The following is a 457248-nucleotide window of genomic DNA, read 5'->3' on the forward strand; positions in this document are numbered from 1 at the left end:
CCGAAAACCTGATGGAGCAGGTCAAGTGGTTGAAGGACGGCTATGCGGATATCCCTCTTTCTGAGCTGATCGCGGGAACCGATTATGGCTATATCGTCATGGAATCCTGCAGCGGCGGTGGCAGTCCTGGGCACGGAGCTGGTCCTACATGCAGGGATATAGCTACTCCGATGCCGATGAAAAACAGTCCGGCGAAAGAGATTGCGATTTTACGAACGACACAAACTGTGTCCGCAAATGGTGGAGCGGGACGGATTAGTTCAGCCCAGGGGATGGTCATTCAGGCGGGACAACTGGAAAATAATGCCAGTACACTGCTTGCCGCGAAAGATATGTTGCTTTCTGGTACGACTCTGCAAAATCAGTCATGGACTGATGGTACAGTGACGCGTTACAGGACATATGTTGCCGACCGTGAGCAATATAATCGTAAAGCAAATCCCTCCGCGTCGGTCGACGCAGATGTTTATAAGAAGACCCCCATTCACTATGTCGCACAGGGTGATGATCGGGACGAAGGATCCGGAGGAACAATATATCGTTCCGTCATCCAGGCGGGCGGTAACGTCACCGCAAACTTCACCAGTAACATCAGCAACACCAATACCACTGCGAACGCGGGCGGCGTTAGCAACGTTATCTCCACGCCGTCGCTGAACACCCTCAGCAACCAGAGCGTCGGCAGCGGCGTACAAAAACAGGGGCTGAACACGACCGGCACCGTGGCGGTGAACTCGCCGCAGTGGAACGATCAGCTCCAGGGTGCGCTGCAGCAGCTTAACGGCGGCGGCGCGCTGGAAAACGGCGGCGCGTCCGGCACGCCTCTCAGCAACATTGGCACCAGGCAGAAAGGCAACGCGAACCTCGGCCAGCTGGGCGCACTGGCGAACGCCGGGGTCACCACCGCCGATCTCAGAACCGCTCAGGGCGGCGCCGTAGGGCATTATCAGGGCCAGCGCGTCGATACCAGCGCTTACCCGCTGCCGTCGGGCAACAACGGCTATTTCGTCTTCTCCGATAACCCGAAAAGCCCGTACCTGATCAGCATCAACCCGAAACTGAACGGTCTCGGACAGCTTGATCCCGCCCTGTTTGCCGACCTGAACGCAATGCTCGGGGTCAAACCGTCGTCCACGGCGCCACAGGAGACGCGGCTGGCGTTTACCGACGAGAAGCAGTTCCTCGGCTCGTCTTACATGCTCGGCCGTCTCAACCTGAACCCGGATTACGATTACCGCTTCCTCGGTGATGCGGCGTTCGATACCCGTTATGTCTCCAACGTGGTGCTCAACCAGACTGGTAACCGCTACCTGAACGGCATCGGCTCCGATCTGGATCAGATGCGCTATCTGATGGACAACGCCGCGGCGGCGCAGCAGTCGCTGGGCCTGCAGTTTGGCGTCTCGCTGACCGCCGATCAGATTGCCGCGCTCGACCACAGCCTGCTGTGGTGGGAGAAAGCCACCGTCAACGGCGAAACCGTGATGGTGCCGAAACTCTACCTGTCACCGAAGGACGTCACCGTCAATAACGGCAGCGTAATCGCGGGCAACAACGTCACCCTGAAGGGCGGCGACATCACCAACAGCGGCAGCTCGCTGCTGGCGAAAAACAGCCTGACGCTCGACAGCCAGAACAGCATCAGCAACCTCAACAACGGCCTGATGAAAGCGGGCGGCGACCTGAACCTGAGCGCCATCGGCGATATCAATAACATCAGCTCCACCATCAGCGGCAAAACGGTCGCGCTGGAGAGCCTGGACGGCAGCATCAACAACCTGACCCAGGTTGAGCAGATTGATATCAACGCCGGAGGGAAGTACGGCAAGATCGGCCTGAAAGACACCCTGCTGGGCAACACGGCGTCTATTACCGCACAGGATGGCCTGTCGCTTGAGGCGGGGAAAAACATCACCGTTACCGGGGCGAACCTGGCCTCCGGCGGCGATATGCTGCTGAACGCGTGGGGCGATATTGCCGTCAACGCGAATCAGATCAACGACGCATTCAGCTCCAGCCGGGCGAAAACCAGCCGTTCGTCCGTCACGTATCAGGGCAGTAACGTCACCGCGGGCGGCAACCTGCTGGTGAACGCCGGGCACAACCTTGACGTGACCGCCAGCGACCTGAAGGCGGGCGGCAGCGCGGGGCTGAGCGCGGGCAACGATCTCAATCTGAACGCGGCACAGACCAGCGAAAGCAGCCGTAAAGGGAAAAGCGAGTCCCACAGCACCGGGCTCGACCGCACCACGATTTCCGCAGGCGATAACCTGGTGCTGAAGGCCGGGCAGGATATCAACGCTCAGGCCGCCGCACTGGCGGCGGAGAAAAGCGTCGGGCTGCAGGCGGGTCGCGACGTGAATCTGGCGGCGGAAGAGACCACGCAGGGCGATAGCTATAAGTCAGGCAAGAAAACCGTCATCAACGAATCGGTACGCCAGCAGGGAACCGAGATCGCCAGCGGGGCGAATACCCAGATCCTCGCCGGGCGCGATGTCACCACCGAAGCCGCGCAGGTAACGGCGAAGGGCGATATCGGCGTGGCGGCGGGCCGCGACGTCAATCTCAATACCGCAACCGAAAGCGATTATCACTACAAAGAGCAGACCAAAACCAAAAAAGGGTTCCTGAGCAAGAAAACCACACACACGATCGAGGAGAACAGCGCGACGCGTGAATCCGGCTCATTGCTGAGCGGCGATAACGTGCAGGTGGTGGCGGGCAATAACCTGCGGGTGTTCGGATCCGCCGTGGCGGGCGACGGCGACGTGAAGCTTAAGGCGGGCAACAACGTCGATATTGTGGCAGCGACGAACAGCGATACCTCCTGGCGCTTTAAGGAAGAGAAAAAATCCGGCCTGATGGGGTCGGGCGGGATTGGTTTCACCATCGGCAGCAGCAAAAGTACCCAGGATCTCCGTGAGAAAGGCACCACCCAGAGCCAGAGCTTCAGTACGGTGGGCTCGACGGGGGGGAGCGTTGATATTGCCGCCGGTAATCAGCTGCATGTCGGCGGCGCGGATCTGGTGGCTGGCAAAAATATGACGCTCACCGGCGACAGCGTGACGATCGAGCCGGGCCACGACAGGCTCACCAGCGATCAAACCTTCAAGCAGAAAAGCAGTGGCCTGACGATTGCCCTCTCCGGCGCAGTGGGTGACGCGGTGAACACTGCGGCCAGCACGGCAATGGCGGTGAAAGACCAGAGCGATGGCCGTCTCGCCGCACTGCAGGCGACCAAAGCGGCACTGTCGGGTGTTCAGGCCGTGCAGGCCAACCGTCTCGCTGAAGCGGCTAACGGCAGCGATCCCACCAACAATGGCGCGTTCGGCGTGATGGCCTCCATTGGCGGACAGTCCTCTAAATCCACCTCACACTCGGAGCAGGACAAAACGACCGGCAGCACGCTGAATGCCGGGGGTAACCTCGCCATCACGGCGACAGGTCAGGGCAACGCTGCCAACAGCGGTGATATTACCGTGGCGGGCAGCCAGCTGAAGGCTGGCAAGGATCTGACGCTCAATGCGGCTCAGGATATCAACCTGACGAGTGCAGCCGACACCAACAAACTGACGGGCAGTAACTCCAGCAAGGGTGGCTCAATCGGGATCGGTATTACCGCCGGTCCGAATGGCGCGGGCATCACCGTCTCTGCCAGCGTAAACGCCGCCAGAGGCAGCGAAAAAGGCAATGGAACCTCCTGGAACGAAACGACGCTGGATGCCGGACAGAACGTCAACCTGACCAGCGGCCGCGATACGGTACTTAAAGGCGCGCAGGTCAACGGCGATAAGGTCACGGCGGATGTCGGGCGCGACCTGACCCTCAGCAGCTTGCAGGATAGCGACAAATACAACAGCAAACAGCAGAGTATGAATGCGGGTGCAAGCTACACCTGGGGAGCGGGCAGCGGTAGCGGCAGCTTTAGCATCAGCCGCGACAAGATGAAGAGCAACTACGACTCGGTCCAGGAGCAGACCGGGATCTTCGCTGGCAAAGGCGGCTTTGATATTAACGTTGGCAACCATACGCAGCTGGACGGTGCGGTGATTGCCAGCCGTGCTGATGCAGACAAAAACCGCCTTGAGACCGGTACGCTGGGCTTTACGGACATCAACAATAAGGCGGAGTATAAGGTTGAACATCAGGGTGTCGGCTTCAGCAGCGGCGCTGGGGTTGCGGGTAATCTGGTTAGCAACATGGCCAGCACAATGCTGGCAGGAATGGGCGGCAGCGGCCATGCTGAAGGGACCACGCAATCAGCGGTAGCCGACGGTGCTATCATTGTTCGCGACCAGACTAACCAGAAGCAGGACGTCAGCACGCTCAGCCGTGACACTGACCATGCCAACGGCAGCATCGACCCGATCTTTAACAAAGAGAAAGAGCAGAAACGCCTGCAAACCGCGCAAATGATTGGCGAGATCGGCAATCAGGTTGCGGACATTGCGCGCACCAACGGCAAGATTGCGGCCACGGAAGCGGCCAATGAGAAGATGAAAACCGCGGGCAGCGATGCGCGTAACGCCGCCATCAGCCAGCTGAAAAAAGACGGTAAAGAGGTTACCGATCAGGCGATTCATGACCAGATGTACCAGACCTTCTATAACGAAGCGTTTAACCAGTCTGGCATGGGAACGGGGCAGAGCACCCAGCGCGCCATCACGGCAGCAACGGCGGCCATTCAGGCGCTGGCAGGTGGTGATATTAAAGCTGCGATTGCGGGCGGTGCCGCGCCGTATATCGCCAATGCCATCGCGAATGCCATCCCGGAGAAGGATCTTAAGGGACGCGTGCTGGCCCATGCGGTTGTCAACGCCGCACTTGCAGCCGCTTCCGGAAGAGATGCGGCGTCGGCCGCAGCCGGTGCGGCGGTGGGTGAGCTGGCTGGTAAGATTGCGGTTGACGGTTTTGGCAAACAGGTCAGTGAACTGAGCGAGGAAGAAAAACAGGCTGTATCTGCGCTGGCGACACTGGCTTCTGGCCTGGCTGGTGGGCTTGTCGGAGACAGCAGCGCGAACGCGGTAGCGGCGGCTCAGGCGGGCAAAACGACGGTTGAGAATAACTATCTGAGCAGCAAGGATATCAAGACGTTCACTGAGCAATATGCCAGGGCTAAAACCGATGCTGAGAAAGAGGCACTCATCGCCGGGCTGAAAAAACTCGATGTTGAGCAGCAGAAACAGGCATTATCGACAGGGATTTCGATAAAAGATCAGAAGGAGGTGCTGGCAGACCTGAAAACACTCGCTGCATCGCCCGACTGTACTGCGAAATGCCAAGAGTTGACTGCTTACTCTATTAGTGAGCTTGAGCCAGTAACTAACAATACGCAATTACATGAAGACAATCTCAAAAAAGGAATACTGGCTAGCGTTATCTATGCTCTGACTATCGAGAAACCAACTTCCGGTAGTTCTGGTTCTGGTTTGTCTTCGCTGACAAAAGAGCAGCAACAGTTGATCAGAAATGCCGAAACGATCACAACAGCTAAAGGAATACAGAACCCTTATCCGAGGGATTTGAATGAGAAAATTTTATGGAATGATGTTAAGGCCAATCCTGCGAAAGGACAACCACTTGATGGAATGAATAACGATCCTCGATTCCCAAGTTCTGCGGGCTTTCAAAAGATGCAAGTTACTCATGAGTTGCCGGATGGTTCTAATATCACAATACATTACCAGTACAACTCGAATACTGGTAAAGCGTATGACATGAAAATAACAACACCACAGGCTAATCCTTTACAGCCGGGGCCATCATTAAGAGACACAAAGTGAAAATAAAAACACAACGTTCCGATACAATGATTGAAGTATTTGCGATGTATTGGATAAAAGACAACCTTTATTTCCTTGGTCACTCCAAAGGCTATAGAGGATTGTTGGCATATAAAGCTAAAGATGTCGAGATCATTGAATCTGATTTATCAGGTGATTTCACTTATTTTGCTAATAGTGGATGTGGTATTTACCATTCAGCACTTATCAAAGAGAAATTGCTTGATGATCTACTTGAAGGCGATGAAATTGCTTATAAACGCTTCTTGGAAATTCTAAAAGAAGAAGGTCGTATAGAGTAATTATTATTTTATCAATTCAATAAATTCCGCCATAAGTGGCGGGATTTTTTTTGCTCCACAATACTATTCGACAATTATTAAATCCATCCCGGTAGATTATTTTACAATGGTCTGCTTCCTGTCTTAAAATTCCCACACACCTCGCAAGATTTTATCTCGCATGATTTTCTTTTTATTTTAATGGGTTGCATAAAATACAGGGTTATGTTTTTAACTCTGAATTAAAATACAGAGTCGTTGGCGACTCTGTATAGACTCTAATCAGAGTCGACTCTACACTCTAACTAGACTCTCCCCTTGTGAGACAAGGCTTAAGGCAGAGTACACTCTGGAGTGTACTCTGATTTTTAAGGGGGTCAGAGTCGCCATTTTTTAGCCGGTGAATCTGGTGCGAATCCCATAAATATTATTGACGACTCTGCGAAAAATACGAATAATATTAATATAAATAACTCGAAAAAATCCTTTAAATAAAAAACATTAACAACAAAAGACTAGTGCATTCAAACTGCAACGGTAATGCCATGGTCTGGGAAATAGTTACAGTGAAAAAAGTCAGGCACGATAGCCGGGCAATACAGCCAGAGTTGATGTCCGTAGAGGCCTCTCCCGCCTTATCTCACCTGTACTCGTATAATCCCGCTAAATCCCTGAAGAGAAGCTCAAAACGACATAACCCATAAAGTAAACATGGGTTATGATGCTGTCTGCCCAAAAGGCTGATGGGGTTGTTACTGGGCCTGGTGATCTTCACCGGGGCGGTAGTGTGTTCGTTCTCAATAGCCGTGTCGGAGCGAGTTGTTGTTGAGAATAACACGCTGGGTGTTGCACCTCCGGTTCCGGTGCCTGTTCCCGGGGTTCCGGTAAGCCCGGGAGATCAGGTCACCAAAAACGCCAATGACAAAATAGCGTCAGCTGTGGATGATCTGTTTGATGCAGTTGATAAAGCCACTCAGTGTAGCTTTGGGCGTGCATGTTCTTCGGATGATTCAAATCAGGAATCGAAACCCAACGTTGCCGGTAACATGACGGATGAGGAGAAGGCTGAATATGGCGGGGCTGGTTCAGGCTCTCCGACTCCACCAGAAAATGATCATGAAAAACAAGAAAGTAAGCCTGTTAATAAACTCAATCAAAAGCAAGAAAGTGCTATCAAGAAGATCGATAACACTATAAAAAATGCTTTAAAAGATCATGATATCACAGGAACGCTTAAGGATATGGATGGTAACCCTGTGCCTAAGGAAAGCGGTGGATATTGGGATCACATGCAGGAAATGCAAAATACCCTCAGGGGCTTAAGGAATCATGCAGACACATTGAAAAATGTTAATAATCCTGAAGCTCAAGCGGCATATGGTCGCGCAACAGATGCGATCAATAAAATTGAATCTGCCTTGAAAGGACATGGGATATGATAACTTTCCGTAAGTTGATGGGAAAAATAAATTCAAAACCAAACTCTGTTCAGAAATCATCGCTTGAACAATGGTTTGAACGTGTCATTGATATACCAATAGAAGAGCTGTCCGTAGAAGATCTTTGTCGTGCTATTCGTCAGGATCTCTTTATCGACCAGCTAATGCCAAGAGTATTAAAAGTATTGGAGGAAGAACCATTGGCGGGGGAATATTACGATGGTGAACTCATTGCAGCTCTGGCAACAGTAAAAGTAGAGGATCTAAAAAGTCATATGGACTGTTTTGAACAGGCTAAGATGATTATAAATAAAATAAACACTTCAGATATTGATAATGAATTAAGAAAGGATATATTGAAAATCAATAATATAGGTACGTGAGAAAAAGAAGCTTGCTCTCGCAAGGTAGTAGTGTGAACGTGTTCAGGTAAAGAAGGTGCGTCGGGGCAAAATACGCAAGTGAGAAGGCTGAGGCCGAGATATATCAGCTTCTGTCTGAACTGAAAAATCTGGACGCAGATGAGAAAAAACAATCGTTTAGTGGATGTTGGTTAGTATAAAATAGGACCCTAAGCAGGATTGAAGAAAGTTTTTTACAGTATTTGCTGAGCCATTTCTCTCAAAACTTAACGGCTCTAACAGTCCCGACCTCATATCCTGGCCCTTCAAAAAGGACTAATCAAATGATTTATCTGCTGTTAGGAATTGCGCTGTTCGCATTTTTCGTCGGAACTGTCGTGTTTGTCCGTTTTAGTAAAGTGACGGGAAGAAGCGTTCAGTCACCTCTAACCACGATGTTTTTCTTTGATGCGCTCTTTTTTGGTCTGGGTAGTAAGCGAGACATGAACATTGCAGCATCTTCATTTATCGTCTTTCTAGTCAGTATCTGGGGATTAACTTATTTAAAATTAAGCACTCATTTTTTGGGAAGTCGCGAAAGTTATTTTGGTTTTGCGATCGCCGGAATTTTATTTCTGATTATGCATTGCCGCTATTGTGCAAAAAATGTCGTTATCAAAAATGATGGCCTGGCCCCCATGAGAGAGTTGATTAATATCCGGCGATCCGGCCTTACCAGCCCCTTTATATGGTTAAGCAGGGCCGGATATCTGGGGTTCTTTATTGGCATACTTCACTGAAGCGAGATGCGAAAAAACAGCCTCCGTGCCCATTGAGACTACCCCAGCCTCTCCACCCGCGTCTCCCCTTCCGTCATCGACAGCTGATACAGCGAAAACGTTCGCTGCTTCTCAATCAACTGCGCCAGCTCCGGCGAGTGGCTGGTGAGCCAGATCTGCGAGTAGCGGCTGGCCTCGGCGATTAAGCTCGCCAGGGCGGGCAGCATCTGCGGGTGCAGGCTGTTTTCCGGTTCGTTCAACGCGATAAACGCCGGTGGGCGCGGGCTTAACAGCGCTACCGCCAGGCACAGGAAGCGCAGGGTGCCGTCGGAGAACTCCGCCGGTTCAAGCGGTCTGCTCAGCCCCTCGCGCTGCATCATCATGCGAAAACGTCCGCCGGTGTTGTCGCTGTAAAACACGCAGCCGGGGAAGGCCTGGTCAAGGATGCGCATCAGCAGCAGCTCGTCGCCAATCTCGACGATGGTCTGAAACGCGGCCGCCAGGTTAGCGCCGTCGCTGGCCAGCACCGGGGAGCGGAAACCGACCTGCGGGGCCCGCATCGCCGAGCCGATTGATACAGAAAACTCATGATAAAAGCGCCAGTTACGCAGGGACTCGCGCATCTGCGACACTTCCGGGTAAAGGTGTGGTTCGCCGAGCTGTCCGAATACCGATTCGTTCTCGTACAGCGTGCCGCTGTGGGTTACCTTCTCGTGATGCACGTTGTTCAGAAACACCGCCTGGTTCTTACGCTTCATCAGCTGTGACGAAGGTCGACGGTGCTGGCCGCTCAGCCAGATGGACTCCTCTTTGATCACCGGGTCGAGCTGAAACTGCGAGGGATAGGGCAGCTTCTCCACAAACCCGACCTGCAGCTCGTATTCGTAGCTCTCTGTTTCCACCGCGAGGTTCATTCGCCGCAGCTGGTCGCTACGGGTTTTGCCTGCCCAGAACACCTTCAGAATGCCGCCCTCGTTCGCCAGCGCCTGGGAAAACTGCCCCTGGGCGGCGCTGTGCATCAGGTGTATCGCCTTGTAGATATTTGATTTTCCAGTGCCGTTCGGCCCGAAGACGATATTGAGCTGCTCCAGCTCCAGCGACATCTCGCGGATGGATCGATAGTTTTGAATGTGCAGGGTGTGGATCACAGGCAGGCCCCTTTCGCAGAATAAGCCTGTATATAATCACAGTCTTTGAGATGAAATGCAAAAAAGAGACGACAGTGAGGATGTCGTCTAAACGGGGTACTGCTTTGGGCCTCTACGGGTCAATGGGGCCTTCGCATTTTTATGATCACTTGACTGCCAGACGCAGACCCAAATCATCAGGATAGGGATCAAAGTAGTTTTGCGTCATCAGATACCGGTCGGGGTATTCGGCCAGGTAGTGCTTCAGCAGCGTGATCGGGGCGAGGATAGGCAACTGTCCGTTGCGATAGTGCAGGATCACGTCGCGCAGCTCGCCGCGCTGGCGGGTGTTAAGCTGGTTACGAAAATACCCCTGAATATGCATCAGCACGTTGGTGTGATTCTTACGCGAAGCGGGTTTTTTCAGGATGGTCATCAGCTTTTCCCGGTACGCCACGAAGAAAGCGTCCAGGTCTTCCCACTCGTGCAGCGAGGCAACGAACGGGCCGATTTCACGGTAACCCGCCTGATGGTGCGCCAGCAGCTGGAGTTTGTAACGGCTGTGGAAGTCCAGCAGCGCGCGGCGCGTGAGGCCATTTTTACGCAGCGTGTTCAGTTCGTGCAGGGCAAAAACACGTTCGACAAAGTTTTCCCGCAGCACCGGATCGTGCAGACGCCCATCCTCTTCCACGGGCAGCCACGGCCAGGTTTCAAGGAGGGCGGCGGTGAACAGCCCGACCCCCTCCTTGCGGCCCCGGTTGCCGTTTTCATCATACAGACGCACGCGTTCCATGCCGCAGCTTGGGGATTTAGCGCAGACGATAAAACCGGCGAGATCGCCGATTTTCGGCAAAAAATCTGCTGTAAAGTCCGCCATTTTCTGCGTAACATCTTCGTGAGGCGCATGGCTAAAACGCATCTGCGTTTCACCGTGTTCCGTCACGATCAGACGCAGCGCCGGGCGAGGGGTCGGCAGGCCGATGGCCATTTCCGGACAGACGGGCCTGAAATTCACCCACTGGGCCAGCTCATCCATGACGAAGCCCATACGCTTGTGTCCGCCGTCAAAGCGAACGGCGGATCCGGTCAAACATCCGCTAATACCCAGCACTGGTTTCGTCGTCATGGTGTCGTCCTCCCGTTCATATAATTAAAACTTACACAACATGACTAATTTGTCCAAGTATTCGCGGAACTATTTTTTTTATTCCTTTAGAATCAATGCGTCTTAGCTGCCCTTGTAAGTCGAGTAACCGTACTGGCTCAGCAGAAGCGGGATGTGCAGCTTCTCGTTGGTGCGGGTCACGGTAAACAGCACCGGAATCTCCGGGAAGAAGGAGTCGAGCTTTTTGCCGTGGAAGTACTCTGCGGTTTTGAAGGTCACTTTATACACGCCAGGCTGCATGTCCTGGTCCTGCGGATAGAGCGATTTGATGCGTCCATCCTGGTCAGTTTTACCGCTGGCGATCGGGGTCCATTTGTCCTGCTGCTGCTTTTCCAGCGTGACGGTGACGCCCGGTGGAGGCGTGCCGGTTTGCTGGTCGAGGATGTGTACGCTCAGGGTGCCAGCAGGAGCGGCGCTAAAGGCGGCAGGGGTAAAGGCCATCGCGGCCAGCATCAGCAGAGGGGTAGTTTTTTTCATGGTGTTTTCCTGTGGAGTTATTCGTCACAGGAAAACGTTAGCATCTGCGGCGCGGGAAAATATTCAACTTTTCGTGAAGATTCCCGCAGGAGAAAATGATCAGAGGATAATCACTTCAAGCGATACCTGCTGCTGCCACTGCTCCACCTGCTTTTTCCGCGCCGCGGTGAGCTTGCCGCTGGTGACCAGAAGCCATTTGCGCTCCGGGAAAATTTCCGGGGCCAGCGCGGCCGGAGGCGAGGGCAAAATGTCGATTCGGTGTCCCTGTCCGGTGCGCGTTAAGGCTTCGAGCCAGATCTCGCAGGCGTCGTTCAGGTGCCAGCCGCTGAGCAGAATATTATCGCCCGGCGCTTTTTTATCACCCTCGAGACAAAACGAGGTGTAGGCGATGATGATGCCGTCGAGGATTGCGCGCAGGGTCATGGCGGCGGCCACGTTGGCGGATACTTGGCTGCGCAGCGGGCGCAGCACGTTCGCGACCAGTTCGGGTCTTGGGTACTCGCGTCCGGCGTCGTAAATCATCTGGCGCAGGGACTCGACTTTGCCGTCCTGCAGGCGTTGCAGCATGTTCTGCTGCAGGGTTTGCCAGTTGTTAGTCCGGCCCGGCGTCGGGCGTTCCAGCAGCGGCTTGACCTGGCCGATCGGGACGCCTTTTTTTACCCAGTCGAGGATTTTGAGCGCCTGCTGGACGTCCTCATCGCTGTACTGGCGATGGCCGCCTTCCGTGCGCTGTGGCTTGAGTAAACCATAGCGACGCTGCCACGCCCGCAGGGTGGTGGCGGTGATGCCGCTGAGTCTGGCGAATTCGCCGATGGAGTAAGCCATGTCCGTGTCCAGAGTGGAGGAATACTCTCAATATACTACGAATTTTCCCGAACGGGATGAAGCGCCGAAACGGTGCACTACACTTAACATCCAACCGTGCAAATGAAAGGAATTCTCATGAAGCTATGGCCTGTTGTGACCGGTGTTGCGATTGCTTTGACGCTGGTCGCCTGTAAATCCCCCACGCCGCCGAAAGGCGTGCAGCCTATTACCAACTTCGAAGCCAGCCGCTATCTCGGCAAATGGTACGAAGTCGCCCGTCTGGAAAACCGCTTCGAACGCGGGCTGGAGCAGGTGACGGCAACCTACGGCAAGCGCAGCGACGGCGGTATTAGCGTGCTCAACCGGGGCTACGATCCGGTGAAGAACAAGTGGAACGAGAGCGAGGGGAAAGCGTACTTTACCGGCGAACCGACCACGGCCGCGCTGAAGGTCTCCTTCTTCGGCCCGTTCTACGGCGGCTATAACGTGATCAGACTGGATGACAAGTACCAGTACGCGCTGGTCAGCGGCCCGAACCGCGATTACCTGTGGATCCTGTCGCGCACGCCGACCATCCCGGATGCGGTGAAGCAGGACTACCTCAATACCGCGCGCAGCCTGGGCTTCCGGGTTGACCAGCTGGTGTGGGTGAAGCAATAAAAATCGTGCTTTCTTCCTGGGGCATTACTGGCTGGCCTGGATAGACTTCCGTTAAAAGCCTAACGGGGAGAAGACGACATGAACTGGCAGCCTTTTCGCGGCGATGCGCCGGAAAATATGACGATTTTCAGCGCGTCATTTCCCGACGTCAGCGACCAGTGGCCGATGAAAGACGATGCTGCCCGTGAGATCGCCTCCCTTGACCGCGCCCTGAAAGCCGAGCCAGCGCTCCGGCCGCCGCGGGTGGAATACGACGAAGGCGGGCAGGCCGTGCTTGTCCCCCAGAACCGCTATTCCGAACAGGCCTTCCGTAACCGCCCGGCCCTCACCGCGTGGCGCACCCGGCTGGTCCCCTCCGCGCTGGCGCTGTTTGTGGTGCAAAACCCGCTGGAAGACCGCCTGCCCGACGGAACAAAAATGGACAGCGACAGCCGCCTGTGGTTTATCCACGCAAATGATGCCATCGGCGTGCGTTCCCGCGCCCGGGTGCTGGCCGCGCTGGTGGATAAGTACATTCACAATGAGAGCGAGAACAACTGGGTCAGCCTCGCGAGCGGCGCTGCTATCCCCGTGCTGGAGGCGCTGCGTGAAGCAAAGCTTGATGGCCAGCAGGTCTATCTCACGCTGGTGGACAAAGACCCCGTAGCGCTGAGCTGGGCGGAAACCATGGCGGCGCAGGAAGGCATTGTGGTGGGCGAACAGCTGACGCTGCTCAGGCGCAACCTGCTCCATACGCTGGTGCGTAACGAGGACCTGCTGCTGGAGCTGGGCGAGCATCAGGCCGAACTGGTCGACGCGCTGGGGATATTTGAATACTTCAACGATACCGATGCGGTGATTTTCCTCCAGCGCGCGCTGCGGCTGGTCAAGCCCGGCGGGGCGGTGATTGTGTCGAACATGCTGACCAGCAGCCCGCACATTGACTTTGTACTGCGCGGTATTGGCTGGGAGGATATTCACCCAAGGACGCTGCAGCAGCTGCAGGACATTCACCTCGCGGCGGGCGTGCCGGTGGAAAACGTCACCGTGGTGGTGCCGAAGGACGGGGTGTATGCGGTGATGGAGATTAGGGTTTAGCTCGATCTGTTCCCTCTCCCTGAGGAGTGTACGGTCCGGGGTGAGGGGGAACAGACCGCAAAGCGTGGCTTGAAATAGTTGGGTTTTCCAATCATGATCCCCCCATGAAAATAGAAACTGCACTCCCCACACACTTCGAACGTCTGGTCGCGATCTGGGAATCCTCTGTTCGCGCCACCCATCACTTTTTACAGGAAAGCGATATTGCGGCGCTGCGCCCGCTACTGCTCAACGCCTATCTGCCAAACCTTAAAGTCGTGATCGCTCGCGATGACGCAGGCGTTATTCACGGCTTTTTAGGCGTGGATGAAAACCGCATTGAAATGCTGTTTGTTGACGATGCGAGCCGGGGGAAAGGCGTCGGGAAATTGCTGCTGCAACACGCCATCGCAGTGTTCGGCGCGAACGAAGTGGATGTGAATGAGCAGAACCCGCAGGGTGTGGGATTTTATCGCCATATGGGGTTTGAGCAGGTCGGGCGCTCGGAACAGGACGGGCAGGGGAATCCGTTTCCGTTGCTGCATATGCGGTTGGGTGGGCAGGTTTAACGCCCTCTCCCTCTGGAGAGGGAGTCTGCAAGCTAGTTACTGGTAATTTGCCCGATGATTACGCCAAGCATTTTTTCGCCATCGAAGGAATAAGAGACCGTATTACTCTGGATGAATCCATCCTGCACTGGTGTCTCATGATAAAAGAGCATCGCTTTCTTTTTGGCGATCTCCTTATTACCGAACAGTTTAACTAAATTCCCGTGAGTAGCATTCAACAACGGAACATTAGCGACTGAGACTTTGACAGGTTCCGTTGTTTTTGCACACTCTTTATGAATCCCATCCCTGGCTATGGCTAGTGCCGTTAACAATCCTGCACCCATTTCGTTATCCGAGATGAACCAGTAATTCGTGCCATCGTCGTCATGGAGGCAGATCCAGCGCGCGGAACTGTCTTTGTTAACGGGGGAACTGGTGATATCTGACAGGTGAGTAGCCTCCATTTGTAGGGTTTTATTGCCTATAATGATGGTTGGGAAAAGGGGTACTGTCGTTGAATTTTCCGTCAGTGAGTCGTCTTCATCGTAATACTGGGACGCGAAGCCACTCATTTCGGTTGCTGAGACGTGCGCACTGGCTGCTATGAGTAATGGCAAGAAAAAAAATAAATACTTCATTTGACAATCAATACCGTATCGTTGCTTTTCCATATACTCCTTCTGGCACTCAGAGGTGCAATGATGCAGCCCTCTGAAGAGTCGTCAGGGTGCAAACTGCTTTTACCATGAATTTTAAATGAGTCTCTACCGCACATATCATTTGTAGAGTAGGGTGTGAGGCTAAGAGTGTATTTTCCAGTATGAGCAGAATTATGGGGGGACCCAATAGTGTAGGTACCCCTCGGCAAAGGTCCGCTGTTTTTTACACATTCTTGTGACGGATCGTTTTTGTAACCACTTGCACCTGCATAATCTGCATCAAATTGGTAAATACCATCCAGATAAAATTTATGCTCTTTTACATCATATTCCCAGGACATACTTTCTCCTTAAGCGCGTTCTTTCCAGGTATCAGAGTGAATGATGTTTCCATCAATATAGTGCCATGTGATTTTTTCATATGTCAGATCTACATATTCATGGTGTGTATTGTGTTCGTTTTGCGGATGTTTAATATCAAACATGACAGGTTCGATTTGAACAACTCTTGCGTTTTCTAAAGTTGTCTTGAAGTAAGCCTCTTCAAGCCCGTTATAGTTTATCCTGTAAAATATGAATTCTGCTTTTTTTAGCGTTTGCCCAGTGCACAAGGCTTTGTATAGATAAGAGGATGATGAATCAATCTCTTTCATGAATGCATAGGTACTACAAATGCGTTTCGCTGTGATTTTTCCGGAGAGTTTATCTATCGGTTGTTCTATAGAGTGCATAAACTCAACCACTTCTATTGAACCTTCGCGATCTTTTATATCGACAGATCCATTAATCCTCCGGCCTGAATCATCCTCGAGCCATAAGTAAACAGGTATAGCCATCTCAATCTCCTTTTATAGACTGAGGGAAGCTACTCTTCATTAATAGTTTAAATTGTGACGTACATTTCAAAACAGTAATGCTAAGGAATTTTGGTTGGTTTAAAAGAGAGTTGTTGTTGCGAGATATGGGTAGTATCAATTGATGTTTAAAGTTTATAAGGTTGATTTATGGCTGTTCTTTCATCGTAAGAATAGTGAATACTAAAAGATAGTATCAAATATTGAAATGATGAATATCATTAAATAATGAACCTATACCGGTATTAGCGCTTAGCCTGCTTATCCCATTTTAATAAGCCGATGATATCTTTCTCACCTTCGGCTTCTTTCAGCAGGCGCTGCTTTTTTTCATACTCAACGTATTCTGAGCTCGCCTTTTCATCAGCTGCTTTCTTGCTGATCTTGCCTGCTCCTTCTAAAACGTCCCGGTCATTAAATTGCAGGAACTGATCGAGTTTGGTTTGCCAGTCTCGTAAAAATATCTGCTTGCGGCGTTTGGCCTGATCTTCGGTAAACTCGAGCCACATATTAACGACGCGATTAAGCTCGCTCACCTCATCCTGAGAGAGATAATTTTTTGCAGTGGTGACATCGCTTTTACGGACTTCTTCGCCTTTATAGCTGGTCATCCCCATATGCGATTGAGTGGCTTCGAAACGCTGGTGAATCAACTCAGTAGCAGTGTGGCCCGTGCAGGCAAAATGCAGTTTTCTGGAAGAATTCCGTCGTCTCTTTGAACGACGACTGATAGTCAGCGGCTAATGAGAAATCTCCCTTGCGCGGAGCGGACGCGATAGCCGATGGCAAGAATGACGGGCAGGCTAAAATATTGAACGTTATATGCTTTACCATCGCTGGCAGTTGTTCGGTAAAACCGTACAACTGAATTTTCGACCAGCTCACCCTCATCAAAAATGTTCTTGATATGCCCACTGATCGTTGCTTTGGCTTTGCCGTACAACTCACAGATCGTGGCCTGTGAGAGCCGCAACGTATCGCTTTCGAAGCGGCATTCAATTCGAACTTTTCCATCCTTGCTGGCAAACATGACGAACTCACCGGCTGGTGAATTAATTAATTCTTCATATCTCATCCTGCAACCTCTGCTCCTGCTCGTTATACGCCACCAGAACGATGCATCCTTTTCTCACCTTTACTGTTACCTGCTGTCTGGTATCAAACCCCGCCGCGTGTAGCCACTTGCCGGAAAGGATGCTTTTCGGCGTGCATTTGTCGAAAACATTCGGGCGGTATCCCACAATTAACGAACACTTGGTTCTGGATTGGTCGGTGTCTGGGCTGAATGCGAATCAGCCATAATCAACTAAATGATAGTTGGTGAGGTTAGTTTTTGACGTTTTAGAAACTCATTACTAGGCCGTTTCGATTTCAGTAGTCACAACAATAATGGCGTGGTATAAAAATAGTATAATTCGATTCTAGTAAATCGTAAAAATTGAACCTTGAAATGATTTTTTATTAAGGAGTAGTATCAAAAATTAGAAAGTCATCCTATAGGAAACATATATAGGATAGGAGTTGAAACCTAATCTTGATATTAATCACACATACTTAACAGCAATTTAATAAATTTCACAATGGAAGAATTTATATGATTGTAGGACTTTTTTTAAGAAATTTTAAAATTTATAAAAACATGAATTTTATCCCATTTGTCACATCTGAAAAAGATAGGATGTCTATTTTTGCTGGTGATAACGGAGCCGGTAAATCAACTATACTAGAAAGTATTCATTGTTTGATGAATAACATAGATAGTAAGGAGTGGGCTTATACAGTAGGCCAAAAGAAAGATAGTGCACATATTTTCCCTTTATTTTTGATAAAAAAATCAAATTGGGATGATGATGATCCTCAAATGGCAAGAATTTCCCACTATTTTTGGGAGCATCATTTTAATGAGATGCCAGCGAATGAAGTCACAAAAAGTTTCATAAAATATAGAAACAAGCTAAAGGAATGGTATCACCCAAGCGATTATTATCTTATAGCGATAGGCAAAGATTATGAAGGTAATATACTGCTTACTACGACTTTCCATAATAAAATTAGTAATGCAACAAAAAAAGATGGTGTATCTAAAGATAAAATAATAAGTATATTTAAAAGGATTTTAGAAAGATATCGTTACATATATCTTCCTGTTGAAAACAAGATAAGTGATGTACTTTCTTTGCAGGCGCAGGAGATGCAAGGAATGATGGATAAAACCGTGTCAGATGAGATTAGGCAATTACTTTCATCTAAAGATCATTCATTACCCTCAAAAGAAAACTCAATTCTTAAGCCAGGGAGGCCTCGCAAGAAACCATTAAAATATAGCGTTATAGACTTAATTAATCAGAAGTTAGAATCCTACATTGAAAGTTTAAATAAAAAAATACCTGAAGGTTATAAATTCGAATATAAAGGAGCAATTAAAAGACCTATAAAACCTACAGATATACTTGACTCAATTTTCGTTAAATATTTCTCACTTAGACCTTTATCAAAAAACTCTAAAAGTATCAACAACTTAAGTTCTGGTGAGCAACGCTTGGCTTTAATTGATATTGCAACAACCTTATTATCAACCAAGGAGGAAAAAGAAAAAGAAGTAATATTGGCGATTGATGAGCCTGAAGTTTCTCTGGAATCTGCACATCGTTTTGAGCAGTTTTGTAGCTTGATCGAATTATCTGAAAAATATGGTCGACAAATATTTGTAACAACACATTGGTATGGTTTGGTCTTGAGACCTATTGAGGGTTCATTACATTTTGTTTGTAAGAGTGAAAATTTAAAAATAGAAAGTTTTCCATTAAATAATCTTCAAGAAAGTAGACGTGCTTTCCCAAATTCTATAGAAATTAGAAGCTACTTTGATTTGATGGCGTCCATGCTGACTCTTCTTAAGAAGAAAAGTTATAACTGGATATTTTGTGAGGGAACAGAGGATTACTTATATCTCAAGCGATATTTAGAAAATAGAGTTAATAATTTATATATATTACCATTTAATGGGTGTGGAAATATTAAAAAAATATTTGATTTCCTTCAGGTTCCATTTTCTGACTCACAAGAAAACAAAGAAATCAAAGGCAAAGTTATGTGCCTCATTGATACAGACGATAAGAATGTAATTCGTATTGACGGCTATAAGAAGAGTAATTATAAAAATAAACTCGGCTTTTTTAGGTTAAGTTTAAATAATGACGAAAGTGGTCTAATTTCAATTGCGTCTACTATGGGGATTAATACTGAAATTGAAGATTTACTTGATCCTAAAATTTTTTGGGACGTGCTTCACAAAATTAAAGAGCAAGATGAAATTCTACATGAGTTTTTAAGTTTTTACAAATTAAATGAAGAGATGGATTTTGTTAATCTAAGCGGTGGTGTTGCTTTTTTAAAACCAACATCAATTGAGGGGTATGAAAAGAAAGAAGAATTTTATGAATATTTAACTTCTCAAAGAATGAAATCATTAATATCAAACATGTATGTTAAAGATCTAAATAATTTGAGGGTAAGAAAGTGCGATAAATGGCTCACAGATATAATCGATTTCTTCGAGAATGGAGATGAACAAAACATAATGGAATAAATGGACATTTTTGGCGGAAGATCACAGGAGTCGAACCTGCCCGGGAACGCTGGCGTCCCCAACTGGATTTGAAGTCCAGCCACCTCACCGGAGATGACGATCTTCCGCGCCTGCATTGCTACATGGAGGCGGGGCGCATTATAGCTACTTTCAGGCATTTACCACATACCCCACACCACTTTTTTCATCTCTCTTTTGACCTGTACCCCCCTGTTTCAGTTAATTCCTAAGAAAATCCTCATGTTAGCCCTTCGTGCTCCCCAATATTTACCGCGATCACAAAAAACAAGAAACGTAATCTGCTAACCAGAAAACGCAATACCCGCTCAAGAAACAATGGTTTAAAAACACTGTAACCGGTCTCAGCGCCCCCTATAGCGTGAAGGATAAAAAAAGATGAGCGAAGTATTGTCAGTAAAAGAGAAGATTGGCTACGGCATGGGAGACGCCGCCAGCCACATCATTTTTGATAACGTCATGTTGTACATGATGTTTTTCTATACCGATATTTTCGGCATTCCCGCCGGATTTGTCGGCACCATGTTCCTGCTGGCGCGCGCGCTGGATGCGATCTCCGACCCGTGCATGGGGCTGATTGCCGACCGCACCCGCAGCCGCTGGGGCAAGTTCCGACCGTGGATTTTGTTCGGCGCGATCCCGTTCGGCATCGTCTGCGTGCTGGCCTACACCACGCCGGACCTTAGCCTCAACGGCAAAATGGTTTATGCCGCCGTGACCTACACGCTGCTGACCCTGCTCTATACCGTGGTTAATATTCCTTACTGCGCGCTGGGCGGCGTGATCACCAGTGACCCGACGCAGCGTATCTCCCTTCAGTCCTGGCGCTTTGTGCTGGCGACCGCGGGCGGCATGCTCTCCACGGTGCTAATGATGCCGCTGGTGAAGCTGATTGGCGGCGACGATAAGGCGTTCGGCTTCCAGGGCGGCATCGCCGTGCTGTCGGTGGTCGCGTTCCTGATGCTGGCGTTCTGCTTCTTCACCACCAAAGAGCGCATCCAGGTGCCACCGAGCACCACCTCCATGCGCGAAGACCTGCGCGATATCTGGCAAAACGACCAGTGGCGCATCGTGGGCGTGCTCACCATCCTCAACATCCTTGCCGTCTGCGTGCGCGGCGGCGCGATGATGTACTACTGCACCTGGATCATGGGCTCGCCGGAAGTGTTCGTCGCGTTCCTCACCACCTACTGCGTCGGCAACCTGATTGGCTCCGCGCTGGCGAAACCGCTCACCGACTGGAAGTGCAAGGTCAGCATCTTCTGGTGGACCAACGCCGCGCTGGCGGTGGTCAGCGTGGCGATGTTCTTCGTCCCGATGCATGCCACCGTGGTGATGTTCGCCTTTATCTTCGTCATTGGCGTGCTGCACCAGCTGGTGACGCCGATCCAGTGGGTAATGATGTCCGATACCGTCGACTACGGTGAATGGACCAACGGCAAGCGCCTGACCGGCATCAGCTTTGCAGGCACGCTGTTCGTGCTGAAGCTGGGTCTGGCGCTGGGTGGGGCGATGATCGGCTGGATGCTGGCAGGCGGCGGCTACGACGCGGCGGCCAAAACCCAGAACAGCGCGACCATCAGCATCATTATCGGCCTGTTTACCCTGGCCCCGGCGGTCTGCTATGTGCTGAGCGCCATCATCGCCAAACGCTACTACACGCTGAAAACCCCCTTCCTGACCAAAATCCTGGGCGAACTGGCACAGGGCGCACGCCGCAATCAGCAGGAATTTGAAAACCTGCCGGTCAGCAAAGAATTACAGAACTAAGAGGACGAGAGTATGAAAATCAGTGATGGAAACTGGCTTATTCAACCAGGCCTGAATGTGACCTATCCGGTTCAGGTGTTCGACGTGGAGCAGCAGGGTAATGACCTGGTGGTGTATGTGGCGCCGCGCGACGTGCGCGAACGCACCTGGCAACTCGACACGTTGATGTTCACGGTGCGCCTGTTTGCCCCGCAGGAAGGGATTGTCGGGGTGCGCATCGAGCATTTCCAGGGCGCGCTGAACAACGGTCCACATTATCCGCTGAACGTCCTGAAAGACGTGAAGGTTGAGATCGAAAACAACGCCGAATTTGCCGAGCTGAAAAGCGGCAGCGTCAGCGTGCGCGTCACCAAAGGCGAGTTCTGGGCGCTGGACTTCCTGCGCAACGGCCAGCGTATTACCGGCAGCCAGCTGAAAAATAACGGCTACGTGCAGGACAGCAATACCCACCGCAATTACGTTTTTGAGCGTCTGGATCTGGGCGTGGGGGAAACGGTCTATGGTCTGGGCGAGCGCTTCACCGCGCTGGTGCGCAACGGCCAGACGGTCGAGACCTGGAACCGCGACGGCGGCACCAGCACCGAGCAGTCCTATAAAAATATCCCGTTCTACCTGACCAACCGCGGCTACGGCGTGCTGGTGAATCATCCTGAAAACGTCTCGTTTGAGGTCGGCTCCGAGAAGGTCTCTAAGGTGCAGTTCAGTGTGGAAGGGGAATATCTTGAGTACTTCGTGATCGACGGCCCGACGCCGAAAGAGGTGCTGAACCGCTATACGCAGTTCACCGGGCGTCCGGCGCTGCCGCCTGCCTGGTCGTTCGGCCTGTGGCTCACCACCTCGTTCACCACCAATTACGACGAAGCGACGGTGAACATCTTTATCGACGGTATGGCCGAGCGCGACCTGCCGCTGCACGTCTTTCACTTCGACTGCTTCTGGATGAAGGCCTTCCAGTGGTGTGACTTCGAGTGGGATCCGGTGACCTTCCCGGACCCTGAAGGAATGATCCACCGCCTGAAGGAGAAAGGGCTGAAGGTCTGCGTGTGGATTAACCCGTACATTGGCCAGAAGTCGCCGATCTTCCAGGAGCTGAAAGCGAAGGGCTACCTGCTCAAGCGCCCTGACGGCTCCCTGTGGCAGTGGGACAAATGGCAGCCGGGGCTGGCGATTTACGACTTCACCAACCCGGACGCGTGCCGGTGGTATGCAGACAAGCTGAAAGGCCTGGTGGATATCGGCGTCGACTGCTTCAAGACCGACTTCGGCGAGCGTATCCCGACGGACGTGCAGTGGTTCGACGGGTCCGATCCGCAGAAGATGCACAACCATTACGCCTACATCTATAACGAACTGGTGTGGAACGTGCTGAAAGATACGGTGGGGGAAGAAGAGGCGGTGCTGTTTGCTCGCTCGGCGTCAGTGGGTGCGCAGCAGTTCCCGGTGCACTGGGGCGGCGACTGCTACGCCAACTACGAATCAATGGCGGAAAGCCTGCGCGGCGGGCTGTCGATTGGCCTGTCCGGCTTCGGTTTCTGGAGCCACGATATCGGCGGGTTCGAAAACACCGCCCCGGCGCACGTCTACAAGCGCTGGTGCGCGTTCGGGCTGTTCTCCAGCCACAGCCGCCTGCACGGCAGCAAATCCTACCGCGTGCCGTGGGCGTACGATGACGAGTCCTGCGACGTGGTGCGCCACTTCACGCAGCTCAAGTGCCAGCTGATGCCGTATCTGTACCGTCAGGCGACGCTGGCGCGCGAGTTCGGCACGCCGATGCTGCGGGCGATGATGCTGGAGTTCCCGGACGATCCGGCGTGCGATTACCTCGACCGTCAGTACATGCTGGGGGATGCCCTGATGGTCGCTCCGGTGTTCGCCGAGGCGGGGGACGTGCAGTTCTACCTGCCGGAAGGCCGCTGGACGCACCTGTGGCACAACGACGAAATCCAGGGCAGCCGCTGGCATAAGCAGCAGCACGATTTCATGAGCCTGCCGGTCTACGTGCGCGACAACACGCTGCTGGCGCTGGGCAATAATAACCAGAAGCCCGACTACGCGTGGCACGAGGGGACGGCCTTCCAGCTGTTTAACCTGGATGATGGCGCAACGGCAGTGAGCGAAGTGCCTTCGGCGAACGGCGCGGTGGCGTTTACGCTGAAGGCATCGCGTCAGGGCGACATCGTGACCTTTACCGGCACGGGAGACGCGCAAAACTGGTCGGTGTGTTTGCGCAACGTGCAGACGGTGAGCGGCGTGAAGGGCGGTTCGCAGGCGGGCAGCGAGTGGGGCGTGGTGGTGAAAGCCGAAGGGGACGAGGTGGTGGTTCAGCTCTGAGGTGGAAAATGCCCGGTGGCGCTTCGCTTACCGGGCCTACAATCCCATGTAGGCCGGGTAAGGCGTAGCCGCCACCCGGCTTGTTTATTGCACAGGCGTTGAAACCTCGCCGCCCGTCATCGTCTGCTCTACCTGCTGCTTATCCATATTCACCGCGCTCAGCTTCCCATTCACCGTTGGCTTCAGCGGCGCACTGGCCTGCACGCTGCCGCTGGCGGTGAGCTGAATATTACCGTCGCCTGCAATCGGCAGCGCAGGCCAGCCCCACTGCTGCAGCACGTTGAGCGGTACGCCGCGCCCGTTCAGGCTCACCGCGGTCTGCCGCTGCGGGAGTTGTGAAACGGTCGCCGTCGCTTCCAGAATGCCTTTTTCGGTAAACGCGCTGAGGTCGGTAATATTCACCGTGGCGGCGTTGGCATTCAGCACCAGCGACGGACGACGTACGTCGACGCGGTTAAAGGTTGCCGCCGCGCCGTTCAGGGTCGCGCTGCCGCCCCAGACGCCCCACTGACGATCTTTCACCAGCTGCAGGTTTGCGCCATAGCCATCCAGAGAGGTGATCTGCCACGGGAAGGCAGGATCGATGTCGATCACCAGGTTACGGCTCAGGCCGAATTTTTGCAGCGTGACGCTGTTCAGCCATTCCGGCAGAGGCGCCATCCACAGCGTTTTCCAGTTCTGCGGCAGGGTGTACTCCAGCCCGGCGATGGCGACATCGTCCAGCACCAGCGCTTTACCGTCGCGCAGCCAGTTGCCGGAGGTGCGCACCATGCCGCCTTCCCAGCGGGAGGTAAACTGACGCAGCGCCATTCCCTGCGGGGAAAACTCCGCATTCAGGATCGGGTCAAACAGATGCAGCGAGCCGTAGATAAACTCGCTGGCGTTCATCGACAGACGGCCCTCCTGGCTCTGCCAGTCGCCTTTGCTGAGAGTCAGGTTGCGCAGGCTTAAATCGAGATCGGTCACCGCCCAGTCCGGGCCCTGAAGCCGGGCGTCGGTCACGTCCAGACGACCAATCTGCAGAGAGGGGATAGTGGCCAGCGGCGCGAAGAACGCGGTCAGCGTTTTATCGCTCTGCAGGCGGATTTCGTTCAGGCGCATGGTGTCGATAATCCAGCTCCCGTCGGCGTTGCGCAGAGCGGAGCCGGTGAGTGAGCCGCGGGCCATATCGGCACCAATCGTGTTCAGCACCACCTCCTTGCCGTTAAGCTGGCCCTCGATCAGCACGTTGGTGGCCGGTACGCCGTTCAGAGTCAGCGAGCCTGCGCTCATCTGGATCTGCGCGTGATTACCCAGCACGTTGCCCGCTTCCGGCTGCCATGGGCTGACGCCGCCCGTCACCTTCTGCGCGCTCAGATCCCATTCGGTATTCGGGCTGTTGAACGCCATGTTGTTCAATTGCAGACGATCGGCCTGGAAAGGCAGCGGCGCGGTCTGTGGGGAGAGATTAAGCGTGCCGTCGAACAGGGTGATGGTGTCCACGTGCAGCGGATCGGTTATCTGGCGGCTACTCAGGCCGATATCCACTTTTTTGGCAACCAGGGTGGCGGGTTTTCCGTCCCGACCGAAGGTAACGTTTTCCAGAATGAGGTGGGAAGGCGACGAAAAGCGGTGATTCATCTTGTCGAAACTGAGTTCGTAGTTGGTATTCACCGTAACCCAGCTGCTGACCTGAGCCGCACCCCAGCGGGTCTGGAGCAGAATATAGAGCGCCAGCATCACAATGAGCAGGGCTACCAGAAGATAGACGAGTAGCTTTCCAATAAATTTCATGGTCTTCCATCCCGCAAAACGCACATAAGGGAGTTATGCACGATTTATGCGCAATCCTCAAGGCGGGAATGGTGTAATTAGATGTCACGGCAGGCATTGACTGCCTGCCGTGAGAGAAATCAGTTTTTCTCAGGCGGGAAAACGAGGTTCAGCACGATAGCGGTGATACCGCCTGCGGCAATGCCGGAAGAGAGCAGGTTTTTCACCCAGTCCGGGGCAAACTGCAGGATCAGCGGCTGCTGAGAAACGCCCAGACCGACGGCCAGCGAAAGCGCAATAATCATGATTGCGCGGCGGTTCAGCGGCTCGCGGGAGACGATACGCACGCCGGAGGCCGCGATCGTCCCGAACATCACCAGCGTTGCGCCGCCCAGCACCGGCTCAGGGATGTGCTGCACAAAGCCGCTCACCGCCGGGAACAGGCCGAGGACGATCAGCATCAGCGCCACCACGAAGCCAACGTAGCGGCTGGCCACGCCGGTCAGCTGGATCACGCCATTGTTCTGACCGAAGCAAGAGTTCGGGAAGGTGTTGAAGACCGCAGAGACAAACGAGTTGAGGCCGTTCGCCAGCACGCCGCCTTTCAGGCGCTTCATGTACAGCGGGCCGGAAACGGGCTGCTCGGAGACGTCGGAGGTGGCGGTGATGTCGCCGATGGTCTCCAGAGAGGTGATCATAAAGACCAGCATCAGCGGCAGGAGCAGGCCCCAGTCAATGCCCAGACCGTAGTACAGCGGCGTGGGGACGGTGATCAGCGCGCTGTTGGTCGGCGCGGTGTTTTCCGGCAGCATACCCAGCGCCCAGGCCAGCAGGTAACCCGCCGCCATGGCGATCACCAGCGAGGCGACGCGCAGGTAAGGGTTACGCTGACGGTTAAGCAGAATAATGATGGCCAGCACGACGCCTGCCAGCAGCAGGTTTTTCGGCGCGCCGAAGGTGTGGTCGCTCATCGCGGCATAGCCGCCACCGATGGAGGTAAGGCCCACCTGAATCAGCGACAGGCCGATAATCATCACGACGACGCCGGAAACCAGCGGGGTGATAACGCGGCGAGCCAGATGCAGAACGCGGGAGATCACCATCTCCGTACAGCTGGCCAGCATCAGGGTGCCGAACAGCGCCGCCATCATGGTCGCGACATCCGCGCCGCCGGTTTTCAGGGCCGTACCGCCCATGATCAGGGGCGCCACGAAGTTAAAGCTGGTGCCCTGAATCGACAATAATCCCGATCCCACCGGACCCCACGCTTTAATTTGAATAATCGAGGCCACGCCGGAGGCGAAAAGAGACATGCTGATAATGTGCTGCGTGTCCTGCGCCGGTAAGCCGAGCGCCTGGCAAATCAGCAGCGCCGGGGTGATCACCGCAACAAACATCGCCAGAAGATGCTGGCAGGCGGCGAAAAGCGTCTGCGGCAGCGGCGGGCGATCTTCAAGGCGGTAAATCAGTTCGCTATTTTGCTTCTGCGCAATCGGTTGCGCATCAGGCGACTCTATGGTGTTAACGGACATCGGCGGCAATCCCACGGTGGAAAAGCGGGCATTTTATCTGACCACCTGGTAAAAGCAAACGATTGCCAGCAAAAAAAGGCAAGAAAATCTGCCGCTGTGAGCAGGTTTTCTACAACGCATCGGGAAAAAAAATTACACTTTTTGCGCCGGGGGCTCATGAAGAGCGCAAACCGGCCCAGGATAACGCCGCGTGTGTAGGGAACACGCGCAAAAAAGGAGCCTTCTATGATTCATCTCGATACGTTGTCGACCCTTGTTGCCGCAACGCTGGTCTTACTGCTTGGTCGTAAGCTGGTACATAGCGTTCCCCTTCTGAAGAAATACACCATTCCTGAACCTGTTGCCGGTGGTCTGCTGGTGGCGCTGGCCCTGCTGGTGCTGAAAAAAAGCATGGGCTGGGAAATCGATTTTGATATGTCCCTGAAAGACCCGCTGATGCTGGCCTTCTTTGCCACCATCGGCCTGAATGCCAACCTGGCGAGCCTGCGGGCGGGCGGTAAGGTGCTCGGTGTATTTTTGATTGTGGTGGTGGGGCTGCTGCTGATGCAAAACGCTATTGGTATCGGGATGGCGTCGCTGCTGGGACTGGATCCGCTGATGGGGCTGCTGGCAGGGTCGATTACCCTGTCAGGCGGTCACGGTACCGGAGCCGCGTGGAGCAAGTTGTTTATCGAGCGCTACGGGTTTGAAAACGCGACGGAAGTGGCGATGGCCTGCGCGACCTTTGGTCTGGTGCTGGGTGGCCTGATTGGCGGCCCGGTGGCTCGCTATCTGGTGAAGCACTCCACCACGCCGGACGGCAGGCCGGACGATGAGCTGGTGCCGACAGCATTCGAAAAGCCGGACGTCGGGCGCAGTATTACCTCGCTGGTGCTGATTGAAACCATCGCGATGATCGCCATCTGCCTGACCGTGGGCAAAGTGGTTGCGCAATGGCTGGCGGGCTCAGCGTTTGAGCTGCCGACCTTTGTCTGCGTGCTGTTTATCGGGGTGATCCTGAGCAACGGTCTGGCGCTAATGGGCTTCTACCGCGTGTTTGAACGGGCGGTGTCAGTGCTCGGCAACGTCTGCCTGTCGCTGTTCCTGGCGATGGCGCTAATGAGCCTCAAGCTGTGGGAGCTGGCCTCGCTGGCGCTGCCAATGGTGGCGATTCTGGCGGTACAGACCCTGTTTATGGCGCTGTACGCCATGTTTGTCACCTGGCGGATGATGGGCAAAAACTATGATGCGGCGGTGCTGGCGGCGGGTCACTGCGGGTTTGGTCTGGGGGCCACCCCAACGGCTATCGCCAACATGCAGGCGATCACCGAACGCTTCGGGCCTTCGCACATGGCGTTTCTGGTGGTCCCGATGGTCGGGGCGTTCTTTATTGATATCGTCAACGCGCTGGTGATTAAGCTGTACCTGATGCTGCCGATGTTTGCCTGAATCAGGCGTTGGAATAGCGTTCGGTTTCCGGCATCCAGCGCTCAATTAACGCTGCCGCCTGTTCGGGGTAGCGTTCATGAATGTGGCGGGCGAGGCGCTGAACCTCGGGGATCATGGCCTGATCGCGCAGCAAATCCGCGACTTTGAATTCCGCGTTCCCCGTCTGACGCGTGCCCAGCAGTTCACCGGGGCCGCGGATCTCAAGGTCTTTTTGCGCAATCACAAAACCGTCGTTACTGTCGCGCAGTACCTGCAAACGCATCTGGGCGGTTTTCGAGAGCGGGGCTTTGTAGAGCAGGACGCAGTGGGACGCTACCGCGCCACGGCCAACGCGTCCGCGCAGCTGGTGGAGCTGGGCCAGGCCCAGGCGCTCCGGGTTTTCGATAATCATCAGGCTGGAGTTCGGGACGTCCACGCCCACTTCAATCACCGTCGTGGCGACCAGCAAATGCAACTCGCCCTGCTTAAACGACTGCATCACCGCCTGCTTTTCGGCAGGCTTCATGCGTCCGTGAACCAGGCCCACGTTCAGCTCCGGCAGTGCCAGCTTAAGCTCTTCCCACGTGGCTTCGGCAGCCTGCGCTTCCAGCAGTTCCGACTCTTCTATCAGCGTACAAACCCAGTAGGCCTGACGCCCTTCGTGGGTGCAGGCGTTGCGCACGCGATCGATGATATCGCTGCGACGCGTGTCAGGAATGGCAACCGTTGTGACCGGCGTACGGCCCGGGGGGAGTTCGTCGATGGTGGAGGTATCCAGATCGGCGTAAGCCGTCATCGCCAGGGTGCGCGGGATCGGCGTGGCGGTCATGATCAGCTGATGCGGGTGGAAGCCCTGCTGCAGTCCCTTTTCCCATAGCGCCAGACGTTGATGCACGCCGAAGCGGTGCTGTTCATCGATAATCACCAGCGCAAGGCCGTTGAACTGCACCTGCTCCTGGAAGATAGCGTGCGTGCCGACAATCATCTGCACCTGCCCGCTGGCGATGGCCTCCTGTTGCGCAAGGCGCGCTTTGCCTTTTTGCTTTCCGGCAAGCCAGCCGACTTCAATCCCAAGCGGCGCAAACCAAGCGCGGAAATTGTTGGCGTGTTGTTCCGCCAGCAGTTCGGTCGGTGCCATCAGCGCGACCTGTTTGCCGTGGGCAATCGCGCGCAGGGCGGCCAGCGCGGCAACCAGCGTTTTACCGGACCCCACGTCGCCCTGCACCAGGCGCATCATCGGCACGTCGAGCGCCATATCGCGTTCAATCTCGGCGGTGACGCGCGCCTGTGCGCCGGTGGGTTTAAACGGCAGGGAGGTCAGCAGCTTATCTTTGAGCTCATCACGCGGGCTTAATGGCTGGGCATGGAAACGCTGCGCGCCTGCGCGCAGCGCCAGCATGCTCAGGTTATGGGCCAGTAATTCCTCAAGGATAAGACGCTGTTGAGCGGGGTGTTTGCCGCTTTCTAAGTCGCTGAGCTGCAGCGTTGGCGGCGGGCGGTGCAGGGTACGCAGCGCCTCGGGCAGGGTCATCATGCCCTGCGCCAGCTCGGGCGGCAGCAGTTCGGTAATGGCGCAGGTATCCAGCAGCTCCAGCGCCTGATCGGTGAGCTTACGCAGCGTCGCCTGCTTGATGCCTTCGGTCGTCGGGTAAACCGGGGTGAGCGTCTCCTGCATCTCTGGCGTGCTGAGATCGCCCTGCACGCGGTACTCCGGGTGGATCATCTCTGCGCCATATTTTCCGCGTTTGGCTTCGCCATAGGCCAGCACCCTGCGGCCCGTTGCCAGGCTGTTTTTCATCGCCGCGCTGAAGTTGAAAAAACGCATGGTGAGAATGCCGGTGCCGTCGCTGATCTGACAGGTCATCATCCGGCGTCCGCCGAAGGTGATGTTGCAGTTCAGAACTTCGCCTTCAACGGTGGCGTAAATGGCGGGAAGGAGATCGCCAATCTTGTAAAGCTGGGTGCGGTCTTCGTAACGCAGGGGGAGGTGAAGCAGGAGATCCTGCACCGTGTGCAGGCCAATTTTAGCCAGCTTACTGCTTTGCGCCGCGCCCACGCCCGTCAGGCTGTTGAGCGGGATAGCATCCAGCAGGCGGCCTTTCATCGGTTACCCGGCGTACTGCATGGTGGCCCACCACTCGGCATCGGCTTCAATTTCGCCCTGCGCGTTGACGTGGGGGTAAGGCAATTTTTTCTGCTTCGCAACGCGAGCCAGCACCGGATATCCGCCTTCAAACAGCAGGCGCTGCTGTTCCTCTTCCGGCAGCATGCTGTTGCTGCGCTCGTACATGCCAGCGTTCTGACGCTGGCGCTGCGCTTCATACAGAATGAGCGCGGAGGCCACGGAGACGTTGAGTGACTGGACCATGCCAATCATCGGAATGATGATGTCCCGATCCGCCAGATCCAGTGCTTCCTGGGTGATCCCGGTTTTCTCCTGACCCATCAAAATGCAGGTCGGGCGGGTGTAGTCGATCTCGCGGAAATCCACGGCCTTAGCGGACAGGTTAGTGGCAAGGATCTGCATCCCGCGTCCTTTCAGGTGCGATACGGCTTCGCCAATTGTCTGGTGAGATTTGACGGAAACCCAGCTGTTACTGCCTGCCGCGGCAGAGACCATGGTTCGCATCCGGTGACCCGGCCAGACGGCGTGCACTTCATGCACACCGACGGCATCGGCGGTACGAACGATAGCAGAGACGTTATGCGGTTTATGGACCTGCTCCATGCAGACCGTCAGGTCAGGCTGACGCCTGGCGAGCATTTCGCATATCCGCGCGTAACGTTGTGAATTCATGCCGCTAGTTTCGGTTACGGGTGACTTTAATCACGTCCGGCATGACGCGGATCTTGCGCATAATATTCGCCAGATGCACGCGGTCTCGGGCGGTCAGACGAATAAAGGCGCTGTATACGCGGCCATCTTTTTCTTCCGTATTCAGGCTTTGAATATTGGAAGACGCCGTGTTGATCGCTGCCGTCAGGTTCGCCAGGGCACCCTGATGGTTGAACATATCCACCTTAATTTCGGTGATAAATTCCTGCGCGGTCTCTTTATCCCATTCGACCGCCATAAACTTCTCGGCCTCTTTCTGGTAGCCGCGGATGTTACGACAGGATTCATGGTGGATAACCAGCCCTTTACCCGGGCTGACGTGCGCAATAATCGGGTCGCCAGGAATTGGACGGCAACATTTTGCGAAGGTGATCAGCACCCCGTCCGCGCCTTTAATCGGCAGATGTCCGTGGCCAGGCGTAGCTGCAGGCACGGCTGTCGTGTCGCCTTGCTGCAGGTTCTTCGCCACCACCACGCTCATGGCGTTGCCGAGGCCGATCTCTGCCAGCAGGTCGTCAAGCGACGCGAGCTTCATGCGCTCCAGCTCACGCTGGACGTTCTCCTGCGGGATTTCAGCCAGCTTGCGACTGCCGCCCAACGCGTGGTTGAGAAGACGACGCCCAAGGCTGACGGAATCATCACGCTTGAGGTTTTTCAGCAGTTGGCGAATTTTGGCGCGTGCTTTAGAACTCACGACAAAGTTCAGCCAGGCCGCGTTCGGACGTGCGCCCGGCGCGGTAATGATTTCCACCGTCTGACCGCTGGAGAGCGGCTGAGACAGCGGATAAGGCTGTCTGTCGACGCGCGCGCCCACGCAGGCATGGCCGATATCGGTATGCACGGCGTAAGCGAAGTCGACCGGTGTTGCGCCCGCAGGCAGTTCGACAATGCGGCCTTCTGGGGTGAAAACGTAAATCTCATCCGGGAAGAGATCGGATTTCACGCTCTCGATAAATTCAAACGAGCTACCCGCACTCTGCTGAAGTTCCAGCAGGCTCTGCATCCAGCGCTGGGCGCGGATTTGTGCGGTTGTGCTGCTTTCGCCACCGTGCTCTTTATAGGCCCAGTGCGCGGCCACACCCATCTCTGCCATCTGGTCCATGTCTTCGGTACGAATTTGCACCTCAACAGGCACGCCGTGCGGCCCGATCATCGAGGTGTGCAAAGATTGATAGCCGTTCGCTTTTGGAATAGCGATGTAATCTTTCATCCGCCCTGGACGCGGTTTATAGAGGCTGTGCATCTGCCCCAGCACGCGATAACAGGTATCTGAATCGTGGACAATCACGCGGAAGGCGTAGATATCCATGATCGAGTGAAAACGTTGCTCTTTGAGCACCATTTTGCAGTAGATGGAGTACAGGTGTTTTTCGCGACCGCTGACGCGGCACGGAATCCCCGCTTCCTGCAAACGCCCTTCGATTTCAGAGAGGATCTTTTGAATCATCTCTTTACGGTTGCCACGTGCGGCTTTCACCACCTCTTTAATCACGCGATAGCGGTTCGGGTACAACGCTTCAAAACCCAGCTCTTCCAGCTCGGTTTTAATGTGGTGAATACCTAAACGGTGCGCCAGCGGACTGTAGATTTCGAGGGTTTCACGGGCAATGCGGCGACGTTTATCCGGGCGAAGTGAGCCCAGCGTGCGCATGTTGTGGGTGCGGTCAGCGAGTTTGATGAGAATGACGCGGATATCCTGCACCATCGCCATAATCATCTTGCGGAAGTTTTCGGCTTGCGCCTCTTTCTTGTCGCGGAAATTCAGCTTATCAAGCTTAGAGACCCCTTCCACCAGTTCGGCAACGCTTTTGCCAAACAGCTGTTCCATATCCTGGTAAGTGGCAGGGGTATCTTCAATCACGTCGTGCAGCAGCGCGGCCATCAGCGTTTCGTAGTCGAGTTTCATCTCGGCCAGAATACAGGCCACCGCTACCGGGTGCGTGATGTAGGGTTCACCGCTTGAACGTGTCTGGCCCTCGTGAGCGTCACGTGCAACGAGATACGCCTGCTGAAGACGCTTAATCTGGTCTTCAGGCAGGTAGGTTTGAATCAGTTGATTCAGGCTTTCAAACAGATACAAGGGCGACCCGCAGGTTTAATTAACGACGACCTTCAGCAATAGCGGTTACGGCCTGCAGTTCTGCGGCTTCCTGCTCTTGCTGCTCCTGGCGCTCACGCACGTCGAGGATCTGGTTGTTGATCAGACCTTCTTCGATTTCGCGAAGTGCAATAACGGTGGTTTTATCGTTTTCTTCCGGTACCAGCGGATCTTTACCGCCTACCTGCATCTGACGAGCGCGACGCGCGGCGACCAGCACCAGGTCAAAACGGTTACCAATTTTCTCTACAGCGTCCTGAACAGTTACGCGTGCCATACTTAAAATGCTCCACAGGTGAAGAAATGACTGGGCATGATACTGAAAGTGGGTTCAGTCTGCCAACAGTTTGGTGATTAATGCGTCATGTCGCTGCTTCTGGCGGCTCATACGCAGACGTTCTGCACGAAGAATGGTTTTGAGATCGCTCAGCGCGGCATCAAAATCATCATTCACAATAAGGTAATCATATTCCGCGTAATGGCTCATTTCTGCAACAGCCTGTTCCATACGCTTTGCGATGACTTCTTCGCTGTCCTGACCGCGGCCACGCAGGCGGCGATCCAGCTCATCTTTCGATGGCGGTAAAATAAAGATACTGCGCGAGTCAGGCATTTTCTTGCGAATTTGCTGTGCACCCTGCCAGTCGATATCCAGGAACACATTCACGCCCGTGGCCAGAACCTGCTCAATGGTTTCACGCGAGGTACCGTAGTAATTACCGAATACTTCCGCGTGTTCAAGAAACGCGTCTCTGCCGATCATCGCTCTGAACTCATCGTGATCCACAAAGAAATAGTGTTCACCGTGCACTTCACCCGGACGCGGCGCTCGCGTGGTGTGAGAAACAGAAACCTGTGTGTCGTACAACGGTTGGGTTTTTAACAGTGCCTGAATAAGGCTGGATTTACCCGCGCCACTAGGGGCAGAAACAATATAAAGCGTGCCTTGAGCCATGAGAGTCTTTTGTATGTGTTAACGAAGAAGTCCTACATACGGGCTTATTATACACGTCACTGCCGTGTGACGTAGCCTTTGTCACACTTTTTCCCCTGGATTATTGAATTTTGCGTGCCGTTTTCAGGTTTTATCCGTGGTTTTCAGCAACCCCAGGAAATACCGGATAGCGTCTCGCAGTGTGAACCGTTGCCGTTAGCGTTGTTTCAGACATCGGGGTATACCTCCTGCAACGCAAAGGAGGGGTAGCGATGTGGCGATGGATAAGCGGGTTAATGCTGTTGTGGTGTGGCTATGGCGCGGCGGTATGTCCGGTCTGGTCGCAGGCAAAAGCAGAGAAAGAGATGGCGTCATTAAGCGCGCAAATCAAACGCTGGGATGACGCTTACTGGAAGCAAGGCGTGAGCGAAGTTAACGACGAGGTTTACGATCAGCTTAACGGGCGGTTAACGCAGTGGCAGCGCTGTTTTGGCACTGAACTCTCAGGAGAGAAACTTCCTCCGCTGACCGGGAGCGTCAAACATCCTGTTGCCCATACGGGCGTACATAAGGTGGTCAGCAAAGAGGAGCTGAAACAATGGATGCGTGCGCGGCAACATCTGTGGATGCAGCCCAAAGTTGACGGTGTGGCGGTAACGCTGGTCTACCGTGACGGAAAGTTAATCCAGGCCATCAGTCGCGGTGATGGTCTGAAAGGGGAGGACTGGACCGGGAAGGTACGTTTAATCCCGTCTGTTCCGCAAAAGCTCACCGGCAAGCTGGCGAACAGCGTCTTACAGGGCGAGCTTTTTTGGCTAAGCGACAGTCACATTCAGCGGCAGATGGGTGGGATGAACGCTCGCGCAAAGGTGGCAGGTGCGATGATGCGCCAAAAGGATAACGCGCTATTGAATAAGCTCGGCGTATTCATCTGGGCCTGGCCGGATGGGCCGAAAAATATGCAGACATCTTTAGCTGAACTGTCTCAGGCCGGTTTTACGCTGTCGGCACGGTATACGCTACCCGCCGAATCTGTTGACGCCGTCGAGAAACAACGCGCGGCCTGGCACGTAGCTGCATTACCCTTTGCCACGGATGGCATTGTGGTGCGGTCGGAGGATGCGCCCGCGGGGGAAGGCTGGTTGCCGGGCGAAGGCAACTGGGTGGTTGCGTGGAAATATATGCCAGCAGCCCAGGTGGCCGAGGTGAGTGATATTCATTTTTCCGTGGGGCGAACGGGCAAAATGTCCGTTGTAGCCGCGCTGGAACCCGTGCAACTGGATGATAAACAGGTGCAGCGGGTGAGTCTGGGCTCAGTTGAGCGCTGGCAGCGGCTGGATATTGCCCCGGGGGATCAGATCCAGGTCAGCCTGGCCGGGCAGGGTATTCCCCGGTTTGATAAGGTGGTCTGGCGCGGGGCGGACAGACATAAACCTGAGCCTCCCGCCTCGCGTTATCATGCGCTTAGCTGTTTCTATGCTTCGCCGGAGTGTATGGAGCAGTTCTTTGCCCGACTGGCGTGGCTCAGCTCAAAGCAGGTATTTGATATTGAAGGATTAGGCGAGTCAGGCTGGCGGACCCTCTGGCAGGCGCATCATTTTGAACATCTCTTTTCGTGGCTGTTATTAACGCAGGCGCAAATGCAGGCTACGCCTGGATTTTCCTCCGCGCGCGGGCTGGCGCTCTGGCATCGATTTAATCTGGTGCGCGAGAAGCCTTTTATCCGCTGGCTCATGGCACTGGGTGTTCCGCTGACGCAGGCTTCGCTGAAGGCGATGGGGGACGTAACGTGGCAAACGTTGAGCGGACGTAGCGCAAAGGACTGGCAGAGCCTGCCGGGAACGGGAGAGAAGAAGGCGCGACAAATTGTTGCATTCATCCATGACCCTGGCGTTGCCGGCCTGGCTTCCTGGCTAGGCAAGCAGGGTCTACCCGGATTTTAGAGCGAGCTTGCTTTAGCTTTGCGCCAGGGGGTATGTCTGTCTGGTGAACTGAAGGTTTCGCGAAGCTGATCGTAGTCATAGATGTGGCGGCCGCCATCAATTACCGGGATAAGTGTAGGAGCCTGATAGCACGGTGCAAGCACCGAGCTGCATTGATCAACACCTGTTGTGATTCCAAGCCACGTTAACATCAACTCATAATTGCTTGCTGTGGGCCACGCTTCATGTACCCACCCCACCGCTCTTTTTTGGGCATTCAGGGCTTGCTGGCTATACCAGATAAACTGGGGGACCTGGTAAGCCTCTTTGCTTGGGTTGCGTGAGCCATGCATATAGATGGAATTCATTTGCGGGTTTTTTTCCAGCCCATGGTCTGAAAAATAGAGCAGAGAGGATGCGCTGCCCTGCAGACGTTTAGCCACTTCGCCAATGAAGTAGTCGGTAAACAGAATCGCGTTATTGTAGCAATCTTCATATTTGTTGCCGGTATGCAGAATATTCGCTGATGCCGGATACCGATCGCAGGCCATCTCATGGCTGCCGTTGATATGCAGGAAAATTAACTTCTTGCCGGGGGCTTTAAGCGCCTCATCCAGGGCCGGTAAAAGCTCGGTGTCATAACGGGTATCAATCCACTGGGCTTTATGGCTGATAGAGGCAATGGCCACAATGTAGTTATTGCTCTTGCCTGTGTTACCCTGGGCGCTAATCCACTCGGTGTGATAGCCCGTTTTTTTAGCGACGCTAACGATATTGTCAGCAAGCTTATCGGTGGTGAAGTGGTCTGGATCAGCTTTGCTTAAAATCATCGGTACGGAAAGCACGGTGGCTGACGCGGGGGCAATAGCATTGCTAAAGATGAGGGCGTCCTTCGCCAGCCTGGATTCCACAGGCGTGGTATCCTGATGAAAACCGTAGAGCTTCATATTGCTGCGACGTGCGGATTCACCCACGATAACAACATAGTTTTCGATGCCCGTATCATGATATTGCAACGCAGGATAATTGACGCTGTGCTGGCTAATTTTCTCCGCCAGCGCGTTATCGCGATGGGCAATAATGAACTCTGCACCGGTGTAAAACGGCGTATTGGTTAAAATCCGCGAGCTGAGCGGATAATAAACTTCAAGATCGTGGCGTTTTTTTAGCCAGTTTGCCGTTGAATACCAGCCCAAATAAACGGCAAGCAGAACGAAGCCGACAGTTCTCACACGGGAAGAAACATGCTCGCTCATCGATTTGATTGCGTACCAGGTGACAACAAAGTAAGCAACCGCGGCTGGTAAACAGTGCAGGTATAAACCTGACATGCTTTTCGCTTCGGCTACGTGAGTGCCGAGAATACTCATCGCAAATACGGTGTTAAATTCGCTCTGGTAGACACTCCATGTGCTGTAAGCAACCGCAAAATTTAACGTAAGCAGGGCGGTTAAAACAAATGCGACGATCTTACCGGGAAGCGTGCGATAGATCGCTGCGGCGCATACCAGTAAGAGCGCATTACAAATCGCAATGCGCACTGCGAATCGCGCGGGTTGTGTTAAAAATACTGGCCATAACTGAATCAGCACGGAAACGAGCAGCAAAATTAAAAAATGGCTGCTGAGTTTTTTATTAATAATCAGTGCTGACGTTTTGGCAAAGGACATTGTTTTAACGCAAGTTTATAGGGACAAAGTGGCGACATTTTATCGCGTTTGGCCTGGTTATATAGGATAACAAAAGGTGCTTTTTACTACTTTGTTGTGGTTTTGTTGAGAATTCAATGGGTGTCCTGCGTGTAATGAAAAACGGGCAATCCCAGTTTTAAGCGCAGCGCCAGCAAGCGAGCCGTAAAACCAAATAATAACGTGGCAATGACCACAATATCATGGCTCGAAACATAATGTTGTAAAGCAATATACAGAACGGCAGAGGCAAAGGATATTCCAGCGTAAAGCTCTTTCTGGAAAACCAGTGGAATGCGCTTACAGAACATATCGCGCAGTACGCCGCCAAATACACCTGTTACGACCGCGGCGATAGTGGCTATGACCGGGCTTTCGCCCATATCCAGCGCGATTTGCGCCCCGATAATGGAGAAAACCACCAGACCCAAAGCGTCAAGGACTAAAAAAAGACGGCGAAGGTGGGGCATAACGGGCGCCACGATGGTGGTCAACACGGCGGCAATTGCGACAATAACAATGTATTCAGGGTTTTTTACCCAGCCGAGCGGATAATGTCCCAGCAGGATATCTCGTACCGAACCGCCACCCAGCGCGGTCGCTGTAGCAATAATGATCACGCCGAAGGTGTCCATACGGCGACGTCCGGCGGCAAGTGCGCCGGTCATGGCTTCGGCCGTGATTCCAACGAGATAAAGAATATGTAGCAGCATGTCTTCCCCCAGCATGTAGGGCGACAGAGTAGCGTTTTGTGTAGCAGGTCACTATTGAGTTTTTTTTGTGTGAGCGATAATGACCTACTTATTTTTATCCAAAAATAGTCTTATGGCCTTCTCCATGGGGTTTATGATATTTCTTAAACATTATTTTTTCTCATGCTTTAGTGCGCGCGTTGAGTGAAAATCTGACGAAACATTGGCACAAGTGCTTTATTGCCCGTCTCGCTGAGATGGTTATCGTCGAAATAGTGTGGTTCAAGATTTTTACTGCCCATGCACCGCCCCGCACTGCACAGATAAGGCGTAGGGTCCAGGACCTTAACACCACAGGTTTCTGCTGCCTGAGATTGCGCCTGCAGTATTGCGCTGTTTCGATTCTGATACTCTGCCAAAGGAATAGAAATATCCTGTGCTTTTTTAGACGTCATTAAGCGATGGGAGAGCGTACGAGGCACATTCACTCCCATTTCAGGAACAGGATTGACCAACACCACCGGATGTTCATGATTAAGCGTACAGGCCATCTTTACGATGGACGCCGCATATTGCTGTAAATAGTCTTTCTCGTCCAATGGGCCAGCGTTGAATCTCACCTGCCTTTTCTCGGCATAGTGAGTCAGACGGTTAACAATCACCACCGGGACGTTGGACGGGTAGGCTTTTAATTTTTCACTCAGCGAGCGGTTAAATTTGCCGCAGCGTTTGCTCTCCAGCAAAGTGGCATCTGCCAGCGTAGGACAGCCGGAATAGGTTATGCCGACAACGGAACCGCGATCCGCTGCGGCTGCAGCGAGGGCAGTTGCCGCGGCTTCGGCATGACTGTCGCCAATAATGATAGCTGCAGGTGTACCGGTACCGTAAAAACTCATGTGCGTTTTTGGATCGGCGGCATAGTTTTTATTGTTCGCTTCGGCGGCTATCCGATCGACCTGAGCATTAGGACGGCTGACAATTATGTCGTTTTTCACCAGATAACTATACCCCCAGGCCGTCCCTATACAGCTAAACAGAATTATCCAGAAGGCGGCAACGCTACGCTGGTTTAAAAAGTTTTTGGCGGGTTGCTCAATCAGCACCCATGAGACCCATCCGATTAAAAAAGAGAGGACAATAGCGCTGAGCACCCAGAGTCCATTGTGTTGGTGCCCGGCATAAATGAGATATACGGCAACAGGCCAGTGCCACAAATAGACAGAATAAGAACTTAATCCCACCCAGCGAAGGTTGCGGTCGGCAAGGCTAATCAGTGAATTGTCGTTGCCGTAGATAACCAGCATGGTACCAATGATGGGCAGCAAGGTTAGTCCGCCGGGCCAGGCGCTTTCATCGTTAATAAAGAAAACAGAAGCCGTGATGAGCGTATATCCAAGCAGAGTTATTAATGTGCAAAATGCCCTGGTGAGTATTAAACGATTGGCTCCATACCAGACGAGGCCGCCGCAGAGCATTTCCCAGGCGCGATAGGGCATTAGATAAAATCGGCTGGCGTCATTCTCCGTGGCACTCATGCTGAACCAAAATGCGCCCAGTGTAAGGACTAACAGGCATAACCCGGTATTAACCCATTTTCTGAGCGGATATAACCCTATGATGATAAAGGGTAATATAAGATAAAACTGCCATTCAACAGAGAGTGACCAGGTATGCAGGAACCAGTTTTCATGCGAGTCGGTAGCAAAATAATTCCCTGACTCCTTTTTTAACTTTATATTGGAAATAAAAAGAACAATATAGCCAATATAATTTCCGAGTTTTCGATATTCATTTGTCGGAAGCCAGAATAAGGTCGCCAGTGCCATGATAATACACAGCGTTAGCAATGCGGGAATTATGCGTTTGGAACGTGCAGCGTAAAATTCTAAAAGTTTAAACGAACGCTTTTTGAGGCCAGTGGATATAATTTTTGTCATCAGAAAACCAGAGATCACAAAGAAGATATCCACTCCAACAAACCCGCCCGGGAGTAGGGTTGGCGCGAAGTGGTAAAGCACTACTGAAAGAATGGCAACCCCGCGCAGCAGGTTGATATCCTGGCGGAATTCGCGGTCAACGGCGAGGCTTTTGCTTTCCTCTAATGTTAAGTTGATGTTTGTCATTCACTTTTCCGAACGATTTTTTCTTTTAATTAAAACGTCGGAGAATATATCAAAAGTAATCAGTAATTTCTTGTTTTCTGGTGCGAAACGAAAAAGGCCACTGTTTCCAGTGGCCTTTTAAACATCTTCGAGAGAAATTACTCAATATTCTGGATCTGCTCGCGCATTTGCTCAATCAGCACTTTCAACTCAATCGCGGAGTTGGTGACTTCTGCATTGATAGACTTAGACGCCAGGGTGTTCGACTCACGGTTGAACTCCTGCATCATAAAGTCCAGACGGCGGCCCACCGCTTCCTTCTTCTTCAGAATGTTGTAGGTCTCTTTAACGTGCGCTTCCAGACGGTCCAGCTCTTCAGCGACATCGATACGTTGCGCCATCAGCACCAGCTCTTGTTCCAGACGGGTGTTTTCCAGCTGAACTTCTGCTTCTTCCAGTTTGGCGACAAGGCGCTCGCGCTGCCACTGCAGCACTTCCGGCATATGGGTGCGAACCTTAGCCACTTCAGCGCTGACGCCTTCAAGGCGCTGCTCAATCATCGCTTTCAGCGCCTGACCTTCGGTTTCGCGGGCAACGATAAAGTCATCCAGCGTGCCGTCGAGGGCGGCCAGAATTTCAGCGGCAATGGCGTCCAGATCCTGCTCACCGGCGGCCATGACGCCAGGCCAGCGCAGAATATCAACCGGGTTGATTTCGCCTTCATCGCTCTGCATTTTAACCCAGTTCGCCGCATTGACGAGCTGTTTCGCCAGTTTTTCGTTGAGGATCAGCTCGCCCTGTGCGCTGGCATCAGGCTCAAAGCGCAGGTTACATTCCACTTTACCGCGCGTCAGGCGCGTACGGATACGCTCGCGTACAACAGGCTCAAGGCTGCGGAACTGCTCCGGCATACGGAAATACGTTTCCAGGTAACGCTGGTTTACCGAGCGCATTTCCCATGTGGCGCTACCCCAGCTACCCTTGATTTCACGCCGGGCGTAGGCGGTCATACTGCGGATCATAGACATTCCCGTTTTTAAAGGAGAGATGGGGGGATTATAGCTTTCGGGGGCTTCTCAGGATAGGAATAAGCGTCCTTTATCCGTATAATGCGCAGCCACATTCGTTTCAAGCCGGAGAATCCATCATGCGTCCATCAGGTCGTAGCGCCAATCAGGTGCGTCCCGTCATCCTGACCCGTAACTATACAAAACACGCTGAAGGCTCCGTGCTGGTTGAGTTTGGTGACACTAAAGTGCTGTGCACCGCCTCCATCGAAGAAGGCGTTCCGCGCTTCCTGAAAGGTCAGGGTCAGGGCTGGATCACCGCAGAATACGGCATGCTGCCGCGTGCGACCCATACCCGTAATGCCCGTGAAGCGGCAAAGGGTAAGCAGGGCGGTCGTACCATGGAAATTCAGCGTCTGATCGCGCGTGCGCTGCGCGCTGCCGTTGACCTGAAAACCCTCGGCGAATTCACGATTACCCTGGACTGCGATGTAATTCAGGCCGATGGTGGCACGCGTACGGCCTCTATTACCGGCGCCTGTGTAGCGCTGGCCGATGCCCTGAACAAGCTGGTTGCAGCCGGTAAGCTGAAAACCAACCCAATGAAAGGCATGGTTGCGGCGGTCTCCGTAGGCATCGTTAACGGTGAAGCGCTTTGCGATCTGGAATACGTTGAAGATTCCGCGGCAGAGACAGACATGAACGTGGTGATGACCGAAGATGGTCGCATCATTGAGGTGCAGGGCACGGCAGAAGGCGAGCCGTTCACTCACGAAGAACTTCTCTCCCTGCTGGCGTTGGCCCGAGGGGGAATCGAATCCATTGTCACGACGCAGAAAGCGGCGTTAGAAAATTGATTTTAAAGGCGACCAATGAGTCGCCTTTTTTTTGCCTGTAAGACAGAAAACCAAAGGAGCAAATCCATGAAATCGTATCAGCGCCAGTTTATTGAGTTTGCGCTTAACAAGCAGGTACTTAAGTTTGGCGAATTTACGCTGAAATCCGGGCGTAAGAGTCCCTATTTCTTCAACGCCGGGCTGTTTAATACCGGGCGCGATCTGGCATTGTTAGGCCGTTTCTATGCCGAAGCGCTGGTAGATTCCGGGATTGATTTTGACCTGCTGTTTGGCCCGGCCTATAAAGGCATTCCGATTGCGACCACCACCGCGGTGGCGCTGGCGGAACACCATGACCGCGACGTGCCGTACTGCTTTAACCGCAAAGAGGCTAAAACCCACGGTGAAGGCGGGAATCTGGTCGGCAGCGCGCTGCAGGGCCGCGTCATGCTGGTCGACGACGTGATCACCGCAGGCACGGCGATCCGCGAATCAATGGAGATTATCCAGGCCAACGGTGCAACGCTGGCTGGTGTGTTGATTTCGCTGGATCGTCAGGAGCGTGGTCGTGGAGAAATCTCCGCCATTCAGGAAGTGGAGCGCGACTACAACTGCAAAGTGACGTCGATTATCACCCTGAAAGAGCTGATTGCGTATCTGGAAGAGAAGCCTGAGATGGCGGACCATCTGGCAGCGGTAAAAGCGTATCGCGAAGCGTTCGGGGTTTAATTGTATTGCCCGGTGGCGCTACGCTTACCGGGCCTACCCGTTCGCAGGCCGGATAAGGCGAAGCCGCCATCCGGCGATGGCGTTACTGTAATTGTGCTGCGACTAACGGCCAGCGGGCGTCAAAATCGTCCGTTGGGCGGTATTTGAACTCGCTACGCACAAAGCGGGAGAGCATCCCTTCACAAAACGCCAGAATCTGGCTCGCCAGCAGCGTTTCATCAATGCTGTATCCTTCACCTTCACGCATTTTCTTCTCGCGCAGCACCTGGCGCAGCTGCGCTTCAATGCGTTCGAAAAGCTGGTTAATGCGGCCCTGCAGTCTGTCTTGTTCAAACATCAGCGCGTGGCCGGTCAGGATACGGGTTAAGCCCGGATTGCGTTCACCAAAGCCCAGGATTAACAGCACAATCAGACGCAGACGCGCGGTGGTGTCTTTTTCGTCTTTCAGAATCAGGTTGATGCGTGTGATCAGGCTGTCTTCAATAAACTCGATCAGGCTGTCGAACATCCGGGTCTTGCTCGGAAAATGACGGTACAGCGCCGCCTCAGACACGCCTACGGAGGCGGCCAGTTTAGCGGTGGTGATGCGTTGACTGCCATCGCTGGATTCAAGCATCAGAGCCAGAGATTGAAGTATTTCTTCGCGACGATTCCTTTTCGCGGTTTGTTTTTCTGCCATGTTACAAAATACCCCTGAAAATAAGCACTTGCCAGGCTGGCATCCACACAGCGACCGCAAACGGACGTTTGCGGTTTGTTATTGCATTATGACGCTGTGGGATACGTGTCTGTCGGGCAGTTATTTGCGCCCGGAATGGCCGAAGCCGCCTTCGCCACGGTCGGTGGCATCAAAGTCTGCCACCAGGTTAAATTCTGCCTGTACCACCGGTACAAAGACCATCTGTGCGATACGCTCGCCCGGTTCAATGGTGAAGCTGTCCTGACCACGGTTCCAGACGGAGACCATCAGCTGGCCCTGGTAGTCGGAGTCGATCAGTCCCACCAGGTTACCCAGCACAACGCCGTGCTTATGACCCAGGCCAGAACGCGGCAGGATCACCGCCGCCAGCGACGGGTCAGCGATGTGAATCGCCAGGCCAGTCGGAACCAGGGTCGTGGCACCCGGAGCCAGTTCTACGGCGTCATCGAGACAGGCGCGCAGGTCAAGACCGGCAGAGCCGGAGGTGGCATAGGTTGGCAGCGGAAATTGCTCGCCAACACGCGGGTCCAGAATCTTAACGTCGATTTTTTTCATCATAACGGGTAACGATCTCGTCGAGTAAATGTTGGCCCAGGAGTTCCTTGCGCTCAAGCGGTAAGACTTTATCTCCATCCTGCCAGAAAAGGTGCAGTGCGTTGCTGTCGCTGTTAAATCCTTGTGTGGCCAGCGATACGTCGTTCGCGCAAATCAAATCGAGGTTTTTGCGGGTACGTTTTTGCCGGGCATATTCTTCCACATTATTCGTTTCTGCGGCAAACCCAACAACGTATGGACGGTGGCTTTTTAGTGCGGCGACACCGGCAACAATGTCCGGATTTTTCACCATTTTTAGTGTTAATTCATCGCCTTGCTTTTTAATTTTAGCCTCGGCGATCGTCTCGGCGCGATAGTCTGCAACGGCCGCACAGCCGATAAAAATCTGCTGGTTTTGCGCATGTGCCTGCACGGCGGCTTCCATCTCCAGCGCGGTGGTAACGTCAATTCGCTTCACAAACGCAGGGGTAGGCAGAGAGACCGGGCCGCTCACCAGCGTGACGTTCGCGCCACGCTTCGCAGCGGCGGCGGCAATCGCAAAGCCCATTTTGCCGGAGCTATGGTTGGTGATGTAGCGCACCGGATCCAGCGGCTCGCGCGTGGGGCCCGCGGTAATCATGATGTTGAGATGTTGCAGATCGTTGACAGGCGAAAAATGGGCTGCGGCCATATCAACAATCGTTAGCGGATCGAGCATGCGGCCCGGACCAACATCGCCGCAGGCCTGGCTGCCGTTGTCCGGACCCCAGATAAGCAGGCCGCGTGAGGCCAGCGTCTCAAGATTGTGCTGAGTGGCGGCATTACGGTACATCTGCTGGTTCATGGCCGGAACGACGGCAACAGGGGCAGGCGTAGCCAGACAAATGGTGGAAACCAGATCGTTTGCCATACCGGCCGCCACCCGAGCGATTAAATCCGCGGTGGCGGGGGCGAGGATAACCAGATCTGCCCATTTCCCAAGCTCAATATGGCCCATTGCGGCTTCGGCAGCCGGATCGAGCAGGCTGTCAGATACCGGGTATCCTGAAACGGCCTGCAGGCTCAGAGGAGTGATAAAGGCTTTACCGCCTTCGGTTATCGCGACCCGCACATCTGCCCCGCGCTCGCGCAGACGACGTACCAGCTCCGGCGCTTTGTAGGCAGCAATACCGCCGCTCACGCCAAGAACGATTTTTTTACCGGCCAGGCTCATCATGATTCTTTCCTGTTGGGTTTCACCAGAGAGCGGGCATTTTATCACAATCCCCAAAACGGGGTGATTTTGTCCTTCGACCACTTTGCGAGGCGCTACGCAAGAACGCAACGTGGCCGTCGAGTGCCGGATGGGCCTGTGGCAGCATGCGGTTAAAAAGGGAGAAAGAGCATGGAAGAAGAGGATGAGCATCTGCTGCCGCGTGAAAAACTGCTGCGCTACGACGTCACCCTGTTAAAAGATGATGAACTGCTGGCGCTCTTTTTACGTACCGGAACGCCCGGCAAAACGGTATTTACGCTGGCAAAAGAGCTGATAGCACGTTTCGGTTCGCTGTACGGTTTACTGACCGCCGAGCTGGCGCAGTTTAAGCATGTTGAGGGGATCGGCGTGGCGAAATATGCCCAGTTGAGGGCCATTGCTGAGCTTGCCCGCCGTTTTTACAATGTCCGCATGGAGAAGGACGATCCGATCCTGACGCCAGCGATGACGCGTGAATACCTGCAAAGCCAGTTAACCGATATCGAGCGCGAGATCTTTATGGTGATCTTTGTCGATAACCGAAACCGGGTACTGAAACATAGCTGCCTCTTTGCCGGTACGTTAAGCCACGTTGAGGTGCATCCGCGTGAAATTGTGCGGGAAGCGATAAAAGTGAATGCAGCGGGCGTGATCCTCGCGCATAATCACCCCTCTGGCTGTGCAGAACCGAGCAGAGCGGACAAAGAAATCACCGAGCGCATTATCAAATGCTGTCAATTCATGGACATTCGTGTGCTGGACCATCTGATAATTGGCCGCGGAGAGTACATTTCTTTTGCAGAACATGGCTGGATTTAGGCTATTTCTCGCGATCCATCGGGATCTTTGTCTGTTCGGGACTTGAGCACACCGCCGAGTCAGCGTATACTACGCCACCTTTGAGAATCTCGGGTTTGGCATTTGGGCCTGGCAATCGAGAGTTCACTTAGAACTATGCGATGACCGGGCTGTAAAGCCTGACGAGGCGCCGATACCCCATACGAAGCTCGAGCTAATTTGATTTTTGGAGAATAGACATGTCCCGAGTCTGCCAAGTTACTGGCAAGCGTCCGGTGACCGGTAACAACCGTTCCCACGCACTGAACGCGACTAAACGCCGTTTCCTGCCGAACCTGCACTCTCACCGTTTCTGGGTTGAGAGCGAGAAGCGTTTTGTCACCCTGCGCGTATCTGCTAAAGGTATGCGTGTAATCGATAAGAAAGGCATCGATACAGTTCTGTCCGAACTGCGTGCCCGTGGCGAAAAGTACTAAGTACTTAAAGAGGAAATAAATCATGGCTAAAGGTATTCGCGAGAAAATCAAGCTGGTTTCTTCTGCTGGTACAGGTCACTTCTACACCACCACGAAGAACAAACGTACTAAGCCGGAAAAACTGGAACTGAAAAAATTCGATCCAGTTGTACGCCAGCACGTACTGTACAAAGAAGCTAAAATCAAATAATTTTAGTCTCCTTGTATCGAAAAACCCCGCAACTGCGGGGTTTTTTGCATTCTGTATCTCAACGGAGGAACCATGCCTGAATTACCCGAGGTAGAAACCAGCCGTCGCGGCATTGAGCCCCATCTGGTCGGCGCGACGATTCTTCACGCGGTTGTCCGTAACGGGCGTCTGCGCTGGCCGGTGTCCGATGAGATCCACGCCCTGAGCGATCAACCCGTCCTTAGCGTGCAGCGTCGCGCGAAATACCTGCTGCTGGAACTGCCTGACGGCTGGATCATTATCCACCTGGGGATGTCCGGGAGCCTGCGCGTTCTTACCGAAGAACTGCCGGCGGAAAAGCACGACCACGTCGATCTGGTGATGAGTAACGGCAAAGTGCTCCGTTATACCGACCCACGGCGCTTTGGCGCGTGGCTGTGGACGAAAGAGCTGGAAGGGCATAACGTGCTCGCGCATCTGGGCCCGGAACCGCTCTCAGACGCGTTTAACGCGGAATACCTGAAAGCGAAGTGCGCGAAGAAGAAAAGCCCGATTAAGCCGTGGCTGATGGATAACAAGCTGGTGGTCGGCGTGGGGAATATCTATGCCAGCGAATCGCTGTTTGCCGCCGGGATCCATCCCGATCGGCTGGCCTCTTCGCTGTCGGGGCAGGAGTGTGAGCTGCTGGTCCGCGTGATTAAAGCCGTATTGCTGCGCTCGATTGAACAGGGGGGAACAACGCTGAAGGACTTCCTGCAAAGTGACGGCAAGCCGGGCTATTTTGCCCAGGAGCTGCAGGTGTATGGCCGTAAAGGCGAACCGTGCAGAGTCTGCGGTACGCCCATTATTGCCACGAAGCACGCCCAGCGCGCCACGTTCTACTGCCGTCAGTGCCAGAAATAGGGCTACTTTAGCTTTTCCATCAACGCCTGGTGGACGTTAACCGGCAGGAAATGGGTAACGTCCCCGTGATGACGCGCCACCTCTTTTACCAGCGTGGACGAGATAAATGACCACTCTTTGGAGGGCATCAGGAACACGCTCTCCAGCTCCGGCATCAGGTGGCGGTTCATGTGCGCCAGCTGCATCTCATACTCAAAGTCTGCCACCGCGCGTAAGCCGCGGATCAGAATGTTCGCCTGCTGGGCGCGGGCGAAGTTAGCCATCAGGTCGCTAAACCCGACCACCTCAACATTCGGCAGGTGCGAAATGGCATCGGTGGCAAGCTGCACGCGCTCGTGGAGGTCAAACATTGGCTTTTTGCTGGGGCTCGCGGCAATGGCCAGGATCACCTTGTCAAACATGCACGCCGCACGGGTGATGATATCAAGATGACCGTTGGTGATCGGATCGAAGGTACCCGGATAAATCGCTTTTGTGCTCATGGCTCACGTTTTCTCTGAGTAGCCGCGGCAGAGCGCCCACAGCTCGGTGTATTTGTTGAAAGTATACTGGGCATTCACTACCGCGAGTAACCAGCCCTGCTTACCGTCCAGCACTCCACCACGCAGCAGGAGTGTTTTCAGGAACGCGCCCAGCGTGTGGGTGAAGATACCGGTCAGTGAGGCCTTCTTGCCGCGCTGGTGACGCTCCTGCGCCCAAGCCGTGGCATAGTTGAGCTGTTTACGCTGGAAGCTCGCGAAATCCCGGCAGGTCAGGTGCAGCAAATCGCCCGTCAGGGGGATGATCCGGGCGTTGTCGCAGCTCAGGGATTCATGCACCAGATTGTCGTTGTACTGATAGCGCTCGCGCTCGTAGAGGCGCGTCACGCGGTCTGGATACCAGCCGCTGTGGCGCATAAATCGGCCAAGGAAATAGTTACGACGGGCAATGCTGTATACAGCACCAGGCTGAGGCGAGGAAAGCACCGCCTGAATGGCCTGCTGAAGTTCTGGCGTAATACGTTCGTCAGTATCGAGCATCAGGACATAATCACCGGTGGCAAACCCCTGCGCGCGCTGGCGCTGGATGCCATAGCCTTGCCAGTCAGCGTCGGTAAACACCTTTGCACCCGCTGCCTGGGCAACGTCCACCGTGCTGTCCGTACTTCCGGAGTCAAGAATGACTATCTCGTCAGCCCAGGCAACTGATGCCAGGCAGTCCGGAAGCAGGTCGGCGGCGTTTTTGGCGATCATCACGACCGACAGACGCGTTGACATCAGTGGCTCCGCTGGGGCAGGTAAGGTTGCAGAAGTTGCAGCAGACGGGTCAGGGCGCCCTGGTTCTGATGCAGCACTTCAACGGCATGACGCCCGTACCACAGGCGATAATCTTCATCAGTCAGAAGGGTCGATACCTCTTTGACTACCGAATCCGCATCGGTCACGGTAATTAAACCATCGGCCTGCTGTAATTTCGCGCAGATATCTTTGAAGTTAAACGTATGTGGCCCCATCAGCACCGGAATGGCGTGGGCGGCCGGCTCGAGCGGGTTATGACCGCCGCGCTCCACCAGGCTGCCGCCGACAAACGCGAGGTCAGCAATGCCGTACAGCAGCATCAGCTCGCCCATCGTATCGCCAATCACCACCTGGGTGCTGCCAGACGGGATCTCCCCGCTGCTGCGCAGCGTGAAGCTGAAACCGCCTTTCTGCACCATTTCACGGGCATCTTTAAAACGTTCCGGATGGCGGGGCACGAGGATCAGCAGTAAATCAGGGAAGCTTTCCAGCAGCTTACGGTGCGCCTGCAGGATAATCTCTTCTTCACCGTCATGGGTACTGGTCGCAATCCAGACCTGACGACGCGGGGCCCACTGGCGACGCAGCGTGATCGCGCGGGCGGCGAGTTCCGGGGTAACCGAAATATCAAATTTCAGGCTGCCTGTCACTGCAAGCTGGTTGCGTTTGAGGCCCAGAGAGACAAAGCGTGCCGCATCTTCTTCATTCTGCGCGGCGATCAGCGTGATCTTGCTGAGCAAGCGGCGCATAAATTTACCCAGCTTGCCGTAACCTTTCGCCGAGCGCTCTGACAGGCGCGCGTTGGCAATCACCAGCGGAATTTTACGGGCATGCAGGGCGGAAATCATGTTCGGCCACAGTTCGGTTTCCATCACAATTACCAGCTTCGGGCGAACGGTATTCAGGAAACGATTCATGGCGCAGGGCAGGTCGTAAGGGAGATAGACGTGATGAACGTCTTTGCCAAAAGCGGATAACGCGCGCTCCGAGCCGGTTGGCGTCATCGTCGTGACGGTGATCGGCAGCGACGGATAGCGGTGACGCAGGGCGCGAACCAGCGGGATTGCCGCCAGCGTTTCACCGACAGAAACGGAATGCAGCAAAATACCGTCCGGCGCGACTTTATTGCGGCAGAAGCCATAGCGTTCAGCCCAGCGTTTACGATACGCAGGCGCTTTACGGCTACGAAGCAACAGTCTCAGCCACACCAGTGGCTGAATGATGTAGAGCAGAGCGGTATACAACAATTCCAAGCGATTATCCGTTTTTTTAGTTTCGGCGGGCAAATTCTAAGCATTTGAGCCGTCTAAAGCTATCTCTTTGGTGTTTTAAGACACCCATTTGGCTGCGTTACGCTCATTCGCCTGAAAAAAAACGGGCAATTTCTTGCCCGTTTCTTGTCTCACCGTTTAGCGCTCCGCTTCGGGGAGGGCGTTCAGATGGTAGGTTACGCGCTCCGAAAGCCCGCGAATGTCACCGCCAGTGATAAAGAAGCTGTCATCTTTTTGATTTGGATTACTGACGTCGTAGCCCAGCATCTTGTTGATGAGCGTTGCCACCTGATAATGGTTGAGCGGCATCTGCGGGCTGATCTCCTTCATGGCGTAAGCTGGATCGTTGCTGAAGTAGAGGAACGGTACCTGAGCAATTGGCATTTCTACAACCGAATGGCCAAACAGACCGTTATCGCCCACGCGTTCCCCGTGATCGGAGGTGATAAACACCAGCACCGGCAGTTTGGATTTTGCCAGCGCGGTGCGAATCGCGGACGCGAGTTCTTTGTCATACAGGCGGACTGCATCGTCATACTCATTTTTCTTCTGCGCCACATCATCACTCAGACGCGGTGTAGAGAACTTCGCGAAGCCCTGCGGGATATTACGCTCGTACGGGATATGTGGAGCACGGCTGTTGAGCACCATCAGAAACGGTTTGTTCCAGTCCAGCGTTGCTTTCTCAACGGATGGCGTCAGAACAACGTCCGCGCCGACATCCGGTGCCGGGCGGATCTGGGTATCTTCCCACAGATCAATATCATGGATACCAATCCAGTTGCTCAGCCCTTCCAGTCCCTGGGCGGAGATAAAGGCGGTCTGATAACCCTGTTTCTTCGCGTTGGCGAAGATATTGGTGGATTTCGATTTATAGGCCCCGTAGTTATCCGGCTCGCGCAGATTATTCACCAGCATCGGGATGGCCACGCGGGTGGACACGGCGTTGGAGACAATCAGACGGCCCGTACCTTGATACTGCTGGAGCAGCGCTTTCAGCTCGGGCGTGGTATCGCGTTCGTAGCCCAGGGCGCTGACGTGGTGCGGGTTAAGGCTTTCACCTATCGCCAGAATAATCGAATATTTGCCCGCACGCGTATCCTTCACAGGTTTGACCTGGTAGGGATCGTAATGGGTCAGATTCTGGTTTTCTCCTGACATCGCTTCCGGGATCAGGCGTATGGCGCTGAAGCTCATCGCAGACAGGCCGTTACGCAGCAGGGAGTGCCGCAGGTCCGGGTTGAACTTGTACATCTGCCCGTCGACCGCTTTGTAGAACTGGCCGACAAACATCACGACGATGGCAAGCAGGCAAGGAAGCGCAATCCATTTATGCCAAAGCGGCGCCAGACGACGCGCAAAGACCAGCGCAAACACGACAGCCACAATCATAATGGCAAAGTAAATGCCCAGTGAACCCAGGCTGTCGGTGATCCCACTGGCAATGTCTTTCGTTTCCACGAACGCCAGCCAGACTTCACTCGGGCCATAGAACTGACCGTAGAACTGGTAGTACACCGCTTCCGATATCTGAACGATAAACGTGACGGCCAGCAGCAGGCGAGTCAGGAAGAAACGCGCACTGGCCGCGGCAAGCAGGGAGATGATCAGATACAGCGAGATATCACCGGATTTCGGCTGGTAGACATGATCTTTCAGCAGAATGATGATTTCTGAGAGCGAGAACAGCAGCAAGAATGCCAGCGTCAACCCCAGGGTGCGCAACAGATTGCTGCGTGGGGTGAACGAAGAGTGTGTCGTTGTTTTGAACATGGAAGGGCTCTATTCCGATCAGAACTTTTTAGTCAGCGGGCGAATGGCTTTACCAAAACCAAAGCGCAGTGCGCGAACTACCGTAGGACGATTGTGCAATCCTTTACGCCAGATATCCTCAAACAGGGCGTACCAGCGTGCGGCGACCGCTTCGCGGGAATAGACCTGTAGGCGTTTTTCACCCTGTTCGCGCATCTGACGATACAGTTCAGGGGAATTTTTAAGACGCATAATGGCATCGAAAGCTTCATCAGGGTTTTTGGCGATGAGGTAGTCCAGCTCGCTTTCGCGGATCGCGCGATAAGACGGCTCGTCATCGCAGACCATCACCGTTTTCCCCAGCCAGTTGTTAATGAGCTTACTGGCAGGCTTACGCGCCAGTTTATGATCGTGTGATTTGCGGAAGCTGATGCACACGTCCACGTCCTGGTAGTTTGTCCAGTTATCGAACGAGATGCGTAGCTCGATACCTTGTTCGGCAAGGCGTTGCTTAAAGTTCCCTTCGCGGTATTGGTCCGGGAAACTGTCTACACGGCCGAAGAATGCGACGGTTTTGATTGTCTCGTCGGTGCGCTCACGCGGTTTTACGCCCGGCTGTGGCCAGTTAGGAATAAAGATACGCCCTGGGATGTTAGCAACTTCAGGGTTTTGTTCGACGACGTAATCCGCGCCGATAACCGGCGGACGATCGGCACGAGCAACAACGGTCACGCCGACCCAGGGTTTTACGCGGGAACCATAGTGATCGTTGTGCATCAGATTAATTGCGTCCGGGCGGCATTCAGTGCCCCATGAACATTCAATCTGACCGTTATAGTAATAGTTAAGGCTGAGCATCGTCTGAAATGTCCAGACGCCTCTTCCCCCACAGTAAAAACGATGCGGAATATCATCCGGATTGATTTTCTGATCAATCAGTTCCTGAAAATCGGCAAAATTCGTCGCGATAAACTCAGGGCGGGAAACAACATGCAGTTTAAGCTTGCTCATAATTCCACTCATTTGACGAGTTTTTTAAGACGGAAGTAGCGACGTCCCAGACGCCACCGTTGGCGGAAGCCGCGCGCATTTTGCCAAATCAGCGTCCAGATACCGCGATCGAAAAGCTCACGGGTGATCTCGCGTTTTTTGGCCATATCGTCAATGTTGTTAATGCTATGCAGGATCCCCAGACCCTCTTTGGCGATTTGCCAGCGGCAGGCGGGTACGCGTTTCACCTGTTCCGGATAGCGTTTGTTGATGGCGTCCAGCATCTCCAGAATCTTCATGTAATGGCGCGAAGAGCGCATGCGCGTGTCGTCCGTGCCTGGCGTATGGGAAACGGAAGCGGAATGGATCAGGTAATCGTAATAGACCTCATCAATATACTGCACGCGTCTGGCGGTGAGCAGTACTTCCGTAGTCCAGGGGATGTCCTGATGGCGCAGACCATGTTCAAAGCTGAAGCCCTGCTCTTTGATAAAGGCGTGTCGATAGATATTCAGCCACGTTACGTGCAGGAACTTGCGCGATTCGAGCGCCATCTGCAGCCAGGTCGGGCCGTCCAGCACGCCGGTTGACGCAAGTTTATCAGAAGGGAAAATCTTCTTCGACGGGCGTCCGTCATCATAAATATAGGTACCGTTGCAGGTCGCGACGTCCAACTTCCCGGCGAGTGCAATCTCCAGCAGGCGCGGATACATACCTGGATAGATAACGTCATCAATATCCGGGAACGCGACGTACTCGCCCGTAGCCACGGCCAGACCGGTATTACGGGCCGCAGAGACACCCCCATTAGGCTGGTCGATGACGTTAAAATGACTGAATTCACTGGCGTAGCGGGCGATGATATCTGCGGAGCCGTCGGTTGAGCCGTCATTAACAATAACAAGTTCCAGGCTGGGCAGATTCTGTTTCTTTATGCTGTCAAAAAAAGCGCTCAGGAAATTCTCGCCATTATAGACGGCGACAACGAGGCTTAATTGAGGCGTTCCAGACATGCTTACTCCGTAATTTAACGCGGTGAGATGCGGCTAACGAGCGATACAGCAATGTGCAATGGCTTTTCGACAGCCGGCAGGCAAAAGAGTTCTGATGGGTAACGTTGCGCCGATGCCTGTTATCATCGGCGCAATATACGCGATCAGGAGGTTGTTTCTGTCCGTTTAGCGGGTCGTAACGCGCACATTCCCACAAGCAACCCGGTTAACAGCATATATTGTTCCAGGTAGTGATCTTTCAGATTATGGTCAACCATGGTTCGGGAGAAGAAACCAACCGTAAACAGCAGCAGGAACATGCCTGCCATCATATTGCCATGGCGGAACTCGCGCCAGCCGATGTACCAGCAGCCTGCCAGCAGAATCAGCCAGCCTGCAATGCCCACAACCCCGTTCTGGATACCAAACTCAATCAGGCCGTAGTGGCTGTGTGGAATATCAATGCGATTGTCCTGCGTGTCGCGACGCAGCACATAGCGGAAGGCCTCTTTGCGAGGCCCCATTCCCGCAGGATGTTCGCCCACCAGTTTCCATCCCTGATGGAAGAAGCTCGCGCGACAGCCGTTGGAGTGGTCCATTGGTCGGCCTAGATCGTTAGTCGGTACGGTTCCGTTGGTTCTGTTATAGCAAAAACTGGTGAAAGGCGCGTTCCAGCCTGTTACTGCATCATCTTCCAGGTTTTGCCAGCGCGGATCGGTTTTCCAGGAAGCATAGCCCAGAAGCGCAGAAACGATAATGATGCTCACAAGAATAATGCCTGTTAGTACTACCCGGCTGCGACGCATACTGTGCAGGCTAAGCAGTATGAAGGTGGAGAACAGGCTGCCAACCAGGCCGATCGTTCCCCAGCGGGTATCGACTAACGCCGTGCAGACAAGGTTACACAGCAGCATAAAGGCGAGGAACGGTGTCTTCAGGCGTAAGAAACGCTGATGAAGCAGGCCGCGTGCAAGCAGTTCAGCGATCAGGAAACCGGTGATCATATTGACCTGGAAGCTCATGCGCGTGCGGTTATAAACAATCCGCGTTTCGCCCCAGTGGATCACGCCGTCTCGCCAGTAAAGCCAGACGGTATCAAGGAGATGGATACAGACGACGCCCCAGAAAAAAAGGACGACGAGAGTAAAGAAACGGGCTGCCGATAAAGAGGGGAAGCGCTCCTGAATCACCGGTAATAACACCAGACCTGCACAGAAAAGCAATACCGGACGGAACCACTGACCATCCCAGGTCGACACCATTTCTTTAATATCTGGCGCGACAAAAAAGCCGTTAATCAGGATAAAGAAGGTTAATGCCCAGAGCACAATAAGCACGAACTTAATTTTGTTTAAGTCCAGCGCTTTTCTCGCCACTGAGGAGCTAAAGAAAAGACCGAGCGCCACCACAATATTAGGATAAATCAGTCCATTACGATGAAAAGGTAGCTGATCGTTTGGGATTGGCCAGATAAAACATAAAGCCAGTACAGACAGTACTAAAAGACCTGTCAGGATGTTACGAGTATTTGTCATAATTTTGGTACTGGTAAAGGATCTCGGCGTTAATACCGGTTAGTTAACAATGCCATACGCAGATTCCACTGATTTTGAGTGGAATAAAAGCCTGAGAAAATTACCACAGAAGCCATAACTACAGAAGGACAATGTTTGTAAGCAAGATTAATCCGCCTGTGCATTATCGTAATACCCACGTATATAATCGGCAGCCTGGACAGCGGTTTCAGCTAAACGACAGGAAATATATGCACATTGTTCACACTGAAGCAGACGGCGGCAAAGGCGGGCAGCCTCTGCGCATTATCAACGAATCGCTTGGGATGATTCAGCGTGGCCATCAGGTGACTCTCCTTTGTCCGGAAACTGCGCCGCTCCACGCGCTGGCACGCAGTGCCGGTCTGACGGTGGTCACGATGCCGTTGAAGCGTAAGAACCTTAAAAACCTGCAGCTGCTGCGTCGCTGGCTGAAGGATAACCGTCAGTCGATTGACGTCATCAATAGCCATAACTCTGCCGATACCTGGCTGGTGGCGCTGGCGAATCTGACGCTCTCCAACCCCGTACCACTGGTGAGAACCCGTCATGCGTCCGGCGTTCCGCGTAACAACTGGACGACACGTTGGCTGTTCCGCACCGCCTGCGCGCACATCGTGACTACCGGGGAGGCGCTGCGCCATCAGGTCGCAAATATTGGCGTGCCGATGTCCCAGAGTACGTCGGTGCCAAGCGGGGTCGATACGCAACGCTTTCACCCGGGAGATAAGCACGAAGCCCGCGCGCATTGTGGCCTGTCTGAGGAAGATTTCTGGCTGGGCGTGGTGTCGCATTTGCGCCCGAACAAAGGCCATAGCGTACTGCTGCGCGCCCTGGCGAAAATCGACAATCCACACATCAAGCTGGCGATTGTTGGTGAAGGCCCGCACAAGGCGACGCTGGAACAGGAAATCGCCGCGCTGGGATTACAGCAGCGCGTGGTCATGGCGGGACATCAACCCGATCCGGAACGCTGGTTTCCGGCCTTTGATATTGCGCTGAGTCCTTCGCATGATATGGAAGGTGTGCCGCAGGGCGTCCTGCAATCGTTAGCCACCCGTATTGCCACCATTGCGACGGATGCCGGCGGAACGGGGGATGCGGTGATTAACGGGCAGACGGGATTGTTGGTCGCCCAGCGCGACGAAAACGCACTGCGCGATGCCATAATGAAACTCTATGCCGACTCAGCCCTTCGCGAGACGCTCGCGCAACAGGGGTATGACTACCTGAGCACGCACTTTACCCGCGAAAGTATGCTGGATGCGATGGAGAAGGTCTTCTCCGATGCCGCTCAGCGCAGCAAATCGCGATAAAGCGCCTGTAGCTCTCGGGCCATTCTGTCCAGGGTGAAAGGTTCCGCAGTCGCACGCGCGGCAGCGGCGTAATCGACACCCTGTTCACGGCCTTTTAGCCACAGCGAGATGGCCTGCTGGTAACCTTCGCTGTCCAGCGCATCGCGTACCCAGCCGTTTTGACCCTCGGTTATCCACTCCGCCGCGCCACAACCGTGACTGGTGAGCAGTGGCAAACCACAGGCCAGCGCTTCCACGCAGACGTTCGGGAAGGGATCGTAGAGCGTCGGCAGGATAAGGGCATCAGCCGTGCCATACACTTCACGCACGTTGGCTACGGGGCCCAGGAACTTCACTCGAGAGGAAATTCCCAGCGCCTGCGCCAGCTTTTCGAACTTCCGCGCATGTTTATCGCGGCCGGCAATCAGCAGCCAGACGTCAGGATGCGCCACAATAGCGCGCAGCGCGGTGGCGACGCCTTTGCGGCTGAAGCCTGACCCAACATACGCCAGTACCGGTGCGTTACGGGGAATACCCAGTGCATCACGCTGCGAAAGGGCGCGGACCTCAGGACTAAACTGAACGGTGTCTACGCCGTTGTAGATCACCGTCAGCTTGTCTTCCGACAGTCCGAAGCGACGGGCGATATCATCGCGCACCATCTTCGAATTACAGATCACCTTGCGCAGCTGCGGATGGGTAAACATCTGCGCTTCGGCCTGCAGAATGTAGCGGTGATAACGGCTCAGAGACTGCGCCCAACGCGCCAGTGGCGACAGAATACGACCATATTGCTCAAGCCAGGTGGCGTGAACACCGTCGCCCGCCCGGAAGATGGTGGCACCCGGTATGCGTTCGTGGCTTTGCACAATATCAAACTGCGTAAAATGCGCGGCGGCTTCGACGGCAAAACCGGATTCACGCGCGATGCGATTGCGAAACGGCGGATTGACCGTCAACGTTTTCCAGCCTGCGGCATCCTCCCACTGGCGAGCAATCAGCGTGACATCAAGGGAGGTATCCTGCGCCAGCACGTTCAGCGCACGTGAGACAAAACGCTCTGCGCCACCGTTGGGGTTGTAGGTCTGTCGAACAATGGCCAGCTTCATGCAGGGGTTTCCGTTTCCAGAAGCATCGTATCAATGGCGCTCAGCACCTGCTGTGGGGTAATGGCCGTAATGCAGTCTGAGACACCGCTGTCTCCGCAGCCCGCTTTGCCGCACGGCTGGCAGGTAAACCCGGCCACAATCACACGATAATTTACCCCCCACGGCGCCCATTTGATGGCGCCGGTAGGGCCAAAGATAGCGACGGTCGGCGTACCGACGGCGCTTGCAAGGTGCATCGGCATGGAATCCACGCCAAAGTACACCCGGGCGTGCTTCATGAGCGCACCCAGCTCTTTCAGGTTCAACTGACCGCTTAAATCAAAGACCGGCTGGGTGAGGGCTGCGCGCAGCTCATCCATGTAGGCCTTCTCTTCTTTTGACGGTGCGGCGGAGAGGACGATCGGCAGGCCGCGCGCCGCCAGGTTATCAATGGTCGCTGCCAGTTTTTTGATATCCCAGGCCTTAAACATCCAGCGCGAGGTCGGGTGAACCAGAATGTAGGATTTACTCGTGAGCCCAAACCCGGCCAGTTTTTCGGCCACAGAAGCTTCTGCCGCGTCACCAGGTACAAAAAGCGTATGCTTGTCTTCGTCGGAGTGCGGATGAATACCGATTCGGCGCAGGGCATCCAGATTGACTTCCACCATATGGCGGCTGTTGTCCTGAATGGCCGGGTAGAGCGTGGTGAACGATTTCACCCAGCGACGACGTGCCAGGCCCCCGCGTTTATCCGGCTTAAAGCCGACGGAGACGCGCGGTTTCAGGCGACGCGCCAGACGCGCGCCGTGCCAATGTTCGGTCAGATTAATCAGCACGTCATACTGACGGCCTTTCAGGGTATTCAGCAGGGCGCGGTAGAGGCGGAATTGTTCAAACCACCCCTTCTTGCGCCAGTTGCGCCCAATAGTATGCACCTGGTCGATATGCGGATGGCTGGTAAGCATTGCCTGGGTATCGTCATAAACCAGCGCATCGACTTCCACGTTCGGCCAGTTCTTTTTCAGCACGGTAAACACCGGCGAGGTAAGCAGAACGTCACCGTGGTGACGCAGCTTAATAATCAGCACGCGCTTTGGCGGGCGCTCCGCTGAGAAAAAATCAGACATAGGCTCTCTCTGCTGCCAGCAAAGGCTCTAATTGCGCAAATACCGCAGCGGCGCTGAGATCGCTCAACTGCGATGAGTGTTCCGGGCGGCAGATATACTGATTTTTTCCATAGCCGCCGATCAGGCCCGGGTCCGTTGGGCCGTAAAGCGTGATGTTAGGACGGTCCAGCGCCGCCGTCAGGTGGCTGAGGCCCGTATCCACGGAGACCACAGCCGTAGCGCATGCCAGCGCCTGAGCGACGCCGTCAAGTTTCATGCGCGGCAGAACGTCCACGTAATCAAACCCTTCTGCCAGTCGTTTGGCCCGTGCCTCTTCGTGCGGTGCGCCCCACGGGAGTTTGATACGCAGCCCCGCGCTTGCCAGCAGGCCGATCAGTTCGCGCCAGTGCGCTTCCGGCCAGTGCTTGTCATCGCGGGTTGTCGCGTGAAGGAAAATCAGATAAGGATCGCTTTCCTGCGATGAGGTGTGCAGGAAATGCCGGGAAATCGCATAGTCGCCCTGGGTTTCCGGTTTCGCATAGCCCAGGCTTTTGGCAAACAGCTCTCGGGTACGTTCCACCGCGTGCTGTTGCTTTGCGATGTGGTGGCGGCGGTTATAAAACAGGCTCGCCAGCGGTTCGCGGGCGCTGTGCCAGTCCATCCCGTGCTTTACGCCGTGTGCCAGACGCGTTACCAGCGCGGCGCTTTTGACCAGCCCCTGCGCGTCAATGATGGCGTCGTAATGCTGTGCCCGCACCGCCTCGCGGAAGGCTTTGCGTTCGGCTTTAATCGGCGCGGAGAACCACGCTTTGCGCCAGCGGCGAATCGCCACCGGGATCACGCGGTCAACCGCTTCATGCCAGGTGGGGATCTGCGCGAAGCCTTCTTCCACCACCCAGTCAAAACGAATGCCGGGGATGGCCCGCATGGCGTCCGTCAGCGACGGCAGCGTATGCAGAACATCACCCATCGAAGAGGTTTTAACGATCAATACCCGCATTCGTTATCCTTCTTCGCTCAACAGCAGTGCGTTGAGTTCTTCGAGAACGCGCGCTGGCGTAATGTCGATCAGGCTCTGATGATAGCCTTCTGCGGCATCGCCTTTGCGCACCTTGTGGTAGCCGGTGATCAGGCGGATGACGCGCGCTTTATGGGAAAGCGGAGGCGTGAAGTCCGGGCTGCTTGGGCCATACAGCGCCACCAGCGGGCGGTTGAGCGCAGCGGCGACGTGCATCAGGCCTGAATCGTTGGTGACCACAGCGTGACAGGCGGCAATCAGAATAACGGCCTGTTCAAGCTGCGTTTCTCCCGCCAGGTTGCGGCACCAGGCCTGCTGTTCATTACTCAGTGTGGCGAGAATTTCGTTGCCCGCCTCGTGGTCTTTTGCCGAACCGAACAGGACAATCTGGTAGCCTTCGTCGATCAGCTGTTTCGCCAGCTCCGCATAGTGGTAGTGCGGCCAGCGTTTTGCCGGACCGAACTCGGCGCCAGGGCAGAAGCCAATCATCGGGCGTTCAGACGAAAGGCCAAACGCGCTGCAGGTCTGGGATTTTTCACCGTCGTTAACCTGAAGCTGGGGCCAGAGCAGCGGCTGCGGCAGGTCTTTCGCACTTCGCATCACGCCTTTGTCATAGGCCAGCGCCACGTAGCGCTCCACCATTAATGGCCAGGCCGCTTTATCCAGCACCCGCGCATCGTTCAGCAGACCGTAGCGCATTTCGCCGCGCCAGCCGGTGCGATGCGGGATGCCTGCAAAGAAGGGTACCAGCGCGGATTTAAAGGAGTTGGGCAGGACATACGCACGATCGTACCGCTTTTCGCGCAGGCTATGGCCGAGCTTGCGGCGCTCGCCAATCTCCAGCGCCCCGTGGCCGAGCGGCATCGGGATCGCTTCATTCACTTCCGGCATACGCGATAACAGCGGACGGCACCACGCGGGTGCCATCACGTCGATTATCGCCTGGGGATAACGCGCCTTGAGCGTGCGATAGAGACTTTGCGACATCATCATGTCGCCCACCCATGACGGGCCGATCACCAGAATTCTCATACTTACGCGTCGCGGTTCAGCCAGGCCATATATTCCGTTACGCCTTCGGCAACGGTCTTGAACGGCTTGTCATAACCTGCGGCGCGCAGGTTAGTCAGATCGGCCTGCGTGAACGCCTGGTAACGGCCTTTCAGCTTATCAGGGAACGGAATGTACTCGATGCTGCCTTTTTTATGGTACGCCAGCGTGGCGTCAGCCACCGCCTGGAAGGACTCTGCGCGGCCGGTACCGAGGTTGAAGATGCCGGACACGCCGTTTTCCCAGAACCACAGGTTTACGGCGGCCACGTCACCCACGTAGACGAAGTCACGCTTAAAGCCGTCGCTGCCTTCGAACAGTTTTGGACTTTCACCGTTATTCAACTGGGTGTTCAGGTGGAACGCCACGCTCGCCATGCTGCCTTTGTGGCCTTCGCGCGGTCCGTAGACGTTGAAGTAGCGGAAACCGACGATCTGCGAGTTCGCTTCTGGCAGTACCTGACGCACGTACTCGTCGAACAGGAACTTGGAGTAACCGTAGACGTTCAGCGGCTGCTCATATTCGCGGGACTCGATGAAGTCCGAGGTGCGCCCGCCGTAGGTGGCAGCAGAAGAGGCATACAGGAACGGAATTTCACGCTCCAGGCAGTAATGCAGGATCTCTTTGGAGTACTGATAGTTATTGTCCATCATGTACTTGCCGTCCCACTCGGTAGTGGATGAGCAGGCACCTTCGTGGAAGATGGCTTCGATCTCGCCGAACTCTTCACCTGCCATAATCTGGATAAGGAAATCTTCTTTATCCATGTAGTCAGCGATGTTCAGATCCACCAGGTTAACGAACTTGGTGCCGTCTTTCAGGTTGTCAACCACCAGGATGTCGGTGATGCCTTTGTCATTGAGAGCCTTAACAATATTGCTGCCGATAAAGCCTGCGCCGCCGGTAACGATGATCATAACTGTAACCTTTGAAGTGTGGAGCCCGGGGACAATCCCGGACGCTAATGTTTCTATCATATCATTAGTATGGCTGCCCTTCAGCCATTCACCGACATAGCGCAAGGGTACACGTGATTTATGCTGCAAAAACGACAAGAGATGACGTGTCATCTCGTCATGAACTATAGGTTTGGGTAATATGTCCCGAAATTTGCCGAGTCTGGAGAATTGCAATGCGTGGTGATTTTTACAAACAGTTAAACAGCGACCTCGAGACCGCACGTGCGGAAGGGTTGTTCAAGGAAGAGCGTATTATCACGTCTGCCCAGCAGGCGGACATCACCGTTGCCGACGGCAGCCATGTGATCAACTTTTGTGCGAACAACTACTTAGGTCTTGCGAATCACCCTGAGCTGATTGCCGCTGCCAAAAACGGCATGGATACCCACGGCTTCGGCATGGCCTCCGTACGCTTTATCTGCGGAACCCAGGACAGCCACAAGCAGCTTGAGCAAAAGCTGGCAACCTTCCTCGGAATGGAGGATGCGATTCTGTACTCCTCCTGCTTTGACGCCAACGGCGGCCTGTTTGAGACCCTGCTCGGCGCAGAAGATGCCATTATCTCCGACGCCCTGAACCACGCCTCCATCATCGACGGCGTGCGCCTGTGCAAAGCGAAGCGTTTCCGCTACGCCAACAACGACATGGTTGAGCTGGAAGCGCGCCTGAAAGAGGCTCGTGAAGCGGGCGCTCGCCATGTGCTGATCGCCACCGACGGCGTGTTCTCCATGGACGGCGTGATCGCCAACCTGAAGGGCGTATGTGACCTGGCAGATAAATATGACGCGCTGGTGATGGTCGATGACTCTCACGCGGTGGGCTTTGTCGGCGAAAACGGCCGGGGCTCCCACGAATACTGCGACGTCATGGGCCGCGTGGACATCATCACCGGTACGCTGGGCAAAGCGCTCGGCGGCGCATCCGGCGGCTATACCGCTGCGCGCAAAGAGGTGGTTGAGTGGCTGCGTCAGCGCTCGCGTCCGTATCTGTTCTCCAACTCCCTGGCGCCGGCGATTGTTGCCGCTTCTATCAAAGTGCTGGAGATGGTGGAGTCCGGTGCCGGGCTGCGCGACCGTCTGTGGTCTAACGCCCGTCTGTTCCGTGAAAAAATGAGCGCAGCAGGGTTCACCCTGGCCGGTGCTGACCACGCGATCATTCCGGTGATGCTGGGCGATGCGGTCGTGGCGCAGCAATTTGCCCGCGAACTGCAGAAAGAAGGGATTTACGTCACCGGGTTCTTCTTCCCGGTGGTGCCAAAAGGTCAGGCGCGTATCCGCACCCAGATGTCTGCGGCGCATACGCCTGAACAAATTGAACGTGCGGTGGAAGCCTTTACCCGCATCGGTAAACAGCTGGGCGTCATTGCCTGAGGACGTGTGATGAAAGCGTTATCCAAACTGAAAGCGGAAGAAGGGATTTGGATGACCGACGTGCCGGAACCGGAAGTCGGTCATAACGATCTGCTGATCAAAATTCGTAAAACAGCTATCTGCGGTACTGACGTTCACATCTACAACTGGGACCAGTGGTCGCAGAAAACCATTCCTGTACCGATGGTTGTCGGTCACGAATATGTCGGTGAAGTGGTGGGTATCGGCCAGGAAGTGAAAGGCTTCAAAATCGGCGACCGCGTTTCCGGTGAAGGCCATATTACCTGCGGCCATTGCCGTAACTGCCGCGGTGGGCGTACGCACCTGTGCCGTAATACCATCGGCGTGGGCGTAAACCGTCCGGGCTGCTTCGCGGAATATCTGGTGATCCCGGCCTTTAACGCCTTCAAAATCCCGGACAATATCTCTGACGATCTGGCCTCCATCTTCGACCCGTTTGGCAACGCGGTACACACGGCGCTCTCCTTCGATCTGGTGGGTGAGGACGTGCTGGTCTCCGGTGCGGGCCCAATCGGCATCATGGCGGCGGCTGTGGCGAAGCACGTGGGTGCACGCAACGTCGTGATCACCGACGTGAACGAATACCGCCTGTCGCTGGCGCGCAAAATGGGCGTCACCCGCGCGGTGGATGTCTCGAAAGAGAGCCTGACCGACGTGATGGAAGAGTTGGGCATGACCGAGGGCTTCGACGTGGGCCTGGAGATGTCCGGCGCACCACCGGCGTTCCGCACCATGCTCGATACCATGAACCACGGTGGTCGTATCGCGATGCTGGGTATCCCGCCGTCGGATATGTCTATCGACTGGAACAAAGTGATCTTCAAAGGGCTGTTCATCAAGGGCATCTATGGCCGCGAGATGTTTGAGACCTGGTACAAGATGGCGGCGTTGATTCAGTCGGGTCTGGATCTGTCCCCGATTATTACTCACCGTTTCTCCATCGATGAGTTCCAGCAGGGCTTTGACGCGATGCGTTCCGGCCAGTCAGGGAAAGTGATCCTGAGCTGGGAGTAACAGAGAAAGCGCCTTCGGGCGCTTTTTTTACGACCTCTTCACGTTTCTTACATCCGCAATCAGATTATTTCGATTTTTCCTTCGCTTTTTTACCCGCACACTTATAAAGTTTGTTGATTATCTGTTTAAGTTTACAGCGCCTATGTTCAAGCTTACCGTTTGTTTATTGACCTGTAATTCTGCGCGTTTGCTGCGCGAGGTGATTCCTCCGCTGCTGACGGTGGCAGATGAAATTGTCGTTCTGGATTCCGGCAGTACGGATGCCACTCTTTCTATTTGCCGCGAGTACGGGCTCTCCCTTCATCATCACCCCTATGCTATGCATGGCGTGCAGATGAACCATGCAATCGATCTGGCGAGCAATGACTGGGTGCTTTGCATGGATAGCGACGAGATTCTGGACGCGGAGACTGTCGACTTTATTCTGACCCTGAAAGCCGGGGATGAACCTTCCGCCGATCGCGCCTGGCGTATCGCCCGGTACTGGCACGTGCTGGGTGAGGAGGTGCGTACAATCTACCCTGTTTCCTCCCCTGATTTCCCGGTGCGGCTGTTCAATCGTACCCAGGCTCGCTTCAACCAACGACCCGTGGATGACAAAGTTGAAGGCAAGATTGTCGCCATGAAAATGCCAGGGCGGGTGCGTCACGACACGTTTTATAACCTTCATGAAGTGTTCAACAAGCTCAACAGCTACACCACCCGGCTGGTGAAGTACCAGCCGGCTCGCCCTTCGATTGGACGCGGCATCATCAGCGCCATCGGGGCGTTCTTCAAATGGTATCTGTTCAGCGGAGCCTGGCGTCAGGGCAAGGTTGGGGTCGTGACGGGACTGTATGCCACTGCCTACAGCTTTTTGAAGTATTTCAAATCCTGGTATCAGCATCAGGAGAAAAAAGAGCCCGTTGCGAATGAGCAGACGGACTCTCAGATTGCGAAATAAGCGTCAGGCGGTCAGGCTTTCTTACCCCATCCCTGCCACTGCTGCTGGACGTATTTCACCAGCGTACTGTTACTGATGCTGTCTCCGATGACAGAGAAGAAGCGGGTCGCGTAGACCGGTTCAAGCGGCTGCTTCGGTACACAGCGCTTCACGCCGCGGAACGGATTACGCGGTGCAGTCGGCACGGGCTGTGCAGAATTCGGTGTAGAGGTATCCACTTGCGGCTCGTTAAGCAGATCGCTCGGGCGCACCAGCGTGATATCGGAAGGTAAGGTCGGCAGCATTTGCTGCAGGACGCGGACGGTCGACGGGTGCGGGTGACCGATGGCAATGGCCGAACCATTGCGGCGGGCCAGCTGTACCGCGCGATTGAACTGCATACGAATATCGGCTTCGTTCTGGGTGTCATCCAGGAACACCTTGCGCTTAATCACCTTTACGCCCGTTCCCTGAGCGGCGCGCATCGCCTGGCTGTTGCCGATGGTCATGCTGTCGAGGAAGTAGAGATTGTAACGCTCCAGCGCCTGCATCACTTTTAGCATCCCGTACAGGCTGGAGGTCATCGCGCTGCCCATATGGTTGTTCAGCCCTACGGCATACGGCACCTTGTTGTAGGCGTCGCGGATGATGCGCTCGATCTCCTCGCTGCTCATATCCGGGCGCAGGGTATCTTTTTCCAGCGGCTGCTTGCTGAGCGGGGCCATGGGCAGGTGGATGAGAACCTGATGACCGCTGCTGTGGGCTTTGGTCGCCATCTCACGCGCATGGGGGGCATTCGGCAGGACGGCGACGGAGATGGCTGACGGCATCGCCAGCACCTGATTTTCATAGTGTGGACGATAACCAAAGTCATCAATCACGATAGCGAGCTTACCTGCGTATACCGGTACAGCCAGCGCCAGCGTGCTGACGACGGAGAAAACGATTCGACGAAATTGAAGCAAAACTTATCTTCCCAACCACGGCTGTGGATTGACCGCCTGACCCTGACGACGAATTTCGAAATAGAGTGACGGGCGGCCCTGACCGCCACTGCTGCCCACAAGGGCGATGGGTTGGCCCGCGCGCACCTGCGTGCCGACGCTGACCAGTGCGCTCTGGTTGTAGCCGTAAAGGCTCATATCACCTTTACCGTGTTCGACCACCACCACCAGTCCGTAACCCTGCAGCCAGTCGGCCAGAATCACGCGACCATCGGCAATCGCTTTCACTTCGCTACCTTCAGACGCACCGATAACGATCCCTTTCCAACGTAGCTCACCCTGCAGCTGTTCGCCATAGCGATGCAGAATTGAACCACGAACGGGCCAGAAAGCCTGGCCGCGAGGTGAGCCCAGACCACCGGTACGCGACATCAGGGAACGTTCACTTTCGCTTGGCTTGTAGGTGGTGCCTTTGCGGGAGGCTTCCTGCTGCTTGTCGCGAACGGCCTGCGCCTCGCGAGCCTCTTTTTCGGCGCGCGCTTTCGCCGCGGCTTCCGCACGGGCGATGCTGTTACGCAGTTTGGATTCGTTGGCGCGCATTTCGCTCAGCTGGCTTTGCCCTTCCTGAATCGAGGACTCGAGACCGGCCAGGGTTTTCTTACGCTCGTTGCGCGCCTGCTCGAGCTTCGCCTGCTGGGCCTGCTGATCGTAGAGCAGCGTCTGCTGCTGGCTCTGCTTCTCTTCCAGTTCGGCTTTTTGCGTGGAGACCTCTTCGCGCGTCTGCTTCAACTGCGCGATCGTCTCCTGACGCGCCTGGTTCAGATAGCCAAAGTAGGCCTGCAGGCGCTGGCCGCGCTGGCTCTCTTCGCCGCTGAGGATCAGCTGGAGTCCGGTATGTTCACCCTGGCGGAATGCGGCATCAAGCTGTGCCGCAAGATTACGCTCCTGCGCATCGCGCTGGCGCTCGAGTTTGGCAATCGACGCGTTCATCTCGTCGATCTGCTTATTCAGTTGGGCGAGGGTGTTTTGCGTTTCACGGAGTTTACGCGTGGCAGCGGAGATGGCCTCTTCCTGCTGCTTAAGCTGGGCGAGCAGGGCGGCGCGCTGCTGCTGCTGCTGGCGTACCGCACGCTCTTTGGCGGCGATATCGGCCTGAATGGATTTCAGCTGGTCGCGGTCATCCGCGTGGGCGGATGCGGCGCACAGCAATACGCCAGCGCTGAGTGCGCTGGCGTAAAACAGAGGTCTGACTGATAACCTAAGCGGCTTCACGACCCATGTGATTGAAAAAATCGCCTTTCCCCTCATGGGGAGCGATTATTCCACGATGAACAGCGGCTTACCAGTCATCTCTTCAGGGATCGGCATCCCCATCAGCGACAACATGGTTGGCGCGATGTCAGAAAGCTTGCCGCCTTCTACGGCTTTCACTGATTTATCACCCACATAAATCAGCGGAACCGGCAGGTTGGTGTGGGCGGTGTGCGCCTGGCCAGTCGCCGGGTCGCGCATCTGTTCAGCGTTACCGTGATCCGCGGTGATCAGCAGCTGGCCGCCAACGGATTCAACTGCTTTCGCCACCTGCTCAACGCAGTGGTCCAGCGCTTCAACCGCTTTCACTGCCGCTTCCATCACCCCGGTATGACCGACCATGTCGCCGTTCGGGTAGTTACAGATGATGGTGTCGTACTTACCGCTCTCGATGGCCGCAACCAGTTTTTCAGTCAATTCTGCAGAGCTCATCTCTGGCTGCAGATCGTAAGTGGCGACTTTCGGGGAGTTGATCAGAATGCGCTCTTCGCCTTTGAACGGCTCTTCAACGCCGCCGTTAAAGAAGAAGGTCACGTGCGCGTATTTTTCCGTTTCGGAGATACGCAGCTGCGTTTTGTCGTTCTTCGCCATCCACTCACCGAAGGTATTGGCCAGCGAGGCAGGTGGGTAAGCGCATGGGGCTTTGATGTCTGCCGCGTATTCGGTCAGCTGGATGAAGTCGATGTTTACCACTTTCTTACGGGCAAAACCGTCGAAGTCGCTGTTGACGAACGCACGGGTGATTTCGCGCGCGCGGTCAGCGCGGAAGTTCATGAAGATCAGCGCATCGCCGTCTTCCATCGCGGCATCGGCCTGGCCTTCAGCACGGATCACGGATGCTTTCACGAATTCGTCGTTTTCATCACGTGCATAAGCTGCTTCCAGCGCTTCAACGGCGGTCGCGAACTGGAATTCCCCTTTTGCCAGGGTCAGCAGATCATAGGCCTGTTCAACGCGATCCCAGCGGTTGTCGCGGTCCATGGCGTAGTAACGACCAATGATGGAGGCCACGCGGCCTTTACCCAGCGCGGCGAATTTGTCTTCAAAGGCTTTCAGGGAGCCTTCTGCACTGCGTGGTGGCGTGTCGCGGCCGTCCAGGAAGGCGTGCAGATAGATTTTTTCCGCCCCGCGTTCAGCGGCCAGTTCAACCATCGCCATGATGTGATCTTCGTGGCTGTGAACGCCGCCGGCAGAGAGCAGGCCCATAATGTGAACGGCCTTGCCTGCGGCAACGGCTTTATCAACCGCGCCTGACAGCGTTGGGTTGGAGAAGAAGGTGCGTTCTTTGATTTCAACGTCCAGACGCGTCAGGTCCTGATACACAATACGCCCGGCGCCCAGGTTAACGTGACCGACTTCGGAGTTGCCCATCTGGCGGTCCGGCAGGCCCACTTCCAGGCCAGACGCGTCAATCAGCGTATGCGGACGTTTTGCCCACAGGGCATCCATGACCGGGGTTTTGGCGTTGAAAATAGCGTTATCCTGGCTGTCTTCACGGTAGCCATAGCCATCCAGAATCACCAGTACCATAGGTTTTTTAGAAACCGACATTGCGACAACCTCATGCTCAAGAGTCAAAATTTGCGTAATTTTACTACAGCTGAATCGATCAAATAGCCGCAGAAGATCAAAGAAAGCGCAGGGGCAAGGTGCTGACCAGACCATTTTGAGGCATTTTTTTAGGTGGCATGCCGCAGAAAATGGATTAGGTTAGGGTCGCTGGCTGTATTTGCCAGAACGCACAGGTATACTCCTGTCCTGGTTTTTTTTATCACTTAGTCGGGAGTAGTTACCCTCCATGCAAGAAATTATGCAATTCGTTAGCCGCCATCCGGTTCTGAGCATCGCGTGGATTGGCCTGCTGGCTGCTGTGCTGTTCACCACATTTAAGAGCCTGACGTCTAAGATTAAGGTTATCACCCGTGGTGAAGCGACGCGTCTGATTAACAAAGAAGATGCCGTCGTTGTCGATCTGCGTCAGCGTGACGATTTCCGCAAAGGTCACATTGCGGGCGCAATCAACCTGTTGCCAGCTGAAATCAAAGCGAACAACGTCGGTGAGCTTGAAAAACACAAAGCCCAGCCGATTATCGTTGTGGATGCGACCGGCATGCAGGCACAGGAATCTGCCAGCGCGCTTCATAAAGCAGGCTTCGAAAACGTAACGGTGCTGAAAGAAGGTATTTCCGGCTGGAGCGGGGAAAATCTTCCTTTGGTGCGCGGTAAATAAGGAGTTCAGTCATGGCCCATATTGAGATCTATACCAAAGCGACGTGCCCGTTCTGCCATCGTGCGAAAGCGCTGCTGAACAGTAAAGGCGTCACGTTCCAGGAACTGCCGATCGACGGTGACGCGATTAAACGCGAAGAGATGATCCAACGTAGTGGTCGTACGACGGTTCCACAGATTTTTATTGATGCGCAGCACATTGGCGGCTGTGATGACTTGTATGCGCTCGACGCCCGTGGTGGACTCGATCCGCTGCTGAGCTAAGAGACTTTAGGACAATTAAAAAGGGTATTTCCATGTCAGAACAAAACAACACCGAGATGACTTTCCAGATCCAGCGTATCTACACCAAAGATGTCTCTTTCGAAGCGCCAAATGCGCCACACGTTTTCCAGAAAGATTGGCAGCCAGAGGTTAAACTTGATCTGGATACCGCATCTACCCAGCTGGCAGATGACGTGTATGAAGTCGTGCTGCGTGTGACCGTTACCGCCTCTCTGGGCGAAGAAACTGCATTCCTGTGTGAAGTACAGCAGGGCGGTATCTTCTCTATTGGCGGCATCGAAGGCAACCAGATGGCGCATTGCCTGGGTGCGTACTGCCCGAACATTCTGTTCCCGTATGCACGTGAATGCATCACCAGCCTGGTTTCTCGCGGTACATTCCCGCAACTGAACCTTGCGCCAGTTAACTTTGATGCGCTGTTCATGAACTATCTGCAGCAGCAGGCTGGCGAAGGTGCTGAACAACATCAGGATGCCTGATGAGCACTGTTAATGCGTCAATGACTGTGATCGGTGCCGGCTCATACGGCACCGCTCTTGCCATTACTCTGGCAAGAAATGGTCACGAGGTGGTCCTGTGGGGCCACGACCCAAAACATATCGCCACGCTGCAGCGCGATCGTTGCAACGTCGCGTTTCTCCCGGACGTTCCGTTCCCTGACTCCCTGCACCTTGAAAGCGACCTTGCGACCGCGCTGGCGGCCAGCCGCAACATTCTGATTGTGGTTCCGAGCCATGTCTTTGGCGACGTGCTGCGTCAGATTAAGCCGCTGATGCGCCCGGATGCGCGCATTGTCTGGGCGACAAAAGGACTGGAAGCCGAAACCGGACGCCTGCTGCAGGACGTTGCCCGCGAAGCGCTGGGTGATGCGATCCCGCTGGCGGTCATCTCCGGCCCGACCTTTGCCAAAGAGCTGGCCGCTGGCCTGCCGACGGCGATTTCGCTGGCCTCAACCGATCAGGCCTTCTCCGACGATCTCCAGCAATTGCTGCACTGCGGCAAGAGCTTCCGCGTCTACAGCAACCCCGATTTTATCGGCGTGCAGCTGGGTGGGGCGGTGAAGAACGTGATTGCGATTGGTGCCGGGATGTCCGACGGCATAGGTTTTGGTGCCAACGCCCGTACGGCGCTGATCACCCGCGGTCTGACCGAGATGTCCCGCCTGGGCGAAGCGCTGGGTGCCGATCCGGCCACCTTTATGGGGATGGCTGGCCTGGGCGACCTGGTGCTGACCTGTACCGACAACCAGTCTCGTAACCGCCGCTTTGGCATGATGCTCGGACAGGGCAGCGATGTGAAAGACGCGCAGGAGAAGATTGGCCAGGTGGTTGAAGGCTACCGCAATACCAAAGAAGTCCGCGAGTTGGCGCACCGTTTCGGTGTCGAAATGCCAATAACCGAGGAAATTTATCAGGTATTGTATTGCGGAAAAAATGCGCGCGAGGCAGCATTGACCTTATTAGGTCGTGCGCGCAAGGACGAGCGCAGCAGTAACTAGTCGGAACCGTTGTCACCTGAATGACCCAGCCAGCGCAGAACTGGCTGGTCATTATACTATCGTCTGGAGTTAGCAATGCCGTGTGAAGAACTGGATATCGTCTGGAACAACATTAAAGCCGAAGCCCGGGCGCTGGCCGACTGTGAGCCTATGCTGGCCAGTTTCTACCACGCAACGCTACTTAAGCACGAAAATCTTGGCAGCGCGCTCAGCTATATGCTCGCTAACAAGCTGGCGTCCTCGATCATGCCCGCGATTGCCATTCGTGAGGTGGTGGAAGAGGCTTACGCCGCTGACCCGGAAATGATTGCGTCTGCCGCCTGTGATATCCAGGCCGTGCGCACGCGTGACCCTGCGGTCGATAAATATTCTACCCCGCTGTTGTACCTGAAAGGCTTCCACGCTCTGCAGGCGTACCGCATTGGGCACTGGCTGTGGAATGAAGGCCGCCGCGCGCTGGCCATCTTCCTGCAAAACCAGGTTTCCGTGACGTTTCAGGTTGATATTCACCCGGCGGCGAAGATTGGTCGTGGGATCATGCTCGACCACGCCACCGGGATTGTTGTCGGGGAAACGGCCGTGATTGAAGACGACGTCTCGATCCTGCAGTCGGTTACCCTGGGCGGTACCGGCAAAACCAGCGGCGATCGCCATCCGAAAATTCGCGAAGGGGTGATGATAGGCGCGGGTGCCAAAATCCTCGGCAATATCGAAGTCGGACGCGGCGCGAAAATCGGCGCAGGCTCCGTGGTGCTCCAGCCGGTTCCGCCGCATACCACCGCCGCTGGCGTACCGGCGCGCATCGTCGGTAAGCCAGACAGCGATAAGCCGTCCATGGATATGGATCAGCACTTCAACGGTATTCACCATACGTTTGAGTATGGTGACGGCATTTAACGTCTGAGAATGGCGCCCGGATAACCCAGCTGGCGCCATGCTTCATACACCACTACCGATACCGCATTCGACAGGTTCATGCTGCGGCTGTCCGGCATCATCGGAATACGGATTTTCTGCTCAGCGGGCAGGGCATCCAGAATCGTGGCCGGCAGGCCGCGGGTTTCCGGGCCAAACATCAGATAGTCACCCTCCTGATAGCTTACGGCGCTGTGCGCTGGCGTACCTTTGGTGGTCAGGGCGAACATGCGCTGCGGCTGCTCAGCTTCCAGAAACGCGGCGTAATCATGGTGGCGAATAACGGCGGTAAATTCATGATAATCCAGCCCCGCGCGGCGCAGGCGTTTGTCGTCCCACGTAAAGCCCATTGGCTCAATGATGTGCAGACGAAAACCGGTGTTGGCGCACAGGCGGATAATATTGCCGGTATTTGGCGGAATTTCTGGTTCGAATAAAACGATGTTAAGCATGCTGCCCCCTTAATTGCGGGGGCAGGATAGCAGAAAAGAGAGGACCTACGCGACGCCGGGTTCTTGCGAGCGGCTGTACAGCATTTTGTAGACAGTTGCCGCAGCGGCCACCAGGGCGGGTACGCTGAGGATCATTAAAATACGGTCTGCCTGCCACTGCATCGAAAGAAGCTGGGCGCTGGTCATGGTGCCCGCCACGCCGCCAAAGCGGCCGATCCCCTGCATCCAGGCGATGCCCGTCGCGCGGCACTCGGTGGGATAAAAGGTGGCGGCCAGGGTCTGCATGCCCGACTGCGCGCCGTTCATCGCGATCCCCATCAGGAAAATCAACCCGCCAAACAGGGCGATATGGTTATGCTCCATGCCGAGTAGCAGGATCAGCCCCATCGTCAGGATAAACCCGCCCGCGACAACCTTGTGCGCTTCCCAGCGGTCCATCATCCAGCCGGCGAGCAGAATGCCGGCCGTGCCGCCGAAGGTGAACAGCGAGGTGAGCCAGGCGGACTCCGCCAGCGCATAACCCATTCCCTGCATCAGCGTCGGCATCCAGCTCAGCAGAACGTAGTAGATGACCAGCCCCATAAAGTAGGTCACCCACAGCATCAGGGTGCCTGGCAGCCAGGGCATCGAAAACAGCTGCGACACGCTCCCTTTTTTAGACGCGACTTTCTCCTCCGCCAGGAAAAAGCCCGTGACGCCCTCCAGCGTACCGCGGGCGAACCGGCTGGCGATACGGCGAACCTGCATGACGTCTTTCCCGCGCTGCACCAGAAACTTCACCGACTCCGGCAACAGCAGTGCCAGCAGCAGCGTTAAAATCAGCGGTGCAATTGCGCCGGTCAGCAGCACGCTTCGCCAGCCGTGGTGGGGGATAAGCCAGGACGAGATCGCGCCGCCGCCCGCCGCACCCAGAGGGAAGCCGCAGTACATGGTATTAATCGCCATCGCGCGGCAGCGCTGGGGGGCAAACTCGGAGATCAGCGTAATGGCATTCGGCATGGCGGCGCCGAGCCCCAGGCCCGTCAGAAAGCGCCACAGCGTCAGGGTGTTGAGGCTTTGCGCCCAGGCCGTGCCCAGGCTTGCCAGGCCGAAGAACAGACACGAAAAGACCAGCACCCGCTTGCGCCCCATCCGGTCCGATACTGGACCGGCGATCAGCGCGCCCAACGACAGCCCCAGCAGCGCCGCGCTCAGCACCGGCCCCAGATCCTGTTTATGGATCCCCCATTCTGCCGACAGCGTGGGCGCGATGTAGCCCATTGCCGCCGTATCAAAGCCATCGATCGCCAGAACCAGAAAGCCCAGCACAATGAGTAGCCAGTGAAACCCTGAAAAGCGACTGTCGTCGATCACCTGCTGAATATCCACCTTACCTGAATAGGTCATACGCTCCCCTCTGATGTGATGTTGTTTTTGTGTTCTTGTCTTTGCTTGTCTATACAATTGCGGACGGCATGTATATGTCAAATTTTCTTATCCAATATGTTATCTGAATGTTATTTTTGGCATAAAAAAGCGCCCGAGGGGGAGATCGGACGCGTGAGAAAGAGAATTTAAAGTGGGTGTGAATTCAGGCCGCATTTCCCTGAGCAAGCGGAGCCAGCGCTGCCGGTAATTTGCTTAACTCCTGCACCAGGGAATCCTTACTGATTTCGCTAATGGTTTTCGCACCGGTCAGCGTCATCGCCACCTTCATCTCTTTTTCGATCAGGTTAAGCAGATTCGCCACGCCTGCCTGACCGGCCGTCGCCAGGGCGTACAGATACGCGCGTCCCAGCAGCACGCTGTCGGCACCCAGCGCAATCATGCGCACCACGTCCAGCCCGTTGCGGATCCCGCTGTCGGCCAGGATGGCGATATCGCCTTTCACCGCATCGGCAATGGCCGGCAGGGCGCGGGCGGAGGAGAGCACCCCGTCAAGCTGGCGTCCGCCGTGGTTAGAGACCACAATCCCGTCTGCGCCAAAGCGGACCGCATCGCGGGCATCTTCCGGGTCGAGGATCCCCTTGATCACCATCGGGCCATCCCAGAATTCGCGGATCCACTCCAGGTCTTTCCAGGAGATGGATGGATCGAAGTTGTTCGCCAGCCAGCCGATGTAATCTTCCAGCCCGGTCGGTTTGCCAAGGTAGGCCGAGATATTCCCCAGATCGTGTGGACGACCGTTCAGGCCAACGTCCCACGCCCACTGTGGATGCGTTACCGCCTGCCAGTAGCGGCGGAGCGCCGCATTTGGGCCGCTCATGCCGGAGTGCGCATCGCGGTAGCGCGCGCCGGGGGTCGGCATATCAACGGTAAAGACCAGCGTGGAGCAGCCCGCCGCTTTGGCGCGCTCCAGCGCGTTACGCATAAAGCCGCGATCGCGCAGGACGTACAGCTGGAACCACATCGGGCGCTTGATGGTTGGGGCGACCTCTTCAATCGGGCAGACGGACACGGTGGAAAGGGTAAACGGAATGCCTTTAGCATCTGCGGCGGCGGCAGCCTGCACTTCACCACGGCGGGCGTACATGCCACATAAACCGACAGGTGCGAGCGCGACCGGCATGGAAAGCGTTTCGTTAAACAGTTTTGTCTCAAGGCTCAGGTCAGACATATTCTTCAACACGCGCTGGCGCAGAGCCACCTCCGAAAGATCTTCCACGTTGCGGCGTAGGGTGTATTCGGCATACGCTCCGCCGTCGATATAGTGGAACAGGAACGGGGGCAAAATGCGCTGCGCCGCGGCGCGATAGTCACTGGCTGCTGAAATGATCATGCTTTGTTCTCCCTGGAAATATCACTGTCGCCAGGCAGACGGGTAATACGCGCCTGTCGGGCCTGGTCTTCATCGAATCGTTTGATGGTGGTATGCACGAAACCGAGATGCGCCATCATCGCTTTGCGCGCGGCTTCGGCATCACCGGCCAGAATGGCGTTGAGCACCGCCTCGTGTTGTTCGGTCAGTTGGGCAAACACCGGCGGAACCAGATACATGCGCTGGCGGCTCTGCTTCACGGAGGATTGCAGCAGGTCGAAGAACCCGCGCATGGTCTGGAGCAGCACGACGTTATGCGACGCTTCGGCAATCGCCAGGTGAAAACGCACGTCCGCCTGGGAGGCGATGTCCGGGTCGCTGCTTTGCGTGGCCTCAAAGCAGGCGATGAGTTTCTCTTTGTCGGCGTCGGTTGCCCGCATGGCCGCGTGCCAGGCGGTACTGGTTTCGATGGCGTGACGCGCTTCAAGGATGTCGAAGCTGTAGTCCGGGTCGTTCTCCATCAGCGTTTTCAGCGGCTGAACGATGTTTTGCTCGGACCAGTCGTCATGCTGCCAGCGTACAAAGGTGCCGCCGCCGCGACGGCTTACCAGCACCCCTTCGCTGACCAGCGTCGCCAGCGCCTCGCGCAATGAATTGCGCGACACGCCAAGCTGGGCGGCGAGCTGGCGTTCGGCGGGCAACTTCATGCCCGCTTCCAGCTGTTGTTCTTCAATCAGCGCCCGCACGCGAGAGGCAATCTCGTCGGACAGGCGTCTGGGCATCACTATCATGGGATCATCCAGGTTAAGACATAGGCCTGCAGGGTGGTGATCACCCCGACCATGCAGGTGAATATCAGGCTGTGTTTCACGGTAAAGCGGAACAGATCCGACTCTTTACCGACCAGTCCCACCGCCGCACAGGCAATGGCGATGGATTGTGGGGAGATCATTTTCCCGGTCACGCCGCCGGTGGTATTTGCGGCCACCAGCAGGACGTCCGACACGCCAATCTGCTGAGCCGCCGTGGCCTGCAGCGCAGCAAACAGGGCGTTAGACGAGGTATCGGAACCGGTCAGGAACACCCCCAGCCAGCCGAGGAACGGCGAGAAGAAGGTGAAGGCGTGGCTGGTATGCGCCAGCGCCAGTGCCAGCGTCGATGACAAGCCGGAGTAGTTCGAGATAAACGCGAACGCCAGCACCATGCCGATGGAGTAGATCGGCAGGAGCAGCTCTTTAACGGTCGCCGCAAAAGTCTGCACCGCAGCCGCAGGCTTCATGCGCAGCCACACCACGGAAAGAATAGCGGCAAACAGGATGGCGGTCCCGGTGGCGGAGAACCAGTCGAATTTATAGACCGCAGCATACGGCGTGGCGGCGTGCACCACAGGCGGCATACGGGCGACCATCTTGTCGAGGAACGGCACCGAAACGTTAATCACCATGTCGTACAGCGCGCCGCCCGGGGCGAACAGGGCTTTAAACGGCGGGTTAAAGCCCAGGCCCACCAGCAGCGCGGCGGTGATCGCCACCGGTGCGCCAAAGCCTGCCGCGCCTTCCAGAAACGCCCCAAAGGAGAAGCCGACAATCAGCATCTGCAGGCGCTGGTCCGGCGTAATGGAGAGAATCGACGAGCGGATAATGTCGAACTGCCCGGTTTTCACCGAGATTTTATAGACAAAGACCGCCGCGATGATGATCCACGCAATCGGCCACAGGCCGTAGAAGAAACCGTAGACGACGGAGGCCAGCGCGCGATCGACCGGCATTTTGTAGAAGAACAGCGCCACCAGCAGGGCGATGGCGACGGTGTACGTCGCGGCAAGGTAGCCCTTCAGTTTGAGCTTAATCAGCGCAAAGAAGAAGAACAGGATCGGAAGCGATGCGATCAGGCTCGACAGCCAGATATTGCCGGCCGGGTCGTAGTTTTGTTGCCAGAGGCTCATGCAGGTCTCCTGGGGACCACACAGCCTGCGCAGCGGGTGAGTCTCCGCTCATCTCTGCGTCACAGTCTGTGTAAAAGTGGTCCTGCCAATGTTGTGTTGTAGGGTTAATGACAATGAATGGTTAACCAGATGTTATGAGCTAGCAATGGTTTTGTGAGCGGAAATAATGGAATTGTGAACCGGGGGAGGATTGGTTGCGCTATTGGTTGGACCAATTCACACGAAGGGGAAAAGAGTAGGCCGGGTAAGCGTAGCGCCACCCGGCATGAAATCAGAACGCCGTCTTACAAAAACCCGTCATCTCTTTCAGGCCCATTTCGCGGCCAAGCTCGGTCATCGGGTGAACCACCACCAGACCACGGACGCTTTTCTTCAGCTTGCCCATGTCGGCCTGCTCTTTTTTGGTGATCGCACGACGGTGCGGCATGTTCATCAGCTTCTGCGCTTCTTTGCTCAGCTTCTGGCCTTTGACTTCGCGCAGGCGCTCGATCTCCGCTTCCAGCTTCGCGGTCTCTTTTTCAAGCTCGGCATACTTCTCGGCAGACTCGACCAGTGACAGGCCCGCCATCTGGTGGCGGATGAGATCCAGGCGGTCGCTCAGGCGTTTAATTTCGTTCTTTTCGACTTCTTTCATGACAAATAACTCTGAAAACGGGGAATTTACAGGGAAGGATACACCAATGTGAGCAGGCTTACTTCTGAAACGCTTTTTTTAAGCTGATTCGGGAAATCAGCTCAGTCAGGGAGAGAACCATCGTGGAACGGACAACCTGTTGATAACGCAGCTTTTGCATCGCGTAGAGCTCAGGGTCGCTGTTATCAAACTGCGGTGCCGGAGGAAGCGCGGTGACGCAGTGCAGCTCGCCGAACGGCCCCAGGATTTCATCGTCGGTAAAGGTGTATTCATTACCGTCATGATTGAGTTCTTCGCGCAGCGCCATTAGCAGCTCCGCATCTTCATATTCTTGTCGGTTCAGCACGCCAAGACCATAAATCAGCTTCAGACGCACGGATAAATCGCCCAGCGGTCCGTCTCCGTCCAGTAACGGTTCTACAGCATATTTTACCGCGTAGTCGTCTTTGCGAAACACCTGAAGCACCAGGATATTCACCGCCTCGGTTAACAGCTCGACGGCGGCAATCAGGAAACTTCGTACGGTTTTGCCAGCATTCAGACGCTCAAGCACACGATTTTCAAAGGCCTGGGTTTGTTCCATTATTGCCTGCATATCTGACAATCTGTTATCCGGGCGCAGGCTAACCTGCGCCGCATTGTGCATCATTTGGTTGCGTTGTATGCGTTAACCGCCTCCACAACCACGTCGCTGTTGGCGTCCAGACCGGAAATCTGCGCCAGCGCAGCCTGCGCGCCCTGGGTATCAATCAGCTGAGCCAGTTCCTGCGCCTGCGGGTCCTGCTCGCTGCGGTAGTGCATTGCGGCGGCAATCCCTTTCACCAGATTGGCATGCGGCAGGCCGTATTCCAGCGTGCCCAGCAGCGGCTTAATCAGGCGGTCGCCCGCGCTCAGCTTACGCAGCGGCTGGCGGCCCACGCGCTCAACGTCATCTTTCAGATACGGGTTTTCAAAGCGACCGAGGATTTTCTGGATGTATGCTGCATGTTTATCCGCATCGAAACCGTAGCGTTTAATCAGCACCGCGCCGCTCTCTTCCATTGCCCCTTTTACCACCGCGCGGATCTTCTCATCGAGGATCGCGTCACGAATGGTCTGATGACCGGCCAATTTTCCGAGGTACGCGGTTATAGCATGCCCGGTGTTCAGCGTGAAGAGTTTGCGTTCGACAAATGCCATCAGGTTATCGGTTAATTCCATTCCCGGAATGGTCGGCAGCGCGCCTTTAAACTGGGTTTTATCGACGATCCACTCGCTGAAGGTTTCTACGGTCACTTCCAGCGGATCGTTGGTCGCGGATTCGGAAGGCGGAACGATGCGATCCACGGCGGAATCCACAAAACCCACGTGCGCTTCAACCCAGGCTTTGTCTTCGTCTGCCACAGCGTTGAGCACGTGGCCTTTCAGCTGCGTGGTGCCGCGCACCATGTTTTCACAGGCGATGATGTTCAGCGGGATGTCGATACCCTGCGCTTTACGTTTTGCCAGGCCTTTCGCGACCGCAGGGGCGATACGCTCAAGCACAACCGGACCTACGGCGGTGGTGACCAGATCGACGCTGGCGATAAGGTCAATAACGTCGTCGCCGATACTGCTGACCGCGTTGACGCCAGATACTGTCTCAACCTGCTCGTTTTCACCGACCACATGGACCTGATAGCTATGACGGGCATTCAGGGCATCCAGGACAACCTGATTCACATCGGCGAATGTCAGGGTAATGCCCGCGTCTGCCAGCAGTTTACCGATAAAACCACGACCGATATTACCTGCGCCAAAATGTAATGCTTTCATAGTGTTAACCTTCATCAATGTTTTTACCCGAGAGGGCTGGGGTGAGGAACGTTTTCCCCTCACCCTAGCCCTCTCCCCGGGGGGGAGAGGGAGGAGTACCGTTATTTGTTAAGCAGAGCCAGAACTTCTTCAACGCTGGTGGTGTTGGCCAGACGCTCAATGACGGACTCATCATCCAGCGCGTTGGTCAAGCTGGTAATCACCTGAATGTGCTCGTTGTTGCGAGCGGCGATACCAATCACCAGACGGGCGATGTCGTCTTCTTCTTCACCGAAGCGCACGCCCTGCGGATACTGACAGAATACGACGCCGGTCTTCAGGACACGATCTTTCGCTTCAACCGTACCGTGCGGCACCGCGATGGATTCGCCCAGGTAGGTCGGGGTCAGTTTTTCGCGTTCCAGCATCGCGTCGACATATTCAGGCTGAACGTAGCCGCCTTTCACCAGCTGCTCACCGGCAAAGCGAATTGCTTCTTCTTTGGTGGCCGCGGTACGACCGAGGAAGATGTTTTCCGCACCCAGCTTAAACAGGTGGGCGTTGCTCTCGTCAAAACTGTCCTGCAGGCTGGAGCGCACTTTCACCTCGTTGTCTTCGTGACGCTGAGCGGCAACCAGACGTTCGGTCAGGCTGGTATACAGGCCGCTGTCGAGGAAGTTGGTCAGCGAAATGTGCTGTGCCTGTGGTACCTGACGCATGGCGCGTTCGGTCAGATCGCGGTGCGTGATAACCAGGTCAACATCCGGCGGCAGGCTGTTAATGGCGCTGTTGGTCACGGAGATGTTGGTCAGGCCCGCATCCTGCACTTTCTTACGCAGCACGCCTGCACCCATTGCGCTGGAACCCATACCGGCGTCGCAGGCAACGATGATTTTACGCACGTGGCTCAGGTCGTTAGAGACATCACCGGCTGCCAGTGGCGTCGCGCCTTTGGATTCGGCTTTCATGTCGTGCATACGACGGGTTGCGGCTTCGATGTCATCATCTTCTTTCACTTTGCTGGTTTTCAGCAGGATAGAAGAGACCACGAAGGAGACGGCCATTGCCGCAAAGATAGCCGCGAGGTTCGCGAAGTAAGCGCCTTTTGGCGTCATCGCCAGTACCGCCAGGATAGAACCCGGAGAGGCCGGAGAAACCAGACCGCCGCCCAGCACGCTCAGGGTGAACACACCGGTCATACCGCCGAGGATAACGGCCAGGATCAGACGTGGGTTCATCAGCACATAAGGGAAGTAAATTTCGTGGATACCGCCCAGGAAGTGGATGATCGCCGCGCCGCCAGCAGACTGTTTTGCGCTGCCACGGCCAAAGAAGATGTACGCCAGCAGAACACCCATACCTGGACCCGGGTTGGCTTCAATCAGGAAGAAGATAGACTTGCCGAGATCGTGAGACTGCTGGATACCCAGCGGCGAGAAGATGCCGTGGTTGATGGCGTTGTTCAGGAACAGGATTTTCGCCGGTTCAACGAAGATAGACGCCAGCGGCAGCATCTCGTGCGCCACCATGAAGTTAACGCCTGCCGCCAGAATTTTGGACAGCACTTCAACCGCAGGGCCAATGCCCAGGAACGCCAGAATGGCGAGGATCATCCCGATGATGCCCGCAGAGAAGTTGTTCACCAGCATTTCGAAGCCGGATTTGATCTTACCATCAACCCAGACGTCGAATTTCTTAATCGCCCAGCCGCCCAGAGGACCGGCAATCATCGCACCGAGGAACATCGGCATATCTGCACCGACGATAACACCCATGGTTGTGATAGCACCCACGACGCCACCACGGTCACCGCCCACCAGACGACCCCCGGTGAAACCGATGAGCAGCGGCAGGAGATAGGTAATCATTGGGCCAACAAGTTTCGCCAGCGTTTCGTTAGGCAACCACCCTGTCGGAATGAACAATGCGGTGATGATACCCCACGCGATAAACGCGCCGATATTTGGCATCACCATGTTGCTGAGGAAACGACCAAAGCTTTGAACTTTGATCTTGAAATCGGATGACATAAAACACCCCTTCTTCTGTTTACGCTTAGGCTTGTGGCCCGAGGTTTATTGTTAATGAGGCGGCAGAGGTAGCCGGACCCTGTTCTGATGCTGTGAAATCTGGCACTGAATCGTTCAACTGTCCAGACAGGGAAAATTTGTGTGATGCGCGTCACGTAAAGGCAGGGGGTAGGGATATCAATGAAGTGATCTCAATCACAAAATTTGCGGGCAAAAAAAATACAATGGCGACAAAAAAAGCAAAATCCACCCTTTTATGTGATTGTCATCACGTTTTGTTCTGGTGGATTTGTTTCTGGATTGTGACTGATTTCACAAAATATTTTTATGCGGATTTCTCCGGCTGTGATCGGCGGCAAACTCTGCTTCGCGATTCAGCGCCAGGATGAGATTGCACGACACGATAAGCTAAAAAACCACTTTTGATGTGTGGTATGGCGAAAAGTTAAAAGGTGGATTACGCTCATATTGTAAGGTTAAGTCTATTATTATTCAGGATATATTTTGACACGCTTATAAACTTGCATGGAGATATTATAAAAACCGATACTCCCCGGCTCGGAAATAGTGAGCACAACCCCGTGTTTATAAAAAATTAATTAGGTTGCGTACCGTTTTATTAATTTAATGAGTTGACGTTGTTTAAGTGAGGAGAATATGTTTCTCAACTATTTTGCGCTGGGCGTATTGATTTTTGTATTTCTGGTTCTCTTTTACGGAATCATCGCCATCCATGATATTCCTTATAATATGGCCAAAAAGCGTAACCATCCGCATGCCGATGCCATTCATACGGCTGGCTGGATTAGCCTGTTTACGCTTCATGCCATCTGGCCATTTCTGTGGATTTGGGCCACGCTGTACCGCGAGGATCGCGGCTGGGGCATGCAAAACCACATCACAAAGCCTGATGAGGTCCCGGGCATGGATGCGCTCGCCAAACGCGTGGCGGAACTCGAACAAAAGCTGGCCGCGGTAAAGCCTGCTGCTGATAAGAACACGCTGGAGCGCTAATCATGGATCTGTTGATTATTTTGACCTACGTGGCATTTGCCTGGGCCATCTTTAAAATATTCCGAATTCCGGTCAACCAGTGGACGCTTGCCACCGCAACATTAGGCGGCGTATTTATTGTTGCCGGACTTATTCTGTTAATGAACTATAACCACCCGTATACCTTTACGGCGCAAAAAGCGGTTATTTCTATTCCAATCACGCCGCAGGTGACCGGTGTGGTCAGCGAAGTGACCGATAAAAATAATCAGCTAATTAAAAAAGGCGAAGTGTTATTTAAACTGGATCCAGGCCGCTATCAGGCGCGCGTCGACAGACTTCAGGCCGACCTGGTGACCGCGACGCACAATATCGATAATCTGAAGGCGCAGCTGGCGGAAGCCGTTGCCAATACCACGCGCGTCTCCGCTGAACGCGATCGCCTGTATAAAGATTATCAGCGCTACCTGAAAGGCAGTCAGGCGAAGGTCAATCCGTTCTCTGAAAGCGATATCGACAACGCGCGTCAGAACTATCTGGCACAGGATGCGCTGGTGAAAGGCTCCGTGGCTGAACAGGTGCAGATCCAAAGCCAGTTAGACAGCATGGTGAACGGTGAACAGTCGCAGATTGCGTCGTTACGCGCCCAGCTTGCCGAAGCCAAATACAATCTGGACCAGACCGTGGTGCGCGCGCCGAGCAATGGTTATATCACTCAGGTACTGATTCGTCCGGGAACCTATGCCGCCGCGCTGCCTTTGCGTCCGGTGATGGTCTTTATCCCTGAACAGAAGCGTCAGATTGTGGCCCAGTTCCGCCAGAACTCGCTGCTGCGTCTGAAGCCGGGCGATGAAGCGGAAGTGGTGTTTAACGCGCTGCCGGGCCAGGTGTTCTCCGGGAAGCTCACCAGTATTCTGCCGGTGGTGCCGGGGGGAACCTATCAGGCGCAGGGCGCGCTGCAGTCGCTGACGGTGGTGCCGGGAACGGACGGCGTTCAGGCGCTTATTGAGCTGGAACCCAACGCCGAAGTCGATGCCCTGCCGGACGGTATCTATGCCCAGGTGGCGGTCTATTCGGACCACTTCGCCCACGTCTCGGTTATGCGTAAAGTACTGCTGCGTATGACCAGCTGGATGCACTACCTCTACCTCGATCACTAATCCTTCCAGGGCAGGAATGCGACATGCAGACCTGCCCTTTTTTCATCGCTTGATCCATACTGACTTTTTTCCGGCATCAAGGATCAGGCAATGAAACTCATCGGCAGCTATACCAGTCCCTTCGTGCGAAAAATCTCGATTCTCCTGCTGGAGAAGGGGATTGAATTTGAATTCGTGAATGAACAGCCCTACAACGCGGAAAACGGCGTCGCGCAGTACAACCCGCTGGGGAAAGTGCCAGCGCTGGTCACGGACGAGGGCGAATACTGGTTTGATTCCCCGATTATTGCGGAGTATATCGAGCTGCTGGGCGTTGCCCCGGCAATGCTGCCAGCAGACCCAAAAGCGGCGCTGGCGGTGAAGCAGGTTGAAGCCCTTGCCGATGGTATTATGGATGCGGCGTTAACCTCCGTAAGGGAACAGGCAAGGCCCGCTGCCCAGCAGTCGGAAACGGAACTGTTACGCCAGCGGGAAAAAATCAGCCGCAGCCTGGACAGATGCGAACAGCTGATCCGGGAGGGTAAGATCGACACCGACAGCCTGAACCTGGGGACCATCGCCATCGCCTGCGCGATTGGTTATCTCAACTTCCGCCGCGTCTCCCCGGGCTGGTGCGTCGACCGTCCGCTGCTGGTGAAGCTTGCAGACACGCTGTTTAGCCGCGAGAGCTTTGCCCGTACCGAACCGCCAAAGGCTTGACGCGGGTTATAACACTTCGCCGTCGGAGGCGGTACAATCCCCTCACATGTTAACTCCCTCTCCCGTCGGGAGGGGGGAAGATATTTACTCGCCAGGCGCTTTCATGACTACTCATCATTCGCTGTACAGCCAGATCCCCGCTACCGACCGTCTTCTTCGCGAACCCCGCATTCATGCTGTTGTTGAGCGTTTCGGCCATACCGCGACGGTGGAAATGTTACGCCTGCTTCAGGACGAAGCCCGCTGCGCGATTCAGGCAGAAAACGCCTTGCCCGACTGGTGTAGCGCGTGGGAGCAGGAAGTTGAACAGCGGCTGGATGAGAAGGCGCAAAGCGCGTTACGCCCGGTGATAAACCTGTCGGGTACCGTGCTGCATACCAACCTGGGGCGCGCGCAGCAGGCGGAAGAGGCCGTTGCCGCAGTCGTGCAGGCCATGCGAACGCCCGTGACGCTGGAGTACGATCTGGACGGCGCCGGGCGCGGGCACCGCGACCGCGCGCTGGCGGAGCTGCTGTGCCAGCTGACCGGCGCGGAAGATGCCTGCATTGTGAATAACAACGCCGCCGCGGTGCTGCTGATGCTGGCGGCCACCGCCAGTGGTAAAGAGGTAGTGGTGTCCCGCGGCGAGCTGGTGGAGATTGGCGGAGCGTTTCGTATTCCGGACGTGATGCGCCAGGCAGGCTGCACGCTACATGAAGTGGGCACGACAAACCGTACCCATGCGAAAGACTATCGCGCGGCGGTGAATGAAAATACCGCCCTGTTGATGAAGGTTCACACCAGTAATTACCATATTGAAGGCTTCACCAAAACGGTTGAAGAGGCGGAGCTGGCGGCGATTGGGCGCGAACTGAATATACCGGTGATTGCCGATCTCGGCAGCGGCTCGCTGGTGGATCTGAGCCTGTACGGGCTGCCAAAAGAGCCGATGCCGCAGGAGATGATTGCGGCGGGCGTTAGCCTGGTCAGTTTTTCCGGCGACAAACTGCTGGGCGGGCCGCAGGCCGGGATTATCGTCGGCAAGCGCGAGCTAATTGCGCAGCTGCAGCAGCACCCGCTTAAGCGCGCCCTGCGCGCCGATAAAATGACGCTTGCCGCGCTGGAGGCGACGCTGCGGCTCTATCTCCACCCGGAAAAACTGGCTGACCGTCTGCCCACGCTGCGTCTGTTAAGCCGCGATGCCGCCTCGATGCGCGCCCAGGCCGAACTGCTGCTGCCGCGCGTCGCCGAGCACTACCCCGATTTTGACGTTCGCATTGAGCCCTGCCAGTCGCAGATTGGCAGCGGGTCGCTGCCGGTGGACAGGCTGCCGAGTGAGGCGCTGACGTTCACGCCGCGTGACGGGCGCGGCAGCCAGCTTGAGGCGCTGTCGTCGCGCTGGCGCGGTCTCTCGACGCCGGTTATCGGGCGGATTTACGACGGCCGAATGTGGCTGGATCTGCGCTGCCTTGAAGATGAAGAGCGATTTCTGGAGATGTTGTTGAAATGATTATTGCCACCGCCGGTCACGTCGACCACGGAAAAACCACGTTACTGCAGGCCATTACCGGCGTAAACGCCGATCGCCTGCCGGAAGAGAAAAAGCGCGGCATGACCATCGATCTGGGCTATGCCTACTGGCCCCAGCCTGATGGTCGCGTGCTGGGCTTTATTGATGTGCCGGGGCATGAAAAGTTTCTGTCCAACATGCTGGCGGGCGTGGGCGGCATCGATCATGCCCTGCTGGTGGTGGCCTGCGATGACGGCGTGATGGCGCAAACCCGCGAGCACCTGGCGATCCTGCAGCTAACCGGCAACCCGCAGCTGACCGTGGCGCTGACCAAAGCCGATCGCGTGGATGATGCGCGCATCAGCGAGGTACGCGAAACGGTCCAGGCGACCTTGCGGGAGTATGGTTTTGCCGACGCATCGCTTTTTGTCACCGTGGCGACAGAAGGACGTGGCATCGACGAACTTCGCCACCATTTGCAGCACCTTTCATCACGCGACCACGCCAGCCATCATCGTTTCCGTCTGGCGATCGATCGGGCGTTTACCGTAAAAGGTGCGGGGCTGGTCGTGACCGGCACCGCGCTGAGTGGTGAAGTCAGCGTGGGAGATACGCTCTGGCTGACGGGCGTGAACAAACCGATGCGCGTGCGCGGACTGCACGCACAAAACCAGCCCGCTGACCGTGCCCACGCCGGGCAGCGTATCGCGCTGAACATTGCCGGGGATGCGGAAAAAGAGCAGCTGAACCGCGGAGACTGGCTGCTGGCCGATGCCCCGCCGGAACCGTCTGAACGCGTGATTGTCTCCCTGCAGACACACATGCCGTTGACCCAATGGCAGCCGCTGCATATTCACCACGCGGCCAGCCATATCACCGGGCGCGTGTCGCTGCTGGAAAACGACCTTGCCGAGCTGGTATTCGATTCGCCGCTCTGGCTGGCAGATAACGATCGTCTGGTACTGCGTGACATTTCTGCAAGGGAAACGCTGGCGGGCGCGCGCGTGGTGGCGCTTAACCCACCCCGACGCGGCAAGCGTAAGCCGGAATATTTGCAGTGGCTTGCCGCGCTGGCAGACGCCAGAGAGGATAACGCCGCGCTGCGGGTGCACCTCGATCGCGGGGCGGTGAGTCTGCGTGATTTTGCATGGGCGCGCCAACTGAGTGGGGAAGGCTTACGGCAGCTGACCCAGGAGCCGGGCTTTATTCAGGCTGGCGACAGCCTGCTCAATGCCCCGGTTGCTGCGCACTGGCAGCGTAAGATACTGAACACGCTGGCGACTTACCATGAACAGCATCAGGACGAGCCTGGCCCGGGGCGCGAACGTCTGCGACGCATGGCGCTGCCGATGGAAGACGATGCGCTGGTGCTGCTGCTGATCGAAAACATGCGCGAAAGCGGCGTGATTAAAAGCCACCACGGCTGGCTGCACCTGCCGGATCACAAGGCCGGGTTCACCGCCGAGCAAGAGGCCATATGGCAAAAAGCGGCCCCGCTGTTTGGCGATGAGCCGTGGTGGGTTCGCGATCTGGCTCGCGAAACCAACACCGACGAGCAGGTGATGCGCCAGGTATTGCGCCATGCGGCGCAGCAGGGGCTAATCGTCGCGATCGTGAAAGATCGTTACTACCGTAACGATCGCATTGTGGCGTTTGCCAACCTGATCCGCGAACTGGATCAGGCGCGCGGCTCGACCTGCGCAGCGGATTTCCGCGATCGGCTGAACGTGGGGCGCAAGCTGGCGATCCAGATCCTGGAATACTTCAACCGCATCGGCTTTACCCGCCGTCGCGGTAACGATCATTTATTACGCGATTCGTTATTATTTCCTGAAACGAAAACCGGAATTAATACAGAATAAGAATAGATTGAAATAGATTTATATATTAATGAACGCCTTCGCAGGGAATAATTTGTTAAACCTGCGAAGGTGTACGCAAAAACAAGTTTTTGATCATGTTCTTAAAATAATATTTTCCGTATGCTGCCGTGAGTTTATATCTCTTTGAGGATTTATTATGGCTGCATCCGTATTTTATATTCCTTCCGTGAATATTATTGGTTCTGATTCATTATCTTCCGCGATGGATACCATGCGCGATTATGGGTGGCGCCGCGCGCTGATTGTCACCGACGCGATGCTGAGCAAGCTGGGTATGGCTGCTGATATCCAAAACGCTCTTAAGGAACGCGATATTTCCAGTGTGATTTACGATGGCACACATCCTAATCCTACAACGGCAAACGTTGCTGCTGGTCTGGCAATATTAAAGAGCAACCACTGCGACTGTGTTATATCTCTGGGCGGCGGGTCGCCACATGACTGTGCAAAAGGTATTGCACTGGTGGCCGCTAATGGCGGCGATATTCGTGACTATGAGGGCGTTGATCGCTCGGCAAAACCGCAATTGCCAATGATTGCCATTAATACCACCGCCGGAACAGCCTCTGAAATGACACGCTTCTGTATTATTACCGATGAGGCGCGCCATATTAAAATGGCTATTGTGGATAAACATGTCACACCGGTTCTGTCCGTCAACGATTCTTCTCTAATGGCAGGGATGCCTGCATCGCTAACGGCGGCAACCGGCATGGATGCTCTGACCCACGCTATTGAGGCCTATGTTTCCGTGGCAGCCACACCGATTACGGATGCCTGTGCACTTAAAGCAGTGACGATGATCAGCGAAAATCTGGTGCATGCCGTTGAGAATGGCAACAATGCCGACGCGCGTGAAGCAATGGCCTATGCTCAATTCCTCGCTGGCATGGCTTTTAATAACGCTTCCTTAGGCTACGTTCACGCAATGGCGCACCAGTTAGGCGGTTTTTACGACCTTCCACACGGCGTATGTAATGCGGTACTGCTGCCGCACGTTCAGGTGTTTAACAGTAAAGTGGCGGCAGCCCGTTTGCGAGACTGTGCGGGAGCTATGGGCGTAGATGTTAGCAAGATGACTGAGGAGCAGGGTGCACAGGCGTGCATCGGGGAAATTCGCGCCCTGGCTCGTAAAGTGAATATCCCGTCCGGCCTCCGTGAACTGAACGTCAAAGAGGACGATATTCCGGTGCTTGCGACCAATGCGCTGAAGGATGCCTGCGGGTTCACCAATCCCGTTCAGGCTACCCATGATGAGATAGTGGCGATTTATCGCGCCGCGATGTGACCTCCGTCGTAAACACCGTTACCGGCTGGCGAGAAAATCGCCAGCCGGAACTACCCTTGTTGTACACCAACAGCAAGGAGACGGACATGACAAACAATCCTCCCTCATCGCGTATCCAGCCCGGCGAGTATGGTTTTCCCCTCAAGCTGAAGCCCCGTTATGACAACTTTATTGGCGGCGACTGGGTCGCTCCCGTCGACGGCGAATACTATTCCAACCTGACCCCGGTTACCGGCCAGCCGCTGTGCGAGATTGCCAGCTCCGGTAAGCGTGATATCGACCTGGCGCTGGATGCGGCGCACAAAGCGAAAGAGAAATGGGCTCACACCTCCGTGCAGGACCGGGCGGCGATCCTGTTCAAAATCGCCGACCGGATGGAGCAGAATCTGGAGCTGCTGGCGACGGCGGAAACCTGGGATAACGGCAAGCCGATCCGGGAAACGATGGCGGCTGACGTGCCGCTGGCTATTGACCACTTCCGCTATTTTGCCTCCTGTATTCGCGCTCAGGAGGGCGGGATCAGCGAAGTTGACAGCGATACCGTGGCGTATCACTTCCACGAACCGCTGGGCGTCGTCGGGCAAATTATTCCGTGGAACTTCCCGCTGCTGATGGCGAGCTGGAAAATGGCGCCCGCGCTGGCGGCCGGAAACTGTATTGTGCTCAAACCGGCGCGTCTGACCCCGCTCTCGGTCCTGCTGCTGATGGAAATCGTTGGCGATCTCCTGCCGCCGGGCGTGATTAACGTGGTGAACGGCGCGGGCGGGGAGATAGGCGAATATCTGGCTACCTCAAAACGTATCGCCAAAGTGGCGTTTACCGGGTCGACGGAGGTGGGCCAGCAGATCATGCAGTACGCCACGCAGAACATTATCCCGGTGACTCTGGAACTGGGCGGGAAATCCCCGAACATCTTCTTCGCGGACGTGATGGAGGAAGAGGATGCCTTCTTCGATAAAGCCCTGGAAGGGTTTGCGCTGTTTGCGTTTAACCAGGGCGAAGTCTGCACCTGCCCAAGCCGTGCGCTGGTGCAGGAATCCATCTACGAGCGCTTTATGGAGCGGGCCATTCGCCGCGTTGAGTCTATCCGCAGCGGTAACCCGCTCGATAACGTTACACAGATGGGGGCGCAGGTCTCGCACGGACAGCTGGAAACGATCCTCAACTACATCGACATCGGCAAGAAAGAGGGGGCGGATATTCTCACCGGCGGGCGTCGTAAGGTGCTGGGAGGGGATCTGCAGGACGGCTATTACCTTGAGCCGACGATCCTCTTCGGCCAGAACAACATGCGCGTTTTCCAGGAGGAGATTTTCGGCCCGGTGCTGGCCGTGACCACCTTTAAAACGACAGAGGAGGCGCTGGAGATTGCCAACGACACGCCGTATGGCCTGGGCGCAGGCGTCTGGAGCCGCAACGGTAATCTGGCCTATAAAATGGGCCGCGGCATTCAGGCCGGGCGCGTCTGGACTAACTGCTACCACGCCTATCCGGCGCACGCGGCATTTGGCGGTTATAAGCAGTCGGGCATCGGACGTGAAACCCACAAGATGATGCTGGAGCATTACCAGCAGACCAAATGTCTGCTGGTCAGCTATTCTGATAAACCACTGGGGCTGTTCTAGTCGCCCAGCTCAGGCCGTCCGTGGGCGGCCTGGGCAATTTGCTGGCGCAGGCAGTTAAGGACGCCATCCAGAACGTATTGCACGCGCCAGGGCTGGTATTCACGTTTGCGGAAGATGGCCGTCAGATCGAGCCACCACTCCTCCTGATGCGGGAAACAGGGGACCAGCATGCCTTTCGTTAATTCTTTTTTCAGACTCTCTTTTGGTGCAAAAACAATCCCCAGATTATTTCTGGCCAGCTCCAGGGCCGTCTGCGTATTGTCGCAAATATAATTACCGGTCACCCGGTAGTCATGCACGTCATCGCTGCCGTGCACGCGGAAACGCCAGATGTTGGCATCATCGACCAGCATGGAGTCAATGAGAATACAGGAGTGATTAATTAAATCTTCAGGTCCGGTTAAGGGATGTTTATTTAAATATTCTACGGTTGCGAAGGCCGTAACGGAATATTGTGTCAGCACGCTGGCCACCAGACTTTCGTCTTTTGGCTGAGCATAGGTAATTAAAATGTCGCAGTCATCCGGAAAGGTAACGCCTTCAGAAAATTCATTCCGGTCCAGATTGTAGGTTTTCAGGGAGATACGGATGTCACCGATGTCTTCTATCTGATGGATCACGTGTCGCGCGAGGTAGGTCACGATACCTGTTGGGGCATAGATCGTCACTTTTCCGCGCTTTTCGTGCTTATAATCAGCAATGAAATTAACAAGCTGGCTGTTCTTATCCAGCGTGGCGTTCACGTAGGGGAGTAACGCTTCACCAAACTGGGTCAGGGCCAGCTGGCGCGTGGTGCGCTCAAAAACCTTGAGCCCAACCCGCGTTTCAAAATCAGACAGATATTTACTGACGTTGGCCTGCGCCATACCCAGCAGGGCGGCGGCATCACCAATGCTGTGGGTGGCGGCGATGACGGAGATAATTTTTAATTCGCGTGGTTTTAGCTGTAATGTACTCATCATGCACACCCATCTATATGATTTTATATATAATATTATATAAACCGCAGCGTTGCATTGGCAATTTTGTAACCATTATTATGCGCCTCGCTTGTTTGGCATTTAAATGGATTACATAGAATGACTATTAAATACAATTTACTCATCGCTGCCACGTTATTTGCATCAACGTCTGCCATGGCCGGTGAATTTTCACTTGGAGCGGGGGCTGTATTTAATGAGTCTCCATACAAAGGCTATAACGAAAATACGACTGCGGTACCGTTAATTAGCTACGAAGGCGATCGCTTTTACGTTCGCCAGACCACGGGCGGATGGATCCTGTGGAAAGATGCAAAAAATGAATTAAGCCTGACCGCAACGTGGATGCCGCTGCATTTCGACCCTGACGATAATGATGATCATCAGATGAAGCAGCTGGATGAGCGTAAAGCGTCCGCCTTCCTCGGCGGTGCGTACTACCGCCACGAGAGCTGGGGATCGCTGAAAGTGGCGGTCTCTGGTGATGCCACGGATGAAAGCGGCGGCGTGATCGGCGAAGTATCATACTTCCGTCCAATCAAAATGGATCGCCTGACCCTGACGCCTTCTGTGGGTGTGTTCTACAGCGACGAAAGCTATAACGACTACTACTACGGCGTATCCGGCAGCGAGTCTCGCCGCTCCGGACTGGATCAATACACTGCCGGTGACAGCTGGACGCCATACGTTGGTCTGGCGGCTAAATATCAGTTAACCCAGAAGCTGTATCTCAATGCCAGCGCGGTCTACACCGTGTTGCCTGACGACGTGAAGAATAGCCCGATGATCGACCGCGACGACAGCTTCGCGCTGATGACCGGCCTGACCTGGCGTTTCTGATGCGGTAAAGCCGGGTGGCGGCTTCGCCTTACCCGGCCTACATGAACTGCCATCGCGGATTTACGTAGGCCCGTGCAAGCGAAGCGTCGCCGGGCATTTTTTGATAGTCCCGATCTCCAGTTCGTTAATCGAAGCGCATTTCTGGCTGAGGCAGCACGTCGCGTGCTGCCTGGGTAAAGATTAATTATAGAGAGCTGCGGTTGCTTTCAGGATATCAGAAAATGAATAGATATCATCTACCGTCGCTATGGGATGACGCGTTTCGTTTTTTTCTATATCGAAAAGACCGATGTATTTTTGCGTGCGATTAAAATGTAATCGGCAAAGGGGTTTGCGGTTGTTGTCATCTACAAGAATACCAAAGTAGCTTTTGGTATCTCTGTGAGTTATACGGGGTGCCTCCAGTACCGCTCTGGTGATTGCTTTAACAATATGATATCCCTCGAGCTCCTCTAGCGTTGTTACCACATCGCTTTCGTCTTTATATTCGTCTTCCTCAATATGTGATGACTCATTTGGAGTTTCGATGATCGCTGGGGTTATGCCCGTAATGGCTGACTTAAGGCGCTCATTTACCTGATCATTTATGTACTGACTTGCTGCTTTTTTAGTCAAATTTAAAAAAGACTCTCTGACTTTTTGGGTCAGAATCCCATCATAAACTCGGGATGCAAAAAACTTCACAAAGTCATCTTCAGGGTTATTTAGCTGAGAATGCAGTATTTTTTTTGATTTGGCTGACATATTTTAATTCACCAGCAGCATTGATAATTGATTCCAAATCAAACGAAGACTTAGTTAATTTTTTTAACTCAGGTATTATATTCTCGTCAATATCAAGAAGGTCTACTTCCAAAAATGGTTTTTCATCCATTTTATTAGGAGCATCCAGATCGGTAAAGAATTTATAATTTTGTCCATTGGTGAGGATTGAGATTCTGGCGTTTGTTACATGAAAATACCTGAATAACTGCGAGGCATGATTTATATTTAATGGCTCGCCAATTTTCTTACATTCAATAAGTATCTGTACATCATTGTTTTTCATTATAGCATAATCGATTTTCTCACCTTTTTTTGTACCAACATCACAGACAAACTCAGGTGTCACCTCTGAAGGATCAAAAACATCATAACCCAGAACGTTATGAATGAATGGCATTACAAATGCAGTTTTTGTTGCTTCTTCTGTATTAATGACATCAAGTTGTTGTTTTATTTTATTTGATAAGGCATTTAATCTTTCAGTGAATTCCATGGTATATCCTTATTTTTAGCTGTGTGTCTTTATGGAATAACACTAAAATGCATGTCAGACAATGGTATGTCTGAGTTGAGCGGCCGCAAAAAAACAATACCGAGGGATAGATCACATTGTCTTTCAATCAATGATAATCAGTGAGCTCGGCATCACCGAGCTCGATAAAAATATTATATATTAATAAAGGTGGCATTATTCTTGTTTATGCTTCATCCACCCAGATCCGCATTTCCCCTTCTCCCCGGTTCGCCCAACTGAACCACGGAATAAAGGTTAGCGTCTGCGGCTGACGTTGTACCGGCGGGCGGTCATAGTACCACAGCGCATCAGTGTCCTTCGTATGACAGCCTGTCCCCTCTGCCTGTATCAGCATCTTGTGCGCGAAAATGCCTTTACCTTCAAAGACCCGGAACGTGCTGTCAGGCGGCAAGGAAAGGTTATGCAGATTGGTGCCGTTATCCGCTTCTTCCAGACAGTAAACCAGCGGCCCGCGCTGTAGCGCGACTTTTCCCGCCTGCTGGCGTACCTGCGGATTTCCGTACACCCGGCGAACCGGCATCGGTAGCGTCAGCGTGACGACATCCCCTTCTTGCCAGTTTCGGGTCAGATAGAGGTATCTCCGTGAAATTTCACCTGCAGCGTCTTCACCGTTCAACGATACCTCAGGCGCCGCGCACCAGTCCGGCAGGCGCAGGGCCAGGGTATGTTTCACCGGCGAAGGTGAGACGATCTCGATTTTCACCGCTTCCTGCCACGGATAATTACCGCCGATCCGCAGCGCCAGGGTTTCATCGCCAACCGGAATGACGACATCGTTGCCGACGTAGAGATTAATAAATAGCGCATCCTGGCGAACGGTATAAATATAATGCCCCAGCGACGTCAGCACGCGGGCGATATTTGGCGGGCAACAGGCGCAGCCAAACCAGCGCTGGCGGACGGGCTTCACGTGATCGTAGATATGGTTGAACGCCAGGGTTTTCGGATGGACTTCCAGCGGGTTCACATAGAAGAAGTGCTTACCGTCCAGCGCCATGCCGCCCAGCACCGTGTTGTATAGCGCGCGCTCCATTACGTCGGCGTAGTGGCCGTCGGCCTCCATTTCCAGCATCCGGCGGGCAAACATCATCAGGCCGATGGAGGCACAGCTTTCGGCGTACACCGTATCGTTGGGCAGATCGTAATCGCTGCTGAACGCCTCGCCGCTGCTTTGCGACCCAATCCCGCCGGTAATGTACAGCTGACGCTGCGCCATATTTTTCCACAGCCGCAGGCAGTCCCGCCGTTTACCCTCGTCATGGCTCAGGCGTGCCAGATGCGCCATGCCCGCCATCAGATAGACGAAACGTACGGCGTGGCCGGTGGCCGTTTGTTGCTCGGCAAGGGGTTGATGCGCCTGGCTGTAAGCCTTGTCTTTGACCATCCACGCCGGGCCATAGGTATTCCAGTACGACGTTCTGCCGCGCTTCTCGTATTCGATATCGTAGAAGTGAGGCTGGGTGCCGCGCGCCTCGATAAAGTATTTCGCCAGATTAAGGTACCGGGGCGCCTGCGTAACGTCATAAAGTCGCATCAGCGCCAGCTCGATTTCCGGATGGCCCGGATAACCGTGCAGCTGGTTTTCACCGGGGCCAAACACGCTGTCGATATGGTCCGCCAGCCTGCAGACCACGTCCAGCAGGTGGCGTTTTCCGGTCCCCTGAAAATACGCCACGCCCGCTTCAATCATATGTCCGGCGCAGTAGAGCTCGTGACATTCGGCCAGATTGGTCCAGCGCTCCTCAGGCGCTTTTACCGTAAAGTAGGTGTTGAGATAGCCATCCTCACACTGCGCCGCAGCGACCAGCTCAATCACCTCGTCGGCGGTTTTCTCCAGTTCAGCATCAGGCTTCTGGCACAGCGACCACGCTACGGCTTCCAGCCATTTCGCCACGTCGCTGTCCTGAAACACCATACCGTAGAATTCACCCTGCTCCAGACCTGCAGCAATGCGGAAGTTGCTAATGGCGTGGCTGGGTTCGGCTTCCGTCACGCGGTCGTTTAGCGCATCCCACTGGTAGGGGATCACCACTTCACGGACCAGTCGTTGATACTGCCCGAGAAACGGGTCGTTAATTTTCAGCTTGTGCAGGTCGGGTTCCATTATGGACATAACGTTCTCCTCAGGACGGTACGTGACGCTGGCGCAGGTCGGTGGCAATGCGCGACATCATTGGGTTGTTGAGTTTGCACCAGCGGATGGAAACGGCCAGTAGCAGATGGAAAAGGGCGGGGAGCAGGGTCTCCATGGCGGTGATGCCCTGCAGCGAAGCCTGTGTCTGATTGCCCGTGCCCGGCTGGTAGGCGACGACGATAAACACCAGGCTGATGATCCCGGCGCTGGAGGCCCACGCGAGCTTGATGAAAAACAGGTTGAAGGCGAAGTTCATGCCCGATGAGCGCACCCCGGTTTTCCATTCGCCGTAGTCGTCGGCAAAGGCCATCAGCGAGAAATGCAGCGGCAGGGTGAAGCCCAGGATCACGCCGTTGCTTAAAATGACGATCAGCCAGAGCGTCTGGTGCGCCGGGCCTCCTGGCAGAAACCACATTCCCAGCGCAAGAGCGGCGAGCACCAGGTTGGTGTAGTAGTAGAGTTTGACGGTATCAATACGGCGCGACAGCGGGTTGACGATGACCGCCCCCAGAATGGCCGCAAAGGTCACCATCGTGAAAAACAGCGAGGTATAGGCGGTGCTGCCCTGCAGTACGTAGGTGATAAAGTACATGTATCCGCCGCCGCGAATGTTGAAAACGTTGATCAGCAGGAACGACATCACCAGCATCAGCAGCAACTGATCGTTTTTACGCAGTCCGGCCAGATGCTCCCGCAGGGTGAATTTGCCCATCAGCGCCAGCGGGACACGCTCGCGTACCCAGAAGAAGCAGCACAGAAACATCACCACGGCGATGGCGCACAGGACGCCGACGCCAAGCTGATAACCTTTGGCAGCATCTCCCTGGCCCAGTTCAGCGACCAGCCACGGCAGGCCTACGGAGACCAAAAATCCTGCCACGCCGCACAGCACGAAGCGCCAGGACTGGCAGGATATCACCTCGTTATGGCGGGTGGTCATGGTATTAATCAGCGCGCAGTAGGGAACGTTGATGGCGGTATAGCCGACGGACAGCAGCAGATAAGTCCCGAATGCCCAGGCGATTTTCACGCCCATGCTGGCCTCGGGAACGGTGAAGGTCAGCACGCCGATAACTCCGATCGGGAAGGCGACCCACAGCTGCCATGGGCGAAAGCGCCCCCAGCGGCTCTGCGTGCGGTCGGCAATAATGCCCATGACCGGATCGGAAATAGCGTCGAATACGCGCAGGGCAATAAAGAGCGTACCCACGAGCGCAGGCGTCAGACCAAAAATATCGGTATAGAAAAAGGTCAGAAAATTCATGATCAGGCAGGTAATCACCGTACCGCCCGCGTCGCCCAGGCCGTAGCCAATTTTTTCGCGCACGGACAAACGGTCATTTATCGCCTGTTGTGTAACGTCAGACTCTGTAATCGGTGTGGAAGTCATCGGGTAACTCCTCGGTAATCGAATTTATTATCGTATTTGTGCAAGGTACCTGATTATTCTGCACTGAATGGGGAGGCCAACAAGGGAAGGGAAAAGTATAAAAAGATGACGATTCCGACCTGATGATAAAAATGTGATTCCGATCGGGCCGTCGGGCCATTATTTATTAATAATCAATGGATGCATTTAATAATGGCGGCATTAAAAGCGAAATGGTGAATATAAATGCTTGAATTATCCATAGCGTTTCCGGTTAAGGTTCAAAACGGTGGGTTGTTTATTTCCCGGGGTGTGGGCCGCCATCCTGCGCGTAAATTAACATCGTGGGAGATTATTTTTGTCGAAAAAGGTACATTAACGATCCAGGAAGAAAATACGGTATTTGACGTGAAGGCGGGCGAGAGTTTGCTTCTTTGGCCTGGCAGGCGACATGTAGGCGTCGGCGACTTTCCCGCCGATCTGAAGTTTTACTGGCTGCATTTTGAGGTTGAGCATCACCTGCCCCGATTACCCAATCTGGCAATCGAACAACACTGCCGCGTGAGGGATGCCCAGTATGTGATTTCTCTTTTTCGCCAGTTCCTGAGCGAGCAGGAGAAATTACAGCGAAGCGTGGCGCTGGAAATCATTTTATTACTGATTTTGCAGCAAATTTCCCTTTCGTCAGGCTATGAAGACAACGCAGATGAAGCCGGTGCAGCAATGGCGTGGAAGGCGAAGCAACTTATTCGCACGCAGTTCCATTTGCCGCTTTCTACCTCACAACTGGCAAAAGCATTGCACTGTAATGCGGATTATCTGGGGCGCGTGTTTCGCCGGACCTTCCATTTAACCCTGACGGAGGCGATACATCGCCAGCGCGTCAGGGCGGCAGAAAAATTGTTACTGAATGACTCTGTATCGCTCACCGAAGTGGCAATGCGGTGTGGTTTTAATGACGTGGGCTATTTTCGGCAGATCTTTTCGAAGCATACCGGGTTAACTCCCGCCGTCTGGAAACGGCGGTACTGCAAGGAACACATTAATTCCGGGTGATCACTGTCCGTAATAGGCATTCGCTCCATGCTTGCGCAGATAATGCTTGTCGAGCAGTTCCTGCTGCATAACCGGAAGCTGTGGCGCGAGCTGGCGAGAGAACAGGCCCATATAGGCGCACTCTTCCAGCACCACGGCATTGTGAACCGCATCGGCCGCGTCTTTACCCCAGGCGAACGGGCCGTGGGAGTGGACCAGCACCGCCGGGATCTGCATCGGGCTAAGATCGCGCTCCTCGAAGGTTTTGATGATCACTTCACCCGTCTGGTATTCGTATTCTCCTGCAATCTCTGCCGTGGTCATCAGGCGCGTGCAGGGGATGGTCCCGTAGAAATAGTCCGCGTGCGTGGTACCCCAGGCCGGTAAATCCAGCCCCGCCTGGGACCAGATAGTGGCGTGGCGTGAATGGGTATGCACGATGCCGCCAATCTCCGGGTAACGACGATACAGCGCAAGATGGGTAGGCGTGTCTGAAGAGGGCTTTTTATTCCCCTCAATAACCTGGCCCGTGGCGATATTCACCACCACCATATCCTCCGCCGTCATCACGTCGTATTCCACACCGGACGGTTTAATGACCATCATGCCGCTTTTGCGGTCCACTGCGCTGACGTTGCCCCAGGTAAACGTCACCAGCTGGTGGGCGGGCAACGCCAGGTTTGCTGCCAGTACCTCGGCTTTAAGTTCGTCTAGCATGTCATGCCTCCTTCCTGCATACGGGCTTCAATCCAGCGGCGCGCCTGGATAATCTCCAGCACCGGTTCTTTTGCTTTTTCGGTCCACATTTCAATCAGAAATGCGCCGCGATAGTTCAGTTGATGCAGCGTGTTAAACACGCCAACGAAATCGACGCAGCCCTCGCCAAACGGCACGTCGCGGAACTGCCCGGGGCTTTGTGCGGTGACGGGTTGGGTATCTTTCAGGTGAATAGCCGCAATGCGGTCAATGCCCAGCGTCAGCTCGGCGGTGACGTCGTTACCCCACGCGCTCAGGTTGCCAACGTCCGGATAAACGCTGAACCACGGTGAGGCGAGCATGTCGTCCCACTTTTTCCATTTGCTGATGGAGTTCATAAACGCGGTGTCCATGATCTCCACCGCCAGCATCACCTGTGCGGCGGCGGCCTGCTCTACGGCCCACGCCAGCCCGTCGGCAAAGCGCTGTTGCGTCCCCTCGTCATGCGCTTCGTAATAGACGTCATACCCGGCAAGCTGGATGGTGCGAATGCCTAAATCACGCGCCAGCCTGATGGCTTTGCTCATGATCTCACGGGCGCGTTCGCGCACGGTTTCATCGCGGCTGCCAAACGGGAAACGACGGTGGGCAGACAAGCACATAGAGGGGATCGCCACGCCGGTTTCCAGCATCGCTTCCACCAGAGAGGCGCGCTGCGTGGTGCTCCAGTCGAGGCGTGATAATCGCTCGTCGGTTTCATCGACAGACATCTCGACAAAATCGAACCCGCAGCTTTTCGCCAGTACCAGCCGCTCGGGCCAGGAGAGATCTTTTGGCAGCGCTTTTTCGTAAATACCTAACGGATGCTGACGCATGGTTACGCTCCCCAGATGTCGCGAATGTGCGAATGGAATGCCTGTGCCACCTGCGGTGGATTGGCGGCACCTGCCAGCGCGCGTCCGGCAATAAAGGCTTTGACGTTGATTTGCTTAAACAGCGGCAGGTCGGCGGGGGTGATACCGCCGGTAATCGAAAGCTGCAAACCGATATCGGAGAGCGCTTTCATTTTTGCGAGATCCGCCTCACCCCACTGCTGGCCGCTCGCCTGTGCGTCACGTCCGCGGTGATAAATGGCCTGCTTCACGCCGATGCGATGCCATGCGCGAGCATCATCCAGCGTCCAGTGACCAAAGAGCTCCATCTGAATTTCTCCCCCGCGGCGCAGGGCTACCTCGTGGCCGCGTTCAACGGTGGCCAGCGGGGCGGCGCAGATGATGGTCATCCAGTTTGCCCCCGCGCCAAACGCCTGCTCTGCCAGCGTTTCTCCGGCATCGGCCACTTTCCAGTCCGCAACGATGATTTTATCCGGGCATTGCTCGCGCAGGGCGCGCACGGCGTTTAGCCCTTCGGTCAGGCACAAAATGGTGCCCGCTTCGACGATATCAACGTGATCGGCAAGCGTCGCGACATCACGCTGCGCGGCCTGAAGAGAGGTATGGTCGAGCGCCAACTGCAGTAATGGTCGGCTCATAGGTTGTTCTCCTTAACTCGGGCGTGATAGCCCTGTAGTGCTGAAATCAGTAGCTGATAGCGCTGATACTTGCGCTGATAGGCCGCATGGGCGTGCATGTCAGGCTCAATGACACGAATGTCGTGTCGGAGGGCGCATTGCGCCGTATGGAAATCGGGATACACGCCGGTGCCGACCAGGGCGGCCAGCGCCGCGCCGGAACAGCCGGTCTCTTCTACCTGCGGCAGTTCAATCGCCAGCCCGCTGACGTCCGCAAGCATTTGCATCCACACGTCCGAATGGGTTGGACCACCCGTCACGCGCAGGGCATGAACGTGGGTAAAGCGTTCGAGCATGCGGTTGAGGTGGGTCATGTGGCAGAACACCACGCCCTCATAAACCGCCTGCAGCAGGTGCGCGCGGGTGTGTAGCGCCTGCATCCCGTAGAAGCCGCTGGTCATCTCCAGCCCGGCGTTGCTGCCATAGAGGAACGGCAGAAAGTACACATCGCTTTCGGCTTTCGGCAGGCTGGCGACGGCGTGGTTGATCTCGCTGAACGACATGTCGCCCCACTGCGCGGTGAGCCACTCAAGATTGCCAGACGACGTCGGGCTGGCTTCGTGAACGATGTATTGCTGCGGATGCACGTAGCGGCCATAAACGTAGGGGAAGGGTTCGTTGCTGCGAAGTGCACTGGCGATCCCGCTGGTGACGGCCCAGGTGCCCATCACGGCATTCAGCGTGTGCTCGTCCTGCAGTCCGGCGCAGAGCGCGGTGGAAACCACATCAAACAGTCCCCCCACGACGGGCGTGCCCGCCGCGAGACCGGTAAGGGCGGCTGCCTGAGCGGTGATTTCCCCGCAGATTTCTGCTGAACCGACAATCGGCGGCAGGGCGCCGTCAATCTCGCTAATCCCGAGCCAGCGCGTAAGCTGCGGGTCATACTGCCCGGTATTCATGTTGTAGAGATTGGACTCGGAGATGTTGCTCTCTTCACCGCCCTTCACGCCGGTCAGGCACCAGCGCAGATAGTCGTGCGCCATCATCACGCAGCCAATCTGCTGATAGCGCTGCGGCTCGTTCTCTTTGACCCAGCGCAGAAGCGAGGCCGGATGCCCGGTCCACAGCGTCTGGCGCGTATGCGGGTAGAGTTTTTCGGGAATGCCGTCCTGCTGCCAGCGCTGCACAATCTCCAGTGCCCGGCGATCGGAGGAGAGGATGGCATTGCCCAACGGATGATCCTGTTTATCGAGCAGAAACAGCCCTTTACCCTGAGCAGAAATGCCGACCCCATTGATCTGGTTGCCGTTTACGCCTGCATTCTTGAGCAACGCGGCGATGGTTGCGTGGCAGTGCTGCCACAGCTGATGCATATCCCGCTCGGCGTAGCCCGCTCGCGGGCTGAGCGTGGCAACGGAGCGGCGTTCGATACTGACTTCTTTGCCCTGGCTGTTGTATAAACCGGCTTTCAGATAAGTACCGCCACAATCGATACCCAGCCAGAAGGTCTCTTTTTCACTCATCTTCATCTCGCTTAATTGCCGGGTGGCGCTGCGCTTACCCGGCCTACGGTTTGGTTTTCTCCCTCTCCCCGTGGGAGAGGGCTGGGGTGAGGGCATCAGGCCGCACGTTTATGGGGATTTACCGTGGGATTGGGCTCTGCACCGGCATCGCATTTCGCCGGCAACAGCAGGGCCAGCAGCGACGCCAGCGCGAGTGAAACGGCCAGGCAGTAGACGCCCGCATCTTTGCTGTACAGGGTGATCAGCACGCCAACGGCATAGGGGCCGCAGAAGCCACCGAGGTTGCCCAGGGCGTTGATCACGCCGCGCGCGCCGCCCGCCATCTCTGCGCTAAACAGTCTTGCCGGGATCGTCCAGAACACGCCGGCGGCGGATTGCAGGAAGAAACCGCAGCCCACCAGTGCGGCATAGGCCAGCCAGATGTTTGCTTTCAGGGCTACGGAGAGGAACATGCAGAGCGCGAAGCCAATCAACGGCAGGGAGACAAACAGCTTGCGCTTGCCGGTGCGGTCAGAAAGCGAGGAGAACAGGAACATGCCCGCAATGGCGCCGATGTAGGGCAGGATGGCGAGCATCCCCACCTGACCAATGCTGGTGTGCGTCAACTCCTTCAGAATGGTCGGCAGCCAGAGGGTGTAACCGTAAATCCCGGTCTGATAGAAGAAATTCAGGGCGATCAACTGCCACATGGTTTTGTCAGACAGCACCGCGCTGAGCGAGGCATTTTTCACCTCTTTTCCGGCGATGGCCTGTTGTTCAGCCGCCAGCGTTTGTACCAGATAGTTTTTCTCTGCCGCTGAGATCCAGCGGGCTTCCTGCGGACGGTCGTAGACCGTGAATGCCCAGAGCACCAGCACAACAATGGACATCAGACCTTCAATGATGAACAGCCAGCGCCAGTCAAGTGCGGTGATAATCCAGCCCGACAGCGGGGCGGTGATTATCCCGGCGATGGGTACGAACATGATCACAATTGCGTTGGCGCGACCGCGTTCGGCATCCGGGAACCAGTTGCTGATCATGGTGAGCACAACGGGCAGCATCCCGCCTTCCGCCACGCCGAGTAAGAAGCGCAGCACCAGCAGCTGGTACTGATTCGTCACGAGACCCGTGAGCACCGAGATCACCGCCCAGGCGACCAGTGACCAGCCGATAAATTTCTTGCCGCTACCGTGCACCGCAATCTTGCCGCCGGGTACCTGCAGGAACAGATAGCCGATAAAGAATATGCCGCCCGCGAGGCCTGCCATGGTGGCGGTAATACCTAATTCTTCGTCCATACCTCCCGGCATTGCAAACGCGATATTCACGCGGTCCATATATGAAATAATACAGGCGATAAGAATAGGAGGAATGATTCTTAGCCAGCGCTGGCGCGGAATGTCCGCATGTAGAGCATGAGTAGAAATATTCATAGTTAATCTCTCAGTAGGTAACCGGAATAAACTTTTCTTATTGTTATTGCGTTGCTTTATTCATTGCGCTGATACCGTCGCGCAAAATGGCGATGCGATGGCTGACATCAGCATTAGCATTTATTTCCAGTAATTTAATACCGGAGAATTTCAACGTTGCGGCGCTCGCCGCAGTAAAGAGTGCTTTTGCACGTTCAGTGGACATCAGACTGTCGGCACAGAAGGAGGAAAATGGCGCGTGCAGATCCTGCCATTCACCGTACTCCCCGCCGGGGGTGGTGCCTGAAAACATCAGCGCACCCAGTTTCCCGGCATTAAGCGCGGCCTGAACGTGGTCAAGGGGAAGGGTGGTGTTACGGCCTTCGATGGCCGACCGCGCCCAGTTGATGCAGACGCTGATATCCGTGTCTTTCACCACCTCCAGCACCTGCTCCAGTGGCAGGAAGCCCTTGCGCGGTGCCGGGCCGTTCATGGCATCGCAGTGTTCCAGCACCAGATCGCAGTCCCAGTCCCAGCGTGTTATTTCACGGATGGAGCGGGAAAACGCTTCTGTAGCCTGTTCGACCGAGGCATTGCCCGCCTGCGGGGCGGCCTGCATTTCCAGAGCAATCACTTTGCCCGGATAACGGGTATTCACGGCGTTAATTTTTTGGTGCAAATGTCGGTAAAAGTCCACGCACGCTTTACGCTGCGTGTCGTCAGCCGAGGCCAGGCCAAATGCGCCGTTGCTGCCGCGGCGGCGCATGGTTTCCATTACTGCCGTGACCACGATTTGCCAGTCCCCCGGGGTATGGCGGAACAGCCATTCGTCACCAAGGGGATGAAGATTTTCAAGGCAAGGCTGTTCCAGCCCGCGAATATTCGGCGTGTCGGAAAGTTCCCGCCAGAAGGTTTGTTCTTCTTGTTCCCCTTTCTGGTGAAACGAGGGTGCGCAGGGGTACGCACCAATAATAAAACCGGTATTGGTCATTTCGCGTTCCTGTATTTATACCCGTCATACTTCAAGTTGCATGTGCGTTGGCTGCGCTCGTTCACCCCAGTCACTTACTTATGTAAGCTCCTGGAGATTCACTCTCTTGCCGCCTTCCTGCAACTCGAATTATTTAGGGTATATCAGAAAATTAATCTAATTCGCTGATTGCCACTTTCACCACAATTTTACGAATTGTGGTTTCCTTGTTTTTAATACAGGCAGGACGGTGCACATCCTGCGGAAAAAATATGGCATAGCTGCCGGGTATCATTTCGATAAACGACTCATTTTCACTGTCGTGATAAAAAATAATATCGCGCTGTTCCAGTAATGATTCGCTTATTTCGTTATTACCGGTATCAATCGCGATACCGATTTTCTCTTCACCCCAGGCCAGGAACTGGATATCCAGATAGCGGCGATGCACTTCCGGGCGATTCTCGTGCAGATTCTTTGTTGTCAGATCCAGAACCTGGGCAAAAATATTGCGACCTTCAATTTCTACTACGCCTGGCGCCAGGAGAGAGAAATCCGTCGTGCGCAGAAAATGAAGGGCTTTTTCAATTGCCCGCGGCAGGCGACACGGATTTGGCTGGGAAATATGTCCGAATATCATGGCCCACTCCTTACAGAGACTGGATTTTCGCCCACACGCTGTCGTCAACCGTGATGCCGTTGCGGCGGTTCTCTTCAAGCAAACGGGTAAATTCATGCCCCGGCAGACGGATGGCGACATTCTCATCCGCGCGTTCGGCGGTGGTGATGAAGTCCATAATGCGCTGCAGTTTGGCATCGCGGGTTGGGCCATCGATCAGGCGATCCACCTCAATGGCGATGAAGATCTGCGATACGCCGTACTCGTCGCTGTTGTCCTGGGTCACTTCCGCGACGGAAGATCCGTTTGAGAGCAGGGTGGCGATCATATCGAGGACGATGGATAAGCCGGACCCTTTCCAGTAGCCCATGGGCAGAATACGGCGGTTTTTCTCGATCACGCCCGGCTCTCTGGTGAGGTGACCTTCGTCGTCAAAGCCGCCATCTACCGGCAATGCGCGCCCGGCCAGGCGGTTCACCTCCAGCATGCCGTAGGAGAACATCGACATCGACATGTCGACCATGGTGATCGGGTTCGACGGAATGGCAACGATCAGCGGGTTCGTGCCGATGCAGCATTCTTTTGATCCCCACGCGGGCATCACGGCAATCGAGTTGGTCCAGCAAATGCCGATATAGCCCTTCTCCGCCGCCTGCCAGCCGTAGCTGCCGCCGCGCATCCAGTGGTTCGCGTTACGCAGTGCCACCAGACCAATGCCGTGATCGGACGCCAGCTCGGTGGCGCGATCCATCATCTTCTTCGCCGTCAGGTTGCCAATGGAGCGCTGCGCATCCCACTGTTCGATGGCGCCTAATGTCATCACCCGTTTGGGCTGGGCGTCAGGAATGATATCCCCTGCATCAAGCTGCTGAATAAAGCGTGGGAAGCGGTTCACACCATGCGAATAGACGCCGGATTCCGTGGTGCGGGCAAACATCTCGGCGCAAGCGTCTGCGGTTTCCGCTTTTATGCCGCGATCAAGCAGAACCCGATTGAACGCCGCTTTCAACTCTTCGAAGGTCACTTTCATCCCTGTTCTCCTGTTCTTTTAAGGGCAAGTGTGAGTGCTTTTTTATCGCTAAATTCCACTATGCGAAATCTGATTTCAAATATAGCGATCAAATTTTGTCAGATCAACGACATTCATGTTTTTCAAAATCGATTAAAATCAACTGGTTGTGTTTTTTCTGTTGAGATCGTGAACTGACCCACACTTTGCGCTACCATCAGGTCGCGATGAAAAGGAGCCATGTAATGAGCATGAAAGAGAGCGAAATGACGCAAGAAAAAGAGAGGCCAGCAGGCAGCCAGAGCTTGTTTCGCGGCCTGATGCTGATTGAGATCCTCAGCAACTATCCGAACGGGTGTCCGCTTGCGCATTTATCGGAACTGGCGGGGCTGAACAAGAGCACCGTGCACCGCTTGCTGCAGGGGCTACAGTCGTGCGGGTACGTGACCCCGGCACCCGCCGCGGGAAGCTATCGCCTGACCACCAAATTTATCGCCGTCGGGCAAAAGGCGCTGTCGTCGCTGAATATCATTCACGTGGCTGCTCCGCACCTCGAAGCGCTGAACATTGCGACCGGCGAGACGGTGAACTTCTCCAGCCGGGAAGATGACCACGCCATCCTGATTTACAAGCTCGAACCGACAACCGGTATGCTGCGCACGCGTGCCTATATTGGCCAGCATATGCCGCTCTACTGCTCCGCGATGGGCAAGATCTACATGGCGTTTGGCCATCAGGATTACGTGGCGAGCTACTGGGAAAGCCATCAGGAACAGATCCAACCTTTGACGCGCAACACCATCACTGAACTGAGCGCCATGTATGATGAACTGGCGGAAATTCGCGATCGCAGCATGGCGATGGACAAAGAAGAGAACGAGCTGGGCGTCTCCTGTATTGCCGTGCCGGTGTTTGATATTCACGGCCGCGTCCCGTATGCGATCTCTATCTCGCTATCGACGTCGCGCATGAAGCAGGTGGGCGAGAAGAACCTGCTCAAACCGCTGCGCGAAACGGCAGAGGCTATCTCAAAAGAGCTGGGTTTTAACGTACGCGAGGCGTAACAGATGAACCGATTTATCATGGCGGATGCGGAAAAATGCATCGGGTGCCGCACCTGTGAAGTAGCCTGTGCGGTCGCGCATCAGGACGATTTCACCGCGCAGGCTTTTACCTCCCGCCTTCGGGTAGTGAAAGGGGACGACTACACAACGGCGGTGGGGTGCCATCAGTGCGAGGATGCCCCCTGTGCCAACGTCTGCCCAACCCATGCCATCAGCCGTACGGCGGGCGCCTGGCTTGTTGAGCAGACGCGCTGTATTGGCTGCAAGAGCTGTATGGTCGCCTGTCCGTTTGGGGCGATGCAGGTACGGCTGGTGGGAAACAGGGCACAAGCGCTGAAATGTGATTTGTGCCGTCATCGCGAAGGCGGACCGGCCTGCGTGGAGGCCTGTCCAACCCACGCGCTGTGCTGCGTTGATCCTGTCAGTATTCGGGCTGAAAGGCTTACTGCATTTTATTGAAATTCCACGTAAACGTCAGACTGTAGCGCCAGTCTCTGTTGCGACTGTCTGTCGGAACATCCCCTACGGGTCTTGCCGCCTCAACCGTGACGCTATAGTGGCGGGTATCGCCTACCATCACGCCGGTCGCCACTGACCCGAGCCGTTGATGAGGCAAACCTGAGGTGTTAAACCAGGTTTGCGCGGTATCGGCCAGGATGTAGGGCTGGATTGTGGCAAGCCAGGTACTCTCTTTTCGCATCTGGATATAGCGCAGTTCTACCTGCCCGCCATAGCCGTAATCACCGCTTGCTTCACTGTCCTGGTATCCACGGCCAAACCGCTGGGCACCGAAACTAACGCGTTCGGGTTCTGGCAACGTGTTATTTGACCAGTCTCCCTCCCAGGATGTTGAAAGCCGCCACTTGTCGGCAAACAGCCAGGCTGCGTCCAGATAGCTTTTCGTGAGCGTGAAATTCATATCGGGCCTGGGAGCCGAGACGATATCGGCACCCATCGCATCTATGCCCTGACGCACGTTGAGTCGGCCGCTGATGCTGGCGGTTGTGAACTGATGCGCACCATTAACGCCCACTTCCAGCGCCGGATAACGCGCGTGTTGGTTGACGGAGTCCAGACGATAGGTTTTGCCCTGCAGTCTGGCCTGCAGAGCATAATCATCCTGGCGGTCGGTGTAATCAAAACCGCCGGTCAGATTAATTTGTGATTTTTGCGTCAGCAGCAGGGGATAGCCAAACGTCACGCCACCGTTGTATTGCGTTGTTTTTTGCTTCGAATCGACGTTGATATTGTTCGGCAAAGAGAGCAGGGGCGAAAAATCTCGCGGATCTTCGCGGTAATAGCTGCCTTTGAGCTGCATCGTCAGCCCTTCATCGTTTAAAAACTGCTGCCAGTTGAGCCCGACATAGTTTTTTCGCGTGTTGCTATCTAACGGCACAAGCGTGGCCACACCAAGCTGATCGCCATAACTTGTCATGTTGCTGAGCGTGCCGTTCAGCATCATTAAATCTTGCCCTTTACGGGTATCGATCGTCGAGGCGATATTCCAGCTCCGCTCCTGGTTGCCGGTGATTTGCATCGCCGCCGCGCCATAAATATTGGTTGGCAACTGTGCGTTAGCCGTGACCGGAACGTTCGGGGTGCGCGTCATCAGCTGGCTGTAGCGATCGAACGTATCCTGAGACAGCGGTTTTTCCGCCATGATTTTTTCGGACAAACGTTTAAGACGTTCGGCGATGTGCGGGTTATTACTGGTGATGTCGCTGTGAGCGACATAGCCTTCAACCAGAACAATTTTAATATTCCCCTGCTGGAAATTATTATCGGGCAGCCAGGCATAGGAGAGCGGAAAACCGTCGGCCTTATAGCGCGCCGTAATATCGTTTACCAGCCCGGTGAGCGTTTTTAGCGGCACGGTTTTTCCGGCATAAGGCCTGAAGGGCTGAAGTAATTCCTGCAAGGGATAACGCGTGCCGCCAATAAACTGAATGTGATTAATCGTAATGGGCGTTTCAGGCGTCAGCGTTGACTGCGGTTTTTCTATTTTGACTTTCGGCTGCGGGACGGCCTCCGTCTGTTCGGGGGCAACGTTACGAGAAACTTGCGCCGGGTTATCAGGGTTAATAATAGAGGGCAATGTATCGGCGCGGGCCATGCTCAGCACAACCAGCCCCGTCAGCGAAAAAAGGAAGTGGTGTTTCATCGCGCTATCCCTGTTCATCATTCCCGGTTAGGGGGAGTGTCGCTGTATAAAGCGCCCCTGAACCAGGGGCGCAGAATGACAATAAGCAGGTTACTGTTTTGGCGTCAGCAGACCGGTGGTTAACGTGTTGAGTCCGTTAATCGGGTTTGTCGTAGATGTGTTTTGGGTTGTGCCTGCATTGGCCGTTACACCCGCAGTCAGCGTATTGAGGGTGGTATTGACCGTTGTGCTCAGGCTATTGTTTGTGGCTGTCACATTGGCATCGGCCGTCAGAGATCCTGTGCCGCTGCCTCCGGTGGTTGATGTGGGTTTCACTAGCGTACCGCTATCCGTGACCGTCTGGCCGACATTTTGAACGACCTGACCGACACCGCTAAGCCCGCTATTGCTGCTGCTAATGTTGGTCCCCACGCCGCTGACGGTGCCACCCACCTGGGTCAGCAGACCGTTGACCGGTGTGCCGAGACCCGTTGTGGTGCCTACGCTTTGCGTCACGCCTTGTACCCCGCCCAGCGTCTTGTTAGCCAGGGTCGTGGTATCGATTGTTACCTGAGTGACCGCAGGGCTGCTTACCGTGTTGGTAAGACCCGTGCCGGTGTTACTGACCAGTTGCCCGGTGCTGTTGACCACGCTGCCCGTCAGGCCGGTTACGCCGCTGACCGGTGTTCCGGAAGTGGAGCTCGCCAGGCCCGTGCCTACTGTTGAAACGGTATTGCCAAGGGAGGTGACCGACGTGGTCACGCCTTTAACCGTGGTACCCACACCGTTCGGGTTGTTTGGATCGCCAACGCCAGTCGTGACGCCTGTCCCCACGGTGGACACGGCACTGCCAACACCGCTGACGGTGGTTGAAACGGTTGACGTGACGGGGTTATTTGTCGGAAGCTGGCTACCAAGGCCATCCACCGTCGATCCGACGCTGGTTACGGTTTTACCGGCATCACCCAGTATCGTATTTACGCCTGCGGTAGTGGTTCCGCCACCGCCCGTGTTGCCTGTTCCGGTTCCTCCGCCGCCATTGCCTCCTGAGCCTGAACCAGAACCCGTTCCGCCACCAGCGCCTGTCCCGGTACCTGAACCCGTCCCGGTACCCGAGCCGTTGCTGCCCGAACCGCCATTGTCCGCGGTCGTGCCACTACCATCACCTGAGCCGCTGCTGCTTCCCGTCGCAGGGTTATTTTTGGCCGTTGAGTGATGAGAGCCGCCACCGCTTCCACTGCAGGCAGAAAGAGAGAACGCGAGCAGTACCGCAACAGCGATAGCGCTGATGCGACTAACATTATTAGGTAGCATATGAATACTCCACGCAAAAGAACGCCGAGCGGCGTATTAGTGAGTATATGCCCTATTTTTAAATATGCATGAAAGTGGCTCGGAAAGGTATTTCCCTGCGTTGCAGAGGGTTGTTTCAAAATAACAATAAGTTAAGATCTTTAATTGATCCTTAATTATTGAGGGGAAAGTTAGTGAGCGTAAATTAAAGGAATATTCCTAAGGAAACTCAAGGGGGATGATAAATAAAGCGCTACAGGATATATCCTTAATATAAGATTCAGATCACGGAAAAATAAGGCTCTTCATTTGAAGAGCCTTATTATTTAACAATTGCCTTCGCGCCAGGCTTTTTCGATCTCTTCGGCGAGAATTTTAACACCCGCTTCGATTTTTTCCGGATCGGGGACGTAGTTCATGCGCATGCACTGATGGGTATGCGGCCACGGCTTATCCAGACCTGGGAAGAAATAATCGCCCGGCACCATCAGTACGCCGCGCTTTTTCAGGCGCTGGTAAAGCAGTTCGGTGGTGATAGGTAAATCCTTAAACCACAGCCACAGGAAAATTGCCCCTTCCGGCTTGTGGATCAGGCACCGCTCTTCCGGCAAATAGCGACGAAGTGTCGCGATCGTCTCCTGAACGCGCTGGTAGTAGAAAGGCTTGATCACGTCATTTGACAGACGCAGCAGGTCCTTGCGTTTGATCATTTCGCACATCATCGCCGGGCCAATGCCGCCCGGAGAAAGGCTGATAATGCCGTTCATATTGGTGATGGCGGTAATGATTTTCTCATTGGCGATGATGATGCCGCAGCGGCTGCCCGGCAGACCCAGCTTAGAGAGGCTCATGCACAGGACAATGTTCGGGTTCCACAGCGGACGTGCTTCGCTGAAGATAATGCCCGGGAACGGTACACCGTAGGCGTTATCGATCACCAGCGGGATGCCGTGCTGATTTGCCAGCGCATCCAGCTTCATCAGTTCGTCATCAGTGATTACGTTGCCCGTTGGGTTAGTCGGGCGCGATACGCAGATCATGCCCGTCTCTTCGCCAATATGCAGGTGTTCAAAATCGACGTGATATTTGAACTGGCCTTCCGGCAGCAGCTCAATGTTCGGGCGCGCGGAGACGAACAGATCCTCTTCCAGGCCGGAATCAGCGTAGCCGATATACTCCGGTGCCAGCGGGAACAGCACTTTTTTGGTGGTGCCGTCGGCGCGACGTCCTGCGAACAGGTTAAACAAGTAGAAAAACGCGCTCTGGCTGCCGTTTGTCAGTGCAATATTCTGTGGTTCGATATCCCAGCCCAGCTCGTCACGCAGCATTTCGGCGAGAAGTGCCAGCAGTTCGGTTTTACCCTGCGGGCCGTCGTAATTGCAAAGCGCATCGGTTGCTTTGCCGCTTTCCAGCATCTGAGCGAGCAGGGTCTGGAAATAGGTATTCATCTCCGGGATTTGAGCCGGGTTTCCGCCGCCGAGCATGATTGCGCCCGGTGTGCGCAGCCCGTCGTTGAGGTCCTCCATCAGGCGAGTAATGCCTGAATGGCGGGTAAATTTGTCGCCGAAAAGTGAAAACGTCATAGCAGGTGATCTGTCGAGCTTATTTTGAAAGTGGGTAACCATAACGCTAGCACCGTGTTGGTGCAAATCGGGTGGTGTGGTCGGATTTGTTGTTTTATAGGGCAGGAGTGGGCTTGTGTAGTGAATAGTTCTGGTGGAATTTCCCTCACCCCGGCCCTCTCCCCTTAGGGCAGAAGGTTAGGGTGAGGGGATTGATCTATTGATTACCCGCCCATACCACCATCACCTTATCGCCCTTGTGCTCGCGCACGAAGCCATACCCCTCTTTCAGCGACAGCGTGGTTTGTTTGCCTTCACCAATCGCCGGGTGGCGGGCGCGGAACTGACCCAGCGTTTGCCAGTGGGCGACGGTTAAGGCCTGCTTGCCCGTGACGTCCTGCCAGTTCATATCCGAGCGGGTGCCCTGCAGCGGGTCGGAGCCTGTCGGCCCGAATGGACGCTCGGACTCATCCCCGTAATAGATTTGCACGCTGCCCGGTGCCAGCAGAAGCAGCTCCGCCGCGCGCTGACCCCCTTCGCGGAACAGGCGCGTATCGTGGGATGAGAGGTAGCTCAGCACGTTGAAGCTTTGCAGTTTCTCCGCCATCTGCTGCCAGGTGAGATCCATATCGGCCAGACAATCCACCGCTTTTGCCGCCTGCTCCTGATAATCAAAGTTAATCATCGCGTCAAAACCGTGGCGGTAATAATCGCTCTGCATGACGCCGTGGCCCCAGGATTCCCCGGTCATCCAGAACGGTGCATTATCGAGCTTTTTATCCGGGTGAGCGCCTTTCCAGGCGGCCAGCGCCTGGCTTGCCTGGTCTTTCAGCTGTTGCCAGGCCGCAAGCTCAACGTGTTTCGCGGTATCCACCCGGAAACCGTCGATGCCGTAGTCACGTACCCACTGGCTGAGCCAGTGGGTCAGGTAGTCGCGCGGGGTATAGCCCGGAATCGCTTTCGCGTGGGTATCGGGCTTATGTTGATAGAAATTGGGTAACCCGGAAGCGACGGTGGATTCCGTTTTCAGGTCGGGCAGGAACGCCAGCGACATCGTTAAATCGTCGAAGCCGGGATTATCGTAATCACCGATGTCGGTACGGATCCATTTCTTGCCCCACCATTTTTCCCATGCGGCCTTGTCGCTGAAGTTGATGTAGTCGTTGAAGCTATGCCAGGTCTGGCCTGCGCCAGGCGTCCAGTCCGTCCAGCGTTCTCCCAGCGTCTTTTTCAGTTCATCACCCTGAAGGTACAGGGCACCAAACTGAAATTCCTGCATGTCTGCCAGCGTGGCATAGCCAACGTGGTTCATGACGATATCAAACAGGATGCGAATGCCGCGCTTATGCGCCTCATCAACAAGCTGACGCAGGTCATCCTCAGTGCCCATGTTGGCATCGAGCGTTGTCCAGTCCTGGGTGTAGTAGCCGTGGTAGGCATAATGCGGGAAATCACCTTTGGTTCCGCCGCCTACCCAGCCGTGGATCTGCTCAAGCGGGGAGCTTATCCAGAGCGCATTTACCCCCAGCTGCTGCAGGTAATCGAGCTTGCTGGTCAGCCCCTTTAGATCGCCACCGTGGAACGTGCCAATCTCCTGCATGCCGTCTTTATGGCGTCCATAGCTGTTGTCGTTGCTCGGGTCGCCATTCACATAGCGGTCGGTCAGTACAAAATAGACGGTGGCGTTTTGCCAGCTAAACGGTGCCGGCCTGTCGGTTTCGACGCGCTCAAGCAGCAGCAGGCCGTTACTGTTGGCGGCTGGCTGCAGGGTGATTTTCCCATCCTGTACGGTCGCCGTCTGTTTACTGTAGTAGTCGCGCACGACGGAGCCTTCCGGGAAGGTATGGCTGACGTTCAGCGTCAGCGGCTTACCGTCCCACTTCGGACACTGGCGGATAACGTTGGCCACCGGCTGTTCTGTCGCGCTCTGAACTGCCAGCAGCAGGGTGGGCGTGCCGGATCGGGTATCAATCCGCATCTGGTATTCACCGTCGCGGAAAAGGCGCCACTGCGGCGGAGCGCCGTCACAGGGCTTGAGCGACAGCATCTCATTGAGTTTTATCGCGCCTGTGGGCTGCCAGCACGTCTTGTCAAAACTCAGCGTAAGAGGACGCGTACCCTTCGCAAGCTTTGCCTGGCTGGTGAAAATCCCGGTGCCCTCGGCGCGAAATGCGCCAAACCCCGGCGATGACCAGTCGGCATGTGCCAGTGCGGGTAACATCAGAAAGGCTATTGCGGTGCGTTTCATTCCTGGTTCCTGTCGCGGATTTTTTGACCAGTGTGCCAGCAGGCGGGCGGGAAAAACTCATCCCCTGTCGCTTTCTGCCAGGAGGATGCGTGAGGATGAGTGATCTTGCGCAAAACTAGGCAGTTATCTGCGATAACGCACACATTTTTCCGGAAATGATGTTTTTATGAGCAAGTTTCAGGTGACATAGTTTCGGAATTGGACTATTTCTATACGTGCTCTTGAAGTCTATTTTTGATATGATTTGAGATTCCGCTCTCAAATTTGTGAAAAAAATAAGGTGTTAGGATGATTACATCCGACCAGGAGACCTAATGATATCGACTCCCATTCGACGATATGGGGCTGCGATACTCATGTTACTCACCACGGCATTTTCGGGTGAGGTGCTTGCGAAGACGCACACGGATACAACGAGTAAGAAAGCCCACGTAATAAAGACGACAAGTAGTAAGGTTAGCAGTAAACAAGAGTATTCTCGCAATAGTGCAAAGAGTAGTTCACTTCCTGATTTGCGAAAATACCCTTCCGGAACACCAAGGAAAAAAGCGTTTCTCCGGACGGTAATGCCTTACATCACGAGTCAAAATGCCGCGATTACTGCGGATCGTAACTGGCTGATTTCCAAACAGTACGATAGCCGCTGGTCGCCGTCAGAGCGCGCGCGTCTGAAAGATATCACGAAGCGCTATAAGCTGAGCTGGAACGGGAACACGCGTCGTGTGCCGTGGAATGCTCTTCTTGAGCGTGTGGATATCATCCCGGGCAGCATGGTTGCGACCATGGCTGCAGCCGAAAGCGGCTGGGGAACGTCTAAGCTTGCGCGTAACAACAACAACCTTTTCGGCATGAAATGCGTGAAAGGCCGTTGTACGAATGCGCCCGGCAAGGTGAAAGGCTATTCGCAGTTTGAATCCGTGAAAGATTCCGTGAACGCCTATGTGGTGAATCTGAACACGCACCCGGCCTACTCATCGTTCCGTAAATCACGCGCTCAGCTGCGTAAAGCGGACCAGGAAGTGACGGCCAGTACGATGATCCACAAGCTGAAAGGGTATTCGACTAAGGGACAGAGCTATAACAACTATCTGTTCGCTATGTACCAGGATAACCAGCGCTTAATCGCCGCTCATATGTAATCTCAAAAAAACGCCTTCCACTGGAAGGCGTTTTCTTTTCTAGATCAGCACCTCGCTGTGGCGATCCCGATACTCCTTCGGCGTGGTGTCATACTCTTTGCGGAACACCGAGTAGAAATATTGCAGCGACGGGTAACCGCACATCTGCGAAATTTCGTTGATCGACAGCGACGTGGAGATGAGCAGGCTGCGTGCTTTCTCCAGCTTTTCAGCATGGATAACGGCATGAATGGTTTCGCCCACCTCTTCTTTGAAGCGCTTCTCCAGATTCGAACGCGAAATGCCCACCGAATCCAGCACCTGATCGACCTTAATCCCTTTGCAGGCGTGGTTGCGAATATAGTGCATGGCCTGAATGACGGCCGGGTCGCTTAAGGAGCGATAATCGGTCGAGCGACGTTCTACGACGCGAACAGGAGGCACCAGCAGGCGCTGAAGCGGCAGAGATTCTTTATCCAGTAGGCGATGCAGCAGCTTTGCCGCCTGATAGCCCATCTGACGCGTGCCCTGGGCAACGGAGGAGAGCGCCACGCGGGACAGGTAGCGGGTAAGCTCTTCGTTATCGATGCCAATCACGCACAGTTTTTCGGGCACCGGAATGTGTAAGTGTTCGCAGACCTGCAGCACATGCCGCGCGCGGGCGTCCGTCACGGCAATAATGCCGGTTTGCGGCGGAAGCGTTTGCAGCCAGTCAGCGAGACGGTTCTGCGCGTGCTGCCAGTTTTCCGGGGCAGTTTCCAGACCCTGATAGACCACGCCGCGATACTTCTCCTGCGCGACCAGCTGGCAAAATGCGTGCTCACGCTCAACGGCCCAGCGCTTGCCGCTGGTGGCGGGTAAACCATAAAACGCGAAGCGGTGGACGCCTTTCTCTTTTAAATGGAGAAACGCGGCCTCGACCAGGGCATGGTTGTCGGTGGCAATATAGTGAACCGGCGGATAGTGTTCGGGCGAATGGTAGGAGCCGCCGACGCCCACGATCGGAACGTCGACGTCGGTCAGCAGTTGCTCAATGACGGGGTCGTCATAGTCGGCGATAACGCCATCGCCCAGCCAGTCTTTGATGTTCTCCAGACGGGTGCGAAAATCTTCCTCAATAAAGATATCCCACTCGGATTGCGACGCCTGCAAATATTCACCCACGCCTTCTACCACCTGACGGTCGTAGGCTTTGTTGGCATTGAATAACAACGTAATGCGGTGACGCTTTTCAAACATGGCTCACTTCCCAATTAAGTCACAATACCGTTATCAGGCCCGTCGCTTGGTGGCCGAGTCCATCCAGACTGCCAGTAAAAGAATGGCCCCCTTGACGATATACTGCCAAAACGTCGGGACGTCCATCATACTCATCCCGTTATCCAACGACGCCATGATAAATGCCCCCATCACCGCGCCCGCGACGCTGCCGATACCCCCTGCGAGGCTGGTGCCGCCAATAACGCAGGCGGCGATAGCATCCAGCTCGGCGATGTTACCGGCGGAGGGTGAACCCGCCCCCAGACGCGAGCTGAGGATCAACCCGGCGATGGCGACCATCAGGCCGTTAATGGCGAAGACCGCGAGTTTGGTGCGTTCAACGTTAATGCCCGAGAGGCGGGCAGCCTCAAGGTTGCCGCCGATGGCATAAATACGGCGGCCAAACGCGGTGCGCGTGGCCATAAACATGCCGCCCAGCAGTAAAAACGTCAGCAGCAGTACGGGTGTCGGAACACCGCGATAGTCGTTTAAAAGCCAGATGGCGCCCAGCACAATGACGGCCGTGAGCGCCTGACGTCCCACCACCGACGTGGATGCTGGCGACGCCAGCCCCAGCGCCTGACGACGCATGCGTCCACGCCACTGCCATGCAACAAACGCCAGCAATCCCGCCACGCCGATGGTAAAGCCCACGCCATCCGGGAGGTAGCTCTGACCAATCTGCGACATGGCCGCACTGGTCGGGGAGACGGTGGTGCCGTTAGTAATGCCGATTAAGATCCCACGGAAGGCCAGCATCCCCGCGAGGGTGACAATGAACGACGGCACTTTACGGTAGGCTACCCACCAGCCGTTCCAGGCCCCCAGTACCAGCCCTAATACCAGCGTGACCGCCACGGTCAGCGGCAGCGGCCAGCCGAGCCAGACGTCAAAAATCGCCGCCACGCCGCCGAGGAGCCCCATCATTGAACCGACCGACAGATCGATTTCCGCGGAGATAATCACGAAAACCATGCCGACGGCCAGAATGCCGGTGATAGCGGTCTGGCGGAGCAGGTTAGAGACGTTACGCGCGCTGAGGTACGAACCATCAGTCATCCAGGTAAAGAAGAGCATGATGACGATAATCGCCGCGATCATCACGAAAACCTGTAGGTTCAGCGCTTTTAGCCCTGCGAACGCACCAGGCGTCGGAACGGCGACTTTGATATCAGACGGGTTGCTTTTCGACATGACGTTCGCTCCTTAAAGCGGCTTCCATCACCTGCTCCTGCGTCAGGTTCTGGTTAATCAGGTTGGCTTTCAGTTTTCCCTCGTGCATGACCAGTACACGGTCGCTCAGGCCGAGCACTTCGGGTAACTCAGACGAAATGACAATGACGGCAATCCCTTGCTGTACAAGCTGATTAATCAATTTGTAGATTTCATATTTGGCACCGATATCAATTCCGCGCGTCGGCTCATCAAGGATTAATATGCGTGGATTGAGAAGCAGGCAGCGCGCCAGAATAGCCTTTTGCTGGTTGCCGCCGCTCAGGCGGCCAATGGCCAGTTCCGGTGAGGAGGTTTTGACCTTCAATCGGGCGAGTGACTGAAGGATGCACTGCTGCTCGGCGGCATCGTCCAGGCTGCTCAGCGCGCCGGAGAAGCGATCGAGCGCCGCCAGCGTAATGTTTTTCCCCACCGCCATAACCGGCACGATGCCGTCTTTTTTGCGGTCTTCCGGCACCATGGCAATGCCGCGGGCGATCGCCTGCTGGCAGTTGTCGATTTTCACCGGCTGGCCGTCGATATAAATCGTGCCCTCCCAGCGCCCTGGCCACACGCCAAACAGACACTGTACGGCCTCAGTGCGCCCGGCACCGACTAACCCGGCGATACCGAGAATTTCGCCGCTGTGCAGAGAAAACGAGACGTTATTCACACGCTTGATGTGGCGGTTAACGGGGTGCCACGCGGTCAGATTTTCCACGCGCAACACTTCATCACCTTTGGTGTGAGGCTCATTCGGGTAGAGCGCCGTCAGCTCGCGTCCTACCATCATGGTGATGATGTCATCTTCACTCATGCCCGCGGCTTCACGCGTGCCGATGTGCTGCCCGTCGCGGATCACGCAGATGGTGTCCGAAATGGCTTTAACCTCGTTCAGCTTGTGCGAAATGTAGATGCAGGCGATGCCGTGATTTTGCAGATCGCGAATGATATCGAGCAGTACCGCAGTTTCCTGTTCGGTGAGCGAGGCCGTGGGCTCATCAAGGATCAGCAGCCTGACCTGTTTATTGAGCGCTTTAGCGATTTCAACCAGCTGCTGTTGCCCCAGTCCCAGGTCGCCCACGCGGGTATCCGGTGAAATGCTGAGACTCACCTGCGCGAGCAGCTTTTCACAACGTAGCGTCATGGTGTCGTAATCCAGCACGCCGTGGCGGGAAATTTCGGCCCCAAGGAAAATGTTCTCCAGCACGGTGAGATGCTTCACCAGCGCCAGTTCCTGGTGGATGATGGCGATGCCTTTACGTTCGGTATCACGAATGTGAGTCGCCTGGATAACTTCGCCAGCAAAAACGATTTCGCCTTCGTAACTGCCATACGGGTAGATCCCGCACAACACTTTCATCAACGTTGACTTGCCTGAGCCGTTCTCGCCACACAGCGAAACGACTTCGCCGGGGTTCAACCGGAGACTGACGTTATCGACGGCTTTCACCGTGCCGAAGCGCTTGGTGATGCTTTTCATTTCAAGTAAATAAGGCATAACTGCTCCACATAAACCGAGGGAAGAACAGTACAACGTGATGCGCCCCTGCAAAGCAGGGGCCGCGCCGGATTACAGTTCGCTCTTCTTGTGGAAGCCGTCTTTAATGACGGTGGCGTCAATGTTCTCTTTATTGACTTCAATAGGGGTGAGCAGGCGAGCCGGAACGTCTTTCAGCCCGTTATTCAGCGTTGCGTCTGCTTTAGGTTGCTTGCCATTGCCCAGTTCCACGGCGATTTCCGCCGCCGTATTGGCAAGCTCGGTAATCGGTTTGTAGACCGTCATGGTTTGGGTGCCTGCGATAATGCGTTTTACGCCAGCCAGATCGGCATCCTGTCCAGAAATGGCGACTTTACCCGCCAGCCCCTGGGCGCTTAATGCCTGAATCGCACCGCCTGCGGTGGCATCGTTGGAGGCCACAACCGCATCAATTTTGTTGTTGTTGGCCGTCAGCGCATTTTCCATAATCTTCAGCGCGTTTTCTGGCAGCCAGCCGTCGGCCCATTGATCGCCAACCACTTTAATTTTCCCGTTGTCGATGTACGGTTTAAGGACCTTCATTTGCCCTTCGCGGAACAGCTTGGCGTTGTTATCCACCGGAGAGCCGCCCATCAGGAAATAATTGCCCTGAGGCACTTTGTCGATCAGGCTTTGTGCCTGTAATTCGCCGACTTTTTCATTATCGAACGAAATATAATAATCAATGTCCGCATTATTAATCATGCGGTCATAAGCCAGCACTTTTATGCCTTCTTGTTTGGCTTCTTTCACCACGTTACTTAATACCTGGCCGTTATAGGGGATAATGACCAGCACATCGACGCCACGGTTAATCATATTCTCGATCTGCGACATTTGCGTTTCTTCGTTGCCGTTAGCCGACTGAACAAACACGTTTGCACCGAGGGATTCCGCTTTTTTTACAAAGATATCGCGATCTTTTTGCCAGCGCTCCAGGCGCAGGTCGTCAATCGCCATGCCAATTTTGACCTCTTTGGCATGACCGGCAAAACTGGCAAGCAGGAGCGTAGTGCAGAGCGTTAGGGTCAGGTTCTTTATCTTCATAATTATTAGGCCTTTTTGTAGGGGTATGTGTTGCTGAGATAAAAGAAACATTCACTGCTGAGACGCAGCAAATTTTTAACGCGGAAAGGCGGGCTGGCAATTACAGATTTTTATCTTCTCATTACGATATTTGGTTTATTTCTGAATTTATGACCGCGATCGGATTTTAAAATACGTAACGTCTTAATTACATTTGATTCTGGAATCCGCGCCGAAAAATAGTTTGTCTGCGCATTATTTTGCGAGCCAGCGCACAGTTGTGCATTCTCTCAATAGCAGTGTGAAATAACGTAATTGAGCAACCCAAAATGTCTATTCACTATTACTCCTGTATCAACGACTCGCCGCATACCCTGATTATGGAGCTCAATATGCAAGCTTATTTCGACCAACTCGATCGTGTTCGTTACGAAGGCCCGAAAACGACCAATCCTTTAGCATTTCGTCACTACAACCCGGATGAGCTGGTGCTGGGTAAGCGCATGGAAGATCATCTGCGCTTTGCCGCCTGTTACTGGCATACCTTCTGCTGGAACGGCGCCGATATGTTCGGCGTAGGCTCCTTTGACCGCCCATGGCAGCAACCGGGTGAGGCCATCGAACTGGCAAAGCGCAAAGCCGATGTGGCGTTTGAGTTCTTCCACAAGCTGAACGTGCCGTACTACTGTTTCCATGACGTCGACGTGTCACCGGAAGGCGCATCGCTGAAAGAGTATCTGAACAACTTTGCGCAGATGGTGGATGTACTGGCGGCAAAACAGCAGCAAAGCGGCGTGAAGCTGCTGTGGGGCACGGCAAACTGCTTCACTAACCCACGCTACGGCGCGGGGGCGGCAACCAACCCGGATCCGGAAGTGTTTAGCTGGGCGGCCACGCAGGTGGTGACGGCAATGAATGCCACGCATCAGCTGGGCGGCGAAAACTATGTCCTCTGGGGTGGCCGTGAAGGCTATGAAACGCTGCTGAACACCGACCTGCGTCAGGAGCGCGAGCAGATTGGCCGCTTTATGCAGATGGTTGTCGACCACAAGCACAAAATTGGCTTCCGCGGCACGCTGCTGATTGAGCCGAAGCCGCAGGAGCCGACGAAGCATCAGTATGACTACGACGTGGCGACGGTGTATGGCTTCCTGAAGCAGTTCGGTCTGGAAAAAGAGATCAAAGTGAACATTGAAGCCAACCACGCCACGCTGGCGGGCCACTCTTTCCACCACGAGATCGCGTCTGCGATTGCGCTGGGCATCTTTGGCTCGGTCGATGCTAACCGCGGCGACGCGCAGCTGGGCTGGGACACAGACCAGTTCCCGAACAGCGTGGAAGAGAATGCGCTGGTGATGTACGAAATCATCAAAGCGGGTGGTTTCACTACCGGCGGCCTGAACTTTGACGCCAAAGTGCGTCGCCAGAGCACCGACAAATACGATCTGTTCTACGGCCACATTGGCGCGATGGACACCATGGCGCTGGCGCTGAAAGTGGCGGCACGTATGATTGAAGACGGCGAACTCGATAAACGCGTGGCGAAGCGTTACAGCGGCTGGAACAGTGAGCTGGGCCAGCAAATTTTGAAAGGTCAGTTATCACTTGCGGACATCGCGAAGTACGCTGAACAACATCAGCTGGCGCCGCAGCACCAGAGCGGGCACCAGGAGTTGCTGGAAAATCTGGTCAATCACTACCTGTTCGATAAATAACAGCACGTAAGCCCGGTAAGCGTTAGCGCCACCGGGCATTTCTGTTAAAGGAGTCACCGTAATGTATATCGGGATCGATCTTGGCACATCGGGTGTGAAAGCCATCCTGTTAAGCGAACAGGGCGAGGTGTTAGCAACGCAGACGGAAAAGCTGCAGGTTTCACGTCCGCATCCGCTGTGGTCGGAACAGGACCCGGAGCAGTGGTGGCAGGCAACGGATCGTGCAATCAAGGCATTAGGTGAACAGCATTCTCTGCGTGATGTGAAAACGCTGGGGATTGCCGGGCAAATGCACGGTGCAACCTTGCTGGACAGCGAGCATCGCGTGTTGCGACCCGCCATTCTCTGGAACGATGGCCGCTGTGCAGAAGAGTGTGCGCTTCTTGAGGCGCGTGTACCCACGTCTCGTGAGATCACCGGCAACCTGATGATGCCCGGCTTTACCGCGCCCAAGCTGCTGTGGGTGCAGCGACACGAGCCGGAGATTTTCCGGCAGGTGGCGAAAGTCCTGCTACCGAAAGACTATCTGCGCTTTCGTATGACGGGCGATTTTGCTTCCGACATGTCCGATGCCGCCGGCACGATGTGGCTCGACGTGGCGAAACGTGACTGGAGCGAGGCGATGCTGGATGCCTGCCACCTGACCCGTGAACACATGCCCGTGCTGTTCGAAGGTAGCGAGGTAACAGGCACACTGCTGCCAGACGTTGCGGAACGCTGGAATATGCCTGCCGTACCGGTGGTTGCCGGGGGCGGTGACAACGCTGCGGGTGCCGTGGGCGTCGGCATGGTTGAGGCAGGGCAGGCGATGTTGTCTCTGGGAACCTCTGGCGTCTATTTTGCCGTCAGCGACGGCTATCGCAGTAATCCCGAAAGCGCTGTGCACAGTTTCTGTCATGCGCTTCCGGGAAAATGGCATTTGATGTCGGTGATGCTGAGTGCAGCGTCGTGCCTGGACTGGGCGGCGAAGCTGACCGGGATGGCTGATGTTCCTGCGTTGATTGCCGCAGCACAGCAGGCGGATGACGCTGCGGGTGCCGTCTGGTTTTTACCGTATCTTTCTGGAGAACGTACGCCGCACAACAACCCGGAAGCGAAAGGGGTATTCTTTGGCTTAACCCATCAGCATGGCCCGGCAGAACTGGCGCGTGCGGTTCTGGAAGGGGTGGGGTATGCGCTGGCCGACGGGATGGACGTGGTCCATGACTGCGGCCTGAAACCCGCAAGCGTCACCCTGATTGGCGGCGGTGCGCGAAGCCCTTACTGGCGACAAATGCTGTCGGATATCAGCGGGTTGCAGCTGGATTTCCGTACGGGAGGGGATGTTGGCCCCGCGCTCGGAGCCGCGCGTCTGGCGCAGATAGCCATTCATCCGGAACAACCGCTTTCGCAACTGCTGCCGCAGCTTACCCTTGAGCAGGCGCATTTCCCTGACGCGACAAACCATGCGCGGTACGCGGAAAGGCGCGCGGTATTCCGTAAAATCTATCAGCAACTGCTGCCGCTGATGTCGTAAACACGCTTGTCCGACCGCGGCACGAGGATGTCCTTTTTTGGTCTGTGCGTGCCTTGATTTCCTTGCCAGTATGGTGTCACACCCACTGGCGAGGAGATCCACCATGTCACGCATTGCACTCATCAATATTGATACTCAGCAGTCGTTCCATCATCGCAATTACTGGCAGGAGGACGACATTCCTACCTTTCAGCAGGCGATGCTGGGGCTGATTGAAGGCTGCCAGGCGCGCGGTATTCCGGTCGTTGATATTTTCCATGTAGATGAAGACGGCCCCTTCACGCTGCAAAGCGGCTTTGTTAAACCCATGGCCTTTTTGCGTCATCAGCCGGATGTGGTTTTCCAGAAACACGTCCATAATGCCTTCACGGATACCGGGCTCGATCGCTGGCTGCGTGAACGTGATATCAACCAGTTGATTATCTGCGGCATTCGCACAGAGCAATGCTGCGAAACCACCGCCCGGGTGGCATCCGATCTGGGTTATGCTGTGACCTTTGTGAGCGAGGCCACGCTGACGTTCCCCATGACGTACAGGGGCATTACCCTGAGTGCAGCGGAAATTCGCCACCGTACCGAAACGGTACTGTCCGGGCGTTTTGCCGACATTAAAACGGTAGCGGAGACGCTGGAGTCACTGTAATGCCCATCGACGTCTGGTTCGTCATATTGCCCGGGGTGCTGTCATTAGATATGACGGGCCCGGCAGAGACCTTTGTGCTGGCTGGCGACGCGTTTCGTCTGCATTACATTGGGCCGCAACCGGACGTTCCGACGTCGATAGGCCTGACGATGAGCGGCATCCAGCCGCTACCGGAAAGGCTTCCTGAGGGGAGCCTGCTGGTATTACCCGGCGTGAGCGACTCCCGCGCTCAGTTTTCGACACCACAGGCGTTACAGATACAGCACTGGCTGATGCGCCTGCAGCCGATTATTCAGCGCCGGGATATCACGGTGATGTGCGTCTGTTCTGGCGCGCTGCTGGCGGCGAAATCGGGCCTGCTGAACAACCGGCAGTGTACAACCCACCATGACGTTATCAGTCGTTTACGCACCGCAGCCCCCACAGCGACGATTAAAGAAAACCGCATCTTTGTGCAGGATGAGAATATCTGGACCAGCGCGGGGATCACGTCTGGCATCGATCTGGCGCTGCATATGATTAACCGCCTGTGCGGTCCCGAAAAGGCGCTGGCCGTGGCGCGCGAGATGGTGGTCTGGTTCCGCCGTTCCGGTGACGATCCCCAACTCTCCCCGTGGCTGCGCTACCGCAATCATCTTCATCCGGCGATTCATCGGGCGCAGGATGCGCTCACCGCCGAGCCACAAAAAACGTGGAGCTTGCCTGATATCGCCGCGCTGGCGCACGTCAGCCCGCGCCATCTCACCCGGCTTTTTCAGTCACATTTAGGGATTAGCGTTCGCGATTATCTGGAGCAACTGCGTCTGGCGGTGGCGGAGCAGTGGCTATTGCAGGGGCGCGGCGTGGAGCAGGCTTCACTGGCGGCAGGGTTTTCCTCCCCGCGCCAGTATCATCGCGCCCGGCAGCGAAGCATTAGCTGACGAAGCGGCGAGTGTCGATTTTTTGCAGCAGCATCGACAGCAGCAGGCTGATCGCCAGGGTCGCGGCAAAAATCCAGACGATATCCAGTACCGGCCAGCTTTTAAGCTCAACGCCTCTTGTCCGAAGCGCGTGGATCACCAGCGCGTGAAAACCGTAAATCCCGAGAGAGTGTCGTGAAATGACGCTCAGTACGGGAAGGGGACGCGTATTCAGGGTATTTTTAACGAGCATGAGCAGCGATACGGCACAGATAAAGACCATCGGCCCGCAGTACAGGTACCAGGTATCGGCAAAATTGCCGCGCCACTGCAGCTCATGCAGCGTCCCGCGTGAAATCACCGCCACGCCAGCGATAAACAGTGCCCCGCAGAGCCAGTTCAGACCACGTTTTTGCGTGTCCATCATCCCGATGGCGCGCCCCAGCATGCCGTAAAGCACGTAATAGAAGGTATCGCCGTTGATATAGAGGTTCACCGGCAGCCACTCAAATCCGTCGATTTTCTGCGAGACCGTATTTGGGTTGGCGACAATGCCAATTACCACCATCAGGGCCAGAAGCATTTTTCCGCTGACGTTTTTCACCTGAATGAGGGGGGAGACCAGATAGATCACGATAATCGCGAAGAAGAACCACAGGTGGTAGAACACCGGCTTTTGCAGCACGTATTTTAGCGATAGTCCGGCGTTTATTGAGGTGAACAGCGTGATATAGAGCAAGGCAACGGCGCTGTAGAACCCCAGGCAGGCCGCGATGCGGATGAAGTGCCTTGGCTGCGCGCTGCGCTCGCCAAAAAAGAGAAAGCCGGAAATCATAAAGAACAGCGGCACGCTGACGCGCGACGCAGAGTTGAGAATATTGGCGATATCCCAGTTAACGGGGCTGATGCTGTGCGCATTCGTAACGTACCAGGTCGTCGTGTGGATCATGACCACCATCAGACAGGCTATTCCTCGCAGGTTATCAATCCAGTTAATTTTTGACTGCATCAGTTCCTCGTATTCCCTGTAAATTGAGTGTGACTCCCATTGTCCAAATGTCTTCGTTTGGAAAATTCTGAGTTTTATTCCGCAGGCTTGTCGGGAGGCCACGAGATTCGCAGAATGCCGGACCATAATCTATAAAAGCGTTGATACTAAAAATAACAGCCACTGACCAGGGCGGTAATAAAAATGATGATGAAGCGTGTGGCGTCACTCTTTCTGCTGTTCATACTGGCGGGATGCAGTGCGCCACAGGAAGCACCTGTGCAAAAAGCGCAGCAGGGTAAAATGAGCCTGGAACGTTCACTGAATATGGAAGCGCTCTGTAAAGATCGGGCCGCTCGCCGCTATAACTCGGACGTGCAGAAAATTGACGTTACCGGTTTTGAACGTTTTCAGGGCAGCTATGAGCTGCGGGGCCATACGTCGCGTAAAGAGGGCTTTGTCTGCTCGTTTGATGCGGACGGTCAGTTTTTACACCTCTCCATGCGCTAGCCTGCTCGGATAATCAACAGCCAGACGCCGTCAGCGTTCTGGCCGGAAGGCTTATTTCCCAATTTTCCCTAAACAACCCCGTTTCGTACTGTATATCTTGCAGCCAGCGGGTATACTGGTCCCTTCCATTTAAAACCACACGTATCCAGCACGAAATACTATGCAAAAGTTTGATACCAAGACCTTCCAGGGCCTGATCCTGACCTTACAGGATTACTGGGCTCGTCAGGGCTGTACCATTGTTCAACCTTTGGACATGGAAGTCGGCGCCGGCACTTCACACCCGATGACCAGCCTGCGCGCGTTGGGGCCAGAGCCAATGGCGACCGCGTATGTGCAGCCTTCCCGTCGTCCGACCGATGGTCGTTACGGTGAAAACCCGAACCGTCTGCAGCATTACTATCAGTTCCAGGTGGTGATTAAGCCATCACCCGACAACATTCAGGAACTGTACCTCGGGTCGCTGAAAGAGCTGGGTATGGATCCCACCATCCACGACATCCGTTTCGTGGAAGATAACTGGGAAAACCCAACGCTGGGTGCCTGGGGTCTGGGTTGGGAAGTGTGGCTGAACGGCATGGAAGTGACCCAGTTCACCTACTTCCAGCAGGTGGGCGGTCTGGAATGTAAGCCGATCACCGGTGAGATCACCTACGGTCTGGAACGTCTGGCCATGTACATTCAGGGCGTAGACAGCGTTTACGACCTGGTCTGGAGCGACGGCCCGCTGGGTAAAACCACCTACGGCGACGTGTTCCATCAGAACGAAGTGGAGCAATCCACCTATAACTTCGAATACGCGGACGTGGACTTCCTGTTCACCTGCTTCGAGCAGTATGAGAAAGAAGCGCAGCAGCTGCTGGCGCTGGAGACTCCGCTGCCGCTGCCTGCCTACGAGCGTATTCTGAAGGCCGCCCACAGCTTCAACCTGCTGGACGCCCGCAAAGCCATCTCCGTGACTGAACGTCAGCGCTACATTCTGCGTATTCGTACCCTGACCAAAGCCGTTGCAGAAGCTTACTACGCGTCCCGTGAAGCCCTTGGCTTCCCGATGTGCAACCGAAACAAATAAGAGGCGGCCATGTCTGAGAAAACTTTCCTGGTGGAAATCGGCACCGAAGAGCTGCCACCAAAAGCCCTGCGCAGCCTGGCTGAATCTTTTGCTGCGAACGTGACTGCCGAGCTGGATAACGCTGGCCTGGCACACGGTAAAATTGAGTGGTTTGCCGCGCCGCGCCGTCTGGCGCTGAAAGTGGCAAATCTGGCGGCGTCCCAGCCAGATCGCGAAGTCGAAAAACGTGGCCCGGCGATTGCCCAGGCCTTTGACGCGGAAGGCAAGCCGAGCAAAGCGGCGGAAGGCTGGGCGCGTGGCTGCGGCATCACCGTCGATCAGGCCGAGCGTCTGACCACGGATAAAGGCGAGTGGCTGCTGTACCGTGCGCACGTGAAGGGCGAAAGCGCGGAAGCGCTGCTGCCGGACATGATTGCCACGTCTCTGGCGAAGCTGCCTATTCCGAAGCTGATGCGCTGGGGCGCGTCTGACGTGCACTTTGTGCGTCCGGTTCACACCGTGACCCTGCTGCTGGGCGACACCGTTATTCCGGCCACCATTCTGGGCGTGGCGTCCGATCGCGTGATCCGCGGCCACCGCTTTATGGGCGAGCCAGAGTTCACCATCGACAATGCCGACCAGTATCCGCAGATCCTGCTGGAGCGCGGCAAGGTCATTGCTGACTACGAACAGCGTAAAGCCAAAATCAAAGCGGACGCGGAAGACGCGGCGCGTAAGATTGGCGGTAAAGCCGATCTGAGCGACAGCCTGCTGGAAGAAGTGACCTCGCTGGTGGAATGGCCGGTTGTGCTGACTGCGAAGTTCGAAGAGAAATTCCTGGCCGTTCCGGCTGAAGCGCTGGTTTACACCATGAAGGGTGACCAGAAGTACTTCCCGGTCTATGCCAACGACGGCAAACTGCTGCCAAACTTCATCTTCGTGGCAAACATCGAATCGAAAGATCCGATCCAGATTATCTCTGGTAACGAGAAGGTCGTTCGTCCGCGTCTGGCGGATGCCGAGTTCTTCTTCAATACCGACCGTAAAAAGCGTCTGGAAGATCATCTTCCACGCCTGCAGACCGTGTTGTTCCAGCAGCAACTGGGTACGCTGCGCGACAAGACCGACCGTATCGCGGAGCTGTCCGGCTGGATTGCCCGTGAAATCGGTGCAGACGTTAATCACGCAACGCGTGCTGGCCTGCTGTCTAAATGCGACCTGATGACCAACATGGTGTTCGAATTTACCGACACCCAGGGCGTGATGGGCATGCATTACGCGCGTCACGATGGCGAAGCGGAAGACGTGGCAGTTGCCCTGAACGAGCAGTATCAGCCGCGCTTTGCGGGTGACGAACTGCCGTCTAACCCGGTTGCGTGCGCGGTGGCGATTGCCGATAAGATGGACACCCTGGCAGGTATCTTCGGTATCGGTCAGCATCCGAAAGGCGACAAAGACCCGTTTGCGCTGCGTCGTGCTGCGCTCGGCGTGCTGCGTATCATCGTTGAGAAGAACCTGAACCTGGATCTGCAGACCCTGACCGAAGAAGCGGTGCGTCTGTACGGCGACAAGCTGACCAACGCGAACGTGGTGGATGACGTGATCGACTTTATGCTCGGTCGTTTCCGCGCCTGGTATCAGGATGAAGGTTACACCGTCGACACCATTCAGGCGGTGCTGGCGCGTCGTCCGACCCGTCCGGCTGATTTCGATGCGCGTATGAAGGCGGTTTCCCACTTCCGTACGCTGGAAGCGGCATCTGCTCTGGCGGCAGCCAACAAGCGTGTATCCAACATTCTGGCGAAATCCGACGAGACGCTTAACGAGCGCGTAAACGCCGCGACGCTGAAAGAGCCGGAAGAGATCGCCCTGGCGATGCAGGTTGTGGTGCTGCGCGACAAGCTCGAGCCGGTCTTCGCGGAAGGTCGCTACCAGGAAGCGCTGGTGGAACTGGCCGAGCTGCGTGACGTTATCGACGCCTTCTTCGAGAAAGTGATGGTAAACGTAGAAGATAAAGAGCTGCGTATTAACCGTCTCTCTATGCTCGAGAAACTGCGTGAGCTGTTCCTGCGCGTGGCGGATATTTCGCTGCTGCAGTAATGTGCCCGTTGTGACAAATGCTAAAAACCCGCTTCGGCGGGTTTTTTTATGGATCTTTTGTAGGCCGGATAAGCGCAGCGTCATCCGGCAGGTTTAGCCGATCGCGACTGTACCTTCATCCGTCTGCAGCCAGCGCGGTGCCTTCAGCGTATCGGCAAAGTAGCTGACCAGTTCACACAGCAAATCTTCCATCACGATTTCAGTTTGTCGCGGCAGTGAGCCGTTCATCAGCAACTGCGTAATCTCCTGACAGTAGCGCCCCAGCTGATCGCACTCGGGTTCAAAAGCCGGAACGCGTGACGGGAGTTCCTTCACGGTCAGGCGGGCTTTTAAAGCGTCCGGAACAGGATCCAGAAGCGCGGGTTGCAGAAGATTCAGACAGGCATAAAGTCTGCCGTAAAGCGCCATTTTTGGGGCGGGTTCTTCGCAATCAACCAGTGCGTCGGTAAAACGTTCGCAGTTATCCGCCAGTTCGGTGAAGTCGGTGGTGTGGTTGAAGGGCAGGGTGAATAAAGAATGAGCGTGGGTTGGGGTAGTAGCCATATTGGCAGCCTCCGATAAGTGATAAAGCTTCCACCACCGGAAATGCTAACTTCGCTGGTGGTGGACTGAACAGAGTTAGCATTACCGGCCTTATCGGATACCGGCGCATCTTTCGATGCCCCTGCTCAGCCCACCATTGAGATGTAGCAAAGCATGCTGCACAAAATGTGCCGCCGATAAGATAAGCCAGGATGCTAAACCCGGCACCTGATTTTGCAGGTGCAAAGAGAACTTACTGCTCATCAAAACAGGCGGCAACAGATTTGAGCTATGCCACTGAGGATATTACCATTTCTGGAAAGAGACTCGCAAAATTACCGCAATGAAAAGCATACTGCGGGCAGAGGTCTTACAGCGACGCTATGGTCCGGCTGTAAATCGCTGAGGCGTTTCCTGTAGGCCGGGGCGAGGCGCATGGATGCCCGAGAGGGCGGGCTTTACAGGGATGTTACCTCCGCCCGTCCCCGATAAGCCGGAAGGAATAAGCCGAAGGTACCGCGTAGCGGCGATTTACCGCCGGGAGCCCGGGTAGCCAGGGTGGTGGCGACTGCACTGAGCCACCCTGGCACGTTCACGGGTATTGTCGTTACAGAGTAGCAAGGAACATAAAGTGAACGGAATGACCACCAGAGCCGTATGCTCCCCCTCACCCTAACCCTCTCCCCAAAGGGGCGAGGGGATTGTTCACTGCTCGCATTAATTTGTGGGGATCCCTCAGCCCAAAGGGAGAGGGAGTATAAGTCGTCCAAAATTTAACCTTGAAACCGTCAACACATTACCGCTATCCTTATCGCGTTAACTTTCTCGCGCTGGAGCACCCCCCAAAAATGAACAAACACGACTGATGAATTTCGATCCTTGCTAAACGCCACCGCGTCGGCAGGGGATGTTTTGATTTCATTCAGGAGTGCTTATGGCTCATTTTGCGCAGCCCCCTTCTTTTATTTTGCATCAGGTCACCTGTCAGTTTCCGACGGGCGATACTCTTTTTGGTCCGCTGAATCTTTCGCTGGAACCCTCCCTGTGCGCGCTGGTTGGCCGCAACGGCAGCGGAAAAACGCGTCTGCTGCGTCTGCTGGCGGAGCTGGACGAACCGGCTACCGGTCATATCGAACGCTTTGGCTCGCATGCCTGGGTGGCGCAGCAGCACGTCATTTCTTCGCAGACGACGCTGGCTGAACTGCTCGGATATAACGCGATTTTTGCGGCGCGTAAGCGCATCGACAGCGGCGATTACCAGCCCGACGATCTGGCGTTGCTCGACGGTTACTGGGATATAGCCGAACGTCTGAGCGAAGCGTTTATCAATGCGAAGCTTCCGCCGTTTGATCCGGATAAACCTGCCGGTGAACTCAGCGGCGGCGAGCGCATTCGTGCTCTGCTGTGCGGGGCGTTTACGGCTGAAGCGGATTTCATGCTGCTGGACGAGCCCACTAACCATCTGGATCGACAAGGCCGGGCATGGTTCTACGACCAGTTGAGTCGGTATCAGGGCGGCGTGCTGGTGGCCTCCCATGACCGTGAGTTACTGGCTCAGGTACCCCGTATTTTTGAGCTGAGCGCCTCGGGTCTGCGCAGCTACGGCGGGAATTATGCGGATTATCAAACCCAGCGCGATGCCGAACAGCAGGCGGCCCGTGCGGCGCTGGAACATGCGGCAATCGAGCGCAAACGCACCCGCGCACGCATGCAAAAAGAGCATGATGACAGCCAGCGGCGGTCGGCAAAGACGTTACGCAACGTCGATACCCTGAATATCGCGTCGTTTGAGCGGGTCAAATATAAAGGCGCGGCAAAGGAACGTATCGGCACCTGGAAAAAACAGCACAGCGAGCAAAATGAAGCGCTGAACGCCGCGGTTAACAAGGCGCGTGAGCGGGTTGAAGACGATAACCCGGTGATGTTCACTCTGCCGGGGAGTCAGGTCCCGGAGGGCAAGCAGGTACTGGTGCTGGAGGATCTGGTGCTGCCGCATGTGCCTGTTCCACCGCTTACCTGGCGTATGGACGGACCGATGCGCGTGGCGTTAAAGGGACCGAACGGCTGCGGAAAATCGACGCTGTTAAAAACTATCCTCGGCGAGATGGCTCCCCGTTCGGGTACCTGTAAGGTCTCCGTTAGTTGTGCTTATCTCGACCAGCATCTCTCCCGGCTCGATCTCTCGCAGTCGGTCATGACGCATCTCAATTTGAGTCATACCCCTCTGGAAGAGGGGGTATTGCGAACCCGTTTAGCGCAGCTTCAACTGGGGGCTGACAAAGTGATGCTCCCATTGGCGGCGCTCAGCGGCGGTGAGCGTCTTAAGGCTGCCCTGGCCTGCGTGCTGTGGCGCGCGGAGGCCACGCAGCTTCTGCTGCTGGATGAACCGACCAATCATCTGGATCTGGCTTCAGTCCAGGCCATTGAAGCGGCGCTGGCCGGTTTCCCTGGGGCACTGCTGGTGGTATCACACGATGAGACGTTTTTAAGCGGCTTAACGTTAACGCATGCGCTGGTGTGGGAAGAGGCGGGTTGGCGTTGTGATAGCCTGTAAAACACAAGCCCCCGCAAAGGCGGGGGCATTCAATCTTCACTACGCTATCTGTTTGCTGAGTGCAGGGTTGGCCTGAATCAGGCGCATCAGCCTTAACTCGGTTGGGGTGGGTTTCTCACGTTTTGACTCCCACTCCTGCACCATAGCCACGCTGACACCCATCGCTCTGGCGAATTCTTCGGTTTTCAGTCCTGTCCCTTTGCGCAATTGCTCATATTCTGTAAAGGGATTGGATTTTTGTTGCAGGGTAATCGTCTGCGGTACATCTTTAAAAATGATCTGTTCCAGACTGCTCAGCAGTTCAAACTCAGGATCTTTATATTCCATTGAGGACTCCTCTTAAATCTCACATCGTGATCAAGAACATCAGAGAGCCAATTAAGAATAGTCCCTAATACTAACCCAGGATCGTCACGGGTGTGATTAATCGTGCGGTAACGATCGCTGTATCCGATTCAGCAATATGGAGAGTTATGCTAATTCCCTGATTAGTCATATGTCGGCTTCGCCAGGTATTTTTTTGTAAATGATAAGAAATAAATCGGCAATAGCCGTTTTGCATGAAAAGAGTATCTTGCAAGGCTGACCTGGACTATCCTTGTCAGCGTCGGGCACGCGTGTGCCGGTGTGCGCTTTTTTGGGTGAAAGGAGTAATAAAATGGCGACAGGAAAGTCCTGCTCTCGCTGGTTTGCGCCTATTGCGGCGTTGTTGATGGTTGTTAGCCTGAGTGGGTGTTTTGATAAAGAAGGCGATCAGCGCAAAGCGTTTATCGATTTTCTGCAGAATACAGTGATGCGCAGCGGCGAGCGGTTGCCGACGCTGACTGCGGATCAGAAAAAACAGTTTGGCCCCTTCGTGTCCGATTACGCCATTCTTTATGGTTATTCACAGCAGGTGAGCCAGGCGATGGATTCCGGTATCCGCCCGGTAGTGGATAGCGTGAACGCCATCCGCGTTCCACAGGATTATATGACGCAACGTGAACCGCTGCGCCAGTCCAACGGTGCGCTTGGCGTGCTGAGCCAGCAGCTGCAAAATGCGAAAATGCAGGCTGACGCGTCACGTTCTGCGCTGAAGCAGGGCGACGATCTCAAACCGGTCTTCGACAAAGTGTATGAGAAAGTGGTGACCAAACCGTCTGAAGCACTGCAGCCGTTGATTCCAGCCGCGCAAATCTTCACGCAGCAGCTGGTCCAGGTGGGTGACTTTATCGCCCAGCAGAATACGCAGGTGAGCTTTGTTGCCAACGGTATTCAGTTCCCGACCTCGCAGCAGGCAAGCCAGTACAATACGCTGATTGGGCCGCTGGCCTCCCAGCATCAGGCCTTTAGCCAGGCCTGGAGTGCGGCAGTCACTGCCACAGAATAAGACGAAAACCCCGCTTCTGGCGGGGTTTTTTTATGCATACAGAAAATAACGCTTGTCATTCCTCTACCACATCGGTATAACTGTTCCCGTCGGTTTGTTACACAGACCTAAAGCAGTTTAGTAAAGCAGTCCAGATTGTTATCCATAGATACCCTTCGTAGTGACCCTTCCTTCATCGCTTAAAAATCTGTAACGCAATCCATCAAGCCGGAAGGCACAATATATTTGTTAATAAGGTAATTTCTATGTCTGCTAAAATGACTGGTCTGGTAAAATGGTTCAACGCTGATAAAGGTTTCGGCTTCATCACTCCTGACGATGGCTCTAAAGACGTGTTCGTACACTTCTCTGCTATCCAGAACGATGGCTACAAATCTCTGGACGAAGGTCAGAAAGTGTCCTTCACCATCGAAAGCGGCGCTAAAGGCCCAGCAGCTGGTAACGTTGTAAGCCTGTAAGCTTCCAACCCAGTAGCAAAGAATTTAAAAACCCGCCTTCTGGCGGGTTTTTTCGTTTCTACCGTTGCACCTGCGGGTTCACGCAGTTTATCTCCACCTTTCCACCTAATGCGGCAATCAGATTATCAACCGCAGTGGCTGCCATGTTGTAGCGCGTCTCATGGGTGGCTGAGCCGATGTGGGGCAGGGCAACCACGTTAGGCAGCGAAAGCAGTGGCGAATCCACCGGCAGCGGCTCCTGCTCAAACACGTCCAGACCTGCGGCATGGATCTCACCGTTTTGCAGGGCCTCAATCAGCGCCTTCTCATCCACCACCGGGCCACGACCCGCGTTGATGAAAATGGCGGATGTCTTCATTTTTTCAAAGGCCTCTTTGCCGATCAGATGACGGGTTTCGTTCGTCAGCGGCAGAACCAGGCAGACAAAATCGGCTTCCTGCAGCAGGGTGTCCAGCTCGCAGTAACGGGCGTTGAAGCGTTCTTCGGCTTCACTGTGATGGCGACGCGCGTTATACAGAATCGGCATGTTAAAACCAAAATGCGCGCGCTGCGCCAGCGCCAGCCCGATACGTCCCATGCCAACAATGCCCAGCGTTTTGCCGTGAACATCCACACCGAACCAGTCCGGACCAATGCTCTTTGTCCATTCACCCGCTTTGACGCGCTCAGCCACTTCCACCACGCGACGGGCCGTGGTGAGCATGAGCGCCATCAGCGTATCGGCCACGGTTTCCGTCAGGGCATGCGGCGTATGCATCAGCAGGATCTTGCGGGCGTTTAGGGCATCCACGTCGAAGTTGTCGTAACCCACGGAAACGGTTGAGGTAGCACGAAGCTTCGGCATTTTCTCCAGCAGGGCGACATCCACTTTTTCGCTTGAACCCAGCAGGCCTTCGGCGCTGGCGAACGCGTCGGCGTGCTGTGCCACGGTTTCCGGGCGCAGGTTCTTCACCTGCGTAACGGTGAAATGCTCTTCAAGACGTTTCTGCAGATCTTCCGGCAGGGCTTTATACAAAATGACGGACGGCTTCATGCTAATCTCCGTTGATTTTTTTAAGGATTCAGGCGTGGCGAGCGCCGACAGGGTGTTGTTGATTATTAGCAGGCTTAACAATCAGAGTAAGCCACACCGAGGCGAAAAGCGCCACCCCCATAAAGATGTACGATGCGGACGGACTGCCGGTAGCACCGTTCAGGTAACCCACGAACCAGGAGCCGCAGAACGAACCCAGTGCACCCATACTGTTAATCAGTGCCATCGCGCCACCCGCAACGTTACGCGGCAGCATCTCGGGGATGATGGCGAAGAACGGTCCGTACGGGGCATACATGGCGGCACCGGCAATCACCAGCAGCGTATAAGAGACCCAGAAGTGGTTTGCGCCCACGGCCCAGGAGCCAATAAAGGCGAAGGCAGCAATCAGCAGCAGCGGCCAGACAAACAGCTTGCGGTTCTGCAGCTTGTCCGACGCCCAGGAGATGATGATCATCGCGATGGTTGCCGCCAGATACGGTACGGATGACAGCCAGCCTACTTCGACCATGCCGAGGTTTTCACCGCCGCTGCGGATAATGGACGGCAGCCACAGCACAAAGCCGTACACGCCAATGCTCCAGGTAAAATACTGTGCGCAGAGCAGGATCACGTTACGCGAGCGGAAGGCTTCACCATAGTTACGTACCGCCTTCAGACCTTGCTGTTCTTTATCCAGCTGCGTCTGCAGCGCTGCTTTTTCATCTTCGGAAAGCCACTTCGCCTGGGCAGGTTTATCTTTCACCAGCACCCACCAGCAGAAGGCCCAGATAATCGCCGGCACCCCTTCAATGATAAACATCTCGCGCCAGCCGAAGGACTGGATCAGGTAGCCTGACACCACCGACATCCACAGTACCGTGACCGGGTTACCGAGGATCAGGAAGGTATTCGCGCGCGAGCGCTCAGATTTGGTAAACCAGTTGCTGATGTAGATCAGCATCGCGGGCATAACCGCCGCCTCAACGACGCCGAGGATAAAGCGAATGGCGGCCAGGGCAGGAATATTGTTCACCATGCCGGTCAGTGACGCGCAGGCGCCCCACAGGATCAGACAGATGAAGATCAGCTTACGCACGCTGCGGCGTTCCGCATAAATCGCGCCGGGGATCTGGAAGAAGAAGTAACCCAGGAAGAAAAGGGCACCCAGCAGGGAAGAAATACCTTTGGTGATCCCGAGGTCCTCGGTGATCCCCGCTGCGGACGCGAAGCTGAAGTTGGCACGGTCAAGGTACGCCAGGCTGTACGTGATAAACACGATTGGCATGATGTACCACCAGCGTTTTACTGCATTGGTCGAACTGTTCATAGGCTTGCCTCTGTTGTTGAGGTTGTTACCGCCGTTGTCTGTAGGGTACACGGTGGTTTAATTATTTGGTGCGGCTTGCTGCCCTCACCCTGGCCCTCTCCCACAGGGAGAGAGAATTTAAACGCCGAGCTGTGCCCGCGTTGGTAATCCTTCGCTATCGCCCTGCACCTGAATGGCCAGCGAGCCAATCTTGTTGCCTCGCGCGACGGCCTGCGGCAGCGTTTTACCTTCCAGCAGGGCGCTAATCACGCCCACGGCAAAGCCGTCGCCCGCGCCGACGGTGTCGACCACGTTCTCGACCTTCACTGCCGCGACCGCACCCTGTTCACCGTTGGCCGTTTTAAACCATGCGCCATCGGCACCGGTCTTCAGCACCACCGCTTTTACCCCTTTACTCAGGTAGAAGTCAGCAATGCCTTCCGGCGTGCTTTCGCCGGTCAGGATCATCCCTTCTTTCAGGCCTGGCAGAACCCAGTCCGCCCTGAACGCCAGACGGTTCAGTTTCTCCACCATTTCCGCTTCGCTTTTCCACAGCACCGGGCGCAAATTCGGATCGAACGAGATCGTTTTGCCCTGGGCTTTAAGGGTAGCTGCCGCATGATCCAGCAGTTCATACGAGCTGGCCGACAGCGCGGCCGCCACGCCGCTCAGATGAAGATGGCGCGCGGAGGCAAAGTAATCGGCGTGGTAATCCGCGACAGAGAGGTGGCTTGCGGCCGAGCCTTTACGGAAATACTCTACGATGGGATCGGTTCCATTTTCGACCTTGGATTTAAGCTGAAAGCCGGTAGGGAAGCGTCCGTCGAGGGTGATGCCAGTGGCATCGATCCCCTCTTTTTTCAGCGAATCGAGAACGAAATGGCCAAAGCTGTCATCCCCCACGCGGCTGACCCAGCCCACGTTCAGGCCGAGACGCGCCAGGCCGGTCGCGACGTTCAGCTCTGCGCCTGCGACGCGTTTGATAAAGTGCTCCACCGCACTCAGTTCGCCCGTTTCGGTGGCAACAAACATGGCCATGGCTTCACCAATCGTGATGACATCCAGCGTCTTGTGCATGGTTTACTCCTCGCGCAGCAGGTTGACGTAATGGCGGGTAACGGCGGTTAAATCCGGCCCTTCCAGCGGGAATTCGATACCGCGCGGGGCATCGGCAGGCAGCTGGCCGAGCAGATCAAGCCAGCGCGCATCGGCGCGGTCCGGTGCGACGGCGCGGAAGTTATCTTTATGCGGCACGGCGGCTTTCACGTGGATATAGCTCACTGCAGGGGCCAGATGACGCGCGGCCTCTTCCGGGGAGTCGCCCACCCACAGCCAGTTCCCCATGTCGAAGGTCAGCGTGACGGGGAGCGCCATTTCCCGACAGGCGGCCTGGAAGCGCTGCATGGGCGCGAGCTGCCCGCAGTCGGTCTGATCGTTCTCCACGACCAGCGCCATGCCGCTGGTATTCAGCAGCGTACGCAGGGCGTCGAGTGGTTGCGTGTCGCTGAAATGGCCGAGGGAAACCTTCAGCCAAAGTGCGTTCAGGGTGTTGGCTTCAGAGAGATAGTGGGGCAGGTCCGGGTTGAGGGTGCCGTCGGGCATAAACAGGGCGGCGGGTGCGGAGTAGCACGCCAGCAGGCCCAGCAGCTCAATGGATTCGCCCAGCGCAGGCAGCGCCAGCAGCTCTTCGCTGTTGAACAGCTCGCGGCGGATCTCCACGCCGTCTGCCCCCGCGCCAGCAATAACGGGAAGCATTGCCCGTTGACCGCCCGCCTGCCGCACCTGTTCCGCACCGTACGCGGCGGTGACCACCATAATTTTCCTGCCCATCTTCGGACTCCATCGCAACATATCAATACTATTACGCTAGATGGAACCGGTTCCAAAGAAAAGGTCAGGATGTTGAATTTATGATCGCTATCACAAGGGAAATTTAACGCGCGGTAGAGCCACGAACGATCAGTTCACCGGAGAAGACCTGCTCGCGAACAGCATCGCTGGTGCCTTCAATGCGACGAACCACTTGTTCAACAGCAGCATAGCCAATCTGCCAGGTGGGCTGTTTGAGGGTGGTAATGCCTACACCAGCCAGTTCCGCCCACTCCAGTTCATCGAATCCCAGCAGACCAATGTCGCTGCCCCAGTGCAGGCCAATGCGCTTGAGCGAGCGGGCGACCTGCAGGGTCAACGCCCCGTTGGCGGAGATAACGGCTTTTCGCATCCCGCGATGGCGCATGTGGAACTGACGCAGGGTGTTGTCGAGCTGCGCGGCTTCGTGCAGCGGCGTTTCGGCATTTTCGGCGATCACGCCGGGATAACGCTCCAGCGTGGCGCGAAATGCGCTCAGGCGTTCACGACGGGTGTTGACCATCCCCAGCGGTTCACTCAGAAACAGAATGGCCTCGAAGCCCTGTTCAATCAGATGTTCGGTGGCGGTTGTCGCGGCCTGGGTGTTGTCCAGCCCGACCACGTCGCAGGCAAATTCCGGGATTTTACGGTCGATGAGGACCATGGGCAGGGAGGATTGCTGCAGGCGATTTAATCCTTCTTCACGCATGCCTACCGCGTTGACCACAATCCCTTCCACCTGATAGCTGCGCAGCAGGTCGAGATAATGCAGCTCCTGGTCGACTTCGTTGTTGGTATTACAGACCAGCGGCGTAAAGCCTTTCTCGCGACAGGCGGCTTCGATACCGCTGAGCACGTTCACGGAGTAGGGGTTGGTGATATCGGCGATGATCAGCCCGATAAGGCGGGTGCGGCCGCGTTTGAGCCCGCGCGCCATGAGGCTGGGACGGTAGTCGAGATCGGCAATGGCCTGTTCAATACGCGCCAGCAACGCATCGGACAGCAGGTGTTTCTCGCCGTTAAGATAGCGCGAAATGCTGGTTTTACCGGTTTTGGCGGCTTTCGCCACGTCGCTGATGGTGGCCCGGGCTGGTTTGCTCATCACTGATTTCCCTGAATTTAGTGAGAATACCTTAGCGGGAAAATCGGACGAATCAAGTAATTTGCCCGGTGGCGCTGCGCTTACCGGAGGTTGCGGTCTGATGCCCTCACCCCAACCCTCTCCCACGGGAGAGGGCGCAAACACTAAAAACGGCAACGGGGTTGCCGTTTTGCTTTTACCTACTGAATTGGGCTTAACGTAATCTCAACACGGCGGTTCTGCGCTTTGCCTTCCGCCGTGCTGTTGCTGGCGATAGGGTTGGCAGGGCCCATGCCGCTGGTGCGGATGCGGTTTGCTTCAACGCCCTGGGTGATGAGGGAGCTGGCCACGGCATCGGCGCGCTGCTGGGACAGACGCATGTTCAGATCCTGGCTGCCGGTGCTGTCAGTATAGCCCATCACGTTCACCGCGGTCTTGTTGTACTCTTTCAGCACCATCGCCACGCCGGTCAGGGTATTCGCGCCAGCCGGTTTCAGGGTCGCGCTGCTGCTGTCGAAGGTCACGTTGTTCGGCATGTTCAGGATGATGTTATCGCCGCTGCGCGTCACGCTCACGCCGGTTCCCTTCATTTTGTCGCGCAGTTTTGCTTCCTGCACGTCCATGTAATAACCGACGCCGCCGCCCAGCGCTGCGCCCGCCGCTGCGCCAATCAGCGCGCCTTTGCCGCGGTCTTTCTTGGAGGAGGAGAGCGCCCCAACGCCTGCGCCGACCAGCGAGCCGATACCCGCGCCAATGCCGGATTTACCCGCTTCGCGTTCACCGGTGTAAGGGTTGGTTGTGCAGCCAGAAACAGCCAGGGCACCGCTCACCAGAGCGGCAATAACGAGTACGCGTTTTTTCATCTTCTTTCCTTAATCCTTTTTATTCTTTGCCACGGCGAGCGTGGCAGTTGATTATGACGTCCAGATACGGAGAAAATTCCGGGTATAACTCTGAAATTTGTGACAAACCATAAACGGCCTCAACAAGAAGGCCGTAAACCTGCACGCAACCAGGAGCGCACGCTTGAGCACCTCAACGAAAACCATTCTGACCGCCGCCCACTGGGGGCCGATGCTGGTCGAAACCGATGGCGAAAATGTTCTGTCGTCTCGCGGAGCATTGCCAACACAACATCCCAACTCTTTACAGACCGTCGTTCGCGATCAGGTGCATAGCAAAACGCGCGTGCGCTGGCCGATGGTGCGTAAAGGTTTTCTGGCCTCGCCGGACAAGCCGCAGGGTATTCGCGGGCAGGATGAGTTTGTTCGCGTGAGCTGGGATGACGCGCTGGCGCTGATCCACACCCAGCACAAGCGCATTCGCGACAGTTACGGTCCGTCGTCGATTTTCGCCGGGTCCTACGGCTGGCGCTCTAACGGGGTGCTGCATAAGGCGTCGACGCTGCTGCAGCGCTATATGAGCCTGGCGGGAGGCTATACCGGTCATCTGGGGGATTACTCCACCGGTGCGGCGCAGGCGATCATGCCGTACGTCGTGGGCGGGAACGAAGTGTATCAGCAGCAGACCAGCTGGCCGCTGGTGCTGGCGCATACCGATGTGGTGGTGCTGTGGAGCGCTAACCCTCTTAACACGTTGAAAATTGCCTGGAATGCCAGCGACGAGCAGGGCATTGGCTATTTCGACGCGCTGCGCAAAAGCGGCAAGCGCATCATCTGCATTGACCCGATGCGTTCTGAAACCCTGGATTTCTTCGGCGACAGCGCCGAGTGGGTTGCCCCGCATATGGGCACCGACGTGGCAATGATGCTGGGTATCGCCCATACGCTGGTGGAAAACGGCTGGCACGATGTCGAATTCCTGACGCGCTGTACCACCGGCTTCGATAAGTTCGCCGACTACCTGACGGGCCAGTCCGATGGCGTGGCGAAAACGGCAGAGTGGGCAGCAGAGATTTGCGGTGTTCCTGCGGATAAACTCCGCGAACTGGCGGCGTTATTCCATAAAAATGCCACGATGTTAATGTCCGGCTGGGGGATGCAGCGCCAGCAGTTTGGCGAGCAGAAACACTGGATGCTGGTGACCCTTGCCGCGATGCTTGGGCAGATCGGTACGCCGGGCGGCGGTTTTGGTCTCTCCTATCATTTTGCCAATGGCGGTAACCCCACGCGTAAAGCGGCGGTGCTGGCGTCTTTGCAGGGCTCGCTGCAGGGCGGCGTGGATGCGGTGGATAAAATCCCGGTGGCGCGTATTGTTGAAGCCCTGGAAAATCCGGGCGGGTTCTATCAGCACAATGGTCTGGACCGCCACTTCCCGGATATTAAATTTGTCTGGTGGGCGGGCGGATCAAACTTCACGCACCATCAGGATACCAATCGCCTGATCCGCGCCTGGCAGAAGCCGGAGCTGGTGGTGATTTCAGAGTGCTTCTGGACCGCCTCGGCGAAACACGCCGATATCGTCCTCCCGGCGACCACCTCGTTTGAGCGTAACGATCTCACCATGACCGGCGACTACAGCAATCAACATATGGTCCCGATGAAGCGCGTTGTCGCCCCGCGTGATGAAGCGCGTGACGATTTTGACGTGTTTGCTGAACTGAGCGAACTGTGGGAAGCGGGCGGTCGCGCGCGTTTTACTGAAGGGAAAAACGATCTGCAATGGCTGGAGACCTTCTACCAGATTGCCGGGCAGCGCGGCGCGGCGCAGGGCGTGACGCTTCCGCCCTTTGCTGAGTTCTGGGATGCGAACCAGATTATTGAAATGCAGGAGAGCGAACAGAACGCGCAGTTTGTTCGTTTCGCTGATTTTCGACGCGATCCGGAGAACCATCCGCTGAAAACCGAGAGCGGAAAAATTGTGATCTACAGCGAGCGCATCGCCAGCTTTGGCTATGCTGACTGCCCGCCGCATCCTATGTGGCTCGAGCCGGACGAATGGCACGGCAACGCCCGGCCGGATCAGCTGCAGGTGTTGTCTGCCCATCCTGCGCACCGTCTGCACAGCCAGCTTAACTATACCTCCCTGCGCGAGCAGTATGAGGTCGCCGGACGAGAGCCGATCACGCTGAATACCCTCGACGCGAAAGCGCGCGGGATTGCGGACGGCGACGTGGTGCGCGTCTGGAACTCACGCGGGCAGGTGCTGGCAGGGGCGGTGGTGAGCGGCGGGATTAAGCCGGGCGTGATCTGCATTCATCAGGGCGCATGGCCTGACCTTGAGCTCGCCGAAGGCGGTATCTGCAAAAACGGGGCGGTTAACGTGCTGACCAAAGATCTCCCCAGCTCGAAGCTGGGGAATGGCTGCGCAGGAAACACGGCGCTGGCCTGGGTCGAGAAATATACGGGTCCCGAGCTTACCTTAACGGCGTTTGATCCGCCTGCCAGCTCATGATCCACGTCGGGTGCTGGGTGTCATCCTGCCAGGCGCTGTCTTCAATGCGAAAGCCCTGCGCATGGTAGAAGTTCACCGCCCGGACATTTTTCTGATACACCTCCAGGGTTAAGTGCGGGAAGCGCTGTTGAACATGGTTCAGCAGCGCGCGCCCGATCCCTTTCCCGATGCATGACGGCGCTACAAACAGGGCGCCGACAAACTGAGACTGCATCACGCTGATAAATCCGCAAGGTTCGCCGTCCTGTTCCCAGACCCAGGTTTCAGCGGAGGGCAGGTAAACATCCCGCACCATGGCCTCATTCTCTTTCCAGTAATTCGGCGCGATAAACGGATGCGCTTCTGTGGTGCTTTCAAGCCACAGGCTCAGAAGCGGCGCGGTATTTTCACTTTGCCATTTGCGGATCATGATGGCCTCCCGGATGACAGAAGCAGCCGGTAACGTGGTCGTTGACCAGGCCACAGGCCTGCATAAAGGCGTAGCAGATGGTGGAGCCGACAAACTTAAAGCCGCGTTTTTTCAGAGCCTTCGAGAGCGCATCCGAGGCTGGGGTGGAGGCCGGGATGTCCGCGAGTGTGGCGGCCTGCGTGACTTGCGGATGGTTATTCACAAACGTCCAGACAAAATCTGAAAATGATTCGCCGTTTTGCTCCATCGCCAGATAAGCCCGTGCGTTACCGATGATGGCCTGGATCTTACCGCGATGGCGGATGATGCCGGCATCCTGCACCAGTCGTTCCACGTCCTCATCGGTCATCGCGGCGACGGCGACGGGATCGAACTGATGGAAGGCGTTGCGGTAATTTTCGCGTTTCTTCAGTACCGTAATCCATGACAACCCCGCCTGCTGGCCCTCAAGGCAGATCATCTCAAAGAGCTTTTTGCCATCCGTTTCCGGCACGCCCCATTCCCGATCGTGATAGTCGATATAAAGCTGATCCTGGCTTACCCAACCGCAACGTTCCATCCGTCATCTCCCTTATTGATACTGATTTTGCAAAAATTTCGTTCTGACCGGCTTGACGTGTTTACTATAAAGACAATAGTTAATACAAGGTCTATAAGCTCTTCCTGAATAACGACAAATATCGCCGAATTCGGCTCTCTCTGGGGTCGCGTTGATGATGATAAAAAAAATCAGTGGTCGCCATGCTGTGTCTGGCCTGGTGGGAATTTCAGCCTGCCTGTTTTTTTGTAATACAGCGTCTGCCTGGCAACAGGAATATATCGTTTCAGACGCCCAAAATAATACGGCGGAACGCTATACATGGGACGCGGATCACCAACCGCGCTATGAGGATATTCTCGCTGAGCGTATTCAGTCTTCGCAAAACGCCCCGGGTCTTGCCCTGAATATACCGTCTGGCAGTACGGCAGAGGGGGCGATGAGCGTGGGCTGGAATTTTCCCGTTTCAGCGCGCATCAGCACTGGCCCGGTGGTGGCGTGGCGTTATGACGGCACGGCTCCCATGATGATCAACGAGTTTGGGGATAGCGCGTCGACACAGTCAGTCACGGACCCGCTCTGGCATGCGAGCATCAGCACGCTGGGGTGGCGCGTGAATACCCAGTACGGCGATCTCCGGCCCTGGGCGCAGATCAGCTATAACCAGCAGTTTGGTGAAAATCAGTGGAAATCGCAGTTTGGTATGCCACAAACGCCCGCCCCTGCTCAAAACGGTAGCTGGATGGATGTCACCGTAGGAACGGATATTCCCTTTAATACGCACATGGCGGCCTATGCGTCGCTGGCTCAGGGGGAGCATACCACTACCGGTGAGGAGTTTTTATACACCCTCGGCGTCAGCGCGAATTTCTAGAGTTGTTACTTTTTTAAACGTTACGATAACATCTCGAATACAACAACCACAGGGTTTACAGCGATAGCAGGTACTAACACGCTATCGCTTTATTCCCGTGCCAGGTCATTCATTCCCGATTCCAGGCATTTCATTCCGTTCCGCCTGCATTTCATGCCGTTTTACCCCAGGCATATTAAGGTTTTGTTTATCGTTGTCCTCAGCGAACTTCCTTAATTTCTCTTGCAGGACAACTGCCATGAACACATCAACCTATAACCGCACGCGCTGGCTCACGCTCTTTGGTACCATCGTCACTCAGTTTGCGCTGGGGTCGGTCTATACCTGGAGCCTGTTTAACAGCGCGCTTTCCGACAAACTCGGCGCACCGGTCAGCCAGGTCGCGTTCTCCTTTGGTTTGCTGAGTCTGGGTCTGGCGATTTCATCCTCCGTCGCGGGCAAGTTGCAGGAGCGTTTTGGCGTGAAGCGCGTGACCATGGCGTCCGGTATCCTGCTGGGGCTGGGCTTTTTCCTGACCGCGCATTCAAGCAACCTGATGATGTTATGGCTAAGCGCTGGCGTGCTGGTGGGGCTGGCGGACGGTGCGGGGTATCTGCTGACGCTGTCAAACTGCGTGAAGTGGTTCCCGGAACGTAAAGGCTTAATCTCGGCGTTTGCCATCGGTTCTTACGGTTTGGGCAGCCTCGGGTTCAAATTTATCGACGCCCATCTGCTGGCGTCCGTCGGTCTCGAAAAAACCTTCATGATCTGGGGCGCTATCGTGCTGGTGATGATTCTGTTCGGCGCCACGCTGATGAAAGATGCGCCGCAGCAGGAAGTGAAATCTGTAAACGGCGTGGTGGAGAACGACTTCACCCTCGCGCAGTCCATGCGTAAGCCACAGTACTGGATGCTGGCGGTGATGTTCCTGACGGCCTGCATGAGCGGTCTGTATGTCATCGGCGTGGCGAAAGATATCGCGCAGGGGATGGTGAAACTGGATGCAGCCACGGCGGCCAACGCGGTGACCGTGATTTCCATTGCTAACCTCTCGGGTCGTCTGGTCCTCGGTATCCTGTCTGACAAAATTGCCCGCATCCGCGTGATTACGATTGGGCAGGTGGTTTCGCTGGTCGGTATGGCGGCGCTGCTGTTCGCTCCGCTGAATGAAGCCACCTTCTTCGCGGCGATTGCCTGCGTGGCCTTTAACTTCGGCGGCACCATTACCGTCTTCCCGTCACTGGTGAGCGAGTTCTTTGGCCTGAACAATCTGGCGAAAAACTATGGGGTTATCTATCTGGGCTTCGGGATTGGCAGTATCTGCGGCTCGCTGATTGCCTCCCTGTTCGGCGGGTTCTACGTGACCTTCTGCGTGATCTTTGCCTTGCTGATTATCTCGCTGGCGCTGTCCACGACGATTCGTCAGCCGCAGCGTGAAGTCTTCAAAGAGGTGCACGCCTGAGACGTTAAATAAGGCCGGTTATCCGGCCTGTTTCTTATGTGAAAACCGAGGCTTTGCTGGCGTTGTCAAATTCCTGAAGTGTTTTTTGTAAATAACTGTACCGATCACACACTCTGCTGCCACTTTTCCCTTCCTCTGTGGTCTACTTACCACGCCTGTCGTCGTTTCACTGAACGATCCCCTGTGCGTATATGTAATCTGCCCACGTAATAATCAGCGTGGGCGGTGGTACTGTCCCTTGTTCCGGGTAGCTTGCATGAAATACATTAAATCGATGGCGCAACAAAAGCTCTGCTTTTTGCTGGCGTTGTACATCGGCCTGTTTATGAATGGCGCAGTTTTTTTTCGTCGGTTTGACGGTTATGCGCATGATTTTACCGTCTGGAAAGGAATTGCAGCGGTTGTCGAATTGGTCGCTGCGGTACTGGTCACCTTCTTTTTATTCCGTATTCTTACCCTGTTTGGCCGTCGCGTGTGGCGAGTGCTGGCAACGTTTATCGTGCTGTGCTCGGCGGGTGCCAGCTATTACATGACCTTTATGAACGTGGTGATTGGCTACGGCATTATTGCCTCGGTGATGACCACGGATATCGACCTCTCTAAAGAGGTTGTAGGGCTCCACTTTATTCTCTGGCTAGTGGCCGTCAGCGCCTTGCCGCTGCTGCTCATCTGGAGCAACCGCTGCCGCTACACGCTGGTTCACCAGATCCGCACGCCCGGAAAGCGATTCAGAAGCGTCGCCGTGGTGCTGCTGGCGGGCCTGATGGTCTGGGGGCCGATTCGCCTGCTGGAAGTGAAGCAGAAGAATGATGAGCGTACCTCCGGCGTGGATCTGCCAAGCTATGGCGGTGTGGTCGCCAACTCGTATTTGCCGTCTAACTGGATCTCCGCGCTGGGGCTGTATGCGTGGGCGCAGGTGGATGAGTCCTCGGATAATAAGTCGCTGATAAACCCGGCGAAGAAATTTACCTATGTTGCGCCAAAAGATATCGACGATACCTACGTCGTCTTTATTATCGGAGAGACCACGCGCTGGGATCATATGGGTATTCTCGGCTATAACCGAGATACTACGCCGAAACTGGCGCAGGAAAAGAACCTGATTGCCTATCGTGGCTATTCCTGTGATACCGCCACCAAGCTCTCCCTGCGCTGCATGTTTGTGCGCGAGGGCGGGGCGAGCGACAACCCGCAGCGTACGCTAAAAGAGCAAAACGTCTTCTCGGTGCTGCATCAGCTTGGATTTACGTCTGACCTCTATGCGATGCAGAGCGAGATGTGGTTCTACAGCAATACCATGGCGCAAAACATTTCCTACCGCGAGCAGATTGGCGCAGAGGCGCGCAACCGTGGAAAACCTGTCGATGACATGCTGCTGATAGATGAGATGAAACTCTCCCTCAACGGTAAGCCTGATGGCAAGCACATGATCATCCTGCATACCAAAGGGTCGCACTTTAATTACACCCAACGCTATCCGCGTAGCTTTGCCAAATGGACGCCGGAATGTGTCGGGGTGGATAAAGACTGCACCAAAGCGCAGCTGATTAACTCCTACGATAACTCCGTAATGTATGTGGATCACTTTATTGATACGGTGATTGACCAGGTTCGTGATAAGAAAGCGATCGTCTTCTATGCGGCAGACCACGGTGAATCCATCAATGAATACGAGCATCTCCACGGTACGCCACGCAAGATGGCGCCGCCGGAGCAGTTCCGCGTGCCAATGATGGTGTGGATGTCCGACAAGTATCTGGAAGACCCGGAGAAAGCGAAGATGTTTGCTCAGCTGAAGAAAGAGGCGGAGATGAAGGTGCCGCGTCGTCACGTTGAGCTGTATGACACCATCATGGGGTGTCTCGGCTATACCTCACCGGATGGTGGAATTAACGAAAACAACAACTGGTGTAAACTCCCCGATAACAGCGCAAAAGCCGCGCAGTAGCTGCTCTGGCGAGAATATCGCCAGTTGAATGGCTTTTTGAAAATAAGGGATTGACGGGGGCGCACCTCAGCAGTAAGATGCGCTCCGCATTCGGCGAGTAGCGCAGCTTGGTAGCGCAACTGGTTTGGGACCAGTGGGTCGGAGGTTCGAATCCTCTCTCGCCGACCACATTCTGAAAAGGGCTAACCGCAAGGTTAGCCCTTTTTGCATTATGACCTTACCCCACCAGAGTATCCAAAACGCCTGTTAGACCGGCTTCTCCCTGTCTGTTAACGATTTTGTGACATAATCCATTGTATTTTTTTATATATAGATTGATCTTTTTTCGCGTTGCTTATGGATAACCTCAGCATTTTTCGCTGTGCGTTTTAACGTTCGCGGTATTTAGTGCTCAGATAATCACCATTCTGCAAGAAAATTTACCCATTCTGAATAAAAGTTAATCACTGATTGTGGCGAAATAGGGAGAGAGTTGTGCTGCAACATGGCGAGTAGCATAAATTTCCCTGCTGAAAACTGGCGCTCATGGTTTTTTTAATCTTTGTTTGCGGTTTCTCACACTCAGCGTAAATCCCCGTCACCTGTATTGACGTTTTCACATTCTGTTGACAGATTGTAGGGCATGAGGGGCATTTCAGGGACGATCTGCGCTGCAACTCAAACGCTCTTCTGAAAGGATTCTCCATCCCTTTAACGCCTTCGGGCACCTCCGACCGGACCGGGTAAAAAATAAATAAAGGTCTGGCGGCGTAACACAACAAAGCAAAACATCACATTGGAGCAGAATAATGAGTATTTCCTTGAAGAAGTCAGGGATGCTGAAGCTTGGTCTGAGTCTGGTGGCTATGACCGTGGCAGCAAGCGTACAGGCAAAAACCCTGGTTTACTGTTCTGAAGGCTCGCCGGAAGGCTTTAACCCACAGCTCTTTACCTCTGGTACGACGTACGACGCAAGCTCTGTACCGATCTATAACCGTCTGGTTGAATTCAAAACCGGCACCACGGAAGTGATTCCGGGTCTGGCTGAGAAGTGGGACGTCAGCGAAGACGGTAAAACCTATACCTTCCACCTGCGCCAGGGCGTGAAGTGGCAGGACAGCAAAGATTTCAAACCAACGCGCGACTTTAATGCCGACGACGTTGTGTTCTCCTTCGACCGTCAGAAAAACGCCCAGAACCCGTACCACAAAGTCTCTGGCGGCAGCTATGAATACTTCGAAGGGATGGGCCTGCCGGATCTGATCTCTGAAGTGAAAAAAGTGGACGATAATACCGTTCAGTTCGTGCTGACGCGTCCGGAAGCGCCGTTCCTGGCAGACCTGGCCATGGACTTCGCCTCTATTCTGTCCAAAGAGTACGCAGATAACATGCTGAAAGCCGGTACGCCGGAGAAAGTCGACCTGAACCCAATCGGTACCGGTCCATTCCAGCTGCTGCAGTACCAGAAAGACTCCCGTATTCTGTATAAAGCATTCGAAGGCTACTGGGGCACCAAGCCGAAGATTGACCGTCTGGTCTTCTCCATCACGCCTGATGCGTCCGTACGTTATGCAAAACTGCAGAAAAACGAATGCCAGGTGATGCCATATCCGAACCCGGCAGACATCGCCCGCATGAAGCAGGACAAGAACATCAACCTGCTGGAGCAGGCTGGCCTGAACGTGGGCTATCTCTCCTTTAACACCGAGAAGAAACCGTTTGATGACGTGAAAGTGCGTCAGGCGCTGACCTACGCGGTGAACAAAGAAGCGATTATTAAGGCGGTTTACCAGGGCGCTGGCGTTGCAGCCAAAAACCTGATCCCACCAACCATGTGGGGCTATAACGACGACGTTAAAGATTACTCCTACGATCCTGAGAAAGCGAAAGCGCTGCTGAAAGAAGCGGGCCAGGATAAAGGCTTCACCGTCGAGCTGTGGGCGATGCCGGTACAGCGTCCGTACAACCCGAACGCACGCCGTATGGCAGAAATGGTTCAGGCTGACTGGGCTAAGATTGGCGTTCAGGCCAAGATTGTGACCTACGAGTGGGGCGAGTACCTGAAGCGCGCCAAAGCGGGTGAGCACCAGGCAGTCATGATGGGCTGGACCGGTGATAACGGGGATCCGGACAACTTCTTCGCCACCCTGTTCAGCTGCGCGGCGGCAAAAGACGGTTCTAACTACTCTCGCTGGTGCTACAAGCCGTTTGAAGACCTGATCCAGCCGGCGCGTGCGACCGACGATCACAACAAACGTATTGAACTGTACAAGCAGGCGCAGGTTGTTATGCACGATCAGGCTCCGGCGCTGATTGTTGCTCACTCCACCGTGTACGAGCCAGTGCGTAAAGAAGTGAAAGGCTACGTGGTTGATCCACTGGGCAAACACCACTTCGAAAACGTATCGGTTGAATAATTAAAAGCAACGCCAGGCGGCGCTGTGCTTGCACTGGCCTACGGTCTGTAGGTCGGGTAAGCGTAGCGCCACCCGGCAGCAGTGCTTAATTCTCTCTCTGAAAGGAGAGGGGATAAGATTTGTGAGCAATACAGACGTCACGCCACTGGGCGTGCGTCATCAGAGAGAATCCGGGTTATGTTGCAGTTCATCCTCCGACGTCTGGGACTTGTTATCCCCACGTTTATCGGTATCACCCTTCTCACTTTTGCCTTCGTCCATATGATCCCCGGCGACCCGGTAATGATTATGGCGGGCGAGCGTGGTATTTCCCCTGAGCGCCATGCACAGCTGCTGGCTGAACTCGGCCTCGATAAGCCGATGTGGCAGCAGTATCTCCACTATATCTGGGGCGTGCTGCACGGTGATTTAGGGATTTCGTTGAAAAGCCGTCTTCCGGTGTGGGACGAGTTCGTGCCGCGTTTTAAAGCGACACTGGAGCTTGGGGTCTGCGCCATGATTTTCGCCACCGCGGTGGGTATTCCTGTCGGGGTACTGGCTGCCGTCAAGCGTGGCTCTATTTTTGACCATACCGCCGTGGGTCTGGCGCTGACCGGCTACTCCATGCCTATCTTCTGGTGGGGCATGATGCTGATCATGCTGGTCTCGGTGCAGCTTAACCTGACACCAGTTTCCGGGCGCGTCAGCGATATGGTCTTCCTGGACGACTCCAACCCGCTCACCGGCTTTATGCTGATTGATACGGCTATCTGGGGTGAAGAGGGCAACTTCATGGATGCCGTCGCGCACATGATCCTGCCTGCCATGGTGCTGGGCACCATTCCTCTGGCGGTGATCGTCCGTATGACCCGTTCATCGATGCTGGAAGTGCTGGGTGAGGATTACATTCGCACCGCCCGCGCCAAGGGCCTGACGCGTATGCGCGTCATTATCGTCCATGCGCTGCGTAACGCCATGCTGCCGGTAGTGACCGTTATCGGTCTCCAGGTGGGGACGTTGCTGGCGGGGGCGATCCTGACCGAAACCATCTTCTCCTGGCCGGGCCTGGGCCGCTGGCTGATTGACGCGCTGCAGCGCCGTGACTATCCGGTTGTGCAGGGCGGTGTTCTGCTGGTCGCGACGATGATTATCCTCGTCAACCTGCTGGTCGATTTGCTGTACGGCGTGGTGAACCCGCGTATTCGTCATAAGAAGTAAGGGGCCATCATGTCACAGGTTTCTGAAAACAAAGTTGTTGCTGCACCGGTTCCGATGACGCCGATGCAGGAGTTCTGGCACTACTTCAAGCGCAACAAAGGCGCGGTGGTGGGGCTGGTGTATGTCGCTATCATGATCCTGATTGCGGTATTTGCGAACGTCCTCGCGCCGTATAACCCGGCGGACCAGTTCCGCGATGCGCTGCTCGCCCCGCCTGCCTGGCAGGACGGCGGTAGCCTGGCGCACCTGCTGGGGACCGATGATGTGGGCCGCGATGTGCTGTCGCGTCTGATGTACGGTGCGCGCCTGTCGCTGCTGGTCGGCTGTCTGGTGGTGGTGTTATCCCTGATTATGGGGATTGTACTGGGTCTGGTTGCCGGTTACTTCGGCGGCATTGTTGATAACATCATCATGCGTATCGTCGACATCATGCTGGCGCTGCCAAGCCTGCTGCTGGCGCTGGTGCTGGTGGCGATCTTCGGGCCGTCGATCGGTAACGCCGCCCTGGCGCTGACGTTCGTGGCGCTTCCTCACTACGTGCGTTTAACCCGCGCGGCGGTGCTGGTGGAAGTGAACCGCGACTACGTCACGGCGTCTCGCGTAGCGGGGGCCGGTGCGATGCGCCAGATGTTTGTCAATATCTTCCCGAACTGCCTTGCGCCGCTGATTGTTCAGGCGTCGCTCGGTTTCTCTAACGCCATTCTTGATATGGCCGCTCTTGGCTTCCTGGGCATGGGTGCGCAGCCGCCAACACCGGAGTGGGGCACCATGCTCTCCGACGTGTTGCAGTTCGCACAAAGCGCCTGGTGGGTTGTCACCTTCCCGGGTCTGGCAATCCTGCTGACGGTGCTGGCATTTAACCTGATGGGTGATGGCCTGCGTGATGCGCTTGATCCCAAACTGAAGCAGTAAGAGGCACGAGATGGCGTTATTAAATGTAGATAAATTATCGGTGCACTTCGGCGATGAAGGCACCCCGTTTCGCGCCGTGGACCGCATCAGCTACAGCGTCAATCAGGGCGAAGTGGTGGGTATCGTTGGGGAGTCCGGTTCCGGTAAGTCCGTCAGCTCGCTGGCGATCATGGGGCTGATTGATTACCCGGGCCGCGTGATGGCGGAAAACCTGCAGTTCAACGGTCAGGACCTGAAGCGCATTTCTGAAAAACAGCGCCGCCAGCTGGTGGGCGCGGAAGTGGCGATGATTTTCCAGGATCCGATGACCAGCCTGAACCCGTGCTACACCGTCGGTTTCCAGATTATGGAAGCGATTAAGGTGCACCAGGGCGGGAATAAGAAAACCCGTCGTCAGCGGGCGATCGATCTGCTGAACCAGGTGGGTATTCCTGACCCGGCTTCGCGTCTGGACGTTTACCCGCACCAGCTCTCCGGCGGGATGAGCCAGCGCGTGATGATCGCCATGGCGATTGCCTGTCGGCCAAAGCTGCTGATTGCGGATGAACCGACGACGGCGCTGGATGTGACCATTCAGGCACAAATCATCGAGCTGCTGCTGGAGCTGCAGCAGAAAGAGAATATGGCGCTAGTGCTGATTACGCACGATCTGGCGCTGGTGGCCGAAGCTGCACACAAAATCATTGTGATGTATGCCGGCCAGGTGGTCGAGACCGGAAATTCGCACGATATCTTCCGCGCGCCGCGTCACCCGTATACCCAGGCGCTTTTACGCGCGCTGCCGGAGTTTGCTCAGGATAAAGCGCGTCTGGCATCGCTGCCGGGTGTGGTGCCGGGTAAATATGACCGTCCGCAGGGCTGTCTGCTCAATCCGCGTTGTCCGTATGCGACGGACAAATGCCGGACGGAAGAGCCAGAGCTGAACCAGCTGGCTGACGGTCGTCAGTCGAAATGCCACTACCCACTCGATGATGCCGGGAGGCCAACACTATGAGTACGCAACAGGCCACCACGCAACAGCCGCTGTTGCAGGCCATCGACCTGAAAAAATATTACCCGGTGAAGAAGGGACTGTTTGCCCCTGAACGCCTGGTGAAAGCGCTGGACGGCGTCTCCTTTAACCTCGAACGCGGTAAAACGCTGGCGGTAGTGGGAGAGTCAGGCTGCGGGAAATCGACGCTGGGCCGTCTGCTGACGATGATTGAAGTGCCGACCGGCGGTGAACTTTATTATCAAGGCCAGGATCTGCTCAAGCACGATCCGCAGGCGCAGAAGCTGCGTCGCCAGAAAATCCAGATTGTGTTCCAGAACCCGTATGGTTCTTTGAACCCGCGTAAAAAAGTGGGGCAGATTCTGGAAGAACCGCTGCTGATTAACAGCAATCTGAGCAAAGAGCAGCGCCGTGAAAAAGCGCTGGCGATGATGGCAAAGGTCGGCCTCAAAACCGAGCATTACGACCGCTATCCGCATATGTTCTCCGGCGGCCAGCGTCAGCGTATCGCCATCGCGCGCGGTCTGATGCTTGACCCGGACGTGGTGATTGCCGACGAGCCGGTGTCGGCGCTCGACGTCTCCGTGCGTGCGCAGGTGCTGAACCTGATGATGGATCTGCAGCAGGAGCTGGGACTCTCTTACGTGTTCATCTCCCACGACCTGTCGGTGGTAGAGCATATTGCCGATGAAGTGATGGTGATGTATCTGGGGCGCTGCGTGGAGAAGGGGACCAAAGACCAGATCTTTAATAACCCTCGCCACCCGTACACCCAGGCGCTGCTGTCCGCGACGCCGCGTCTGAACCCGGACGATCGTCGTGAGCGTATTAAGCTGACGGGAGAGCTGCCAAGCCCGCTGAATCCGCCGCCGGGATGTGCATTCAATGCCCGCTGCAGCCGCCGCTTTGGCCCTTGCACCCAGCTACAGCCGCAGCTGAAGGATTATGGCGGCCAGCTGGTGGCCTGCTTTGCGGTCGATCAAGATGAAAACGGCGAGAAGCCACACGCATAACGAAAAAAACCGGCGCTATGCCGGTTTTTTTATGTCTGCTTTATTATTTCCGCAGGCGAATCTGGTCGACGGCGTGCTTCTCGCTCTTGGTGAGGATCAGGCTCGCACGCTCGCGCGTCGGCAGGATGTTCTCTTTGAGGTTCACGTAGTTGATCTCATTCCACAGCCCCGTCGCCACATTGATCGCTTCTTCTTCAGAAAGCTGAGCATAGTGGTGGAAATAGGAGTCCGGATCGGTGAACGCCCCTTCGCGGAACTTCAGGAAGCGGTTGATGTACCAGTTCTGCAGCAGGTCTTCCGGCGCATCGACGTAAATAGAGAAATCGACGAAATCCGAGACAAAGACGTGGTGCGGGTCGTGAGGATAGTCCATGCCGCTTTGCAGCACGTTCAGACCTTCCAGAATGAGAATATCCGGCTGGACCACCGTTTTATCCCCACCCGGGATGCGATCGTAGATCAGGTGCGAATAGACCGGCGCTGTTACGTGAGGCACGCCGGATTTCAGGTCAGAGACAAATTTCACCAGACGGTGCATATCATAAGAGAGCGGGAAGCCTTTCTTCTTCATCAGCCCGCGTTCTTTTAAGACTTCGTTCGGATGCAGGAAGCCGTCGGTCGTGATCAGCTCCACGCTGCGGTGTTCCGGCCAGCGGCTCAACAGCGCCTGCAAAACGCGTGCGGTGGTACTTTTACCCACGGCCACGCTGCCTGCGATACTAATGATATAAGGAATGCGTTGACCGTTCGTCCCGAGAAACTGCTCCAGCACCGCCTGACGACGCAGGTTCGAGCTGATATAGAAGTTAAGCAAGCGAGAGAGGGGGAGATAAATTTCTGCCACCTCTTCAAGGGACAGATCTTCGTTTATCCCTTTTAACCGTGCGATTTCACCTTCCGTCAGCGTCATAGGGACGGAATCACGCAGGGCAGCCCACTGGCTGCGGTTAAAGTGAAGATAAGGCGTCATTAACGTTTGCTCTTTTTTGCTCATAAGCATGCTTCAGTGAGCCAGCGCTATACTGCCGGATCGTGGCTCATCACACAGTTAATTTTGGACAATGGGCAGGAGGTTAACACCAGATGGCAGGAATAATAAGAAAAAAGATGGATAGCGCTGCGTTACGCGGAAGCCGTCACGCTATGGTGTATACGGTGTAAATTACGCGTGCATGTTGATTATTTGACCCACAATGACTACTTTTACAGCGCTTAGCGCTTCGTTCGCATAAAATGTGAGCGAAAGAACGTTTTATGCAAATTTTTAGTTGCATGACCGCGCAGGTATCCATAGAATGCGCGCTACTTGATGCCGACTTAGCTCAGTAGGTAGAGCAACTGACTTGTAATCAGTAGGTCACCAGTTCGATTCCGGTAGTCGGCACCATCAAGTCCGGTGGGGTTCCCGAGCGGCCAAAGGGAGCAGACTGTAAATCTGCCGTCACAGACTTCGAAGGTTCGAATCCTTCCCCCACCACCACTTTCTGGCAGCGTAAATGCCGCCGGAGCTGGTTGGAAAAATTAGCCAGCTCAAACTGAAAAAGAGAGAAATCTCTTTTTTTGTTACAGAAAGAACTGGGTAGCCGAGTTTCAGGATGCGGGCATCGTATAATGGCTATTACCTCAGCCTTCCAAGCTGATGATGCGGGTTCGATTCCCGCTGCCCGCTCCAATACGTGCTGATATGGCTCAGTTGGTAGAGCGCACCCTTGGTAAGGGTGAGGTCCCCAGTTCGACTCTGGGTATCAGCACCACTTCACTTCTCCTTCCCGTTTCTCTCTGTTTCAATTTTACTGTATTCAACAATTCAGGCATTTCGCCTGGTTGATGTGGTGATATCACCGATTTATCCGTGTCTTAGAGGGACAATCGATGTCTAAAGAAAAGTTTGAACGTACAAAACCGCACGTTAACGTCGGTACTATCGGCCACGTTGACCATGGTAAAACAACGCTGACCGCTGCAATCACTACCGTTCTGGCAAAAACCTACGGTGGTTCTGCTCGTGCATTCGACCAGATCGATAACGCACCAGAAGAAAAAGCTCGTGGTATCACCATCAACACCTCTCACGTTGAGTACGACACCCCGACTCGCCACTACGCACACGTAGACTGCCCAGGCCACGCCGACTATGTTAAAAACATGATCACCGGTGCTGCGCAGATGGACGGCGCGATCCTGGTTGTTGCTGCGACTGACGGCCCAATGCCTCAGACTCGTGAGCACATCCTGCTGGGTCGTCAGGTAGGCGTTCCTTTCATCATCGTGTTCCTGAACAAGTGCGACATGGTTGATGACGAAGAGCTGCTGGAACTGGTAGAGATGGAAGTTCGTGAACTGCTGTCTCAGTACGATTTCCCAGGCGACGATACCCCAATCGTTCGTGGTTCTGCTCTGAAAGCGCTGGAAGGCGACGCAGAGTGGGAAGCGAAAATCATCGAACTGGCTGGCTTCCTGGATTCTTACATCCCAGAACCAGAGCGTGCGATTGACAAGCCATTCCTGCTGCCAATCGAAGACGTATTCTCCATCTCCGGTCGTGGTACCGTTGTTACCGGTCGTGTAGAGCGCGGTATCATCAAAGTTGGTGAAGAAGTTGAAATCGTTGGTATCAAAGAGACTGCGAAGTCTACCTGTACTGGCGTTGAAATGTTCCGCAAACTGCTGGACGAAGGCCGTGCTGGTGAGAACGTTGGTGTTCTGCTGCGTGGTATCAAACGTGAAGAAATCGAACGTGGTCAGGTTCTGGCTAAGCCAGGCTCAATCAAGCCACACACCAAGTTCGAATCTGAAGTGTACATCCTGTCCAAAGACGAAGGCGGCCGTCATACTCCGTTCTTCAAAGGCTACCGTCCACAGTTCTACTTCCGTACGACTGACGTGACCGGTACCATCGAACTGCCAGAAGGCGTTGAGATGGTCATGCCAGGCGACAACATCAAGATGGTTGTGACTCTGATCCACCCAATCGCGATGGACGACGGTCTGCGTTTCGCAATCCGTGAAGGTGGCCGTACCGTTGGCGCGGGCGTGGTTGCTAAAGTTCTCGGCTAATTGCTGATAACATTTGACGCAATGCGCAATAAAAGGGCATCATTTGATGCCCTTTTTGCACGCTTTCACGTCAGAACCTGGCTCATCAGTGATTATTTTTGTCATAATCATTGCTGAGACAGGCTCTGCAGAGAGCGTATAATTCGAAAAGCGAATTAGCATTTCGATTTGGTTTGCCTCGCAATCGCGGGGTGAAAATGTTTGTAGAATACTTCTGACAGGTTGGTTTATGAGTGCGAATACCGAAGCTCAAGGGAGCGGGCGCGGCCTGGAAGCGATGAAATGGGTAGTAGTAGCCGTTCTGCTGATCGTAGCGATTGTCGGCAACTACCTTTATCGTGACATGATGCTGCCGCTACGCGCGCTTGCAGTGGTAATTCTGATTGCTGCAGCGGGTGGTGTCGCGCTGTTGACGACGAAAGGCAAAGCGACTGTCGCTTTTGCTCGCGAAGCGCGTACCGAAGTCCGTAAGGTAATTTGGCCGACTCGCCAGGAAACATTGCACACCACGCTGATCGTAGCGGCGGTTACCGCTGTAATGTCACTGATCCTGTGGGGACTGGATGGTATTCTGGTTCGCCTGGTATCCTTTATCACTGGCCTGAGGTTCTGAGATGTCTGAAGCCCCTAAAAAGCGCTGGTACGTCGTTCAGGCGTTTTCCGGTTTTGAAGGCCGCGTAGCAACGTCGCTGCGTGAGCATATCAAATTACACAACATGGAAGAGTTATTTGGCGAAGTTATGGTTCCGACCGAAGAAGTGGTCGAGATCCGTGGCGGCCAGCGTCGCAAAAGCGAACGCAAATTCTTCCCGGGTTACGTGCTGGTTCAGATGGTGATGAACGACGCGAGCTGGCACCTGGTGCGCAGCGTACCGCGCGTGATGGGCTTTATCGGCGGCACGTCTGACCGTCCGGCGCCAATCAGCGACAAAGAAGTGGATGCGATTATGAACCGCCTGCAGCAGGTTGGTGATAAGCCGCGTCCGAAAACGCTGTTTGAACCGGGTGAAATGGTGCGTGTTAATGACGGTCCGTTTGCTGACTTTAACGGCGTCGTTGAAGAAGTGGACTACGAGAAGTCCCGCCTGAAAGTTTCTGTATCTATCTTCGGTCGTGCGACCCCGGTAGAACTGGACTTTGCTCAGGTCGAAAAAGCCTAAGCAGCGATCAAAAAAGCGACGATTTAATCGTTGCACAGGGCGCGAGATTGGAATACAATTTCGCGCCTTTTGTTTTTATGGGCCCGGCCCGTAAAACGAATTTTATTCACGGGGAGCCTCGCTGAGGCGCTATTACCCAATCAGAGGATTTTAGAATGGCTAAGAAAGTACAAGCCTACGTCAAGCTGCAGGTTGCAGCTGGTATGGCGAACCCAAGTCCACCAGTTGGTCCAGCTCTGGGTCAGCAGGGTGTGAACATCATGGAATTCTGTAAAGCGTTCAACGCAAAAACTGAATCCCTGGAAAAAGGTCTGCCAATCCCAGTCGTAATCACTGTTTACGCTGACCGTTCTTTCACTTTCGTTACCAAAACCCCTCCAGCAGCAGTTCTGCTGAAGAAAGCGGCTGGTATCAAGTCTGGTTCCGGTAAACCGAACAAAGACAAAGTGGGTAAAATTTCCCGCGCTCAGCTGCAGGAAATCGCGCAGACCAAAGCTGCCGACATGACTGGTGCCGACATTGAAGCGATGACTCGCTCAATCGAAGGTACTGCACGTTCCATGGGCCTGGTAGTGGAGGACTAAGAAATGGCTAAACTGACCAAGCGCATGTCCGTGATCCGTGACAAAGTTGATGCGACCAAACAGTACGACATCAACGAAGCTATCGCTCTGCTGAAAGAACTGGCAACTGCTAAGTTCGTTGAAAGCGTTGACGTTGCCGTTAACCTGGGCATCGACGCGCGTAAATCTGATCAGAACGTTCGTGGCGCAACTGTACTGCCACACGGTACTGGCCGTTCCGTACGTGTAGCTGTATTTGCTCAGGGTGCAAACGCTGAAGCTGCTAAAGCTGCCGGCGCTGAACTGGTAGGTATGGAAGATCTGGCTGATCAGATCAAGAAAGGCGAAATGAACTTTGACGTTGTTATTGCTTCTCCAGATGCAATGCGCGTTGTTGGCCAGCTGGGCCAGGTTCTGGGTCCACGCGGCCTGATGCCAAACCCGAAAGTGGGTACTGTAACGCCTAACGTTGCTGAAGCGGTTAAGAACGCTAAAGCAGGTCAGGTTCGTTATCGTAACGACAAAAACGGCATCATCCACACCACCATCGGTAAAGTGGACTTTGACGCTGACAAACTGAAAGAAAACCTGGAAGCTCTGCTGGTTGCGCTGAAAAAAGCAAAACCAACTCAGGCGAAAGGCGTGTACATCAAGAAAGTTAGCATCTCCACCACCATGGGTGCAGGTGTTGCAGTTGACCAGGCTGGCCTGAGCGCTGCTGCAAACTAATGCCTTTACGTGGGCGGTGATTTTGTCTACAATCTTACCCCCACGTTTGCTAACAAAAGTTAGCGGCTAAAAGATTTGTTCGTTGGAGCCTGGCCTAATCCAGGCCTCCGTCGAAGACCGCAGGTGTTTCGCAAGAGACTTAATCCCCTGCGTAGACGGTGACAGAACGCTAAGATTATTTTTGGATACTCTGGCTTGTTTCTGCTCACCGTATTAAGACGCTCTTTCCGTTGGGAAGAGTGAAGTGAGTTCCGGAACATGAGTTCCGGCAAACATCCAGGAGCAAAGCTAATGGCTTTAAATCTTCAAGACAAACAAGCGATTGTTGCTGAAGTCAGCGAAGTAGCCAAAGGCGCGCTGTCTGCAGTAGTTGCGGATTCCCGTGGCGTTACTGTAGACAAAATGACTGAACTGCGTAAAGCAGGTCGTGAAGCTGGCGTATACATGCGTGTTGTTCGTAACACCCTGCTGCGCCGCGTAGTTGAAGGTACTCAGTTCGAGTGCCTGAAAGACACGTTTGTTGGTCCGACCCTGATTGCATACTCTATGGAACACCCGGGCGCTGCTGCTCGTCTGTTCAAAGAGTTCGCGAAAGCGAATGCAAAATTTGAGGTCAAAGCTGCAGCCTTTGAAGGTGAGTTGATCCCGGCATCGCAAATCGATCGCCTGGCAACCCTGCCGACCTACGAAGAAGCAATTGCACGCCTGATGGCAACCATGAAAGAAGCTGCGGCTGGCAAACTGGTTCGCACTCTGGCTGCTGTACGCGATGCGAAAGAAGCTGCTTAATCGCAGTTATCTTTATAAAGCATTTGCTTACGTATAAACTTATTCTGATTTTCAGGAACAATTTAAATGTCTATCACTAAAGATCAAATCATTGAAGCAGTAGCAGCTATGTCCGTAATGGACGTTGTAGAGCTGGTTTCTGCAATGGAAGAAAAATTCGGTGTTTCTGCTGCTGCTGCTGTAGCTGTAGCTGCGGGCCCGGCTGAAGCTGCTGAAGAAAAAACTGAATTCGACGTAATTCTGAAAGCTGCTGGCGCGAACAAAGTTGCTGTTATCAAAGCAGTACGTGGCGCAACTGGCCTGGGTCTGAAAGAAGCTAAAGACCTGGTAGAATCTGCTCCAGCTGCGCTGAAAGAAGGCGTGAGCAAAGACGACGCAGAAGCACTGAAAAAATCTCTGGAAGAAGCTGGCGCTGAAGTTGAAGTTAAATAAGCCAACTTTTCTGGTTGCAGCCTAAGTCATTAGGCTGATGGCTGGTGACTTTTTAGTCACCAGCCTTTTTGCGCTGTAAGGCATCAGTAGCATTTCACACTGTTTGACTGCTGATTGTCCTGACAATGCATGTTTCTATCGACGACTTAATATATTGCGACAGGGTGCTCGCTCTGTGTAAATCGCGACGAAATGATTTAAGCGTGATAGCAACAGGTATTGCGGAAAGTATTCAATTTTCCGGTCCACAAAATGGTGTTGCACAAACTGTCCCTTCGTCGGACAGATGGGTCGACTTGTCAGCGAGCTGAGGAACCCTATGGTTTACTCCTATACCGAGAAAAAACGTATTCGTAAGGATTTTGGTAAACGTCCACAAGTTCTGGACATTCCATATCTCCTTTCTATCCAGCTTGACTCGTTCCAGAAGTTTATCGAGCAAGATCCTGAAGGGCAGTACGGTCTGGAAGCAGCCTTCCGCTCCGTGTTCCCGATTCAGAGCTACAGCGGTAACTCCGAGCTGCAGTACGTCAGCTACCGCCTTGGCGAACCGGTGTTTGACGTTCAGGAATGTCAGATCCGTGGCGTGACCTATTCCGCACCGCTGCGCGTAAAACTGCGTCTGGTGATCTACGAGCGCGAAGCGCCGGAAGGCACCGTAAAAGACATTAAAGAACAAGAAGTCTACATGGGTGAAATTCCACTCATGACTGACAACGGTACTTTCGTTATCAACGGTACTGAGCGTGTTATCGTTTCCCAGCTGCATCGTAGCCCGGGCGTCTTCTTCGACAGCGATAAAGGTAAAACACACTCTTCCGGTAAAGTACTGTATAACGCACGCATCATTCCTTACCGTGGTTCCTGGCTGGACTTCGAGTTCGATCCAAAAGACAACCTGTTTGTCCGTATCGACCGTCGTCGTAAACTGCCTGCAACCATCATTCTGCGTGCACTGAACTATACCACTGAGCAGATCCTGGACCTGTTCTTTGAGAAAGTGATCTTTGAAATCCGCGACAACAAGCTGCAGATGGAGCTGGTGCCGGAACGTCTGCGTGGTGAGACCGCGTCGTTCGACATCGAAGCCGACGGCAAAGTGTATGTGGAAAAAGGTCGCCGTATCACCGCGCGCCACATCCGCCAGCTGGAAAAAGATGATATCAAACACATCGAAGTTCCGGTTGAATACATTGCAGGAAAAGTAGCCGCGAAAGATTACGTTGATGAATCAACTGGCGAGCTGATTTGCCCGGCGAACATGGAGCTGAGCCTGGATCTGCTGGCTAAGCTGAGTCAGGCTGGCCACAAACGTATCGAAACGCTGTTCACCAACGATCTGGACCACGGTCCGTACATCTCTGAGACTGTACGCGTCGACCCAACGACCGATCGTCTGAGTGCGCTGGTTGAAATCTACCGCATGATGCGTCCTGGTGAGCCACCAACTCGCGAAGCGGCGGAAAGCCTGTTCGAGAATCTGTTCTTCTCCGAAGACCGCTACGATCTGTCTGCGGTTGGTCGTATGAAGTTCAACCGTTCTCTGCTGCGCGACGAAATTGAAGGTTCCGGTATCCTGAGCAAAGACGACATCATCGAAGTGATGAAGAAGCTCATCGATATCCGTAACGGTAAAGGCGAAGTGGACGATATCGACCACCTCGGCAACCGTCGTATCCGTTCCGTCGGTGAAATGGCGGAAAACCAGTTCCGCGTTGGCCTGGTGCGTGTAGAGCGTGCGGTGAAAGAGCGTCTGTCTCTGGGCGATCTGGATACCCTGATGCCTCAGGATATGATCAACGCCAAGCCGATTTCTGCAGCAGTGAAAGAGTTCTTTGGTTCCAGCCAGCTGTCTCAGTTCATGGACCAGAACAACCCGCTGTCTGAGATTACGCACAAACGTCGTATCTCTGCACTCGGCCCAGGCGGTCTGACCCGTGAACGTGCAGGCTTTGAAGTTCGAGACGTACACCCGACGCACTACGGTCGCGTATGTCCAATCGAAACGCCTGAAGGTCCAAACATCGGTCTGATCAACTCCCTGTCCGTGTACGCACAGACGAACGAATACGGTTTCCTTGAGACGCCGTACCGTAAAGTGACTGACGGTGTTGTAACCGACGAAATTCACTACCTGTCTGCTATCGAAGAAGGCAACTACGTTATCGCTCAGGCGAACTCCAACCTGGATGACGAAGGCCACTTTGTAGAAGATCTGGTGACCTGCCGTAGCAAAGGCGAATCCAGCTTGTTCAGCCGCGACCAGGTTGACTACATGGACGTATCCACCCAGCAGGTGGTATCCGTCGGTGCGTCCCTGATCCCGTTCCTGGAACACGATGACGCCAACCGTGCATTGATGGGTGCGAACATGCAACGTCAGGCCGTTCCAACTCTGCGCGCTGATAAGCCGCTGGTTGGTACCGGTATGGAACGTGCTGTTGCCGTTGACTCCGGTGTTACTGCAGTTGCTAAGCGTGGCGGTACCGTTCAGTACGTCGACGCATCCCGTATCGTTATCAAAGTTAACGAAGACGAGATGTATCCGGGCGAAGCAGGTATCGACATTTATAACCTGACCAAATACACCCGTTCTAACCAGAACACCTGTATCAACCAGATGCCTTGCGTATCTCTGGGTGAGCCAGTTGAGCGCGGCGACGTGCTGGCAGACGGTCCGTCCACCGACCTCGGTGAACTGGCGCTCGGTCAGAACATGCGCGTAGCGTTCATGCCGTGGAACGGTTACAACTTCGAAGACTCCATCCTCGTCTCCGAGCGTGTGGTTCAGGAAGATCGTTTCACCACCATCCACATTCAGGAACTGGCATGTGTGTCCCGTGACACCAAGCTGGGGCCAGAAGAGATCACCGCTGACATCCCTAACGTGGGTGAAGCTGCGCTCTCCAAACTGGATGAATCCGGTATCGTTTACATCGGTGCGGAAGTGACCGGCGGCGACATTCTGGTAGGTAAGGTTACGCCTAAAGGTGAAACCCAGCTGACGCCAGAAGAGAAACTGCTGCGTGCCATCTTCGGTGAGAAAGCGTCTGACGTTAAAGACTCTTCTCTGCGCGTACCAAACGGTGTTTCCGGTACGGTTATCGACGTTCAGGTCTTCACTCGTGACGGCGTTGAGAAAGATAAGCGTGCGCTGGAAATCGAAGAGATGCAGCTCAAACAGGCTAAGAAAGACCTGTCTGAAGAACTGCAGATCCTCGAAGCGGGTCTGTTCAGCCGTATCTATGCGGTGCTGGTTGCCGGTGGCGTTGAAGCTGAGAAGCTCGACAAACTGCCACGCGATCGCTGGCTGGAACTGGGCCTGACCGACGAAGAGAAACAAAATCAGCTGGAACAGCTGGCTGAGCAGTATGACGAACTGAAACACGAGTTCGAGAAAAAACTCGAAGCGAAACGCCGCAAAATCACTCAGGGCGACGATCTGGCACCAGGCGTGCTGAAGATTGTTAAGGTGTATCTGGCTGTTAAACGTCAGATCCAGCCTGGTGATAAGATGGCAGGTCGTCACGGTAACAAGGGTGTTATCTCTAAGATCAACCCGATCGAAGATATGCCGCACGATGCTAACGGTACGCCGGTAGATATCGTACTGAACCCACTGGGCGTACCGTCTCGTATGAACATTGGTCAGATCCTGGAAACTCACCTGGGTATGGCTGCGAAAGGCATCGGCGACAAGATTAACGCCATGCTGAAACAGCAGCAGGAAGTCGCGAAACTGCGCGAATTCATCCAGCGTGCCTACGATCTGGGTACCGACGTGCGTCAGAAAGTCGACCTGAACACCTTCAGCGATGAAGAAGTGCTGCGTCTGGCAGAGAACCTGCGCAAAGGTATGCCAATTGCAACGCCGGTATTCGACGGTGCAAAAGAAGCTGAAATTAAAGAGCTGCTGCAACTGGGTGGTCTGCCAACGTCTGGTCAGATTACGCTGTTTGACGGCCGTACCGGTGAACAGTTCGAACGTCCGGTAACCGTAGGTTACATGTACATGCTGAAACTGAACCACCTGGTCGACGACAAGATGCACGCTCGTTCTACCGGTTCTTACAGCCTGGTTACTCAGCAGCCGCTGGGTGGTAAGGCACAGTTCGGTGGTCAGCGCTTCGGGGAGATGGAAGTGTGGGCGCTGGAAGCATACGGCGCGGCATACACCCTGCAGGAAATGCTCACCGTTAAGTCTGATGACGTGAACGGTCGTACCAAGATGTATAAAAACATCGTGGACGGCAACCATCAGATGGAACCGGGCATGCCAGAATCCTTCAACGTACTGTTGAAAGAGATTCGTTCGCTGGGTATCAACATCGAACTGGAAGACGAGTAATTCTCGCTCAAACAGGTCACTGGTGCCGGGTTAATCCCCGGCACCGGATTGTGCTAACTCCGACGGGAGCAAATCCGTGAAAGATTTATTAAAGTTTCTGAAAGCGCAGACTAAAACCGAAGAGTTTGATGCGATCAAAATTGCTCTGGCTTCGCCAGACATGATCCGTTCATGGTCTTTCGGTGAAGTTAAAAAGCCGGAAACCATCAACTACCGTACGTTCAAACCTGAGCGTGACGGCCTTTTCTGTGCGCGTATTTTCGGGCCAGTAAAAGACTACGAGTGCCTGTGCGGTAAGTACAAGCGCCTGAAACACCGTGGTGTGATCTGTGAGAAGTGCGGCGTTGAAGTGACCCAGACCAAAGTACGCCGTGAGCGTATGGGCCACATCGAGCTGGCGTCTCCGACTGCTCACATCTGGTTCCTGAAATCACTGCCGTCCCGTATCGGTCTGCTGCTGGATATGCCGCTGCGTGATATCGAACGTGTTCTGTACTTCGAATCTTATGTGGTTATTGAAGGCGGGATGACGAACCTGGAACGTCATCAGATCCTGACTGAAGAGCAGTATCTGGACGCGCTGGAAGAGTTCGGTGACGAATTCGACGCGAAGATGGGTGCGGAAGCTATTCAGGCCCTGCTGAAGAGCATGGATCTGGAGCAAGAGTGCGAGCAGCTGCGTGAAGAGCTGAACGAAACCAACTCCGAAACCAAGCGTAAAAAGCTGACCAAGCGTATCAAACTGCTGGAAGCGTTCGTTCAGTCTGGTAACAAGCCAGAGTGGATGATCCTGACCGTTCTGCCGGTTCTGCCACCAGATCTGCGTCCACTGGTTCCGCTGGATGGTGGTCGTTTCGCAACGTCCGATCTGAACGATCTGTATCGTCGCGTGATCAACCGTAACAACCGTCTGAAACGTCTGCTGGATCTGGCTGCGCCGGACATCATCGTACGCAACGAAAAACGTATGCTGCAGGAAGCGGTAGATGCCCTGCTGGATAACGGTCGTCGTGGTCGTGCGATCACCGGTTCTAACAAACGTCCTCTGAAATCTTTGGCCGACATGATCAAAGGTAAACAGGGTCGTTTCCGTCAGAACCTGCTCGGTAAGCGTGTTGACTACTCCGGTCGTTCTGTAATCACCGTAGGTCCATACCTGCGTCTGCATCAGTGCGGTCTGCCGAAGAAAATGGCACTGGAGCTGTTCAAACCATTCATCTACGGCAAGCTGGAACTGCGTGGCCTGGCCACCACCATCAAAGCCGCGAAGAAAATGGTTGAGCGTGAAGAAGCTGTCGTTTGGGATATCCTGGACGAAGTGATCCGCGAACACCCGGTACTGCTGAACCGTGCACCAACCCTGCACCGTCTGGGTATCCAGGCATTTGAGCCGGTCCTGATCGAAGGTAAAGCTATCCAGCTGCACCCGCTGGTTTGTGCGGCATATAACGCCGACTTCGATGGTGACCAGATGGCTGTTCACGTACCGCTGACGCTGGAAGCCCAGCTCGAAGCGCGTGCGCTGATGATGTCTACCAACAACATCCTGTCTCCAGCGAACGGTGAGCCAATCATTGTTCCTTCTCAGGACGTTGTACTGGGTCTGTACTACATGACCCGTGACTGTGTTAACGCCAAAGGCGAAGGCATGGTGCTGACTGGCCCGAAAGAAGCTGAGCGTATTTATCGCGCTGGCCTGGCCTCTCTGCATGCGCGCGTTAAAGTGCGTATCACCGAATACGAAAAAGATGCAAACGGCGAATTCGTTGCGAAAACCAGCCTGAAAGACACGACCGTTGGCCGTGCCATTCTGTGGATGATCGTACCGAAAGGTCTGCCTTTCTCCATCGTCAACCAGGCGCTGGGCAAGAAAGCGATCTCCAAAATGCTGAACACCTGTTACCGCATTCTGGGTCTGAAGCCGACCGTTATCTTCGCTGACCAGACAATGTACACCGGCTTTGCGTATGCAGCGCGTTCAGGTGCATCTGTTGGTATCGATGACATGGTCATCCCAGAGAAGAAACACGAGATCATCTCTGAAGCGGAAGCTGAAGTTGCTGAGATCCAGGAGCAGTTCCAGTCTGGTCTGGTTACCGCGGGCGAACGCTATAACAAAGTTATCGATATCTGGGCCGCGGCGAACGATCGTGTATCCAAAGCGATGATGGATAACCTGCAGACCGAAACCGTGATTAACCGTGACGGCGTAGAAGAGCAGCAGGTTTCCTTCAACAGCATCTACATGATGGCCGACTCCGGTGCGCGTGGTTCTGCAGCACAGATTCGTCAGCTGGCAGGTATGCGTGGTCTGATGGCGAAGCCAGATGGCTCCATCATCGAAACGCCAATCACCGCGAACTTCCGTGAAGGTCTGAACGTACTCCAGTACTTCATCTCCACGCACGGTGCGCGTAAAGGTCTGGCGGATACCGCACTGAAAACAGCGAACTCCGGTTATCTGACGCGTCGTCTGGTTGACGTTGCGCAGGACCTGGTTGTGACCGAAGACGATTGTGGCACCCTCGAAGGTATCACCATGACCCCGGTTATCGAGGGTGGTGATGTTAAAGAGCCACTGCGCGATCGCGTTCTGGGTCGTGTAACCGCGGAAGACATTCTGAAGCCGGGTACGGCAGACATTCTGGTTCCACGCAACACGCTGCTGCACGAGCACTGGTGTGACCTGCTGGAAGCGAACTCTGTTGACTCCGTGAAAGTCCGTTCCGTTGTATCCTGTGACACCGACTTTGGTGTATGTGCGCACTGCTACGGTCGTGACCTGGCGCGTGGCCACATCATCAACAAAGGTGAAGCCATCGGCGTTATCGCGGCACAGTCCATCGGTGAGCCGGGTACACAGCTGACGATGCGTACGTTCCACATCGGTGGTGCGGCATCTCGTGCGGCTGCTGAATCCAGCATCCAGGTGAAAAACAAAGGTAGCATCAAGCTCAGCAACGCGAAGTCGGTTGTGAACTCCAGCGGTAAACTGGTCATCACTTCCCGTAACACCGAGCTGAAGCTGATCGACGAATTCGGTCGTACCAAAGAGAGCTATAAAGTGCCTTACGGTGCGGTTATGGCGAAAGGTGATGGCGAGCAGGTTGCCGGCGGTGAAACCGTTGCAAACTGGGATCCACACACCATGCCGGTTATCACCGAAGTAAGTGGTTTCATCCGCTTCACTGACATGATTGACGGCCAGACCATTACTCGTCAGACCGACGAGCTGACCGGTCTGTCTTCTCTGGTGGTTCTGGATTCTGCTGAACGTACTACCGGTGGTAAAGATCTGCGTCCTGCACTGAAAATCGTTGATGCTCAGGGTAACGACGTTCTGATCCCTGGTACCGATATGCCTGCGCAGTACTTCCTGCCGGGTAAAGCGATTGTACAGCTGGAAGATGGCGTACAGATCAGCTCTGGTGACACCCTGGCGCGTATTCCTCAGGAATCCGGCGGTACCAAGGACATCACCGGTGGTCTGCCACGCGTTGCGGACCTGTTCGAAGCGCGTCGTCCGAAAGAGCCTGCAATCCTGGCTGAAATCAGCGGTATCATCTCCTTCGGTAAAGAGACCAAAGGTAAACGCCGTCTGGTTATCACACCAGTAGATGGCAGCGAACCGTACGAAGAGATGATTCCTAAGTGGCGTCAGCTCAACGTGTTCGAAGGTGAACGTGTAGAACGTGGTGACGTGGTTTCCGATGGTCCAGAAGCACCGCACGACATTCTGCGTCTTCGTGGCGTACACGCGGTAACGCGTTACATCACCAACGAAGTACAGGACGTTTACCGTCTGCAGGGCGTTAAGATTAACGATAAGCACATTGAAGTTATCGTTCGTCAGATGCTGCGTAAAGCAACCATCGAAAACGCGGGCAGCTCCGAGTTCCTGGAAGGCGAGCAGGTTGAATACTCACGCGTCAAGATCGCTAACCGCGAACTGGAAGCGAACGGCAAAATCGGTGCGACCTTCTCGCGCGATCTGCTGGGTATCACCAAAGCGTCTCTGGCAACCGAGTCCTTCATCTCTGCAGCATCGTTCCAGGAAACGACTCGTGTCCTGACCGAAGCCGCTGTTGCAGGTAAACGTGATGAACTGCGCGGTCTGAAAGAGAACGTTATCGTGGGTCGTCTGATCCCGGCTGGTACCGGTTATGCGTACCATCAGGATCGTATGCGTCGTCGTGCTGCGGGCGAACTGCCAGCTGCACCGCAGGTGACTGCTGAAGATGCATCCGCGAGCCTGGCAGAACTGCTGAACGCAGGTCTGGGTGGTTCCGACAACGAGTAATCGTTGAGCCGCTAATAAAAAACCCGCCTCGGCGGGTTTTTTTACATCTGCATGTTTTCAATTCACTAACGGGATCCGGCGATAAAGCTCAATCATATCGCCTGCCAGGTCCTGAATGACCATGGCGTTCATCAGGTGATCCTGAGAGTGGACGGTGATCAGGTTAACCGGAAGTTTCCCGGTCCCCTCATCAAGACCAATAAGCTGCGTCTGTATGGTGTGCGCATGCTTCACATATTCACGCGACTCTTCCATCGCTTTTTCAGCTTCGTCAAACTCACCTTTACGCGCCATCTGCAACGCCGTCAGGGCCGCACTGCGCGCTGCACCTGCGTTAACAAGCAGTTCCATAATCGTGGTTTCTAAGTCTTCCATTATGACTCCAGAAGTTTGAGCGCTTTATCCAGTACGGCATCACCTTTCATCATGCCGTAATCCATCATGTCGATCACCGCGACCTTTTTACCTAACGGGTCGGCCTGCGCCTGTAATTTAGCCTGCTCGTATTTAACCTGTGGCCCCAGTAATACGATGTCGGCCGTCGCGATGTTGTCTTTAAACTCCGCAACCGGAACGGCTTTAATGGTGACTTCAACCCCTTTTTTCTGCGCGGCGTCTTTCATACGTTGAACCAGCATGCTGGTTGACATTCCCGCTGCACAGCATAAAACGATGTTCTTCATAATCAGCCTCGATCTACATGTGTTTATTGATAATTATCCCGTGCAGACCGCTTCAACAACCGCTTTACCGCGATTGTGTGTCAGGCATCACAAAGAAACAGGCGATTTTCTGAAACCGGTTACAATTTTACACTGGCGGGTACCCGGCCCGTCGAAACGGGCAGGGTGAAGGAGAGAGGATTAGCTGATGGATGTGCGAACGATGCGGTTTTTTCCCTGCTGTTTGGCGCTGTAGAGGGCGTTATCAACGCTTCCGACGAATTGTTCCAGCGGTTCAAAATGCCACTCCCCAAGACCACCGCTGAACGTAACGCGCAGGTTTTCTTCCCGCCAGACGCGATTTTCAACGGCGGTACGCCACGCTTCCAGCAAGGAGAGCGCGGAAGACATCTGTTCAGCCTGGAAGATGACCGCGAACTCTTCTCCACCATAACGGTAAACCGAAACATGATGTGGCTGCATAATCTGGATCCCTTCCCGAGCCACGTTGCGCAGAACGATATCACCGGTCAGGTGACCCAGCGTGTCGTTAATTGACTTGAAGTTATCGATATCCACCAGCGCCATCGCGAAAGGCTGCTGGGTATTCAGCAGCTCTGCGACATCGCTGTCGAACGCGCGGCGGTTTTTACAGCCCGTCAGCGCATCGTGGGTGGCCTGGCGCACATACGCCATTTCGCGCTCTTTATTGGACTGAATCGTGTGGCTCAGCATCGCTTCCAGGCGCGGCGCCTCGCTGACATCGCCGGTTTTGATGGCATTGATAATGTGCATCAGCACGCTACGCGAGGCGTGGCGGAGGTATAAGCCGAAGAGAATGATGATGATGGCCGCCAGCGCAAACCCCCAGCCAACGATTGTCGTTTCGTGGCGGGTAATATCAGTAAGCGTCGCGCCGGATACCCGGTAGATGACAAACCAGTCCGGGTTGGTAAACGAATAGTAGTAATACCAGGCGTTGCTTTTCTTGTCGTAAAGATGACCTTCGCCGCTGGTCATTTTATCCATCAGCGCTTCGCTCACATACTGCTTGAAGAGCGCGCCGGTATCCGGATGCAGCACCACGGCACCATCGCGTTCGACGACGAAGAATTCCCCCTGAACGGGCGCCACCATCTGGCGCAAGGTGAAGCCCATGGAGGTCAAATCGAGATGGAAAGCGAGCGTTCCCTTCAGTCTCCCTTCAGGCGAAATCAAAGGCTTATAAAGGGTCACCGTCGGATGACCGGTGAAGTAGTCCATGTAAGGACGGGTATAGTGGCTGAAGATGCTGGCTTCCGCCTGAGCGACAAACCACGGTCGCGTCCGGGGATCGAAGGTTTTACTCGTCTCCGTGGGGAGCACTTCCGGTGCGCGGAGATAATGCCCTTGCGTGTCCGCCAGCGAGATGGAGGAGACGGTCGGCATCAGGTTCTGCAGATGCATCATCATCTGCAGCCCCTGCGTCGGGTTGACGTTGAGCGTCTCGTTTAGCCTGTCGTCGCGCGCAAAGTACATCGCGGAACGGCCCAGGATATAGTCGTTTTCACGCAGGATAGATTCGGTGTAGTTCACCGCCAGGTTGTGCGTGAAGTTGCTATTGATCTTATGATAATCCTCAAGAAAATCCTTCCGTTGCGAAAGCGTCACCGCGATCGCGATCACCGCAAAACTGCAGAGGATCCCCGCGAAGCTGAGCATAATGGGCCGGGTAAAAGAGAGCTTTTTGCTGTGAAGTGCCATGAGCTGTACATCGTTCCTGATGGTGAATACTTTTCGTCTGCCGATATCCTCTCAGCATAGTCGCTGTCCTGCGGTTAGCGGTGAATTATACGGCACACGATTTCTGACGGGATGATTTATCTTAAGAACCATTAAGAAAATACTTATTAAACTGGCTGGGACCGTTTGTGCAATGCACCAGAGGCAGGGCGAAACGAGGAAGAAGCTTTTCGCCCTGGTCAGCTTCCGTTGCTGACCGTGTGACATTAAAAAACCGGACGATCGCTGACAATCCTCCGGTTTTGCCTTTTCGTTGCGCCTCGATAATTTTTTAACGTGTTGCAGTGCGTTTCAACGTCACTGCGAGGCTCTTCCCAGCCAGCTGTCCCAGTCTTTCCAGACAGGCTGAAGACCCTGCGCCGTCAGGGCGGCAGCGACCGCTTCCGGACGTCGGCCATCATGCGGTACAAACTGTTCCAGCTCCGGACGATCGTCGGCGTAGCCGCCAGGCTGCGTTTTGGAAAATGCGCTGACGTTGTTAATCGCAAGCGGGATAACGCGATCGCGAAACGCCGGGGACTCGCGCGTTGAGAGCGATAATTCCACTTCCGGGGCAAGCAGGCGAAACGCGCAGATGGTCTGCACCAGCATGCGTTCATCCATCAGAGAAGCCGGTTCAATTCCTCCCGCGCAGGGACGCAGGCGCGGGAAGGAGATGGAATAACGGCTCTGCCAGTAGCGTTGTTGAAGCCACAGCAGATGTTCCGCCACCATGTAACAATCCACCCGCCAGCTGTCGGAGAGCCCGATCAGCGCACCCAGACCGATTTTGTCGATGCCGGCGCGACCCAGCCTGTCCGGCGTTTCCAGGCGGAAAAAGAAATCCTGTTTCTTGCCTTTCAGGTGGTGCCGGGCGTACGTCGCCTCGTGGTAGGTTTCCTGATAGACCATAACGCCGTCCAGCCCGAGCGTTTTGAGCTCCGCGTACTCCTCCTGCGACAGAGGCTGCACTTCCATCTGCAACGACGCAAACTGACGACGAATGGCAGGAAGATGCCGACGGAAATAGTCCATTCCCACCTTCCCCTGATGCTCGCCCGTGACCAGCAGAAGATGTTCAAAGCCCATTTCACGGATGGCTGCACACTCACGGGCAATCTCACCTTCATCAAGGGTTTTTCGCCTGATGCGGTTGCTCATGGAAAAGCCGCAGTAGGTGCAGTCATTGGCGCACAGGTTGGAAAGATAGAGCGGCACGTAGAAGCTTACCGTGTTGCCAAAACGCTGGCGGGTGAGCCGCTGCGCTCGCTGAGCCATCGGTTCGAGGTACGCGCTGGCCGCCGGGGAGAGCAGGGCCATCAGATCCTCGCGGGTCAGCTGACGGGCATGCAGCGCGCGCTCCACGTCAGCCGCCGTTTTGCTGTTGATGCGCAGGGCAATGTCGTCCCAGTTAAGCTGTCGCCAGCGCTCGGTAAACGTGCTCATGAGATCGCCTCCAGAAAACCGGTCAGCGGGCTGGTGGCCTGCGCCTGGAAACTGCGCGAGCCGGGGCCGGATCCCCTTGCCAGCAGGCCAGCCTCCACGGCCAGGCGGAACGCCCGCGCCATCATGACCGGATCGTCGGCAACCGCGATAGCCGTATTGACCAGCACCGCGTCAGCCCCCATTTCCAGCGCCTGCGCGGCATGGCTGGGCACGCCAATGCCCGCATCAACCACCACCGGCACGGTAGCCTGCTCAATAATGATTTCCAGCATCGCGCGGGTCTCCAGCCCCTGGTTGGAGCCAATGGGGGCCCCCAGCGGCATGACGGCGGCGCAGCCGACCTCTTCCAGACGTTTGCACAGCACCGGGTCGGCCCCGCAGTAAGGCAGGACGGTAAACCCTTGCTGAACCAGCTTTTCAGCCGCTTTCAGCGTTTCAATCGGGTCGGGCAGCAGCCAGCGGGCATCCGGATGGATTTCCAGCTTCAGCCAGCCGGTGCCGAGCGCTTCACGCGCCAGCTGTGCGGCAAAAATCGCCTCTTCGGCGGTTTTCGCTCCGGAGGTGTTGGGCAGCAGCGTCACGCCTGCTTCCAGCAACGGAGCCAGAATGGCATCGCTGTGATGGCGCAGATCCACGCGCTTGAGCGCCAGCGTTACCAGCTGGCTGCCGCTTTCACGAATGGCATCCACCATCAGCTGCGGCGAGGCGAATTTTCCGGTTCCGGTAAACAGATGCGAATCAAAAACCTTATCGGCAATACGTAACATCTCAGCCCCCTGCGATAACCTGAAACAGCAGGATCTGGTCGCCTTCATTGACCTGCTGATGTTCCCACTGCTCGCGCGGCAGGATCTGTTGATTTAGCGCCAGCGCCGTTCCCGGCTTGAGCTGACGCAGCTTGTCGAGCAGTGCGGCAACGGTAAGCCCGTCGTCGCATCTCATCGGCTCATCGTTAAACAGAATGCGCATCGCGGCCTCCGCATACCGGGCAGCGGCTGGCGCGGCGTAACGCCAGCTGGCGCCAGCCGCTGGAGCGGGCATCAAACAGCCGCAGCGTATTGCGTTCCGTCTCCATGCCGCTGAGCAGCTTGATAGCCTCCAGCGCCTGCATGGTGCCCATCACGCCGACCACCGGACCCAGAATACCCGCCGTACGGCAGTTGCGCGTCGGCTCGGCATCGTCCGGCCACAGGCAGCGATAGCAGCCCTGCGTCCACGGTGGCGTCAGAACCATCATTTGCCCGCCGAACCCCACCGCGCTGGCGGTGATAAGCGGCGTATGATTTGCCACGCAGGCGGCGTTGATCGCCTGGCGCGTCGCCATGTTGTCGGTACAGTCCAGCACCACGTCGGCAAGGGCGACTTCACGGTGCAGGCTTTCACCGCTAAGACGCTCCTGTAAGGCAATCAGCTCGATATCCGGGTTAAGCTGGTTCAGCCGCTGCCGGGTTATTTTCGCTTTCGGCTGGTTGATATCGTCGGTAGTAAAGAGGATTTGCCGCTGCAGATTGCTGAGGTGGACCTCATCGTCGTCGGCCAGCACCAGCGTGCCGATGCCCGCACCTGCCAGATAGAGCGCGGCGGGTGCGCCTAACCCCCCCAGGCCAACAATCAGTACCCGGCTGGCGAGCAGTTTTTGCTGGCCGTCGATGGCGATATCCTCCAGCAGGATCTGACGGCTGTAGCGCATAAAGTCGCGATCATTCATCACCGGCTCCTGCCAGCTGTAAAAGCTGTTCGGTAGCGGACCGCCAGTCTGCGGCCTGGGTGATGGCGCTGACGACGGCGATGCTGCCGACGCCGGTCTCCAGCACCGCCGGGGCACGTTCAAGGCTGATTCCGCCGATGGCGACGGTGGGGTAATCGGCAAGGCGTTTAACGTGACTCGCCAGCTGCGTCAGACCCTGCGGTGCGGAGGGCATCTGCTTGGTTTGCGTCGGGAAGACGTGACCGAGCGCGATATAAGAGGGACGGGCCGCCAGGGCCACGTCGATCTCCATGTCATCGTGCGTTGACACGCCAAGACGCAGCCCGGCTTCACGGATTGCGCTCAGATCCGTTGTTTCCAGGTCCTCCTGACCCAGATGCACGCCGTACGCCCGGTGCTTAACGGCCAGCCGCCAGTAGTCGTTGATAAACAGGCGGGCGTTATACCGACGCCCCAGCGCAATGGCGGCAACCACATCGGCTTCCACCTCGTCATCGCGCTTATCCTTAATGCGCAGCTGGAGGGTGCGAACGCCTGCCTCCAGCAGTCGCGCTATCCACGCCACGCTGTCCACCACCGGATAGAGCCCTAAACGGTAGGGGACGGGTGGGAAATCGGGCTGGTACATTACGCCTCCTCTTTTTTGAGGTAGATTTCGCCGCCTTTGGCGCGGAAGGTTTCAGACATGTCCGCCATACCCACTTCAATGGTTTGCGTGGCGGCGTAGTCGCGCACTTCCTGGCTGATTTTCATCGAGCAGAATTTTGGTCCGCACATGGAGCAGAAGTGCGCGACTTTGCCCGATTCCTGCGGCAGGGTTTCGTCGTGGTAGGCGCGGGCGGTGAACGGGTCCAGCGCCAGGTTGAACTGATCTTCCCACCGGAATTCAAAGCGCGCCTTCGACATGGCGTTATCGCGGATTTGCGCGCCTGGGTGGCCTTTGGCCAGATCCGCCGCGTGGGCGGCAATTTTGTAGGTAATCAGCCCCTGCTTCACGTCCTCTTTGTTTGGCAGGCCGAGGTGCTCTTTCGGCGTCACGTAGCAGAGCATGGCGCAGCCGAACCAGCCGATCATCGCCGCGCCAATGCCTGACGTGAAGTGGTCGTAACCCGGCGCAATATCGGTGGTCAACGGCCCCAGGGTGTAGAACGGCGCTTCGTGGCAGTGCTCCAGCTCCTCGGTCATGTTGCGGCGGATCATCTGCATCGGCACGTGTCCCGGGCCTTCAATCATCACCTGCACGTCATACTCCCAGGCGATTTTGGTCAGTTCGCCCAGCGTGTGCAGCTCGGCAAACTGCGCTTCGTCGTTGGCGTCACGGATGGAGCCCGGGCGCAGGCCGTCGCCCAGCGAGAGGGAGACGTCATAAGCGGCGCAGATTTCGCAGATCTCGCGGAAGTGTTCGTAGAGGAAGTTCTCCTGGTGATGGGAGAGGCACCACTTCGCCATGATGGAACCGCCGCGCGAGACGATACCGGTCAGACGCTTCGCGGTCATCGGCACGTAGCGCAGCAGCACGCCCGCGTGAATGGTGAAGTAGTCGACGCCCTGCTCGGCCTGCTCCAGCAGCGTGTCGCGGAACGCTTCCCAGGTCAGGTCTTCGGCAATGCCGTTGACCTTCTCCAGCGCCTGATAAATCGGGACGGTGCCAATCGGAACCGGGCTGTTACGCAGGATCCACTCGCGGGTTTCGTGAATATAGCGGCCGGTGGAGAGATCCATTACCGTGTCCGCACCCCAGCGCGTTGACCAGACCAGCTTTTCCACCTCTTCTTCGATGGAGGAGGTGACGGCCGAGTTACCGATGTTAGCGTTGACCTTCACCAGGAAGTTGCGGCCAATAATCATCGGCTCGGATTCCGGGTGGTTGATGTTGGCGGGGATAATCGCGCGCCCGGCGGCCACTTCGTCACGCACAAATTCCGGCGTGATATTCTCCGGCAGGCGCGCGCCAAAGCCCTCTCCCGGATGCTGGTAGCGCAGCACTTCGCTGCGAATACGCTCGCGGCCCATGTTCTCGCGGATGGCGATGAACTCCATCTCCGGCGTGACGATCCCCTGGCGGGCGTAGTGCAGCTGGGTCACGCATTTGCCCGCTTTGGCACGTTTTGGCGTCAGCAGGCCGGTAAAGCGCAGCGCGTCCAGACCGTCGTCTGCCAGGCGTTCTTTGGTGTACGCAGAACTACGTACGCTGAGTTCTTCGCAGTCGTTACGCGCCTCTATCCACGGCTGGCGCAGCTTTGCCAGACCCTGCTGAACGTTGATCGTAACAGAGGGATCGCCGTACGGGCCGGAGGTGTCATACACCGGTACGGCTTCGTTGTCTTCATACTGCGGATTCTCTTTGCTGCCGCCGATAAGCGTCGGGCTGAGCTGGATTTCGCGCATCGGGACGCGGATATCGGCCTGCGAGCCGGAAATGTAGATGCGTTTCGAGTTCGGGAAAGCGGTGCCTTCCAGGGTGTCGATGAAGTGTTGGGCCTGGGCGCGCTGTTCGCGGCGGGTCAGTTTTGCAGTAGACATAGCTCATTCCAAAAGTGAAGGACATGGCTTGTCAGACGACGGATGAAGCAAGAGAGGATCGCCCGGGGGGCGATACAACAGCAGTGTGACTCTTGTTCCCTTCGCAGGTATTAACCTGATCAGGTTCCGCGGATCCCGAATTAACGGTCTCAGCCCGGCTTTCGCTCTGGGCACTCCGACAAGAAAAATCCCCCTCGTGAGAGGGGCGAATGGTTGTAAATTACTCGTTAACGATTAAGAACTCAAGCCGGGCGCGCGACGTTATCTTCGGGACTGGCATCCAGGACGAGGCTAATCAGCCTATCTTCCAGCGTGAATCGCTCCTCCAGCGCTTCACCGAGGTCGGATAACGCCCGCTGAAACTCAAGGTAGTTATCGTGATCGATGGCATTCTCGAGCGTGGAATCATAGTAATCCATGATCTGCTGGGTGTTGGCCTCCAGCAGCGGATAGAGTTTGCTGGCCGCTAAATACGGCGTTGTCCCTTCCATTTCGCGGATAATGCGTTCATAAATATTGAAATGGCCGTCGGACAGATAGTCGACCAGGCCCTGACAAAAATCATCCAGCGCTTTTTCGTTCAGCCGCATAAACGATTCTTTGCCAGGCTTAATGCCGACCAGATTGTAATAAGCCACGAGTAGATGCTTGCGCACATGAAGCCAGCGATCCACCAGTTTGTTACTTCCTCTAACGCGCTCAGTCAGGCTTTCTAGCTGGTTTAACATGGTCGACTCCGCAAAGTGTAGGATTGAATCTGCTTATCCAGAATGTAACCACAATGCTAACAACATGTCAGTGAAGCGAAGGTAGTGCAATAGATATGGATCGTATTATTGAAAAATCAGATCTGGGTTGGTGGATCGTCAGCCACGAACAAAAATTATGGTTGCCCGGCAGTGAACTGCCCTACGGTGCAGCGGAAACGTTCGATCTCGTGGGCCAGCCAGCGCTAAAGATCGGCGAGTGGCAGGGTGAGCCCGTGTGGTTGATCCAGCAAGCGCGTCGTCAGGATATGGGATCCGTTCGCCAGGTGTTGGATCTGGACGTGGGCCTGTTCCAGCTGGCGGGGCGCGGCGTGCAGCTGGCGGAGTTTTACCGCTCGCATAAATACTGCGGCTATTGCGGTCATACCATGCGTCCGAGCAAAACCGAGTGGGCGATGCTCTGCAGCCACTGCCGCGAGCGCTACTATCCGCAGATTGCGCCGTGCATTATCGTCGCTATCCGCCGGGAGGATTCCATCCTGCTGGCGCAACATACCCGCCATCGCAACGGCGTTCACACCGTGCTGGCCGGCTTCGTCGAGGTGGGCGAAACGCTGGAGCAGGCGGTGGCGCGCGAGGTGATGGAGGAGAGCGGGATCAAAGTGAAGAACCTGCGCTACGTTACCTCCCAGCCGTGGCCGTTCCCGCAGTCGCTGATGACGGCCTTTATGGCCGAATACGACAGCGGCGAGATCGTTATCGATCAGAAAGAGCTGCTGGACGCGAACTGGTATCGCTACGACGATTTACCGCTGTTACCACCGCCGGGCACCGTGGCGCGCCGGCTGATAGAAGATACCGTAGCGATGTGTCGGGCCGAGTATGAGTAGTGTTACACTGAGGCCATGACGCTTAAGGAACTGCAAAAATGACCGAACTGAAGAACGATCGTTATCTGCGTGCGCTGCTGCGACAGCCCGTTGATGTCACCCCGGTGTGGATGATGCGCCAGGCGGGACGCTATCTGCCAGAATACAAAGCCACGCGCGCGCAGGCGGGCGATTTTATGTCGCTGTGCAAAAACGCCGAGCTGGCCTGTGAAGTGACGCTCCAGCCGCTGCGCCGCTTCCAGCTGGATGCGGCGATCCTCTTCTCGGATATTCTGACCATTCCGGATGCCATGGGCCTGGGCCTGTACTTTGAAACGGGTGAAGGCCCGCGTTTCACCTCTCCGATTAAAAGCAAAGCCGACGTGGACAAGCTGCCGATCCCCGATCCGGAAGGTGAACTGGGCTACGTGATGAACGCCGTGCGCACCATTCGTCGCGAGCTGAAAGGCGAAGTGCCGCTGATTGGCTTCTCCGGCAGCCCGTGGACGCTGGCGACCTATATGGTGGAAGGGGGCAGCAGTAAAGCCTTCACCCTGATTAAAAAGATGATGTACGCCGAGCCGCTGGCCCTGCATGCGCTGCTCGACAAGCTGGCGAAGAGCGTCACGCTCTATCTGAACGCGCAGATTAAGGCAGGTGCACAGTCGGTGATGATTTTCGACACCTGGGGCGGCGTGCTGACCGGCCGCGATTATCAGCAGTTCTCCCTGTACTACATGCATAAAATCGTCGACGGCCTGCTGCGTGAAAACGAAGGTCGCCGCGTGCCGGTGACGCTGTTCACCAAAGGTGGCGGCCAGTGGCTGGAAGCCATGGCGGCAACCGGCTGCGACGCGCTGGGTCTCGACTGGACCACCGATATCGCCGATGCCCGCCGCCGCGTGGGTGACAAAGTGGCGCTGCAGGGAAACATGGATCCCTCCATGCTCTATGCTCAGCCTGCCCGCATTGAAGAAGAAGTGTCGACTATACTGTCTGGTTTCGGCCAGGGGGAAGGCCACGTCTTTAACCTCGGCCACGGTATTCATCAGGATGTACCGCCAGAGCACGCAGGCGTATTTGTGGAGGCGGTGCATCGGCTTTCTGCCCAGTATCACAAGTAAGGAGTCGTTATGGATCTCGCGTCGCTACGCGCTCAACAAATCGAACTGGCCTCATCGGTGATCCGCGAGGATCGTCTGGATAAGGATCCTCCGCAGTACATTGGCGGAGCAGACGTCGGGTTCGAGCAGGGTGGGGACGTGACGCGAGCGGCGATGGTGGTACTGAAGTACCCTTCGCTCGAGCTGGTGGAGTACAAGGTCGCGCGGATTGCCACCACCATGCCCTATATTCCCGGCTTTCTCTCCTTTCGCGAATATCCCGCGCTGCTGGCAGCGTGGGAGCAGCTCTCGCAAAAACCTGACCTGCTGTTTGTCGATGGGCACGGGATCTCACACCCGCGCCGCTTAGGCGTTGCCAGCCACTTTGGGCTGCTGGTGGATGTGCCGACCATTGGCGTTGCCAAGAAACGCCTGTGCGGCGCGTTTGAGCCACTCTCCGCCGAGCCGGGTGCGCTGGCGCCGCTCATCCATAAGGGCGAGCAGCTGGCGTGGGTCTGGCGCAGCAAGGCGCGCTGTAATCCGCTGTTCATCGCCACCGGCCATCGGGTAAGCATGGACAGTGCTCTGGCGTGGGTACAGCGCTGCATGAAGGGCTACCGCTTACCGGAGCCGACGCGCTGGGCTGACGCGGTGGCCTCTTCGCGTCCGGCTTTTGTTCGTTGGCAGGAAATTCAGCGATGATTCAGGTAAACTGCGCCTAATTTTCGATTCGAGAGATCATCATGCTACAAAACCCGATTCACCTGCGCCTTGAAAAGCTGGAAAGCTGGCAGCACGTCACCTTTATGGCTTGCCTGTGCGAGCGCATGTATCCCAACTATGCCGCGTTCTGCAAGCAGACGGGCTTTGGTGATGGCCATATCTACCGCCGCATTCTGGATCTGATCTGGGAAACGCTGACGGTGAAAGACGCGAAGGTGAATTTCGACTCTCAGCTCGAAAAGCTCGAAGAGGCGATTCCGGTGGCGGATGATTTTGACCTGTACGGCGTCTACCCGGCAATTGATGCCTGTGTGGCGTTAAGCGAATTGCTCCACTCCCGCCTGAGCGGTGAGACGCTGGAGCACGCTATCGAAGTCAGTAAGGCCTCTATCACTACCGTGGCGATGCTGGAAATGACCCAGGAAGGTCGCGAAATGACCGACGAAGAGCTGCGCGCGAACCCGGCCGTTGAGCAAGAATGGGATATCCAGTGGGAAATTTTCCGCCTGCTGGCAGAGTGTGAAGAACGCGATATTGAACTGATAAAAGGGCTGCGTGCGGACTTACGTGAGGCCGGTGAGAGTAATATTGGTATAATTTTTAACCAATGAGATAAGAAAACTTGAGATAACGCCCGTTTTGTCGCTCCTCGACTCTTCCCTTTCGCCCCTTGTCTGGTCTACATTTGGGGGGCGAAAAAAAGTGGCTATCGGTGCGTGTATGCAGGAGAGTGCTTTTTTGGCATTTTCGTCGCACTCGATGCTTAGCAAGCGATAAACACATTGAAAGGATAACTTATGAACAAGACTCAACTGATTGATGTAATTGCGGACAAGGCTGATCTGTCTAAAGTGCAGGCTAAAGCTGCTCTGGAATCTACCCTGGCTGCTATTACTGAGTCTCTGAAAGAAGGCGATGCTGTACAACTGGTTGGTTTCGGTACCTTCAAAGTGAACCACCGCGCTGAGCGTACTGGCCGCAACCCGCAGACCGGTAAAGAAATCAAAATCGCCGCAGCGAACGTGCCGGCATTTGTTTCTGGTAAAGCACTGAAAGACGCAGTTAAGTAAGACGCGTGGCAGTGAACAGTTTTAGCGAAGGGGCGGCAACGCCCCTTTTGTCTTTCTGGCGCGGAACGCTCGCGCTGGCAGGCATGCTGCTGCTGTCAGCCTGTAGCCACGACACCGCTTTGCCGCCGTTTACCGCCAGCGGCTACGCGGACAACCAGGGCGCGGTCAGGATCTGGCGTAAAGATTCCGGCGGCGAAGTGCATCTGCTATCTGCCTTCAGCCCGTGGCATAGCGGCAATACGTCGACGGCGGAGTATCGCTGGCAGGGAGATGACCTGTCGCTGATTGAGCTGAACGTCTACAGCAAGACCCCCGAACACGTGAAAGTGCGTTTTGACGACCATGGCGAGCTGAGCTTTATGCAGCGCGAAGTCAGCGGTCAAAAACAGCAGCTTTCCAGCGATCAAATCGCCCTCTACCGTTACCGTGCCGAACAAATCCGCCAGACCAGCGATGCGCTTCGTCTGGGACGCGTCGTGCTGCGCCAGGGGCGCTGGCATAATGACGGGACGGTGACGACCTGCGAAGGGCAAACGGTCAAGCCTGAGCTCGAGTCCTGGGCGACCGAACACATTCAACGCCGTCAGCGTCATTCATCAATGGAAGTGAGTGTGGCGTGGCTTGAGGCGCCGGAAGGTTCTCAATTGCTATTGGTGGCGAACGAAGACTTCTGCACCTGGCAGCCGACAGAGAAGAGTTTCTGAGTTCTGTGGATTAAGCCGGATGGCGCTGACGCTTATCCGGCCTACGAACGATCCCCTCTCCCCATGGGAGAGGGTTAGGGTGAGGGCGAGGAGGAATTACTCCCCCTGCTCGCGCGCAATCGCGCGATAGCCGATATCCTGACGGCTAAAGCTACCGTTCCAGTGAATATCCGCCATCAGCGCATAGGCGCGCTTCTGCGCTTCTGCCACGGTATGGCCCAGCGCGGTTGCACACAGCACGCGGCCACCGTTGGTCAGAACGCGATCGTCCTCAGCCAGCTTCGTACCGGCGTGGAACACCTTCGCACCTTCCCTCTCTTCCAGCGGCAGACCGTGGATTTCATCTCCGGTGCTGTAGTTGCCCGGATAACCACCCGCAGCAATCACCACGCCGAGAGACGCACGCTCGTCCCACTCGGAGGTTTTTTCGTCCAGCTTGCCATCGCAGGCTGCCAGGCACAGATCCACCAGATCGGATTTCATGCGCAGCATGATGGGCTGCGTTTCCGGATCGCCAAAGCGGCAGTTGAATTCGATGACCTTAGGGTTACCCTGCTTGTCGATCATCAGACCTGCGTAAAGGAAACCGGTGTAGGTATTCCCTTCTGCTGCCATTCCCTTCACGGTAGGCCAGATGATGCGATCCATGGTGCGCTGGTGGACGTCGTCAGTCACGACCGGAGCAGGGGAGTAAGCGCCCATCCCGCCAGTGTTAGGACCCGTGTCGCCATTACCCACACGCTTGTGATCCTGGCTGGTGGCCATCGGCAGAACGTGCTCGCCGTCGACCATGACGATAAAGCTCGCCTCTTCACCGTCGAGGAACTCTTCAATCACGATGCGGTGGCCCGCATCGCCAAAGGCGTTACCTGCCAGCATGTCCTGAACCGCGGCTTCGGCTTCGTCGAGCGTCATCGCGACGATCACGCCTTTACCGGCGGCCAGACCGTCGGCCTTGATAACAATCGGCGCGCCCTTCTCACGTAAGTAGGCCAGAGCAGGCTCCACTTCAGTGAAATTCTGATATTCCGCCGTCGGGATGTTATGACGCGCGAGGAAATCTTTGGTGAAGGCTTTGGAGCCTTCCAGCTGCGCGGCGCCTTCCGTTGGGCCGAAGATTTTCAGGCCCGCTGCGCGGAACGCATCCACCACGCCAATCACCAGCGGCGCTTCCGGGCCGACGATGGTCAGGTCGATTTTCTCGCTCTGGGCAAAACTGAGCAGCGCCGGAATGTCGGTCACGCCGATAGCCACGTTCTGCAGCGCGGGTTCCAGTGCGGTACCGGCGTTGCCCGGTGCCACGAAGACCGTTTTCACCAGCGGAGACTGCGCCGCTTTCCACGCCAGCGCGTGCTCGCGTCCGCCGTTACCAATCACTAATACTTTCATTTTCAGCTCCGGGAATTAATGGCGGAAGTGGCGCATGTCGGTGAAGATCATCGCGATGCCGTGTTCGTCGGCAGCGGCAATCACTTCGTCGTCGCGGATTGAACCGCCAGGCTGGATCACGCAGGTGATGCCGACAGCGGCTGCGGCGTCGATACCGTCACGGAACGGGAAGAAGGCGTCAGAGGCCATGGCGGAGCCTTTGACTTCCAGACCTTCGTCACCTGCTTTAATACCCGCGATTTTCGCAGAGTAAACGCGGCTCATCTGGCCTGCGCCTATCCCGATGGTCATGTTCTCTTTCGCGTAGACGATGGCGTTGGATTTCACGAACTTCGCCACTTTCCAGCAGAACAGCGCGTCACGCAGTTCCTGTTCGGTCGGCTGACGTTTGGTCACCACGCGCAGGTCGGCTTCTGTCACCATACCCAGATCGCGATCCTGAACCAGCAGACCGCCGTTTACGCGTTTGAAGTCCAGGCCCGGCACGCGTTCTGCCCACTGGCCGCAAACCAGCACGCGCACGTTCTGTTTTGCCGCGGTGATTTTCAGCGCTTCTTCGGAGGCCGATGGCGCGATGATCACTTCGACAAACTGGCGGGAGATGATGGCCTGTGCGGTTTCCGCATCCAGCTCGCGGTTGAAAGCAATGATGCCACCGAACGCGGAGGTTGGGTCAGTTTTGTACGCGCGATCGTAAGCTTCCAGAATCGACGTGCTTACCGCCACGCCGCATGGGTTGGCGTGCTTGACGATAACGCAGGCTGGCTCGCTGAACTCTTTCACGCATTCCAGCGCCGCGTCGGTGTCGGCAATGTTGTTATAGGAGAGGGCTTTGCCCTGCACCTGCTGAGCGGTGGCAACAGAGGCTTCTTTTACCTCTTCTTCTATATAGAAAGCCGCCTGCTGGTGGCTGTTCTCACCGTAACGCATATCCTGCTTCTTAATGAAGTTCAGGTTCAGGGTGCGCGGGAAGCGGCCGGAAGGATCTTTGCTTTCACCGTGGTAAGCCGGTACCAGGCTACCGAAGTAGTTGGCGATCATGCTGTCGTACGCCGCGGTGTGTTCGAAGGCTTTGATGGCGAGGTCGAAACGCGTTTCCAGGGTCAGCGACCCTTCGTTGGCGTCCATCTCATTAATAATGGTGGTGTAATCGCTGCTCTTTACCACGATGGCGACATCTTTATGGTTCTTGGCCGCAGAGCGCACCATGGTCGGGCCGCCGATATCAATGTTCTCTACAGCATCTTCCAGAGAGCAGCCTTCGCGGGCAACGGTCTGGGCAAACGGGTAGAGGTTAACGACAACCATGTCGATCGGTGCGATGTCATGCTGTTCCATAATGGCGTCGTCCTGACCGCGACGGCCAAGAATACCGCCGTGGACTTTTGGATGCAGGGTTTTGACGCGTCCATCCATCATTTCCGGGAAACCGGTGTAATCGGACACTTCGGTTACCGGCAGACCTTTATCTGCTAACAGGCGAGCGGTACCGCCTGTGGAAAGCAGCTCCACACCGCGTGCGGAAAGTGCCTGAGCGAATTCGACGATACCGGCTTTATCAGAAACACTGAGCAGAGCGCGGCGGACTGGACGACGTTGTTGCATGGTAAATCCCCTGGATTTCACGATTACAGAGAGCGTTAGATGAATTTTCCTGTGAAAAACTCATCTAACACACCTGACGAGGCATCCTTGTTAAGCGCGAGCATTTTAACGAAAACGTTTGCGCAACGCTCGCACATTTTCACTTTTTCGTATCATTGTGGATAAGTCTGTGTGTAAAAAGGTATAAGGCGGGGGTTTGCTGGGGAATGCAGCAGTCAGTCATTTTTTTGCAACTTTTCGGTTGCGGTCGTTCGGGAACTCCCTATAATGCGCCTCCATCGACACGGCGGATGTGAATCACTTCACACAACAAGCGGTTCGGTTGAAGAGAAAAAATCCTGAAACAACGGGTTGACTCTGAAAGAGGAAAGCGTAATATACGCCACCTCGCAACGGTGAGCGAAAGCCGCGTTGCACTGCTCTTTAACAATTTATCAGACAATCTGTGTGGGCACTCAAAGTGGCATGGATTCTTAATGTCTTCGGACAATAAATGAATACCAAGTCTCTGAGTGAACATACGTAATTCATTACGAAGTTTAATTCACGAGCATCAAACTTAAATTGAAGAGTTTGATCATGGCTCAGATTGAACGCTGGCGGCAGGCCTAACACATGCAAGTCGAGCGGCAGCGGAAAGTAGCTTGCTACTTTGCCGGCGAGCGGCGGACGGGTGAGTAATGTCTGGGAAACTGCCTGATGGAGGGGGATAACTACTGGAAACGGTAGCTAATACCGCATAACGTCGCAAGACCAAAGAGGGGGACCTTCGGGCCTCTTGCCATCAGATGTGCCCAGATGGGATTAGCTAGTAGGTGGGGTAACGGCTCACCTAGGCGACGATCCCTAGCTGGTCTGAGAGGATGACCAGCCACACTGGAACTGAGACACGGTCCAGACTCCTACGGGAGGCAGCAGTGGGGAATATTGCACAATGGGCGCAAGCCTGATGCAGCCATGCCGCGTGTATGAAGAAGGCCTTCGGGTTGTAAAGTACTTTCAGCGGGGAGGAAGGTGTTGAGGTTAATAACCTCAGCAATTGACGTTACCCGCAGAAGAAGCACCGGCTAACTCCGTGCCAGCAGCCGCGGTAATACGGAGGGTGCAAGCGTTAATCGGAATTACTGGGCGTAAAGCGCACGCAGGCGGTCTGTCAAGTCGGATGTGAAATCCCCGGGCTCAACCTGGGAACTGCATTCGAAACTGGCAGGCTAGAGTCTTGTAGAGGGGGGTAGAATTCCAGGTGTAGCGGTGAAATGCGTAGAGATCTGGAGGAATACCGGTGGCGAAGGCGGCCCCCTGGACAAAGACTGACGCTCAGGTGCGAAAGCGTGGGGAGCAAACAGGATTAGATACCCTGGTAGTCCACGCCGTAAACGATGTCGACTTGGAGGTTGTGCCCTTGAGGCGTGGCTTCCGGAGCTAACGCGTTAAGTCGACCGCCTGGGGAGTACGGCCGCAAGGTTAAAACTCAAATGAATTGACGGGGGCCCGCACAAGCGGTGGAGCATGTGGTTTAATTCGATGCAACGCGAAGAACCTTACCTACTCTTGACATCCAGAGAACTTTCCAGAGATGGATTGGTGCCTTCGGGAACTCTGAGACAGGTGCTGCATGGCTGTCGTCAGCTCGTGTTGTGAAATGTTGGGTTAAGTCCCGCAACGAGCGCAACCCTTATCCTTTGTTGCCAGCGGTTAGGCCGGGAACTCAAAGGAGACTGCCAGTGATAAACTGGAGGAAGGTGGGGATGACGTCAAGTCATCATGGCCCTTACGAGTAGGGCTACACACGTGCTACAATGGCGCATACAAAGAGAAGCGACCTCGCGAGAGCAAGCGGACCTCATAAAGTGCGTCGTAGTCCGGATTGGAGTCTGCAACTCGACTCCATGAAGTCGGAATCGCTAGTAATCGTAGATCAGAATGCTACGGTGAATACGTTCCCGGGCCTTGTACACACCGCCCGTCACACCATGGGAGTGGGTTGCAAAAGAAGTAGGTAGCTTAACCTTCGGGAGGGCGCTTACCACTTTGTGATTCATGACTGGGGTGAAGTCGTAACAAGGTAACCGTAGGGGAACCTGCGGTTGGATCACCTCCTTACCTTAAAGAACCTGCCTTTGTAGTGCTCACACAGATTGTCTGATGAATGATGAACTTCTGAATGTACTTTTGAGTGCATTAAGAAGTTTTGCTCTTTAAAAATCTGGATCAAGCTGAAAATTGAAACGACACATCTTTAAGGTGTGTTCGAGTCTCTCAAATTTTCGCAATCAGAAGTGAAACATCTTCGGGTTGTGAGGTTAAGCGACTAAGCGTACACGGTGGATGCCCTGGCAGTCAGAGGCGATGAAGGACGTGCTAATCTGCGAAAAGCGCCGGCGAGGTGATATGAACCTTTGACCCGGCGATGTCCGAATGGGGAAACCCAGTGTGATTCGTCACACTATCGTTAACTGAATACATAGGTTAACGAGGCGAACCGGGGGAACTGAAACATCTAAGTACCCCGAGGAAAAGAAATCAACCGAGATTCCCCCAGTAGCGGCGAGCGAACGGGGAGCAGCCCAGAGTCTGAATCAGCTTGTGTGTTAGTGGAAGCGTCTGGAAAGTCGCACGGTACAGGGTGACAGTCCCGTACACGAAAACACACAGGTTGTGAACTCGAAGAGTAGGGCGGGACACGTGGTATCCTGTCTGAATATGGGGGGACCATCCTCCAAGGCTAAATACTCCTGACTGACCGATAGTGAACCAGTACCGTGAGGGAAAGGCGAAAAGAACCCCGGCGAGGGGAGTGAAAAAGAACCTGAAACCGTGTACGTACAAGCAGTGGGAGCACCCTTGTGGTGTGACTGCGTACCTTTTGTATAATGGGTCAGCGACTTATATTCTGTAGCAAGGTTAACCGTATAGGGGAGCCGAAGGGAAACCGAGTCTTAACTGGGCGTTAAGTTGCAGGGTATAGACCCGAAACCCGGTGATCTAGCCATGGGCAGGTTGAAGGTTGGGTAACACTAACTGGAGGACCGAACCGACTAATGTTGAAAAATTAGCGGATGACTTGTGGCTGGGGGTGAAAGGCCAATCAAACCGGGAGATAGCTGGTTCTCCCCGAAAGCTATTTAGGTAGCGCCTCGTGAACTCATCTTCGGGGGTAGAGCACTGTTTCGGCTAGGGGGCCATCCCGGCTTACCAACCCGATGCAAACTACGAATACCGAAGAATGTTATCACGGGAGACACACGGCGGGTGCTAACGTCCGTCGTGAAGAGGGAAACAACCCAGACCGCCAGCTAAGGTCCCAAAGTCATGGTTAAGTGGGAAACGATGTGGGAAGGCACAGACAGCCAGGATGTTGGCTTAGAAGCAGCCATCATTTAAAGAAAGCGTAATAGCTCACTGGTCGAGTCGGCCTGCGCGGAAGATGTAACGGGGCTAAACCATGCACCGAAGCTGCGGCAGCGACACTATGTGTTGTTGGGTAGGGGAGCGTTCTGTAAGCCGTTGAAGGTGTGCTGTGAGGCATGCTGGAGGTATCAGAAGTGCGAATGCTGACATAAGTAACGATAAAGCGGGTGAAAAGCCCGCTCGCCGGAAGACCAAGGGTTCCTGTCCAACGTTAATCGGGGCAGGGTGAGTCGACCCCTAAGGCGAGGCCGAAAGGCGTAGTCGATGGGAAACAGGTTAATATTCCTGTACTTGGTGTTACTGCGAAGGGGGGACGGAGAAGGCTATGTTAGCCGGGCGACGGTTGTCCCGGTTTAAGCATGTAGGCGGAGGTTCCAGGTAAATCCGGTACCTTTTAACGCTGAGGTGTGATGACGAGGCACTACGGTGCTGAAGTAACAAATGCCCTGCTTCCAGGAAAAGCCTCTAAGCATCAGGTAACATCAAATCGTACCCCAAACCGACACAGGTGGTCAGGTAGAGAATACCAAGGCGCTTGAGAGAACTCGGGTGAAGGAACTAGGCAAAATGGTGCCGTAACTTCGGGAGAAGGCACGCTGATATGTAGGTGAAGCCCCTGCGGGTGGAGCTGAAATCAGTCGAAGATACCAGCTGGCTGCAACTGTTTATTAAAAACACAGCACTGTGCAAACACGAAAGTGGACGTATACGGTGTGACGCCTGCCCGGTGCCGGAAGGTTAATTGATGGGGTTAGCGGCAACGCGAAGCTCTTGATCGAAGCCCCGGTAAACGGCGGCCGTAACTATAACGGTCCTAAGGTAGCGAAATTCCTTGTCGGGTAAGTTCCGACCTGCACGAATGGCGTAATGATGGCCAGGCTGTCTCCACCCGAGACTCAGTGAAATTGAACTCGCTGTGAAGATGCAGTGTACCCGCGGCAAGACGGAAAGACCCCGTGAACCTTTACTATAGCTTGACACTGAACACTGGTCCTTGATGTGTAGGATAGGTGGGAGGCTTTGAAGCGTGGACGCCAGTCTGCGTGGAGCCGTCCTTGAAATACCACCCTTTAATGGCTGGTGTTCTAACGTAGACCCGTAATCCGGGTTGCGGACAGTGTCTGGTGGGTAGTTTGACTGGGGCGGTCTCCTCCCAAAGAGTAACGGAGGAGCACGAAGGTTAGCTAATCCTGGTCGGACATCAGGAGGTTAGTGCAATGGCATAAGCTAGCTTGACTGCGAGAGTGACGGCTCGAGCAGGTGCGAAAGCAGGTCATAGTGATCCGGTGGTTCTGAATGGAAGGGCCATCGCTCAACGGATAAAAGGTACTCCGGGGATAACAGGCTGATACCGCCCAAGAGTTCATATCGACGGCGGTGTTTGGCACCTCGATGTCGGCTCATCACATCCTGGGGCTGAAGTAGGTCCCAAGGGTATGGCTGTTCGCCATTTAAAGTGGTACGCGAGCTGGGTTTAGAACGTCGTGAGACAGTTCGGTCCCTATCTGCCGTGGGCGCTGGAGAATTGAGGGGGGCTGCTCCTAGTACGAGAGGACCGGAGTGGACGCATCACTGGTGTTCGGGTTGTCATGCCAATGGCACTGCCCGGTAGCTAAATGCGGAAAAGATAAGTGCTGAAAGCATCTAAGCACGAAACTTGCCCCGAGATGAGTTCTCCCTGACTCCCTGAGAGTCCTGAAGGAACGTTGAAGACGACGACGTTGATAGGTCGGGTGTGTAAGCGCAGCGATGCGTTGAGCTAACCGATACTAATGAACCGTGAGGCTTAACCTTACAACGCCGAAGCTGTTTTGGCGAAGAGACGAACAATCAAAATTCAGCCTTGATACAGATTAAACAGAATTTGCCTGGCGGCTTTAGCGCGGTGGTCCCACCTGACTCCATGCCGAACTCAGAAGTGAAACGCCGTAGCGCCGATGGTAGTGTGGGGTCTCCCCATGTGAGAGTAGGGAACTGCCAGGCATCAATTAAGAAGAACCCCGTACCGTAAGGTGCGGGGTTTTTTGCTTTTGTTTTCTCCCTCTCCTTGAAACTTTCTCACCTTCTGCTTGCAGACTCGACATTCAAACCATTTCTGGGTATCGTTAGCTGTCTGGATGTCTAAACGTTTATACGTATGCTGTGAGGATACAAAGCTATGCCGATTCGGGTGCAGGACGAGCTACCAGCCGTCAATTTCTTGCGTGAAGAAAATGTCTTTGTGATGACGACTTCACGTGCGACAGGTCAGGAAATTCGCCCGCTGAAGGTGCTTATTCTCAATCTGATGCCCAAAAAGATCGAAACAGAAAACCAGTTCCTGCGTCTGCTGTCGAACTCCCCGCTGCAGGTCGATATTCAACTGCTGCGAATCGACGCCCGTGAGTCACGCAATACACCTTCTGAGCATCTGAACAACTTCTACTGCAACTTCGATGACATTCAGGGTGAAAACTTCGACGGTCTGATTGTGACCGGCGCGCCGCTGGGCCTGGTGGAATTTAACGATGTCGCTTACTGGCCGCAGATCAAACAGGTTCTGGAGTGGGCAAAAGATCACGTCACGTCCACGCTGTTTGTCTGTTGGGCGGTACAAGCCGCACTGAATATTCTCTATGGCATCCCCAAGCAAACCCGCACTGAAAAGCTCTCCGGCGTATACGAACACCATATTCTCCATCCCCATGCGTTGCTGACGCGCGGGTTTGATGATTCTTTCCTGGCTCCGCATTCTCGCTACGCTGACTTCCCGGCCCAGCTGATTCGTGATTACACCGATCTGGAGATTCTGGCCGAAACGGAAGATGGGGACGCTTACCTGTTTGCCAGTAAAGATAAGCGCATTGCCTTTGTGACCGGACATCCTGAGTACGATCCGCACACCCTTGCGTCAGAATATTTCCGTGATGTCGAAGCGGGTCTGAACCCGGATGTCCCGTACAACTATTTCCCGAAAGACGATCCGCAAAACAAACCGAGAGCGACCTGGCGCAGCCACGGGAATTTGCTTTTTACTAACTGGCTCAACTATTACGTCTACCAGATAACACCATACGATCTGCGTCACATGAATCCAACGCTGGAGTAATCGTCTGCACTAAACGATCCTAAAGCGTTTCAGCTATTCAAATCAGGCACCTTCGGGTGCCTTTTTTATTTCCGAAATGCCACTCATCATTCTTTAAAACTTTAATTTCAATAAAATCAATCAATTAATTGCAATTTATAATTAAAATGGAAATTGTTTTTGATTTTAGAAAAAATAGAGATAGTCTTAATTCTGCTGAGCGAAAACTACCCAACGATCTTTCGTTCGCATCGGGAGCGTGATTTTGGATCTTTGATGAGGAGCAGAGTAATGACTCAACAGGCAACGACGGTCGATGAACTGGCCTTTACCCAGCCGTATGGCGAGCAAGAACAGCAAGTTTTGACGGCAGAAGCGGTAGAATTTCTGACTGAACTGGTGACCCGCTTTACGCCGCAGCGCAATAAGCTGCTGGCGGCACGTATTCATCAGCAGCAGGAAATTGATAACGGCAAGTTGCCTGGTTTTATTTCGGAAACCGCTTCCATTCGCCGTGGCGAGTGGAAAATCCGCGGCATCCCTGAAGATTTACAGGATCGTCGCGTTGAGATCACCGGTCCGGTAGAGCGCAAAATGGTGATCAACGCCATGAACGCCAACGTTAAGGTCTTTATGGCCGATTTTGAAGACTCGCTGGCACCGGACTGGCGTAAGGTCATCGATGGACAGATCAACCTGCGCGACGCCGTAAACGGCACCATCAGCTATACCAACGAAGCCGGCAAAATATACCAGCTTAAACCGAACCCGGCGGTACTGATCTGTCGCGTGCGTGGGCTGCACCTGCCGGAAAAACATGTCACCTGGCGTGGTGAAGCCATTCCGGGAAGCCTGTTTGATTTTGCGCTCTATTTCTTCCACAACTACAAAGCCCTGCTGGCGAAGGGCAGCGGCCCGTATTTCTATCTGCCTAAAACGCAGGCCTGGCAGGAAGCGGCCTGGTGGAGCGAAGTCTTCAGCTATGCGGAAGATCGTTTCAACCTGCCGCGCGGCACCATCAAAGCCACCCTGCTGATTGAAACGCTGCCTGCCGTGTTCCAGATGAATGAAATTCTGCACGCTCTGCGTGACCACATTGTCGGCCTGAACTGCGGACGCTGGGACTATATTTTCAGCTACATCAAAACGCTGAAAAATTATCCCGATCGCGTACTGCCGGATCGCCAGGTCGTGACCATGGATAAACCGTTCCTGAGCGCCTACTCGCGTCTGCTGATCAAAACCTGCCACAAGCGCGGTGCCTTCGCGATGGGCGGCATGGCGGCCTTTATCCCGAGCAAAGATGCTGAGCGCAACAATCAGGTGCTCAACAAGGTGAAAGCCGACAAAGAGCTTGAAGCACGTAACGGCCATGACGGGACGTGGATCGCGCATCCGGGTCTGGCCGATACGGCGATGGACGTCTTCAACCGCGTGCTTGGCGACAATAAAAACCAGCTGTTTGTCACGCGTGAAGACGATGCCCCAACGGCTGAAGAACAGCTGCTGGCCCCGTGCGCGGGCGAACGGACGGAAGAGGGGATGCGGGCCAATATCCGCGTTGCGGTGCAGTACATCGAAGCGTGGATCTCCGGCAACGGCTGCGTGCCGATCTACGGCCTGATGGAAGATGCTGCGACGGCGGAGATCTCACGTACCTCTATCTGGCAGTGGATCCACCATCAAAAAACGCTCAGCAACGGCAAGCCGGTGACCAAATCCCTGTTCCGCCAGATGCTGGCCGAAGAGATGCGGGTGATCCAGGACGAGTTGGGCGAACACCGCTTCAGCAGCGGACGCTTTGACGACGCTGCGCGCCTGATGGAGCAAATCACCACATCAGATGACTTAATCGACTTCCTGACCCTGCCGGGCTACCGCTTCCTGGCGTAACTCACCACATAACAATATGGAGCATCTGCACATGAAAACCCGTACCCAACAAATCGAAGAATTAAAGAAAGAGTGGACACAACCTCGCTGGGAAGGCATCCGCCGTCCGTACAGCGCGGAGGACGTGGTGAAATTACGCGGCTCGGTCAATCCGGAATGCACGCTGGCGCAAAATGGCGCGGCAAAAATGTGGAAGCTGCTGCACGGTGGTTCCAAAAAAGGCTACATCAACAGCCTCGGTGCGCTGACCGGCGGTCAGGCCCTGCAGCAGGCGAAGGCCGGTATTGAGGCTATCTACCTCTCCGGCTGGCAGGTGGCGGCGGACGCCAACCTGGCCTCCAGCATGTACCCGGATCAGTCGCTCTATCCGGCTAACTCCGTGCCGTCGGTCGTGGATCGGATCAACAACACCTTCCGTCGAGCGGATCAGATCCAGTGGGCGGCGGGTATCGAACCTAACGATCCGCGCTTTATTGACTATTTCCTGCCGATCGTTGCAGATGCGGAAGCGGGCTTCGGCGGCGTGCTGAACGCCTTTGAGCTGATGAAATCGATGATTGAAGCCGGTGCAGCGGCCGTTCACTTCGAAGATCAGCTGGCGTCAGTGAAGAAGTGCGGACATATGGGCGGTAAGGTGCTCGTTCCGACTCAGGAAGCCGTGCAGAAGCTGGTTGCCGCGCGTCTGGCTGCTGACGTGCTCGGCGTGCCGACGCTGGTCATTGCCCGTACCGATGCCGACGCGGCTGACCTGATCACCTCTGATTGCGATCCGTACGACAGCGAGTTCATCACCGGCGAGCGCACCAGTGAAGGTTTCTATCGTACCCACGCGGGTATCGAGCAGGCGATCAGCCGCGGTCTGGCGTACGCGCCGTACGCGGATCTGGTCTGGTGTGAAACGTCTACGCCGGATCTGGCGCTGGCAAAACGCTTTGCTGATGCCATTCATGCGAAGTACCCGGGCAAACTGCTGGCCTACAACTGCTCGCCGTCCTTCAACTGGCAGAAAAAGCTGGATGACAAAACGATCGCCAGCTTCCAGCAGCAGCTGTCCGACATGGGCTACAAATACCAGTTCATTACTCTGGCAGGCATCCATAGCATGTGGTTCAACATGTTCGATCTGGCGCACGCCTATGCGCAGGGTGAGGGCATGAAGCACTACGTTGAGAAGGTGCAGCAGCCGGAATTTGCGGCGGGCAAAGATGGTTATACCTTCGTCTCTCACCAGCAGGAAGTGGGCACCGGCTACTTTGATAATGTGACCACGATTATTCAGGGCGGCACCTCCTCCGTCACCGCCTTGACGGGTTCAACGGAAGAAGCACAGTTCTAATCTTTTCCCCCTCTCCCCCCTGGGGAGAGGGTTGGTGGTGAGGGGGAATATATGTCGCGTGGCCTGGAATTACTGATTGCCCAAACTATTTTGCAGGGCTTCGATGCCCAGTATGGTCGTTTTCTTGAAGTGACCTCCGGCGCGCAGCAGCGCTTCGAACACGCAGACTGGCATGCGGTTCAGCAGGCCATGAAGCAGCGTATCCATCTTTATGACCACCACGTGGGTCTGGTGGTGGAGCAGTTGCGCTGTATTACCGACGGTAAAAGTCCGGACGCGGAATTTTTACTGCGCGTAAAAGAGCATTACACCCATTTGTTACCCGACTACCCGCGCTTCGAGATTGCGGAGAGCTTTTTCAACTCCGTCTATTGCCGGTTATTTGACCACCGCTCATTATCTCCTGAGCGGTTATTTATCTTCAGCTCCCAGCCCGAGCGACGCTTTCGTACCATTCCGCGTCCGCTGGCGAAAGATTTCTTCCCCGATCGCGGATGGGAAAAGCTCCTGCACCGCGTGCTTACAGATCTGCCGCTGCGCCTGCCCTGGGAGAATAAAACCCGGGATATCGGGTATATCCACGCCCATCTCAACGAAACGTTCGGTGCAGAGGTGCTCAGCCACAGCCATTTGCAGGTGGCCAATGAGCTTTTCTACCGCAATAAAGCCGCCTGGCTGGTGGGCAAACTGGTTACGCCGACGGCCATTGTGCCGTTTCTGCTGCCCATTCACCGCACCGACGGTGGGGAACTGTTTGTCGATACCTGCCTGACCACCAGCGCCGAGGCCAGCATCGTGTTTGGCTTCGCCCGTTCCTATTTTATGGTCTATGCACCGTTACCTGCCGCGCTGGTGGAGTGGCTGCGCGAGATCCTGCCGGGCAAAACCACCGCCGAGCTGTATATGGCTATTGGCTGCCAGAAGCACGCTAAAACGGAAAGCTACCGGGAATACCTGCGTTATGTCACTACCGCTGATGAGCAGTTTATCGAAGCGCCCGGCATTCGCGGCATGGTGATGCTGGTGTTTACGCTGCCGGGCTTTGACCGGGTCTTTAAGGTAATTAAGGACAGATTCGCGCCGCAGAAAGAGATGACCGCCGCGCACGTCCGCGCCTGCTACCAGCTGGTTAAGGAGCACGACCGCGTCGGGCGCATGGCGGATACTCAGGAATTCGAAAACTTTGTGCTGGATAAGCAGCAGATCGATCCGGCACTCATGGCGCTTTTACTGCAGGAAGCACCCGCCAAAATCACCGATCTTGGGGACAAAATCGCCATCAGCCATCTCTATATTGAACGACGCATGGTGCCGCTGAATATCTGGCTGGAGCAGTCCGACGGTCAGGCTTTAAGAGATGCGATTGAAGAGTACGGCAACGCGATTCGCCAGCTTGCCGCCGCCAATATCTTCCCGGGCGATATGCTGTTTAAAAACTTCGGCGTCACCCGTCACGGTCGGGTGGTGTTCTACGATTACGACGAAATTTGCTACATGACCGAGGTAAACTTCCGCGATATTCCACCGCCCCGCTACCCGGAAGATGAGCTTTCCAGCGAGCCGTGGTACAGCGTTTCGCCGGGCGATGTGTTTCCCGAAGAGTTTCGCCACTGGCTGTGCGCCGATCCGCGCATCGGGCCGCTATTCGAAGAGATGCATGCCGATCTGTTTCGCGCCAGCTACTGGCGCGGACTGCAAACGCGGATCAAAAATGGGCATGTCGAAGATGTGTATGCATATCGCCGCAAGCAGCGGTTTTGCATCAGGTTTTCAGAGGGCATCATGTAGGCCGGGTAAGGCGAAGCCGCCACCCGGCAATGCATGCTTAACGAATCCCACCGTACGCCAGCGTCACCTCTTTCGCCGCCTTAATCACCAGCGCACCCAGCTCAGTGACCCGATCGTCGGTCATACGCGAAATCGGTCCGGAGATAGAGATGGCGGCAAACGGCTCGCGGTGCTCGTCAAAAATACAGGCTGCGATACAGCGCAGGCCGAGGGCGTGCTCCTCGTCGTCAAACGAATAGCCGCGCTTGCGGGTCAGGGCCAGATCTTCTTTCAGATGCACGGGCGACACCAGGGTAGCGTGGGTATAGGCGTGCAGCCCTTTACGGTGCAGCAGCCCCGTCACCTGCTCCTCGCTCAGCTGCGAGAGAAATGCTTTACCCGCCCCGGAGGCATGCATCGGCAGCTTGCCGCCAATCGGTGCGGACATGCGCATCAGCTGCGTGCACTGTACCTGGTCGATGATAATCGCCTGGTGATCGCTCTGGTCCAGCACCGCCAGGTTTACGGTCTCTCCGGACTCCTCCATCAGCTTGCGCAGAATCGGGTGCACAATCGCCAGCAGGTTGCGACTCTGCAGGAAGCTGCTGCCGACGATAAACGCATGGGCGCCTACCGCCCAGTGCCCCAGCTCGCCGACCTGGCGGACAAAACCCAGCTGCTGCATGGTGGTCAGCAGCCGGTGGGTCGTGGAGTTCGGCAGGCCCGCCTGCTGGGCCAGCTCCGTCAGGGCCACGCTGCTGTGCGACTCGGCTATCCACTCCAGCAGCTTCAGACCGCGCGTGAGCGATTGAACCTGTCCGCCCTGTTGTGCGGCGGCGGTGGTGGCAGCAGGTTTTCTGCCGCGTTTAGCGGGAACGGTCGCGACCATGACGATCTCCTTTTTCTGTATCGTGGAAATCATTTTCGTTTTATTTGGTGAATTTGCAACCGTTATCCTGACTGATCGGAGGAGTGATGGTGAACATGTCTCATGTTACCGTTGAGCGGCTTTTCCACCCTGCGAGATTGTGCCAGTATGGAACGCAGCCTTTTGGCCTTGTTGAGCGTTGTCGGGAGCAAGTGTGAGCAGCAAAGTAGAGCAACTGCGTGCGCAGTTAAATGAACGAATTCTGGTGCTGGACGGCGGCATGGGCACCATGATCCAGGGCTATCGCCTGAGTGAAGATGATTTCCGCGGCGAACGCTTTGCCGACTGGCCCTGCGACCTGAAAGGGAACAACGACCTGCTGGTGCTCAGCAAGCCGTCCGTTATTAAGGATATCCACAACGCCTACTTCGAAGCGGGTGCGGATATCGTTGAAACCAACACCTTCAACTCGACAACCATCGCCATGGCGGATTACCAGATGGAATCCCTGTCGGCGGAAATCAACTTTGAAGCCGCGAAGCTGGCGCGAGCCTGCGCCGACGAGTGGACGGCCCGCACGCCGGATAAGCCGCGCTACGTTGCCGGGGTGCTTGGCCCGACGAACCGCACCGCGTCGATTTCACCGGACGTCAACGACCCGGCGTTTCGTAATATCACCTTTGACCAGCTGGTTGCGGCCTACCGGGAATCGACCAAAGCGCTGGTGGAAGGTGGTTCCGATCTGATCCTGATTGAAACCGTCTTCGACACCCTCAACGCCAAGGCCGCGATTTACGCGGTGAAAGAGGAGTTCGAGGCGCTGGGCGTTGACCTGCCGATCATGATTTCCGGCACCATCACTGACGCCTCTGGCCGTACCCTGTCCGGCCAGACCACCGAAGCGTTTTATAACTCCCTGCGCCACGCCGACGCACTCTCCTTCGGCCTGAACTGCGCGCTGGGTCCGGATGAACTGCGCCAGTACGTGCAGGAGCTGTCGCGCATCGCGGAATGCTACGTCACCGCGCACCCGAACGCTGGTCTGCCAAACGCCTTCGGTGAATACGATCTGGATGCCGACACCATGGCGGCACAAATCCGCGAGTGGGCCGAGTCTGGCTTTCTGAACATCGTCGGCGGCTGCTGCGGCACCACGCCGAAACATATCGCCGCCATGAGCAATGCCGTCGCCGGGCTGCCGCCGCGCAGGCTGCCCGAGCTGCCGGTTGCCTGTCGCCTCTCCGGCCTTGAGCCGTTGACCATTGGTGAAGACAGCCTGTTTGTGAACGTGGGTGAGCGTACGAACGTCACCGGTTCCGCGAAGTTTAAACGCCTGATCAAAGAAGAGAAGTACAGCGAAGCGCTGGACGTTGCCCGCCAGCAGGTGGAAAGCGGCGCGCAGATTATCGATATCAACATGGATGAGGGGATGCTCGACGCCGAAGCGGCAATGGTGCGTTTCCTCAACCTGATTGCCGGTGAGCCGGACATCGCCCGCGTGCCGATCATGATCGACTCCTCCAAATGGGACGTGATCGAGAAGGGGCTGAAGTGCATTCAGGGTAAAGGCATCGTCAACTCCATCTCCATGAAAGAGGGCGTTGATGTCTTCATCCACCACGCGAAGCAGGTCCGCCGCTACGGTGCCGCCGTGGTGGTGATGGCCTTCGACGAAGTGGGCCAGGCCGATACCCGCGCGCGTAAAATTGAGATTTGCCGCCGCGCGTACAAAATACTGACCGAAGAGGTGGGTTTCCCGCCGGAAGACATCATCTTTGACCCGAACATCTTCGCCGTGGCGACCGGCATCGAAGAGCACAATAACTACGCCCAGGACTTTATCGGCGCGTGCGAGGACATTAAGCGCGAGCTGCCGCATGCCCTCATCTCCGGCGGCGTGTCGAACGTCTCGTTCTCGTTCCGCGGTAACGACCCGGTGCGTGAAGCGATCCACGCCGTGTTCCTCTACTACGCCATCCGCAACGGGATGGACATGGGGATCGTTAACGCCGGCCAGCTGGCGATTTACGACGACCTGCCCGCAGAGCTGCGCGACGCGGTGGAAGACGTGATCCTTAACCGCCGCGACGACGCCACCGAACGGCTGCTGGACCTGGCGGAGAAATACCGCGGCAGCAAGTCGGATGACGCAGCCAACGTTCAGCAGGCCGAGTGGCGTGCCTGGGACGTGAAAAAGCGTCTGGAATATTCGCTGGTAAAAGGCATCACCGAGTTTATCGAGCAGGACACCGAAGAGGCGCGTCAGCAGTCAGCCCGCCCGATTGAAGTGATCGAAGGGCCGCTGATGGACGGCATGAACGTGGTGGGCGATCTGTTCGGTGAAGGCAAAATGTTCCTGCCACAGGTGGTGAAATCCGCCCGCGTGATGAAGCAGGCCGTGGCGTACCTTGAGCCGTTTATCGAGGCCAGCAAAGAGAAAGGCTCCAGCAACGGCAAGATGGTCATCGCCACCGTCAAGGGTGACGTGCACGACATCGGCAAGAATATCGTCGGCGTGGTGCTGCAGTGTAATAACTACGAGATTATCGACCTCGGCGTGATGGTCCCGGCGGATAAAATCCTCAAGACCGCGCGCGAAGTGAATGCCGATTTGATTGGCCTCTCCGGGCTGATCACCCCGTCGCTGGACGAGATGGTTAACGTGGCGAAGGAGATGGAGCGTCAGGGCTTCACCATTCCGCTGCTGATTGGCGGCGCGACCACTTCTAAAGCGCACACGGCAGTGAAAATCGAGCAGAACTACAGCGGGCCGACGGTCTACGTGCAGAACGCCTCGCGCACGGTGGGCGTGGTCTCCGCGCTGCTCTCTGACAGCCAGCGCGACGAGTTTGTTGAGCGCACCCGCAAAGAGTACGAAACCGTTCGCATCCAGCACGGGCGCAAGAAACCGCGCACCCCGCCAGTTTCACTCCAGGCGGCGCGTGATAACGATCTGGCGTTTGACTGGTCGAGCTATACGCCACCGGTCGCGCATCGCCTGGGCGTTCAGGAAGTCAGCGCCAGCATCGAAACGCTGCGCAACTACATCGACTGGACGCCGTTCTTTATGACCTGGTCGCTGGCGGGCAAATATCCGCGCATCCTGGAAGATGAGGTGGTAGGTGAGGAGGCGAAACGCCTGTTTAAAGATGCCAACGACATGCTCGACAGGCTGAGTACGGAGAAAACCCTTAACCCGCGCGGCGTCGTGGGCCTGTTCCCGGCTAACCGTGTGGGTGACGACATCGAAATTTATCGCGATGAAACCCGCACCCACGTACTGGCAGTCAGCCGCCATCTGCGTCAGCAAACCGAGAAAGTGGGCTTTGCCAACTACTGCCTGGCCGATTTTGTCGCGCCGAAGCTGAGCGGTAAAGCCGACTATATTGGCGCCTTTGCCGTGACCGGCGGTCTGGAAGAAGATGCCCTGGCGGACGCGTTCGAAGCGCAGCACGACGATTACAATAAAATCATGGTGAAAGCGATAGCCGACCGCCTGGCGGAAGCCTTCGCCGAGTACCTGCACGAGCGCGTGCGTAAGGTGCACTGGGGCTACGCGGCGAATGAAAACCTCAGCAACGAGGAGCTGATCCGCGAAAACTACCAGGGGATTCGTCCGGCACCGGGCTATCCGGCCTGCCCGGAGCACACCGAAAAGGGCACGATCTGGCAACTGCTGGATGTCGAAGCCCATACCGGGATGAAGCTCACCGAGTCGTTCGCCATGTGGCCGGGTGCGTCAGTTTCAGGCTGGTACTTCAGTCATCCGGACAGCAAGTACTTTGCCGTGGCGCAGCTGCAGCGCGATCAGATTGAAGATTACGCCCTGCGCAAAGGCATGAGCGTGTCAGAAGTGGAGCGCTGGCTGGCCCCGAACTTAGGCTACGACGCCGACTAACGTCACTTTTCCTTACAACAAACAAGGCACCTCAAGGGTGCCTTGTCTCTTTCTTACGCTTAACCCCTTATACTAAACCTATGGAAAACGAATAATGATAAGGAGGAAGACCTTCCGTGCTGACCCTGTTACATCTGCTCTCTGCAGTTGCACTGCTCGTATGGGGCACCCATATCGTCCGTACCGGCGTGATGCGCGTTTTTGGCGCCCGTTTACGTACCGTTCTCAGCAGTAGCGTTGAGAAGAAGCCGCTCGCCTTCTGCGCGGGCATTGGCGTAACGGCACTGGTTCAGAGCAGCAACGCCACAACCCTGCTTGTCACCTCCTTTGTGGCGCAGGATCTGGTGGCGCTGGCCCCGGCGCTGGTCATTGTGCTGGGGGCTGATGTGGGTACCGCGCTGATGGCGCGTATCCTGACGTTTGACCTCTCCTGGCTGTCGCCGCTGCTGATTTTTGTCGGCGTCATCTTCTTCCTCGGCCGCAAACAGACGCGGGCCGGCCAGCTTGGACGCGTGGGCATTGGCCTGGGGCTGATTCTGCTGGCGCTGGAGCTGATTGTGCAGGCGGTCACCCCGATTACCGAGGCCAACGGCGTTCAGGTCATCTTCGCTTCCCTGACCGGGGACATCATGCTCGACGCGCTGATTGGCGCGGTGTTTGCCATCGTCAGCTACTCCAGCCTGGCCGCCGTGCTGCTGACGGCCACGCTCACCGCCGCCGGGGCGATCTCCTTCCCGGTCGCGCTGTGTCTGGTGATCGGTGCCAACCTCGGCTCTGGCCTGCTGGCGATGCTCAATAACAGCGCCGCCAACGCTGCCGCCCGCCGCGTGGCACTCGGTAGCCTGCTGTTTAAGCTGGTGGGCAGCCTGATTATCCTGCCCTTTATCCATCCGCTGGCGAACCTGATGGACAACCTCCCGCTGCCGAAGGCGGAGCTGGTGATCTATTTCCACGTGTTCTACAACCTGGTGCGCTGCCTGGCGATGATCCCTTTTGCCGGGTCGATGGCCCGCTTCTGCGAACGACTCATTCAGGACGAACCGGAGCTGGATGCGCGCCTGAAGCCGAAGCATCTGGATACCTCCGCGCTGGACACCCCGGCGCTGGCGCTGGCGAATGCCGCACGTGAGACGCTGCGCATGGGCGACGCGATGGAAACCATGCTCGAAGGCCTGCAAAAGGTAATGCACGGCGAGCCGCGGGAGGAGAAAGAGCTGCGCAGACTGGCGGACGATATCAACGTGCTCTATACCGCCATTAAGCTCTACCTGGCGCGCATGCCGCAGGACGAGCTGGCGGAGGAGGAGTCCCGCCGCTGGGCGGAAATCATTGAGATGTCGCTCAACCTTGAGCAGGCCTCCGATATCGTTGAGCGCATGGGCAGCGAGATCGCCGATAAATCCCTGGCCGCACGCCGGGCGTTCTCCGTTGAAGGTCTGAAGGAGCTGGAAGCGCTGCACGAGCAGCTGGTCAGTAACCTGAAGCTGGCGATGCTGGTCTTCTTTTCCAGCGACGTCCCGAGCGCGCGCCGCCTGCGCCGTAACAAGCATCGATTCCGCATTCTTAACCGCCGCTACTCGCACGCCCACGTTGAGCGTCTGCATCAGCAAAACGTGCAAAGTATCGAAACCAGCTCACTCCATCTGGGACTGCTGGGCGATATGAAGCGCCTTAACTCGTTGTTCTGTGCGGTGGCCTACAGCGTGATGGAACAGCCGGATGAAGATGACCAGCGGGATGAGTATTAATCTCTGAAAGCGCCTCGCAAAACCTTGTTGCGAGGCGTGACACCTTATCAAGCGCCATTTACCCTTCAGACCTTACGTTTTTTAGGGAATAGAAAATGCTCGTTTATTACGCTACACTTCGCCAATTCATGCGCATTCCGATGGGGGTTTTCATGCGCACTACTCATGGCATTAAAAAATCAGTCAACGTGTCGTTAGCACCTGAAATTCTTGAAGAGGCGCGACGGCTTAAGCTTAATCTCTCTGCTGTACTCACGGCTGCACTGCAGGAGCAGTTTCGTGCGCATCAACGCGCAGAGTGGTTAACAGAAAATAAGGCTTCTATTGAGGCCATTAACCAGTGGGTTGAGGAAAACGGCTCCTTTAGTGACTTTCAGAGGTCGTTCTGATGGAGCAATATTTTGCTTATGAGAATGAAGGTAAGGGGAAAATTGCCTATCCCTGGCTAATCAATATGCAGCATCCCGTGGCCAATGTGATGAAGCATGTTCTGGTCGCCCCCGTAGTTGAACTTAGCCATCTGGGAGGCATTCAGCCACCTGCGAAAGTGTGCCCTGTCGTTGAGATAGCGGGTAAACCCTGCGTGGTAATGATGCACATGATGGCAGGCATATCGCCAAAAGAGTTAGGCGAGCGTGTCGCCGATCTTACGCAAAACCGTGCTTCATTGCGGGATGCACTCGATTTTTTGATCAACGGTTACTAACACTTTTTTGTCAGCCGCAAGGTAAGGTATATTTCGCCCTTCACAGGAGAAACTATGCTGCCAACTCAATCAACCCGATTAAACAAATACATTAGCGAGAGCGGGATCTGCTCACGTCGCGAGGCGGACCGTTACATTGAACAAGGTAATGTGTTCCTCAACGGCAAACGCGCCACGATTGGTGACCAGGTGATGCCTGGCGACGTGGTTAAAGTGAATGGTCAGCTCATCGAACCGCGTGATGCCGAAGACCTGGTGTTTATCGCGTTGAACAAACCGGTTGGGATTGTCAGCACCACGGAAGATGGCGAGCGGGACAACATCGTTGATTTCGTGAACCACAGCAGCCGTATCTTCCCGATTGGCCGTCTGGATAAAGACTCTCAGGGGCTGATTTTCCTCACTAACCACGGCGATCTGGTCAATAAGATCCTGCGTGCCGGTAACGATCACGAGAAAGAGTACATTGTGACGGTGAATAAGCCGGTCACGGACGACTTTATTCGCGGTATGGGCGCCGGTGTGCCGATCCTCGGTACCGTTACGAAAAAGTGTAAGGTGAAGAAAGAAGCGCCGTTCGCGTTCCGTATTACCCTTGTGCAGGGCTTAAACCGCCAGATCCGCCGCATGTGCGAATACTTCGGTTATGAAGTGACGAAGCTGGAGCGCACGCGCATCATGAACGTCAGCCTGTCCGGCATTCCGCTTGGCGAATGGCGCGACTTAACGGACGACGAACTGATCGAGCTGTTCAAGCTTATCGAGAACTCCTCGTCCGAAGCGAAGCCGAAGGCCAAAGCAAAACCGAAAACCCAGGCGATTAAGCGTCCGGTCGTGAAGGCACCGCAGGCGGAAGAGAAAGGACGCGGCAAACCGGGCAACGGGAAGCGATTTACCCAGCCTGGCCGTAAAAAGAAAGGACGCTAGCTAGCGCCTTCCACGGGTAGAGGTATTGGCCGACCAGGAAAAGGTCGTTTCGGTATCCGGCTTGTAAGCCTGCTGCTTTTTCAGTTTGCGGGCTTTTTTCGCCTCGGCGTCACGCTGCGCCATCAGTTTGTCGATGTACTCTTTTTTCACCTGATTGGTTTCGGCGTTGGTCAGCGTACGGCCATGCGCGATGCGGGCGCGGTCGAGAAGCGTTTTCAGTTCGCGCTGCTCGGCTTCCGTCATGTCTTTCTGGGTCAAACGTGGTGTCGCCATTGCTGAAGCCTCCTGAGAGAGAGGCTTCAGTGTAAAGCAAGCTGAGTCAATTAACCCTGCTTCACCGCATCTTTTTTCGTTTGTTCCTCAATCGGTTTGCCGGACCAGTAGCCCGCCAGCAGCGAGCCGGAGAGGTTGTGCCAGACGGAGAACAGCGCACCCGGCAGGGCCGCCAGCGGCGAGAAGTAGATTTTACCGAGCGCCGCCGCCAGGCCGGAGTTCTGCATCCCTACCTCGATTGCCAGCGTGCGGCAGGTCGATTCGTCGAAGCCAAACAGTTTCCCGCCCCAGTAGCCGCCCAGCAGGCCAATGGTGTTATGCAGCACCACCGCGACGATCACCACAAAGCCTACGGAAGCAATGTGCGAGGCGGAGCCCGCCACCACGGCGCTGATGATGGCCAGAATACAGACCATCGAAAATGCGGGAAGGTATGGCTCAACGGCCTTCACCACGCGCGGGAAAAGATGGTGAATGACCAGCCCCAGCGCAATCGGGATCACCACGATTTGCAGAATGCTCAGCAGCATACCCATCACGTCCACCTGAATATGCGCATCCACGTACAGGCGGGTTAACAGCGGCGTGGCAATCACGCCCACCAGCGTCGAGACGGACGAGATAGTGACGGAGAGCGCCACGTCGCCTTTCGCCAGATAGATCATGACGTTGGACGCCGTGCCGCTGGCCACGCTGCCCACCAGCACCATCCCGGCGGAAAGGTCGGGCGGCATCTTAAAGGCCATCGCCAGCAGCCACGCCGCGAGCGGCATCACCAGGTAATGCAGAAATATTCCTGCCGCGACGGGCGCAGGGCGAGACAGCACGCGTTTGAAGTCGTCGACTTTCAGATGCACGCCCATACCGAACATGATCAGCATCAGCAGCGTGGTGACCCACGGACCAATACCGGTGAACGTGGTGGGCGTGTAATACGCGAGTACGGAGAGCAGCAGCGCCCATAACGGGAACAGCCGCGTAATAGCGGATAACATAATGGATTCCTTGCAGTATTGTCGTGTTGTTTAGTTATAAAAAAGCCGGGTCTGTGCCCGGCTTATAGGTATTATTTATCGTGCTAACGAATTTTATTCAAACAAATTCTGATGAAGCTTCTGCACCACCTGCTCGGCCTGATCGGCTGGCACCAGGAAGCAGAGGTTATAGCTGGACGCACCGTAGCAAATCATGCGGATGTTGAACGGGTCGAGCACGCCAAACACCTCTTTGCCCACGCCGCAGGCACGCGACAGCTTGTTACCGATGATGGCAACCAGCGCCAGGTCTTCTTCGACTTCCACGCGGCACAGCTCAGACAGCTCAATCAGCAGCGACTGCGTCAGCAGGGTATCACCGGTTGAGGTAGAACCGGTGGTGTCCAGCGTCAGCGCAATGCTCACTTCAGAGGTGGTGATCAGATCCACGGAGATATTGTGGCGCGCCAGAATGCCAAACACTTCCGCCAGGAAACCGCGGGAGTGCAGCATATTGTGGCTGTGCAGGGTGACCAGCGTCTGGCGACGGCGCAGGGCCAGGGCGCGGAACAGCGGCGGGTTTTCCGTTTTCTTGCAGACCAGCGTCCCGCCCGCTTTCGGATCTTTACTCGAGCCGACGAAGACCGGAATATCGCTGCGTACGGCTGGCAGCAGCGTGGCCGGATGCAGCACTTTCGCACCGAAGGTGGCCATTTCCGCCGCTTCTTCAAACGCGATCACATCAATACGTTTCGCCGCGGAAACAACGCGCGGGTCGGTGGTGTAAATACCCGGAACGTCAGTCCAGATATCCACGCGCGTGGCATGCAGGGCCTCGCCCAGCAGCGCGGCGGTGTAGTCGCTGCCGCCACGGCCAAGCGTGGTGGTGCGGCCCTTCGCTTCACTGCCGATAAAGCCCTGAGTGATCACGATGCCGTCTGCCAGACGCGGGGCCAGCTGCTGATTGGTCAGCTCGGCCAGTGCTTCAACGTCCGGCTCGGCGCGACCAAAGCGGTCGCTGGTGCGCATCACTTTACGCACGTCAAACCACTGCGCCTGAATGTTACGCTCGCGCATGATTTCAACAAACAGCAGGGTGGACATCAGCTCACCGTGGCTGACCAGCTCATCGGTCAGGGCGGTGGAGGTGGCCAGCGAGGCGGCTTCTGCCAGAGTGGTGATGTTTTCCAGCAGACGTTCCACTTCCTCGCGGATGACGTTCGGGTTCTGCAGACGCTCAAGAATGTCGAACTGAATTTTGCGCAGTGCATCCAGCTTCACGAAACGTTCTGTCGCTTCCAGTCCTTCAGACAGAGAAACCAGCAGGTTCGTCACGCCGGCAGAGGCAGACAGCACCACCAGGCGGGTATTCGGATCGGCCAGCACCACATCGGCGCTGCGGTTCATGGCATCGTAATCGGCCACACTGGTGCCGCCAAATTTGGCGACCACAAAACTCGTCATAACAACCTCGTGTCAGGGAATGAATAAGCGACCTTGGCACAAGAGTGAAACGAAAACAGGTGCAGGCGCAAAATACGGCCCTATAAATAAAATGCGGGGGAGGTCCTGTCAATGCTGGGATTATGCGGATTTTTTATGGGGGGGTACCCCTGAGAAACAGGACTTATAACAGGTCCAGATTTTATGCTCCGTTTTAGGGCATTTTGACCGACATTTCACCGCTCCTGGAAGGCGCTTCAGCAGCTATACTTTTCGGGTCTTTTCACCTGTGTTTGATGCAGGCCAGGGCAATGGCATAAAAACCATCACAATTTTTATTTGCAGGCGCTACAATCGACCGCAGTCACAATTCTCAAATCAGAAGAGTATTGCTAATGAAAAACATCAACCCAACGCAGACCGCTGCCTGGCAGGCACTCCAGAAACATTTTGATGAAATGAAAGACGTCACCATCGCGGATCTGTTCGCGAAAGATGCCGATCGTTTCAACAAGTTCTCCGCGACTTTCGACGACCTGATGCTGGTGGATTTCTCTAAAAACCGCATTACCGAAGAGACGCTGGCAAAACTGCAGGATCTGGCGAAAGAAACCGAGCTGGCGGACGCCATCAAATCCATGTTCTCCGGTGAGAAGATCAACCGCACCGAAGACCGTGCCGTGCTGCACGTCGCTCTGCGTAACCGTAGCAATACGCCAATCATCGTTGACGGCAAAGACGTCATGCCGGAAGTGAACGCGGTGCTGGAAAAGATGAAAACCTTCTCCGAAGCGATCATCTCCGGTAGCTGGAAAGGCTACACCGGCAAAGCGATCACCGACGTGGTAAACATCGGTATCGGCGGTTCTGACCTCGGCCCGTTCATGGTGACCGAAGCGCTGCGTCCGTACAAAAACCACCTCAATATGCACTTTGTGTCTAACGTCGACGGTACCCACATCGCCGAAGTGCTGAAGAACGTGAACCCGGAAACCACCCTGTTCCTGGTTGCGTCTAAAACCTTTACCACCCAGGAAACCATGACCAACGCCCACAGCGCGCGCGACTGGTTCCTTAAAACCGCGGGCGACAACAAGCACGTGGCGAAACACTTCGCGGCGCTGTCTACCAACGGTAAAGCCGTCAGCGAGTTCGGTATCGACACCGCGAACATGTTCGAGTTCTGGGACTGGGTTGGTGGCCGCTACTCTCTGTGGTCTGCAATTGGCCTGTCCATCATCCTGTCCGTGGGCTTCGACAACTTCGTTGAGCTGCTCTCCGGCGCGCACGCGATGGACAAACACTTCTCCACCACCGCACCAGAGAAAAACCTGCCGGTACTGCTGGCGCTGATCGGGATCTGGTACAACAACTTCTTCGGCGCTGAAACCGAAGCGATCCTGCCGTACGACCAGTATATGCACCGCTTTGCTGCGTACTTCCAGCAGGGCAACATGGAATCCAATGGTAAATACGTTGACCGTAATGGCAACGCGGTGGACTACCAGACGGGCCCAATCATCTGGGGCGAGCCGGGTACTAACGGCCAGCATGCTTTCTACCAGCTGATTCACCAGGGCACCAAAATGGTACCGTGCGATTTCATCGCGCCAGCTATCACCCATAACCCGCTGTCCGATCACCATCCGAAGCTGCTGTCCAACTTCTTCGCCCAGACCGAAGCGCTGGCGTTCGGTAAATCCCGCGAGGTGGTAGAGCAGGAATACCGCGACCAGGGTAAAGATCCGGCAACGCTGGACCACGTTGTCCCGTTCAAAGTGTTCGAAGGCAACCGTCCAACCAACTCCATCCTGCTGCGCGAAATCACGCCGTTCAGCCTGGGTGCGCTGATTGCTCTGTACGAGCACAAAATCTTCACGCAGGGCGCGATCCTGAACATCTTCACCTTTGACCAGTGGGGCGTTGAGCTGGGCAAACAGCTGGCAAACCGTATTCTGCCAGAGCTGGGTGATGATAAAGCGATTACCAGCCATGACAGCTCGACCAATGGTTTGATCAACCGTTATAAAGCATGGCGTGCGTAATTAAAACGTCATGAAAACGTGCCGGCTTAATGCCGGCATTTTTTTATCGGATAATTCCTGATGTCTGTTAGTTAACTCAAATTCTGGTTCTGAGTTTAATCCGAAAAAGACGCTTAACCCGTTAATTGCTGCGGTTTATTTTAAGAAAATACGCAGAAATCAGATAATGTAAATATATTATAAGTATTTGTTTTGTATTTCTTTTGTATTTTTTGGATTTGTCCTTCATTTCCATTTTAACCATTATTCCGAAAACCCGCTCCCTATTTCCCCTTACGGCAAACCCGCGGCAGTAGTTGTGTATACTCGATTCCGCCTGAAATTCTTTTCGGGCAAATCTCCATTCATTCATTGAAGGGAAATTGTTATGAAGAAAGTACTGTATGGCATTTTTGCCATATCTGCGCTTGCGGCGACATCTGTCTATGCAGCTCCGGTTCAGGTCGGGGAGGCGGCAGGGTCGGCTGCGACGTCTGCGTCTGCGGGGAGTTCTACCGCAGCCAGCGCCAGCACCGTAAGTTCAGCCGTGGGTGTCGCGCTGGCGGCAACCGGTGGCGGTGATGGCTCCAACACCGGAACCACGACCACCACGACAACCAGCACCCAGTAATAGCGGGTGTTTTAATCATAACCACACTTCGGTGTGGTTATTTCGCCCCTTCGGAGAAGAGTCGTGAAGCGACCTGCAATCATTCTGATTTGCCTGCTGCTGCAGGCGTGCTCGGCCACCACTAAAGGGCTGGGAAACTCACTGTGGGAAAGCCTGTTCGGCACACCGGGCGTGCATCTGACCGATGACGAACTTCAGAACATGCCCTATGCCAGTCAGTACATGCAGCTTAACGATGGCCCGCAACTGTTTGTGGTGCTCGCTTTCGATGAAAACGGGCAGCAGAAATGGGTGACGCAGGATCAGGCCACCATCGTGACGCAGCATGGCCGTATCGTGAAAACCCTGTTGGGCGGCGATAACCTGCTGGAGGTGAATAATATCGCCGACGACCCGCTGATCAAGCCGAACCAGATCGCCGACGGCGCAGGCTGGACGCGCACGATGGGCTGGACCGAACACAAGCAGGTGCGTTACGCCACGGCACGCTCGACCTTCCGCTGGGATGGCACCGACAGCGTGAAAGTCGGCAGCGACGAAACGCAGGTTCGCGTGCTGGATGAAGAGGTCACCACCGACCAGGCCACCTGGCATAACCGCTTCTGGATCGACGAGGAAGGGCAGATCCGTCAGTCCTTACAGTATCTCGGTGCCGGTTTCTTCCCGGTCAAAACCACCCTGATCAAGGCGGCGAAATCATGAAAACGCTCATTCACGTTGCGCTTATCGCCAGTTTTGCCGCGCCGCTGGCATGGTCCGCCGGGACAGTAAAGGTCTACACGCCGGACAGTGAAAAACCCAAAACCTTAACCCACGCCGAGCATCTGCTCGATCTTGTCGGACAGCCAAGGCTCGCCAACAGCTGGTGGCCAGGCGCGGTCATCGCTGAACGGCAGAAGACCGTGGAAGCGGAACAGCAGCACAAGGCGCTTCTTGCCAGGCTAACGGGACTCGCGGAGCAGGAAGACGGCGACGACGCGGCGGCCATTAATAGCGTCCGTCAGCAACTGCAGGCGCTGAAGGTGACGGGCCGACAGAACGTCAATCTTGACCCGGATGACGTGCGCGTCACGGAAAACGGCAACCCCACGCTGGAAGGGGACTATACGCTCTGGCTTCCGGCGAAGCCGACGACGGTGACCGTGATGGGGCTTATCAGCATCCCGGGTAAGAAGCCCTTTACCCCCGGTCGTGACGTGGCGAGCTATCTCGACGAGCAGAGTCTGCTGAGCGGCGCGGATAACAGCTACGCCTGGGTGGTTTACCCTGACGGCCACACGCAAAAAGCCCCCGTCGCTTACTGGAATAAGCGTCATATCGAACCCATGCCGGGCAGCATTATTTTTGTCGGTTTTGCCGACCATTTCTGGACGAAGGCGTATGACGGGCTTAACGCCGATATCCTTCACTCCCTGATTCAGCGGATACCGGAATAATGAAAAGAACCTATCTCTACAGCATGCTGGCGCTCTGCGTGAGTGCCGCCTGCCATGCAGAAACGTATCCGGCACCCATTGGCCCGTCTCAGTCAGACTTCGGCGGCGTCGGTTTACTGCAAACGCCCACCGCGCGTATGGCGCGTGAAGGGGAAATTAGCCTTAACTACCGTGATAACGACCAGTATCGCTACTACTCGGCGTCGGTGCAGCTGTTCCCGTGGCTTGAAACCACGCTGCGCTATACCGACGTGCGGACGAAACAATACAGCAGCGTCGAGGCGTTCTCAGGGGATCAGACCTACAAAGATAAAGCCTTCGACGTCAAGCTGCGCCTGTGGGAAGAGAGCTACTGGATGCCGCAGGTCTCCGTGGGCGCCAAAGATATCGGCGGTACCGGCCTGTTTGATGCGGAATACATCGTGGCCAGCAAGGCCTGGGGACCGTTTGATTTCTCACTCGGTCTGGGATGGGGCTATCTCGGCACCAGCGGCAACGTGAAAAACCCGTTTTGCTCCTACAGCGATAAATACTGCTACCGCGATAACAGCTACCAGAAAGCGGGCTCCATCAACGGTGACCAGATGTTCCACGGTCCGGCGTCACTGTTTGGCGGCGTTGAATATCAGACGCCCTGGCAGCCGTTACGCCTGAAGCTGGAGTACGAGGGGAATGACTACTCGCAGGACTTCGCCGGGAAGATTGAGCAGAAGAGCAAGTTTAACGTCGGCGCCATTTATCGCGTCACCGACTGGGCCGACGTTAACCTCAGCTACGAGCGCGGCAATACGGTGATGTTTGGCTTCACGCTGCGCACCAACTTTAACGACATGCGGCCGCACTACAATGATAACGCGCGGCCTGCATACCAACCGGAGCCGCAGGATGCGATTCTGCAGCACTCCGTGGTGGCAAACCAGCTGACGCTGCTGAAATACAATGCCGGTCTGGCGGATCCGAAAATTCAGGTGAAAGGCGATACGCTGTATGTCACCGGCGAGCAGGTAAAATACCGCGACTCGCGTGAAGGGATCGAACGCGCCAACCGGATCATTATGAACGATCTCCCGGACGGGATCCGCACGATCCGCGTGACGGAGAATCGTCTCAATCTGCCGCAGGTAACGACGGAAACGGACGTTGCCAGCCTTAAGCGCCATCTCGAGGGCGAACCGCTTGGGCATGAAACCGAGCTGGTGCAAAAACGCGTTGAGCCGATCGTGCCGGAGACCACCGAGCAGGGCTGGTATATCGACAAGTCGCGCTTCGATTTCCATATCGATCCGGTGCTGAACCAGTCCGTCGGCGGGCCGGAAAACTTCTACATGTATCAGCTGGGCGTCATGGCGACGGCGGATCTGTGGCTCACCGACCACCTGCTGACCACCGGCAGCCTGTTCGGCAACATCGCCAACAACTACGACAAGTTCAACTACACCAATCCGCCAAAAGACTCGACGCTACCGCGCGTGCGTACCCGCGTGCGTGAGTACGTGCAGAACGATGCCTACGTGAATAACCTGCAGGCCAACTACTTCCAGTACTTCGGCAACGGCTTTTACGGCCAGGTGTACGGCGGGTATCTGGAAACCATGTACGGCGGCGCGGGGGCAGAAGTGCTTTATCGTCCTGTCGACAGCAACTGGGCGTTCGGGATTGATGCCAACTACGTCAAACAGCGTGACTGGCGCAGCGCCCAGGACATGATGAAGTTCACCGACTACAGCGTCAAAACCGGCCACCTGACCGCCTACTGGACGCCGTCGTTCGCGCCTGACGTGCTGGTGAAAGCCAGCGTCGGCCAGTACCTGGCGGGCGACAAAGGCGGCACGCTGGACATCTCCAAACACTTCGACAGCGGCGTCGTGGTGGGCGGCTACGCCACCATTACCAACGTCTCGCCGGACGAGTACGGGGAAGGGGACTTCACCAAAGGGGTTTACGTGTCGATTCCGCTGGATCTGTTCTCATCCGGTCCAACCCGCAGCCGCGCGGCCATCGGCTGGACGCCGCTGACGCGCGACGGCGGTCAGCAGCTTGGACGTAAGTTCCAGCTGTACGATATGACCAGCGATAAGAACATTAACTTCCGCTGATGCTTCACGCCGGGCGGCACTGCGTTTGCCCGGCCTACGGTTTTTGTAGGCCCGGTAAGCGCAGCGCCACCGGGCGAATGCGCCAAACATAAACAAAAAATATAGATCTCCGTCACATTTTTGCGTTATACAGAAACCTCGCCCTGGAGAATGAGGTGCTGTATGACATCCCTGACTCGCCCGCGCGTTGAGTTTATCTCAACTATCCTCCAGACCGTGCTGAACCTCGGTCTGTTGAGCCTTGGCCTGATACTGGTCGTCTTTTTGGGTAAGGAGACGGTGCATCTGGCGGATGTGCTGTTTGCCCCTGAACAAACCAGCAAATATGCGCTGGTGGAAGGCCTGGTGGTCTACTTTCTCTACTTTGAATTTATCGCCCTGATTGTGAAGTATTTTCAGTCCGGCTTTCACTTCCCGCTGCGTTATTTTGTCTACATCGGGATCACCGCGATTGTGCGGCTGATCATCGTCGATCATAAATCCCCGCTCGACGTGCTGATCTACTCGGCGGCGATCCTGCTGCTGGTGATCACCCTCTGGCTGTGTAACTCGAAGCGGCTGAAACGCGAATAAAAAAATGGCGGCCCGGAGGCCGCCTAACAACAGTCACAAGTTGGGTCAATACAATACGTCTAAAGTTGAGGGTTGCAGTGGCATAACAAAATGAAACTTAACCTTTCACACCGCCCGCCGTCAGGCCGTTGACCAGCCAGCGCTGCGCCAGCAGGAACACCACGGTAATCGGGATGGCAGAGAGTACGGCCGCCGCGGCAAAGTCGCCCCACAGGTAGTTTTGCGGGTTGAGGTATTGCTGCATACCCACGGCCAGGGTGTAGCTGTTCACATCACGCAGTAACAGTGAGGCAACCGGTACTTCGGTGATCGCAGCGATAAACGACAGGATAAACACCACCGCCAGAATCGGCACCGACAGCGGCAGCAGCACCAGGCGGAACGCCTGCCACGGGGTAGCCCCATCCAGCGCGGCCGCTTCTTCCAGCGAACCGTCGATGGTTTCGAAATAGCCTTTAATGGTCCACACATGCAGTGCGATACCGCCAAGGTAGGCGAAGATCACGCCGCCGTGGGTGTTCAGACCGATAAACGGAATGTACTGGCCCAGGCGGTCAAACAGGGCGTACAGCGCCACCAGCGACAGCACCGCCGGGAACATCTGGAAAATCAGCATCCCTTTCAGCAGCGTCGCTTTGCCCGGGAAACGCATACGGGCAAAGGCGTAAGCGCAGGTGGTGGACAGCGCTACGATACCGATCGCAGTAATGCCTGCGATTTTCACCGAGTTCCACAGCCACAGCAGCACCGGGAACGGCGGCGGCGTGACGCGGCCATCCGCGTGCTCCACGCTGAAGCCCAGCGCGAGCTTCCAGTGCTCCCAGGAGATTTCGTCCGGGATCAGGCTCCCGGTGGCAAAGTTACCCGAACGCAGGGAGATGGCGATTACCATCAGCAGCGGGAACATGATCGCCGCGATAAAAATCAGCAGGCCTAAATGCGTCGCCAGGAGGCGCAGTTTCTGAGATTTGGGTTGTACCATAGCCATGTTCAGTGCCCTCCTTAGTCAAATTTCATACGCGTGGCTTTCAGGTTCACTATCGCCAGTGCGCCTACCAGCAGGAAGATCAGGGTGGCAATCGCCGCCGCCAGACCGAAGTCCTGACCGCCGCCGCCTTCGAAGGCGATACGGTAGGTGTAGCTCACGAGCAGGTCGGTATAGCCTGCCGGCGTGGTGGTGCCCAGGCGGTCCGGGCCGCCGTTGGTTAACAGCTGAATCAGCACGAAGTTGTTAAAGTTAAAGGCGAAGCTGGCAATCATCAGCGGGGTGAGCGGCTTGATGAGCAGCGGCAGCGTAATCTTAAAGAAGTTCTGGAACGGGCCCGCACCGTCCATCGCAGAAGCTTCGTACAGGTCATCCGGGATGGCCTTCAGCAGCCCCATGCACAGGATCATCATGTACGGATAGCCCAGCCAGGTATTCACAATGATGATCATCGAGCGGGCGGTAGTTGGGTCGCTGAACCAGGCCGGTTTGATGCCGAACAGCGCGCTCAGCATCATGTTGATTTCACCGAAGCTCTGGTTAAACAGCCCTTTGAAAATCAGAATCGAGATAAACGACGGCACGGCATACGGCAGAATCAGCAGCACGCGGTAGATCGCTTTGCCCTTCAGGGATTCCCACTGGACAAGACAGGCCAGCACCATGCCCACGGCCACGGTGAGGATCACGGTCAGTACGGAGAAGACCACCGTCCAGACGAAGATGGCGAAGAACGGTTTCTGAATGCCTTCGTCGGTAAACACGCGGGTAAAGTTGTCCCAGCCGATGGTGACGGTATAGCCCGGGCTGAGCTTGTCATCACCCCATTTGCCGTCGGCAGTAATGGACTGATAGAAACCAATGTCGTTATTCGGACGATATTTCACACCGCTCTGGTTGTTGGTCAGCGTGCCGTCATCCGCCAGGGTATAGAGCGGTTGGGTGCCTGAGAACTGGCGCAGCGAGCTCATGATCACTTTGCTTTCGTCCGGCAGCACGGCGGTGAGCTGGGTCAGCGCCTGACGGTTCTGGGTAATGACGCGCAGGTTGGCACGTTCACCTTCCGGCAGGGCTTGCGCCTCTTTTAAGGCCAGCTTCTGCTCGCCGCCAAATTTGAAGGCGTCAGAGACATAGTATTTCCCGCTTGCTTCGTCAGTGAGCGCTAACTTCCACTCGTTGCCTGCAGGATAGAGGCCGAAGTTAAAGGTCTTGCCTGCCTGGTATGAGCGGTCCAGCAGGACCTGCTGCGCGCGTTCCTGCGCAAGCTGGTTGGTGCTGCTGTAGTTGGTAAACGCAATGGCGACGGTACAAATCAACGGGAACAGGACAAACAACCCCATCCCGGCCACGCCAGGGTAGACATAGCGCCAGGCGTAGGCTTTACGGTTGGCGAAAATATACAGGCCAGCAGAGCTTAAAATCAGCGTCATGATGGCGAACAGATATTCCCCTTGTACGTACATTAAAACAACAAGGTAACCCACCAGCAGGCACAGCAGACCGATCGCTGACCACTTCAGCGCGTCGCTTTGCCACCAGCGTTTCTTTTTAATGACATCCATGGGGTTCTTCCTCTACAACGGTGGAATCTTATCGTCAGGTGGCGCGTGCGCTTACCTGACCTACGGATCGTGCCGTAGTCGTAGGGCGGGTAAGCGCACGCGCCACCCGCCGTTTTTCTGCTTACTTAGTAATACGACCCTGAGCATCTTTCAGCGCGGCATCAACGGTCTGGCGACCGCTTGCAGCGTTGATAACCGCGGTACGGGTGGCGTACCAGAATGCGGCCATCTGTGGGATGTTCGGCATGATTTCGCCTTTCTGGGCGTTATCCATGGTGGCCGCGATACGTGGGTCTTTCGCCAGCTGATCCTGGAAAGATTTCAGCGCGACGGCGCCCAGCGGTTTGTCCTTGTTCACTTCATCCAGACCCTGATCGGTCAGCAGGTAGTTTTCGAGGAACTCTTTCGCCAGCTCTTTGTTCGGGCTGGCAGCGTTGATGCCTGCGCTCAGCACGCCAACGAACGGTTTAGACGGCTTGCCTTTGAAGGTTGGCAGCAGCGTCACGCCGTAGTTGATTTTGCTCTTATCGATGTTGGTCCAGGCCCACGGACCGTTGATGGTCATCGCGGTTTCGCCTTTGTTGAACGCCGCTTCCGCGATGGAGTAATCGGTATCCGCGTTCATGTGTTTGTTCTTGATCAGGTCAACCAGGAAGGTCAGACCCGCTTTCGCACCCGCGCTGTCGACGCCCACGTCTTTCACGTCGTATTTGCCGTTTTCAAACTTGAACGCGTAACCGCCGTCGGCAGCAATCAGCGGCCAGGTGAAGTACGGCTCTTGCAGGTTGAACATCAGGGCGGATTTACCTTTCGCCTTCAGCTCTTTATCCAGTTTCGGGATCTCTTCCCAGGTTTTCGGTGGGTTAGGGACCAGGTCTTTGTTGTAAATCAGAGACAGGGCTTCGACCGCGACAGGGTACGCGATCAGCTTGCCGTTATAGCGAACGGCATCCCAGGTGAACGGGAACAGTTTGTCCTGGAACGCTTTGTCCGGGGTGACTTCAGCCAGCAGGCCAGACTGCGCGTAACCGCCGAAACGGTCATGCGCCCAGAAGATGATGTCCGGGCCGTCGCCGGTTGCCGCAACCTGCGGGAATTTCTCTTCCAGTTTGTCCGGATGCTCTACGGTCACTTTGATGCCGGTGTCTTTCTCGAATTTTTTGCCCACTTCGGCCAGGCCGTTATAGCCTTTGTCGCCGTTAATCCAGATAACCAGTTTGCCTTCTTCAATTTTGGCGAGCGCCGGTGCGGAAATCATCATTGCTGCGAGGGCGGACAATGCGAAAACGCGTGCGCCAGTCTTGATATTCATATCTGCCATCCTTTTTGGTGATGTCTCGTGGTATGACTTCAGTGGTTCAACGTGACTCAGTCTCCTTATTTGACATCCTCTTTCCATCCTCCCAACCCCTACGCCCCACCCCCCGTTTGTGTGATCTCCGTTGCATAAATTTAAGTTATGAGTGCTGGCGCACATAAAAACGCACTGAATTTTGCAGGCGGCTTCACGAATTTTGCCCTGGCCCGCCCGTGCCGGTCGCAGAGCCTGCTCTCTCATCCTCCCGCCTCCTCCCCCATAAAAAAGCCGGGGGGTGGAGGATTCGGGAAAGTAATGGATACCCCATAGTGAACTTATCTTGAATGTTTCTGTCGGTGACAGGTTGTAACGAAGGGAGAAGGGCATGGCGAGCGTACAGCTGCGTAATGTAACGAAAGCCTGGGGTGACGTTGTGGTGTCGAAAGACATCAATCTGGACATCCACGAAGGTGAATTCGTGGTATTTGTCGGCCCATCAGGCTGCGGTAAATCAACTCTGCTGCGTATGATTGCCGGTCTTGAAACCATCACCAGCGGCGACCTGCTGATCGGTGATACCCGAATGAATGACATCCCGCCTGCCGAACGTGGCGTAGGCATGGTGTTCCAGTCTTATGCTCTCTATCCCCATCTTTCCGTCGCCGAGAACATGTCTTTTGGTCTGAAGCTGGCCGGCGCGAAGAAAGAGGTCATTAACCAGCGCGTGACGCAGGTGGCGGAAGTGTTACAGCTGGCACACCTGCTGGAGCGTAAGCCGAAAGCGCTTTCCGGCGGTCAGCGTCAGCGCGTGGCGATCGGCCGTACGCTGGTTGCCGAGCCGCGCGTCTTCCTGCTCGACGAACCGCTTTCCAACCTGGATGCCGCCCTGCGCGTCCAGATGCGTATCGAAATCTCCCGTCTGCACAAGCGTCTTGGCCGCACGATGATTTACGTCACCCACGATCAGGTCGAAGCGATGACCCTCGCCGACAAAATTGTGGTGCTGGATGCCGGCCGCGTGGCGCAGGTGGGCAAACCGCTGGAGCTGTATCACTACCCGGCAGACCGCTTTGTTGCGGGCTTCATTGGCTCGCCAAAGATGAACTTCCTGCCCGTCAAAGTGACCGCGACCGCGATTGAACAGGTACAGGTGGAGCTGCCAAACCGCCAGCAGGTCTGGCTGCCGGTCGACAGCGCCAACGTACAGGTGGGGGCAAACATGTCCCTCGGTATTCGTCCTGAGCATTTACTGCCGAGCCACATCGCCGATGTGACGCTGGAAGGTGAAGTTCAGGTCGTCGAACAGCTTGGTCACGAAACACAGATTCATATCCAGATCCCCGCCATCCGTCAGAACCTGGTCTACCGCCAGAACGACGTGGTGTTGGTAGAAGAGGGTGCCACATTCGCTATCGGCTTGCCGCCAGAGCGTTGCCATCTGTTCCGTGAGGATGGCACTGCATGTCGTCGGTTGCACAAAGAGCCAGGCGTTTAAGCAATCCCAAAAGAAGACACGAAACCGACAGGTGAAGTGTTCAAAGAAAAGCAATGATCTCAGGAGATAGAATGATGATTACTCTGCGCAAACTTCCTCTGGCAGTTGCCGTCGCAGCGGGCGTAATGTCTGCTCAGGCAATGGCCGTGGATTTCCATGGTTATGCTCGTTCCGGTATCGGCTGGACGGGGAGTGGCGGCGAACAACAGTGCTTCCAGGCAACCGGTGCTCAAAGTAAATACCGTCTGGGTAACGAATGTGAAACCTATGCGGAACTGAAGCTGGGCCAGGAAGTGTGGAAAGAAGGCGACAAGAGCTTCTACTTCGACACCAACGTAGCGTACTCCGTGGCGCAACAGAACGACTGGGAAGCCACTGATCCGGCGTTCCGTGAAGCCAACGTGCAGGGTAAAAACCTGATTGAGTGGCTGCCAGGTTCCACCATCTGGGCCGGTAAGCGCTTCTATCAGCGTCATGACGTCCACATGATCGACTTCTACTACTGGGATATTTCAGGTCCTGGTGCGGGTATCGAAAACGTCGATCTGGGCTTCGGTAAACTGTCTCTGGCCGCGACCCGTTCTCAGGAAGCGGGTGGCTCATACATCTTCACCAGCAACGATATCTATCATAACTTCAAAGACACCGCTAACGACGTCTTCGATGTGCGTTTAGCGCAGATGGAAATCAACCCGGGCGGTACGCTGGAGCTGGGTGTTGACTATGGGCGAGCTAACAAAACTGACGGTTACAGCTTCGCTGACGGCGCATCTAAAGATGGCTGGATGTTCACCGCTGAACATACCCAGAGCATGCTGAAAGGCTACAACAAGTTTGTTGTTCAGTACGCTACCGATGCAATGACCACTCAGGGCAAAGGTATTCCGCAGGGTTCCTTCACCGGCAACAACTATGACAAAGACGCTGAAATTGGTGTTGTAGACAACAAGATCAACAACAACGGCTCTCTGGTTCGTATTCTCGACCACGGTGCGATCTCTCTGGGTGACAGCTGGGATCTGATGTACGTCGGTATGTATCAGGATATCGATCGTGACGACAACAACGGTACGACCTGGTACACCGTGGGTGTGCGCCCAATGTATAAATGGACGCCAATCATGAGCACCTTGCTTGAAGTGGGCTACGACAACGTTAAGTCGCAGAAAACTGACGATACCAACAACCAGTACAAAATTACCCTTGCACAGCAATGGCAGGCCGGTGACAGCATCTGGTCCCGTCCAGCGATCCGTGTCTTCGCAACTTACGCGAAGTGGGATGAGAAATGGGGTTATGACAACGGCATTGCAAAAAGCGATACCAAAGCCACAACCTACAGCCGCGGTGACAACGACGAGTGGTCCTTCGGCGCCCAGATGGAAATCTGGTGGTAATACCGTCTTAACCTGACGTAATGACCAAACTGAGGGGCGCAAGCCCCTCAATCCTTGGGACGGCGCGCTATTGCCTGGCTACCGCTGACCTGTGCATTTTGAGGTGATAACAATGAAAATGAACAAAACTCTCCTTGCCCTTTGTTTATCCGCAGGGCTGCTGGCGAGCGCGCCTGCTGTAACGCTCGCTAATGTGAATTTCGTTCCGCAAAACACAACATCCGCGCCGGCCATACCGGCCGCAGCGTTGCAACAGCTGGTCTGGACGCCTGTCGATCAATCTAAAGCCCAAACGACCCAGCTCTCGACGGGGGGACAACCGCTTAATGTTCCAGGCATCAGTGGCCCGGTGGTCGCATACAGCGTGCCCGCTAACATTGGCGAACTGACGTTAACGCTCTCCAGTGAAGTCAATAAACAGACCAGCGTCTTTGCCCCGAACGTGCTGATTCTTGACCAGAACATGACGCCTTCTGCATTCTTCCCGAGCGAATACTTTACCTATCAGGAACCCGGCGTCATGAGCGCAGACCGCCTGGAAGGAGTAATGCGCCTGACGCCTGCGCTGGGTCAGCAGAAAATTTATGTGCTCGTCTTCACCACGGAAAAAGATTTGCAGCAAACCACCACGCTGCTTGATCCTGCGAAGGCCTATGCCAAAGGCGTAGGTAACGCCGTACCGGATATTCCGGACCCGATTGCCCGCCATACCACTGACGGCCTTGTGAAGCTGAAAGTGTCGACCAGCAGTGCGTCCAGCGTCCTGGTCGGCCCGCTGTTTGGCTCCTCCGGTACAGGCCCTGTCACTGTAGGTAATACCGCTGCGCCTGCCTATACCGCACCTGCTGCCACCGCAGCCGCACCGGTAGCGACCGCAGCGCCAGCCCCGGCGAAGAAAGCGGAGCCGGTACTGAACGACACCGAAGAATACTTCAACAACGCCATTAAGCAGGCGGTGAAGCGCGGCGATGTCGATAAAGCGCTGAAACTGCTTGATGAAGCCGAACGTTTAGGTTCAACCACTGCCCGTTCCACCTTTATCAGCAGTGTAAAAGGCAAGGGGTAACCGTTTCCCCGCAGTGCTGATTTGTTAGTCGTTTGGTGCGCCTGAGTGGGCGCACTTTTTTTCGTCTCCGCCTGGCTGTTGCACTCTTGTTGCGATCGTGATCGTTAAATAACGTTTGGCCCCCCTCAATCCGTGTTTCTGCGATACAATGCCATTACGTTATGTATCGGAGAGTCTGGCATGTCACACCCTGCGCTAACGCAACTGCGTGCGCTGCGCTATTTCGACCAAATACCTGCGCTTGATCCCCAGCAACTGGACTGGTTGCTGCTGGAAGATTCCATGACGAAACGTTTTGAGCAGCAGGGAAAAACGGTCACGGTGACCCTGATTCAGGAAGGGTTTGTCTCCGGCGATGAGATCGCCAACGAGCTGCCGCTGCTGCCGCACGAGCCACGTTACTGGCTGCGTGAAATTTTACTTTGTGCCGATGGCGAGCCGTGGCTTGCCGGGCGGACGGTGGTGCCCGAGTCCACCCTTTCCGGGCCAGAGCTGGCGCTGCAACGTCTGGGGAAAACGCCGCTGGGGCGTTACCTTTTCACCTCGTCTGAGCTTACCCGGGATTTTATTGAGATTGGTCGTGATGCCGAACTGTGGGGGCGTCGTTCCCGCCTTCGCCTGAGCGGTAAGCCGTTAATTCTGACGGAGCTTTTTTTACCGGCATCGCCGTTGTACTAAGAGGAAGAAAAAATGGAGTGGAGCCTGACGCAGAATAAGCTGTTGGCGTATCACCGCTTAATGCGTACCGATAAACCGATTGGCGCGTTGCTGCTGCTGTGGCCGACCCTATGGGCGCTGTGGGTTGCCACGCCGGGCGTGCCGCCGCTGTGGATCCTTGGCGTGTTCGTGGCTGGCGTCTGGCTGATGCGCGCGGCGGGCTGCGTGGTCAATGATTATGCCGACCGTAAATTCGACGGCCATGTAAAGCGTACTGCCGGTCGTCCGTTACCCAGCGGGCAGGTCACCGGGAAAGAAGCCCGCGTGCTGTTCATCATTCTGGTGCTACTCTCTTTCCTGCTGGTGTTAACCCTCAACACCATGACCATCCTGCTTTCCGTTGCGGCGCTGGCTCTGGCCTGGGTGTATCCGTTTATGAAGCGCTATACCCACCTGCCTCAGGTGGTGCTGGGGGCGGCGTTTGGCTGGTCGATTCCGATGGCGTTTGCGGCAGTTAGTGAGTCCTTACCGCTCAGCTGCTGGTTGATGTTCCTGGCGAACATACTTTGGGCGGTGGCGTACGACACGCAGTACGCGATGGTTGACCGCGATGACGACCTGAAAATTGGCATCAAATCCACCGCCATTCTGTTTGGCCGTCAGGACAAGCTGATTATCGGTATCCTGCAGGTCGCGGTACTGGCGCTGATGGTGGCGATCGGTCGCCTGAACGGGCTGAACTGGGAGTTTTACTGGTCCGTGCTGGTGGCGGGGCTGCTGTTTGCCTACCAGCAAAAGCTGATTGCGAAGCGCGAACGCGATGCCTGCTTCAAGGCGTTTATGAACAATAATTACGTCGGTCTGGTGCTGTTTTTAGGGCTGGCGATGAGCTACTTCATATAAAAAAAGCCGGGTGGCGGCTTCGCCTTACCCGGCCTACGATTTAGCAGGATATGTAGGCCCGGTAAGCGTCAGCGCCACCGGGCGTTTTTTTACCGGCGACGCAACAGCCGGAGCGCGTTCGCCGTCACCAGCACCGTCGCGCCGGTATCCGCCAGCACCGCCAGCCACAGCCCGGTCATGCCCAGCAGCGTGGTCACCAGGAAAATCCCCTTCAGCCCCAGCGCGATGCCGATGTTCTGACGGATATTGGCCCGCGTCGCGCGCGCAAGATCGATCATCTGCGCCAGCCCGGTCAGGCGGTTGTGGGTCAGCGCCGCGTCAGCCGTTTCCAGCGCCACGTCCGTCCCGCTGCCCATCGCAATACCGATGGTGGACGCTTTCATCGCCGGGGCATCGTTAATCCCGTCACCGACCATCGCCAGCGGCGCCTGAGCATTCAGTTCCGTCACCGCGCTGACCTTATCCGCCGGCAGCAATCCGGCTTTAAACGCCAGCCCCAGCTCACCGGCAATGGCTGCGGCCGCGCGCGGGTTATCGCCGGTGAGAATCACGCCCTGCACACCCAGCTGATGCAGCGCCGCCACGGCCTCTTTTGCGTCATCGCGCAGGGTGTCGCGCAGCGCCAGCATCCCTTTTGCGGTGCCGTCCTGCATAACGGTCACGACAGTTTGTCCGGTCTGTTCTAACGCCTCCACCTCTGGCGTAGAAGACTTGCCCGCCGCGACAATCAGTACCTTTTTACCGTCCACGGTGGCCTCAATCCCTGTCCCGACCAGCGCCCGCTGGGCGGTTGCCGGAGGGATGTTCAGCCCGCGCGACTGCGCTTCTCGCACAATCGCCTGCGCCAGCGGGTGAGTGGACCCCTGCTCAACGGCGGCGGCCAGGGTCAGCAGTTCATCTGCACTGATGTCCTGCGGATACACGCCGGTCACCTGCGGCTTGCCCACGGTCAGCGTACCGGTTTTATCGAAGGCGATATGCTGGACCTGGCTCAGCTGCTCCAGCGCCGCGCCGCCCTTAATCAACGCCCCGCGACGTGCCGCAGCCGCCAGCCCGGACGTAATGGCCGCCGGGGTGGAAATCACCAGCGCGCACGGACAGCCGATCAGCAATAGCGTCAGCCCTTTATAAATCCACCCCTCCCACGGCGCGCCAAAGAACAGCGGCGGAACGACGGTAACCAGCAGGGCAACCAGCATAATGGCGGGCGTGTAGATGCGGCTGAAGCGGTCGATAAAGCGTTCGACCGGCGCGCGGCGCTCTTCGGCCTCTTCAATCAGCTTCAGGATACGGTCGATGGCGCTGTCGCCCGGCTCGGAAAGCACGGTGAGCTGTACCAGACGGTCGACGCTGGTGGCACCCGCAGGCACTTTTTCACCCGCCTCACGTTCAACCGGAATGGATTCTCCGGTCAGGGCGCTTTCATCAAAGCTCGCGGTGGCGGTAAGCAGCGCACCGTCTGCAGGCAAGCGTCCGCCTGCCGCGACTTCAATCACGTCGCCCGGACGAAGGGTCGTGATGGCGACCGTTTCACGCGTGCCGTTTACCACGCGCGTGGCGGTTTCCGGCTTCAGCGCCATCAGCGCGCTGACCCCTTTACGCGCCCGGCTGGCTGCCCAGCCCTCAAGGCGTTCACCGATTAAGAACAGCAGCAGCACCATCGCCGCTTCTGCCGTCGCGCCAATAAACAGCGCGCCGATGGCCGCCACGCTCATCAGCGTTTCGATGGCAAACCAGCTGCCGCTTTTCATCAGGCGCAGCGCCTGACGGGCAATCGGGAACAGACCGACCAGCGTGGTGGCGATAAACGCCAGGTTGCCGAACGGATGGTTAATCTGTTCCAGCCCCCAGCTCAGGGCCATCATGATGATGAGGGTGATGAGCGGCAGGTTTTCCCACAGGGATGACGTTTTTTCCGCGGGCGCGGCTTCGCTACGCAGGCTGTAACCCGCCTTGCTTACCGCGGCTTCCACCTGTTTGCTGACGTCGTTTTCGGCGCTAACCAGCAGCTTTTCGGTGGCGAACAGCACCTGAACGTGGCTGACGCCCGGCACCTGTTTCACCGCATTTTCTACTTTACGGGCGCAGGCGGCGCAGTCCATGCCGTTAACGACCCAGCTGTAGCGGTTGCCGCTTTCGGGCAGCATTTCCGTTTGCGTTTCGCACGCGCCTTCGCAGCAGCAGTCGTCTTGCGGCGGAACCGGACTGAGCTTAAGCGCCGAGAATTGAGGAACTTTTTTGGGTGTTTCTGGAGTCGACATGGCAGTCTCCGGCAATGATAATTTTCTCATTAACCGCAGCATACACTCTGGAGTCGACTCCAGAGTCAAGCGTTATTTAGATATACAGCGAACGCACAATCAGGAAGTGCCCGGCAAAGTAACAGGCGGCGGCAATCGCGTTATCCGCCCGGAAACGGCGGCGATAGTGGCTGCCCAGCCACACGATATTCCCAATCAGCAGCAGCGCGGCGCCGAAGAATGCGGACATTGCCGGAGCGGTCGGACGGAAGAACCACAGTTCACCTGCCAGCCATACCATCACCAGGGTCATGGCGATAAACGTGCAGACCGGCAAACGCATCTCTTCCAGACGCGACCAGATCACCGCGATCAGCAGGGCGCCAATCACCAGCAGGACCAGCGGCAGCGGCCAGAAGAAAGAGAGCGTCATCTGGCTGGCGAAGTAGATGGTATACAGCAGGTGCGACAGGAAAAATGCCCCTACGGCATACAGCAGGCGCTGGCGGGGCAGCAGGGTCAGGGCGTCGCCAATCAGAGAGGCGCACAGCCCAGCGAGCACCAGATAGCTGACGGCGTTGAACATCGGCGCTTGCCAGGCCAGCAGCAACAGGAGCAACAGCGTGACGGGTTTAAACAGCCAGCGCTGCCAGGTGGGACCACGGTACGACGCATCGACATAAAGCCATGCGGAAAAACAGACAGCGATAAATGACCAAAGCATATTAACTCCCTGTATCTGTTAAGTCTGAATAATCAGTTTCTGATCCAGTGTAGTGACGCGGGCGGGCGTTTGGCAATGCCGGGGAAGGCAGGGTATCCTGAATTCCGCATAATCTGATGGGATTGTAGAATGAGCAAGATGCCGCTGTTTTTTATTATCGTGGTGGCGATTATCGTCATTGCCGCCTCGTTCCGCTTCGTGCAGCAGCGCCGCGAGAAGGCGGATAACGATGCCGCACCGCTGATGCAAAAGCGCGTAGTGGTGACGAACAAACGCGAAAAACCGCTCAATGACCGCCGCTCGCGCCAGCAGCAGGTGACGCCTGCGGGCACAACAATGCGCTATGAAGCGAGCTTTAAGCCGGAAACGGGTGGCCTGGAGATGACCTTCCGCCTGGAGGCGCAGCAGTACCACCAACTGACGGTGGGAGAGAAAGGAACGCTGAGCTACAAAGGGTCGCGATTCGAAGGGTTTGCACCGGAGCGGTAACGCCGGGCGGCACTGCGTTTGCCCGGCCTACAGGGTTTCGTAGGCCCGGTAAGCGAAGCGCCACCTTACTTCTTCACCTGCGCCTTAAACTTCTTCATCCACACCAGCAACTCAAACACGCCGAAAATAAACACGCGCAGCTGCTGCCAGCCCGTCATCTGCGGGCCGTCTTTCGGCAGACCGTTTTTTAGCATCACCATCTGCAGGGCGTGCATGAACGAGGTGAAAATCAGCGCCACGTTAACGAAAATATTCATCGGGCGCGGGAACGGGTGCACCAGGTTGAGCAGCAAAAATGCCCAGACGCCCAGCATCAGCAAGCGTCCCAGGTTAATCAGTACCGGCATCGGATCCTCCTTGTGCCTGACGGTGATACAGACGATAAGCAACCTGACCTGCGACTTTTTCACGGTGCAGATCCCAGTGGGCGGGAACCGGCGGTAAACCGTTTTCCACTTCGCTTTCCACGTAAATCAATGCGTCATCCGCCAGCCAGCCATTTTGCTCCAGCAGGGATAACGTCTCTTCCAGCAACCCCTTGCGGAACGGCGGGTCGACAAACACCACGGTATGCGGCGTGCCCTTTTGCGCGAGGAAGCTCAGCGTGTTGGTATTCACCACTTTGGCGTTGCTCGCCTTCAGCGTCGCCAGATTTTGCTGCAGCGTCTGCGCCACGCCGCGCTCCATCTCCAGCAGCGTAGCGCTGGCAGCATAGCGCGACAGCGCTTCCAGCCCGAGCGCACCGCTTCCGGCGAAGCAGTCCAGGCAGCGGGCGTCTACCATTGACGGGGCCAGCCAGTTAAACAGCGTCTCGCGCACGCGGTCGGTAGTGGGGCGTAAACCGGGGCTGTCCGGCACCGGTAATTTCCGGCCTCGCCACTGACCGCCGATAATACGAATTTGACCGGCCGGGGCGCGGTTGGGTTTCTTCATCTCAGGAAAGCTCTGTTAACAATTGGCCTGCGATTGCGGGCGGTGATGTCAATTAAGTAAAGTGTTAGACTATTTCATCATTTTTTTAGCTTCCATGTATATAGCGCCGCGAGGAGTGTAGTCGCAGATGGCAAAACAAAAAAAACGTGGCTTCTTTTCCTGGCTGGGCTTCGGTGAAAAAGAGCAAGAAACAGAACAGAAAACCGAAGAGCAACATGCCGTTGAAGAGCCGTCGCAGCCTGAAACGCCTGTAGAAACCGCCGCGGTTGTCGACGCGGAAGAGACGGCGCACAGCAAAGAAGAGGTTGAAACCTTTGCTGAAGAGGTGGTTGAGGTCACTGAACAGGTTCAGGAAAGCGAGAAGCCAGAGCCGGTTGTCGTAGAAGCCGCTATCGAAGCACCACAGGCTGCTATCGAACACGAAGAGCTTCCGCTGCCGGAAGAGGTCAAAGACGAAGCGGTGTCTGCCGAAGAGTGGCAGGCCGAAGCGGAAACCGTTGAAATTGTTGAGGCGGTGGATGAAGAGGCGGCGCTTGAGCCAGAGCTGACCGACGAAGAGCTGGAGGCTCAGGCGCTGGCGGCCGAGGCCGCTGAAGAAGCGGTTATCGTTGTGCCGGTAGAAGAGCAGGCCGAAGAAGAGACCGTTCAGGAGCAGGAAAAACCGACCAAAGAGGGTTTCTTCGCGCGTCTGAAACGCAGCCTGCTTAAAACCAAAGAAAACTTAGGTTCCGGATTTATCAGTCTGTTCCGCGGCAAGAAGATCGACGACGATCTGTTTGAAGAGCTGGAAGAGCAACTGCTGATTGCGGACGTGGGTGTCGAAACCACCCGTAAGATCATCACTAATCTGACCGAAGGGGCGAGCCGCAAACAGCTGCGTGACGCCGAAGCGCTGTACGGCCTGCTGAAAGACGAGATGGGTGAAATTCTCGCAAAAGTTGACGAACCGCTTAATATTGAAGGCAAAACGCCATTTGTTATTCTGATGGTCGGCGTGAACGGCGTGGGTAAAACCACCACCATCGGCAAGCTGGCGCGTCAGTTCGAGCAGCAGGGTAAATCGGTAATGCTGGCGGCGGGCGACACCTTCCGTGCGGCGGCGGTTGAGCAGCTGCAGGTCTGGGGCCAGCGCAACAACATTCCGGTGATTGCTCAGCATACCGGCGCGGATTCCGCGTCCGTGATCTTTGACGCCATCCAGGCAGCGAAGGCGCGTAACGTGGACGTGCTGATTGCCGATACCGCAGGGCGTTTGCAGAATAAATCGCACCTGATGGAAGAGCTGAAGAAAATCGTTCGCGTCATGAAGAAGCTGGACGAAGACGCACCGCATGAAATTATGCTGACCATTGATGCCAGCACCGGACAGAACGCCATCAGCCAGGCGAAGCTGTTCCATGAAGCGGTAGGACTGACGGGGATCACGCTGACCAAACTGGACGGCACCGCGAAAGGCGGGGTGATCTTCTCCGTGGCCGACCAGTTCGGCATTCCTATCCGTTACATCGGTGTGGGCGAGCGTATTGAGGATTTACGTCCGTTTAAGGCGGACGACTTTATTGAGGCATTATTTGCCCGAGAGGACTAACAATGATTCGCTTTGAACACGTCAGCAAGGCCTATCTCGGTGGGAGACAAGCGCTGCAGGGGGTCACATTCCACCTGCAGCCGGGCGAGATGGCATTCCTGACCGGCCATTCCGGCGCGGGGAAAAGTACCCTGCTCAAGCTTATCTGTGGGATCGAGCGGCCAAGCGCCGGGAAAATCTTTTTCGGCGGCCATGAGATCAGCCGCCTGAAAAACCGTGAAGTGCCGTTCCTGCGTCGTCAGATCGGCATGATTTTCCAGGATCACCACCTGCTGATGGATCGCACCGTTTTCGATAACGTGGCCATTCCGCTGATTATTGCCGGCGCCAGCTATGATGATATCCGCCGTCGCGTTTCCGCGGCGCTGGATAAGGTCGGGCTGCTGGACAAAGCGAAGAACTTCCCGATCCAGCTCTCCGGCGGTGAACAGCAGCGCGTGGGTATCGCCCGTGCGGTGGTGAACAAGCCTGCGGTGCTGCTGGCGGATGAACCGACCGGTAACCTGGACGATGCCCTGTCAGAAGGGATTTTGCGTCTGTTTGAGGAGTTTAACCGCGTGGGGGTTACCGTATTGATGGCGACGCACGACATTGGGCTGATTTCCCGTCGTTCGTACCGCATGCTGACCCTGAGCGACGGTCATTTGCACGGAGGCCACGGTGAATAAGCGTGATGCAATAAACCAGATTCGGCAGTTCGGGAACCGGTTTGACCGTTTCCGTAAGCCGCAGGGCGGGGGTGACGGCAATCGTAATGCGCCGAAGCGCCAGAAGGCCGCGCCAAAGCCAGCCTCCCGTAAAACCAACGTGTTTAACGAGCAGGTGCGCTACGCGTTCCACGGCGCGCTGCAGGACCTGAAAAGCAAACCGCTGGCGACGTTCCTGACGGTGATGGTGATCGCCATCTCCCTCACGCTGCCAAGCGTCTGCTATATGGTCTATAAAAACGTCAACCAGGCGGCGTCGCAGTATTATCCGTCTCCGCAGATCACGGTCTATCTGGATAAAGCGCTCGACGATAACGCGGCGGCGCAGGTGGTTGGGCAAATCCAGGCCGAGCAGGGCGTGGAGAAGGTCAATTATCTCTCACGTGAAGACGCGCTGGGCGAGTTCAGGAACTGGTCTGGCTTTGGAGGCGCGCTGGATATGCTCGAGGAGAACCCGCTGCCCGCCGTGGCGGTGGTGATCCCGAAGCTGGATTTCCAGGGGACAGATTCGCTTAACACCCTGCGCGATCGCATCACGCGCATTAAGGGCATTGATGAAGTGCGCATGGATGACAGCTGGTTTGCGCGTCTCTCTGCTCTGACCGGGCTGGTAGGCCGCGTCGCGGCGATGATTGGCGTGCTGATGGTGGCGGCGGTCTTCCTCGTCATCGGCAACAGCGTTCGCCTGAGCATCTTCGCCCGTCGCGACACCATCAACGTGCAGAAACTGATTGGTGCGACAGATGGCTTCATCCTCCGACCGTTCCTTTACGGTGGCGCACTGCTCGGTTTTTCCGGCGCATTTCTTTCACTGATATTGTCAGAAATTTTGGTGATGCGGCTTTCCTCTGCCGTGACTGAAGTGGCGCAGGTTTTCGGAACGAAGTTTGATATCAGTGGCTTAGGGTTCGATGAGTGCCTGTTGTTGCTGCTGGTGTGTTCGATGATTGGGTGGGTGGCAGCGTGGCTGGCAACCGTTCAACATTTACGTCACTTTACTCCCGACTAATAAAAGCGTGATATAATCTTTCCCTGCACCGAGATGTTCGCTCTGCAGGGAAAGCGTCCCTGTTGTCTCTTCCCCTGTTATCATCTCCATGTCACATTTTGTGCGTAATTTATTCACCGTTGCACCTGGAACTTGTGGATAAAATCACTGTCTGATAAAAGAGTGAATGCTAATCTCGTTGCTCAAACGCTTTGGCATGGTTGTTGCCTGACGGGGACAACCTGGACCAGAAGAAACACTGAGAGGAATGAATGACCAAAGAAATGCAAACTTTAGCTTTAGCCCCTGTTGGTAACCTGGAATCTTACATCCGGGCTGCGAACACCTGGCCGATGTTAACGGCCGAGGAAGAAAAGGAGCTTGCTGAAAAGCTGCATTACCAGGGCGATCTGGAAGCAGCGAAAAAGCTGATCCTGTCTCACCTGCGCTTTGTTGTTCACATTGCTCGTAATTATGCGGGCTATGGCCTGCCGCAGGCGGACTTGATTCAGGAAGGTAACATCGGCCTGATGAAGGCTGTGCGTCGCTTTAACCCGGAAGTGGGTGTGCGACTCGTCTCCTTCGCCGTACACTGGATCAAAGCAGAAATTCATGAATACGTGCTGCGCAACTGGCGTATCGTGAAAGTCGCCACGACAAAAGCGCAACGCAAACTGTTCTTCAACCTGCGTAAAACCAAGCAGCGTCTGGGCTGGTTCAATCAGGATGAAGTGGAAATGGTGGCGCGCGAGCTGGGCGTATCCAGCAAAGACGTGCGTGAGATGGAATCCCGTATGGCCGCGCAGGACATGACCTTTGATATGTCCTCCGACGACGACGCATCCGACAGCCAGCCAATGGCACCGGTTCTGTATCTGCAGGATAAAACCTCTAACTTTGCTGACGGCATCGAAGAGGACAACTGGGAAGATCAGGCCGCGAACAAGCTGAGCTATGCGATGGAAGGTCTCGACGAACGTAGCCAGGATATTATCCGCGCCCGCTGGCTGGACGAAGACAACAAGTCCACGCTGCAGGAGCTGGCCGACCGCTACGGCGTCTCTGCAGAACGTGTCCGTCAGCTTGAAAAGAACGCCATGAAAAAACTTCGCGCCGCTATCGAAGCGTAATTTCCGCGAAGTACACCGAGAACCCCTGGATGAGAGTCTGGGGGTTTTGTTTTTTTAGCGCCCGCTCTGGCGAATTCCCTCACCCTGGCAAACACTTACTGATGCGCTAAGCAGGCGACTTTCTCAGGGGGACAGGGTGAAAAACAACGAACTGAACGACCGGCGTTTACAGGCGACGCCGCGTGGCATCGGCGTGATGTGTAACTTCTATGCCGATAAAGCAGAAAACGCCACGGTGTGGGACGTCGAGGGCAATGAGTACATCGACTTCGCCGCCGGTATCGCGGTGCTGAATACCGGCCATCGCCATCCCAAAGTCATTTCCGCCATCGAAAAACAACTCCACGCCTTTACCCATACGGCGTACCAGATCGTGCCGTACGAAGGCTACGTGGCGCTTGCCGAGCGCATCAACGCACGCGTGCCCATTGACGGCCCGGCGAAAACGGCGTTCTTCTCGACGGGCGCAGAAGCGGTGGAAAACGCCGTAAAAATTGCCCGCGCCTCTACCAGACGTCCTGGCCTTATCACCTTCGGCGGCGCGTTCCACGGCCGCACCTTTATGACCATGGCGCTGACCGGCAAGGTTGCGCCGTACAAGCTCGGCTTTGGACCCTTCCCCGGCTCGGTGTATCACGCGCAGTATCCCAATGAACTGCACGGCGTCAGCACCGCTGAGGCGTTGAAAAGCCTGGAACGTATCTTTAAAGCGGATATTGCTCCTGACCAGGTCGCGGCGATCATTCTCGAACCGGTTCAGGGGGAGGGCGGCTTCAACATCGCTCCTGCTGATTTTATGCAGGCGCTGCGCGCCCTGTGCGATACCCACGGCATTTTGCTGATTGCCGACGAGGTGCAAAGCGGCTTCGCCCGCACCGGCAAGCTGTTCTCGATGGAACACCACTGCGTGAAACCGGATCTGATCACCATGGCGAAAAGCCTGGCGGGCGGGATGCCGCTCTCGGCGGTGTCGGGACGTGCAGAGGTGATGGATGCGCCCGCGCCGGGCGGGCTGGGTGGCACCTACGCAGGTAACCCGCTGGCGATTGCGGCGGCGCATGCCGTGCTGGACGTGATTGACGAAGAGGATCTCTGCACGCGATCGGCGCATCTTGGCCATCACCTGGTGGAAGTGCTGAACAAAGCGAAGGAACACTGCCCGTATATCGCGGATATTCGCGCCCAGGGGTCGATGGTGGCGGTGGAGTTTAACGACCCGCAAACGGGCGAGCCTTCGCCAGAATTTACCCGTCAGGTGCAGGAGCGTGCGTTGCAGGAAGGGCTGCTTCTTCTGAGCTGCGGCGTCTACGGCAACGTCATTCGTTTCCTGTATCCGCTGACGATTCCCGAAGTGCAGTTCCGTAAAGCGCTGGACATTATCTCCGCCTCGCTGACACGTTAAAGCCATATGCCCGGCGAAAATCCCTGCCGGGCCTATCATATATTCATTTCAAATTAGCTATTCCAAAATCATAAAAATCGGGTATGTTTTAGCAGAGTATGCTGAAAAAGCGCGAACAGCACACCTATAACTGACATAAAGCGCTGCACAACAACATCACAACAATCGTAATAACCATAATAATGGGGAATCTCAGGATGAACATGAAGGGTAAAGCGTTACTGGCAGGATGTATCGCGTTGGCATTCAGCACCATGGCGCAGGCAGACATTAAAGTGGCTGTGGTTGGCGCCATGTCCGGACCGGTAGCGCAGTACGGCGACCAGGAGTTTACTGGCGCAGAACAGGCGGTTGCAGACATTAATGCCAAAGGCGGTATTAAGGGCGAAAAACTGCAGATCGTAAAATATGATGATGCCTGTGACCCGAAACAAGCGGTCGCGGTCGCGAACAAAGTGGTGAACGACGGGATCAAATACGTTATCGGTCACCTGTGCTCTTCTTCTACTCAGCCCGCGTCTGACATCTACGAAGACGAAGGTATCCTGATGATCACCCCGGCTGCGACCGCACCGGAGCTGACCGCGCGCGGCTACAAGCTGACCCTGCGTACCACCGGTCTGGACTCTGACCAGGGCCCAACCGCGGCGAAATACATCGTTGAAAAAGTGAAGCCGAAGCGCATTGCCATCGTTCATGACAAGCAGCAGTACGGTGAAGGTCTGGCGCGTTCAGTGCAGGACAACCTCAAGAAAGCCAATGCCGACGTGGTGTTCTTCGACGGGATCACCGCCGGTGAGAAAGACTTCTCCACCCTGGTGGCGCGTCTGAAGAAAGAGAATATCGACTTCGTATACTACGGCGGCTACCACCCGGAAATGGGTCAGATCCTGCGCCAGGCGCGCGCAGCGGGTCTGAAAACCCAGTTCATGGGCCCGGAAGGGGTGGCGAACGTTTCTCTGTCTAACATCGCAGGTGAATCCGCTGAAGGCCTGCTGGTGACCAAACCGAAGAACTACGACCAGGTTCCTGCGAACAAACCTATCGTAGATGCCATCAAGGCGAAGAAACAGGATCCAAGCGGCGCGTTCGTCTGGACCACCTATGCGGCGCTGCAGTCTCTGCAGGCGGGCCTGAACCAGTCAGCCGATCCGGCTGAGATTGCCACCTGGCTGAAAGCGAACACGGTTGAGACCGTGATGGGGCCTCTTTCCTGGGACGCGAAGGGCGACCTGAAGGGCTTCGAGTTCGGCGTGTTTGACTGGCATGCCAATGGCACGGCGACAGACGCCAAATAATTTTCCCGTCGCCTTTCGCGCCGCAGGTGCGTTGGCTGCGTTATTCAACCCCGGTCACTTACTTATGTAAGCTCCCGGGGATTTCATAACTTGCCGCCTTCCTGCAACACGAAATGCTTGGGAAAATGCGGTAGAAATTGTAGGCCGGGTAAGGCGCAGCCGCCACCCGGCTTTCTTTTAGCGCTTCTCCCACCCGCTCTCCTGCGCCGTAAAGCCTAACGCCTGCATAAACGCCGCCATCACGTCGCGGTCTTCCACGCCCACGTCGGTCATCCACCAGGAGGTCACGCTCGGGTTTTCGCGGATCACTTCTTCAATTAAATACTGTCCCACGCCGCGACGACGGGTGACGTCACGTACGCGCAGCGAGTCCAGCGCCCCTTCTGTACCGCTCAGGGTGACGCGAACCGCTGCCAGCAGGCGCTCGTTAAAACGCGCGGCATAAATGCGGTGGGTCTCATCCACGCGTAGCGACGAAGGGGAATATTCCGGCCAGATCTTTCCCAGGTCGATATGATCCTGGTCGCTAAAGGTCACCAGACGCACGATAGTCAGTTTCATTAGCTACTTGTCCAAATCAAATTGAGTAGAGGCAGTGTACTCAATTTATTCACTCAGGGGCTTCCTCTTTTTATTCTCATTCGCCAGGTGATTAGTTTTTTGGCAACGCGTTGGGCAGTTTGAAAACACATGGATCGAAAAATACGCAGAATTTTAACCTGATGGGTAGTGATTTATTCGGCGCTTTGTACCGTTATTTTATGCTGCAAACTGCACTTTTAGTTGTTTATCTCTGACTGAATTCAGAATATTATCTTTGCTTAATCGCCTGAAAAATAGAGATTTTAGTCTGGTTTTTGACAAAAACCTGCGCTAAACCATTAAAGGCACTGGTAAAAATAGCGTTGTTCATTAAAAGTACAGAATGCTTTTTAACCATAATAAAACAAAATATAAACACGACATCACGAATGGGGATTCAGAGATGAAAAGGAACGCGAAGACGTTAATCGCGGGGATGGTCGCACTGTCGATCTCGCATGCCGCCATGGCGGAGGACATTAAAGTTGCGGTTGTGGGTGCGATGTCCGGCCCTGTTGCCCAGTGGGGTGACATGGAGTTCAACGGTGCGCGCCAGGCCATCAAAGACATCAACGCTAAGGGCGGCATCAAAGGCGACAAGCTGGTGGGCGTAGAATATGACGACGCCTGCGATCCGAAACAGGCCGTCGCGGTCGCTAACAAAATCGTCAACGATGGCATCCAGTATGTGATCGGCCACCTGTGCTCGTCGTCCACCCAGCCCGCGTCTGATATCTACGAAGACGAAGGCATTCTGATGATCACCCCCGGTGCGACCAACCCGGAACTGACCCAGCGCGGCTATCAGCACATCATGCGTACCGCCGGGCTGGACTCCTCTCAGGGGCCAACCGCCGCCAAATACATCCTTGAAACCGTCAAGCCGCAGCGTATCGCCATTATTCATGACAAGCAGCAGTACGGTGAAGGCCTGGCGCGCTCCGTTCAGGACGGCCTGAAAAAAGGCGGCGCAAACATCGTCTTCTTCGACGGGATTACCGCCGGTGAGAAAGACTTCTCCGCGCTGATCGCTCGTCTGCAAAAAGAGAATATCGACTTTGTTTACTACGGCGGCTACTACCCGGAGATGGGGCAGATGCTGCGTCAGGCGCGCGCCACCGGTCTGAAGACCCAGTTTATGGGGCCAGAGGGTGTGGGCAATGCCTCCCTGTCAAACATCGCCGGGGATTCTGCCGAAGGCATGCTGGTGACGATGCCAAAACGCTATGACCAGGATCCGGCCAACAAGGCTATCGTGGATGCGCTCAAGGCGCAGAAGAAAGATCCGAGTGGTCCGTACGTCTGGATCACCTACGCCGCCATGCAGTCTCTGGCCACCGCGCTGGATCGTACCGGCAGCAAAGAACCGCTGGATCTGGTGAAAGATTTAAAAGCACACGGGGCGAACACCGTGATTGGGCCGCTGAACTGGGATGAGAAAGGCGATCTGAAGGGATTTGAGTTTGGTGTCTTTAAGTGGCACGCCGACGGGTCATCCTCGGCCGCCAAATAATTATCCCACCGCCCGGACTGACGGGCGGGTATAAAAAGGTTTGCATATGTCCGAGCAGTTTCTCTATTTCCTGCAGCAGATGTTTAACGGCGTCACGCTGGGAAGCACCTACGCGCTGATTGCCATCGGCTATACGATGGTTTACGGCATTATCGGCATGATTAACTTCGCCCACGGCGAGGTCTACATGATCGGTAGCTATGTCTCCTTTATGATCATCGCCGCGCTGATGATGATGGGTATCGACAGCAGCTGGCTGCTGGTCGCCGCCGGGTTTGTCGGCGCGATTGTGATTGCCAGCGCCTACGGCTGGAGCATCGAGCGCGTGGCCTACCGGCCGGTGCGCAGCTCCAAACGCCTGATTGCGCTGATTTCCGCCATCGGGATGTCGATCTTCCTGCAAAACTACGTCAGCCTGACCGAAGGCTCGCGCGACGTGGCGCTGCCAAGCCTGTTTAACGGCCAGTGGATTGTGGGGGCCAGTGAAAACTTCGCGGCCTCTATCACTACCATGCAGCTGGTTATCTGGGTCGTGACCTTTATTGCAATGCTTGCCCTGACGCTGTTCATCCGCTACTCACGGATGGGACGCGCCTGCCGCGCCTGCGCTGAAGACCTGAAGATGGCGAGCCTGCTCGGCATCAACACCGACCGCGTGATTGCCCTGACCTTCGTGATTGGCGCCGCGATGGCGGCGGTAGCGGGCGTGCTGCTCGGTCAGTTCTACGGCGTAATCAACCCGTACATCGGCTTTATGGCCGGGATGAAAGCCTTTACCGCGGCGGTGCTGGGCGGTATCGGCAGTATTCCGGGCGCGATGATTGGCGGCCTGATCCTGGGCGTGGCGGAAGCGCTCTCCTCGGCGTATCTGAGCACGGAATATAAAGATGTGGTGTCGTTTGCCCTGCTGATTCTGGTTCTGCTGGTCATGCCTACCGGCATTCTGGGCCGTCCGGAGGTAGAGAAAGTATGAAACCGATGCATTTTGCAATGGCGCTGCTCTCTGCCGCCATGTTCTTCGTGCTGGCAGGCGTCTTTATGGGCGTCCAGTTAGGTCTGGACGGGACGAAGCTGGTGGTGGATACCGCCCCCGACATCCGCTGGCAGTGGGTATTTATCGGCACTGCCGTGGTGTTCCTGTTCCAACTGCTGCGTCCGCTGTTCCAGAAGTCGCTGAAAAACGTCTCCGGGCCGAAATTCGTTCTGCCGGCCATCGACGGGTCTACCGTTAAGCAGAAGCTGTTCCTCGTGGCGCTGCTGGTGGCCGCCGTGGCGTGGCCGTTTGTGGTCTCTCGTGGCACCGTGGATATCGCTACCCTGACCATGATCTACGTGATCCTCGGTCTCGGTCTGAACGTGGTGGTGGGGCTCTCTGGCCTGCTGGTACTGGGCTACGGCGGCTTCTACGCCATCGGCGCCTACACCTTCGCGCTGCTGAACCACTATTACGGGCTCGGCTTCTGGACCTGCCTGCCGCTGGCGGGGCTGGTCTCAGCCGCGGCAGGCTTCCTGCTCGGTTTCCCGGTATTGCGCCTGCGCGGTGACTACCTGGCGATTGTGACCTTAGGCTTTGGTGAAATCGTCCGTATCCTGCTGCTGAACAACACCGAAGTGACCGGCGGCCCGAACGGCATCAGCCAGATCCCGAAACCAACCTTCTTTGGCCTGGAGTTCAGCCGTGCCGCCCGCGAAGGCGGCTGGGACACCTTCAGTAACTTCTTCGGCGTGAAGTATGACCCGTCCGACCGCGTCATCTGGCTCTATCTGGTGGCGCTGCTGCTGGTGGTGATTACCCTGTTCGTGATTAACCGCCTGCTGCGCATGCCGCTGGGCCGCGCGTGGGAAGCGCTGCGCGAAGATGAGATTGCCTGCCGTTCCCTGGGCCTGAACCCGACCCGCATTAAGCTGACCGCGTTCACCATCAGCGCCGCGTTTGCCGGTTTCGCCGGGACGCTGTTTGCCGCGCGTCAGGGCTTCGTCAGCCCGGAATCGTTCACCTTTGCCGAATCCGCTTTTGTGCTGGCGATTGTGGTGCTCGGCGGGATGGGCTCGCAGTTTGCCGTTATCCTCGCGGCCATCCTGCTGGTGGTCTCGCGCGAGCTGATGCGCGACTTTAACGAATACAGCATGTTAATGCTGGGTGGTTTGATGGTGCTGATGATGATCTGGCGTCCGCAGGGCTTGCTGCCGATGACCCGTCCACAGCTGAAGCTGAAGAACGGGCAGGCGAAAGGAGAGCAGGCATGAGTCAGCCATTATTATCCGTTAACGGTCTGATGATGCGTTTTGGCGGCCTGCTGGCGGTCAACAATGTGTCACTGGATCTGCACAAGAAAGAGATTGTCTCCCTGATTGGCCCGAACGGCGCGGGGAAAACCACGGTATTTAACTGCCTGACCGGTTTTTACAAGCCGACGGGCGGCACCATCATGCTGCGCGACAAGCATCTTGAAGGGCTGCCTGGCCAGCAGATTGCCCGCATGGGCGTGGTGCGTACCTTCCAGCACGTGCGTCTGTTCCGCGAGATGACGGTGATTGAGAACCTGCTGGTCGCGCAGCATCAGCAGCTGAAAACCGGGCTGTTCTCCGGCCTGCTGAAAACCCCGGCCTTCCGCCGCGCGCAGGATGAAGCGCTTGACCGCGCGGCGACCTGGCTCGACCGCATTGGCCTGCTGCAGCACGCCAACCGTCAGGCGAGCAACCTGGCCTACGGCGACCAGCGTCGTCTGGAGATTGTGCGCTGCATGGTGACCCAGCCGGAGATCCTGATGCTCGACGAACCGGCGGCCGGCCTCAACCCGAAAGAGACCAAAGAGCTGGACGAGCTGATTGCCGAACTGCGCGATCACCACGACACCACCATTCTGCTGATTGAGCACGACATGAAGCTGGTAATGGGCATTTCCGACCGTATCTACGTGGTTAACCAGGGTACGCCGCTGGCAAACGGCACGCCGGAAGAGATCCGCAACAACCCGGACGTGATCCGCGCATACCTGGGTGAGGCATAAGATGGAAAAAGCGATGTTAACGTTCGACAAGGTCAACGCGCACTACGGCAAGATCCAGGCGCTGCACGACGTCAGCCTGCATATCAATCAGGGTGAAATCGTTACCCTGATTGGCGCCAACGGCGCGGGCAAAACCACGCTGCTCGGCACCCTGTGCGGCGACCCGCGCGCCACCAGCGGGCGGATTGTGTTCGATGGTAAAGACATTACCGACTGGCAGACGGCCAGAATCATGCGTGAGGCGGTGGCGATTGTCCCGGAAGGGCGTCGCGTCTTCTCGCGTATGACGGTGGAAGAGAACCTGGCGATGGGCGGTTTCTTCGCCCATCGCGATGAATACCAGACCCGCATCAAGTGGGTGTACGAACTCTTCCCGCGCCTGTGGGAGCGTCGCATTCAGCGTGCGGGCACCATGTCCGGCGGTGAACAGCAGATGCTGGCAATTGGCCGCGCGCTGATGAGCCAGCCGCGTCTCCTGCTGCTGGACGAGCCGTCGCTCGGTCTTGCGCCGATCATCATCCAGCAGATATTCGACACCATCGAGCAGCTGCGTAAAGAGGGGATGACCATCTTCCTCGTCGAGCAGAACGCCAACCAGGCGCTGAAGCTCGCTGACCGTGGCTACGTGCTGGAGAACGGCCGCGTGGTGCTGGAAGACACCGGCGATGCGCTGCTGGCGAACGAAGCGGTGCGGAGCGCGTATCTGGGCGGCTGAGTAGTCTGTATCGCCCGGTGGCGCTTACGCTTACCGGGCCTACGGTATCAAGTAGGCCGGGTAAGGCGAAGCCGCCACCCGGCTTTTTCACATAAACCCCCTTCACACAACCATCATCCCCCTGACCCTTTACTGTCACTTATCTGTAAACAAACAGTTATTTTTCTGTCATTCGAGCATGTCATGTTACCTCGCGAGCATAAAACGCGTGATATCGCGCATCCGGCACAATAAGAGAGATGACAATGACATCGTTACGACACACAGCTTTGGGTCTGGCACTGGGTCTGGCTTTTGCGACGAACGCAATGGCTGTGACGACCATTCCGTTCTGGCATTCCATGGAAGGGGAGTTGGGTAAAGAAGTTGACTCCCTGGCGCAGCGTTTCAACGACACCCATCCGGATTACAAAATTGTGCCGGTGTACAAAGGTAACTACGAGCAGAGCCTGAGCGCGGGCATCGCCGCCTTCCGTACCGGCAACGCGCCTGCACTGTTACAGGTTTATGAAGTGGGCACCGCCACCATGATGGCCTCCAAAGCTATCAAGCCGGTGTACGAAGTGTTCAAAGAGGCGGGTATCAACTTCGATGAATCCCAGTTTGTGCCGACCGTAGCGGGTTACTACACCGATTCCAAAACCGGGCATCTGCTGTCTCAGCCGTTTAACAGCTCCACGCCGGTGCTGTACTACAACAAAGACGCCTTCAGGAAAGCCGGTTTAGACCCGGAGCAGCCGCCAAAAACCTGGCAGGACCTGGCCGAATACACCGCGAAGCTGAAAGCGGCGGGGATGAAGTGCGGCTACGCCAGCGGCTGGCAGGGCTGGATCCAGATTGAAAACTTCAGCGCCTGGCACGGCCTGCCGGTGGCGACCAAAAACAACGGCTTCGACGGCACCGATGCGGTACTGGAGTTCAACAAGCCGGAGCAGGTGAAGCACATTGCGCTGCTGGAAGAACTCAACAAGAAGGGCGACTTCAGCTACTTCGGGCGTAAAGACGAATCCACCGAGAAGTTCTACAACGGCGACTGCGCCATTACCACCGCCTCGTCCGGCTCGCTGGCGGATATCCGCCACTACGCCAAATTCAACTACGGCGTGGGCATGATGCCGTATGACGCTGACGTGAAGGGCGCGCCGCAGAACGCTATCATCGGCGGGGCGAGCCTGTGGGTGATGCAGGGTAAAGACAAGGGCACCTATAAAGGCGTGGCCGAATTCCTCGACTTCCTGGCGAAGCCGGAAAACGCTGCCGAATGGCACCAGAAGACCGGCTACCTGCCGATCACCAAAGCCGCGTATGACCTGACCCGCGAGCAGGGCTTCTACAGCAAGAACCCGGGCGCGGACATCGCGACGCGTCAGATGCTGAACAAGCCACCGTTGCCGTTCACCAAAGGCCTGCGCCTGGGCAACATGCCGCAGATCCGCACCATCGTGGATGAAGAGCTGGAAAGCGTGTGGACCGGGAAGAAAACGCCACAGCAGGCGCTGGATTCCGCAGTAGAGCGCGGAAATCAGCTGCTGCGCCGCTTTGAGCAGTCGACGAAATCGTAATCCGTGATTCGCCCGGTGACGCGTAGCGATCCGGGCCTACGGGGATCGTGCGGGCTGATGCCCTCACCCCAACCCTCTCCCACGGGGAGAGGGAGAAATATTTGTAGGCCGGGTAAGGCGCAGCCGCCACCCGGCATTGCTCAGGAACCCAATCTCAATGTCATCATCCCGTCCGGTGTTCCGTTCCCGCTGGCTGCCGTACCTGTTGGTCGCGCCTCAGCTGGTCATCACCGTTATCTTCTTTATCTGGCCTGCGGGCGAAGCGCTGTGGTACTCGGTGCAAAGCGTCGATCCGTTTGGGCTCTCCAGCCAGTTTGTCGGGCTGGACAACTTTACCGCGCTGTTCCATGACAGCTACTACCTGGACGCCTTCTGGACGACGATGAAGTTCAGCGCGCTGGTCACCGTCAGCGGCCTTGTTGCCTCGCTGTTTTTTGCCGCGCTGGTGGACTACGTGGTGCGCGGAAGTCGTATTTATCAGACCCTGATGCTGCTGCCGTACGCCGTGGCACCCGCCGTCGCTGCCGTACTGTGGATTTTCCTGTTTAACCCCGGTCGCGGGCTGATCACCCATTTCCTGGCAGAGTTCGGCTACGACTGGAACCACGCCCAGAACAGCGGTCAGGCGATGTTCCTGGTGGTGTTCGCCTCGGTGTGGAAGCAGATCAGTTACAACTTCCTGTTCTTCTTTGCCGCGCTGCAGTCCATTCCCCGTTCGCTGGTGGAAGCCGCCGCGATTGACGGCGCAGGGCCGATTCGTCGCTTCTTCAGGCTGTCGCTGCCGCTGATCGCCCCAGTGAGCTTCTTCCTGCTGGTGGTTAACCTCGTGTACGCCTTCTTCGACACCTTCCCGGTGATCGATGCGGCCACCGCAGGCGGCCCGGTGCAGGCGACCACGACGCTTATCTACAAGATCTACCGCGAAGGCTTCGCCGGGCTGGATCTCTCCGCCTCCGCCGCGCAGTCGGTGGTGTTGATGTTCCTCGTCATCATCCTCACGGTGGTGCAGTTCCGCTATGTCGAAAGTAAGGTGCGCTACCAATGATTGAGAACCGTCGCGGGCTGACGATTTTCAGCCACACCATGCTGATTCTGGGGATTATCGTCATCCTCTTCCCGCTGTACGTGGCCTTTGTCGCCGCCACGCTGGACACCAAAGCGGTGTTCGACACGCCGATGACGCTGATCCCAGGCACACATCTGTTCGAGAACATGAAGACCATCTGGACCCAGGGCGTGGGCGCCAACAGCGCGCCGTTCTGGCTGATGATGCTCAACAGCTTCATCATGGCGTTCGGCATTACGGTCGGCAAAATTACGGTGTCGATGCTCTCGGCCTTCGCCATCGTCTGGTTCCGCTTTCCGCTGCGCAACCTGTTTTTCTGGATGATTTTTATCACCCTGATGTTGCCGGTGGAGGTGCGTATCTTCCCGACGGTGGAAGTGATCGCCAACCTGAAGATGCTCGACAGCTACGCGGGCTTGACCCTGCCGCTGATGGCCTCGGCGACCGCCACCTTCCTGTTCCGCCAGTTCTTTATGACCCTGCCGGACGAGCTGATTGAAGCGGCGCGCATTGATGGCGCCTCGCCGATGCGTTTCTTCCGCGACATCGTGCTGCCGCTGTCGAAAACCAACCTTGCGGCGCTGTTTGTGATCACCTTTATCTACGGCTGGAACCAGTATCTGTGGCCGCTGCTGATTATTCAGGACGTCAATCTCGGCACCGCCGTGGCGGGCATCAAAGGCATGATTGCCACCGGCGAAGGCACCACCCTCTGGAACCAGGTGATGGCGGCGATGCTGCTTACCCTTATCCCACCCGTAGTCATTGTTTTAGCCATGCAGCGCGCGTTTGTCCGCGGCCTGGTCGATAGCGAGAAATAAGATGGCAGGTTTAAAACTTCAGGCAGTAACCAAAAGCTGGGACGGCAAAACCCAGGTGATTCAGCCGCTCACGCTCGACGTGGTGGACGGGGAGTTTATCGTGATGGTCGGCCCATCCGGCTGTGGCAAATCCACCCTGCTGCGCATGGTGGCGGGGCTGGAGCGCGTGACCTCCGGGGATATCTGGATTGACCGCCAGCGCGTCACCGAGATGGAGCCGAAAGACAGAGGCATCGCGATGGTCTTCCAGAACTACGCTCTCTATCCGCACATGAGCGTGGAAGAGAACATGGCCTGGGGGCTGAAAATCCGCGGCATGGGCAAAGGCCATATCGAGGAGCGCGTGAAAGAAGCCGCCCGCATTCTGGAGCTGGACGGCCTGCTGAAGCGCCGCCCGCGAGAGCTCTCCGGCGGCCAGCGCCAGCGCGTAGCGATGGGGCGCGCCATCGTGCGCGACCCGGCGGTATTCCTGTTCGACGAGCCGCTCTCTAACCTCGACGCCAAGCTGCGCGTGCAGATGCGTCTTGAGCTGCAGCAATTGCACCGTCGTCTGAAAACCACATCGCTGTACGTTACCCACGATCAGGTCGAAGCCATGACGCTCGCCCAGCGCGTGATGGTGATGAACAAAGGCATCGCTGAGCAGATTGGCACCCCGGTGGAGGTGTACGAGAAACCGGCCACCCGCTTTGTGGCGAGCTTTATCGGCAGCCCGGCGATGAACCTGCTGGAAGGGCGTATCAGCAGCGCGGGCTCGCACTTTGAGCTGGAAAGCGGGATGGCATTGCCGATCAACTGGTACTATCGTGGCTACGCCGGGCGTAAGATGACGCTCGGTATCCGCCCGGAACATATCGGTTTAACCACTCAGGCGGAAGGCGGCGTGCCGCTGGTGATGGACACGCTGGAGATGTTGGGTGCAGATAACCTGGCGCACGGGCGCTGGGGCGAACAAAAAATGGTGGTGCGTCTGGCACATCAGGAGCGCCCTAAAGCAGGCAGCACGCTGTGGCTGCACCTGCCGGAAAATCATCTGCACCTGTTTGACGGTGAAACAGGACAACGAGTATGAGCAACTGGCCTTATCCCCATGTCGTCGCCCACCGGGGCGGCGGTAAGCTGGCGCCGGAAAACACGCTGGCGGCGATTGACGTTGGCGCGCGCTACGGCCACACGATGATCGAGTTCGACGCCAAGCTGTCGAAAGACGGCGAGATTTTCCTGCTGCATGACGATAACCTCGAACGCACCAGCAACGGCTGGGGCGTCGCGGGCGAGCTGCCGTGGCGCGATCTGCTGAAAGTCGACGCCGGAAGCTGGTACAGCGGCGAATTCAAAGGCGAACCGCTGCCGCTGTTGGCGGAAGTGGCCGATCGCTGTCGCCAGCATGGCATGATGGCCAATATCGAAATTAAACCGACCACCGGCACCGGGCCGCTGACGGGCAAAGTCATTGCCCTTGCCGCGCGTGAGCTGTGGGAGGGGATGACCGCACCGCTGCTGTCATCATTTGAAATCGATGCGCTGGAGGCCGCACAGGCCGCAGCGCCGGAACTGCCGCGCGGACTGCTGCTGGACGAGTGGCGCGAGGACTGGCGCGAGCTGACGACGCGCTTAGCGTGTGTCTCTATTCATCTTAATCACAAGCTGCTGGATGAGGCGCGGGTGAAGATGCTGAAAGACGCGGGCCTGCGTATTCTGGTTTACACCGTCAATAAACCCCAGCGTGCGGCCGAACTGCTGCGCTGGGGCGTGGACAGCATCTGTACCGATGCGATTGACCTGATCGGCCCGGACATTAGTTCTGCGGATTAAGCATACTGCCATTCGACTGCGGCGGCAGCATATGCTGCTGTCCGCTGCCTGACGAGGTCATCCCACCTAACATTCCGCCGTTTTTGTTCGGCAACGGCTGCTCGCGCACCTGCCCCTGCTGCACGCGCTGGGTGTTGGCGTTCATCTGATTTTGCAGGCTTTGCTGCTGCATCTGGGTCTGCGTTCTCAGTTGCTGATTCAGCATCCCTTTTTGCTGCTGTTGCTGGCTCATCATCTCGGTCTGCATACGCTGCTGGCTCGGGATGACATACCCCTGCTGGTTCGGGTTATTCATGGTGTTGAGTGGCTGTGCGAGCGCGGCAAAGGGGATCAGCGCCGTAAGAATCAATAAGCGTTTCATTGTCATTTCCTCCTTTTGAGGTCTCTCTTAAGTTTACCCTGATTTCACCATGACGATGATTTTTTAGGAGTTGTGAACCAGGCTTAAGCGGGGAATATGGATCCCTTCACCTGGAGAACAATAATGATGAAACCAACGTTTTTGCGCTGGGTCGCCCTCGCCGCGCTGATGGCAGGCGGTACATTTAGCGTGGCGGCCAACCCGCCCGCGGCGCCTCCGGTCTCTTACGGCGTGGAGGAAGATGTTTTTCATCCCGTGCGGGCAACCCACGGCATGGTGGCATCCGTGGATGCGCTGGCGACCCGCGTGGGCGTCGATATTCTCAGGCAGGGCGGTAACGCGGTGGATGCGGCGGTCGCCGTCGGCTATGCGCTGGCGGTGACGCACCCGCAGGCGGGGAACCTGGGCGGCGGTGGCTTTATGATGCTGCGCACCAAAGACGGGAAAACCACCGCCATCGACTTCCGTGAAATGGCACCTTCTCAGGCGTCACGGGACATGTTCCTTGATGACCAGGGGAACCCGGACAGTAAAAAATCCCTGACCTCGCATCTCGCGTCCGGCACGCCGGGTACCGTTGCGGGCTTCTCGCTGGCGCTGGAAAAATACGGCACGATGCCGCTGAATAAGGTGGTACAGCCTGCTATCAAGCTGGCGCGGGAGGGCTTTGTGGTGAATGACGCGCTGGCAGGCGACCTCAAAACCTACGGCAGCGAAGTGATTCCGAATCACGAAAACAGCAAGGCCATCTTCTGGAAAGACGGTGAACCGCTGAAGAAGGGCGATAAGCTGGTGCAGAAGAACCTCGCTAAAAGCCTGGAGTTGATTGCGGAGCACGGTCCTGACGCCTTCTACAAAGGGGCGATTGCTGACCAGATTGCACAAGAGATGCAGAAGAACGGCGGGCTCATCACCAAAGCGGATCTGGCGGACTACAAGGCGGTAGAGCGCGAGCCGATTAGCGGCACCTACCGCGGCTATGAGGTCTTCTCCATGCCGCCGCCGTCTTCCGGAGGCATTCACATCGTGCAGATCCTCAACATTCTTGAAAACTTCGATATGCACAAGTTCGGCTTCGGCAGCGCGGATGCCATGCAGGTGATGGCGGAAGCGGAAAAACGCGCCTACGCCGACCGCTCGGAATATCTCGGCGATCCGGACTTCGTGAAGGTGCCGTGGCAGGCGCTGACCAACAAGGCGTATGCCAAATCTATTGCCGATCAGATCGACATCAACAAGGCCAAGCCGTCGAGCGAGATCCGCCCCGGCAAGCTGGCGCCGTATGAAAGCAACCAGACCACCCACTTCTCGGTGGTGGATAAAGACGGTAACGCGGTGGCGGTGACCTATACGCTCAACACGACCTTCGGCACCGGGATTGTGGCGGGTAACAGCGGCATTCTGCTGAATAACGAGATGGATGACTTCTCTGCCAAGCCGGGCGTGCCGAACGTCTACGGGCTGGTCGGCGGCGATGCGAACGCGGTAGGGCCGAAGAAACGCCCGCTGTCGTCCATGTCGCCCACCATCGTGGTGAAAGAGGGCAAAACCTGGCTGGTAACCGGTAGCCCGGGCGGCAGCCGGATTATCACCACCGTATTGCAGATGGTGGTGAACAGCATCGACTTTGGGATGAACGTCGCCGAAGCCACCAACGCCCCGCGTTTCCACCACCAGTGGTTGCCGGACGAGCTGCGCGTCGAAAAGGGCTTTAGCCCGGACACCATTAAACTGCTTGAGCAGCGTGGGCAGAAGGTGGCGGTGAAAGAGGCGATGGGCAGCACCCAGAGCATTATGGTGGGGCCGGACGGGGCGCTGTTTGGCGCATCAGATCCGCGTTCGGTGGATGATTTGACGGCGGGGTATTGATGTATTGCCCGGTGGCGCTGCGCTTACCGGGCCTACAACTGCACGAACGTAGGCCGGGTAAGGCGAAGCCGCCACCCGGCAAATCACTACTTCTTCATTCTCGCCATAAAATACGCGTCCACATATTCGCCGTTGCGCAGGGCATAGCGCTTGCCGGTGCCTTCAATTTCGAACCCGTATTTTTTGTACACCGCAATCGCCGGCTCGTTATCGACAAACACCGTCAGCTCAATGCGGTCAACGCGCAGCCAGTTATCGCACATATCAATCATGGTGCGCATCAGCGCGCTGGCAACGCCCCGGTTTTGCCACTGCGCGCCGACACAAATCCCAAAATCAGCCACATGGCTTCGGCGTGGGCGTTGCGCGACGGCGATGCACAGATGCCCGGCGACATGACCGTCTATACAGGCGACCAGTTGCTTAATGCCGGGCTGGTCGGTGAGTCGTTCTTGCCACATTTGCTCAGATGGATGAGGAACCTGTAGTGTGTTGTAGTACACCTCCGGTTGGGCGTGGATCTGACGAATGGCGTCATAATCTTTCGGTTCCGCATGGCGTATCACTATCTCACTCATTCCTTGTTCCTCAGTCAGTTAAAAGTCCCTTCCAACATCAATGACTTTAAAATTTGAGTCAACCGCTATTTTTTGCAAAAAGTATTGGACAAGTGCGAATGAGAATGATTATTATTGCTCTGCATTCAGGAAGACCCCTACGGGAACCTGAAAGCACGACATTGCTCACATTGCTTCCAGTATTACTTTAGCCAGCTTTTAGCTGGCTTTTTTTTTGTTATGGTTAGACTCAGTAACCTTCCAAAAGGACTGAGCTATGACACTACATTGCGCATTTATTGGATTTGGTAAAAGTACGACCCGCTATCACCTGCCGTATGTTCTTAACCGCAAAGACAGCTGGCATGTGGCCCATATCTACCGCCGCCGCGCGAAGCCGGAAGAGCAATCTCCGCAGTATTCCCACATCCACTTCACCAGCGATCTCGATGAGGTGCTTAACGACCCGCAGGTGAAGCTGGTGGTTGTCTGCACCCACGCCGACAGCCATTTTGACTATGCCAAACGCGCGCTCAATGCGGGTAAAAACGTGCTGGTAGAAAAGCCGTTCACCCCGACTATTGCCGAAGCGAAAGAGCTGTTTGCGCTGGCGAAAAGCAAAGGCCTGACCGTCACGCCGTATCAGAACCGTCGCTTTGACAGCTGCTTCCTGACGGCGAAAAAAGCGATTGAAAGCGGTAAGCTCGGCAACATCGTGGAAATCGAAAGTCACTTCGATTACTACCGTCCGGTGGCGGAAACGCAACCCGGACTGCCGCAGGATGGTTCGTTCTATGGTCTGGGCGTGCACACCATGGACCAGATCATCTCCCTGTTTGGCCGCCCGGACCACGTGGCGTATGACATTCGCAGCCTGCGCAATAAAGCCAACCCGGACGATACCTTCGAAGCCCAGCTGTTCTACGGCGACCTGAAGGCCATCGTCAAAACCAGCCATCTGGTGAAAATCGACTACCCGAAATTTATCGTTCACGGCACTAAAGGTTCGTTTATCAAATACGGTATCGACCAGCAGGAGACCAGCCTGAAGGCCAATATCATGCCGGGTGAGCCAGGCTTTGCCGCGGACGATTCCGTGGGCGTGCTGGAGTATGTGAACGACGAGGGCGTGACGGTCAAAGAAACGCTGAAGCCGGAAACCGGCGACTATGGCCGCGTCTATGATGCGCTGTTTGAGACCCTCACAAACGGCACGGCGAATTACGTCAAGGAATCTGACGTTCTGACCAACCTCGAAATCCTTGAACGGGCCTTCGAACAGGCTTCTCCTGCCACGATAACCCTCGCAAAATAAGCAAAAACGGCTCCTCTGCACTTGTTCACAATTTTTGAACAGAGGAGTCAATTTTCACCCTCTATGATCCCAGGCCGTTTGCGTCCACACTTACTCCATCGAAACGAACTGAGGGTGAAAACAATGATCTACTTACGCAAAGCAAACGAACGTGGTCACGCGAATCATGGCTGGCTGGACTCATGGCATTCATTCTCGTTTGCCGACTACTACGACCCGAACTTCATGGGCTTCTCCGCACTGCGCGTGATTAACGACGACGTGATTGATGCAGGCCAGGGCTTTGGTACCCACCCGCACAAAGACATGGAAATCCTGACCTATGTGCTGGAAGGGGCGGTTGAGCACCAGGACAGCATGGGCAACAAAGAGCAGGTTCCGGCGGGCGAGTTCCAGATTATGAGCGCGGGTACCGGGGTGCGTCACTCTGAGTACAACCCAAGCAAAACGGAAAAACTGCACCTGTATCAAATCTGGATCATTCCAGAAGAGACCGGCATCACGCCGCGCTACGAGCAGCGCCGCTTCGACGCGAAACAGGGTAAACAGCTGGTGCTCTCCCCGGATGCGCGTGAAGGCTCCCTGAAAGTGCATCAGGATATGGAGCTGTACCGCTGGGCGCTGGCGAAAGATGAACAGTCCGTGCATCAGATTGCCGCTAACCGCCGCGTCTGGATCCAGGTGGTGAAAGGCGACGTGTCCATCAACGGGACCAAAGCGACAACCGCCGATGGTCTGGCCATCTGGGACGAGCAGGCGATCTCCGTGCATGCCGACAGCGAAAGCGAAATTCTGCTGTTTGACCTGCCGCCGGTGTAATAAAACATAAATAAATCCCCATCCTTCCCTTTGACAGGGGAAGGATGGGCTTTGTCCGTGGTAAACTGAGCAAATCTCTCACTTCAAGATTTCTCAGGACGATGAAAAAGAAACGCCCCGTACTTCAGGATGTCGCCGATCGCGTCGGTGTGACCAAAATGACGGTCAGCCGTTTTTTACGTAACCCGGAACAGGTTTCCGTGGCGTTACGTGGCAAGATTGCCGCTGCCCTTGATGAACTGGGTTATATCCCTAACCGCGCGCCCGATATTCTCTCCAATGCGACCAGCCGCGCGGTGGGCGTTCTGCTTCCTTCTTTGACCAACCAGGTTTTCGCCGAAGTATTACGTGGAATCGAAAGCGTTACCGATGCGTTTGGCTACCAGACCATGCTCGCCCACTACGGGTACAAGCCGGAACTCGAAGAGGAACGTCTTGAATCGATGCTTTCCTGGAACATTGACGGCCTGATTTTAACCGAACGAACCCACACTGCCCGCACGCTCAAAATGATTGAAGTGGCCGGTATCCCAGTCGTGGAGCTGATGGACAGTCAGTCGCCATGCCTCGACATCGCCGTGGGGTTTGATAACTTCGAAGCGGCGCGTCAGATGACGGCGGCCATCATCGCCCGTGGGCATCGTCATATCGCCTATCTGGGTGCGCGTCTTGATGAACGTACTATCATCAAACAGAAGGGATACGAGCAGGCGATGCTCGACGCGAACTTAACCCCGTACAGCGTGATGGTGGAGCAGTCCTCTTCATATACGTCGGGTATTGAGCTGATGCGTCAGGCACGACGCGAGTATCCGCAACTGGACGGTATTTTCTGTACCAACGATGACCTTGCGGTCGGCGCAGCATTTGAGTGTCAGCGTCTGGGGCTGAAGATCCCTGATGATATGGCGATCGCCGGTTTCCACGGCCACGATATTGGCCAGGTGATGGAGCCGCGTCTGGCGAGCGTCCTGACGCCGCGTGAACGTATGGGCCGTATTGGCGCAGAACGCCTGCTGGCGCGCATTCGTGGCGAGACGGTGACCCCGAAAATGTTAGATTTAGGTTTCACCTTGTCACCGGGTGGATCTATTTGAACTGACAAATTTGAAGTAGCTCACACTTATTCACTTCGCGCACGTTTGGATATTGCTTCTCTTTTGCCCCAGCAGGACAATGTTACCGATAACTGTTACCCGTAACAATTGACTGAGGGACACCCTTTGAGCACGACTAATCACGATCACCACGTCTACGTCCTGATGGGCGTTTCCGGTAGCGGGAAATCAGCCGTGGCCAGCGAAGTGGCGCATCAACTCCAGGCTGCGTTTCTTGATGGCGACTTCCTCCATCCGCGCAGCAACATCATGAAAATGGCCTCCGGCGAGCCGCTGAACGATGACGACCGCAAACCGTGGTTGCAGGCGCTGAATGACGCCGCGTTCGCGATGCAGCGCACCAACAAAGTCTCCCTGATCGTCTGCTCCGCGCTGAAAAAAACCTATCGCGACCTGCTGCGCGACGGCAACCCAAACCTCTCTTTCATCTACCTGAAAGGGGATTTCGAGGTGATTGAAAGCCGCCTGAAGGCGCGTAAAGGTCACTTCTTCAAAACCCAGATGCTGGTAACGCAGTTCGAAGCGCTGCAGGAGCCGGGTGAAGACGAGAAAGACGTCTTAGTGGTTGATATCGATCAGTCACTGGAGGGTGTTGTTGCCAGCACCATCGAGGTCATTAATAAAAGGCAGTAAGTTTTGAGTACATTAACGCTAGTTTTGACAGCAGTGGGTTCGGTATTGCTGCTGCTGTTTTTAGTGATGAAGGCGCGTATGCACGCCTTTGTTGCTTTGATGGTGGTTTCTATTGGTGCAGGTCTCTTTTCCGGTATGCCGCTCGACAAGATCGCCGCGACGATGGAAAAAGGGATGGGCGGTACGCTGGGCTTCCTGGCGATTGTGGTCGCGCTGGGCGCGATGTTTGGCAAGATTTTGCACGAGACGGGTGCGGTCGACCAGATTGCCGTCAAGATGCTGAAATCCTTCGGCCACAGCCGTGCGCATTACGCGATTGGTCTGGCCGGTCTGATTTGCGCGCTGCCGCTGTTCTTCGAAGTGGCCGTTGTGCTGCTGATAAGCGTCGCATTCTCTATGGCGCGCCATACCGGTACTAACCTCGTGAAGCTGGTCATTCCGCTGTTTGCGGGCGTGGCGGCGGCTGCGGCGTTTCTGCTGCCGGGACCCGCCCCGATGCTGCTGGCATCCCAGATGCACGCCGACTTTGGCTGGATGATTCTGATTGGCCTGTGCGCGGCAATCCCGGGGATGATTATCGCCGGCCCGCTGTGGGGCAACTTCATCAGCCGTTACGTTGAGCTGCACATTCCGGATGACATCACCGAGCCGCACCTGGGGGAGGGCAAAATGCCATCCTTCGGCTTCAGCCTGTCGCTGATCCTGCTGCCGCTGGTGCTGGTGGGTCTGAAAACCATCGCCGCGCGCTTTGTGCCGGTGGGGTCCACTGCCTACGAGTGGTTTGAGTTCATCGGTCACCCGTTCACGGCAATTCTGGTGGCGTGCCTGGTGGCGATTTACGGCCTGGCGATGCGTCAGGGGATGCCAAAAGACCGGGTGATGGAGATCTGCGGTGCGGCGCTGCAGCCTGCGGGGATTATCCTGCTGGTGATCGGTGCAGGCGGCGTGTTCAAGCAGGTGCTGGTGGATTCCGGCGTGGGCCCGGCTCTGGGCGAAGCGCTGACCGGGATGGGCTTGCCGATTGCGGTCACCTGCTTTGTGCTGGCTGCGGCGGTACGTATCATCCAGGGTTCTGCTACCGTGGCGTGTTTAACCGCCGTGGGTCTGGTGATGCCGGTGATTGAACAGCTGAACTACTCCGGTGCCCAGATGGCCGCGCTTTCTATTTGTATCGCGGGTGGTTCGATTGTGGTCTCTCACGTTAACGACGCCGGCTTCTGGCTGTTCGGTAAGTTTACCGGCGCCACCGAAGCGCAAACCCTGAAAACCTGGACGCTGATGGAAACCATTCTCGGCACGACGGGTGCAATTGTCGGGATGATTGCCTTTACGCTGCTCAGCTAAATGCGGTGATTTAACAAGGCTAAAAATAAGGCCCGGTAGCGTCAGCGCTTACCGGGCCTTTTTATTATCCATGGCGTCAGGCCGGGCCATAACCCGGCATTGTGTTATTCGCCCTGCGTGGCGCTCTCAATCGTCAAGCGCACGTCCGAGGTAATCAGCTCTGCCAGCATCTGGTATACCTTCAGCGTCTCTTCCGGCTCGGCATCACCCGTATCGCTGATGAAGCCTTCATCACGAAGCGTCAACACCAGGGAACTGAAGACCGCTTTGTCGAAGAATTCAGGGGCGTTAATGCCGTGCAGAACGGACAGGCGCTGGGCCAGCGTCCGGCTCTCTTTCTCCAGCGTACCGCGGTTGATAGACGGATTCGCGCTCAGCAGCCAGAATGTAATGGCGTAGCGCTGCAGCGTTTCGCGCGCACCGGCCGCCAGCAGCTGCAGGGTGCGGGAGCGTGACGGATTGATGTGCAGCTCGTCGTTGTTCAGGGTAATCAGCCCCTGGCGACGCATCTCTTCCGTCATCTTATCCAGTTCTGTCGCCAGCTCATCCTTACTCCAGCGCAGGAACAGCTCCGCTTTCAGCATCGGATAGATGGTCTCAAGATGGCGCAATAGCTCCTGACGGGAGATATGACGATGCTGGGTAATAATGGCGGCCATGAGCGACGGCAGCATCAGCATATGCGTGATGTTGTTGCGGTAGTAGGTCATCAGCACAGCCTGCTCGCGCGGCAGAATGATGATGTCGCCGATCGTGTCCTTCTCCACTTCAAACTTGTTCATCTGCAACGCGTGATCGATAAGTTCACTGGCGGTTGCAGAAGGCACGGTCGAGTCAACCGAATACGGCACGTTACGCATCATATCCAGATAGCAATCCAGCTGCTCCGTGAGCTGTTCACGGGTCAGCGAGCGCTGACGTGAAGCCAGAAGTGCCGTACAGCACAGGTTCATGGCGTTAGCCGCACCGGCGTTGTTAATGCGCACCATCAGCTCGGATGCGATGCCGTTAACCGTTGGCGTCAGCCAGGCCGGACGCACCGCTTCGATAGGATCGATGGACTCGCGCCACTCCGGAACGTGATGGTTCAGGTACGTCATCAGCGGCATCGGCTCACCAAAGTTCACGTAGCCCTGACCGAGATTGCGCAGCTTGCTCAAGCCGCGCAGCATCTGCGGCAGGCTCTCTTTCTCTTTGGTCGCACCACGCAGCTCTTTCGCGTACGTGCCCACTTCCATCACGTGCTCGTAGCCGATGTAGATAGGCACCAGCGTGATCGGACGAGTACCTCCGCGCAGCATCGCCTGGATGGTCATCGACAGCGTGCCGGTCTTCGGATCGAGCAGACGTCCGGTACGGGAACGACCGCCCTCCACGAAGTACTCCACGGAATAGCCGCGGCTGAACAGCTCGCCCAGATACTCGCGGAACACGGTGGAGTAGAGCTTGTTGCCCTTGAAGGTACGACGAATAAAGAACGCGCCCAGGCGGCGGAAAATCGGACCTGCTGGCCAGAAGTTCAGGTTGATACCGGCTGCGATGTGCGGTGGTACCAGCCCCTGATGATAGAGCACGTAGGAAAGGAGCAGGTAGTCCATGTGGCTGCGGTGGCAGGGGACATAGACAATCTCATGGCCATCATGCGCCAGCTGACGCACGCGCTCGGCGTTATGGACGTTAATGCCCTGATAGAGGCGGTTCCACGTAAAGCCGAGAATACGGTCAGAAAGGCGAATCATCTCGTAAGAGAAGTTCGCTGCAATCTCTTCCATCAGCGCAATGGCGTTCTGCTGGGCTTTCTCATGCGAAATTTTCTTGCTGCGCGCTTCATCTTCAACGGCGCGGGCAATCGCTTTGGAGGCCAACAGCTTGTTGAACAGATCCTGACGAGCCGGGAGGCGTGGTCCTACGGCAGCCAGGCGCTGACGGGCGAAGTGCATACGCGCCACGCGCGCCAGTTTTTGCGCGATGATCTTGTCGGTGCCGTGCTCGTCCGCCATGCGACGCAGCGAAACGGAAGGGGAGAAACGCACAAAGCTGTCGCGTCCCAGCCAGGAGACCGCGAAGAACTTCTGGATGCCGTTAAGCATGCGCAGCGGCGGATTCTCTTCGCCTTTTTCACGGCCCGGACGACGACCAAACATCACCGATACCGGCACCATCTGCACATCCAGATCGGGATTGCTGCGGTGCAGGTCGAGATAGTCATGGAACAGCTTGATGGACTCTTCTTTTGGCGTGTAATAGGTAAACACGCGCGGTCCACCGTGAATGAACACGTAGCGCGGCAGCAGCGTACCGTCAACTTCCAGCGGTTCAAGCGGGTCAGGTAAGTCATGCGCCAGACACTGGGCGCGAAGCGTCAGTAAGTCAGCCTTCGAGTTATAAGGCAAAACGTACATAATGGGGCGTGACGTATCGAGCCCCAATTCCAGCGCGGGTTCTGCTGGGATAGACTTGCTTTTTACCAGGATGCTTAATGGTAAATTAAGTAATTTGTAGTAAATTCGTGGCCAGCCGGACATAAACGATGTAAAGCCTCTGGTTAATAATGCAATTGCGGCGCAAGGATAACAGAAAGCGCGCAAAATTTCTGTTGTTACCCGTCATACTTCAGGCTGTAGCGAAACGCGCTACGGCTCCTGTTACTGACGCTCTTTTTTAAAAAAGGTTCTTTTAATGGCCAATAATACCACTGGGTTAACACGTATCATCAAAGCCGCCGGCTATTCATGGAAAGGTTTCCGTGCCGCATGGGTCAACGAAGCCGCCTTTCGCCAGGAGGGCGTCGCCGCTATCATCGCGGTGATCGTCGCCTGTTTCCTTGATGTTGATGCGATTACCCGCGTACTGCTTATCGGTTCCGTTCTTCTGGTGATGATAGTGGAAATTCTTAATAGCGCTATTGAGGCCGTTGTGGATCGCATTGGTGCCGATTTCCATGAGCTTTCTGGCCGTGCAAAAGACATGGGTTCTGCTGCCGTGTTGCTGGCGATTATCACTGCCGTTATCACCTGGGTCACGCTGCTTTGGTCACATTTCCGATGAGCCTCGAGGAATAATTAAGTCCCTGGTTTTTTGTGCAGTTTTTGGTTCCAAAATCGCCTTTGACTGTATATACTCACAGCATAACTGTATATACACCCAGGGGGCGGAATGAAAGCGTTAACGACCAGGCAGCAAGAGGTGTTTGATCTCATCCGGGATCATATCGGCCAGACGGGTATGCCACCCACGCGTGCGGAAATCGCGCAGCGTCTGGGTTTCCGTTCTCCAAATGCTGCCGAAGAACACCTGAAAGCGCTGGCGCGTAAGGGCGTGATTGAGATTGTCTCGGGCGCGTCACGGGGTATCCGCCTGCTGGTGGAAGAAGAGACGGGCATTCCGCTGATAGGGCGTGTTGCTGCCGGTGAGCCTTTACTGGCTCAGCAGCATATTGAAGGCCATTACCAGGTCGATCCTGGCATGTTCAAACCGAGCGCTGACTTCCTGCTGCGCGTCAGCGGCATGTCGATGAAAGACATCGGTATTCTTGATGGCGATCTGCTTGCGGTGCATAAAACACAGGATGTGCGAAACGGCCAGGTGGTGGTGGCGCGCATTGATGACGAAGTGACCGTTAAACGTCTGAAAAAACAGGGTAACAGCGTACAGTTGCTGCCTGAAAACAGCGAGTTTTCACCCATTGTGGTCGATCTCCGCGAACAGAGCTTCTCTATTGAAGGTCTGGCGGTAGGCGTGATTCGCAACGGTGAATGGCTGTAACCTCTTCCTGACAGGCTATGGCACCGCTATAGCCTGATTCATTCCCCACTCCCGGTATCTTTCATGTCACTGCTGACGGCATCCGATAAGGCATTGTGGCGTCTTGCTCTGCCGATGATTTTCTCCAATATTACCGTGCCCTTGCTGGGGCTGGTCGATACTGCCGTTATAGGCCATCTTGATTCACCGGTTTATCTTGGCGGCGTGGCGATTGGCGCGACGGCAACCAGCTTCCTGTTTATGCTGCTGCTCTTTTTGCGCATGAGCACCACCGGTCTTACCGCACAGGCTTATGGCGCGAAAGATCCGCTGCGTCTGGCGCGCGCGCTGGTGCAGCCGCTGATCCTCGCGCTTGGCGCGGGTGCGTTCATCGTTTTATTGCGGGCACCCCTGATCGATCTTGCGCTTCATATTGTTGGCGGCAGCGAGGCGGTATTAGAGCAGGCGCGACGTTTCCTTGAAATCCGCTGGCTCAGCGCACCCGCGTCGCTGGCTAACCTGGTTCTGCTGGGGTGGCTACTGGGCGTGCAGTACGCCCGTGCGCCCGTGATTTTGCTGGTGGTGGGTAACCTGCTCAATATCGTTTTGGATGTCTGGCTGGTCATGGGTCTGCATATGAACGTGCAGGGCGCGGCGCTGGCAACGGCGATTGCCGAATACGGGACCTTTATCATTGGCTTGTGGATGGTCCGGCGTGTACTGGCCATGCGCGGGATCTCTCTGGCGCTGCTCAAAACCGCATGGCGCGGCAATATCCGTAAGCTGCTGGCCCTCAACCGTGACATCATGCTGCGCTCGCTTCTTCTCCAGCTTTGCTTCGGGGCACTGACGGTTTTCGGAGCTCGACTGGGGCCAGACATCGTCGCGGTCAACGCAGTATTGATGACGTTGCTGACGTTTACCGCCTATGCGCTGGACGGTTTTGCCTACGCGGTTGAAGCGCATTCCGGGCAGGCGTACGGGGCGCGCGAAAGCGGTCAGCTTCGGGAGGTCTGGCGGGCTGCCTGCCGTCAGTCGGGACTGGTGGCGCTGGCCTTTGGTCTGGTTTACGCCTGCTTCGGTGAGCAGATCGTTGCATTGCTTACCTCTCTCCCTGCGCTGCGTGAGCTGGCGAGCCACTATCTCATCTGGCAAGTCGTCTTACCGGTGGTTGGCGTCTGGTGTTATCTGCTGGACGGCATGTTTATTGGTGCGACGCGCGGGGCCGAAATGCGTAACAGCATGGCCGTCGCGGCGGCAGGGTTTGGTCTGACGCTGCTGACGCTCCCCTGGCTGGGTAATCATGGTTTGTGGCTGGCCCTGGCCGTCTTCCTCTCACTACGCGGGTTATCGCTGGCGTTTATCTGGCATCGACACTGGCAAAACAATACCTGGCTTCCCCCGCGCCACGATATATCGTGACGGTTAAAGATTCCGAATATGAAATTAACCACGGAATCCTTAACTACAATAATTATCACGTCCAGCAGAAAAGAACGTAACGGACGTTACGACCCGACGCTTAACGAAGAGGACACGATGATGAATAAAGACGAAATCGGCGGCAACTGGAAGCAGTTCAAAGGTAAAGCGAAAGAACAGTGGGGTAAGCTGACGGATGACGACATGACCGTCATCGAAGGTAAACGCGATCAGCTTGTCGGTAAAATTCAGGAACGTTACGGTTACGCAAAAGACCAGGCGGAAAAAGAAGTGGGCGACTGGGAAAAACGCAACGACTACCGCTGGTAACGCTGAATAACCCACAGGGCGGCTCTAAGCCGCCTTTTCTTTTGCCGTTAACGCGGCTTTTTCTTCACCAGAATAGAGTGGTCATGCTGACACGCGTCCTGATGACGACAGGCTTCCACCTCGACGCACGCGGAACAGAGCCCGTGCGCCTCAATCACATTATGACGCAGGGCAAAACCCATTTTCGCTGCTAGCGTATGCATAATATCTTCCACGCCTTCCGCAGCCTCTTCTTTCACCACGCCGCAGCGGTCACAGATAAACATCGCCGATGTGTGGGTGGGCTGATCGAACAGATGGCACAGCACATAGCTGTTAGTGGATTCCACCTTGTGCACAAACCCTTGTTCAAGCAGGAAATCCAGTGCGCGATAGACCGTCGGTGGCTTTGCCTGCGGCTCGCTTTCGCGCAGCAGATCCAGCAGATCGTAGGCGCTGATGGCGCCCTGCTGCAGGCTCATCAGACGTAATACTTCAAGGCGCTGCGGAGTCAGGCGCACATTGCGTTGCGCACACAGCTTTTCGGCCTGCGCTAACAGCTCTTTTGTGGACTTATCCATGTAGCACCCCGGATGTTATAGGACGGAAAACCCCCACTTTATCATGTTCTGCTAAAAACACCGAGATCCGCCAGTCTGTGCTATACCTGACCCATCGCAAACCGGGAGATGCATAATGAAAAGACCTGACTGTATTCGGCACTGGCGCGACGTGGAAGGCGCGGATGACTCGACCTACCCCGACAGCGATGAGCTGTTCTCTATCGGCGCACCGCTGGCTCGCAGGCTTGGGCTCGGGCGTATTGGCATCCATCATGAGCGCCTGCCGCCGGGGCGCAGAACGTCCTATCCGCATGCGGAGAGCGACGAAGAAGAGTTTATTTACGTGCTCGAAGGTTACCCTGAAGCCTGGATTAACGGCTACTTGTGGAAGCTGGAGCCTGGCGACAGTGTAGGTTTTCCCGCCGGAACCGGCATCTGTCATACCTTTATCAACAACACGGATGACGAGGTTAGGCTCCTGGTCGTTGGTGAGGCCAATAAGAAGCACAACCGCATCTACTATCCGCTCAACCCTGAGTATGCCGCCACGCGGGAAGATCGCTGGGTAGACCATCCCCCACAGTTTTTTGGGCCGCATGATGGAAAACCTGGGAAAAAATAATTTCCTCTTCTATAAATATTGAGGGCCGTCACAAAATATAACAGGCCGTAAGGGAGTTTTACTTAGGGAAAGAAATAGCGGGTCTTTTACTACTTATTCACAGCAATAGTTCGTTCCTGTTTGGGTGATAACAGACAGGGGTTATTTCATAACAGACTATAACGGGCATACTGTGAAAAAAAATTTTAAATTTTCGGTGGTTAGCATTGCTGTCTCCTTGTTTATGGCAAATCAGGCGGGAGCAGCCAATACCTGGACAGAATCACGCAGCGACGCCATGGGTGGCACCGGCGTGGCGTCGGGAAGCTATGGCAGTGGGGCGTTAATCAACCCGGCGCTGCTGGCAAAGGCAAAACCGGACGATGATGTGACGGTCATCTTGCCAGCCGTTGGGGTGCAGGTGACGGATGAAGACAATCTTCAGGACGAGATTGATAACATCAACGACAAAATCAATCACTACAAGGATGTGGTTGATAATCTCACGCCACGAGAAATTATTACCAATCCCTTAGGTTCCATTAATCAATTTCAGGGCGCGGCCAAAGATCTGGCCGATGAGCTGGACTATCTCAAAGGCAAAACCGCGCGCGCAACGGCTGGTGCAGGGCTTGCGGTGAGTATCCCTAACGATGTCCTTTCCGTCGCCTTCATGGCGAAAGGCTATGCCCATGGCCGGGTCAGCTCGTCTATCGATCAGCAAGACATTGATTATCTACGTGGTATTCAACGAAGTAATGTGGTGGCGGCCGGTGTTGCGCTGGATGCTGCGCTGAACGGTACGGATCAGATCACCAAGAACCTCAACTCAACGGCGTCCGGCCGGGCGGCGATTGTCTCCGACTACGGTGTTGCCGTTGCCCGTCAGTTTGATCTCGGCGGCGTCCCGGTTTCCGTGGGCGTAACACCAAAACTGCAAAAAACCTGGGTCTATAACTACACCACGTCAATCTACGATTACGACAGTAACAAGTGGAACGACAGCCGCTACCGTACTGACGATACGGGCTTCAACGTGGATGCCGGTATTGCGGCCGATTTCGGCGAAAACTGGACCGTCGGCGTGAGCGGACAAAACCTGATGTCGCGTGATATCGACACCAAAGATATCCGTATCCGCAATGGCCGTACGGGAGAAGTGGTGAGCTATAAAGACACCTATCAGATCCGTCCGCTGGTGACCGCCGGTGCTGCCTGGCACAACGATCTGGTGACGCTGACCGCCGATGGCGATCTGACGGAAACCAAAGGTTTCAAGAGCGAAGATACGTCGCAGTACGTGGGTGTCGGTGCCGAGGTAACGCCGCTGAGCTGGCTGGCGGTGCGTGCGGGTTATCGTGCCGACGTGAAGGGTAACGACAGCAATGTCTTTACCGGCGGTGTCGGTTTCGCGCCGTTTAGCACCGTGCATGTTGACCTGATGGGCCTGTACGGTGAAGACGAAACCTGGGGCGCAGGGGCTCAGTTGAGCATGACGTTCTAAAGTCAACCGGAGGCGCTGCGCCTCCGGCTTTTCTTTGTGCTATAGTAGCGCCCCTTTTCCACCAGATGCTTAAAACTTCGCCATGTCGTCAGAATTACAGACCGCTTTCCCTGCACACCGTTTTTCCATTGCGCCGATGCTCGACTGGACGGACAGACACTGCCGCTATTTCCTGCGCCAGCTCTCCCGCCATACGTTGCTGTACACCGAAATGGTGACCACGGGCGCAATCATCCACGGGAAGGGCGACTATCTGGCCTATAGCGAAGAAGAGCATCCGGTTGCCCTGCAGCTGGGCGGCAGCGATCCGGCCGCGCTGGCGCAGTGTGCGAAGCTGGCGGAAGCGCGCGGCTACGACGAGATCAACCTGAACGTTGGCTGTCCGTCCGACCGTGTGCAAAACGGTATGTTCGGTGCCTGCCTGATGGGGAATGCCCAGCTGGTGGCGGACTGTATCAAGGCGATGCGTGATGTCGTTTCCATTCCGGTGACGGTCAAAACCCGTATCGGGATTGACGACCAGGACAGCTACGAATTCCTGTGCGATTTCATCAATACGGTCTCCGGAAAGGGTGAATGCGAGATGTTCATCATCCATGCGCGAAAAGCCTGGCTCTCCGGCCTGAGCCCGAAAGAGAACCGTGAAATCCCGCCGCTGGACTACCCGCGCGTGTATCAGCTGAAGCGTGACTTCCCGCACCTGACCATGTCCATTAACGGCGGCATCAAGTCGCTGGAAGAGGCCAAAGCGCACCTTGAACATATGGATGGGGTGATGGTTGGGCGCGAGGCGTATCAGAATCCGGGCATTCTGGCGACGGTCGATCGCGAAATCTTTGGCATCGAAGGTGCAGACACCGATCCGGTTGCCGTCGTGCGGGCGATGTATCCTTACGTTGAGCGCGAGCTGAGCAACGGTACGTATCTCGGCCATATCACCCGCCATATGCTTGGGCTGTTCCAGGGCATTCCGGGCGCGCGTCAGTGGCGTCGCTACCTGAGCGAAAACGCACATAAAGCCGGTGCCGATATCGAGGTGCTGGAACATGCGCTGCGACTGGTGGCAGACAAGCGATAACTTTCGCTAAAAGTTCGTCAAATTCACCACGCCCTGCGAATTCTCGTGGGGCGTTTTGCTTTAAGAACAACACGTTATGTCTGGCATGATTCTTGTAATGTTTGCAGCATCATTCGGGAACTCGTGGGAGAGCACCATGCTGGAACTACTTTTTGTGATTGGCTTTTTTGTCATGCTGTTAGCAACGGGCATTTCGCTGCTCGGCATTCTGGCGGCTATCGTGGTGGCGACGGTCGTCATGTTTATTGGCGGATTGTTTGCCCTGACGATCAAACTGCTGCCGTGGCTACTGCTGGCCGTGGCGGTGGTGTGGGTGATACGGGCGATTAAATCGCCAAAAGTGCCCAGTTATCAGCGCAATAACCGCTTCCGTTACTAAGGTATTGAGGGGTTCGTCACAGAGTTGTAACTTTTCCGGCAGCATGGCTTAGAACAGAATAGGATTTACTTATCGAATCTGTCACTATGACTGCCGTTAAAGAATTCATCGCGCTGTACCCTACATACAGCCGAACTAAAAAAAGAAAGGGCTTCCCACGGGAAGCCCAATTTCTTTTTGGGGCTCAGGGAATCAACAAACTCGACCCCTGCGTTGCCCGGCTCTCCAGCACCTCATGCGCACGCTGCGCATCGGCTAGCGGGTATTTCTGCGCTTCTGCCACATCCACCTTAATGACGCCGCTGGCGATCAGCGAGAACAGCTCGTTGCTGGCTTCCTCAAGTTCTTCCCGGTTGGTGATGTAACCCTGCAGGGAAGGGCGCGTGACGTACAGCGAGCCTTTCTGGTTCAGGATGCCGAGATTCACGCCGGTGACAGCACCTGAGGCGTTTCCGAAGCTCACCATCAGCCCACGACGCTGCAGGCAGTCCAGCGATGCTTCCCAGGTGTCTTTTCCAACCGAGTCATACACGACACGCACCTTTTTGCCGCTGGTGATCTCCTTCAGCCGTTCGACGATGCTCTCTTCACGGTAGTTAATCACCTGCCAGGCGCCCGCCTGCAGTGCGCGCTGCGCTTTTTGGGCATTGCCCACGGTGCCGATCAGTTTTGCGCCCAGCGCTTTTGCCCACTGACAGGCGATGAGCCCGACACCACCCGCCGCGGCATGAAACAGGAACTGCTCATCGGGTCTAATTTCATAGGTTTTACGCAGCAGGTAGTAAACGGTTAAGCCTTTCAGAAAGGAGGCCGCCGCCTGCTCAAAGGAGATGGCATTAGGCAGCAGGGCGGCTTTATCCGCCGGGACGTTGTGGACGGAGCTGTAAGCGCCCAGCGCAGATTGCGCATACACCACGCGGTCGCCCTCTTTAAGATGCTTAACCGCGCTGCCCACCTTGATGATGACACCGGCTGCCTCGGTGCCCAGTCCGCTTGGCATCGACGGAGGCGGGTAGAGCCCGCCGCGAATATAGGTGTCGATGTAGTTTATGCCGATGGCTTTGTTTTCAACCTGCACTTCGTTTTCGCCAGGCGCGGTGGGGGTGAACTCCACCGCGTTGAGTACGTCAGGGCCACCATGCTTGTGAAATTCAATACGTGTTGCCATGCTTCCTCCAGAATGTGGTAATCTTTCGACCCACTCTTTATCTCGGTAACTCCATTCACTATGGCAGGAAACAAACCCTTCAACAAACAGACTGAACCTCGCGAGCGTGATTTCCAGGTCGCAGGGTTAAAAGTCCCGCCGCACTCGATTGAAGCGGAACAGTCGGTGTTGGGCGGTTTAATGCTGGATAACGAACGCTGGGACGACGTCGCCGAGCGCGTGGTGTCTGAGGATTTCTACACCCGTCCGCACCGTCATATCTTTACCGAAATGGCGCGCCTGCAGGAGTCGGGTAGCCCAATTGACCTGATCACGCTCGCGGAATCGCTGGAGCGTCAGGGACAGCTGGACAGCGTCGGCGGGTTTGCCTATCTGGCAGAACTTTCAAAAAACACGCCAAGTGCGGCAAACATCAGCGCTTATGCCGACATCGTGCGTGAACGTGCCGTTGTCCGCGAGATGATCTCGGTGGCGAATGAGATCGCCGAAGCCGGTTTTGATCCGCAGGGTCGCACCAGTGAAGATCTGCTCGATCTTGCCGAGTCCCGCGTCTTCAAAATCGCCGAAAGCCGCGCTAACAAAGACGAAGGCCCCAAAAATATCGCCGACGTCCTCGACGCCACCGTTGCCCGTATCGAACAGCTGTTCCAGCAGCCGCACGACGGTGTGACCGGGGTGAACACCGGCTATGACGATCTCAACAAGAAAACCGCCGGTCTGCAGCCGTCGGATTTGATTATCGTCGCGGCGCGTCCGTCGATGGGTAAAACGACCTTTGCGATGAACCTCGTCGAAAATGCGGCGATGTTGCAGGATAAGCCGGTACTGATTTTCAGCCTTGAGATGCCCTCTGAGCAGATCATGATGCGTTCTCTGGCATCGCTGTCGCGCGTGGACCAGACCCGCATCCGTACCGGCCAGCTCGACGATGAGGACTGGGCGCGCATCTCCGGCACCATGGGCATTCTGCTGGAAAAACGTAACATCTATATTGATGACTCTTCCGGCCTGACGCCGACGGAAGTCCGTTCCCGCGCGCGTCGTATCGCCCGTGAACACGGCGGTATCGGCCTTATCATGATCGACTACCTTCAGCTGATGCGCGTCCCGTCGCTCTCCGACAACCGTACGCTGGAGATCGCCGAAATTTCCCGCTCGCTCAAGGCGTTAGCCAAAGAATTGCACGTGCCGGTGGTGGCGCTGTCGCAGCTTAACCGTTCTCTGGAACAACGTGCTGACAAGCGCCCGGTCAACTCCGACCTGCGTGAATCCGGCTCCATCGAGCAGGATGCCGACTTAATCATGTTTATCTACCGTGATGAGGTTTATCACGAGAACAGCGACCTGAAAGGGATCGCCGAAATTATTATTGGTAAACAACGTAACGGCCCGATCGGGACGGTACGTCTGACCTTTAACGGACAGTGGTCGCGTTTCGACAACTATGCCGGTCCTCAATATGATGATGAGTAATTTCTAAGGAATTCAAATGCAAGCGGCAACTGTTGTGATTAACCGCCGCGCTCTGCGACACAACCTGCAACGTCTGCGTGAACTGGCCCCCGCCAGCAAGCTCGTTGCAGTCGTGAAAGCGAACGCTTACGGACACGGTCTTCTTGAGACCGCGCGAACGCTCCCCGATGCCGACGCCTTTGGCGTCGCCCGTCTTGAAGAAGCTCTCCGCCTGCGCGCGGGGGGGATTACCCAACCGATTCTGCTCCTCGAAGGCTTTTTCGAAGCCACCGATCTGCCAACCATCGCAGATCAGCATCTGCACACGGCGGTACACAACGAAGAACAGCTGGCTGCACTGGAAACCGCCGAGCTGAGCGAGCCGGTGACCGTGTGGATGAAGCTTGATACGGGCATGCACCGTCTGGGCGTGCGTCCGGAAAGTGCGGAAGCGTTTTATCAGCGTTTATGCCGGTGTAAAAACGTGCGCCAGCCGGTGAATATTGTCAGCCACTTCGCCCGTGCCGATGAGCCCGCGTGCGGTGCGACCGAGCGGCAGCTGGATATCTTTAATACCTTCTGCGAAGGCAAGCCGGGGATGCGCTCGATCGCCGCATCCGGCGGGATCCTGCTGTGGCCGCAGTCGCATTTCGACTGGGCGCGACCGGGCATCATTCTTTACGGCGTGTCGCCGCTGGAGAATAAACCCTGGGGGCCGGACATGGGTTTTCAGCCAGTCATGTCTCTGGTGTCTACTCTGATTGCCGTGCGCGAACACAAAGCCGGTGAGCCGGTGGGCTACGGCGGCACCTGGATCAGCGAGCGTGATACCCGCCTCGGCGTCGTGGCGATGGGCTATGGCGACGGCTATCCGCGCGCTGCACCCACGGGTACGCCGGTGCTGGTCAACGGTCGCGAAGTGAAGATCGTTGGCCGCGTGGCGATGGACATGATTTGTGTCGATCTGGGTCCTGAAGCCCAGGATAAACCCGGAGACGATGTGGTAATGTGGGGCAAAGGTTTGCCCGTCGAACGCATTGCTGAAATTACAAAAGTGAGTGCTTACGAACTTATCACGCGCCTGACGTCTCGGGTGGCGATGAAGTATCTGGATTGAGCCGCAAAAATGGTGGCTCCTGGGGAGCCACCGTCACCGTTTTATGGACGAAGCAGCATTACAAAGGTTCCGGCAATAATCGGTTGCCCGTTCGCCCTGTTAATCACTCGTACCGCGTGTTGCCCCTGATGCTCGACAACATCAAGGTCCAGGTTTGCATAGTGTTCAACGTGCACCTGGTTGATGTCCGGGGAAGGGATCACATGAACAAACCCGGTAGTGGTCCGGTAAATCACTGTCGCATGCCCGACACCGATAATCATTGCACTATAGTCAGCCAGATAGTGTTGAGTCTCTTGCTCTAGCGCCTGACGATTAACGTAATCTCCCAGCATTGACGGAGTGATAATCCGGCAGCCAGCTCCTTTTAGATCGGTACGTGCCAGGTTACGATTAACATCATCCTCATTCGGCGCCTGCGCAGCGAGACCGGGAAGATGGTGGGCAACCTGAAGTGCATCCCACTGGTTTTCGAGAATATCGTTGCGGGAATAGGTACCGAAATTAGCCAGAACCATCTGCAGGCAATTCGGGAAGCACGAATTCTGAAAAACCATATTTTTATAATTGAAACCATATTGATTGGACCACGGCATATGTTTCTCCTTAGTTAATTGTGTTTACAGCACAGAAATAATAAACAGCAGCGTTATGAATGAATATATGCTCTGTGGGAAATGCTATTTTTCGTAGAAAATGATGCAGAACATTATTTGTGAATTGTACTCCTGCTTCATCTTGATGTTAGCCATGCTGTATATGATATTTACCCTATGGCAAATGATGTTTTATAAGATCTCAATTAGCGCTCATACTCATTTTTGGAATATGTTGATGTTAATATTCATAACCTAAAAGAATAGTACTTGGATGAGGTTAAGTTGAGATGAATATATTGATGATCGATGAATTACCGATCTACATTCATGGTATGAAAAATGAACTGAAGAGAGTCATACCAGAATGTACTTTTTCTGCTACTAACAGCTACGAAGATGCAAAAGAAGTGCTCAAGTCAACGCCTGTTTCGATTGTGCTGCTTGATGGCGATATGGACTATTCTATGTTTATTGAAGAGCTTGAGCTTGAATGGCCGATGGTGCCGGTAGTGATCATGTTCCGTAAAGCATGCGAGCGAAATTTTAACCTTTATCAGCATCATAATATTAGAGGTGTTTTCACAAAATCACTCTCTGCTGAAAAAATAGTACAAGTTATCAATGTAGTGTTGTCGGGAGTTATCTGTATCCCAGAGCAAGTAATTATGCAGGGTACCGCAACGAAAATTAATTCACCCGTTCTTATGCTTAGCCAGCGGCAAAAGGAAGTATTGAGCTTGCTGGCAAATGGCGGAACAAACAAGCAAATCGGTAGAGCATTGAACATTAGTGCTGGTACCGTCAAGGTCCATCTGGAATCAATATTTCATCGTTTGCAGGTGAATAACCGCACACAGGCAGCAAGGTTATATTTTAAATACATTGATAAATGAGTTATCATTTACATCCCGTTATATCCTGAAAACTTTTTATTTAAAAAATGCGTGACAACGATGGCATTTGTCACGCATTTTGTCATGCGATAATTATCTTGCTAAAAAGAAACGAATGATGATCATTAAGGTACCAGCATCCTGAAGAAACCAGAAAGGAACACTTGCGCTAAAATTATCATGACCTGTCAACAAGCTTTCAATGTTTAATCCGCTTTGTGCAAATAGCCCAAAAGCTATCGCGGCAAATCCTATCTTATAGAGGATAGGCTGTTTTTTAATTCTATTACTGTAAGCGCAAAAGAGAATAATAAAAGAAATAACAAGGTCCAGCATGATTGTTATAAATAACATCCACCAGTCTGTTACGCTGCTCATGTTAGCCCTCTTTATCAGTATTAATTAGGGATGCGTCGGGGAGTGTTTCATTACGTACTCTTTTCTTGATGACTGAGGCGACATCAAAAATATCTTGCTGCTCGTGACGGCGAAAAAAATTAGCCAGCCAAACAATAAGACCATTGCTCATTGCTCCTAGAATATAACCTAATCCCAGGGTGATATCCGACTGGTTTAAATCAATCTTCAACCATCTTGCGGCCAGACCGCCTAACGCTACGGCGGCACCCATACTGATTCCACCAAATATAATGCCTGCAATGAACTTACTGTGCTGATGTAAGCGCTGTGGTTGCCAAAAAAAAGATATACTGACACCACCGAATAATCCTGCGAGAGCCAGGAGTGAAGCGCTAATTAAAGCTGGAGGAACGGAGGTATACATGACAATCTCCTCATTGATAACAAGACCCTCGCAGGAGGGTCTTTTGTGAATAAAAGCCACATTATTATGTCTATTTAATATATTTGGTCAGTGTCTGACCAACGCCATTTATAAATATTTGCTGCTTATAGCTTTGTAGCGCTACGTTATCAACCAGGTCGTTTGGTATAATGATTTCCATATCGTTACTATCTTCGTTATTGTAACATTTAAAGTAGAATCGATAGCGGGCTAGTGTGGGTATTAACAAATCACTATCCGCTACGGGAATTTCTATTCTGCGTAATGCTTCTTTAATTTCCTTTAATAATGCCGTCTTGTCCTGCGCCGGGGATTTAAATCTTTCATCGTGGCATACAATAATACGCGCAGGTATAGTAATGTTCACAATGTTCAGATAGGCCGTCCCATTCCCCTGATTGTCAGTGCAATCAGGCATATAGCCGAATGTCAGGGTTTCCGTACTACCTGTATAAAATCCAGACCATTCATCATTGTTTGTTGCCTCACTACGATACTTCGTTGAATCCCAGTCTTTTGCTTTATATTTGCAGGCCTTGTAGCCGAGCACGCCTGCTGGAAGACATTCTGTTTTCAGTTCCATCATGCTTCTCCGGTGTTAACGTACGGATTAATTGCAGGCGTTTACTTCCACTAAATGTTGGTATTTATCGGTGGTGATATAGCGCTGAGGTCCGGAAAGGGTGTAGATCAGTCGTTTGGTCCCCCGGTATCCTTTAGAAACATCAATATCGGCGCTAAACCAGGATTGTGCTGAGGGAAGTTTTGAACTGATATAGTTATCCCCGCCTATCCATTTGTTATTGGTGGGTTTAAGACCCCAAAGTGTTTCTGTTTCATTACCCGACCATCCCTGACGTTTCGCTTCATCACTGGTGATGTAGCGCGACGGTAGTCGCCCAGTTTGTGTGAGACTGCGCAATGTTTTTGCCAGATCATCCACATCATTTATTCGGGCGGTACCCTGTAAAGACAGGAAGGTATTAACGTCCTTAATCTCACTCTCGCAGGTGGGTAACGCTGCATTGACCTGCATAACGGCCAGCAGGGGTACAAAGAAAATCACTTTTTTTAAAGCCACAGATGACGTCATGTTAACCTCCAGATTTAACCAAGAAATAACTTCATTTCCGCCTCGCGGCGACGCGTCAGACCGGCCAATACCTTCCCGCCTGCCTTATTCCAGCTTTTGAACTGCAGTGCGGCGCCCTGAACATCGCCCGCGTTGAATTTTTTGAGCAGCGTTGATTTCTTTAAATTGCCAACGCCGAGGTTGAAGGCGAAGGAAACCAGCGCGTCGAATTGCGCCTGCGTTGCTGGCTGGTTCAGCAGCTTTTTCACGCCGTCCTCGGTGCGTTTCAGATCTTTGCGCAGCAGATCTTTGGCTTCACCGGTAGTAATTTTGGTGAGCTTTTCCATCTCCTCTTTGAGGATCAAATGGCCATAGCCGATGGTCCATAAACCTACGGCATCGCGATAACGCTCCAGCTTCAGTCCTTCAAACTGGCAAATCAGCTGAATACCCTTGTCACCTGTACGTTCTGGTTGTGTGTGCATTACGGAGTCTCCTCTGCTTTCGGACGGGGAATCACCTTGTTGGTGTATTCGTCAATCAAGCGCATAACGCTTTCCGGTGGCTCAAGCGCGGTAAACTGCATCTCCACATCGACGTGGCGGCTGTCACGCCCGCCTTTGTTATCGCTGGAAGGCGAAAGGCTCACGTGAAAGCGACCAAATTCGTTTTCACCGGACTGGCGGGAAGGTGCCTGCATGCCTTCCGTACGGATCGTCAGGTTGACCTTCATTTTCTCCAGCATCAGCCCGCGCGGCGTTGAAAGTGCGACCAAGGGCAGGTCAAAGTAGTGCTTTTCATCCAGTGCCAGCTGTACCGTGCGTGGAACCAATGAACCGTCCTCAGCAGGTTCGAAAAAGGGATCCAGCGCTTTCATATACTGCTGAGCAATCAGTTCGTTGGCCGCCGTGGCCGCGTACTGCATCCCGCGCGTGATATCTTCAAGCGAGATCGGCACGCCGGGAATATCGGCTGGCGGCGTAGGGGGCGTGCTTTCCTGTACAGGCGGCGTGCCTTCATCCTCTTTGCCCGTCCTGTTTTCCGGCTCTTCATCCTTGCCGCCGCGCAGCCATTTTTTAAAAGACATATTTCGCTCCTGGAAAAAGGGCTACCCGGGTAGCCCTGCGTTACGGAATCGCACATATGTCGCGGCGTGGAAGATTATTGCGCGGCGACAGGCTTGGTTTTGGCGTTGGTCAGGTAGTCAATTACGCGCTGCAGAGCTTCTGGTGGCTCCTGGCGTTTGATCTGGGTATGAATGGAGTATTTTGCGCGTGTATCGGTCGAACGGGTCTGCTCCGATTTATGGGAGACCTTGCCGGTCATTTTGGCTTTAAAGACACCCCAGCCGACGGACGCTTCCACGGAGGCCTCCGCTTCGGTACTGCTGGAACTGGCTTCGCTCTGGCTCACTTCCAGCTCAAAGTCGATGGTGCCGTCTTCGATACAGATGATAGGGTGCGTGATCGCCGCCAGCAGCGGAATGCTCATCTTGCGGGTCACGCTGCCTTTGTTCACGCCTTGTTCGTCTACCACGGTTTCGTCGTAGTCGAACTCGATCGCGACGGCTTTGCCGTCTTTAATGCAGACAGAGAGCAGGAAGTCGGTATAGGACTTGCTCGCCTGAACCTGTGCTTTGATCATCGCCTGCAGCGGACCGCCGATCATATGCTCCAGCGGCAGGGCGTTAATAACTGAACCAATAAATTGTGAATCCATGATGTGAACTCCTTGAATCAGTGAATGCGCGGTTGCGCAGGAGTCACATTACGGAAAGCGAGAACGGGAAAATATTGGGTAAATGTCATGGCTAAAGGACGCAAAAAACCTATGCCGATCGCAGGATAATCTTAAGGGGTGGTGTTGCGTGATATTCCGGTTTATTGTTGAAATCCCTGCCTCATCGAATTCCGGAGAACCATCGCGTGTTTCAGAAAGTTGACGCCTATGCCGGCGACCCTATCCTCTCCTTAATGGAGCGTTTCAAAGAAGATCCTCGCAGCGACAAAGTGAACCTCAGCATCGGTCTGTATTACAACGAGGATGGCATTATTCCTCAATTAAAAGCCGTAGCTGAAGCCGAAACGCGTCTGAACGCTGTTCCACACGGCGCTTCTCTGTATCTGCCGATGGAAGGGCTAAACGCTTATCGCAACACCATCGCACCGCTGCTGTTCGGCACCGATCACGCGGTGCTCGCGCAAAAACGCGTGGCGACCATCCAGACGCTGGGCGGCTCGGGTGCGCTGAAAGTGGGCGCAGACTTCCTGAAAAAATATTTCCCGGATTCAGGCGTGTGGGTCAGCGACCCGACGTGGGAAAACCACGTTGCGATCTTCGAGGGCGCGGGCTTTAAGGTGGCGACCTATCCGTGGTTTGACAGCGAAACTAACGGCGTGCGCGTTGACGCGCTGCTGGAAAAACTGAACTCCCTGCCGGAGCGCAGTATTGTGCTGCTGCATCCGTGCTGCCATAACCCGACCGGTGCCGATCTCACCAATGCCCAGTGGGATGCGGTGATTGAGGTGCTTAAGGCCCGTAACCTGATCCCATTCCTCGATATCGCCTATCAGGGCTTTGGCGCGGGTATGGAAGAAGACGCTTATGCCATCCGCGCCGCTGCCAGCGCCGGGCTGCCTGTTCTGGTGAGTAACTCCTTCTCTAAAATCTTCTCCCTGTACGGTGAACGCGTTGGTGGTCTTTCCGTGGTATGTGAAGACGCCGAAGCAGCCAGCCGCGTGCTGGGTCAGCTGAAAGCGACGGTGCGCCGTATCTACTCCAGCCCGCCAAACTTTGGTGCGCAGGTGGTGGCAACGGTTCTCGGTGACGAAACGCTGAAAGCGTCCTGGCTTGGCGAAGTGGAGGCGATGCGTAAGCGCATCCTGTCGATGCGTCAGGAGCTGGTTAATGTCCTGAAAGAGGCTGTGCCTGGGCATAACTTTGATTATCTGCTCAAGCAGCGCGGGATGTTCAGCTATACCGGACTGAGCGCGGCGCAGGTCGATCGCCTGCGCGAAGAGTTCGGCGTCTACCTGATCGCCAGTGGCCGTATGTGCGTGGCGGGCCTCAATGCCGGCAACGTTCATCGCGTGGCGCAGGCGTTTGCGGCTGTGATGTAAGTACTCACTACTTATTATCTCCCTCTCCCTGTGGGAGAGGGCTGGGGTGAGGGCATCAAGCCGCAGAAAATCTTGCCCGGTGGCGGCTGCGCCTTACCGGGCCTACATCACTCATCTACCCTTTGTGATCAGCTTCTTTTTATTCCGCTTCATAAGCAAAAACTCCTTCCCTTCACCTCCCGCTGGGGTTATGGTCGGATAGTTTTTTGACCATTCACTCAAAATAAAACGATAACAAGCTGAATATTCAGGGGAAAATATGCGCAAGATCACACTGGCGCTCAGCGCCGCCTGCTTATTGTTCTCACTTAACAGCGCCGTCGTCGCGCGAGCTTCCGCCCCGACGCCGCTTTACACCGGCACTACCGCCGCCATTCTCGCCGAGCAGGCGCCCATTCACTGGGTTTCCGTGGCCCAAATCGAAAACAGCCTGATGGGGCGGCCACCAATGGCCGTGGGCTTCGATATTGACGATACCGTGTTGTTCTCAAGCCCGGGATTCTGGCGCGGCAAAAAAATGTATTCTCCCGACAGCGAAGCGTATCTGAAGAACCCGGAGTTCTGGGAAAAAATGAATAACGGCTGGGACGAGTACAGCATTCCGAAAGAGGTCGCCCGGGCGGTAATTGCTATGCATGTTAAGCGTGGCGACAGTATTTATTTCGTCACCGGTCGTAGCCAGACCAAAACGGAAACCGTCTCCAGAACCCTGCAGGACGATTTCCAGATCCCGGCAGCCAACATGAATCCGGTCATCTTTGCGGGTGACAAAGAGGGGCAAAACACCAAAATCCAGTGGCTGGAAAAGAAAAACATCAAAGTGTTTTATGGCGATTCGGATAACGACATTTCCGCCGCGCAGGATGCAGGTGCCAGAGGGATCAGGGTGTTACGCGCGTCTAACTCTACCTATCGACCGCTGCCGATGGCCGGAAAGTTTGGCGAAGAGGTGATCGTCAACTCGGAGTACTGAGTCCCTGGCAGCGAGTTTGACTCTTTTTTAATCAAATCTCGCTGCTGCGGGTTTTACCTTTCGTCTTCTTGCTGCACACTTAGAAAGATTCATCTTTCATCACGGAGCAGCCTATGTGGTACCAACAGACCCTGACCTTAAGTGCGAAGCCACGCGGATTTCACCTGGTGACGGATGAAGTCATCGGGCAACTCCGCGACCTGTCGCGCGTCAGAACGGGTTTGCTGCATCTGCTGCTTCAGCATACGTCTGCCTCTCTGACGCTGAATGAAAATTGCGATCCCACCGTCCGGTCTGACATGGAGCGGCATTTTCTGAAGAGCGTCCCGGACAACGCCCCTTACGAGCATGACTATGAGGGGGCGGACGATATGCCTTCGCATATTAAATCCTCTTTGCTGGGCGTATCGTTGATGCTGCCGGTCCACAACGGGCGGCTGCTGCTGGGCACGTGGCAGGGGATCTGGCTGGGAGAACATCGCATTCACGGTGGTTCGCGTAAAATTATCGCCACGCTACAAGGGGAATAAAGATGACAATTTCGGAGATACTTCAGTACTGCATGAGCAAGCCCGGCGCGGAGCAGAGCGTCCACAGCGACTGGAAGGCCACGCAGGTTAAGGTGGGGGATGTGCTGTTTGCGATGGTGAAAGAGGTGGAGGGCCGTCCGGCGGCATCGCTGAAAACCAGCCCTGAACTGGCCGATTTACTCCGTCAGCAGCATGATGACGTGAGGCCGAGCCAGCACCTCAATAAGGCGCACTGGAGCACCGTCTATCTGGATGGATCGATTCCAGGCTCACAAATTTACTACCTGGTGGACGCATCCTATCAGCAGGCGGTTGAGCTGCTGCCGGAAACGACCCGACAGCAGCTCTCCGTGTGACAATTACAGCAACGGTTTAAGGAAGCGCGCGGTGTGCGAGGCTTCGCACTCTGCAACGGTCTCTGGCGTACCGGAGACGAGGATTTCACCGCCGCCGCTGCCGCCTTCCGGGCCGAGATCGACAATCCAGTCCGCGGTTTTAATCACGTCCAGGTTATGTTCGATGACCACGATAGTGTTGCCCTGATCGCGCAGTTGATGCAGCACGTCCAGCAGCTGCTGGATGTCGGCAAAGTGCAGACCGGTGGTCGGCTCATCCAGGATATACAGCGTCTGACCAGTACCGCGTTTTGACAGCTCGCGCGCCAGCTTCACGCGCTGCGCTTCACCGCCGGACAGCGTCGTTGCGGACTGACCCAGACGAATGTAGGTCAGGCCGACGTCCATCAGCGTCTGCAGCTTACGCGCCAGCGCCGGAACGGCGTCAAAGAACTCGCGCGCCTCTTCGATGGTCATGTCCAGCACTTCGTGGATGGTCTTGCCCTTGTACTTAATCTCCAGCGTTTCGCGGTTATAGCGTTTGCCTTTGCACTGGTCGCACGGCACGTAGATATCCGGCAGGAAGTGCATCTCAACCTTGATCACGCCATCGCCCTGGCACGCTTCGCAGCGGCCACCGCGCACGTTAAAGCTGAAACGTCCTGGCGTATACCCGCGTGAGCGCGCCTCCGGCACACCGGCAAACAGTTCACGTACGGGCGTGAAAACGCCGGTATAGGTTGCCGGGTTAGAGCGCGGCGTACGGCCAATCGGGCTCTGGTCGATATCGATAACTTTATCGAAATGCTCCAGCCCCTGAATGTCGCGGTATGGTGCCGGCTCTGCCAGCGTCGCACCGTTAAGCGCGGTCTGTGCAATCGGGAACAGCGTATCGTTGATCAGCGTCGATTTACCGGAGCCGGACACGCCGGTGACACAGGTAAACAGCCCGACGGGCAGGGTCAGGGTGACGTCTTTCAGGTTATTGCCGCGCGCGCCGGTCAGCTTCAGCACTTTTTCCGGATCCGCTGCCACGCGCTGTTTGGGGACGTCAATCTTGCGCTTGCCGCTCATGTACTGGCCGGTCAGCGACTCGGGCACCGCCATAATGTCTTTCAGCGTCCCTTCCGCCACCACCTGGCCACCGTGGACGCCGGCACCCGGGCCGATGTCGATCACGTGGTCTGCGGCGCGGATCGCGTCTTCGTCGTGCTCGACCACAATCACCGTGTTACCGAGATTGCGCAGGTGGATCAGGGTGCCGAGCAGACGTTCGTTATCGCGCTGGTGCAGGCCGATTGACGGCTCGTCCAGCACGTACATCACGCCCACCAGGCCCGCACCAATCTGGCTCGCCAGACGAATACGTTGGGCTTCACCGCCGGAGAGCGTTTCTGCCGAGCGGGAAAGCGTCAGGTAGTTCAGGCCGACGTTCACCAGGAACTTCAGGCGATCGCCAATCTCTTTCAGGACTTTTTCGGCGATTTTCGCGCGCTGGCCAGAGAGCTTCAGGTTATTGAAGAAGTCCATCGCGTGGCCGATGCTCATGTCTGAGATGGTCGGCAGCGCCGTATTTTCCACAAACACGTGGCGCGCTTCGCGACGCAGGCGCGTGCCCTCGCAGGTGGCGCAGGAGCGGTTGCTGATGAACTTCGCCAGCTCTTCGCGCACCGCGCTGGATTCGGTCTCTTTGTAGCGGCGCTCCATATTGTGCAGCACCCCTTCGAACGGGTGGCGACGCACGGAGGTATCACCGCGATCGTTCATGTATTTGAACTCGATGTTCTCTTTGCCAGAGCCGAACAGGATCACTTTGTGTACGTTCGGGCTCAGGCTGGCCCACGGCGCTTCAACGTCGAACTTGTAGTGCTCTGCCAGCGATTTCAGCATCTGGAAGTAATAGAAGTTACGCTTGTCCCAGCCGCGAATGGCGCCGCCCGCCAACGAAAGCTCCGGATTCTGGATCACGCGGTCCGGATCGAAATACTGCTGCACGCCCAGGCCGTCACACGTCGGGCATGCGCCCGCCGGGTTGTTGAACGAGAACAGGCGCGGTTCCAGCTCGCGCATGCTGTAGCCGCAAATCGGGCAGGCAAAGTTGGCGGAGAAGAGCAGCTCTTCCGCTTTCGGGTCGTCCATGTCGGAGACCACGGCCGTGCCGCCGGAGAGTTCCAGCGCCGTTTCAAACGATTCTGCGAGACGCGTGGCGAGATCGTCACGTACCTTGAAGCGATCAATCACCACCTCGATGGTGTGCTTCTTCTGCAGTTCCAGCTTGGGCGGATCGGACAGGTCACACACTTCGCCGTCAATACGGGCGCGGATATAGCCCTGGCTTGCCAGGTTTTCCAGCGTTTTGGTGTGCTCACCCTTACGCTCTTTGATGATCGGCGCCAGCAGCATCAGGCGCTTGCCTTCCGGCTGCGACAGGACGTTGTCCACCATCTGGCTGACGGTCTGTGCCGCCAGCGGGACGTCGTGGTCCGGGCAGCGCGGCTCACCCACGCGGGCATACAGCAGACGCAGGTAGTCATGGATTTCGGTAATGGTACCGACCGTTGAACGCGGGTTATGCGAGGTGGATTTCTGCTCAATAGAGATAGCAGGGGACAACCCTTCAATGTGGTCGACATCCGGTTTTTCCATCAGCGACAGGAACTGACGCGCGTACGCAGAGAGTGATTCAACGTAACGACGCTGTCCTTCGGCATACAGGGTGTCGAAAGCCAGTGAGGATTTGCCAGACCCCGACAGCCCGGTCACGACAATCAGCTTGTCGCGAGGGATTATCAGGTTGATATTCTTGAGATTGTGGGTGCGGGCGCCCCGAACTTCGATCTTATCCATTCACCTTTCCCGGTTGGAACACGGATTGCCTGGTTTGTTTGAAGGACAAACGGCTGTCAGAAACGGCTAATTATGACACAATTTGACCTGTTTGAATATACAGTATTGGAATGCATTTTCTGATTCGCTGTGTAACAATGTGGAGTTGCGGGAGAACTCTGGAACGTGCTACGCAACTATCAAAGTGCAGCATGGAAATGGTACACTCGCGCGTTTACACTATTAAGAAACGTATTCAGGAGACACGAACATGGCCAGCAGAGGCGTAAACAAGGTGATTCTCGTCGGTAATCTGGGCCAGGACCCGGAAGTACGCTACATGCCGAGTGGTGGCGCAGTTGCCAACATTACGCTGGCTACTTCCGAATCCTGGCGTGATAAAGCGACCGGTGAGATGAAAGAGCAGACCGAATGGCACCGCGTTGTGCTGTTTGGCAAACTGGCCGAAGTGGCCGGTGAGTATCTGCGTAAAGGTTCTCAGGTCTATATCGAAGGCCAACTGCGCACCCGCAAATGGACCGATCAGTCCGGTGCTGAGAAGTACACGACGGAAGTGGTAGTTAACGTCGGCGGCACCATGCAGATGCTGGGTGGCCGTCAGGGCGGCGGCGCACCAGCAGGTGGCGGCCAGCAGCAGGGCGGTTGGGGTCAGCCTCAGCAGCCGCAGGGTGGCAACCAGTTCAGCGGCGGCGCGCAGTCTCGCCCGCAGCAGCAGTCTGCTCCTGCACCGTCTAACGAACCGCCAATGGATTTCGACGACGACATTCCGTTCTGATTTTCTTCATCGATTATGAAAAGCCCTGCTGTCGCAGGGCTTCTTGTATTAACGGGTGGTTGATAATTACATTTATAACGGTGTAAATGTTGTCTGAATAATATCGTCCGCGAGGTGCTATGCCACAACAACTCTTTGATCCTGCTGACGTCCAGAAAACATTCTCAATGCTGACAGTGGACAGCCATAATACGACGTTGCTGAATGAGATTTCCCTTCGTGCATCAGTCGATGATGAACTGAGCTTTGGTCCATTCCCGCCAGGCTATCATTTTGTCAGAGCTGAAAATCGTATAGCAGGTATTCCTAACGAGCATTTTGAACTGGCCTTAGTTAATGAAATCACCAAAGAGATTGTTTACTACAATCGCGTGATTTATCAGAAAGACGCTTTCTTAAACTACATGCCGGTAACGCAAATCCTGATATGGCGGTCGCCTAAGCCGTCGCATCGTGGGGTCCTGCGCGATCTGCCAGGCAAAGTGTTTTCCCAATACTTACTGGAAAAATACAACGTCATTATTACAGACCGTCACCAGACGCGTGACGGTATGAGCTTCTGGCAATCTCGGCTGTACGATGCCATCGCCAGCGGTCATCATTTGTATGCCTACGACATGATCACCTGTGAAATGAGGCCGATTATGAAGGACAGCGATATTGGCAACCAGGTTGACTGGCTTTGGGGAGATGAAGAACACCACCAGAACCGCCTGGCGATCATCAGTAAATTCCCGCTGCCTGCTGTATACTGAAGCCCTGAGAGTAAAAAAGCCTCGTAAAAGAGGCTTTTAACATCTTATTATAAAATGGCCATCAGGTAATCACCATCGGCCAGTCTGGTGGCGTGTGACTCATCGCCTCAACCATCACCACTTTGATATTTTCCCAGACGGCGGCCATATCCAGCAGGGTAATGCCAAGCAGACCCGTTGCAAACCAGCAGGCAGCCCCCAGCCCCAACAGCGTGCTGATGACAGCGAGACCCGCGTAGTCAGATTTACGAAACTGAATGTTCAGCGTGCTGGCCAAAAACATCAGTACCGCACTCAACAAAGGCCAGCGAAGGAGTACCATGCTGGTAGTAATGGTTGCCATAAAACCCATCCTCTATAAAACAGACGAACTGAATGAAACAGAGTGTTTTCGTTACATAAGTTGTGTGAACTATATCACGTTTGCTGTTTTATTCGCCAGTCCCGGGATGATGAAAAACGAGCGATTCATAGTTGCCGAGAATCAGTGGGTGCCTGAGTGAAAATATATCTTTGCTGGCTAAGTTCCCTGGTTCCTGCACTCTTTATAATGAATTCATTAAGATAGCAAAACTGATGCAAAAGGACGCACGCTGTACAATGTTTACAGCAATAACCCTATGGCTTATGCTTGAGTGGACAATTAATTTTACTCGCAGCTAACCTTTCAGGTTTTTGAATTTCATTATTTTTTTATTTCTTTGTACGTTTTTAATTACACACAACGTTGTTTTTAATTCGCTACGCTGAGATTCAGCCTGCGCGTTGGTTTGTCGATTTTTCGAATCTGAAGAAAGTTGCGTCCGGTTTATCGCCTGATAATCAGCGAAAAAAATGAAAGAAAACCGACGTGAGATTGTTAATGACAGCATGCAGGCGTTGCATGCGCTGGCTAAGTTAATGCCCCAGCTTCATGCTCAATGTTCTCTGGCCGACATGCTGGCGACCATCAGTCGCGCGCTGGGCGCAAGCCTTGCCTGGGTCAGCGTTAACGGTGATGACGGGCTGAAGCGCGTGGTGTCCGCCGGGGAGATGACCTGCCATCCCCTCGACGTGGCCGATTTCCTGGCGAACACGCTGCTCCAGCGGCATCATCGATCGTGGCGGGTGGTCTACTGGAAAGAGAATATTGGCCGCACGTTATTTCCTCCTCAGCACCCGGGCTACGCGCAACTGCAAAGCGGTGTGCTGTGCAAGCTTTCAACCCAAAACTGGCACTGCAGCGGCTATTTCTTTTTAGCGTTCGAAGAAAGGCTTTCTTCTTTGCCGATTCTGAAAAATATCGTCGTGGTGCTGGTCGAAAAATTAAAAGACTATTTTGCGGAAATTATTGCCCGAGAAAAAACGGCGCAGGAAATGCAGCGCGTCGTGACGCAATATAAGACGCTCTTTGAACGCGCCCCGGTTTTAATGAACTCTTTCGACAAATTTAACCGCTGCGTGCTGTGGAATGCCGAATGTGAAAAAGTATTCGGCTGGACGATGGCGGAGATCGCGGAACATGCCGATCCGCTTTCGCTGTTTTATCCCGATCCTGAAGAGCGGCGACGGGTAAGAGAGTCGGTCAATGTCTCGCCGCTGAAGGATATGTATGAGTGGCATCCGCTACGCAAAGACGGCACCCCGCTGACGGTGCTGTGGTCAAACATTCTGTTGCCGGACAACTCTATCCTCAATATTGGGCTGGATATCACCGAGCGGAAAAAAGCCGAACAGCAGCTCGAAGTTAAAGCCACCACTGACGATCTCACCGGGTGCTTTAACCGGTCGGCGATTTTGCAGCAGCTGGAGCTTGCGCTGGCCGCCAGTGCCAGGCAGGAGGCTAACAGCCATTTTTGCGTTCTGATGTTTGACCTGGATTTTTTCAAACAGATCAACGACGAGTGGGGACACCCGGTGGGCGATGCGGCGCTTCTTCACTTCTGTAATGCTATCCGTGAGTTGGCCCCTTCGGGCTCCGCATTAGGGCGCGTGGGAGGGGAGGAGTTTTTGCTTCTGCTGGCGCAAACTGACGGTAATGGTGCTGCGCAACTGTCCGCCAGGTTGCGCACCGTTCTGCAAACTCATCCGCTGATTGTGGGCGAGAGAACGCTGTCGCTGTCGTTTAGCGCAGGGGTCGTGGAAGTCCGCGGGGGACAGCGGGATACTTCAGCCTTGCTAAGGCGTGCTGATAAAGCGTTATATGAGGCTAAGCATTTGGGGCGAGGAAAAACGGTGGTGGCGGCTGATTATTTATAAATCAGTGAACACAATACACCCGATCAAATAGCATAAAACGTCATGATGACGGTGTGCTTTTTTCATGCTGCCAGAAGTTTGGCTTAATCAACAATCGTCTGTTGTGTTATCTTCCCACCGCCCTTACGGGCTGGATAATTATTTTCCTTAATTGAAACGGAACGAATACTTACAGTTTCACTTACGGGAAAATATTATCGTCATAACGAAATTTAAGATTTTTAATACGAAAAGTCAGTTGCTAACTTCGCATGATTCATGCAACGTAATCACCTGTTTAACACAGCATCCGGCCTTCATTACTACAGGCGTACAACATGCAGGGATATAGGGCGGGAAATGAATCGTAGCGCGCAGCGCAAGATGCTCAGGGTGGTAGGGATCATCATGGTAGTTATGCTGCCGGTGATGCTTGCGCTATGGTTTGCCCAGCTAAGAGCCGTGTCTGAAACAAGCGCCCAGCTACGGACATTTGCTGAACTGGCTTTAGACAAAACAGAGCTGGTTATACAGCAGGTTGATCTGGCCCGGGACGAGGCGGAAAAATATCGGGGCGAGCTTTGCACCCCGGGACACCGTCAATATATGTTGAACGTTGTTCGTGGCCGCCTGTTTGTTGCCGATTTAATTTATGCTGAAGGTCAGAATTTTCTTTGTTCGACCGTTTTTACACCGGATCGTCCCTACGCTATTCCCGTCGCTAATTACACGCGTAAACCTGACGTCGCTATCTATTATTATCGCGACACCCCATTTTATACTGGTTATAAAATGACATATATGCAGCGTGGAAATTATGTGGTGGTCGTTAATCCACTTTCATACAGCGAAGTCATGTCCGCGGATCATTCTCTCTCGTGGGGGGTATACGACACGGTAACCAATGCTTTCTTTTCCGTCAGTCAGAAAGCCAATGTTTCTTTATTAAATTCGATGATTCGGGATAAGGAATCGGTATTTCAAAAAGATAACCGTTTTTATACGATCGTCACATCACCCAAAAGACCGATTGCGGCCATCGTGTCGACATCGAATAAACGCTTTTATGAAACGCTTTATCATCAGGCGACATTAACGCTGCCGCTGGGAATGATTTGCAGCATTATTATTTTACTGGTCTGGTCCCGCACCCATCGTGAGCTCAATTCGCCAGGGCGTTTACTGCACAGGGCGCTGAACAAACGCCAGCTTTGCGTGCACTATCAGCCGATTATTGATATCAAGAACAACCGGTGTGTCGGCGCGGAGGCGTTATTACGCTGGCCTGGTTTTAACGGGCAGGTGATGAGCCCGGCTGAGTTTATTCCGCTGGCTGAAAATGAGGGGATGAGCGAGCGGATTACGGATTATGTCGTTGAGGAAGTGTTCAGTGATTTAGGCCATTTCCTGGCCGAGCATCCGCATCTCTATATTTCGATTAACCTGTCGGCGACGGATTTCCACTCCTCGCGGCTGATCGCTATGATTTCTGAGAAGGCCCGCCACTATGCCGTCCGCGCGCAGCAAATCAAAATTGAAGTGACGGAACGCGGTTTTATCGATGTGCCTAAAACCACGCCGGTGATTCAGGCTTTTCGTCAGGCGGGGTATGAAGTGGCCATCGATGATTTCGGTACCGGCTACTCGAACCTGCACAATCTCTACTCGCTGAACGTCGATATTCTGAAAATCGACAAATCGTTTATCGATACCTTAACGACCAACAGCACCAGCCACCTGATCGCCGAGCATATTATCGAGATGGCGCAAAGCCTGCGGCTGAAAACCATTGCGGAAGGGGTTGAGACGGCAGAGCAGGTGAGCTGGCTGTTGAAGCGCGGCGTCCAGTTTTGTCAGGGATGGCACTTCGCGAAAGCGATGCCGCCCCAGGAATTTATGACCTGGCAGCAGCAACCTTTGCACTGAGCGTGATTAATTCAACTGGTGGCGATAGTCGCTCGGCGTGCGGTCAAACTCGCGGCGAAATACGCGGGAAAAGGTTTGTTGCGACACATAGCCAAGATCCATCGCGATATCAAAAATCGGCCGCTGCGTTGAGCGTAGCGCCTGCGCCGCCAGCAGCAGTCTGCGCTGACGAATGTACTCACCCAGCGTCTGATGCATGACCGTACGGAACATTCTCTGTAAATACCATTTCGAATAGCCCGACTTTTTCGCGACCACATCAATGTTCAACGGTTGGTCGATATGGTCATCAATCCATTCAATAAGCGTCTGAATAATCTGCTGATGCGACATAAGGTTGCCCCTCTGTAGATACAACTATCTCGGTTAATTCGTCGTTTTCTCTGCGGGGGAGTATAATTCCTCAAGTTAACTTGAGGTAAAGAGGTTTTATGGAAAAGAGATTGCCGCGCATTAAAGCGCTGTTAACCCCCGGCGAAGTGGCAAAGCGAAGCGGCGTGGCGGTATCGGCGCTCCACTTCTATGAAAGCAAAGGGTTAATTAAAAGCATCCGTAACGGCGGCAACCAGCGTCGCTATACCCGCGACGTGCTCCGCTACGTGGCGATTATCAAAATTGCGCAACGAATCGGAATTCCCCTGGCCACGATCGGCGAGGCATTTGGTGTGCTGCCGGAAGGGCACACGCTGAGCCCGAAAGAGTGGAAAGAGCTGTCGTCCCAGTGGCGTGAAGAGTTGGACAGGCGTATTCATACGCTGGTCGCGCTGCGTGACGAACTGGATGGCTGTATTGGCTGCGGCTGCCTGTCGCGCAGCGACTGCCCGCTGCGTAACCCCGGCGACAAACTGGGCGAGCAGGGGACGGGAGCGCGGTTGCTGGAAGAGGATTGAGATTGTGCGGCCAGTTTGCCGGGTGGCGGCTGCGCCTTACCCGGCCTACAAAACCGAGAATGTAGGCCGGGTAAGCGAAGCGCCACCCGGCAAAACCCCGCACAATAAAGAACTAAAGCGCCACAAAGGGCGCTTTAGTTTTTCCCGGTCTTTGTCTTTCTCTCTATCCCGCTGGTTCACGGGAGGGTTTCCCCCGACATCAGCACCCCTCGTGTCGAGCTGGTTGGGGAGGTTCCGGATTGTGCTGACACTTTAATTCTATGCAAGGCCCGTTTTTTCGCCAGCGACGCTGACCGGTTTTTAGCCGAATTTTTTTCGCGGTGTTGTTCAATTTTCTATAGTTAAAAAGTATGAATAACAGGAGAAAGCCATGCTCACGGTACACCACCTAAACCAGTCGCGTTCGCACCGCGTAATCTGGGCGCTGGAAGAACTCGGTCTGCCTTATGAGATCGTTCACTATCAGCGCGAAAAGAACATGCTGGCACCTGAGGCGCTCAAAAAGGTGCATCCGTTGGGCAAATCGCCGGTCATCGAAGATAACGGACTGATCCTCGCAGAGTCAGGCGCCATTCTGGAGTATCTGCAGGAGACGTACGATCTTGAGTCGCGGCTTAAGCCTTTAGATCCGGCGCATAAGGTGCAGTACCGCTTCTGGCTGCACTACGCGGAAGGATCGCTGATGCCGCTGCTTTTAATGAAGCTGGTCTTCAACAGCCTCGGCAAGCCACCCGTGCCGTTTGGTATCCGAACCCTGGGGAAAGCGCTGGGGCAGGGGGTGCAGAAAGCATACCTCAACCGCCAGCTGGAAACCCATGCACGCTTTATTGAGTCGCATCTTGCTAAAAACAGCTGGTTTGCCGGGGATTCGCTCAGCATGGCCGACATCCAGATGAGCTTCCCGATCTTTGCCCTGCTGGCGCGCGGCGGTATTAACAACCTGCCGCATAGTCAGGCATGGAAAACGAAGGTTGAAAACAGCCCTGGCTGGCAACGAACCCTGGCACAAGGGGGGCCATTATCCATCCCGGGGGAGGATTGAAATGTAAACAAATTGCGCATAGACGATAACGTTTGCGCATCCTCTGTTTATTTCTTCAGCGTCATAAGTGAATTTTAGCGAAAAACGATAAAGTTCAGTTGAAAAGGGCGGGGATTAGGCTAGATAATCGTTTGCCTTAATTTGACCACCCGTTTGTAAGCGCGGAGCTAAACGTTTGCTTTTTCTGTGACGCCCTTTCGTCGCAAACGCAACACAAGGATTTGACGTTTAGCTGGCAGTGGCGTCTCCACCTCGCTTACGGACTTCCTAAAAAACTCTCAGGGGATGTTTTCTATGTCTACGCCATCTGCGCGTACTGGCGGTTCACTTGACGCCATGTTTAAAATTTCGGCCCGCGGCAGCACCGTGCGCCAGGAAATCGTTGCCGGTTTGACAACGTTTCTGGCGATGGTGTATTCCGTCATCGTTGTGCCGGGTATGCTGGGCAAAGCGGGCTTCCCGCCAGCAGCTGTCTTTGTAGCGACCTGCCTTGTGGCCGGCGTGGGCTCTATCGTGATGGGCCTGTGGGCGAACCTGCCGCTGGCGATTGGTTGCGCCATCTCCCTGACCGCGTTTACCGCGTTCAGCCTGGTGCTGGGCCAGCACATCAGCGTACCGGTTGCGCTGGGCGCCGTTTTCCTGATGGGTGTGCTGTTTACCGTTATTTCAGCGACCGGCATCCGTAGCTGGATCTTGCGCAACCTGCCGCAGGGCGTGGCGCACGGTACCGGCATCGGTATCGGCCTGTTCCTGCTGCTGATCGCCGCCAACGGCGTCGGTCTGGTCATCAAGAACCCGCTGGACGGTCTGCCGGTGGCGCTCGGCCATTTCGCCAGCTTCCCGGTGATCATGTCGCTGATCGGGCTGGCGGTGATTATCGGTCTGGAAAAACTGAAAGTCCCGGGCGGCATCCTGCTGACCATTATCGGCGTTTCCATTGTCGGCCTGATTTTCGATCCGAACGTCCATTTCTCCGGCATTTTCGCCATGCCGTCGCTGAGTGATGACAAAGGCAACTCTCTGATTGGCAGCCTGGATATCGTTGGCGCGCTGAACCCGGTCATCCTGCCAAGCGTGCTGGCGCTGGTAATGACCGCGGTGTTTGACGCGACCGGGACCATTCGTGCGGTGGCCGGTCAGGCGAACCTGCTGGATAAAGACGGTCAGATTATTGACGGTGGCAAAGCGCTGACGACGGACTCCCTGAGCAGCGTCTTCTCAGGCCTGGTGGGCGCAGCGCCTGCGGCGGTGTACATCGAGTCTGCAGCGGGTACGGCGGCAGGCGGTAAAACCGGCCTGACGGCGATCACCGTTGGCGTGCTGTTCATGCTGATCCTGTTCCTCTCTCCGCTCTCCTACCTGGTTCCGGCGTACGCGACCGCACCAGCGCTGATGTACGTTGGCCTGCTGATGCTGAGCAACGTGGCGAAAATCGACTTTGCGGATTTCGTGGACGCGATGTCTGGCCTGATTACCGCGGTCTTTATCGTGCTGACCTGTAACATCGTGACCGGCATTATGATCGGTTTCGCGTCGCTGGTGATTGGTCGTCTGGTCTCCGGGGAATGGCGCAAGCTGAACGTTGGCACCGTTGTGATTGCCGTTGCGCTGGTGGCGTTTTACGCGGGCGGCTGGGCAATCTAAATTGGCCTTTGATGCGAAAACGGGTGGCTCAGGCCGCCCGTTTTTATTTTCAGGACTCATCCTGTTGCCTTTTGCGTTACTCTGGTGAAGATAGAATAAAAGGCACGACGCCTTCCGGAGTACATAAGCAACACAGCAAACAGGGAACGCATGGAAATCTTCTTCACAATACTCATCATGACCCTTGTGGTCTCGCTATCCGGGGTGGTTACACGCGTACTGCCCTTTCAGGTCCCCCTGCCATTAATGCAAATTGCCATCGGCGCGCTGCTGGCGTGGCCGACGTTTGGCCTGCACGTGGAATTTGACCCCGAACTGTTCCTCGTGCTGTTCATCCCGCCACTGCTGTTTGCGGATGGCTGGAAAACGCCCACGCGCGAGTTCCTTGAGCACGGGCGAGAGATCTTCGGCCTGGCGCTTGCGCTGGTGGTGGTCACCGTCGTCGGGATTGGTTTTCTGATCTACTGGACGGTACCGGGCATTCCGTTAATACCGGCTTTTGCGCTGGCCGCCGTGCTGTCGCCAACCGATGCCGTGGCGCTGTCCGGCATTGTGGGTGAAGGCCGTATTCCGAAGAAAATTATGGGGATTTTACAGGGGGAGGCGCTGATGAACGACGCCTCCGGCCTGGTTGCCCTGAAGTTTGCCGTGGCCGTTGCGATGGGCACGATGGTCTTTACCGTCGGCGGTGCGACGCTGGAGTTCTTTAAGGTAGCCATCGGCGGTATTCTCGCGGGCTTCGTGGTGAGCTGGCTGTACGGCCGCTCGCTGCGCTTCCTCAGCCGCTGGGGCGGCGATGAACCCGCGACGCAGATCGTACTGCTGTTCCTGCTGCCGTTCGCCTCTTATCTGATTGCCGAACATATCGGCGTGTCGGGCATTCTGGCGGCAGTGGCGGCAGGGATGACCATTACCCGCTCCGGCGTGATGCGCCGCGCGCCGCTGGCCATGCGTCTGCGTGCAAACAGTACCTGGGCCATGCTGGAGTTTGTCTTTAACGGCATGGTGTTCCTGCTGTTGGGCCTGCAGCTGCCGGGCATTATGGAATCCTCGCTGGTGGCGGCCGAAGCCGATCCGAACGTTGAAGTCTGGATGCTGTTTACCGACATCGTGCTGATCTACCTGGCGCTGATGCTGGTGCGTTTCGGCTGGCTGTGGACGATGAAAAACTTCAGCGTCCGCTTCCTGAAGAAAAAGCCGATGGAGTTTGGCTCGTGGACAACGCGTGAACTGCTGATTGCCTCTTTTGCGGGCGTACGCGGGGCGATCACCCTTGCCGGTGTCCTCTCCATTCCGCTGCTGCTGCCGACGGGCGACGTCTTCCCGGCGCGTTACGAGCTGGTGTTCCTGGCGGCGGGCGTCATTCTGTTCTCACTGTTTGTCGGCGTGATTATGCTGCCGATTTTACTCCAGCATATTGATGTCGGTGATTCGACCCAGCAGCACAAGGAAGAGCGCATTGCGCGTGCAGCGACCGCCGAAGTGGCGATTGTCGCCATCCAGAAAATGGAAGAGCGTCTGGCCGCGGATGCGGAAGAGAACATCGATAATCAGCTGCTGACGGAGGTGAGTTCCCGCGTAATTGGTAACCTTCGCCGCCGCGCGGACGGGCGTAACGATGTGGAAAGCTCGCTGCAGGAGGAGAACCTGGAACGCCGGTTCCGTCTGGCAGCGCTGCGCTCAGAGCGTGCCGAACTGTACCACCTGCGCGCCACGCGCCAGATCAGCAACGAGACGCTGCAAAAGCTGCTGCACGATCTGGACCTGCTGGAAGCGCTGTTGATAGAGAATCAGTAGCGCTGTTTTGCCGGGTGGCGGCTTCGCCTTACCCGGCCTACGGTTCGAACGTAGGCCGGTAAGCGCCACCGGGCACTATTCAGACCGCACCCAAAACCCCTCACAACATTGCAGCCACGCCTGCGCGCTCTGCGACAAATAAACCCCTTCACGCCAGATCATCCCTAACTGCCAGTGCAGATCGCTCTCCAGCGGGATCCAGCGCAGCGTGTTTTTATCCAGACGCTCGCAAATCGGCTGCGGCAGAATGGCAATCCCCACGCCAGCCTGCACCATCGCTGCCAGGAAATCCCACTGTCCGCTGCGTACCGCAATGCGCGGCTTGACGTTATGCTGGTTAAACAGCGTCATCAGCTGGCGGCTGAGAGCGAAGTCTTCGTTGTAGATCAGCAGAGGGTGCTCGCCGAGCAGTTCAGGCTTCACCGACTCCCTCTTCAGCCAGTCGCCGGAGCGGGGCACCAGCACGCACAGCGGGTGGCTAAAGAGCGGAAGCGTCGCCAGGCCGCTCTCTTCCTCAACGGGGAGGGCGGTCATTGCCACATCGAGCTCGCCGTTAGTGACGGCCTGCTGGACGGTTAACCCACCAAACTCCGAAATCTTCAGTTCTACGCCGGGATAACGCTGGCGAAACAGGCTAATCGGTCCGGCCATCATCATGCCGACCATCGGGGGAATGCCGAGGCGAAGCACCCCTTTGGTCAGATGATTAATATCGTCCAGCTCTGCTTCCAGCTGGCGGAACTCCGCCAGAATCGCCAGCCCGCGTTCGAACACCACGCGTCCGGTGTCGGTCAGCAGCAGCTTGCGCCCGTCGCGGATCAGCAGGGTACAGTTCAGTTCATCTTCGAGGTTTTTCAGCATCTTGCTGATGGTGGGCTGGGTAACAAACAACTTCTCCGCTGCGCGGGTGAAACTTTGCTGACGAACCACTTCGACAAAATAGCGCAGCGTTCTTATGTCCATGATTATTCCTCGAAACTATACCTTTGATGATTTTAATTCATTTCAGTCCACACCGTGCGCTCACTATACTGGCGCCTCGTCTCATTTTTGAGGAAAACCCCCATGGCCGTGGCGTTAAGCCGTGTTACGCCTGCCGTTGTACAACGACTCCAGGTCCCGGTTCAGGTACTGCTCTACGCGGGACTGTTTGTTTTCGCCGAGTATCTTGTCGGCTGGCTCCACCTGCCGTTGCCTGCCAACCTGGTGGGGATGCTGTTGATGCTGACGCTCATCCTCTGTCGCGTGATCCCCCTTAACTGGGTGCGCGCCGGGGCGCGCTGGCTGCTGGCGGAGATGCTGCTGTTCTTTGTCCCTGCCGTGGTGGCGGTGGTGAACTATGCGCAACTGCTGATGGTGGACGGCTGGCGAATCTTTGCGGTGATCGCGCTGAGTACGTTGATGGTGCTGGGGGCGACCGCCTGGGTCGTGGATAAAGTCTACCGGTTTGAAATCAGCAGGCACAAACATGACTAACTTTCAGATCAGCGTCTTGTGCCTGATCGCGACGCTCGGGATCTACTTCGCCAACAAGCGGCTGTATCGCCGGTTTCATGCGCTGCCGCTGATGCCGCTGGTCTTCACGCCGATCCTGCTGGTGCTGATGCTGGTCTTCGGCCACATTTCCTGGCAGAACTACATTGGTGAATCCCACTGGCTGCTGTGGCTGCTCGGCCCGGCGACCATCGCCTTTGCCGTGCCCGTTTATGACAACCTGGCGATTATCAGGCGCCACTGGATGTCGCTCAGCGCAGGCGTGATCACCGCCACGGTGGTCGCGGTCTGTAGCTCCGTCTGGCTGGCGAGACTGTTTACGCTGCCCGATGAAATTCAGCGCAGCCTGGCCGTGCGCTCGGTGACCACGCCGTTTGCGCTGGCGGCGGCTAAACCCCTCGGCGGACAGCCGGACCTGGTGGCGCTGTTTGTGGTGGTGACGGGCGTCTTTGGGATGGCGGTGGGCGATATGCTCTTTCTGCGGCTTTCTATTCGGGAAGGAATGGCCAAAGGCGCGGGGTTTGGCGCGGCGTCGCACGGCGCGGGCACGGCACGTTCCTATGAGCTGGGCCAGCAGGAGGGCGTTGTCGCGAGCCTGGTGATGATGCTGTCGGGCGTGGTGATGGTGCTGGTTGCGCCGCTGGTGGCGTGGGTGATGTTTTAAGCTCCCCGACCAGAATGGCCGGGGAGAAAGGTTTAGTGCGCGCGGCCTTGCTCAACGCCAAGACCGGTTTGTGAACGAATAAACTGGGCGCGGAATTTCTCGCGCTCCAGGTTACCCTCCGGCGAATTATCGGTGGCCGAGAAGACCCAGATACCGATAAACGCCACGGCAATGGAGAACAGCGCCGGGTATTCATACGGGAAGATGGCGCTGGCGTGACCGAGGATCTGCACCCAGATCGTCGGGCCCAGAATCATCAGGATCACCGCCGTCAGCAGCCCCAGCCAGCCGCCAATCATCGCGCCACGGGTGGTCAGTTTCGACCAGTACATGGAGAGCAGGATGATCGGGAAGTTACAGCTGGCCGCAATGGAGAAGGCCAGCCCCACCATAAAGGCGATGTTTTGCTTCTCGAACAGAATGCCCAGCAGGATCGCCACCACGCCCAGCACCAGCACGGTGATTTTGGAGACCTTCAGCTCATCGCGCTCGCTCGCGCCTTTGCGGAAGACGTTGGCGTAGAGGTCATGCGAAACCGCCGACGCCCCGGCCAGCGTTAAACCCGCAACCACCGCAAGAATGGTGGCGAAGGCCACGGCAGAGATAAAGCCGAGGAACAGGTTGCCGCCCACCGCGTCGGCCAGATGCACCGCCGCCATGTTATTGCCGCCAATCAGCGCGCCCGCGGCATCTTTAAACGCCGGGTTTGCCCCCACCAGCATGATCGCACCAAAGCCGATGATAAAGGTCAGGATATAGAAGTAGCCCATGAAGCCGGTAGCGTAGAAGACGCTCTTGCGCGCTTCACGCGCATCGCTCACGGTGAAGAAGCGCATCAGAATGTGCGGTAGACCTGCGGTACCAAACATCAGGCCCAGACCGAGCGACAGGGCAGAAATCGGGTCTTTCACCAGCCCGCCCGGGCTCATAATGGCTTCCCCTTTCGGGTGCACCGCCATGGCTTCGGTAAACAGGTTATTGAAGCTGAACCCAACGTGCTTCATCACCATAAAAGCCATAAAGCTGGCGCCGAACAGCAGCAGGACGGCTTTGATGATTTGCACCCAGGTGGTCGCCAGCATGCCGCCGAACAGGACGTACATCACCATCAGCACGCCCACCAGCACCACCGCGATGTGGTAGTTCAGGCCGAACAGCAGCTCGATCAATTTACCCGCGCCCACCATCTGTGCGATCAGATACAGCGCCACCACCACCAGCGAACCGCAGGCGGAGAGGGTGCGAATCGGCCCCTGCTTCAGGCGATACGAGGCCACGTCGGCGAAGGTATAGCGGCCCAGGTTGCGCAGGCGCTCGGCAATCAGGAACAGAATGATCGGCCAGCCGACGAGGAAGCCGAGGGAGTAAATCAGGCCGTCATAGCCGGAGGTGTAGACCAGCGCGGAGATCCCGAGGAACGAGGCGGCGGACATAAAGTCACCCGCAATCGCCAGGCCGTTCTGGAAGCCGGTAATGTTGCCGCCTGCGGTGTAGTAGTCGTTACGGGAGCGCACGCGTTTCGACGCCCAGTACGTAATGTACAGCGTCAGCACCACGAAAATCAGGAACATGATAATCGCCTGCCAGTTGGTTGGCTGGCGCTGTACCTCGCCGGTAATGGCATCCGCCGCGTGGGCGGCAAAGGGAAGTGTGGCGGCTAGCGCCGTCAGGACTCGCTTCATGATGCTTTTACCTCTTGCAGTACCGCTTTATTAAGACGATCGAATTCACCGTTCGCGCGCCAGACGTAGACGCCGGTGAGCACAAATGAAATCACGATCACGCCAATGCCAATGGGAATACCGCGCGTCACGCTGGTCCCCTCGTGTAACGGGGTGCCCAGCCAGTGCGGCGCAAAGGCGATCAGCAGAATAAAGCCGACATAGATAATCAGCATGATGATGGAAAGGGTGAAGGCAAACCGTTGCCGCTTATCGACGAGCTCCCTGTAGTGCGCACTATTCTCTATCTGCTGACAAATATGGTCATTCATCACAGAGTCTCCAAAGGTAAGGTTGGTTTGTTTTTATCCCCTCTCCCCTTTGGGGAGAGGGTGAGGGGAGGAAGGTGCGGTCTGATGCCCTCACCCCGGCCCTCTCCCACGGGGAGAGGGAGAAAAGATTACGATGGCATTGCGATGGCCTGCTTCTCTTCGAGCAGTTTTTCCACCACGCCAGGATCCGCGAGCGTTGAGGTATCACCGAGGTTGCTGGTGTCCCCTGCCGCGATTTTGCGCAAGATACGGCGCATGATTTTGCCGGAGCGGGTTTTCGGCAGCGAGTCGGTCCAGTGCAGCACGTCCGGCGTGGCCAGCGGGCCAATCTCTTTACGCACCCAGTTGCGCACTTCTGTATAAAGCTCTGGCGACGGCTCTTCCCCGTGGTTCAGAGTGACATAGGCGTAAATCGCCTGGCCTTTAATGTTGTGCGGAATACCGACAACGGCCGCTTCGGCAATCTTCGGATGCGACACCAGCGCCGATTCAATCTCCGCGGTGCCCAGACGGTGGCCGGAGACGTTCAGCACGTCGTCCACGCGTCCGGTGATCCAGTAATAACCGTCTTCATCACGGCGCGCGCCGTCGCCGCTGAAGTACATGTTTTTAAAGGTCGAGAAGTAGGTCTGCTCGAAGCGATCATGATCGCCGAACAGCGTACGCGCCTGACCCGGCCACGAGTCCGTGATCACCAGGTTGCCTTCGGTGGCGCCTTCCAGTGGGTTGCCTTCGTTATCCACCAGCGCAGGCTGCACGCCGAAGAACGGACGGGTTGCCGAGCCTGCTTTCAGCTGCGTGGCGCCCGGCATCGGGGTGATCATGAAACCGCCGGTTTCGGTCTGCCACCAGGTGTCCATGACCGGGCATTTCTCGTTGCCGATTTTCTTCCAGTACCACTCCCAGGCTTCCGGGTTAATCGGCTCGCCCACGGAACCAAGGATGCGCAATGAAGAGCGGTCGGTGCCTTCGATGGCTTTATCGCCTTCCGCCATTAAGGCGCGGATCGCCGTAGGCGCGGTGTAAAGAATATTGACCTGATGCTTGTCGACCACCTGGCACATACGCGCCGGTGTCGGCCAGTTGGGCACGCCTTCAAACATCAGCGTCGTTGCGCCGCAGGCCAGCGGGCCGTACAGCAGATAGCTGTGCCCGGTGACCCAGCCCACGTCGGCGGTACACCAGTAGATGTCGCCCGGGTGGTAGTCGAAGACGTATTTGAAGGTGGTGGCCGCGTAGACCAGATAGCCGCCGGTGGTGTGCAGCACGCCTTTCGGTTTGCCGGTTGAACCTGAGGTGTAAAGAATGAAGAGCGGATCTTCCGCATTCATCTCTTCAGGCTGATGCTGGTCGCTCGCTTTTTCAATCAGGTCGCTCCACCACAGGTCGCGCCCCTCGTGCCAGTCGATTTTGCCGCCGGTACGCTTAAGGACGATGACGTTGCTGACCGTTTTGACGTTCGGGTTTTTCAGCGCTTCGTCGACGTTTTTCTTAAGTGGGATACCGCGTCCTGCACGCACGCCTTCATCGGCGGTGATCACCAGTTTTGAGCTTGAATCGACAATACGACCCGCAACCGCCTCTGGCGAGAACCCGCCAAAGATAACCGAGTGAATGGCGCCGATACGCGCGCAGGCCAGCATGGCCACCGCCGCTTCCGGCACCATCGGCATATAGATTGCGACCACGTCGCCTTTTTTAATGCCATTATCCAGCAGGACGTTGGCAAAGCGGCACACGTCGCGGTGCAGTTCTTTATAAGTAATGTGTTTGCTCTGCGAGGCATCATCGCCTTCCCAGATAATCGCCGTCTCGTTCCCGCGTGCGGCAAGGTGACGGTCAAGGCAGTTCGCCGCCAGGTTCAGCGTGCCATCTTCATACCATTTAATGGAGACGTTACCGGGCGCAAAGGAGGTGTTCTTCACCTTCTGATAAGGTTTGATCCAGTCCAGGATATGGCCCTGTTCACCCCAGAAGGTGTCCGGGGCGGTGATAGATTGCTGATATTTCTCGTGGTACTGCTCCGGGTTGATCAGGCAACGGTCCGCAATGTTTGCGGGAATGTCATGTTTGTGTATTTGGCTCATGGCTTTTTTTCTCCTTGTAAGATGTTAATAATATGTCGCAAAAACGTTAATAGTAGGGGCTTTACAAGCTTTGTTTATTATTTGGGCTACAGATCACGCATTGTTTGAACAGGTTGAAAAATGAGCGAATGAAACTTTGAAGGAAAATAATTTATGCTGACGATTATTCACATTTATGTTTAAAAAAGCGTTTTTATAACAAAAGGTTATTTATTAGAATCAGGAGAAACTCCCGTCACGGACGCTTTTACGAGTGAAATGCGTCGTTCTTTAAGGCTTGCGCAACAGGCCGCGCAAATGATACTCATACGCCGCGTTAAAAAATCCCATAAATCGACGCAACACAATTCATACCCTATCAGTATGTCCCCCTATTCATGCAGTTTGAGTGAATAAGGCGCTTCATTGAGGAAGTCAGTTTCTATGAAAAACGTTAAAGTCAGCCTGGCCTGGCAGATCTTAATTGCCCTTGTGCTGGGCATCTTGCTGGGCAGTTACCTCCACTATCACAGCGACAGCCGCGACTGGCTGATTGCGAACCTGCTTTCACCGGCAGGGGATATCTTTATTCATCTGATCAAGATGATTGTGGTACCGATTGTGATCTCGACGCTGGTGGTAGGTATTGCGGGCGTCGGCGATGCGAAGCAGTTAGGTCGTATTGGTGCGAAAACCATTATCTATTTCGAAGTGATCACTACGGTTGCGATCATTCTCGGTATCACCCTGGCGAACGTGTTCCAGCCGGGTTCCGGGATTGATATGTCGCAGCTGGCTACGGTGGATATTTCGAAATACCAAAGTACAACCGCTGACGTGCAGAGCCATGCACACGGCCTGATGGGCACTATCCTTTCTCTGGTACCGACCAACATCGTGGCATCGATGGCGAAGGGCGAGATGTTGCCTATTATCTTCTTCTCGGTCCTGTTTGGTCTGGGGCTCTCCTCTCTGCCCGCGACGCACCGCGAACCGCTGGTGACCGTGTTCCGCTCTATCTCCGAGACCATGTTTAAAGTGACCCACATGGTGATGCGTTACGCGCCGGTAGGGGTGTTTGCGCTTATCGCCGTCACCGTGGCGAACTTCGGTTTTGCCTCCCTCTGGCCGCTGGCGAAGCTGGTGATTCTGGTGCACTTCGCGATCCTGTTCTTTGCGCTGGTGGTGCTGGGCATCGTGGCGCGTCTGTGCGGGCTGAGCATCTGGATCCTGATCCGTATCCTGAAAGATGAGCTGATTCTGGCCTACTCCACGGCAAGCTCTGAGAGCGTGCTGCCGCGTATTATTGAGAAGATGGAAGCCTACGGCGCGCCAGCGTCGATCACCAGCTTCGTGGTGCCGACCGGTTACTCCTTTAACCTGGATGGTTCCACGCTGTACCAGAGTATCGCCGCTATCTTTATTGCCCAGCTGTACGGCATTGACCTGTCGCTGTGGCAGGAGATCGTCCTGGTGCTGACGCTGATGGTGACCTCTAAAGGTATCGCAGGCGTACCGGGCGTTTCGTTCGTGGTGCTGCTGGCGACGCTGGGCAGCGTCGGTATTCCGCTGGAAGGTCTGGCCTTTATCGCCGGTGTGGACCGTATCCTCGACATGGCGCGTACGGCGCTGAACGTGGTGGGTAATGCACTGGCGGTGCTGGTTATCGCCAAGTGGGAACACAAATTCGATCGTAAAAAGGCGCTGGCGTATGAACGCGAGGTGCTGGGTCGTTTTGATAAGACTGCCGATCGGTAACCTCTTAAGCCCGGTGGCGCTGCGCTTACCGGGCCTGCGAGTCTTGTAGGCCGGGTAAGGCGAAGCCGCCACCCGGCAGTTTACTCTCCGCTCAACGCATCAAACTCTTCACATCCCGTATCAAACCCTTCAGTACAGCTCAGGTTCAACCAGTACAGTGCTTTCTGCTTATTTGGCGTGATAAAGCCTTTCTCACCCTGCCTGAACAACATCCCTGCCCAGTACTCGGCGTAGCCGGTACGCGAAAGGGCTGAACTCCGCTTGAACCACGAGGCGGCCTGCACGTCATCCTGCGCCACCTCGACGCCGTTGGCATAAATGAGTCCCAGCAGCAGTTGCGCATCGACCGCAGAGTCGCTGTCGATATCTTCGGTTGCCGTTTGCAGCAGCCTGATGGCCTGCGGATAGTCCGTTTTCCCTGCCTGAGTATTCACCAGAATGCGCGCCAGCATGATCGCGCCGCGTTTGCTGCCAGCAATGTTTGCCTGTTGGGCCAGGGCTTTGGCCTGTGCGTAATCGCCCTGTGTAAAGAGGATTTGTGAGAGCAACCCCATGGCGTCGACATCGCCGCCTTTCGCGGCTTTCTCGGCCCACAGCGCGGCCTGCTTGCTGTCGCCGGAGCTGAAGTACGTATCGGCAAGATAATACTGGGCACGCGCATCACCGGCTTCCGCCTGTTTCCGATACTGGCTGCCTATCTCATCCGCGCGGGCGAAGGACGTTAAAAACACTAACAACAGAAAAATGGCTTTCATGGATTCTTATCATCTGGGTACACGCCGCGCAGTATAATCGCGGGCGCAAAAGAAAAAAATGGGTGCATTAAGACCTCAGCATCCTACAAGCCGGGCGGAACCGTTGTTCCGCCCATAGAGGTTAGCCTGGGTTGCAGGCTAATTTAGCCGCCACCTCCTGATGTTCACTCTTTATTGAAAACTCGCAGAGCTTACCGCGAGTAATAAAGGTAAAGATCACTATCGTCAGGCAAACAATAAAGACGATGCCTAACGCAGTTTTTAATGGCGTCATGCCTTTTACTCCTTGTCAAAAAAAGAATAAGAGGCTACTCTCAACTTGTTGGAGTTGAGGGAGTAGCCTCGGGTAAATGAAAATTTCCCGGGGCTTTCTACTTTCTGTCCCTCAACAATGCTCAAGACAGAAAGTCTTAAGCACCCGCCGAATATCTTATCCCGCTGAATTAAAATGCAAAGATGTAATTCCTTTTCGCGAAAATTACATTATTTCTGCGAGTCGATTTCCAGAATAGTAATTTATATTTCTTATGAATTAATCGGAAATAAAAAGGGAGTGAATATATCACTCCCTTTATTCAACGATAAATTAACGGCTTCAACCCATTGCGCTTTCGCGCAGTCGGGCTTTCAGCTTGTTATATTCGTCGATCACGTACTGTTCCGCCGCGTGCTGATCCGCAATCGGCTCAACGTTGACGGCGCAGTATTTATACTCCGGCGTTTTGGTTATCGGGCTTAAGTTCTCCGTTACCAGCTCGTTGCAGGCACCAATCCACCACTGATAGGTCATATAGACCGCCCCTTTGTTTGGACGATCGCTGACCTGCGCACGGGTGATGATCCGCCCTTTGCGCGAATTCACCCACACCAGCGCCTCGTCCTCAATACCAAGGCGTTCCGCATCGGCGGTGTTGATTTGCGCATAGCCGGGCTCGTCCGCCAGCGCCGCCAGCGCGGCGCAGTTTCCGGTCATCGAACGACAGGAGTAGTGGCCCACTTCACGTACGGTGGAGAGCACCATCGGATACTCATCGGTGAGTTTATCAATGGGCGCGACCCAGTCGCAGGTGAAGAATTGCGCCAGCCCGTTCGGGGTGTCGAATTTCTCCTTAAAGAGATAGGACGTGCCTTGATCGGCCTCTGATTCATCCCGGCACGGCCACTGGATGTATCCCAGATCACCCATTTTTTCATAGGTGGCGCCGTAGAAGTCCGGACACAGGCTGCGTAACTCGTCCCAGATCTCCTGGGTGTTGTTGTAGTGCATCGGGTAGCCCATACGGGTGGCGATTTCGCTGATAATCTGCCAGTCCGTTTTCAGATCCCACTTCGGCTCGACCGCCTTGAAGAAGCGCTGGAAGCCGCGGTCGGCCGCCGTGTAGACGCCTTCATGCTCGCCCCATGAGGTCGACGGTAAAATGACATCCGCCGCCGCCGCGGTTTTGGTCATGAAGATATCCTGGACAATCACCAGCTCCAGATCCTCAAACCCTTTACGCACCGCAGAGAGCTCGGCGTCGGTCTGAAGCGGATCTTCACCCATGATGTAGGCCGCACGCACTTCGCCATGCGCCGCGCGGTGCGGCAGCTCGCTGATGCGGTACCCGGTGTGTTCCGGCAGGCTTTCCACGCCCCAGGCCTTCGCGAATTTGGCGCGGTTCTCCGGGAATTTCACGTACTGGTAGCCCGGATAAGTATCCGGCAGCGCGCCCATATCGCAGGCGCCCTGCACGTTATTCTGACCGCGCACCGGGTTCACGCCAACGTGGGCTTTACCCAGATTACCGGTCAGCATCGCGAGGCTGGTCAGCGAGCGCACGGTTTCCACGCCCTGGTAGAACTGGGTCACGCCCATGCCCCAGAGGATGGCGGCGGTTTTCGCCCCGGCATACATCCTGGCCGCCTGACGGATCGCCTGCGCGCTGACGCCGGTTATCGCTTCAACCGACTCCGGCGTATAGCCTTCGACTATTTTCTTATACTCTTCAAAGCCTTCCGTACGGGTCGCGACAAACGCCTGGTCGTACAGGTTCTCCTCAATGATGACGTGTCCCATTGCATTCAACAGCGCGATGTTCGAGCCGTTTTTCAATGCAATGTGCATATCCGCAATGCGCGCGGTTTCAATTTTGCGCGGATCGCAGACGATGATTTTCGCCCCATTCTGTTTAGCGCGAATAACGTGGTTCGCGACGATAGGGTGAGAATCCGCCGGGTTATAACCAAAGATGAAGACGAGATCGGTATTATCTATCTCGTTGATGGCATTACTCATTGCGCCGTTACCGACCGACTGGTGCAGACCTGCAACCGATGGGCCGTGTCAGACGCGAGCGCAGCAGTCGACGTTATTGGTACCAATAACGGCGCGCGCGAATTTTTGCATCACATAGTTGGTTTCATTTCCCGTCCCGCGGGAAGAGCCGGTAGTCTGGATGGCATCCGGGCCATACTTGGCCTTGATGGCGCTCAGGCGCGTGGCGACGTAATCCAGCGCCTCGTTCCAGGAGACGGCTTCCAGCTTGCCGCCGCGCTCGCGGCGGATCATAGGGGTTTTCAGGCGCGGGGTAAGGATTTGGGTATCGTTAATAAAATCCCAGCCGTAGTAACCTTTCAGGCACAGCGTGCCCTGGTTGGTTTTCCCCTGTGCGGCCTCCGCCCGGACGATTTTGCCGTTATCGACCACCAGGTGGATCTTGCAACCTGAGGCACAATAAGGGCAAACCGTGACGACTTTTTTCATCAGTCTGCTCCAGTTAATCGAATCGTTCGCACCCACTATGCAGCTTCTATGCCATGTTTTTTGTATGGGTATCCCCTGACTTTACGGCCCATCCGGGGTGAAAACCCTGACAAAAAGCAGCCAATCGTCAAAATTGACGTGTCGACAGGGCGGCGGATGTGACATGGGTTGAATTTCCGTCACTGAAAAAACCTTTTGACTGGAGCCGACGGCAGAATAGTTCAGACTTAACATAATCCCCTGACGGAAGCATACGATGAAACCGGCGATTCTGGTGGTTGATGACGATACGGCAGTCTGCGAACTGCTTCAGGACGTGCTGAGCGAGCACGTCTTTAGCGTGCTTGTCTGCCATAACGGCCAGGATGCGCTGCGCCAGGTTCAGCAGGAGCCGAATATCGCGCTTGTGCTGCTGGATATGATGCTGCCGGATATCAACGGCCTGCAGGTTCTGCTGCAGCTGCAAAAGCAGCGTCCGGCGCTACCGGTTGTGATGTTAACCGGGCTGGGCAGCGAGTCAGACGTGGTGGTGGGGCTGGAGATGGGGGCCGACGATTATATTGGCAAACCGTTCAACCCGCGCGTGGTGGTTGCCCGCGTGAAAGCGGTGCTGCGCCGTACGGGCGTGCTGGCGGCGGAAGCTCCCGCAGCGCCCGTCGCGGGCATTGCGTTTAACGGATGGACGCTTGATACCACCCGCTGCGAGCTGAGCGATCCGCAGCGTAATCCCGTGCCCTTAACTCAGGGCGAGTATGGCCTGCTGCTGGCGCTCACGCAAAATGCCCGTCGGGTGCTGAGCCGTGACAGGCTGCTCGAGCTGACCCACAGCGAAAGCGCCGACGTGTTCGATCGCACGATTGATGTGCTGATCATGCGCCTGCGCCGGAAAATAGAGGCTAACCCGCATCAGCCTGCGCTGATCAAAACGATCCGCGGGCTGGGTTACGTGTTTGCCACCGATGTGAGCCGGCCCGAACAGGCGGCATAAGGCTTACGTTATCGCCGGAACAATGATGGCGGCAAAGATTGCAGCGATGCACAGATACTTGAGGGCGTAATAGGCCTTACGGTTTCTTTTTTTCAGACGCTGCCCCCGCTCGCGACCTGCATGAACGTATTTAAAAATGCGGTTAATGCCGCCAGTGCTGTCATTCTCGTCATTCGGTGAGCTGGCTGCAGACATCAGCGTGGTTCCCACCCAATGGTTAACCGCCTGCGCCCAGCGCCATTTCATCGGACGCTCAATATCGCAGAAGAGAATAATGCGCGTTTGATCCGTTTTATTCTCTGCCCAGTGGACGTAGGTCTCATCAAAAATAACGGCTTCTCCATCCCGCCAGCTGTGGCGCTGCCTGTCGACTTCAATAAAGCAGCGATCGTCATTCGGTGTGAATAAGCCCAGATGGTAACGAACCGAGCCCGCGTACGGGTCCCGGTGCTTGCCAAGCTTCGCCCCCGCCGGCAGCTCGGCAAACATGGCCGCCTTCACCGAAGGGATTTCACTTACCAGCCGGGTCGTCACCGGGCATAAAGACTGTGCGGAGGGATGGGCATCGGCATACCACTTCAGATAAAAACGTTTCCAGCCGCGTTTAAAAAAGGTGTTAAAGCCAGCGTCGTTATTATTTTCCGCCGCCTTAATATGATGCTGCAAACGCAGCGCCTCTTCGCGAATAACCAGCCAGTTTTCCGTCAGCTTATTTAATTCCGGGAAGCGTTCTGTTTCAAAGAAAGGCTGCCTGGCGGGCAGGGAAGAAAACGCCGTCATAAACATATTGATGGGCGCCATGAACGTCGAATGGTCGAAGAGCTGACGAGAAAGCGTCTGTTTTTCTTTGCCGCGTGAATGCGCATAAATAACGCTGATAATGAAAATACCGATGATGATGGCTGCGAACATTTTTCCCTTGTCCTCTTTCTATCTCATTTCGGAAAAGCGTGCGGACAGTGTGCTGCCCACGCCGAATATGCCAGATGGAGAGAGTGTAGTTCGGGGATGTAAAATTCATAGAACTGTAATGAAATATCGCAATTATTGTTAAATTAAACGCTCTCGCGAATAAACGCCTGCAGCTCGGCCAGCGTTTTTGCGCCGTCAATCGCATTGGCGGCCAGCAGGCTTGCCCGCGCGCAGGCGTGCGCCAGATAAATACTCTCTGTCAGCGGCAGCGATTCATGGCAGCCGTATAAAAAGCCCGCGCAAAAGGCATCGCCCGCGCCGACGCTGCCGATAATCTCTTCCTGCTCCAGCATCCATGACGGGATCCAGCGACCCTCTTCACCGCGGGCTTCTCCCCATGCGCCTTCCGGACTGTGGATCACCACCCGCTGGCGTACGCCTGCCGCCAGCAGCTGCGCCGCGGCATCGGCGATATGGGCAATGTGCGGGGCGTCGTTTTCGTCACGCATTGTCAGGCCGCTAAACTCACCGGCCTCCAGCTCGTTAATGACCAGATAGTCGAGATGGCGCAGGGCAGGGAGCACCAGCGGCTGATAGCGTGGGTCACCCTTGCGGGAAACCAGGTCGAGCGAGGTTTCATACCCCTGGTCGCACATTTGTGCCAGCAGCCGCGTGCTGCGGGTGCCGAACTCGTCATCGGGCATATCCAGGCTGTCGAGCAGCAGGAGATAGCCGAGATGGAAGATCTTCATCGATCCGTCTAAGCGATCGAAAGCGGGAAGATCCAGCAGGCGGTTGGCCCCCGGTGAGTGGAAAAAGGTGCGCTGTCCGCTGGGATCGGTCATCACCTGCGACATGGAGGTTGGCGCAAAGGTGGTGCGCTGTACGCGCTGGCGGTTGACGTGGTACTGGTCGAGCATCGCCAGAATGTAGTCCCCGTCGCTGTCTTCGCCAATCAGCCCCACCGCCTGCAGCGGCAGGCCAACGTGCATTTTCGCCAGCGTCAGCAGGACGTTGAGCGGCGCGCCGCCGGTTGAGCGTTCGCTGTGGGTGATTTCCGCCAGCCAGCCGCGCTCCGGCCACTGCACGATCTGGTGAACGTGGTCCACCAGCATATTGCCTGCGGCGATGATGCCTTTACGTTCCATTATGCCTGCCCCGCGCTGCCGAAAATGCGCATCTGTTCGGCGACCGTATCCGTAATCGCTTCTTCTATCCCCAGCAGCAGCTCGGCAAACTCGTCGTAGAGCGGCTGGCGTTTTGCCATACGCTGCTCCACGGCGGCGAGCGCGGCCTGCGACATCCCGGTATAGAAATTGATTTTATGAATGCCCAGCTCGATGGCGCGGCGGAAGTCGGCATCGCTAATTCCGGAGCCGCCGTGTAAAACCAGCGGCAGTCCCGTCTGCTGGCGAATGGCGTCCAGGCGCGGGAAATCGAGCTTCGGCTCGCCCCTGTATTTGCCGTGCGCAGCCACCGCCAGCGCGTCGATGCCGGTTGAATCGACAAATTCGCGCGCCAGCTGTGGGTCGGTGAAGAAGGCTTCATCCGCATGTCCGTAAAGCGCGCCGCCTTCATCTCCCCCGACCGCGCCCAGCTCCGCCTCCACCGAGACGCCCACCGCGTGGCACATCTTCACCACTTCCCGCGTCTGGCGGATGTTTTCCTCATAGCTCAGCGTAGAGCCGTCGAACATCACCGAGCTGAACCCTAAGCGCAGGGCGCGCACCACCGCCTCGAAATGCAGGCCGTGGTCGAGATTGAGCACCACGGGAATGTCGTGACGGGCGGCTTCGAACTTCACCGCTTCGACAAGCGAATCCAGCGACACGTACTTAAAGTGCACTTCGGCGATATTGATGATAAACGGCGAGCGCTCCTGCTTTGCGGCGGCGAACAGCGCGCGCAGGAAGTGGGAATCGAGCACGTTAAATGCGCCCAGTGCATAGCGGTGTTGTCTGGCGTGGGCAAGACCGTCGGCAAGAGAAATCAATGGCATCATTCACCCCTTATATCCGAAACAGGTTGTACTCATTGCACAGCACCAGCAGCGCCGGCTCGTCTTCTTCGATGTTGTTATAGCGGGCAACGGGCTGCAAAAAGTGGTTGTCGTGTTCATCGTCATTGACCGAGGACACTTCCCCGACCAGCACGTCGCCGAAGCCGCGTTCGCCCCAGAAACTGTGGTAAAGACCAGGCGTCAGGCAGATGCTTTCCCCGGGCAGCAGGCGCAGCTGGCTGCCGGGGGCGTGGGTTTGACGGCAGCCGTCGACGGTGACCGTCACGTCGGTGTTTTCCGTCTCTTCATGCGCCCCGGCATTCCATAATTCCACGATCAGATTCCCGCCGCCCCGGTTGATGATGTCTTCCCGTTTACGCCAGTGAAAATGCATCGGCGTGACCTGGCCGTCCCGCACGTGCATGATTTTTTCGGCATAGTTTTTTTCATACGGCACGCCGTTGGGCGAGCCGTTGCGCAGGGTAAACAGCGTCAGGCCCTCAGCGGCAAAGTTGTTGCCGCCGAATGCCGTCACGTCCCAGCCGAGCCTGAGGTCGAACACTTCCTGCCATGCGGCCTGGTCAAGCTGCTGCCATTTCGTTGGCGGAAAGCTGGCAAAAGGCGGGAGATGAACGTCGTGCATGGAGAAAAACTGCCGCGTGTGGCCGAGGATTTCATTGATGTCGGAGCGTTTCATGGGGACTCCTTGAAAAACAGTTCCCTCTCCCTGTGGGAGAGGGAAAAGGATCATTTAACCGTCCACCCCTTATACGTGCCGACGTTCTTTTTATCGATCATCGTCACCGGGATCAGCACGGGCGCTTTCGGCGCAGGTTTGCCCTGGAGAATGTCATAGCCGATCTCCACCGCTTTTGCCGCCATGACCTGCGGATCCTGCGCCGGGGTCGCCACAAACAGGGAGTTTTCGCGCTTCAGCGCTTCCTCACCGTCCGGTGAACCATCCACGCCAACGATAAAGAACTCATTGCGCTGCGCCTGTTTCGCGGCCAGATCGGCGCCGATCGCGGTCGGATCGTTAATTGCAAACACGCCGTCGATCTTCGGATTGGCCGCCAGCAGCGAGGTCATGACTTCCAGACCGCCTTCACGACTGCCTTTGGCGTTCTGGTTATCCGAGAGCACCTTGATATCCGGATGTTTTTTGAACTCCGTCTGGCAACCTTCCACGCGGTTTTGCACCGCTGAGACCGGCGGTCCGTTGATGATCACCACGTTGCCTTTCCCTTTCAGGCGGTCGGTAATGTACTTACAGGCCATCTCACCCGCCTGGGTGTTATCGGAGGTGATGGTCGCATCAGCCCCTTCCGCCGCGACGTCAACCGCCACGACCACGATCCCGGCGTCCTTCGCGCGCTTCACCGCCGGGCCGATCCCTTTGGAGTCCGCGGCGTTGAGGATGATCATGTCCACTTTCGCGGCGATGAAGTTGTCGATCTGCGCCACCTGCTGGCCCAGATCGTACCCGCTGGAGACCAGCGTCACCTTGACGTTATCCCCCGCCAGCTTGCGCGCTTCCAGCTCGGCACCTTTGGTGATCTGCACGAAGAACGGGTTAGCCAGGTCACCCACCGTCACGCCAATGGACTTCAGATCTTTCGCCTGCGCAAACGGCGTTGCGGCAAGCAGCGCGCCAGCACAGAGCGCGGTTACTAACGGTTTCAAACGCATCTTGTCTTCCTCACTCGTAGGGTATTGTTGTTATGCACTTTGATGGTGTCGGGTACGGTATTTGTCGATCAGCACCGCAATGATGATCACCGCCCCTTTGATCACCAGCTGCCAGAAGTAGGAGACGCCCATCAGCGTCATGCCGTTGTTGAGGGTGGCGATGATCAATGCGCCGACCAGCGTGCCGGTGATCGTGCCGATCCCGCCGACGAAGCTGGTGCCGCCGAGGATCACCGCCGCAATCGCATCCAGCTCGTAACCCATGCCGAGGTTACCGTTAGCGCTGTACAGGCGTGAGGCGCTCATGACGCCGCCGAGGCCGGAGAGCAGGCCGCTCATGCCGTAGACAAACAGCAGCACCAGCCAGACCTTAATGCCCGTTAAGCGCGCCGCCTGCATGTTGCCGCCCACGGCGTAGATATGAACGCCGAGCGTGGTACGGCGCAGGATGAACCAGCACACCACGATGACCGCCAGGGCGATCACCACCAGCCAGGGAATAGGGCCGAGATAGTTATTGCCGATCCACTCGAAGTTGATGTTCGAGTTAATGACCGTCGTGCCGTCGGCCAGCAGGTACGCCGCGCCGCGCAGCGCCGTGTAGGTGCCGAGCGTGACGATAAAGGGCGGCAGCCCGGCAAAAGCCACCAGCGCGCCGTTAAACAGGCCCAGCACCATGCCGAGCATCAGCGCGGCCGGAATGGACAGCCCTGCGAATTCAGGAATGAGCGATACCACCATCGCGGCTACCGCCGTGGTGCCGAGAATCGACCCCACGGAGAGGTCAATCCCGCCGGTGAGGATAATGAAGGTCATTCCCGCCGCCAGCACGATGTTGATCGACGCCTGACGAGTAATGTTGAGCAGATTGCTCTCGGTAAAGAAGTTCGGAGCAATAAAGCCAAATACCGCCACAATCAGGATAAGAATTGGCAAAATACCGACCGTTTGCATCAGATCGCTCATCAGCATTTTTTTGGCGGAGGCGGATTTCGCCACCTGCTGCGGATGGGTTGGAGTTGTCATGATTGCACCGCCTGATGATGAGTGTCGTTCACGCCGGTTGCCAGCGTCATAATGTTTTCCTGAGAGATGTCACGCCCGTGAAGCTCGCCCGCAATGCTGCCTTCGCGCATCACGTACACCCGGTCGCTCATCCCCACCACTTCCGGCAGCTCGCTGGAGATCATTAAAATCGCCACCCCTTTGCGCGCCATCTGGTTCATGATGCGGTAGATCTCGCTTTTCGCCCCGACGTCCACGCCGCGCGTGGGTTCGTCCAGAATCAGAATGCGCGGGCCGATGGCGACCCAGCGGGAGATGAGCAGCTTTTGCTGATTGCCGCCCGAAAGCCCGCCCGCGCGCACCTGAGCATGCGGCACGCGGATGTTAAGCAGGGCGATGGCGTCATCGGAGATGGCCTGCGCTTTTTTGCGGTTTAACATGCCGAAGGTGGCGTCGCGCTCCAGCGTCGCCATAGTGATGTTCTCCTGCGCTGCCAGCTCCAGAAACAGCCCCTGCTCCTTGCGGTTCTCGGTGAGAAAACCGATGCCGTTTTCGATGGCCGCACGCGGGGAGTGGATCACCACCGGCTCGCCGTCGACCTCAATCATGCCGCCCGTGGCTTTGCGCACGCCGAAGATAAGCTGTGCCAGCTCGGAACGTCCGGCCCCGACCAGCCCCGCCAGCCCGACGATTTCGCCGGAACGCACCTGCAGGCTGCAAGGCTGTACTTTTTTACTGTCGGTGAGGTGATGCACGTTGAGGCGCGGGCTGCCGAGGGGGATATCACGCTCCTTGTTGAACAGGTCGCTTAACGGTCGTCCCACCATCATGCGCACCAGCTCGGAGGCGTTGAGCTTGTCGCGCGTCAGGCTGCCGACGTACTGCCCGTCGCGCAGAACGCTGACGCGGTCAGAGAGTTCATACACTTCCGCCATGCGGTGGCTGATATAGATGATCGCCATCCCTTCATCGCGCAGGCGCAAAATCAGTTCAAACAGGCGATGTGTTTCCCGCGAGGAGAGGGCGGCGGTGGGTTCATCCATCACCAGAATGCGGCTGTTGCGGTGCAGCGCGCGGGCAATTTCTACCTGCTGCTGTTCGGCGATGGTGAGCTTCATCACCAGATCGGTGGCGCTGAACTGTGCGCCGAGGCGGTCAATCACCGCCTGCGCCTGGGCAGCCATCTCTTTGCGCTGCACCATCCCGCCGCGCGATAGCTCGCTGCCGAGGAAGATATTTTCGGCTACGGTCAGATTGGGCGCGAGCTGCATCTCCTGATAAATCAGGGTGATGCCCGCGGCCAGCGCATCCTTCGGCCCTTTAATGTGAAACGGCTGACCGTCAATCAGGATCTCGCCGTGGGTGGCGATATAGGCCCCCGCGAGGATTTTCATCAGCGTGCTTTTTCCCGCGCCGTTTTCGCCCATCAGCGCGTGGATCTCACCGGGAAAAACCGTCAAATCCACACCCTTGAGCGCGTGGAAACTGCCAAACGTTTTGGCAATGTTGCGCATCTCTAATACCGGGGTTCTGCTCATGGCGGATCTCCTGTGAATGCCGATTTCTGCACTTCATCACAGGTGCGTAAATGCAAAATGTCAGAAGCTGTTCATATTTGTCATAGTTATGAATAGCTAATGTGGATCACAGTTATTGAATTACCCTCACCCCGGCCCTCTCCCTGAAAGGGAGAGGGAGCAAATCATTCCCTCGCCCCTTTGGGGGGAGGGTTAGGGTGAGGGGACATCAAACCGCACAGGAACCCAACTTCATGCCATCACACCGCCCCCCGTTCTTCACCAGCGCCCGCGGTCGCCTGCTGATTTTCAATCTGCTGGTGGTCGCCGTGACGCTGATGGTGAGCGGCGTGGCGGTACTCGGCTTCCGTCACGCCAGTCAAATCCAGGAGCAGGTGCAGCAGCAAACGCTGGACGATATGACCGGCAGCATGAACCTGGCCCGCGATACCGCCAACGTGGCGACGGCGGCGGTGCGGCTCTCGCAGGTGGTGGGGGCGCTCGAGTACAAAGGGGAAGCCGAGCGCCTGAAGCAGACGCAAATGGCCCTGCGCCATTCGCTGGAGCAGCTTGCGGAGGCGCCGCTGGCGCAGCAGGAGCCAGCCCTGGTAGCGCGTATTATTCAACGAAGCAATGAGTTACAGCAGAGCGTGACGGAGATGCTGGAGCGTGGACAGCGACGCCATCTTGAGCGTAACGCGCTGCTGAGCTCGCTATACCAAAGCCAGAGTTACCTGCGTCATCTGCAGGACATCAACCGCCGTTATGACAGTAACGTACCGGGTGCGCAGCAGCTGATGGAGATGGACCGGCTGATCGCCGCCGCCATCGATACCCCTTCGCCGCGCGCGACCATCCAGCAATTGGACGCGGTGGCCGCAACGTTGCCCCGGCGTGCCGCACAGCCGGTCGTAAAGACGGTTCTGCCTGATTTTAATGCCGAGCTAGGTCAGCTCGCCCCGCTGTCGAAGCAGCTGGAGGAGAGCGATCTGGCGATAAGCTGGTATATGTTCCACATCAAGGCGCTGGTGGCGATCCTCAACAGCGACATCAATCAGTACGTGGAGCAGGTGGCGCAGGCCTCCCGGCTTCGCACCGCCCAGAGCCATCACGAACTGCAATCCATCAGCGTATTTATCACCATTTTCGCCGTGCTGGCGCTGGTCATCACCGGGTGTGCCTGCTGGTATATCTACCGCAATCTGGCCTCCAACCTGACGGCCATTTCCCGGGCGATGTCGCGCCTTGCTCACGGTGAACAGGATGTGTCCGTCCCCGCGCTGCAGCGGCGCGATGAGCTGGGTGAACTGGCGCGTGCGTTTAACGTTTTTGCCCGCAACACCGCCTCGCTTGAGCACACCACGCGCTTGCTGAAAGAAAAAACCACGCAGATGGAGATCGACCGCATTGAGCGTCAGGGGCTGGAAGAGGCGCTGCTGCACAGCCAGAAAATGAAGGCCGTTGGGCAGCTGACGGGCGGGCTGGCGCATGATTTTAATAACCTGCTGGCGGTGATCATCGGCAGTCTTGAGCTCACCGACCCCGAATCAAACGACGCGCCGCGCATTACCCGGGCGCTGAAGGCGGCCGAGCGTGGCGCCTTACTGACCCAGCGCCTGCTGGCGTTTTCCCGCAAGCAATCCCTGACGCCGCATGCGGTAGAGATGCAGCCGCTGCTGGAGAACCTCCGGGAACTGCTGCGTCACTCCTTGCCCGCCACCCTGACCCTGGAAATTGAAGCGCAATCCCCGGCATGGCCCGCATGGATCGACGTCAGCCAGCTGGAAAACGCCATCATTAATCTGGTGATGAACGCGCGTGATGCGATGGAAGGGCAAAGCGGGGTGATTAAAATTCGCACCTGGAATCAGCGCGTTACCCGCAGCGACGGACGCAAGCAGGATATGGTGGCGCTGGAAGTCATTGACCGCGGCAGCGGCATGTCGCAGGAGGTCAAATCCCGGGTCTTTGAACCGTTCTTCACCACCAAACAGACCGGGAGCGGGAGCGGGTTAGGCCTGTCTATGGTGTACGGCTTTGTGCGCCAGTCCGGTGGTCGCGTGGAGATTGAAAGCGCGCCGGGACAGGGAACGACCGTGCGGCTTCACCTCCCGCGCTCGACGCAGCCCGCCGCTGCAGTTGATGAAGCGCTGTCAGCCACCGCCTCCATCGAAAGCGAGCGCCTGGTGCTGGTGCTGGAGGATGAAGCGGATGTCCGTCAGACCCTGTGCGAGCAGTTGCACCAGCTTGGCTATCTGACGCTCGAAGCGGACAACGGTGAGCAGGCGCTGAGCATGCTGGCGGCGTCGCCGGATATTGGCATGTTTATCAGCGACCTGATGTTGCCCGGAAGCCTGAGCGGGGCCGAGGTGATTAGCCATGTGCGCAGTCATTATCCGCAGCTTCCGGTGCTGCTTATCAGCGGCCAGGATTTACGGCCCACGCATAATCCTCAGCTGCCGGACGTTCCGTTATTGCGTAAGCCGTTTACGCGGGCGCAGCTGGCGCAGGCTCTGCGGAAGGTCATGGTAATTTGAGATTCCTCCGCTACCCCCGTTTCCTGCTGTTCATTATCGTAAGGCCAGTTCACCTGCGAGTCTGGCCTTATGAAACGTTACTCAACTGCTCTGTTATTTGGTCTGCTGTCACTCACCAGCCAACTGGCTCATGCCGACATTGTTGATGATGCTATTGGCAACATTCAGCAGGCGATCAACGATGCCTACAACCCCAGCAGCAGCCGCAGCAATGACGACGACGATCGTTATGACCGCAGCCGTCAAATCGACAGTCGACAGTACGACGATCGTCGTCGGCAGCTCGAAGACAGACGCCGCCGTTTAGACGAGCGCCAGCGCCAACTGGATGACGACAGGCGTCGGTTAGAAGAGGATGAGCGCAGGTTAGAAGACGATTACGATCGAGGCTAAAGCCTGGTGGCGCTTCGCTGACGCAGGCCTGCAAAAACCTGGACCGTAGGCCGGGTAAGGCGCAGCCGCCACCCGGCAAAACTCAGTCCAGTACCAACACCATCCCGTCATACCCCGCTTCAATGCCGTCGGGCAGCGGGTTATCCATCATCCACACGTCAAACTGATGGCTGATGTGCGTCAGGATCACCTGCGGGCAGCCAATCACCTCGTTTAGCGCCATCACGGTATTTAAATCGCAATGGTTTCGCGGCGTCTCGTCGCGCGGTGCATGGCTGCAGTCGATAATCATCGCCTGCGGCTGATTGTTGAGCAGGAACTTCACCGTTTTTTCCGGCAGCCCGGCGGTGTCGGACAGCCAGGCCACGCGGCTGTGGGCCGATTCCAGCAAATACCCGAAGGTCAGTTTCGAATGGTTGAGCGGCAACGGCGTGACCCGCATACCCTGAAGCTCAAACATGACAAAGGGGTCGACCGTGTGGCTGAAATCCAGAATCCCCGGATGTTTAAACAGGTCGTCGCATCCCGCTTCGTCCGGCGGACCGTAAACGGGGATCGTCGCGCCCACGCCCCAACGCAGGGGGAAGAGCCCCTGGACGTGATCCATATGGTAATGGGTGAGCAAAAATTGCTGAAAGCTGCCTGCGGCCCAGTCGTCCATCAGGTGCGGAATACCGGCATCCAGCAGGGTGACAGCATCGTTGAATTTCACTACCGCGCTGCACGGGCGACGGCGATAGTTATCCTGCAGGCGCGCCCGGCGACACGCCGCGCAGTCGCAGCCAAAGACCGGCACCAACTGGGCGCCACCGGTTCCCGTCAACGTGATGGTCAGACTCATAGCGCACCTCTACAGCGGTTTGGTGAATCGGAAATGGCTCTGCGTATATCCTTCACGAACGTAAAAACGATGGGCGTCCACGCGCTTCACGCTGGTGGAGAGTTCGGTCAGCTCCGCGCCGGCCTCTCGTGCTACCCCTTCCGCCCAGGCCAGCAGCTGGCTGCCCACCTTTAATCCGCGCGCCTGCGGCATCACCACCAGCTCCTGGATCTCGCTGATCCAGCGCGCGTGATGGAGATGAAACTGCAGGTGCAGGCCGATCATGCCGATGACCTGCCCGTCCAGTTCGGCAAGCTGATAGCGCATATTGCGATCCTGCAGATTGGCAAGATAGCCCGCGTGAAACGCCTGGCGATCGAACTCGGCCTGCTTTAACTCGCAGATTAACGCGTAAACGATTTGCGCATCGTCGGCGGTGGCGGGACGAAGCGTGCAGTCAGGCATGCTGTTTCTCCTTCTGACGGATAAGCGATAAAAAGGTCTCGACTGACTGTAGCAAACTTCCGTCGTTATTGAGGACGTGGCAGTCGGACGGGGTATAGCGGGCCGCACGCTCCAGGCGCTGGTCGATCTCACGGGCGGATTCGCGACCCCGGCTCTGCAACCGGCTGCGCAGGACGTCCGGTGAAACCTGCAGGCAGACTGGCAGAAGGGCCGCTCCATAGCGGGCGCGCGCTTGCGAAAGATGCGCCCGCGAGCCGTTGACCAGCACGTCGAACCCCGCATGCAGCCACAGATCGGTCTCGATACCGATCCCGTAGTAATAGCCGTTGGCGTGCCAGCTCAGCGCCAGCAGATTTTGCCCGGCACGGGTGAAAAACTCCTGCTCGCTCAGGGCGATATGGTTTTCACTCCCCGCATTCGCCGCCCGGGTAATGTACCGGTGCGCCACCAGCAGTTGCGGATGCTCCTGCTGCCGTAAGGCGGAAAGCAGGCTGTCCTTACCGGAGCCGGACGGCCCCATTAACCAGATAAGTCTTCCCATCAGAACACCCTCTTTCCCTGACGCCAGACGTGGTCGATATGGATGTGCTCGCCCCTGCGGTGGGCCAGCACCAGATCCGCCCGCTTGCCTTCGGCTATCTCGCCGCGATCCTGCAGGTTAAGTGCGCTGGCCGGGTTTTTCGTCACCAGGCGAATCGCCTGTGGTAGCGTAAAGCGGTTGCCCTCGTCGTCGGCCACCCGGAACGCCGCGTCGAGCAGGCTGGCGGGGTAATAGTCGGACGAGAGGATATCCAGCAGGCCAAGGGAGGCGAGCTTGCTTGCCGCGACGTTGCCGGATTGTGAGCCGCCGCGCACGATGTTCGGTGCGCCCATCAGCACGTTCATGCCGTGCCTGCGGGAGGCTTCAGCCGCCTCGAACGTGGTGGGAAATTCGGCGATCACGCTGCCAAGCTGGTGGGATTCAAGGACATGATCGTGTGTGGCATCGTCATGGCTGGCCAGCGCGATATTACGGTCCCGGCACATCGCCGCAATCCTGAGACGGTTAGGCTGGGACCACTGTGCCGCAAGCGCCAGCTGCTCTTCTTCGTAACGGGCCATCTCCGCATCGCTGAGAGAATATTTGCCCTGATAGTATTCGCGATACTTTTCGATGTTGGCGAACTGACGCTGCCCCGGCGAGTGGTCCATCAGGGAGACCAGCGAGACCGGCTCGCGGCCTACCAGCTTTTCAAACAGCGGCAGGGTGGTGTGGTGCGGCAGCTCGCAGCGCAGGTGCAGGCGGTGCTCGGCGCGGTTGAGGCCGCGTTTTTGCGTCTCCTCCACGGCGTTGATCATCTTCTCCAGGTTCTCCAGACGGTCGCCGCCGTCGCGCACGTCACCGATGGCCACCGCGTCCAGTACGGTGGTGATGCCGCTGGCGACCATCAGCGCGTCGTGGCTGCTCATCGCTGAATGCGCGGGCCAGTCCACCTTCGGCCGTGGCGTGAAGAACTTGTCCAGATTATCGGTATGCAGTTCGATCAGCCCCGGCAGCAGCCAGCCGCCGTCGCCGTCCATCGCTTCGGGTGAGCGGCTCTGGGTTTCGGCAAACGCGCGGATTGTTCCGTCCTGGATCTCAATCGAGCCGCCAACCACCTCATTGTCCAGTACCAGCTTGACGTTATTGATAATCATGCGGGAGTCCCCATTGGGTGCAGCCTGTCCGCGACGCGGGTGCGAACGCTCTCGTCGTGGAAGATCCCGACGATCGCCGCCCCGCGCGCTTTGGCCTGTTCGATCAGTTCCACCACGGCGGCGCTGTTTTTGCTGTCGAGCGAGGCGGTGGGTTCATCCAGAAGTAAAATCGGGTAGTCGACGATAAAGCCTCGGGCGATATTGACGCGCTGCTGCTCGCCGCCGGAAAAGGTCGACGGGGCAAGGTGCCAGAGGCGCTCGGGCACGTTCAGGCGCGTCAGCAGGCTGGCGGCTTTGGCGGCGCAGGTTTCGCGCGGCACGCCGAGATCCAGCAGCGGCTGCATCACCACGTCGAGGGCGGAGATCCGCGGGATCACCCGCAGAAACTGGCTCACCCAGCCGATCGTGGTGCGGCGCACGTCCAGCACCTTACGCGCGGGGGCCTGTACCAGGTCGACCCATTCATCGCCGTGGCGAATATGAATATGGCCTTCGTCGGGCAAATAGTTGGCGTAGAGGGAGCGCAGCAGGGTCGATTTTCCGCTGCCGGAGTGGCCGTGCAGCACCACGCATTCGCCGCGATTAACCTCCAGAGAGGCATTTTGCAGCACCGGCAGACGCACGCCGTTTTGCTGGTGGAGCACAAAGGTCTTACTTACGTTTTGTACGTGGATCATGTTGGCCTCGCGATTTGTTTTGCCGGGTGGCGGCTTCGCCTTACCCGGCCTACAAGGTGCGGTGTTCGTAGGCCGGGTAAGCGCAGCGCCACCCGGCAGCAGCACCCTCAGTTCTGCAACACGGACGACACCAGCAGCTGGGTGTAGGGATGGTGGGGATCGTCGAGCACACGGTCGGTTAACCCACTTTCCACCACCCGACCCTGCTTCATCACCAGCAGGCGGTCCGCCAGCAGGCGCGCAACGCCCAGATCGTGGGTGACAATCACCACTGCCAGGTTCAGCTCTACCACCAGGCCGCGCAGCAGGTCGAGCAGGCGCGCCTGCACCGAGACGTCCAGCCCGCCGGTGGGTTCATCCATAAACACCAGCTTCGGGTGCGTGACCAGGTTGCGGGCGATCTGCAGGCGCTGCTGCATACCACCGGAGAAGGTGGTGGGCAGGTCATCGATGCGCGAGGCGGGGATTTCCACTTCTTCCAGCCAGTGTTGCGCCGTAGCGCGGATGTTGCCGTAGTGGCGCGCGCCGGTGGCCATCAGGCGTTCGCCGATATTTCCCCCCGCCGAGACCTGACGGCGCAGGCCGTCCATCGGGTGCTGGTGCACCACGCCCCACTCGGTGCGCAGCAGGCGGCGGCGCTCGGCCTCGCTCATGCCATAGAGGGAGTGTCCCTGATAGAGTATCTCGCCGTGTTGCGGCGTCAGGCGCGCGGAGATGGACTTCAGCAGGGTGGTTTTGCCTGAGCCGGACTCGCCGACAATCCCCAGCACTTCGCCCGGCCACAGCTCGAACGACACGTCGCTAAAGCCTTTGCCCGGCGCATACAGGTGGGTCAGGTTGTTAACCGAAAGCAGCGGTTTCATTGGCCGTTCGCCTCGCTCTGTTGGCGGCAGAAATCGGTGTCGGAGCAGACAAACATCCGTTTGCCCGTGTCATCCAGCACCACTTCATCCAGATAGCTGTGTTTGGAACCGCAGATGGCGCACGGCTCGTCCCACTCCTGCACCGTAAACGGGTGATCGTCGAAATCCAGGCTTTCGACACGCGTGTAGGGCGGGACGGCGTAGATGCGTTTTTCACGTCCGGCACCGAACAGCTGCAGGGCGGGCATCATGTCCATCTTCGGGTTATCGAATTTCGGGATCGGCGACGGGTCCATGACGTAGCGCCCGTTGACCTTCACCGGGTAGGCGTAGGTGGTGGCGATATGGCCGAAGCGGGCGATATCCTCATACAGCTTCACCTGCATGACCCCGTACTCTTCCAGGGCGTGCATGGTGCGGGTTTCGGTTTCGCGCGGCTCGATAAAGCGCAGCGGCTCCGGGATCGGCACCTGGAAAATCAGAATCTGATCTTCAGCGAGCGGGGTTTCCGGAATGCGGTGGCGGGTCTGGATCAGCGTCGCGTCTTCGGTTTTTTCCGTGGTCGCGACGCCCGTTACCCGCTGAAAGAAGTTGCGGATCGACACGGCGTTGGTAGTGTCGTCGGCGCCCTGGTCGATCACTTTCAGCACGTCTGCTTCACCGATCACGCTGGCGGTGAGCTGAATACCGCCGGTACCCCAGCCGTAGGGCATCGGCATTTCGCGGCCGCCGAACGGCACCTGATAGCCCGGGATCGCCACCGCTTTAAGTATCGCTCGGCGGATCATGCGTTTGGTTTGCTCATCCAGATAGGCAAAGTTGTAGCCGCTTAAGTTAGCCATGTTTGCGCTCCCGTTGCAGGCGTTTCAGCAGTTCCAGTTCGGCCTGGAAATCGACGTAGTGCGGCAGCTTGAGGTGCGAGACGAAGCCCGCGGCCTCGACGTTATCCGCGTGGGCCAGGACGAACTCTTCGTCCTGCGCCGGGCCCGCGATGTGTTCGCCGTAGTCCGGCGCCTGCAGGGCGCGGTCGACCAGCGCCATGGCCATCGCCTTGCGCTCGCCAAGGCCAAACACCAGCCCGTAGCCGCGGGTAAAGTGCGGGTCTTCATTTTCGGGGGCAACAAAACCGTTCACCATTTCGCATTCTGTCATCAGCAGTTCGCCGACGTTCACCGCAAATCCCAGCTCTTCCGGCACGATTTCAACGTCGATGTAGCCGCTGCGAATTTCGGCGGCAAACGGATGGTTACGCCCGTAGCCTCGCTGGGTGGAGTAGGCCAGCGCCAGCAGATAGCCTTCGTCGCCGCGCATCAGCTGCTGCAGGCGGGACGAGCGTGAACACGGGTAGACCGGCGGCGTGCGGGTGATGTCATCCGGCTGCGCGCCGGAGTCCTCCTCCGCCTTCGCCAGGCCCTGTTTCGCCAGCAGGCTGAAGACGTGCGGGGACGGTTCCTGTTCGGCGTCAGAGGTGCTGAGCGGCGACGTCTCGCCGTTCGCCAGCAGGGTAAAATCCAGCAGGCGATGGGTGTAGTCACAAGTAGGGCCAAGCAGCTGGCCGCCGGGGATGTCTTTATAAACGGCAGAAATGCGGCGCTCCAGGCGCATCTCCGCCGTATTCACCGGCTCGCTGACCGCCAGTTTCGCCAACGTGGTGCGGTAGGCGCGCAGCAGGAAGATCGCTTCCACGTTATCACCGCTGGCCTGCTTCAGGGCCAGCGCCGCCAGTTCTTGGTCGGCGATGCCGCCCTCGGTCATTACCCGGTCTACGGCGAGGTTTAGCTGCTGCTCGATTTGGGCGACGCTCAGCTCGGGGAGCTGTTCATCGCCCCGTCGTCTGTGCGCCTGCAGCGCATGGGCGGCGGCGATGGCCTTCTCGCCCCCTTTGACGGCAACGTACATCAGCACACCTCCACGTGGGTGGTCCGCGGGATGGCCAGCAGGCGTTCGCCGCAGGTCAGGATCAGGTCAATGCCCAGAGGGAACGGGTGCGGGCGCTCGGTCAGCTCGTGAATGATGCACTCTGGCAGCTGCGGCGCGACCATGCGTTCGTCGGCGATGCCTGCCCCGGTCAGGCGCAGCATGCGGCCGCCGCTCAGGCTGGCGACCTGCAAAATCAGCGTGGCGCTGGTTTCCGGGGCGACGGCGGTGCCTTCGCTCAGGTCGTTGAGCTGCTCGTGGCTGATGTGTTCGTCGGCCACGGCAAAGATCGCCTGCCGGGGCTGATCGACCAGCGGAGCGCCGGTATGAAAACGCAGGTTCTGGCTGGCGATGTCGTTCGACAGGGCACCCGAAAGCCATACCGGGGTATCGTTGTCGGCCAGGGTCAGCAGTACGCTGGTGGTGGCCAGATTCAGCGGCAGCCAGCCCTGGGAGAGCTGGTGCAGCGAGACAATCACGCCCGGCTCGCTCATGGCCTTCAGCAGGCGACGAAAACTGTGTTGGGCATCCTGGACGGCCAGGGTAAAAGCAGGTTGAAGCGTCATGCGTTGTCTCCGCGAACGAGCGTAAAGAAGTCGACCCGGCTGGTATTCACTTCGGCCTGACGCGCGGCAAGACGTGCGGCGCGGTCGGCCTCCAGCGGGGAAATAAGGGTTTCCATCAGCGTCTGGAAATGCGGTGGTTCCTGTAAAAGCGCATCGATGGCCGCGCAGCGCTCGGCGTGGGCTTTATCACGCCCCAGCACGTAGCTGTAGCCCAGCGTGCCGCTGTGCAGGCGGATCGCTGCGCGGGTGAGGGTGGCATCCCCGGCGAAAAAGCGCTCGCCGGTGCCGCCCATGCGCGCCTGGATCTGCACGAGGCCGATCTCCGGCGCGCGGAGGATGTCGTAGTCGGGGGCCAGGCTAAGGGCGTTCATGCGGGCAGACAGCGCAGCAGGCTGGCTGTGGGCCAGCACGCGCATCCAGTGCTGTCGGGTGGCGGTGTCGAAGTGCATTCAGTGCTCCATGGTGAATTCGATCATGTCGGCGCGGGTCAGGCTGACGGAATATTCCGTCGCGTCGATCTCGCCGTCACGATGGTTGAGGGTGCGCACGCAGAGCAGCGGGGCCATATTGGGGATTTCGAGCACTTTGCTCTCTTTCGCCTGCGCGCGGCGGGCGCTGATGCGCGTCTGGGTGCGTTTCAGCGCAATGCCTGTCGCATTCTGGAGAAAATCATGCAGCGAACCGCTGGAGAAATTCTGCAGCACTGGCCAGAGGGTGAGATCCGCGAAGTAGTGGTCTATCTGGCACACCGCGACGCCGTTGACCCGGCGCAGCGTGCGCAGGTGGATGACGTTGTCGCCCTCCTGAATACCCAGCGCGTCCGCCACGTGGCTGGAGGCCGGGCGTAATACCGAGAGCAGCTTTTCGCTGGTCGGGTGGCTGCCCTGATCCAGCAGGTTCTGGCTAAAGCGCGCCTGGGCGTTAAGCGGGTAGTCGAACGGGCGCATCAGCACCAGCACGCCCACGCCCTGACGGCGCTGGACCCAGCCACGCTCGACCAGCTGGTCAATGGCGCGGCGCAGGGTGTGTCTGTTCACTTCATAGCGGTCGGCAAGCTGCTGCTCGGCAGGAAGGTAGTCTCCGCAGCGGTAGTGCGTGCGAAGCTCCACTTCGAGCTTCGCCGCAATCTCTTGCCAGCGGGTGGGGTAACTGGTCGGATGTCTGGATAAGTGCATAGAAAACAAAGCCTCGCCTCTCAGATGAAGTGCTTACGCAAACGTTGAGAGAGGAAATCCAGCAGGCTGACGGTGACGATGATGAGCACCATCAGGGCGCAGGTTTGCTGGAACTGGAAACCGCGAATCGCTTCCCACAGGGTGACGCCAATCCCGCCTGCGCCGACCATGCCGACGACGGTGGCGGAGCGGACGTTGGACTCAAAGCGGTACAGGGAGTAGGAGATCAGCAGCGGCATCACCTGTGGCAGAACGCCGTAGAGGATCTCTTCGATTTTGTTGGCGCCGGTCGCGCGAATGCCTTCCACCGGACCGGGCTCAATGGCTTCGACCGCCTCGGAGAGCAGCTTGGAGAGCACGCCGGTGGTGTGGATGAACAGCGCCATGACGCCCGCAAACGGACCCAGGCCGACGGCGACCACGAACAGCATCGCAAAGACCATTTCGTTGATCGCACGACAGGCGTCCATCAGGCGGCGCATGGGCTGGTATATCCACCACGGCACGATGTTTTCAGCGCTCATCAGGCCAAACGGAACAGAGAGAATAACGGCCAGCGCGGTGCCCCAGACGGCGATTTGCAGGGTGACCGCCATTTCGCTGAGGTAGTCCTGCCACTGGCTGAAGTCCGGCGGGAAGAAGTCGGCGGCGAAGGTCGCCATGTTGCCCGCGTCTTTGAAGAGCAGCAGCGGATCCATTTCCGCGCCCTTCCAGGAGATAACCAGCACCGCCAGCAGGATGGCCCAGCTTATGAGTGAGAACCAGCTGCGCTTTGGCGGTGGGAGGGTGATGGTTTGCATGTATTACTCCGCAGGTCTTTGTGTGCCGGATGGCGCTACGCTTATCCGGCCTACGATCCAAAATGTAGGCCCGGTAAGCGCAGCGCCACCGGGCGAAAAGCGTTACTGCACCGCTTTATTCACGCTGGTCATCGCGCCGAGCGCGGCGGTCAGGCGGTCGAGGTCTTCAAGCTGGGCCTGAATCGCGGCCACTTTGCTGGTCTTCTCCTCGTCCTTCAGGCCTTTGTTGTCCTTCACGCCCTGCATCTCTTTAAACAGCGCCAGCTGGCGAATCGGGACCAGCTGCAGGTCGCTTGACGGGCGGAACGGTGCCCAGCCCAGACGTTCGAGGACCGCTTTCTCTTCCGGCGTTTTGCCATAGGTCATAAAGAAGTCGTACACCTTGTCCTTGGTGCTTTCGGACAGGTTTTTACGCCACACGATCGGGTCGCCGGGGATCAGCGGGGATTTCCAGATAACCTTGATCTCTTTCAGCTTGTCCGGTGCGGAGGTCTTCAGCTTGTCGAGGTTCTCGGTGTTGTTGGTGGCAACATCCACCTGCTTGTTGGCCACGGCCAGAGCGTTGGTTTCATGGCTGGCGTTTACCGTGCGCTTGAAGTCGCTGGCAGAGGCGTTGTTTTTGGCGAAGACGTAGTAGCCAGGGACAAGGTAGCCGGAGGTAGAGTTCGGATCGCCGTTGCCGAAGGTCAGCTCTTTGCGTTTGGCGAGCATGTCATTGAGGTTGTTGATCGGGCTGTCTTTGTTGACGATCAGCACGCTCCAGTAGCCCGGGGAGCCATCTGCCGCGACGGTCTGGGCAAAGACCTGGCCGTTCGCGCGGTCCACCGCTTCCATGGCGGAGAGGTTGCCGTACCAGGCGATGTCTACTTTATTAAAGCGCATCCCCTGGATGATGCCTGCATAGTCCGGGGCGAAGAAGGCGTTCACTTTGATCCCCAGTTTGGTTTCCATATCTTTCAGGAACGGTTCCCACTGAGGTTTCAGGTTTTGCTGTGATTCCGTCGAAATAATGCCGAAGTTCAGCGCTTTTTCCTGCTCTTGTGCATACGCCGGGCTTAACAGGGTGCTGAGGCTGAACATGCTGGTAAAGGCCAGCGCGGCAACGGCTTTGTAGCTCATGTACTTTCCTCGGATCGGGTTTAATTAAGCAGCCTGCGCGTTCTCTTCGACGCGGTTAATGCTGCGGTAGAGATGGTCAAAACGTTCGTTATCAAACTGATGGCTCGCGCCATCAAAGAACACGTATCCCTGACGCAGGGCGACGATGCGTTCGCAATAGCGCAGGGCGTAATCCACCTGATGCAGCGTGACCACCACGGTAATGCCGTCGTTCTGGTTAATGTCGCGCAGGGTCTCCATCACGATGCGGGCGGACTCCGGGTCCAGCGAGGCGATGGGTTCGTCAGCAAGAATGATTTGCGCTTTCTGCATCAGCGCGCGCGCAATCGCCACGCGCTGCTGTTGTCCACCGGACAGGGTGGAGACGCGCTGGTGGGCGAAGTGCGCCATGCCGACGCGGGTCAGCGCCTGTAAGGCTTCCTGCTTCTGGGAAGGGGTGAACCAGCGCAGACAGGTGCGCCAGAACGGGGTGCTGCCGAGCGCGCCAATCAGCACGTTCTCCAGCACCGTCAGGCGGTTTACCAGGTTGAACTGCTGGAAGATGTAGCCCGTCTGGGCACGGCTCTTGCGGATATCGCTCGCCAGACGCCCCGCGCGCTGCACGGTATTACCCAGCAGCTCGACGTGGCTTTCCGGCGTTTTATCGCCGGTGATAAGCCCGCTCAAATGGCGCAGAAGGGTGGATTTACCCGAGCCGGAAGGCCCGAGAAGCGCCACCATGTCGCCCTGCCGGACGGTCAGATCAACGGCATGCAGAGCCTTGTTGTGATTGAAGGTCTTGCTCAGTTTCTCGACGCGGATGACAGTTTGCATGTGCTGGGCCTCACGATAAATGTGGCCTCATGCTGGCGCATCAATGTGACATTTGGGTTAAGTGCAGGTTGCGGGAGTTTGAAGAGTTGAGCGGAGTTTGATGACAATCACCGTAGGTCCGGTCAGCGCAGCGCCACCGGCGCTATGGGCGGATGCGCTGCGCGTGTCCTGCCTACGACGTTTGTTGCTTGACGACGTTAATCATCCACGGCACGCCGTATTTGTCGGTGACTTTACCGAAACCGTGCGCCCAGAAGGTCTCCTGCCAGGCCATTTCGATATTCCCGCCATCGGCAAGGTTGTCGAACCAGCGCTTGCCTTCATTGACGTCCTGGGTGTCGAGCACCAGCGTAAAGCCCGCGTACTGCGTGTTACTGCCGGGCGGCATCCCGTCGCTCATCATGATATCGCTGCCCGCAATGCGGACGTTGGAGTGGGCGATAGCCGAATCCGGAAATTGCATACCGGACGGACAGCCTTCATCGCTGTTATCGCTTTTTGGCATTTCGCCGAAGGTAATTTTATAGAGAAGCTCTGCGCCGACGGCTTGCTGGTAGAAGGCGGTGGCCTCAGCGCAGTTGCCGGCGAAAGAGATGTAGGGACTTAATGGCATAATCTTTACCTCACGTAAGAAAAGCCCATTAAGTGTAGTTCCCGAAAGCCCGGCAAGCGAAGCGCCACCGGGCGGGTAAATCAGTTCTTTTTCACGAACTCTGATTTCAGCTTCATTGGACCGAAGCCGTCAATTTTGCAGTCGATATTATGATCGCCTTCAACCAGACGGATATTCTTCACTTTGGTGCCGATTTTCAGCATGGAAGAACTGCCTTTCACCTTCAGGTCCTTAACGACGGTAACGCTGTCACCGTCCGCCAGCAGATTGCCGTTCGCATCTTTCACGATGAGCGCATCAGCATCCTGAGCCGGCTCGGCATCATTCCATTCATGAGCGCATTCCGGGCAGATGAACATGCCATTATCTTCATAGGTGTATTCAGAATTGCATTTTGGGCAGTGTGGAAGTGACATATCGGTATCCTCAAAAGTGTAAACGCGCTGGAAAGTGCCAGCAAAATGACGGCAGGGTGCCGAAAAAGGCGGCAAGTATAACGCAAATCCACACCGTTGTCGGTGATATTGTGAATTAAAAAAGGCAAAAAGCGTATCGGGAGTGACACGTTCTGTCAGTCAGTTAAGCGATGCTTACGCCCATTAACACGGTGGGAAGAAATGACGATAAATATATCGAATATTTTATTGCAGCAAATTGCTACGCTCTGCCATTTCGGATAAGGTGAAGTGACACATTGTTATTTATCGCCGGACTTCACTGCCCTACATATCTTATGGCAGTGGCGCATTACCTCTCTTTTTAGGTGGATAAATAATGATGATATATCCTGAAGTTTCTTAAAAATGGGCTACGCTTTTTTCTTTTGGCTAACGGGCCAGGAGAGAAGCTATACACGCCATGCAAGGATAGTGAATTATTTCTGATTATCTTCAATCAGTTATATTTCGGCGAACATGTTTTCCACACGTGATCATATAAGCCTGAACGACATAATTAAAACAAGTGGCTTAATAAAAGTAATAAATTTGCGTTAAGGAAAGGCTTTTATCATGCACACACAGACCATTTTTGAATTAAGCCAGGAAGCGGAGCGTTTGTTACAGCTTGCCCTGCAAAATCTTGATACGTTGAAATCAATGCCGACTGCAATGCTGGAGAGCACTGCGGCTGCTATTACAGGCGAAACGAACAACGTTTTACCTTTGCATTTTAGCGCGCGCGGCGTCGACGCGCAGCAGGCGATGCTGAATAATGAATTACGGAAAATAACCCGGCTGGAAATGGTCCTGGCCATTGTGGGCACCATGAAAGCGGGGAAATCGACCACCATTAATGCGATTGTGGGTACCGAAGTGCTGCCGAACCGCAATCGTCCGATGACGGCGCTGCCGACGCTGATTCGCCACACGCCGGGCCAGAAGGAGCCGGTGCTGCATTTCTCTCATGCCTCCCCGATTGATGAATTGATTCAACTGCTTCAGAAACAGCTATGCGATTACGATCGCGGGAAGCTGGCCCAACGTCTGGAAATTGATAAAGACATGAATACGCTGCTGGAGCGCATTGAAAAAGGGGAAGCGTTTGAGAAGCATCATCTGGGCGCGCAGCCGATATTTCATTGTCTGAAAAGCCTCAATGACCTGGTGAGACTTTCCCAGGCGCTGGGCGTGGCGTTTCCGTTCTCGGAATATGCGGCTATCGAACATATCCCGGTCATTGAAGTGGAGTTCGTGCATCTTGCGGGCCTGGATGCCCACCTCGGGCAGCTGACGCTGCTCGACACGCCCGGGCCGAACGAGGCCGGACAGCCGCATCTGCAAAAAATGCTCAGCGAGCAACTCTCCCGCGCATCGGCGGTGCTGGCCGTGATGGATTATACCCAGCTTAAATCCATCTCTGATGAAGAAGTCCGCCAGGCCATTTCCGCGGCGGGAAAATCGGTGCCGCTGTATGCGCTGGTGAATAAATTCGATCAGAAAGATCGCAATAGCGACGATGAAGAACAAATCCGGGCGATGATCTCCGGCACCTTAATGAAAGGCAATATTTCTCCGGGCCAGATTTACCCCGTGTCGTCCATGTGGGCGTATCTGGCGAACCGCGCGCGCTACGAGTTGAGTACGCACGGACAACTGCCGGATCATCAGGAGCAACCCTGGGTGCAGGATTTTGCCGAAGCGGCACTCGGACGTCGCTGGCGTACGGCGGACCTGGACGATATCGACCATATCCGACATTCTGCCGATTTGCTCTGGGAAGATTCGCTCTTTGAGCAACCGATACGTAAGCTGATTTACGCCGCCTATGCCAATGCCTCGCTATACGCGCTGCGTTCGGCCTCGCATAAGCTGCTCAACTACGCGCAAAATGCCCGCGAGTATCTCGATTTCCGCTATCAGGGGCTGACGGTGGCCTTTGAGGCGCTGGAGTTGAATATTGCACGTCTGGAAGAGGACATGGCGCTTTTGCAGACGCGTCAGTGCGTGGTGAGCGATGAGGTGAAACACGAGGTTGAGGAAGCGCTGAGCGCTACCGCGGACTTTATCGGGTCCCAAAAAATCGCGCTACACCATGAGATTGACCAGGTGTTCAGCACGCACCCGATTCTTGATTTGCCAGGCACCGACCGGCCGAACCTTCGCGGTGAGGTGCTGAAGCAGCTGGTTCTGGACGATGAAGGGCAGGCGCAGATTGCGCTAAGTAAATTACGCGCCTCCTGCGAGCAGGTAATGCTGGATGCCCAGACGAAGATCGGCCGGGAGCTGGCGTTACGCTTCGATCAGCTGGAGTCCACGCTGGCACGCTCCCTGAACGAAGCCATGCGTCCCATCGAAACGCGTATTAAAGAGCATCTGAGCCATGCGGGTTTTCGGGCACGGATCAGCTTCCCGGCGTTTCAGGCAAGCCAGCTTAACTTCAATACGCGGGCGCTGTTCAACGATGCGATTGCGCAGGACGACAGCCAGGCCGTCCCTCCCTCCGGCGGGAGCAGCATGCGTGAAACGGTCTCTCGTTGGCTCAATAATCCGGGCTGGGGCTGGGACGAGTATGTGGAAACGCGCACGCGGTATGTTATCGACATTGCGCAGCTACATGACAAATTTAAGCAACATATTGATCAGTTTTGTGAACAAATACGTAAAGCTTTGTCCGCGCAGGTCGATGTCTCTGTTACGGCAGGAATGGCGACGTTCTTTGCAGAATTTTCGTTGTGCCTGACCGGGTTACAGGAAAGCTTGCGTGATAGCCTCGCAGTGCGTCAGCAAAATGAGCACTCAACCCGAGCGCTCTGCCAGTTGTTGAAGCAAAGCATCACTACTGCGACGTGGATACAGGAAGATACCCGACTGTTACGCGATGATATTCAAACCCTATTCGCGGCAGAGCAACCATGACAACACCACTACTGGACGGCCCCGGGCGAACGCTGGAGTGTATTAATCCAAAATTTATGGTCGATCTGGTGCAGGGGGGAGACGCGGCGCGTCATCCTCGCCTGGGACCACAGCAGCTGCAGTTTCGTGAGCGTTTGACGCAGGAAATCATGACGCATACCCGGCTACGCCCCTGGGCAATGGCGGGGATGCTCAATGAAAATGCGGGGCTGCGTCTGGGTCTGGCGGAAAAACTGGCCAGCATGCTTGATCCGGGTCATCTCGCGCTGACGCTGATGGCAGAGAAGCTGATTGCGCTGCGTCAGCAGACTCACCCGCGCACCCTGCAGTCCCCTGGACTGACGCAGCAGTACGCCGATCTCGTGTCTCATTTTACCCAACGCGCAGCCTATAAGGAAAAGGCGCTGACCCAGCGCGGCCTGACGGTGCAGGCGGGTGAGCACAGCGAGCAAATTTTTACCCGCTGGCGGGCCGGGCATTATGATGGCTGGTCGCTGGCCGGGCGCTGTTTTATCGTCCTGGAGGAGCTGCGCTGGGGGGCATTTGGCGACGCATGCCGTCTCGCGAACGAAGATGTGGCGGCAATGCTTAAGGATAACCTGCGCAGCATGGCGGCTAACTATCTGGCGCAGGGCATCAATGCCTCCCACACGACCCGCCATTTTTATCACCAGTGGCTGACAACGCCGGCTTCGCCGGGATTGATCGATCATAAAGACATGCTGGGCTGGCTGGGGGACTGGTGTCAGGCGGATAAGCATCCGGTGAGCTGGTCAGTGACGCAAAACTGGCAGACCGTCGCGCTGGGAATGCCGAGGCTCTGTTCGGCAAAACGGCTGGTGGACGGGATGGTGGAAGAGATTTTTGGGTGAATCCCTTCTTCCCCTCACCCTGATCCTCTCCCCGGGGGGAGAGGGAATGGTTTGGTGCGGCGCGTTAATGATTCATTTCAATTGGTTTCGGTTCAGGCTGGGTCTCTTGCATATTCCCGTAGCGTTTCGCATACAGCGCCGTGATGATCGGCACCAGAATCGCGGTGACAATCACGCTGGCGGCAACCAGCGCCGTCGCGGAAGCGGCCACCGGTTCGAAGGCCGGGTTAATCTGGGCAATAATCACCGGGTTGGCGACGGCAGCGCCTGCGGCTGAAGAGGCGGCGACGCCCGCTGTGCCGTTTCCTCCGCCGATCGCGCGGTCGGCAATGATTAGCGGGATACCGGTAATGATAATTACGGCGACACCCAGCACAATACCTAGCAGGCCGGTATCAAGGATAACCTTCAGATTGATGGTGTTCCCCAGCGCGAAGCCGAAGAATGGGATCAGCACCGGCGTGGCTTTGCTGAAGAAATCACGCAGATCGTGATCGAGATTGCCAAGGGCAAAGCCGATCAGGAAGGGCAGGATCGCGCCGACAAAGTGGTGGGGTTCAAAAGACGCCAGGCCAGCAGACCCCAGGATCAGCATCGTCATCAGCGGGCCAGACTCCAGAGACATCAACACAAATGCGCCGGACTCTTCTTTTGTCCCGTACTGATTCATCAGGCTGGCGTACAATCCGCCGTTAGTCATATCCATCGCCGAGACAATCGCCAGGACCGATAATCCTGCGAAGAACCCGGTCTGAATTCCAGTCTCCGGGATGAACATCGCGCATATCATCGCTACTGCCCAGGCTACCGCTATTTTGGTTATTACCAGCGTACCGGATTTCCGTAATACGGTACCCGTCGCCCGCAAATTAATTGATGCACCGATACAAAAAAACCAGACGGCAAGAATCGGAACCGTGCCCGTTATCATGCCTTTTGTGAAACCGCCAAAATAAGCCCCGGTATCAGGGGCAAGGGTATTCAGGATGGCGCCCAGTACCAGCGGAACCAGCATCATACCGCCGGGTATGCGTTCTATCGTGGCTTTAATCTTCATAGACAATCCTCACATCTGACCCCGCATGACGGGCGATCGGTGCTAAAAATTAGTCAATAAATTCAATTGATTGGCGTTTGTGCTTGAGGGGCGTTTCTCGATAACCCTGCAAGTAAAATAAAAGTGTGCTCTCGATTGACCTCATTGGAAAACACATGAAACGTTGTATTCGGATTTATCATGCGATCAATGGAATATTGATTCAATGAAAATAAAACATCGTTTTAGTTATCTTTGTCACATATTCAATGTAAAAACATCGATGGCTTCCTGATGATGAAAATTTATGTAAATTGGATGTGAGGAAACGTGGTTTGTTTTTTTGTTGAGAAAGAACTCATGATGTGTGTGAAGGGGCTCTAAAGGCGGGGATGAGATAGTGCTTATTTGCACTCATTGACAAATCCGGGAACGAGTTGACCTGACGCTGAAATATATGTGAAGTTGATCACAAATATAAACGCTGGTAGGGTAAAAAGGTCATTAACTGCCCAGGCAGGCGTCAACAGGTTCGGTTGTATCGACGTAAAACGTCAATGTAAGTAAACCTGCTACGCTTGAATAAGGCGATTCGCATGGAGCGGATCCCATGGTTCACAGAACGTAAACTGGACTGTGAAACAGACAGGGCCGAGTCAACGAGGATAGCTATGCTGAGAAGGAAAAAGATTAAACCCATCACGCTTCGCGATGTCACCATTATTGATGACGCAAAACTGCGTAAAGCGATTACCGCAGCCTCGCTCGGTAATGCGATGGAATGGTTCGATTTTGGTGTCTACGGCTTTGTGGCCTATGCGTTAGGTAAAGTGTTTTTCCCCGGGGCCGATCCCAGCCTGCAGATGATTGCCGCACTGGGTACGTTCTCCGTCCCCTTCCTGATTCGCCCGCTGGGTGGTCTGTTCTTCGGTATGCTCGGTGATAAATATGGTCGTCAGAAGATCCTGGCTATCACCATCGTCATTATGTCGATCAGTACATTCTGTATCGGTCTTATCCCGTCTTACGCCACCATCGGCATTTGGGCACCGATTCTGCTGCTGATCTGTAAGATGGCGCAGGGCTTCTCCGTGGGCGGTGAATATACCGGCGCCTCGATCTTTGTTGCCGAGTATTCCCCTGACCGTAAGCGCGGCTTTATGGGAAGCTGGCTGGACTTCGGCTCCATTGCCGGGTTCGTTCTGGGCGCGGGCGTGGTGGTGCTGATTTCAACCGTAGTGGGGGAAGCGAACTTCCTCGACTGGGGCTGGCGTATCCCGTTCTTCCTGGCACTGCCGCTGGGGATCATTGGTCTCTACCTGCGTCATGCGCTTGAAGAGACGCCTGCGTTCCAGCAGCACGTCGATAAGCTGGAACAGGGTGACCGTGAAGGGCTGCAGGATGGTCCGAAGGTATCGTTCAAAGAGATTGCCACTAAGCACTGGCGCAGCCTGCTGACCTGTATTGGTCTGGTGATTTCGACCAACGTGACCTACTACATGCTGCTGACCTACATGCCGAGCTATCTGTCGCATAACCTGCATTACTCGGAAGATCACGGTGTGCTGATTATTATCGCCATCATGGTCGGTATGCTGTTTGTGCAGCCGATTATGGGCCTGTTGAGTGACCGTTTTGGCCGTCGACCGTTCATTATTCTGGGAAGCGTTGCGCTGTTTGCGCTGGCAATCCCGGCATTTATTCTGATTAACAGCGATGTGCTGGGGCTGATTTTTGCCGGTCTGCTGATGCTGGCGGTGATCCTTAACTGCTTTATCGGGGTGATGGCCTCAACGCTGCCCGCGATGTTCCCGACCCACATTCGCTACAGCGCGCTGGCCGCGGCCTTTAACATCTCGGTACTGATTGCCGGTCTGACCCCGACGCTTGCCGCCTCGCTGGTGGAGAGCACGCAGAACCTGATGATGCCGGCTTATTACCTGATGGTGATCGCGGTGATTGGTTTGATTACCGGTATTACCATGAAGGAGACGGCGAATCGTCCTCTGAAAGGCGCCACGCCTGCGGCATCGGATATTCAGGAGGCGAAAGAGATCCTGCGTGAGCACTACGATAATGTAGAGCAGAAGATTGAGGATATTGACGCCGAGATTGAAGAGCTGCAGAAAAAACGCTCCCGACTGGTGGATCAGCATCCACGCATCAACGAGTAATAAAGAAACCCGCCAACGGCGGGTTTTCTTTTATTAGCATCCGGCGGCGATGTAGTCGCCATTGGCACTGATGGGGATCACCGTCAGGAACAGCACCGTCGCGAACAGGATCAGGATTATCCCTCCGGCTATTTTGACTGCCGGCACCAGCCAGCTTAATGAGGCGCTTTCTCCGAACCAGGTCACCGTACGTTCGCGGGCGTACCGTACAGCCAGGGAAAGCCCCACAATAGAGAGCGCGGTTCCCAGAGACATGGTCATGACTGCGGCCACTCCCCAGGTAACAATACCCAGCGCGTTCGAGAACATCAGAATCATGATCGCCCCGCTGCACGGACGTGCCCCAATTGCCAGAATCACGCCCAGACGGGTTTTCCAGTCGCCCTGCGTCAGGTCCGTGCCTACGCCGTGATGGCCGCAGCCACAGTGTTCGTCGTGCTGATGAAGCGGCTTAATGGCAGAGACAGACATCCTGCGCGGGCGCAGACTCTTCAGCGCCTGGTAAATGACAAATGCGCCGAATGCGCCAATAAGCACTGCGCTGATCTTCTCCACGTACCAGCGGCTGGTACTGATATCCCCTGAAGCGAGGTTGAACCCTACCGCCAGAATAAAGACAAACAGAATGGCGCTGACGCCCTGCATCAGGCAACCCAGGAAGGGGACGACCCGGGCGGCCAGCTCGCTTTCCTTATTGGTGGTCAGATAGGTCGTCACAATGAATTTTCCGTGCCCGGGTCCGATGGCGTGAAGGACACCATAAAGGAAAGCCCCCGTTAACAGCCATAACCCACCGCTGTACTGGTGGTTATTCAGCTGCAGCAGGTACATCACCAGATAACGGTGCAGGGTAATTTGCGTGGCAAGACACCACTGGATAAAGGCGTTCCAGTGCGCATGTAGGGTAAAACCGGCAAAGAGAATTGCCAGCAGCATCAACCCAGCGGTAGGGAGACGCCAGTCACGGGTGAGGTGTTGTGTGGTCATGAAGCGGCCTGCACAGAGGAGAGTATTTGCCGCTAGTATAGTTGATCTTCCCGCTCAATTCGTTGGATCGCTTCCGGATCTGTGCATGATTGTGGATAACTTTGTGCATAAAAGGGTATAAGGCGGGGTTTTGCTGGGGAATGCAGCAGTCAGTCATTTTTTTGCAACTTTTCGGTTGCGGTCGTTCGGGAACTCCCTATAATGCGCCTCCATCGACACGGCGGATGTGAATCACTTCACAGACAACGCGGTCGGTTGAAGAGAAAAAATCCTGAAATAACGGGTTGACTCTGAAAGAGGAAAGCGTAATATACGCCACCTCGCAACGGTGAGCGAAAGCCGCGTTGCACTGCTCTTTAACAATTTATCAGACAATCTGTGTGGGCACTCAAAGTGACATGGATTCTTAATGTCTTCGGACAATAAATGAATACCAAGTCTCTGAGTGAACATGCGTAATTCATTACGAAGTTTAATTCACGAGCATCAAACTTAAATTGAAGAGTTTGATCATGGCTCAGATTGAACGCTGGCGGCAGGCCTAACACATGCAAGTCGAGCGGCAGCGGAAAGTAGCTTGCTACTTTGCCGGCGAGCGGCGGACGGGTGAGTAATGTCTGGGAAACTGCCTGATGGAGGGGGATAACTACTGGAAACGGTAGCTAATACCGCATAACGTCGCAAGACCAAAGAGGGGGACCTTAGGGCCTCTTGCCATCAGATGTGCCCAGATGGGATTAGCTAGTAGGTGGGGTAACGGCTCACCTAGGCGACGATCCCTAGCTGGTCTGAGAGGATGACCAGCCACACTGGAACTGAGACACGGTCCAGACTCCTACGGGAGGCAGCAGTGGGGAATATTGCACAATGGGCGCAAGCCTGATGCAGCCATGCCGCGTGTATGAAGAAGGCCTTCGGGTTGTAAAGTACTTTCAGCGGGGAGGAAGGCGGTGAGGTTAATAACCTCATCGATTGACGTTACCCGCAGAAGAAGCACCGGCTAACTCCGTGCCAGCAGCCGCGGTAATACGGAGGGTGCAAGCGTTAATCGGAATTACTGGGCGTAAAGCGCACGCAGGCGGTCTGTCAAGTCGGATGTGAAATCCCCGGGCTCAACCTGGGAACTGCATTCGAAACTGGCAGGCTAGAGTCTTGTAGAGGGGGGTAGAATTCCAGGTGTAGCGGTGAAATGCGTAGAGATCTGGAGGAATACCGGTGGCGAAGGCGGCCCCCTGGACAAAGACTGACGCTCAGGTGCGAAAGCGTGGGGAGCAAACAGGATTAGATACCCTGGTAGTCCACGCCGTAAACGATGTCGACTTGGAGGTTGTTCCCTTGAGGAGTGGCTTCCGGAGCTAACGCGTTAAGTCGACCGCCTGGGGAGTACGGCCGCAAGGTTAAAACTCAAATGAATTGACGGGGGCCCGCACAAGCGGTGGAGCATGTGGTTTAATTCGATGCAACGCGAAGAACCTTACCTACTCTTGACATCCAGAGAACTTTCCAGAGATGGATTGGTGCCTTCGGGAACTCTGAGACAGGTGCTGCATGGCTGTCGTCAGCTCGTGTTGTGAAATGTTGGGTTAAGTCCCGCAACGAGCGCAACCCTTATCCTTTGTTGCCAGCGGTTAGGCCGGGAACTCAAAGGAGACTGCCAGTGATAAACTGGAGGAAGGTGGGGATGACGTCAAGTCATCATGGCCCTTACGAGTAGGGCTACACACGTGCTACAATGGCGCATACAAAGAGAAGCGACCTCGCGAGAGCAAGCGGACCTCATAAAGTGCGTCGTAGTCCGGATTGGAGTCTGCAACTCGACTCCATGAAGTCGGAATCGCTAGTAATCGTAGATCAGAATGCTACGGTGAATACGTTCCCGGGCCTTGTACACACCGCCCGTCACACCATGGGAGTGGGTTGCAAAAGAAGTAGGTAGCTTAACCTTCGGGAGGGCGCTTACCACTTTGTGATTCATGACTGGGGTGAAGTCGTAACAAGGTAACCGTAGGGGAACCTGCGGTTGGATCACCTCCTTACCTTAAAGAACCTGCCTTTGCAGTGCTCACACAGATTGTCTGATGAAAAGTAAATAGCAAGGCGTCTTGCGATTGAGACTTCAGTGTCCCCTTCGTCTAGAGGCCCAGGACACCGCCCTTTCACGGCGGTAACAGGGGTTCGAATCCCCTAGGGGACGCCACTTGCTGGTTCGTGAGTGAAAGTCACCTGCCGTCATATCTCAAAACTGACTTGCGAGTCATGTTTGAGATATTTGCTCTTTAAAAATCTGGATCAAGCTGAAAATTGAAACGACACATCTTAAATGGTGTGTTCGAGTCTCTCAAATTTTCGCAATCATGAAGTGAAACATCTTCGGGTTGTGAGGTTAAGCGACTAAGCGTACACGGTGGATGCCCTGGCAGTCAGAGGCGATGAAGGACGTGCTAATCTGCGAAAAGCGCCGGCGAGGTGATATGAACCTTTGACCCGGCGATGTCCGAATGGGGAAACCCAGTGTGTTCCGACACACTATCGTTAACTGAATACATAGGTTAACGAGGCGAACCGGGGGAACTGAAACATCTAAGTACCCCGAGGAAAAGAAATCAACCGAGATTCCCCCAGTAGCGGCGAGCGAACGGGGAGCAGCCCAGAGTCTGAATCAGCTTGTGTGTTAGTGGAAGCGTCTGGAAAGTCGCACGGTACAGGGTGACAGTCCCGTACACGAAAATGCACAGGTTGTGAACTCGAAGAGTAGGGCGGGACACGTGGTATCCTGTCTGAATATGGGGGGACCATCCTCCAAGGCTAAATACTCCTGACTGACCGATAGTGAACCAGTACCGTGAGGGAAAGGCGAAAAGAACCCCGGCGAGGGGAGTGAAAAAGAACCTGAAACCGTGTACGTACAAGCAGTGGGAGCACCTTCGTGGTGTGACTGCGTACCTTTTGTATAATGGGTCAGCGACTTATATTCTGTAGCAAGGTTAACCGTATAGGGGAGCCGAAGGGAAACCGAGTCTTAACTGGGCGTTAAGTTGCAGGGTATAGACCCGAAACCCGGTGATCTAGCCATGGGCAGGTTGAAGGTTGGGTAACACTAACTGGAGGACCGAACCGACTAATGTTGAAAAATTAGCGGATGACTTGTGGCTGGGGGTGAAAGGCCAATCAAACCGGGAGATAGCTGGTTCTCCCCGAAAGCTATTTAGGTAGCGCCTCGTGAACTCATCTTCGGGGGTAGAGCACTGTTTCGGCTAGGGGGCCATCCCGGCTTACCAACCCGATGCAAACTACGAATACCGAAGAATGTTATCACGGGAGACACACGGCGGGTGCTAACGTCCGTCGTGAAGAGGGAAACAACCCAGACCGCCAGCTAAGGTCCCAAAGTCATGGTTAAGTGGGAAACGATGTGGGAAGGCACAGACAGCCAGGATGTTGGCTTAGAAGCAGCCATCATTTAAAGAAAGCGTAATAGCTCACTGGTCGAGTCGGCCTGCGCGGAAGATGTAACGGGGCTAAACCATGCACCGAAGCTGCGGCAGCGACGCTTATGCGTTGTTGGGTAGGGGAGCGTTCTGTAAGCCGTTGAAGGTGTGCTGTGAGGCATGCTGGAGGTATCAGAAGTGCGAATGCTGACATAAGTAACGATAAAGCGGGTGAAAAGCCCGCTCGCCGGAAGACCAAGGGTTCCTGTCCAACGTTAATCGGGGCAGGGTGAGTCGACCCCTAAGGCGAGGCCGAAAGGCGTAGTCGATGGGAAACAGGTTAATATTCCTGTACTTGGTGTTACTGCGAAGGGGGGACGGAGAAGGCTATGTTAGCCGGGCGACGGTTGTCCCGGTTTAAGCATGTAGGCGGAGGTTCCAGGTAAATCCGGTACCTTTTAACGCTGAGGTGTGATGACGAGGCACTACGGTGCTGAAGTAACAAATGCCCTGCTTCCAGGAAAAGCCTCTAAGCATCAGGTAACATCAAATCGTACCCCAAACCGACACAGGTGGTCAGGTAGAGAATACCAAGGCGCTTGAGAGAACTCGGGTGAAGGAACTAGGCAAAATGGTGCCGTAACTTCGGGAGAAGGCACGCTGATATGTAGGTGAAGCCCCTGCGGGTGGAGCTGAAATCAGTCGAAGATACCAGCTGGCTGCAACTGTTTATTAAAAACACAGCACTGTGCAAACACGAAAGTGGACGTATACGGTGTGACGCCTGCCCGGTGCCGGAAGGTTAATTGATGGGGTTAGCGGCAACGCGAAGCTCTTGATCGAAGCCCCGGTAAACGGCGGCCGTAACTATAACGGTCCTAAGGTAGCGAAATTCCTTGTCGGGTAAGTTCCGACCTGCACGAATGGCGTAATGATGGCCAGGCTGTCTCCACCCGAGACTCAGTGAAATTGAACTCGCTGTGAAGATGCAGTGTACCCGCGGCAAGACGGAAAGACCCCGTGAACCTTTACTATAGCTTGACACTGAACACTGGTCCTTGATGTGTAGGATAGGTGGGAGGCTTTGAAGCGTGGACGCCAGTCTGCGTGGAGCCGTCCTTGAAATACCACCCTTTAATGGCTGGTGTTCTAACGTAGACCCGTAATCCGGGTTGCGGACAGTGTCTGGTGGGTAGTTTGACTGGGGCGGTCTCCTCCCAAAGAGTAACGGAGGAGCACGAAGGTTAGCTAATCCTGGTCGGACATCAGGAGGTTAGTGCAATGGCATAAGCTAGCTTGACTGCGAGAGTGACGGCTCGAGCAGGTGCGAAAGCAGGTCATAGTGATCCGGTGGTTCTGAATGGAAGGGCCATCGCTCAACGGATAAAAGGTACTCCGGGGATAACAGGCTGATACCGCCCAAGAGTTCATATCGACGGCGGTGTTTGGCACCTCGATGTCGGCTCATCACATCCTGGGGCTGAAGTAGGTCCCAAGGGTATGGCTGTTCGCCATTTAAAGTGGTACGCGAGCTGGGTTTAGAACGTCGTGAGACAGTTCGGTCCCTATCTGCCGTGGGCGCTGGAGAATTGAGGGGGGCTGCTCCTAGTACGAGAGGACCGGAGTGGACGCATCACTGGTGTTCGGGTTGTCATGCCAATGGCACTGCCCGGTAGCTAAATGCGGAAAAGATAAGTGCTGAAAGCATCTAAGCACGAAACTTGCCCCGAGATGAGTTCTCCCTGAGACTTTAAGTCTCCTGAAGGAACGTTGAAGACGACGACGTTGATAGGTCGGGTGTGTAAGCGCAGCGATGCGTTGAGCTAACCGATACTAATGAACCGTGAGGCTTAACCTTACAACGCCGAAGATGTTTTGGCGACGAGACGAACAATCAAAATTCAGCCTTGATACAGATTAAACAGAATTTGCCTGGCGGCTTTAGCGCGGTGGTCCCACCTGACCCCATGCCGAACTCAGAAGTGAAACGCCGTAGCGCCGATGGTAGTGTGGGGTCTCCCCATGTGAGAGTAGGGAACTGCCAGGCATCAATTAAGAAGAACCCCGTACCGTAAGGTGCGGGGTTTTTTGCTTTGCACGCCAGAAAACATGCCGGATGACGGCTTCGCCTTATCCGGCCTACAAAACCTGCAGGCCCGGTAAGCGCAGCGCCACCGGGCATGGCAGACCGCACGATCCCACGGTAAAAAGAAGCAAGAATACTAAAGAAGGGATTTATAAACGCAGAAAAGCAAAAACCCAGCCATAGGCTGGGTTCTTTAAATAGTGGTGCCCGGACTCGGAATCGAACCAAGGACACGGGGATTTTCAATCCCCTGCTCTACCGACTGAGCTATCCGGGCAACGGAGCGCATTAAACCGCAATCGCGCCTTATCGTCAACATTATTTCGGGAAAAGCTGTTCAATTGCTTAACTTTGCGGCAATCTGATGGTTTACGCGTCGAATAGGGCAAATTTAACAGGCTCGCTTACGTCAACGCCCCGCCCATACGGCACTGAGCAAAGCGCAGAATATCTTCCGCCAGTCGGTGCGCCGTATCCACGTCGGCCTGGCTACGGTTCACCAGCATGCGGCTCAGGCAGCCCTCCAGCACCAGCTCCATCTGTTTCGCCACCATTGCCGGGTCATCCACTTCAAGACGGGTCAGCAGCTCGTGAGTGAAGTCATGCGCTGCCCGTTTTTGCTGATCCGCCAACTGGTGGACAGGATGGTCGGGATCGGGATAGAACGTACAGGCTGCAATAAACAGGCAGCCCGGATAGCGGTTGTTGCTGACACATTCCGTCAGGGCGGTATAGCGCGCCAGCAGCTTTTGTTCCGCAGTCAGTTCTTCATTCAGCATCAGCTGCCTGCGCCAGATATCAACCTGCTGGCTGAGATAGCGTAGAGCATCATAAACGAGCGCCTCTTTATCCGGCCAGAAGCGCTTAAGATCATCCAGGGGGTAATCGATACGGTCGGCTACCATCTCAAGCGTGGTGCTGGCGATCCCATAAATCTCAAGTAATTGCAGGGCTTGTCCCAGTACGTCTTCGCGTTGCACGGTTGTCTCCTCCGCTATTCCCAACGGTGTGTTACGTTTACAGTGTTGTTTACGGTTGGCGATTGCGCAAATGCGCGCTGAATGCCGCGGCATCCATAAAGCCGGTTACACGCTGTTCTGGCTGCTCCTGCCCCTGTTGATTGAAGAACAGGATGGTTGGCAGCCCGAGCACGTTAAGCTGCTTCAGCAGAGCCTTATCCTGCGCATTATTGGCGGTTACGTTCGCCTGGAGCAGAACAGTCTCTTTCAGGGCGTTTTGTACCTGAGGATCGCTAAAGGTGTATTTTTCAAACTCTTTGCAGGCGACGCACCAGTCGGCATAGAGATCGAGCATCACCGGCTTGCCTTTTGCCTGTGCGAGCGCGGTGTTGAGCTCATCAACGTTCTTAATCTGGATGAAGTTCAGATGCGCCTGCGTCTGGCCGACCGGCGAGCCGAACGCCCAGTCCTGAAGAGGACGCACGCTCACCAGCGCGGCGGCGAGCAGGAGGATTTGCACCAGCCGCATCCACGCTTTTTTGGCCCCCAGACTGACGATAAACGCCCAGGAGAAGAACGCTACGCCGAGCATCGCCCACAGGCGAGAGCCCCATACGTCACCCGTAATGCGTTCCAGCAGGAACACCGGCAGCGCCAGAATCACAAAACCAAATGCGGTTTTCACCGTCTCCATCCACGGGCCGCTCTTCGGCAGAAGTCGATTGCCGAAAACCGTAACCAGAATCAGCGGCAGGCCCATGCCCAGCGCGTAAAGGTACAGCGTACCGCCGCCAAGCCACAGATTGCCGCTCTGGGCAATATAGAGCAGGATGGCGCTCAGCGGTGCGGTGGTGCAAGGGGAGCAAATCAGTCCGGCGATGGCCCCCATCATAAACACGCCGCCTGCCGAACCACCCTGCTGGCGATTACTCATCAGCGTTAAGCGGGTTTGCAGAGCTGACGGTAACTGCAGCGTGAACAGGCCAAACATCGACAGTGCCAGCAGGATAAATATCGCCGACAGGCCAATCAGCACATAAGGGTGCTGAAGTGCGGCCTGGAACTGCAACCCGGCAGCGGCGACCACAAGGCCGAGTGCCGTGTAGGTCAGCGCCATACCCTGCACGTAAATAAAGGCCAGCAGCAGCGCGCGGGCGGTGGAAAGGCGCTGTTTGCCGCCCAGCACAATCCCAGAGATGAGTGGATACATCGGCAGCACGCACGGCGTAAAGGCAATGCCGATACCGATCAGCAAGGCCCACAGCGCGGAGAACGGAAGGTCAGCGGGAGCTTCACGCTTCTCGCCTGAAGGAAGAGGGGGAACCGTGGCAGAGGCTTTCACCTCACTAAGCGGAACCACCTTTGTTTCAGGTGGATAGCAGAATCCGGCATCCGCGCACCCCTGATAGGTCACCGTCAGGGTCGCACCTTTATCCGCCTGATTCACCGTAACAGGCACGCTCAGGTGCTGGCGATAGATTTCGCTTTTGCCGTAAAACTCATCTTCATGCCACTCGCCAGAGGGCATCTGTAAAGCGCCCACGCTGGCCTGAGCAGGCGTAATGCTGACCTGCTTGCGATAGAGGTAATAGCCCTCTTTCACCTGCCAGTTAAGCGTAAGGACATGCTGGTTTTGCTGAAAATCGAAAACAAACGCCCGATCGGCAGGAATGAAGTTCGAACGGCCGGGCGCGTCAAACAACCCGGCAAATACTGATGTGCTGCACAGCAGCAGGATCAGCGTAAGGAAGCGTTGAGCCATGAGAGATAGTCGTTATCGCCATGAACCACTGGCAGGACCAGCAGCTCCGGGGTTTGGTAAGGATGATGAGATTTGAGGCAGTCCAGGAGTGCCTGCTGATTCGCCAGATTGGTTTTGAGCAACATCTGGACTTCGTACTCTTGCTCCAGCTTACCTTCCCAGTAGTAAAGAGAAGTCGCGCCGGGGAGGAGCGTGACGCAGGCTGCCAGTTTTTCGGCCAGCACTTTGGCGGCGAGTTCCTGGGCAGAGGCTTCATCAGGGGCGGTACACAGTACGACAACGGCATCAGGCGTGTTCACAAGTCGACCTCCTCATCACGAAAGGTTTCACTATATCACGCAAGGCGGTTGGTCATTAATGAAACGGGCCGCAGAGCGGCCCGATTTTAACTATTTTTACAACCGGGAACGGTTTACAGCACCACGCCACCGATGATAAAGCCGAGGATCACGCAGAGTGAAATGGCGACCACGCCCGGGATCAGGAACGCATGGTTAAACACATACTTACCGATACGGGTTGAGCCGGTGTCGTCCATCTCAACGGCCGCCAACAAGGTTGGGTAGGTAGGCAGCACGAACAGGGCAGAAACAGCAGCAAACGAGGCGATAGCGGTTAACGGGGTGACGCCCAGCATCAGAGCCGCAGGCATCAGCGCTTTGGTGGTCGCTGCCTGAGAGTAAAGCAGGGTAGCCGCAAAGAACAGCACGACCGCCAGCAGCCATGGGTAGTTATGCAGCAGGTCGCCTGCTACGGTCTGAATGTCGCTAATGTGCGCTTTCACGAAGGTATCACCGAGCCACGCTACACCCAGCACGCACACGCAGGCGCTCATACCGGATTTGAAGGTGCTGGCGTTCAGCACTTCGCTGGTGTCAATTTTACAGGTGATGCTAATCAGCGTTGCGATGGTCAGCATGAACACCACAATCGCTTCGTTACGCGGCAGGACCGGGTTCTGGATCAGCCCCACGGTATCGCTGATGGCGGTCGCATAGAACATGACAGCGACAATCCCAATCAGGAACAGCAGCACGGAGCGTTTTGCATGTGGCTTCAGTTCGAAGACCTGGCTGCCGCGCAGGCTCACTTCACCTTTTGCCAGACGCTCCTGATAAACCGGATCGTCTTTCAGTTCAGCGCCGAGGAAGTTGCACAGCACAGCGGTAATCATCACCGCAATCAGCGTCACCGGGATACAGATCGCCAGCAGCGTCAGGTAGCTCACGCCCATCGGCTCCAGGATACCGGCGAAGAAGACCACCGCCGCGGAAATCGGCGAGGCGGTAATGGCGATCTGGGACGCGACGACCGCAATAGAGAGCGGACGCGATGGACGAATACCCTGTTCTTTCGCCACTTCGGTAATCACCGGTAACGTGGAGAAAGCGGTGTGGCCAGTACCGGCGAGAATGGTCATAAACCAGGTCACCAGCGGAGCAAGGAAGGTAATGTATTTAGGGTGGCGGCGTAGCATGCGCTCCGCCAGGCTTACCAGGTAGTCCATACCGCCTGCCACCTGCATGGCGGCAATAGCGGCAATAACAGCCATGATGATTTCGATAACATCGAACGGGATAGCGCCGGGTTTAATCTGAAAGATAAGGGTAAGAACGAGCACTCCAAGACCGCCGGCAAAACCGATGCCGATACCCCCGAGTCGTGCTCCCAAATAAATCGCCAACAAGACGATGACGAGTTCTGCTCCAAACATAAGGACCTGCCTTGCTTATTAACAAGTTGATATTGAATTGTTGTATTTTGGTAACGCCTAAAAAGAAAAAAGGCACGTCACAAGTGACGTGCCTTAAGAAGCCTAGCCTGAACGGTTACTGTTCGCTTTCATCGGTATATCGTTTCGCTTTATATGCCGGGTGCATCAGGTTTTGGGCCGAGAAGATATCGTCCAGCTCGGCTTCGGTCAACAGCCCGCGCTCCAGCACCACTTCACGCACGCTCTTACCGGTTTCGGCACAAATCTTACCGACGATGTCGCCGTTGTGGTGGCCGATGAACGGGTTGAGGTAGGTGACGATCCCGATGGAGTTATACACATAACCTTCACAAACTTCTTTATTCGCCGTGATGCCGTTAATGCATTTTTCCAGCAGGTTGTAGCAGGCGTTGGTCAGAATGTGGATAGATTCAAACATCGCCTGGCCAATTACCGGCTCCATCACGTTCAGCTGCAGCTGACCCGCTTCAGAGGCCATGGTCACGGTCGTATCGTTACCGATGACTTTAAAGCAAACCTGATTCACCACTTCTGGCACGACCGGGTTCACTTTGGCCGGCATGATGGATGAACCCGCCTGCAGTTCTGGCAGGTTGATTTCATTCAGGCCAGCGCGCGGACCGGAAGAGAGCAGGCGCAGGTCGTTACAGATTTTGGACAGTTTCACCGCCAGACGTTTCAGCGCGCTGTGTACCATGACGTAGGCGCCGCAGTCGGAGGTCGCTTCAATCAGGTCTTCTGCAGGCACAACCGGCAGGTTGGACACTTCAGCCAGCTTCTGTACCGCCAGTTGCTGATAGCCATCCGGGGTGTTCAGACGCGTACCGATGGCGGTGGCGCCCAGGTTCACTTCCAGCAGCAGCTCGGAGGTACGCAGCAGGTTTTTGGTCTCTTCGTTCAGCAGTACATTAAACGCGTGGAATTCCTGACCGAGGGTCATCGGCACCGCATCCTGCAGCTGGGTACGACCCATTTTCAGAATGTCCTGGAACTCAACCGCTTTACGCTGGAAGCCATCGCCCAGCTGGTTGATCGCATCCACCAGTTTCACCACGGAGGCATACACCGCAATTCGGAAGCCGGTTGGGTAGGCGTCGTTGGTGGACTGGCATTTGTTGACGTGGTCATTCGGGTTCAGGTACTGGTATTCACCTTTCTGGTGACCCATCAGCTCCAGGCCAATGTTTGCCAGTACTTCGTTAGTATTCATGTTGACGGAAGTGCCCGCGCCGCCCTGATAGACGTCAACCGGGAACTGATCCATGCATTTGCCGTTGTTCAGCACTTCATCGCAGGCCGCGATAATCGCATTTGCCGCGCTTTTAGGAATGGTTTGCAGCTCTTTGTTGGCCAGGGCTGCGGCTTTCTTCACCATCACCATGCCACGAACAAACTCAGGGATGTCGCTGATTTTGCTGTTGCTGATGTAGAAGTTTTCAATCGCTCTCAGAGTGTGGACACCGTAGTAGGCATCCGCTGGAACTTCCCTGGTACCCAACAAGTCTTCTTCGATACGAATGTTGTTTAACATGTGAACCTTCTTTTCAAGCTGCCGATGGATTGCACTAAACACACAGTATTTATGTGGTTTTGAATATTTTCTGGCCGACGATTATTCCCTCAATCAGCCAGATACTCGAGATCATATGCTGATGATAGCGAATTGCCGTAAGCTGGATCACTTATTATCGAGCCGATTCCATGATAATTATTAATCTGTGAAATGGGTCACCGCTTTAATATTTCCAAAAAAAATATCCGTGCAAACTGATTGAATTTTCGCTAACCGTCACCATCTCATACAAACGCGCGTCGCGAACACATTCAGACAGGGGCCCGATGGCCTCTGCCACACAGGAGATGCCAGTGCGCTGGATACCGTTTATTGCTTTCTTTCTCTATGTTTACATTGAGATTTCCATTTTCATCCAGGTTGCCCATGTGCTGGGCGTCCTGCTGACGTTGATTCTGGTGATTTTCACCTCCGTCATCGGCATGTCGCTGGTGCGTAATCAGGGTTTCAAAAATTTCCTGATAATGCAGCAGAAGATGGCCGCAGGCGAAAGCCCGGCGGAAGAGATGATCAAAAGCGTGTCGTTGATTATTGCGGGGCTGCTGCTGATTCTGCCCGGGTTCTTCACCGATTTCCTCGGCCTTCTGCTGCTTCTTCCGCCGGTGCAAAAGCACCTGACCATGAAGCTGCTGCCGCATCTGCGCTTTAGCCGTATGCCCGGCGGTGGGTTCAGCACCGGGCCTGGCGACACGTTTGAAGGGGAATATCAGCGTAAGGATGAACAGCACGACCGTCTGGATCACAAAGACGATCGGTGATTTTGTTGCCCGGTGGCGCTTCGCTTACCGGGCCTACTAAAGCGCCAGCCACAACACCGCCAGCATGACGATGGCATACATGCTCTTCCATCCCACCATCGCCAGCAACAGCAGGCACAGCAGCCCCCCAACAACCGCCAGTGCTTTATAACGGCCTTTCAGCAAACGGCAGCCCGCCAGCATACACAGCAGGTAGATCATAATAAAAATGCCGTTGGCATAGACGAGCAGCGTATCCAGATTGATCTTCAGGGCGTAAATGCACAGTGTACTCAGTACGCAGCAGCCCAGTACGGCATTCAGGGCATTCAGCGGCAGCTGGCGTTTAGACAGGCGCGCGAGGCGGTTATCAGGTTTATCCAGCGCCTGCGACCACACCAGACGGGCAAAGCTCTGGATATAAATGTTGAGGCTGGCAAAACAGGCCAGATAGCCGATGACGCAGGCAATCCACAGCGCTTTCACACCAAACAGTTCAACCACGATACCCGGCAGCGATGCCGCGGCGGCGAGATCCGCGCCGAACGCGTGGAAGTGCAGTACCAGCACGGTACACGCCCAGTAGACCGTACCCGCCAGCAGCAGGCCAATCATCAGCGCGCGAGGGAAATCACGTTCAGGCTGCTTAAATTCCGACGCCAGATGGGCAAAGGCTTCCAGACCGACAAAACACCAGAACATGACGGAGAGCGCGGCAAAAAGCTGCGCGTGGTCGATGTCTGTTACCGCCGGGAAGGGAATCTCCTTTACAGTGATATCGCCCGCCCACCAGATAGCGGCCACAAGCGCGACAATCAGCACCGCAACCAGCGTCTGCAGGTTGGCGCTGGAGCTGGCGCCGCGTGAGCCCACCCACCAGACGATAGCCAGCGTCCCCAGCTCGGCCAGCAACAGCTGCTCGTGATGCCAGCCAAACAGCGCCTGCCCAAAACCTGTCGCAATATGCAGCGCCGCCGGGAGGCCAACCGGAATGACGGAGAGAAACAGCCAGCCGGTCACTCGCTCCATCCGTGCGCCAAAGGCCAGGCCGACAAAGTGCGCCACGCCGCCCGCGCTGGGGAAATGCCGCCCCAGGATGGCAAACACAATGGCTATCGGGAAAACCAGTACAATCAACACCGGCCACGCCCACAGGCTGTTATTTCCTGCCACCAGCGCCGCCAGTGCGGGTACGGCAAACACGCCCGTACCTAACAAGGAGGTTGAGAGCAGGCCAACGCCCTGCGCCAGCCCCAACTCCTGCTTGAGTCCACTCATTGACATCGCCCTGCCAATACCAAAAGAGAGGCGATGGTAACACTTTCGCAAATTTTTTTTTCAACTCCCCCTTGAAGGGGTAAAAAGCTATCCCCATCTCTCAGGGCACTAGTCGGAAAACCGCATGCGGGCCGGCGTCATCCATAACTGATAATGACTTTCTCAAAGGAGAGCTATCAATGAGTATTCGTCCGTTACATGATCGTGTGATCGTCAAACGTAAAGAAGTTGAAACCAAGTCTGCTGGCGGCATCGTTCTGACCGGTTCTGCAGCAGCCAAATCAACGCGTGGCGAAATCATCGCTGTCGGTAAGGGCCGCATCCTGGAAAACGGAACTGTGCAGCCGCTGGACGTTAAAGTTGGTGACATCGTAATTTTCAACGATGGCTACGGCGTGAAATCCGAGAAGATCGACAATGAAGAAGTGTTGATCATGTCCGAGAGCGACATTCTGGCAATTGTTGAAGCGTAATTTACGCACGAGAATTTGAGGAAATAAGAACATGGCAGCTAAAGACGTAAAATTCGGTAACGACGCTCGTGTAAAAATGCTCCGCGGCGTAAACGTACTGGCAGATGCAGTTAAAGTGACCCTGGGCCCGAAAGGCCGTAACGTAGTGCTGGATAAATCCTTCGGCGCGCCTACCATCACCAAAGATGGTGTTTCTGTAGCACGTGAAATCGAGCTGGAAGACAAGTTCGAAAACATGGGCGCGCAGATGGTGAAAGAAGTTGCCTCTAAAGCGAACGACGCTGCAGGCGACGGTACCACCACCGCGACCGTTCTGGCGCAGGCGATCATCACCGAAGGTCTGAAAGCCGTTGCGGCGGGCATGAACCCAATGGATCTGAAACGTGGTATCGACAAAGCTGTCGCCTCCGCTGTTGAAGAACTGAAAGCGCTGTCCGTACCGTGCTCTGACTCTAAAGCCATTGCTCAGGTAGGTACCATCTCCGCTAACTCCGACGAAACCGTGGGTAAACTGATCGCGGAAGCGATGGATAAAGTCGGTAAAGAAGGCGTGATCACCGTTGAAGACGGTACCGGTCTGGAAGATGAACTGGACGTGGTTGAAGGTATGCAGTTCGACCGCGGTTACCTGTCCCCATACTTCATCAACAAGCCAGAGACTGGCGCTGTTGAGCTGGAAAGCCCGTTCATCCTGCTGGCTGACAAGAAAATCTCCAACATCCGCGAAATGCTGCCAGTGCTGGAAGCCGTTGCGAAAGCAGGCAAACCGCTGGTTATCATCGCTGAAGACGTTGAAGGCGAAGCGCTGGCGACCCTGGTGGTTAACACCATGCGCGGCATTGTGAAAGTGGCTGCGGTTAAAGCACCTGGCTTCGGCGATCGCCGTAAAGCGATGCTGCAGGATATCGCTACCCTGACCGGCGGTACCGTCATCTCCGAAGAGATCGGTATGGAGCTGGAAAAAGCGACCCTGGAAGACCTGGGGCAGGCGAAACGCGTTGTGATCAACAAAGACACCACCACCATCATCGATGGCGTGGGTGAAGAAGCCGCTATTCAGGGCCGCGTAGGTCAGATCCGTAAGCAGATCGAAGAAGCGACTTCCGATTACGACCGTGAAAAACTGCAGGAGCGCGTAGCGAAACTGGCAGGCGGCGTTGCGGTAATCAAAGTCGGTGCTGCGACCGAAGTTGAAATGAAAGAGAAAAAAGCACGCGTTGACGATGCCCTGCACGCGACCCGTGCTGCGGTAGAAGAAGGCGTGGTTGCGGGTGGTGGCGTTGCGCTGGTGCGCGTTGCGGCTAAACTGGCTGGCCTGACAGCTCAGAACGAAGACCAGAACGTGGGTATCAAAGTTGCGCTGCGCGCAATGGAAGCCCCTCTGCGTCAGATCGTGTCTAACGCCGGTGAAGAGCCATCTGTGGTGGCGAACAACGTTAAAGCGGGCGAAGGTAACTACGGTTACAACGCTGCAACCGAAGAATACGGCAACATGATCGACTTCGGTATCCTGGACCCAACTAAAGTGACCCGTTCTGCTCTGCAGTACGCGGCCTCTGTTGCTGGTCTGATGATCACCACCGAGTGCATGGTGACCGACCTGCCAAAAGGCGATGCGCCTGACTTAGGTGCTGCTGGTATGGGCGGCATGGGCGGAATGGGCGGCATGATGTAATCATGTTGTTCTGAACCTCTCAGAACGAACCCCGGGCAGAAATGCCCGGGGTTTTTTATTGCGTGCTATTCGAAAGTCCCTTTGACGCACACGGCACCTTCACGCACCATCTGGCGCCCTTTGGCCCAGACGTCGCGGATCTGCAGGTCATCCGTCAGCACCAGGAAATCGGCATCGCATCCGGGCGCGATCCGGCCCTTATGTTCCAGACCGAGAAACGCCGCCACGTTTTGCGTAAACGGAAGAAGCGCCTCTTCCAGCGGCAACTGATGTCGGTTGACCAGCTGTTGCAGGGTTTCGAGCAGGGATTCGAACCCCGCTACGCCTATACCCACCAGATTGCCGCACTCGTCAAATTTCGGCTGGCTGCCGTTACCGTCAGAACTGAGCGTAAGCCGGTTAAACGGCACCTGCGCCTCGCGGGCCATCACGATGGCGCTGGCGGCATCAATCGGTTCGCTGATGCTGGTCGTGATGTCGATAAAGCCGCCTTCGCGGGCATAGTTCAGCGCGGCATGGAACAGCGCCTGGGCGCGGTTAACGTGGGTTGGCAGCAGTTTTACACGGGGAACGTCGGCGTTATGCAGGATGCTTAATAGCGGCTCCAGCAGCTTTGGGCTGTTGCCGAGGTGAAACACGGATATGCCCGCTTTGGCACCCAACAGCCCACCTACGCGAGACTGGGCAGCCATACTGGCGAGCTGGTGGTCTGCTGGCGCGGAAGAACGATGATCAGAGATTGCGCATTTCACGCCGATAATTTTGTCTATCAGCGCCACGTCTTTTTCTACGCTGCCGGTGATTGTCGGTGAAGGCAGCCCGTACGCGCCCGTCAGCATCCATGCGCTGATCCCTTCATGTTCGAGCGCCCGCGTTTTTGCCAGCAGCGATTCAGGATGGCGGGTTACACCGTCGGTGCCGAGCAGGCCCACAACGGAGGTGATGCCTGCGGCCACGAGTGCAGACAGGCGAACCTCTGGCGTGCGGGTGTGAGGGCCTGCCTCACCGCCGCCCCCAATCAAATGCACATGCTGGTCGATAAACCCCGGGCAAACCACCGCCCCGGCGAGATCGCTTTCCGGGCAGTCTGGCCTCGTTGTTCCCTGGCTCGATTTTTCGATCGCCACGATTTTCCCCGCAGCGATCAGCAGATCGCAACGTCCTTTATCCTCCGGAGCGAAGAGATGCGCGTTGCGGAAAAGATGGGGGGTCAGCACTGAAAAATCCATTTTTATCTCCTCAGAAGAGTAGCTGCATCACCCACATCGAGATCAGGGCATTAATGACGCAAAGAGTAATAATATGCGGATAATATTTTGGGTTCACGCCGGCGGTCCCCAGGCAGCGGCCGGTGTTTTGCACCGGATTGCCCATCAGATAGATGGCGGGTAGCAGGATGGTGGCATCGTGGCCGTTGAGCGTGCCGGCGGCGACCAGGCTGGCGCAGACACCCACGCCGCCCCCCATACTCATCACCGAGGCCAGAAGAACCGTTGCCGCCGCGCCCGGAAGGCCCCACAGCGCCATAATCGGCTCACATAGTTTGCCGACAATATCCAGCAGGCCGGTGACCTTGAGCGCCTGAATGATGACAAACGCCATGACGACGTTCGGCAACAGGCTGGTGGTGGCGATGGTAAAGCCGCGGCGGGCGCCATCAATAAACATATCCATGATATTTTTACGCGGCTGGGCGATCATGTTCTTCCTCCTGAAGACGATTTTCCATGTGGGCGATCCACAGGCGCAGGATGTTCGCGCCAACAAACTTAAACACCAGAATGACGGCCAGCGGCGTAATTACCGGGACGGTAATGAAGGTGAAGAGCGCGGCACCGGAAGAAAAATAGTTGGTAATGATGGCGCTACCGCTGGTCTGGAAGGTGGCGAAAATAGCGCGCTCCTGGTCCGTAATCGCGCCTTCATCGGTTAACTCTTTGGTCATCCCTGCCGCCGCATCGGTGTTTTGCAGGTTGGCAATCAGCGCCAGGGAGCAAACGCCCGGCACACCAAGCAGCGGACGTAAAACAGGCGTCATAAGCTGCTGCGCGGCACGCAGCCCGCCCAGACCTTCGGTGACGGCAATAATACCGAGCGATAAAATGACCGAGGGAGCCAGCTCAAGGGCAAACAGGAAACCGTCTTTCGCCCCCGTACCGCCCGTTCCGCGAAACGTCAGGGCGCCGTTAACCGGGCCAAAGCTGCCGTTTAAGACGGTAAAGTCCAGCACGCGCCACCAGTCGGTGCTTTTTGCGAAAAAACCGGAGAAAAAAACGATGGTCAGCACAAACGCCAGATAGCCCACCCACGTCACTCTTTCCTCTCCTGAGGATGATGCACTCATGTAACCTCCTTTTCGTTGCGTACAAAAGTTGTACGTCGCATCACTAAAAACGATCGGAGAAGAAAACACGATATCCCAAAGGCCAATATCAGAATTCATTTAGGATATCAGGGAAGGGATGACTGGAATCAGGCCCGCAGAATTGCTCAACGTTTTTCTTTTGGTCATCTTTTAGGTATAAGATTTACACACGGACAACTACTGTCCAGCTTATTGAAAACGAGGAATAACATGCGCGTAAAAGTCTGTGCAGGGATTGTAGGGGCAGCACTGCTGCTGGCGGGGTGTAGCTCCAGCAATGAGCTGTCGGCAGCGGGCCAGGGCGTTCGCTTTGTGGAAGATAAGCCTGGCACTGAATGCCAGCTGTTAGGCACGGCAACCGGTGAGCAAAGTAACTGGATGTCAGGGCAGCATGGCGAAGAAGGCGGCTCAATGCGCGGTGCGGCGAATGCCCTGCGTAATCAGGCTGCGGCAATGGGCGGCAACGTGATTTACGGCGTAAGCAGCCCAACGCAGAGTATGCTGTCCAGCTTCGTGCCGACCGCCAGCCAGATGACGGGCCAGGTCTATAAGTGCCCGAACTGATGTAATGTACTGATGGCGCTGCGCCCGGCCCTGTAGGGCAGGTAAGCGTAGCGCCACCTGCCTTTTTAGTGCTGCCGCAGCTGCAAATCCAGCGGCGTCTTGCTCGGCTCTCCGCCAATCTCACGTGCCAGCTTCGGCACCATATAGCCTGAAACCATCGTTAACAGTTCGCGCATAATCTGCCGGGCTTCTTCATCCGTCACCATGAAATGCGCCGCGCCCTGTACGCGATCCAGCACGTGCAGGTAATACGGCATCACGCCTGCATCAAACAGGGCATTGCTCAGATCGGCCAGCACGCGGGCGCTGTCATTTACGCCGCGCAGCAGCACGCTCTGATTCAGCAGCGTCACGCCCGCTTTACGCAGTCGCGCCATCGCCGCGCAAAACGCATCGTCAATTTCGTTCGCGTGGTTAATATGATTCACCAGCAGCACCTGCAGGCGGGACTGCTCCAGGCGTGACACCAGGCCGTCGGTGATCCGTGCCGGAATGACAATCGGTAAGCGGCTGTGAATGCGCAGGCGCTTAATGTGCGGGATGGCTTCAAGCTGAGTCAGCAGCCAGTCCAGCTCATGATCTTTCGCCATCAGCGGATCGCCGCCGGAAAAAATAATCTCATCCAGCTCCGGATGGGCGGCAATATAGTCCAGCGCGACCTGCCAGTTGCGTTTATTGCCCTGATTTTCGGCGTACGGGAAGTGCCGGCGGAAGCAATAACGACAATTTACCGCACATCCGCCTTTGACCAGCAGCAGGGCGCGGTTGAGATACTTATGCAGTAAACCCGGCACCACGCTGTTCTGCTCTTCCAGCGGATCGGTGCTGTATCCCGGCGCAGTAATGAATTCATCCTGCGAAGTAAGCGTTTGTTTTAATAGCGGATCGTCGGGGTTGCCTTTCTCCATCCGCGCCACAAACGCACGGGGAACGCGCAGGGCGAAAAGGCGCTTTGCCTCGCGGCCTGCAAGCAACTCTGGGTGCTGATCGAGGTCTAAAAGACGCAGCAATTCATCAGGACTGGTGATTACATCGGCAAGTTGCGATAACCAATCTTCTCTGGACGGGGTGTTTAGGGTTACAATATGCGCCATTTTGTGGCTTAGCTACCAGTTAACAAATTTAGAGGGCCTTATGGCAACGTACTATAGCAACGATTTTCGTGCTGGTCTTAAAATCATGATGGACGGCGAACCGTACGCGGTTGAAGCCAGCGAATTCGTTAAACCAGGTAAAGGCCAGGCATTCGCACGCGTTAAGCTGCGCCGTCTGCTGACCGGTACCCGTGTTGAGAAAACCTTCAAGTCTACTGACTCTGCTGAAGGCGCTGATGTTGTTGATATGAACCTGACCTATCTGTACAACGATGGCGAGTTCTGGCATTTCATGAACAACTCCACTTTCGAACAGCTCTCTGCTGATGAGAAAGCGGTAGGTGACAGCGCTAAATGGCTGCTGGATCAGGCTGAGTGCATCGTGACCCTGTGGAACGGCCAGCCTATCGCGGTGACCCCACCAAACTTCGTAGAACTGGAAATCGTTGAAACCGATCCAGGTCTGAAGGGTGATACCGCAGGTACCGGCGGTAAGCCAGCCAAACTGTCTACCGGCGCAGTGGTGAAAGTGCCACTGTTCGTACAGACTGGCGAAGTGATCAAAGTGGATACTCGCTCCGGCGAATACGTGTCCCGCGTGAAGTAATTTACGTATGACTGAAGGCGCAGCGCCCGCTGCGCCTGATTTTTGCAGGCAGGGATGATGAAACGTACCGTTAAAATTCTGCTTCTGTTAGCGCTCTCCAGTGCATTACTTTCCGGCTGTAACACCACGCGTGGAATGGGACAAGATATCCAGGATCTGGGTCATATCATTTCTCACGCCGCCAGCTAAGTTCGTCTAATTTTCCTAAAAATGCGTCCTTTTCCGTCAACCGGCGGGATTTTGTCTATCCTTAAGTTGCTATACACAAAACAACTTTGGCTATAAAAGGAAGATATTATGGTTAAGAAGACAATTGCAGCGATCTTTTCAGTCCTGGTACTTTCTTCAGTGTTAACGGCCTGTAATACCACGCGTGGCGTCGGTCAGGATATTTCTGAAGGTGGTAGCGCAATCTCTGGTGCGGCAACAAAAGCTCAGCAGTAACGAATAAACGGTACGGGACCAGCCGGGTTTCGTACCGTCAGCTTTCTGATTCCTGCAGAGATAAGAACGGAGAAAAACGCGTATCCATATGTAATTTCATGCGGATATTGCGTTTATAGGTATAGACCGTTTTTCCATTGATACTCAGGTGAGCGGCAATTTTTTGATTGCTCGCGCCGTCCATCCACAATGTCAGCACCTTCTCTTCCTGACGGGTCAGCAAGGGGGCCGCCGCCGTTGGTCTGTCAACGCCTGCGCGCAAGCGTAATGCGTCGTTGATAACCGTCGCCACTTCTTTGAGACTGGCGTTTTTCAACAGTGACGACCACACCGGGAACTTCCCAAGCCAGTCGGTCATGCCGCTGTCCTCTCCCGACTGCAGTAAAATAAACGGTAAGCGTTCACTGGCGTTAAGCAGAGAGGAGAGCTGCTGAAAGTGGTGAATATCCTGCCTGAAGCCGTACAGGTCAGCGATGACCAGCGCAGGTTTCCATTGCAGAATGTGTTCTCTGGCAAGAAACAGATTATTCAGCCCGGTCACAACGTAGTGTCCCGGGAACAAACCGGAATGATTGAGCCATGCTTCAAACCCCGCGCGGGTGAAGTGACAACGGTCAATCAAAAGAATTTTGAACATATTTTATTCGCAGTCGGCTAGTGGTTTGGCTTCCTGCCATCAGAAAGCACATCATCATAGAGAAGTCGGATGAGTGCTAAAAGCCGGAACTCCGCGCCATACTGCGGCTATTTCTTGCCTTAACGTGTTCAGCAAAAAATGATTGAAAAAAAATAGCACGCTAACCACAATAGGGGGCGTAATCTCTGCCTTACGGGACGACCCGTAAGCGTTTCTTTCACCGGGGACGGCCCCAACTTGCATTAAGTTAAGGAGCCTGACATGTCCTGGATCATTCTTTTTATTGCTGGCCTGCTCGAAGTGGTATGGGCGATTGGTCTCAAGTATACCCACGGATTTACCCGCCTGACGCCCAGCGTCATTACCGTTACCGCCATGATCGTCAGTATCGTTCTGTTATCCTGGGCGATGCGCTCTCTGCCTGTGGGAACGGCTTATGCCGTCTGGACGGGTATTGGCGCGGTGGGAGCTGCCATCACCGGCATTCTGCTGCTTGGCGAGTCAGCGAGTCTGGCGCGTATCGCCAGCCTCGCGTTGATTGTGGCCGGGATCGTTGGGCTTAAGCTCAGCACCCACTAATGGGGCTGTTTTACCCAGATAAGTTTTGACACATCAAACCCTTGCCGGGTCGCGACGTCCAGCATCTGCTGCTTCATTTCGGGTGAAAGAGTTGGCGTGCGGGAGAGTATCCACAGGTAGTCGCGATCCGGCCCGCAGACCAGCGCGTGACGGTATTCTCTGTCGAGCGCGATCACGTTATAGCCGCCATAAAACGGGCCAAAGAAAGAGACCTTGAGCGCGGCCCGCCGCGGGTCGCCAGTGAAGTACGCTTTCCCAACCGACTGCTGCCACATCTCACGATCGGGATTATAGCCCCGGTTGATCACCTGAATACCGCCATCATCCATCGGACTGTAATTCGCAGTGACCTTCTCTAAGCCCTGCTCAAACCGATGGTCGAGGCGCGCGATTTCATACCATGTTCCAAGGAAGCGTTGTGCATCAAAAGGCGTGACGACGGTAACGCCAGGCGGTGGGGTAGGAGAACTGCAGGCAACCACTAAAAACGCGGCTGTCACCGCGGCGATAACAGGCAGAATGCGCATAGGAGTTTCCTTACTGTTTTTTGTTAAGTGTAGATGACAGCAGGAAAAATGCGGAAGAGTGTGCGGGGTATTTCGCCGCACACCGTGGATTTTGTAGGCCGGGTAAAGCGAAGCCGCCACCCGGCAATGTTTTACTGCAGCGCGTCGAGGATACGGTATGCCGCCTCAACGCGTGCCGGGTTCGGATAGCTTTTATTCGCCAGCATCACAATGCCGAGCTGCTTTTCAGGAATAAATGCCACGTAGCTGCCAAATCCGCCGGTAGAGCCCGTTTTATGGACCCAGGAGGCCTTAACCGGTGGTGCCGGTGGATTCACTTCTCTTGCAGGCAACGGCGCCAGCGCCACCTTATTGTCGCTGCCCCCGACCACCGTTTGGGCGTCGACCGGCCAGTTCAGCATTTCCCAGCCCAATCCTTGATACATGGCTCCCACGCGCCAGTAGCGAGACTGTGCCAGGGCAATACCGTGCTTAAGTGGGGAATCCTGAAGGGAGTCCGGCATCATGTTGACCATCACCCAGCTTGCCATATCCTGCACGTTGGTTTTTACGCCATAGGCTTCCGCGTCCAGCATCCCTGGCGAAACGTGGACCGCTTTACCGTCACGGTATCCCCAGGCGTAATGCGCCTCTTCCGCTTTCGGGACGTTAATCCAGGTATGGTCCAGCTTGAGCGGCTTAAAGACCCGCGTCGTCATGGCCTGCTCATAGCTCATGCCGGAGGGTTTGACCGCCAGCGCGCCAAAAAGACCGATGCTGGCGTTAGCGTAAAGACGTGTGGTGCCTGGCTTCCACTTTGGCTGCCAGTTTTGATAAAAGCGCAGCAGGGAGGCGGTATCCGTGACCTCATCCGGCACCTGCAACGGCAGACCGCCTGCGGTATAGGTTGCCAGATCCAGCATGCGAATGCCCTGCCACTGCTTGCCCGTGAGCTCAGGCCAGTATTTGGTCACCGGATCGCCCAGCGCTATTTCACCGCGCGCAATCGCATCGCCACCCAATACGCCGGTGAAGGTTTTACTTATCGAACCCAGCTCGAACAAGGTTTGCGGGGTGACGGGTTTGTTCGCTGCAACATCAGCTTTACCGAAGGTAAAGTAGTGCGGCTGACCCTGATAAATCACCGCCACCGCCATACCCGGAATGGCCTGCGCGTTCATCAGCGGCGTAACGGTGCGTTCCACCACCTCAGCCAGCTGTTTTTCGGACATCGGTGCGGCGAATGCAGCGCTGGCAACGCTGAGCAGCAGGGCACAGCTTAGGGTTTTTTTCATCATCAGTTATCTTCCGTAATAGCAGTTCAAGGGAGTGTCCGGGCCCGTCAGACCGCTGTAGTCTGTGAGATTTGACTGTGGCTGACAAACGGTTAAATTTAGCATTAGCTGTTAATTTTTCTAACGGACGAGACCATGACGCGCAGCTATCTTCCTCTTAATTCCCTGCGGGCGTTTGAAGCCGCCGCCAGGCACCTCAGTTTTACGCATGCCGCTATCGAGCTGAATGTCACCCATTCCGCGATTAGCCAGCACGTAAAGGCGCTGGAGCAGCACCTTAATTGCCAGCTGTTCGTCCGCGTTTCCCGTGGGCTGATGTTGACCACGGAAGGCGAGAATTTGCTGCCGGTACTGAATGACTCGTTCGACCGAATTGCCGGAATGCTGGATCGCTTTGCCAGCCAGCGCGCTCAGGAGAAGCTGAAAATTGGCGTGGTAGGTACTTTTGCTACGGGGATGTTATTCTCGCAGCTCGCTGACTTTCGTCGCTGCTATCCGCATATCGATCTTCAGCTGTCGACGCACAACAATCGCGTCGATCCGGCTGCCGAGGGGCTTGATTACGCCATTCGCTATGGCGGAGGGGCGTGGCACGGCACGGAAGCGACATTTCTCTGTTCTGCGCCGCTGGCACCGCTTTGCACGCCTGATATCGCTGCCGCGTTGCATACTCCTGCCGATATCCTGAAGTTTACCCTGCTGCGTTCTTACCGGCGCGACGAGTGGACCGCCTGGATGCAGGCCGCGGGAGAACACCCGCCTTCACCGACGCACCGGGTGATGGTGTTTGATTCGTCCGTGACCATGCTGGAAGCCGCGCAGGCAGGCGCGGGCATAGCGATTGCCCCTGTCGATATGTTTACCCACCTGCTGAACAGTGAGCGCATTGTGCAACCCTTTGCGACGCAGATTGACCTTGGCAGCTACTGGCTCACGAGGCTGCAGTCACGCGCAGAAACGCCCGCAATGAGTGAGTTTGCCCAGTGGCTGGTGGGGAAGATGCAGAAATAAAAGGCCCGCCGGATGGCGGGCCAGAGGCGTCAGAGGGTGACCACCGCAATCAGCGTCACCACGGTCAGGATGGTCGCCAGACCGTAGAATACCCATTTCCCGCTCGGTACATGGATTTTCAGGTCATGCATCGCATGGTGAATACGGTGCAGGCCACACCACAGCGGCAGGACGATCATCAGGAAGATGAACACGCGGCCGATAAAGCTGCTCGCGAACGCCAGTACGCGCTCGTAGCTCAGCGCATCGCCCGGGAACAGCCCCAGCGGCAGCATAATGCCGACCAGCAGAATGATGACGGGGGCAATGATGGCACTCCACATGCCGCCTGCGCCAAAGAGGCCCCAGAAGACCGGCTCGTCAGAACGTTTTGGATTTGGATTGATCACAATAGTCTCCTTACCAGAACAGTGCGACAAACAGAATGACCACGGTGACCAGAACCGTCACCGCCCAGAGCCCCTTAATCACCGGCTCTGGCCCCATTTTCTCGCCTTTTACAATGATGTTCGCCGCTTTTGGCGCCAGTTCAAACCAGGTTTTGGTATGCAGCAGCGCGGCCGCGAGCACGATCAGGTTCAGAATGACTATGATCGGGTTTTGCAGGAAACCGACGAAGCTGGCCCAGGTTTCCGGGCCATGCTTGAGGGCAAAAACGCCGTACATCAGCTCAAGGCTGAACCAGACTGCCGGTACCGCCGTGCCTTCACGCAGCATGTAGAAGCGATAAAACGGCAGTTTTTTCCACCAGGTGGACGGCACAGGCCGCACATAGGCTTTGCGTTTAGTCGTCATCATGCACTCCTTAGCGTGGTTTCAGGGTAGCGATAAGAAAGTCTTTCGAGCTTTCCACTTTACCCTGCTGAATAGCGGCGGCCGGGTCGACGTGCTTCGGACAGACTTCGGAGCAATAACCCACAAAGGTACAGGTCCAGACGCCGTTCTGGCTGTTAAGCTGCGCCATACGTTCTTTTTTACCGTGGTCGCGGCTGTCTTCGTTATAGCGGTGCGCCAGGGTTATGGCGGCCGGGCCAATGAACTCGGGGTTCAGGCCAAACTGTGGACAGGCTGCGTAGCAAAGACCGCAGTTGATGCAGCCGGAGAATTGATGGTATTTCGCCATCTGAGCCGGGGTCTGGGTGTTTGGCCCCTGATCCGGCGTGCGCGGGTTGCCGATGATGTAGGGCTTAATGGCTTCCAGGCTTTCGATAAAGTGGGTCATATCGACCACCAGATCGCGTTCAATCGGGAAGTTGCCCAGGGCTTCGACCTTGATGCCTTTGGTATAGTCACGCAGGAAGGTCTTACAGGCCAGCTTCGGCACCTTGTTGACCATCATGCCGCAGGAGCCGCAGATCGCCATGCGGCAGGACCAGCGGTAGCTCAGGTCTGGCGCCAGGTTGTCTTTGATATAGCCGAGCGCGTCCAGCAGGGAGGTTTGCTCGTCGTAAGGGACTTCATAGAAAGCACTGTGCGGTGCGGCGTCCACTTCCGGGTTGTAGCGCACCACTTCAACTTTGAGTGTTTGCATCTCAGCCATTCGCCTTCTCCTTCTTCTCGGCGGCTTCTGCTTCTGCACCGTACACGCGTTTAGCCGGTGGCAGCGTGGTGATTTTCACGTCGCTGTAGTCCAGACGTGTGGTGCCATCCGCATCGCGCCAGGCGAGCGTGTGTTTCAGGAAGTTGACGTCGTCACGCTCGGTACAGCCTTCGTCCAGACGCTGGTGGGCACCACGCGACTCTTTACGCGCCAGCGCAGAGTGCGCCATACATTCCGCCACGTTCAGGCCGTGGCCCAGTTCGATGGTATAGAGCAGGTCGGTGTTGAAAACGCTGGAGGTATCGGTGATGCGCATGCGCTTGAAGCGCTCCTGCAGTTCCGCCAGCTTGTCGACGGTTTTTTGCATCAGCTCAGGGGTACGGTAGATACCGCAGCCTTCTTCCATCGACAGGCCCATCTCGTCGCGGATCTTAGACCAGTTCTCGTTACCTTCCTGGTTCACCAGATCTTTCAGGCGTTTTTCAACGTCGGCGACCTGTGCATCCAGCGCGGCACCGTTGGCTTCGCCTGCGGTTGCCGCCCGCTCCATCGCGCGCTCGCCCGCCATGCGGCCAAAGACCACCAGCTCGGCCAGCGAGTTTGAGCCGAGACGGTTGGCGCCGTGCAGGCCCACGGAGGAACATTCACCGACGGCGAACAGACCCTTAATACGGGTTTCACACTGCTGGTCGGTTTCGATCCCGCCCATGGTGTAGTGCGCCGTTGGGCGTACCGGAATCGGCTCTTTCACCGGATCGACGCCGACGTAGGCTTTCGCCAGCTCGCAGATGAACGGTAGACGTTCCAGCAGTTTTTTCTCGCCCAGATGACGCAGGTCGAGGTAGACCACATCGCCGCGCGGCGTGGAGATGGTGTTGCCTTTGCGCCACTCGTGCCAGAAAGCCTGAGAGACTTTGTCACGCGGGCCGAGCTCCATGTACTTGTTCTTCGGCTCGCCGAGCGGGGTTTCCGGACCCATGCCGTAATCCTGCAGGTAACGGTAGCCGTTTTTGTTGACCAGAATACCGCCTTCACCGCGGCAGCCTTCCGTCATCAGAATGCCGGATCCTGGCAGACCGGTTGGGTGATACTGCACGAATTCCATATCGCGCAGCGGCACGCCGTGGCTGAGCGCCATACCCATACCGTCGCCGGTAACGATGCCGCCGTTGGTGTTATAACGATAAACGCGGCCCGCACCGCCCGTCGCCATCACCACCGCATTGGCGCGGATCTGGACGAGCGTGCCTTCCATCATATTCATCGCCACCAGGCCGCGCGCGTGTCCATCATCCACCAGAATGTCGAGGACGAAATGCTCATCGAAGCGCTGAATTTGTGGGAACTGAAGGGAGGTCTGGAACAGGGTGTGCAGCATGTGGAAGCCGGTCTTATCGGCAGCGAACCAGGTGCGTTCGATCTTCATGCCGCCGAAGCGGCGAACGTTGACGCTGCCGTCCGGACGGCGGCTCCACGGACAACCCCACTGTTCAAGCTGGGTCATCTCCGTTGGACAATGGTGCACAAAGTAGTCAACGACATCCTGTTCACAAAGCCAGTCGCCCCCTGCAACCGTGTCGTGGAAATGGTATTCAAAGCTGTCATGATCCTGCGCAACGGCGGCGGACCCTCCTTCTGCGGCCACCGTGTGGCTGCGCATTGGATAGACTTTTGAAATCAATGCGATTTTAGCGTTGGGATTAGCTTGCGCTGCAGCAATCGCAGCACGTAATCCAGCCCCGCCAGCGCCTATTACGGCAAGATCGGCCTGAAAAGTTTGCACGACATTCCTCCAGATTTTTGTTATTTCGCAACGCGACAAACTAAAGGTAGTTCACCCGTCCAAAAGGACGATTGCGAAAGCGTTTCCACTGCTCCTTTATGGGTAAAACAGTATAACCGTGTAGATGTCAGGGAAATTTGACGTGTTCGATTTTTTTGCTGTTCTGTCCGGCGATTTATCATTGAGATTGATGAATTGCATCACGCAATTGTTCACCTAAATGAAATGCGCTTTTTTACTGCGCAAAATTTGTCTCTGTCCCTGCTAACGAGTAGACTTCGTGCCCTTGTCTGAAATCGGAGAACAACTCATGAGCGAAACGGCCACCTGGGAGCCGAGCGCATCCATCCCTAATCTGTTAAAACGCGCTGCAATTATGACGGAGATTCGCCGTTTCTTTGCCGACCGCGGCGTCCTGGAGGTGGAAACCCCGTGCATGAGTCAGGCAACGGTAACGGATATTCATCTGGTCCCGTTTGAAACCCGTTTTGTTGGCCCCGGCCACTCTCAGGGCATGAATTTGTATCTGATGACCAGCCCGGAATACCACATGAAACGCCTGCTGGCGGCGGGGTGTGGTCCGGTCTATCAGCTGTGCCGCAGTTTCCGTAATGAAGAGATGGGGCGTTACCACAACCCGGAATTCACCATGCTGGAGTGGTACCGCCCGCATTATGATATGTACCGCCTGATGAATGAGGTAGACGATCTACTGCAGCAGGTCCTGGACTGCTCTGAAGCTGAAACGCTCTCTTATCAGCAGGCCTTCCAGCGCTATCTGGAAATCGATCCGCTGTCGGCGGACAAAACCCAGCTGCGGGAAGTGGCGGCAAAACTGGATCTGAGCAACGTGGCGGATACCGAAGAGGATCGCGACACGCTGCTGCAGCTGCTGTTCACCTTCGGCGTGGAACCGCAGATTGGCAAAGACCGTCCGACGTTTGTCTATCACTTCCCGGCAAGCCAGGCGTCACTGGCGCAGATCAGTACCGAAGACCATCGTGTCGCAGAGCGTTTTGAGGTCTATTACAAAGGTATTGAGCTGGCGAACGGCTTCCACGAACTGACCGACGCCCGCGAGCAGGCGCAGCGTTTCGAGCAGGATAACCGCAAGCGCGCCGCGCGCGGCCTGCCACAGCAGCCGATCGATACCAACCTGCTGGAAGCGTTAAAAGCGGGCCTGCCGGATTGCTCCGGCGTGGCGCTGGGCGTAGACCGTCTGGTGATGCTGGCGCTGGGCGCCGAGCAGCTGGGCGATGTGATTGCCTTTACGGTCGATCGCGCTTAAAGAATTGCCGGGTGGCGCTGTCGTTTACCCGGCCTACTCGGTCATTTGGCCCTGCCACATTAAAAACTGCCCTATTATCAATATACGGGTGTTTTTCTTAATTTGGCCTTTATAGCCACAATATTAGTCTGGTCTTCTGCTACCATCCGCGCAGTTTAATTCCGCTTTGGATGGTTCTATGTCCCACTCACTCAAAAAGATGACCCTCACCGGGCTCATCCTGATGATATTTACCTCAGTGTTTGGCTTTGCCAACAGCCCCTCCGCGTTCTATCTGATGGGCTATAGCGCGACGCCGTTTTATATCGTTTCTGCTCTGTTCTTCTTTATCCCGTTTGCGCTGATGATGGCGGAGATGGGCTCGGCTTACCGGAAAGAAGAGGGCGGGATTTACTCATGGATGAACAACAGCGTCGGCCCGCGTTATGCCTTTATCGGTACGTTTATGTGGTTTTCATCCTACGTCGTCTGGATGGTCAGTACGGCCGCTAAAGTCTGGGTGCCGTTCTCGACGTTTGTTTTCGGCGCCGATAAAACCCAGGTCTGGTCGTTAGCCGGGCTGAGCTCCACGCAGGTCGTCGGGATTCTGGCGGTATGCTGGATGGTTGTCGTGACGCTGGTGGCGTCTAAAGGTATCAATAAAATTGCCCGGATTACCGCCGTGGGCGGGATTTCCGTGATGTGCCTGAACCTGGTGCTGCTGCTGGTGAGTATCGCTATCCTGTGCCTGAACGGTGGTCATTTTGCGCAGGAAGTGAACTTCGTTTCATCGCCTAATCCAGGTTACCAGTCCGGGCTGGCTATGCTCTCCTTCGTGGTGTTTGCCATCTTCGCTTACGGCGGCATTGAAGCCGTTGGCGGTCTGGTCGACAAGACCGAGAACCCGGAGAAAAACTTTGCCAAAGGCATTATTTTTGCCGCCATCGTGATTTCCATCGGCTATTCGCTGGCGATTTTCCTCTGGGGGGTCAGCACCAACTGGCAACAGGTGTTGAGCAACAGCACCACCAACCTCGGGAACATCACCTATGTGCTGATGAAAAGTCTGGGGATGACGCTGGGGCAGGCGATGAACCTGACGCCGGATGCGGCGGCAACGCTGGGCATTTGGTTTGCGCGTATTACCGGTCTGTCGATGTTCCTCGCCTATACCGGCGCATTCTTCACGCTGATCTATTCGCCGCTGAAAGCGATTATTCAGGGTACGCCGAAGGCGCTGTGGCCTGCGCGCATGACCCAGCTCAACACGACGGGGATGCCTGCTAACGCGATGTGGATGCAGTGCCTGCTGGTATGTGCGTTCATTCTGCTGGTGTCATTTGGCGGCGATACGGCGTCTGCGTTTTACAACAAGCTGACCCTGATGGCGAACGTGTCGATGACCCTGCCGTACCTGTTCCTGACCCTGGCGTTCCCGTTCTTTAAGGCGAAGCAGGACCTTGAACGTCCGTTTGTGATCTTCAAAACCCGCGCGGCAACGCTGCTGGCCACCACGGTGGTGCTGCTGGTGGTGGCGTTTGCCAACATCTTCACCATTATTCAGCCGGTGATTGAGGCGAACGACTGGAACAGCGCGCTGTGGATGGTGGGCGGCCCAATCTTCTTCTCGCTGTTAGCGATGGGGATTTATGAGAATTACCGTCGACGCGCGACGGCGTACATCGCAGAAGTGGCGTAGCGGGAATATTCCCCTCCCGAAAGGGAGGGGAGACGCGTTACAGACTGCCCGCCGGGCGCGTACGCGCCGCTGACGTCAGCGTTCTTCCCGTTTTACGCCCGTCCAGGCTTTCCAGACGCATCTGGAACGGTGGGAACGGCATATCAATACCGTGCTCGCGGAAGCCCGCCAGAATCAGCTGGTGGATCTCATGGCGCAGCGGCATACGGTGGCCCATTTCGGCGGCGTAGATACGCAGCTCGAAAATCTGAATCCCCTGCTGTAAATCCACAAGGAAGACTTCCGGCGCCGGGTTGTCGATCACCAGCGAGCAGCGCTCCGCGGCGGTGTAGAGGATCTGGGTGACCTCTTCGCTGTTAGCATCCGACGGTGCCGGTACCGTCAGCACCACACGGGTAACGGAGTCTGACAGCGACCAGTTGATGAACTGCTCGGTAATAAACGCCTTGTTTGGCACGATGATCTCTTTCCGATCCCAGTCGCTGATCGTCGTCGCACGGGTGTTGATCTTCGTGATGCTGCCGGTCAGATCGCGGATCGTGACGGTATCGCCAATACGGATCGGTTTTTCGAACAGAATGATCAGACCAGAGATGAAGTTGGCGAAGATCTCCTGTAAACCAAAACCTAACCCGACGCCGAGCGCTGCGACGAGCCACTGGAGCTTCGACCACTCAATGCCGATCATCGAGAAGCCAACCAGTCCACCAAACAGCATGATCAGATACTTGGTAATGGTCGTGATCGCATAGCCCGTACCCGGCGTTAAATCCAGATGCTGCAGCAGCGCCAGCTCCAGCAGCGCCGGGAAGTTGCGCACCAGCTGGGTGGTGATGATCAGCACCAGAATGGCAATCAGCACTGCCCCCAGGGTGATCGGCTCCAGGCTTTCAACGCCCTGCACCGTGGAGGTCACATCCCACAGCGAGATGTTCTCCAGGAAGCCAAATGCGGAGTGGATCTCCGACCACAGGAAGATGACCGACAGGAGTGCAATCAGCATCAGTATAGAGCGAACCAGACGCAGGGACTGGGTACTGATGGCATCCAGATCCAGCTCGACCTCATCCGCCTCCGTCGTGCCTTCCGTACTGTTGACGTGGTTTGGCTCTTCCTCACCCCGCGCGCGCTGGGCGAGGATCTCCGCCCGGCGATGCTTGGCACGATCAAACGCCAGACGGCGGCGCTGAATCAGCATCCAGCGGCGGATCACGTGATACACCACCAGCAGCAGGAACCAGATGGCCACAGAGGTTTCCAGACGCGCCAACAGCGCCTGCGACGTCGCCAGGTAACCCACCGCGGCTGCCAGCATCGCAATCAACGGTGCGCTGAGCAGCAGGTTCCAGAGCAGCCGGTTGAACATATTGTCGCCGCTGCCGGTTTTATCCAGATAGAGCGGAATACCCGCGCGTTTCAGGCTGAGCGTGACGATGGCCAGCGCTCCACATATCAGCATAAAGCAGAGGCGGCCCAGCGAGCCTGAGAATTCGCGGTCGTTGAGATTATCGAACATGATCAGCGCCATAATCAGCGGCACAATCAGCCCGATGCTCATCAGATAGTAACGCATGGCGCGCGCCACGCGATTACGCGGCCAGCCAAAGTGGGCGATAAACAGGCCATTGGGTCGCGCAAAGGTGGCGCAAATCATCACCACCCACAGCAGCGGTACCGTGGCGGTGACGCCATCGCCAATCGCTACCGCGAGCGGATAGGGCCAGGCTTCCCGCAGGCCATAGCCCAGCGTCATCCACAGCACCGGCAGCGGGGAGGCGACAAGAATCGACCAGAATACGGTGCGCAACGTCAGCCAGAAGTGATCCTGGGTAACCTTCCCCACCCGGGAGCTGGAACGCTCAAGGAAGCGGGTGAAATGTCTGCGCGAGTAAATGCTGAAGCCCACCAGAATCAACGCCCCCAGCAGCGGGAAAATGGTCTCTTTGCTGGTGAGCATCATCACGCTGGCCTGTCCCAGCTGGCTGAAGGTATCCAGCGAAATCAGACGGCGCAGATCCTGGACAATCTCAATTGGCCACGAGAAGGTCATCGGACGCACGTCTGACGTCCAGAAGAGATAACGGTGCGTCGCCTCGTTCACCTCTTTCAGCGCATCTTCCAGCTGGCTGTTGGACACCTTTAGCTTGGTCAGCTCCAGAATCAGCGTATCCCCGCCCTGGAGCAGAGAGTTCAGCAGTTCACGCTGGGTACGCATTTGGGCTTCCAGAATGCGGTTTTGCTCGCTGGTCAGAGGCTGTCCGTCAGCCTGACGGATCTGGCGGATTTGCGGCTGTTTGTTGAGAAGATCTTCAAAATGCAGGCGCTGAACGCGCAGCTGGGCCATTTCGGTATCCAGCTGCTGCGGCTTGGGCATTTCCGGCAGCCGCGCGACCTGGGCGCGCAGCGCTTCGCCCAGCAGGTTTGACGATCCGAGCCACTGGGACTGCTCGCGCAGGGTGTTAAGCGCCTGGCGAACCTGAAGGGTTTGATTGGTGGCCTGACGCTGCTGCGAGGCCACCAGATCCATACGCTGCGCCTGTTGGTTCAGCGCGGCCGAAAGCTCACGGTTGACCTTAAACTGCTGGACGATGCCGGCAGGCAGGTTATCGCTGTTTTCTGCCAGCAGCTCGGTACTTTCCAGCGCGCGCTCCGCTTCACGCTGGCGCTGGCTGTTGAGCTGGTTGCGCAGGGCCTGAAGATACGCGTCCAGCTGCTCGCTCTGCTTCTGAGCGAGTTCTGAGCGCATCCGCGACAGCTCCTGGCGGTTATTGGCGGAAAGCTGCGCCAGCTCAAGCTCATCGACAAGGGCCTTCAGGCGAGCCGATTCTGCCTGCAGGCCCAGATTTTGGGCCTGTGCCTGCGGCGTATTGCCGTTTTGCGTACCCACGCGGCGCTCAACTTCATTAAGCTGGCGACGGGCGTCGGTTTGCTGCTGCGGAAGCTGGCTGAGAGAGTCGGCAATTTCGCGCGCTCGCTCCTGCTCCTGCTGAGCAAGGCGGCTCTTTTCCAGAAGCTGGCTGCTGACCTGCAGGATCTCCTGGTTCAGCGCGTCGGAGGTCATGCCTGCCGGCACATCGCGCGGTTCGTCACGCAAGTTATTAAGCTGCGCGCGCAGTGTCTGCGAGAGTTTGGGGAAGTTGTCGATAACCTGCTGATACTGCTGAGCGCGCTCAAGAGAGCCTTTCCGCTCCTCAAGCGCGTTCAGTGCGGACTGGAGCGACTCGACGGTCTCTGGCTGAGCGGGTTTGGCCGCTTTTGCCTGCTCCAGTTCCTGGGTTATCTGTTTGGCGTCGGGGGCTGTCGCTGCGTACGCCCCCATGCTGAGGCACCAGGCCATCAGTAGAACGATAATCGGGCGCACGTCAGCGATCCTTCTGTTGTTAGCCTTCGTCTTTTTTGTCGTCAACCAGCGGGCTGGCGTCGTGCTCGGCCTGGATCTCTTCCTGTGACAGCGGAGCCGGTTCTGCCTCTGGCGTCACGAAGGTTTCAGTAGAGACCGCCAGCGGCTGGCCCAGCTTTGTCACCGACAGGCTTTCAAGCTGTTCAGCCAGCTTCACTTTGCCCGGCGCAAACAGGTTGATCACGGTGGAGCCCAGCTTAAAGCGACCCATTTCCTGGCCTTTCAGCAGGGCCACAGAGCCTTCCGCTTCACCGGCAGGCCAGGTCCAGCGTTTGATCACGCCTTCGCGCGGTGGGGTAATGGTGCCAGCCCAGACGGTTTCGATGCTGCCGACGATGGTCGCACCGACCAGAATCTGGGCCATAGGGCCGAATTCAGTATCAAACAGGCAGATGACGCGCTCGTTACGGGCAAACAGGTTTGGCACGTTCTGCGCGGTGAGGTGGTTCACGGAGAACAGATCGCCCGGGACGTAAATCATTTCACGCAGGATGCCGTTACACGGCATGTGCACGCGGTGGTAGTCGCGCGGTGACAGATAGGTGGTGGCAAAGGTACCGTTGCGGAACAGATCCGCCATCAGGTAGTTACCCGCCAGCAGCGCTTCCAGGCTGTAGTTATGGCCCTTCGCCTGCAGAATTTTGTCGTCTTCGATGTTACCCAACTGACTGATCACGCCATCTGCCGGCATCACCAGGACGTTAGGGTCGGTGTTCACCGGGCGCACGTCGTCACGCAGCGGGCGCACGAAGAATTCGTTGAAGGTGCGGTAGCTGGCGGTATCCGGCTTCTGCGCCTCTTTCATATCGACCTTGTAATATTTTACGAAAAGGTCGATGACCAGTTTGGTCAGCCAGCCTGCGCGTTTGCTCGCGCCCCAGCCCGCCAGGCGAGTGAGCCACAGTTTTGGCAGAATGTATTGAAGCGAAAGTTTAAATGCGTTTAACAAGGTAGCCTCCAGGCCATTGTTTTGTCGTTCCTGATCCGGCGTTAAGCCGCCGGAACCTGAAAAAAGGGGACGATTTTAGCGATGCTTAGCTTAGTTGTCAGTTATCAGAATCAGAAAAGTTTTTACGCGTTTTTACCTGATCCATGCTCTCAAGAATACGGTGGTAATTCTCGAAGCGGGTCTCCGCAATTTCGCCTTTCTCAACCGCTTCACGGATAGCGCAGCCTGGGTCGTTATCGTGTTTACAGTCGCGGTACTTGCAAGCGCCTAAATAATCATGGAATTCGACAAATCCGTTAAAGATTTGTTCCGGCTCCAGGTGCCATAAACCGAACTCTCGCACGCCCGGGGAGTCGATGACATCGCCCCCATGCGGGAAGTGATACAGGCGTGACGCGGTGGTGGTGTGCTGGCCCAGGCCCGAGACATCAGAGACATCGTTGGTGAGGATCTCTTGTTGCAGGCCAAGCAGGTTGTTCAGCAGGCTCGATTTGCCCACGCCAGACTGGCCCGCAAAGATGCTGATGCGATCGGTAAGCGCCTCTTCCAGCGGTTTCAGGCCATCTTTGGTGTAGCTGGAGACCATCAGGACGCGGTAGCCAATCTTGCGATAGATATCCATCTGCTCATTGACGAAGGCCATTCCGTCGTCGTCCAGCAGATCGATTTTGTTCAGCACGATAATCGGCTCAACCTGCAGCGTTTCGCAGGCGACGAGGTATCGGTCGATAATATTGAGCGACAGTTCGGGCAAAATCGCCGATACGATAACAATCTGGTTAATGTTGGCGGCAATCGGTTTGACCCCGTCGTAGAAATCGGGACGGGTTAACACAGACGTACGCTCATGGACCGCTTCAACGATACCTTTTACCGTCACGCCTTCCGCCGCCTCTTTCCCCGGCCGCCAGACGACGCGGTCGCCGGTCACCAGAGAACGAATGGTCCGGCGGATGTTGCAGCGGTGAATCGCACCATCGGCGGATTCCACGTCAGCGTGCATACCGAAACGGCTGATGACTACGCCTTCCGTTGGGTCGCCAAACAGGTTGTCGTCGTAATCGACCTTCTCCGCAGTGGTTTTAAGACGGCGCTGGTGATTGGCATTCACGCGGCGCTGCTGCCCTTTGGAGAGTTTATTTTTACTCAATCGCACTGGCTCCTGGTCGCCCGTAGGGGGCAAAACCTCTATGATACACTCTAATTAATACTAGTTAACCTGCTACTGCCGGTTATGCGAGAAGGGTGGAAAATAACATGAGCGCGGATGAAAACAACCTGATTTGGATCGATCTCGAAATGACCGGGCTGGATCCCGAGCGCGATCGCATCATTGAAATTGCAACCCTGGTGACGGACGCCAACCTGAATATCCTGGCGGAAGGGCCAACGATAGCGGTGCATCAGTCCGATGACCAGCTGGCGTTGATGGATGAGTGGAACGTGCGTACCCACACCGGCAGTGGTCTGGTGGAGCGCGTGAAGGCGAGCACCATGGGTGACCGTGAGGCGGAGCTGGCGACGCTTGAGTTTCTGAAACAGTGGGTTCCGGCGGGCAAATCGCCTATCTGTGGGAATAGCATCGGCCAGGATCGTCGTTTCCTGTTTAAGTACATGCCGGAGCTGGAGTCTTACTTTCACTACCGCTATCTGGATGTCAGCACGCTGAAAGAGCTGGCGCGTCGCTGGAAGCCTGAAATCCTCGACGGCTTTAAAAAGCAGGGGACGCACCAGGCGATGGACGATATCCGAGAGTCCGTGGCGGAGCTTTCCTACTACCGCGAAAACTTTATTAAGCTGTGATTTTGAGATCCGGCGCCTTGCGTGGCCGGGTTTTTGTCGTTAAATTGTTCAGCTTGCCGATTAAATAAGCATTTGAACTGAATTTCGAAAAAATCGCTTTAAGGGGGGTTGCAGCTAAAAGGATTTCTCGTATAATGCGCCTCCCGTAACGACAGAGAATTACACGTTACGACAGCAACAAAAGCAGTGCAGATTTGCGGGAATAGCTCAGTTGGTAGAGCACGACCTTGCCAAGGTCGGGGTCGCGAGTTCGAGTCTCGTTTCCCGCTCCAAAATTTGAAAGTGCTTTCACAGCACAGACTGCCCAAGCGGGAATAGCTCAGTTGGTAGAGCACGACCTTGCCAAGGTCGGGGTCGCGAGTTCGAGTCTCGTTTCCCGCTCCAAAATTTGAAAGTGCTTCCACAGCACGGACCACCCAAGCGGGAATAGCTCAGTTGGTAGAGCACGACCTTGCCAAGGTCGGGGTCGCGAGTTCGAGTCTCGTTTCCCGCTCCAAATTCTTCTTCATCTCTAAAATATCCACAGCGAAAAGCGTCGCTGGGGACGTTTTCTATTGTCTCTGAAATACTCTTGTGAACAGAGTTATCCACAGAAACTGCGCTTAACCGAAACAGGGTTAAAACTTAGCAGGGTGAATAATATCTTCATAATACACTGTATTTTAAGTATAAAATTTGATTTCAAAATGTTATTGAGATCACTTGACCTCATCTCCAGCCCAGATGGCGCTTGAGTTTGTAATTTTATTCACAGGCTGTGAATAGTTCAGGCATCCCGCGGAAGCCCTCTCTCAATCACCCTCACCAGACGCTGTTTCTTCGGTAGCTGCACCTCGACCACGCAGGCATTACGCTTCTCTATCTGCTGCGCAATCGCCCATTCTATGTGTTCATCAAGAAGTGGGTGCTCACCTCGACGGCTTTCAAGCGCCCGAATGTTGGCTTCATCCCACGGGGCATTCCCCAGCGCGACGGCGACATTTCGCAGCCAGCGCAGATGGCCGATACGGCGAATAGCCGAACCCTCCGTCACTTTCAGGAACCAGGCCTCGGACCAGGCGAACAGCTCAATGAGTGGCGGGGCATGGAGCGCCTTACGCGGGTTGAAATCCTCTTCGTCAGTAAGCTGCGAATAGCGGTTCCATGGGCAGATGAGCTGGCAATCATCGCAGCCGTAGATGCGGTTGCCGATAAGCGGTCGGAATTCCTCTGGAATGGCCCCTTCCAGTTCGATAGTCAGGTAGGAGATACAGCGGCGCGCATCAACGGTGTAGGGCTCAACGATGGCGCCGGTAGGGCAGATGGTCATACAGGCCACGCAGCGGCCACAGCCTTCCTCTACCGGGCCGTCTACCGGCAGCGGTAAATCGATCAGCAGTTCACCGAGGAAGAAGAACGATCCGGCGTCGCGGCTAAGGATAAGTGAGTGCTTACCTGTCCAGCCAAGCCCGGCTTTTTCGGCGATCGGACGCTCAAGAATAGGCGCGGAATCGACAAAGGGTCTAAAATTCAGCGAAACACAGTGCTGCTGAATAGTTTCCCCGAGTTTTTTTAAACGGTTACGCAGAAGCTTATGGTAATCACGTCCCAGGGCGTACCGGCTAACGTAACCCAGCGAGGGGTCTTTTAGCGTGCGCGCAAAGGCCGCGTTGGCGGGCAGATAATTCATGCGCACGCTGATGACGCGTAATGTGCCCGGCAAAAGCTCGTGTGGACGGGCGCGCATCATGCCATGACGCGCCATCCACTCCATTTCGCCGTGGTATTGTTTATCCAGCCAGGCCTGCAGTTTCGGCTCGCTGGCGGAAAGGTCGGTATCGGTAATGCCCACCTTCTGGAAGCCAAGCTCAGCACCCCACTGTTTTATTTTTTGCGCTAATTCATTGAGATCGAGGGGCTGTGACATGACGGACCATACGGTGAAGAAAAACCCCGCAAGTATACCACATTCCATCTGGCATGCGGATGACCTCCGGCGCGCCGAAAAAGAGGCCGCAGACAGCCTCGGGATTACCCTGTATGAACTGATGCTGCGCGCGGGTGAGGCGGCGTTTGACGTTGCCCGAAGCGCCTTCCCGCAGGCGGCTCACTGGCTAATTCTGTGCGGGCACGGCAACAACGGCGGTGATGGCTACGTCGTTGCCCGTCTCGCGGTGGCTGCGGGTATCCGCGTGACCTTGCTGGCTCTCGAAAGTGATAAACCGCTGCCGGAAGAGGCCAGCGCGGCGCGGGAGGCATGGCTGAACGCAGGCGGTGTGATTCATGCGCCTGATATCGTCTGGCCAGAGGATGTTGATCTGATTGTTGACGGGCTGCTGGGCACCGGGCTGCGCAGCGCGCCGCGCGAAAACGTTGCCGCGCTTATTGAACACGCTAACAGACATTCCGCGCCGGTAGTCGCCCTGGATATTCCCTCTGGCCTGATGGCACAAACCGGCGCGACGCCGGGGGCGGTGATTCAGGCGGCACATACGGTGACCTTCATCGCCCTCAAGCCGGGGTTACTGACCGGCAAAGCGCGGGATGTCGTCGGCGTGCTGCACCACAGTGCGCTGGGACTGGAGAGCTGGCTCGCCGGGCAGGACATGCGCATCGCGCGTTTTGATGCATCGCAGCTTGCTGAATGGCTCCCGCCGCGCCGGCCGACGTCCCATAAGGGCGATCACGGCAGGCTGGTCATTGTGGGCGGCGACCACGGTACGGCAGGTGCGATTCGCATGACCGGTGAAGCTGCCCTGCGCAGCGGCGCCGGATTAGTGCGAGTGCTCACTCGCATTGAGAATATTGCGCCAATCATCACCGCCCGACCGGAGCTGATGGTCCATGAGCTTACGCTTCAGACGTTAGAGGAAAGTCTCGAATGGGCGGATGTGGTGGTGATCGGTCCCGGGCTTGGACAGCAGGCGTGGGGTAAACAGGCCCTGCAAAAGGTCGAGAATTTTCGCAAACCGATGCTGTGGGATGCCGACGCGCTTAACCTTCTGGCAATAAACCCGGATAAGCGTCACAATCGCATTCTGACGCCACACCCTGGCGAAGCCGCGCGGCTGCTTAACTGCAGCGTGGCAGAAATTGAAAGCGATCGCTTACTTTCTGCTCAGCGTCTGGTAAAACGTTACGGAGGTGTTGCTGTTTTAAAAGGGGCAGGAACCGTTGTCGCCTGTGACGAGACGCAGGGGATTATTGATGCCGGAAATGCGGGCATGGCGAGCGGCGGCATGGGCGATGTGCTTTCCGGCATCATCGGCGCATTGCTTGGACAGAAACTTCCCCTTTATGATGCAGCCTGCGCGGGCTGCGTGGCCCACGGCGTTGCGGCAGATAAACTGGCCGCGCGTTACGGTACACGCGGTATGCTGGCCACCGATCTCTTTTGCACGCTGCGGCGTGTTGTTAACCCGGATGTGATTGACGTAGAAAATGACTAATCGAGCGATTCCTTTACCTGATGAACAAGCCACTTTAGAACTCGGCAAGCGCGTGGCGCAGGCCTGTCAGGGGGCAACCGTCATTTATCTGTATGGTGATTTAGGTGCGGGTAAAACCACCTTCAGCCGGGGTTTTTTGCAGGCGTTAGGGCATAACGGGAATGTGAAAAGCCCAACCTACACGCTGGTAGAACCGTACACCCTTGAAAATCTCATGGTGTACCACTTCGATTTATACCGCCTTGCGGATCCTGAGGAGCTGGAATTTATGGGGATCCGTGATTATTTTGCCAATGATGCCATCTGCCTGGTGGAGTGGCCGCAACAAGGTGCGGGTGTGCTGCCTGACCCGGATGTCGAAATTCACTTAGATTACCAGGCACAAGGGCGTGAGGCACGCATCAGTGCTGTTTCCTCATCAGGCAGTTCCTTACTGGCGCGACTGGCCGGTTAAGCGTAGGGATGACGGGATGATAAATCGCGTTAAAGGTTGGTTGTTGGCTGCCACCGTGCTGCTGTGCGCGCAGGCCGGGGCGGCAAACCTCTCAGATATTCAGGTATCGAACGGCGAAAGCCAGGCCCGGATCACGTTCAGCTTTATGGGCGATCCTGAGTATGCGTTTTCACAGCCAGACAGCCACAGCGTGGCGCTGGATATCAAACAGACAGGCGTGATCCAGGGACTCCCGCTGCAGTTCAGCGGCAACAACCTGGTGAAAAGTATCCGTTCGGGTACGCCGCAGGATAGCCAGTCGTTACGCCTGGTGGTCGATCTGACCGAAAAGGGCAAAACGAAGGCGGTGAAGCAGCAAAACGGGGCGAACTATACGGTGGTCTTTACCATCAATGCTGATGTCCCGCCACCGCCTCCACCGCCGCCGGTCGTTGCGAAACGCGTCGAAGAACCGGTGTATACGCCGCGTCCTGCTGAACCTGCGCGTAATCCGTTTAAATCGCAGAACGATCGCATCACTGCGGCAACCAGCAGCAATACGGTAACGCGTCCGGCAGCGAGTGCGCGCCGTGCAGCGACCAGCGGTGACAAAGTGATTATCGCCATCGATGCGGGTCACGGTGGACAGGACCCGGGTGCGATTGGCCCGGGGGGAACGCAAGAGAAAAATGTCACCATCGCCATTGCCCGTAAGCTGCGTGCGCTGCTCAACGACGACCCTATGTTCAAAGGCGTGTTGACCCGCGACGGGGATTACTTCATTTCGGTGATGGGGCGTTCGGACGTTGCACGTAAGCAGAATGCGAACTTCCTGGTCTCCATCCACGCGGATGCTGCGCCAAACCGTAACGCGACCGGCGCCTCGGTATGGGTACTCTCGAACCGTCGCGCCAACAGCGAAATGGCCAACTGGCTGGAAGAGCATGAGAAGCAGTCCGAACTGTTGGGCGGCGCGGGCGATGTGCTGGCAAACAGCCAGTCAGACCCGTATCTCAGCCAGGCGGTGCTGGATTTACAATTCGGTCATTCTCAGCGCGTCGGGTATGATGTCGCCACTAACGTATTGAACCAGCTGCAAAGTATTGGCGTGCTGCATAAGCGTCGTCCTGAACATGCCAGCCTCGGCGTTCTGCGCTCGCCAGATATCCCGTCCATCCTTGTAGAGACGGGCTTTATCAGTAACAACGGTGAAGAGCGTCTGCTGGGAAGCGACAGCTATCAGCAGCAAATTGCCGAAGCGATTTATAACGGTCTGCGTAAATACTTTGATGCCCATCCGCTGCAGTCTGCGCCACAGAGTGGCGCAGGCCAGACGGCCAGCGCAGCGCTGCCGGGTGAGATGACCGCGACCAACTAAGGAGAATTCATGCCGATTCAGGTTCTGCCGCCGCAGCTTGCGAACCAAATCGCCGCCGGTGAGGTGGTGGAACGCCCTGCGTCGGTCGTGAAGGAGCTGGTGGAAAACAGCCTCGATGCGGGCGCGACCCGTATTGATATTGATATCGAGCGCGGTGGCGCGAAGCTCATCCGCATTCGCGATAACGGCTGTGGCATAAAAAAAGAGGAGCTGGCGCTGGCGCTGGCCCGTCACGCCACCAGTAAAATTGCTTCTCTGGATGACCTGGAAGCGATTATTAGCCTCGGCTTTCGCGGTGAAGCGCTGGCCAGTATCAGCTCGGTTTCGCGCTTAACGCTGACCTCCCGTACCGCCGAACAGCAGGAAGCCTGGCAGGCTTACGCCGAAGGGCGCGATATGGATGTAACGGTCAAACCCGCGGCGCACCCTGTCGGCACGACGCTTGAAGTATTAGATCTCTTCTACAACACCCCCGCCCGACGCAAGTTCATGCGTACCGAGAAGACCGAATTCGGACACATCGACGAGATCATCCGCCGTATCGCGCTGGCGCGTTTCGATGTCACCATCAACCTCAGCCACAACGGCAAGGTGATGCGCCAGTATCGCGCGGTGGCGGAAGGTGGACAGAAAGAGCGACGGCTGGGCGCCATCTGCGGGACCCCGTTTCTGGAACAGGCGCTGGCCATTGAGTGGCAGCACGGCGATCTGGCGCTGCGCGGCTGGGTAGCCGATCCGAACGCGAGCAGCGCTGCGTTTGCGGAGATCCAGTATTGCTACGTCAACGGCCGCATGATGCGCGACCGTCTCATCAATCACGCCATTCGCCAGGCCTGCGAAGACAAGCTCGGGGCCGATCAGCAGCCTGCTTTCGTGCTTTATCTGGACATCGACCCGCATCAGGTGGATGTGAACGTCCATCCTGCCAAGCACGAAGTGCGGTTCCACCAGTCGCGACTGGTGCATGATTTTATCTATCAGGGCGTGCTGAGCGTGCTGCAGCAGCAGGTTGAAACGTCGTTGCCGCTGGAACACGCAGAACCGGCGCCACGCCCAATCCCGGAAAACCGCGTCGCGGCGGGCCGCAACCATTTTGCGGAGCCCGCCGTCGCGCGTGAACCGGAAGCGCCGCGCTTTTCCTCCGCCGGGGGCGCACCGCGTCCAACGGGTGCCAATTACCCGAATGTCCAGCCTGGCTATCAAAAGCAGCAGGGCGCGTTGTACCGCAAACTGCTGGAAACGCCAGCCGTGGAGCGTAAAACATCTATTCCGGCGCCTCAGCCTTCTCTTGACGGCCACAGCCAGAGTTTTGGTCGTGTGCTGACGATCATCGCGCCGGATATGGCGCTGCTGGAGCGTGAAGGTAAATTGGTGCTTCTGGCACTGCCGGTGGCCGAACGCTGGCTCAAACAGGTGCAGCTCACGCCGGGCGAAAATGCCGCCTGTGCGCAGCCGCTGTTAATTCCGGTTCGCCTGAAAATATCCCCTGATGAAACAAGGGTATTGCAGCGCGCCGAGGCGCAGCTGGCGCAGATGGGGATTGAAACTGTGCTCGAACCGCAACATGTGACAATTCGTGCAGTGCCTTTACCCTTACGCCAACAAAATTTACAAAACTTGATTCCTGAACTGATAGGCTACCTGGCGCAGCAAACAGCGTTTGATGCCGCTAACACCGCGCAGTGGATCGCCCGTCATCTGGCAAGCGAACACACGCCGTGGAGTATGGCACAGGCCATTAGCGTGCTGGCGGAGGTGGAACGTCTCTGTCCGCATCTGGTGAAAACGCCGCCGGGTGGATTATTACAACCTGTTGATTTACAAACGGCGATGAACGCCCTGAAACATGATTGATGTAAGTAAGGCGAGCCTGCCTAAGGCAATTTTTTTAATGGGCCCAACGGCCTCCGGCAAAACGGCACTCGCCATTGAGTTGCGTAAAGTTTTGCCTGTAGAGTTGATTAGCGTCGACTCCGCCCTCATTTATCGGGGGATGGACATCGGCACGGCGAAGCCTGACGCAGAAGAGCTGCGTGCGGCACCGCACCGTTTGCTGGATATACTCGACCCGGCTCAGGCTTACTCCGCAGCGGATTTTCGCCGGGATGCCTTAGCCGAGATGGCCGAGATAACGGCGGCGGGGCGTATACCGCTGTTGGTTGGCGGAACCATGCTCTACTTCAAGGCGCTGCTGGAGGGGTTATCACCTCTGCCATCCGCGGACCCGGAAGTAAGAGCGAAAATTGAGCAGCAGGCGGCAGAGCAGGGTTGGGACGTTTTGCATCAGCAACTGGCGGAGATTGATCCGGTTGCCGCAGCACGGATCCATCCAAATGATCCGCAAAGGCTTTCCCGGGCACTGGAAGTTTTTTTCATTTCGGGTAAAACTTTAACGGAACTGACGCAAACGTCAGGAGACGCTCTGCCGTATCAGGTGCATCAGTTCGCCATCGCCCCGGCGAGCCGTGAACTGCTCCATCAGCGAATTGAGCAGCGTTTTCATCAGATGTTAGCTTCAGATTTTGAAGCAGAAGTGCGGGCGTTATTTGCCCGTGGAGATTTGCATACGGACATGCCTTCCATTCGTTGTGTGGGATACCGCCAGATGTGGTCGTATCTTGAAGGTGAGATTTCATACGATGAAATGGTTTATCGAGGTGTTTGCGCCACGAGACAGTTAGCGAAGCGCCAGATCACCTGGTTGCGCGGTTGGGAAGGGGTTCACTGGTTAGACAGTGAAAAACCACAACAGGCGTTAAACGACGTGATTGAGGTTGTTGGTGATATCGCTCACTGAATGTGTACAATTGAGACGTATCGTGCGCAATTTTTCAGAATCGCAAGGTTCTAAGTACAAAACAAGCATATAAGGAAAAGATAGAATGGCTAAGGGGCAATCTTTACAAGATCCGTTCCTGAACGCATTGCGTCGGGAACGTGTTCCAGTTTCTATTTATTTGGTGAATGGTATTAAGCTGCAAGGTCAGATTGAGTCTTTCGATCAGTTCGTGATTCTGTTGAAAAACACGGTCAGTCAGATGGTCTACAAGCACGCTATTTCTACTGTTGTTCCGTCCCGTCCGGTATCTCATCACAGCAATAACGCTGGCGGCGGCACAGGTAGTAACTACCATCATGGCAGCAACGCGCAGGGTTCTTCAACGCCAGCGCAGGACAGCGACGAGACCGAATAAGGTTTCGCACTGTTATCCACACGGGGAGCCAGGGATCCTGCGTTCCCCGCTGATCTTTTTAGAGAGGTTTACGCTTGTTTGACCGTTATGATGCCGGTGAGCAGGCGGTGCTGGTACACATCTATTTTTCGCAAGACAAAGATATGGAAGACCTCCAGGAGTTTGAATCTCTGGTCTCTTCCGCCGGTGTCGAAGCAATGCAGGTGATTACCGGTAGCCGTAAAGCGCCGCACCCAAAGTATTTTGTTGGTGAAGGTAAAGCAGTCGAAATTGCGGATGCCGTAAAAGCAACCGGCGCGTCAGTCGTGTTGTTTGATCATGCGCTGTCTCCAGCCCAGGAGCGCAACCTGGAAGCTCTCTGCGAATGCCGTGTTATCGATCGCACGGGATTGATTTTAGACATTTTTGCTCAGCGTGCACGTACCCACGAAGGGAAACTGCAGGTTGAGCTGGCGCAGCTGCGCCATCTGGCAACGCGTCTGGTGCGTGGCTGGACCCACCTTGAAAGACAAAAAGGCGGGATTGGTTTGCGCGGCCCGGGTGAAACCCAGCTCGAAACCGACCGTCGTTTGCTGCGTGGCCGAATTACCCAGATCCTCTCACGTCTGGAAAGGGTTGAGAAACAGCGTGAGCAGGGGCGTCGGGCACGAACCAAAGCCGACATCCCGACGGTGTCGCTGGTGGGGTATACCAACGCCGGTAAATCCACCCTGTTTAACCAGATAACCGAGGCCCAGGTTTATGCCGCAGACCAGCTGTTTGCGACCTTGGACCCTACGCTGCGCCGTATTGACGTCGCAGACGTCGGTGAAACGGTGCTGGCGGATACCGTAGGGTTTATCCGTCACCTGCCGCATGACCTGGTGGCGGCATTCAAGGCCACCCTGCAGGAGACGCGACAGGCGACGCTGCTGCTGCACGTGATTGATGCGGCAGACGTGCGCGTGCAGGAGAACATCGACGCGGTAAACGTGGTGCTCGAAGAGATCGACGCCCACGAAATTCCCACGCTGTTGGTCATGAACAAGATCGATATGCTGGACGATTTCGAACCGCGTATCGACAGAGATGAAGAGAACAAACCGATTCGGGTCTGGCTTTCTGCCCAGACCGGTATTGGTGTGCCACTGCTTTTCCAGGCTTTGACAGAACGTCTTTCCGGTGAGGTAGCTCAGCACACGCTGCGACTGCCGCCACAGGAAGGCAGGCTGCGTAGCCGGTTTTATCAGCTTCAGGCGATAGAAAAAGAGTGGATGGAGGATGACGGCAGCGTGGGGATGCAGGTGCGTATGCCGATCGTTGACTGGCGTCGCCTCTGTAAACAAGAACCTGCGCTGGTCGACTATATCGTCTGATCAGAAAGGGGATGCCTGAATAATTCGCCCTTGCATAACAAATATGGAGCATATACATGGCGTGGAATCAGCCCGGTAATAACGGACAGGACCGCGACCCGTGGGGAAGCAGCAATAATCAAGGCGGCAACTCTGGGGGAAATGGCAACAAAGGTGGTCGCGAGCAGGGGCCGCCGGATCTGGATGATATCTTCCGCAAGCTGAGCAAAAAGCTTGGTGGTCTTGGCGGAGGTAAAGGTTCTGGCTCAGGTGGAAATTCCACCCAGGGGCCGCGCCCGCAAATGGGTGGCCGCGTAGTGGGTATTGTTGCCGCTGCAGTGGTAATCATCTGGGCTGCTACCGGGTTCTACACCATTAAAGAAGCGGAACGCGGTGTGGTGACCCGCTTCGGTAAGTTCAGCCATCTGGTTGAGCCGGGCCTGAACTGGAAACCGACCTTCATTGACGACGTGACTGCGGTCAACGTGGAATCCGTTCGTGAACTGGCCGCCTCTGGCGTGATGCTGACCTCTGACGAAAACGTCGTGCGCGTTGAGATGAACGTGCAGTACCGCGTGACCGATCCTGAGCGTTATCTGTTTAGCGTGACCAGCGCCGATGACAGCCTGCGTCAGGCGACCGACAGCGCCCTGCGTGGTGTGATCGGTAAATACACCATGGACCGCATTCTGACCGAAGGTCGTACCGTTATTCGTAGCGATACCCAGCGTGAGCTGGAAGAGACCATTCGTCCGTACAACATGGGTATTACCCTGCTGGACGTCAACTTCCAGGCTGCCCGTCCGCCGGAAGAGGTAAAAGCGGCCTTTGACGATGCGATTGCTGCACGAGAAAACGAACAGCAGTACATCCGTGAAGCAGAAGCTTACACCAACGAAGTTCAGCCGCGTGCTAACGGTCAGGCGCAGCGTATTCTGGAAGAAGCGCGTGCGTATAAGACCCAGACCATCCTGGAAGCACAGGGTGAAGTGGCTCGCTTTGCGAAGATCCTGCCTGAATATAAAGCGGCGCCGGAAATTACCCGTGAGCGTCTCTATATCGAGACCATGGAAAAAGTGCTGAGCCACACCCGCAAAGTGTTGGTTAACGACAGTAAAGGCGGAAACCTGATGGTGCTGCCGCTGGATCAGATGCTGAAAGGCGGTTCTGCTCCGGCAGCAAAAGACAACAGCGGTGCGAACAACCTGCTGCGTCTGCCGCCATCCTCAACGGGCAGCGCCAGCACGAACACAACGCCTTCTTCGAACGATGGTGACATTATGGACCAACGCCGTGCTAACGCGCAGCGTAACGACTACCAGCGTCAGGGGGAATAAGGATGCGTAAGTCAGTTATTGCGATCATCGTCATCGTACTGGTCGTGCTTTATACCTCGATCTTTGTGGTGAAAGAGGGCGAGCGTGGGATTAAGTTCCAGTTCAGCAGCGTCGTGCGTGATGGCGACAAACGTCCGGTCATTTACGAACCGGGCCTGCACTTCAAGGTGCCGTTCATTCAGTCTGTGAAAACGCTGGATGCGCGTATCCAGACCATGGATAACCAGGCCGACCGTTTCGTGACCAAAGAGAAGAAAGACCTGATCGTTGATTCCTATATCAAATGGCGCATCAGTGATTTCAGCCGTTACTTCCTGGCAACGGGCGGCGGTGACGTTTCTCAGGCGGAAGTGCTGCTGAAACGTAAGTTCTCTGACCGTCTGCGTTCCGAGATTGGTCGTCTGGATGTGAAAGACATCGTGACCGACTCCCGTGGCCGTCTGACCCTGGAAGTTCGCGATGCGCTGAACTCCGGCACCGCGGGCACTGAAGATGAAGTTTCAACGCCAGCAGCTGATGATGCAATTGCTAAAGCGGCTGAACGCGTTCAGGCAGAAACCAACGGTAAAGTGCCGGTGATCAACCCGAACAGTATGGCTGCGCTGGGTATCGAAGTGGTGGACGTGCGTATCAAGCAGATCAACCTGCCGGTGGAAGTGTCCGAGGCGATTTACAACCGTATGCGCGCCGAGCGTGAAGCGGTCGCCCGTCGTCACCGTTCACAGGGCCAGGAAGAGGCGGAGAAGCTGCGTGCTGCTGCGGACTACGAAGTGGCCAAGACGCTGGCGGAATCTGAGCGCCAGGGCCGTATCCTGCGCGGTGAAGGTGATGCGGAAGCCGCGAAACTCTTTGCTGATGCCTTCAGCCAGGATCCTGACTTCTATGCCTTTATCCGTAGCCTGCGTGCTTACGAGAATAGCTTCCAGAGCAACCAGGATGTGATGGTGCTCAGCCCGGACAGCGATTTCTTCCGTTATATGAAGACGCCGACTAACGCAACGCGATAAACTCAGGCTCGTTTGAGTATTCAAACCACCGCTCCCCACGGAGCGGTGGTTTTCTTTTATAAGGAACAAAAATGAATTCAACGATCTGGCTCGCGCTGGCCCTGGTCCTGGTGCTGGAAGGTCTGGGACCGATGCTCTATCCACGCGCCTGGCGTCGAATGATCGCCACCATGAGCCAACTGCCGGATAATATTTTACGTCGTTTTGGCGGCGGTCTTGTGGTTGCGGGTATCGTGATCTACTACATGTTGAGGAAAACGATTGGCTGATCAAAAAGTAGGCGCAATCGGCGTATTTTGAGGTCAAAAAGTGCTGTATATCTGAAAAAGCGATGGTAGAATCCATTTTTAAGCAAACGGTGATTTTGAAAAAAATGGGTAACAACGTCGTCGTACTGGGCACCCAATGGGGTGACGAAGGTAAAGGGAAGATTGTTGATCTTCTGACTGAACGGGCTAAATATGTTGTGCGCTACCAGGGCGGTCACAACGCAGGCCATACTCTCGTAATCAACGGTGAAAAAACCGTCCTCCATCTTATTCCATCAGGCATTCTTCGCGAAAACGTCACCAGCATCATCGGTAACGGCGTTGTGCTGTCTCCAGCGGCGCTGATGAAAGAGATGAAAGGACTGGAAGACCGTGGTATCCCTGTTCGTGAGCGTCTGCTGCTCTCCGAAGCCTGCCCGCTGATCCTGGATTATCACGTGGCGCTGGACGTTGCGCGTGAAAAAGCGCGTGGCGCGAAAGCGATCGGCACCACCGGTCGTGGTATCGGCCCGGCTTACGAAGATAAAGTTGCACGTCGCGGTCTGCGCGTGGGCGATCTCTTCGACAAAGCGACCTTCGCTGAAAAGCTGAAAGAAGTGATGGAATATCACAACTTCCAGCTGGTGAACTTCTACAAAGCTGACGCTGTTGACTACCAGAAAGTGCTGGATGACGTCATGGCGATTGCAGACATTCTGACCGGTATGGTTGTTGATGTATCCGATCTGCTGGACCAGGCGCGCAAGCGTGGCGATTTCGTCATGTTCGAAGGTGCGCAAGGTACGCTGCTGGACATCGACCACGGTACCTATCCGTACGTCACCTCCTCTAACACCACCGCAGGTGGCGTGGCGACCGGCTCTGGCCTGGGTCCACGTTATGTGGATTACGTTCTGGGTATCATCAAAGCGTACTCCACTCGCGTGGGTGCCGGTCCATTCCCGACCGAACTGTTTGATGAAACCGGCGAGTTCCTGTGCAAGCAGGGTAACGAGTTTGGCGCGACCACCGGTCGTCGTCGTCGTACCGGCTGGCTGGATGCGGTCGCCGTGCGTCGTGCAGTGCAGATCAACTCCCTGTCTGGCTTCTGCCTGACCAAGCTGGACGTACTGGACGGCCTGAAAGAAGTGAAAATCTGCGTAGGCTACCGTATGCCAGATGGCCGCGAAGTGACCACCACTCCGCTGGCTGCTGACGACTGGGAAGGCATTGAGCCAATCTACGAAACCATGCCGGGCTGGTCTGAGACCACTTTCGGTGTGAAAGAGCGTAGCGGCCTGCCGCAGGCGGCGCTGGATTACATCAAGCGTATTGAAGAACTGACCGAAGTGCCGATCGATATTATTTCTACCGGCCCGGATCGTACTGAAACGATGATCCTGCGCGACCCGTTCGACGCATAATCTTCGTGACTGCTGGCCTGCGGGGAGACCCGTAGGCCGGATAAGCGTAGCGCCATCCGGCGACCGCTCCTGGATCTCCGCTTTTTCGCCCCGTCTGTCAAATAAATTAGCCGCTAACTATCTGGCTGGTTTATCATCATTAATGAATATCTCTGCGGTTTGTCCGCGATTTCCCTTTTTCCTGAGGTTGATGTGCAGTTAACAAGTTTCACCGATTACGGCTTACGCGCGCTGATCTACATGGCGTCGTTACCCGATGGGAAAATGACCAGTATCTCTGAAGTCACAGAGGTCTACGGCGTATCCCGTAATCATATGGTCAAAATAATCAATCAACTTAGTCGTGCCGGATACGTTGCTGCCGTCCGCGGGAAGAATGGTGGGATCCGTCTTGGTAAACCGGCACAGAGTATTCGTGTTGGCGATGTGGTACGTGAACTGGAGCCACTCTCTCTGGTGAACTGCAGCAGCGAGTTCTGCCACATCACGCCCGCTTGCCGCCTGAAACAGGCGCTTTCTAAGGCCGTGCAAAGTTTTCTCATGGAACTGGATAACTACACGCTGGCCGATTTGGTTGAAGAGAATCAACCGCTTTATAAATTATTGCTGGTGGAATGAAGAAAATTTCCACCGGAGCTGACAACGGAGGAACCGACATGTCACACGATCCTTTCCAGGAACGCGAAGCCGAAAAATACGCGAATCCTATCCCCAGCCGCGAGTTCATCATTGAACACTTAACAAAACGCGAAAAACCCGCCAATCGTGAAGAACTTGCTGTTGAATTAAACATTGAAGGTGAAGAGCAAATTGAAGCCCTTCGCCGCCGCCTGCGCGCGATGGAGCGTGACGGGCAACTGGTCTTTACCCGCCGCCAGTGCTACGCGCTGCCAGAACGCCTCGATCTGCTGAAAGGGACCGTCATTGGTCACCGCGATGGCTTCGGCTTCCTGCGCGTAGAAGGCCGTAAAGACGATCTGTATCTCTCATCTGAACAGATGAAAATGTGCATCCACGGCGACCAAATTCTGGCGCAGCCGCTGGGCGCCGACCGTAAAGGTCGCCGCGAAGCGCGCGTCGTGCGCGTTCTGGTGCCAAAAACCAGCCAGATTGTCGGCCGCTACTTTACCGACGCGGGCGTGGGGTTCGTGGTGCCGGACGACAGCCGTCTGAGCTTCGACATCCTGATCCCACCTGAAGAGGTGATGGGTGCCCGCATGGGCTTTGTGGTGGTAGTGGAACTCACCCAGCGCCCAACCCGTCGCACTAAAGCGGTAGGTAAAATCGTCGAAGTGCTGGGCGATAATATGGGCACCGGCATGGCCGTTGATATGGCGCTGCGCACCCACGAAATTCCGTACATCTGGCCGAAAGCGGTTGAAGAGCAGATCGAAAGCCTGCGTGAAGAAGTGCCGGAAGAGTCCAAAGTGGGCCGCGTGGATCTCCGCTCCCTGCCGCTGGTCACGATCGACGGTGAAGACGCCCGTGACTTTGATGACGCCGTCTACTGCGAGAAAAAACGCGGCGGCGGCTGGCGTCTGTGGGTAGCGATTGCAGACGTAAGCTACTATGTTCGTCCGCATACCCCGCTGGATAACGAAGCGCGCAGCCGCGGTACCTCGGTCTACTTCCCGTCGCAGGTTGTACCGATGCTGCCGGAAGTGCTCTCTAACGGTCTGTGCTCCCTGAACCCGCAGGTTGACCGCCTCTGTATGGTGTGTGAGATGACCATCTCCAACAAAGGGCGCTTAACCGGCTACAAGTTCTACGAAGCGGTGATGAGCTCGCATGCGCGTCTGACCTATACCAAGGTCTGGCATATGCTGCAGGGCGACCAGGATCTGCGCGAACAGTACGCGCCGCTGGTCAAACACATCGAAGAGCTGCATAACCTCTACAAAACGCTGGATCAGGCGCGCGAAGAGCGCGGTGGGATCTCTTTTGAGAGCGAAGAAGCGAAGTTTATCTTCAACGCCGAGCGCCGCATTGAGCGTATCGAACAGACCCAGCGTAACGATGCGCACAAGCTGATCGAAGAGTGTATGATTCTGGCGAACATCTCGGCGGCACGCTTCGTTGAGAAAGCCAAAGAACCGGCGCTGTTCCGTATTCACGATAAACCGTCGACGGAAGCCATCACCGCGTTCCGCTCCGTGCTGGCCGAACTGGGCCTGGAGCTGCCGGGCGGCAACAAGCCAGAGCCGCGCGATTACGCCGAGCTGCTGGAATCCATTAGCGATCGTCCTGATGCAGAAATGCTGCAGACGATGCTGCTGCGCTCAATGAAGCAGGCGATTTACGATCCGGAAAACCGCGGTCACTTCGGCCTGGCGTTGCAGTCTTACGCCCACTTTACGTCGCCGATCCGTCGTTACCCTGACCTCTCTCTGCACCGTGCGATCAAGTATCTGCTGGCGCAGGAGCAGGGACATAAAGGGAACACCACCGAAACCGGTGGCTACCACTATTCGATGGAAGAGATGCTGCAGCTGGGTCAGCACTGCTCCATGACCGAACGCCGTGCCGATGAGGCCACCCGCGACGTGGCGGACTGGCTGAAGTGTGACTTTATGCTGGACCAGGTCGGCAATGTCTTCAAAGGCGTGATTGCCAGCGTGACCGGCTTTGGTTTCTTCGTTCGTCTGGATGAGCTGTTTATCGACGGTCTGGTGCATGTCTCCAGCCTGGATAACGACTACTACCGCTTCGACCAGGTCGGCCAGCGTCTGATCGGCGAATCTGGCGGCCAGACCTATCGTCTGGGCGACCGCGTGGAAGTGAAGGTTGAGGCCGTGAATATGGACGACCGTAAAATCGACTTCAGCCTGATCTCCAGCGAGCGCGCCCCGCGTAACGTCGGTAAAACCGAGCGCGAAAGAGCGAAAAAAGGCGGAAATGGCAAAACGAGCGGCAAGCGCCGTCAGGCCGGTAAGAAGGTGAACTTCGAGCCGGACAGCGCGTTCCGCGGCGAGAAGAAGCAGAAGCCGAAGGCGGCGAAGAAAGAAGCCCGTTCAGCGAAGAAACCTTCCGCGAAGACACAGAAAATAGCGGCCGCCACCAAAGCGAAGCGCGCGGCTAAGAAAAAGCAGGCGGAGTAAATTCTCCCCTCACCCTGACCCTCTCCCCAACCGGGAGAGGGGAAATACTTATTACGAGAACCATCAATGAGTGAAATGATTTACGGCATCCACGCGGTGCAGGCCCTTCTCGAGCGCGCACCGGAGCGTTTTCAGGAAGTGTTTATTCTGAAAGGGCGTGAAGACAAACGTCTGATGCCGCTGATCCACGCTCTGGAAGCACAGGGCGTGGTGATCCAGCTGGCGAACCGCCAGTTCCTGGATGAAAAAAGTGACGGGGCGGTGCACCAGGGCATTATTGCTCGCGTGAAGCCGGGCCGTCAGTATCAGGAAAACGATCTGCCGGATCTTATCGCTGAGCTGGAGAATCCATTCTTCCTGATCCTCGATGGCGTTACCGATCCGCACAACCTCGGCGCGTGTCTGCGCAGCGCGGATGCGGCGGGCGTGCATGCGGTGATCGTGCCGAAAGATCGCTCCGCGCAGCTGAACGCGACGGCGAAGAAAGTGGCCTGCGGCGCGGCGGAAAACGTTCCGCTGATCCGCGTGACCAACCTGGCGCGCACCATGCGTCTGCTGCAGGAAGAGAACATCTGGATCGTCGGGACTGCCGGTGAAGCGGATCATACTCTGTACCAGAGCAAAATGACCGGCCGTCTGGCGCTGGTGATGGGGGCGGAAGGTGAAGGCATGCGTCGTCTGACCCGCGAGCACTGCGACGAGCTAATCAGCATCCCGATGGCGGGCAGCGTGTCCTCCCTGAACGTGTCTGTTGCGACGGGTATTTGCCTGTTTGAAGCGGTGCGTCAGCGTAGCTGATTTTCGCCCGGTGGCGCTTCGCTTACCGGGCCTACGGTTTTGTAGGCCGGGTCAGGCGAAGCCGCCACCCGGCAAAACAACCTCACTCCTCTAACGACCGCAGATGGTCATCCTTCCTCAGCGTCATTAATGCGAAAATACTCACCACCGCCGTTGCCATCACGTAGTACGCCGGAATATCCAGGTTACCCGTCTGCTTAATCAGCCCGGTAATAATTAACCCCGCACAGCCCGAGAAAATCGCGTTCGATAACGAGTAGGCCAGCCCCAGCCCGGTATAGCGTACGCGCGTCGGGAACATCTCAGAGAGCATCGCCGGGCCCGGCCCTGCCAGCATGCCCACCAGGCCGCCCGCAATCAATACCACTATCGCTTTCACCGCCAGCGTGCTGGACTCCGCCTGCAGAAGTTTCAGCAGCGGCAGGGCGAGGATCAGCAGCAGCGCGGTGGCGATAATCATCACCGTGCGACGCCCGATCCTATCGCTCAGGATCCCCGATGGAATGATGGTCAGCGCAAACCCAACGTTCGAAATCACCGCGATCAGCAGCGCCTGGTTAAACCCGGTGTGCAGTGCCGACTGCAGATAGGTCGGCATAATCACCAGGTAAGTGTACCCCGCCGCAGACCAGACCATCACGCGGCCAATCCCCATCACGATGGCCCGGAGCGTGGCGGCAATATCCGCCTGAGCGGCAGCCGGTTTATCCTGCTGCTGCACAAAGCTGGGTGTCTCTTCCATACTGACACGAAGCCACAGCGCAACAACGCCCATGGGCAGCGCCAGGAAGAAAGGAATGCGCCAGCCCCAATCGTGCAGGGCCTCAGGCGTGAGGAGGGCGGAGAGCAGCGCCACGATGCCTGCACCCGCTAACAGCCCCAGCGCCACGGTAAAGGACTGCCAGGCACCATAGAGCCCGCGCTTGCCGCGCGGAGCAAACTCCGTCATCAGCGAGACCGCACCGCCGTACTCGCCGCCCGCGAACAGCCCCTGCAGGATGCGAAGCAGCGTAACGATCAGCGGTGCGGCAATCCCGATGCTGGCGTAGACCGGCACAATGCCGATGGCGGCGGTAGCGAGCGTCATGAGCACCAGCACAATAATGAGCGTCGGCTTACGGCCAATTCGGTCGCCGATGCGTCCAAACACCACCGCACCCAGCGGACGGAAGAAGAAGGCGATGGCGAATGAGGCGTAGGTGAGGATCAGGCTGGTAAGCCCAGCTTCCCCTTCAAGCTGGAAGAAGTTCTTCGCAATGACGGTCGCCAGAAAACCGTAGACCGCAAACTCATACCACTCGATAAAGTTACCAATGGAGCCGGCAATTAATGCTCGCTTGTGCGCATCCGGTTGCATAACGATCCTCACTGAAAAGGGTAAGAATAAATTATTCAACAAAAGCGAAGTCATGAAATAGTTTATTCTTATATTCTGTGAGCTATTTCACGAATGATATCAGCGGGATCGTGAACGTGTGACTCCCCTCCCATGCAGCGTGTACGCGGTCTGTCCATACTTATCGTCATTGCCACTGAAGGAGGGAGACAGTATGCACTGGCAGACCCATACCGTTTTCAATCAACCCGCACCACTCTCTAACAGCAACCTTTTTCTCTCGGACTGCGCGCTGCGTGACGCAGTTTCGCGCGAGGGTGCCGAGTGGGATATCGAGCTGCTCGCCAGCATCGGACAGCAGTTAGGCACCGCAGAGTCTCTGGAGCTGGGCAGACTGGCGAACGTGAATCCGCCGGAGTTGCTTCGCTATGACGCCACCGGAGAGCGACTGGATGACGTCCGCTTTCATCCGGCATGGCACCTGCTGATGCAGGGGCTGTGTGCCAATCGGGTACATAACCTGGCATGGGAAGAGGAGGCGCGTAAAGGGTCGTTTGTCGCGCGGGCCGCACGCTTTGTGCTTCATGCTCAGGTGGAAGCGGGCACGCTTTGCCCGGTCACCATGACGTTTGCCGCCACGCCGCTTCTGCAGCAGGCGCTTCCCAAAATATTTCACGACTGGCTGACGCCGCTACTCAGCGATCGCTACGATCCGCATCTGGCGCCTGGCGCGCAAAAGCGCGGCCTGCTGATCGGTATGGGGATGACGGAAAAGCAGGGCGGCTCGGACGTGCTGAGCAACACCACCAAAGCGGAAAAATGCGGCGACGGCAGCTACCGGCTGGTGGGGCATAAATGGTTTTTCTCCGTCCCGCAAAGCGATGCGCATCTCGTGCTGGCGCAGGCGAAGGGCGGGTTGTCCTGCTTTTTTGTGCCGCGCTTTTTGCCTGATGGACAGCGCAACGCCGTCCGGTTGGAGCGCCTTAAGGACAAGCTCGGGAACCGCTCCAACGCCAGCAGCGAGGTGGAATTTCTCGATGCCTCCGGCTGGCTGCTGGGGGAAGAGGGCGAAGGGGTTCGGCAGATACTGAAAATGGGCGGGCTGACGCGCTTTGACTGCGCGCTGGGGAGCCACGGACTGATGCGTCGGGCGCTCTCGGTGGCGCTATATCACGCCCATCAGCGGCAGACGTTCGGCAAAAACCTCATCGACCAGCCGTTAATGCGTGAGGTATTAAGCCGGATGGCGCTGATGCTGGAGGGGCAAACGGCGCTGCTGTTTCGCCTGGCCCGGGCGTGGGATAAACGCGCGGATCCCCAGGAAGCGGCATGGGCGCGGCTGTTTACCCCGGCCGCGAAATTTAGCGTGTGCAAAGCGGGCATCCCGTTTGTGGCTGAAGCGATGGAGGTGCTGGGCGGAGTCGGGTACTGCGAGGAGAGCGAACTTCCCCGCCTGTATCGCGAGATGCCGGTGAACAGCATCTGGGAAGGGTCCGGCAACATCATGTGCCTGGACGTGCTGCGCGTGCTGGCGAAGCAGCCGGGTATTCACGATCTGCTTGCCGAGGAGTTTGCACAGGTCAAAGGGCAGGACAGACACTTCGACCGCAGCTGGCGACAGCTTCAGCAAAAACTGCGTAAACCGCAGGAGGCGCAGGGGCGGGAAATTGCGCAGCAGCTTTTCCTGCTGGGTGCTGGGAGCGAAATGCTGCGGCACGCATCGCCCCCGGTGGCGCAGGCGTGGTGCCGCATGATGCTGGATACCCGTGGCGGCACGCTGATGAGCGAGCAGGTGCAAAATGACCTGCTGCTGCGTGCGACGGGCAGAGTCGGTTAACCTTTTAGCTGGAACAGGCTCACCAGCTGGGCCAGATGTGATCCCTTCTCACGCAGCGTTTGAGCCGTTTGTTCGCTGCGTGAGATACGATCGGCATTAATATGCGACGCTTCGCCAATGTGGGTCATGGCGAGATTCACCTGGCCAATCCCGGCGGACTGCTCGCGTGAAGCATGGTTAATCTCGGTGACCAGCTGGCTGATGTTATCGATATGAATGATGATGTCATCCATCGCCAGGCGCGTCTTTTCAGACAGCGCATGGCCTTCGCTCACTTTCCTGAGCGTATCGCCAATCAGCTGTTCAATCTCCTTCACCGCGTTAGCGCTGCGTCCTGCCAGGGCACGAACTTCCTGCGCGACCACCGCAAACCCTTTCCCGTGCTCGCCCGCGCGGGCCGCTTCCACTGCCGCATTCAGCGCCAGGATATTGGTCTGGAAAGCGATAGACTCAATCACGCGCGTGATGTCTTCGATGCGTTTTGACGCTTCGCGAATGTCGTCCATCGTCGACACCGCGTGGGTGACCGTCTCACCGCCCTGATGCACCGCGAGCGAGGTTTCACCCACCAGCTGCTGCGTTTGCTCCATGTTGGCGGCATTTTGCTGCACGGTGGCGGCCAGCTGCTCCATGCTGGCGGAGGTCTCTTCCACGCTGCTGGCCTGCTTGTTGATCTGCTCTGAAATCTCGCCAGTATCGGAAGCCAGCGCGTTGGTGCCCAAATGGATCTCGCATGCGGCCTCGCGGACCTGCAGGACAATTTTTTGCAGGCCGCCACCGATGCCGTTGATGGCGTCAATCAGCTGGCCGACTTCGTCCTGGCGCGTCACGGGCAGGCTGGAACGGAGATCCCCTGCGGCATATTGCCGGGCAAGATAGATCACATTGCTCAGCGGTCGGGTCAGCACGCGGCGAATAATGACCACGAACAGACCAGCAAACAGGATAGATAAGACCACGCCGGCCAGCAGGAAACGATCGCGCATGGCGGTAACGCTTGAGAGCAGCACTGATTTATCCACTTCGCCGACAATAGTCCAGTTCCAGCCTGGCAGCGGGGTATACGCCATTTTCAGCGTGCGGCCGTCGTCGCTTACGCGTTCCAGGGTGCCGGGCTTGTCACCCAGAAGCTGCTGCTGCGTCGCGTCGTCCCACTTCGGCAGCTGTCCCTCTTCACCGGCATGGAACAGGTATTGCCCGCGCGTTTTGCCGTTGCTGCGATCCAGCACGAAGAAGTGACCGCTCTCACCCAGGCGGCGGTTGAGAATTTTCTCGCGCATGACGTTCCAGGAGTGAGTGATGTCCACCCCGACAAAGACGATCGCAATGACCTGTCCTTCGGCGTTTTTTACGGGCTGATACTGGGTGATGTAACGTTTGCCAAACAGCAGCGCCAGGCCGCGGTAGACTTCACCTTTGTTGACGGCTGCAAAGGCCGGACTGGAAGTATCCAGCACGGTGCCCATTGCCCGCTCGCCATTCTCTTTGCGCAGGGAGGTCGCTACGCGAACAAAGTCGTTTCCGCTGCGTACAAACAGCGTCGAGATGGCTCCCGTACGGTTCAGGAAGTCGTCCGACAGGGTGTTATTTTCATGCAGCCCGGTGTCGCCGCCTTTCAGAAGCGGGACGCTGAGCCCGTTGATCGTCTGGGGTTGGGAAGGGTCACTATTCAGGGGCTGCGGTAAAAAGGTAGTAAATAGCCGGGTATAACTCTCAACCTCTTCACTCAGGCTGGTGTTAAACATCTGCACCATGTCGACCATGCCGGTGGACTGATTATGCAGGTCTTCTACCGCAAGGGCTTCAAGCTGCTGACTGGCTTTTTGACTGAGCAGAAAAGTGAAAAGCAGAAACAGCGTGGCGACACTGACGCCCGTAAGCAGCGACAGCTTCGCCCCCAGGCCTGCACGGCGAAAAACGTTGATCATAAATTGCTCATCATTGAAAAGGTATGGTTCTTCAACGGCAGAGCGGGGATTACGTTTACTGAATTAATGTAACAAAATGTTATTTTGTTGTTATTGATTGGTTTTTGATTAGATAAAAAATTTGCAAAAGCGAAAAGCCACTAAAAATAAGTGGCTTTTATCAGGAGGGATATTACACGTAGAGAATGGCCTGTACCCGCCAGTGGTCGATATGGTTATCTTCCTGCATCTGGATGATGCGATACCATGAAGCACCCTGCTCATCGGCCTTTAATGCCACAACGCGTTCAACGTCTTGCGGGCTCCCCGAGATATTATTCACGGAGATCTGGCCAATTTCATTCAGGCCAGTTACACAGTCAGCACTGGCGAATTCTGCTGACTGCGCAGTGGTGCTCACCAGGCCTGCTGAGAGCAACAGAGAGGTCAAAGCAAGAGTTCGTTTCATCGTCAGCTCCATTTCACATATCTCCGGTATCCGCCGGGCAATCCTTCGCGAATAAACTCCCTTCCATTGACGCGGGCATGGAGTTTATTGTGGACAGGAAAATGTCTATGGACGCAAAGCAGTGTAAATCTCGTTCAAAGGAAAACCATTATTTACGGTACAAAATGGCCTGTGAATACCACTGTCCCGTTATGATGGTTTCGTCGATCATAATGATGACGTAATAATCTGCTTTGGCGGCGACGGCTTGTGCTTTGATTGCCGCTTCTGCGTCATCCGGGGAGCCGCGAACCAGCGCGGAGACGGTGCCCATTCGTTGTAATCCTTCCGTCTGATTACGACGAATCTCCTGTGGATGATCGGCGACCGGTGGAGCGGGTTGCGGCGTTCCCTGCAGCGCGCTACAGCCACTGAGCAGAAACACCAGCACTAAAGCAGCAAACCTGCGCATAACCATATCTCGTTTCCTGATAGCCATAGTGTAGTTGTCTGTGAATTTAGTTTTGGGGGAATGTTCCCGAAGTGTTATCTGGGACGTATATTTCGAATGAAAATGATGTGAAAGCGTAACCCAGTTCTCAACATTATGAATCATACATTCGTACAGGGTCGACAATGATTGAAATTGAAATACGCCACCTCGGCGACCATGAAATTTTACACGCTATGCCAGCGGGTAAACGTGATAAACCGCTGCCTGTTGTGGTTTTTTATCACGGGTTTACCTCATCGAAGCTGGTTTACAGTTATTTTGCGGTTGCGCTGGCGCAGGCGGGTTTTCGCGTGGTGATGCCGGATGCGCCTGACCACGGCGCCCGCTTTATGGGTAACGAACAGGCGCGTCTTGGGCAGTTCTGGCACATTCTGCACGGGAGCCTGACCGAGTTTGCCGGGTTGCGCGATGCGCTTTATGAGGCAGGGCTGGTGGCAGAGAATCGTCTGGCCGTGGCCGGGGCGTCGATGGGCGGTATGACGGCGCTGGGGATTATGACGCATCATCCGGAAGTGAAGTCGGTCGCCTGCCTGATGGGCTCGGGCTATTTTACGTCGCTGGCGAAGACGCTCTTTCCCCCTCAGGATTTAGCGGAAATCACCGCGACGCTCGAAGAGTGGGACGTGACCCGGGCATTGCCGCGCCTGGCGGATCGCCCGCTGCTGCTGTGGCACGGCGACGCGGATGATGTGGTCCCGCCTGAGGGAACCTTCCGACTACAGCAGGCGTTAATGAATGCAGGCCTGGACGGTAATCTCACCTGTCTGTGGGAAGCGGGCGTCCGCCACCGCATCACGCCCACGGCGCTGGACGCTACGGTGACGTTTTTCCGCCAGCACCTTTAAACGCGCAGCACTTTTACGCCCTGATCTTCCAGCTTCTGGAGGATCTCAGGGCTGGCGCCTTTGCCGGTGATCACCATGTCGATCTGCTCGGCACGGCTGAACAGCATGCCAGCGCGCTCGCCCACTTTGCTGCTGTCGACCAGCACAACGAGCTTGCCCACAACGTTGAGCATGTTTTGTTCCGCCATCGCGGTCAGCATATCGGTTTTATACAGGCCATCTGCCGTCAGGCCTTTGCCGCTGGTAAACATCCAGTGCCCGGCATAGAGACTGTTTTCGCTGTCCTGAGGGCTAAGGGTGATGGACTGGCTTTTGTTGTACTGCCCGCCCATGATCACCACGCTCTCATGCTCCTGGTCGATCAGATAGTTAGCGAGCGGTAAGTAGTTGGTGATGATTTGCACCGGCTTGCCGCACATTTCACGGCCCAGCAGAAATGCCGTGGAACCGCAGTTGATCACGACGCTCTCACCAGGATTCACCAGCTGCGACGCGGCTCTGGCAATCCGCACTTTTTCATCATGATTTTGCGCCTGATGAATATTCATTGGCGTCCAGCGAGGGCGCTGCTGGCTGATCGCTTCCGCGCCGTTGCGGACCTTTTTCAGCTTGCCGCTTTCATCCAGCTTGTTGATATCCCGCCGCGCCGTTGCCGGGGAGATCCCTAAACGTTCGATCACTTTCTCGACGGTGATAAACCCGGTTTGCGCCAGGAGTTCCAGGAGAATTTGATGCCGTTGCGCTTCCGTCATGAGCTATACCGATAAGAATTGATTTGAAAAGATGATATTTGAAATAGCGTGAAATTACTAAAAGAAATATGACATCGCCAGACATCAAGTCTGGCGATGTGGCTGCACAATCAGAGGAAGGACTTGAACGGCAGGTCTGGCTCAATGGTGAAGCAATCATCGAAACCACGTGGGTAGTGATATTCAAGATTATCTTTGTCCAGCGGCCAGGTGAACTTGCCGCCGACCTGCCAGATGAACGGCTTGAAGCCATACTTCAGGCGGTCTTTTTTCATCTCCCACAGCACGCGGATTTCCTGCGGATCGGCCTGGAAGTTTGACCAGATATCGTGGTGGAACGGAATCACCACTTTGGTATTCAGCGCTTCCGCCATACGCAGCATGTCGGCGCTGGTCATTTTGTCGGTAATGCCGCGCGGGTTCTCACCGTAGGAGCCCAGCGCCACGTCGATCTGGTGCTCGTTACCGTGCTTCGCGTAGTAGTTAGAGTAGTGAGAGTCGCCGCTGTGGTACAGGGAGCCGCCAGGGGTTTTAAACAGATAGTTAACCGCGCGCTCATCCATACCGTCCGGCAGTACACCCGCGGCTTTCTGATCGGCAGGCAGGGTAATCAGTGCTGTACGGTCAAAGGCATCCAGCGCATGGATTTCAATATCTTTAATTTTCACCACGTCGCCAGGCTTCATCACGATGCAGCGCTCTTTCGGCACGCCCCAGCCAATCCACAGATCCACGCAGGTCTGCGGCCCGATAAATGGCACATCGTCAGCACAGTTTTGCATCACCGCTGCCGCCACGTTCACATCGATATGATCGTTGTGATCGTGAGTGGAGAGCACGGCGTCGATCTGGCGAATGGCAAACGGATCGAGCACAAACGGCGTGGTACGCAGGTTCGGCTGCAGTTTTTCCACGCCCGCCATGCGCTGCATCTGGTGGCCCTTTTTCATCAACGGGTTGCCGTGGCTCTGCTTGCCGGTGCCGCACCAGAAATCGACGCAGATATTGGCGCCGCCTTCTGATTTCAGCCAGATACCGGTGCAGCCCAGCCACCACATCGCAAAGGTACCAGGAGCAACCTGTTCCTGCTCGATCTCTTCATTCAGCCAGCTGCCCCATTCCGGGAAGGTGCTCAGAATCCATGACTCACGGGTGATGGTGTTCACTTTACTCATCGTTTTGACTCCTGGTTTAATCAAAAGTAATCACTTGGTGATTTGTTGTGATTAATGCTGGCACCATTTGACGCGCTTTGCAATGGTAAAAATGCGGATTTTTATCCGTTCAACTTCACAGATTCTCCGCTTCTTACTTGTTATAGTAGTACGCACAACTCATTAATTTGATGAATTATAAGGATTAATTTGTTTTCGCAATGCAGTAGTGAAAATCATTATTAACTGCATGGAAATAAATTGCGTGATACGTCACAAATAATCAAATGCAATCTTGTGGTGATTATTTGTGATTAATAGAGTGATGACACCAACCGCACAGGGATTACCCCTCGTGTTCTCATTTCTGGAGAGAGTTATGGAGATCCTCTACAACGTCTTTACCGTGTTCTTTAATCAGGTAATGACCAACGCCCCGCTGCTGCTGGGTATCGTGACGTGTCTGGGCTATATTCTGCTGCGCAAAAGCGTCAGCGTGATTATTAAAGGCACCATCAAAACCATTATCGGTTTCATGCTGTTACAGGCGGGGTCTGGCATTCTGACCAGCACCTTTAAGCCGGTCGTCGCCAAAATGTCCGAAGTGTATGGCATCAACGGTGCGATTTCTGACACTTACGCGTCAATGATGGCCACCATCGAGCGCATGGGTGATGCCTATAGCTGGGTGGGGTATGCAGTGCTGCTCGCCCTGGCGTTGAACATCATCTACGTTCTCCTGCGTCGCATTACCGGCATTCGCACCATCATGCTCACCGGACACATCATGTTCCAGCAGGCGGGGCTGATCGCGGTTTCTCTCTATATCTTCGGTTACCCAATGTGGACCACGATTATCTGCACCGCGGTGCTGGTCTCGCTCTACTGGGGTATCACCTCCAACATGATGTACAAGCCGACTCAGGAAGTGACGGACGGCTGCGGTTTCTCCATCGGCCATCAGCAGCAGTTTGCTTCCTGGATTGCCTATAAAGTTGCGCCGTACCTGGGCAAAAAAGAAGAGAGCGTTGAAGACCTCAAGCTGCCTGGCTGGCTGAATATCTTCCACGACAACATCGTTTCGACCGCAATTGTCATGACCATCTTCTTCGGTGCCATTCTGCTCTCCTTCGGTATTGACGTGGTGCAGGCGATGGCAGGCAAAACCCACTGGACGGTTTACATCCTGCAGACCGGTTTCTCCTTCGCGGTGGCGATCTTCATCATCACTCAGGGCGTACGTATGTTCGTCGCCGAACTGTCGGAAGCGTTCAACGGTATCTCCCAGCGCCTGATCCCTGGCGCGGTACTGGCCATCGACTGTGCCGCTATCTATAGCTTCGCGCCAAACGCGGTGGTCTGGGGCTTTATGTGGGGCACTATCGGCCAGTTGATTGCGGTGGGCATTCTGGTCGGCTGCGGCTCCTCAATCCTGATTATTCCAGGCTTTATCCCGATGTTCTTCTCCAACGCCACCATCGGCGTATTCGCTAACCACTTCGGCGGCTGGCGTGCGGCGCTCAAAATCTGCCTGGTGATGGGCATGGTGGAAATCTTCGGCTGCGTGTGGGCGGTCAAGCTCACCGGTATGAGCGCCTGGATGGGCATGGCGGACTGGTCAATTCTGGCACCGCCGATGATGCAGGGCTTTGCCTCCATCGGGCTGCTCTTTATGGCCATCATCATCCTGATTGCTCTGGCTTATATGTTCTTCGCTGGCCGTTCGCTGCGAGCAGAAGAAGACGCGGAAAAACAAACAGCAGAAGTGTCTGCTCATTAAGGAGTTTCGATTATGACCGTACGTATCCTGGCTGTGTGTGGTAATGGGCAAGGCAGCTCCATGATCATGAAGATGAAAGTGGACCAGTTTTTAACCCAGTCCAACATCGACCACACGGTGAACAGCTGCGCAGTGGGTGAATACAAAAGTGAGCTGAACGGCGCGGACATCATCATCGCCTCTACTCATATCGCCGGCGAAATCAGTGTGTCGGGTAATAAATACGTGGTGGGCGTGCGCAACATGCTGTCGCCTGCGGATTTCGGACCAAAACTGCTGGAAGTGATTAAAGAGCACTTTCCACAAGACGTGAAGTAAGGACGCCACATGAAACTACGTGATTCGCTGGCAGAGAATAACTCCATCCTTTTACAGGCTGAGGCCAGCACCTGGCAGGAAGCGGTAAAGCTGAGCGTGGATCTGCTGGTTAAGGCTGACGTTGTCGAGCCGCGTTACTACCAGGCCATTCTGGATGGCGTGGCGCAACATGGCCCTTATTTTGTGATTGCGCCGGGCCTGGCGATGCCGCATGGCCGCCCGGAAGAGGGCGTCAAGAAAACCGGCTTCGCGCTGGTGACGCTGAAAACGCCGCTGGTGTTTAACCACGAAGATAATGACCCGGTCGACATCCTGATCACCATGGCCGCTGTTGACGCTAACACCCACCAGGAGGTGGGCATCATGCAGATCGTCAATCTGTTTGATGACGAAGCCAATTTCGACCGTTTACGCGCCTGCCGTACCGAGCAGGACGTGCTGGATTTAATTGATAACGCCACAGCGGCGGCTGTTTAAGAGGAATTGAAAATGTCATTACCCATGTTGCAGGTTGCGCTTGATAACCAGACCTTGTCCCACGCTTATGAAACGACCCGTCTGATTGCGGAAGAAGTCGATATCATCGAAGTGGGTACCATTCTCTGCGTGGGCGAGGGCGTTCGCGCCGTTCGCGACCTGAAGGCGCTTTATCCGCACAAAATCGTGCTGGCAGATGCCAAAATAGCCGACGCAGGCAAAATCCTCTCCCGCATGTGCTTCGAAGCCAACGCCGACTGGGTCACCGTCATTTGCTGTGCGGATATCAACACCGCCAAAGGCGCGCTGGACGTGGCAAAAGAGTTTAACGGCGACGTGCAGATTGAGCTGACCGGTTTCTGGACCTGGGAACAGGCCCAGGAGTGGCGTGATGCGGGTATACAGCAGGTGGTGTATCACCGCAGCCGCGACGCGCAGGCCGCAGGGGTGGCGTGGGGCGAAGCGGATATCAGCGCGATCAAACGTCTGGCGGATATGGGCTTTAAAGTCACCGTTACCGGCGGTCTGGCACTGGAAGATCTGCCGCTGTTCAAGGGCATTCCGATTCACGTCTTTATTGCCGGTCGCAGCATTCGTGATGCGGCGTCTCCGGTAGAAGCGGCGCGTCAGTTCAAACGCTCAATCGCTCAGCTTTGGGGCTAAGGAGCGGGTATGTTGTCCAAACAGGTCCCGCTTGGCATCTATGAAAAGGCACTCCCTGCGGGGGAGTGCTGGCTGGAGCGGTTACAGCTGGCAAAACAGCTGGGCTTCGATTTTGTCGAAATGTCCGTGGATGAGACGGACGAACGCCTCTCTCGTCTCGACTGGGGCCGTGAACAGCGCCTGGCGCTGGTGAGCGCTATCGCCGAAACGGGGGTACGCGTGCCGTCGATGTGCCTGAGCGCCCACCGCCGGTTCCCTCTCGGGAGCGAAGATGATGCTGTGCGCGCTCAGGGGCTGGAGATCATGCGTAAAGCCATTCGCTTTGCGCAGGACGTGGGTATCCGCGTGATCCAGCTGGCGGGTTATGACGTTTATTACCAGGAAGCCAACGATGAAACGCGCCGTCGTTTCCGTGACGGGCTGAAGGAGAGCGTTGAGATGGCCAGCCGTGCGCAGGTCACGCTGGCGATGGAGATCATGGACTACCCGTTGATGAACTCCATCAGCAAGGCGCTGGGCTACGCGCACTATCTAAATAACCCGTGGTTCCAGCTTTATCCTGATATCGGCAACCTGTCGGCATGGGATAACGATGTGCAGATGGAACTGCAGGCAGGCATGGGGCATATCGTGGCGGTGCACGTCAAAGATACCCGTCCTGGCGTGTTTAAAAACGTACCGTTCGGCACCGGGGTGGTGGATTTCGAACGGTGTTTCGAGACGCTCAGGCAGACAGGCTATTGTGGGCCTTATCTGATCGAGATGTGGAGCGAAACGTCGGAAAACCCTGCGGCGGAAGTAGCAAAGGCGCGGGACTGGGTGCGCGAGCGTATGGCGCGCGCGGGATTACTGGAGGCTGAACATGCTTAAGCTGAAACAGCAGGTCTTTGAAGCCAACATGGATCTGCCCCGCTATGGCCTGGTCACCTTCACCTGGGGTAACGTCAGCGCTATCGATCGCGAACAGGGACTGATCGTGATTAAGCCGAGCGGTGTGGCGTATGACACCATGAACGCTGACGACATGGTGGTGGTCGATCTTGACGGAAACGTCGTGGAGGGAAAATGGCGTCCCTCTTCAGATACGGCGACCCATCTGGCGCTTTATCGTCGTTATCCCTCACTCGGCGGCGTTGTGCATACCCACTCGACCCATGCCACGGCCTGGGCACAGGCGGGGCTGGCGATTCCGGCGCTGGGAACAACGCATGCGGACTACTTCTTTGGCGACATCCCCTGCACGCGCGCATTAACGCAGGCTGAAGTGGAAGGCGAATACGAGCTCAACACCGGGAAGGTTATCATCGAAACGTTGGGTGAAAGCGAACCGCTGCATACGCCGGGTATTGTGGTCTATCAGCACGGCCCGTTCGCCTGGGGAAAAGATGCCCACGACGCCGTTCATAATGCGGTTGTCATGGAGGAGGTGGCACGCATGGCGTGGATTGCTCGCGGCATCAACCCACAGCTTCAGGGGATTGATGATTATCTGATGAATAAGCATTTCATGCGCAAGCACGGCCCGAATGCCTATTACGGGCAGAAGTGAATAAGTGCTCTGGAATACCGAATAACAGTTGTAACCGGTGGTATTCCGGAGCCATTCACAAAAAAAAGCCCCCGGGCAGGGGGCAACGTCAACTATGGCTATGTTCTCGTTGTTGGCTTTCCTGGTGCTAGCGTTAACGCGTTATCGGTAAATATCTGCACTGGCGTGCATATTGCCGTTGCTGCCGGGCTCACGGATTAACATCACGTGGTAATAGGTTGCGCCCTGTGCATCGGTTTCTTGATTAAGGGCCTGATCTGCTTCACTTTCCGTGGCGAAATTATGATTGATGTAAATGACGCCCAAGCTTTGCACATCATCCATGTTTCTGGCCTGTCGGTTGTCTATCTTGATGGCTGCCATCGCGTTTGCACTGAGCAAAAGCGCTGCCATTAGGGCTAATGCGATTTGTTTCATGATATGCGCTCCACGACTGCGTGCTCTGAGAGGGGGACTCCTTCTTCTGTTCAGGTGATCTCTGATTAAAGTGTAATCATTCCTCCGGCGGGGAAGCGTGACCATTTCTGATGCAGTTGTTCAAAAAAACACCGCTTCCGGGAGTGAGTAATTTTAAATCACCCACTTAGACCCGCTTCGCGCTTTGTGCGAATTATTTGTGCAATCAGCTTGAGTTTCCGGGGGCGCGCAAGTATTATGACGCGTCAATTTTTCAGCCGACCTTTAACACGTTCCTTGCCTCCCCGGGCCTCGGCTGACCCAGACAGGAGGCTGAATAATCCGTAAGGAGCAATTCGATGCGTCATTACGAAATCGTTTTTATGGTCCATCCTGACCAGAGCGAACAGGTTCCGGGTATGATCGAGCGCTACACTGGTGCAATCACTGCAGCAGCGGGCACGATCCACCGTCTGGAAGACTGGGGCCGCCGTCAGCTGGCTTATCCGATCAACAAACTGCACAAAGCTCACTACGTTCTGCTGAACGTTGAAGCGCCGCAGGAAGTGATCGATGAGCTGGAAACTAACTTCCGCTTCAACGATGCCGTTATCCGCAGCATGGTTATGCGTACTAAACACGCAGTTACCGAAGCATCTCCGATGGTTAAAGCGAAAGACGAGCGCCGTGAGCGTCGCGATGATTTCGCAAACGAAACCGCAGATGATTCTGATGCTGGGGATTCTGAAGAGTAATTTCTGATGACCAACCGTCTGGCGTTGTCCGGCATCGTATGCAGGGCTCCCCTTCGAAAGGTCAGTCCATCAGGAATTCCGCATTGCCAGTTCGTGCTTGAGCATCGTTCTGTGCAAGAGGAAGCCGGGTTTCACCGGCAGGCGTGGTGCCAAATGCCCGTTATTATTAGCGGACACGAAAACCAGGCCATTACTCACAGTTTAACGGTCGGTAGTGCAGTAATCGTTCAGGGGTTCATCTCTTGCCACAAGGCAAAGAACGGTCTGAGCAAAATGGTTCTGCATGCCGAGCAGATTGATTTGATAGATTCTGGAGACTAGCCATATGGCACGTTATTTCCGTCGTCGCAAGTTCTGCCGTTTCACCGCGGAAGGCGTTCAAGAGATCGACTATAAAGATATCGCAACGCTGAAAAACTACATCACCGAAAGCGGTAAGATTGTCCCAAGCCGTATCACCGGTACTCGTGCAAAATATCAGCGTCAGCTGGCTCGCGCTATCAAACGCGCTCGCTACCTGTCCCTGCTGCCGTACACTGATCGTCATCAGTAATCGGGCACGGTCCATTAATACGACTTTAAGAGGATAAGGTAATGCAAGTTATTCTGCTTGATAAAGTAGCAAACCTGGGCAGCCTGGGTGATCAGGTAAACGTTAAAGCGGGCTACGCTCGTAACTTCCTGGTTCCACAGGGTAAAGCTGTTCCAGCTACCAAGAAAAACGTAGAGTTTTTCGAAGCACGTCGCGCTGAACTGGAAGCCAAACTGGCTGACGTTCTGGCGGCTGCTAATGCTCGCGCTGAAGCAATCAACGCACTGGGCACCGTTACCATCGCGTCCAAAGCTGGCGACGAAGGTAAACTGTTCGGTTCCATCGGTACCCGCGATATCGCTGATGCAGTTTCTGCAGCAGGCGTTAAAGTGGCTAAGAGCGAAGTTCGTCTGCCGAACGGCGTTCTGCGTACCACTGGTGAGCACGAAGTTGACTTCCAGGTTCACAGCGAAGTGTTCGCTAAACTGGTTGTTAACGTTGTAGCTGAGTAATTTTTTACTCTGCTCACGTTGAAACGCCGGCCTTGTGCCGGCGTTTTGCTTTTTACAGATCCCAGTCCTTAACGTGCCCTGATAAAACTGCCGTCCGGCTGGCGGGTAAACAGCACCTGTTGTCCATTTCCGGTATCAATCGTTAACCCTGTCACCACTCCGCTGGCATTCTGGCGTATTTGCACCATCTGGCCATTCTGCAGGTTACTGAGCGGCTTACCCGCACCTTCCACCTTCGCCATGGCATACACGTCTGTCGGCGGCAGGTTGTGGTCACGGAACAGCTGCGCCAGCGTTTTACCCGGTTCTACGCGATAGGAACGCCACTGTTGCTCAATGCCGGTGGGCTGTTGCGCCTGAGGCTGAGACGGGGCGGCGGCTTGTTCCTGCGGCTGTTCGTCCTGAATGGGCTCTGGCTCAACCGGCGCGACCTGACCCGGGTCGTTAGACGGGGTGACGAGCTGCGTCTGCATCGGCTGTGCGTCAGACTGCGGTCGGGTTTGCGACTGAATATCCAGCTGAGCATTGCGGGTGACGGGGGCGGTATCAACATCATCGCCACCGGAAGGAAGCAGGAAGCCCACAATCACCATCAGCGCACCAATGATGATCCCTCTGCGATGCAGAGGCGGCAGCGGGTCCATGATGCGAAAATTGTCCGGCGCCTGCCAGATTTTCGCCAGGGTAGGTTTCAGTTCAAATCGCCCGGGCATGGCACTCCTCCTGCTCCGCGTATTTTTTATCCTGTGCCCCGAAGTATAGTTTGCTAACTGCCTGAACGGCGTAGTAAACCCGACATCCGTGACATCAGTTCGGGATTAATCCTGGTTCTCTCTATTGTTTCTGTTTCGTCGCGGTTTGTCACCTTAACTTCAGACAAAGTTTTACCCATAAGGGCATGGCTGATATGCTGCCCGCTACTTTAAATGTGATGGAAGGAAAACCCATGACCACCCCGACTTTTGACACTATCGAAGCGCAGGCAAGTTACGGTATCGGCTTGCAGGTAGGACAGCAGCTGAGCGAATCCGGCCTGGAAGGTCTGTTACCCGAAGCGCTGGTGGCGGGTATCGCTGACGCGCTGGAAGGTAAACAGCCTGCCGTTCCGGTTGACGTTGTGCACCGTGCGCTGCGTGAAATCCACGAACGTGCTGACGCCGTGCGTCGCGCACGTTTTGAAGAGATGGCCGCCGAAGGTGTGAAATATCTGGAAGAGAACCGTGAGCGTGAAGGCGTGAACAGCACCGAGTCTGGTCTGCAGTTCCGCGTGATCAATCAGGGTGAGGGCGCGATCCCGGCGCGTACCGACCACGTTCGCGTACACTATACCGGTAAGCTGATCGACGGTACCGTCTTCGACAGCTCCGTGGCGCGCGGCGAACCGGCTGAGTTCCCGGTGAATGGCGTTATCGCAGGCTGGATCGAAGCGCTGACCCTGATGCCAGTGGGTTCTAAATGGGAACTGACTATTCCGCACAACCTGGCCTACGGCGAGCGCGGTGCTGGCGCGTCCATCCCGCCATTCAGCACCCTGGTCTTTGAAGTCGAGCTGCTGGAAATTCTGTAATCGACTTTTCTTATTTCCTCTCCCCGGCTGGGGAGGGGAAAATAGCGTGAAAACCTATAGTTAAGCCGGAATCAATATTTTATCTTGCAAACGAAACTGTTGCGTGTATTTTTGTGAGCTGTTTCGCGCTGTATGAGTGATATGACACTCACTTTCAACATATTATTAACATAATATCTAAATCATAGTATTCATCCCGCCGATTCTTACCTAATATCGATTAGCCCTTACAAGGGAACGTCATTTTTTTGGCGTATTTAAAGGCCAGAAGAGCCTTAACAACACAGACAGGCATAAACAGGAAAATATCACATGGTAGATCAGGTCAAAGTCGTCGCCGACGAAGAGGCGTCGTCTGAACAGTCGCTACGGCGCAATCTCACAAACCGTCATATTCAGCTCATTGCCATCGGGGGTGCCATCGGTACCGGGTTGTTTATGGGGTCAGGCAAAACCATCAGTCTCGCCGGACCGTCAATCATATTCGTCTATATGATTATCGGTTTTATGCTGTTCTTCGTGATGCGTGCAATGGGTGAACTGCTGCTCTCGAACCTTGAATACAAATCCTTCAGCGACTTCGCTTCAGACCTGCTCGGACCATGGGCGGGCTATTTTACCGGCTGGACCTACTGGTTCTGCTGGGTCGTGACCGGTATGGCGGACGTTGTGGCTATTACCGCCTACGCGCAGTTCTGGTTCCCGGGGCTGTCGGACTGGGTGGCCTCGCTGGCGGTCATCGTTCTGCTGCTGAGCCTTAACCTCGCCACCGTTAAAATGTTCGGTGAGATGGAGTTCTGGTTCGCAATGATCAAAATTGTGGCCATTGTCGGGCTCATCGTGGTGGGCCTGGTGATGGTGCTCACCCACTTCCAGTCACCAACCGGCGTTCAGGCGTCGTTTACCCATCTGTGGAATGACGGCGGCTGGTTCCCGAAAGGCATCAGCGGCTTCTTTGCCGGCTTCCAGATTGCGGTGTTCGCGTTTGTAGGGATTGAGCTGGTCGGAACGACCGCTGCGGAAACCAAAGATCCGGAGAAGTCCCTGCCGCGCGCCATCAACTCCATTCCGGTGCGTATCATCATGTTCTACGTCTTCGCGCTGATTATCATTATGTCCGTGACGCCGTGGAGCTCGGTGGTGCCAAGCAAGAGTCCGTTCGTTGAGCTGTTCGTGCTGGTAGGTCTGCCTGCGGCAGCGAGCCTGATTAACTTCGTGGTGCTGACCTCTGCGGCTTCTTCCGCAAACAGCGGCGTGTTCTCAACCAGCCGTATGCTGTTTGGTCTGGCGCAGGAAGGCGTGGCGCCGAGCGCGTTCGCCAAGCTCTCTAAGCGTGCCGTACCGGCAAAAGGGCTGACCTTCTCCTGCATGTGTCTGCTGGGTGGTGTGGTGATGCTCTACGTGAACCCAAGCGTAATTGGCGCATTCACCATGATCACCACGGTCTCTGCGATCCTGTTTATGTTCGTCTGGACCATCATCCTCTGCTCCTATCTGGTGTACCGCAAACAGCGCCCACACCTGCATGAAAAATCGATCTACAAGATGCCGCTGGGCAAGCTGATGTGCTGGGTGTGCATGGCGTTCTTCGTCTTCGTGCTGGTTCTGCTTACGCTGGAAGATGATACCCGTCAGGCGCTGATCGTCACGCCGCTGTGGTTTATCGCGCTGGGGCTGGGCTGGATGTTTATCGGTAAGAAACGTATGGCTGGCATGCGTTAAGCATGTTGCCGGGTGGCGCTGACGCTTACCCGGCCTACGTTCGAGGACGTTGCAGGCCCGGTAAGCGCTAGCGCCACCGGGCTTTTTTATTCCCCCGCCAGTGCCCGCGGGAACAGAACGTTATTCTCCAGACTGATGTGCTCCATCAGGTCGTCGATCGTTTCGTTAATGCCGTTGTACATCGCTTTCCACGTTGTGCACGCTTCTGGCGGCGGCGTGACGTTGTGGGTGGTATGTTTGATCACCTCCAGCAGTTCGCCCGCGTCATCATGCTCGCTTTCCATCACGCTGATGGGCCCCATCGCCTGGCTTCCCATTCCCTGTTTAATCATCGGGAAGAGGATCTGCTCTTCCTTCATCATATGGCTGGAAAGCTCTTCGTGCAGCAGGGTCAGGTATTTCGCCAGACCGCGCGGTACGGACGGTTTGTCGGCATGGACGCGCTCCACTTTGGTCGCCTGCAGGATCAGCTCCGGCAGCTGTTCACGGTGACGGTCATGGTAACGCACGATGATATGGTCGATGATTTCCGCGAGCGGAGCGGTTCGCCAGTCTTTGTCGATGGGCTGTGCGGCCAGCTGCGTCAGCTCGGCTTCAATCACCTCAACGTTCAGCTCTTTGCGTAACGCCGCACGCGCCAGGGTTTGCTTACCGCCGCAGCAGTAGTCCATATCGTATTTACGGAATAGCGCAGAAGCGCGAGGAATGGAGAGCGCCAGCTCGCCGAGGGGTTGGTCGCGAAAGGCCATAGCAGTTACCTCATTCTCAATAATATAAGATGCATATTAAATGCATCTTTAAGGTGGCGCTATAACCCTTTAGAGGGACGGGTAAAAATGAGATGCAGATCACAAAAAAACATTCGATTTAACTCTCTGAATGGGCTCAGGAAAGTGGTTTCGAAACTTTTTAAAAGTGGAGAAACAGTAAACAACCCGCTGTGCCTGCCGATATATCCACGTCAGACAAACCTGCATATAACAAAGGCAACGCATGTTTAAACGTATAAAAGTCATTACCCTTCTGATTTCGGTGCTGCTTGTGCTCGGCATCATGCAAGTGATTTCCGCCGGTATCTTTATCAACGCCCTGAACAACGATAAAGACAACTTCACCGTGGCGCAGCTCTCCAGCAAGAACGTGGCGGAATTTACCGATGCGTGGATCAGTCTGAACCAGGCGCGCGTCACCCTGAACCGCGGGATGCTGCGCCTGCAAAGCAGCATGGCCTCGCAAATTAACGGCGGTCAGTTGAATGAGCTGGTGACCACGGCGAAAAATCTGCTGACTGAAGCGCAGGTTCATTACGATAAATACTATGCCTTGCCGAATACGCCAGGCCTGGATGAGAGCCTGACTAACCAACTCGAAGAGCAGTACCGCATTTACTCTGCAACGCTGACGCAAATGAACGTTCTGCTGAGCCAGGGCAATCTGGAAGATATGTTCAAGCAGAATGCCGAACAAAAACAGAACGCGATGCAGACGGTTTATCGTGAATGGCGTGAAGCGCAGGCTGCGCTCACGGATAAAGGCATTCAGGATAACGAAAGTGATTACAAGCGCATCCTGTGGATCCTCTCTGCGGTCATGTTGCTGGTGATTGTGGTGATTATCTCCAGCTGGATTGCGATGCGCCGCGTGCTGCTGCTGCCGCTGGAAGAGGTGATTAACCATATTCGCGCCATTGCGGCAGGCGATCTCACCCAGCCGATTCAGGCCGACGGTAAAAATGAAATGGCTATCCTGGCGCGCAACGTGCAGGAGATGCAAACTTCGCTGGCGAACACCGTGGGCGTAGTGCGTGAAGGTGCAGATACCATTTACACCGGTGCAGGCGAAATCTCTGCAGGCAGTAACGATCTCTCTTCCCGCACCGAGCAGCAGGCCGCGTCTCTGGAAGAGACGGCAGCCAGCATGGAGCAGCTGACGGCAACGGTGAAGCAGAATGCCGATAACGCGCGTCAGGCTTCCCGTCTGGCGCTGGATGCCTCCTCAACGGCGAAGAAGGGCGGCAACGTGGTGGAAGGCGTCGTGCGGACGATGGACGAAATCGCCACCAGTTCCAGCAAGATCGCGCAAATCACTAACGTGATCGACGGCATTGCTTTCCAGACGAATATCCTGGCGCTGAACGCGGCGGTGGAAGCAGCCCGTGCAGGCGAGCAGGGCCGTGGTTTTGCGGTGGTGGCAGGGGAAGTGCGTACCCTTGCCCAGCGCAGTGCCCAGGCGGCGAAAGAGATCAAAGCGCTGATCGACGACTCCGGCGAACGCGTGAACGCGGGCTCGCAGCTGGTTAACGAAGCCGGGGCCACGATGGCCGAGATCGTCAATGCGGTCACCCGCGTTACCGACATCATGGGCGAAATAGCCTCGGCCTCTGACGAGCAGAGCCGTGGTATCGACCAGGTGGGCCAGGCGGTAGCCGAGATGGACCGCGTGACCCAGCAGAACGCCTCGCTGGTGGAGGAGTCTGCGGCCGCAGCGGCAGCGCTGGAAGATCAGGCTGCACGTCTGAACGAAGCGGTGGCGGTATTTAAAATCACCCGCAATCAGGCGGTTAAAGCGGTGCCGGTGAAAACCTATGTGCCAAAAGCGCAGCCTGTCGCGGCGGCGTCTGAAGGGAACTGGGAAACGTTTTAAGGTCTTGCCCGGTGGCGGCTACGCCTTACCGGGCCTACGGTTTTGTAGGCCCTGCAAGCGCAGCGCCGCCGGGCAATACTCACATCTCCGATGCCGGAACAACCCTCGGTTTTTCCGGCTTCGCTCTCACCGCCATCACCACGCCCACGACCAACAGCACGATCCCGCAGGCCGTGAACAACGGCGGCACGCTCTGGCGCATCAGGAAGGTATACAGCAGCCCGGCCAGGGTTTCGAAGACAATCAGCGGCCCTAAGATCACCGTCGGCAGCTTCTGGCTGGCAATGTTCCAGCACAGCGCGCCCACCCATGAACACAGCACCGCAATCGCCACCATCAGGCCGATAAACACCCACGGTCTTGGCCCGAAGGGCTGGGCGAAGTCCGGCTGCTGATGGCCCAGCCAGAGGCATGCGCCGAGATACCCCACGACGGATACGGGCAACGTGACCAGCGCCTGCGCCGTCGCCCACATCATTGGGTGTTTGTCCGGATTCTCTCGCAGCCAGCGCGCGTTGCGCAGGGCATACCAGGCCCAGCACGCCACGGAAATGAACGCCAGCAGAATGCCAGAGCCGTATCGCCACAGGTCAACATCCCCCTGCCCATGATGCAGCTCGGCAATATTGACGCATATCAGCCCCAGGGCAGTGCAGACCAGCGCCGGGGCCATTTTTGACCACGCCAGTTTGCCATCGCGGTGGCTGTAGAGCAGGTTAGCAAAAACGGGGATGACGACCGGCAGCGTGCCGATAATCATGGTCGATACCGGCGCACCGGTACGCTGAATGGCACTCGCGAGGCAAACGTAATAGATAAGATTGCCCATCATGGTCAGCGCCAGCGCGGTGCCCCAGTCCTGACGGCTGAGCTGACGCAAGCGCGCGCGCCCCAGCCACGCCAGGGGCAGGGCAATCAGCCCCAGCGCCAGATAACGTCCGGTCGACTGCAATATCGCCGGGTACTCCGGCACGATCAGCGGGCCGACAAAAATCAGCCCCCACATCATCCCGGCCAGCAGGGCATACAACACTCCACTAATCATTTTTCCATCCACAGGTATTTACTTTGTTCTCAGTGTAGGACGGGCAAATGCGTGCGTATTGTATGAGGTTGCGCATTAGCGCCGGGTGACCTGCTTCTGGTAGCGCACGGGGGTAATGCCGTAGCGGTGGGTAAACGCGCGGGTCAGATGCGACTGATCGGTCAGTCCGGTTGCGGCGGCGACCTCTGCGGCGGGCATGCCGTGGGTGAGGAACGCTTTGGCGCGCCAGAGGCGAATGGCCATCAGCATCTGATGCGGCGTTACGTGAAAATGGGCTTTGAACTGGCGCTGGAAATGATACGGGCTGAGTGAAACGACGCCGGCCAGCTCGTCAAGCGTAAGGGCGCGCATATAGTTGTCGTGCAGGTACTCGCGTACCCGTTCGAAGCGGTGCGCGCCTTCCTGAACCCGCGGCGCGTGGTGGGCAAACGGCTGGAAGGTTTCAATCAGATCCAGCAGTAATCCTTTTTGCGCAAGCGGATCGTCCGTGTGCCACAAGCCGTAAATAAGCCTGCCGATTTGCTGTGAGCGCAAAGGGTCATGACGGGTCACGTCGCTGAACCACCAGTGCCGCAGACCGGTCACCTCTTCCAGCAGATCGGGTTCGATATAGACCATCCGGTAGCGCCAGCCGCCCTCGGTGGCGGATTCGCCGGTGTGGATCTCGTCCGGGTTCATGGTAACGACGGATTTTTCCGCCGCGAGATGCTGGCTACCGCGATAGCGAAAGCGTTCGGCACCGGTTTCAATCGTGCCGATCCCGAAGGCTTCATGGGTGTGAGGCTCAAAGGCGTAGTCAGAAATGTGCGCGTGGTACAGCTCCAGGCCCGGCAGCTGCGCCAGATGGCGAAAGCGCGCGCTGTCTCTTTCATCATTAAACTGTTCCGGTACGCCTTGCACGGTAAGCCTCCTCGTGGGTCATCTTTTCATTATCAAAGATGACCAGAGGGGATGCCACAAAAAATAACCATCCCGTAACAATTACAGGATGGCTTTGATGCTCTGCGCCAGCGGCGTGGTGGCGCGTCCGATCAGTTTACTCAGCGTATGGCTGTCGTCAAAGAGCCCGCCTTTGGAGGCCCCGACATCGGAGTCCGCCAGCATATCGGCCAGACCGGCAGGCAAGCCGACGCTCTTCAGCGCGGCGGCAAAATCCGCTTCACTGAGATTCTGGTAGGTGACCGGTTTCCCGCTCTGTTTGCTGAGTTCAGCCGCCAGTTCGCTCAGCGTCCAGCCGTGGTCGCCCGCCAGTTCATACACCTTGCCCGCGTGGCCCTCTTCAGCGATCACTTTGGCTGCCGCCGCGGCATAGTCTGCGCGGGTGGCAGAGGCAATTTTGCCTTCGCCTGCCGCACCAATAAACACGCCGTGTTCCAGCGCAGGCGGCGCGCTCGCCAGATAGTTTTCGGTATACCAGCCGTTGCGCAGCAGGGCATAAGGAATGCCGGACGCCGCCAGCGCTTTTTCAGTGGCAACGTGTTCCACGTGAAGACCGAGCGGTGATTTGTCCGCGTGCAGCAGGCTGGTGTAGGCGATAAATTTCACCCCTGCCGTTTTGGCGGCGTTAATGACGTTCTGGTGCTGGGTCGCGCGCTGGCCGACTTCGCTGGACGAGATCAACAGCAGCTTATCCACGCCGCTCAGCGCGGCGGTGAAGGCGGCTTCATCCGTGTAGTCCGCCTGACGCACCACAATTCCCTGCTGGCTTAAGGCTTGCGCTTTCGCCGGGTTACGTACGATAGCCACAATCTGGTTAGCCGGTACGGTTTTCAACAGCTGTTCAATAACGAGATGGCCAAGCTGGCCGGTGGCGCCGGTAATCGCGATCATGATGAATCTCCTTCGTGTTTGTCTGGTGTTGTGGCACACTAGCACCATAGCTAACTTTTAGTAAGTACGTACAAAAAGGTAAGTATGAAAACAACGATACCGACGCTCAGCGAGCAAATGCGCGATGGCAATCTTTTCGCGGAACAATGCCCTTCACGAGAGGTGCTCAAACACGTGACCAGCCGCTGGGGGGTACTGATTCTGCTGGCGCTGCGCCAGGGAACGCATCGCTTTAGCGATCTGCGCCGTAAAATGGGCGGGGTGAGCGAAAAGATGCTGTCCCAGTCGCTTCAGGCGCTGGAACAGGACGGGTTTGTCGATCGCGTATCGTATCCGGTCGTGCCGCCGCACGTAGAGTATAGCCTGACGCCGATGGGTATTGAGGTCAGCGAGAAAGTCGCCGCGCTGGCGGACTGGATTGAGGTAAATACGCCGAAGGTGATGGCGAACAGGGACGATCGCGCGGCGTAAAAGCCGGGTATGTGCGGCCTGATGCCCTCACCCTGGCCCTCTCCCACAGGGAGAGGGAACAAACACCAAAAACGGCAACGTGCGTTGCCGTTTTGCTTTTACTTGCTCAAATCCACCTGATAAATCGCGAACCCAATATCATCCGTCGCGACCTGCTTCATCGGATACTGCGCCTTCTCCTTGATAAACGTGGCTGCTTTGTCGGACGGTGACGTTTCAAAGCGGATATCCAGCGGCGTATCGCTGTGGATCGGCGCGAGACGCCAGTTGTTATCCACTGCCGGATGAATTTCTCCCGCTTTTTTCGACTCCGCGCTGATCCACGCCGCCAGCACCGAGCGGTTCTCGTCCGGCGAGGCAAAGGCGATGTGGCTATCTCCCGTACCGGCAAACTTACCGCCGTAGGCACGGTAGTTATTGGTCACCACCAGGAAGGTGGCATTCGGGTCGATCGCCTTGCCGTTGAAGGTCAGGTTTTTAATGCGCTCCGCCTGCGGGTTGATCGCCTGACACTCACCGTCATATTTCGCCGGCTGGGTGACGTCAATCTGGTAGTTCACGCCGTCGATCACGTCGAAGTTGTAGGTACGGAAGCCGTCCCAGTTAATCAGCGACTGCGGCTTGCTGCTGCGCGGGTCAATCTGGTTAAACTGTCCGGCAGAACACTCCAGCCACTCCTTTACCTCTTTCCCGGTGGCTTTAACCACTACCAGCGTATTCGGATAGAGATAGAGATCGGCGGCATTACGGAAGGTGAGCTGGCCCTTTTCGACCTCAACATAGCTTGCCGGGTCATTCTTACGTCCGCCCACTTTGAATGGCGCTGCGGCGGACAGGACCGGCAGCTTCGCCAGATCCGGATCGCCCTGCACAAAGTGTTCGGCATAGGCTTTCTGCGCCATGTTGACGACCTGGACGGTCGGATCGTCCTGCACCAGCGCCAGGAAGCTGTACATGTTGTCGGCGGATTTACCGATCGGCTTGCTGACGAATTCGCGCGTGGCGTCGTGATCGTGCTTCAGCACGTCGACCAGTTTTTTATCTTCCGCCGCCAGTGATTTCTTCGCTGCCGCGTCGTAGATCGGACGCGCTTCGGCTTTTGACTGCGTCACCTTCCAGCGGTCGCCGTCGTTATTCAGCACCAGATCCACCACGCCAAGATGGTCACCCCACATGCCCGGCATCACCGACGGCACGCCGTTGAGCGTGCCTTTCCCGATATCCGCCCCTTTGATGCTGGCGAAGTCTTTGCCCGGGAAGACCGCGTGGGCGTGGCCGAACAGGATCGCATCGACGCCCGGAACCTCACTCAGGTAGTAAACGGAGTTTTCTGCCATGGCCTGGTACGGGTCAGCGGAGAGACCCGAGTGGGCGACAACGACCACCAGATCGGCGCCTTTCTCACGCATTTCCGGCACGTATTTGCGCGCGGTTTCGGTGATGTCGTTAACGGTCACCTTACCGTCGAGGTTGGTCTTATCCCATGTCATGATCTGCGGTGGGACAAAACCGATATAGCCGATTTTTAGCGTCTGTTTTTTCCCGTCCCGATCGACAACCTCGGTCTCTTTAATCAGGTAAGGGGTAAAGAGCGGCTTTTGGGTCTTAACGTCGATGATATTGGCGTTAACGTACGGGAATCTTGCACCTGCCAGGGCATCGTGCAGGTATGTCAGACCGTAGTTGAATTCATGGTTGCCAAGGTTACCGACGGTATAGTCCAGGGTGTTCATCGCTTTATAAACAGGATGGATCTCGCCTTTTTTCAGCCCCTTGGTCGCCATGTAATCCCCGAGCGGACTGCCCTGAATGAGATCGCCGTTATCGACCAGCACGCTATTTTTCACTTCGCCACGTGCGGCATTGATCAAACTTGCCGTGCGTACCAGTCCGAATTTTTCCGTCGGGGTATCTTTGTAGTAATCGAAGTCCATCATGTTGCTGTGCAGATCGGTCGTTTCCAGAATACGTAAATCGACCGTCGCTGCCTGCACGCTCGCCGCAATCAGCGTCGCCAGGAGCGTTGCGCTAAACTTAATCATCAGAAGAGTCCTTTTTTCGATCCAGGCCACAAAAGAGTATGTATCTATAACGCGTTGCTTACATAAATGTGAATCCTGACAGAAAAAAGCAACCTGAAACCGGAATTGCTTCACAGATAGCGGAATTGTTCACATTACGATATAACTAAAACAAAGAGTTAACCTCACTGCGTTAACAAAGAGGTGGAAAATGCTAGATAAAATTTGTCAGCTCGCACGGGATGCGGGGGATGCCATCATGCAGGTGTATGACGGTATTAAACCTATGGAGGTCGTCAGCAAAGCGGACGACTCTCCGGTCACGGCGGCAGATATCGCGGCGCATAAGGTGATCCTGAAAGGGTTACAGGCCTTAACGCCGGACATCCCCGTCCTGTCAGAAGAAGCGCCGCAAAGCTGGGACGAACGCCAGCACTGGCAGCGTTACTGGCTGGTGGACCCCCTGGACGGGACAAAAGAGTTCATCAAGCGCAACGGTGAATTCACCGTCAATATCGCCCTGATTGAGAAGGGTAAAGCGGTGCTGGGCGTGGTCTACGCGCCGGTCATGAAGGTGATGTACAGTGCTGCAGAAGGGAAGGCGTGGAAAGAAGAGTGCGGCGTGCGCAAGCAGATCCAGGTGCGCGATGCGCGCCCGCCGCTGGTGGTGATTAGCCGCTCGCACAGCGACAGCGAGTTGCAGGAGTACCTGCAGCAGTTGGGTGAACACCAGACCACCTCGATTGGCTCATCGCTGAAATTCTGCCTGGTGGCGGAAGGACAGGCTCAGCTCTATCCCCGATTTGGGCCGACGAACGTCTGGGATACTGCCGCCGGGCATGCCGTTGCTGCGGCCGCCGGGGCGCATGTTCATGACTGGCAGGGCAAGCCGCTGGACTACACCCCGCGCGAATCCTTCCTCAACCCCGGCTTCCGCGTCTCTATTTATTGAGCCAGCAGCTTATGCAGCAGGTCGACAACCTGCTGCACCTCTTCCTGGGTCAGCGCCCCGTCTTTTACCCACTGTACGCGACCTTCTTTATCCAGCACGATAATCGCGGAGCTCTCTTCCTCCAGCTGCCAGGCCTTACGGGTGACGCCGTTGCTGTCGACGATAAACTGCGACCACGGATAGAGCTTTTTATTGCTCTCAAGGCTTGAGCGCACAAACATCCCGGAACCCGGAATAGCGTCATCGGTATTCACGATCGTGGTGGTCTGGTAGCGGTCGTGCGGGAATTTTGCGGCCTTGATCGCTTCCACCAGGCTGGCATTTTTCTCTTTTGCAGATGTACGACCGGCAATATGTTGTACAACTCTCACTTTGCCCGCGAGCTGCGCGCTATTCCAGGCTTTGTAGCTAAACTTATCATTGTCGAGAATCAATTCTCCCCGGTCAGCAATGCCCACTGGGGGTACACGTTGTCCTTTTTCAATGTTGTGAGCACTCGCCCACAGGGGCAGCAGTAGGCAGGCTGCTGCAAGGATATTACGTAGGGTCATGGCGTTTCCTTATTGTTTGCAGGTGATCCGACCACTTGGTCATACGCTTTTAATGATAAGTGCGATCAATGTGGTTTTCCCGCAATCCCGATGCCAGTTTGCGGGTGAACGCACATATCCATGAAAAAACGACGGCTTATACTGCGCTCAGTCACGCTTTGCAAAGATTATTCTGAATAATTGTAATCAAACGGTAAATAAACTTATGCACACTGGGTAACACCGTAGTTCTGGTCTATAGTCATTGGGCATTAAAATTTGCGCTCAGGACAGTCGGGCCGATTGTGGCACCGCAAGAGCGTATGATTCGCAGGAGATACAAGAATGAAAATTTTCCAACGCTACAACCCGCTTCAGGTGGCGAAGTACGTGAAGATCCTGTTCCGTGGACGGTTGTACATCAAGGATGTTGGCGCTTTTGAGTTTGATAAGGGCAAAATCCTTGTCCCAAAAGTGAAGGACAAACAGCACCTGTCTGTGATGTCCGAAGTCAACCGTCAGGTTATGCGTCTGCAAACTGAGATGGCTTAACCAACGTGCTATGCAGTAGTAGTAGATAAAAAGACGGCTCCCGATGGGAGCCGTTGATGTTTGTGGGGGCAGGAACGTTACGCCGACACCTTCTCTTCCGCATCCGGCAGCTTCGGCACCAGTACGGTCGGTTTGTTGTCGATACGCGTCACCAGCAGCTGGTCGATGCGGTAGTTATCAATATCCACCACCTCAAACTTGTAGCCGGAGAACTTCACCGAGTCGGTGCGTTTCGGGATTTTACGCAGCATAAACATCATAAAGCCGCCGATGGTCTCGTAGTTTCCTGACTGCGGGAACTCGTCGATATCCAGCACGCGCATCACGTCTTCAATCGGCGTGCCGCCATCAATCAGCCATGAATTATCGTCACGCTGAACAATCTGCTCTTCCAGCCCCTGGCCTACCAGGTCGCCCATCAGCGTGGTCATGACGTCGTTGAGGGTGATAATACCCACCACCAGCGCGTATTCGTTCATGATTACCGCGAAGTCTTCCCCGGCGGTTTTGAAACTTTCCAGCGCTTCTGAGAGCGTCAGGGTGTCCGGCACAATCAGGGTATTGCGGATCTGCACGCCGCTGTTCAGCGCCAGGCTCTGGTTCGCCAGCACGCGGTTCAGCAGGTCTTTGGAGTCGACGTAACCGATGATGTGGTCGATATCTTCATTACAGACCAGGAACTTGGAGTGCGGATGCTGCGCCACTTTGTTCTTCAGGCTCTGCTCATCTTCATGTAAATCGAACCAGATAATGCTTTCACGGCCCGTCATGGAAGAGGGCACGGTACGGGATTCCAGTTCGAATACGTTCTCAATCAGCTCATGTTCCTGCTTGCGCAGCACCCCGGCCAGTGCGCCGGCTTCCACGACCGCATAAATGTCGTCAGAGGTGATGTCGTCTTTACGCACCATCGGTAGCTTAAAGATGCGGAAAATGACGTTTGCCAGGCCGTTGAAGAACCACACCAGCGGGCGGAACACGAACAGGCAGAAGCGCATCGGGTTGATGATACGCAAAGCCACAGCTTCTGGCGCAATCATACCGATGCGTTTCGGGGTCAGGTCGGCGAAGAGGATGAACAGCCCGGTCACCAGCGAGAAGGAGAGGATAAAGCTCAGCTGTTCGGCCAGTTCTGCGGACATGTACTGCGCAAAGAGGCTATAAAACGCCGGGGAAAACGCCGCATCACCCACGATACCGCCGAGAATGGCTACCGCGTTCAGACCAATTTGCACCACGGTAAAGAACGTACCGGGGTTTTCCTGCATTTTGAGAATGCGTGAGGCGTTGATGTTGCCTTCGTCGGCAAGCAGCTTCAGTTTGATTTTACGGGACGCGGCCAGCGAGATCTCAGATATCGAGAAAAATGCACTGACGGCAATCAGACAAAGTATTACTAAAATACTGTTTAACATAGTTTATCCGGCTTCTCGCCAGATCCTCAGAAGGGGAGTTGATACCATTTGTGTGAAAACACATTGAACACCAGCTCGTAGCGTTGAGCCGATTATTTCAGCGGGTAGTATAGCGTAAAGAGATGTAAATCTGCCAGAGGTCACATTTTTGGCATAAAACAGACCGGACAGCGGGCGCTGTCCGGTACATCACGTTATTTCACGGTAGACAGGCGGACATCGCCCACCGCCCGACGGGTGGCATCGCCTCCCCATACCTGATCGTATTCATAGCCCGTGAGCTGTTTGATCACCACGCGGGTGCTGGCATCGCAGTCGCGGTAATCGCCACCCAGCTTACGGCGCGCAATCTCCTTGAGGAGCAGCTTGTGCGTCTCACGGGTGAGCTTGAACCTGTAGGTGGCGAAGAAGCTTACCGCCAGCAGGGCTGCCGTTGCGAAGATCATCAGGCCGATAATCGCCCCCAGCGCGCTTTCAGGCTGCGCGCCGCTGCCCTTCACGAAGCCGGATTCCTGCAGCACCAGGCCAATAATCATGATGGCAATCGCCACGGTGCTCTTGCGGGTCAGGACCATCACCCCGGCAAAAATCCCTTCGCGGCGCTGCTGGGTCACCATCTCGTCAATATCCGGAATGAAGCTGTAGATATTCCACGGAATATAGTAGAGGCCAGAGCGGGCGGCACCGAGCAGAATAAAGACCGCGGAGAACAGCAGCGTCGGTACCTGCGTTTTGGTGAGGTAGACCGTAAACAGGAAGGCCAGCACCAGGAAGATACAGCCGTAGGAGAGCCGCAGGGCGGCAGACGGCGTGACGTTCAGCCGGTTCAGCAACAGCATAAACCCATAGGTGCCGGGGACCGAGGCGAAGGCCGCAATGCTCAGCCAGCCGGATACCGCAGCCGCATCCTGGCTCAGACAGTACACGACATAATAGGTAAAGACCGAACCGAACACGTCCATCGCCGTGAACGAAAAGATATAAATAATAATATGCAGGCGGAACGCGCGGATACGGAAGGAGGAAAAGAGATCCAGCACCAGATATTTCAGGTGATTCAGTAGCCCGCCGCTGCGCTGGTTATCTACTTTAAAACTGGATTCCTGCTGCACATCCTTCGCTTCCCAGGTGGTGTACCAGGTAATAAATACCGCAAGGCAGAACACGCAGGAAAATATCAGCCCGGTGAGGGTATAGGTAAACGGATTATCTTTCCCCGTGAACTGCATAATCACCCCGGGGACGGATACCGCAAGAAAACCGCCCAGCTGGGAGCAGATCATCCGCACGCCGGACAGACGGCTACGCTCTTCATACCGGTTCGTCATCTCAGCCGCCAGGGTCTCCCAGGGAACCAGCACCATCGCCGACAGCAGCTCAATAGAGAGGTAGGTGCCTAGGTAGTACCAGTAACCCATGTCCGTCAGCCATAACAGGGCATACAAAAACATGAGCGGTGAACTGAGTAATAAAAAGAAGCGGCGACGGCCAAATTTACGCCCGAGCCAGGTATCCCCGAAGTTATCGGTGATATAACCCATTATCGGGCTTAATAGCGCATCAATCACGCGGGCAATGGCGAATATTGATCCCGCTTCAATGACTGAGAGTCCGCAATAGGTGGTGTAAAAAAATAACAGCCAGGTGCCGATAATGGCGAAAGCGCCTCCGCCAAAAAGATCGGTTACGCCGTAGCCGAGCGCTACGCCATAACCCACTCTACGTTCAGTTGGTTTGACCATAATAATATCCAGTGTAGGGTAATGATTAACCCGTTTTTCGGGTCGTTTTTTTATTGAGTGCTGGAATACAAATTACGTTCTAGTTATTGATATCTATCCATTGTCTTAATTGAGATGAGCGGTAAATAGCCTCCACAAGCGTGAGTGAATGTCCGGCTTCACGGATGTTGGTGTAATCCGTGTGCCCCGGGTGGGTGATGGCGTGATAAAACCGGCGGATCGCCTGTTCGTGCCCCAGCCCCCAGTAGCTTTTGACCGAGCCGTCGGGAGAGTCATCGCTGGCCAGCCTGAGGCGCTCGCCGCGGGTGATGCACCAGAGCACGTTGTTATTCAGCAGCAGCGAGCCCTGTTCGCAGTGGATCTCCATCAGAAGTGGGGAATCGGTGGTATTGCAGTTGCTGGCGTAAAACAGGCCGCGCGCGCCGTTGGCAAAGTGCAGCGTGGCCATTGCGCTGTCTTCCCCTTCGGTCACGTCCGCCAGCTCGCCGCTGTCCACCACGCCTTTCACGCGCGTTACGCCACCGGCAAACCACTGCATCAGGTCGAGGGTATGAATGGCCTGGTTGATCAGCAGGCTGCCACCTTCCGTTGCCAGCCGCCCGCGCCACGGGCTTTCGGTGTAGTACGCGCCCGAGCGTGACCACGTCAGCACGGCCTTAATGCTGAGCATTTTTCCCAGCCCGCCGTCCTCCAGCATCTGGCGAATGCGCAGGCTGGTGGGGTTGAGGCGGTTCTGGTAGCACACGCCGAGCAGACCCGACGCCTGTTCGGCGGCGCGGGTGATATCTACGAGTTCGCTGCTGTTCATGCCCACCGGTTTTTCGCAGAAAACATGTTTCCCGGCGGCGAGCGCCGCCAGGATCATGCTTTTATGCTCGAAATGCGGCGTGCAGATGTGGACCACGTCGATGGCATCATCCAGCAGCATTTCCCGGTAATCCTGATAGAAGCGGCACTGATAGCGCATTGCCAGCTCCAGCCCTTTGACGCTGTCGATGTCGACCAGCGCGCGTAGCGCGACGTTGGGGAGCAGGCGCAACGCATTCACATGGCAGCCGTGAATCGCTCCGGCACCGATAACTGCCGTGTTCAGGATCGTCATTGTCGCCTCCCGTTATTCCGTCGCGTTGGCCAGCATCTGGGCCTTCACGCAGAGCTCGGCCGCTTTGAAGGCGTGGGCCTGCGTCATGGCGTTTTCGGTACGATGCAGACAGTCGAGGATCAGTTCGCCAAAGAACGGGAACCCGACCTGTCCGGCGACCGGATAGCGGAATTCCCCCTCTTTATTGACGAGATAAACCACGTCCTGCTCGCCGCGGGTGAGATCGACATATTTGCGGATCTCGATATACCCGTCGGTGCCGAGCAGCGTCAGACGTCCATCGCCCCAGGTTGAGAGTCCGTCGGGGGTGAACCAGTCGCAGCGGAAATAACCGCTGGCGCCGTTTTCGCCCCTGATTGTTGCGTCACCGAAATCTTCAAATGCCGGATGCTGTGGATGGTTGAAATTGCGTGCCTGACTGGCGACCACGGTGGCGTTACGGTTGCCCGTGTAAAACAGAAATTGCTCAATCTGGTGGCTGCCGATGTCGCACAGAATGCCGCCGAAGTAGCGACGATCGTAGAACCAGTCCGGGCGGCCGGTCCCTTCCCGGTGCGGGCCTGTCCCCAGGGTTTGGACGACGCGGCCAATGGCCCCCTGCTGCACCAGCTGTCCGGCAAACACCGCGCTCTCCACGTGGAGACGTTCGCTGTAGTACACGGCGTATTTCCGGCCGGTTTTCTCAACCATCGCTTTGGCATCCGCCAGCTGTTCAAGGGTGGTGAGCGGGGCTTTATCCGTGAAGTAGTCCTTGCCGGTCGCCATCGCTTTTAGCCCCAGCGCGCAGCGCTCTGACGGGATGGCCGCACCGGCCACCAGGCGCACTTCGTCGTCGTTGAGTATCACCTCCAGCGACTCCGCCACGTTGACCTGCGGGTATTGCTGGATAAATTTATCCACTTTTGCCGGATCGGGGTCGTACACCCACTTCAGCGTGGCCCCGGCTTCAATCAGGCCGTTACTCATGCCGTAGATATGGCCGTGGTCGAGCGCGGCAGCGGCAAAAACAAACTCCCCCTCGCGGACAACCGGCTGAGGTTTACCCACCGGCGCGTAGTTCATTCCGTCATTTTTGTTCATGGTGTCACTCCTTAATCCAGGTCTTTGCCAAGGGGAATCGCACCCACTTCGCTGAAGTTGGCGACGCTTGCGGATTTTTCATAAAAACGGGGAGCGAGAGCGCTCGTCCCGCCGGTACGGTAAAACGGGTCGTCGCGCTGAATCGGCAGCGAGACCACGGTGCGGGTAATGGCGGATTTATAGATCGCGGCGATCAGTTCCAGCGAGCGTTTGCCCTGTAACCCATCCACTAACGGTGCCGTGCCGTGCTCGATGGCAGAAAGCAGGTCATTAATCTGCCCGGCGTGCAGCGTCCACTCGAGCTTCGGCGTCTGCTTAAACACCGCGTCGAGCTGCGCTTCGCGCTGCTGGTCGTGGGTTTCCTGCGGGAAGCCGTTATCGGCGCTGACGCTGGCAAAGGCCTGCCACGGCGCGGAGATGCGCGCCTTCTCACCCTGAATGATGATTTTCTGATCTTCCCCGTGGTGCACGACCGAGGCGGTAAGCTGGGTGAGCGCACCGCTGGGGTATTTGAAGATCGCGGCGCTAAGGTCTTCGACTTCAGCGTTGTCGTGCGCCACGTTGGTCATCATCGCCACCACCTCGGACGGAAAGCCCAGCATCCACTGAATGGCGTCGATGTGGTGAACCGCGTGGTTAAGGGTGCAGCCGCCGCCCTCTTTTTCCCATGTGCCGCGCCACCACAGGTCGTAATAGCAGTGTCCGCGCCACCAGAAGGAGTCCACCTGCGCGTGGCAAACCTTGCCCGCAAGCTCCGAATCCAGCGCTGCTTTTAAGCGCCAGAAGGCATCGGTAAAGCGGTTTTGGGCAATGATGGAGAGCGTTTTGCCGCTGGCCTTTTGTGCGGCGATCATCGCGTCGCACTCCTCCAGCGAGGCGGCCATCGGTTTTTCGCACAGCACGTGGCAGCCCGCGTTCAGGGCATCAATGCTGATCTCTGCGTGGACGTAGGGTGGCGTGCAGACGTCGACGATATCGATATCCGATTCTGACGCCAGCATCTGCTGGTGGCTGTCATACACGTGGGCGTCCGTCAGGCCGTAGCGCGCTTTTTTCTCGTGGGCTTTTTCCGGATAAATATCGACCAGCGCGACGATCCGGCAGCGTTGGCCAAACTGCAAATAGCCCTGAATATGGTTGTGGGAGATATTCCCTGTTCCCACAATAGCAACATTTAACATTGATTCTTCTCCGGAGTTACCAGGTGCCTGAGGCGTCCAGCGTGACGCTGGCTGTCTCTTTAGCCACTGAGGTGCTGATGCGTTGTTGAAGCAGGCGCAGATACTGTTTTTCGTTGAGCGGGAACTCGACCCAGTCGTCCGTCCAGGTGGAGAGGTGCATGGCGTTGGAGAGCGTCAACCCGTGGATCCCTTCCAGACCCGGCGCAATGAGCGGCTCGCCGCGCAGGATGGCGGCACAGAAGTTGGCGGTAATGACGTGGTGTTCGCTGCATTCCGGGGCCACGGGAAGCGTGACCTCCCAGCATTCAGGCTCGCCAAAACCGTTCTGCCAGCGGGCGTTGAAGGCGGTTTCAGATTCCCGCAGCCGCCAGTAGCGTAGCTTGCCCTCTTCGACGACCACCTTGCCGCGATCGCCGACGATTTCCAGCCGGTTGGTTCCCGGCGTTTCCGCCACGGTGGTGATGAACACGCCCGTCGCGCCGTTGGCATATTCGGCATAGGCGGTGACGTCGTCTTCCACTTCGATATCGCGATGCTTGCCGAACTGGCAGAACGCGCGCAGGCGGACCGGCATACCGACCAGCCACTGCCAGAGATCGAGCTGGTGCGGGTCCTGGTTGAGCAGCACGCCGCCGCCTTCTCCTTTCCAGGTGGCGCGCCAGCCGCCGGAGTTGTAATAGCTCTGCGAGCGATACCAGTTGGTGATGATCCAGTTGGAGCGGCGGATCTCACCCAGTTCGCCGCTGTCGATCAGATCTTTCACCTTCTGGTAGAGCGGGTTCGGGCGCTGGTTGTACATGATGCCGAACACCACATCGCACGCCTGGGCGCAGGCGTTCATCTCCTGTACCTGGGCGGTATACACGCCCGCCGGTTTTTCACACAGGGTGTGGATGCCGTTGCGCATCGCCAGCATCGACAGGCGCGGATGCTCGTAATGCGGCGTAGCGACAATCACCGCGTCGATAAGCCCGCTCTGGAGCATCTCCTGCGCGTCGCTGAACACGGGGAGGGTGCCGACCAGCTGGCGAATGGCCGGATGCTTTTCCGGCGCATTATCACAAACTGCGGCAAGGCAGGCGTCGCTGACCGTACCCGCCAGTAAATAACGCGCGTGGACCGTACCGATATTACCTATTCCAATAATGCCAAAACGTACCTTCTCCATGTCACACCTTAATTTCAGTTGAAATGAGTGATGACCGGAAAATAGGAAAGGGGAGCGGTAGCGACAATGTGTTTTTGTGAGAATACTCGCAAGGTGATTAAGTAATCTCCAGGCGTTTTGAAATTTGGTTTTAAAATCAAAGGACTGTTTCTGCAAATATTTGCAAAAACTGAATGAGAGCGAGGTCACACTATGCCGGGCAAGTTAAAAATGGAGGAAATTGCGGCCCTGACGGGCTATTCCGTCAGCACGGTTTCGCGGGTATTAAGCGGCAAGTCTTACACCAGCGATAAAGCCAGGGAAGCGATCGTTTGCACCGCGCGGGAGCTCGGTGTGCTGGAGTCTATGGCGAGCGGAAGACTGCTCATTAACGGTATCGCTGTTTTTGCACCGGAAAGAACCTTTCAGGGACGCGGGGATATTTTTTATCTGGAAGTGACGAAAGGAATTGCTGAAGCCTGCGCGCGGCATAATGTGTGGGTCACGTGCTGTGGTTTAGAAGAGCAGCACGCCGATGTGAAAGTCTTTATGGAAAAGGCCAGCCATAAGAATATTAACGCGATAATTATTATTGGCACTGATGATTCCACCATATTTAAACTGGCAAGCACCCTGAATAAGCCCTGCGTGTTAATTAATTCCGTTGACCGGGATCGGGTACTGGATTCCGTGTCACCCGATCACCGGGCGATCGGCTTCACCACCATGCAGTACCTTTTCGAGCAGGGGCATCGCCGCGTGCTCACGCTCACCTGCCTGCGGCGGGATACGCTGTACGCGCGTCTGGACGGCATCAAAGAGGCGTACCGTCATTTTCACGTCGCCTTCGATCCTCAGCGCGATTTGCTCGTGACGGAGTGGTTTACCGCAGAAGAGGCAGAGCAGGCGCTGGATGCGTGGTTAGTGAATCATGACCGCTCGCAGTGGCCGGAGGTGATTTTCCCGAACAGTACCAGCATGACGGAAGGGGTGGTAAGGGCGTTGACGCGACACGGGCTGCGCATTCCGGAAGACATTTCGCTCATCACGACCGATTTTGCATGGAATTTAGCGCACCGTCTGGAAAAACCGGTCACGGGCGTGACGGTGCCCTGCCGCGAGCTGGGAATTGAGGCCGTTCACCTGCTGCAAACGCGGCTCAACCGACCGCAGGCACCGGTCTTTAACCTGCTGTTGCAGGGCAAAGTGATGGATTACGGCTCGGTCAGCAATGCCACGCGCCACGCGGCTCGCGTGGCGCTGGATCAGTGATCAGGCCAGCTGTGGCGGCAGGCAAACGCCGATGCCCCCAATGCCACAGTAGCCGTACGGGTTTTTATGCAGATACTGCTGGTGATCGTCCTCGGCGTAGTAGAACGGTTTCGCCGTCGCGATTTCCGTGGTCACCTCGCGCGTATCGCCCGCTTCACGCATGGCCTGCTGGAAACGCTCCAGGCTGGCGCGCGCGGCGGCATCCTGCTCAGGGGTGAGCGGATAGATAGCCGAACGGTACTGCGTGCCGTGGTCGTTGCCCTGACGCATGCCCTGCGCCGGGTCGTGATTCTCCCAGAAGACCTGCAGGAGCTGTTCGTAGCTGATTACCGCAGGGTCATAGACCACGCGCACCGCTTCCGCATGGCCGGTTTCGCCGGAGCAGACTTCGCGGTAGGTTGGATTCGGCGTGTAACCGCCCGTGTAGCCGGCTGCCGTGCTGTAAACGCCGGGCAGCTGCCAGAAGAGGCGCTCAACGCCCCAGAAGCAGCCCATGGCGAACAGGGCGATTTCCATGCCATCCGGCACGTTGGTCATGGAATGGCCATTGACGGCGTGTAAGGTCGCTACAGGCATAGGGGTGTTGCGTCCCGGTAATGCATCTGCTTGTGAAACCAGATGCTTTTTGTCGAATAAACTCACGATGGGGCCTCCCGGGGTGCGATGTTTCAGTTAAGGTTGTCACGAAGCGTTTAATTGAACACAATAAATGCGCTGAATGAGACTAGATTTAATCATAAGAAATATTTGGGTGTTACACCCATTTTCAACCCGCGATTCGGGTTTTTGGCCAACAGGCCGTATTTTGCCGCGGAGCGGCACTTCATTTGCTTCCAGGGTGGAAACAGGGATATTCAGGAGAAAACGTGACAAAAATCCGCCAGTTATGTTTAGTCAGTGTGTTGCTGACAAGCGGGATTGCCAGCGCGGCGAATGTCCGTTTGCAGGTTGAGGGGTTATCCGGGGCGCTACAAAAAAACGTACGTGCGCAGTTATCGACCATCCAGAGTGATGAGGTGACGCCGGATCGGCGTTTTCGCGCGCGTGTCGATGATGCGATCCGCGAGGGGCTGAAAGCGCTGGGTTATTACGAACCCACCATTGATTTTGACCTCCGTCCGCCTCCAAAGAAGGGGCGCCAGGTTCTTATTGCCCGCGTTTCGCCGGGCGAGCCGGTGTTGATTGGCGGCACGAACGTTATCCTGCGCGGCGGGGCGCGTACCGACCGGGATTACCTGGACCTGCTCAGCACGCGGCCGAAAATCGGTACCGTGCTTAACCACGGCGACTACGACCATTTCAAAAAAGAGCTGACCAGCGTTTCCCTGCGTAAGGGCTACTTTGACAGCCAGTTCAACAAAAGCCAGCTGGGCATTGCGCTGGCGCGACGTCAGGCCTTCTGGGATATCGATTACGACAGCGGAGAACGTTACCGCTTTGGCGACGTGACGTTCGAAGGTTCGCAAATTCGTGAAGAGTATCTGCAAAACCTCGTGCCCTTCAAAAAAGGGGATTACTACCAGTCGAGCGACCTCGGAGAGCTGAACCGACGCCTCTCCGCTACCGGCTGGTTTAACTCCGTGGTTGTCGCACCGGAATTTGATAAGTCACGCAAAACCAAGGTGTTGCCGCTGCATGGCGTTGTTTCGCCGCGCACCGAGAACACCATTGAGACCGGTGTGGGCTACTCGACGGACGTGGGGCCACGGGTGAAAACCTCGTGGAAAAAACCGTGGGTGAACTCGTACGGCCACAGCCTGACCACCAGCCTGAGCCTCTCTGCGCCCGAGCAGCAGCTGGATTTCAGCTACAAAATGCCGCTGCTGAAAAATCCGCTGGAGCAGTATTACCTTCTGCAGGGCGGTTTTAAGCGCACCGATTTGAACGACACCGAGCAGGACTCGACGACGCTTGCGGTCTCCCGCTTCTGGGATCTCTCCAGCGGCTGGCAGCGCGCCATTAACCTGCGCTGGAGCCTCGATCACTTTACCCAGGCTAACGTCACCAACACCACTATGCTGCTTTATCCGGGGGTGATGATCAGCCGTACCCGCTCGCGCGGGGGCCTGATGCCGACCTGGGGCGACTCACAGCGCTACTCCATCGATTATTCCAACACCGCCTGGGGCTCCGACGTGGACTTCTCCGTCTTTCAGGCGCAAAACGTCTGGATCCGTACGCTGTACGACAAACATCGCTTTGTGATGCGCGGCAATCTCGGCTGGATTGAAACGGGAGATTTCGAGCGCGTTCCGCCGGATCTGCGCTTCTTCGCCGGGGGCGACCGCAGCATTCGCGGGTATAAGTACAAATCGATTTCACCTGAGAACGAAAAGGGCCAGCTGACCGGTGCGTCAAAACTGGCGACGGGCTCGCTGGAGTACCAGTACAACGTCAGCGGAAAGTGGTGGGGCGCCATGTTTGTTGACGGCGGTGAAGCGGTGAACGATATCCGCCGCAGCGACTTTAAAACCGGCGCGGGCGTCGGCGTGCGCTGGCAGTCACCCGTCGGGCCTATTAAGCTCGATTTCGCCGTGCCGGTGGGTGACAAAGATGAACACGGATTACAGTTTTACATCGGTCTGGGGCCTGAATTATGAGTTTATGGAAGAAAATAAGCCTCGGAGTGCTGATCTTTATCGTGCTGCTGCTCGGTACGGTGGCGTTTCTGGTAGGAACGACGACCGGGCTGCATCTGCTGTTTAACGCCGCGAACCGCTGGGTACCGGGGCTGGAAATTGGCCAGGTGACGGGCGGCTGGCGTGACCTGCGCCTGAAGAACATCCGCTATGAGCAGCCGGGCGTGGCGGTTAACGCCGGGGAATTTCACCTGGCGGTGAAGCTGGGCTGTTTGCGGGACAGCAAGCTCTGCGTCAACGATCTGTCGCTAAAAGATGTCAACGTGGCGATAGACTCGAAGAAAATGCCGAAGTCTGCGCCGGTTGAAGAAGAGGACAGCGGCCCGCTGAATCTCTCCACGCCGTACCCGATCGCGCTTTATCGGGTCGCGCTCAATAACATCAATATCAAAATCGACGACACCACCGTGTCCGTGATGGATTTCACCTCCGGCCTGCGCTGGCAGGAGAAAAATCTCACCCTGACGCCAACGTCCCTGCAGGGCTTATTGATCGCGCTGCCGAAAGTGGCCGACGTGGCGCAGGAAGAGATCGTCGAGCCGAAGATCCAGAACCCGCAGCCGGAAGAAAAGCCGCTGGGCGAAACGCTGAAAGACCTCTTCTCGAAGCCAGTGCTGCCGGAAATGACCGACGTTCATCTGCCGCTGAACCTTAACATTGAGGAATTCAAAGGCGAACAGCTGCGTCTGACGGGCGATACCGACCTGACGGTCTATAACATACTGCTGAAGGTCAGCAGCATTGACGGCAACATGAAGCTCGACGCGCTGGATATCGACACCAACCAGGGCTCGGTGAATGCGTCAGGTAATGCCCTGCTGCGCGACAGCTGGCCGGTGGATATCACGCTGAATAGCACCCTGAACATCGACCCGCTGAAAGGCGAGAAAGTGAAGGTCAAGGTGGGCGGGGCGCTGCGCGATCAGCTCGATGTTGGCGTGAATCTCTCCGGCCCGGTGGATATGGCCCTGCGTGCGCAAACCCAGCTGGCGGAAGCCGGGCTGCCGCTCAATCTTGAGGTTGTCAGCAAGCAGCTTTCCTGGCCGTTCACCGGCGAAAAGCAGTTCCAGGCCGATGACCTGAAGCTGAAGCTGAGCGGCAAGATGACCGACTACACGCTCTCGTTCCGCACCGCGGTGAAGGGGCAGGGCGTGCCGCCCGCGAACATCACCCTGGATGCGAAGGGCAACGAACAGCAGGTCAACCTCGACAAGCTGACCGTCGCGGCGCTGGAAGGTAAAACCGAGCTGACCGCGCTGCTCGACTGGCAGCAGGCGATCAGCTGGCGCGGCGAGCTGAAGCTGACGGGCATTAACACCGCCAAAGAGGTGCCGGACTGGCCGTCGAAGCTGGATGGCCTGATTAAAACCCGCGGCAGCCTGTACGGCGGCACGTGGCAGATGGACGTGCCGGAGATCAAGCTCACCGGGAACGTGAAGCAGAACAAGGTAAACGTTGAAGGCTCGGTGAAAGGCAACAGCTATCTGCAGTGGGTTATCCCGGGCCTGCACGTGGCCCTGGGGCGCAACACGGCGGATATCAAAGGCGAGCTGGGGGTGAAAGATCTTAATCTGGATGCCACCATCGACGCGCCGAATCTGGATAACGCCCTGCCGGGGCTTGGCGGCACGGCGAAGGGGCTCGTGAAAGTGCGCGGCACGGTAGACGCACCGCAGCTGCTGGCGGATATCACCGCCAATAACCTGCGCTGGCAAGAGCTGAGCGTTGCCCGCGTCCGCGTGGAAGGGGATGTGAAATCCACCGACCAGATCGGCGGTAACCTGAACCTGCGCGTGGAGCGCATTTCCCAGCCGGACGTGAACATCAGCCTGGTCACCCTGGACGCGAAAGGGAACGAGAAGCAGCACGACCTCCAGCTGCGGGTGCAGGGCGAGCCGGTCTCCGGCCAGCTTCACCTGACCGGCAGCTTCGACCGCAAACAGGCGCGCTGGAAAGGGACGCTGGATAACACCCGTTTCAATACGCCGGTCGGGCCGCTGGCGCTATCGCGCGCCATTGCTCTGGACTACCGCAACGCCGAGCAGAAGATCAGCATTGGGCCGCACTGCTGGACCAACCCGAATGCGGAACTGTGCGTGCCGCAGACCATCGATGCGGGCGCGGAAGGGCGCGCGCAGATCAACCTCAACCGCTTCGATCTGGCGATGCTAAAACCGTTTATGCCGGAGACCACGCAGGCGAGCGGCGTCTTCAGCGGGAAAGCCGATGTCGCCTGGGACACCACCAAAGAGGGGCTGCCGCAGGGTAGCGTCACGCTGTCCGGGCGTAACGTGAAGGTGACGCAGGAGGTGAATGACGCGCCGCTGCCGGTGGCCTTCGACACCCTGAACCTGAGCGCTGATCTGCATAACAACCGTGCGGAGCTGGGGTGGCTGATTCGCCTTACCAATAACGGTCAGTTTGACGGGAAGGTTCAAATTACCGACCCACAGGGACGGCGAAATCTGGGTGGCAACGTCACTATCCGCAACTTCAACCTGGCGATGGTGAACCCGATTTTCGCACGCGGGGAAAAAGCCGAGGGCATGGTGAATGCCAACCTGCGCCTGGCGGGCAATGCACAAAGCCCTCAGCTGTTCGGCCAGCTGCGGCTCAGCGGCGTGGATATTGACGGCAACTTTATGCCGTTTGACATGCAGCCCAGCCAGATCGCCATGAACTTCAACGGCATGAGCTCGACGCTAAGCGGCTCGGTACTGACGCAGCAAGGGCAAATCAACCTGAGCGGCGACGCGGACTGGAGCCAGCTCGATAACTGGCGCGCCCGTATTGCCGCGAAAGGCAGTAAGGTGCGCATCACCGTACCGCCGATGGTGCGTCTGGACGTCTCGCCTGATGTGGTCTTTGAAGCCACGCCAAGCCTCTTCACGCTTGACGGTCGCGTCGACGTGCCGTGGGCGCGCATCGTGGTTCACGATGTGCCGGAAAGTGCGGTCGGCGTCTCAAGTGATGAAGTTATGCTCAATGAAAATCTGAAACCTGTCGAACAGAAGAGCGCTGGCATACCGATTAATAGTAACCTTATCGTGCACGTGGGGAATAACGTGCGGTTGGATGCGTTTGGGCTGAAGGCGAGGCTTACGGGCGACCTGAAGGTGGCGCAGGATAAACAAGGGCTTGGCCTGAACGGGCAAATCAATATTCCTGAAGGGCGTTTCCACGCCTATGGTCAGGATTTGATTGTCCGTAAAGGCGAGCTGCTGTTCTCCGGTCCACCGGATCAGCCCCTGCTGAACATCGAAGCGATTCGTAACCCGGAAGCGACGGAAAACGACGTCATTGCTGGGGTACGCGTCACCGGTTCTGCTGACGAACCGAAGGCGGAGATCTTCTCTGACCCGGCGATGTCCCAGCAGGAAGCCCTCTCTTACCTGCTGCGTGGACAAGGTCTCGACAGCGGTCAGAGCGACAGTGCGGCGATGACCTCGATGTTAGTGGGGCTGGGGGTTGCACAAAGTGGGCAGGTTGTGGGTAAAATCGGCGAGACGTTCGGCGTAAGCAATCTGGCGCTGGACACCCAGGGCGTGGGTGACTCCTCGCAGGTGGTGGTCAGCGGCTATGTACTGCCGGGTCTGCAGGTAAAATATGGTGTGGGGATCTTTGACTCACTGGCAACACTCACGTTACGCTATCGCCTGATGCCTAAGCTATATCTGGAAGCAGTGTCCGGCGTAGACCAGGCACTTGATCTGCTCTATCAGTTTGAGTTTTAGCAATGCGAATATTTGTCTACGGCAGTTTACGAACCAAGCAAGGCAACAGTCACTGGATGACCAATGCCCTGCTGCTGGGGAATTACAATATCGAGAACTACCAGTTGTACAGCCTGGGCCACTATCCAGGCGCGGTTCCAGGCGAAGGAACAGTACAGGGTGAAGTTTATCGTATTGATAACGCGACACTTGCCGAACTTGATGCCTTGCGCACCAGGGGCGGTGAATACGCGCGCCAGTTGATCCAGACGCCGTACGGAAGTGCGTGGATGTATGTCTACCAGCGTCCGGTCGAAGGGTTAACGCGGATTGTAAGCGGTAACTGGTTAGACAGAGACCAGTACTGAAAAAAAACAACGCCACCGTGAGGTGGCGTTGTTTTTTGTGTCTGGCAGTAAGAATTACTTCTTAGCAGCGCGTTCGAAAGAGGCGATGATTTCTGCTTTCGCTGCTTCTGCGTTGTCCCAGCCGTCAACTTTAACCCACTTGCCTTTTTCGAGGTCTTTGTAGTGCTCGAAGAAGTGAGTGATCTGCGCTTTCAGCAGTTCTGGCAGGTCGTTCACATCTTTGATGTGATCGTATTCTTTGCTCAGCTTGGTGTGCGGTACCGCAACCAGCTTCGCATCTTCACCGGATTCGTCGGTCATTTTCAGCACGCCAACGGGACGGCAGCGAATCACTGCGCCTGGCTGCAGTGGATATGGCGTTGGGACCAGCACGTCAACCGGGTCACCGTCCAGAGACAGGGTGTGGTTGATGTAACCGTAGTTGCACGGATAGAACATCGCGGTAGACATGAAACGGTCTACGAACAGGGCGCCGCTCTCTTTGTCCACTTCGTATTTGATCGGATCTGCGTTAGCCGGGATTTCGATAACTACGTAGATGTCTTCTGGCAGTTCTTTACCTGCTGGGACGTTGAGTAAGCTCATGTCGGTGTCCTTTAAAATGGATGGTAAACAAGTGGCAGGTATTATAGCCAACTCGCGCTGAATGTCTCCGCCTGTTTTCGCCTTCTCTCCACGTTCTTCCCACTTTTCAGACCGTTTCCATGACAGAAAAATCCATAAACTCAGCCGCATTTTTCATGGAGAAATGAAAGCGATTACAAACTTGTGATTAACGTTTTATTCACTTTTCTGAAGTGTGATGTAACGCAATTCGTTACATATTTCATGGGCTATAGTCATTCCGCAGAACATCTTTTAACCAACAATAACTCACCCTACGAGGACGTTCATATGTGGAAGCGCTTACTCCTGGTCACAGCCGTTTCGGCAGCCATGTCGTCTATGGCGATGGCCGCTCCCTTAACCGTAGGTTTTTCGCAAGTCGGCTCTGAATCTGGCTGGCGAGCGGCAGAAACCAACGTGGCGAAAAGCGAAGCTCAGAAACGCGGCATTACCCTGAAAATCGCCGATGGTCAGCAAAAACAAGAGAATCAGATCAAAGCCGTGCGCTCCTTTATCGCCCAGGGCGTGGATGCCATCTTTATTGCCCCCGTCGTGGCGACCGGCTGGGAACCCGTCCTGAAGGAAGCGAAAGACGCTGAGATCCCGGTCTTCCTGCTCGATCGTTCCATCGACGTCAAAGACAAATCTCTCTATATGACCACCGTGACGGCCAACAACGTGCTGGAAGGGCAGTTAATTGGTGACTGGCTGGTAAAACAGGTCGACGGCAAGCCGTGTAACGTCGTTGAGCTGCAGGGTACCGTCGGGGCGAGCGTGGCCATCGACCGTAAAAAAGGCTTTGCTGAAGCCATCGCGAAAGCGCCAAACATCAAGATTATCCGCTCTCAGTCCGGCGACTTTACCCGCAGCAAAGGTAAAGAGGTCATGGAGAGCTTCATTAAGGCTGAAAACAACGGCAAGAACATCTGCATGGTTTACGCCCACAACGATGACATGGTGATCGGTGCGATTCAGGCCATTAAAGAAGCGGGTCTGAAGCCGGGCAAAGATATCCTCACCGGCTCTATCGACGGCGTGCCGGACATCTACAAAGCGATGATCGACGGCGAAGCCAACGCCAGCGTGGAGCTGACGCCAAACATGGCGGGCCCGGCATTCGACGCGCTGGAGAAATTCAAGAAAGACGGCACGATGCCGGAGAAAGTGACGGTCACCAAGTCCACCCTCTACCTGCCTGATACGGCGAAAGAAGAGTTAGAGAAGAAGAAAAATATGGGCTACTAAGCCTGTCTGAACATGCCGGGTGGCGCTGCGCTTACCCGGCCTACGATACGCTCTTTTGTAGGCCGGATAAGCGCAGCGCCATCCGGCTTGATGCAGGGGGAAACCATGACCACTGAACAACACCAGGAAATCCTCCGCACAGAGGGCTTGAGTAAATTCTTTCCCGGCGTAAAGGCGCTGGATAACGTTGATTTCAGCCTGCGGCGCGGGGAGATCATGGCGCTGCTGGGCGAGAACGGCGCGGGAAAATCGACGCTGATTAAATCCCTGACCGGTGTTTATCACGCTGACCGCGGCACCATCTGGCTGGAAGGCAACGCCATTTCGCCAAAAAATACCGCCCATGCCCAGCAACTGGGGATCGGGACGGTCTATCAGGAAGTGAACCTGCTGCCGAATATGTCGGTGGCGGATAACCTGTTTATTGGCCGTGAGCCACGACGCTTTGGCCTGCTGCGCCGTAAAGAGATGGAGGCGCGGGCGACAACGCTGATGGAGTCCTACGGCTTCTCTCTCGACGTCCGCGAGCCGCTGAACCGCTTTTCCGTGGCGATGCAGCAGATCGTCGCCATTTGTCGCGCGATCGATCTCTCCGCAAAGGTGCTGATCCTCGACGAACCCACCGCCAGCCTCGATACCCAGGAAGTGGAAATGCTCTTTACCCTGATGCGCCAGCTGCGCGATCAGGGCGTCAGCCTGATCTTCGTTACCCATTTCCTCGATCAGGTGTATGAGGTGAGCGATCGCATTACGGTGCTGCGCAACGGCAGCTTTGTCGGCTGCCGCGAAACCCGTGAGCTGCCGCAGATCGAGCTGGTCAAAATGATGCTGGGCCGCGAGCTGGAGACCAACGCCCTTCAGCGCGCGGGCCGCACGCTGCTGAGCGAGAAGCCGGTCGCCGCGTTCAGCGATTACGGTAAAAAAGGGGTCATCTCGCCGTTTAACCTTGAGGTGCGGCCAGGCGAAATTGTCGGGCTGGCGGGCCTGTTAGGCTCGGGTCGAACCGAGACCGCCGAGGTGATCTTTGGGATCAAGCCGGCCGACAGCGGCAGCGCGCTGATCAAGGGCAAACCGCAAACCCTGCGATCGCCGCATCAGGCCTCCTGTCTCGGCGTCGGCTTCTGCCCGGAGGACCGGAAAACGGACGGCATTATTGCCGCGGCCTCGGTGCGGGAAAATATCATTCTGGCGCTACAGGCCCAGCGCGGCTGGCTGCGGCCGATCCCTCGCAAAGAGCAGAACGCCATTGCCGAGCGGTTTATCCGCCAGCTCGGCATCCGCACCCCGAGCGCGGAACAGCCCATTGAATTTCTCTCCGGCGGTAACCAGCAGAAAGTGCTGCTGTCGCGCTGGCTGCTGACCAAACCCCAGTTCCTGATCCTCGACGAACCGACCCGCGGCATTGACGTGGGGGCGCACGCCGAAATTATCCGGCTTATCGAGACCCTGTGCGCTGACGGTCTGGCGCTGCTGGTCATTTCGTCCGAGCTGGAAGAGCTGGTGGGTTATGCCGATCGCGTCATCATCATGCGCGATCGTAAACAGGTGGCAGAGATCCGGCTGGATAAGCTGTCCGTTCCGGCGATCATGAATGCCATCGCGGCATAAGGAGTGAATCGTGATGTCCCGTTCGCTTTCGCAAACCGGTGAGTCAAAGCGCCGCTTCAGCTGGCCGACCGGCACGCCGCAAATCGCGGCGCTGCTGGTGGTGCTGCTGGTTGATAGCCTGGTTGCCCCGCATTTCTTCCAGATCATCGTGCAGGATGGCCGCCTGTTTGGCAGCCCGATAGACATTTTAAACCGTGCCGCGCCCGTGGCGCTGCTGGCCATCGGGATGACGCTGGTGATTGCCACTGGCGGGATTGACCTCTCCGTCGGCGCGGTGATGGCTATCGCCGGGGCCACGGCCGCCTCCATGACCGTGGCCGGGCACAGCCTGCCGGTGGTCCTGCTGGCAGCCTTAGGTACCGGCGTGCTGGCCGGGTTATGGAACGGCATTCTGGTGGCGGTGCTGAAAATCCAGCCCTTTGTCGCCACGCTGATTTTAATGGTGGCCGGGCGCGGCGTCGCGCAGCTGATTACCTCCGGCCAGATTGTGACCTTCAACTCACCGAGCCTGGCGTGGCTCGGCAGCGGCAACCTTCTGTTCTTCCCGACGCCGGTGATGATTGCCCTGGTGACGTTAGTGGTGTTCTGGCTTTTCACCCGTAAAACGGCACTGGGCATGTTCATTGAGGCCGTCGGGATCAACATCCGCGCCGCGCGCAACGCCGGGGTCAACACGCGGCTGATGGTGATGCTGACCTACGTGCTGAGCGGTATCTGCGCCGCCATCGCCGGGGTGATCGTCGCGGCGGATATCCGCGGAGCCGATGCCAACAACGCCGGGCTCTGGCTGGAGCTGGATGCGATCCTGGCGGTGGTCATCGGCGGCGGGTCGCTGATGGGCGGACGCTTTAACCTGCTGCTCTCGGTGATCGGCGCGCTGATTATTCAGGGCATGAACACCGGGATCCTGCTCTCCGGTTTCCAGCCGGAACTCAACCAGGTGGTGAAAGCGGTGGTCGTGCTCTGCGTGCTGATCGTCCAGTCGCCGCGCTTTGTCAGCATCATTAAGGGGATCCGTGGCCATGATAAAACGTAATTTACCGCTAATGATCACGCTGGGCGTGTTTGTGCTGGGCTACCTCTACTGTCTGACGCAGTTCCCCGGTTTTGCCTCGACGCGCGTGATCTGCAATATCCTGACCGATAACGCCTTTTTAGGCATCATCGCCGTCGGCATGACCTTTGTGATCCTCTCCGGCGGGATCGACCTCTCCGTCGGCTCGGTGATCGCGTTTACGGGCGTATTCCTCGCGAAAGCGATCGGCTTCTGGGGCATCTCACCGCTGGTGGCGTTTCCGCTGGTGCTGGTGATGGGCTGCGCGTTTGGCGCCTTTATGGGGCTGCTGATCGACGCGTTAAAGATTCCGGCGTTTATTATTACCCTCGCGGGAATGTTCTTCCTCCGTGGGGTGAGCTACCTGGTGTCGGAAGAGTCGATCCCGATTAACCATCCGGTGTACGACACGCTCTCCAGCCTGGCGTGGAAGATCCCCGGCGGCGGCCGCCTGAGCGCGATGGGGCTGCTGATGCTGGGCGTAGTCGTCATTGGCATCTTCCTTGCTCACCGTACCCGGTTTGGCAATCAGGTTTACGCCATTGGCGGCAACGCCACGTCGGCCAACCTGATGGGGATCTCGACCCGCAGCACCACCATCCGCATCTATATGCTCTCGACCGGCCTGGCGACGCTGGCGGGTATCGTCTTCTCGGTATACACCCAGGCGGGCTATGCCCTCGCAGGCGTGGGCGTTGAGCTGGATGCGATTGCTTCTGTGGTCATCGGCGGCACGCTGCTCAGCGGCGGCGTGGGGACGGTGCTGGGGACGCTGTTCGGCGTGGCGATTCAGGGGCTGATACAAACCTATATCAACTTTGACGGCACGCTCAGCTCGTGGTGGACGAAGATCGCCATCGGCATTCTGCTGTTTATTTTTATTGCCCTACAGCGTGGTCTGACGGTGCTCTGGGAGAACCGTCAAAGCTCGCCTGTTACTCGCGTAAACACATCGGTAACAGAGCGATAACACCCTGAATTTGCTTAAAGTCTAAACATTTTCCGGTAGCGGCCGATACTCTTTTTTTATGCCCAGAAATATCTCGCTACCGGAAATAATATCATGCTGAAAACGCTATCGATTCGTACCGGCTTGCTTTCTTTACTGGCCGTTATGACCCTTCTGCTGCTGATTGTCAGCGGCATTGGCATTTATGCCCTCACACAGAGTTCTTCTTCGCTGCAGCGTATTAATCACCTTCAGGGTGAGCAAATGGTGCAGCTTAATTCAGGCTATACGCTGATCCTGCGCGCGCGCAATGAAGCGGGGCAGGCCGTCCGCATGATGGAAATCGGCATGCTGGATGATGCGGCCAACGCGGTAAAAAACATCAACCAGGAAGTCGCCCTGGCCCAGAAAACGCTGAAAGCCGTGATCGACGGCGGCGTGGCTGACGAGCAGGGGCAACAGCTGCTCAATAAGGTGGCGGCCAGCCTGGGGGCGTATACCCAGCAGGGGATTAACCCGATGCTGAAAACCCTCAATGACCAGAGCGCGGACGGGTATTACGATCTGCTGGAGAAGACGCTGATCCCGCTGGCGTCAACGTTCGATAATGACATGCAGGCGTTTCAGAAATGGAGCGAAGCGCGAGGTCTGGCGGAAGTGAGTGCCGTGCAGGCGAGCAAAACCCGCGTCCTGATCCTGATTATCGTCGCAGCGCTGCTGACGGCGGGCATTATTGTGCTGGCATGGCTGGCGCTGCGCCATATGCTGCTCAAGCCGCTCTCGGCGTCGATTGCTCAACTGGAGAATGTGGCAGCGGGCGATTTAACCCATACGCTGGCTGCGCCCGCGAGCCAGGAGTTTAACCGCCTTAACGCGGTGATAGAGGAGATGCGTCAGTCGCTGATGAACTCGGTTCTGCGGGTACGCGATGCCAGCGCGCAGATTGACACCGGCAGCCGCGAGCTGACGCTGGGAAACCGCGATCTCGCCGAGCGTACGGAATCCACCGCCACGTCGCTGGAGCAGACGGCGGCCAGCATGGAACAGATCACCGCCACGGTGAAGCTCAACGCCGATAACGCCGAACAGGCGCACCAGCTGGCGAAGTCGGTGTCCGACACGGCCGATCACGGCAGTGAAATGGTCTGCTACGTGATTGAAAAAATGCGCGATATCTCCGGCAGCTCGGCGCGTATCGCTGACATCCTGAGCGTCATCGACGGCATTGCCTTCCAGACCAATATTCTGGCGCTTAACGCCTCCGTGGAAGCGGCGCGTGCGGGCGAGCAAGGGCGCGGTTTTGCCGTCGTCGCGGGCGAGGTGCGCAATCTTGCCAGCCGCAGCGCCGACGCGGCGAAAGAGATTCGAACGCTTATCGGCGACTCGCAGACCCACGTTAACGAGGGCAGCGAGTTGGCCCAGCAGGCTGGCGAAACGATGGACGAGATCGCAACCGAAGTGCTGCGTATGACCAAACTGATGCGTGAGATTGCGACCGCGTCTCATGAGCAGAGCCGCGGCATTGAGCAGGTGAATATTGCGGTGAACCAGATGGACGAAACCGCGCAGCAGAATGCGGCGCTGGTGCAGCAATCCTCTGCCGCGACCCGCTCCCTTGAAGAGCAGTCGCGTCAGCTGATGGAAGCCATGTCATCATTCAAAGTGACGACTCAGAACGCGGCATAATATTACCCAGCCCCGGTACGTTCTGTGCCGGGGTTTTATTCCTTCCGGAATTAAGCGCCCCGATATTATCGTGAATTTCACCCATTAATATTTCCAGTGAGCTGGTTAAGGCTAACGCTTTTTCAGTCGGTTCAAGATATAAACCTTTACGGAAAAATAACGGCTCATCAAAGAGTTGATTAAAACGCTTTAATGCCAGACTCACCGCAGGACGGGACATCTCCAGACGCAAAGAGGCCTTTGCCATGCTGCCGCAGCGGACGATTTCAATAAATACAGGGATAAGATTTAAATCAATACCGGTATTAGCACGGGAATAATTTTTCATTGCGATTCTGCTCCACGAAATATCTGTCAAACTGTTATGGAAATAATGCAGGAGCAGTGGCGAAGATTAAAGCATGTTTTTTATAAACACTTATACGGTAAAATATATAAATGACCAGGGGAGCCGGATCGGCTCCCCTGAAGAGAGGGATTATGCGTCCGGGTACTCACGGATGAAACGTTCGACGTCTTCAACCATGTGGTTGTTGCCGACGAAGAATGAACGGCGCTGGTGAAGGCTTTCCGGCACGATCTCCAGAATACGCTCTTTACCGTCGCTCGCCTTGCCGCCCGCCTGTTCGGCCAGGAACGCCATCGGGTTGCATTCGTACAGCAGACGCAGTTTCCCGTCCGGGTGGCTGGCGGTGCTTGGGTAGAGGTAGATGCCGCCTTTCAGCAGGTTACGGTGGAAATCCGCGACCAGAGAGCCAATATAGCGGGACGTGTAAGGGCGCTGCGTCGCTTTATCTTCTTCCTGGCAGAATTTGATGTACTTCTTCACGCCGTTCGGGAAGCGGATGTAGTTGCCTTCGTTGATGGAGTAGGTGTTACCCTTCTCCGGGAAGCGCATGCGTTCCTGGCTCAGACAGAAAACGCCCAGTGATGGATCGTACGTAAAGGCGTGTACGCCGCACCCGGTGGTGTACACCAGCATGGTGGAAGAGCCATAAACCACGTAACCAGCAGCAACCTGATTAATGCCCGGCTGCAGGAAATCTTCTTCGGTCACCGGCGTGCCAACAGGCGTGACGCGGCGGTAGATGGAGAAAATGGTACCGACAGAAACGTTAACGTCGATGTTGGAGGAGCCGTCGAGCGGATCCATCAGAACAACGTATTTCGCGTGTTCACACCCTTCGAAAACAACAATTTCATCTTCTTCTTCGGAGGCGATACCCGCAACGATGTCGCGCGCGCGCAGTGCAGCTTTCAGTTTTTCATTTGCGAACAGATCGAGTTTCTGCTGAACCTCGCCCTGAACGTTCTCGGCACCGCTGGCACCCAGGATATCGACCAGACCGGCCTTGTTGATATCACGGTGGATGATCTTAGCGCCCAGCTTTATTGCCGACAGCAAAGCAGTGAGTTCACCGGTAGCATGAGAGAACTCGTGCTGCTTTTCGACAATAAATTCACCTAACGTTTTCATAACACTTTCCCTGCATCTTTGTGAGTAGAGCGATTGTATGTTCACTAAAACGACTAAAGCCCAACAATCTTAACAAATATTCAAATAGTAGCGCAGAGGTGAATCGCGCCAGCAGGATACGGATTTTCCTGAAATGCGTTTCACACCCGCTGACATGTGAGTAAAATGTGCGCCACATTGAAGAAGGATAGTGACGTATGCGCATTCATATATTGGGGATTTGTGGCACTTTCATGGGCGGACTGGCAATGCTGGCGCGCTCGCTGGGCCATGAGGTGACAGGTTCGGACGCCAATGTGTATCCGCCAATGAGCACACTTCTGGAGAAACAGGGCATCGCTTTAATTCAGGGCTACGATGCCAGCCAGCTGGATCCTGAGCCGGATCTGGTGATCATTGGCAACGCCATGACCCGCGGCAACCCGTGCGTTGAGGCGGTACTGGAACGCAATATCCCGTTCATGTCCGGCCCGCAGTGGCTGCATGACTTCGTCCTGCGTGACCGCTGGGTGGTTGCCGTTGCCGGTACCCACGGCAAAACGACCACCGCGGGCATGGCGACCTGGATCCTCGAAGCCTGTGGCTATAAGCCGGGCTTCGTCATCGGCGGCGTACCGGGCAACTTTGACGTTTCTGCGCGCCTGGGGGACAGCCCGTTCTTTGTGATCGAAGCCGACGAGTATGACTGCGCGTTCTTCGACAAGCGCTCTAAGTTTGTGCATTACTGCCCGCGCACGCTGATCCTCAATAACCTTGAGTTTGACCACGCGGATATTTTTGACGACCTGAAGGCCATTCAGAAACAGTTCCACCACCTGGTGCGCATTGTTCCAGGCCAGGGCCGCATCATCCTGCCGGAAAACGACATTAACCTGAAGCAGACCCTGGCAATGGGCTGCTGGAGCGAGCAGGAGCTGGTGGGCGAGCAGGGCCACTGGCAGGCGAAGAAACTCAATGCCGATGCCTCCGAGTGGGAAGTGCTGCTCGACGGTGAAAAAGTGGGTGAGGTGAAGTGGGGCCTGGTGGGCGAACACAATATGCACAACGGCCTGATGGCGATTGCCGCAGCGCGTCACGTGGGCGTTCAGCCTGCGGATGCGGCGAATGCGCTGGGCTCGTTTATCAATGCCCGCCGCCGTCTGGAACTGCGCGGTGAAGCCCACGGCGTCACCGTGTATGACGATTTCGCGCACCACCCCACGGCCATTCTGGCCACGCTTGCCGCCCTGCGTGGCAAAGTCGGCGGTACCGCGCGCATTCTGGCGGTGCTGGAACCACGCTCGAACACCATGAAGATGGGCATCTGCAAAGACGATCTCGCGCCGTCGTTAGGACGTGCCGATGAAGTCTTCCTGCTGCAGCCGCAGCATATTCCGTGGCAGGTCGCGGAAGTGGCCGATGCCTGCATTCAGCCGGCACACTGGAGTGCAGATGTGGATGCGCTCGCGGATATGGTGGTGAAAGCCGCTCAGCCTGGCGACCATATTCTGGTGATGAGCAACGGCGGTTTTGGTGGGATCCATCAGAAGCTGCTGGACGGGCTGGCGAAGAAAGCGGAAGCGGCCGCCGAGGCGTAAAAAAAAGCCCGGTGGCGCTTGCGCTTACCGGGCCTACGTTCTTTTCCCCCTCGCCCCTCCGGGGTGAAGGGAACGGATTACTCTTCGTTCTCAGACAGCTCGCGCAGATACTGGAAAATCAGGCGCGCAGACTTCGGCGGCTTATTCCCTTCTTTCTCTTTCTTCGCGTTGCGGATCAAGGAACGCAGCTGCTGGCGGTCGGCATCCGGCCACAGGTTCAGCACTTCCGGTACGGCGTCATCACCCTGTTCAATCAGACGATCGCGGATCTGCTCCAGCTTGTGGAACAGCGCAACCTGCTGGTTGTGGCGGTTTTTCAGCTTGTCCAGCGCCTGGCGGATCGGATCAACATCGCGCTGACGCAGCATTTTCCCGATAAGCTGAAGCTGGCGACGACGGCCTTCTTTTTTGATTTTCTGTGCCAGTTCAATGGCATCGCGCAGATCCTGGTCGAGCGGGATCTTATCCAGCGCGTTTTTACCCAGTTCTACCATTTCCGCGCCAAGCTGTTTTAACTCTTCGGCGTCACGTTTAATTTCACTTTTACTGACCCAGATGATCTCATCATCTTCGTCTTCGATGTCATCACCGGGAACGTCGTCGAGCCAGTCTTCGGGCTGCTTAGTCATGTCAGGCTCCTTAAAAAAAGAGGCTAATGTTACCAGTTAAGACGCGCACTGAAAAACGGTTCTCTGTTAGACTTCAGTTAACTCTCTCTTACAGTATGGCATTTGCGATGAAAGTAACCTCACAAGTTGAAGCGCAGCGTAAGATTCTGGAAGAAGCCGTCTCCACCGCGCTGATGCTTGCTTCAGAAAAATCAGATGGCGCCGAAGTGGCGGTCAGCAAAACCACCGGCATTAGCGTGAGCACCCGCTATGGCGAAGTGGAGAATGTCGAATTCAACAGCGACGGCGCGCTGGGTATCACGGTATACCACCAGAATCGCAAAGGCAGTGCGTCATCCACCGATCTCAGTCCGGATGCCATCGCCCGTACGGTGCAGGCCGCGCTGGATATCGCCCGTTACACCTCGCCGGATCCTTACGCCGGCGTGGCGGATAAAGATCTGCTGGCGTTTGACGCGCCGGATCTCGATCTGTTCCACCCGGCGGAAGTGACCCCGGACGAAGCCATTGAACTGGCTGCTCGCGCCGAGCAGGCTTCCCTGCAGGCCGACAAGCGCATTACCAATACCGAAGGCGGCAGCTTTAACAGCCACTACGGCATCAAAGTCTTTGGCAACAGCCACGGCATGCTGCAGGGCTACTGTTCTACCCGCCACTCGCTCTCCAGCTGCGTCATCGCCGAAGAGAACGGTGACATGGAGCGCGACTACGCCTACACCATTGGCCGCGCGCTGGGGGATTTGCAGTCTCCGGAGTGGGTAGGCAAAGAATGTGCTGAACGTACGCTGTCTCGCCTGTCGCCGCGTAAACTCTCCACCATGAAAGCGCCGGTGATTTTTGCCAATGAAGTGGCGACCGGTCTGTTTGGCCATCTGGTGGGGGCGATTGCGGGCGGCTCCGTTTACCGTAAATCAACCTTCTTGCTCGACTCGCTGGGCAAGCAGATCCTGCCGGAATGGCTGACCATCGAAGAACATCCGCACCTGCTGAAAGGGCTGGCCTCCACGCCGTTCGACAGCGAAGGCGTGCGCACCGAACGTCGTGACATTGTCAAAGACGGCGTGCTGACCCAGTGGCTGCTGACCAACTACTCTGCGCGCAAGCTGGGGCTGAAAAGCACCGGGCACGCGGGCGGCATTCACAACTGGCGCATTGCCGGGCAGGGCCTCAACTTTGAGCAGATGCTGAAAGAGATGGGCACCGGTCTGGTGGTGACCGAGCTGATGGGTCAGGGCGTCAGCGGCATCACCGGAGACTACTCTCGCGGTGCGGCGGGTTTCTGGGTGGAAAACGGTGAAATCCAGTATCCGGTGAGCGAAATTACCATCGCTGGCAATCTGAAGGATATGTGGCGCAATATCGTTACGGTCGGTAACGATATTGAAACACGCAGCAATATACAGTGTGGTTCTGTATTACTTCCGGAAATGAAAATCGCCGGACAATAGAGATAGCGTTTTGTTAATAATAAAAAAGGAAGTGAGCAATGCGTAAACATCTGTTAGCGATCGTCGCAGCTTCAACGCTGGTTCTTGGCTCTTCTGCGTTTGCTGCCGATCTTGAAGACGACATGGGCATCCTCGGTCAAAACCTGAAGGTGGTGCAGAAAACCGACAATGCGGCGGAAATGAAAGACGCGCTGACCAAAATGCGTGAAGCGGCGCTGGACGCCCAAAAAGCGACGCCGCCGAAGCTGGAAAGCAAAGCGGCAGACAGTGCAGAGATGAAAGACTACCGCCACGGCTTTGACGTGCTGGTCGGCCAGATCGACGGCGCGCTGAAGCTCGCTAACGAAGGCAAAGTGAAAGAAGCCCAGGCGGCGGCCGAGCAGTTTGTGACCACGCGCAATACGTACCACAAAAAGTATCGTTAATTGGGTGCCTGAGCTGTACGTCCTTCCCCGTATGCGGAGGCGCATGACGCGCCCCCGCATCCTTGCTCCTTACTGGCCGGAGCGACAATCCATCCGCGCTGTCACTTCAAGCGAGCCGTTTCGAAAACGGATTTCGCACAGTGTTTTCCTCGTCACCAGCGTTAAGATGATTATTGTCAAAGCAATAATCATCAAAACCCCGATACTTGGGGATTGGCGTTTCATGGATGCCTCCTTGCTGTAAAGCGGGCGAGGTAGCGAACTCCACGGTCGTGACGTGTCGTTTCGAGCCCCCGCCCTGATTTTCTATCAGGCGGGGCTTTCCACTTTCCGTCCCATGCCTGAGACGGTCAGTCTCAAGCACCCGCCGCCACTCTACCCAATCCCCATAAGAAAACCTTATCCACGTCACATTTCTACGAGCCTGCTCGGAATCTTTTCCACTCTGCTTACCCGTTCGTTCCCGCGTAATAGCGTGATATTCATCACGTGAATACATCGATTTATCCAGATTCGGCGCATTTATGTGGCACAGATCACTGCTGCGGCTCGCCTTTCCACTTCGAAGTGGAAAACAACTCGCTACAAACCCTTCCCTCCCACCGTTAGTTTTAATCCAGAGCCATTAACGGGGTAAGACCAGTGATTAACGGAGCGGTAATGAACGACGTTGGGGAACAGGCGGTGCAAACAGATCAACTCGCAAACACCATGCTGCAGCAGGTCTATGCCCTGCTGGCCCGGAACAACATCATCCCCAATGCAGTACAGGAGCAGATGCTCACCTCCCACGTGCGCGCCATGGCGCACCGGTCCGTGACCGGCGAGCCGCTGCCGGAGGTTGAAGCAGAGCTGTTTGACGAAATTTCACCGGATTCAATGCGGCTTGCCCGTGAAGTGGTCGCGCAGTTTGGCAACCTTCCTGATGAAGAAGCCTGGCTGCTCTCCGTTCACTTTGAAGTCGCAAAAGACAACCTTTAAGGAGCAACACATGGAACAGATTACAGTCGTGATTGGCGATCGCCTGGGTAAAGGTCAGAAAGTGGCTGCCGGTGTGGAAAAAGCAGGTGGACGCGCGGTGGTTGTGCCGGGTATGGCGGCAGACATGAAGCTGGGCGACGTAATGAAAGCGGAAAACGCCACCTTCGGCATCTCCTTCTGCGGCAGCGGCGGCGCGGGTGCCATCACCGCCCAGACCAAGTATGGCTACAAAGCCAAATACGGCATGCGTTCCGTGGAAGAGGGCGTGACCGCCATCAACGAAGGCTGCAACGTGCTGGGCTTTGGCTTTATGGATAAAGAAGAGCTTGGCGAGCGTCTGGTACAGGCGTGGCAGAAGAAATACGGCGCATAAGCATGAAAGAACAGTTCACAACCACGGTGAGAGTGAAGGGGAAGGGCGACGCCAAAGCGCGCGCCTTTGCCGACGCGCTCAACCACGTTCAGGCCGCGGTGATGAAAGCTTCACCGCATATCTTACTGCGTATTGAGCCACAGGATGTGCAGGTCGTTCAGGCGCAAGAAGCGGTGCGTAAAGAAGCGTTTCTGTTCTTCTTTCTGCGCCGGGAAAGACGCACCTACAGCGTGGAGCTGGATGTGACCGTCAACGTGACAGCCATCAATCTCGACCAGGTGGATTTCGTCACGCAACGCTGATTATTCATAAAAGGGCAGACTGATGTTCTTAATTATATTAATAAAATCGCTCATTATTGGCGGCCTGGTTGGCGTCGGTGTGGGTGCCGGGGCTGCACGCATGTTTCATGCGCCTACCACTCAGGGTATGGGCGCGTTTCGTACGTTGGGGGAACTGAACTCCTGTGAAGGGGATCCGGCGTCCCACTTCTCCTTTGGGTTAGGTTTCTTCTTTAACGCCTGGGCCTCTTCCGTGGCCGCAGGGGCTTTCACACAGGACGTTGACCACCGCATCATCCCAAACTGGGGTGCGGCTGCACTGATGATCAAAAACCGTAACGTCGGCGAAACGCTGCACGATCCCCGCAAAATGGCGATTGCCTGCGGCGTGATCGGCATGATCGTTGTGACCTTCCTTAACCTGACCGCCTCCTCCGTTCCCGCAGCGCTTCAGGTCACCGCCGTGAAGGTGCTGGTGCCGGCGGCAAACCTGCTGGTGAACACCGTGATGCCGGTGATCTTCTGGCTGGCAGCCATCGATGCGGGTAAAAAATCGGGCTTCTGGGCCACTATCTTCGGCGGCGCGGCGCAGCTGATTATGGGCAACGCCGTACCGGGCCTGGTGCTGGGGATCCTGATCGGGAAAGGCGTGGAAGAGAGCGGCTGGAACCACGTCACCAAAGTGATGATGGCGGCTATCGTCCTGCTCTTCGTGCTGAGCGGCTTCTTCCGCGGTTTCGACATGAAGATGATCGAATCCTTCCATCTGACCGTGCCGAACTGGCTCGACATGATCCACAACTCGCTCAGCGGTAAATAACAGGAGCCTCTAAATGGAACAGAATAAAGGTTTTTGGTATGCCGACTGGTCGTTCCCGATCTTTGTTGGCCTGCTCTCCTCTGGCGTGTTTGCCGGGACGCACATGTACTACCTCTACGGCATCGGCGCGTTTAACGAAGTGGCCTTCGTGGCGATGCTGAAAGCGGGTATTGATACCGGCGTTTACGGCGCGGTGGCGGCGTTTGGCGCGAGCTTCCTGTTCGCCCGTATTATCGAAGGGTCGCTGGTCGGTATTCTCGACATCGGCGGGGCGATCCAGACCGGCGTAGGCCTCGGCGTACCGGCGCTGCTGCTGGGCGCGGGGATCATGTTCCCGGTGACCAACTTCATTGCTTCGCTGATCACCGGCCTGGTGATTGGTCTGGCGATTGGCTACGTCATCATCCTGGCGCGTAAGTTCACCATCAACCAGAGCAACTCCACCTACGGCGCAGACGTGATGATGGGCGCGGGCAACGCCTCCGGCCGCTTCCTCGGGCCGTTGATCATCCTCAGCGCCATGACCGCCTCCATTCCGATCGGCGTTGGCTCGCTGGTGGGTGCGCTGCTGTTCTATATCTGGCAGAAGCCGATTACCGGTGGCGCTATCCTCGGTGCGATGATTCTGGGCTGGCTGTTCCCGGTTGCCCTTTAATACCCGCGGGCGCGCTGGCGCCCGCCTTATCAGGAGATCCTCATGTTTGATTTACTCCTGCGCCGTGCGCGCCTCACCGACGATACCCTGACCGATATCGCCATTCAGGACGGGAAAATCGCGGCGCTGGGCGAGATTAACGCGCCCGCGCATAAAACGGTTGAGCTGAACGGTGAAGTGTTCGTCAGCGCAGGCTGGATTGACTCCCACGTACACTGCTACCCGAACTCCCCGATTTACCACGACGAACCCGACAGCGTGGGCGTTGCCACCGGCGTCACCACCGTAGTGGACGCGGGCAGCACCGGCGCCGACGACGTGGATGATTTCTATGCGATTACCCGCAAGGCCTCCACCGAGGTTTTTGCTCTGCTAAACATCTCCCGCGTGGGGCTGATTGCGCAGAACGAGCTGGCCAATATGGCCAATATTGATGCCGACGCGGTGAAGCAGGCGGTGAAGCGCCACCCTGATTTTATCGTCGGCCTGAAGGCGCGTATGAGCAGCAGCGTGGTCGGTGAAAACGGCATTACGCCGCTGGAGCGCGCGAAAGCGATTCAGAAAGAGAACGGCGACCTGCCGCTGATGGTGCACATCGGCAACAACCCGCCAAATCTCGACGAAATCGCCGAACTCCTGAGTTCGGGCGACATCATTACCCACTGCTATAACGGCAAGCCTAACCGCATTCTCACGCCCTCCGGTGAGCTGCGCGCCTCCATTTCCTCTGCCCTGAAGCGCGGCGTGCGTCTGGACGTGGGGCACGGCACGGCGAGCTTTAGCTTTGAGGTGGCAAAACGCGCTATCGCGATGGGCATTCTGCCGCACACCATCAGCTCAGATATCTACTGCCGCAACCGCATCAACGGCCCGGTAGGCTCGCTGGCAAGCGTGATGTCGAAGTTTCTCGCCATCGGCATGTCATTGCCGCAGGTGATTGACTGCGTCACGGCGAACGCCGCCGACGGCCTGCGCCTGACGCGCAAGGGCCGCATTCAGCCGGGTCTCGACGCCGACCTGACGCTATTCATCCTCAAACGTCAGCCGACGGTGCTGACGGATGCCGAAAACGACAGCCTGCAGGCTGAACAAATTCTGGTGCCGCTTGCCGCGATCCGCGCGGGCAAGGGCTACATGACCGAACAAGGGAGCACGGAAAATGCCTTCGATTTATGAGAAGTACCATTTAAAGCAGGTTATCAACACCTCTGGCCGCATGACGGCGCTGGGCGTCTCTACGCCGCGCCCGGAGGTGGTGCAGGCGGCGATGGACGGCATGAATCACTATTTCGAGATGAAGGATCTGGTCAATAAAACCGGGGAGTACATCGCGAAGCTGCTGGACGTGGAAGGGGCGACGGTCGTCTCCTGCGCGTCGGCGGGCATTGCCCAGTCCGTTGCGGCGGTGCTGGTCAAAGACAGCGACTGGCTGCTGGAAAATCTGCACGTTACCCCAATTGAGAACAACGAAATCGTCCTGCCGAAAGGCCACAACGTGAACTTTGGCGCGCCGGTGGGCACCATGGTCGCGCTGGGCGGCGGCAGGCTGGTGGAGGCGGGCTACGCCAACGAATGTTCCGCCGATCAGCTGGCGGCGGCGATCACCCCGCGCACGGCGGCGATCCTCTATATCAAATCTCACCACTGCGTGCAGAAAAGCATGCTCAGCGTCGAGCAGGCGGCGGTTGTCGCGCGTAAACACGACTTGCCGCTCATCGTCGATGCCGCGGCGGAAGAAGATCTGCATGTTTACTACCGCTCCGGCGCGGACCTGGTGATCTACAGCGGCGCGAAGGCGATTGAAGGCCCAACCAGCGGACTGGTGATCGGCAAAACCCAGTACGTTGAGTGGGTCAAACGCCAGACGGCGGGCATTGGCCGCGCCATGAAGGTGGGTAAAGAGGGCATTCTTGGCCTGACCTGCGCTATCGAACACTATCTGACGGCCACCAAAGAGAGCGGCGCCGAGATGGTGGCGAAAATGACGCCGTTTATCGAGGCGCTCAACACCCTGAACGGTGTCACCGCGCGCGTGGTGTGGGACAGCGCCGGACGCGACATCGCCCGCACCGAGATTAAATTTGACGAAGCCACCACCGGCGTCGGCACGGGTGACCTGGTGGCGAAGCTGAAGCAGGGCGAATACGCCATTTACTTCCGTGGCTACAAGGCCAACGAAGGGATTATCGAAGCGGATGTGCGCAGCGTGAATGCTGCTCAGCTGAACATCGTGTACCGCCGCATTAGCGAAGTATTAGGACAGGAGAAAAACGCATGAAACTGACCCCCAACTTTTACCGTGACCGCGTCTGTCTGAACGTGCTGGCAGGGTCGAAAACCAACGCCAGCGCCATCTACGAGGCGGCGGAAGGTCACGTGCTGGTGGGCGTGCTCTCCAAAAATTACCCGGACGTGGCCAGCGCGGTAGCGGATATGCGCGAGTACGCGGCGCTGATTGATAACGCGCTCTCCGTTGGCCTCGGCGCGGGGGATCCGAACCAGTCGGCGATGGTGAGCGAGATCTCCCGTCAGGTGCAGCCGCAGCACGTCAACCAGGTCTTTACCGGCGTGGCTACCAGCCGCGCGCTGCTGGGGCAGAACGAGTCCGTGGTCAACGGTCTGGTCTCCCCGACCGGCACCGTCGGAATGGTGAAAATCTCCACCGGCCCGCTGAGCAGCAAAGCGCCGGACGGCATCGTGCCGGTTGAAACGGCGATTGCCCTGCTGAAAGATTTCGGCGGCAGCTCTATCAAATACTTCCCGATGGGCGGCCTGAAGTGCCGTGACGAGTACAAGGCGGTAGCGGAAGCCTGCGCCCGCCACGACTTCTGGCTGGAGCCGACCGGAGGTATCGATCTGGAAAACTATGAGGAGATCCTGCAGATCGCCCTCGACGCGGGCGTGAGCAAAATCATCCCGCATATCTACAGCTCGATTATCGACAAAGCCAGCGGTGATACGCGTCCGGAAGATGTGCGTACCCTGCTGGCGATGACGAAGAAGCTGGTGAAGTAGAACTCACATCTATACAGGAGCCACCATGCACACCCGTACCTTGCTTGTCGCTTCACTCTCAATGCTCGCCACCGCCGCTGTCGCCCAGACGCAATATGCCTGGGTGGGTACCTATAATCCGAACGGTGAAGGGTTGTACCGTTTTACTGTTAACCCGCAAACCGGCGCGCTGAACGATAAAACGCTGGTGAGCAAACTGCCGAATGCGGCGCAGTTGACCCTTTCACAGGACGGCAAAACGCTGTATCTGGCAAGCGAAGTGGAGCAGGGCGTGGTGCAGGCGCTGCGCGTCGGCGATAACGGTGAGCTGAGCGAGCTCAATCAGGTGGCCTCCGGCGGTGCCGGGCCGGTGTATCTCTCCCTGACGCCGAACGGCCAGCATCTGCTGGTGGCGAACTATGTCAGCGGCTCAATTGCCGTTTTACCCGTCAACGCAGACGGTAGCCTGGGTGAAGCCACGGACAAACATCAGGATCAAGGCGAACCGGGCGCGGCGAAGCCCGAAGCTGCTGCGGAGGGCAGTTTCGCGATCAGCGATCATAATGGCCCCCATGCGCACATGATCGCCGCCGATCCGAGCGGGAAATACGTGTTTTCCACCGATCTTGGGCTGGATCGCATCTATCAGTACCGTTTTGACGATCGGACAGGAAAGCTGACGCCGAACGATCCGCCGTTTATCAGCGCCTCCTCGAAAGGCGCCGGGCCGCGCCACTTTGTCTTTACGCCGAAGGGCGATGCCCTGTGGTTGATTAACGAAGAGGCGTCTACGCTCACCCGGTACACCGTGAACGCCAACGGCACCCTGAAAGAGGATAAAACGGTCTCTGCTCTGCCGGAAGGTTACAAAGGCACCAGCTTTGCTGCCGGGCTCGCATTAAGCGCCGATGGCAGGCAGCTGTATGTGGCTAACCGTTTGCATAACAGCATCGGGCACTTTACCGTAACAGCAGAGGGCACGCTGACGCATCAGGATGACGTGTGGACGCGTGGTGATTATCCCCGCACCCTGACGCTCGATAAGCAGGGACGCTGGCTGTACGTCATGAACCAGCGCAGCGACAACATTACCCGTTTCCGCGTGGCGCAGGACGGGAAATTGAGCTTCGAACCGGACTATACCCCGGTCGGCAGCCCATCCCAGATGGTCATTTCACCTTAAGCTGTTAGAGGACAACGACGTGCGATTTCCGAACCAACGTTTAGCGCAACTTTTCGATCTGTTGCAAAACGAGACGCTGCCGCAGGACGAGCTGGCGCAGCGGCTGTCGGTCTCCACGCGAACCGTCCGTGCAGATATCACCGCCCTGAACGCGCTGCTGGCCAGCCACGGCGCGCAGTTTATCCTGAGCCGGGGCAACGGCTACCAGCTCAAAATTGAGGATGCCGAGCGCTATCAGCAGCTTCAGGCATCCCACCCGCGCGCGCTGCGTATCCCACGGACCGGGCCGGAGCGCGTGCATTATCTGGTGGTGCGTTTTCTCACCTCGGCGTTTTCGCTTAAGCTGGAGGATCTGGCGGACGAGTGGTTCGTCAGCCGCGCCACGCTGCAAAGCGACATGGCGGAGGTACGCGAGTGGTTTCATCGTTACAACCTGACGCTGGAAACCCGTCCGCGCCATGGGATGAAGCTGTTTGGTAGCGAGATGTCGACCCGCGCGTGCCTGACCGATCTGCTCTGGGAGCTGGCGCAGCAGGACAGCCTGAACCCGCTGGTGACCGACGTGGCGCTGAATGCGGGCGTGGCGGAGCAGATGGTGCCGGTGCTGCACGACGCCTTGACGCGTCACCACATTCGCCTGACCGATGAAGGCGAGCTGTTCCTGCGCCTGTACTGCGCGGTGTCGGTACGTCGCATCAGCGAAGGTTACCCGCTGCCGGAATTCCATGCCGAAGACGTGGAAGAGAACGTGCGCGAGGCGGCGAAGGATATCGCGGTGACCATCCAGCAGCTGGCGGGCAAAACGCTTTCGCCGTCGGAGGAGAGCTGGCTGTGCGTGCACATTGCGGCGCGGCAGATCCAGGAGATCGCGCCCAGCGCGATTAATGCCGATGACGATGAAGCGCTGGTCAACTACATCCTGCGCTACATCAACACCCACTATAACTACAACCTGCTTAGCGACGCGCAGCTGCACGCGGATCTGCTGACGCATATTAAAACCATGATCACCCGCGTGCGGTATCAAATCATGATCCCCAATCCGCTGCTGGATAACATCAAGCAGCACTACCCGATGGCGTGGGACATGACGCTGGCCGCGGTGTCGAGCTGGGGCAAATACACGCCATATGTGATCAGCGAAAACGAGATTGGTTTCCTGGTGCTGCATATTGGTGTCGGGCTGGAGCGCCACTACAACATTGGCTACCAGCGTCAGCCGCGCGTGCTGCTGGTATGCGACGCCGGTAATGCGATGGTGCGCATGATTGAGGCGGTGCTGCAGCGTAAATACCCGCAGATTGAGGTGACGCGCACGCTCACCCTGCGCGAGTATGAGCTGGCGGAAACGATTGGCGAAGACTTTGTGATCGCCACCGCCCGCGTCAGCGAAAAGTCAAAACCAGTGGTGATGATCGCCCCGTTCCCGACCGACTATCAGTTAGAACAGATTGGCAAACTGGTGCTGGTGGACCGCACCCGCCCGTGGATGCTGGATAAATACTTCGACGCGGCCCACTTCCGCATTATCGACAAGCCGATCGATCAGCAGACGCTGTTCCGCGAGCTGTGTGAACAGCTTGAGGCAGAAGGCTTTGTTGGCGTGGAGTTTCTGGATTCGGTTGTTGAGCGTGAAGCTATCGTCAGCACCATGCTCGGCGACGGCATCGCGCTGCCGCACTCCCTCGGCCTGCTGGCGCAGAAAACGGTGGTCTACACCGTGCTGGCCCCGCACGGCGTTCAGTGGGGCGACGAAACCGCGCACGTCATCTTCCTGCTTGCCATCAGCAAAAGCGAATACGAAGAGGCGATGGCGATTTACGATATCTTCGTCACCTTCCTGCGCGAGCGGGCGATGTCACGTCTCTGTAGTTGCGAGGATTTTGCCGGCTTTAAGGCGGTGGCGATGGAGAGTTTGAGTCGTTTTTGAGAGGCGTTATCCAGAATTCGATGTAATGCGAATGTAATGCTAAACTGCATTACACATTCGATTTTACTGGAGTCATAATGGCCACGCTAAACGTCCGTTTGGATGACAAACTCAAAAACGAGGCTTATGCCGTGCTGGAAAAACTCAATATTACTCCAACGGAAGCGGTGCGATTGCTGTTTCAGTACATTGCTGAAACGGGGCGCATGCCGGTGAAAACGGTCACCATTAGCGACAGCGAAGATGCGCTGATACAGACAGTCCGGGAGCGACTGGCTAATCCACAAAAGGGAATAAAGGTTCGTCTGGATGACTTATGAACTGGAATTTGACCCGAGGGCGTTAAAGGAGTGGAGCAAGCTGGGGGATACGGTCAAACAACAATTTAAGAAGAAACTTGCCGGGGTGTTGGTAAACCCCAGGGTCGAATCCGCCCGCCTGCATGGGCTGCCGGATTGCTACAAAATCAAACTCAAGGCGTCCGGCTATCGCCTGGTTTATCAGGTTCAGGACAGCGTTATAACGGTATTTGTTATCGCCGTTGGGAAAAGAGAAAAATCAGCCGCTTATCATGACGCAAACAAACGGCTCTAATGCTCACCGCAAATGATGCACAACCTGGTTGCTGCTGCCGCGCCAGATGAGCGCCGGGTCTTTTAAATCCTGCATGAACTTGCCGTCGACCAGCACGTTAATCAGATCCACGACTTCCATCTGCTGCGCGTCCAGCTCATCCAGCTTGTAGCCTGTCCAGACCCAGATATCTTTTCCCGAGCACTCGCGGCGAATGCGCTTCACCAGCTTCAAAATATCCGGCACGTTTTGCGGATGCAGCGGATCGCCGCCGGAGAGCGAAATTCCCTGGCGGTGAATGCGCGT

413 protein-coding genes, 11 tRNA genes, 6 rRNA genes, 3 pseudogenes and 1 riboswitch (2 of these 434 running past the window's edge) are annotated in these 457248 nt (G+C 55.9%); of the genes and pseudogenes, 232 read left to right on the plus strand and 201 right to left on the minus strand.

The window, feature by feature from the left end:
• The 5 genes from cdiA to ABFV38_RS00290 all read left to right on the plus strand — a co-directional run.
• A protein-coding gene (gene cdiA / locus ABFV38_RS00270; RefSeq protein ID WP_348958129.1) for a contact-dependent inhibition toxin CdiA crosses the window boundary here: on the plus strand, window positions 1–5783 show its 3' end. It extends 6523 nt beyond the left edge of the window; only the last 5783 of its 12306 coding nucleotides appear in the window; the start codon falls outside the window, past its left edge; its stop codon occupies window positions 5781–5783.
• Entirely contained in the window at window positions 5780–6085 is a 306-nt protein-coding gene (locus ABFV38_RS00275; RefSeq protein WP_069719885.1) for a hypothetical protein, read from the plus strand. Before cdiA ends, ABFV38_RS00275 begins: the two co-directional genes overlap by 4 nt.
• Before the next feature lie 722 nt (window positions 6086–6807).
• Window positions 6808–7503 carry a polymorphic toxin type 28 domain-containing protein gene (locus ABFV38_RS00280; RefSeq protein ID WP_248222735.1) on the plus strand — a complete coding sequence of 232 codons (696 nt, stop codon included), beginning with the start codon at window positions 6808–6810 and terminating at the stop codon, window positions 7501–7503.
• On the plus strand, window positions 7500–7886 hold the full coding sequence (locus ABFV38_RS00285; RefSeq protein WP_235400517.1) for a contact-dependent growth inhibition system immunity protein: 387 nt from the start codon (window positions 7500–7502) through the stop codon (window positions 7884–7886). The genes ABFV38_RS00280 and ABFV38_RS00285 overlap by 4 nt, the downstream gene beginning before the upstream one ends.
• Before the next feature lie 302 nt (window positions 7887–8188).
• Complete coding sequence (locus ABFV38_RS00290; protein ID WP_348958131.1) at window positions 8189–8644, plus strand: hypothetical protein; 456 nt, start codon at window positions 8189–8191, stop codon at window positions 8642–8644.
• Between the two features lie 38 nt (window positions 8645–8682).
• Here the strand turns inward: ABFV38_RS00290 and ABFV38_RS00295 are convergent, their stop codons facing one another.
• The 4 genes from ABFV38_RS00295 to ABFV38_RS00310 form a co-directional block, all read right to left on the minus strand.
• Window positions 8683–9771, minus strand: a complete 1089-nt coding sequence (locus ABFV38_RS00295; RefSeq protein WP_348958132.1) for an AAA family ATPase — start codon at window positions 9769–9771, stop codon at window positions 8683–8685.
• 145 nt (window positions 9772–9916) lie between these two features.
• Complete coding sequence (locus tag ABFV38_RS00300; RefSeq protein WP_048030819.1) at window positions 9917–10876, minus strand: DUF523 and DUF1722 domain-containing protein; 960 nt, start codon at window positions 10874–10876, stop codon at window positions 9917–9919.
• A 102-nt stretch (window positions 10877–10978) separates the two neighbouring features.
• On the minus strand, window positions 10979–11392 hold the full coding sequence (uraH, locus tag ABFV38_RS00305; protein ID WP_048226512.1) for a hydroxyisourate hydrolase: 414 nt from the start codon (window positions 11390–11392) through the stop codon (window positions 10979–10981).
• Between the two features lie 99 nt (window positions 11393–11491).
• A complete protein-coding gene (locus ABFV38_RS00310) occupies window positions 11492–12217 on the minus strand; it encodes a MerR family transcriptional regulator (protein WP_048030818.1) in 726 nt (241 codons plus the stop codon).
• A 117-nt stretch (window positions 12218–12334) separates the two neighbouring features.
• On the opposite strand from ABFV38_RS00310, the gene ABFV38_RS00315 reads away from it, so the two are divergent.
• The 3 genes from ABFV38_RS00315 (at window position 12335) to ABFV38_RS00325 (ending at window position 14484) form a co-directional block, all read left to right on the plus strand.
• Window positions 12335–12859 carry a lipocalin family protein gene (locus ABFV38_RS00315; RefSeq protein WP_008500115.1) on the plus strand — a complete coding sequence of 175 codons (525 nt, stop codon included), beginning with the start codon at window positions 12335–12337 and terminating at the stop codon, window positions 12857–12859.
• 78 nt (window positions 12860–12937) lie between these two features.
• The gene (locus tag ABFV38_RS00320) at window positions 12938–13936 is read left to right on the plus strand and encodes a class I SAM-dependent methyltransferase (RefSeq protein ID WP_348958134.1); all 999 of its coding nucleotides are present in this window, start codon (window positions 12938–12940) and stop codon (window positions 13934–13936) included.
• A 104-nt stretch (window positions 13937–14040) separates the two neighbouring features.
• Window positions 14041–14484, plus strand: a complete 444-nt coding sequence (locus ABFV38_RS00325) for an acetyltransferase (protein WP_348958136.1) — start codon at window positions 14041–14043, stop codon at window positions 14482–14484.
• A gap of 32 nt (window positions 14485–14516) precedes the next feature.
• Here the strand turns inward: ABFV38_RS00325 and ABFV38_RS00330 are convergent, their stop codons facing one another.
• From ABFV38_RS00330 to ABFV38_RS00350, 5 genes and pseudogenes are all read right to left on the minus strand, one after another.
• Complete coding sequence (locus tag ABFV38_RS00330; protein ID WP_348958137.1) at window positions 14517–15137, minus strand: hypothetical protein; 621 nt, start codon at window positions 15135–15137, stop codon at window positions 14517–14519.
• Complete coding sequence (locus tag ABFV38_RS00335) at window positions 15101–15466, minus strand: tlde1 domain-containing protein (RefSeq protein ID WP_023345185.1); 366 nt, start codon at window positions 15464–15466, stop codon at window positions 15101–15103. Before ABFV38_RS00335 ends, ABFV38_RS00330 begins: the two co-directional genes overlap by 37 nt.
• A 9-nt stretch (window positions 15467–15475) precedes the next feature.
• Entirely contained in the window at window positions 15476–15961 is a 486-nt protein-coding gene (gene tssD, locus ABFV38_RS00340) for a type VI secretion system tube protein TssD (RefSeq protein WP_048030814.1), read from the minus strand.
• Between the two features lie 263 nt (window positions 15962–16224).
• A pseudogene (gene rhuM, locus ABFV38_RS00345) lies at window positions 16225–17054 on the minus strand (RhuM family protein).
• Window positions 17044–17279 (minus strand): annotated as a pseudogene (locus ABFV38_RS00350) (SymE family type I addiction module toxin). The pseudogenes rhuM and ABFV38_RS00350 overlap by 11 nt, the downstream one beginning before the upstream one ends.
• Before the next feature lie 294 nt (window positions 17280–17573).
• Between ABFV38_RS00350 and ABFV38_RS00355 the strand changes: the two are divergent.
• The gene (locus ABFV38_RS00355; RefSeq protein WP_348958139.1) at window positions 17574–19568 is read left to right on the plus strand and encodes an AAA family ATPase; all 1995 of its coding nucleotides are present in this window, start codon (window positions 17574–17576) and stop codon (window positions 19566–19568) included.
• Window positions 19569–19579: 11 nt separating this feature from the next.
• Here ABFV38_RS00355 and ABFV38_RS00360 read toward each other — a convergent pair.
• Window positions 19580–19674: transfer RNA gene (locus tag ABFV38_RS00360), tRNA-Sec, on the minus strand.
• A 290-nt stretch (window positions 19675–19964) separates the two neighbouring features.
• Between ABFV38_RS00360 and ABFV38_RS00365 the strand changes: the two genes are divergently transcribed.
• The gene (locus tag ABFV38_RS00365; RefSeq protein WP_262752423.1) at window positions 19965–21356 is read left to right on the plus strand and encodes a glycoside-pentoside-hexuronide family transporter; all 1392 of its coding nucleotides are present in this window, start codon (window positions 19965–19967) and stop codon (window positions 21354–21356) included.
• 12 nt (window positions 21357–21368) lie between these two features.
• Window positions 21369–23687: an alpha-xylosidase gene (gene yicI / locus ABFV38_RS00370; RefSeq protein WP_348958141.1), complete on the plus strand. Its 2319-nt coding sequence runs from the start codon at window positions 21369–21371 to the stop codon at window positions 23685–23687.
• Window positions 23688–23771: 84 nt separating this feature from the next.
• Here the strand turns inward: yicI and ABFV38_RS00375 are convergent, their stop codons facing one another.
• Both ABFV38_RS00375 and xanP read right to left on the minus strand, forming a co-directional pair.
• The gene (locus tag ABFV38_RS00375; protein WP_348958143.1) at window positions 23772–25460 is read right to left on the minus strand and encodes an AsmA family protein; all 1689 of its coding nucleotides are present in this window, start codon (window positions 25458–25460) and stop codon (window positions 23772–23774) included.
• A 119-nt stretch (window positions 25461–25579) separates the two neighbouring features.
• On the minus strand, window positions 25580–26971 hold the full coding sequence (gene xanP / locus ABFV38_RS00380) for a xanthine/proton symporter XanP (RefSeq protein WP_348958145.1): 1392 nt from the start codon (window positions 26969–26971) through the stop codon (window positions 25580–25582).
• A 225-nt stretch (window positions 26972–27196) separates the two neighbouring features.
• On the opposite strand from xanP, the gene gltS reads away from it, so the two are divergent.
• Window positions 27197–28399, plus strand: a complete 1203-nt coding sequence (gene gltS / locus ABFV38_RS00385) for a sodium/glutamate symporter (protein ID WP_262809350.1) — start codon at window positions 27197–27199, stop codon at window positions 28397–28399.
• A 1-nt stretch (window position 28400) separates the two neighbouring features.
• On the opposite strand, the gene recG is transcribed toward gltS, so the two are convergent.
• From recG to gmk, 5 genes are read right to left on the minus strand one after another with little or no spacing between them, the layout of a single operon-like run.
• Complete coding sequence (gene recG, locus ABFV38_RS00390) at window positions 28401–30482, minus strand: ATP-dependent DNA helicase RecG (RefSeq protein ID WP_348958146.1); 2082 nt, start codon at window positions 30480–30482, stop codon at window positions 28401–28403.
• 3 nt (window positions 30483–30485) lie between these two features.
• Entirely contained in the window at window positions 30486–31175 is a 690-nt protein-coding gene (gene trmH / locus ABFV38_RS00395) for a tRNA (guanosine(18)-2'-O)-methyltransferase TrmH (protein WP_048028145.1), read from the minus strand.
• A 4-nt stretch (window positions 31176–31179) separates the two neighbouring features.
• Complete coding sequence (gene spoT, locus ABFV38_RS00400; RefSeq protein WP_045907920.1) at window positions 31180–33294, minus strand: bifunctional GTP diphosphokinase/guanosine-3',5'-bis pyrophosphate 3'-pyrophosphohydrolase; 2115 nt, start codon at window positions 33292–33294, stop codon at window positions 31180–31182.
• Between the two features lie 19 nt (window positions 33295–33313).
• Window positions 33314–33589, minus strand: a complete 276-nt coding sequence (rpoZ, locus tag ABFV38_RS00405) for a DNA-directed RNA polymerase subunit omega (RefSeq protein ID WP_000135058.1) — start codon at window positions 33587–33589, stop codon at window positions 33314–33316.
• Window positions 33590–33643: 54 nt separating this feature from the next.
• Window positions 33644–34267: a guanylate kinase gene (gene gmk / locus ABFV38_RS00410; RefSeq protein ID WP_010426438.1), complete on the minus strand. Its 624-nt coding sequence runs from the start codon at window positions 34265–34267 to the stop codon at window positions 33644–33646.
• Between the two features lie 251 nt (window positions 34268–34518).
• On the opposite strand from gmk, the gene ligB reads away from it, so the two are divergent.
• Entirely contained in the window at window positions 34519–36189 is a 1671-nt protein-coding gene (gene ligB / locus ABFV38_RS00415; protein ID WP_348958148.1) for an NAD-dependent DNA ligase LigB, read from the plus strand.
• Here ligB and ABFV38_RS00420 read toward each other — a convergent pair.
• The 4 genes from ABFV38_RS00420 to ABFV38_RS00435 form a co-directional block, all read right to left on the minus strand.
• A complete protein-coding gene (locus ABFV38_RS00420; protein WP_348958150.1) occupies window positions 36186–37838 on the minus strand; it encodes a phosphoethanolamine transferase in 1653 nt (550 codons plus the stop codon). The genes ligB and ABFV38_RS00420 overlap by 4 nt on opposite strands.
• 113 nt (window positions 37839–37951) lie before the next feature.
• Window positions 37952–38569: a trimeric intracellular cation channel family protein gene (locus tag ABFV38_RS00425; RefSeq protein WP_235403320.1), complete on the minus strand. Its 618-nt coding sequence runs from the start codon at window positions 38567–38569 to the stop codon at window positions 37952–37954.
• A gap of 167 nt (window positions 38570–38736) precedes the next feature.
• On the minus strand, window positions 38737–40671 hold the full coding sequence (locus ABFV38_RS00430) for an acyltransferase family protein (protein ID WP_235403321.1): 1935 nt from the start codon (window positions 40669–40671) through the stop codon (window positions 38737–38739).
• Window positions 40672–40808: 137 nt separating this feature from the next.
• Window positions 40809–41672, minus strand: a complete 864-nt coding sequence (locus tag ABFV38_RS00435) for a YicC/YloC family endoribonuclease (RefSeq protein ID WP_008502687.1) — start codon at window positions 41670–41672, stop codon at window positions 40809–40811.
• A gap of 125 nt (window positions 41673–41797) precedes the next feature.
• Between ABFV38_RS00435 and rph the strand changes: the two genes are divergently transcribed.
• Both rph and pyrE read left to right on the plus strand, forming a co-directional pair.
• Window positions 41798–42514: a ribonuclease PH gene (gene rph / locus ABFV38_RS00440; protein WP_061096639.1), complete on the plus strand. Its 717-nt coding sequence runs from the start codon at window positions 41798–41800 to the stop codon at window positions 42512–42514.
• A 66-nt stretch (window positions 42515–42580) separates the two neighbouring features.
• A complete protein-coding gene (pyrE, locus tag ABFV38_RS00445; RefSeq protein ID WP_048028136.1) occupies window positions 42581–43222 on the plus strand; it encodes an orotate phosphoribosyltransferase in 642 nt (213 codons plus the stop codon).
• An 82-nt stretch (window positions 43223–43304) separates the two neighbouring features.
• On the opposite strand, the gene slmA is transcribed toward pyrE, so the two are convergent.
• The 3 genes from slmA to coaBC all read right to left on the minus strand — a co-directional run bounded on the left by slmA (window position 43305) and on the right by coaBC (window position 45669).
• The gene (slmA, locus tag ABFV38_RS00450; RefSeq protein ID WP_008502690.1) at window positions 43305–43901 is read right to left on the minus strand and encodes a nucleoid occlusion factor SlmA; all 597 of its coding nucleotides are present in this window, start codon (window positions 43899–43901) and stop codon (window positions 43305–43307) included.
• Window positions 43902–44021: 120 nt separating this feature from the next.
• On the minus strand, window positions 44022–44480 hold the full coding sequence (gene dut / locus ABFV38_RS00455; RefSeq protein ID WP_008502691.1) for a dUTP diphosphatase: 459 nt from the start codon (window positions 44478–44480) through the stop codon (window positions 44022–44024).
• The gene (coaBC, locus tag ABFV38_RS00460; protein WP_090393101.1) at window positions 44458–45669 is read right to left on the minus strand and encodes a bifunctional phosphopantothenoylcysteine decarboxylase/phosphopantothenate--cysteine ligase CoaBC; all 1212 of its coding nucleotides are present in this window, start codon (window positions 45667–45669) and stop codon (window positions 44458–44460) included. The genes dut and coaBC overlap by 23 nt, the downstream gene beginning before the upstream one ends.
• A 171-nt stretch (window positions 45670–45840) precedes the next feature.
• Here coaBC and radC point away from each other — a divergent pair, with 171 nt between their 5' ends.
• The 4 genes from radC to mutM all read left to right on the plus strand — a co-directional run bounded on the left by radC (window position 45841) and on the right by mutM (window position 48036).
• The gene (radC, locus tag ABFV38_RS00465) at window positions 45841–46509 is read left to right on the plus strand and encodes a DNA repair protein RadC (protein ID WP_248222768.1); all 669 of its coding nucleotides are present in this window, start codon (window positions 45841–45843) and stop codon (window positions 46507–46509) included.
• Window positions 46510–46727: 218 nt separating this feature from the next.
• A complete protein-coding gene (rpmB, locus tag ABFV38_RS00470; protein WP_002436699.1) occupies window positions 46728–46964 on the plus strand; it encodes a 50S ribosomal protein L28 in 237 nt (78 codons plus the stop codon).
• A 22-nt stretch (window positions 46965–46986) separates the two neighbouring features.
• Window positions 46987–47154 (plus strand): 50S ribosomal protein L33, encoded by a 168-nt coding sequence (rpmG, locus tag ABFV38_RS00475; protein WP_003024094.1) that lies wholly within the window; start codon window positions 46987–46989, stop codon window positions 47152–47154.
• 72 nt (window positions 47155–47226) lie between these two features.
• The gene (gene mutM, locus ABFV38_RS00480; RefSeq protein ID WP_223539825.1) at window positions 47227–48036 is read left to right on the plus strand and encodes a bifunctional DNA-formamidopyrimidine glycosylase/DNA-(apurinic or apyrimidinic site) lyase; all 810 of its coding nucleotides are present in this window, start codon (window positions 47227–47229) and stop codon (window positions 48034–48036) included.
• 2 nt (window positions 48037–48038) lie between these two features.
• On the opposite strand, the gene coaD is transcribed toward mutM, so the two are convergent.
• The 7 genes from coaD to ABFV38_RS00515 all read right to left on the minus strand — a co-directional run bounded on the left by coaD (window position 48039) and on the right by ABFV38_RS00515 (window position 55853).
• A complete protein-coding gene (gene coaD, locus ABFV38_RS00485) occupies window positions 48039–48518 on the minus strand; it encodes a pantetheine-phosphate adenylyltransferase (protein ID WP_008502695.1) in 480 nt (159 codons plus the stop codon).
• 3 nt (window positions 48519–48521) lie between these two features.
• Complete coding sequence (locus ABFV38_RS00490) at window positions 48522–49292, minus strand: glycosyltransferase family 2 protein (RefSeq protein WP_348958152.1); 771 nt, start codon at window positions 49290–49292, stop codon at window positions 48522–48524.
• Entirely contained in the window at window positions 49292–50566 is a 1275-nt protein-coding gene (gene waaA / locus ABFV38_RS00495) for a lipid IV(A) 3-deoxy-D-manno-octulosonic acid transferase (protein ID WP_024906625.1), read from the minus strand. The genes ABFV38_RS00490 and waaA overlap by 1 nt, the downstream gene beginning before the upstream one ends.
• Before the next feature lie 156 nt (window positions 50567–50722).
• Window positions 50723–52357, minus strand: coding sequence for a sulfatase-like hydrolase/transferase (locus ABFV38_RS00500; protein ID WP_063622802.1), 1635 nt, complete (start codon window positions 52355–52357; stop codon window positions 50723–50725).
• Between the two features lie 18 nt (window positions 52358–52375).
• Entirely contained in the window at window positions 52376–53347 is a 972-nt protein-coding gene (locus ABFV38_RS00505) for a glycosyltransferase family 1 protein (RefSeq protein WP_235403325.1), read from the minus strand.
• A gap of 8 nt (window positions 53348–53355) precedes the next feature.
• Window positions 53356–54339, minus strand: a complete 984-nt coding sequence (locus ABFV38_RS00510) for a glycosyltransferase (protein WP_348958155.1) — start codon at window positions 54337–54339, stop codon at window positions 53356–53358.
• A 143-nt stretch (window positions 54340–54482) separates the two neighbouring features.
• Window positions 54483–55853, minus strand: coding sequence for an O-antigen ligase family protein (locus ABFV38_RS00515; RefSeq protein ID WP_229226546.1), 1371 nt, complete (start codon window positions 55851–55853; stop codon window positions 54483–54485).
• 230 nt (window positions 55854–56083) lie between these two features.
• Here ABFV38_RS00515 and ABFV38_RS00520 point away from each other — a divergent pair, with 230 nt between their 5' ends.
• A complete protein-coding gene (locus ABFV38_RS00520) occupies window positions 56084–57187 on the plus strand; it encodes a glycosyltransferase family 4 protein (protein WP_348958157.1) in 1104 nt (367 codons plus the stop codon).
• Here ABFV38_RS00520 and ABFV38_RS00525 read toward each other — a convergent pair.
• From ABFV38_RS00525 to rfaD, 5 genes are read right to left on the minus strand one after another with little or no spacing between them, the layout of a single operon-like run.
• Entirely contained in the window at window positions 57166–58275 is a 1110-nt protein-coding gene (locus tag ABFV38_RS00525; protein WP_348958159.1) for a glycosyltransferase family 4 protein, read from the minus strand. The genes ABFV38_RS00520 and ABFV38_RS00525 overlap by 22 nt on opposite strands.
• A complete protein-coding gene (gene rfaQ, locus ABFV38_RS00530) occupies window positions 58272–59381 on the minus strand; it encodes a putative lipopolysaccharide heptosyltransferase III (RefSeq protein ID WP_348958160.1) in 1110 nt (369 codons plus the stop codon). Before rfaQ ends, ABFV38_RS00525 begins: the two co-directional genes overlap by 4 nt.
• Complete coding sequence (gene rfaC / locus ABFV38_RS00535) at window positions 59374–60360, minus strand: lipopolysaccharide heptosyltransferase RfaC (protein ID WP_348958162.1); 987 nt, start codon at window positions 60358–60360, stop codon at window positions 59374–59376. Before rfaC ends, rfaQ begins: the two co-directional genes overlap by 8 nt.
• Before the next feature lie 3 nt (window positions 60361–60363).
• Window positions 60364–61410: an ADP-heptose--LPS heptosyltransferase RfaF gene (rfaF, locus tag ABFV38_RS00540; RefSeq protein ID WP_045907906.1), complete on the minus strand. Its 1047-nt coding sequence runs from the start codon at window positions 61408–61410 to the stop codon at window positions 60364–60366.
• A 2-nt stretch (window positions 61411–61412) separates the two neighbouring features.
• Window positions 61413–62345: an ADP-glyceromanno-heptose 6-epimerase gene (gene rfaD, locus ABFV38_RS00545; RefSeq protein WP_008502707.1), complete on the minus strand. Its 933-nt coding sequence runs from the start codon at window positions 62343–62345 to the stop codon at window positions 61413–61415.
• Between the two features lie 215 nt (window positions 62346–62560).
• Between rfaD and kbl the strand changes: the two genes are divergently transcribed.
• From kbl to ABFV38_RS00560, 3 genes are all read left to right on the plus strand, one after another.
• Window positions 62561–63757, plus strand: coding sequence for a glycine C-acetyltransferase (gene kbl, locus ABFV38_RS00550; RefSeq protein WP_048028122.1), 1197 nt, complete (start codon window positions 62561–62563; stop codon window positions 63755–63757).
• A gap of 9 nt (window positions 63758–63766) precedes the next feature.
• A complete protein-coding gene (gene tdh / locus ABFV38_RS00555; RefSeq protein ID WP_024906616.1) occupies window positions 63767–64792 on the plus strand; it encodes an L-threonine 3-dehydrogenase in 1026 nt (341 codons plus the stop codon).
• A gap of 142 nt (window positions 64793–64934) precedes the next feature.
• Complete coding sequence (locus tag ABFV38_RS00560; protein ID WP_045907904.1) at window positions 64935–65735, plus strand: glycosyltransferase family 2 protein; 801 nt, start codon at window positions 64935–64937, stop codon at window positions 65733–65735.
• 11 nt (window positions 65736–65746) lie between these two features.
• Here ABFV38_RS00560 and ABFV38_RS00565 read toward each other — a convergent pair whose 3' ends face one another.
• Genes ABFV38_RS00565 through gpmM form a run of 3 tightly spaced genes read right to left on the minus strand, consistent with a single transcriptional unit; the run spans window position 65747 to window position 69520 of the window.
• Window positions 65747–66679 carry a divergent polysaccharide deacetylase family protein gene (locus ABFV38_RS00565; RefSeq protein ID WP_348958165.1) on the minus strand — a complete coding sequence of 311 codons (933 nt, stop codon included), beginning with the start codon at window positions 66677–66679 and terminating at the stop codon, window positions 65747–65749.
• A 3-nt stretch (window positions 66680–66682) separates the two neighbouring features.
• Complete coding sequence (envC, locus tag ABFV38_RS00570; protein ID WP_025910576.1) at window positions 66683–67942, minus strand: murein hydrolase activator EnvC; 1260 nt, start codon at window positions 67940–67942, stop codon at window positions 66683–66685.
• Between the two features lie 33 nt (window positions 67943–67975).
• Entirely contained in the window at window positions 67976–69520 is a 1545-nt protein-coding gene (gene gpmM, locus ABFV38_RS00575) for a 2,3-bisphosphoglycerate-independent phosphoglycerate mutase (protein WP_023345210.1), read from the minus strand.
• A 247-nt stretch (window positions 69521–69767) separates the two neighbouring features.
• Here gpmM and ABFV38_RS00580 point away from each other — a divergent pair, with 247 nt between their 5' ends.
• The 5 genes from ABFV38_RS00580 (at window position 69768) to cysE (ending at window position 72878) form a co-directional block, all read left to right on the plus strand.
• A complete protein-coding gene (locus ABFV38_RS00580) occupies window positions 69768–70199 on the plus strand; it encodes a rhodanese-like domain-containing protein (protein ID WP_023309913.1) in 432 nt (143 codons plus the stop codon).
• 11 nt (window positions 70200–70210) lie between these two features.
• Window positions 70211–70462 carry a glutaredoxin 3 gene (gene grxC / locus ABFV38_RS00585; RefSeq protein WP_008502715.1) on the plus strand — a complete coding sequence of 84 codons (252 nt, stop codon included), beginning with the start codon at window positions 70211–70213 and terminating at the stop codon, window positions 70460–70462.
• A gap of 32 nt (window positions 70463–70494) precedes the next feature.
• Window positions 70495–70962 carry a protein-export chaperone SecB gene (secB, locus tag ABFV38_RS00590; protein ID WP_003860835.1) on the plus strand — a complete coding sequence of 156 codons (468 nt, stop codon included), beginning with the start codon at window positions 70495–70497 and terminating at the stop codon, window positions 70960–70962.
• The gene (gene gpsA / locus ABFV38_RS00595; RefSeq protein ID WP_045907901.1) at window positions 70962–71981 is read left to right on the plus strand and encodes an NAD(P)H-dependent glycerol-3-phosphate dehydrogenase; all 1020 of its coding nucleotides are present in this window, start codon (window positions 70962–70964) and stop codon (window positions 71979–71981) included. Before secB ends, gpsA begins: the two co-directional genes overlap by 1 nt.
• 75 nt (window positions 71982–72056) lie before the next feature.
• On the plus strand, window positions 72057–72878 hold the full coding sequence (gene cysE, locus ABFV38_RS00600; RefSeq protein ID WP_008502718.1) for a serine O-acetyltransferase: 822 nt from the start codon (window positions 72057–72059) through the stop codon (window positions 72876–72878).
• Here cysE and trmL read toward each other — a convergent pair.
• From trmL to ABFV38_RS00645, 9 genes are all read right to left on the minus strand, one after another.
• Window positions 72875–73348 (minus strand): tRNA (uridine(34)/cytosine(34)/5-carboxymethylaminomethyluridine(34)-2'-O)-methyltransferase TrmL, encoded by a 474-nt coding sequence (gene trmL / locus ABFV38_RS00605; RefSeq protein ID WP_045907900.1) that lies wholly within the window; start codon window positions 73346–73348, stop codon window positions 72875–72877. The genes cysE and trmL overlap by 4 nt on opposite strands.
• Window positions 73349–73393: 45 nt before the next feature.
• Window positions 73394–74734, minus strand: a complete 1341-nt coding sequence (locus tag ABFV38_RS00610; RefSeq protein ID WP_348958168.1) for an aromatic acid/H+ symport family MFS transporter — start codon at window positions 74732–74734, stop codon at window positions 73394–73396.
• Between the two features lie 184 nt (window positions 74735–74918).
• The gene (gene lldD, locus ABFV38_RS00615) at window positions 74919–76106 is read right to left on the minus strand and encodes a quinone-dependent L-lactate dehydrogenase (protein WP_023334042.1); all 1188 of its coding nucleotides are present in this window, start codon (window positions 76104–76106) and stop codon (window positions 74919–74921) included.
• Entirely contained in the window at window positions 76103–76876 is a 774-nt protein-coding gene (gene lldR / locus ABFV38_RS00620; protein ID WP_023294814.1) for a transcriptional regulator LldR, read from the minus strand. The genes lldD and lldR overlap by 4 nt, the downstream gene beginning before the upstream one ends.
• Window positions 76873–78030, minus strand: a complete 1158-nt coding sequence (locus tag ABFV38_RS00625) for an L-lactate permease (protein ID WP_348958170.1) — start codon at window positions 78028–78030, stop codon at window positions 76873–76875. The genes lldR and ABFV38_RS00625 overlap by 4 nt, the downstream gene beginning before the upstream one ends.
• 271 nt (window positions 78031–78301) lie before the next feature.
• Window positions 78302–78664: a YibL family ribosome-associated protein gene (locus ABFV38_RS00630; RefSeq protein WP_021242435.1), complete on the minus strand. Its 363-nt coding sequence runs from the start codon at window positions 78662–78664 to the stop codon at window positions 78302–78304.
• 58 nt (window positions 78665–78722) lie between these two features.
• Window positions 78723–79313: a mannitol operon repressor MtlR gene (gene mtlR / locus ABFV38_RS00635; RefSeq protein WP_045907898.1), complete on the minus strand. Its 591-nt coding sequence runs from the start codon at window positions 79311–79313 to the stop codon at window positions 78723–78725.
• A complete protein-coding gene (gene mtlD, locus ABFV38_RS00640) occupies window positions 79310–80458 on the minus strand; it encodes a mannitol-1-phosphate 5-dehydrogenase (protein ID WP_348958172.1) in 1149 nt (382 codons plus the stop codon). The genes mtlR and mtlD overlap by 4 nt, the downstream gene beginning before the upstream one ends.
• Window positions 80459–80559: 101 nt before the next feature.
• Window positions 80560–82467, minus strand: a complete 1908-nt coding sequence (locus tag ABFV38_RS00645) for a PTS mannitol transporter subunit IICBA (protein WP_045907896.1) — start codon at window positions 82465–82467, stop codon at window positions 80560–80562.
• A 657-nt stretch (window positions 82468–83124) separates the two neighbouring features.
• On the opposite strand from ABFV38_RS00645, the gene ABFV38_RS00650 reads away from it, so the two are divergent.
• From ABFV38_RS00650 to aldB, 7 genes are all read left to right on the plus strand, one after another.
• Complete coding sequence (locus ABFV38_RS00650; protein WP_024906600.1) at window positions 83125–83481, plus strand: DUF3302 domain-containing protein; 357 nt, start codon at window positions 83125–83127, stop codon at window positions 83479–83481.
• Between the two features lie 2 nt (window positions 83482–83483).
• Complete coding sequence (locus tag ABFV38_RS00655; protein ID WP_025758413.1) at window positions 83484–84620, plus strand: HlyD family secretion protein; 1137 nt, start codon at window positions 83484–83486, stop codon at window positions 84618–84620.
• Window positions 84621–84710: 90 nt separating this feature from the next.
• The gene (locus ABFV38_RS00660; protein WP_045907894.1) at window positions 84711–85319 is read left to right on the plus strand and encodes a glutathione S-transferase; all 609 of its coding nucleotides are present in this window, start codon (window positions 84711–84713) and stop codon (window positions 85317–85319) included.
• Between the two features lie 103 nt (window positions 85320–85422).
• Window positions 85423–86808: an L-seryl-tRNA(Sec) selenium transferase gene (selA, locus tag ABFV38_RS00665; protein ID WP_348958174.1), complete on the plus strand. Its 1386-nt coding sequence runs from the start codon at window positions 85423–85425 to the stop codon at window positions 86806–86808.
• A complete protein-coding gene (selB, locus tag ABFV38_RS00670) occupies window positions 86805–88670 on the plus strand; it encodes a selenocysteine-specific translation elongation factor (protein ID WP_348958176.1) in 1866 nt (621 codons plus the stop codon). Before selA ends, selB begins: the two co-directional genes overlap by 4 nt.
• 157 nt (window positions 88671–88827) lie before the next feature.
• Entirely contained in the window at window positions 88828–89979 is a 1152-nt protein-coding gene (gene yiaY, locus ABFV38_RS00675; protein ID WP_348958178.1) for an L-threonine dehydrogenase, read from the plus strand.
• An 86-nt stretch (window positions 89980–90065) separates the two neighbouring features.
• Window positions 90066–91604: an aldehyde dehydrogenase AldB gene (gene aldB, locus ABFV38_RS00680; RefSeq protein ID WP_348958180.1), complete on the plus strand. Its 1539-nt coding sequence runs from the start codon at window positions 90066–90068 to the stop codon at window positions 91602–91604.
• Here the strand turns inward: aldB and ABFV38_RS00685 are convergent.
• Window positions 91601–92566: a LysR family transcriptional regulator gene (locus ABFV38_RS00685; RefSeq protein WP_072061912.1), complete on the minus strand. Its 966-nt coding sequence runs from the start codon at window positions 92564–92566 to the stop codon at window positions 91601–91603. The genes aldB and ABFV38_RS00685 overlap by 4 nt on opposite strands.
• Window positions 92567–92683: 117 nt before the next feature.
• Between ABFV38_RS00685 and ABFV38_RS00690 the strand changes: the two genes are divergently transcribed.
• Entirely contained in the window at window positions 92684–93424 is a 741-nt protein-coding gene (locus ABFV38_RS00690) for a MipA/OmpV family protein (protein WP_023615822.1), read from the plus strand.
• 180 nt (window positions 93425–93604) lie between these two features.
• Here ABFV38_RS00690 and ABFV38_RS00695 read toward each other — a convergent pair.
• From ABFV38_RS00695 to ABFV38_RS00705, 3 genes and pseudogenes are all read right to left on the minus strand, one after another.
• Window positions 93605–94682, minus strand: a pseudogene (locus tag ABFV38_RS00695) (type I restriction endonuclease).
• Window positions 94683–94887: 205 nt separating this feature from the next.
• Complete coding sequence (locus ABFV38_RS00700; protein WP_348958183.1) at window positions 94888–96837, minus strand: glycoside hydrolase family 127 protein; 1950 nt, start codon at window positions 96835–96837, stop codon at window positions 94888–94890.
• Window positions 96838–96847: 10 nt separating this feature from the next.
• Window positions 96848–98248 (minus strand): MFS transporter, encoded by a 1401-nt coding sequence (locus ABFV38_RS00705; protein ID WP_348958185.1) that lies wholly within the window; start codon window positions 98246–98248, stop codon window positions 96848–96850.
• A 225-nt stretch (window positions 98249–98473) separates the two neighbouring features.
• Here ABFV38_RS00705 and ABFV38_RS00710 point away from each other — a divergent pair, with 225 nt between their 5' ends.
• Window positions 98474–99283, plus strand: coding sequence for a helix-turn-helix domain-containing protein (locus ABFV38_RS00710; RefSeq protein WP_348958187.1), 810 nt, complete (start codon window positions 98474–98476; stop codon window positions 99281–99283).
• Here ABFV38_RS00710 and araD read toward each other — a convergent pair whose 3' ends face one another.
• From araD to yiaK, 8 genes are all read right to left on the minus strand, one after another.
• The gene (gene araD, locus ABFV38_RS00715) at window positions 99284–99979 is read right to left on the minus strand and encodes an L-ribulose-5-phosphate 4-epimerase (RefSeq protein WP_048028083.1); all 696 of its coding nucleotides are present in this window, start codon (window positions 99977–99979) and stop codon (window positions 99284–99286) included. It lies immediately after the preceding gene.
• On the minus strand, window positions 99973–100833 hold the full coding sequence (locus ABFV38_RS00720) for an L-ribulose-5-phosphate 3-epimerase (RefSeq protein WP_025910545.1): 861 nt from the start codon (window positions 100831–100833) through the stop codon (window positions 99973–99975). Before ABFV38_RS00720 ends, araD begins: the two co-directional genes overlap by 7 nt.
• Before the next feature lie 2 nt (window positions 100834–100835).
• Entirely contained in the window at window positions 100836–101489 is a 654-nt protein-coding gene (gene ulaD, locus ABFV38_RS00725; RefSeq protein WP_047071174.1) for a 3-keto-L-gulonate-6-phosphate decarboxylase UlaD, read from the minus strand.
• Window positions 101486–102991 carry an FGGY-family carbohydrate kinase gene (locus ABFV38_RS00730; RefSeq protein WP_348958190.1) on the minus strand — a complete coding sequence of 502 codons (1506 nt, stop codon included), beginning with the start codon at window positions 102989–102991 and terminating at the stop codon, window positions 101486–101488. The genes ulaD (ABFV38_RS00725) and ABFV38_RS00730 overlap by 4 nt, the downstream gene beginning before the upstream one ends.
• 95 nt (window positions 102992–103086) lie before the next feature.
• Window positions 103087–104406 (minus strand): MFS transporter, encoded by a 1320-nt coding sequence (locus tag ABFV38_RS00735; RefSeq protein WP_025910539.1) that lies wholly within the window; start codon window positions 104404–104406, stop codon window positions 103087–103089.
• 43 nt (window positions 104407–104449) lie between these two features.
• A complete protein-coding gene (locus tag ABFV38_RS00740) occupies window positions 104450–105376 on the minus strand; it encodes a DUF4862 family protein (protein ID WP_348958193.1) in 927 nt (308 codons plus the stop codon).
• A 151-nt stretch (window positions 105377–105527) separates the two neighbouring features.
• Complete coding sequence (locus ABFV38_RS00745) at window positions 105528–105995, minus strand: YhcH/YjgK/YiaL family protein (protein WP_348958195.1); 468 nt, start codon at window positions 105993–105995, stop codon at window positions 105528–105530.
• A gap of 10 nt (window positions 105996–106005) precedes the next feature.
• On the minus strand, window positions 106006–107004 hold the full coding sequence (gene yiaK / locus ABFV38_RS00750; RefSeq protein WP_048226569.1) for a 3-dehydro-L-gulonate 2-dehydrogenase: 999 nt from the start codon (window positions 107002–107004) through the stop codon (window positions 106006–106008).
• A 224-nt stretch (window positions 107005–107228) separates the two neighbouring features.
• Between yiaK and yiaJ the strand changes: the two genes are divergently transcribed.
• Both yiaJ and ABFV38_RS00760 read left to right on the plus strand, forming a co-directional pair.
• A complete protein-coding gene (yiaJ, locus tag ABFV38_RS00755; RefSeq protein WP_021242452.1) occupies window positions 107229–108047 on the plus strand; it encodes an IclR family transcriptional regulator YiaJ in 819 nt (272 codons plus the stop codon).
• Between the two features lie 3 nt (window positions 108048–108050).
• Window positions 108051–108506 carry a 4Fe-4S dicluster domain-containing protein gene (locus ABFV38_RS00760; RefSeq protein WP_348958197.1) on the plus strand — a complete coding sequence of 152 codons (456 nt, stop codon included), beginning with the start codon at window positions 108051–108053 and terminating at the stop codon, window positions 108504–108506.
• Here ABFV38_RS00760 and ABFV38_RS00765 read toward each other — a convergent pair.
• The 4 genes from ABFV38_RS00765 to ABFV38_RS00780 form a co-directional block, all read right to left on the minus strand.
• On the minus strand, window positions 108490–110208 hold the full coding sequence (locus ABFV38_RS00765; RefSeq protein ID WP_348958199.1) for a POTRA domain-containing protein: 1719 nt from the start codon (window positions 110206–110208) through the stop codon (window positions 108490–108492). The genes ABFV38_RS00760 and ABFV38_RS00765 overlap by 17 nt on opposite strands.
• Before the next feature lie 90 nt (window positions 110209–110298).
• Window positions 110299–111501, minus strand: coding sequence for a collagen-like triple helix repeat-containing protein (locus ABFV38_RS00770; RefSeq protein WP_348958201.1), 1203 nt, complete (start codon window positions 111499–111501; stop codon window positions 110299–110301).
• A gap of 305 nt (window positions 111502–111806) precedes the next feature.
• Window positions 111807–113063 carry a valine--pyruvate transaminase gene (gene avtA, locus ABFV38_RS00775; protein WP_045907877.1) on the minus strand — a complete coding sequence of 419 codons (1257 nt, stop codon included), beginning with the start codon at window positions 113061–113063 and terminating at the stop codon, window positions 111807–111809.
• A gap of 196 nt (window positions 113064–113259) precedes the next feature.
• Window positions 113260–115290 carry an alpha-amylase gene (locus ABFV38_RS00780; protein WP_348958203.1) on the minus strand — a complete coding sequence of 677 codons (2031 nt, stop codon included), beginning with the start codon at window positions 115288–115290 and terminating at the stop codon, window positions 113260–113262.
• Between the two features lie 314 nt (window positions 115291–115604).
• On the opposite strand from ABFV38_RS00780, the gene ABFV38_RS00785 reads away from it, so the two are divergent.
• Complete coding sequence (locus ABFV38_RS00785) at window positions 115605–116429, plus strand: protein bax (RefSeq protein ID WP_048028064.1); 825 nt, start codon at window positions 115605–115607, stop codon at window positions 116427–116429.
• A 39-nt stretch (window positions 116430–116468) separates the two neighbouring features.
• On the opposite strand, the gene xylR is transcribed toward ABFV38_RS00785, so the two are convergent.
• From xylR to xylF, 4 genes are all read right to left on the minus strand, one after another.
• Complete coding sequence (gene xylR, locus ABFV38_RS00790; RefSeq protein ID WP_021242460.1) at window positions 116469–117647, minus strand: D-xylose utilization transcriptional activator XylR; 1179 nt, start codon at window positions 117645–117647, stop codon at window positions 116469–116471.
• A 33-nt stretch (window positions 117648–117680) separates the two neighbouring features.
• Window positions 117681–118862 carry a xylose ABC transporter permease XylH gene (gene xylH, locus ABFV38_RS00795; protein ID WP_048992867.1) on the minus strand — a complete coding sequence of 394 codons (1182 nt, stop codon included), beginning with the start codon at window positions 118860–118862 and terminating at the stop codon, window positions 117681–117683.
• The gene (locus ABFV38_RS00800; protein ID WP_111967672.1) at window positions 118840–120381 is read right to left on the minus strand and encodes a xylose ABC transporter ATP-binding protein; all 1542 of its coding nucleotides are present in this window, start codon (window positions 120379–120381) and stop codon (window positions 118840–118842) included. Before ABFV38_RS00800 ends, xylH begins: the two co-directional genes overlap by 23 nt.
• A gap of 72 nt (window positions 120382–120453) precedes the next feature.
• Window positions 120454–121446 (minus strand): D-xylose ABC transporter substrate-binding protein, encoded by a 993-nt coding sequence (xylF, locus tag ABFV38_RS00805; RefSeq protein ID WP_008502746.1) that lies wholly within the window; start codon window positions 121444–121446, stop codon window positions 120454–120456.
• Between the two features lie 371 nt (window positions 121447–121817).
• Here xylF and xylA point away from each other — a divergent pair, with 371 nt between their 5' ends.
• The 4 genes from xylA (at window position 121818) to ABFV38_RS00825 (ending at window position 126219) form a co-directional block, all read left to right on the plus strand.
• The gene (gene xylA / locus ABFV38_RS00810) at window positions 121818–123140 is read left to right on the plus strand and encodes a xylose isomerase (protein ID WP_086374966.1); all 1323 of its coding nucleotides are present in this window, start codon (window positions 121818–121820) and stop codon (window positions 123138–123140) included.
• A gap of 61 nt (window positions 123141–123201) precedes the next feature.
• The gene (xylB, locus tag ABFV38_RS00815) at window positions 123202–124656 is read left to right on the plus strand and encodes a xylulokinase (protein ID WP_348958206.1); all 1455 of its coding nucleotides are present in this window, start codon (window positions 123202–123204) and stop codon (window positions 124654–124656) included.
• A 103-nt stretch (window positions 124657–124759) separates the two neighbouring features.
• A complete protein-coding gene (locus ABFV38_RS00820) occupies window positions 124760–125299 on the plus strand; it encodes a cysteine hydrolase family protein (RefSeq protein ID WP_348958207.1) in 540 nt (179 codons plus the stop codon).
• A complete protein-coding gene (locus tag ABFV38_RS00825) occupies window positions 125299–126219 on the plus strand; it encodes a helix-turn-helix domain-containing protein (RefSeq protein WP_348958209.1) in 921 nt (306 codons plus the stop codon). Before ABFV38_RS00820 ends, ABFV38_RS00825 begins: the two co-directional genes overlap by 1 nt.
• Here the strand turns inward: ABFV38_RS00825 and ABFV38_RS00830 are convergent.
• The gene (locus tag ABFV38_RS00830) at window positions 126212–127207 is read right to left on the minus strand and encodes an acyltransferase (protein ID WP_048226586.1); all 996 of its coding nucleotides are present in this window, start codon (window positions 127205–127207) and stop codon (window positions 126212–126214) included. The two genes, ABFV38_RS00825 and ABFV38_RS00830, sit on opposite strands and share 8 nt — an antisense overlap.
• 183 nt (window positions 127208–127390) lie before the next feature.
• Here ABFV38_RS00830 and ABFV38_RS00835 point away from each other — a divergent pair, with 183 nt between their 5' ends.
• The 3 genes from ABFV38_RS00835 to glyS all read left to right on the plus strand — a co-directional run bounded on the left by ABFV38_RS00835 (window position 127391) and on the right by glyS (window position 130847).
• Window positions 127391–127696, plus strand: coding sequence for a YsaB family lipoprotein (locus ABFV38_RS00835; protein ID WP_235403400.1), 306 nt, complete (start codon window positions 127391–127393; stop codon window positions 127694–127696).
• A 160-nt stretch (window positions 127697–127856) separates the two neighbouring features.
• Window positions 127857–128768, plus strand: coding sequence for a glycine--tRNA ligase subunit alpha (gene glyQ, locus ABFV38_RS00840; protein WP_003860141.1), 912 nt, complete (start codon window positions 127857–127859; stop codon window positions 128766–128768).
• A gap of 9 nt (window positions 128769–128777) precedes the next feature.
• Complete coding sequence (gene glyS / locus ABFV38_RS00845) at window positions 128778–130847, plus strand: glycine--tRNA ligase subunit beta (protein ID WP_045907867.1); 2070 nt, start codon at window positions 128778–128780, stop codon at window positions 130845–130847.
• A 93-nt stretch (window positions 130848–130940) separates the two neighbouring features.
• Here the strand turns inward: glyS and ABFV38_RS00850 are convergent, their stop codons facing one another.
• Window positions 130941–131390, minus strand: a complete 450-nt coding sequence (locus ABFV38_RS00850; protein ID WP_348958211.1) for a hypothetical protein — start codon at window positions 131388–131390, stop codon at window positions 130941–130943.
• A gap of 913 nt (window positions 131391–132303) precedes the next feature.
• Between ABFV38_RS00850 and ABFV38_RS00855 the strand changes: the two genes are divergently transcribed.
• On the plus strand, window positions 132304–133923 hold the full coding sequence (locus ABFV38_RS00855) for an ABC-F family ATP-binding cassette domain-containing protein (protein WP_348958213.1): 1620 nt from the start codon (window positions 132304–132306) through the stop codon (window positions 133921–133923).
• Between the two features lie 39 nt (window positions 133924–133962).
• Here ABFV38_RS00855 and ABFV38_RS00860 read toward each other — a convergent pair whose 3' ends face one another.
• Complete coding sequence (locus ABFV38_RS00860; RefSeq protein WP_008502755.1) at window positions 133963–134250, minus strand: HTH-type transcriptional regulator; 288 nt, start codon at window positions 134248–134250, stop codon at window positions 133963–133965.
• A 331-nt stretch (window positions 134251–134581) separates the two neighbouring features.
• Here ABFV38_RS00860 and ABFV38_RS00865 point away from each other — a divergent pair, with 331 nt between their 5' ends.
• Together ABFV38_RS00865 and cspA are read left to right on the plus strand one after the other, a co-directional pair.
• Window positions 134582–135292 carry a DUF3053 domain-containing protein gene (locus tag ABFV38_RS00865; RefSeq protein WP_024909075.1) on the plus strand — a complete coding sequence of 237 codons (711 nt, stop codon included), beginning with the start codon at window positions 134582–134584 and terminating at the stop codon, window positions 135290–135292.
• Window positions 135293–135537: 245 nt separating this feature from the next.
• Entirely contained in the window at window positions 135538–135750 is a 213-nt protein-coding gene (cspA, locus tag ABFV38_RS00870) for an RNA chaperone/antiterminator CspA (RefSeq protein ID WP_003860775.1), read from the plus strand.
• 58 nt (window positions 135751–135808) lie between these two features.
• On the opposite strand, the gene ghrB is transcribed toward cspA, so the two are convergent.
• From ghrB to ABFV38_RS00900, 6 genes are all read right to left on the minus strand, one after another.
• Complete coding sequence (gene ghrB / locus ABFV38_RS00875; RefSeq protein WP_069720483.1) at window positions 135809–136783, minus strand: glyoxylate/hydroxypyruvate reductase GhrB; 975 nt, start codon at window positions 136781–136783, stop codon at window positions 135809–135811.
• A 28-nt stretch (window positions 136784–136811) separates the two neighbouring features.
• Window positions 136812–138092 carry an MFS transporter gene (locus ABFV38_RS00880; protein ID WP_348958214.1) on the minus strand — a complete coding sequence of 427 codons (1281 nt, stop codon included), beginning with the start codon at window positions 138090–138092 and terminating at the stop codon, window positions 136812–136814.
• A 117-nt stretch (window positions 138093–138209) separates the two neighbouring features.
• A complete protein-coding gene (locus ABFV38_RS00885; RefSeq protein WP_348958215.1) occupies window positions 138210–139148 on the minus strand; it encodes a sugar kinase in 939 nt (312 codons plus the stop codon).
• 3 nt (window positions 139149–139151) lie between these two features.
• Window positions 139152–139901: a sugar phosphate isomerase/epimerase gene (locus tag ABFV38_RS00890; RefSeq protein WP_348958217.1), complete on the minus strand. Its 750-nt coding sequence runs from the start codon at window positions 139899–139901 to the stop codon at window positions 139152–139154.
• 103 nt (window positions 139902–140004) lie between these two features.
• A complete protein-coding gene (locus ABFV38_RS00895) occupies window positions 140005–141021 on the minus strand; it encodes a LacI family DNA-binding transcriptional regulator (RefSeq protein ID WP_045907861.1) in 1017 nt (338 codons plus the stop codon).
• 179 nt (window positions 141022–141200) lie between these two features.
• Entirely contained in the window at window positions 141201–141863 is a 663-nt protein-coding gene (locus tag ABFV38_RS00900) for an OmpA family lipoprotein (protein WP_024909080.1), read from the minus strand.
• A gap of 211 nt (window positions 141864–142074) precedes the next feature.
• On the opposite strand from ABFV38_RS00900, the gene ABFV38_RS00905 reads away from it, so the two are divergent.
• Complete coding sequence (locus ABFV38_RS00905; RefSeq protein ID WP_348959447.1) at window positions 142075–144354, plus strand: molybdopterin guanine dinucleotide-containing S/N-oxide reductase; 2280 nt, start codon at window positions 142075–142077, stop codon at window positions 144352–144354.
• On the opposite strand, the gene ABFV38_RS00910 is transcribed toward ABFV38_RS00905, so the two are convergent.
• Window positions 144317–144763, minus strand: coding sequence for an N-acetyltransferase (locus ABFV38_RS00910; RefSeq protein WP_045907860.1), 447 nt, complete (start codon window positions 144761–144763; stop codon window positions 144317–144319). The genes ABFV38_RS00905 and ABFV38_RS00910 overlap by 38 nt on opposite strands.
• Window positions 144741–145322 carry a DNA-3-methyladenine glycosylase I gene (gene tag, locus ABFV38_RS00915; protein WP_348958220.1) on the minus strand — a complete coding sequence of 194 codons (582 nt, stop codon included), beginning with the start codon at window positions 145320–145322 and terminating at the stop codon, window positions 144741–144743. Before tag ends, ABFV38_RS00910 begins: the two co-directional genes overlap by 23 nt.
• 154 nt (window positions 145323–145476) lie before the next feature.
• Here tag and ABFV38_RS00920 point away from each other — a divergent pair, with 154 nt between their 5' ends.
• The 9 genes from ABFV38_RS00920 to dppF all read left to right on the plus strand — a co-directional run bounded on the left by ABFV38_RS00920 (window position 145477) and on the right by dppF (window position 156073).
• A complete protein-coding gene (locus ABFV38_RS00920; protein ID WP_048226602.1) occupies window positions 145477–146175 on the plus strand; it encodes an autotransporter domain-containing protein in 699 nt (232 codons plus the stop codon).
• Window positions 146176–146413: 238 nt separating this feature from the next.
• A complete protein-coding gene (locus ABFV38_RS00925; RefSeq protein WP_008502767.1) occupies window positions 146414–147616 on the plus strand; it encodes an MFS transporter in 1203 nt (400 codons plus the stop codon).
• Between the two features lie 256 nt (window positions 147617–147872).
• Window positions 147873–149564 (plus strand): kdo(2)-lipid A phosphoethanolamine 7''-transferase, encoded by a 1692-nt coding sequence (gene eptB / locus ABFV38_RS00930; RefSeq protein WP_045907857.1) that lies wholly within the window; start codon window positions 147873–147875, stop codon window positions 149562–149564.
• Between the two features lie 91 nt (window positions 149565–149655).
• Window positions 149656–149732, plus strand: a tRNA-Pro gene (locus tag ABFV38_RS00935).
• A gap of 620 nt (window positions 149733–150352) precedes the next feature.
• Window positions 150353–151960 carry a dipeptide ABC transporter periplasmic-binding protein DppA gene (gene dppA, locus ABFV38_RS00940; protein ID WP_045907856.1) on the plus strand — a complete coding sequence of 536 codons (1608 nt, stop codon included), beginning with the start codon at window positions 150353–150355 and terminating at the stop codon, window positions 151958–151960.
• Window positions 151961–152137: 177 nt separating this feature from the next.
• On the plus strand, window positions 152138–153157 hold the full coding sequence (dppB, locus tag ABFV38_RS00945; RefSeq protein WP_008502770.1) for a dipeptide ABC transporter permease DppB: 1020 nt from the start codon (window positions 152138–152140) through the stop codon (window positions 153155–153157).
• Between the two features lie 9 nt (window positions 153158–153166).
• The gene (gene dppC, locus ABFV38_RS00950) at window positions 153167–154069 is read left to right on the plus strand and encodes a dipeptide ABC transporter permease DppC (RefSeq protein ID WP_008502771.1); all 903 of its coding nucleotides are present in this window, start codon (window positions 153167–153169) and stop codon (window positions 154067–154069) included.
• Between the two features lie 10 nt (window positions 154070–154079).
• A complete protein-coding gene (dppD, locus tag ABFV38_RS00955; protein WP_047746334.1) occupies window positions 154080–155063 on the plus strand; it encodes a dipeptide ABC transporter ATP-binding protein in 984 nt (327 codons plus the stop codon).
• A complete protein-coding gene (gene dppF / locus ABFV38_RS00960) occupies window positions 155060–156073 on the plus strand; it encodes a dipeptide ABC transporter ATP-binding subunit DppF (protein ID WP_032644494.1) in 1014 nt (337 codons plus the stop codon). The genes dppD and dppF overlap by 4 nt, the downstream gene beginning before the upstream one ends.
• 43 nt (window positions 156074–156116) lie before the next feature.
• Here dppF and coaA read toward each other — a convergent pair whose 3' ends face one another.
• Window positions 156117–157067, minus strand: coding sequence for a type I pantothenate kinase (gene coaA / locus ABFV38_RS00965; RefSeq protein ID WP_021242480.1), 951 nt, complete (start codon window positions 157065–157067; stop codon window positions 156117–156119).
• Window positions 157068–157384: 317 nt separating this feature from the next.
• Between coaA and ABFV38_RS00970 the strand changes: the two genes are divergently transcribed.
• The 13 genes from ABFV38_RS00970 to rpoC all read left to right on the plus strand — a co-directional run bounded on the left by ABFV38_RS00970 (window position 157385) and on the right by rpoC (window position 171451).
• Window positions 157385–157460, plus strand: a tRNA-Thr gene (locus ABFV38_RS00970).
• 8 nt (window positions 157461–157468) lie between these two features.
• Window positions 157469–157553: transfer RNA gene (locus ABFV38_RS00975), tRNA-Tyr, on the plus strand.
• 117 nt (window positions 157554–157670) lie between these two features.
• Window positions 157671–157745: transfer RNA gene (locus ABFV38_RS00980), tRNA-Gly, on the plus strand.
• 6 nt (window positions 157746–157751) lie between these two features.
• Window positions 157752–157827 (plus strand) — tRNA-Thr (locus ABFV38_RS00985).
• A 118-nt stretch (window positions 157828–157945) separates the two neighbouring features.
• Window positions 157946–159130, plus strand: a complete 1185-nt coding sequence (tuf, locus tag ABFV38_RS00990) for an elongation factor Tu (protein ID WP_023309456.1) — start codon at window positions 157946–157948, stop codon at window positions 159128–159130.
• 229 nt (window positions 159131–159359) lie between these two features.
• Complete coding sequence (gene secE, locus ABFV38_RS00995) at window positions 159360–159743, plus strand: preprotein translocase subunit SecE (RefSeq protein WP_003862342.1); 384 nt, start codon at window positions 159360–159362, stop codon at window positions 159741–159743.
• Between the two features lies 1 nt (window position 159744).
• Window positions 159745–160290 (plus strand): transcription termination/antitermination protein NusG, encoded by a 546-nt coding sequence (nusG, locus tag ABFV38_RS01000; RefSeq protein ID WP_003862341.1) that lies wholly within the window; start codon window positions 159745–159747, stop codon window positions 160288–160290.
• Between the two features lie 155 nt (window positions 160291–160445).
• Complete coding sequence (gene rplK, locus ABFV38_RS01005) at window positions 160446–160874, plus strand: 50S ribosomal protein L11 (protein WP_008503452.1); 429 nt, start codon at window positions 160446–160448, stop codon at window positions 160872–160874.
• 3 nt (window positions 160875–160877) lie between these two features.
• Window positions 160878–161582 carry a 50S ribosomal protein L1 gene (rplA, locus tag ABFV38_RS01010; RefSeq protein WP_006810530.1) on the plus strand — a complete coding sequence of 235 codons (705 nt, stop codon included), beginning with the start codon at window positions 160878–160880 and terminating at the stop codon, window positions 161580–161582.
• Window positions 161583–161873: 291 nt separating this feature from the next.
• Window positions 161874–162371, plus strand: coding sequence for a 50S ribosomal protein L10 (rplJ, locus tag ABFV38_RS01015; RefSeq protein WP_003862338.1), 498 nt, complete (start codon window positions 161874–161876; stop codon window positions 162369–162371).
• Window positions 162372–162437: 66 nt separating this feature from the next.
• Window positions 162438–162803 carry a 50S ribosomal protein L7/L12 gene (gene rplL / locus ABFV38_RS01020; protein WP_002445276.1) on the plus strand — a complete coding sequence of 122 codons (366 nt, stop codon included), beginning with the start codon at window positions 162438–162440 and terminating at the stop codon, window positions 162801–162803.
• 319 nt (window positions 162804–163122) lie between these two features.
• Window positions 163123–167151, plus strand: coding sequence for a DNA-directed RNA polymerase subunit beta (gene rpoB / locus ABFV38_RS01025; RefSeq protein ID WP_045909524.1), 4029 nt, complete (start codon window positions 163123–163125; stop codon window positions 167149–167151).
• Between the two features lie 76 nt (window positions 167152–167227).
• Window positions 167228–171451: a DNA-directed RNA polymerase subunit beta' gene (gene rpoC / locus ABFV38_RS01030; RefSeq protein ID WP_045909523.1), complete on the plus strand. Its 4224-nt coding sequence runs from the start codon at window positions 167228–167230 to the stop codon at window positions 171449–171451.
• Window positions 171452–171508: 57 nt separating this feature from the next.
• Here the strand turns inward: rpoC and ABFV38_RS01035 are convergent, their stop codons facing one another.
• From ABFV38_RS01035 to ABFV38_RS01080, 10 genes are all read right to left on the minus strand, one after another.
• Complete coding sequence (locus ABFV38_RS01035) at window positions 171509–171826, minus strand: PTS lactose/cellobiose transporter subunit IIA (RefSeq protein ID WP_008503455.1); 318 nt, start codon at window positions 171824–171826, stop codon at window positions 171509–171511.
• Window positions 171826–172134 (minus strand): PTS sugar transporter subunit IIB, encoded by a 309-nt coding sequence (locus ABFV38_RS01040; protein WP_008503456.1) that lies wholly within the window; start codon window positions 172132–172134, stop codon window positions 171826–171828. The genes ABFV38_RS01035 and ABFV38_RS01040 overlap by 1 nt, the downstream gene beginning before the upstream one ends.
• 180 nt (window positions 172135–172314) lie before the next feature.
• On the minus strand, window positions 172315–173856 hold the full coding sequence (locus ABFV38_RS01045; RefSeq protein ID WP_045909522.1) for a sensor domain-containing diguanylate cyclase: 1542 nt from the start codon (window positions 173854–173856) through the stop codon (window positions 172315–172317).
• A gap of 336 nt (window positions 173857–174192) precedes the next feature.
• Complete coding sequence (thiH, locus tag ABFV38_RS01050) at window positions 174193–175320, minus strand: 2-iminoacetate synthase ThiH (protein ID WP_348958224.1); 1128 nt, start codon at window positions 175318–175320, stop codon at window positions 174193–174195.
• Window positions 175317–176087, minus strand: a complete 771-nt coding sequence (thiG, locus tag ABFV38_RS01055) for a thiazole synthase (RefSeq protein WP_063622995.1) — start codon at window positions 176085–176087, stop codon at window positions 175317–175319. Before thiG ends, thiH begins: the two co-directional genes overlap by 4 nt.
• 1 nt (window position 176088) lies before the next feature.
• The gene (gene thiS, locus ABFV38_RS01060) at window positions 176089–176289 is read right to left on the minus strand and encodes a sulfur carrier protein ThiS (protein ID WP_032644502.1); all 201 of its coding nucleotides are present in this window, start codon (window positions 176287–176289) and stop codon (window positions 176089–176091) included.
• Window positions 176273–177028, minus strand: coding sequence for a HesA/MoeB/ThiF family protein (locus ABFV38_RS01065; protein WP_045909519.1), 756 nt, complete (start codon window positions 177026–177028; stop codon window positions 176273–176275). The genes thiS and ABFV38_RS01065 overlap by 17 nt, the downstream gene beginning before the upstream one ends.
• Window positions 177021–177656 carry a thiamine phosphate synthase gene (gene thiE / locus ABFV38_RS01070; protein ID WP_104949693.1) on the minus strand — a complete coding sequence of 212 codons (636 nt, stop codon included), beginning with the start codon at window positions 177654–177656 and terminating at the stop codon, window positions 177021–177023. The genes ABFV38_RS01065 and thiE overlap by 8 nt, the downstream gene beginning before the upstream one ends.
• The gene (thiC, locus tag ABFV38_RS01075; RefSeq protein WP_045909517.1) at window positions 177656–179551 is read right to left on the minus strand and encodes a phosphomethylpyrimidine synthase ThiC; all 1896 of its coding nucleotides are present in this window, start codon (window positions 179549–179551) and stop codon (window positions 177656–177658) included. The genes thiE and thiC overlap by 1 nt, the downstream gene beginning before the upstream one ends.
• A gap of 79 nt (window positions 179552–179630) precedes the next feature.
• Window positions 179631–179739, minus strand: a riboswitch (TPP riboswitch).
• Between the two features lie 54 nt (window positions 179740–179793).
• Window positions 179794–180279 (minus strand): Rsd/AlgQ family anti-sigma factor, encoded by a 486-nt coding sequence (locus ABFV38_RS01080; RefSeq protein WP_045909516.1) that lies wholly within the window; start codon window positions 180277–180279, stop codon window positions 179794–179796.
• 95 nt (window positions 180280–180374) lie between these two features.
• Between ABFV38_RS01080 and nudC the strand changes: the two genes are divergently transcribed.
• The 6 genes from nudC to ABFV38_RS01110 all read left to right on the plus strand — a co-directional run bounded on the left by nudC (window position 180375) and on the right by ABFV38_RS01110 (window position 184727).
• Window positions 180375–181148, plus strand: a complete 774-nt coding sequence (nudC, locus tag ABFV38_RS01085; protein WP_348958226.1) for an NAD(+) diphosphatase — start codon at window positions 180375–180377, stop codon at window positions 181146–181148.
• A 38-nt stretch (window positions 181149–181186) separates the two neighbouring features.
• Window positions 181187–182251, plus strand: coding sequence for a uroporphyrinogen decarboxylase (hemE, locus tag ABFV38_RS01090; RefSeq protein WP_348958227.1), 1065 nt, complete (start codon window positions 181187–181189; stop codon window positions 182249–182251).
• Window positions 182252–182260: 9 nt separating this feature from the next.
• Window positions 182261–182932, plus strand: a complete 672-nt coding sequence (nfi, locus tag ABFV38_RS01095; protein ID WP_021242964.1) for a deoxyribonuclease V — start codon at window positions 182261–182263, stop codon at window positions 182930–182932.
• A 41-nt stretch (window positions 182933–182973) separates the two neighbouring features.
• Window positions 182974–183564: a YjaG family protein gene (locus ABFV38_RS01100; RefSeq protein WP_008503468.1), complete on the plus strand. Its 591-nt coding sequence runs from the start codon at window positions 182974–182976 to the stop codon at window positions 183562–183564.
• Between the two features lie 186 nt (window positions 183565–183750).
• Window positions 183751–184023, plus strand: coding sequence for a nucleoid-associated protein HU-alpha (gene hupA / locus ABFV38_RS01105; RefSeq protein ID WP_002445246.1), 273 nt, complete (start codon window positions 183751–183753; stop codon window positions 184021–184023).
• Window positions 184024–184034: 11 nt separating this feature from the next.
• Window positions 184035–184727: a DUF1481 domain-containing protein gene (locus ABFV38_RS01110; RefSeq protein ID WP_045909513.1), complete on the plus strand. Its 693-nt coding sequence runs from the start codon at window positions 184035–184037 to the stop codon at window positions 184725–184727.
• Window positions 184728–184823: 96 nt separating this feature from the next.
• Here ABFV38_RS01110 and purD read toward each other — a convergent pair whose 3' ends face one another.
• Window positions 184824–186116 (minus strand): phosphoribosylamine--glycine ligase, encoded by a 1293-nt coding sequence (purD, locus tag ABFV38_RS01115; protein ID WP_045909512.1) that lies wholly within the window; start codon window positions 186114–186116, stop codon window positions 184824–184826.
• 15 nt (window positions 186117–186131) lie between these two features.
• On the minus strand, window positions 186132–187721 hold the full coding sequence (gene purH / locus ABFV38_RS01120; RefSeq protein ID WP_069720473.1) for a bifunctional phosphoribosylaminoimidazolecarboxamide formyltransferase/IMP cyclohydrolase: 1590 nt from the start codon (window positions 187719–187721) through the stop codon (window positions 186132–186134).
• A gap of 561 nt (window positions 187722–188282) precedes the next feature.
• On the opposite strand from purH, the gene ABFV38_RS01125 reads away from it, so the two are divergent.
• The 7 genes from ABFV38_RS01125 to aceK all read left to right on the plus strand — a co-directional run bounded on the left by ABFV38_RS01125 (window position 188283) and on the right by aceK (window position 199216).
• A 16S ribosomal RNA gene (locus tag ABFV38_RS01125) occupies window positions 188283–189824 on the plus strand.
• A 198-nt stretch (window positions 189825–190022) separates the two neighbouring features.
• Window positions 190023–192926: ribosomal RNA gene (locus ABFV38_RS01130) — 23S ribosomal RNA — on the plus strand.
• Window positions 192927–192999: 73 nt separating this feature from the next.
• Window positions 193000–193115, plus strand: a 5S ribosomal RNA gene (rrf, locus tag ABFV38_RS01135).
• Together the 16S, 23S and 5S rRNA genes form the textbook arrangement of a ribosomal RNA operon.
• Before the next feature lie 175 nt (window positions 193116–193290).
• Window positions 193291–194220: a homoserine O-succinyltransferase gene (metA, locus tag ABFV38_RS01140; RefSeq protein WP_008503405.1), complete on the plus strand. Its 930-nt coding sequence runs from the start codon at window positions 193291–193293 to the stop codon at window positions 194218–194220.
• A 270-nt stretch (window positions 194221–194490) separates the two neighbouring features.
• A complete protein-coding gene (gene aceB / locus ABFV38_RS01145) occupies window positions 194491–196092 on the plus strand; it encodes a malate synthase A (RefSeq protein WP_045909135.1) in 1602 nt (533 codons plus the stop codon).
• 31 nt (window positions 196093–196123) lie between these two features.
• Window positions 196124–197428 carry an isocitrate lyase gene (gene aceA / locus ABFV38_RS01150; protein WP_008503407.1) on the plus strand — a complete coding sequence of 435 codons (1305 nt, stop codon included), beginning with the start codon at window positions 196124–196126 and terminating at the stop codon, window positions 197426–197428.
• A gap of 51 nt (window positions 197429–197479) precedes the next feature.
• The gene (aceK, locus tag ABFV38_RS01155; protein ID WP_235401049.1) at window positions 197480–199216 is read left to right on the plus strand and encodes a bifunctional isocitrate dehydrogenase kinase/phosphatase; all 1737 of its coding nucleotides are present in this window, start codon (window positions 197480–197482) and stop codon (window positions 199214–199216) included.
• Between the two features lie 37 nt (window positions 199217–199253).
• Here the strand turns inward: aceK and iclR are convergent, their stop codons facing one another.
• Window positions 199254–200084, minus strand: a complete 831-nt coding sequence (gene iclR / locus ABFV38_RS01160; RefSeq protein ID WP_126534939.1) for a glyoxylate bypass operon transcriptional repressor IclR — start codon at window positions 200082–200084, stop codon at window positions 199254–199256.
• Window positions 200085–200277: 193 nt separating this feature from the next.
• Between iclR and metH the strand changes: the two genes are divergently transcribed.
• From metH to rluF, 5 genes are all read left to right on the plus strand, one after another.
• Window positions 200278–203961, plus strand: a complete 3684-nt coding sequence (gene metH / locus ABFV38_RS01165) for a methionine synthase (protein WP_235401058.1) — start codon at window positions 200278–200280, stop codon at window positions 203959–203961.
• A 116-nt stretch (window positions 203962–204077) separates the two neighbouring features.
• A complete protein-coding gene (locus ABFV38_RS01170) occupies window positions 204078–205709 on the plus strand; it encodes a Na/Pi cotransporter family protein (RefSeq protein WP_048226411.1) in 1632 nt (543 codons plus the stop codon).
• A 95-nt stretch (window positions 205710–205804) separates the two neighbouring features.
• Window positions 205805–206098 carry a type II toxin-antitoxin system CcdA family antitoxin gene (locus tag ABFV38_RS01175; RefSeq protein ID WP_104949684.1) on the plus strand — a complete coding sequence of 98 codons (294 nt, stop codon included), beginning with the start codon at window positions 205805–205807 and terminating at the stop codon, window positions 206096–206098.
• Window positions 206098–206415 carry a CcdB family protein gene (locus tag ABFV38_RS01180; RefSeq protein WP_348958231.1) on the plus strand — a complete coding sequence of 106 codons (318 nt, stop codon included), beginning with the start codon at window positions 206098–206100 and terminating at the stop codon, window positions 206413–206415. The genes ABFV38_RS01175 and ABFV38_RS01180 overlap by 1 nt, the downstream gene beginning before the upstream one ends.
• Before the next feature lie 54 nt (window positions 206416–206469).
• Window positions 206470–207342 (plus strand): 23S rRNA pseudouridine(2604) synthase RluF, encoded by an 873-nt coding sequence (gene rluF, locus ABFV38_RS01185; RefSeq protein ID WP_008503414.1) that lies wholly within the window; start codon window positions 206470–206472, stop codon window positions 207340–207342.
• On the opposite strand, the gene ABFV38_RS01190 is transcribed toward rluF, so the two are convergent.
• The 3 genes from ABFV38_RS01190 to lysC all read right to left on the minus strand — a co-directional run bounded on the left by ABFV38_RS01190 (window position 207343) and on the right by lysC (window position 210053).
• On the minus strand, window positions 207343–207615 hold the full coding sequence (locus ABFV38_RS01190; RefSeq protein WP_014830263.1) for a DUF3811 domain-containing protein: 273 nt from the start codon (window positions 207613–207615) through the stop codon (window positions 207343–207345).
• Between the two features lie 50 nt (window positions 207616–207665).
• Window positions 207666–208610: a ketopantoate/pantoate/pantothenate transporter PanS gene (panS, locus tag ABFV38_RS01195; RefSeq protein ID WP_045909140.1), complete on the minus strand. Its 945-nt coding sequence runs from the start codon at window positions 208608–208610 to the stop codon at window positions 207666–207668.
• A 93-nt stretch (window positions 208611–208703) separates the two neighbouring features.
• Window positions 208704–210053, minus strand: coding sequence for a lysine-sensitive aspartokinase 3 (gene lysC / locus ABFV38_RS01200; RefSeq protein ID WP_045909145.1), 1350 nt, complete (start codon window positions 210051–210053; stop codon window positions 208704–208706).
• A gap of 374 nt (window positions 210054–210427) precedes the next feature.
• Between lysC and pgi the strand changes: the two genes are divergently transcribed.
• The 6 genes from pgi (at window position 210428) to psiE (ending at window position 216792) form a co-directional block, all read left to right on the plus strand.
• Window positions 210428–212077, plus strand: a complete 1650-nt coding sequence (pgi, locus tag ABFV38_RS01205) for a glucose-6-phosphate isomerase (RefSeq protein WP_045909146.1) — start codon at window positions 210428–210430, stop codon at window positions 212075–212077.
• A 367-nt stretch (window positions 212078–212444) separates the two neighbouring features.
• Window positions 212445–212687, plus strand: a complete 243-nt coding sequence (gene yjbE / locus ABFV38_RS01210) for an exopolysaccharide production protein YjbE (RefSeq protein ID WP_008503423.1) — start codon at window positions 212445–212447, stop codon at window positions 212685–212687.
• Window positions 212688–212750: 63 nt separating this feature from the next.
• Entirely contained in the window at window positions 212751–213389 is a 639-nt protein-coding gene (locus ABFV38_RS01215) for a YjbF family lipoprotein (protein ID WP_024906676.1), read from the plus strand.
• Complete coding sequence (locus ABFV38_RS01220; protein ID WP_348958233.1) at window positions 213386–214123, plus strand: capsule biosynthesis GfcC D2 domain-containing protein; 738 nt, start codon at window positions 213386–213388, stop codon at window positions 214121–214123. The genes ABFV38_RS01215 and ABFV38_RS01220 overlap by 4 nt, the downstream gene beginning before the upstream one ends.
• The gene (locus tag ABFV38_RS01225; protein ID WP_023345255.1) at window positions 214123–216219 is read left to right on the plus strand and encodes a YjbH domain-containing protein; all 2097 of its coding nucleotides are present in this window, start codon (window positions 214123–214125) and stop codon (window positions 216217–216219) included. The genes ABFV38_RS01220 and ABFV38_RS01225 overlap by 1 nt, the downstream gene beginning before the upstream one ends.
• A 162-nt stretch (window positions 216220–216381) precedes the next feature.
• Complete coding sequence (gene psiE / locus ABFV38_RS01230; RefSeq protein WP_000202963.1) at window positions 216382–216792, plus strand: phosphate-starvation-inducible protein PsiE; 411 nt, start codon at window positions 216382–216384, stop codon at window positions 216790–216792.
• A gap of 97 nt (window positions 216793–216889) precedes the next feature.
• Here the strand turns inward: psiE and malG are convergent, their stop codons facing one another.
• The 3 genes from malG to malE form a co-directional block, all read right to left on the minus strand.
• Window positions 216890–217780, minus strand: a complete 891-nt coding sequence (gene malG, locus ABFV38_RS01235; protein ID WP_008500077.1) for a maltose ABC transporter permease MalG — start codon at window positions 217778–217780, stop codon at window positions 216890–216892.
• A 14-nt stretch (window positions 217781–217794) separates the two neighbouring features.
• Window positions 217795–219339, minus strand: coding sequence for a maltose ABC transporter permease MalF (gene malF / locus ABFV38_RS01240; protein WP_048030187.1), 1545 nt, complete (start codon window positions 219337–219339; stop codon window positions 217795–217797).
• Between the two features lie 121 nt (window positions 219340–219460).
• Complete coding sequence (malE, locus tag ABFV38_RS01245; protein WP_045909150.1) at window positions 219461–220651, minus strand: maltose/maltodextrin ABC transporter substrate-binding protein MalE; 1191 nt, start codon at window positions 220649–220651, stop codon at window positions 219461–219463.
• A gap of 370 nt (window positions 220652–221021) precedes the next feature.
• Here malE and malK point away from each other — a divergent pair, with 370 nt between their 5' ends.
• The 5 genes from malK to ubiA all read left to right on the plus strand — a co-directional run bounded on the left by malK (window position 221022) and on the right by ubiA (window position 226154).
• Window positions 221022–222131 carry a maltose/maltodextrin ABC transporter ATP-binding protein MalK gene (malK, locus tag ABFV38_RS01250; RefSeq protein ID WP_008500080.1) on the plus strand — a complete coding sequence of 370 codons (1110 nt, stop codon included), beginning with the start codon at window positions 221022–221024 and terminating at the stop codon, window positions 222129–222131.
• Between the two features lie 71 nt (window positions 222132–222202).
• Window positions 222203–223528 (plus strand): maltoporin, encoded by a 1326-nt coding sequence (locus ABFV38_RS01255; RefSeq protein WP_074168353.1) that lies wholly within the window; start codon window positions 222203–222205, stop codon window positions 223526–223528.
• Window positions 223529–223640: 112 nt separating this feature from the next.
• Window positions 223641–224594: a maltose operon protein MalM gene (gene malM, locus ABFV38_RS01260; protein ID WP_048226423.1), complete on the plus strand. Its 954-nt coding sequence runs from the start codon at window positions 223641–223643 to the stop codon at window positions 224592–224594.
• 180 nt (window positions 224595–224774) lie between these two features.
• On the plus strand, window positions 224775–225272 hold the full coding sequence (gene ubiC / locus ABFV38_RS01265; RefSeq protein ID WP_021242729.1) for a chorismate lyase: 498 nt from the start codon (window positions 224775–224777) through the stop codon (window positions 225270–225272).
• A 12-nt stretch (window positions 225273–225284) separates the two neighbouring features.
• Entirely contained in the window at window positions 225285–226154 is an 870-nt protein-coding gene (gene ubiA / locus ABFV38_RS01270; RefSeq protein WP_063622879.1) for a 4-hydroxybenzoate octaprenyltransferase, read from the plus strand.
• A gap of 89 nt (window positions 226155–226243) precedes the next feature.
• On the opposite strand, the gene zntA is transcribed toward ubiA, so the two are convergent.
• Together zntA and ABFV38_RS01280 are read right to left on the minus strand one after the other, a co-directional pair.
• On the minus strand, window positions 226244–228415 hold the full coding sequence (gene zntA, locus ABFV38_RS01275) for a Zn(II)/Cd(II)/Pb(II) translocating P-type ATPase ZntA (RefSeq protein WP_348958234.1): 2172 nt from the start codon (window positions 228413–228415) through the stop codon (window positions 226244–226246).
• Window positions 228416–228491: 76 nt separating this feature from the next.
• Window positions 228492–229118: a lysoplasmalogenase gene (locus tag ABFV38_RS01280; protein ID WP_045909154.1), complete on the minus strand. Its 627-nt coding sequence runs from the start codon at window positions 229116–229118 to the stop codon at window positions 228492–228494.
• A gap of 129 nt (window positions 229119–229247) precedes the next feature.
• Here ABFV38_RS01280 and ABFV38_RS01285 point away from each other — a divergent pair, with 129 nt between their 5' ends.
• A complete protein-coding gene (locus ABFV38_RS01285; RefSeq protein WP_048030196.1) occupies window positions 229248–229607 on the plus strand; it encodes a DUF2500 domain-containing protein in 360 nt (119 codons plus the stop codon).
• 65 nt (window positions 229608–229672) lie between these two features.
• On the opposite strand, the gene ABFV38_RS01290 is transcribed toward ABFV38_RS01285, so the two are convergent.
• Both ABFV38_RS01290 and rsmD read right to left on the minus strand, forming a co-directional pair.
• Complete coding sequence (locus tag ABFV38_RS01290; RefSeq protein ID WP_008500088.1) at window positions 229673–229954, minus strand: DUF1145 family protein; 282 nt, start codon at window positions 229952–229954, stop codon at window positions 229673–229675.
• Window positions 229938–230540 (minus strand): 16S rRNA (guanine(966)-N(2))-methyltransferase, encoded by a 603-nt coding sequence (rsmD, locus tag ABFV38_RS01295; protein WP_008500089.1) that lies wholly within the window; start codon window positions 230538–230540, stop codon window positions 229938–229940. The genes ABFV38_RS01290 and rsmD overlap by 17 nt, the downstream gene beginning before the upstream one ends.
• A 127-nt stretch (window positions 230541–230667) precedes the next feature.
• Here rsmD and ftsY point away from each other — a divergent pair, with 127 nt between their 5' ends.
• The 6 genes from ftsY (at window position 230668) to livJ (ending at window position 237653) form a co-directional block, all read left to right on the plus strand.
• Window positions 230668–232128, plus strand: coding sequence for a signal recognition particle-docking protein FtsY (gene ftsY, locus ABFV38_RS01300; protein ID WP_348958235.1), 1461 nt, complete (start codon window positions 230668–230670; stop codon window positions 232126–232128).
• Window positions 232129–232130: 2 nt separating this feature from the next.
• Entirely contained in the window at window positions 232131–232796 is a 666-nt protein-coding gene (ftsE, locus tag ABFV38_RS01305) for a cell division ATP-binding protein FtsE (protein ID WP_025758973.1), read from the plus strand.
• A complete protein-coding gene (gene ftsX, locus ABFV38_RS01310) occupies window positions 232789–233844 on the plus strand; it encodes a permease-like cell division protein FtsX (RefSeq protein WP_045909157.1) in 1056 nt (351 codons plus the stop codon). The genes ftsE and ftsX overlap by 8 nt, the downstream gene beginning before the upstream one ends.
• Window positions 233845–234095: 251 nt before the next feature.
• Complete coding sequence (gene rpoH / locus ABFV38_RS01315) at window positions 234096–234953, plus strand: RNA polymerase sigma factor RpoH (protein ID WP_008500093.1); 858 nt, start codon at window positions 234096–234098, stop codon at window positions 234951–234953.
• 136 nt (window positions 234954–235089) lie between these two features.
• On the plus strand, window positions 235090–236355 hold the full coding sequence (locus tag ABFV38_RS01320; RefSeq protein ID WP_348958237.1) for a 4-aminobutyrate--2-oxoglutarate transaminase: 1266 nt from the start codon (window positions 235090–235092) through the stop codon (window positions 236353–236355).
• Window positions 236356–236552: 197 nt separating this feature from the next.
• Entirely contained in the window at window positions 236553–237653 is a 1101-nt protein-coding gene (livJ, locus tag ABFV38_RS01325; protein WP_072163886.1) for a branched chain amino acid ABC transporter substrate-binding protein LivJ, read from the plus strand.
• Window positions 237654–237830: 177 nt separating this feature from the next.
• On the opposite strand, the gene panM is transcribed toward livJ, so the two are convergent.
• Window positions 237831–238214, minus strand: a complete 384-nt coding sequence (gene panM / locus ABFV38_RS01330) for an aspartate 1-decarboxylase autocleavage activator PanM (protein ID WP_248223084.1) — start codon at window positions 238212–238214, stop codon at window positions 237831–237833.
• A 424-nt stretch (window positions 238215–238638) separates the two neighbouring features.
• Between panM and livK the strand changes: the two genes are divergently transcribed.
• The 10 genes from livK to ugpQ all read left to right on the plus strand — a co-directional run bounded on the left by livK (window position 238639) and on the right by ugpQ (window position 248738).
• Window positions 238639–239748, plus strand: coding sequence for a high-affinity branched-chain amino acid ABC transporter substrate-binding protein LivK (gene livK / locus ABFV38_RS01335; protein ID WP_348958239.1), 1110 nt, complete (start codon window positions 238639–238641; stop codon window positions 239746–239748).
• Between the two features lie 46 nt (window positions 239749–239794).
• Window positions 239795–240721, plus strand: coding sequence for a high-affinity branched-chain amino acid ABC transporter permease LivH (livH, locus tag ABFV38_RS01340; protein WP_008500099.1), 927 nt, complete (start codon window positions 239795–239797; stop codon window positions 240719–240721).
• On the plus strand, window positions 240718–241995 hold the full coding sequence (gene livM, locus ABFV38_RS01345) for a branched chain amino acid ABC transporter permease LivM (protein WP_348958241.1): 1278 nt from the start codon (window positions 240718–240720) through the stop codon (window positions 241993–241995). The genes livH and livM overlap by 4 nt, the downstream gene beginning before the upstream one ends.
• The gene (gene livG, locus ABFV38_RS01350) at window positions 241992–242759 is read left to right on the plus strand and encodes a high-affinity branched-chain amino acid ABC transporter ATP-binding protein LivG (RefSeq protein WP_024906698.1); all 768 of its coding nucleotides are present in this window, start codon (window positions 241992–241994) and stop codon (window positions 242757–242759) included. The genes livM and livG overlap by 4 nt, the downstream gene beginning before the upstream one ends.
• A 1-nt stretch (window position 242760) precedes the next feature.
• A complete protein-coding gene (livF, locus tag ABFV38_RS01355; RefSeq protein ID WP_008500102.1) occupies window positions 242761–243474 on the plus strand; it encodes a high-affinity branched-chain amino acid ABC transporter ATP-binding protein LivF in 714 nt (237 codons plus the stop codon).
• A 245-nt stretch (window positions 243475–243719) separates the two neighbouring features.
• Window positions 243720–245036 (plus strand): sn-glycerol-3-phosphate ABC transporter substrate-binding protein UgpB, encoded by a 1317-nt coding sequence (gene ugpB, locus ABFV38_RS01360; RefSeq protein WP_008500103.1) that lies wholly within the window; start codon window positions 243720–243722, stop codon window positions 245034–245036.
• A 157-nt stretch (window positions 245037–245193) separates the two neighbouring features.
• Window positions 245194–246081, plus strand: coding sequence for a sn-glycerol-3-phosphate ABC transporter permease UgpA (ugpA, locus tag ABFV38_RS01365; RefSeq protein ID WP_032650577.1), 888 nt, complete (start codon window positions 245194–245196; stop codon window positions 246079–246081).
• Window positions 246078–246923, plus strand: a complete 846-nt coding sequence (ugpE, locus tag ABFV38_RS01370) for a sn-glycerol-3-phosphate ABC transporter permease UgpE (protein WP_013099125.1) — start codon at window positions 246078–246080, stop codon at window positions 246921–246923. The genes ugpA and ugpE overlap by 4 nt, the downstream gene beginning before the upstream one ends.
• Window position 246924: 1 nt before the next feature.
• Window positions 246925–247995, plus strand: coding sequence for a sn-glycerol-3-phosphate import ATP-binding protein UgpC (locus ABFV38_RS01375; protein WP_348958242.1), 1071 nt, complete (start codon window positions 246925–246927; stop codon window positions 247993–247995).
• Entirely contained in the window at window positions 247992–248738 is a 747-nt protein-coding gene (ugpQ, locus tag ABFV38_RS01380; RefSeq protein ID WP_348958244.1) for a glycerophosphodiester phosphodiesterase, read from the plus strand. The genes ABFV38_RS01375 and ugpQ overlap by 4 nt, the downstream gene beginning before the upstream one ends.
• Here ugpQ and ABFV38_RS01385 read toward each other — a convergent pair.
• Complete coding sequence (locus ABFV38_RS01385) at window positions 248722–249099, minus strand: DUF2756 family protein (RefSeq protein ID WP_045328887.1); 378 nt, start codon at window positions 249097–249099, stop codon at window positions 248722–248724. The genes ugpQ and ABFV38_RS01385 overlap by 17 nt on opposite strands.
• Before the next feature lie 123 nt (window positions 249100–249222).
• Here ABFV38_RS01385 and ggt point away from each other — a divergent pair, with 123 nt between their 5' ends.
• Window positions 249223–250968, plus strand: coding sequence for a gamma-glutamyltransferase (gene ggt / locus ABFV38_RS01390; protein ID WP_348958246.1), 1746 nt, complete (start codon window positions 249223–249225; stop codon window positions 250966–250968).
• An 86-nt stretch (window positions 250969–251054) separates the two neighbouring features.
• On the opposite strand, the gene yhhY is transcribed toward ggt, so the two are convergent.
• Window positions 251055–251546 carry an N-acetyltransferase gene (gene yhhY / locus ABFV38_RS01395; RefSeq protein WP_348958248.1) on the minus strand — a complete coding sequence of 164 codons (492 nt, stop codon included), beginning with the start codon at window positions 251544–251546 and terminating at the stop codon, window positions 251055–251057.
• A 256-nt stretch (window positions 251547–251802) separates the two neighbouring features.
• Here yhhY and ABFV38_RS01400 point away from each other — a divergent pair, with 256 nt between their 5' ends.
• The 5 genes from ABFV38_RS01400 to gntU all read left to right on the plus strand — a co-directional run bounded on the left by ABFV38_RS01400 (window position 251803) and on the right by gntU (window position 256754).
• Complete coding sequence (locus tag ABFV38_RS01400) at window positions 251803–252840, plus strand: oxidoreductase (RefSeq protein ID WP_063622868.1); 1038 nt, start codon at window positions 251803–251805, stop codon at window positions 252838–252840.
• 123 nt (window positions 252841–252963) lie between these two features.
• On the plus strand, window positions 252964–253659 hold the full coding sequence (locus ABFV38_RS01405) for a pirin family protein (protein ID WP_021242746.1): 696 nt from the start codon (window positions 252964–252966) through the stop codon (window positions 253657–253659).
• Between the two features lie 101 nt (window positions 253660–253760).
• Window positions 253761–254756: a gluconate operon transcriptional repressor GntR gene (gene gntR, locus ABFV38_RS01410; protein WP_021242747.1), complete on the plus strand. Its 996-nt coding sequence runs from the start codon at window positions 253761–253763 to the stop codon at window positions 254754–254756.
• 126 nt (window positions 254757–254882) lie between these two features.
• Window positions 254883–255410 carry a gluconokinase gene (gene gntK, locus ABFV38_RS01415; RefSeq protein WP_008503362.1) on the plus strand — a complete coding sequence of 176 codons (528 nt, stop codon included), beginning with the start codon at window positions 254883–254885 and terminating at the stop codon, window positions 255408–255410.
• A 3-nt stretch (window positions 255411–255413) separates the two neighbouring features.
• On the plus strand, window positions 255414–256754 hold the full coding sequence (gene gntU, locus ABFV38_RS01420; RefSeq protein WP_014833577.1) for a gluconate transporter: 1341 nt from the start codon (window positions 255414–255416) through the stop codon (window positions 256752–256754).
• A gap of 104 nt (window positions 256755–256858) precedes the next feature.
• Here gntU and plsB read toward each other — a convergent pair whose 3' ends face one another.
• Window positions 256859–259279, minus strand: coding sequence for a glycerol-3-phosphate 1-O-acyltransferase PlsB (gene plsB / locus ABFV38_RS01425; protein WP_021242749.1), 2421 nt, complete (start codon window positions 259277–259279; stop codon window positions 256859–256861).
• Between the two features lie 154 nt (window positions 259280–259433).
• Between plsB and ABFV38_RS01430 the strand changes: the two genes are divergently transcribed.
• The 4 genes from ABFV38_RS01430 (at window position 259434) to ABFV38_RS01445 (ending at window position 262250) form a co-directional block, all read left to right on the plus strand.
• Window positions 259434–259802, plus strand: coding sequence for a diacylglycerol kinase (locus ABFV38_RS01430; protein ID WP_063622866.1), 369 nt, complete (start codon window positions 259434–259436; stop codon window positions 259800–259802).
• Between the two features lie 108 nt (window positions 259803–259910).
• Entirely contained in the window at window positions 259911–260519 is a 609-nt protein-coding gene (gene lexA / locus ABFV38_RS01435) for a transcriptional repressor LexA (RefSeq protein WP_048030217.1), read from the plus strand.
• 63 nt (window positions 260520–260582) lie between these two features.
• The gene (gene dinF / locus ABFV38_RS01440; protein WP_348958250.1) at window positions 260583–261920 is read left to right on the plus strand and encodes an MATE family efflux transporter DinF; all 1338 of its coding nucleotides are present in this window, start codon (window positions 260583–260585) and stop codon (window positions 261918–261920) included.
• 120 nt (window positions 261921–262040) lie between these two features.
• Window positions 262041–262250 (plus strand): CsbD family protein, encoded by a 210-nt coding sequence (locus ABFV38_RS01445; RefSeq protein WP_014830284.1) that lies wholly within the window; start codon window positions 262041–262043, stop codon window positions 262248–262250.
• A 47-nt stretch (window positions 262251–262297) separates the two neighbouring features.
• Here the strand turns inward: ABFV38_RS01445 and zur are convergent, their stop codons facing one another.
• Entirely contained in the window at window positions 262298–262810 is a 513-nt protein-coding gene (gene zur / locus ABFV38_RS01450; protein WP_008503369.1) for a zinc uptake transcriptional repressor Zur, read from the minus strand.
• A gap of 115 nt (window positions 262811–262925) precedes the next feature.
• Here zur and ABFV38_RS01455 point away from each other — a divergent pair, with 115 nt between their 5' ends.
• From ABFV38_RS01455 to pspG, 4 genes are all read left to right on the plus strand, one after another.
• Window positions 262926–263414, plus strand: coding sequence for a cupin domain-containing protein (locus tag ABFV38_RS01455; protein WP_048030220.1), 489 nt, complete (start codon window positions 262926–262928; stop codon window positions 263412–263414).
• Between the two features lie 172 nt (window positions 263415–263586).
• Window positions 263587–264897, plus strand: a complete 1311-nt coding sequence (locus ABFV38_RS01460; protein ID WP_048030222.1) for a conjugal transfer protein TraF — start codon at window positions 263587–263589, stop codon at window positions 264895–264897.
• Between the two features lie 82 nt (window positions 264898–264979).
• On the plus strand, window positions 264980–265975 hold the full coding sequence (gene dusA / locus ABFV38_RS01465) for a tRNA dihydrouridine(20/20a) synthase DusA (protein WP_348958252.1): 996 nt from the start codon (window positions 264980–264982) through the stop codon (window positions 265973–265975).
• Window positions 265976–266111: 136 nt separating this feature from the next.
• Window positions 266112–266354 carry an envelope stress response protein PspG gene (pspG, locus tag ABFV38_RS01470; RefSeq protein WP_008503373.1) on the plus strand — a complete coding sequence of 81 codons (243 nt, stop codon included), beginning with the start codon at window positions 266112–266114 and terminating at the stop codon, window positions 266352–266354.
• Between the two features lie 184 nt (window positions 266355–266538).
• Here pspG and ABFV38_RS01475 read toward each other — a convergent pair whose 3' ends face one another.
• Window positions 266539–267522 (minus strand): quinone oxidoreductase, encoded by a 984-nt coding sequence (locus ABFV38_RS01475; protein ID WP_348958253.1) that lies wholly within the window; start codon window positions 267520–267522, stop codon window positions 266539–266541.
• Between the two features lie 60 nt (window positions 267523–267582).
• On the opposite strand from ABFV38_RS01475, the gene dnaB reads away from it, so the two are divergent.
• The gene (dnaB, locus tag ABFV38_RS01480) at window positions 267583–268995 is read left to right on the plus strand and encodes a replicative DNA helicase (protein ID WP_008503375.1); all 1413 of its coding nucleotides are present in this window, start codon (window positions 267583–267585) and stop codon (window positions 268993–268995) included.
• 16 nt (window positions 268996–269011) lie between these two features.
• Entirely contained in the window at window positions 269012–270091 is a 1080-nt protein-coding gene (gene alr / locus ABFV38_RS01485) for an alanine racemase (RefSeq protein WP_348958255.1), read from the plus strand.
• Window positions 270092–270132: 41 nt separating this feature from the next.
• On the opposite strand, the gene ABFV38_RS01490 is transcribed toward alr, so the two are convergent.
• Window positions 270133–270687, minus strand: coding sequence for a hypothetical protein (locus ABFV38_RS01490; protein ID WP_045417723.1), 555 nt, complete (start codon window positions 270685–270687; stop codon window positions 270133–270135).
• Between the two features lie 302 nt (window positions 270688–270989).
• Here ABFV38_RS01490 and ABFV38_RS01495 point away from each other — a divergent pair, with 302 nt between their 5' ends.
• On the plus strand, window positions 270990–271583 hold the full coding sequence (locus tag ABFV38_RS01495; protein ID WP_235403970.1) for a response regulator transcription factor: 594 nt from the start codon (window positions 270990–270992) through the stop codon (window positions 271581–271583).
• A 93-nt stretch (window positions 271584–271676) separates the two neighbouring features.
• Here the strand turns inward: ABFV38_RS01495 and ABFV38_RS01500 are convergent, their stop codons facing one another.
• From ABFV38_RS01500 to ABFV38_RS01530, 7 genes are all read right to left on the minus strand, one after another.
• A complete protein-coding gene (locus ABFV38_RS01500; RefSeq protein WP_045335159.1) occupies window positions 271677–271961 on the minus strand; it encodes a hypothetical protein in 285 nt (94 codons plus the stop codon).
• A 1-nt stretch (window position 271962) separates the two neighbouring features.
• Window positions 271963–272367, minus strand: a complete 405-nt coding sequence (locus ABFV38_RS01505) for a hypothetical protein (RefSeq protein ID WP_348958258.1) — start codon at window positions 272365–272367, stop codon at window positions 271963–271965.
• 70 nt (window positions 272368–272437) lie between these two features.
• Window positions 272438–272974 carry a hypothetical protein gene (locus ABFV38_RS01510; RefSeq protein ID WP_235403974.1) on the minus strand — a complete coding sequence of 179 codons (537 nt, stop codon included), beginning with the start codon at window positions 272972–272974 and terminating at the stop codon, window positions 272438–272440.
• Between the two features lie 24 nt (window positions 272975–272998).
• Window positions 272999–273481, minus strand: a complete 483-nt coding sequence (locus tag ABFV38_RS01515) for a ribonuclease domain-containing protein (protein WP_235403976.1) — start codon at window positions 273479–273481, stop codon at window positions 272999–273001.
• A gap of 14 nt (window positions 273482–273495) precedes the next feature.
• Complete coding sequence (locus ABFV38_RS01520) at window positions 273496–273945, minus strand: lysozyme (protein ID WP_045335165.1); 450 nt, start codon at window positions 273943–273945, stop codon at window positions 273496–273498.
• Window positions 273945–274547, minus strand: a complete 603-nt coding sequence (locus ABFV38_RS01525) for a DUF2589 domain-containing protein (protein ID WP_348958261.1) — start codon at window positions 274545–274547, stop codon at window positions 273945–273947. The genes ABFV38_RS01520 and ABFV38_RS01525 overlap by 1 nt, the downstream gene beginning before the upstream one ends.
• A gap of 74 nt (window positions 274548–274621) precedes the next feature.
• Entirely contained in the window at window positions 274622–275179 is a 558-nt protein-coding gene (locus ABFV38_RS01530) for a DUF2589 domain-containing protein (RefSeq protein WP_045335167.1), read from the minus strand.
• 206 nt (window positions 275180–275385) lie between these two features.
• Here ABFV38_RS01530 and tyrB point away from each other — a divergent pair, with 206 nt between their 5' ends.
• From tyrB to ABFV38_RS01550, 4 genes are all read left to right on the plus strand, one after another.
• Window positions 275386–276579, plus strand: coding sequence for an aromatic amino acid transaminase (gene tyrB / locus ABFV38_RS01535; protein WP_348958263.1), 1194 nt, complete (start codon window positions 275386–275388; stop codon window positions 276577–276579).
• Between the two features lie 259 nt (window positions 276580–276838).
• The gene (aphA, locus tag ABFV38_RS01540) at window positions 276839–277552 is read left to right on the plus strand and encodes an acid phosphatase AphA (protein ID WP_063622860.1); all 714 of its coding nucleotides are present in this window, start codon (window positions 276839–276841) and stop codon (window positions 277550–277552) included.
• Between the two features lie 113 nt (window positions 277553–277665).
• Window positions 277666–278082: a secondary thiamine-phosphate synthase enzyme YjbQ gene (locus ABFV38_RS01545; protein ID WP_045909174.1), complete on the plus strand. Its 417-nt coding sequence runs from the start codon at window positions 277666–277668 to the stop codon at window positions 278080–278082.
• Window positions 278083–278084: 2 nt separating this feature from the next.
• Window positions 278085–278438, plus strand: coding sequence for an MmcQ/YjbR family DNA-binding protein (locus ABFV38_RS01550; protein WP_008503382.1), 354 nt, complete (start codon window positions 278085–278087; stop codon window positions 278436–278438).
• Window positions 278439–278441: 3 nt separating this feature from the next.
• Here the strand turns inward: ABFV38_RS01550 and uvrA are convergent, their stop codons facing one another.
• Window positions 278442–281264, minus strand: a complete 2823-nt coding sequence (gene uvrA, locus ABFV38_RS01555) for an excinuclease ABC subunit UvrA (RefSeq protein WP_045909175.1) — start codon at window positions 281262–281264, stop codon at window positions 278442–278444.
• Window positions 281265–281514: 250 nt separating this feature from the next.
• Here uvrA and ssb1 point away from each other — a divergent pair, with 250 nt between their 5' ends.
• Window positions 281515–282039 (plus strand): single-stranded DNA-binding protein SSB1, encoded by a 525-nt coding sequence (ssb1, locus tag ABFV38_RS01560; protein WP_008503384.1) that lies wholly within the window; start codon window positions 281515–281517, stop codon window positions 282037–282039.
• Window positions 282040–282158: 119 nt separating this feature from the next.
• Window positions 282159–282794 carry a hypothetical protein gene (locus tag ABFV38_RS01565; protein ID WP_348958266.1) on the plus strand — a complete coding sequence of 212 codons (636 nt, stop codon included), beginning with the start codon at window positions 282159–282161 and terminating at the stop codon, window positions 282792–282794.
• Between the two features lie 61 nt (window positions 282795–282855).
• Here the strand turns inward: ABFV38_RS01565 and ABFV38_RS01570 are convergent, their stop codons facing one another.
• On the minus strand, window positions 282856–283137 hold the full coding sequence (locus tag ABFV38_RS01570; protein ID WP_045261050.1) for a YjcB family protein: 282 nt from the start codon (window positions 283135–283137) through the stop codon (window positions 282856–282858).
• A gap of 491 nt (window positions 283138–283628) precedes the next feature.
• Here ABFV38_RS01570 and ABFV38_RS01575 point away from each other — a divergent pair, with 491 nt between their 5' ends.
• Entirely contained in the window at window positions 283629–285032 is a 1404-nt protein-coding gene (locus tag ABFV38_RS01575) for a sensor domain-containing diguanylate cyclase (protein WP_048030236.1), read from the plus strand.
• Between the two features lie 339 nt (window positions 285033–285371).
• The gene (locus tag ABFV38_RS01580; RefSeq protein ID WP_048030238.1) at window positions 285372–286937 is read left to right on the plus strand and encodes an EAL domain-containing protein; all 1566 of its coding nucleotides are present in this window, start codon (window positions 285372–285374) and stop codon (window positions 286935–286937) included.
• Window positions 286938–286943: 6 nt separating this feature from the next.
• On the opposite strand, the gene soxS is transcribed toward ABFV38_RS01580, so the two are convergent.
• Complete coding sequence (gene soxS, locus ABFV38_RS01585) at window positions 286944–287270, minus strand: superoxide response transcriptional regulator SoxS (protein ID WP_008503387.1); 327 nt, start codon at window positions 287268–287270, stop codon at window positions 286944–286946.
• Between the two features lie 98 nt (window positions 287271–287368).
• Between soxS and soxR the strand changes: the two genes are divergently transcribed.
• The 4 genes from soxR to ABFV38_RS01605 all read left to right on the plus strand — a co-directional run bounded on the left by soxR (window position 287369) and on the right by ABFV38_RS01605 (window position 292310).
• Window positions 287369–287827, plus strand: coding sequence for a redox-sensitive transcriptional activator SoxR (soxR, locus tag ABFV38_RS01590; RefSeq protein WP_008503388.1), 459 nt, complete (start codon window positions 287369–287371; stop codon window positions 287825–287827).
• A gap of 370 nt (window positions 287828–288197) precedes the next feature.
• Window positions 288198–288869 carry a glutathione S-transferase gene (locus ABFV38_RS01595; protein WP_348958269.1) on the plus strand — a complete coding sequence of 224 codons (672 nt, stop codon included), beginning with the start codon at window positions 288198–288200 and terminating at the stop codon, window positions 288867–288869.
• 294 nt (window positions 288870–289163) lie between these two features.
• Entirely contained in the window at window positions 289164–290513 is a 1350-nt protein-coding gene (gene ghxP / locus ABFV38_RS01600) for a guanine/hypoxanthine transporter GhxP (protein WP_008503390.1), read from the plus strand.
• A 150-nt stretch (window positions 290514–290663) separates the two neighbouring features.
• Entirely contained in the window at window positions 290664–292310 is a 1647-nt protein-coding gene (locus ABFV38_RS01605; protein ID WP_008503391.1) for a Na+/H+ antiporter, read from the plus strand.
• 75 nt (window positions 292311–292385) lie between these two features.
• Here the strand turns inward: ABFV38_RS01605 and ABFV38_RS01610 are convergent, their stop codons facing one another.
• Window positions 292386–293273 carry a LysR family transcriptional regulator gene (locus tag ABFV38_RS01610; protein WP_024906729.1) on the minus strand — a complete coding sequence of 296 codons (888 nt, stop codon included), beginning with the start codon at window positions 293271–293273 and terminating at the stop codon, window positions 292386–292388.
• A gap of 102 nt (window positions 293274–293375) precedes the next feature.
• Between ABFV38_RS01610 and ABFV38_RS01615 the strand changes: the two genes are divergently transcribed.
• Window positions 293376–293786 carry a CidA/LrgA family protein gene (locus tag ABFV38_RS01615; protein ID WP_021242769.1) on the plus strand — a complete coding sequence of 137 codons (411 nt, stop codon included), beginning with the start codon at window positions 293376–293378 and terminating at the stop codon, window positions 293784–293786.
• Window positions 293779–294468 carry an LrgB family protein gene (locus ABFV38_RS01620; RefSeq protein WP_045909180.1) on the plus strand — a complete coding sequence of 230 codons (690 nt, stop codon included), beginning with the start codon at window positions 293779–293781 and terminating at the stop codon, window positions 294466–294468. Before ABFV38_RS01615 ends, ABFV38_RS01620 begins: the two co-directional genes overlap by 8 nt.
• Before the next feature lie 32 nt (window positions 294469–294500).
• On the opposite strand, the gene actP is transcribed toward ABFV38_RS01620, so the two are convergent.
• From actP to acs, 3 genes are all read right to left on the minus strand, one after another.
• Window positions 294501–296150, minus strand: coding sequence for a cation/acetate symporter ActP (gene actP / locus ABFV38_RS01625; protein WP_045909181.1), 1650 nt, complete (start codon window positions 296148–296150; stop codon window positions 294501–294503).
• A complete protein-coding gene (locus ABFV38_RS01630) occupies window positions 296147–296461 on the minus strand; it encodes a DUF485 domain-containing protein (protein ID WP_008503396.1) in 315 nt (104 codons plus the stop codon). The genes actP and ABFV38_RS01630 overlap by 4 nt, the downstream gene beginning before the upstream one ends.
• Before the next feature lie 128 nt (window positions 296462–296589).
• Window positions 296590–298548 (minus strand): acetate--CoA ligase, encoded by a 1959-nt coding sequence (acs, locus tag ABFV38_RS01635; protein WP_348958272.1) that lies wholly within the window; start codon window positions 298546–298548, stop codon window positions 296590–296592.
• Between the two features lie 423 nt (window positions 298549–298971).
• On the opposite strand from acs, the gene gltP reads away from it, so the two are divergent.
• Entirely contained in the window at window positions 298972–300285 is a 1314-nt protein-coding gene (gene gltP / locus ABFV38_RS01640) for a glutamate/aspartate:proton symporter GltP (protein WP_045909183.1), read from the plus strand.
• Window positions 300286–300365: 80 nt separating this feature from the next.
• Here gltP and ABFV38_RS01645 read toward each other — a convergent pair whose 3' ends face one another.
• The 3 genes from ABFV38_RS01645 to fdhF form a co-directional block, all read right to left on the minus strand.
• The gene (locus ABFV38_RS01645) at window positions 300366–301040 is read right to left on the minus strand and encodes a tetratricopeptide repeat protein (protein WP_023618154.1); all 675 of its coding nucleotides are present in this window, start codon (window positions 301038–301040) and stop codon (window positions 300366–300368) included.
• Window positions 301041–301161: 121 nt separating this feature from the next.
• Window positions 301162–301314, minus strand: a complete 153-nt coding sequence (locus ABFV38_RS01650) for a Hok/Gef family protein (protein WP_045909184.1) — start codon at window positions 301312–301314, stop codon at window positions 301162–301164.
• Window positions 301315–301635: 321 nt separating this feature from the next.
• Complete coding sequence (fdhF, locus tag ABFV38_RS01655) at window positions 301636–303783, minus strand: formate dehydrogenase subunit alpha (RefSeq protein WP_348958275.1); 2148 nt, start codon at window positions 303781–303783, stop codon at window positions 301636–301638.
• Between the two features lie 256 nt (window positions 303784–304039).
• On the opposite strand from fdhF, the gene ABFV38_RS01660 reads away from it, so the two are divergent.
• Complete coding sequence (locus tag ABFV38_RS01660) at window positions 304040–304771, plus strand: response regulator transcription factor (RefSeq protein WP_045909185.1); 732 nt, start codon at window positions 304040–304042, stop codon at window positions 304769–304771.
• A gap of 3 nt (window positions 304772–304774) precedes the next feature.
• On the opposite strand, the gene lpxO is transcribed toward ABFV38_RS01660, so the two are convergent.
• The 7 genes from lpxO to ABFV38_RS01695 form a co-directional block, all read right to left on the minus strand.
• Window positions 304775–305683 (minus strand): lipid A hydroxylase LpxO, encoded by a 909-nt coding sequence (gene lpxO / locus ABFV38_RS01665; RefSeq protein ID WP_008500041.1) that lies wholly within the window; start codon window positions 305681–305683, stop codon window positions 304775–304777.
• Window positions 305684–305826: 143 nt separating this feature from the next.
• On the minus strand, window positions 305827–306834 hold the full coding sequence (locus ABFV38_RS01670) for a carbohydrate kinase family protein (protein WP_348959400.1): 1008 nt from the start codon (window positions 306832–306834) through the stop codon (window positions 305827–305829).
• Window positions 306831–307682, minus strand: a complete 852-nt coding sequence (locus ABFV38_RS01675) for a ketose 1,6-bisphosphate aldolase (RefSeq protein ID WP_348959401.1) — start codon at window positions 307680–307682, stop codon at window positions 306831–306833. Before ABFV38_RS01675 ends, ABFV38_RS01670 begins: the two co-directional genes overlap by 4 nt.
• Window positions 307683–307692: 10 nt before the next feature.
• Window positions 307693–308379, minus strand: coding sequence for a D-lyxose/D-mannose family sugar isomerase (locus ABFV38_RS01680; RefSeq protein WP_348958278.1), 687 nt, complete (start codon window positions 308377–308379; stop codon window positions 307693–307695).
• A 50-nt stretch (window positions 308380–308429) separates the two neighbouring features.
• Window positions 308430–309371, minus strand: a complete 942-nt coding sequence (locus ABFV38_RS01685) for an ABC transporter substrate-binding protein (protein WP_021242935.1) — start codon at window positions 309369–309371, stop codon at window positions 308430–308432.
• Window positions 309372–309401: 30 nt separating this feature from the next.
• Window positions 309402–310397, minus strand: a complete 996-nt coding sequence (locus ABFV38_RS01690) for a ribose ABC transporter permease (RefSeq protein WP_262790672.1) — start codon at window positions 310395–310397, stop codon at window positions 309402–309404.
• Window positions 310394–311914 carry a sugar ABC transporter ATP-binding protein gene (locus ABFV38_RS01695; RefSeq protein ID WP_348958280.1) on the minus strand — a complete coding sequence of 507 codons (1521 nt, stop codon included), beginning with the start codon at window positions 311912–311914 and terminating at the stop codon, window positions 310394–310396. The genes ABFV38_RS01690 and ABFV38_RS01695 overlap by 4 nt, the downstream gene beginning before the upstream one ends.
• Before the next feature lie 233 nt (window positions 311915–312147).
• On the opposite strand from ABFV38_RS01695, the gene ABFV38_RS01700 reads away from it, so the two are divergent.
• Entirely contained in the window at window positions 312148–314430 is a 2283-nt protein-coding gene (locus ABFV38_RS01700) for an ATP-binding protein (RefSeq protein WP_348958282.1), read from the plus strand.
• A 69-nt stretch (window positions 314431–314499) separates the two neighbouring features.
• Window positions 314500–314823 carry a DDRRRQL repeat protein YjdP gene (yjdP, locus tag ABFV38_RS01705; RefSeq protein WP_033144428.1) on the plus strand — a complete coding sequence of 108 codons (324 nt, stop codon included), beginning with the start codon at window positions 314500–314502 and terminating at the stop codon, window positions 314821–314823.
• A gap of 82 nt (window positions 314824–314905) precedes the next feature.
• Here the strand turns inward: yjdP and phnP are convergent, their stop codons facing one another.
• From phnP to ABFV38_RS01785, 16 genes are all read right to left on the minus strand, one after another.
• Window positions 314906–315664, minus strand: coding sequence for a phosphonate metabolism protein PhnP (phnP, locus tag ABFV38_RS01710; protein WP_069719688.1), 759 nt, complete (start codon window positions 315662–315664; stop codon window positions 314906–314908).
• 9 nt (window positions 315665–315673) lie between these two features.
• Window positions 315674–316108 (minus strand): aminoalkylphosphonate N-acetyltransferase, encoded by a 435-nt coding sequence (gene phnO, locus ABFV38_RS01715; RefSeq protein WP_348958284.1) that lies wholly within the window; start codon window positions 316106–316108, stop codon window positions 315674–315676.
• The gene (gene phnN / locus ABFV38_RS01720) at window positions 316101–316652 is read right to left on the minus strand and encodes a ribose 1,5-bisphosphokinase (protein ID WP_196347396.1); all 552 of its coding nucleotides are present in this window, start codon (window positions 316650–316652) and stop codon (window positions 316101–316103) included. The genes phnO and phnN overlap by 8 nt, the downstream gene beginning before the upstream one ends.
• Window positions 316649–317785, minus strand: coding sequence for an alpha-D-ribose 1-methylphosphonate 5-triphosphate diphosphatase (gene phnM / locus ABFV38_RS01725; protein WP_348958286.1), 1137 nt, complete (start codon window positions 317783–317785; stop codon window positions 316649–316651). Before phnM ends, phnN begins: the two co-directional genes overlap by 4 nt.
• Window positions 317782–318462, minus strand: a complete 681-nt coding sequence (gene phnL, locus ABFV38_RS01730; RefSeq protein WP_048226483.1) for a phosphonate C-P lyase system protein PhnL — start codon at window positions 318460–318462, stop codon at window positions 317782–317784. Before phnL ends, phnM begins: the two co-directional genes overlap by 4 nt.
• A gap of 107 nt (window positions 318463–318569) precedes the next feature.
• Window positions 318570–319325 carry a phosphonate C-P lyase system protein PhnK gene (gene phnK / locus ABFV38_RS01735; protein WP_196365655.1) on the minus strand — a complete coding sequence of 252 codons (756 nt, stop codon included), beginning with the start codon at window positions 319323–319325 and terminating at the stop codon, window positions 318570–318572.
• Window positions 319322–320167: an alpha-D-ribose 1-methylphosphonate 5-phosphate C-P-lyase PhnJ gene (gene phnJ / locus ABFV38_RS01740; protein WP_048030272.1), complete on the minus strand. Its 846-nt coding sequence runs from the start codon at window positions 320165–320167 to the stop codon at window positions 319322–319324. The genes phnK and phnJ overlap by 4 nt, the downstream gene beginning before the upstream one ends.
• The gene (locus ABFV38_RS01745) at window positions 320160–321224 is read right to left on the minus strand and encodes a carbon-phosphorus lyase complex subunit PhnI (RefSeq protein WP_348958287.1); all 1065 of its coding nucleotides are present in this window, start codon (window positions 321222–321224) and stop codon (window positions 320160–320162) included. Before ABFV38_RS01745 ends, phnJ begins: the two co-directional genes overlap by 8 nt.
• On the minus strand, window positions 321224–321808 hold the full coding sequence (phnH, locus tag ABFV38_RS01750) for a phosphonate C-P lyase system protein PhnH (RefSeq protein WP_348958288.1): 585 nt from the start codon (window positions 321806–321808) through the stop codon (window positions 321224–321226). Before phnH ends, ABFV38_RS01745 begins: the two co-directional genes overlap by 1 nt.
• Window positions 321805–322257, minus strand: coding sequence for a phosphonate C-P lyase system protein PhnG (gene phnG / locus ABFV38_RS01755; protein WP_348958290.1), 453 nt, complete (start codon window positions 322255–322257; stop codon window positions 321805–321807). The genes phnH and phnG overlap by 4 nt, the downstream gene beginning before the upstream one ends.
• On the minus strand, window positions 322258–322983 hold the full coding sequence (gene phnF / locus ABFV38_RS01760; protein WP_023326523.1) for a phosphonate metabolism transcriptional regulator PhnF: 726 nt from the start codon (window positions 322981–322983) through the stop codon (window positions 322258–322260).
• A gap of 20 nt (window positions 322984–323003) precedes the next feature.
• Entirely contained in the window at window positions 323004–323783 is a 780-nt protein-coding gene (gene phnE / locus ABFV38_RS01765) for a phosphonate ABC transporter, permease protein PhnE (protein ID WP_348958291.1), read from the minus strand.
• 102 nt (window positions 323784–323885) lie between these two features.
• Entirely contained in the window at window positions 323886–324902 is a 1017-nt protein-coding gene (gene phnD / locus ABFV38_RS01770) for a phosphonate ABC transporter substrate-binding protein (RefSeq protein WP_024906756.1), read from the minus strand.
• A gap of 24 nt (window positions 324903–324926) precedes the next feature.
• Window positions 324927–325715, minus strand: coding sequence for a phosphonate ABC transporter ATP-binding protein (phnC, locus tag ABFV38_RS01775; RefSeq protein WP_348958292.1), 789 nt, complete (start codon window positions 325713–325715; stop codon window positions 324927–324929).
• Window positions 325716–325887: 172 nt separating this feature from the next.
• On the minus strand, window positions 325888–326328 hold the full coding sequence (gene yjdN / locus ABFV38_RS01780) for a VOC family metalloprotein YjdN (protein WP_348958293.1): 441 nt from the start codon (window positions 326326–326328) through the stop codon (window positions 325888–325890).
• Window positions 326329–326408: 80 nt separating this feature from the next.
• The gene (locus ABFV38_RS01785; protein WP_008500067.1) at window positions 326409–326744 is read right to left on the minus strand and encodes a zinc ribbon domain-containing protein YjdM; all 336 of its coding nucleotides are present in this window, start codon (window positions 326742–326744) and stop codon (window positions 326409–326411) included.
• A 594-nt stretch (window positions 326745–327338) separates the two neighbouring features.
• Here ABFV38_RS01785 and crfC point away from each other — a divergent pair.
• Both crfC and ABFV38_RS01795 read left to right on the plus strand, forming a co-directional pair.
• Window positions 327339–329684 (plus strand): clamp-binding protein CrfC, encoded by a 2346-nt coding sequence (gene crfC / locus ABFV38_RS01790; protein ID WP_348958295.1) that lies wholly within the window; start codon window positions 327339–327341, stop codon window positions 329682–329684.
• A complete protein-coding gene (locus tag ABFV38_RS01795; RefSeq protein WP_348958296.1) occupies window positions 329681–330556 on the plus strand; it encodes a diguanylate cyclase regulator RdcB family protein in 876 nt (291 codons plus the stop codon). Before crfC ends, ABFV38_RS01795 begins: the two co-directional genes overlap by 4 nt.
• Before the next feature lie 64 nt (window positions 330557–330620).
• Here the strand turns inward: ABFV38_RS01795 and kdgT are convergent, their stop codons facing one another.
• Window positions 330621–331613: a 2-keto-3-deoxygluconate transporter gene (gene kdgT, locus ABFV38_RS01800; RefSeq protein ID WP_104949615.1), complete on the minus strand. Its 993-nt coding sequence runs from the start codon at window positions 331611–331613 to the stop codon at window positions 330621–330623.
• A 650-nt stretch (window positions 331614–332263) separates the two neighbouring features.
• Here kdgT and proP point away from each other — a divergent pair.
• Complete coding sequence (gene proP, locus ABFV38_RS01805; RefSeq protein ID WP_024906762.1) at window positions 332264–333766, plus strand: glycine betaine/L-proline transporter ProP; 1503 nt, start codon at window positions 332264–332266, stop codon at window positions 333764–333766.
• Between the two features lie 33 nt (window positions 333767–333799).
• Here proP and ABFV38_RS01810 read toward each other — a convergent pair whose 3' ends face one another.
• Window positions 333800–334753, minus strand: a complete 954-nt coding sequence (locus ABFV38_RS01810; protein WP_348958298.1) for a nickel/cobalt transporter — start codon at window positions 334751–334753, stop codon at window positions 333800–333802.
• Between the two features lie 494 nt (window positions 334754–335247).
• Here ABFV38_RS01810 and ABFV38_RS01815 point away from each other — a divergent pair.
• From ABFV38_RS01815 to rrf (ABFV38_RS01830), 4 genes are all read left to right on the plus strand, one after another.
• Window positions 335248–336789: ribosomal RNA gene (locus ABFV38_RS01815) — 16S ribosomal RNA — on the plus strand.
• A gap of 85 nt (window positions 336790–336874) precedes the next feature.
• Window positions 336875–336950: transfer RNA gene (locus ABFV38_RS01820), tRNA-Glu, on the plus strand.
• A gap of 184 nt (window positions 336951–337134) precedes the next feature.
• Window positions 337135–340039, plus strand: a 23S ribosomal RNA gene (locus ABFV38_RS01825).
• 73 nt (window positions 340040–340112) lie between these two features.
• Window positions 340113–340228 (plus strand): 5S ribosomal RNA (rrf, locus tag ABFV38_RS01830).
• Between the two features lie 240 nt (window positions 340229–340468).
• On the opposite strand, the gene ABFV38_RS01835 is transcribed toward rrf (ABFV38_RS01830), so the two are convergent.
• The 6 genes from ABFV38_RS01835 to aspA form a co-directional block, all read right to left on the minus strand.
• Window positions 340469–340544: transfer RNA gene (locus ABFV38_RS01835), tRNA-Phe, on the minus strand.
• Window positions 340545–340671: 127 nt separating this feature from the next.
• Window positions 340672–341247 carry a transcriptional regulator gene (locus ABFV38_RS01840; protein ID WP_021240733.1) on the minus strand — a complete coding sequence of 192 codons (576 nt, stop codon included), beginning with the start codon at window positions 341245–341247 and terminating at the stop codon, window positions 340672–340674.
• Window positions 341248–341296: 49 nt separating this feature from the next.
• Window positions 341297–342988, minus strand: coding sequence for a protein-disulfide reductase DsbD (locus tag ABFV38_RS01845; protein WP_348958300.1), 1692 nt, complete (start codon window positions 342986–342988; stop codon window positions 341297–341299).
• Window positions 342964–343287: a divalent cation tolerance protein CutA gene (gene cutA / locus ABFV38_RS01850; protein ID WP_235403272.1), complete on the minus strand. Its 324-nt coding sequence runs from the start codon at window positions 343285–343287 to the stop codon at window positions 342964–342966. The genes ABFV38_RS01845 and cutA overlap by 25 nt, the downstream gene beginning before the upstream one ends.
• Window positions 343288–343400: 113 nt before the next feature.
• Entirely contained in the window at window positions 343401–344702 is a 1302-nt protein-coding gene (locus ABFV38_RS01855) for an anaerobic C4-dicarboxylate transporter (protein ID WP_024907357.1), read from the minus strand.
• 115 nt (window positions 344703–344817) lie between these two features.
• The gene (aspA, locus tag ABFV38_RS01860; RefSeq protein ID WP_003855923.1) at window positions 344818–346254 is read right to left on the minus strand and encodes an aspartate ammonia-lyase; all 1437 of its coding nucleotides are present in this window, start codon (window positions 346252–346254) and stop codon (window positions 344818–344820) included.
• Between the two features lie 335 nt (window positions 346255–346589).
• On the opposite strand from aspA, the gene ABFV38_RS01865 reads away from it, so the two are divergent.
• A complete protein-coding gene (locus tag ABFV38_RS01865) occupies window positions 346590–347054 on the plus strand; it encodes an FxsA family protein (protein WP_023616652.1) in 465 nt (154 codons plus the stop codon).
• Window positions 347055–347090: 36 nt separating this feature from the next.
• On the opposite strand, the gene yjeH is transcribed toward ABFV38_RS01865, so the two are convergent.
• The gene (gene yjeH, locus ABFV38_RS01870; protein ID WP_234084467.1) at window positions 347091–348311 is read right to left on the minus strand and encodes an L-methionine/branched-chain amino acid transporter; all 1221 of its coding nucleotides are present in this window, start codon (window positions 348309–348311) and stop codon (window positions 347091–347093) included.
• A 179-nt stretch (window positions 348312–348490) separates the two neighbouring features.
• Between yjeH and ABFV38_RS01875 the strand changes: the two genes are divergently transcribed.
• Window positions 348491–348784: a co-chaperone GroES gene (locus ABFV38_RS01875; protein ID WP_003855929.1), complete on the plus strand. Its 294-nt coding sequence runs from the start codon at window positions 348491–348493 to the stop codon at window positions 348782–348784.
• A gap of 31 nt (window positions 348785–348815) precedes the next feature.
• Complete coding sequence (gene groL, locus ABFV38_RS01880; RefSeq protein WP_023310114.1) at window positions 348816–350459, plus strand: chaperonin GroEL; 1644 nt, start codon at window positions 348816–348818, stop codon at window positions 350457–350459.
• 65 nt (window positions 350460–350524) lie between these two features.
• Here the strand turns inward: groL and iadA are convergent, their stop codons facing one another.
• From iadA to ABFV38_RS01895, 3 genes are read right to left on the minus strand one after another with little or no spacing between them, the layout of a single operon-like run.
• Window positions 350525–351688: a beta-aspartyl-peptidase gene (gene iadA / locus ABFV38_RS01885; RefSeq protein WP_348958302.1), complete on the minus strand. Its 1164-nt coding sequence runs from the start codon at window positions 351686–351688 to the stop codon at window positions 350525–350527.
• Window positions 351689–351698: 10 nt separating this feature from the next.
• Window positions 351699–352160, minus strand: coding sequence for a YjiG family protein (locus ABFV38_RS01890; protein ID WP_045909556.1), 462 nt, complete (start codon window positions 352158–352160; stop codon window positions 351699–351701).
• Window positions 352141–352803 (minus strand): nucleoside recognition domain-containing protein, encoded by a 663-nt coding sequence (locus tag ABFV38_RS01895; protein WP_048027835.1) that lies wholly within the window; start codon window positions 352801–352803, stop codon window positions 352141–352143. Before ABFV38_RS01895 ends, ABFV38_RS01890 begins: the two co-directional genes overlap by 20 nt.
• Window positions 352804–353034: 231 nt before the next feature.
• On the opposite strand from ABFV38_RS01895, the gene ABFV38_RS01900 reads away from it, so the two are divergent.
• Window positions 353035–353388 (plus strand): DUF4156 domain-containing protein, encoded by a 354-nt coding sequence (locus tag ABFV38_RS01900; protein ID WP_045909554.1) that lies wholly within the window; start codon window positions 353035–353037, stop codon window positions 353386–353388.
• A gap of 65 nt (window positions 353389–353453) precedes the next feature.
• Here the strand turns inward: ABFV38_RS01900 and epmB are convergent, their stop codons facing one another.
• A complete protein-coding gene (gene epmB, locus ABFV38_RS01905) occupies window positions 353454–354482 on the minus strand; it encodes an EF-P beta-lysylation protein EpmB (RefSeq protein ID WP_348958304.1) in 1029 nt (342 codons plus the stop codon).
• A 40-nt stretch (window positions 354483–354522) separates the two neighbouring features.
• Between epmB and efp the strand changes: the two genes are divergently transcribed.
• From efp to ecnB, 3 genes are all read left to right on the plus strand, one after another.
• Window positions 354523–355089, plus strand: coding sequence for an elongation factor P (gene efp / locus ABFV38_RS01910; protein WP_008502940.1), 567 nt, complete (start codon window positions 354523–354525; stop codon window positions 355087–355089).
• 57 nt (window positions 355090–355146) lie between these two features.
• Window positions 355147–355278 carry an entericidin A/B family lipoprotein gene (locus tag ABFV38_RS01915; RefSeq protein ID WP_024907352.1) on the plus strand — a complete coding sequence of 44 codons (132 nt, stop codon included), beginning with the start codon at window positions 355147–355149 and terminating at the stop codon, window positions 355276–355278.
• Between the two features lie 108 nt (window positions 355279–355386).
• Window positions 355387–355533, plus strand: a complete 147-nt coding sequence (ecnB, locus tag ABFV38_RS01920) for a lipoprotein toxin entericidin B (protein WP_003025482.1) — start codon at window positions 355387–355389, stop codon at window positions 355531–355533.
• A 37-nt stretch (window positions 355534–355570) separates the two neighbouring features.
• Here ecnB and ABFV38_RS01925 read toward each other — a convergent pair whose 3' ends face one another.
• The gene (locus ABFV38_RS01925) at window positions 355571–356170 is read right to left on the minus strand and encodes a LuxR C-terminal-related transcriptional regulator (RefSeq protein WP_348958305.1); all 600 of its coding nucleotides are present in this window, start codon (window positions 356168–356170) and stop codon (window positions 355571–355573) included.
• Between the two features lie 261 nt (window positions 356171–356431).
• Here ABFV38_RS01925 and sugE point away from each other — a divergent pair, with 261 nt between their 5' ends.
• On the plus strand, window positions 356432–356749 hold the full coding sequence (gene sugE / locus ABFV38_RS01930) for a quaternary ammonium compound efflux SMR transporter SugE (RefSeq protein ID WP_008502938.1): 318 nt from the start codon (window positions 356432–356434) through the stop codon (window positions 356747–356749).
• On the opposite strand, the gene ABFV38_RS01935 is transcribed toward sugE, so the two are convergent.
• Together ABFV38_RS01935 and blaACT are read right to left on the minus strand one after the other, a co-directional pair.
• A complete protein-coding gene (locus tag ABFV38_RS01935) occupies window positions 356746–357276 on the minus strand; it encodes a lipocalin family protein (RefSeq protein ID WP_045909551.1) in 531 nt (176 codons plus the stop codon). The two genes, sugE and ABFV38_RS01935, sit on opposite strands and share 4 nt — an antisense overlap.
• A 131-nt stretch (window positions 357277–357407) precedes the next feature.
• Window positions 357408–358553 (minus strand): ACT family cephalosporin-hydrolyzing class C beta-lactamase, encoded by a 1146-nt coding sequence (gene blaACT, locus ABFV38_RS01940; RefSeq protein WP_167214326.1) that lies wholly within the window; start codon window positions 358551–358553, stop codon window positions 357408–357410.
• Between the two features lie 132 nt (window positions 358554–358685).
• On the opposite strand from blaACT, the gene ampR reads away from it, so the two are divergent.
• A complete protein-coding gene (gene ampR, locus ABFV38_RS01945) occupies window positions 358686–359561 on the plus strand; it encodes a LysR family transcriptional regulator AmpR (protein WP_063622718.1) in 876 nt (291 codons plus the stop codon).
• Window positions 359562–359590: 29 nt separating this feature from the next.
• On the opposite strand, the gene frdD is transcribed toward ampR, so the two are convergent.
• The 4 genes from frdD to frdA are packed head-to-tail and all read right to left on the minus strand — an operon-like array spanning window position 359591 to window position 362884.
• A complete protein-coding gene (gene frdD / locus ABFV38_RS01950; RefSeq protein ID WP_032662398.1) occupies window positions 359591–359950 on the minus strand; it encodes a fumarate reductase subunit FrdD in 360 nt (119 codons plus the stop codon).
• A 10-nt stretch (window positions 359951–359960) separates the two neighbouring features.
• Window positions 359961–360356, minus strand: a complete 396-nt coding sequence (gene frdC / locus ABFV38_RS01955) for a fumarate reductase subunit FrdC (protein WP_348959402.1) — start codon at window positions 360354–360356, stop codon at window positions 359961–359963.
• 10 nt (window positions 360357–360366) lie between these two features.
• Complete coding sequence (locus tag ABFV38_RS01960; RefSeq protein ID WP_045909547.1) at window positions 360367–361101, minus strand: succinate dehydrogenase/fumarate reductase iron-sulfur subunit; 735 nt, start codon at window positions 361099–361101, stop codon at window positions 360367–360369.
• A complete protein-coding gene (gene frdA, locus ABFV38_RS01965; protein ID WP_348958307.1) occupies window positions 361094–362884 on the minus strand; it encodes a fumarate reductase (quinol) flavoprotein subunit in 1791 nt (596 codons plus the stop codon). The genes ABFV38_RS01960 and frdA overlap by 8 nt, the downstream gene beginning before the upstream one ends.
• Before the next feature lie 310 nt (window positions 362885–363194).
• On the opposite strand from frdA, the gene epmA reads away from it, so the two are divergent.
• Together epmA and yjeM are read left to right on the plus strand one after the other, a co-directional pair.
• On the plus strand, window positions 363195–364172 hold the full coding sequence (epmA, locus tag ABFV38_RS01970) for an elongation factor P--(R)-beta-lysine ligase (RefSeq protein WP_348958308.1): 978 nt from the start codon (window positions 363195–363197) through the stop codon (window positions 364170–364172).
• Window positions 364173–364350: 178 nt separating this feature from the next.
• The gene (gene yjeM / locus ABFV38_RS01975) at window positions 364351–365850 is read left to right on the plus strand and encodes a glutamate/gamma-aminobutyrate family transporter YjeM (protein WP_045909544.1); all 1500 of its coding nucleotides are present in this window, start codon (window positions 364351–364353) and stop codon (window positions 365848–365850) included.
• Between the two features lie 37 nt (window positions 365851–365887).
• Here yjeM and mscM read toward each other — a convergent pair whose 3' ends face one another.
• The 3 genes from mscM to rsgA form a co-directional block, all read right to left on the minus strand.
• Window positions 365888–369211, minus strand: coding sequence for a miniconductance mechanosensitive channel MscM (mscM, locus tag ABFV38_RS01980; protein WP_045909543.1), 3324 nt, complete (start codon window positions 369209–369211; stop codon window positions 365888–365890).
• Window positions 369212–369230: 19 nt separating this feature from the next.
• Window positions 369231–370199: an archaetidylserine decarboxylase gene (gene asd, locus ABFV38_RS01985; protein WP_023293460.1), complete on the minus strand. Its 969-nt coding sequence runs from the start codon at window positions 370197–370199 to the stop codon at window positions 369231–369233.
• A 97-nt stretch (window positions 370200–370296) separates the two neighbouring features.
• Window positions 370297–371349: a small ribosomal subunit biogenesis GTPase RsgA gene (gene rsgA, locus ABFV38_RS01990; protein WP_008502927.1), complete on the minus strand. Its 1053-nt coding sequence runs from the start codon at window positions 371347–371349 to the stop codon at window positions 370297–370299.
• A 107-nt stretch (window positions 371350–371456) separates the two neighbouring features.
• Here rsgA and orn point away from each other — a divergent pair, with 107 nt between their 5' ends.
• The 4 genes from orn to ABFV38_RS02010 all read left to right on the plus strand — a co-directional run bounded on the left by orn (window position 371457) and on the right by ABFV38_RS02010 (window position 372498).
• Window positions 371457–372002, plus strand: coding sequence for an oligoribonuclease (gene orn, locus ABFV38_RS01995; protein ID WP_008502926.1), 546 nt, complete (start codon window positions 371457–371459; stop codon window positions 372000–372002).
• Window positions 372003–372198: 196 nt separating this feature from the next.
• Window positions 372199–372274: transfer RNA gene (locus ABFV38_RS02000), tRNA-Gly, on the plus strand.
• A 36-nt stretch (window positions 372275–372310) separates the two neighbouring features.
• Window positions 372311–372386: transfer RNA gene (locus ABFV38_RS02005), tRNA-Gly, on the plus strand.
• Between the two features lie 36 nt (window positions 372387–372422).
• Window positions 372423–372498, plus strand: a tRNA-Gly gene (locus ABFV38_RS02010).
• 270 nt (window positions 372499–372768) lie between these two features.
• Here the strand turns inward: ABFV38_RS02010 and queG are convergent.
• Window positions 372769–373908: a tRNA epoxyqueuosine(34) reductase QueG gene (queG, locus tag ABFV38_RS02015; RefSeq protein ID WP_348958312.1), complete on the minus strand. Its 1140-nt coding sequence runs from the start codon at window positions 373906–373908 to the stop codon at window positions 372769–372771.
• Here queG and nnr point away from each other — a divergent pair.
• From nnr to rlmB, 14 genes are all read left to right on the plus strand, one after another.
• Entirely contained in the window at window positions 373907–375430 is a 1524-nt protein-coding gene (gene nnr, locus ABFV38_RS02020) for a bifunctional ADP-dependent NAD(P)H-hydrate dehydratase/NAD(P)H-hydrate epimerase (RefSeq protein ID WP_348958314.1), read from the plus strand. The two genes, queG and nnr, sit on opposite strands and share 2 nt — an antisense overlap.
• The gene (tsaE, locus tag ABFV38_RS02025; RefSeq protein ID WP_013095283.1) at window positions 375423–375884 is read left to right on the plus strand and encodes a tRNA (adenosine(37)-N6)-threonylcarbamoyltransferase complex ATPase subunit type 1 TsaE; all 462 of its coding nucleotides are present in this window, start codon (window positions 375423–375425) and stop codon (window positions 375882–375884) included. The genes nnr and tsaE overlap by 8 nt, the downstream gene beginning before the upstream one ends.
• Before the next feature lie 16 nt (window positions 375885–375900).
• Window positions 375901–377241, plus strand: coding sequence for an N-acetylmuramoyl-L-alanine amidase AmiB (gene amiB, locus ABFV38_RS02030; protein WP_063622713.1), 1341 nt, complete (start codon window positions 375901–375903; stop codon window positions 377239–377241).
• 9 nt (window positions 377242–377250) lie between these two features.
• Window positions 377251–379095, plus strand: coding sequence for a DNA mismatch repair endonuclease MutL (mutL, locus tag ABFV38_RS02035; protein ID WP_348958316.1), 1845 nt, complete (start codon window positions 377251–377253; stop codon window positions 379093–379095).
• Window positions 379088–380038, plus strand: coding sequence for a tRNA (adenosine(37)-N6)-dimethylallyltransferase MiaA (gene miaA / locus ABFV38_RS02040; RefSeq protein WP_047073328.1), 951 nt, complete (start codon window positions 379088–379090; stop codon window positions 380036–380038). The genes mutL and miaA overlap by 8 nt, the downstream gene beginning before the upstream one ends.
• An 85-nt stretch (window positions 380039–380123) precedes the next feature.
• Complete coding sequence (gene hfq / locus ABFV38_RS02045) at window positions 380124–380435, plus strand: RNA chaperone Hfq (protein WP_008502919.1); 312 nt, start codon at window positions 380124–380126, stop codon at window positions 380433–380435.
• 74 nt (window positions 380436–380509) lie between these two features.
• Complete coding sequence (hflX, locus tag ABFV38_RS02050) at window positions 380510–381790, plus strand: ribosome rescue GTPase HflX (protein WP_023310136.1); 1281 nt, start codon at window positions 380510–380512, stop codon at window positions 381788–381790.
• A 56-nt stretch (window positions 381791–381846) separates the two neighbouring features.
• Window positions 381847–383106, plus strand: coding sequence for an FtsH protease activity modulator HflK (gene hflK, locus ABFV38_RS02055; RefSeq protein ID WP_045907965.1), 1260 nt, complete (start codon window positions 381847–381849; stop codon window positions 383104–383106).
• A 2-nt stretch (window positions 383107–383108) separates the two neighbouring features.
• Window positions 383109–384113: a protease modulator HflC gene (gene hflC, locus ABFV38_RS02060; protein WP_008502916.1), complete on the plus strand. Its 1005-nt coding sequence runs from the start codon at window positions 383109–383111 to the stop codon at window positions 384111–384113.
• Between the two features lie 71 nt (window positions 384114–384184).
• Window positions 384185–384382, plus strand: a complete 198-nt coding sequence (locus ABFV38_RS02065; protein ID WP_003855996.1) for a DUF2065 domain-containing protein — start codon at window positions 384185–384187, stop codon at window positions 384380–384382.
• A gap of 104 nt (window positions 384383–384486) precedes the next feature.
• Complete coding sequence (locus ABFV38_RS02070) at window positions 384487–385785, plus strand: adenylosuccinate synthase (protein WP_006178975.1); 1299 nt, start codon at window positions 384487–384489, stop codon at window positions 385783–385785.
• A 192-nt stretch (window positions 385786–385977) separates the two neighbouring features.
• Complete coding sequence (gene nsrR / locus ABFV38_RS02075) at window positions 385978–386403, plus strand: nitric oxide-sensing transcriptional repressor NsrR (RefSeq protein ID WP_010427492.1); 426 nt, start codon at window positions 385978–385980, stop codon at window positions 386401–386403.
• A 38-nt stretch (window positions 386404–386441) separates the two neighbouring features.
• Window positions 386442–388883: a ribonuclease R gene (gene rnr / locus ABFV38_RS02080; RefSeq protein ID WP_048027861.1), complete on the plus strand. Its 2442-nt coding sequence runs from the start codon at window positions 386442–386444 to the stop codon at window positions 388881–388883.
• A gap of 66 nt (window positions 388884–388949) precedes the next feature.
• Window positions 388950–389681 (plus strand): 23S rRNA (guanosine(2251)-2'-O)-methyltransferase RlmB, encoded by a 732-nt coding sequence (rlmB, locus tag ABFV38_RS02085; protein ID WP_111967108.1) that lies wholly within the window; start codon window positions 388950–388952, stop codon window positions 389679–389681.
• A gap of 82 nt (window positions 389682–389763) precedes the next feature.
• Here the strand turns inward: rlmB and ABFV38_RS02090 are convergent, their stop codons facing one another.
• A complete protein-coding gene (locus ABFV38_RS02090) occupies window positions 389764–391038 on the minus strand; it encodes an MFS transporter (RefSeq protein WP_235403277.1) in 1275 nt (424 codons plus the stop codon).
• 193 nt (window positions 391039–391231) lie between these two features.
• On the opposite strand from ABFV38_RS02090, the gene ABFV38_RS02095 reads away from it, so the two are divergent.
• Window positions 391232–392854 carry an isovaleryl-CoA dehydrogenase gene (locus ABFV38_RS02095; protein WP_348958320.1) on the plus strand — a complete coding sequence of 541 codons (1623 nt, stop codon included), beginning with the start codon at window positions 391232–391234 and terminating at the stop codon, window positions 392852–392854.
• On the opposite strand, the gene ABFV38_RS02100 is transcribed toward ABFV38_RS02095, so the two are convergent.
• The 3 genes from ABFV38_RS02100 to bsmA all read right to left on the minus strand — a co-directional run bounded on the left by ABFV38_RS02100 (window position 392851) and on the right by bsmA (window position 395708).
• On the minus strand, window positions 392851–394782 hold the full coding sequence (locus tag ABFV38_RS02100) for a Cache 3/Cache 2 fusion domain-containing protein (RefSeq protein WP_348958322.1): 1932 nt from the start codon (window positions 394780–394782) through the stop codon (window positions 392851–392853). The two genes, ABFV38_RS02095 and ABFV38_RS02100, sit on opposite strands and share 4 nt — an antisense overlap.
• A 172-nt stretch (window positions 394783–394954) precedes the next feature.
• Window positions 394955–395230, minus strand: coding sequence for a DUF1471 family protease activator YjfN (gene yjfN / locus ABFV38_RS02105; protein WP_008502907.1), 276 nt, complete (start codon window positions 395228–395230; stop codon window positions 394955–394957).
• Between the two features lie 148 nt (window positions 395231–395378).
• The gene (bsmA, locus tag ABFV38_RS02110; protein ID WP_072052249.1) at window positions 395379–395708 is read right to left on the minus strand and encodes a biofilm peroxide resistance protein BsmA; all 330 of its coding nucleotides are present in this window, start codon (window positions 395706–395708) and stop codon (window positions 395379–395381) included.
• A 137-nt stretch (window positions 395709–395845) separates the two neighbouring features.
• Between bsmA and yjfP the strand changes: the two genes are divergently transcribed.
• Entirely contained in the window at window positions 395846–396568 is a 723-nt protein-coding gene (gene yjfP, locus ABFV38_RS02115) for an esterase (RefSeq protein WP_348958323.1), read from the plus strand.
• On the opposite strand, the gene ulaR is transcribed toward yjfP, so the two are convergent.
• Window positions 396565–397320 carry an HTH-type transcriptional regulator UlaR gene (ulaR, locus tag ABFV38_RS02120; protein ID WP_196352491.1) on the minus strand — a complete coding sequence of 252 codons (756 nt, stop codon included), beginning with the start codon at window positions 397318–397320 and terminating at the stop codon, window positions 396565–396567. The genes yjfP and ulaR overlap by 4 nt on opposite strands.
• A gap of 110 nt (window positions 397321–397430) precedes the next feature.
• A complete protein-coding gene (gene ulaG, locus ABFV38_RS02125; protein ID WP_010427455.1) occupies window positions 397431–398495 on the minus strand; it encodes an L-ascorbate 6-phosphate lactonase in 1065 nt (354 codons plus the stop codon).
• A 358-nt stretch (window positions 398496–398853) separates the two neighbouring features.
• Between ulaG and ulaA the strand changes: the two genes are divergently transcribed.
• From ulaA to ABFV38_RS02155, 6 genes are read left to right on the plus strand one after another with little or no spacing between them, the layout of a single operon-like run.
• Window positions 398854–400254 (plus strand): PTS ascorbate transporter subunit IIC, encoded by a 1401-nt coding sequence (gene ulaA / locus ABFV38_RS02130; RefSeq protein ID WP_348958326.1) that lies wholly within the window; start codon window positions 398854–398856, stop codon window positions 400252–400254.
• Window positions 400255–400266: 12 nt separating this feature from the next.
• Window positions 400267–400572 carry a PTS ascorbate transporter subunit IIB gene (gene ulaB / locus ABFV38_RS02135; protein WP_003856022.1) on the plus strand — a complete coding sequence of 102 codons (306 nt, stop codon included), beginning with the start codon at window positions 400267–400269 and terminating at the stop codon, window positions 400570–400572.
• Window positions 400573–400581: 9 nt separating this feature from the next.
• Window positions 400582–401049, plus strand: a complete 468-nt coding sequence (ulaC, locus tag ABFV38_RS02140) for a PTS ascorbate transporter subunit IIA (RefSeq protein WP_024907321.1) — start codon at window positions 400582–400584, stop codon at window positions 401047–401049.
• 12 nt (window positions 401050–401061) lie between these two features.
• Window positions 401062–401712, plus strand: coding sequence for a 3-keto-L-gulonate-6-phosphate decarboxylase UlaD (ulaD, locus tag ABFV38_RS02145; RefSeq protein ID WP_008502901.1), 651 nt, complete (start codon window positions 401062–401064; stop codon window positions 401710–401712).
• A gap of 9 nt (window positions 401713–401721) precedes the next feature.
• Window positions 401722–402582 (plus strand): L-ribulose-5-phosphate 3-epimerase, encoded by an 861-nt coding sequence (locus ABFV38_RS02150; RefSeq protein WP_045907974.1) that lies wholly within the window; start codon window positions 401722–401724, stop codon window positions 402580–402582.
• Window positions 402575–403261, plus strand: a complete 687-nt coding sequence (locus ABFV38_RS02155; RefSeq protein WP_048027876.1) for an L-ribulose-5-phosphate 4-epimerase — start codon at window positions 402575–402577, stop codon at window positions 403259–403261. The genes ABFV38_RS02150 and ABFV38_RS02155 overlap by 8 nt, the downstream gene beginning before the upstream one ends.
• 141 nt (window positions 403262–403402) lie before the next feature.
• On the opposite strand, the gene yjfY is transcribed toward ABFV38_RS02155, so the two are convergent.
• Window positions 403403–403678, minus strand: coding sequence for a DUF1471 family protein YjfY (gene yjfY, locus ABFV38_RS02160; protein WP_348958328.1), 276 nt, complete (start codon window positions 403676–403678; stop codon window positions 403403–403405).
• A gap of 338 nt (window positions 403679–404016) precedes the next feature.
• Here yjfY and rpsF point away from each other — a divergent pair, with 338 nt between their 5' ends.
• The 4 genes from rpsF to rplI are packed head-to-tail and all read left to right on the plus strand — an operon-like array spanning window position 404017 to window position 405456.
• Complete coding sequence (gene rpsF, locus ABFV38_RS02165; RefSeq protein WP_014830397.1) at window positions 404017–404412, plus strand: 30S ribosomal protein S6; 396 nt, start codon at window positions 404017–404019, stop codon at window positions 404410–404412.
• Window positions 404413–404418: 6 nt separating this feature from the next.
• Entirely contained in the window at window positions 404419–404733 is a 315-nt protein-coding gene (gene priB, locus ABFV38_RS02170) for a primosomal replication protein N (protein ID WP_008502895.1), read from the plus strand.
• A gap of 4 nt (window positions 404734–404737) precedes the next feature.
• Window positions 404738–404965, plus strand: a complete 228-nt coding sequence (gene rpsR, locus ABFV38_RS02175) for a 30S ribosomal protein S18 (RefSeq protein ID WP_000135199.1) — start codon at window positions 404738–404740, stop codon at window positions 404963–404965.
• A gap of 41 nt (window positions 404966–405006) precedes the next feature.
• Entirely contained in the window at window positions 405007–405456 is a 450-nt protein-coding gene (rplI, locus tag ABFV38_RS02180) for a 50S ribosomal protein L9 (protein ID WP_008502894.1), read from the plus strand.
• Window positions 405457–405524: 68 nt separating this feature from the next.
• Here the strand turns inward: rplI and ABFV38_RS02185 are convergent, their stop codons facing one another.
• On the minus strand, window positions 405525–406169 hold the full coding sequence (locus ABFV38_RS02185; RefSeq protein ID WP_348958331.1) for an OapA family protein: 645 nt from the start codon (window positions 406167–406169) through the stop codon (window positions 405525–405527).
• A 233-nt stretch (window positions 406170–406402) separates the two neighbouring features.
• Between ABFV38_RS02185 and fklB the strand changes: the two genes are divergently transcribed.
• Both fklB and cycA read left to right on the plus strand, forming a co-directional pair.
• Window positions 406403–407023, plus strand: a complete 621-nt coding sequence (gene fklB / locus ABFV38_RS02190; RefSeq protein WP_032675823.1) for an FKBP-type peptidyl-prolyl cis-trans isomerase — start codon at window positions 406403–406405, stop codon at window positions 407021–407023.
• A gap of 312 nt (window positions 407024–407335) precedes the next feature.
• A complete protein-coding gene (gene cycA, locus ABFV38_RS02195) occupies window positions 407336–408745 on the plus strand; it encodes a D-serine/D-alanine/glycine transporter (RefSeq protein ID WP_008502891.1) in 1410 nt (469 codons plus the stop codon).
• Window positions 408746–408831: 86 nt separating this feature from the next.
• On the opposite strand, the gene ytfE is transcribed toward cycA, so the two are convergent.
• Window positions 408832–409494: an iron-sulfur cluster repair protein YtfE gene (ytfE, locus tag ABFV38_RS02200; RefSeq protein WP_111967115.1), complete on the minus strand. Its 663-nt coding sequence runs from the start codon at window positions 409492–409494 to the stop codon at window positions 408832–408834.
• A gap of 244 nt (window positions 409495–409738) precedes the next feature.
• On the opposite strand from ytfE, the gene ABFV38_RS02205 reads away from it, so the two are divergent.
• A complete protein-coding gene (locus tag ABFV38_RS02205) occupies window positions 409739–411388 on the plus strand; it encodes a methyl-accepting chemotaxis protein (RefSeq protein WP_348958334.1) in 1650 nt (549 codons plus the stop codon).
• A gap of 79 nt (window positions 411389–411467) precedes the next feature.
• Here the strand turns inward: ABFV38_RS02205 and ABFV38_RS02210 are convergent, their stop codons facing one another.
• The 3 genes from ABFV38_RS02210 to ABFV38_RS02220 all read right to left on the minus strand — a co-directional run bounded on the left by ABFV38_RS02210 (window position 411468) and on the right by ABFV38_RS02220 (window position 414263).
• Window positions 411468–412433 carry a DMT family transporter gene (locus ABFV38_RS02210; protein ID WP_348958336.1) on the minus strand — a complete coding sequence of 322 codons (966 nt, stop codon included), beginning with the start codon at window positions 412431–412433 and terminating at the stop codon, window positions 411468–411470.
• A 75-nt stretch (window positions 412434–412508) separates the two neighbouring features.
• A complete protein-coding gene (locus ABFV38_RS02215) occupies window positions 412509–413333 on the minus strand; it encodes an AraC family transcriptional regulator (RefSeq protein ID WP_045907981.1) in 825 nt (274 codons plus the stop codon).
• Window positions 413334–413414: 81 nt separating this feature from the next.
• A complete protein-coding gene (locus tag ABFV38_RS02220) occupies window positions 413415–414263 on the minus strand; it encodes an SDR family oxidoreductase (protein WP_235403282.1) in 849 nt (282 codons plus the stop codon).
• 84 nt (window positions 414264–414347) lie between these two features.
• On the opposite strand from ABFV38_RS02220, the gene ABFV38_RS02225 reads away from it, so the two are divergent.
• Window positions 414348–414734 (plus strand): helix-turn-helix domain-containing protein, encoded by a 387-nt coding sequence (locus ABFV38_RS02225; RefSeq protein ID WP_023331869.1) that lies wholly within the window; start codon window positions 414348–414350, stop codon window positions 414732–414734.
• Between the two features lie 98 nt (window positions 414735–414832).
• Here the strand turns inward: ABFV38_RS02225 and ABFV38_RS02230 are convergent, their stop codons facing one another.
• On the minus strand, window positions 414833–416776 hold the full coding sequence (locus ABFV38_RS02230) for a bifunctional 2',3'-cyclic-nucleotide 2'-phosphodiesterase/3'-nucleotidase (RefSeq protein ID WP_348958339.1): 1944 nt from the start codon (window positions 416774–416776) through the stop codon (window positions 414833–414835).
• Between the two features lie 190 nt (window positions 416777–416966).
• On the opposite strand from ABFV38_RS02230, the gene cysQ reads away from it, so the two are divergent.
• The gene (gene cysQ, locus ABFV38_RS02235; protein ID WP_023617832.1) at window positions 416967–417707 is read left to right on the plus strand and encodes a 3'(2'),5'-bisphosphate nucleotidase CysQ; all 741 of its coding nucleotides are present in this window, start codon (window positions 416967–416969) and stop codon (window positions 417705–417707) included.
• Here cysQ and ABFV38_RS02240 read toward each other — a convergent pair.
• Window positions 417701–418258 carry a YtfJ family protein gene (locus ABFV38_RS02240; protein WP_023617831.1) on the minus strand — a complete coding sequence of 186 codons (558 nt, stop codon included), beginning with the start codon at window positions 418256–418258 and terminating at the stop codon, window positions 417701–417703. The two genes, cysQ and ABFV38_RS02240, sit on opposite strands and share 7 nt — an antisense overlap.
• Window positions 418259–418582: 324 nt before the next feature.
• Here ABFV38_RS02240 and ABFV38_RS02245 point away from each other — a divergent pair, with 324 nt between their 5' ends.
• Entirely contained in the window at window positions 418583–418789 is a 207-nt protein-coding gene (locus ABFV38_RS02245) for a DUF1107 domain-containing protein (RefSeq protein ID WP_008501430.1), read from the plus strand.
• A gap of 77 nt (window positions 418790–418866) precedes the next feature.
• Here ABFV38_RS02245 and ABFV38_RS02250 read toward each other — a convergent pair whose 3' ends face one another.
• From ABFV38_RS02250 to ABFV38_RS02275, 6 genes are all read right to left on the minus strand, one after another.
• Window positions 418867–420204 carry a hemolysin family protein gene (locus tag ABFV38_RS02250; RefSeq protein ID WP_008501429.1) on the minus strand — a complete coding sequence of 446 codons (1338 nt, stop codon included), beginning with the start codon at window positions 420202–420204 and terminating at the stop codon, window positions 418867–418869.
• Window positions 420205–420398: 194 nt separating this feature from the next.
• Window positions 420399–421946, minus strand: coding sequence for an MFS transporter (locus ABFV38_RS02255; RefSeq protein ID WP_235403284.1), 1548 nt, complete (start codon window positions 421944–421946; stop codon window positions 420399–420401).
• Between the two features lie 79 nt (window positions 421947–422025).
• Window positions 422026–423048 (minus strand): Gfo/Idh/MocA family oxidoreductase, encoded by a 1023-nt coding sequence (locus ABFV38_RS02260; protein ID WP_045908037.1) that lies wholly within the window; start codon window positions 423046–423048, stop codon window positions 422026–422028.
• Window positions 423049–423060: 12 nt separating this feature from the next.
• Window positions 423061–424128, minus strand: a complete 1068-nt coding sequence (locus ABFV38_RS02265) for a Gfo/Idh/MocA family oxidoreductase (protein ID WP_348958343.1) — start codon at window positions 424126–424128, stop codon at window positions 423061–423063.
• An 11-nt stretch (window positions 424129–424139) separates the two neighbouring features.
• Complete coding sequence (locus ABFV38_RS02270) at window positions 424140–425309, minus strand: Gfo/Idh/MocA family oxidoreductase (protein WP_348958345.1); 1170 nt, start codon at window positions 425307–425309, stop codon at window positions 424140–424142.
• Between the two features lie 16 nt (window positions 425310–425325).
• Complete coding sequence (locus tag ABFV38_RS02275) at window positions 425326–426477, minus strand: Gfo/Idh/MocA family oxidoreductase (RefSeq protein ID WP_048225344.1); 1152 nt, start codon at window positions 426475–426477, stop codon at window positions 425326–425328.
• A 192-nt stretch (window positions 426478–426669) separates the two neighbouring features.
• Between ABFV38_RS02275 and ABFV38_RS02280 the strand changes: the two genes are divergently transcribed.
• Window positions 426670–427728, plus strand: coding sequence for a LacI family DNA-binding transcriptional regulator (locus ABFV38_RS02280; RefSeq protein ID WP_348958348.1), 1059 nt, complete (start codon window positions 426670–426672; stop codon window positions 427726–427728).
• Here the strand turns inward: ABFV38_RS02280 and msrA are convergent, their stop codons facing one another.
• The gene (msrA, locus tag ABFV38_RS02285; RefSeq protein WP_048027915.1) at window positions 427729–428370 is read right to left on the minus strand and encodes a peptide-methionine (S)-S-oxide reductase MsrA; all 642 of its coding nucleotides are present in this window, start codon (window positions 428368–428370) and stop codon (window positions 427729–427731) included. It lies immediately after the preceding gene.
• A gap of 224 nt (window positions 428371–428594) precedes the next feature.
• On the opposite strand from msrA, the gene tamA reads away from it, so the two are divergent.
• The 3 genes from tamA to ABFV38_RS02300 are packed head-to-tail and all read left to right on the plus strand — an operon-like array spanning window position 428595 to window position 434448.
• Entirely contained in the window at window positions 428595–430328 is a 1734-nt protein-coding gene (tamA, locus tag ABFV38_RS02290; protein ID WP_045908043.1) for an autotransporter assembly complex protein TamA, read from the plus strand.
• Window positions 430325–434101, plus strand: a complete 3777-nt coding sequence (tamB, locus tag ABFV38_RS02295; RefSeq protein ID WP_348958350.1) for an autotransporter assembly complex protein TamB — start codon at window positions 430325–430327, stop codon at window positions 434099–434101. The genes tamA and tamB overlap by 4 nt, the downstream gene beginning before the upstream one ends.
• 2 nt (window positions 434102–434103) lie before the next feature.
• Window positions 434104–434448, plus strand: coding sequence for a gamma-glutamylcyclotransferase (locus tag ABFV38_RS02300; RefSeq protein ID WP_014830431.1), 345 nt, complete (start codon window positions 434104–434106; stop codon window positions 434446–434448).
• Between the two features lie 54 nt (window positions 434449–434502).
• On the opposite strand, the gene ppa is transcribed toward ABFV38_RS02300, so the two are convergent.
• Window positions 434503–435033, minus strand: coding sequence for an inorganic diphosphatase (ppa, locus tag ABFV38_RS02305; protein ID WP_008501423.1), 531 nt, complete (start codon window positions 435031–435033; stop codon window positions 434503–434505).
• Window positions 435034–435342: 309 nt separating this feature from the next.
• On the opposite strand from ppa, the gene ytfQ reads away from it, so the two are divergent.
• The 5 genes from ytfQ (at window position 435343) to ABFV38_RS02330 (ending at window position 441596) form a co-directional block, all read left to right on the plus strand.
• Window positions 435343–436299: a galactofuranose ABC transporter substrate-binding protein YtfQ gene (gene ytfQ / locus ABFV38_RS02310; protein ID WP_014882271.1), complete on the plus strand. Its 957-nt coding sequence runs from the start codon at window positions 435343–435345 to the stop codon at window positions 436297–436299.
• Window positions 436300–436404: 105 nt separating this feature from the next.
• The gene (gene ytfR / locus ABFV38_RS02315; protein WP_348958352.1) at window positions 436405–437907 is read left to right on the plus strand and encodes a galactofuranose ABC transporter, ATP-binding protein YtfR; all 1503 of its coding nucleotides are present in this window, start codon (window positions 436405–436407) and stop codon (window positions 437905–437907) included.
• A gap of 10 nt (window positions 437908–437917) precedes the next feature.
• A complete protein-coding gene (gene ytfT, locus ABFV38_RS02320) occupies window positions 437918–438943 on the plus strand; it encodes a galactofuranose ABC transporter, ATP-binding protein YtfT (protein ID WP_167467778.1) in 1026 nt (341 codons plus the stop codon).
• Window positions 438930–439931 (plus strand): galactofuranose ABC transporter, permease protein YjfF, encoded by a 1002-nt coding sequence (gene yjfF, locus ABFV38_RS02325; protein ID WP_021240694.1) that lies wholly within the window; start codon window positions 438930–438932, stop codon window positions 439929–439931. Before ytfT ends, yjfF begins: the two co-directional genes overlap by 14 nt.
• 93 nt (window positions 439932–440024) lie before the next feature.
• The gene (locus tag ABFV38_RS02330) at window positions 440025–441596 is read left to right on the plus strand and encodes a methyl-accepting chemotaxis protein (RefSeq protein ID WP_196365421.1); all 1572 of its coding nucleotides are present in this window, start codon (window positions 440025–440027) and stop codon (window positions 441594–441596) included.
• Here the strand turns inward: ABFV38_RS02330 and ABFV38_RS02335 are convergent.
• Together ABFV38_RS02335 and fbp are read right to left on the minus strand one after the other, a co-directional pair.
• A complete protein-coding gene (locus tag ABFV38_RS02335; protein ID WP_024907284.1) occupies window positions 441568–441924 on the minus strand; it encodes a LysR family transcriptional regulator in 357 nt (118 codons plus the stop codon). The genes ABFV38_RS02330 and ABFV38_RS02335 overlap by 29 nt on opposite strands.
• A gap of 150 nt (window positions 441925–442074) precedes the next feature.
• Complete coding sequence (gene fbp, locus ABFV38_RS02340) at window positions 442075–443073, minus strand: class 1 fructose-bisphosphatase (RefSeq protein ID WP_008501416.1); 999 nt, start codon at window positions 443071–443073, stop codon at window positions 442075–442077.
• Window positions 443074–443270: 197 nt separating this feature from the next.
• Between fbp and mpl the strand changes: the two genes are divergently transcribed.
• A complete protein-coding gene (mpl, locus tag ABFV38_RS02345; protein WP_023345313.1) occupies window positions 443271–444650 on the plus strand; it encodes a UDP-N-acetylmuramate:L-alanyl-gamma-D-glutamyl-meso-diaminopimelate ligase in 1380 nt (459 codons plus the stop codon).
• Between the two features lie 77 nt (window positions 444651–444727).
• On the opposite strand, the gene yjgA is transcribed toward mpl, so the two are convergent.
• On the minus strand, window positions 444728–445279 hold the full coding sequence (yjgA, locus tag ABFV38_RS02350; RefSeq protein ID WP_008501414.1) for a ribosome biogenesis factor YjgA: 552 nt from the start codon (window positions 445277–445279) through the stop codon (window positions 444728–444730).
• A 95-nt stretch (window positions 445280–445374) separates the two neighbouring features.
• On the opposite strand from yjgA, the gene pmbA reads away from it, so the two are divergent.
• Window positions 445375–446727: a metalloprotease PmbA gene (pmbA, locus tag ABFV38_RS02355; RefSeq protein ID WP_032643854.1), complete on the plus strand. Its 1353-nt coding sequence runs from the start codon at window positions 445375–445377 to the stop codon at window positions 446725–446727.
• 38 nt (window positions 446728–446765) lie between these two features.
• Window positions 446766–447152, plus strand: coding sequence for a cytochrome b562 (gene cybC / locus ABFV38_RS02360; protein WP_008501412.1), 387 nt, complete (start codon window positions 446766–446768; stop codon window positions 447150–447152).
• Window positions 447153–447221: 69 nt separating this feature from the next.
• Here the strand turns inward: cybC and ABFV38_RS02365 are convergent, their stop codons facing one another.
• The gene (locus ABFV38_RS02365; RefSeq protein WP_008501411.1) at window positions 447222–447377 is read right to left on the minus strand and encodes a Hok/Gef family protein; all 156 of its coding nucleotides are present in this window, start codon (window positions 447375–447377) and stop codon (window positions 447222–447224) included.
• Window positions 447378–447794: 417 nt separating this feature from the next.
• Here ABFV38_RS02365 and ABFV38_RS02370 point away from each other — a divergent pair, with 417 nt between their 5' ends.
• The 12 genes from ABFV38_RS02370 (at window position 447795) to ABFV38_RS02425 (ending at window position 456963) form a co-directional block, all read left to right on the plus strand.
• On the plus strand, window positions 447795–448133 hold the full coding sequence (locus ABFV38_RS02370) for a glycine dehydrogenase (protein ID WP_086374949.1): 339 nt from the start codon (window positions 447795–447797) through the stop codon (window positions 448131–448133).
• Between the two features lie 10 nt (window positions 448134–448143).
• Window positions 448144–448506 carry an SFCGS family glycine-rich protein gene (locus tag ABFV38_RS02375; RefSeq protein ID WP_023293430.1) on the plus strand — a complete coding sequence of 121 codons (363 nt, stop codon included), beginning with the start codon at window positions 448144–448146 and terminating at the stop codon, window positions 448504–448506.
• 2 nt (window positions 448507–448508) lie between these two features.
• Window positions 448509–448808, plus strand: coding sequence for a DUF4312 family protein (locus ABFV38_RS02380; protein ID WP_006810338.1), 300 nt, complete (start codon window positions 448509–448511; stop codon window positions 448806–448808).
• 22 nt (window positions 448809–448830) lie between these two features.
• Window positions 448831–449607: a DUF4311 domain-containing protein gene (locus tag ABFV38_RS02385; protein ID WP_008501408.1), complete on the plus strand. Its 777-nt coding sequence runs from the start codon at window positions 448831–448833 to the stop codon at window positions 449605–449607.
• Between the two features lie 13 nt (window positions 449608–449620).
• Window positions 449621–450262, plus strand: a complete 642-nt coding sequence (locus ABFV38_RS02390) for a DUF4310 family protein (RefSeq protein ID WP_003856081.1) — start codon at window positions 449621–449623, stop codon at window positions 450260–450262.
• Window positions 450263–450304: 42 nt separating this feature from the next.
• Entirely contained in the window at window positions 450305–451438 is a 1134-nt protein-coding gene (locus ABFV38_RS02395) for an amidohydrolase/deacetylase family metallohydrolase (RefSeq protein ID WP_348958357.1), read from the plus strand.
• Window positions 451422–452540 carry a DgaE family pyridoxal phosphate-dependent ammonia lyase gene (locus ABFV38_RS02400; protein ID WP_348958358.1) on the plus strand — a complete coding sequence of 373 codons (1119 nt, stop codon included), beginning with the start codon at window positions 451422–451424 and terminating at the stop codon, window positions 452538–452540. The genes ABFV38_RS02395 and ABFV38_RS02400 overlap by 17 nt, the downstream gene beginning before the upstream one ends.
• A complete protein-coding gene (locus ABFV38_RS02405) occupies window positions 452537–453277 on the plus strand; it encodes a KDGP aldolase family protein (RefSeq protein ID WP_348958360.1) in 741 nt (246 codons plus the stop codon). The genes ABFV38_RS02400 and ABFV38_RS02405 overlap by 4 nt, the downstream gene beginning before the upstream one ends.
• A gap of 25 nt (window positions 453278–453302) precedes the next feature.
• Entirely contained in the window at window positions 453303–454439 is a 1137-nt protein-coding gene (locus ABFV38_RS02410; protein ID WP_262778607.1) for a lactonase family protein, read from the plus strand.
• Between the two features lie 19 nt (window positions 454440–454458).
• Window positions 454459–456369: a PRD domain-containing protein gene (locus ABFV38_RS02415; RefSeq protein WP_348958362.1), complete on the plus strand. Its 1911-nt coding sequence runs from the start codon at window positions 454459–454461 to the stop codon at window positions 456367–456369.
• A 77-nt stretch (window positions 456370–456446) separates the two neighbouring features.
• Entirely contained in the window at window positions 456447–456689 is a 243-nt protein-coding gene (locus tag ABFV38_RS02420; protein ID WP_032651460.1) for a type II toxin-antitoxin system RelB/DinJ family antitoxin, read from the plus strand.
• On the plus strand, window positions 456679–456963 hold the full coding sequence (locus tag ABFV38_RS02425) for a type II toxin-antitoxin system RelE/ParE family toxin (protein ID WP_167214229.1): 285 nt from the start codon (window positions 456679–456681) through the stop codon (window positions 456961–456963). The genes ABFV38_RS02420 and ABFV38_RS02425 overlap by 11 nt, the downstream gene beginning before the upstream one ends.
• Window positions 456964–456966: 3 nt before the next feature.
• On the opposite strand, the gene nrdG is transcribed toward ABFV38_RS02425, so the two are convergent.
• Window positions 456967–457248, minus strand: partial view of an anaerobic ribonucleoside-triphosphate reductase-activating protein gene (gene nrdG / locus ABFV38_RS02430; RefSeq protein ID WP_348958365.1) — the 3' portion only. 183 nt of this gene lie beyond the right edge of the window; the window shows 282 of its 465 coding nt (coding positions 184–465); the start codon falls outside the window, past its right edge; it ends in the stop codon at window positions 456967–456969.

The organism is Enterobacter cloacae complex sp. Mu1197 (assembly GCF_040059225.1).
Classification (GTDB): Bacteria; Pseudomonadota; Gammaproteobacteria; order Enterobacterales; family Enterobacteriaceae; genus Enterobacter; species Enterobacter quasiroggenkampii.

What these genes read in the sequence shown, in the direction of transcription:
- ABFV38_RS00280 (WP_248222735.1), top strand. Translation starts at nt 6,808, where the DNA reads ATGGGGTTGTTACTGGGCCTGGTGATCTTCACCGGGGCGGTAGTGTGT.
- ABFV38_RS00285 (WP_235400517.1), top strand. Translation starts at nt 7,500, where the DNA reads ATGATAACTTTCCGTAAGTTGATGGGAAAAATAAATTCAAAACCAAAC.
- ABFV38_RS00290 (WP_348958131.1), top strand. Translation starts at nt 8,189, where the DNA reads ATGATTTATCTGCTGTTAGGAATTGCGCTGTTCGCATTTTTCGTCGGA.
- ABFV38_RS00300 (WP_048030819.1), bottom strand. Translation starts at nt 10,876, where the DNA reads ATGACGACGAAACCAGTGCTGGGTATTAGCGGATGTTTGACCGGATCC.
- uraH (WP_048226512.1), bottom strand. Translation starts at nt 11,392, where the DNA reads ATGAAAAAAACTACCCCTCTGCTGATGCTGGCCGCGATGGCCTTTACC.
- ABFV38_RS00310 (WP_048030818.1), bottom strand. Translation starts at nt 12,217, where the DNA reads ATGGCTTACTCCATCGGCGAATTCGCCAGACTCAGCGGCATCACCGCC.
- ABFV38_RS00315 (WP_008500115.1), top strand. Translation starts at nt 12,335, where the DNA reads ATGAAGCTATGGCCTGTTGTGACCGGTGTTGCGATTGCTTTGACGCTG.
- ABFV38_RS00320 (WP_348958134.1), top strand. Translation starts at nt 12,938, where the DNA reads ATGAACTGGCAGCCTTTTCGCGGCGATGCGCCGGAAAATATGACGATT.
- ABFV38_RS00325 (WP_348958136.1), top strand. Translation starts at nt 14,041, where the DNA reads ATGAAAATAGAAACTGCACTCCCCACACACTTCGAACGTCTGGTCGCG.
- ABFV38_RS00330 (WP_348958137.1), bottom strand. Translation starts at nt 15,137, where the DNA reads ATGGAAAAGCAACGATACGGTATTGATTGTCAAATGAAGTATTTATTT.
- ABFV38_RS00335 (WP_023345185.1), bottom strand. Translation starts at nt 15,466, where the DNA reads ATGTCCTGGGAATATGATGTAAAAGAGCATAAATTTTATCTGGATGGT.
- tssD (WP_048030814.1), bottom strand. Translation starts at nt 15,961, where the DNA reads ATGGCTATACCTGTTTACTTATGGCTCGAGGATGATTCAGGCCGGAGG.
- ABFV38_RS00355 (WP_348958139.1), top strand. Translation starts at nt 17,574, where the DNA reads ATGATTGTAGGACTTTTTTTAAGAAATTTTAAAATTTATAAAAACATG.
- ABFV38_RS00365 (WP_262752423.1), top strand. Translation starts at nt 19,965, where the DNA reads ATGAGCGAAGTATTGTCAGTAAAAGAGAAGATTGGCTACGGCATGGGA.
- yicI (WP_348958141.1), top strand. Translation starts at nt 21,369, where the DNA reads ATGAAAATCAGTGATGGAAACTGGCTTATTCAACCAGGCCTGAATGTG.
- ABFV38_RS00375 (WP_348958143.1), bottom strand. Translation starts at nt 25,460, where the DNA reads ATGAAATTTATTGGAAAGCTACTCGTCTATCTTCTGGTAGCCCTGCTC.
- xanP (WP_348958145.1), bottom strand. Translation starts at nt 26,971, where the DNA reads ATGTCCGTTAACACCATAGAGTCGCCTGATGCGCAACCGATTGCGCAG.
- gltS (WP_262809350.1), top strand. Translation starts at nt 27,197, where the DNA reads ATGATTCATCTCGATACGTTGTCGACCCTTGTTGCCGCAACGCTGGTC.
- recG (WP_348958146.1), bottom strand. Translation starts at nt 30,482, where the DNA reads ATGAAAGGCCGCCTGCTGGATGCTATCCCGCTCAACAGCCTGACGGGC.
- trmH (WP_048028145.1), bottom strand. Translation starts at nt 31,175, where the DNA reads ATGAATTCACAACGTTACGCGCGGATATGCGAAATGCTCGCCAGGCGT.
- rpoZ (WP_000135058.1), bottom strand. Translation starts at nt 33,589, where the DNA reads ATGGCACGCGTAACTGTTCAGGACGCTGTAGAGAAAATTGGTAACCGT.
- gmk (WP_010426438.1), bottom strand. Translation starts at nt 34,267, where the DNA reads ATGGCTCAAGGCACGCTTTATATTGTTTCTGCCCCTAGTGGCGCGGGT.
- ligB (WP_348958148.1), top strand. Translation starts at nt 34,519, where the DNA reads ATGTGGCGATGGATAAGCGGGTTAATGCTGTTGTGGTGTGGCTATGGC.
- ABFV38_RS00420 (WP_348958150.1), bottom strand. Translation starts at nt 37,838, where the DNA reads ATGTCCTTTGCCAAAACGTCAGCACTGATTATTAATAAAAAACTCAGC.
- ABFV38_RS00425 (WP_235403320.1), bottom strand. Translation starts at nt 38,569, where the DNA reads ATGCTGCTACATATTCTTTATCTCGTTGGAATCACGGCCGAAGCCATG.
- ABFV38_RS00430 (WP_235403321.1), bottom strand. Translation starts at nt 40,671, where the DNA reads ATGACAAACATCAACTTAACATTAGAGGAAAGCAAAAGCCTCGCCGTT.
- ABFV38_RS00435 (WP_008502687.1), bottom strand. Translation starts at nt 41,672, where the DNA reads ATGATCCGCAGTATGACCGCCTACGCCCGGCGTGAAATCAAGGGTAGC.
- rph (WP_061096639.1), top strand. Translation starts at nt 41,798, where the DNA reads ATGCGTCCATCAGGTCGTAGCGCCAATCAGGTGCGTCCCGTCATCCTG.
- pyrE (WP_048028136.1), top strand. Translation starts at nt 42,581, where the DNA reads ATGAAATCGTATCAGCGCCAGTTTATTGAGTTTGCGCTTAACAAGCAG.
- slmA (WP_008502690.1), bottom strand. Translation starts at nt 43,901, where the DNA reads ATGGCAGAAAAACAAACCGCGAAAAGGAATCGTCGCGAAGAAATACTT.
- dut (WP_008502691.1), bottom strand. Translation starts at nt 44,480, where the DNA reads ATGATGAAAAAAATCGACGTTAAGATTCTGGACCCGCGTGTTGGCGAG.
- coaBC (WP_090393101.1), bottom strand. Translation starts at nt 45,669, where the DNA reads ATGAGCCTGGCCGGTAAAAAAATCGTTCTTGGCGTGAGCGGCGGTATT.
- radC (WP_248222768.1), top strand. Translation starts at nt 45,841, where the DNA reads ATGGAAGAAGAGGATGAGCATCTGCTGCCGCGTGAAAAACTGCTGCGC.
- rpmB (WP_002436699.1), top strand. Translation starts at nt 46,728, where the DNA reads ATGTCCCGAGTCTGCCAAGTTACTGGCAAGCGTCCGGTGACCGGTAAC.
- rpmG (WP_003024094.1), top strand. Translation starts at nt 46,987, where the DNA reads ATGGCTAAAGGTATTCGCGAGAAAATCAAGCTGGTTTCTTCTGCTGGT.
- mutM (WP_223539825.1), top strand. Translation starts at nt 47,227, where the DNA reads ATGCCTGAATTACCCGAGGTAGAAACCAGCCGTCGCGGCATTGAGCCC.
- coaD (WP_008502695.1), bottom strand. Translation starts at nt 48,518, where the DNA reads ATGAGCACAAAAGCGATTTATCCGGGTACCTTCGATCCGATCACCAAC.
- ABFV38_RS00490 (WP_348958152.1), bottom strand. Translation starts at nt 49,292, where the DNA reads ATGTCAACGCGTCTGTCGGTCGTGATGATCGCCAAAAACGCCGCCGAC.
- ABFV38_RS00500 (WP_063622802.1), bottom strand. Translation starts at nt 52,357, where the DNA reads ATGTTCAAAACAACGACACACTCTTCGTTCACCCCACGCAGCAATCTG.
- ABFV38_RS00505 (WP_235403325.1), bottom strand. Translation starts at nt 53,347, where the DNA reads ATGAGCAAGCTTAAACTGCATGTTGTTTCCCGCCCTGAGTTTATCGCG.
- ABFV38_RS00510 (WP_348958155.1), bottom strand. Translation starts at nt 54,339, where the DNA reads ATGTCTGGAACGCCTCAATTAAGCCTCGTTGTCGCCGTCTATAATGGC.
- ABFV38_RS00515 (WP_229226546.1), bottom strand. Translation starts at nt 55,853, where the DNA reads ATGACAAATACTCGTAACATCCTGACAGGTCTTTTAGTACTGTCTGTA.
- ABFV38_RS00520 (WP_348958157.1), top strand. Translation starts at nt 56,084, where the DNA reads ATGCACATTGTTCACACTGAAGCAGACGGCGGCAAAGGCGGGCAGCCT.
- ABFV38_RS00525 (WP_348958159.1), bottom strand. Translation starts at nt 58,275, where the DNA reads ATGAAGCTGGCCATTGTTCGACAGACCTACAACCCCAACGGTGGCGCA.
- rfaQ (WP_348958160.1), bottom strand. Translation starts at nt 59,381, where the DNA reads ATGTCTGATTTTTTCTCAGCGGAGCGCCCGCCAAAGCGCGTGCTGATT.
- rfaC (WP_348958162.1), bottom strand. Translation starts at nt 60,360, where the DNA reads ATGCGGGTATTGATCGTTAAAACCTCTTCGATGGGTGATGTTCTGCAT.
- rfaF (WP_045907906.1), bottom strand. Translation starts at nt 61,410, where the DNA reads ATGAGAATTCTGGTGATCGGCCCGTCATGGGTGGGCGACATGATGATG.
- rfaD (WP_008502707.1), bottom strand. Translation starts at nt 62,345, where the DNA reads ATGATCATCGTTACCGGCGGCGCAGGCTTTATCGGCAGCAATATTGTT.
- kbl (WP_048028122.1), top strand. Translation starts at nt 62,561, where the DNA reads ATGCGTGGTGATTTTTACAAACAGTTAAACAGCGACCTCGAGACCGCA.
- tdh (WP_024906616.1), top strand. Translation starts at nt 63,767, where the DNA reads ATGAAAGCGTTATCCAAACTGAAAGCGGAAGAAGGGATTTGGATGACC.
- ABFV38_RS00560 (WP_045907904.1), top strand. Translation starts at nt 64,935, where the DNA reads ATGTTCAAGCTTACCGTTTGTTTATTGACCTGTAATTCTGCGCGTTTG.
- gpmM (WP_023345210.1), bottom strand. Translation starts at nt 69,520, where the DNA reads ATGTCGGTTTCTAAAAAACCTATGGTACTGGTGATTCTGGATGGCTAT.
- ABFV38_RS00580 (WP_023309913.1), top strand. Translation starts at nt 69,768, where the DNA reads ATGCAAGAAATTATGCAATTCGTTAGCCGCCATCCGGTTCTGAGCATC.
- grxC (WP_008502715.1), top strand. Translation starts at nt 70,211, where the DNA reads ATGGCCCATATTGAGATCTATACCAAAGCGACGTGCCCGTTCTGCCAT.
- secB (WP_003860835.1), top strand. Translation starts at nt 70,495, where the DNA reads ATGTCAGAACAAAACAACACCGAGATGACTTTCCAGATCCAGCGTATC.
- gpsA (WP_045907901.1), top strand. Translation starts at nt 70,962, where the DNA reads ATGAGCACTGTTAATGCGTCAATGACTGTGATCGGTGCCGGCTCATAC.
- cysE (WP_008502718.1), top strand. Translation starts at nt 72,057, where the DNA reads ATGCCGTGTGAAGAACTGGATATCGTCTGGAACAACATTAAAGCCGAA.
- trmL (WP_045907900.1), bottom strand. Translation starts at nt 73,348, where the DNA reads ATGCTTAACATCGTTTTATTCGAACCAGAAATTCCGCCAAATACCGGC.
- ABFV38_RS00610 (WP_348958168.1), bottom strand. Translation starts at nt 74,734, where the DNA reads ATGACCTATTCAGGTAAGGTGGATATTCAGCAGGTGATCGACGACAGT.
- lldD (WP_023334042.1), bottom strand. Translation starts at nt 76,106, where the DNA reads ATGATCATTTCAGCAGCCAGTGACTATCGCGCCGCGGCGCAGCGCATT.
- lldR (WP_023294814.1), bottom strand. Translation starts at nt 76,876, where the DNA reads ATGATAGTGATGCCCAGACGCCTGTCCGACGAGATTGCCTCTCGCGTG.
- ABFV38_RS00625 (WP_348958170.1), bottom strand. Translation starts at nt 78,030, where the DNA reads ATGAGCCTCTGGCAACAAAACTACGACCCGGCCGGCAATATCTGGCTG.
- ABFV38_RS00630 (WP_021242435.1), bottom strand. Translation starts at nt 78,664, where the DNA reads ATGAAAGAAGTCGAAAAGAACGAAATTAAACGCCTGAGCGACCGCCTG.
- mtlR (WP_045907898.1), bottom strand. Translation starts at nt 79,313, where the DNA reads ATGATGCACAATGCGGCGCAGGTTAGCCTGCGCCCGGATAACAGATTG.
- mtlD (WP_348958172.1), bottom strand. Translation starts at nt 80,458, where the DNA reads ATGAAAGCATTACATTTTGGCGCAGGTAATATCGGTCGTGGTTTTATC.
- ABFV38_RS00645 (WP_045907896.1), bottom strand. Translation starts at nt 82,467, where the DNA reads ATGTCATCCGATTTCAAGATCAAAGTTCAAAGCTTTGGTCGTTTCCTC.
- ABFV38_RS00650 (WP_024906600.1), top strand. Translation starts at nt 83,125, where the DNA reads ATGTTTCTCAACTATTTTGCGCTGGGCGTATTGATTTTTGTATTTCTG.
- ABFV38_RS00655 (WP_025758413.1), top strand. Translation starts at nt 83,484, where the DNA reads ATGGATCTGTTGATTATTTTGACCTACGTGGCATTTGCCTGGGCCATC.
- ABFV38_RS00660 (WP_045907894.1), top strand. Translation starts at nt 84,711, where the DNA reads ATGAAACTCATCGGCAGCTATACCAGTCCCTTCGTGCGAAAAATCTCG.
- selA (WP_348958174.1), top strand. Translation starts at nt 85,423, where the DNA reads ATGACTACTCATCATTCGCTGTACAGCCAGATCCCCGCTACCGACCGT.
- selB (WP_348958176.1), top strand. Translation starts at nt 86,805, where the DNA reads ATGATTATTGCCACCGCCGGTCACGTCGACCACGGAAAAACCACGTTA.
- yiaY (WP_348958178.1), top strand. Translation starts at nt 88,828, where the DNA reads ATGGCTGCATCCGTATTTTATATTCCTTCCGTGAATATTATTGGTTCT.
- aldB (WP_348958180.1), top strand. Translation starts at nt 90,066, where the DNA reads ATGACAAACAATCCTCCCTCATCGCGTATCCAGCCCGGCGAGTATGGT.
- ABFV38_RS00685 (WP_072061912.1), bottom strand. Translation starts at nt 92,566, where the DNA reads ATGATGAGTACATTACAGCTAAAACCACGCGAATTAAAAATTATCTCC.
- ABFV38_RS00690 (WP_023615822.1), top strand. Translation starts at nt 92,684, where the DNA reads ATGACTATTAAATACAATTTACTCATCGCTGCCACGTTATTTGCATCA.
- ABFV38_RS00700 (WP_348958183.1), bottom strand. Translation starts at nt 96,837, where the DNA reads ATGTCCATAATGGAACCCGACCTGCACAAGCTGAAAATTAACGACCCG.
- ABFV38_RS00705 (WP_348958185.1), bottom strand. Translation starts at nt 98,248, where the DNA reads ATGACTTCCACACCGATTACAGAGTCTGACGTTACACAACAGGCGATA.
- ABFV38_RS00710 (WP_348958187.1), top strand. Translation starts at nt 98,474, where the DNA reads ATGCTTGAATTATCCATAGCGTTTCCGGTTAAGGTTCAAAACGGTGGG.
- araD (WP_048028083.1), bottom strand. Translation starts at nt 99,979, where the DNA reads ATGCTAGACGAACTTAAAGCCGAGGTACTGGCAGCAAACCTGGCGTTG.
- ABFV38_RS00720 (WP_025910545.1), bottom strand. Translation starts at nt 100,833, where the DNA reads ATGCGTCAGCATCCGTTAGGTATTTACGAAAAAGCGCTGCCAAAAGAT.
- ulaD (WP_047071174.1), bottom strand. Translation starts at nt 101,489, where the DNA reads ATGAGCCGACCATTACTGCAGTTGGCGCTCGACCATACCTCTCTTCAG.
- ABFV38_RS00730 (WP_348958190.1), bottom strand. Translation starts at nt 102,991, where the DNA reads ATGAGTGAAAAAGAGACCTTCTGGCTGGGTATCGATTGTGGCGGTACT.
- ABFV38_RS00735 (WP_025910539.1), bottom strand. Translation starts at nt 104,406, where the DNA reads ATGAATATTTCTACTCATGCTCTACATGCGGACATTCCGCGCCAGCGC.
- ABFV38_RS00740 (WP_348958193.1), bottom strand. Translation starts at nt 105,376, where the DNA reads ATGACCAATACCGGTTTTATTATTGGTGCGTACCCCTGCGCACCCTCG.
- ABFV38_RS00745 (WP_348958195.1), bottom strand. Translation starts at nt 105,995, where the DNA reads ATGATATTCGGACATATTTCCCAGCCAAATCCGTGTCGCCTGCCGCGG.
- yiaK (WP_048226569.1), bottom strand. Translation starts at nt 107,004, where the DNA reads ATGAAAGTGACCTTCGAAGAGTTGAAAGCGGCGTTCAATCGGGTTCTG.
- yiaJ (WP_021242452.1), top strand. Translation starts at nt 107,229, where the DNA reads ATGAGCATGAAAGAGAGCGAAATGACGCAAGAAAAAGAGAGGCCAGCA.
- ABFV38_RS00760 (WP_348958197.1), top strand. Translation starts at nt 108,051, where the DNA reads ATGAACCGATTTATCATGGCGGATGCGGAAAAATGCATCGGGTGCCGC.
- ABFV38_RS00765 (WP_348958199.1), bottom strand. Translation starts at nt 110,208, where the DNA reads ATGAAACACCACTTCCTTTTTTCGCTGACGGGGCTGGTTGTGCTGAGC.
- ABFV38_RS00770 (WP_348958201.1), bottom strand. Translation starts at nt 111,501, where the DNA reads ATGCTACCTAATAATGTTAGTCGCATCAGCGCTATCGCTGTTGCGGTA.
- avtA (WP_045907877.1), bottom strand. Translation starts at nt 113,063, where the DNA reads ATGACGTTTTCACTTTTCGGCGACAAATTTACCCGCCATTCAGGCATT.
- ABFV38_RS00780 (WP_348958203.1), bottom strand. Translation starts at nt 115,290, where the DNA reads ATGAAACGCACCGCAATAGCCTTTCTGATGTTACCCGCACTGGCACAT.
- ABFV38_RS00785 (WP_048028064.1), top strand. Translation starts at nt 115,605, where the DNA reads ATGATATCGACTCCCATTCGACGATATGGGGCTGCGATACTCATGTTA.
- xylR (WP_021242460.1), bottom strand. Translation starts at nt 117,647, where the DNA reads ATGTTTGAAAAGCGTCACCGCATTACGTTGTTATTCAATGCCAACAAA.
- xylH (WP_048992867.1), bottom strand. Translation starts at nt 118,862, where the DNA reads ATGTCGAAAAGCAACCCGTCTGATATCAAAGTCGCCGTTCCGACGCCT.
- ABFV38_RS00800 (WP_111967672.1), bottom strand. Translation starts at nt 120,381, where the DNA reads ATGCCTTATTTACTTGAAATGAAAAGCATCACCAAGCGCTTCGGCACG.
- xylF (WP_008502746.1), bottom strand. Translation starts at nt 121,446, where the DNA reads ATGAAGATAAAGAACCTGACCCTAACGCTCTGCACTACGCTCCTGCTT.
- xylA (WP_086374966.1), top strand. Translation starts at nt 121,818, where the DNA reads ATGCAAGCTTATTTCGACCAACTCGATCGTGTTCGTTACGAAGGCCCG.
- xylB (WP_348958206.1), top strand. Translation starts at nt 123,202, where the DNA reads ATGTATATCGGGATCGATCTTGGCACATCGGGTGTGAAAGCCATCCTG.
- ABFV38_RS00820 (WP_348958207.1), top strand. Translation starts at nt 124,760, where the DNA reads ATGTCACGCATTGCACTCATCAATATTGATACTCAGCAGTCGTTCCAT.
- ABFV38_RS00825 (WP_348958209.1), top strand. Translation starts at nt 125,299, where the DNA reads ATGCCCATCGACGTCTGGTTCGTCATATTGCCCGGGGTGCTGTCATTA.
- ABFV38_RS00830 (WP_048226586.1), bottom strand. Translation starts at nt 127,207, where the DNA reads ATGCAGTCAAAAATTAACTGGATTGATAACCTGCGAGGAATAGCCTGT.
- ABFV38_RS00835 (WP_235403400.1), top strand. Translation starts at nt 127,391, where the DNA reads ATGATGATGAAGCGTGTGGCGTCACTCTTTCTGCTGTTCATACTGGCG.
- glyQ (WP_003860141.1), top strand. Translation starts at nt 127,857, where the DNA reads ATGCAAAAGTTTGATACCAAGACCTTCCAGGGCCTGATCCTGACCTTA.
- glyS (WP_045907867.1), top strand. Translation starts at nt 128,778, where the DNA reads ATGTCTGAGAAAACTTTCCTGGTGGAAATCGGCACCGAAGAGCTGCCA.
- ABFV38_RS00850 (WP_348958211.1), bottom strand. Translation starts at nt 131,390, where the DNA reads ATGGCTACTACCCCAACCCACGCTCATTCTTTATTCACCCTGCCCTTC.
- ABFV38_RS00855 (WP_348958213.1), top strand. Translation starts at nt 132,304, where the DNA reads ATGGCTCATTTTGCGCAGCCCCCTTCTTTTATTTTGCATCAGGTCACC.
- ABFV38_RS00860 (WP_008502755.1), bottom strand. Translation starts at nt 134,250, where the DNA reads ATGGAATATAAAGATCCTGAGTTTGAACTGCTGAGCAGTCTGGAACAG.
- ABFV38_RS00865 (WP_024909075.1), top strand. Translation starts at nt 134,582, where the DNA reads ATGGCGACAGGAAAGTCCTGCTCTCGCTGGTTTGCGCCTATTGCGGCG.
- cspA (WP_003860775.1), top strand. Translation starts at nt 135,538, where the DNA reads ATGTCTGCTAAAATGACTGGTCTGGTAAAATGGTTCAACGCTGATAAA.
- ghrB (WP_069720483.1), bottom strand. Translation starts at nt 136,783, where the DNA reads ATGAAGCCGTCCGTCATTTTGTATAAAGCCCTGCCGGAAGATCTGCAG.
- ABFV38_RS00880 (WP_348958214.1), bottom strand. Translation starts at nt 138,092, where the DNA reads ATGAACAGTTCGACCAATGCAGTAAAACGCTGGTGGTACATCATGCCA.
- ABFV38_RS00885 (WP_348958215.1), bottom strand. Translation starts at nt 139,148, where the DNA reads ATGCACAAGACGCTGGATGTCATCACGATTGGTGAAGCCATGGCCATG.
- ABFV38_RS00890 (WP_348958217.1), bottom strand. Translation starts at nt 139,901, where the DNA reads ATGGGCAGGAAAATTATGGTGGTCACCGCCGCGTACGGTGCGGAACAG.
- ABFV38_RS00895 (WP_045907861.1), bottom strand. Translation starts at nt 141,021, where the DNA reads ATGAGCAAACCAGCCCGGGCCACCATCAGCGACGTGGCGAAAGCCGCC.
- ABFV38_RS00900 (WP_024909080.1), bottom strand. Translation starts at nt 141,863, where the DNA reads ATGAAAAAACGCGTACTCGTTATTGCCGCTCTGGTGAGCGGTGCCCTG.
- ABFV38_RS00905 (WP_348959447.1), top strand. Translation starts at nt 142,075, where the DNA reads ATGCTGGTCGAAACCGATGGCGAAAATGTTCTGTCGTCTCGCGGAGCA.
- ABFV38_RS00910 (WP_045907860.1), bottom strand. Translation starts at nt 144,763, where the DNA reads ATGATCCGCAAATGGCAAAGTGAAAATACCGCGCCGCTTCTGAGCCTG.
- tag (WP_348958220.1), bottom strand. Translation starts at nt 145,322, where the DNA reads ATGGAACGTTGCGGTTGGGTAAGCCAGGATCAGCTTTATATCGACTAT.
- ABFV38_RS00920 (WP_048226602.1), top strand. Translation starts at nt 145,477, where the DNA reads ATGATGATAAAAAAAATCAGTGGTCGCCATGCTGTGTCTGGCCTGGTG.
- ABFV38_RS00925 (WP_008502767.1), top strand. Translation starts at nt 146,414, where the DNA reads ATGAACACATCAACCTATAACCGCACGCGCTGGCTCACGCTCTTTGGT.
- eptB (WP_045907857.1), top strand. Translation starts at nt 147,873, where the DNA reads ATGAAATACATTAAATCGATGGCGCAACAAAAGCTCTGCTTTTTGCTG.
- dppA (WP_045907856.1), top strand. Translation starts at nt 150,353, where the DNA reads ATGAGTATTTCCTTGAAGAAGTCAGGGATGCTGAAGCTTGGTCTGAGT.
- dppB (WP_008502770.1), top strand. Translation starts at nt 152,138, where the DNA reads ATGTTGCAGTTCATCCTCCGACGTCTGGGACTTGTTATCCCCACGTTT.
- dppC (WP_008502771.1), top strand. Translation starts at nt 153,167, where the DNA reads ATGTCACAGGTTTCTGAAAACAAAGTTGTTGCTGCACCGGTTCCGATG.
- dppD (WP_047746334.1), top strand. Translation starts at nt 154,080, where the DNA reads ATGGCGTTATTAAATGTAGATAAATTATCGGTGCACTTCGGCGATGAA.
- dppF (WP_032644494.1), top strand. Translation starts at nt 155,060, where the DNA reads ATGAGTACGCAACAGGCCACCACGCAACAGCCGCTGTTGCAGGCCATC.
- coaA (WP_021242480.1), bottom strand. Translation starts at nt 157,067, where the DNA reads ATGAGCAAAAAAGAGCAAACGTTAATGACGCCTTATCTTCACTTTAAC.
- tuf (WP_023309456.1), top strand. Translation starts at nt 157,946, where the DNA reads ATGTCTAAAGAAAAGTTTGAACGTACAAAACCGCACGTTAACGTCGGT.
- secE (WP_003862342.1), top strand. Translation starts at nt 159,360, where the DNA reads ATGAGTGCGAATACCGAAGCTCAAGGGAGCGGGCGCGGCCTGGAAGCG.
- nusG (WP_003862341.1), top strand. Translation starts at nt 159,745, where the DNA reads ATGTCTGAAGCCCCTAAAAAGCGCTGGTACGTCGTTCAGGCGTTTTCC.
- rplK (WP_008503452.1), top strand. Translation starts at nt 160,446, where the DNA reads ATGGCTAAGAAAGTACAAGCCTACGTCAAGCTGCAGGTTGCAGCTGGT.
- rplA (WP_006810530.1), top strand. Translation starts at nt 160,878, where the DNA reads ATGGCTAAACTGACCAAGCGCATGTCCGTGATCCGTGACAAAGTTGAT.
- rplJ (WP_003862338.1), top strand. Translation starts at nt 161,874, where the DNA reads ATGGCTTTAAATCTTCAAGACAAACAAGCGATTGTTGCTGAAGTCAGC.
- rplL (WP_002445276.1), top strand. Translation starts at nt 162,438, where the DNA reads ATGTCTATCACTAAAGATCAAATCATTGAAGCAGTAGCAGCTATGTCC.
- rpoB (WP_045909524.1), top strand. Translation starts at nt 163,123, where the DNA reads ATGGTTTACTCCTATACCGAGAAAAAACGTATTCGTAAGGATTTTGGT.
- ABFV38_RS01035 (WP_008503455.1), bottom strand. Translation starts at nt 171,826, where the DNA reads ATGGAAGACTTAGAAACCACGATTATGGAACTGCTTGTTAACGCAGGT.
- ABFV38_RS01040 (WP_008503456.1), bottom strand. Translation starts at nt 172,134, where the DNA reads ATGAAGAACATCGTTTTATGCTGTGCAGCGGGAATGTCAACCAGCATG.
- ABFV38_RS01045 (WP_045909522.1), bottom strand. Translation starts at nt 173,856, where the DNA reads ATGGCACTTCACAGCAAAAAGCTCTCTTTTACCCGGCCCATTATGCTC.
- thiH (WP_348958224.1), bottom strand. Translation starts at nt 175,320, where the DNA reads ATGAGCACGTTTACCGAGCGCTGGCGACAGCTTAACTGGGACGACATT.
- thiG (WP_063622995.1), bottom strand. Translation starts at nt 176,087, where the DNA reads ATGTTACGTATTGCCGATAAGGTTTTTGATTCGCATCTGTTTACCGGA.
- thiS (WP_032644502.1), bottom strand. Translation starts at nt 176,289, where the DNA reads ATGCGCATTCTGTTTAACGATGAGCCGATGAGATGCGACGACGGGCTT.
- ABFV38_RS01065 (WP_045909519.1), bottom strand. Translation starts at nt 177,028, where the DNA reads ATGAATGATCGCGACTTTATGCGCTACAGCCGTCAGATCCTGCTGGAG.
- thiE (WP_104949693.1), bottom strand. Translation starts at nt 177,656, where the DNA reads ATGTACCAGCCCGATTTCCCACCCGTCCCCTACCGTTTAGGGCTCTAT.
- thiC (WP_045909517.1), bottom strand. Translation starts at nt 179,551, where the DNA reads ATGTCTACTGCAAAACTGACCCGCCGCGAACAGCGCGCCCAGGCCCAA.
- ABFV38_RS01080 (WP_045909516.1), bottom strand. Translation starts at nt 180,279, where the DNA reads ATGTTAAACCAGCTAGAAAGCCTGACTGAGCGCGTTAGAGGAAGTAAC.
- nudC (WP_348958226.1), top strand. Translation starts at nt 180,375, where the DNA reads ATGGATCGTATTATTGAAAAATCAGATCTGGGTTGGTGGATCGTCAGC.
- hemE (WP_348958227.1), top strand. Translation starts at nt 181,187, where the DNA reads ATGACCGAACTGAAGAACGATCGTTATCTGCGTGCGCTGCTGCGACAG.
- nfi (WP_021242964.1), top strand. Translation starts at nt 182,261, where the DNA reads ATGGATCTCGCGTCGCTACGCGCTCAACAAATCGAACTGGCCTCATCG.
- ABFV38_RS01100 (WP_008503468.1), top strand. Translation starts at nt 182,974, where the DNA reads ATGCTACAAAACCCGATTCACCTGCGCCTTGAAAAGCTGGAAAGCTGG.
- hupA (WP_002445246.1), top strand. Translation starts at nt 183,751, where the DNA reads ATGAACAAGACTCAACTGATTGATGTAATTGCGGACAAGGCTGATCTG.
- purD (WP_045909512.1), bottom strand. Translation starts at nt 186,116, where the DNA reads ATGAAAGTATTAGTGATTGGTAACGGCGGACGCGAGCACGCGCTGGCG.
- purH (WP_069720473.1), bottom strand. Translation starts at nt 187,721, where the DNA reads ATGCAACAACGTCGTCCAGTCCGCCGCGCTCTGCTCAGTGTTTCTGAT.
- metA (WP_008503405.1), top strand. Translation starts at nt 193,291, where the DNA reads ATGCCGATTCGGGTGCAGGACGAGCTACCAGCCGTCAATTTCTTGCGT.
- aceB (WP_045909135.1), top strand. Translation starts at nt 194,491, where the DNA reads ATGACTCAACAGGCAACGACGGTCGATGAACTGGCCTTTACCCAGCCG.
- aceA (WP_008503407.1), top strand. Translation starts at nt 196,124, where the DNA reads ATGAAAACCCGTACCCAACAAATCGAAGAATTAAAGAAAGAGTGGACA.
- aceK (WP_235401049.1), top strand. Translation starts at nt 197,480, where the DNA reads ATGTCGCGTGGCCTGGAATTACTGATTGCCCAAACTATTTTGCAGGGC.
- iclR (WP_126534939.1), bottom strand. Translation starts at nt 200,084, where the DNA reads ATGGTCGCGACCGTTCCCGCTAAACGCGGCAGAAAACCTGCTGCCACC.
- ABFV38_RS01175 (WP_104949684.1), top strand. Translation starts at nt 205,805, where the DNA reads ATGCTCGTTTATTACGCTACACTTCGCCAATTCATGCGCATTCCGATG.
- ABFV38_RS01180 (WP_348958231.1), top strand. Translation starts at nt 206,098, where the DNA reads ATGGAGCAATATTTTGCTTATGAGAATGAAGGTAAGGGGAAAATTGCC.
- rluF (WP_008503414.1), top strand. Translation starts at nt 206,470, where the DNA reads ATGCTGCCAACTCAATCAACCCGATTAAACAAATACATTAGCGAGAGC.
- ABFV38_RS01190 (WP_014830263.1), bottom strand. Translation starts at nt 207,615, where the DNA reads ATGGCGACACCACGTTTGACCCAGAAAGACATGACGGAAGCCGAGCAG.
- panS (WP_045909140.1), bottom strand. Translation starts at nt 208,610, where the DNA reads ATGTTATCCGCTATTACGCGGCTGTTCCCGTTATGGGCGCTGCTGCTC.
- lysC (WP_045909145.1), bottom strand. Translation starts at nt 210,053, where the DNA reads ATGACGAGTTTTGTGGTCGCCAAATTTGGCGGCACCAGTGTGGCCGAT.
- pgi (WP_045909146.1), top strand. Translation starts at nt 210,428, where the DNA reads ATGAAAAACATCAACCCAACGCAGACCGCTGCCTGGCAGGCACTCCAG.
- yjbE (WP_008503423.1), top strand. Translation starts at nt 212,445, where the DNA reads ATGAAGAAAGTACTGTATGGCATTTTTGCCATATCTGCGCTTGCGGCG.
- ABFV38_RS01220 (WP_348958233.1), top strand. Translation starts at nt 213,386, where the DNA reads ATGAAAACGCTCATTCACGTTGCGCTTATCGCCAGTTTTGCCGCGCCG.
- ABFV38_RS01225 (WP_023345255.1), top strand. Translation starts at nt 214,123, where the DNA reads ATGAAAAGAACCTATCTCTACAGCATGCTGGCGCTCTGCGTGAGTGCC.
- psiE (WP_000202963.1), top strand. Translation starts at nt 216,382, where the DNA reads ATGACATCCCTGACTCGCCCGCGCGTTGAGTTTATCTCAACTATCCTC.
- malG (WP_008500077.1), bottom strand. Translation starts at nt 217,780, where the DNA reads ATGGCTATGGTACAACCCAAATCTCAGAAACTGCGCCTCCTGGCGACG.
- malF (WP_048030187.1), bottom strand. Translation starts at nt 219,339, where the DNA reads ATGGATGTCATTAAAAAGAAACGCTGGTGGCAAAGCGACGCGCTGAAG.
- malE (WP_045909150.1), bottom strand. Translation starts at nt 220,651, where the DNA reads ATGAATATCAAGACTGGCGCACGCGTTTTCGCATTGTCCGCCCTCGCA.
- malK (WP_008500080.1), top strand. Translation starts at nt 221,022, where the DNA reads ATGGCGAGCGTACAGCTGCGTAATGTAACGAAAGCCTGGGGTGACGTT.
- ABFV38_RS01255 (WP_074168353.1), top strand. Translation starts at nt 222,203, where the DNA reads ATGATGATTACTCTGCGCAAACTTCCTCTGGCAGTTGCCGTCGCAGCG.
- malM (WP_048226423.1), top strand. Translation starts at nt 223,641, where the DNA reads ATGAAAATGAACAAAACTCTCCTTGCCCTTTGTTTATCCGCAGGGCTG.
- ubiC (WP_021242729.1), top strand. Translation starts at nt 224,775, where the DNA reads ATGTCACACCCTGCGCTAACGCAACTGCGTGCGCTGCGCTATTTCGAC.
- ubiA (WP_063622879.1), top strand. Translation starts at nt 225,285, where the DNA reads ATGGAGTGGAGCCTGACGCAGAATAAGCTGTTGGCGTATCACCGCTTA.
- zntA (WP_348958234.1), bottom strand. Translation starts at nt 228,415, where the DNA reads ATGTCGACTCCAGAAACACCCAAAAAAGTTCCTCAATTCTCGGCGCTT.
- ABFV38_RS01280 (WP_045909154.1), bottom strand. Translation starts at nt 229,118, where the DNA reads ATGCTTTGGTCATTTATCGCTGTCTGTTTTTCCGCATGGCTTTATGTC.
- ABFV38_RS01285 (WP_048030196.1), top strand. Translation starts at nt 229,248, where the DNA reads ATGAGCAAGATGCCGCTGTTTTTTATTATCGTGGTGGCGATTATCGTC.
- ABFV38_RS01290 (WP_008500088.1), bottom strand. Translation starts at nt 229,954, where the DNA reads ATGCCGGTACTGATTAACCTGGGACGCTTGCTGATGCTGGGCGTCTGG.
- rsmD (WP_008500089.1), bottom strand. Translation starts at nt 230,540, where the DNA reads ATGAAGAAACCCAACCGCGCCCCGGCCGGTCAAATTCGTATTATCGGC.
- ftsY (WP_348958235.1), top strand. Translation starts at nt 230,668, where the DNA reads ATGGCAAAACAAAAAAAACGTGGCTTCTTTTCCTGGCTGGGCTTCGGT.
- ftsE (WP_025758973.1), top strand. Translation starts at nt 232,131, where the DNA reads ATGATTCGCTTTGAACACGTCAGCAAGGCCTATCTCGGTGGGAGACAA.
- rpoH (WP_008500093.1), top strand. Translation starts at nt 234,096, where the DNA reads ATGACCAAAGAAATGCAAACTTTAGCTTTAGCCCCTGTTGGTAACCTG.
- livJ (WP_072163886.1), top strand. Translation starts at nt 236,553, where the DNA reads ATGAACATGAAGGGTAAAGCGTTACTGGCAGGATGTATCGCGTTGGCA.
- panM (WP_248223084.1), bottom strand. Translation starts at nt 238,214, where the DNA reads ATGAAACTGACTATCGTGCGTCTGGTGACCTTTAGCGACCAGGATCAT.
- livK (WP_348958239.1), top strand. Translation starts at nt 238,639, where the DNA reads ATGAAAAGGAACGCGAAGACGTTAATCGCGGGGATGGTCGCACTGTCG.
- livH (WP_008500099.1), top strand. Translation starts at nt 239,795, where the DNA reads ATGTCCGAGCAGTTTCTCTATTTCCTGCAGCAGATGTTTAACGGCGTC.
- livM (WP_348958241.1), top strand. Translation starts at nt 240,718, where the DNA reads ATGAAACCGATGCATTTTGCAATGGCGCTGCTCTCTGCCGCCATGTTC.
- livG (WP_024906698.1), top strand. Translation starts at nt 241,992, where the DNA reads ATGAGTCAGCCATTATTATCCGTTAACGGTCTGATGATGCGTTTTGGC.
- livF (WP_008500102.1), top strand. Translation starts at nt 242,761, where the DNA reads ATGGAAAAAGCGATGTTAACGTTCGACAAGGTCAACGCGCACTACGGC.
- ugpB (WP_008500103.1), top strand. Translation starts at nt 243,720, where the DNA reads ATGACATCGTTACGACACACAGCTTTGGGTCTGGCACTGGGTCTGGCT.
- ugpA (WP_032650577.1), top strand. Translation starts at nt 245,194, where the DNA reads ATGTCATCATCCCGTCCGGTGTTCCGTTCCCGCTGGCTGCCGTACCTG.
- ugpE (WP_013099125.1), top strand. Translation starts at nt 246,078, where the DNA reads ATGATTGAGAACCGTCGCGGGCTGACGATTTTCAGCCACACCATGCTG.
- ABFV38_RS01375 (WP_348958242.1), top strand. Translation starts at nt 246,925, where the DNA reads ATGGCAGGTTTAAAACTTCAGGCAGTAACCAAAAGCTGGGACGGCAAA.
- ugpQ (WP_348958244.1), top strand. Translation starts at nt 247,992, where the DNA reads ATGAGCAACTGGCCTTATCCCCATGTCGTCGCCCACCGGGGCGGCGGT.
- ABFV38_RS01385 (WP_045328887.1), bottom strand. Translation starts at nt 249,099, where the DNA reads ATGAAACGCTTATTGATTCTTACGGCGCTGATCCCCTTTGCCGCGCTC.
- ggt (WP_348958246.1), top strand. Translation starts at nt 249,223, where the DNA reads ATGATGAAACCAACGTTTTTGCGCTGGGTCGCCCTCGCCGCGCTGATG.
- yhhY (WP_348958248.1), bottom strand. Translation starts at nt 251,546, where the DNA reads ATGAGTGAGATAGTGATACGCCATGCGGAACCGAAAGATTATGACGCC.
- ABFV38_RS01400 (WP_063622868.1), top strand. Translation starts at nt 251,803, where the DNA reads ATGACACTACATTGCGCATTTATTGGATTTGGTAAAAGTACGACCCGC.
- ABFV38_RS01405 (WP_021242746.1), top strand. Translation starts at nt 252,964, where the DNA reads ATGATCTACTTACGCAAAGCAAACGAACGTGGTCACGCGAATCATGGC.
- gntR (WP_021242747.1), top strand. Translation starts at nt 253,761, where the DNA reads ATGAAAAAGAAACGCCCCGTACTTCAGGATGTCGCCGATCGCGTCGGT.
- plsB (WP_021242749.1), bottom strand. Translation starts at nt 259,279, where the DNA reads ATGTCCGGCTGGCCACGAATTTACTACAAATTACTTAATTTACCATTA.
- ABFV38_RS01430 (WP_063622866.1), top strand. Translation starts at nt 259,434, where the DNA reads ATGGCCAATAATACCACTGGGTTAACACGTATCATCAAAGCCGCCGGC.
- lexA (WP_048030217.1), top strand. Translation starts at nt 259,911, where the DNA reads ATGAAAGCGTTAACGACCAGGCAGCAAGAGGTGTTTGATCTCATCCGG.
- dinF (WP_348958250.1), top strand. Translation starts at nt 260,583, where the DNA reads ATGTCACTGCTGACGGCATCCGATAAGGCATTGTGGCGTCTTGCTCTG.
- ABFV38_RS01445 (WP_014830284.1), top strand. Translation starts at nt 262,041, where the DNA reads ATGAATAAAGACGAAATCGGCGGCAACTGGAAGCAGTTCAAAGGTAAA.
- zur (WP_008503369.1), bottom strand. Translation starts at nt 262,810, where the DNA reads ATGGATAAGTCCACAAAAGAGCTGTTAGCGCAGGCCGAAAAGCTGTGT.
- ABFV38_RS01455 (WP_048030220.1), top strand. Translation starts at nt 262,926, where the DNA reads ATGAAAAGACCTGACTGTATTCGGCACTGGCGCGACGTGGAAGGCGCG.
- dusA (WP_348958252.1), top strand. Translation starts at nt 264,980, where the DNA reads ATGTCGTCAGAATTACAGACCGCTTTCCCTGCACACCGTTTTTCCATT.
- pspG (WP_008503373.1), top strand. Translation starts at nt 266,112, where the DNA reads ATGCTGGAACTACTTTTTGTGATTGGCTTTTTTGTCATGCTGTTAGCA.
- ABFV38_RS01475 (WP_348958253.1), bottom strand. Translation starts at nt 267,522, where the DNA reads ATGGCAACACGTATTGAATTTCACAAGCATGGTGGCCCTGACGTACTC.
- dnaB (WP_008503375.1), top strand. Translation starts at nt 267,583, where the DNA reads ATGGCAGGAAACAAACCCTTCAACAAACAGACTGAACCTCGCGAGCGT.
- alr (WP_348958255.1), top strand. Translation starts at nt 269,012, where the DNA reads ATGCAAGCGGCAACTGTTGTGATTAACCGCCGCGCTCTGCGACACAAC.
- ABFV38_RS01490 (WP_045417723.1), bottom strand. Translation starts at nt 270,687, where the DNA reads ATGCCGTGGTCCAATCAATATGGTTTCAATTATAAAAATATGGTTTTT.
- ABFV38_RS01495 (WP_235403970.1), top strand. Translation starts at nt 270,990, where the DNA reads ATGATCGATGAATTACCGATCTACATTCATGGTATGAAAAATGAACTG.
- ABFV38_RS01500 (WP_045335159.1), bottom strand. Translation starts at nt 271,961, where the DNA reads ATGAGCAGCGTAACAGACTGGTGGATGTTATTTATAACAATCATGCTG.
- ABFV38_RS01505 (WP_348958258.1), bottom strand. Translation starts at nt 272,367, where the DNA reads ATGTATACCTCCGTTCCTCCAGCTTTAATTAGCGCTTCACTCCTGGCT.
- ABFV38_RS01510 (WP_235403974.1), bottom strand. Translation starts at nt 272,974, where the DNA reads ATGATGGAACTGAAAACAGAATGTCTTCCAGCAGGCGTGCTCGGCTAC.
- ABFV38_RS01515 (WP_235403976.1), bottom strand. Translation starts at nt 273,481, where the DNA reads ATGACGTCATCTGTGGCTTTAAAAAAAGTGATTTTCTTTGTACCCCTG.
- ABFV38_RS01520 (WP_045335165.1), bottom strand. Translation starts at nt 273,945, where the DNA reads ATGCACACACAACCAGAACGTACAGGTGACAAGGGTATTCAGCTGATT.
- ABFV38_RS01525 (WP_348958261.1), bottom strand. Translation starts at nt 274,547, where the DNA reads ATGTCTTTTAAAAAATGGCTGCGCGGCGGCAAGGATGAAGAGCCGGAA.
- ABFV38_RS01530 (WP_045335167.1), bottom strand. Translation starts at nt 275,179, where the DNA reads ATGGATTCACAATTTATTGGTTCAGTTATTAACGCCCTGCCGCTGGAG.
- aphA (WP_063622860.1), top strand. Translation starts at nt 276,839, where the DNA reads ATGCGCAAGATCACACTGGCGCTCAGCGCCGCCTGCTTATTGTTCTCA.
- ABFV38_RS01545 (WP_045909174.1), top strand. Translation starts at nt 277,666, where the DNA reads ATGTGGTACCAACAGACCCTGACCTTAAGTGCGAAGCCACGCGGATTT.
- ABFV38_RS01550 (WP_008503382.1), top strand. Translation starts at nt 278,085, where the DNA reads ATGACAATTTCGGAGATACTTCAGTACTGCATGAGCAAGCCCGGCGCG.
- uvrA (WP_045909175.1), bottom strand. Translation starts at nt 281,264, where the DNA reads ATGGATAAGATCGAAGTTCGGGGCGCCCGCACCCACAATCTCAAGAAT.
- ssb1 (WP_008503384.1), top strand. Translation starts at nt 281,515, where the DNA reads ATGGCCAGCAGAGGCGTAAACAAGGTGATTCTCGTCGGTAATCTGGGC.
- ABFV38_RS01565 (WP_348958266.1), top strand. Translation starts at nt 282,159, where the DNA reads ATGCCACAACAACTCTTTGATCCTGCTGACGTCCAGAAAACATTCTCA.
- ABFV38_RS01570 (WP_045261050.1), bottom strand. Translation starts at nt 283,137, where the DNA reads ATGGCAACCATTACTACCAGCATGGTACTCCTTCGCTGGCCTTTGTTG.
- ABFV38_RS01575 (WP_048030236.1), top strand. Translation starts at nt 283,629, where the DNA reads ATGAAAGAAAACCGACGTGAGATTGTTAATGACAGCATGCAGGCGTTG.
- ABFV38_RS01580 (WP_048030238.1), top strand. Translation starts at nt 285,372, where the DNA reads ATGAATCGTAGCGCGCAGCGCAAGATGCTCAGGGTGGTAGGGATCATC.
- soxS (WP_008503387.1), bottom strand. Translation starts at nt 287,270, where the DNA reads ATGTCGCATCAGCAGATTATTCAGACGCTTATTGAATGGATTGATGAC.
- soxR (WP_008503388.1), top strand. Translation starts at nt 287,369, where the DNA reads ATGGAAAAGAGATTGCCGCGCATTAAAGCGCTGTTAACCCCCGGCGAA.
- ABFV38_RS01595 (WP_348958269.1), top strand. Translation starts at nt 288,198, where the DNA reads ATGCTCACGGTACACCACCTAAACCAGTCGCGTTCGCACCGCGTAATC.
- ghxP (WP_008503390.1), top strand. Translation starts at nt 289,164, where the DNA reads ATGTCTACGCCATCTGCGCGTACTGGCGGTTCACTTGACGCCATGTTT.
- ABFV38_RS01605 (WP_008503391.1), top strand. Translation starts at nt 290,664, where the DNA reads ATGGAAATCTTCTTCACAATACTCATCATGACCCTTGTGGTCTCGCTA.
- ABFV38_RS01610 (WP_024906729.1), bottom strand. Translation starts at nt 293,273, where the DNA reads ATGGACATAAGAACGCTGCGCTATTTTGTCGAAGTGGTTCGTCAGCAA.
- ABFV38_RS01615 (WP_021242769.1), top strand. Translation starts at nt 293,376, where the DNA reads ATGGCCGTGGCGTTAAGCCGTGTTACGCCTGCCGTTGTACAACGACTC.
- ABFV38_RS01620 (WP_045909180.1), top strand. Translation starts at nt 293,779, where the DNA reads ATGACTAACTTTCAGATCAGCGTCTTGTGCCTGATCGCGACGCTCGGG.
- actP (WP_045909181.1), bottom strand. Translation starts at nt 296,150, where the DNA reads ATGAAGCGAGTCCTGACGGCGCTAGCCGCCACACTTCCCTTTGCCGCC.
- ABFV38_RS01630 (WP_008503396.1), bottom strand. Translation starts at nt 296,461, where the DNA reads ATGAATGACCATATTTGTCAGCAGATAGAGAATAGTGCGCACTACAGG.
- acs (WP_348958272.1), bottom strand. Translation starts at nt 298,548, where the DNA reads ATGAGCCAAATACACAAACATGACATTCCCGCAAACATTGCGGACCGT.
- gltP (WP_045909183.1), top strand. Translation starts at nt 298,972, where the DNA reads ATGAAAAACGTTAAAGTCAGCCTGGCCTGGCAGATCTTAATTGCCCTT.
- ABFV38_RS01645 (WP_023618154.1), bottom strand. Translation starts at nt 301,040, where the DNA reads ATGAAAGCCATTTTTCTGTTGTTAGTGTTTTTAACGTCCTTCGCCCGC.
- ABFV38_RS01650 (WP_045909184.1), bottom strand. Translation starts at nt 301,314, where the DNA reads ATGACGCCATTAAAAACTGCGTTAGGCATCGTCTTTATTGTTTGCCTG.
- ABFV38_RS01660 (WP_045909185.1), top strand. Translation starts at nt 304,040, where the DNA reads ATGAAACCGGCGATTCTGGTGGTTGATGACGATACGGCAGTCTGCGAA.
- lpxO (WP_008500041.1), bottom strand. Translation starts at nt 305,683, where the DNA reads ATGTTCGCAGCCATCATCATCGGTATTTTCATTATCAGCGTTATTTAT.
- ABFV38_RS01675 (WP_348959401.1), bottom strand. Translation starts at nt 307,682, where the DNA reads ATGCCATTGATTTCTCTTGCCGACGGTCTTGCCCACGCCAGACAACAC.
- ABFV38_RS01680 (WP_348958278.1), bottom strand. Translation starts at nt 308,379, where the DNA reads ATGAAACGCTCCGACATCAATGAAATCCTCGGCCACACGCGGCAGTTT.
- ABFV38_RS01685 (WP_021242935.1), bottom strand. Translation starts at nt 309,371, where the DNA reads ATGCGTTTGAAACCGTTAGTAACCGCGCTCTGTGCTGGCGCGCTGCTT.
- ABFV38_RS01690 (WP_262790672.1), bottom strand. Translation starts at nt 310,397, where the DNA reads ATGACAACTCCAACCCATCCGCAGCAGGTGGCGAAATCCGCCTCCGCC.
- ABFV38_RS01695 (WP_348958280.1), bottom strand. Translation starts at nt 311,914, where the DNA reads ATGAGCAGAACCCCGGTATTAGAGATGCGCAACATTGCCAAAACGTTT.
- ABFV38_RS01700 (WP_348958282.1), top strand. Translation starts at nt 312,148, where the DNA reads ATGCCATCACACCGCCCCCCGTTCTTCACCAGCGCCCGCGGTCGCCTG.
- yjdP (WP_033144428.1), top strand. Translation starts at nt 314,500, where the DNA reads ATGAAACGTTACTCAACTGCTCTGTTATTTGGTCTGCTGTCACTCACC.
- phnP (WP_069719688.1), bottom strand. Translation starts at nt 315,664, where the DNA reads ATGAGTCTGACCATCACGTTGACGGGAACCGGTGGCGCCCAGTTGGTG.
- phnO (WP_348958284.1), bottom strand. Translation starts at nt 316,108, where the DNA reads ATGCCTGACTGCACGCTTCGTCCCGCCACCGCCGACGATGCGCAAATC.
- phnM (WP_348958286.1), bottom strand. Translation starts at nt 317,785, where the DNA reads ATGATTATCAATAACGTCAAGCTGGTACTGGACAATGAGGTGGTTGGC.
- phnL (WP_048226483.1), bottom strand. Translation starts at nt 318,462, where the DNA reads ATGATCCACGTACAAAACGTAAGTAAGACCTTTGTGCTCCACCAGCAA.
- phnK (WP_196365655.1), bottom strand. Translation starts at nt 319,325, where the DNA reads ATGAAACCGCTGCTTTCGGTTAACAACCTGACCCACCTGTATGCGCCG.
- phnJ (WP_048030272.1), bottom strand. Translation starts at nt 320,167, where the DNA reads ATGGCTAACTTAAGCGGCTACAACTTTGCCTATCTGGATGAGCAAACC.
- ABFV38_RS01745 (WP_348958287.1), bottom strand. Translation starts at nt 321,224, where the DNA reads ATGTACGTTGCCGTCAAAGGGGGCGAGAAGGCCATCGCCGCCGCCCAT.
- phnH (WP_348958288.1), bottom strand. Translation starts at nt 321,808, where the DNA reads ATGACGCTTCAACCTGCTTTTACCCTGGCCGTCCAGGATGCCCAACAC.
- phnG (WP_348958290.1), bottom strand. Translation starts at nt 322,257, where the DNA reads ATGCACTTCGACACCGCCACCCGACAGCACTGGATGCGCGTGCTGGCC.
- phnF (WP_023326523.1), bottom strand. Translation starts at nt 322,983, where the DNA reads ATGCACTTATCCAGACATCCGACCAGTTACCCCACCCGCTGGCAAGAG.
- phnE (WP_348958291.1), bottom strand. Translation starts at nt 323,783, where the DNA reads ATGCAAACCATCACCCTCCCACCGCCAAAGCGCAGCTGGTTCTCACTC.
- phnD (WP_024906756.1), bottom strand. Translation starts at nt 324,902, where the DNA reads ATGAGCTACAAAGCCGTTGCCGCGCTGGCCTTTACCAGCATGTTCAGC.
- phnC (WP_348958292.1), bottom strand. Translation starts at nt 325,715, where the DNA reads ATGCAAACTGTCATCCGCGTCGAGAAACTGAGCAAGACCTTCAATCAC.
- yjdN (WP_348958293.1), bottom strand. Translation starts at nt 326,328, where the DNA reads ATGCCATTAAGTCCCTACATCTCTTTCGCCGGCAACTGCGCTGAGGCC.
- ABFV38_RS01785 (WP_008500067.1), bottom strand. Translation starts at nt 326,744, where the DNA reads ATGTCACTTCCACACTGCCCAAAATGCAATTCTGAATACACCTATGAA.
- crfC (WP_348958295.1), top strand. Translation starts at nt 327,339, where the DNA reads ATGCACACACAGACCATTTTTGAATTAAGCCAGGAAGCGGAGCGTTTG.
- ABFV38_RS01795 (WP_348958296.1), top strand. Translation starts at nt 329,681, where the DNA reads ATGACAACACCACTACTGGACGGCCCCGGGCGAACGCTGGAGTGTATT.
- kdgT (WP_104949615.1), bottom strand. Translation starts at nt 331,613, where the DNA reads ATGAAGATTAAAGCCACGATAGAACGCATACCCGGCGGTATGATGCTG.
- proP (WP_024906762.1), top strand. Translation starts at nt 332,264, where the DNA reads ATGCTGAGAAGGAAAAAGATTAAACCCATCACGCTTCGCGATGTCACC.
- ABFV38_RS01810 (WP_348958298.1), bottom strand. Translation starts at nt 334,753, where the DNA reads ATGACCACACAACACCTCACCCGTGACTGGCGTCTCCCTACCGCTGGG.
- ABFV38_RS01845 (WP_348958300.1), bottom strand. Translation starts at nt 342,988, where the DNA reads ATGGCTCAACGCTTCCTTACGCTGATCCTGCTGCTGTGCAGCACATCA.
- ABFV38_RS01855 (WP_024907357.1), bottom strand. Translation starts at nt 344,702, where the DNA reads ATGTTTGGAGCAGAACTCGTCATCGTCTTGTTGGCGATTTATTTGGGA.
- aspA (WP_003855923.1), bottom strand. Translation starts at nt 346,254, where the DNA reads ATGTTAAACAACATTCGTATCGAAGAAGACTTGTTGGGTACCAGGGAA.
- yjeH (WP_234084467.1), bottom strand. Translation starts at nt 348,311, where the DNA reads ATGAGTGGACTCAAGCAGGAGTTGGGGCTGGCGCAGGGCGTTGGCCTG.
- ABFV38_RS01875 (WP_003855929.1), top strand. Translation starts at nt 348,491, where the DNA reads ATGAGTATTCGTCCGTTACATGATCGTGTGATCGTCAAACGTAAAGAA.
- groL (WP_023310114.1), top strand. Translation starts at nt 348,816, where the DNA reads ATGGCAGCTAAAGACGTAAAATTCGGTAACGACGCTCGTGTAAAAATG.
- iadA (WP_348958302.1), bottom strand. Translation starts at nt 351,688, where the DNA reads ATGGATTTTTCAGTGCTGACCCCCCATCTTTTCCGCAACGCGCATCTC.
- ABFV38_RS01890 (WP_045909556.1), bottom strand. Translation starts at nt 352,160, where the DNA reads ATGATCGCCCAGCCGCGTAAAAATATCATGGATATGTTTATTGATGGC.
- ABFV38_RS01895 (WP_048027835.1), bottom strand. Translation starts at nt 352,803, where the DNA reads ATGAGTGCATCATCCTCAGGAGAGGAAAGAGTGACGTGGGTGGGCTAT.
- ABFV38_RS01900 (WP_045909554.1), top strand. Translation starts at nt 353,035, where the DNA reads ATGCGCGTAAAAGTCTGTGCAGGGATTGTAGGGGCAGCACTGCTGCTG.
- epmB (WP_348958304.1), bottom strand. Translation starts at nt 354,482, where the DNA reads ATGGCGCATATTGTAACCCTAAACACCCCGTCCAGAGAAGATTGGTTA.
- efp (WP_008502940.1), top strand. Translation starts at nt 354,523, where the DNA reads ATGGCAACGTACTATAGCAACGATTTTCGTGCTGGTCTTAAAATCATG.
- ABFV38_RS01915 (WP_024907352.1), top strand. Translation starts at nt 355,147, where the DNA reads ATGAAACGTACCGTTAAAATTCTGCTTCTGTTAGCGCTCTCCAGTGCA.
- ecnB (WP_003025482.1), top strand. Translation starts at nt 355,387, where the DNA reads ATGGTTAAGAAGACAATTGCAGCGATCTTTTCAGTCCTGGTACTTTCT.
- ABFV38_RS01925 (WP_348958305.1), bottom strand. Translation starts at nt 356,170, where the DNA reads ATGTTCAAAATTCTTTTGATTGACCGTTGTCACTTCACCCGCGCGGGG.
- sugE (WP_008502938.1), top strand. Translation starts at nt 356,432, where the DNA reads ATGTCCTGGATCATTCTTTTTATTGCTGGCCTGCTCGAAGTGGTATGG.
- ABFV38_RS01935 (WP_045909551.1), bottom strand. Translation starts at nt 357,276, where the DNA reads ATGCGCATTCTGCCTGTTATCGCCGCGGTGACAGCCGCGTTTTTAGTG.
- blaACT (WP_167214326.1), bottom strand. Translation starts at nt 358,553, where the DNA reads ATGATGAAAAAAACCCTAAGCTGTGCCCTGCTGCTCAGCGTTGCCAGC.
- ampR (WP_063622718.1), top strand. Translation starts at nt 358,686, where the DNA reads ATGACGCGCAGCTATCTTCCTCTTAATTCCCTGCGGGCGTTTGAAGCC.
- frdC (WP_348959402.1), bottom strand. Translation starts at nt 360,356, where the DNA reads ATGACGACTAAACGCAAAGCCTATGTGCGGCCTGTGCCGTCCACCTGG.
- ABFV38_RS01960 (WP_045909547.1), bottom strand. Translation starts at nt 361,101, where the DNA reads ATGGCTGAGATGCAAACACTCAAAGTTGAAGTGGTGCGCTACAACCCG.
- epmA (WP_348958308.1), top strand. Translation starts at nt 363,195, where the DNA reads ATGAGCGAAACGGCCACCTGGGAGCCGAGCGCATCCATCCCTAATCTG.
- yjeM (WP_045909544.1), top strand. Translation starts at nt 364,351, where the DNA reads ATGTCCCACTCACTCAAAAAGATGACCCTCACCGGGCTCATCCTGATG.
- orn (WP_008502926.1), top strand. Translation starts at nt 371,457, where the DNA reads ATGAGCGCGGATGAAAACAACCTGATTTGGATCGATCTCGAAATGACC.
- nnr (WP_348958314.1), top strand. Translation starts at nt 373,907, where the DNA reads ATGACGGACCATACGGTGAAGAAAAACCCCGCAAGTATACCACATTCC.
- queG (WP_348958312.1), bottom strand. Translation starts at nt 373,908, where the DNA reads ATGTCACAGCCCCTCGATCTCAATGAATTAGCGCAAAAAATAAAACAG.
- tsaE (WP_013095283.1), top strand. Translation starts at nt 375,423, where the DNA reads ATGACTAATCGAGCGATTCCTTTACCTGATGAACAAGCCACTTTAGAA.
- amiB (WP_063622713.1), top strand. Translation starts at nt 375,901, where the DNA reads ATGATAAATCGCGTTAAAGGTTGGTTGTTGGCTGCCACCGTGCTGCTG.
- mutL (WP_348958316.1), top strand. Translation starts at nt 377,251, where the DNA reads ATGCCGATTCAGGTTCTGCCGCCGCAGCTTGCGAACCAAATCGCCGCC.
- miaA (WP_047073328.1), top strand. Translation starts at nt 379,088, where the DNA reads ATGATTGATGTAAGTAAGGCGAGCCTGCCTAAGGCAATTTTTTTAATG.
- hfq (WP_008502919.1), top strand. Translation starts at nt 380,124, where the DNA reads ATGGCTAAGGGGCAATCTTTACAAGATCCGTTCCTGAACGCATTGCGT.
- hflK (WP_045907965.1), top strand. Translation starts at nt 381,847, where the DNA reads ATGGCGTGGAATCAGCCCGGTAATAACGGACAGGACCGCGACCCGTGG.
- hflC (WP_008502916.1), top strand. Translation starts at nt 383,109, where the DNA reads ATGCGTAAGTCAGTTATTGCGATCATCGTCATCGTACTGGTCGTGCTT.
- ABFV38_RS02065 (WP_003855996.1), top strand. Translation starts at nt 384,185, where the DNA reads ATGAATTCAACGATCTGGCTCGCGCTGGCCCTGGTCCTGGTGCTGGAA.
- ABFV38_RS02070 (WP_006178975.1), top strand. Translation starts at nt 384,487, where the DNA reads ATGGGTAACAACGTCGTCGTACTGGGCACCCAATGGGGTGACGAAGGT.
- rnr (WP_048027861.1), top strand. Translation starts at nt 386,442, where the DNA reads ATGTCACACGATCCTTTCCAGGAACGCGAAGCCGAAAAATACGCGAAT.
- rlmB (WP_111967108.1), top strand. Translation starts at nt 388,950, where the DNA reads ATGAGTGAAATGATTTACGGCATCCACGCGGTGCAGGCCCTTCTCGAG.
- ABFV38_RS02090 (WP_235403277.1), bottom strand. Translation starts at nt 391,038, where the DNA reads ATGCAACCGGATGCGCACAAGCGAGCATTAATTGCCGGCTCCATTGGT.
- ABFV38_RS02095 (WP_348958320.1), top strand. Translation starts at nt 391,232, where the DNA reads ATGCACTGGCAGACCCATACCGTTTTCAATCAACCCGCACCACTCTCT.
- ABFV38_RS02100 (WP_348958322.1), bottom strand. Translation starts at nt 394,782, where the DNA reads ATGATCAACGTTTTTCGCCGTGCAGGCCTGGGGGCGAAGCTGTCGCTG.
- yjfN (WP_008502907.1), bottom strand. Translation starts at nt 395,230, where the DNA reads ATGAAACGAACTCTTGCTTTGACCTCTCTGTTGCTCTCAGCAGGCCTG.
- bsmA (WP_072052249.1), bottom strand. Translation starts at nt 395,708, where the DNA reads ATGGCTATCAGGAAACGAGATATGGTTATGCGCAGGTTTGCTGCTTTA.
- yjfP (WP_348958323.1), top strand. Translation starts at nt 395,846, where the DNA reads ATGATTGAAATTGAAATACGCCACCTCGGCGACCATGAAATTTTACAC.
- ulaR (WP_196352491.1), bottom strand. Translation starts at nt 397,320, where the DNA reads ATGACGGAAGCGCAACGGCATCAAATTCTCCTGGAACTCCTGGCGCAA.
- ulaG (WP_010427455.1), bottom strand. Translation starts at nt 398,495, where the DNA reads ATGAGTAAAGTGAACACCATCACCCGTGAGTCATGGATTCTGAGCACC.
- ulaA (WP_348958326.1), top strand. Translation starts at nt 398,854, where the DNA reads ATGGAGATCCTCTACAACGTCTTTACCGTGTTCTTTAATCAGGTAATG.
- ulaB (WP_003856022.1), top strand. Translation starts at nt 400,267, where the DNA reads ATGACCGTACGTATCCTGGCTGTGTGTGGTAATGGGCAAGGCAGCTCC.
- ulaC (WP_024907321.1), top strand. Translation starts at nt 400,582, where the DNA reads ATGAAACTACGTGATTCGCTGGCAGAGAATAACTCCATCCTTTTACAG.
- ulaD (WP_008502901.1), top strand. Translation starts at nt 401,062, where the DNA reads ATGTCATTACCCATGTTGCAGGTTGCGCTTGATAACCAGACCTTGTCC.
- ABFV38_RS02150 (WP_045907974.1), top strand. Translation starts at nt 401,722, where the DNA reads ATGTTGTCCAAACAGGTCCCGCTTGGCATCTATGAAAAGGCACTCCCT.
- ABFV38_RS02155 (WP_048027876.1), top strand. Translation starts at nt 402,575, where the DNA reads ATGCTTAAGCTGAAACAGCAGGTCTTTGAAGCCAACATGGATCTGCCC.
- yjfY (WP_348958328.1), bottom strand. Translation starts at nt 403,678, where the DNA reads ATGAAACAAATCGCATTAGCCCTAATGGCAGCGCTTTTGCTCAGTGCA.
- rpsF (WP_014830397.1), top strand. Translation starts at nt 404,017, where the DNA reads ATGCGTCATTACGAAATCGTTTTTATGGTCCATCCTGACCAGAGCGAA.
- priB (WP_008502895.1), top strand. Translation starts at nt 404,419, where the DNA reads ATGACCAACCGTCTGGCGTTGTCCGGCATCGTATGCAGGGCTCCCCTT.
- rpsR (WP_000135199.1), top strand. Translation starts at nt 404,738, where the DNA reads ATGGCACGTTATTTCCGTCGTCGCAAGTTCTGCCGTTTCACCGCGGAA.
- rplI (WP_008502894.1), top strand. Translation starts at nt 405,007, where the DNA reads ATGCAAGTTATTCTGCTTGATAAAGTAGCAAACCTGGGCAGCCTGGGT.
- ABFV38_RS02185 (WP_348958331.1), bottom strand. Translation starts at nt 406,169, where the DNA reads ATGCCCGGGCGATTTGAACTGAAACCTACCCTGGCGAAAATCTGGCAG.
- fklB (WP_032675823.1), top strand. Translation starts at nt 406,403, where the DNA reads ATGACCACCCCGACTTTTGACACTATCGAAGCGCAGGCAAGTTACGGT.
- cycA (WP_008502891.1), top strand. Translation starts at nt 407,336, where the DNA reads ATGGTAGATCAGGTCAAAGTCGTCGCCGACGAAGAGGCGTCGTCTGAA.
- ytfE (WP_111967115.1), bottom strand. Translation starts at nt 409,494, where the DNA reads ATGGCCTTTCGCGACCAACCCCTCGGCGAGCTGGCGCTCTCCATTCCT.
- ABFV38_RS02205 (WP_348958334.1), top strand. Translation starts at nt 409,739, where the DNA reads ATGTTTAAACGTATAAAAGTCATTACCCTTCTGATTTCGGTGCTGCTT.
- ABFV38_RS02210 (WP_348958336.1), bottom strand. Translation starts at nt 412,433, where the DNA reads ATGATTAGTGGAGTGTTGTATGCCCTGCTGGCCGGGATGATGTGGGGG.
- ABFV38_RS02220 (WP_235403282.1), bottom strand. Translation starts at nt 414,263, where the DNA reads ATGATCGCGATTACCGGCGCCACCGGCCAGCTTGGCCATCTCGTTATT.
- ABFV38_RS02225 (WP_023331869.1), top strand. Translation starts at nt 414,348, where the DNA reads ATGAAAACAACGATACCGACGCTCAGCGAGCAAATGCGCGATGGCAAT.
- ABFV38_RS02230 (WP_348958339.1), bottom strand. Translation starts at nt 416,776, where the DNA reads ATGATTAAGTTTAGCGCAACGCTCCTGGCGACGCTGATTGCGGCGAGC.
- cysQ (WP_023617832.1), top strand. Translation starts at nt 416,967, where the DNA reads ATGCTAGATAAAATTTGTCAGCTCGCACGGGATGCGGGGGATGCCATC.
- ABFV38_RS02240 (WP_023617831.1), bottom strand. Translation starts at nt 418,258, where the DNA reads ATGACCCTACGTAATATCCTTGCAGCAGCCTGCCTACTGCTGCCCCTG.
- ABFV38_RS02245 (WP_008501430.1), top strand. Translation starts at nt 418,583, where the DNA reads ATGAAAATTTTCCAACGCTACAACCCGCTTCAGGTGGCGAAGTACGTG.
- ABFV38_RS02250 (WP_008501429.1), bottom strand. Translation starts at nt 420,204, where the DNA reads ATGTTAAACAGTATTTTAGTAATACTTTGTCTGATTGCCGTCAGTGCA.
- ABFV38_RS02255 (WP_235403284.1), bottom strand. Translation starts at nt 421,946, where the DNA reads ATGGTCAAACCAACTGAACGTAGAGTGGGTTATGGCGTAGCGCTCGGC.
- ABFV38_RS02260 (WP_045908037.1), bottom strand. Translation starts at nt 423,048, where the DNA reads ATGACGATCCTGAACACGGCAGTTATCGGTGCCGGAGCGATTCACGGC.
- ABFV38_RS02265 (WP_348958343.1), bottom strand. Translation starts at nt 424,128, where the DNA reads ATGAACAAAAATGACGGAATGAACTACGCGCCGGTGGGTAAACCTCAG.
- ABFV38_RS02270 (WP_348958345.1), bottom strand. Translation starts at nt 425,309, where the DNA reads ATGTTAAATGTTGCTATTGTGGGAACAGGGAATATCTCCCACAACCAT.
- ABFV38_RS02275 (WP_048225344.1), bottom strand. Translation starts at nt 426,477, where the DNA reads ATGGAGAAGGTACGTTTTGGCATTATTGGAATAGGTAATATCGGTACG.
- ABFV38_RS02280 (WP_348958348.1), top strand. Translation starts at nt 426,670, where the DNA reads ATGCCGGGCAAGTTAAAAATGGAGGAAATTGCGGCCCTGACGGGCTAT.
- tamB (WP_348958350.1), top strand. Translation starts at nt 430,325, where the DNA reads ATGAGTTTATGGAAGAAAATAAGCCTCGGAGTGCTGATCTTTATCGTG.
- ABFV38_RS02300 (WP_014830431.1), top strand. Translation starts at nt 434,104, where the DNA reads ATGCGAATATTTGTCTACGGCAGTTTACGAACCAAGCAAGGCAACAGT.
- ppa (WP_008501423.1), bottom strand. Translation starts at nt 435,033, where the DNA reads ATGAGCTTACTCAACGTCCCAGCAGGTAAAGAACTGCCAGAAGACATC.
- ytfQ (WP_014882271.1), top strand. Translation starts at nt 435,343, where the DNA reads ATGTGGAAGCGCTTACTCCTGGTCACAGCCGTTTCGGCAGCCATGTCG.
- ytfR (WP_348958352.1), top strand. Translation starts at nt 436,405, where the DNA reads ATGACCACTGAACAACACCAGGAAATCCTCCGCACAGAGGGCTTGAGT.
- yjfF (WP_021240694.1), top strand. Translation starts at nt 438,930, where the DNA reads ATGATAAAACGTAATTTACCGCTAATGATCACGCTGGGCGTGTTTGTG.
- ABFV38_RS02330 (WP_196365421.1), top strand. Translation starts at nt 440,025, where the DNA reads ATGCTGAAAACGCTATCGATTCGTACCGGCTTGCTTTCTTTACTGGCC.
- ABFV38_RS02335 (WP_024907284.1), bottom strand. Translation starts at nt 441,924, where the DNA reads ATGAAAAATTATTCCCGTGCTAATACCGGTATTGATTTAAATCTTATC.
- fbp (WP_008501416.1), bottom strand. Translation starts at nt 443,073, where the DNA reads ATGAAAACGTTAGGTGAATTTATTGTCGAAAAGCAGCACGAGTTCTCT.
- mpl (WP_023345313.1), top strand. Translation starts at nt 443,271, where the DNA reads ATGCGCATTCATATATTGGGGATTTGTGGCACTTTCATGGGCGGACTG.
- yjgA (WP_008501414.1), bottom strand. Translation starts at nt 445,279, where the DNA reads ATGACTAAGCAGCCCGAAGACTGGCTCGACGACGTTCCCGGTGATGAC.
- pmbA (WP_032643854.1), top strand. Translation starts at nt 445,375, where the DNA reads ATGGCATTTGCGATGAAAGTAACCTCACAAGTTGAAGCGCAGCGTAAG.
- cybC (WP_008501412.1), top strand. Translation starts at nt 446,766, where the DNA reads ATGCGTAAACATCTGTTAGCGATCGTCGCAGCTTCAACGCTGGTTCTT.
- ABFV38_RS02365 (WP_008501411.1), bottom strand. Translation starts at nt 447,377, where the DNA reads ATGAAACGCCAATCCCCAAGTATCGGGGTTTTGATGATTATTGCTTTG.
- ABFV38_RS02375 (WP_023293430.1), top strand. Translation starts at nt 448,144, where the DNA reads ATGGAACAGATTACAGTCGTGATTGGCGATCGCCTGGGTAAAGGTCAG.
- ABFV38_RS02380 (WP_006810338.1), top strand. Translation starts at nt 448,509, where the DNA reads ATGAAAGAACAGTTCACAACCACGGTGAGAGTGAAGGGGAAGGGCGAC.
- ABFV38_RS02385 (WP_008501408.1), top strand. Translation starts at nt 448,831, where the DNA reads ATGTTCTTAATTATATTAATAAAATCGCTCATTATTGGCGGCCTGGTT.
- ABFV38_RS02390 (WP_003856081.1), top strand. Translation starts at nt 449,621, where the DNA reads ATGGAACAGAATAAAGGTTTTTGGTATGCCGACTGGTCGTTCCCGATC.
- ABFV38_RS02395 (WP_348958357.1), top strand. Translation starts at nt 450,305, where the DNA reads ATGTTTGATTTACTCCTGCGCCGTGCGCGCCTCACCGACGATACCCTG.
- ABFV38_RS02400 (WP_348958358.1), top strand. Translation starts at nt 451,422, where the DNA reads ATGCCTTCGATTTATGAGAAGTACCATTTAAAGCAGGTTATCAACACC.
- ABFV38_RS02405 (WP_348958360.1), top strand. Translation starts at nt 452,537, where the DNA reads ATGAAACTGACCCCCAACTTTTACCGTGACCGCGTCTGTCTGAACGTG.
- ABFV38_RS02410 (WP_262778607.1), top strand. Translation starts at nt 453,303, where the DNA reads ATGCACACCCGTACCTTGCTTGTCGCTTCACTCTCAATGCTCGCCACC.
- ABFV38_RS02420 (WP_032651460.1), top strand. Translation starts at nt 456,447, where the DNA reads ATGGCCACGCTAAACGTCCGTTTGGATGACAAACTCAAAAACGAGGCT.
- ABFV38_RS02425 (WP_167214229.1), top strand. Translation starts at nt 456,679, where the DNA reads ATGACTTATGAACTGGAATTTGACCCGAGGGCGTTAAAGGAGTGGAGC.